Annotated in this window: 405 protein-coding genes, 3 tRNA genes, 1 other RNA gene, 24 pseudogenes, 6 riboswitches and 2 other annotated features (2 of these 441 running past the window's edge); of the genes and pseudogenes, 74 read left to right on the top strand and 359 right to left on the bottom strand. The window is 37.3% G+C overall.

Going from position 1 to position 461,373, the window contains the following annotated elements; genetic code table 11:
- Positions 1 to 625, top strand: the 3' portion of a protein-coding gene (locus tag HFP47_RS03485; RefSeq protein WP_014324698.1) for a D-2-hydroxyacid dehydrogenase. Its footprint begins 335 nt before the window's first position; 625 of the gene's 960 nt are visible here — the last part of the coding sequence; its start codon lies beyond the left edge, outside the window; it ends in the stop codon at positions 623 to 625.
- Positions 626 to 664: 39 nt separating this feature from the next.
- Here HFP47_RS03485 and HFP47_RS03480 read toward each other — a convergent pair whose 3' ends face one another.
- The 14 genes from HFP47_RS03480 to HFP47_RS03415 all read right to left on the bottom strand — a co-directional run bounded on the left by HFP47_RS03480 (position 665) and on the right by HFP47_RS03415 (position 14,032).
- A complete protein-coding gene (locus HFP47_RS03480; RefSeq protein ID WP_042253091.1) occupies positions 665 to 1,237 on the bottom strand; it encodes a LysE family translocator in 573 nt (190 codons plus the stop codon).
- 58 nt (positions 1,238 to 1,295) lie between these two features.
- Complete coding sequence (locus HFP47_RS03475) at positions 1,296 to 1,760, bottom strand: YbaK/EbsC family protein (protein WP_011679725.1); 465 nt, start codon at positions 1,758 to 1,760, stop codon at positions 1,296 to 1,298.
- 168 nt (positions 1,761 to 1,928) lie between these two features.
- Complete coding sequence (locus HFP47_RS03470; protein ID WP_014324695.1) at positions 1,929 to 2,315, bottom strand: MerR family transcriptional regulator; 387 nt, start codon at positions 2,313 to 2,315, stop codon at positions 1,929 to 1,931.
- Between the two features lie 20 nt (positions 2,316 to 2,335).
- Positions 2,336 to 3,214, bottom strand: a complete 879-nt coding sequence (locus HFP47_RS03465) for an aldo/keto reductase (protein ID WP_042253088.1) — start codon at positions 3,212 to 3,214, stop codon at positions 2,336 to 2,338.
- Positions 3,215 to 3,386: 172 nt separating this feature from the next.
- A complete protein-coding gene (locus tag HFP47_RS03460) occupies positions 3,387 to 3,818 on the bottom strand; it encodes a hypothetical protein (protein ID WP_042253086.1) in 432 nt (143 codons plus the stop codon).
- A 197-nt stretch (positions 3,819 to 4,015) separates the two neighbouring features.
- Entirely contained in the window at positions 4,016 to 6,706 is a 2,691-nt protein-coding gene (locus tag HFP47_RS03455) for an HAD-IC family P-type ATPase (RefSeq protein ID WP_096639112.1), read from the bottom strand.
- Between the two features lie 197 nt (positions 6,707 to 6,903).
- Positions 6,904 to 8,253, bottom strand: a complete 1,350-nt coding sequence (locus HFP47_RS03450) for an MFS transporter (protein WP_059442384.1) — start codon at positions 8,251 to 8,253, stop codon at positions 6,904 to 6,906.
- On the bottom strand, positions 8,243 to 8,686 hold the full coding sequence (locus HFP47_RS03445) for a MarR family winged helix-turn-helix transcriptional regulator (RefSeq protein ID WP_042253081.1): 444 nt from the start codon (positions 8,684 to 8,686) through the stop codon (positions 8,243 to 8,245). The genes HFP47_RS03450 and HFP47_RS03445 overlap by 11 nt, the downstream gene beginning before the upstream one ends.
- A 349-nt stretch (positions 8,687 to 9,035) precedes the next feature.
- Positions 9,036 to 10,268 carry an LCP family protein gene (locus HFP47_RS03440; protein WP_144903497.1) on the bottom strand — a complete coding sequence of 411 codons (1,233 nt, stop codon included), beginning with the start codon at positions 10,266 to 10,268 and terminating at the stop codon, positions 9,036 to 9,038.
- A gap of 170 nt (positions 10,269 to 10,438) precedes the next feature.
- Entirely contained in the window at positions 10,439 to 11,047 is a 609-nt protein-coding gene (locus tag HFP47_RS03435; protein WP_061514835.1) for a PepSY domain-containing protein, read from the bottom strand.
- A gap of 179 nt (positions 11,048 to 11,226) precedes the next feature.
- Positions 11,227 to 11,460, bottom strand: coding sequence for a hypothetical protein (locus tag HFP47_RS03430; protein ID WP_048592966.1), 234 nt, complete (start codon positions 11,458 to 11,460; stop codon positions 11,227 to 11,229).
- Between the two features lie 225 nt (positions 11,461 to 11,685).
- Positions 11,686 to 12,207 carry a hypothetical protein gene (locus HFP47_RS03425; RefSeq protein WP_011679716.1) on the bottom strand — a complete coding sequence of 174 codons (522 nt, stop codon included), beginning with the start codon at positions 12,205 to 12,207 and terminating at the stop codon, positions 11,686 to 11,688.
- A gap of 85 nt (positions 12,208 to 12,292) precedes the next feature.
- A complete protein-coding gene (locus HFP47_RS03420; protein ID WP_048592965.1) occupies positions 12,293 to 13,360 on the bottom strand; it encodes a HAMP domain-containing sensor histidine kinase in 1,068 nt (355 codons plus the stop codon).
- A complete protein-coding gene (locus HFP47_RS03415; protein ID WP_061514834.1) occupies positions 13,361 to 14,032 on the bottom strand; it encodes a response regulator transcription factor in 672 nt (223 codons plus the stop codon).
- Between the two features lie 189 nt (positions 14,033 to 14,221).
- Between HFP47_RS03415 and HFP47_RS03410 the strand changes: the two genes are divergently transcribed.
- Together HFP47_RS03410 and budA are read left to right on the top strand one after the other, a co-directional pair.
- Positions 14,222 to 15,568, top strand: a complete 1,347-nt coding sequence (locus HFP47_RS03410; protein ID WP_179876036.1) for a hypothetical protein — start codon at positions 14,222 to 14,224, stop codon at positions 15,566 to 15,568.
- Between the two features lie 139 nt (positions 15,569 to 15,707).
- A complete protein-coding gene (budA, locus tag HFP47_RS03405; protein ID WP_048592963.1) occupies positions 15,708 to 16,418 on the top strand; it encodes an acetolactate decarboxylase in 711 nt (236 codons plus the stop codon).
- 87 nt (positions 16,419 to 16,505) lie between these two features.
- Here the strand turns inward: budA and HFP47_RS03400 are convergent, their stop codons facing one another.
- The 3 genes from HFP47_RS03400 to HFP47_RS03390 form a co-directional block, all read right to left on the bottom strand.
- The gene (locus HFP47_RS03400; protein WP_025268069.1) at positions 16,506 to 17,444 is read right to left on the bottom strand and encodes a metal ABC transporter substrate-binding protein; all 939 of its coding nucleotides are present in this window, start codon (positions 17,442 to 17,444) and stop codon (positions 16,506 to 16,508) included.
- Positions 17,445 to 17,526: 82 nt separating this feature from the next.
- Positions 17,527 to 18,369: a metal ABC transporter permease gene (locus tag HFP47_RS03395; RefSeq protein WP_014324683.1), complete on the bottom strand. Its 843-nt coding sequence runs from the start codon at positions 18,367 to 18,369 to the stop codon at positions 17,527 to 17,529.
- Positions 18,362 to 19,105, bottom strand: a complete 744-nt coding sequence (locus tag HFP47_RS03390) for a metal ABC transporter ATP-binding protein (RefSeq protein ID WP_025268068.1) — start codon at positions 19,103 to 19,105, stop codon at positions 18,362 to 18,364. The genes HFP47_RS03395 and HFP47_RS03390 overlap by 8 nt, the downstream gene beginning before the upstream one ends.
- Before the next feature lie 407 nt (positions 19,106 to 19,512).
- Here HFP47_RS03390 and HFP47_RS03385 point away from each other — a divergent pair, with 407 nt between their 5' ends.
- Entirely contained in the window at positions 19,513 to 20,337 is an 825-nt protein-coding gene (locus tag HFP47_RS03385; protein ID WP_179876035.1) for a glycosyltransferase family 8 protein, read from the top strand.
- Between the two features lie 72 nt (positions 20,338 to 20,409).
- On the opposite strand, the gene HFP47_RS03380 is transcribed toward HFP47_RS03385, so the two are convergent.
- Genes HFP47_RS03380 through HFP47_RS03365 form a run of 4 tightly spaced genes read right to left on the bottom strand, consistent with a single transcriptional unit; the run spans position 20,410 to position 23,539 of the window.
- Complete coding sequence (locus HFP47_RS03380) at positions 20,410 to 20,769, bottom strand: DUF1304 domain-containing protein (RefSeq protein WP_042251754.1); 360 nt, start codon at positions 20,767 to 20,769, stop codon at positions 20,410 to 20,412.
- 17 nt (positions 20,770 to 20,786) lie between these two features.
- A complete protein-coding gene (locus HFP47_RS03375; RefSeq protein ID WP_061514832.1) occupies positions 20,787 to 21,725 on the bottom strand; it encodes an NADP-dependent oxidoreductase in 939 nt (312 codons plus the stop codon).
- A gap of 16 nt (positions 21,726 to 21,741) precedes the next feature.
- Positions 21,742 to 23,082: an NAD(P)/FAD-dependent oxidoreductase gene (locus HFP47_RS03370; protein WP_042251760.1), complete on the bottom strand. Its 1,341-nt coding sequence runs from the start codon at positions 23,080 to 23,082 to the stop codon at positions 21,742 to 21,744.
- Positions 23,072 to 23,539 (bottom strand): MarR family winged helix-turn-helix transcriptional regulator, encoded by a 468-nt coding sequence (locus HFP47_RS03365; protein WP_061514831.1) that lies wholly within the window; start codon positions 23,537 to 23,539, stop codon positions 23,072 to 23,074. Before HFP47_RS03365 ends, HFP47_RS03370 begins: the two co-directional genes overlap by 11 nt.
- 193 nt (positions 23,540 to 23,732) lie before the next feature.
- Between HFP47_RS03365 and HFP47_RS03360 the strand changes: the two genes are divergently transcribed.
- Positions 23,733 to 24,092 carry a helix-turn-helix domain-containing protein gene (locus HFP47_RS03360; RefSeq protein ID WP_011679704.1) on the top strand — a complete coding sequence of 120 codons (360 nt, stop codon included), beginning with the start codon at positions 23,733 to 23,735 and terminating at the stop codon, positions 24,090 to 24,092.
- 86 nt (positions 24,093 to 24,178) lie between these two features.
- On the opposite strand, the gene HFP47_RS03355 is transcribed toward HFP47_RS03360, so the two are convergent.
- From HFP47_RS03355 to HFP47_RS03270, 18 genes and pseudogenes are all read right to left on the bottom strand, one after another.
- A complete protein-coding gene (locus HFP47_RS03355) occupies positions 24,179 to 24,745 on the bottom strand; it encodes an NADPH-dependent F420 reductase (RefSeq protein WP_061514830.1) in 567 nt (188 codons plus the stop codon).
- Between the two features lie 293 nt (positions 24,746 to 25,038).
- Complete coding sequence (locus HFP47_RS03350; RefSeq protein WP_011679702.1) at positions 25,039 to 25,143, bottom strand: putative holin-like toxin; 105 nt, start codon at positions 25,141 to 25,143, stop codon at positions 25,039 to 25,041.
- A gap of 169 nt (positions 25,144 to 25,312) precedes the next feature.
- Positions 25,313 to 26,737 (bottom strand): glycoside hydrolase family 1 protein, encoded by a 1,425-nt coding sequence (locus HFP47_RS03345; protein ID WP_179876034.1) that lies wholly within the window; start codon positions 26,735 to 26,737, stop codon positions 25,313 to 25,315.
- Complete coding sequence (locus HFP47_RS03340; RefSeq protein ID WP_218925553.1) at positions 26,730 to 27,059, bottom strand: PTS lactose/cellobiose transporter subunit IIA; 330 nt, start codon at positions 27,057 to 27,059, stop codon at positions 26,730 to 26,732. The genes HFP47_RS03345 and HFP47_RS03340 overlap by 8 nt, the downstream gene beginning before the upstream one ends.
- A gap of 5 nt (positions 27,060 to 27,064) precedes the next feature.
- Entirely contained in the window at positions 27,065 to 28,303 is a 1,239-nt protein-coding gene (locus tag HFP47_RS03335; protein ID WP_257229702.1) for a PTS sugar transporter subunit IIC, read from the bottom strand.
- A gap of 14 nt (positions 28,304 to 28,317) precedes the next feature.
- Complete coding sequence (locus HFP47_RS03330; RefSeq protein ID WP_011679698.1) at positions 28,318 to 28,623, bottom strand: PTS sugar transporter subunit IIB; 306 nt, start codon at positions 28,621 to 28,623, stop codon at positions 28,318 to 28,320.
- A gap of 19 nt (positions 28,624 to 28,642) precedes the next feature.
- Entirely contained in the window at positions 28,643 to 29,470 is an 828-nt protein-coding gene (locus tag HFP47_RS03325; protein ID WP_179876033.1) for a hydroxyethylthiazole kinase, read from the bottom strand.
- A gap of 7 nt (positions 29,471 to 29,477) precedes the next feature.
- Complete coding sequence (gene thiW, locus HFP47_RS03320; protein WP_011679696.1) at positions 29,478 to 29,987, bottom strand: energy coupling factor transporter S component ThiW; 510 nt, start codon at positions 29,985 to 29,987, stop codon at positions 29,478 to 29,480.
- Between the two features lie 60 nt (positions 29,988 to 30,047).
- Positions 30,048 to 30,815 carry an SDR family oxidoreductase gene (locus HFP47_RS03315; protein ID WP_179876032.1) on the bottom strand — a complete coding sequence of 256 codons (768 nt, stop codon included), beginning with the start codon at positions 30,813 to 30,815 and terminating at the stop codon, positions 30,048 to 30,050.
- Positions 30,816 to 30,827: 12 nt separating this feature from the next.
- The gene (locus HFP47_RS03310; RefSeq protein ID WP_071951937.1) at positions 30,828 to 32,294 is read right to left on the bottom strand and encodes an acyl-CoA reductase; all 1,467 of its coding nucleotides are present in this window, start codon (positions 32,292 to 32,294) and stop codon (positions 30,828 to 30,830) included.
- Positions 32,295 to 32,305: 11 nt separating this feature from the next.
- Positions 32,306 to 32,824, bottom strand: coding sequence for a hypothetical protein (locus HFP47_RS10600; protein ID WP_257229701.1), 519 nt, complete (start codon positions 32,822 to 32,824; stop codon positions 32,306 to 32,308).
- A 585-nt stretch (positions 32,825 to 33,409) separates the two neighbouring features.
- The gene (locus HFP47_RS03300; protein ID WP_179876031.1) at positions 33,410 to 34,696 is read right to left on the bottom strand and encodes a solute carrier family 23 protein; all 1,287 of its coding nucleotides are present in this window, start codon (positions 34,694 to 34,696) and stop codon (positions 33,410 to 33,412) included.
- 77 nt (positions 34,697 to 34,773) lie between these two features.
- A riboswitch (TPP riboswitch) is annotated at positions 34,774 to 34,873 on the bottom strand.
- Positions 34,874 to 34,955: 82 nt separating this feature from the next.
- Positions 34,956 to 35,045, bottom strand: a riboswitch (TPP riboswitch).
- 175 nt (positions 35,046 to 35,220) lie between these two features.
- Positions 35,221 to 36,555 (bottom strand): PTS cellobiose transporter subunit IIC, encoded by a 1,335-nt coding sequence (gene celB, locus HFP47_RS03295; protein ID WP_179876393.1) that lies wholly within the window; start codon positions 36,553 to 36,555, stop codon positions 35,221 to 35,223.
- A gap of 17 nt (positions 36,556 to 36,572) precedes the next feature.
- Positions 36,573 to 37,127, bottom strand: a complete 555-nt coding sequence (locus HFP47_RS03290; protein WP_081365847.1) for a sugar transporter — start codon at positions 37,125 to 37,127, stop codon at positions 36,573 to 36,575.
- Positions 37,084 to 37,443 (bottom strand): PTS cellobiose transporter subunit IIA, encoded by a 360-nt coding sequence (locus tag HFP47_RS03285; protein ID WP_010284241.1) that lies wholly within the window; start codon positions 37,441 to 37,443, stop codon positions 37,084 to 37,086. The genes HFP47_RS03290 and HFP47_RS03285 overlap by 44 nt, the downstream gene beginning before the upstream one ends.
- A 22-nt stretch (positions 37,444 to 37,465) precedes the next feature.
- Positions 37,466 to 39,433 carry a BglG family transcription antiterminator gene (locus HFP47_RS03280; RefSeq protein ID WP_257229700.1) on the bottom strand — a complete coding sequence of 656 codons (1,968 nt, stop codon included), beginning with the start codon at positions 39,431 to 39,433 and terminating at the stop codon, positions 37,466 to 37,468.
- Between the two features lie 32 nt (positions 39,434 to 39,465).
- Positions 39,466 to 39,783, bottom strand: a complete 318-nt coding sequence (locus HFP47_RS03275; protein WP_010280592.1) for a PTS cellobiose transporter subunit IIB — start codon at positions 39,781 to 39,783, stop codon at positions 39,466 to 39,468.
- Between the two features lie 14 nt (positions 39,784 to 39,797).
- A pseudogene (locus HFP47_RS03270) lies at positions 39,798 to 41,233 on the bottom strand (6-phospho-beta-glucosidase).
- A gap of 201 nt (positions 41,234 to 41,434) precedes the next feature.
- On the opposite strand from HFP47_RS03270, the gene HFP47_RS03265 reads away from it, so the two are divergent.
- Positions 41,435 to 41,941: a GNAT family N-acetyltransferase gene (locus HFP47_RS03265; RefSeq protein ID WP_179876030.1), complete on the top strand. Its 507-nt coding sequence runs from the start codon at positions 41,435 to 41,437 to the stop codon at positions 41,939 to 41,941.
- Between the two features lie 462 nt (positions 41,942 to 42,403).
- Here the strand turns inward: HFP47_RS03265 and HFP47_RS03260 are convergent, their stop codons facing one another.
- The 6 genes from HFP47_RS03260 to HFP47_RS03235 all read right to left on the bottom strand — a co-directional run bounded on the left by HFP47_RS03260 (position 42,404) and on the right by HFP47_RS03235 (position 48,791).
- Entirely contained in the window at positions 42,404 to 43,384 is a 981-nt protein-coding gene (locus HFP47_RS03260) for a S66 peptidase family protein (protein ID WP_011679686.1), read from the bottom strand.
- Positions 43,385 to 43,478: 94 nt separating this feature from the next.
- Positions 43,479 to 44,906: an NADP-dependent phosphogluconate dehydrogenase gene (gene gndA / locus HFP47_RS03255; RefSeq protein WP_179876029.1), complete on the bottom strand. Its 1,428-nt coding sequence runs from the start codon at positions 44,904 to 44,906 to the stop codon at positions 43,479 to 43,481.
- Between the two features lie 56 nt (positions 44,907 to 44,962).
- Positions 44,963 to 46,297 carry a gluconate:H+ symporter gene (locus tag HFP47_RS03250; protein ID WP_011679684.1) on the bottom strand — a complete coding sequence of 445 codons (1,335 nt, stop codon included), beginning with the start codon at positions 46,295 to 46,297 and terminating at the stop codon, positions 44,963 to 44,965.
- 27 nt (positions 46,298 to 46,324) lie between these two features.
- Complete coding sequence (locus tag HFP47_RS03245) at positions 46,325 to 47,098, bottom strand: glucose 1-dehydrogenase (RefSeq protein ID WP_218925552.1); 774 nt, start codon at positions 47,096 to 47,098, stop codon at positions 46,325 to 46,327.
- A gap of 75 nt (positions 47,099 to 47,173) precedes the next feature.
- Positions 47,174 to 48,361, bottom strand: coding sequence for a pyridoxal phosphate-dependent aminotransferase (locus HFP47_RS03240; RefSeq protein WP_257229699.1), 1,188 nt, complete (start codon positions 48,359 to 48,361; stop codon positions 47,174 to 47,176).
- Positions 48,362 to 48,392: 31 nt separating this feature from the next.
- The gene (locus tag HFP47_RS03235; RefSeq protein ID WP_179876028.1) at positions 48,393 to 48,791 is read right to left on the bottom strand and encodes a pyridoxamine 5'-phosphate oxidase family protein; all 399 of its coding nucleotides are present in this window, start codon (positions 48,789 to 48,791) and stop codon (positions 48,393 to 48,395) included.
- Positions 48,792 to 49,089: 298 nt separating this feature from the next.
- Here HFP47_RS03235 and HFP47_RS03230 point away from each other — a divergent pair, with 298 nt between their 5' ends.
- Together HFP47_RS03230 and HFP47_RS03225 are read left to right on the top strand one after the other, a co-directional pair.
- On the top strand, positions 49,090 to 49,596 hold the full coding sequence (locus HFP47_RS03230; RefSeq protein ID WP_179876027.1) for a type 1 glutamine amidotransferase domain-containing protein: 507 nt from the start codon (positions 49,090 to 49,092) through the stop codon (positions 49,594 to 49,596).
- 119 nt (positions 49,597 to 49,715) lie between these two features.
- A complete protein-coding gene (locus tag HFP47_RS03225; RefSeq protein WP_050895346.1) occupies positions 49,716 to 50,924 on the top strand; it encodes an MFS transporter in 1,209 nt (402 codons plus the stop codon).
- A gap of 15 nt (positions 50,925 to 50,939) precedes the next feature.
- Here the strand turns inward: HFP47_RS03225 and HFP47_RS03220 are convergent, their stop codons facing one another.
- The 14 genes and pseudogenes from HFP47_RS03220 to HFP47_RS03155 form a co-directional block, all read right to left on the bottom strand.
- Positions 50,940 to 51,710 (bottom strand): Cof-type HAD-IIB family hydrolase, encoded by a 771-nt coding sequence (locus HFP47_RS03220; protein WP_179876026.1) that lies wholly within the window; start codon positions 51,708 to 51,710, stop codon positions 50,940 to 50,942.
- Positions 51,711 to 52,071: 361 nt separating this feature from the next.
- A complete protein-coding gene (locus tag HFP47_RS03215; protein ID WP_011679677.1) occupies positions 52,072 to 52,578 on the bottom strand; it encodes an ECF transporter S component in 507 nt (168 codons plus the stop codon).
- Between the two features lie 65 nt (positions 52,579 to 52,643).
- Positions 52,644 to 53,219 (bottom strand): uracil-DNA glycosylase family protein, encoded by a 576-nt coding sequence (locus tag HFP47_RS03210; protein WP_025268045.1) that lies wholly within the window; start codon positions 53,217 to 53,219, stop codon positions 52,644 to 52,646.
- A gap of 70 nt (positions 53,220 to 53,289) precedes the next feature.
- A pseudogene (locus HFP47_RS03205) lies at positions 53,290 to 53,876 on the bottom strand (ATP-binding cassette domain-containing protein).
- Positions 53,877 to 53,892: 16 nt separating this feature from the next.
- Positions 53,893 to 54,654, bottom strand: a complete 762-nt coding sequence (locus tag HFP47_RS03200) for a hypothetical protein (protein ID WP_042251808.1) — start codon at positions 54,652 to 54,654, stop codon at positions 53,893 to 53,895.
- Between the two features lie 158 nt (positions 54,655 to 54,812).
- Positions 54,813 to 55,862: a 2,3-butanediol dehydrogenase gene (locus tag HFP47_RS03195; RefSeq protein ID WP_014324649.1), complete on the bottom strand. Its 1,050-nt coding sequence runs from the start codon at positions 55,860 to 55,862 to the stop codon at positions 54,813 to 54,815.
- 158 nt (positions 55,863 to 56,020) lie between these two features.
- Entirely contained in the window at positions 56,021 to 57,187 is a 1,167-nt protein-coding gene (locus HFP47_RS03190; RefSeq protein ID WP_011679673.1) for an MFS transporter, read from the bottom strand.
- Between the two features lie 65 nt (positions 57,188 to 57,252).
- Complete coding sequence (locus HFP47_RS03185; protein ID WP_179876025.1) at positions 57,253 to 57,990, bottom strand: NUDIX domain-containing protein; 738 nt, start codon at positions 57,988 to 57,990, stop codon at positions 57,253 to 57,255.
- Positions 57,991 to 58,017: 27 nt separating this feature from the next.
- The gene (locus HFP47_RS03180; RefSeq protein WP_011679671.1) at positions 58,018 to 58,839 is read right to left on the bottom strand and encodes an oxidoreductase; all 822 of its coding nucleotides are present in this window, start codon (positions 58,837 to 58,839) and stop codon (positions 58,018 to 58,020) included.
- A gap of 206 nt (positions 58,840 to 59,045) precedes the next feature.
- Positions 59,046 to 60,602: a TIGR03766 family XrtG-associated glycosyltransferase gene (locus HFP47_RS03175; RefSeq protein ID WP_179876024.1), complete on the bottom strand. Its 1,557-nt coding sequence runs from the start codon at positions 60,600 to 60,602 to the stop codon at positions 59,046 to 59,048.
- 3 nt (positions 60,603 to 60,605) lie between these two features.
- Entirely contained in the window at positions 60,606 to 60,986 is a 381-nt protein-coding gene (locus tag HFP47_RS03170) for a 6-carboxytetrahydropterin synthase (RefSeq protein WP_010295278.1), read from the bottom strand.
- Positions 60,940 to 62,328, bottom strand: coding sequence for a TIGR03111 family XrtG-associated glycosyltransferase (locus tag HFP47_RS03165; RefSeq protein WP_179876023.1), 1,389 nt, complete (start codon positions 62,326 to 62,328; stop codon positions 60,940 to 60,942). The genes HFP47_RS03170 and HFP47_RS03165 overlap by 47 nt, the downstream gene beginning before the upstream one ends.
- On the bottom strand, positions 62,329 to 62,901 hold the full coding sequence (gene xrtG / locus HFP47_RS03160; protein ID WP_014324645.1) for an exosortase family protein XrtG: 573 nt from the start codon (positions 62,899 to 62,901) through the stop codon (positions 62,329 to 62,331).
- Between the two features lie 5 nt (positions 62,902 to 62,906).
- Positions 62,907 to 63,623 carry a Firmicu-CTERM sorting domain-containing protein gene (locus HFP47_RS03155; RefSeq protein WP_179876022.1) on the bottom strand — a complete coding sequence of 239 codons (717 nt, stop codon included), beginning with the start codon at positions 63,621 to 63,623 and terminating at the stop codon, positions 62,907 to 62,909.
- Positions 63,624 to 63,931: 308 nt separating this feature from the next.
- Here HFP47_RS03155 and HFP47_RS03150 point away from each other — a divergent pair, with 308 nt between their 5' ends.
- The 5 genes from HFP47_RS03150 to HFP47_RS03130 all read left to right on the top strand — a co-directional run bounded on the left by HFP47_RS03150 (position 63,932) and on the right by HFP47_RS03130 (position 70,019).
- A complete protein-coding gene (locus HFP47_RS03150; RefSeq protein WP_179876021.1) occupies positions 63,932 to 65,644 on the top strand; it encodes an alpha-glucosidase in 1,713 nt (570 codons plus the stop codon).
- A gap of 18 nt (positions 65,645 to 65,662) precedes the next feature.
- Positions 65,663 to 67,066 (top strand): glycoside-pentoside-hexuronide (GPH):cation symporter, encoded by a 1,404-nt coding sequence (locus HFP47_RS03145; RefSeq protein WP_050895244.1) that lies wholly within the window; start codon positions 65,663 to 65,665, stop codon positions 67,064 to 67,066.
- An 18-nt stretch (positions 67,067 to 67,084) separates the two neighbouring features.
- Positions 67,085 to 67,324, top strand: a complete 240-nt coding sequence (locus HFP47_RS03140; protein ID WP_014324641.1) for a hypothetical protein — start codon at positions 67,085 to 67,087, stop codon at positions 67,322 to 67,324.
- Between the two features lie 73 nt (positions 67,325 to 67,397).
- The gene (locus HFP47_RS03135) at positions 67,398 to 68,375 is read left to right on the top strand and encodes a LacI family DNA-binding transcriptional regulator (protein ID WP_059442397.1); all 978 of its coding nucleotides are present in this window, start codon (positions 67,398 to 67,400) and stop codon (positions 68,373 to 68,375) included.
- A 75-nt stretch (positions 68,376 to 68,450) separates the two neighbouring features.
- Positions 68,451 to 70,019: a polysaccharide biosynthesis protein gene (locus HFP47_RS03130; RefSeq protein ID WP_179876020.1), complete on the top strand. Its 1,569-nt coding sequence runs from the start codon at positions 68,451 to 68,453 to the stop codon at positions 70,017 to 70,019.
- Positions 70,020 to 70,092: 73 nt separating this feature from the next.
- Here the strand turns inward: HFP47_RS03130 and HFP47_RS03125 are convergent, their stop codons facing one another.
- On the bottom strand, positions 70,093 to 70,548 hold the full coding sequence (locus tag HFP47_RS03125) for a GAF domain-containing protein (RefSeq protein ID WP_179876019.1): 456 nt from the start codon (positions 70,546 to 70,548) through the stop codon (positions 70,093 to 70,095).
- A 233-nt stretch (positions 70,549 to 70,781) separates the two neighbouring features.
- Between HFP47_RS03125 and HFP47_RS03120 the strand changes: the two genes are divergently transcribed.
- The gene (locus HFP47_RS03120) at positions 70,782 to 71,327 is read left to right on the top strand and encodes a GNAT family N-acetyltransferase (RefSeq protein ID WP_042252084.1); all 546 of its coding nucleotides are present in this window, start codon (positions 70,782 to 70,784) and stop codon (positions 71,325 to 71,327) included.
- A 49-nt stretch (positions 71,328 to 71,376) separates the two neighbouring features.
- Here the strand turns inward: HFP47_RS03120 and HFP47_RS03115 are convergent, their stop codons facing one another.
- The 6 genes and pseudogenes from HFP47_RS03115 to HFP47_RS03090 all read right to left on the bottom strand — a co-directional run bounded on the left by HFP47_RS03115 (position 71,377) and on the right by HFP47_RS03090 (position 80,692).
- Positions 71,377 to 72,837 (bottom strand): glycoside hydrolase family 1 protein, encoded by a 1,461-nt coding sequence (locus HFP47_RS03115; RefSeq protein ID WP_115231097.1) that lies wholly within the window; start codon positions 72,835 to 72,837, stop codon positions 71,377 to 71,379.
- 14 nt (positions 72,838 to 72,851) lie between these two features.
- The gene (locus tag HFP47_RS03110) at positions 72,852 to 74,690 is read right to left on the bottom strand and encodes a beta-glucoside-specific PTS transporter subunit IIABC (protein WP_179876018.1); all 1,839 of its coding nucleotides are present in this window, start codon (positions 74,688 to 74,690) and stop codon (positions 72,852 to 72,854) included.
- Positions 74,691 to 74,788: 98 nt separating this feature from the next.
- Entirely contained in the window at positions 74,789 to 75,664 is an 876-nt protein-coding gene (locus tag HFP47_RS03105) for a PRD domain-containing protein (protein WP_179876017.1), read from the bottom strand.
- Between the two features lie 227 nt (positions 75,665 to 75,891).
- On the bottom strand, positions 75,892 to 77,574 hold the full coding sequence (locus tag HFP47_RS03100; protein ID WP_042252076.1) for an alpha-glucosidase: 1,683 nt from the start codon (positions 77,572 to 77,574) through the stop codon (positions 75,892 to 75,894).
- A gap of 3 nt (positions 77,575 to 77,577) precedes the next feature.
- Positions 77,578 to 78,940 (bottom strand): annotated as a pseudogene (locus HFP47_RS03095) (SLC45 family MFS transporter).
- 81 nt (positions 78,941 to 79,021) lie between these two features.
- Positions 79,022 to 80,692 (bottom strand): alpha-glucosidase, encoded by a 1,671-nt coding sequence (locus HFP47_RS03090; RefSeq protein WP_179876016.1) that lies wholly within the window; start codon positions 80,690 to 80,692, stop codon positions 79,022 to 79,024.
- A 109-nt stretch (positions 80,693 to 80,801) separates the two neighbouring features.
- Here HFP47_RS03090 and HFP47_RS03085 point away from each other — a divergent pair, with 109 nt between their 5' ends.
- Positions 80,802 to 81,809 (top strand): LacI family DNA-binding transcriptional regulator, encoded by a 1,008-nt coding sequence (locus HFP47_RS03085; protein WP_042252068.1) that lies wholly within the window; start codon positions 80,802 to 80,804, stop codon positions 81,807 to 81,809.
- A gap of 51 nt (positions 81,810 to 81,860) precedes the next feature.
- Here the strand turns inward: HFP47_RS03085 and pgmB are convergent, their stop codons facing one another.
- The 8 genes and pseudogenes from pgmB to HFP47_RS03050 form a co-directional block, all read right to left on the bottom strand.
- On the bottom strand, positions 81,861 to 82,547 hold the full coding sequence (gene pgmB, locus HFP47_RS03080) for a beta-phosphoglucomutase (RefSeq protein ID WP_050884594.1): 687 nt from the start codon (positions 82,545 to 82,547) through the stop codon (positions 81,861 to 81,863).
- A gap of 16 nt (positions 82,548 to 82,563) precedes the next feature.
- Positions 82,564 to 84,822 (bottom strand): annotated as a pseudogene (locus tag HFP47_RS03075) (glycoside hydrolase family 65 protein).
- A gap of 44 nt (positions 84,823 to 84,866) precedes the next feature.
- A complete protein-coding gene (locus tag HFP47_RS03070) occupies positions 84,867 to 86,219 on the bottom strand; it encodes an SLC45 family MFS transporter (protein ID WP_114668778.1) in 1,353 nt (450 codons plus the stop codon).
- A gap of 107 nt (positions 86,220 to 86,326) precedes the next feature.
- Positions 86,327 to 87,280 carry a LacI family DNA-binding transcriptional regulator gene (locus HFP47_RS03065; protein WP_179876015.1) on the bottom strand — a complete coding sequence of 318 codons (954 nt, stop codon included), beginning with the start codon at positions 87,278 to 87,280 and terminating at the stop codon, positions 86,327 to 86,329.
- 2 nt (positions 87,281 to 87,282) lie between these two features.
- Complete coding sequence (locus tag HFP47_RS03060; protein ID WP_011679655.1) at positions 87,283 to 88,269, bottom strand: LacI family DNA-binding transcriptional regulator; 987 nt, start codon at positions 88,267 to 88,269, stop codon at positions 87,283 to 87,285.
- Between the two features lie 121 nt (positions 88,270 to 88,390).
- Complete coding sequence (locus HFP47_RS03055; protein ID WP_257229698.1) at positions 88,391 to 89,401, bottom strand: alpha-L-arabinofuranosidase C-terminal domain-containing protein; 1,011 nt, start codon at positions 89,399 to 89,401, stop codon at positions 88,391 to 88,393.
- Positions 89,317 to 89,916 (bottom strand): hypothetical protein, encoded by a 600-nt coding sequence (locus HFP47_RS10595; protein ID WP_257229697.1) that lies wholly within the window; start codon positions 89,914 to 89,916, stop codon positions 89,317 to 89,319. The genes HFP47_RS03055 and HFP47_RS10595 overlap by 85 nt, the downstream gene beginning before the upstream one ends.
- 28 nt (positions 89,917 to 89,944) lie before the next feature.
- Positions 89,945 to 90,199: a hypothetical protein gene (locus HFP47_RS03050; RefSeq protein ID WP_042252056.1), complete on the bottom strand. Its 255-nt coding sequence runs from the start codon at positions 90,197 to 90,199 to the stop codon at positions 89,945 to 89,947.
- 189 nt (positions 90,200 to 90,388) lie between these two features.
- On the opposite strand from HFP47_RS03050, the gene HFP47_RS10590 reads away from it, so the two are divergent.
- Genes HFP47_RS10590 through HFP47_RS10580 form a run of 3 tightly spaced genes read left to right on the top strand, consistent with a single transcriptional unit; the run spans position 90,389 to position 91,495 of the window.
- Positions 90,389 to 90,631 (top strand): hypothetical protein, encoded by a 243-nt coding sequence (locus HFP47_RS10590; protein ID WP_257229696.1) that lies wholly within the window; start codon positions 90,389 to 90,391, stop codon positions 90,629 to 90,631.
- Positions 90,631 to 91,167, top strand: a complete 537-nt coding sequence (locus HFP47_RS10585) for a hypothetical protein (RefSeq protein WP_257229695.1) — start codon at positions 90,631 to 90,633, stop codon at positions 91,165 to 91,167. Before HFP47_RS10590 ends, HFP47_RS10585 begins: the two co-directional genes overlap by 1 nt.
- Positions 91,168 to 91,192: 25 nt before the next feature.
- Entirely contained in the window at positions 91,193 to 91,495 is a 303-nt protein-coding gene (locus tag HFP47_RS10580; protein WP_330126953.1) for an AraC family transcriptional regulator, read from the top strand.
- Between the two features lie 123 nt (positions 91,496 to 91,618).
- Here the strand turns inward: HFP47_RS10580 and HFP47_RS03040 are convergent, their stop codons facing one another.
- A complete protein-coding gene (locus tag HFP47_RS03040; RefSeq protein WP_179876014.1) occupies positions 91,619 to 92,137 on the bottom strand; it encodes a TetR/AcrR family transcriptional regulator in 519 nt (172 codons plus the stop codon).
- A 140-nt stretch (positions 92,138 to 92,277) separates the two neighbouring features.
- Between HFP47_RS03040 and HFP47_RS03035 the strand changes: the two genes are divergently transcribed.
- The gene (locus tag HFP47_RS03035) at positions 92,278 to 93,399 is read left to right on the top strand and encodes an alpha/beta fold hydrolase (protein WP_179876013.1); all 1,122 of its coding nucleotides are present in this window, start codon (positions 92,278 to 92,280) and stop codon (positions 93,397 to 93,399) included.
- A 58-nt stretch (positions 93,400 to 93,457) separates the two neighbouring features.
- Here the strand turns inward: HFP47_RS03035 and HFP47_RS03030 are convergent, their stop codons facing one another.
- The 6 genes from HFP47_RS03030 to HFP47_RS10575 all read right to left on the bottom strand — a co-directional run bounded on the left by HFP47_RS03030 (position 93,458) and on the right by HFP47_RS10575 (position 101,881).
- Positions 93,458 to 95,749: an excinuclease ABC subunit UvrA gene (locus tag HFP47_RS03030; protein ID WP_179876012.1), complete on the bottom strand. Its 2,292-nt coding sequence runs from the start codon at positions 95,747 to 95,749 to the stop codon at positions 93,458 to 93,460.
- 102 nt (positions 95,750 to 95,851) lie between these two features.
- Positions 95,852 to 97,357, bottom strand: coding sequence for a UDP-glucose--hexose-1-phosphate uridylyltransferase (gene galT / locus HFP47_RS03025; protein WP_179876011.1), 1,506 nt, complete (start codon positions 97,355 to 97,357; stop codon positions 95,852 to 95,854).
- Between the two features lie 2 nt (positions 97,358 to 97,359).
- Entirely contained in the window at positions 97,360 to 98,544 is a 1,185-nt protein-coding gene (locus HFP47_RS03020) for a galactokinase (protein ID WP_179876010.1), read from the bottom strand.
- Between the two features lie 30 nt (positions 98,545 to 98,574).
- A complete protein-coding gene (locus tag HFP47_RS03015) occupies positions 98,575 to 100,797 on the bottom strand; it encodes an alpha-galactosidase (RefSeq protein WP_179876009.1) in 2,223 nt (740 codons plus the stop codon).
- Positions 100,798 to 100,874: 77 nt separating this feature from the next.
- Entirely contained in the window at positions 100,875 to 101,690 is an 816-nt protein-coding gene (locus HFP47_RS03010) for a substrate-binding domain-containing protein (protein ID WP_257229694.1), read from the bottom strand.
- Between the two features lie 14 nt (positions 101,691 to 101,704).
- Positions 101,705 to 101,881 carry a LacI family DNA-binding transcriptional regulator gene (locus HFP47_RS10575; protein WP_257229693.1) on the bottom strand — a complete coding sequence of 59 codons (177 nt, stop codon included), beginning with the start codon at positions 101,879 to 101,881 and terminating at the stop codon, positions 101,705 to 101,707.
- A 171-nt stretch (positions 101,882 to 102,052) separates the two neighbouring features.
- Here HFP47_RS10575 and HFP47_RS03005 point away from each other — a divergent pair, with 171 nt between their 5' ends.
- From HFP47_RS03005 to HFP47_RS10565, 3 genes are all read left to right on the top strand, one after another.
- Positions 102,053 to 103,975, top strand: a complete 1,923-nt coding sequence (locus tag HFP47_RS03005; protein ID WP_179876008.1) for a glycoside-pentoside-hexuronide (GPH):cation symporter — start codon at positions 102,053 to 102,055, stop codon at positions 103,973 to 103,975.
- A gap of 137 nt (positions 103,976 to 104,112) precedes the next feature.
- Positions 104,113 to 104,286 (top strand): 2'-5' RNA ligase family protein, encoded by a 174-nt coding sequence (locus tag HFP47_RS10570; RefSeq protein WP_257229692.1) that lies wholly within the window; start codon positions 104,113 to 104,115, stop codon positions 104,284 to 104,286.
- 20 nt (positions 104,287 to 104,306) lie between these two features.
- Positions 104,307 to 104,633, top strand: coding sequence for a 2'-5' RNA ligase family protein (locus HFP47_RS10565; protein WP_373562320.1), 327 nt, complete (start codon positions 104,307 to 104,309; stop codon positions 104,631 to 104,633).
- A 28-nt stretch (positions 104,634 to 104,661) separates the two neighbouring features.
- Here the strand turns inward: HFP47_RS10565 and HFP47_RS10560 are convergent.
- From HFP47_RS10560 to HFP47_RS02970, 6 genes and pseudogenes are all read right to left on the bottom strand, one after another.
- A pseudogene (locus tag HFP47_RS10560) lies at positions 104,662 to 105,122 on the bottom strand (lysostaphin resistance A-like protein).
- A 403-nt stretch (positions 105,123 to 105,525) separates the two neighbouring features.
- Positions 105,526 to 106,173 carry a YcjF family protein gene (locus tag HFP47_RS02990; RefSeq protein ID WP_025268017.1) on the bottom strand — a complete coding sequence of 216 codons (648 nt, stop codon included), beginning with the start codon at positions 106,171 to 106,173 and terminating at the stop codon, positions 105,526 to 105,528.
- Between the two features lie 110 nt (positions 106,174 to 106,283).
- Positions 106,284 to 106,826 (bottom strand): NADPH-dependent FMN reductase, encoded by a 543-nt coding sequence (locus tag HFP47_RS02985; protein WP_004164145.1) that lies wholly within the window; start codon positions 106,824 to 106,826, stop codon positions 106,284 to 106,286.
- Between the two features lie 140 nt (positions 106,827 to 106,966).
- Positions 106,967 to 109,192, bottom strand: coding sequence for a glycoside hydrolase family 3 protein (locus tag HFP47_RS02980; RefSeq protein WP_179876007.1), 2,226 nt, complete (start codon positions 109,190 to 109,192; stop codon positions 106,967 to 106,969).
- Between the two features lie 154 nt (positions 109,193 to 109,346).
- Positions 109,347 to 110,546: an MFS transporter gene (locus tag HFP47_RS02975; protein ID WP_011679640.1), complete on the bottom strand. Its 1,200-nt coding sequence runs from the start codon at positions 110,544 to 110,546 to the stop codon at positions 109,347 to 109,349.
- A 1-nt stretch (position 110,547) separates the two neighbouring features.
- A complete protein-coding gene (locus HFP47_RS02970) occupies positions 110,548 to 112,029 on the bottom strand; it encodes a nucleoside hydrolase-like domain-containing protein (protein WP_140683107.1) in 1,482 nt (493 codons plus the stop codon).
- A 157-nt stretch (positions 112,030 to 112,186) separates the two neighbouring features.
- On the opposite strand from HFP47_RS02970, the gene HFP47_RS02965 reads away from it, so the two are divergent.
- Together HFP47_RS02965 and HFP47_RS02960 are read left to right on the top strand one after the other, a co-directional pair.
- Positions 112,187 to 113,152, top strand: coding sequence for a LacI family DNA-binding transcriptional regulator (locus tag HFP47_RS02965; protein ID WP_179876006.1), 966 nt, complete (start codon positions 112,187 to 112,189; stop codon positions 113,150 to 113,152).
- Positions 113,142 to 113,762: a YitT family protein gene (locus HFP47_RS02960; RefSeq protein WP_042253179.1), complete on the top strand. Its 621-nt coding sequence runs from the start codon at positions 113,142 to 113,144 to the stop codon at positions 113,760 to 113,762. Before HFP47_RS02965 ends, HFP47_RS02960 begins: the two co-directional genes overlap by 11 nt.
- A gap of 39 nt (positions 113,763 to 113,801) precedes the next feature.
- Here HFP47_RS02960 and HFP47_RS02955 read toward each other — a convergent pair whose 3' ends face one another.
- From HFP47_RS02955 to HFP47_RS10865, 13 genes are all read right to left on the bottom strand, one after another.
- On the bottom strand, positions 113,802 to 114,821 hold the full coding sequence (locus HFP47_RS02955) for a polysaccharide pyruvyl transferase family protein (RefSeq protein WP_179876005.1): 1,020 nt from the start codon (positions 114,819 to 114,821) through the stop codon (positions 113,802 to 113,804).
- 22 nt (positions 114,822 to 114,843) lie between these two features.
- Entirely contained in the window at positions 114,844 to 116,217 is a 1,374-nt protein-coding gene (locus HFP47_RS02950; RefSeq protein WP_179876004.1) for a sugar porter family MFS transporter, read from the bottom strand.
- Between the two features lie 53 nt (positions 116,218 to 116,270).
- Positions 116,271 to 117,113, bottom strand: coding sequence for an aldo/keto reductase (locus HFP47_RS02945; protein WP_179876003.1), 843 nt, complete (start codon positions 117,111 to 117,113; stop codon positions 116,271 to 116,273).
- Positions 117,114 to 117,209: 96 nt separating this feature from the next.
- Positions 117,210 to 117,353, bottom strand: a complete 144-nt coding sequence (locus HFP47_RS02940) for a hypothetical protein (protein WP_004909504.1) — start codon at positions 117,351 to 117,353, stop codon at positions 117,210 to 117,212.
- A gap of 72 nt (positions 117,354 to 117,425) precedes the next feature.
- Positions 117,426 to 117,674 carry a GlsB/YeaQ/YmgE family stress response membrane protein gene (locus tag HFP47_RS02935; protein WP_010280269.1) on the bottom strand — a complete coding sequence of 83 codons (249 nt, stop codon included), beginning with the start codon at positions 117,672 to 117,674 and terminating at the stop codon, positions 117,426 to 117,428.
- A gap of 114 nt (positions 117,675 to 117,788) precedes the next feature.
- Positions 117,789 to 118,433, bottom strand: coding sequence for a DUF1345 domain-containing protein (locus tag HFP47_RS02930; protein ID WP_084014595.1), 645 nt, complete (start codon positions 118,431 to 118,433; stop codon positions 117,789 to 117,791).
- A gap of 91 nt (positions 118,434 to 118,524) precedes the next feature.
- Positions 118,525 to 119,052 carry an Asp23/Gls24 family envelope stress response protein gene (locus HFP47_RS02925; protein WP_179876002.1) on the bottom strand — a complete coding sequence of 176 codons (528 nt, stop codon included), beginning with the start codon at positions 119,050 to 119,052 and terminating at the stop codon, positions 118,525 to 118,527.
- A gap of 27 nt (positions 119,053 to 119,079) precedes the next feature.
- Complete coding sequence (locus HFP47_RS02920; RefSeq protein WP_002827661.1) at positions 119,080 to 119,280, bottom strand: DUF2273 domain-containing protein; 201 nt, start codon at positions 119,278 to 119,280, stop codon at positions 119,080 to 119,082.
- Between the two features lie 17 nt (positions 119,281 to 119,297).
- Complete coding sequence (gene amaP / locus HFP47_RS02915) at positions 119,298 to 119,852, bottom strand: alkaline shock response membrane anchor protein AmaP (RefSeq protein ID WP_004909522.1); 555 nt, start codon at positions 119,850 to 119,852, stop codon at positions 119,298 to 119,300.
- Between the two features lie 24 nt (positions 119,853 to 119,876).
- On the bottom strand, positions 119,877 to 120,122 hold the full coding sequence (locus HFP47_RS02910) for a GlsB/YeaQ/YmgE family stress response membrane protein (protein WP_011679630.1): 246 nt from the start codon (positions 120,120 to 120,122) through the stop codon (positions 119,877 to 119,879).
- Positions 120,123 to 120,317: 195 nt separating this feature from the next.
- Positions 120,318 to 120,452, bottom strand: a complete 135-nt coding sequence (locus tag HFP47_RS10555; protein WP_002827664.1) for a hypothetical protein — start codon at positions 120,450 to 120,452, stop codon at positions 120,318 to 120,320.
- Between the two features lie 230 nt (positions 120,453 to 120,682).
- Positions 120,683 to 121,552, bottom strand: coding sequence for an SDR family oxidoreductase (locus HFP47_RS02905; RefSeq protein WP_179876001.1), 870 nt, complete (start codon positions 121,550 to 121,552; stop codon positions 120,683 to 120,685).
- 248 nt (positions 121,553 to 121,800) lie between these two features.
- Positions 121,801 to 129,996, bottom strand: coding sequence for a glycoside hydrolase family 70 protein (locus HFP47_RS10865; RefSeq protein ID WP_179876000.1), 8,196 nt, complete (start codon positions 129,994 to 129,996; stop codon positions 121,801 to 121,803).
- A 208-nt stretch (positions 129,997 to 130,204) separates the two neighbouring features.
- Here HFP47_RS10865 and HFP47_RS02895 point away from each other — a divergent pair, with 208 nt between their 5' ends.
- Positions 130,205 to 131,032, top strand: coding sequence for a helix-turn-helix domain-containing protein (locus HFP47_RS02895; protein WP_011679627.1), 828 nt, complete (start codon positions 130,205 to 130,207; stop codon positions 131,030 to 131,032).
- An 80-nt stretch (positions 131,033 to 131,112) separates the two neighbouring features.
- On the opposite strand, the gene HFP47_RS02890 is transcribed toward HFP47_RS02895, so the two are convergent.
- From HFP47_RS02890 to HFP47_RS02840, 11 genes and pseudogenes are all read right to left on the bottom strand, one after another.
- A complete protein-coding gene (locus tag HFP47_RS02890; RefSeq protein ID WP_096639066.1) occupies positions 131,113 to 131,817 on the bottom strand; it encodes an L-ribulose-5-phosphate 4-epimerase in 705 nt (234 codons plus the stop codon).
- 5 nt (positions 131,818 to 131,822) lie between these two features.
- The gene (locus HFP47_RS02885) at positions 131,823 to 133,442 is read right to left on the bottom strand and encodes a xylulokinase (protein WP_150279885.1); all 1,620 of its coding nucleotides are present in this window, start codon (positions 133,440 to 133,442) and stop codon (positions 131,823 to 131,825) included.
- 98 nt (positions 133,443 to 133,540) lie between these two features.
- The gene (locus HFP47_RS02880; protein ID WP_060461353.1) at positions 133,541 to 134,920 is read right to left on the bottom strand and encodes a sugar porter family MFS transporter; all 1,380 of its coding nucleotides are present in this window, start codon (positions 134,918 to 134,920) and stop codon (positions 133,541 to 133,543) included.
- A gap of 11 nt (positions 134,921 to 134,931) precedes the next feature.
- Positions 134,932 to 136,356 carry an L-arabinose isomerase gene (araA, locus tag HFP47_RS02875; RefSeq protein WP_011679623.1) on the bottom strand — a complete coding sequence of 475 codons (1,425 nt, stop codon included), beginning with the start codon at positions 136,354 to 136,356 and terminating at the stop codon, positions 134,932 to 134,934.
- A gap of 230 nt (positions 136,357 to 136,586) precedes the next feature.
- Positions 136,587 to 137,666, bottom strand: a complete 1,080-nt coding sequence (locus HFP47_RS02870) for a GntR family transcriptional regulator (protein WP_179875999.1) — start codon at positions 137,664 to 137,666, stop codon at positions 136,587 to 136,589.
- A gap of 218 nt (positions 137,667 to 137,884) precedes the next feature.
- The gene (locus tag HFP47_RS02865) at positions 137,885 to 138,214 is read right to left on the bottom strand and encodes an AzlD domain-containing protein (protein ID WP_010293382.1); all 330 of its coding nucleotides are present in this window, start codon (positions 138,212 to 138,214) and stop codon (positions 137,885 to 137,887) included.
- Between the two features lies 1 nt (position 138,215).
- Complete coding sequence (locus HFP47_RS02860; RefSeq protein WP_011679621.1) at positions 138,216 to 138,944, bottom strand: AzlC family ABC transporter permease; 729 nt, start codon at positions 138,942 to 138,944, stop codon at positions 138,216 to 138,218.
- A 166-nt stretch (positions 138,945 to 139,110) separates the two neighbouring features.
- Positions 139,111 to 140,768 (bottom strand): annotated as a pseudogene (locus HFP47_RS02855) (glycoside hydrolase family 43 protein).
- Positions 140,769 to 140,804: 36 nt separating this feature from the next.
- On the bottom strand, positions 140,805 to 141,953 hold the full coding sequence (locus HFP47_RS02850) for a glycoside hydrolase family 5 protein (RefSeq protein ID WP_115231070.1): 1,149 nt from the start codon (positions 141,951 to 141,953) through the stop codon (positions 140,805 to 140,807).
- Positions 141,954 to 141,968: 15 nt separating this feature from the next.
- On the bottom strand, positions 141,969 to 143,219 hold the full coding sequence (locus tag HFP47_RS02845; protein WP_025268004.1) for an MFS transporter: 1,251 nt from the start codon (positions 143,217 to 143,219) through the stop codon (positions 141,969 to 141,971).
- A 2-nt stretch (positions 143,220 to 143,221) separates the two neighbouring features.
- Positions 143,222 to 145,243, bottom strand: coding sequence for a beta-galactosidase (locus tag HFP47_RS02840; protein ID WP_179875998.1), 2,022 nt, complete (start codon positions 145,241 to 145,243; stop codon positions 143,222 to 143,224).
- Positions 145,244 to 145,366: 123 nt separating this feature from the next.
- Here HFP47_RS02840 and HFP47_RS02835 point away from each other — a divergent pair, with 123 nt between their 5' ends.
- Entirely contained in the window at positions 145,367 to 146,263 is an 897-nt protein-coding gene (locus HFP47_RS02835) for an AraC family transcriptional regulator (RefSeq protein WP_011679616.1), read from the top strand.
- A 33-nt stretch (positions 146,264 to 146,296) separates the two neighbouring features.
- Here HFP47_RS02835 and HFP47_RS02830 read toward each other — a convergent pair whose 3' ends face one another.
- The 5 genes from HFP47_RS02830 to HFP47_RS02810 form a co-directional block, all read right to left on the bottom strand.
- Positions 146,297 to 146,797 (bottom strand): NUDIX hydrolase, encoded by a 501-nt coding sequence (locus HFP47_RS02830; RefSeq protein WP_010294717.1) that lies wholly within the window; start codon positions 146,795 to 146,797, stop codon positions 146,297 to 146,299.
- A gap of 92 nt (positions 146,798 to 146,889) precedes the next feature.
- A complete protein-coding gene (locus HFP47_RS02825; RefSeq protein ID WP_179875997.1) occupies positions 146,890 to 147,798 on the bottom strand; it encodes an aldo/keto reductase in 909 nt (302 codons plus the stop codon).
- Positions 147,799 to 147,889: 91 nt separating this feature from the next.
- Positions 147,890 to 148,435 carry a GNAT family N-acetyltransferase gene (locus tag HFP47_RS02820; protein ID WP_179875996.1) on the bottom strand — a complete coding sequence of 182 codons (546 nt, stop codon included), beginning with the start codon at positions 148,433 to 148,435 and terminating at the stop codon, positions 147,890 to 147,892.
- 69 nt (positions 148,436 to 148,504) lie between these two features.
- Positions 148,505 to 149,008 carry a serine O-acetyltransferase gene (gene cysE, locus HFP47_RS02815; protein ID WP_011679613.1) on the bottom strand — a complete coding sequence of 168 codons (504 nt, stop codon included), beginning with the start codon at positions 149,006 to 149,008 and terminating at the stop codon, positions 148,505 to 148,507.
- Positions 149,009 to 149,047: 39 nt separating this feature from the next.
- Positions 149,048 to 150,385, bottom strand: coding sequence for an aspartate aminotransferase family protein (locus HFP47_RS02810; protein WP_179875995.1), 1,338 nt, complete (start codon positions 150,383 to 150,385; stop codon positions 149,048 to 149,050).
- A 123-nt stretch (positions 150,386 to 150,508) separates the two neighbouring features.
- Here HFP47_RS02810 and HFP47_RS10540 point away from each other — a divergent pair, with 123 nt between their 5' ends.
- Together HFP47_RS10540 and HFP47_RS10535 are read left to right on the top strand one after the other, a co-directional pair.
- Entirely contained in the window at positions 150,509 to 150,868 is a 360-nt protein-coding gene (locus HFP47_RS10540) for a LysR family transcriptional regulator (protein WP_257229691.1), read from the top strand.
- The gene (locus HFP47_RS10535; RefSeq protein ID WP_373562332.1) at positions 150,811 to 151,422 is read left to right on the top strand and encodes a LysR family transcriptional regulator substrate-binding protein; all 612 of its coding nucleotides are present in this window, start codon (positions 150,811 to 150,813) and stop codon (positions 151,420 to 151,422) included. The genes HFP47_RS10540 and HFP47_RS10535 overlap by 58 nt, the downstream gene beginning before the upstream one ends.
- 80 nt (positions 151,423 to 151,502) lie before the next feature.
- Here the strand turns inward: HFP47_RS10535 and HFP47_RS02800 are convergent, their stop codons facing one another.
- From HFP47_RS02800 to HFP47_RS02770, 9 genes are all read right to left on the bottom strand, one after another.
- Positions 151,503 to 152,846 (bottom strand): FtsX-like permease family protein, encoded by a 1,344-nt coding sequence (locus HFP47_RS02800; protein ID WP_257229690.1) that lies wholly within the window; start codon positions 152,844 to 152,846, stop codon positions 151,503 to 151,505.
- Positions 152,847 to 153,079: 233 nt separating this feature from the next.
- Positions 153,080 to 153,469, bottom strand: a complete 390-nt coding sequence (locus tag HFP47_RS10530; RefSeq protein WP_257229689.1) for a hypothetical protein — start codon at positions 153,467 to 153,469, stop codon at positions 153,080 to 153,082.
- 1 nt (position 153,470) lies between these two features.
- Positions 153,471 to 154,226 carry an ABC transporter ATP-binding protein gene (locus tag HFP47_RS02795; RefSeq protein ID WP_060461342.1) on the bottom strand — a complete coding sequence of 252 codons (756 nt, stop codon included), beginning with the start codon at positions 154,224 to 154,226 and terminating at the stop codon, positions 153,471 to 153,473.
- Positions 154,227 to 154,327: 101 nt separating this feature from the next.
- On the bottom strand, positions 154,328 to 155,218 hold the full coding sequence (locus tag HFP47_RS02790) for a sensor histidine kinase (RefSeq protein ID WP_223319749.1): 891 nt from the start codon (positions 155,216 to 155,218) through the stop codon (positions 154,328 to 154,330).
- Between the two features lie 97 nt (positions 155,219 to 155,315).
- Positions 155,316 to 155,732: a response regulator transcription factor gene (locus HFP47_RS10525; RefSeq protein ID WP_257229688.1), complete on the bottom strand. Its 417-nt coding sequence runs from the start codon at positions 155,730 to 155,732 to the stop codon at positions 155,316 to 155,318.
- The gene (locus tag HFP47_RS10520; protein WP_257229687.1) at positions 155,729 to 155,992 is read right to left on the bottom strand and encodes a response regulator; all 264 of its coding nucleotides are present in this window, start codon (positions 155,990 to 155,992) and stop codon (positions 155,729 to 155,731) included. Before HFP47_RS10520 ends, HFP47_RS10525 begins: the two co-directional genes overlap by 4 nt.
- A 65-nt stretch (positions 155,993 to 156,057) precedes the next feature.
- Complete coding sequence (locus HFP47_RS02780) at positions 156,058 to 156,648, bottom strand: type 1 glutamine amidotransferase family protein (protein WP_060461340.1); 591 nt, start codon at positions 156,646 to 156,648, stop codon at positions 156,058 to 156,060.
- Positions 156,649 to 156,789: 141 nt separating this feature from the next.
- Positions 156,790 to 157,161, bottom strand: coding sequence for a hypothetical protein (locus HFP47_RS02775; RefSeq protein WP_060461339.1), 372 nt, complete (start codon positions 157,159 to 157,161; stop codon positions 156,790 to 156,792).
- A gap of 17 nt (positions 157,162 to 157,178) precedes the next feature.
- The gene (locus HFP47_RS02770) at positions 157,179 to 157,460 is read right to left on the bottom strand and encodes a hypothetical protein (RefSeq protein WP_179875994.1); all 282 of its coding nucleotides are present in this window, start codon (positions 157,458 to 157,460) and stop codon (positions 157,179 to 157,181) included.
- A 240-nt stretch (positions 157,461 to 157,700) separates the two neighbouring features.
- Here HFP47_RS02770 and HFP47_RS02765 point away from each other — a divergent pair, with 240 nt between their 5' ends.
- Positions 157,701 to 158,396, top strand: a complete 696-nt coding sequence (locus HFP47_RS02765) for a hypothetical protein (RefSeq protein WP_060461337.1) — start codon at positions 157,701 to 157,703, stop codon at positions 158,394 to 158,396.
- A gap of 99 nt (positions 158,397 to 158,495) precedes the next feature.
- Here the strand turns inward: HFP47_RS02765 and HFP47_RS02760 are convergent, their stop codons facing one another.
- Positions 158,496 to 159,476 (bottom strand): LacI family DNA-binding transcriptional regulator, encoded by a 981-nt coding sequence (locus HFP47_RS02760; protein ID WP_014324579.1) that lies wholly within the window; start codon positions 159,474 to 159,476, stop codon positions 158,496 to 158,498.
- Between the two features lie 212 nt (positions 159,477 to 159,688).
- Between HFP47_RS02760 and HFP47_RS02755 the strand changes: the two genes are divergently transcribed.
- Positions 159,689 to 161,359, top strand: a complete 1,671-nt coding sequence (locus tag HFP47_RS02755; protein ID WP_150289451.1) for an alpha-glucosidase — start codon at positions 159,689 to 159,691, stop codon at positions 161,357 to 161,359.
- 31 nt (positions 161,360 to 161,390) lie between these two features.
- On the top strand, positions 161,391 to 162,569 hold the full coding sequence (locus HFP47_RS02750) for an MFS transporter (RefSeq protein WP_179875993.1): 1,179 nt from the start codon (positions 161,391 to 161,393) through the stop codon (positions 162,567 to 162,569).
- Between the two features lie 67 nt (positions 162,570 to 162,636).
- Here HFP47_RS02750 and HFP47_RS02745 read toward each other — a convergent pair whose 3' ends face one another.
- The 9 genes from HFP47_RS02745 to gltB form a co-directional block, all read right to left on the bottom strand.
- Positions 162,637 to 165,276: a cation-translocating P-type ATPase gene (locus tag HFP47_RS02745; RefSeq protein WP_179875992.1), complete on the bottom strand. Its 2,640-nt coding sequence runs from the start codon at positions 165,274 to 165,276 to the stop codon at positions 162,637 to 162,639.
- Between the two features lie 436 nt (positions 165,277 to 165,712).
- Entirely contained in the window at positions 165,713 to 166,183 is a 471-nt protein-coding gene (ribH, locus tag HFP47_RS02740; protein WP_011679599.1) for a 6,7-dimethyl-8-ribityllumazine synthase, read from the bottom strand.
- A gap of 24 nt (positions 166,184 to 166,207) precedes the next feature.
- On the bottom strand, positions 166,208 to 167,401 hold the full coding sequence (gene ribA, locus HFP47_RS02735; protein ID WP_179875991.1) for a GTP cyclohydrolase II: 1,194 nt from the start codon (positions 167,399 to 167,401) through the stop codon (positions 166,208 to 166,210).
- Between the two features lie 2 nt (positions 167,402 to 167,403).
- Positions 167,404 to 167,994 carry a riboflavin synthase gene (locus HFP47_RS02730; protein ID WP_011679597.1) on the bottom strand — a complete coding sequence of 197 codons (591 nt, stop codon included), beginning with the start codon at positions 167,992 to 167,994 and terminating at the stop codon, positions 167,404 to 167,406.
- Positions 167,994 to 169,028 carry a bifunctional diaminohydroxyphosphoribosylaminopyrimidine deaminase/5-amino-6-(5-phosphoribosylamino)uracil reductase RibD gene (gene ribD / locus HFP47_RS02725; RefSeq protein WP_179875990.1) on the bottom strand — a complete coding sequence of 345 codons (1,035 nt, stop codon included), beginning with the start codon at positions 169,026 to 169,028 and terminating at the stop codon, positions 167,994 to 167,996. Before ribD ends, HFP47_RS02730 begins: the two co-directional genes overlap by 1 nt.
- Before the next feature lie 122 nt (positions 169,029 to 169,150).
- A riboswitch (FMN riboswitch) is annotated at positions 169,151 to 169,288 on the bottom strand.
- Positions 169,289 to 169,409: 121 nt separating this feature from the next.
- Positions 169,410 to 170,369 (bottom strand): dimethylarginine dimethylaminohydrolase family protein, encoded by a 960-nt coding sequence (locus HFP47_RS02720; protein ID WP_179875989.1) that lies wholly within the window; start codon positions 170,367 to 170,369, stop codon positions 169,410 to 169,412.
- Between the two features lie 19 nt (positions 170,370 to 170,388).
- Complete coding sequence (locus HFP47_RS02715; protein WP_179875988.1) at positions 170,389 to 171,294, bottom strand: cation transporter; 906 nt, start codon at positions 171,292 to 171,294, stop codon at positions 170,389 to 170,391.
- Positions 171,295 to 171,590: 296 nt separating this feature from the next.
- Entirely contained in the window at positions 171,591 to 173,045 is a 1,455-nt protein-coding gene (locus tag HFP47_RS02710) for a glutamate synthase subunit beta (RefSeq protein WP_179875987.1), read from the bottom strand.
- A gap of 10 nt (positions 173,046 to 173,055) precedes the next feature.
- Positions 173,056 to 177,576, bottom strand: coding sequence for a glutamate synthase large subunit (gene gltB, locus HFP47_RS02705; protein WP_179875986.1), 4,521 nt, complete (start codon positions 177,574 to 177,576; stop codon positions 173,056 to 173,058).
- Between the two features lie 289 nt (positions 177,577 to 177,865).
- Between gltB and HFP47_RS02700 the strand changes: the two genes are divergently transcribed.
- Positions 177,866 to 178,429, top strand: coding sequence for an Ltp family lipoprotein (locus HFP47_RS02700; protein ID WP_179875985.1), 564 nt, complete (start codon positions 177,866 to 177,868; stop codon positions 178,427 to 178,429).
- 306 nt (positions 178,430 to 178,735) lie between these two features.
- Here HFP47_RS02700 and HFP47_RS02695 read toward each other — a convergent pair whose 3' ends face one another.
- Entirely contained in the window at positions 178,736 to 179,167 is a 432-nt protein-coding gene (locus HFP47_RS02695) for a universal stress protein (protein WP_011679591.1), read from the bottom strand.
- A gap of 406 nt (positions 179,168 to 179,573) precedes the next feature.
- On the bottom strand, positions 179,574 to 183,158 hold the full coding sequence (locus tag HFP47_RS02690) for an MMPL family transporter (RefSeq protein ID WP_179875984.1): 3,585 nt from the start codon (positions 183,156 to 183,158) through the stop codon (positions 179,574 to 179,576).
- Between the two features lie 172 nt (positions 183,159 to 183,330).
- Between HFP47_RS02690 and HFP47_RS02685 the strand changes: the two genes are divergently transcribed.
- Positions 183,331 to 183,876 carry a TetR/AcrR family transcriptional regulator gene (locus HFP47_RS02685; protein WP_042251128.1) on the top strand — a complete coding sequence of 182 codons (546 nt, stop codon included), beginning with the start codon at positions 183,331 to 183,333 and terminating at the stop codon, positions 183,874 to 183,876.
- Positions 183,877 to 183,922: 46 nt separating this feature from the next.
- Here HFP47_RS02685 and HFP47_RS02680 read toward each other — a convergent pair whose 3' ends face one another.
- The 3 genes from HFP47_RS02680 to HFP47_RS02670 are packed head-to-tail and all read right to left on the bottom strand — an operon-like array spanning position 183,923 to position 187,108.
- Positions 183,923 to 184,618 carry an ABC transporter ATP-binding protein gene (locus tag HFP47_RS02680; RefSeq protein WP_042251123.1) on the bottom strand — a complete coding sequence of 232 codons (696 nt, stop codon included), beginning with the start codon at positions 184,616 to 184,618 and terminating at the stop codon, positions 183,923 to 183,925.
- Between the two features lie 4 nt (positions 184,619 to 184,622).
- Positions 184,623 to 185,669, bottom strand: coding sequence for an ABC transporter permease (locus tag HFP47_RS02675; RefSeq protein ID WP_115231057.1), 1,047 nt, complete (start codon positions 185,667 to 185,669; stop codon positions 184,623 to 184,625).
- A 26-nt stretch (positions 185,670 to 185,695) separates the two neighbouring features.
- On the bottom strand, positions 185,696 to 187,108 hold the full coding sequence (locus HFP47_RS02670; RefSeq protein WP_042251118.1) for a deoxyribodipyrimidine photo-lyase: 1,413 nt from the start codon (positions 187,106 to 187,108) through the stop codon (positions 185,696 to 185,698).
- A 242-nt stretch (positions 187,109 to 187,350) separates the two neighbouring features.
- On the opposite strand from HFP47_RS02670, the gene add reads away from it, so the two are divergent.
- Positions 187,351 to 188,367, top strand: a complete 1,017-nt coding sequence (gene add / locus HFP47_RS02665) for an adenosine deaminase (RefSeq protein ID WP_179875983.1) — start codon at positions 187,351 to 187,353, stop codon at positions 188,365 to 188,367.
- A 46-nt stretch (positions 188,368 to 188,413) separates the two neighbouring features.
- On the opposite strand, the gene HFP47_RS02660 is transcribed toward add, so the two are convergent.
- Positions 188,414 to 190,114, bottom strand: a complete 1,701-nt coding sequence (locus HFP47_RS02660; RefSeq protein WP_059442027.1) for a hypothetical protein — start codon at positions 190,112 to 190,114, stop codon at positions 188,414 to 188,416.
- A 194-nt stretch (positions 190,115 to 190,308) separates the two neighbouring features.
- Here HFP47_RS02660 and HFP47_RS02655 point away from each other — a divergent pair, with 194 nt between their 5' ends.
- Positions 190,309 to 191,970 carry a hypothetical protein gene (locus HFP47_RS02655; protein ID WP_179875982.1) on the top strand — a complete coding sequence of 554 codons (1,662 nt, stop codon included), beginning with the start codon at positions 190,309 to 190,311 and terminating at the stop codon, positions 191,968 to 191,970.
- A gap of 35 nt (positions 191,971 to 192,005) precedes the next feature.
- Here the strand turns inward: HFP47_RS02655 and HFP47_RS02650 are convergent, their stop codons facing one another.
- The 5 genes and pseudogenes from HFP47_RS02650 to HFP47_RS02630 all read right to left on the bottom strand — a co-directional run bounded on the left by HFP47_RS02650 (position 192,006) and on the right by HFP47_RS02630 (position 196,493).
- The gene (locus tag HFP47_RS02650) at positions 192,006 to 193,337 is read right to left on the bottom strand and encodes an NAD(P)/FAD-dependent oxidoreductase (protein ID WP_179875981.1); all 1,332 of its coding nucleotides are present in this window, start codon (positions 193,335 to 193,337) and stop codon (positions 192,006 to 192,008) included.
- A 95-nt stretch (positions 193,338 to 193,432) separates the two neighbouring features.
- Positions 193,433 to 194,233: a metal ABC transporter permease gene (locus HFP47_RS02645; protein WP_179875980.1), complete on the bottom strand. Its 801-nt coding sequence runs from the start codon at positions 194,231 to 194,233 to the stop codon at positions 193,433 to 193,435.
- Positions 194,226 to 194,912 carry an ATP-binding cassette domain-containing protein gene (locus tag HFP47_RS02640; RefSeq protein WP_042252986.1) on the bottom strand — a complete coding sequence of 229 codons (687 nt, stop codon included), beginning with the start codon at positions 194,910 to 194,912 and terminating at the stop codon, positions 194,226 to 194,228. Before HFP47_RS02640 ends, HFP47_RS02645 begins: the two co-directional genes overlap by 8 nt.
- 15 nt (positions 194,913 to 194,927) lie before the next feature.
- A pseudogene (locus HFP47_RS02635) lies at positions 194,928 to 195,808 on the bottom strand (metal ABC transporter solute-binding protein); the annotation flags it as partial.
- Between the two features lie 235 nt (positions 195,809 to 196,043).
- Positions 196,044 to 196,493 (bottom strand): Fur family transcriptional regulator, encoded by a 450-nt coding sequence (locus HFP47_RS02630; RefSeq protein ID WP_115231051.1) that lies wholly within the window; start codon positions 196,491 to 196,493, stop codon positions 196,044 to 196,046.
- 256 nt (positions 196,494 to 196,749) lie between these two features.
- Between HFP47_RS02630 and kdsA the strand changes: the two genes are divergently transcribed.
- Together kdsA and HFP47_RS02620 are read left to right on the top strand one after the other, a co-directional pair.
- Entirely contained in the window at positions 196,750 to 197,601 is an 852-nt protein-coding gene (gene kdsA / locus HFP47_RS02625) for a 3-deoxy-8-phosphooctulonate synthase (RefSeq protein WP_115231050.1), read from the top strand.
- Positions 197,585 to 198,541, top strand: a complete 957-nt coding sequence (locus tag HFP47_RS02620; protein WP_025267968.1) for an SIS domain-containing protein — start codon at positions 197,585 to 197,587, stop codon at positions 198,539 to 198,541. Before kdsA ends, HFP47_RS02620 begins: the two co-directional genes overlap by 17 nt.
- A 64-nt stretch (positions 198,542 to 198,605) precedes the next feature.
- On the opposite strand, the pseudogene HFP47_RS02615 reads toward HFP47_RS02620, so the two are convergent.
- The 4 genes and pseudogenes from HFP47_RS02615 to HFP47_RS02600 form a co-directional block, all read right to left on the bottom strand.
- Positions 198,606 to 199,888: pseudogene (locus HFP47_RS02615) on the bottom strand (chloride channel protein).
- Positions 199,889 to 200,009: 121 nt separating this feature from the next.
- Positions 200,010 to 200,968, bottom strand: a pseudogene (locus HFP47_RS02610) (nucleoside hydrolase).
- A gap of 1 nt (position 200,969) precedes the next feature.
- Complete coding sequence (gene rihC / locus HFP47_RS02605) at positions 200,970 to 201,902, bottom strand: ribonucleoside hydrolase RihC (protein WP_179875979.1); 933 nt, start codon at positions 201,900 to 201,902, stop codon at positions 200,970 to 200,972.
- 30 nt (positions 201,903 to 201,932) lie between these two features.
- Complete coding sequence (locus tag HFP47_RS02600; protein WP_011679574.1) at positions 201,933 to 203,156, bottom strand: NupC/NupG family nucleoside CNT transporter; 1,224 nt, start codon at positions 203,154 to 203,156, stop codon at positions 201,933 to 201,935.
- A 153-nt stretch (positions 203,157 to 203,309) separates the two neighbouring features.
- Between HFP47_RS02600 and rbsR the strand changes: the two genes are divergently transcribed.
- From rbsR to HFP47_RS02575, 5 genes are all read left to right on the top strand, one after another.
- The gene (gene rbsR / locus HFP47_RS02595) at positions 203,310 to 204,320 is read left to right on the top strand and encodes a ribose utilization transcriptional repressor RbsR (protein ID WP_179876391.1); all 1,011 of its coding nucleotides are present in this window, start codon (positions 203,310 to 203,312) and stop codon (positions 204,318 to 204,320) included.
- A 113-nt stretch (positions 204,321 to 204,433) separates the two neighbouring features.
- Entirely contained in the window at positions 204,434 to 205,375 is a 942-nt protein-coding gene (gene rbsK, locus HFP47_RS02590; RefSeq protein ID WP_179875978.1) for a ribokinase, read from the top strand.
- An 8-nt stretch (positions 205,376 to 205,383) separates the two neighbouring features.
- Entirely contained in the window at positions 205,384 to 206,079 is a 696-nt protein-coding gene (gene rpiA / locus HFP47_RS02585) for a ribose-5-phosphate isomerase RpiA (protein ID WP_042252979.1), read from the top strand.
- Positions 206,079 to 206,996 (top strand): DMT family transporter, encoded by a 918-nt coding sequence (locus HFP47_RS02580; protein ID WP_042252978.1) that lies wholly within the window; start codon positions 206,079 to 206,081, stop codon positions 206,994 to 206,996. Before rpiA (HFP47_RS02585) ends, HFP47_RS02580 begins: the two co-directional genes overlap by 1 nt.
- A 122-nt stretch (positions 206,997 to 207,118) precedes the next feature.
- Complete coding sequence (locus tag HFP47_RS02575) at positions 207,119 to 207,952, top strand: aldo/keto reductase (protein ID WP_011679569.1); 834 nt, start codon at positions 207,119 to 207,121, stop codon at positions 207,950 to 207,952.
- Positions 207,953 to 208,019: 67 nt separating this feature from the next.
- Here HFP47_RS02575 and HFP47_RS02570 read toward each other — a convergent pair whose 3' ends face one another.
- From HFP47_RS02570 to thrC, 4 genes are all read right to left on the bottom strand, one after another.
- A complete protein-coding gene (locus HFP47_RS02570; protein ID WP_011679568.1) occupies positions 208,020 to 209,216 on the bottom strand; it encodes a cyclopropane-fatty-acyl-phospholipid synthase family protein in 1,197 nt (398 codons plus the stop codon).
- Positions 209,217 to 209,314: 98 nt separating this feature from the next.
- Complete coding sequence (locus tag HFP47_RS02565) at positions 209,315 to 209,851, bottom strand: 5-formyltetrahydrofolate cyclo-ligase (protein WP_011679567.1); 537 nt, start codon at positions 209,849 to 209,851, stop codon at positions 209,315 to 209,317.
- Positions 209,852 to 209,888: 37 nt separating this feature from the next.
- The gene (glyA, locus tag HFP47_RS02560) at positions 209,889 to 211,121 is read right to left on the bottom strand and encodes a serine hydroxymethyltransferase (RefSeq protein ID WP_011679566.1); all 1,233 of its coding nucleotides are present in this window, start codon (positions 211,119 to 211,121) and stop codon (positions 209,889 to 209,891) included.
- Between the two features lie 95 nt (positions 211,122 to 211,216).
- Complete coding sequence (thrC, locus tag HFP47_RS02555; protein WP_179875977.1) at positions 211,217 to 212,674, bottom strand: threonine synthase; 1,458 nt, start codon at positions 212,672 to 212,674, stop codon at positions 211,217 to 211,219.
- Positions 212,675 to 212,796: 122 nt separating this feature from the next.
- Here thrC and HFP47_RS02550 point away from each other — a divergent pair, with 122 nt between their 5' ends.
- From HFP47_RS02550 to HFP47_RS02540, 3 genes are read left to right on the top strand one after another with little or no spacing between them, the layout of a single operon-like run.
- Positions 212,797 to 214,074 carry a homoserine dehydrogenase gene (locus HFP47_RS02550; RefSeq protein ID WP_096639034.1) on the top strand — a complete coding sequence of 426 codons (1,278 nt, stop codon included), beginning with the start codon at positions 212,797 to 212,799 and terminating at the stop codon, positions 214,072 to 214,074.
- Positions 214,071 to 214,949, top strand: a complete 879-nt coding sequence (gene thrB, locus HFP47_RS02545) for a homoserine kinase (protein WP_179875976.1) — start codon at positions 214,071 to 214,073, stop codon at positions 214,947 to 214,949. Before HFP47_RS02550 ends, thrB begins: the two co-directional genes overlap by 4 nt.
- A gap of 31 nt (positions 214,950 to 214,980) precedes the next feature.
- Entirely contained in the window at positions 214,981 to 216,336 is a 1,356-nt protein-coding gene (locus HFP47_RS02540; RefSeq protein ID WP_179875975.1) for an aspartate kinase, read from the top strand.
- 30 nt (positions 216,337 to 216,366) lie between these two features.
- Here the strand turns inward: HFP47_RS02540 and HFP47_RS02535 are convergent, their stop codons facing one another.
- The 10 genes from HFP47_RS02535 to HFP47_RS02490 form a co-directional block, all read right to left on the bottom strand.
- Entirely contained in the window at positions 216,367 to 216,900 is a 534-nt protein-coding gene (locus HFP47_RS02535; RefSeq protein WP_010281770.1) for a histidine phosphatase family protein, read from the bottom strand.
- Between the two features lie 24 nt (positions 216,901 to 216,924).
- Entirely contained in the window at positions 216,925 to 217,887 is a 963-nt protein-coding gene (locus tag HFP47_RS02530) for an asparaginase (RefSeq protein ID WP_115231042.1), read from the bottom strand.
- A gap of 2 nt (positions 217,888 to 217,889) precedes the next feature.
- The gene (gene recO, locus HFP47_RS02525) at positions 217,890 to 218,669 is read right to left on the bottom strand and encodes a DNA repair protein RecO (RefSeq protein WP_011679561.1); all 780 of its coding nucleotides are present in this window, start codon (positions 218,667 to 218,669) and stop codon (positions 217,890 to 217,892) included.
- A 69-nt stretch (positions 218,670 to 218,738) separates the two neighbouring features.
- Entirely contained in the window at positions 218,739 to 219,650 is a 912-nt protein-coding gene (era, locus tag HFP47_RS02520; protein ID WP_011679560.1) for a GTPase Era, read from the bottom strand.
- Positions 219,651 to 219,691: 41 nt separating this feature from the next.
- The gene (locus HFP47_RS02515; protein ID WP_010284749.1) at positions 219,692 to 220,159 is read right to left on the bottom strand and encodes a diacylglycerol kinase family protein; all 468 of its coding nucleotides are present in this window, start codon (positions 220,157 to 220,159) and stop codon (positions 219,692 to 219,694) included.
- On the bottom strand, positions 220,143 to 220,625 hold the full coding sequence (gene ybeY / locus HFP47_RS02510) for an rRNA maturation RNase YbeY (RefSeq protein ID WP_011679559.1): 483 nt from the start codon (positions 220,623 to 220,625) through the stop codon (positions 220,143 to 220,145). The genes HFP47_RS02515 and ybeY overlap by 17 nt, the downstream gene beginning before the upstream one ends.
- Positions 220,625 to 221,617, bottom strand: a complete 993-nt coding sequence (locus HFP47_RS02505) for a PhoH family protein (RefSeq protein WP_014324541.1) — start codon at positions 221,615 to 221,617, stop codon at positions 220,625 to 220,627. Before HFP47_RS02505 ends, ybeY begins: the two co-directional genes overlap by 1 nt.
- A gap of 103 nt (positions 221,618 to 221,720) precedes the next feature.
- A complete protein-coding gene (locus tag HFP47_RS02500; protein WP_179875974.1) occupies positions 221,721 to 222,917 on the bottom strand; it encodes an ammonium transporter in 1,197 nt (398 codons plus the stop codon).
- A 163-nt stretch (positions 222,918 to 223,080) separates the two neighbouring features.
- The gene (pyk, locus tag HFP47_RS02495; RefSeq protein ID WP_011679557.1) at positions 223,081 to 224,502 is read right to left on the bottom strand and encodes a pyruvate kinase; all 1,422 of its coding nucleotides are present in this window, start codon (positions 224,500 to 224,502) and stop codon (positions 223,081 to 223,083) included.
- A gap of 94 nt (positions 224,503 to 224,596) precedes the next feature.
- The gene (locus HFP47_RS02490) at positions 224,597 to 227,935 is read right to left on the bottom strand and encodes a DNA polymerase III subunit alpha (RefSeq protein WP_115231040.1); all 3,339 of its coding nucleotides are present in this window, start codon (positions 227,933 to 227,935) and stop codon (positions 224,597 to 224,599) included.
- 193 nt (positions 227,936 to 228,128) lie between these two features.
- On the opposite strand from HFP47_RS02490, the gene HFP47_RS02485 reads away from it, so the two are divergent.
- The gene (locus HFP47_RS02485; RefSeq protein ID WP_010289296.1) at positions 228,129 to 228,326 is read left to right on the top strand and encodes a YjzD family protein; all 198 of its coding nucleotides are present in this window, start codon (positions 228,129 to 228,131) and stop codon (positions 228,324 to 228,326) included.
- Between the two features lie 52 nt (positions 228,327 to 228,378).
- On the opposite strand, the gene pepT is transcribed toward HFP47_RS02485, so the two are convergent.
- Genes pepT through HFP47_RS02470 form a run of 3 tightly spaced genes read right to left on the bottom strand, consistent with a single transcriptional unit; the run spans position 228,379 to position 231,130 of the window.
- On the bottom strand, positions 228,379 to 229,614 hold the full coding sequence (gene pepT / locus HFP47_RS02480; RefSeq protein ID WP_042252960.1) for a peptidase T: 1,236 nt from the start codon (positions 229,612 to 229,614) through the stop codon (positions 228,379 to 228,381).
- 44 nt (positions 229,615 to 229,658) lie between these two features.
- Positions 229,659 to 230,444: a Nif3-like dinuclear metal center hexameric protein gene (locus HFP47_RS02475; RefSeq protein WP_115231037.1), complete on the bottom strand. Its 786-nt coding sequence runs from the start codon at positions 230,442 to 230,444 to the stop codon at positions 229,659 to 229,661.
- Entirely contained in the window at positions 230,441 to 231,130 is a 690-nt protein-coding gene (locus tag HFP47_RS02470) for a class I SAM-dependent methyltransferase (protein ID WP_011679553.1), read from the bottom strand. The genes HFP47_RS02475 and HFP47_RS02470 overlap by 4 nt, the downstream gene beginning before the upstream one ends.
- Before the next feature lie 251 nt (positions 231,131 to 231,381).
- Positions 231,382 to 231,471: riboswitch (TPP riboswitch) on the top strand.
- Positions 231,472 to 231,750: 279 nt separating this feature from the next.
- Between HFP47_RS02470 and HFP47_RS02465 the strand changes: the two genes are divergently transcribed.
- The 4 genes from HFP47_RS02465 to HFP47_RS02450 are packed head-to-tail and all read left to right on the top strand — an operon-like array spanning position 231,751 to position 234,664.
- Positions 231,751 to 232,332 (top strand): ECF transporter S component, encoded by a 582-nt coding sequence (locus tag HFP47_RS02465; protein WP_004164215.1) that lies wholly within the window; start codon positions 231,751 to 231,753, stop codon positions 232,330 to 232,332.
- Positions 232,329 to 232,622, top strand: coding sequence for a thiamine-binding protein (locus HFP47_RS02460; protein WP_010282020.1), 294 nt, complete (start codon positions 232,329 to 232,331; stop codon positions 232,620 to 232,622). The genes HFP47_RS02465 and HFP47_RS02460 overlap by 4 nt, the downstream gene beginning before the upstream one ends.
- 30 nt (positions 232,623 to 232,652) lie before the next feature.
- The gene (locus tag HFP47_RS02455; protein ID WP_115231036.1) at positions 232,653 to 234,026 is read left to right on the top strand and encodes an ATP-binding cassette domain-containing protein; all 1,374 of its coding nucleotides are present in this window, start codon (positions 232,653 to 232,655) and stop codon (positions 234,024 to 234,026) included.
- Entirely contained in the window at positions 234,023 to 234,664 is a 642-nt protein-coding gene (locus tag HFP47_RS02450; protein ID WP_140682578.1) for an energy-coupling factor transporter transmembrane protein EcfT, read from the top strand. The genes HFP47_RS02455 and HFP47_RS02450 overlap by 4 nt, the downstream gene beginning before the upstream one ends.
- Here HFP47_RS02450 and HFP47_RS02445 read toward each other — a convergent pair.
- The 17 genes and pseudogenes from HFP47_RS02445 to HFP47_RS02365 all read right to left on the bottom strand — a co-directional run bounded on the left by HFP47_RS02445 (position 234,648) and on the right by HFP47_RS02365 (position 249,740).
- Entirely contained in the window at positions 234,648 to 235,409 is a 762-nt protein-coding gene (locus tag HFP47_RS02445) for a ribonuclease HII (RefSeq protein ID WP_179875973.1), read from the bottom strand. The genes HFP47_RS02450 and HFP47_RS02445 overlap by 17 nt on opposite strands.
- Positions 235,402 to 236,256, bottom strand: coding sequence for a ribosome biogenesis GTPase YlqF (gene ylqF, locus HFP47_RS02440; protein WP_114665871.1), 855 nt, complete (start codon positions 236,254 to 236,256; stop codon positions 235,402 to 235,404). Before ylqF ends, HFP47_RS02445 begins: the two co-directional genes overlap by 8 nt.
- 22 nt (positions 236,257 to 236,278) lie before the next feature.
- The gene (locus HFP47_RS02435) at positions 236,279 to 236,506 is read right to left on the bottom strand and encodes a YozE family protein (protein WP_140682572.1); all 228 of its coding nucleotides are present in this window, start codon (positions 236,504 to 236,506) and stop codon (positions 236,279 to 236,281) included.
- Positions 236,493 to 237,107, bottom strand: a complete 615-nt coding sequence (locus HFP47_RS02430; RefSeq protein WP_011679548.1) for a YpmS family protein — start codon at positions 237,105 to 237,107, stop codon at positions 236,493 to 236,495. Before HFP47_RS02430 ends, HFP47_RS02435 begins: the two co-directional genes overlap by 14 nt.
- Positions 237,089 to 238,000 (bottom strand): SGNH/GDSL hydrolase family protein, encoded by a 912-nt coding sequence (locus tag HFP47_RS02425; RefSeq protein ID WP_140682569.1) that lies wholly within the window; start codon positions 237,998 to 238,000, stop codon positions 237,089 to 237,091. The genes HFP47_RS02430 and HFP47_RS02425 overlap by 19 nt, the downstream gene beginning before the upstream one ends.
- Before the next feature lie 108 nt (positions 238,001 to 238,108).
- Positions 238,109 to 238,657 (bottom strand): ECF transporter S component, encoded by a 549-nt coding sequence (locus HFP47_RS02420; protein ID WP_179875972.1) that lies wholly within the window; start codon positions 238,655 to 238,657, stop codon positions 238,109 to 238,111.
- Positions 238,654 to 239,640, bottom strand: a complete 987-nt coding sequence (locus HFP47_RS02415) for a nucleoside hydrolase (protein WP_042252952.1) — start codon at positions 239,638 to 239,640, stop codon at positions 238,654 to 238,656. The genes HFP47_RS02420 and HFP47_RS02415 overlap by 4 nt, the downstream gene beginning before the upstream one ends.
- Positions 239,641 to 239,819: 179 nt before the next feature.
- Positions 239,820 to 240,674, bottom strand: a complete 855-nt coding sequence (locus tag HFP47_RS02410; RefSeq protein WP_179875971.1) for a DegV family protein — start codon at positions 240,672 to 240,674, stop codon at positions 239,820 to 239,822.
- A 9-nt stretch (positions 240,675 to 240,683) separates the two neighbouring features.
- Positions 240,684 to 241,181, bottom strand: coding sequence for a dihydrofolate reductase (locus HFP47_RS02405; protein WP_011679544.1), 498 nt, complete (start codon positions 241,179 to 241,181; stop codon positions 240,684 to 240,686).
- Entirely contained in the window at positions 241,168 to 242,373 is a 1,206-nt protein-coding gene (locus HFP47_RS02400) for a CCA tRNA nucleotidyltransferase (protein ID WP_042252947.1), read from the bottom strand. Before HFP47_RS02400 ends, HFP47_RS02405 begins: the two co-directional genes overlap by 14 nt.
- Positions 242,374 to 242,412: 39 nt before the next feature.
- A complete protein-coding gene (locus tag HFP47_RS02395) occupies positions 242,413 to 243,678 on the bottom strand; it encodes a lipopolysaccharide assembly protein LapB (protein WP_014324526.1) in 1,266 nt (421 codons plus the stop codon).
- Between the two features lie 13 nt (positions 243,679 to 243,691).
- Positions 243,692 to 244,791: pseudogene (gene menC, locus HFP47_RS02390) on the bottom strand (o-succinylbenzoate synthase).
- The gene (gene menH, locus HFP47_RS02385; protein WP_011679540.1) at positions 244,778 to 245,578 is read right to left on the bottom strand and encodes a 2-succinyl-6-hydroxy-2,4-cyclohexadiene-1-carboxylate synthase; all 801 of its coding nucleotides are present in this window, start codon (positions 245,576 to 245,578) and stop codon (positions 244,778 to 244,780) included. Before menH ends, menC begins: the two are co-directional and overlap by 14 nt.
- Positions 245,575 to 247,200: a 2-succinyl-5-enolpyruvyl-6-hydroxy-3-cyclohexene-1-carboxylic-acid synthase gene (menD, locus tag HFP47_RS02380; RefSeq protein WP_179875970.1), complete on the bottom strand. Its 1,626-nt coding sequence runs from the start codon at positions 247,198 to 247,200 to the stop codon at positions 245,575 to 245,577. Before menD ends, menH begins: the two co-directional genes overlap by 4 nt.
- The gene (locus HFP47_RS02375) at positions 247,178 to 248,332 is read right to left on the bottom strand and encodes an isochorismate synthase MenF (protein ID WP_042252942.1); all 1,155 of its coding nucleotides are present in this window, start codon (positions 248,330 to 248,332) and stop codon (positions 247,178 to 247,180) included. The genes menD and HFP47_RS02375 overlap by 23 nt, the downstream gene beginning before the upstream one ends.
- 104 nt (positions 248,333 to 248,436) lie before the next feature.
- Positions 248,437 to 249,240 carry a bifunctional hydroxymethylpyrimidine kinase/phosphomethylpyrimidine kinase gene (locus HFP47_RS02370; RefSeq protein WP_011679537.1) on the bottom strand — a complete coding sequence of 268 codons (804 nt, stop codon included), beginning with the start codon at positions 249,238 to 249,240 and terminating at the stop codon, positions 248,437 to 248,439.
- Complete coding sequence (locus tag HFP47_RS02365; RefSeq protein WP_048592895.1) at positions 249,240 to 249,740, bottom strand: hypothetical protein; 501 nt, start codon at positions 249,738 to 249,740, stop codon at positions 249,240 to 249,242. The genes HFP47_RS02370 and HFP47_RS02365 overlap by 1 nt, the downstream gene beginning before the upstream one ends.
- 100 nt (positions 249,741 to 249,840) lie before the next feature.
- Between HFP47_RS02365 and HFP47_RS02360 the strand changes: the two genes are divergently transcribed.
- Entirely contained in the window at positions 249,841 to 250,728 is an 888-nt protein-coding gene (locus HFP47_RS02360) for a YitT family protein (protein WP_011679535.1), read from the top strand.
- Between the two features lie 25 nt (positions 250,729 to 250,753).
- Here the strand turns inward: HFP47_RS02360 and topA are convergent, their stop codons facing one another.
- The 4 genes from topA to HFP47_RS02340 form a co-directional block, all read right to left on the bottom strand.
- Positions 250,754 to 252,838 carry a type I DNA topoisomerase gene (gene topA, locus HFP47_RS02355; protein WP_179875969.1) on the bottom strand — a complete coding sequence of 695 codons (2,085 nt, stop codon included), beginning with the start codon at positions 252,836 to 252,838 and terminating at the stop codon, positions 250,754 to 250,756.
- 167 nt (positions 252,839 to 253,005) lie between these two features.
- Positions 253,006 to 253,539 (bottom strand): HdeD family acid-resistance protein, encoded by a 534-nt coding sequence (locus tag HFP47_RS02350; protein ID WP_038534120.1) that lies wholly within the window; start codon positions 253,537 to 253,539, stop codon positions 253,006 to 253,008.
- Positions 253,540 to 253,706: 167 nt separating this feature from the next.
- Positions 253,707 to 253,874 carry a hypothetical protein gene (locus HFP47_RS02345; RefSeq protein WP_179875968.1) on the bottom strand — a complete coding sequence of 56 codons (168 nt, stop codon included), beginning with the start codon at positions 253,872 to 253,874 and terminating at the stop codon, positions 253,707 to 253,709.
- Positions 253,875 to 254,039: 165 nt separating this feature from the next.
- Positions 254,040 to 254,113 (bottom strand) — tRNA-Ile (locus HFP47_RS02340).
- Positions 254,114 to 254,642: 529 nt separating this feature from the next.
- Between HFP47_RS02340 and HFP47_RS02335 the strand changes: the two genes are divergently transcribed.
- A complete protein-coding gene (locus HFP47_RS02335; protein WP_011679532.1) occupies positions 254,643 to 255,818 on the top strand; it encodes a DNA/RNA non-specific endonuclease in 1,176 nt (391 codons plus the stop codon).
- A gap of 56 nt (positions 255,819 to 255,874) precedes the next feature.
- On the opposite strand, the gene HFP47_RS10515 is transcribed toward HFP47_RS02335, so the two are convergent.
- From HFP47_RS10515 to HFP47_RS02145, 40 genes and pseudogenes are all read right to left on the bottom strand, one after another.
- Positions 255,875 to 256,630 (bottom strand): glycerophosphodiester phosphodiesterase family protein, encoded by a 756-nt coding sequence (locus HFP47_RS10515; RefSeq protein WP_223318520.1) that lies wholly within the window; start codon positions 256,628 to 256,630, stop codon positions 255,875 to 255,877.
- A gap of 339 nt (positions 256,631 to 256,969) precedes the next feature.
- Positions 256,970 to 257,539, bottom strand: coding sequence for a hypothetical protein (locus HFP47_RS10510; protein ID WP_257229685.1), 570 nt, complete (start codon positions 257,537 to 257,539; stop codon positions 256,970 to 256,972).
- A 149-nt stretch (positions 257,540 to 257,688) separates the two neighbouring features.
- The gene (locus HFP47_RS02325; RefSeq protein WP_042252938.1) at positions 257,689 to 258,480 is read right to left on the bottom strand and encodes an alpha/beta fold hydrolase; all 792 of its coding nucleotides are present in this window, start codon (positions 258,478 to 258,480) and stop codon (positions 257,689 to 257,691) included.
- A gap of 48 nt (positions 258,481 to 258,528) precedes the next feature.
- Positions 258,529 to 259,938 carry a dihydrolipoyl dehydrogenase gene (lpdA, locus tag HFP47_RS02320; protein WP_179875967.1) on the bottom strand — a complete coding sequence of 470 codons (1,410 nt, stop codon included), beginning with the start codon at positions 259,936 to 259,938 and terminating at the stop codon, positions 258,529 to 258,531.
- Between the two features lie 2 nt (positions 259,939 to 259,940).
- Entirely contained in the window at positions 259,941 to 261,230 is a 1,290-nt protein-coding gene (locus tag HFP47_RS02315) for a dihydrolipoamide acetyltransferase family protein (protein WP_042252935.1), read from the bottom strand.
- A complete protein-coding gene (locus HFP47_RS02310) occupies positions 261,223 to 262,203 on the bottom strand; it encodes an alpha-ketoacid dehydrogenase subunit beta (RefSeq protein ID WP_042252933.1) in 981 nt (326 codons plus the stop codon). The genes HFP47_RS02315 and HFP47_RS02310 overlap by 8 nt, the downstream gene beginning before the upstream one ends.
- 1 nt (position 262,204) lies before the next feature.
- On the bottom strand, positions 262,205 to 263,341 hold the full coding sequence (locus tag HFP47_RS02305; RefSeq protein ID WP_014324512.1) for a thiamine pyrophosphate-dependent dehydrogenase E1 component subunit alpha: 1,137 nt from the start codon (positions 263,339 to 263,341) through the stop codon (positions 262,205 to 262,207).
- Positions 263,334 to 264,344, bottom strand: a complete 1,011-nt coding sequence (locus HFP47_RS02300) for a lipoate--protein ligase (RefSeq protein WP_179875966.1) — start codon at positions 264,342 to 264,344, stop codon at positions 263,334 to 263,336. Before HFP47_RS02300 ends, HFP47_RS02305 begins: the two co-directional genes overlap by 8 nt.
- Before the next feature lie 107 nt (positions 264,345 to 264,451).
- Positions 264,452 to 265,924 (bottom strand): UDP-N-acetylmuramyl-tripeptide synthetase, encoded by a 1,473-nt coding sequence (murE, locus tag HFP47_RS02295; protein WP_014324511.1) that lies wholly within the window; start codon positions 265,922 to 265,924, stop codon positions 264,452 to 264,454.
- Positions 265,925 to 265,980: 56 nt separating this feature from the next.
- On the bottom strand, positions 265,981 to 267,078 hold the full coding sequence (locus tag HFP47_RS02290) for a tRNA-dihydrouridine synthase (RefSeq protein ID WP_042252928.1): 1,098 nt from the start codon (positions 267,076 to 267,078) through the stop codon (positions 265,981 to 265,983).
- 148 nt (positions 267,079 to 267,226) lie between these two features.
- Positions 267,227 to 268,540: a folylpolyglutamate synthase/dihydrofolate synthase family protein gene (locus HFP47_RS02285; RefSeq protein ID WP_153245357.1), complete on the bottom strand. Its 1,314-nt coding sequence runs from the start codon at positions 268,538 to 268,540 to the stop codon at positions 267,227 to 267,229.
- A gap of 36 nt (positions 268,541 to 268,576) precedes the next feature.
- Positions 268,577 to 269,866, bottom strand: a complete 1,290-nt coding sequence (locus tag HFP47_RS02280; RefSeq protein WP_042252927.1) for an alkaline phosphatase family protein — start codon at positions 269,864 to 269,866, stop codon at positions 268,577 to 268,579.
- Between the two features lie 419 nt (positions 269,867 to 270,285).
- Entirely contained in the window at positions 270,286 to 271,236 is a 951-nt protein-coding gene (locus HFP47_RS02275; protein ID WP_025267931.1) for a 3'-5' exoribonuclease YhaM family protein, read from the bottom strand.
- A gap of 27 nt (positions 271,237 to 271,263) precedes the next feature.
- A complete protein-coding gene (locus HFP47_RS02270) occupies positions 271,264 to 273,627 on the bottom strand; it encodes an AAA family ATPase (RefSeq protein WP_179875965.1) in 2,364 nt (787 codons plus the stop codon).
- A pseudogene (locus tag HFP47_RS02265) lies at positions 273,617 to 274,788 on the bottom strand (exonuclease SbcCD subunit D). The gene HFP47_RS02270 and the pseudogene HFP47_RS02265 overlap by 11 nt, the downstream one beginning before the upstream one ends.
- A 102-nt stretch (positions 274,789 to 274,890) precedes the next feature.
- A complete protein-coding gene (gene purH, locus HFP47_RS02260) occupies positions 274,891 to 276,417 on the bottom strand; it encodes a bifunctional phosphoribosylaminoimidazolecarboxamide formyltransferase/IMP cyclohydrolase (protein WP_042252920.1) in 1,527 nt (508 codons plus the stop codon).
- Positions 276,414 to 277,004 carry a phosphoribosylglycinamide formyltransferase gene (gene purN, locus HFP47_RS02255; RefSeq protein ID WP_115231026.1) on the bottom strand — a complete coding sequence of 197 codons (591 nt, stop codon included), beginning with the start codon at positions 277,002 to 277,004 and terminating at the stop codon, positions 276,414 to 276,416. The genes purH and purN overlap by 4 nt, the downstream gene beginning before the upstream one ends.
- Positions 276,998 to 278,035 carry a phosphoribosylformylglycinamidine cyclo-ligase gene (gene purM / locus HFP47_RS02250; protein WP_011679515.1) on the bottom strand — a complete coding sequence of 346 codons (1,038 nt, stop codon included), beginning with the start codon at positions 278,033 to 278,035 and terminating at the stop codon, positions 276,998 to 277,000. Before purM ends, purN begins: the two co-directional genes overlap by 7 nt.
- Complete coding sequence (gene purF, locus HFP47_RS02245) at positions 278,032 to 279,642, bottom strand: amidophosphoribosyltransferase (protein ID WP_115231025.1); 1,611 nt, start codon at positions 279,640 to 279,642, stop codon at positions 278,032 to 278,034. Before purF ends, purM begins: the two co-directional genes overlap by 4 nt.
- Positions 279,621 to 281,837 (bottom strand): phosphoribosylformylglycinamidine synthase subunit PurL, encoded by a 2,217-nt coding sequence (gene purL / locus HFP47_RS02240; RefSeq protein ID WP_179875964.1) that lies wholly within the window; start codon positions 281,835 to 281,837, stop codon positions 279,621 to 279,623. The genes purF and purL overlap by 22 nt, the downstream gene beginning before the upstream one ends.
- Positions 281,838 to 281,841: 4 nt before the next feature.
- Positions 281,842 to 282,510 (bottom strand): phosphoribosylformylglycinamidine synthase subunit PurQ, encoded by a 669-nt coding sequence (gene purQ, locus HFP47_RS02235; RefSeq protein ID WP_042252914.1) that lies wholly within the window; start codon positions 282,508 to 282,510, stop codon positions 281,842 to 281,844.
- Entirely contained in the window at positions 282,507 to 282,776 is a 270-nt protein-coding gene (gene purS / locus HFP47_RS02230; RefSeq protein WP_004164272.1) for a phosphoribosylformylglycinamidine synthase subunit PurS, read from the bottom strand. Before purS ends, purQ begins: the two co-directional genes overlap by 4 nt.
- Before the next feature lies 1 nt (position 282,777).
- Positions 282,778 to 283,527 carry a phosphoribosylaminoimidazolesuccinocarboxamide synthase gene (locus HFP47_RS02225; RefSeq protein WP_038534119.1) on the bottom strand — a complete coding sequence of 250 codons (750 nt, stop codon included), beginning with the start codon at positions 283,525 to 283,527 and terminating at the stop codon, positions 282,778 to 282,780.
- Positions 283,511 to 284,620, bottom strand: a complete 1,110-nt coding sequence (gene purK, locus HFP47_RS02220; RefSeq protein ID WP_042252909.1) for a 5-(carboxyamino)imidazole ribonucleotide synthase — start codon at positions 284,618 to 284,620, stop codon at positions 283,511 to 283,513. The genes HFP47_RS02225 and purK overlap by 17 nt, the downstream gene beginning before the upstream one ends.
- Positions 284,617 to 285,102, bottom strand: coding sequence for a 5-(carboxyamino)imidazole ribonucleotide mutase (gene purE, locus HFP47_RS02215; protein ID WP_042252907.1), 486 nt, complete (start codon positions 285,100 to 285,102; stop codon positions 284,617 to 284,619). Before purE ends, purK begins: the two co-directional genes overlap by 4 nt.
- Positions 285,103 to 285,369: 267 nt before the next feature.
- Positions 285,370 to 286,716 (bottom strand): type I glutamate--ammonia ligase, encoded by a 1,347-nt coding sequence (gene glnA, locus HFP47_RS02210; RefSeq protein ID WP_011679509.1) that lies wholly within the window; start codon positions 286,714 to 286,716, stop codon positions 285,370 to 285,372.
- A 12-nt stretch (positions 286,717 to 286,728) separates the two neighbouring features.
- Positions 286,729 to 287,067: a MerR family transcriptional regulator gene (locus HFP47_RS02205; protein ID WP_010289022.1), complete on the bottom strand. Its 339-nt coding sequence runs from the start codon at positions 287,065 to 287,067 to the stop codon at positions 286,729 to 286,731.
- Between the two features lie 89 nt (positions 287,068 to 287,156).
- Positions 287,157 to 288,386, bottom strand: coding sequence for an ATP-binding protein (locus tag HFP47_RS02200; protein WP_042252905.1), 1,230 nt, complete (start codon positions 288,384 to 288,386; stop codon positions 287,157 to 287,159).
- A gap of 150 nt (positions 288,387 to 288,536) precedes the next feature.
- Complete coding sequence (locus HFP47_RS02195) at positions 288,537 to 289,532, bottom strand: class A sortase (RefSeq protein ID WP_011679507.1); 996 nt, start codon at positions 289,530 to 289,532, stop codon at positions 288,537 to 288,539.
- A gap of 32 nt (positions 289,533 to 289,564) precedes the next feature.
- Entirely contained in the window at positions 289,565 to 292,246 is a 2,682-nt protein-coding gene (gene polA, locus HFP47_RS02190; protein WP_179875963.1) for a DNA polymerase I, read from the bottom strand.
- Between the two features lie 500 nt (positions 292,247 to 292,746).
- Complete coding sequence (locus HFP47_RS10505; RefSeq protein WP_373562319.1) at positions 292,747 to 293,595, bottom strand: hypothetical protein; 849 nt, start codon at positions 293,593 to 293,595, stop codon at positions 292,747 to 292,749.
- Positions 293,568 to 293,885 (bottom strand): hypothetical protein, encoded by a 318-nt coding sequence (locus tag HFP47_RS10500; protein ID WP_257229684.1) that lies wholly within the window; start codon positions 293,883 to 293,885, stop codon positions 293,568 to 293,570. Before HFP47_RS10500 ends, HFP47_RS10505 begins: the two co-directional genes overlap by 28 nt.
- Positions 293,886 to 294,268: 383 nt before the next feature.
- Positions 294,269 to 294,664, bottom strand: a complete 396-nt coding sequence (locus HFP47_RS02180) for a DUF1093 domain-containing protein (protein ID WP_179875962.1) — start codon at positions 294,662 to 294,664, stop codon at positions 294,269 to 294,271.
- Positions 294,665 to 294,800: 136 nt separating this feature from the next.
- Entirely contained in the window at positions 294,801 to 295,520 is a 720-nt protein-coding gene (locus HFP47_RS02175) for a Bax inhibitor-1/YccA family protein (RefSeq protein ID WP_014324494.1), read from the bottom strand.
- A gap of 71 nt (positions 295,521 to 295,591) precedes the next feature.
- On the bottom strand, positions 295,592 to 296,926 hold the full coding sequence (murC, locus tag HFP47_RS02170) for a UDP-N-acetylmuramate--L-alanine ligase (protein ID WP_004164289.1): 1,335 nt from the start codon (positions 296,924 to 296,926) through the stop codon (positions 295,592 to 295,594).
- Positions 296,927 to 297,123: 197 nt separating this feature from the next.
- Positions 297,124 to 297,780, bottom strand: coding sequence for a YtpR family tRNA-binding protein (ytpR, locus tag HFP47_RS02165; RefSeq protein WP_004164291.1), 657 nt, complete (start codon positions 297,778 to 297,780; stop codon positions 297,124 to 297,126).
- 146 nt (positions 297,781 to 297,926) lie between these two features.
- The gene (locus tag HFP47_RS02160; protein WP_179875961.1) at positions 297,927 to 298,601 is read right to left on the bottom strand and encodes a 5'-methylthioadenosine/adenosylhomocysteine nucleosidase; all 675 of its coding nucleotides are present in this window, start codon (positions 298,599 to 298,601) and stop codon (positions 297,927 to 297,929) included.
- 17 nt (positions 298,602 to 298,618) lie between these two features.
- A complete protein-coding gene (locus tag HFP47_RS02155; protein ID WP_004164293.1) occupies positions 298,619 to 298,912 on the bottom strand; it encodes a hypothetical protein in 294 nt (97 codons plus the stop codon).
- Between the two features lie 3 nt (positions 298,913 to 298,915).
- Complete coding sequence (locus HFP47_RS02150; RefSeq protein WP_014324489.1) at positions 298,916 to 299,470, bottom strand: NUDIX hydrolase; 555 nt, start codon at positions 299,468 to 299,470, stop codon at positions 298,916 to 298,918.
- Positions 299,470 to 299,694, bottom strand: a complete 225-nt coding sequence (locus tag HFP47_RS02145) for a cold-shock protein (protein WP_004164295.1) — start codon at positions 299,692 to 299,694, stop codon at positions 299,470 to 299,472. Before HFP47_RS02145 ends, HFP47_RS02150 begins: the two co-directional genes overlap by 1 nt.
- 175 nt (positions 299,695 to 299,869) lie before the next feature.
- Here HFP47_RS02145 and HFP47_RS02140 point away from each other — a divergent pair, with 175 nt between their 5' ends.
- On the top strand, positions 299,870 to 300,745 hold the full coding sequence (locus tag HFP47_RS02140; RefSeq protein WP_011679498.1) for a cation diffusion facilitator family transporter: 876 nt from the start codon (positions 299,870 to 299,872) through the stop codon (positions 300,743 to 300,745).
- 31 nt (positions 300,746 to 300,776) lie between these two features.
- Here HFP47_RS02140 and HFP47_RS02135 read toward each other — a convergent pair whose 3' ends face one another.
- The 18 genes from HFP47_RS02135 to glmS form a co-directional block, all read right to left on the bottom strand.
- Complete coding sequence (locus HFP47_RS02135) at positions 300,777 to 302,441, bottom strand: formate--tetrahydrofolate ligase (protein WP_042252895.1); 1,665 nt, start codon at positions 302,439 to 302,441, stop codon at positions 300,777 to 300,779.
- A gap of 12 nt (positions 302,442 to 302,453) precedes the next feature.
- Complete coding sequence (gene purD, locus HFP47_RS02130; RefSeq protein WP_179875960.1) at positions 302,454 to 303,698, bottom strand: phosphoribosylamine--glycine ligase; 1,245 nt, start codon at positions 303,696 to 303,698, stop codon at positions 302,454 to 302,456.
- A gap of 220 nt (positions 303,699 to 303,918) precedes the next feature.
- Positions 303,919 to 304,911: an aldo/keto reductase gene (locus tag HFP47_RS02125; RefSeq protein ID WP_115231016.1), complete on the bottom strand. Its 993-nt coding sequence runs from the start codon at positions 304,909 to 304,911 to the stop codon at positions 303,919 to 303,921.
- 1 nt (position 304,912) lies between these two features.
- Positions 304,913 to 305,803, bottom strand: coding sequence for an SGNH/GDSL hydrolase family protein (locus tag HFP47_RS02120; RefSeq protein ID WP_042252889.1), 891 nt, complete (start codon positions 305,801 to 305,803; stop codon positions 304,913 to 304,915).
- Entirely contained in the window at positions 305,800 to 306,771 is a 972-nt protein-coding gene (locus tag HFP47_RS02115) for a ribose-phosphate pyrophosphokinase (protein WP_011679493.1), read from the bottom strand. Before HFP47_RS02115 ends, HFP47_RS02120 begins: the two co-directional genes overlap by 4 nt.
- Before the next feature lie 49 nt (positions 306,772 to 306,820).
- On the bottom strand, positions 306,821 to 309,208 hold the full coding sequence (locus HFP47_RS02110) for an ATP-dependent RecD-like DNA helicase (protein ID WP_048592880.1): 2,388 nt from the start codon (positions 309,206 to 309,208) through the stop codon (positions 306,821 to 306,823).
- Complete coding sequence (locus HFP47_RS02105; RefSeq protein ID WP_042252885.1) at positions 309,208 to 309,861, bottom strand: histidine phosphatase family protein; 654 nt, start codon at positions 309,859 to 309,861, stop codon at positions 309,208 to 309,210. Before HFP47_RS02105 ends, HFP47_RS02110 begins: the two co-directional genes overlap by 1 nt.
- A gap of 44 nt (positions 309,862 to 309,905) precedes the next feature.
- The gene (locus HFP47_RS02100; protein ID WP_010289985.1) at positions 309,906 to 310,250 is read right to left on the bottom strand and encodes a DUF1831 domain-containing protein; all 345 of its coding nucleotides are present in this window, start codon (positions 310,248 to 310,250) and stop codon (positions 309,906 to 309,908) included.
- Positions 310,251 to 310,400: 150 nt separating this feature from the next.
- The gene (locus tag HFP47_RS02095; protein ID WP_014324482.1) at positions 310,401 to 311,516 is read right to left on the bottom strand and encodes a BMP family protein; all 1,116 of its coding nucleotides are present in this window, start codon (positions 311,514 to 311,516) and stop codon (positions 310,401 to 310,403) included.
- Positions 311,517 to 311,673: 157 nt separating this feature from the next.
- Positions 311,674 to 313,086, bottom strand: a complete 1,413-nt coding sequence (locus tag HFP47_RS02090; protein WP_042252883.1) for an RsmF rRNA methyltransferase first C-terminal domain-containing protein — start codon at positions 313,084 to 313,086, stop codon at positions 311,674 to 311,676.
- Positions 313,086 to 313,997, bottom strand: a complete 912-nt coding sequence (gene rbsK, locus HFP47_RS02085) for a ribokinase (protein ID WP_025267907.1) — start codon at positions 313,995 to 313,997, stop codon at positions 313,086 to 313,088. Before rbsK (HFP47_RS02085) ends, HFP47_RS02090 begins: the two co-directional genes overlap by 1 nt.
- A gap of 129 nt (positions 313,998 to 314,126) precedes the next feature.
- Positions 314,127 to 314,534, bottom strand: coding sequence for a phosphate-starvation-inducible protein PsiE (locus HFP47_RS02080; protein WP_011679488.1), 408 nt, complete (start codon positions 314,532 to 314,534; stop codon positions 314,127 to 314,129).
- Between the two features lie 73 nt (positions 314,535 to 314,607).
- Positions 314,608 to 318,921: a PolC-type DNA polymerase III gene (locus tag HFP47_RS02075; protein ID WP_179875959.1), complete on the bottom strand. Its 4,314-nt coding sequence runs from the start codon at positions 318,919 to 318,921 to the stop codon at positions 314,608 to 314,610.
- 55 nt (positions 318,922 to 318,976) lie between these two features.
- Entirely contained in the window at positions 318,977 to 320,695 is a 1,719-nt protein-coding gene (locus HFP47_RS02070; protein WP_011679486.1) for a proline--tRNA ligase, read from the bottom strand.
- Positions 320,696 to 320,745: 50 nt separating this feature from the next.
- Positions 320,746 to 321,999: an RIP metalloprotease RseP gene (gene rseP / locus HFP47_RS02065; RefSeq protein WP_011679485.1), complete on the bottom strand. Its 1,254-nt coding sequence runs from the start codon at positions 321,997 to 321,999 to the stop codon at positions 320,746 to 320,748.
- A 53-nt stretch (positions 322,000 to 322,052) separates the two neighbouring features.
- Positions 322,053 to 322,847: a phosphatidate cytidylyltransferase gene (locus tag HFP47_RS02060; protein WP_011679484.1), complete on the bottom strand. Its 795-nt coding sequence runs from the start codon at positions 322,845 to 322,847 to the stop codon at positions 322,053 to 322,055.
- Positions 322,847 to 323,626: an isoprenyl transferase gene (locus HFP47_RS02055; RefSeq protein WP_011679483.1), complete on the bottom strand. Its 780-nt coding sequence runs from the start codon at positions 323,624 to 323,626 to the stop codon at positions 322,847 to 322,849. The genes HFP47_RS02060 and HFP47_RS02055 overlap by 1 nt, the downstream gene beginning before the upstream one ends.
- A 117-nt stretch (positions 323,627 to 323,743) precedes the next feature.
- A complete protein-coding gene (glmS, locus tag HFP47_RS02050; RefSeq protein WP_011679482.1) occupies positions 323,744 to 325,549 on the bottom strand; it encodes a glutamine--fructose-6-phosphate transaminase (isomerizing) in 1,806 nt (601 codons plus the stop codon).
- Positions 325,550 to 325,756: 207 nt separating this feature from the next.
- Between glmS and ade the strand changes: the two genes are divergently transcribed.
- Positions 325,757 to 327,412: an adenine deaminase gene (gene ade / locus HFP47_RS02045; RefSeq protein ID WP_011679481.1), complete on the top strand. Its 1,656-nt coding sequence runs from the start codon at positions 325,757 to 325,759 to the stop codon at positions 327,410 to 327,412.
- Positions 327,413 to 327,416: 4 nt separating this feature from the next.
- A complete protein-coding gene (locus HFP47_RS02040; protein ID WP_011679480.1) occupies positions 327,417 to 327,914 on the top strand; it encodes a hypothetical protein in 498 nt (165 codons plus the stop codon).
- A gap of 53 nt (positions 327,915 to 327,967) precedes the next feature.
- Here HFP47_RS02040 and mgtE read toward each other — a convergent pair whose 3' ends face one another.
- The 4 genes from mgtE to HFP47_RS02020 all read right to left on the bottom strand — a co-directional run bounded on the left by mgtE (position 327,968) and on the right by HFP47_RS02020 (position 331,756).
- Positions 327,968 to 329,332 (bottom strand): magnesium transporter, encoded by a 1,365-nt coding sequence (mgtE, locus tag HFP47_RS02035; protein ID WP_011679479.1) that lies wholly within the window; start codon positions 329,330 to 329,332, stop codon positions 327,968 to 327,970.
- Positions 329,333 to 329,335: 3 nt separating this feature from the next.
- Positions 329,336 to 330,235 carry an RluA family pseudouridine synthase gene (locus tag HFP47_RS02030; RefSeq protein WP_011679478.1) on the bottom strand — a complete coding sequence of 300 codons (900 nt, stop codon included), beginning with the start codon at positions 330,233 to 330,235 and terminating at the stop codon, positions 329,336 to 329,338.
- Between the two features lie 154 nt (positions 330,236 to 330,389).
- Positions 330,390 to 331,184, bottom strand: a complete 795-nt coding sequence (locus tag HFP47_RS02025) for an NAD kinase (RefSeq protein ID WP_011679477.1) — start codon at positions 331,182 to 331,184, stop codon at positions 330,390 to 330,392.
- Positions 331,181 to 331,756 (bottom strand): GTP pyrophosphokinase family protein, encoded by a 576-nt coding sequence (locus tag HFP47_RS02020; protein WP_004164333.1) that lies wholly within the window; start codon positions 331,754 to 331,756, stop codon positions 331,181 to 331,183. The genes HFP47_RS02025 and HFP47_RS02020 overlap by 4 nt, the downstream gene beginning before the upstream one ends.
- A 141-nt stretch (positions 331,757 to 331,897) precedes the next feature.
- Here HFP47_RS02020 and HFP47_RS02015 point away from each other — a divergent pair, with 141 nt between their 5' ends.
- Positions 331,898 to 332,497, top strand: coding sequence for a DsbA family protein (locus HFP47_RS02015; protein WP_010293329.1), 600 nt, complete (start codon positions 331,898 to 331,900; stop codon positions 332,495 to 332,497).
- A gap of 55 nt (positions 332,498 to 332,552) precedes the next feature.
- Here HFP47_RS02015 and HFP47_RS02010 read toward each other — a convergent pair whose 3' ends face one another.
- The 20 genes and pseudogenes from HFP47_RS02010 to HFP47_RS01915 form a co-directional block, all read right to left on the bottom strand.
- On the bottom strand, positions 332,553 to 333,518 hold the full coding sequence (locus HFP47_RS02010; RefSeq protein WP_004164341.1) for an ROK family glucokinase: 966 nt from the start codon (positions 333,516 to 333,518) through the stop codon (positions 332,553 to 332,555).
- Positions 333,519 to 333,679: 161 nt separating this feature from the next.
- Entirely contained in the window at positions 333,680 to 333,886 is a 207-nt protein-coding gene (locus tag HFP47_RS02005) for a YqgQ family protein (protein ID WP_011679476.1), read from the bottom strand.
- On the bottom strand, positions 333,883 to 334,566 hold the full coding sequence (locus HFP47_RS02000) for a rhomboid family intramembrane serine protease (protein WP_004164345.1): 684 nt from the start codon (positions 334,564 to 334,566) through the stop codon (positions 333,883 to 333,885). The genes HFP47_RS02005 and HFP47_RS02000 overlap by 4 nt, the downstream gene beginning before the upstream one ends.
- A gap of 107 nt (positions 334,567 to 334,673) precedes the next feature.
- Positions 334,674 to 335,243 (bottom strand): DUF402 domain-containing protein, encoded by a 570-nt coding sequence (locus HFP47_RS01995; protein WP_004164346.1) that lies wholly within the window; start codon positions 335,241 to 335,243, stop codon positions 334,674 to 334,676.
- Between the two features lie 50 nt (positions 335,244 to 335,293).
- A pseudogene (gene recX / locus HFP47_RS01990) lies at positions 335,294 to 336,096 on the bottom strand (recombination regulator RecX).
- An 89-nt stretch (positions 336,097 to 336,185) separates the two neighbouring features.
- On the bottom strand, positions 336,186 to 336,908 hold the full coding sequence (gene dapB / locus HFP47_RS01985; RefSeq protein ID WP_011679473.1) for a 4-hydroxy-tetrahydrodipicolinate reductase: 723 nt from the start codon (positions 336,906 to 336,908) through the stop codon (positions 336,186 to 336,188).
- On the bottom strand, positions 336,908 to 337,774 hold the full coding sequence (gene dapA, locus HFP47_RS01980; RefSeq protein WP_048592875.1) for a 4-hydroxy-tetrahydrodipicolinate synthase: 867 nt from the start codon (positions 337,772 to 337,774) through the stop codon (positions 336,908 to 336,910). Before dapA ends, dapB begins: the two co-directional genes overlap by 1 nt.
- A gap of 2 nt (positions 337,775 to 337,776) precedes the next feature.
- The gene (locus HFP47_RS01975) at positions 337,777 to 338,931 is read right to left on the bottom strand and encodes an N-acetyldiaminopimelate deacetylase (protein WP_179875958.1); all 1,155 of its coding nucleotides are present in this window, start codon (positions 338,929 to 338,931) and stop codon (positions 337,777 to 337,779) included.
- Positions 338,931 to 339,631: pseudogene (dapD, locus tag HFP47_RS01970) on the bottom strand (2,3,4,5-tetrahydropyridine-2,6-dicarboxylate N-acetyltransferase). The gene HFP47_RS01975 and the pseudogene dapD overlap by 1 nt, the downstream one beginning before the upstream one ends.
- Position 339,632: 1 nt before the next feature.
- Positions 339,633 to 340,925: a diaminopimelate decarboxylase gene (lysA, locus tag HFP47_RS01965; protein WP_179875957.1), complete on the bottom strand. Its 1,293-nt coding sequence runs from the start codon at positions 340,923 to 340,925 to the stop codon at positions 339,633 to 339,635.
- Positions 340,926 to 341,008: 83 nt separating this feature from the next.
- A riboswitch (Lysine riboswitch) is annotated at positions 341,009 to 341,176 on the bottom strand.
- A gap of 86 nt (positions 341,177 to 341,262) precedes the next feature.
- A pseudogene (locus HFP47_RS01960) lies at positions 341,263 to 342,104 on the bottom strand (fructosamine kinase family protein).
- Between the two features lie 183 nt (positions 342,105 to 342,287).
- The gene (locus tag HFP47_RS01955; protein WP_011679468.1) at positions 342,288 to 342,833 is read right to left on the bottom strand and encodes a hypothetical protein; all 546 of its coding nucleotides are present in this window, start codon (positions 342,831 to 342,833) and stop codon (positions 342,288 to 342,290) included.
- 48 nt (positions 342,834 to 342,881) lie between these two features.
- A complete protein-coding gene (locus HFP47_RS01950) occupies positions 342,882 to 343,544 on the bottom strand; it encodes a VTT domain-containing protein (RefSeq protein ID WP_179875956.1) in 663 nt (220 codons plus the stop codon).
- Positions 343,545 to 343,666: 122 nt separating this feature from the next.
- Complete coding sequence (locus HFP47_RS01945; protein WP_025267895.1) at positions 343,667 to 345,040, bottom strand: amino acid permease; 1,374 nt, start codon at positions 345,038 to 345,040, stop codon at positions 343,667 to 343,669.
- A 124-nt stretch (positions 345,041 to 345,164) separates the two neighbouring features.
- Positions 345,165 to 347,123 (bottom strand): threonine--tRNA ligase, encoded by a 1,959-nt coding sequence (thrS, locus tag HFP47_RS01940; RefSeq protein WP_179875955.1) that lies wholly within the window; start codon positions 347,121 to 347,123, stop codon positions 345,165 to 345,167.
- Positions 347,124 to 347,200: 77 nt separating this feature from the next.
- Positions 347,201 to 347,418, bottom strand: a binding site (T-box leader).
- A 6-nt stretch (positions 347,419 to 347,424) separates the two neighbouring features.
- On the bottom strand, positions 347,425 to 347,571 hold the full coding sequence (locus tag HFP47_RS01935; RefSeq protein WP_179875954.1) for a hypothetical protein: 147 nt from the start codon (positions 347,569 to 347,571) through the stop codon (positions 347,425 to 347,427).
- A 78-nt stretch (positions 347,572 to 347,649) separates the two neighbouring features.
- Positions 347,650 to 350,015: pseudogene (locus HFP47_RS01930) on the bottom strand (DNA translocase FtsK 4TM domain-containing protein).
- A gap of 155 nt (positions 350,016 to 350,170) precedes the next feature.
- Positions 350,171 to 350,242 (bottom strand) — tRNA-Glu (locus HFP47_RS01925).
- A gap of 72 nt (positions 350,243 to 350,314) precedes the next feature.
- Positions 350,315 to 350,827, bottom strand: coding sequence for a tRNA (cytidine(34)-2'-O)-methyltransferase (locus tag HFP47_RS01920; RefSeq protein WP_011679463.1), 513 nt, complete (start codon positions 350,825 to 350,827; stop codon positions 350,315 to 350,317).
- Positions 350,824 to 351,978, bottom strand: a complete 1,155-nt coding sequence (locus HFP47_RS01915; protein ID WP_011679462.1) for an AI-2E family transporter — start codon at positions 351,976 to 351,978, stop codon at positions 350,824 to 350,826. The genes HFP47_RS01920 and HFP47_RS01915 overlap by 4 nt, the downstream gene beginning before the upstream one ends.
- 178 nt (positions 351,979 to 352,156) lie before the next feature.
- Here HFP47_RS01915 and HFP47_RS01910 point away from each other — a divergent pair, with 178 nt between their 5' ends.
- Complete coding sequence (locus HFP47_RS01910) at positions 352,157 to 353,185, top strand: lactonase family protein (RefSeq protein ID WP_048592873.1); 1,029 nt, start codon at positions 352,157 to 352,159, stop codon at positions 353,183 to 353,185.
- A gap of 55 nt (positions 353,186 to 353,240) precedes the next feature.
- On the opposite strand, the gene HFP47_RS01905 is transcribed toward HFP47_RS01910, so the two are convergent.
- The 7 genes from HFP47_RS01905 to HFP47_RS01875 all read right to left on the bottom strand — a co-directional run bounded on the left by HFP47_RS01905 (position 353,241) and on the right by HFP47_RS01875 (position 359,563).
- Positions 353,241 to 354,713: an ABC transporter substrate-binding protein/permease gene (locus HFP47_RS01905; protein WP_011679460.1), complete on the bottom strand. Its 1,473-nt coding sequence runs from the start codon at positions 354,711 to 354,713 to the stop codon at positions 353,241 to 353,243.
- Positions 354,714 to 354,861: 148 nt separating this feature from the next.
- Positions 354,862 to 355,234: RNase P RNA component class B (rnpB, locus tag HFP47_RS01900), an RNA gene on the bottom strand.
- Positions 355,235 to 355,257: 23 nt separating this feature from the next.
- Entirely contained in the window at positions 355,258 to 355,656 is a 399-nt protein-coding gene (locus tag HFP47_RS01895; RefSeq protein WP_004164370.1) for a DivIVA domain-containing protein, read from the bottom strand.
- 74 nt (positions 355,657 to 355,730) lie between these two features.
- On the bottom strand, positions 355,731 to 356,297 hold the full coding sequence (locus HFP47_RS01890) for a DUF1273 domain-containing protein (RefSeq protein WP_011679459.1): 567 nt from the start codon (positions 356,295 to 356,297) through the stop codon (positions 355,731 to 355,733).
- 58 nt (positions 356,298 to 356,355) lie between these two features.
- Entirely contained in the window at positions 356,356 to 358,548 is a 2,193-nt protein-coding gene (locus tag HFP47_RS01885) for a transglycosylase domain-containing protein (protein WP_048592872.1), read from the bottom strand.
- A 21-nt stretch (positions 358,549 to 358,569) separates the two neighbouring features.
- On the bottom strand, positions 358,570 to 359,184 hold the full coding sequence (gene recU, locus HFP47_RS01880; RefSeq protein ID WP_011679457.1) for a Holliday junction resolvase RecU: 615 nt from the start codon (positions 359,182 to 359,184) through the stop codon (positions 358,570 to 358,572).
- Positions 359,185 to 359,335: 151 nt separating this feature from the next.
- Positions 359,336 to 359,563 (bottom strand): CsbD family protein, encoded by a 228-nt coding sequence (locus HFP47_RS01875; protein WP_004164379.1) that lies wholly within the window; start codon positions 359,561 to 359,563, stop codon positions 359,336 to 359,338.
- Positions 359,564 to 360,511: 948 nt separating this feature from the next.
- On the opposite strand from HFP47_RS01875, the gene HFP47_RS01870 reads away from it, so the two are divergent.
- Positions 360,512 to 360,682: a hypothetical protein gene (locus tag HFP47_RS01870; protein ID WP_011679456.1), complete on the top strand. Its 171-nt coding sequence runs from the start codon at positions 360,512 to 360,514 to the stop codon at positions 360,680 to 360,682.
- A 197-nt stretch (positions 360,683 to 360,879) separates the two neighbouring features.
- On the opposite strand, the gene HFP47_RS01865 is transcribed toward HFP47_RS01870, so the two are convergent.
- The 17 genes and pseudogenes from HFP47_RS01865 to leuS all read right to left on the bottom strand — a co-directional run bounded on the left by HFP47_RS01865 (position 360,880) and on the right by leuS (position 381,216).
- Positions 360,880 to 361,740, bottom strand: a complete 861-nt coding sequence (locus HFP47_RS01865) for a hypothetical protein (protein WP_179875953.1) — start codon at positions 361,738 to 361,740, stop codon at positions 360,880 to 360,882.
- A 14-nt stretch (positions 361,741 to 361,754) separates the two neighbouring features.
- The gene (locus HFP47_RS01860) at positions 361,755 to 362,552 is read right to left on the bottom strand and encodes a TIR domain-containing protein (protein ID WP_218925549.1); all 798 of its coding nucleotides are present in this window, start codon (positions 362,550 to 362,552) and stop codon (positions 361,755 to 361,757) included.
- A gap of 64 nt (positions 362,553 to 362,616) precedes the next feature.
- A complete protein-coding gene (locus tag HFP47_RS01855) occupies positions 362,617 to 363,906 on the bottom strand; it encodes a hypothetical protein (protein WP_084035031.1) in 1,290 nt (429 codons plus the stop codon).
- Complete coding sequence (locus tag HFP47_RS01850) at positions 363,893 to 364,561, bottom strand: hypothetical protein (protein ID WP_042252835.1); 669 nt, start codon at positions 364,559 to 364,561, stop codon at positions 363,893 to 363,895. The genes HFP47_RS01855 and HFP47_RS01850 overlap by 14 nt, the downstream gene beginning before the upstream one ends.
- A gap of 876 nt (positions 364,562 to 365,437) precedes the next feature.
- Positions 365,438 to 366,982: a glutamine-hydrolyzing GMP synthase gene (gene guaA, locus HFP47_RS01845; RefSeq protein ID WP_025267889.1), complete on the bottom strand. Its 1,545-nt coding sequence runs from the start codon at positions 366,980 to 366,982 to the stop codon at positions 365,438 to 365,440.
- A gap of 3 nt (positions 366,983 to 366,985) precedes the next feature.
- Positions 366,986 to 367,972 (bottom strand): IMP dehydrogenase, encoded by a 987-nt coding sequence (locus HFP47_RS01840; protein ID WP_042252834.1) that lies wholly within the window; start codon positions 367,970 to 367,972, stop codon positions 366,986 to 366,988.
- Between the two features lie 42 nt (positions 367,973 to 368,014).
- Entirely contained in the window at positions 368,015 to 369,157 is a 1,143-nt protein-coding gene (locus HFP47_RS01835) for an IMP dehydrogenase (RefSeq protein WP_021210467.1), read from the bottom strand.
- A 223-nt stretch (positions 369,158 to 369,380) separates the two neighbouring features.
- Positions 369,381 to 369,477: riboswitch (purine riboswitch) on the bottom strand.
- Between the two features lie 199 nt (positions 369,478 to 369,676).
- Positions 369,677 to 369,889, bottom strand: a pseudogene (locus HFP47_RS01830) (CsbD family protein); the annotation flags it as partial.
- Between the two features lie 533 nt (positions 369,890 to 370,422).
- Entirely contained in the window at positions 370,423 to 371,877 is a 1,455-nt protein-coding gene (locus HFP47_RS01825) for an NlpC/P60 family protein (RefSeq protein ID WP_179875951.1), read from the bottom strand.
- Positions 371,878 to 372,078: 201 nt separating this feature from the next.
- Complete coding sequence (locus HFP47_RS01820; RefSeq protein ID WP_004164395.1) at positions 372,079 to 372,264, bottom strand: 2-hydroxymuconate tautomerase; 186 nt, start codon at positions 372,262 to 372,264, stop codon at positions 372,079 to 372,081.
- A gap of 20 nt (positions 372,265 to 372,284) precedes the next feature.
- Positions 372,285 to 373,266: pseudogene (locus tag HFP47_RS01815) on the bottom strand (YitT family protein).
- A gap of 111 nt (positions 373,267 to 373,377) precedes the next feature.
- Positions 373,378 to 374,271: a zinc metalloprotease HtpX gene (gene htpX / locus HFP47_RS01810; protein WP_011679450.1), complete on the bottom strand. Its 894-nt coding sequence runs from the start codon at positions 374,269 to 374,271 to the stop codon at positions 373,378 to 373,380.
- Positions 374,271 to 374,819 (bottom strand): LemA family protein, encoded by a 549-nt coding sequence (locus HFP47_RS01805; protein ID WP_011679449.1) that lies wholly within the window; start codon positions 374,817 to 374,819, stop codon positions 374,271 to 374,273. The genes htpX and HFP47_RS01805 overlap by 1 nt, the downstream gene beginning before the upstream one ends.
- A gap of 36 nt (positions 374,820 to 374,855) precedes the next feature.
- Positions 374,856 to 375,768: pseudogene (locus tag HFP47_RS01800) on the bottom strand (hypothetical protein).
- Position 375,769: 1 nt separating this feature from the next.
- A complete protein-coding gene (locus HFP47_RS01795) occupies positions 375,770 to 376,618 on the bottom strand; it encodes a hypothetical protein (RefSeq protein ID WP_011679447.1) in 849 nt (282 codons plus the stop codon).
- A 133-nt stretch (positions 376,619 to 376,751) separates the two neighbouring features.
- Positions 376,752 to 378,695 (bottom strand): polysaccharide biosynthesis protein, encoded by a 1,944-nt coding sequence (locus HFP47_RS01790; protein ID WP_179875950.1) that lies wholly within the window; start codon positions 378,693 to 378,695, stop codon positions 376,752 to 376,754.
- A 95-nt stretch (positions 378,696 to 378,790) separates the two neighbouring features.
- Positions 378,791 to 381,216, bottom strand: a pseudogene (gene leuS / locus HFP47_RS01785) (leucine--tRNA ligase).
- A gap of 340 nt (positions 381,217 to 381,556) precedes the next feature.
- Between leuS and HFP47_RS01780 the strand changes: the two are divergent.
- Genes HFP47_RS01780 through HFP47_RS01770 form a run of 3 tightly spaced genes read left to right on the top strand, consistent with a single transcriptional unit; the run spans position 381,557 to position 383,467 of the window.
- The gene (locus HFP47_RS01780) at positions 381,557 to 382,210 is read left to right on the top strand and encodes a phosphatase PAP2 family protein (protein WP_025267883.1); all 654 of its coding nucleotides are present in this window, start codon (positions 381,557 to 381,559) and stop codon (positions 382,208 to 382,210) included.
- Complete coding sequence (locus HFP47_RS01775; RefSeq protein WP_179875949.1) at positions 382,194 to 382,715, top strand: SAM-dependent methyltransferase; 522 nt, start codon at positions 382,194 to 382,196, stop codon at positions 382,713 to 382,715. The genes HFP47_RS01780 and HFP47_RS01775 overlap by 17 nt, the downstream gene beginning before the upstream one ends.
- Before the next feature lie 2 nt (positions 382,716 to 382,717).
- The gene (locus HFP47_RS01770) at positions 382,718 to 383,467 is read left to right on the top strand and encodes a peptidylprolyl isomerase (RefSeq protein ID WP_025267881.1); all 750 of its coding nucleotides are present in this window, start codon (positions 382,718 to 382,720) and stop codon (positions 383,465 to 383,467) included.
- Between the two features lie 37 nt (positions 383,468 to 383,504).
- Here the strand turns inward: HFP47_RS01770 and HFP47_RS01765 are convergent, their stop codons facing one another.
- The 3 genes from HFP47_RS01765 to HFP47_RS01755 form a co-directional block, all read right to left on the bottom strand.
- Positions 383,505 to 383,945, bottom strand: a complete 441-nt coding sequence (locus HFP47_RS01765; RefSeq protein ID WP_042252828.1) for a universal stress protein — start codon at positions 383,943 to 383,945, stop codon at positions 383,505 to 383,507.
- 74 nt (positions 383,946 to 384,019) lie between these two features.
- Positions 384,020 to 384,709, bottom strand: a complete 690-nt coding sequence (rpiA, locus tag HFP47_RS01760; RefSeq protein WP_042252827.1) for a ribose-5-phosphate isomerase RpiA — start codon at positions 384,707 to 384,709, stop codon at positions 384,020 to 384,022.
- Positions 384,710 to 384,718: 9 nt separating this feature from the next.
- Positions 384,719 to 385,453, bottom strand: a complete 735-nt coding sequence (locus HFP47_RS01755; protein ID WP_042252826.1) for an amino acid ABC transporter ATP-binding protein — start codon at positions 385,451 to 385,453, stop codon at positions 384,719 to 384,721.
- 137 nt (positions 385,454 to 385,590) lie between these two features.
- Between HFP47_RS01755 and HFP47_RS10495 the strand changes: the two genes are divergently transcribed.
- Positions 385,591 to 385,725 carry a hypothetical protein gene (locus HFP47_RS10495; protein ID WP_010692185.1) on the top strand — a complete coding sequence of 45 codons (135 nt, stop codon included), beginning with the start codon at positions 385,591 to 385,593 and terminating at the stop codon, positions 385,723 to 385,725.
- A gap of 44 nt (positions 385,726 to 385,769) precedes the next feature.
- Here HFP47_RS10495 and tuf read toward each other — a convergent pair whose 3' ends face one another.
- The 3 genes from tuf to HFP47_RS01740 all read right to left on the bottom strand — a co-directional run bounded on the left by tuf (position 385,770) and on the right by HFP47_RS01740 (position 389,978).
- Entirely contained in the window at positions 385,770 to 386,957 is a 1,188-nt protein-coding gene (gene tuf / locus HFP47_RS01750; RefSeq protein ID WP_011679439.1) for an elongation factor Tu, read from the bottom strand.
- 163 nt (positions 386,958 to 387,120) lie between these two features.
- A complete protein-coding gene (locus tag HFP47_RS01745) occupies positions 387,121 to 388,044 on the bottom strand; it encodes a hypothetical protein (protein ID WP_011679438.1) in 924 nt (307 codons plus the stop codon).
- A gap of 71 nt (positions 388,045 to 388,115) precedes the next feature.
- Positions 388,116 to 389,978: a ribonuclease J gene (locus HFP47_RS01740; RefSeq protein ID WP_179875948.1), complete on the bottom strand. Its 1,863-nt coding sequence runs from the start codon at positions 389,976 to 389,978 to the stop codon at positions 388,116 to 388,118.
- Between the two features lie 286 nt (positions 389,979 to 390,264).
- On the opposite strand from HFP47_RS01740, the gene HFP47_RS01735 reads away from it, so the two are divergent.
- On the top strand, positions 390,265 to 390,921 hold the full coding sequence (locus tag HFP47_RS01735; RefSeq protein WP_011679436.1) for a hypothetical protein: 657 nt from the start codon (positions 390,265 to 390,267) through the stop codon (positions 390,919 to 390,921).
- Positions 390,922 to 390,957: 36 nt separating this feature from the next.
- On the opposite strand, the gene HFP47_RS01730 is transcribed toward HFP47_RS01735, so the two are convergent.
- Complete coding sequence (locus HFP47_RS01730; RefSeq protein WP_004164419.1) at positions 390,958 to 391,572, bottom strand: ECF transporter S component; 615 nt, start codon at positions 391,570 to 391,572, stop codon at positions 390,958 to 390,960.
- Between the two features lie 107 nt (positions 391,573 to 391,679).
- On the opposite strand from HFP47_RS01730, the gene HFP47_RS01725 reads away from it, so the two are divergent.
- Positions 391,680 to 391,752: transfer RNA gene (locus HFP47_RS01725), tRNA-Arg, on the top strand.
- A gap of 32 nt (positions 391,753 to 391,784) precedes the next feature.
- On the opposite strand, the gene HFP47_RS01720 is transcribed toward HFP47_RS01725, so the two are convergent.
- The 3 genes from HFP47_RS01720 to HFP47_RS01710 form a co-directional block, all read right to left on the bottom strand.
- Positions 391,785 to 392,399: an ECF transporter S component gene (locus HFP47_RS01720; RefSeq protein ID WP_011679435.1), complete on the bottom strand. Its 615-nt coding sequence runs from the start codon at positions 392,397 to 392,399 to the stop codon at positions 391,785 to 391,787.
- Between the two features lie 105 nt (positions 392,400 to 392,504).
- Positions 392,505 to 393,167 (bottom strand): ABC transporter ATP-binding protein, encoded by a 663-nt coding sequence (locus HFP47_RS01715; RefSeq protein WP_011679434.1) that lies wholly within the window; start codon positions 393,165 to 393,167, stop codon positions 392,505 to 392,507.
- 60 nt (positions 393,168 to 393,227) lie between these two features.
- The gene (locus HFP47_RS01710) at positions 393,228 to 394,703 is read right to left on the bottom strand and encodes an ABC transporter permease (protein ID WP_179875947.1); all 1,476 of its coding nucleotides are present in this window, start codon (positions 394,701 to 394,703) and stop codon (positions 393,228 to 393,230) included.
- 171 nt (positions 394,704 to 394,874) lie between these two features.
- Here HFP47_RS01710 and mscL point away from each other — a divergent pair, with 171 nt between their 5' ends.
- Positions 394,875 to 395,258 carry a large-conductance mechanosensitive channel protein MscL gene (mscL, locus tag HFP47_RS01705; protein WP_011679432.1) on the top strand — a complete coding sequence of 128 codons (384 nt, stop codon included), beginning with the start codon at positions 394,875 to 394,877 and terminating at the stop codon, positions 395,256 to 395,258.
- 33 nt (positions 395,259 to 395,291) lie between these two features.
- Here the strand turns inward: mscL and HFP47_RS01700 are convergent, their stop codons facing one another.
- The 9 genes and pseudogenes from HFP47_RS01700 to racE form a co-directional block, all read right to left on the bottom strand.
- Positions 395,292 to 395,924, bottom strand: coding sequence for a deoxynucleoside kinase (locus tag HFP47_RS01700; RefSeq protein WP_004164424.1), 633 nt, complete (start codon positions 395,922 to 395,924; stop codon positions 395,292 to 395,294).
- Positions 395,925 to 396,164: 240 nt separating this feature from the next.
- A complete protein-coding gene (gene ruvA / locus HFP47_RS01695) occupies positions 396,165 to 396,755 on the bottom strand; it encodes a Holliday junction branch migration protein RuvA (RefSeq protein ID WP_042252816.1) in 591 nt (196 codons plus the stop codon).
- Between the two features lie 75 nt (positions 396,756 to 396,830).
- Entirely contained in the window at positions 396,831 to 397,949 is a 1,119-nt protein-coding gene (locus tag HFP47_RS01690; protein ID WP_223317043.1) for a glycerophosphodiester phosphodiesterase, read from the bottom strand.
- A gap of 109 nt (positions 397,950 to 398,058) precedes the next feature.
- Positions 398,059 to 399,120: a tRNA preQ1(34) S-adenosylmethionine ribosyltransferase-isomerase QueA gene (queA, locus tag HFP47_RS01685; RefSeq protein ID WP_025267876.1), complete on the bottom strand. Its 1,062-nt coding sequence runs from the start codon at positions 399,118 to 399,120 to the stop codon at positions 398,059 to 398,061.
- A 109-nt stretch (positions 399,121 to 399,229) separates the two neighbouring features.
- Entirely contained in the window at positions 399,230 to 400,087 is an 858-nt protein-coding gene (locus HFP47_RS01680; RefSeq protein ID WP_042252814.1) for a metallophosphoesterase family protein, read from the bottom strand.
- Positions 400,084 to 401,139 (bottom strand): Holliday junction branch migration DNA helicase RuvB, encoded by a 1,056-nt coding sequence (gene ruvB / locus HFP47_RS01675; protein WP_011679427.1) that lies wholly within the window; start codon positions 401,137 to 401,139, stop codon positions 400,084 to 400,086. Before ruvB ends, HFP47_RS01680 begins: the two co-directional genes overlap by 4 nt.
- Positions 401,140 to 401,274: 135 nt before the next feature.
- Positions 401,275 to 401,811, bottom strand: coding sequence for a YfcE family phosphodiesterase (locus tag HFP47_RS01670; RefSeq protein ID WP_014324436.1), 537 nt, complete (start codon positions 401,809 to 401,811; stop codon positions 401,275 to 401,277).
- A pseudogene (locus tag HFP47_RS10490) lies at positions 401,811 to 402,415 on the bottom strand (XTP/dITP diphosphatase). The gene HFP47_RS01670 and the pseudogene HFP47_RS10490 overlap by 1 nt, the downstream one beginning before the upstream one ends.
- A pseudogene (gene racE, locus HFP47_RS10485) lies at positions 402,412 to 403,286 on the bottom strand (glutamate racemase). The pseudogenes HFP47_RS10490 and racE overlap by 4 nt, the downstream one beginning before the upstream one ends.
- 48 nt (positions 403,287 to 403,334) lie before the next feature.
- On the opposite strand from racE, the gene HFP47_RS01655 reads away from it, so the two are divergent.
- Positions 403,335 to 404,048: a YslB family protein gene (locus tag HFP47_RS01655; protein WP_011679423.1), complete on the top strand. Its 714-nt coding sequence runs from the start codon at positions 403,335 to 403,337 to the stop codon at positions 404,046 to 404,048.
- Positions 404,049 to 404,397: 349 nt separating this feature from the next.
- Here the strand turns inward: HFP47_RS01655 and rplS are convergent, their stop codons facing one another.
- From rplS to HFP47_RS01635, 4 genes are all read right to left on the bottom strand, one after another.
- Positions 404,398 to 404,757, bottom strand: a complete 360-nt coding sequence (gene rplS / locus HFP47_RS01650; RefSeq protein WP_004164446.1) for a 50S ribosomal protein L19 — start codon at positions 404,755 to 404,757, stop codon at positions 404,398 to 404,400.
- Between the two features lie 123 nt (positions 404,758 to 404,880).
- Complete coding sequence (locus HFP47_RS01645; protein ID WP_042252811.1) at positions 404,881 to 406,581, bottom strand: phospho-sugar mutase; 1,701 nt, start codon at positions 406,579 to 406,581, stop codon at positions 404,881 to 404,883.
- A gap of 42 nt (positions 406,582 to 406,623) precedes the next feature.
- Complete coding sequence (locus tag HFP47_RS01640; protein WP_011679421.1) at positions 406,624 to 407,283, bottom strand: DedA family protein; 660 nt, start codon at positions 407,281 to 407,283, stop codon at positions 406,624 to 406,626.
- A 52-nt stretch (positions 407,284 to 407,335) separates the two neighbouring features.
- A complete protein-coding gene (locus HFP47_RS01635) occupies positions 407,336 to 408,313 on the bottom strand; it encodes a LacI family DNA-binding transcriptional regulator (protein WP_014324433.1) in 978 nt (325 codons plus the stop codon).
- 146 nt (positions 408,314 to 408,459) lie between these two features.
- Here HFP47_RS01635 and HFP47_RS01630 point away from each other — a divergent pair, with 146 nt between their 5' ends.
- The 3 genes from HFP47_RS01630 to HFP47_RS01620 are packed head-to-tail and all read left to right on the top strand — an operon-like array spanning position 408,460 to position 410,650.
- Complete coding sequence (locus HFP47_RS01630) at positions 408,460 to 409,476, top strand: zinc-dependent alcohol dehydrogenase family protein (protein WP_011679419.1); 1,017 nt, start codon at positions 408,460 to 408,462, stop codon at positions 409,474 to 409,476.
- A 2-nt stretch (positions 409,477 to 409,478) separates the two neighbouring features.
- On the top strand, positions 409,479 to 410,216 hold the full coding sequence (locus HFP47_RS01625) for a hypothetical protein (protein ID WP_011679418.1): 738 nt from the start codon (positions 409,479 to 409,481) through the stop codon (positions 410,214 to 410,216).
- Between the two features lie 50 nt (positions 410,217 to 410,266).
- Positions 410,267 to 410,650 (top strand): VOC family protein, encoded by a 384-nt coding sequence (locus HFP47_RS01620; protein ID WP_014324432.1) that lies wholly within the window; start codon positions 410,267 to 410,269, stop codon positions 410,648 to 410,650.
- A 45-nt stretch (positions 410,651 to 410,695) separates the two neighbouring features.
- Here HFP47_RS01620 and trxB read toward each other — a convergent pair whose 3' ends face one another.
- The 5 genes from trxB to HFP47_RS01595 all read right to left on the bottom strand — a co-directional run bounded on the left by trxB (position 410,696) and on the right by HFP47_RS01595 (position 414,988).
- Positions 410,696 to 411,649 carry a thioredoxin-disulfide reductase gene (trxB, locus tag HFP47_RS01615; RefSeq protein ID WP_014324431.1) on the bottom strand — a complete coding sequence of 318 codons (954 nt, stop codon included), beginning with the start codon at positions 411,647 to 411,649 and terminating at the stop codon, positions 410,696 to 410,698.
- A gap of 113 nt (positions 411,650 to 411,762) precedes the next feature.
- Positions 411,763 to 412,638, bottom strand: coding sequence for a UTP--glucose-1-phosphate uridylyltransferase GalU (gene galU / locus HFP47_RS01610; RefSeq protein ID WP_010285820.1), 876 nt, complete (start codon positions 412,636 to 412,638; stop codon positions 411,763 to 411,765).
- A 23-nt stretch (positions 412,639 to 412,661) separates the two neighbouring features.
- A complete protein-coding gene (locus HFP47_RS01605; RefSeq protein WP_179875946.1) occupies positions 412,662 to 413,672 on the bottom strand; it encodes an NAD(P)H-dependent glycerol-3-phosphate dehydrogenase in 1,011 nt (336 codons plus the stop codon).
- Entirely contained in the window at positions 413,665 to 414,630 is a 966-nt protein-coding gene (gene hprK / locus HFP47_RS01600) for an HPr(Ser) kinase/phosphatase (RefSeq protein WP_179875945.1), read from the bottom strand. Before hprK ends, HFP47_RS01605 begins: the two co-directional genes overlap by 8 nt.
- Position 414,631: 1 nt before the next feature.
- On the bottom strand, positions 414,632 to 414,988 hold the full coding sequence (locus HFP47_RS01595) for a phage holin family protein (protein ID WP_004164465.1): 357 nt from the start codon (positions 414,986 to 414,988) through the stop codon (positions 414,632 to 414,634).
- Between the two features lie 380 nt (positions 414,989 to 415,368).
- Here HFP47_RS01595 and HFP47_RS01590 point away from each other — a divergent pair, with 380 nt between their 5' ends.
- Positions 415,369 to 416,469, top strand: a complete 1,101-nt coding sequence (locus tag HFP47_RS01590) for an SLC13 family permease (RefSeq protein WP_011679414.1) — start codon at positions 415,369 to 415,371, stop codon at positions 416,467 to 416,469.
- 87 nt (positions 416,470 to 416,556) lie between these two features.
- Here the strand turns inward: HFP47_RS01590 and phoU are convergent, their stop codons facing one another.
- From phoU to HFP47_RS01480, 22 genes and pseudogenes are all read right to left on the bottom strand, one after another.
- Positions 416,557 to 417,231 carry a phosphate signaling complex protein PhoU gene (gene phoU, locus HFP47_RS01585; protein ID WP_004164468.1) on the bottom strand — a complete coding sequence of 225 codons (675 nt, stop codon included), beginning with the start codon at positions 417,229 to 417,231 and terminating at the stop codon, positions 416,557 to 416,559.
- A gap of 58 nt (positions 417,232 to 417,289) precedes the next feature.
- Entirely contained in the window at positions 417,290 to 418,060 is a 771-nt protein-coding gene (pstB, locus tag HFP47_RS01580; RefSeq protein ID WP_011679413.1) for a phosphate ABC transporter ATP-binding protein PstB, read from the bottom strand.
- Entirely contained in the window at positions 418,057 to 418,899 is an 843-nt protein-coding gene (gene pstB, locus HFP47_RS01575; protein ID WP_011679412.1) for a phosphate ABC transporter ATP-binding protein PstB, read from the bottom strand. Before pstB (HFP47_RS01575) ends, pstB (HFP47_RS01580) begins: the two co-directional genes overlap by 4 nt.
- A gap of 7 nt (positions 418,900 to 418,906) precedes the next feature.
- The gene (pstA, locus tag HFP47_RS01570; RefSeq protein WP_010291776.1) at positions 418,907 to 419,791 is read right to left on the bottom strand and encodes a phosphate ABC transporter permease PstA; all 885 of its coding nucleotides are present in this window, start codon (positions 419,789 to 419,791) and stop codon (positions 418,907 to 418,909) included.
- Positions 419,791 to 420,714 carry a phosphate ABC transporter permease subunit PstC gene (gene pstC / locus HFP47_RS01565; protein WP_011679411.1) on the bottom strand — a complete coding sequence of 308 codons (924 nt, stop codon included), beginning with the start codon at positions 420,712 to 420,714 and terminating at the stop codon, positions 419,791 to 419,793. The genes pstA and pstC overlap by 1 nt, the downstream gene beginning before the upstream one ends.
- Before the next feature lie 52 nt (positions 420,715 to 420,766).
- Entirely contained in the window at positions 420,767 to 421,648 is an 882-nt protein-coding gene (locus HFP47_RS01560) for a phosphate ABC transporter substrate-binding protein PstS family protein (protein ID WP_102753139.1), read from the bottom strand.
- A 140-nt stretch (positions 421,649 to 421,788) separates the two neighbouring features.
- Positions 421,789 to 423,129, bottom strand: coding sequence for a cell wall metabolism sensor histidine kinase WalK (locus tag HFP47_RS01555; protein WP_060461304.1), 1,341 nt, complete (start codon positions 423,127 to 423,129; stop codon positions 421,789 to 421,791).
- A gap of 83 nt (positions 423,130 to 423,212) precedes the next feature.
- The gene (locus HFP47_RS01550) at positions 423,213 to 424,121 is read right to left on the bottom strand and encodes a phosphate ABC transporter substrate-binding protein (RefSeq protein WP_042252799.1); all 909 of its coding nucleotides are present in this window, start codon (positions 424,119 to 424,121) and stop codon (positions 423,213 to 423,215) included.
- Positions 424,122 to 424,360: 239 nt separating this feature from the next.
- Entirely contained in the window at positions 424,361 to 425,053 is a 693-nt protein-coding gene (locus HFP47_RS01545) for a response regulator transcription factor (RefSeq protein ID WP_011679406.1), read from the bottom strand.
- An 82-nt stretch (positions 425,054 to 425,135) separates the two neighbouring features.
- A complete protein-coding gene (gene recA / locus HFP47_RS01540; protein WP_011679405.1) occupies positions 425,136 to 426,293 on the bottom strand; it encodes a recombinase RecA in 1,158 nt (385 codons plus the stop codon).
- Positions 426,294 to 426,432: 139 nt separating this feature from the next.
- Complete coding sequence (gene pgsA, locus HFP47_RS01535; protein WP_042252794.1) at positions 426,433 to 427,014, bottom strand: CDP-diacylglycerol--glycerol-3-phosphate 3-phosphatidyltransferase; 582 nt, start codon at positions 427,012 to 427,014, stop codon at positions 426,433 to 426,435.
- Between the two features lie 10 nt (positions 427,015 to 427,024).
- On the bottom strand, positions 427,025 to 427,900 hold the full coding sequence (locus tag HFP47_RS01530) for a RodZ family helix-turn-helix domain-containing protein (protein WP_014324424.1): 876 nt from the start codon (positions 427,898 to 427,900) through the stop codon (positions 427,025 to 427,027).
- 14 nt (positions 427,901 to 427,914) lie between these two features.
- A complete protein-coding gene (gene yfmH / locus HFP47_RS01525; RefSeq protein WP_042252789.1) occupies positions 427,915 to 429,186 on the bottom strand; it encodes an EF-P 5-aminopentanol modification-associated protein YfmH in 1,272 nt (423 codons plus the stop codon).
- Between the two features lies 1 nt (position 429,187).
- Complete coding sequence (gene yfmF, locus HFP47_RS01520; protein WP_011679402.1) at positions 429,188 to 430,453, bottom strand: EF-P 5-aminopentanol modification-associated protein YfmF; 1,266 nt, start codon at positions 430,451 to 430,453, stop codon at positions 429,188 to 429,190.
- Positions 430,450 to 431,904 (bottom strand): cardiolipin synthase, encoded by a 1,455-nt coding sequence (cls, locus tag HFP47_RS01515; RefSeq protein ID WP_042252786.1) that lies wholly within the window; start codon positions 431,902 to 431,904, stop codon positions 430,450 to 430,452. The genes yfmF and cls overlap by 4 nt, the downstream gene beginning before the upstream one ends.
- Before the next feature lie 82 nt (positions 431,905 to 431,986).
- On the bottom strand, positions 431,987 to 432,841 hold the full coding sequence (locus HFP47_RS01510) for an amino acid ABC transporter substrate-binding protein (RefSeq protein WP_011679400.1): 855 nt from the start codon (positions 432,839 to 432,841) through the stop codon (positions 431,987 to 431,989).
- The gene (locus HFP47_RS01505) at positions 432,841 to 433,479 is read right to left on the bottom strand and encodes an amino acid ABC transporter ATP-binding protein (RefSeq protein WP_004164488.1); all 639 of its coding nucleotides are present in this window, start codon (positions 433,477 to 433,479) and stop codon (positions 432,841 to 432,843) included. The genes HFP47_RS01510 and HFP47_RS01505 overlap by 1 nt, the downstream gene beginning before the upstream one ends.
- Positions 433,480 to 433,483: 4 nt before the next feature.
- Positions 433,484 to 434,125: an amino acid ABC transporter permease gene (locus HFP47_RS01500; protein WP_179875944.1), complete on the bottom strand. Its 642-nt coding sequence runs from the start codon at positions 434,123 to 434,125 to the stop codon at positions 433,484 to 433,486.
- A 225-nt stretch (positions 434,126 to 434,350) separates the two neighbouring features.
- Positions 434,351 to 434,576, bottom strand: a binding site (T-box leader).
- A 35-nt stretch (positions 434,577 to 434,611) separates the two neighbouring features.
- Positions 434,612 to 435,139 (bottom strand): rod shape-determining protein MreD, encoded by a 528-nt coding sequence (gene mreD, locus HFP47_RS01495; RefSeq protein WP_042252779.1) that lies wholly within the window; start codon positions 435,137 to 435,139, stop codon positions 434,612 to 434,614.
- The gene (gene mreC, locus HFP47_RS01490) at positions 435,139 to 435,996 is read right to left on the bottom strand and encodes a rod shape-determining protein MreC (RefSeq protein ID WP_011679397.1); all 858 of its coding nucleotides are present in this window, start codon (positions 435,994 to 435,996) and stop codon (positions 435,139 to 435,141) included. The genes mreD and mreC overlap by 1 nt, the downstream gene beginning before the upstream one ends.
- A gap of 161 nt (positions 435,997 to 436,157) precedes the next feature.
- A pseudogene (locus HFP47_RS01485) lies at positions 436,158 to 437,164 on the bottom strand (rod shape-determining protein).
- Positions 437,165 to 437,260: 96 nt separating this feature from the next.
- Complete coding sequence (locus tag HFP47_RS01480) at positions 437,261 to 437,434, bottom strand: hypothetical protein (RefSeq protein WP_179875943.1); 174 nt, start codon at positions 437,432 to 437,434, stop codon at positions 437,261 to 437,263.
- 185 nt (positions 437,435 to 437,619) lie between these two features.
- Here HFP47_RS01480 and HFP47_RS01475 point away from each other — a divergent pair, with 185 nt between their 5' ends.
- Together HFP47_RS01475 and HFP47_RS01470 are read left to right on the top strand one after the other, a co-directional pair.
- Positions 437,620 to 439,674, top strand: a complete 2,055-nt coding sequence (locus HFP47_RS01475; protein WP_115230987.1) for an ATP-dependent Clp protease ATP-binding subunit — start codon at positions 437,620 to 437,622, stop codon at positions 439,672 to 439,674.
- A 78-nt stretch (positions 439,675 to 439,752) separates the two neighbouring features.
- A complete protein-coding gene (locus tag HFP47_RS01470) occupies positions 439,753 to 440,445 on the top strand; it encodes a MucBP domain-containing protein (RefSeq protein WP_042252773.1) in 693 nt (230 codons plus the stop codon).
- A 27-nt stretch (positions 440,446 to 440,472) separates the two neighbouring features.
- On the opposite strand, the gene HFP47_RS01465 is transcribed toward HFP47_RS01470, so the two are convergent.
- Genes HFP47_RS01465 through pcrA form a run of 4 tightly spaced genes read right to left on the bottom strand, consistent with a single transcriptional unit; the run spans position 440,473 to position 446,400 of the window.
- Entirely contained in the window at positions 440,473 to 441,615 is a 1,143-nt protein-coding gene (locus tag HFP47_RS01465) for a CamS family sex pheromone protein (protein ID WP_036090189.1), read from the bottom strand.
- Positions 441,615 to 443,657 (bottom strand): NAD-dependent DNA ligase LigA, encoded by a 2,043-nt coding sequence (gene ligA, locus HFP47_RS01460; RefSeq protein WP_042252768.1) that lies wholly within the window; start codon positions 443,655 to 443,657, stop codon positions 441,615 to 441,617. Before ligA ends, HFP47_RS01465 begins: the two co-directional genes overlap by 1 nt.
- A gap of 8 nt (positions 443,658 to 443,665) precedes the next feature.
- Positions 443,666 to 444,154 carry a kinase gene (locus HFP47_RS01455; RefSeq protein ID WP_025267864.1) on the bottom strand — a complete coding sequence of 163 codons (489 nt, stop codon included), beginning with the start codon at positions 444,152 to 444,154 and terminating at the stop codon, positions 443,666 to 443,668.
- Complete coding sequence (pcrA, locus tag HFP47_RS01450) at positions 444,151 to 446,400, bottom strand: DNA helicase PcrA (protein WP_042252998.1); 2,250 nt, start codon at positions 446,398 to 446,400, stop codon at positions 444,151 to 444,153. The genes HFP47_RS01455 and pcrA overlap by 4 nt, the downstream gene beginning before the upstream one ends.
- Positions 446,401 to 446,586: 186 nt before the next feature.
- Between pcrA and HFP47_RS01445 the strand changes: the two genes are divergently transcribed.
- Positions 446,587 to 447,084, top strand: coding sequence for a GNAT family N-acetyltransferase (locus HFP47_RS01445; RefSeq protein WP_011679390.1), 498 nt, complete (start codon positions 446,587 to 446,589; stop codon positions 447,082 to 447,084).
- Positions 447,085 to 447,107: 23 nt separating this feature from the next.
- Here HFP47_RS01445 and HFP47_RS01440 read toward each other — a convergent pair whose 3' ends face one another.
- The 6 genes and pseudogenes from HFP47_RS01440 to HFP47_RS01415 form a co-directional block, all read right to left on the bottom strand.
- A complete protein-coding gene (locus HFP47_RS01440; RefSeq protein WP_011679389.1) occupies positions 447,108 to 447,746 on the bottom strand; it encodes a glycoside hydrolase family 73 protein in 639 nt (212 codons plus the stop codon).
- Positions 447,746 to 449,469: pseudogene (gene cydC, locus HFP47_RS01435) on the bottom strand (thiol reductant ABC exporter subunit CydC). Before cydC ends, HFP47_RS01440 begins: the two are co-directional and overlap by 1 nt.
- Positions 449,466 to 451,193 (bottom strand): thiol reductant ABC exporter subunit CydD, encoded by a 1,728-nt coding sequence (cydD, locus tag HFP47_RS01430; protein ID WP_042252759.1) that lies wholly within the window; start codon positions 451,191 to 451,193, stop codon positions 449,466 to 449,468. Before cydD ends, cydC begins: the two are co-directional and overlap by 4 nt.
- A gap of 111 nt (positions 451,194 to 451,304) precedes the next feature.
- Positions 451,305 to 452,318, bottom strand: a complete 1,014-nt coding sequence (cydB, locus tag HFP47_RS01425) for a cytochrome d ubiquinol oxidase subunit II (RefSeq protein ID WP_011679386.1) — start codon at positions 452,316 to 452,318, stop codon at positions 451,305 to 451,307.
- Entirely contained in the window at positions 452,315 to 453,793 is a 1,479-nt protein-coding gene (locus tag HFP47_RS01420; RefSeq protein ID WP_014324409.1) for a cytochrome ubiquinol oxidase subunit I, read from the bottom strand. The genes cydB and HFP47_RS01420 overlap by 4 nt, the downstream gene beginning before the upstream one ends.
- A gap of 204 nt (positions 453,794 to 453,997) precedes the next feature.
- Complete coding sequence (locus HFP47_RS01415) at positions 453,998 to 454,297, bottom strand: DUF1292 domain-containing protein (RefSeq protein WP_011679384.1); 300 nt, start codon at positions 454,295 to 454,297, stop codon at positions 453,998 to 454,000.
- Positions 454,298 to 454,513: 216 nt separating this feature from the next.
- Here HFP47_RS01415 and HFP47_RS01410 point away from each other — a divergent pair.
- Positions 454,514 to 455,748 (top strand): annotated as a pseudogene (locus tag HFP47_RS01410) (ISL3-like element IS1165 family transposase).
- A gap of 182 nt (positions 455,749 to 455,930) precedes the next feature.
- On the opposite strand, the gene ruvX reads toward HFP47_RS01410, so the two are convergent.
- The 5 genes from ruvX to HFP47_RS01385 form a co-directional block, all read right to left on the bottom strand.
- On the bottom strand, positions 455,931 to 456,362 hold the full coding sequence (gene ruvX, locus HFP47_RS01405) for a Holliday junction resolvase RuvX (RefSeq protein WP_014324408.1): 432 nt from the start codon (positions 456,360 to 456,362) through the stop codon (positions 455,931 to 455,933).
- A complete protein-coding gene (locus HFP47_RS01400) occupies positions 456,362 to 456,613 on the bottom strand; it encodes an IreB family regulatory phosphoprotein (RefSeq protein WP_004164519.1) in 252 nt (83 codons plus the stop codon). The genes ruvX and HFP47_RS01400 overlap by 1 nt, the downstream gene beginning before the upstream one ends.
- Before the next feature lie 96 nt (positions 456,614 to 456,709).
- Entirely contained in the window at positions 456,710 to 459,391 is a 2,682-nt protein-coding gene (alaS, locus tag HFP47_RS01395) for an alanine--tRNA ligase (protein ID WP_014324407.1), read from the bottom strand.
- 256 nt (positions 459,392 to 459,647) lie between these two features.
- Positions 459,648 to 460,982, bottom strand: a complete 1,335-nt coding sequence (locus tag HFP47_RS01390; RefSeq protein ID WP_011679381.1) for an aspartate aminotransferase family protein — start codon at positions 460,980 to 460,982, stop codon at positions 459,648 to 459,650.
- A 74-nt stretch (positions 460,983 to 461,056) separates the two neighbouring features.
- Positions 461,057 to 461,373, bottom strand: the 3' portion of a protein-coding gene (locus tag HFP47_RS01385; RefSeq protein WP_011679380.1) for an APC family permease. Its footprint extends 1,114 nt past the window's final position; the window shows 317 of its 1,431 coding nt (coding positions 1,115–1,431); its start codon lies beyond the right edge, outside the window; its stop codon occupies positions 461,057 to 461,059.

Here is a 461,373-nt window from a genome sequence, read left to right as displayed (position 1 = left end):
ACTAGAAATAACTGGTCAGGTTGGATTACATAACCAATTGGTCCATGATGGGAAATGGTCTAGTGTCGATGATTTTACATTTTGGGATAAACCGCTATTTGAATTGAAAGGTAAAACATTAGGGCTCATTGGTTATGGTCGAATTGCTCAAAAAGTGGCAGAATTAGCCAATGCTTTTTCAATGAAAGTTATTTTTTATAATCATCGACCTAGTGTTGCAACCCAAAAATGGGTCAACCAAGTTTCTTTAGATGAGCTTTTCCAAAAAGCGGATATTATTAGTCTTCATGTTGTTCAAACACCAGAAACGATTAATTTAATTAACAAGACTACTATCTCAAAAATGAAAGATGGTGTGATTTTAATCAATACAGCCCGTGGAAAACTTATTAGTGAAAATGACATAGCCGAGGCACTAAATAATGAAAAAGTTTATGCCTTAGCTACAGATGTTGTCCAAAAAGAGCCAATTGAAAAAGACAATCCTTTATTAAAAGCTAAAAATTGCTTTATTACACCTCACATCGCTTGGGCACCATTAGAGACTCGTGAAAGATTATTACGCATAACCGTAGATAATTTAAATGCATATTTATCAGGAGAAGCCAAAAACGTTATTGGTTAAATGTGCTAAAAAAAACAGTTGGAACTAACTTCTGGTTATTCACAGCCAGATCTTTAAAGTAGTAAGCCATAGCAATAATGCTCCGGATCGATTAATCCACATTAAAGAGTTCATGCTAATCCCTCTGCTAACAAAATGAGAAATTAACATATTCGAAAAATCCACTATAAAACTTAATATGCCATAACATAGTGCTAGATATACCATATCAACTTGAGTATGACCAAATTGCGGGAAAAAAGTTGTATAAAATAATAGTGCCTTAGGATTACTGATAGCAATGAGCACACCTCGTATGAATGTTGGTTTTCTGCTATCTTGATTAATCTGCTTACGAGTCCACATTTGGATGGCTAAGTACGTTAAATAGCCAGAACCAATTATTTTTAACACGACCAATGAGTAGGATGAAATTTTGAGGAAGCTACTTATAAATATTAAAGAGATGCCCATACCACAAAAATATCCTGCAGTGAGTCCTATAATCAATGGCATCATTGTTTTAATCTCATTAGTCATACTGTTTGTTGTTACATATATTACAGAAGGACCTGGGGAAATTATAATAACGGTACTAGCTAATATAAAGGTTATCCAATCATTTACTGTCATTCGTATTGATTGCCTCCCGTTCGCAGTCGCTAAACGGTTTGTTTAGCAAGTGCATTCACTAGTCTTTCCCTACATCTACCCAGTCTAGGGGATGAGCATAGTTTTCAAGCTCATCTATTGATAATTCGATTGTACTATTTGTACTACCGCCTGCAGCAAAAACAGTTTCAAATCTCTTTAGAGATACGTCTAAGTATACTTTTACGTCTGATTTGATTGCAAATGGTGTTACCGCACCAGGGATGTGTCCAATTCTGTCCGCAACCTGATCAAAAGGAATCATTTTTGGTCGTGAATTGTACGTTGATTTGAATTTTCTATTATCTACTTTTTTGTCACCTGCAAGAACAATCAAAATTGGATTTTCTGCCACAATGAAGGTCATGGATTTGGCAATTTGTTTTATCTCACACTTCAACAACTCGGCAGCGTGTTCAACCGTATCACCAATGTTCTCGTGTTCTACGATTCGGTTCTCTAAATGATATTTTTTGAAAAATTGACGAACGTTTTCAACAGACATTTTTTGTACTCCTTGAATAATTGATATCTTTAGTATATACTGCCTGGTCGGTATGTAAAGCAACAAATTATTACATATATTTTTCAATATTCACGTGTTAAAATATCTTAATTAAAACAGGAATTTCAAGTCCTTTTATCTCGCATTCTGGCTAATATATAGTAAACATCATTTATCGTGAAACAGTTTGTTTTCAACTGTACGCATATGGCCGTAATAGTTATCTATCTTATTAGTGAGATAACTACGAGCAGTCACTAAATTATTAATTTTTTCGGTCATCTCATTAGCTGCTTCTACTAACATGGCTTTGCGGGCAGGTATTGTAGCATCATTGTCTTCATATATTAAATCGATGTACTGCTTCAATGCCTCAATACTCATACCAGCGTTTCTCATGATTTTTACAAATTTTAACTGATTTAAACTACGATCATTAAAATTTCTAATACCATTTTCTTGTCTAGGTACCGGACCAATAATACCAATACGCTCGTAATACCGAATTGTATCTGCTGATAGTTTAGTTATTTCAGCAACTTTTTTGATATTCATTAGCAACACCTCCAGCTCAGTTAGTTAAATGTAACATCATAACTAATTTCACGGTTAGCCATCCATTTAATCATGTCCGGATCTGCATGATTAAAAAACTGGCTACTATTCGTATCTAATGTTTCAATTTCTGCTAATTCTTGGTGCGTTAATTTAAAATCAAAAATGTCAAGATTTTGCGCCATTCTTTCCGGATTAACAGATTTAGCAACTACTATGATATTTCGTTGTGTTAGCCAACGAAGTACAATTTGTGCAATCGATTTATGATGTTTGTCAGCAATTTTCCGCAGTAGAATATTTGAAAACAGATCATTTTTACCTTCTGCAAATGGTGCCCAAGCTTCGACCTGAACACCGTATTGACTAAAGTACGTAATGTCCTTCTTATTTTGCTGAAATGGGTTTACCTCGATTTGGTTTAGCATCGGTTTTATATCGGAAAACTCTGCTAAGTTAGTTAACTGTGCAATATCAAAATTTGAGACCCCGATAGCTTTTAACTGGCCGGATCGATACGCAGATTCCATTGCTCGCCACGCACCAAATACGTCATTATAAGGTTGGTGTATCAAGTATAAATCTAAGTAATCTAAATTTAAACGTTGTAATGAAGATTGGATGGCGGCAGTTGCCTGCTGTGCAGAAACATCTTGAACCCACATCTTTGATGTGACGAATAATTCCTCACGTTTTACTATGCCTTGATTGATTGCTTCCAAAATCGCTTCGCCAACTTCTCGCTCATTACCATAACTGGCCGCTGTATCAATTAATCGATAACCTGTTTTGATGGCATCGAGTACTGCTTGTTTGGCAGCCCCTTTTTCTTGAACTTGAAAAACACCAAATCCCAGTAAGGGCATCTCAATGCCACTAGCTAATGTCTTGTAATCCATGATAATCTCCTTTTTTACTAGTGAATACATTAAGTGTAACCCTTGGAGTGGACTTCAAGTCAATAGTTTTTTCGAATAGAAATTGAAATAGCTGGTAAATAAAAACAACTATGCAGTGATAGTTGTTTTTTTATTTGAATCTGGTATTTCCGATCAGATAGTCACTTAAAATTCAAACGGTTGCGGATGTTTCCTTTGAATTATACGAGTTGTTAGCCTCATCCCAAGCATTAAATAAAGTGTTGTTGTCTTTGTCCATTATATGCGGGTATTGCATCGCTAAATAATCTTTTCGCTTACCTACTTCAAAATATTTTATCGCATTTGGATTTATTTCACCACTACTCATTTTAACGATTACCAAATCGACATCGGCATTGGGGTTCGGCAAACCAGTATTCATAGCTATAAAAGAAATTTTTTCTAAATTATCTTGAAATGATTGCCATAGCTCTTTGCTGTCTGGGTTGGTTAAATTATCAGGAAGCCATAAAACATCGTAGTATGTCAGTTCCTCATTGTATTTATTACTAACAATATTATGAATAACCAGATCAATTTGCGCTTTTATAAAAGTATACTCAGTAGTTGAATTTTTAACCATAGCTTGATCCTGCCTTTTATAGTTTAGTTACTAGCTTGATTATATCGATATCAGGTTAAATTAAGTTAAAAAGTTTTTTCAGAAAGAGTCATTCCTTCAATGTGATTTTTTTATAAGGTTTTCATCACAAAAAAATAACAATCACAGGTCAGTTAAGTTGTGATTGCCATTTTTTTAATAATAACTTTATTTATATACTATCGTTTTACAATCATACGACGATACTTATCTAATTCTGTTACGATTAGAACAATCAATCCTGTTAAGATGATGAAAGACCAATCAGAAAGCGATAACGCAGCTGTAGAGAATACACCTTGCATAAATGGTACATACGTAAATAGTAACTGTAAAATAATCATAGCACCGATAGCCACGAATGCCATTGGGTTTGTCCAGAATGTCTTACTTAGCGCTGGCGCCGCTGTTCTGATATTAAACATATAGAAAATTTTACCAAAAATAAGTATGTTAACAGCCATTGTACTGGCTACCGCAAAACCTGTGATATCATCTAAATGTTCAAAAACAACAAGAGCCACTGCTGCAATAATGACACTGACATAAACCATTTGGAAAACATCGTATCGACTCATCAATTTGGCCGTTGTTTTACGCGGTGGGCGTTTCATCAATCCTGGTTCAGCTGGTTCAAATATAAACGCTAATTGCAACGTCAAAGCAGAAACCAAGTTAATCCATAATAATTGCGTTGCAGTTAAAGGCATTGGCTGGCGCAATAATATACTAAAGACAACAATCAACCCCTCAGCAAAACTAGTAGGTAACAAATATAAGATTGTTTTTCTAATATTATCGTATAAACGTCGGCCTTGCTCGATAGCCACTTTAATTGTTGAAAAATCATCGTTAGCTAATACCATATCCGCCGAATCTTTCGCAACATCAGTACCTTTAATCCCCATTGCTACACCAATATCAGCTTTTTTTAATGCTGGCGCATCATTAACACCATCACCAGTCATGGCAGTTACTAATCCATTTGCTTGATAGGCAGATATAATACGTAACTTATCTTGTGGTGTAGTTCGTGCGAAGACATCATAATTTGTAACAACCTTAGCCAACTGATTATCCGTCATTGCTTCAACTTCTGATCCAGTAACAGCTTCAATTTGGTCGGCCAAACCAAGTTGTTGAGCGATTGCTTTGGCCGTATCTGGACTATCGCCGGTAATCATTTTGACGCGAATACCAGCCTCGCGCATGTCGCTAATAGCATCAACAACCTCGGGTCGTGGTGGATCAATAATAGCGGCTAATCCTAAGAATGTCACGCCTTCAGCTGCAAGTGTTTCGTGAAGGACTTCTGATGTATCTGAATTCACATCAACATATCCAACAGCAATTACACGTTTTCCAGATTTGGCAAACTTTGCTGACACCTTTGTCCAATACTCGTAGTCAAAATTTGAATCTTTCCGGGCTAGTGTGAATAATCTGTCTGGCGCACCCTTTATGGCGACAAATCGTTGTTGATGCTTATTTTCAACTAAACGTGCCATATATCGGTAGTCAGAATCAAACGGAATACGATCCAACTCTTTTAATTTAGGTACTTTTTGTCCAAAGGCCTTGTAGTAGGCCGACAGAAAGGCAGCATCAGTCGGTTCGCCGTTGATGGTCCAGATATCTGCTTCTTCGGTCAAAAAAGTATCATTTGCTTGATGTCCCATTGTTAAAAACATTTCAAGGTTTTTGTCTTGTGTTGCATCGACAAGCTTATTCCCTATAAAAATGTCACCATCGGGTGCATATCCAGTCCCAGTGACTGTATAATGATTTTCACCAACGACAATATCTTGAATGGTCATTTCATTTTTTGTTAATGTCCCTGTTTTGTCAGACGCAATAATGTCTATTGCACCTAGGGTTTCAGCAGCAGGTAATGTTTTCACAATTGCGTTCTTTTTGGTTAACTTTTGAACACCGGTTGCTAATATAATTGACGTAGCTGCTGGTAATCCTTCCGGCATTGCACCGACAATCATTGCAATAATAGCCATAATCAAGGTGGATATGTCATATATTTTGAAAAACCAACCCAAGGCAAACATGACTATAGCCACAACGATAATTAACCAAGAAATACCATGGCCTAAACTATCTAATTCTCGTGTTAGTGGTGATTTTTTATCTGAAACATCAGCAACACTTTGAGAAATTTGGCCAATCTGTGAATGAACACCAGTGTTTACCACGATTCCGGTGGCACTACCGTTAGTCACAGCTGTTGATGCATAAGCCATGTTACTACGCTCGGCTAGGGGCACATGCTCGGATAAAATAGCTTCATTTTTGAGGACAGAATCAGCTTCTCCTGTTAGAGACGACTCTTGAATACGTAAGTTATCAGCATCTATAATTCGTAAATCAGCAGGGACATTATCCCCGGCCTCTAGGTAGACTAAATCACCAGGCACTAATTCTCGAGCTGGAACATCAAATCGTTCACCATCTCGAATAACAGTGGCTTCAACAGACAACATATTTTTTATTTTATCTAGCGCATTACTGGCATTCACTTCTTGTAAATAGCCAATTAACGCGTTAATTAATACAACTAATGCAATAACAACTGAATCTGCATAATGTTGCATAAAAAGCGTTAACAGCGCAGCTACCACTAAAATATAGACAATAACATTATTAAATTGCCGCAAAAAAATCAACCACTTCGGGATAACTTTTGGATTAACCTCATTATAGCCGTTTTTTTGTAAGCGATTATTTACTTGTTCGTCTGATAGTCCGCTAGGATAATTTGCATGTAAATCATTAACTATCTTAGACCATTCCTGATGGTGAAACTTTGCTGAGGACGATAACGGAACGTCGTCATCTACCTCTTTCGACTTTGTGCTCATATTTTTATACACTCCTTTAAGAGAAAATATTCTTTGCGTCTTGCTGTTTAAGGTTGGCCGCTAGACTGTAAATAATCTAGTAAGTCAGTTTCCCACGCACATGCGCCGCTACTCCCGCAAGGTTGTTAAATATGAAAACACATTAATTCATAATACAATTGTATCATGCTATTTTTTTACTGTCTAATATAGAGATTTCATTTGTTCCCTGTTTTTTGTCGAGCAAAGAACATAATGAAAATAACAAGTGAAATAAAGAAAAGCAACCATAGGAAATGTTGGAACCCAACAGCTAGGCCTGATTTTTGTGCGCCATATAAAGCTGCAACAGTAGTGCCTAATGCACCCATAAACATTTGCGCTGATTGTAAAATCGCAGTGGCATCCGTCTTTTTATCTCTACTCAATTCATCAATAGATGCTGTCATTCCAATGCTAAAAGCCATATTACGCCCAAATGTGAAAATCATATACATGAGTATGAACGCTATGATTCCAAGATTTTTAGTGAAGTAGGCCATGACCAATAGACTAATCCCAAAGATCATATTTCCTACCAAAAGTGGAGTTTTATCTCCATGCTTATCATATAAATGGCCAAAATAAGGATTTAAGATCCCACCTAGTAACGTTCCAGGCAATAAAGAGAATCCTGCCCAAAAGCTTGACGTATTTAAGATTTTTTGCGAATAATTTGGCAGCAGAAGGTTAATACCCAAATTTGCAAACATATATAAAACAACGGGAAGCAGCAGGAATAGAAATTTACTGTTACTGAGTAATCTGATGTTCAAAAAAGTTTGTTTTGAAGTTAGTGATCTAATTACAAATCCTGTTAAACTAACAATGGTGACCCCTAGAAGTAATATATTGACAGTCCCATTTTCTAATTGATTAATTAATATCAAAGCCGTAATTAATGACACAGATAATAAGCCGAAAGCAAGGACGTCAAAAGAAACATTGGCTTGTGTTTCTTCACTGTTATCGATAGTTCTCCACCCCAACAACAACGATATAATCGGCACAATTAAAAGAATAAAAAATATTGATCGCCAACCAAGAGTATCAATCAAAGCGCCACCGTATGTAGGACCAAACGAAGGGGCTAAACTGACAACCATAGAACCAATACCCATCCATACGCCTATCTTCGATCTTGGTACTAGTTGAACGATCAAGTTAAACATGAGGGGCATTGATATACCCGCTGCTAAACCCTCTAACACACGGCCAATTAACAATACTGGTAAATTACTGGCCAACCCGCCCACTAAAGTTCCTGTAGCAAAGAAAATAAGGCTGGCTAACCATAAATAACGGGTATTATACCTTTTATTCAGATAGGCACTTGTTGTGATCATAATTGTTACAGAGAGTAAGTATGCGGTCGTTACCCACTGTATCGAATTGAGCGATGTGCTAAAATACCTTGTTAAAACAGGAAATGTAACGTTCATAGCCGTTTCTGCCATAATGCCAGAAAAAGAAACCAACGCTACTGCTATAATAGCCATTGCATTTTTAGTTGAAACTTTATTTTCCATTTTTTTCTCCTTCTAGTGAGTGATTGCTGTTACCTTCTGCAACATATTTTAAAAATTTAATTATAGTTTTCCGTTCATCTGCTGAAAAAGGCCGTAAAATATCTTCATCATGGGAGCTAATAATTTGTTTAGCGATTTTATTAATTTTTGCTCCTGACGCCGTGAGGTGTATTTCATTAACTCTTTTGTCTTTTTCATTTGGTACTCTTGCAACCATTTTTTTCTCTACCATTCGGTCTATCATAGTTGCTACAGATGAAGCTTTTATATGAAATTCTTGTTCAATATCTTTTTGTGTGACGTACTTATTGTCAGCGATAAAGTCAATTGCCGACAATTGCGCACCAGTCACCCCGTGAGTTACGGCCAATGTATCAAGATCTCTTACAAGATTACGTTGCCCAATTTTGAATAATTTACCTATAGATGTCATTACAAATTGTCCTTCTTTATCATTAAATGTTAGTTAGCTAACTAACATTATAACAATGATGTTACCACTTACAATCAACATAAATCAATACCTTTCTTTAATTTATTTCGTGGCTCAATGGAAAACAATTTCTTCCTGATTTTTATATTCATTTAACATTTTAGCGGTATTATGAGTACATACCTTAACAGAGGTATACTCCACTATTTATATAAGAATATATTTTCTTTCTCCCTATAAGATAATATTCTCTTCTCTCCCAGAAAAGCAGTCTCTCCCAAGGCTGCTTTTTAATTATATTTATAAAAAAAAGACATGTTACCTAACATGTCTTTTTCTAATTTTATATTTACTCTTCACGCAACTGCATATTTTCGTCAGTATTGTTTTCTGGATACAATTGATCTGCGGTACCTACTTGAGCTAAATTGTTTTCTGTAATATTACTACCAAATTCATTTCCAGTTGTAGCTGCTTCTAAGTTCAAACTGCTTCTAACTTTATTTGTTATTGCTTGTCGCTGTGCAGTGGTAACACGTTGGTATGAGATACCTTCAAATGTCTCACCTTGTCCTTGAACAGTATATGAAACAATATGCTTTGAGGCACTAATGTAATTAGTACCTAATTTCAACATATCTTCCGATTTTAGATTAGAAGCAATGTTTTTAGTCGTCGAATTTATGAATTTTAAATTAACTACTTGAGCTGGATTTTTCTTAACTTTACTAATAATTTGTTGCAATAATAAGCGTTGTCGTTCAGTTCGACCATAATCACCTTTTGGATCTTGATATCGCATTCGAGAAAACGCTAAGGCTGCTTGTCCATTCATTTTACTATAGATTTTAAAGGTTTCACCATCAGCAGCGTATTTGAATGTACTAGAACCCTCAGCAAATTGATACAGATCTTTGCCACTTTCGTGGGCAGTTTCTTGGCTAAAGGTGAACGTTAAGGGTGACTTGACTTGCACGCCACCAAGTTGTTCGACAACATCGCCAAGTCCACTCATATTGACCATAGCGAAATAATTGATTGGAAAGTTAAACATTTTTTGTATGGTATCTATTGTTGTGCTTACACCGTCCCCCAACGAAACATTATTATCAGAAGCTGCCTTAAACGCATAGGCAGCATTTAATTTCTGAGGGAAACTACTTTCAAACCCAGAAATGGAAGTCATGATATCTCGTGGAATAGAAATTAAAGTAGTTGTTTCATTTTTTGGATTAACAGTTACAACCATCATAGAGTCAGTTAATCCTACGCGACTACGATTCGTGCCAAAGCCACCCTCTGTGCCAATATCTGTTCCTAAAACTAAGAAAGATACTGGCTTTTTATCCTGAATTAATTGTGTGGCTTTTTTTTCAGAATCAAGACCTGTTGATGAAAATGATTTACTAAGTGTGTTATTTAAACTATAGAAATAGTATGCAGCATAACCAGAAGCGGATAGTAATACAATGACAGCTGCTAAAACGATATACAATTTAAATGAACTATGTTTTTTACTATGAAATAACGCCATGCGGCTTTTAGTAACTGATGGCGTATTTGTATCCCTATTTTTCTCCATTATTCCCCGTTACCCCTAAATTTTGACAAATGTCTATTGGACGCTATCCATTATAACATAAGGGTTTTTGAGAATTAATTAAGAATGTTGCGGATTTCAACTATTATTATTTTGTAAGGACCACATAGTTAGCAGATTATTAAGTGAACTATACTAAAAGCTTGCAATATTTAATCATCTTCGTCTTTTTCTATAACTTGACCACTATTGGCATCAAGTTTAACTGCTACATTATTGTTTCCGTCTTTTAATGAAATTTCCCAATAAGTACGACCATCATCTTTTTCCAAAGACCACCCATTTAAGGAGCCATCGCCGGCCGCATCCTTAGCTTTATTTACGGCACTATCTAAAGATATGATGTTATCAAATGCTATAGCTTCATTATTTTTGGCAGTGCCATTCTTTTCATCGGCATCCAATTGTTCTTTGTTGTGAGTGATAACTTTACCGGTATCAGCATGAATTTTTAGTGTATATTCTGTATTGTCATCTACACCTGTAATATCATAATGCGTCGACAATAGATTTTTTTCTAATTCAATTGATGTGATGGCAGTGTTAGGGTATCTTTTATAAAATATACTTCTTATTTTAGCCAAGCTAAGCAAATCATCATCATTGGAGGAGCTTTTACTAGAAGAACTGGTATCGAAAGAAGAATCAGTGCTTCTTGAAGTATTAATATTGTTGTGATTTGAATATAGTAAATATGCTATGGTTACCAACAACAAAGTGATGATAATTAGCAAGACAGTAGTTAACCATTTTTTTAACAAAACAATTCTCCCTTTCGCTTTTCAGACAGCATTCGCAACCTATTGTATTTGGTCTATTGTATCATGACATTAAACCAAATCAGTAAATGACGTCTTATTTTTGTATAGCTGAACAAATTGTAGCTTTTGCTAAATAAAAAGCAATATGACTTTTAAAATGGTCATACTGCTTTTATTCATTAACGATGTTTATTGATTATGTCGATATTTGTTTTTTCGCGTTGATTCTGTTCCGTTTCAATGCGCTTTTTAGCATCTTGAGCTGACTCGCCATCTTTGGCTAAGTACTTATCGACGAACTTATCTGAAATATTACCAAATCCTTCGACTGCCCCATTTTCAATTGTTTTATAAGTTTTTACAACCTTCTCCTCTATCTTTTTGTTTGCCTTAACAATTTTTGACTTGCTCATAATAAACTCCTTTTCATGTCTACTTGTGAATGTTGGCGAAATACATATTAATAGCTAACTTTATCGACCATGTCTTCCTCACTCAACTATAGTTAGTTATCTTGGTTATATCATATTCATGATTTATTTCAAAAATATTTACGAATTGTTTTAAAAATGTTAATTACTCAAATTAAAAAAATGAACTTACAAACACTAACAGGTTTGTAAGTTCATTTTTAATTCTCAATCCATGTAGCACAATTGATGTGCTCTTTTTGTTAAATCGTAAATAGCATCATATTTAGATTCAACAGAATCCTGATTATGATGTGTTCTTTTTTCAAACTGAGTCTTGTAAATAAAATAAGGCAACACCCATCCTATGAATCCGACTAAACCAAATAAGAGTGACAAATAAAGACTACTAACATTGTGTATAAAGAACGCACCCACTATAAGTGCAGTCCCAAAAAGGCCAACAAGACAAGCTTGAATCGTTGGTATTAATTGGTTGCGTTTTTCGATTTTAATAATCTCATTCATAGTAGCTTGAAACTTATTTTCTAATCGCTTAATTTCAATACGGTTCACAAGATCACGATTGCGCTTCATATGTAACATGATATTATTGGGATTTTGAGTACTTTTATGATGTTGATCGATCACCCAGCCAAAATTCGGATATGCATCCAAGTAGACAGGCTCATATTTTTTTTCAACTACTCTTTCTTGGTATTCGTAGCCGATAAACTGTTTTTCGTACACGACATATTTCTCCTTATCAGGTTCACCACTATTATTATCAACTACAATTATACAAAATACTTAAAACATAATTGTTAAAGCCATGTTAATTGTTTAAATGATGTAATGGTAACCAAACTGTAAAAGCGCTTCCTTTGCCCAATTTACTTTCCACACTAATAGATCCTTGCATTAAAGTTACAATTCTATTCACTAGTGACAATCCCAATCCATTTCCTTGGTTGGTATGAGATGTTTCACCTTGATAAAATTTATCAAATATTCTATTTAATGTGTTATGATCCATTCCTTCACCGTTATCTCGGACTGTTATTTCTGTTCCTTCATTGTTTTGTTGCAGTCTTAATGTGACTTGTCCGCCGGAAGGAACAAATTTGAACGCATTACTAAGTAGATTTTGCCACACTAACTCCATCATTTCTGGATCTGCTGCAATTTCGATATCGTCAGGAATATTAATATCTAAAGAAATGTTGTGAGATGCCCATATTTTCTCAAAGTTAAGTAATGTTTCAACTAGCTGACGACTCACATTATATTTTTTAATATGTGGCTGGAGTGCTTGGTTTTCAATCTTGCTTAATTTCAATACATTGGTGACCATTGTTGCCATTTTGTCGGTTTCGTCAACAATGATTTGAGTATACATGTCGCGCTGCTCTTCATCTGTTTCGTTTTTTAAAGCTTCAGCATAACTTCGAATTACTGCTAGAGGCGCCTTAAATTCATGAGATACATTGGCAATAAAGTCATTCTTTAAAGTTTCCGTACTACCAAGTTCTTCAATCATTAAGTTAAAATTTTCAAAAACATAATCTAAGTCATTGTACTTCTCGCGTGCATGGCCTGGTTCTAAATAGACGGAGAAATCTCCTTGTGCAACCTGTCGTGTTGCTTCATTTAATTGGCTGACTGGTTGATCAAAAAGAACATGTTTTTGATATGAAATTAAGCCAATGAAAATTAATGTTACTATAAACCAATATATCAAGTACCAAATAAAGTTACTGTTCGTAAATAATGCCAGTTGGCCACCATGCATTAAAACTATATTTGGAATAGTAGCAAACAATAAAAAAATAACATAAGCAGCAATAAGGTCTTTAATGGATACTTTTTGAAAAGTAATTTTGTGTTTTTTTATCTTCTTCATTTACTTTAAAACCGCTTTATATCCTAACCCATGAACTGTCGTTATTTCAAAGACATCACTTCCAGAAAATTTATCACGTAGTTTAGTAATGTACACATCAACTGCCCGCAATCCTGTCGTTGTATCAACACCCCAGAATTCATCAAGTAATTGTGAACGTGAAAATGTTTTATTCGGATAAGACAGTAATTTAAATAGAATGTTGAATTCACGAACCGTTACTGCAATTTCCTGTGAATCAACCATAATACTGACAGAATCTGCATCAAGTACTGTATTGCCGATTGTTAGCTTTCTATCATTAGCTACGTGAGCTCGTCGTAGTAGCGCAGTCACCCTCATTAGCATTTCGGACATATCAATTGGTTTAACCATATAATCATCGATACCAGATGAAAAACCACGTTGTTTCGATTGAATATCATCTTTGGCAGTAACAAAAAGAATAGGAATATTCGGATTGATTTTTCTGACTGTCTCAGTGAACTCAAAACCGTCAATGTTAGGCATCATCACATCTGAAAGAATCATATCAAACAATTGGTTATACATCTTATCATAAGCCTCTTGCGCACTAAGAGCACTCTGAACTTGGTGTCCATGGTTAGACAAATAGATACTTAAAATTCGATTGAAATTCGGGTCGTCTTCAACAACAATAATATTAGCCATATTTATTTCCTTTTAATAATGATCTTGTTAGTTCAATTATAACTGACAAAGTCACAAACTAAACAAACATTTTTTACAATTAACACTTTGAAAACAATTTTCAAATACAACATAAATATTTTAATTTTATAGTATTGTCATGGTCATCAGTTGATGGCTAATAACTTAACATCTTAAAGGAGAACAACCATGACAACATCAACTACATTAAATACAACTTATCAAGATATTTTTAAGACAGAAAACGGAAAAACCTACTTATCGGCATTACCAAAACTCGAAAAGATTACTTCAGGGCAATCATTTTTGTATCGCCAAAATGGTGCGCCTAGCATGGTAATCGACATTAGATTAACTAATGATATCGATGCAGCATATTTACAACAATCTGTATATAAGTCCTTGCAACGCTATCCGTACTTGACTAGTCAATTAGTTGAAAAAGATGCCAACTATTATTTATCTAAAAATGATCGCCCGCTAATTGTAGCTGAGACAGATCAGCTACGCGCTCTGGGTAGTGATGAGGTGAACCAACACCTCATCGATGTTACTTTCTCAGAAAAAACCATTTTCATTGCTTATCATCATGCAATTGCAGACGGACGCGGTATTATGCCATTCGTTGAAACGTTACTTTATTACTACTTAGGGTACAAAAGCAATACTTGGCCAGAAATTGAACATATTAATTTGAGCGACGATACTATGTCAGAAGATGAAATGTTAGAGCCACTTGAGAACCTAGAATCCCAACCAATTTCAGAAACTAATAAAATGCCTGATCTGAATCATCGTGGATACCAACTTTTAGAAACCAAGGGTCAAGATGCAACAAAAAGTAGCTATCGCTATGAAATCGTCTTAGATCAAGAAAGTTTTATGACATATGCTAAGAAACATAATGCTACACCTGCTATCGCTGTCGCAATTATTATGGCGCAAGCAATTCAAAAAGCCTATCCTGATTTTGAATTACCGATTGTTGCTCATATGGCAAGTGATCTTCGTTTAGGCGTAACTAATCAAAACACTTCCCGAAACTGTGTTGGCAGCATTGCATTACCAGTTAATCAACCTATTGTTGATGACGAAGATTTTACAGCCGTTGCCACAGAATTTAGAAACTTAATTAAACAAAGCAAACAAATCAGCAACTTAAGGGCCAATGTTAATCAAATGGCAAATCTGTTTGAAAAACTAGATTCCTTACCCACTATTGAAGCTAAGCAACAAATGCTGTCTTTCTTCGAAAATATTCTTCTCAATACTTTCATCATTAGTTATTCCGGTCAAACTAAACTGGGAGAATTAGAACAATATATTGATGAAATGCATACCTATATGAGCGGAACAAATGGGTTATCTATTGAAATGCTAGCCATTAATGGTGGCATTTCAGTAGATATTCTGCAAAGCTTTGAAAGCGATGTATATGTCAAAGATTTCACAGACATCTTAGCTGCTAATAATATCGATTTTAAAATCAATGACACCGTGTTATTCGAAGTACCTAATGATAAACTCTCTCGATGAACATGACTAACTAATTGTTTCATCATTTTACCGTTAACTAAAGCCACTGTAATCAGTGGCTTTTAATCTTGAATAAATATTAAAATGGTTTACTTTTAGTAAGTAAAAATAAAACACTTTAATTAAAAAAGAGGTCATTATGTCTACAATTTATCAACATGGAACGTTAGAATTAATTATGTCAGGATTATATGACGGTACGGCACCGTTGTCGTCAATATTGAATCATGGTTCGAGTGGCATTGGAACAATGGATGAACTTGATGGTGAAGTTACAATCATAGAAAATAGCGTATATCAAACGAAAGCGAATGGTGTAACTAAAGAAATCACAGATTTATCGTTGGAAACACCTTTTACTTCCATCCATTCTCAATCAGAGTTATACTATTTTCTTCAAGAAAAATTTTTAACTTTTGATAGTTTAAACAATATATCCAAACAACATCAGAGCTGGGCTAATTTACCAGCTAGTATTCAAATGAATGCTAGTTTTTCGAAACTGAAGGTTCGTGTTGCTCCTAAGCAAATCAAGCCTTATCCACCCTTCGTTGATGTAACATTGAAACAACCAGTGTTTAATTATGAAAATGTTTCTGGTACTTTAATTGGTGATTTTGGTCCTGACCTTTATTCTGGCATTATGGCGAGTGGGTGGCATCTTCATTTTTTAAGTGATGATCGTACGATTGGCGGCCATGTTCTTGATTTCAATGCGAGCGATGTATTCGGTAGAATTGATTTATTCAATGAACTCAACATCGCTTTGCCTACTGATAATCCTGATTTCAATAATCATGAAGCCGACATATTGAATATTCGTGAGGCCATCGATGTAGCAGAAAGATAAACAACTAAAACTTAATAACAATAAAAACACCGTAACTATTTGAATAGTTGCGGTGTTTTTATGAATAAGGTTTGCACTATTTATGTTTTACTTTGACAAACCTTCCGAAATCTTATCTAGGTTCCATTTCATCATACCGTAATAAGTATCTGCTGCCTGTCCTTTTTTAGCCAAAGAATCAGTATAAATTTTTGAATAAATAGGTAGGCCGGTTTCTTTAGAAACCTTTTCCATTGCCTTTGGAGACACTGAGCTTTCCACGAATAATGAAGGTACGTTAGTAGCTTTAATTTTCTCCAATACTTGTTTCATCTGCTCAGGTGTACCTTGAGACTCTGTATTGATTTCCCAAATAAACGCTGGTGTGATACCGTAAGCTGCTGAGAAGTATTTGAATGCGCCTTCAGAAGTAACTAATAATTTCTTATTTTCAGGAATATTATTGAACTTAGTTTTGGCACTTTTATCTAACGCAGATAATTTCTTAACGTATGCTGCTGTGCGCTTCTTATATGTGCTAGCATTGTCTGGGTCTTTAGCAATTAATACTTTTTCAATGTTTTTAACATATTTAATACCATTTTGCATATCTAACCAAGCATGGGGGTCTAATTCATTTTCTTTACCCTTATCAGTTAAATGCTTAGCCACTACCCCCTTTGAGACGGCGAACACTTGCTTATTCGTTTTCTTTCCAGCGTTTTGATACATTTTCTTGAACCAGCCAGAACCACCAGTTTCAAGGTTTAATCCATTGTGAAAGAGTACGTCAGCCTCTTGGGCTGCTGAGACATCTTGTGGTCGTGGTTCATATTCGTGTGGATCGGTACCACGTGGCACAATTGTGTGTAAGTTGACCTTATTACCAGCAACTTCTTCAACCATGTTACCAATAATTGAGTTTGTCGCAACAACTTGCAACTTATCATGTTGGCTTGTTTTTCCCCCTTGACTACTATTAACAAACCACAGCACACCACCCAATATGACAACAACGGCCACTACGATAATACTTAAACGTTTAATCATTTTTAATTTCTCCACTATATTCTGCGTAACATACGCTGGCTTTGATAATTCTCTCTATTTAAATTAGACTGCTTTAATTTTAAGACTTTCTTTTGAAGACAATGCCTTGTTTTGGTGAAAAGATAAAGGCCAATGTAAAGAAAATTGCTGCTGTAAGAACAATTGCAGGACCTGACGCCCAGTTAAATGTGAAACTCAGGTATAAGCCTACAATTGATGATATTACAGAAAAGATAGCAGCAACAATCATCATATGAGACATACGATTTGTTAACAAGTAAGCCGTAGCTGCTGGTGTAATTAACATGGCCACAATTAAGATAATTCCGACTGTTTGCAAAGCTGTCACCGTAACTAAGGTCAAAACAAGCATTAGAGCGTAATGCATAATTTGAGTTTTAAGACCATAGGCTTTAGCGAAAGTATTGTCAAATGATGTGATAAGTAACTCTTTGTAAAAGGTAACAACAAACAATAATACTATAGAAAGCACGATTGCAGTAGTAATTAAATCACTGTCAGAAACAGCTAAGACGTTTCCAAATAAAATGTGATGCAAATTAGTAGCAGACTCTGCCAATGAAATAAGAATAAATCCCAATGCGAAGAAAGCTGAAAATACGATTCCTATGGCTGTGTCATTTTTCAACTTTGACTTCATCGTGACAACACCGATTAGTAATGCTGCCAAAATACCAAAGGCAGAAGCACCGAGTAACAAATTAATCCCGAGCATGTATGCAACCGCAACACCAGGTAATACGGCATGCGAAATTGCATCACCCATTAAAGACATGCCTCGTAATATGATGAAGGACCCGATAATTCCTGACATAATACCAACTAATATCGATGTAACTAATGCTGTTTGCAAGAAATTATATTTTGTTAGTCCGTCAATGAATAATTCAATACTATGCATGTTGATCCTCCTCTTCTTCAAACAAGATCGATGATAGATCACCACTAAATGCAGAGGCGATATTTTCTTTTGTGAAAACATCGGCTGTAGCCCCATATGCAGTAATACCGTGATTAATAATCACCAGATTATCAAAATAGGTTGTCACTTTATTCAAATCGTGATGTACAACAATAATTGTTTTTCCTGCAGTGCGCCATTGTTTTAAGATAGCCATAATATCGGCTTCAGACTTCATATCTATACCAACAAAGGGTTCATCTAAAATAATGACATCAGCATTTTGAACAATTGCACGCGCAACGAAAACACGTTGCAATTGTCCACCAGAGAGTTCGCCAATTTGTCGTTGGCTAAAGGTAGATAACTTAACGTCTTCTAATGCTTCCTTTGCGGCATCTTTTTCTTTTGTGCCGGGAACATTAAACAGGCCCAAATTAGGGTATGTGCCTGTTAAAACAGTATCAAAAACATTGATTGGAAAAGTTAAATCTAAAGCAGCACGTTGCTCCACATAAGCTATTTTCTTTAACTGCTTTGCGATTGGCTCGTCGTGTAACGTAACTTTACCATTCTGCTTGTTTATCAATCCTAAAATGCCTTTAATCATTGTTGATTTCCCTGCACCATTAGGTCCGATAATACCGGTAATTTTACCAGGCTCAAATTGAATTGATAGGTTCGTGAAAACCGGTGTGCCATCATAGGCCACCGTCAAATCGCGGACTTTAATCATAATTTTCTTACTCTCCTAATGTTCTTCGCATTAATTCGAGTGTGAGTTTTTAAATTTAGAGTGTTCTCAGCCAAAACTTTCGTGCACGCAAAAAAGGCGCGTTTAAAACCTACAGTTGAAATGAGTGCGTCGTAACATTGTTTATTTTCGAATTGATGAACTATCAACTAGCCGCTTCTTGGCTGACACAGCTAGTTGATAGTTTCCAATTACAAATTAAGTATATCATGGTTGCTTAAGAATGGCTACCAATTAGTCTTGATGGTGATTAAAAGCTTATGTTAATTGATGAAGATGTAGTCACTTTTTTCTCAATACTTCTAATAAAGTATGGATGCTGTATAATTTATGTTGCAAAGTATTTTATTAATAGACTGCTTAACATATAAAAAAAGGATCTCATAATAATGGAAGAAATAAACATTTTAGTCACTTTAGACAAGTCCTACATAAAACCTTTAAAAGTTATGCTCTTGTCGCTGAAAGCAACGAATGTTGATTGTAGATTTTCTATTTGGCTGCTACACGATTCGATACCAGAAGCGGAAATAAACCATTTGAGAGGCTTTACAGACAAATTGGATTATGATTTTCACCCATTAAAAATTGACGCAACTTATTGGCAAACCGCCCCCACGCTTAAACAATATCCAACGGAAATGTATTACCGATTGCTTTGCACTGAATATCTGCCAGCAGATTTAGAACGCATAATTTACTTAGACCCTGATACTTTGATATTGAACCCAATTGAAGCACTATGGTCGATAGACTTAAAAGGTAATATGATAGCGGCAGCAAGCCATTTAGGTCTAACGGGAATCAATCAGACGATTAATAATGTTAGATTGCGAACTAAAAGTGAATACTTTAATTCTGGTGTGATGCTTTTAGATTTAAACAAAATGCGTGCAAAAGTTAATAAAAGTGATATTTTAGACCTAATTAAGGATCATGCCAAAAAGCTCGTACTCCCTGATCAAGATATTTTGAATTATTTATATGGTAATCAAATCTTGAGTATACCGGAAGAAATTTGGAATTTTGATACGCGAGATAACATCGTTCACTTTGCTAAGAGCCGAGGTCAGGTCGATACAAACTGGGTGATAGCCAATACATCTATTTTACATTTTTGTGGTCGTCCGAAACCTTGGGATAAACACAGCATTAATCGCTTCACTATTCTTTATCAACATTACCAGCGCATACTAGAATTAAACTATAATTGATATTTTTTTGCAAAAAAAAAAACGCAGCAGTTGCTACGCTTTTTTTATTTGGTAATATTAGCTGGTTAAAGACTACTTCAAAAATAGCAAAATTATTGCAATAAATGCCGGCAATCCCTGAACCAGGATAATCTTTTTCGTGGCCGTTAAAGCACCATAAACTGCAGCCAAGAAAATAAATAGCATTTCCATCTGTAACATCAAAACCTGTTGAGGGCCTGATAGAAACAACATAGTACCAATTACAAGCGCACCGAATAAGCCATTATAGATTCCTTGATTTGCTAATAACGTTTTAACCTCTGGTATCTGAACGAAAGATTCTTTAAGATCAAATGCTTTTGCCTGCTGTGAATCTGTACCAAACATTTCTACAAACATAATACCAATAGCCTCTAGACTAACTAATGTAACCATAATATAAGCAAACATTTATTTCTCCTCTGTATTTACTCTTTAATTTGAACTACTACTTTCCCTCGGGCGTGGTGTGTTTCACTCCGCTCGTGGGCTGACTGAATACCTTCTGTAGTTAATGGATAAAGAGAATCCACAACAATTTGAAGCTCACCCTTTGCGATGTAGGATGCTAAAATTGCTAAATCTTGCCCGTTCGGGTTTAGCCACCCTTCTGTCACGGTCTTGTCTGAGGTGTTTTTCTGTTGGTCAGTTAACGCATTAGAAATAGTGACAAGATGGCCACTGGATTTAAGGATGGCAATCCCATTATCAACATCACCAACTGTGTCCAACACAGCATCGAAATCAGACAACACATCTTGAATATTGTTTTTGTGATAATCAATTACAGAATCCGCACCTAAAGATTTTACAAATTCATGATTATTTTGACTAGCAGTTGTTACTACATATGCGCCAATCATTTTAGCCAGCTGAATTGCATAAATACCTACCCCACCAGCACCAGCTTGAATTAGTATTTTCTGATTGGATGATAACTGAAGTTTTCTAAGCATTTGTAAGGCAGTTAGCCCAGCTAAAGGAACGGCAGCAGCCTCAACAAAGCTAATGTTATTTGGTTTTAGTGCCAGTTTATCCGCTTTAACAGCTGTATATTCTGCATACGAACCATTCACTCCTTTTGTGTCAATATCTGGCCGAGCAAACACTGGATCTCCAACTTTAAAACTTGTTACGTCATCTCCAGTAGAAGCAACTATTCCAGCGATGTCCCAACCTAAAATGACCGGGAATTGCCATGGAAACATCCGTTTTAATAATCCCTCTCGCGCTTTGTAGTCAATTGGATTAATACTCGTGGCCATATTTTCTACTAAAACCTCGTCCGATTTTATTTTAGGAATAGGCATGTCGATAACCTCTAGCTGCTCTCTACCACCATAGTGATTAATCACTGCTGCTTTCATAATAAGGCCTCCTTACTTAGGCTAAATAATTGGCAATCATTGGCAATATAATACCTGAGTCAGTTGGAAACGCATAAATTTGCGACTTAATGTCCGAACTTGTGTACTGCTGATTAATCACAGGAACCAGTGCATTGACAACCTCTGGGGCAAAATCACCGATTAAAGCTGCTCCAACCAGCTGTTTGTTTTTATTCACTACGATTTTAATTGCTGCGTGAACATCGTTTAGTGTCTGAAATCGCATAACTCTCCCATAAGGAATTTCATGAACTTGTAAGTTCTCATCCTTAGCCGCTTCGTCAATGGTTACCCCTATTTGTGCTACACGAGGCAATGTAAAAGCGACTGTTGGCACTACAGGATAATTTATGGGTTCCTGATTACCTAATAATACGCTAGCAATATAATTCGATTCAAAAGTAGCAGTTGGTGTTAATCTTGGTATTGCTTTAGAGATTACATCGCCGCTGGCGTAAATATTGTCAATAGAAGTTTGTAAATGATCGTTAACTAAAATACCTTGCTTATCATACAAAACATTAATGTCGTCTAAGGCTAATTCTTCAATATTGGGCACACGACCTGTTGTATCCATAACGTAGTCAACATAATAGGTTTCTCCCTGCGCTGTATCAACTTGATATTGCCCATTTTCAAGTAACGATACACTTGAAACAGCTTGGTTAAACGTAAAATGGATGCCTTTTTCGGTCATATCCTCGATGACCTTTTGAGAGTAGACTTCATCAAATCCATTTAAAACATGGTTCCCGTATTCAATTAAAGTGACATCACTCCCAGCGGCATGTGCAATTGAAGCAAATTCCATCGCAATATAACCAGCGCCAACGAATAGAATTGACTTTGGCATATCAGGTAAGTCGAGAAAGTCTGTGCTGTCCTTCATAAACTCTGAACCAGAAATTGGTAGTTTTGCAGGTCGTTGACCAGTAGCAATCACAAATTTTTCAGCCTGATAAACTTGATCAACAACAACAATTTTTTCGTTATTCAAAAATTTGGCGTGCCCATTAATAATGTCAATTCCATCAACAGACAGCATGTGTGCTAAACCGCCTGATAAAGGATCAATCACTTGGTGCTTATAAGCCATTAATTCTGGCCAAATGATGTTGGGAGTGTCATTAATTCCGATACCGTGGTAATGATTCAAATGATGCATCATTTCAGCTGGGCCATCTAACAGTATTTTGGCATTACAACCAAAATTTGTGCATGTACCAGCAACCTTGTTTTCTTCCACTAAGGCTACTTTTTTTCCTGAGCGAGCTAACGTTTGTGCCCCGTGCCATGCAGCATGACCACTACCAATAAAAATAACATCATAATTCATCTTCATACCTCTTTTTTTCTTGTATCATCTTTTTTAAGACCTGATTAAGCGCTTGATTTTCTCGTAATACCTCTTCAATTGGACGTCCACTTTGATGTATTAGGTTGTCACGCATAATTCTGATTTCATACAAAATACGTTCAAAAGTAGTTACCTTCTGATCAGACATTTTTAAACCCTTGACGCGTCTGTCCTGTGAACTTTGCACCTTAATAATCCAAGACTTATTGACAAGTTTCTCAATTACAGGTGTCAATGTATTACTTGACAACTCAAGCTCGGCACCGATATCCATTAATTTCACCGAATTCTGTTTATAAATAATCAGTAAGCTCATATATTGCAAATATGATAAATCATATTTTTCTAGTACATAACCGTACAGATGATGAAAATAACGATTTGTATTATATATTGACAAGCACAATTCGTCGTAAAGATGTTTATCTTTATTCATATCGTAACCTCCTAAATAATATTATATCGCATACGATATATATTGCAAATAGTACATTTCAACTTTAAAAAAAATGACTGATTATATGTTGTAGTTATTTGCCATATCATCAAAGAAAGCCTATAATACTTAAAAGATACTAAAAGTAACCTACACACTTTCAGTATCTTTTAAAATAAAAAGGATAATCATTATGTCTAGAAAATTATTAGAACAAAATGGCATCTGCCCTGTAGCAACGACTATTGACCTGCTCAGCAGCAAATGGAAGGTATTAATTATTCGTGATCTTTTACCTGGAACAAAACGTTTTTCAGAATTAAAAATTAGTGTGGCCGGTATTAGTCAAAAAATGTTAACGCAAAGTTTGAGAGAGATGGAAGAAGACGGTCTTGTTGTTCGTCAGGTCTTTGCTGTAGTACCTCTTAAAGTAGAGTATAGTTTATCAACCTTGGGACAAAGTATGCGTCCAGTTATTGATTCGATGGCTGACTGGGGTAGTTTCTATCTTGACGAAAATCCAGACAAAAGAAAAGCTTTGCTGGAACAATAAAATTAAAACATATACATTTTTCGAATGAATGTATATGCAAAATAAAAAGCAACTATTTTAAAGATAGTTGCTTTTTATTTTGCAATTTACTTAGTGACTGAAAAGCCACCTGTCCAGCCAATTTGTTCACTAGCTGCTAAGGTCATCTGTAGAAAACCAGTTGCTTCTAATTCACGAGCTCGATTAAGTTGACCCGCATCGAGAACATTTAAGTCGCTATCATTCAAAGCGTCGTTAAATAGCTTCTTTCCTTCATCATTTCCTGCCACCAAAACGGTTGTTGTATTTCCACCAATCGTTCCACTTTGTAGCGTAGCAGCAAAATTTGTATTAAATGCTTTAAGTACTATGCTATCTGGTAACTTATTTTGTAGTTCTTCTGCTGCTGAACTATCAGCGGGAACAACTAATTCATTCCATGTCTCAAAGTTCAAGGGATTTGTTATATCAACAACAACTTTTCCTTTTAATTCTTGTTTGTATTGTTGAGCGATTGTATCTAAAGCAGGATAAGGCACAGCCAAAATAACTAATTCACTAAGACTTGTCGCTGTATCCTCTGAAGTTAAATAGTTGACATCATTGCCAGCTTTTTCAAAATTAGCTCCGATTGCCTGTCCCATATTGCCTTTACCAAAAATTGTTACTTTCATGATGAAACCTCATTTCTATAATTATTTGTTTTGTTCACTACAATAACTATAGTACATTTGCGAACTAATTGATAGTAGGCAGTTTATAGTTATTTAGTATATAAAAGTAACTAACTGATAAATAAGCGTTTATGGAGTTTCTTTATCTGTTAATCCATAATACTATAACTATGTGGTATAATATAAACATGAAAAGAGCCATAGCGCAAACTATGACTCTCCAACAAACCCGTTTAGACGGTGGCTAAAGTTAATAATCTTGAATGACCATCAGCTCTGCCAAGCTAAGATGGTCATTTTTTATTGCTGTTTTTTATCAGCTCAACAACTAATCCGAGAAGCATTAGAACAAAAGTTCCAAAGCCTAACATTAGTTGCACAGCATCCGAAACGGACACTAGGCATCTCCTTTCCTAGAATCTGGGCCTCTAGCTTTTACACCATAAGCACCACCTCCATTCGGATAGCCACCATCTTAACTTGTTTGCTGATACTAGTATATCATATTCGCACAGAGTGAATTTTTGAAAACTGACCATCTGATATCAGCTAGAATCAATGCTGCTTCTATTCAATATACTGTTTGTACCAATAAAAACTATCCTTTTTTATTCTCTTACCGCTGCCAATACCAAAATCATTTAAGTCAACATAAATTAGTCCATATCTTTTGTGCATTTGACCAGATCCAGAACTTACAATATCAATCGGAGACCAGTAAAAGTATCCAATGACATTAACGCCCTCCTGTATTGATAATTGTAACTGAGAAAGGTGTTTTCTTAGATAATCAATTCGATAAGAATCATGAATTTTCTTTTTACTAGATAATGTTTCTTCTGCTCCCAATCCATTTTCTAAAATTATAATTGGCATAGATGGATACTTGTCTGTATACCTCCGCAATGCAATACGTAAGCCAACTGGATCAATCCCCCATCCCCATTTCGTAGCTTTTAAGTGTTTATTGGATGTCTCATCGCGAATATTCCAGTCATTTATTTCAAATAAGGATGGCGTTGATTGATCAACAACCGTGGTTACATAATAACTAATTCCAAGAAAATCAATTGTATTATGCAATAATAGCCGTTGATCCTCCGCTGTAATGTCTAAATCAACACCATTTTTCTTGAAATAATTTAAAATAAATTTTGAATATCTTCCTCGTACCAGTACATCACTACAAAAATCTGATATCAAAATGGATTCTTGATTCGACAACACATCATTTGGTTCAGGGGATCTTGGATAAGATGTCATATCGTAAACACTAGCCCCAATTAAGACACTAGAATTCATTTGTTGTGCAATTTGTTTAACTTTTGCTGTCGCCACTAATTGGTGGTGCATGGCTTGAAACTTGTCGTGTTGGAACAATTCTTTTGATACATAATCATCTATTAGTAATCCCAACGCAGAAAACGGATCTGTTAACCCAGAATTGATTTGATTAAATGTAAGCCAATATTTAACTTCTGGAAATGCGTGCAGTAATGTTTGCACGTAGTTAGTATAAAAATCAATCAATTTTCGATTTTTCCAACCACCATAATTTGTAATTAGCTTAACGGGCATTTCATAATGTGAAATAGTGATTACTGGTTCAATGCCTAACAAACTAAGCTTATCGATCACCTTTTTATAAAAGGCTAGCCCCTGTTCATTAGGTGTCGTTTCATCCCCATTGGGAAAAATTCTAGACCATGCAATGGAAATACGTAATGAGTTAATGCCTAATTCTGAAATAAGTGCCAAATCCTCATCAAACTGGTTAAAAAAATCGATACCAGTTCTTCTCGGAAAATAACTGTTTTCATCAGCTAAGCAGTTATTCAGTTCAAATGAAGAAGTGATTTTAGACGACTTATTCAATGGAATAAGATCTGTTTGCGATACACCTTTGCCCGCGGATTTGTATCCGCCCTCGGCTTGATTCGCTGAAAATGAGCCACCCCATAAAAAGGATTGTGGGAAATGATCTTTACTCATGATTTTTCACTTCACTTTTCATAATAATTGACATTTTTTTGGCCATGTTTAACTCGCTCATTGTAATCATCAAAGAATCTTGCGCATGATTAAATAAAACAGAATATGGAATATGTGTACCCGACGCTTCTAAGCTCATATAACGACTTTGTATTTTGTGCGCATTATTTAATAGTGATTCGGCTTCATCTAATAAAGATCGTGTTTTAGAAAATTGATGCTGCGCGATTTTTTCTAGTGCTGTCATAATCAACTGTCTAGCATCTCCAGCCCATACAATGATTTGCATGGCATCATTTGTTAAATCATATTTGCTGTTCATATCCACTAGTTCTTTCTATTCTCCAACTCATTAGTTAACAGCTGGGCATCATAGTACTTAAAGAATGGATAATATATTGTCCAAGAAAGTATGAACAAAATGACAAATAATAATACGCCCTTAATGCCAGTGGTGATGTACGTTGAAACTGGGAATGGCAAATACCAAATCCAGAAGACTTTATCGGGAATTGGAACAATATTTAAACGCATCGCTGCACCAGCAACTGCTGGAATTAGAATACCATTCAACCACATCGGTATCATTAATAAAGGATTAAATGCAATAGGAGCTCCATAAACTAAGGGCTCATTAATATTGAGAATAGAAGCAGGAAAAGTTGCTCGACCAACTGCTTTTAGTTGTTGTGATTTTGAGAGAAATAGCATCATAATTGCTAAAGTAATCGTAAATCCAATTCCCCCTGCTGCAATAAATCCCGTATAAAAAACTTCTTGGGTTGTGATATTCACTGCTTTTAAGCCATGGGCAGCTAGTCGCTCATTCTCTGCGATACCGCTAAGCATAATAGGTAAAATAATTGGTGATAATGTCCACGTACTAATACCAAACGAATAAAATAAACTATATACAAATCCAATAACAATAAAGCCTATGTAGCTTTGACCAATGATTGATAATGGTGAAAAAAGTGAAGTAACAATTTTAAATGGGTCAATATTTTTAGCGGTTAAGCCTAACCACCCTATGAATATGATAAATGTTATTGGTATCAAAGAGTCAAATAGATTGACAATAAACTCTGGCATTAATGTATCTTTTTTAAAAAAAGAATATCTGCTAGCGAATAGTATTATTGCAGTTACTACTATTCCTGCGATAATGGACAAAAATAGTCCTGCAGAACCAAAGCGGCTGAGTTCAAACGTTACATGATTGCCTGAACCATCAAATTTTGGTTTGATGAGCATTAAGTATAATGCCAATGATGTAAAACTCGCTAACATCTTTTTATCGTTCTTTTTTTGTTGAAGAATATTATAGGGAATAAGGAAGGCGACAAAAAGTCCCACCATTCCAAATGTAAAGGTTGACATGTAGCCTAAATCAGGGATTAGATTAGCTTTAATATTATTTATTAAACTAATTACAGTAATTAACGACCCAATGATTATAAAGGATAAAATCAACGTAATGGATTTCTGAATACCTTGTATCCATGAATTTGAGGTAACATCGTTTACCTTTTTAATAAACTGACTATTTAAAATATTATTCATCATTATTCTTTCAAATTTTACATTTTTTGTATTTGGTTTAGGACTGCGTTGCCGTCTAAGAGTCCATAAACTTTTGAGGGAATCACAGCAACTTTTATATTACTGTTCGCTACTGACAATCGTATTTCACTTTCTGCATACTTTAATTGTGGTGAAATTAATAAATAATCGATACGATCAATGTATTCATCAATTTGAGTCATACTTGCCGCATGAACTTGACAAGCTTGCTGATTTTCATTTGATGCTTGACGAATTTTTTGAGCCATAAAGCTGCTTGAAGCACCTGTATTACATATCAACAGAATATTTTTGGTTGCCATTATTTTTTTCTTCCTAGATTCAAAAATTCGAATACTTAATTTTCGTTGCCCACTGTTGATTTCTCCCTAGCAAATCAATTTGGTTAAGAACTTCTCGTCTAAAGTTTTCCATGCCGTTTGTTAATGACAATGCTTTTTCAGCAGCTACATTGAGGTAGCTAATTGCAAATTGACTAGCAACCCACGGATCTTCACCGACCGCGACCGCGAGAAGTGTAGTTATAATTGCGCCAACCATGTCTCCTGTCCCAACAAACTTATCCAATTCATCGACGCCATTGCTCAAAATAAGGTGTTTATCATTTTGAACAATGACATCCTTTTTCCCTGTTGCCACAAACACAGTATCGGCATACTCAGTTGTTATTTGTTTCAAAGACAAAATGAGATCTTTTAACGCCTGATCATGCTGATCAGAGCTAGCACCATCAATACCTTTTGCTAATGATGGTAAGCCGACAAATCTTCTGATTTCTGAAGTATTTCCTTTGATAACTGTTGGATGATTACGCGCCATAGCCATTCCTAACTTTGTTCGTTCATTAGTAATACCATAGCCTACCAGATCCACAACAGTCGGTTTTTTAGTCATATCTGCTAAAGAGCTAGCTTGACTGAGACTTTGTTCGTGTGACTCATTAAGTCGGCCCATGTTTAGTAGTAGAGCATCTGTTGACTGAAATAATGACGAAAATTCACGGGTATCACTACTCATGATAGGTTTACCACCAAGATACAATATAGTATTAGCCACCGTTTCTAACGTAATATCATTGGTTATGCAATGTACTAACGGTGCCTTTTGCAAAGGTAAAATTGATTTAATTTTTATTAATTCATTTTTCATAGCTATGCTACCCAACAAACATTCTCTGAATTTCTTTAAAAGAATTTATTTTTAGCAAATTTACTAAAACAAAATAAGCGATTACTGATCCAATTATGGTTGCACCCACAAAACGAGGTGTATACACAAACCAGTACAAGTTTTGTTGTTGTCCAGTAAACCAGACCATCACCGGAACTGAAATTAACGATCCTACAATTCCGGTCCCAAGAAATTCACCAAACATTGACCAATACATATTGCGTCCATACTTATACAAGATACCTGCACCGAAAGCACCAAAAATTGAACCAGTCAAAGCCAATGGGGGTATACCTAACATTAGCATTCTTATTATTCCAGTAACTACTGCCATAACAACTGCATATACTGGTCCTAGAATTACACCAGCAATAATATTCATGACACTGGACATTGGCGCCATACCTTCAATTCTAAAAATTGGAGATAACACGATATCTAGCGCTATCATAATTGTAACGACCATTATTTTTGTCAACTTAACATTTTTATTCATTATGATTTCCTTTTTAATATTCCATTGTGTTTTATATTTTAATTATTGTGTTGATTTCGATTAGAGCATAGTTAAACCACCATCTATGAACAGACATTGGCCGGTCATATTATTCGAAAGCTCTGAGGCCAGAAATACGGCTGAACCTGCCACATCCTCAGGAGTAGTTAAACGTTTAGTCGGTGTTTGCGCAATAAGTGCTTCCCGAATATCACGATGCGTGTACTTACTAGAAGCTGTTGGGTACGTCAATCCTGGTGCGATAGCATTTACTCGGATACCAAAAGCACCTAATTCACTAGCCATTGTACGTGTCAACCCAAGAACAGCAGATTTTCCGACAATGTAATCATGATAAGGGATTGCTGGAGACCTTATCAAATTACTTGTTATATTAATGATGCGACTGCTATTATTTGTTTTTAATCTTGATAAAGCACCTTGAGTAACGTTTAAAACTGCTTTTAAACTACCGTCGATTTGATTTTGGTAGTCACTCCACTTCAGTTGGTATAACATTTTTCGATGCTTAGGATCAAATTGATATTGACTTAATGCATTGTTTACAATGATATCGATCGTACCAAAATTTTCAAAAATATCGTATAGCATGTTTTTCACTTGTTTTTCATCACGTACGTCACATGCTATGGCAATTGCTTGACCACCATCTGAAATAATTTCTGCAACAACTTCATCGGCCTTTTTAGTATTTTCCAGGTAATTGATAATGACAAAGGCACCTTGTTTGGCATACTCTTTGGCAATGGCTGCCCCAATTCCTCGACTGGCTCCCGTCACCAGTGCAACTTTGTTTTTTAATAGCATTTTTTATTCTCCTCACTCCACATCCGGATCAAACTTCTCACTAGAGAATTCTAAGCTCTGCTCAATGTCTGTAACACGAACTAAATCCAATAAGTTAAAGCGTCCATCATGGTGCCAGCCACTGGAAACGTGATTCATCTTTCCCAGCGCACTCATTCGATTAACACCCACTTTCCCTAACATATCTGCCAACGAGAACAAACGATTCGGAGAAATCGCAATTCCTGCTGACTGTAAATATTGCTGATACGGTATGAGTACAGATGGTAAATCTGTCAAATCATTAACAACAAAAATATGAATTGAACGATTCAAAGGCGAGGCGCTAAATCCGATATTATTATGTAAAATAATAGTCCATGCGGTACTATTGTCACTTCGAAATACTGAGGTTGCTCCGTTTTTTATAGACGTTATCTCAGCTTCTTGCCGCATTTTTTCAATAGCGATTTTATCTGATTCGTGTATCGGTGCACGAGGATATTTGATTTGATAGTTATTTAACTCATTGGACAGGATACTCGCAAACTCTTGAGGCGTTATTGCCCCACCTCTTTCAATGAAAATTGACTGCGGAGCTAGACAGCTTTGCTGATCATAGGTGGCAATGTCCTCAGCTAAGTCTTTAATGACTTGAGCATAATACTCTGGTGTCAACGTCTCCCTACCAACTATTGCCAAACCGATTTTGTACCCATAACTTAAAATCTTCTTATTCAATGGTGTTTTGCTTTTTACAGATGCAACCGCTTCTTTACCACCACACACAACAATAGTATCGGCCAAATTAAGACAGCGCGCCTCGAATTTTCCACCACTATGCCATGGTAGAATGGCAATCGTATTTGCCAATTTTGGATCAATTTCAGCTAACGTCTGAACAAACAAGGCTGGCATAATAGGCTCTACAAAAGATGTTTTCCCCAGTGTTGGCGATTTTACAAGTAGTCCCATGATGAGTGTCCACAGTTGTATACCTGGCACGTTACCGGAAAATATTTGGAATATTAAATCTGGTCCGTAAAATTTTGAAAATCCACCGGAAAGGTTTGGCTGAAAATCATCCAACATTGCACCTGATTGTCCAAGTTCGGTATTCACAAATCGTTTTAATTCTTTCTTTCGAAATAAGCGAATAAAGTTTTTGAGCTCTAAACTAAATTGATCAGCGTCATAACCAGTTACCGCGGGGACTGCTTTTTCTGCTATTTTCCGAAGATGATACGATGGGTTAGTCCATTTTTCTGCTGCCCGAGCAATAATATCAATAATTTCATTCACTGTAAGATGCTTTAAATAATGATTACGGTTATGCGTTATTATTTTTGTAATCTCTTTTATTTCTTGTTCGGTTATTTTGGGATAACACAATACAAGATGATGTGTTTCATTTTCAACTACCTTTTCGGTTAAATCACCAAGGATAATGCTGTCTGGCGTGTAAAAAATATTAATTTTTGTCATTTCTTTATTAGACATTATTGACACCTTTATTGCAGTTGTAAAAGCTCATCAGCGGTGATGGAACAACCCTTAGCCACCGATCCTTTTGCTCTACCAATGACTGTGAATCCATGATTATTTTTGATAACAATGTCTTCAGTTAGAATTGATACGCAGGAATCCCAATTAGCTAAGTCGTAGTATGCCAATAGGCCACGTTGACCCTGTACAACAGGCTGTAACGTTTCAGTATCCAAGACCTGAGTTTTTACCCAAGCAGGTGCTATTTTATCAAAATAAACTGTTTTATTTTCTGAATGATCCATTAAATTTCTATCGTAACATTGAGAACTAATCTCTGTCATGCCGTACATATTTATAATTTGTTCGCGTGTCACCTTAAATGTGCTCTCCAAATCAGCATATAAGTCAGTCATACTCACTTCTTTTGACTTGCCCTTAAATCCACCAGTATCAAAAATAATGCTTTCTTTTGCCAGATTAAAGGATTGATGATGTTGCTGTAAGTATGCCAATAGATGAACATAAGAAAACGAAGCACCCAAAAGTAATATGGGCTCATGATTTTTTCTGCTTCTTGAAGAGCAACGATTAGTTCCGAATAGTTTAGTTGGTTATTTTCAAAAAAGATATGGCTATTTTCAGTACCAAATTCTCGTATAGCGGTTGATATATAGCGAGATAAAGAAGAGTTAGGGTTATCTGCCATACCCGGAAACAAAGAAAGTATTCTAATTTTATCCGTATTAGGCAAAACGTTTTTCTTGAATCCTGCCCGCATAGATTCTTCCCAAATATTTAAATTCGAGATATAATGTTTGCTTCTATGATTAATATTTGTTGTGCCACTCGAATAAAAAACATCCGCAGCTTGATTAATATCTTCGGTTGACAGAATTAATTCTTTGTACGCTTGAATCGGAATTAGCGGAACCTCGCGCCAGTTTTTTACAGTCAAGAGGTTTTTATGTCGCAATTGGGCAAATTTTTTATACGGTAAATTGTTTTGAAATTGATAAGCAAAAATGCGCATAACTAGCTGATTGAAGTCCGATTCATATCGCTCTGTTTGATGATCCTTGTATTTATTAATGAAAGTTAAAATGTCGCTTTGAATTTTTTTAGATTTTTCAATCATGAGATCCTCTTATATTTTTTATCATTCGTGGTAAGTTAACCAAGGCAAACTGTAAGATGATGGCAGACAACGCACCGACTAATATGCTATTAGATAATAATTCACCTGTAACACCTGACCAGCCGGTTGCATAGTTAGGCAGAGCAATCGCTAGTATGATAGACAATCCAATAATCATGTTATTTTCATTGTTGTCAGGCGCTCTTTTCAAAATGTTGAATCCAGTCAGAATTAAAGTTGTTGCTGCGGGCAAAAATATGCCCCCAATCACTGGACTAGGCGTTATTGCCAAAAACGCACCAATTTTAGGAACAAAACCTAGTACGACAAACAAAATCCCTGCAATAATTACTGGTATTCTCGAAACATTACCAGTTAAGTTTAAAATCCCTACATTCTGCGCAAAAGCAGTTGTTGGAAAGCCTCCGAACAAGGATGAAAACATTGATCCCGCAGATTCGCCAATTAGACCATTTTGAATGCGCCTTGGTGAAATATTTTCTTTTAAAGTATCGCCAGCTGCCTGATAGACACCTAAAGCCTCTACCACTGCAACCACATAGGCAACAAAGAATGTCAAAAACATGACCCAATTAAACTTTAGCGATCCATAAGGCAATAAATGAGGCATGCCAAACCATGATTTTGTTGATAATACGCTGTAATCTACGACACCTAACGAAACTGCTAGAATATCACCAACAATTAGCGCGATTAAAAAGGAAAAACGTTTCCAAAATCCCTTACCAAATATCGACAATAGAATGACAATAGTTGCTGTAGTAATAGACAAAATAAGTGTTGTTGGTGAAGAGAAACCTTTATCACCTGGATAAACACCTAAGAATTCAGATAGTGTGAATCCAGATAAAGAAATACCAACCAAAAATATTAGTGTTCCGGTAATTGCCGGTGTCAATAATTTGATTAGTTTATTGATAAGTCCTGTAACAGACAATAAAAATACAATGAGTGCACTCAGTAAAATTGAACCACTCGCCGTTGCTAACTGACCAGCTTTACCAGCATTAATCATTAACGCGTCAAAAGCAGCTGACGGCCCTTGAACAATAGGCAGCTTCGCTAATTTTGTTGCCTGTGTAAGCGTGACTAATCCTGAAACAATAAAAATCGTGTTCACAAGATTAGTTGATAAGTTCAGTGAGAGCCCTGCGGCAGCGGCAACATAAATTGGATCTAACCACACGTTAGAAACAAACACGTGCTGTATTCCAGCTAGGCCATGATCCATGATTCGGTTATGTTTTGGTGTCATCATAATTAAATTCCTTTTCCAATAAAAAAGTGCCCTTAAATACATAAAAAAGGACACTTTTGACAACAGTACATGTCGTTATCAAATATTGGTCACTTTCCTACGCTAGTATTAACTAGATCAGGTTCAAAGGGACCGATATACATCATCTCAGTCTTTGCGACGCCCCTAGTGATTATTATTCATTTTTCAAAAAAATCCTCTCAATAAGTCATTTTATGCAATAAAAAAACATTTTTCTCACCTAGAGAAAAATGCTACGTTAAAAAATGTAGCACTTTCCTACGCTGATGTTAATCAGTTCAGGTTCGAAGGGTTCTTCTCAGCCATTTTGGCGCCCCTAGCACAAGCATTATTGTATCATAAATTTTCTATTAAATGTAAGTAATTCATTCTATTTTTCACATAAGTTTGTCATTAAGTGATATCCTTACTGATGAAATTTACCTTTCACAAATCAGCCAGTCGAGAATATAAAAAATACCAGTCTGTTACTAAACACAGACCAGTATTTTGATGCCTCGTCATTAAGGCTGTACTTGTGTTTTCCCCTGCTCATCATTGTACAACTTAGTATCATATATTTTGATAAATGGTAAGTAAATAATGAAAGCTATTACAACACAGATTATTGCTAAGACTGCTGCTTTCCAATCAACGGTACTAATAAATGCACCGATTCCGGCTGGGGATGGCCATGGTGCTTGAATAACAATTGGCCGAATGATATGGAAGTTAATGGCTGCATAAGCAACGGAAGCTGTTGCCATTGGTGCCAAGAAAAATGGAATAGCTAGATAAGGATTATAAACAATTGGTAATCCAAATATTAACGGCTTGTTAATATTAAAAAGTGATGGTACGATTGAAGCTCGGCCTAAAACTTTTAGCTGTTCGGAACGTGCTAGTAAAGTAATAAATATGCATAATCCAAGTGTCGCACCAGAGCCACCTAAGATAGCAAAGGCATTATTAAATTCTCCAGCAAACGGTATGTTAGCCCCATTTGAATTTGCTACCATATTTGCTAAGAAGATAGGCGTAATAAATGCGGAAATAATGTTAGCGCCATGAATACCAACAATCCACAAGGCATGAATCAAGAACTCAATCACCATAATTCCTAGCCAGGTGCTAGTCATGCTTGTAACGAAGCTAAATGGTATTGCAATCATTTTGAAAATGTCAGTACCGAGTAACACTAAGGAACCATTAATACCCAGTACAACAAAAGCAATAACGAAAGTTGGAATCAATGCCGTAAATGATCTTGATACACCTTCCGGTACAGCATCCGGCATTTTAATCGTCCAGTTATGTTTCACACAGAATGAATACAACCAAACTGCTAAAATAGCCATAATAATCGCTGTGAAAATACCACTTGTTCCAACACGGTCGATTGTGCTAGTCATTCTAAATCCGTTGATAACTGTCTCGTCCTTGGATATAGTATTTAGCAGAACAATTTTTCCGCCTTTTAAAACCAATTCTGGCAAGCACATAAAGAATGCAAATAGTGATAAGAAGGCACCATTTAATGGCGCTACTTTTAGTTTATCTTCTGTTTGAATAATACGAGTTAATTCAAAACCAATTGCTAAACTAAAATACATGGCTAAGATACCCATGGTTGCTGTGTTGGCAATCATGTACAAATCGCTAAACTTAAAGAATGTTGCGTCGAAAAAATCATTTAAGAACGGAAATACTGTCGGCAATATATTCAAAACTAATATCATAGATCCAACAATTGTAAAAGGAATTGAAGCCATACCAGCAGCCATGATAGCTCTCACAATTCTATATTGGGAAACTTTGGTCATTGGTTTCAAAAGCACTTTTTGTAGGAAGTTAAACATAGGTCCATTTTCCATAACTATTTCATCTCCTTATTATTTTTAAGAACGGACTGATAGGCTGTCAAACGTGCGTAATATTTATCGTGATTTGTTGCAATCAAGCCTAACCTTTTGTTAACTATGAGAAGTATGCTACTACTGAGTAATAACAGGATTAGTACCACTAAGCGGTTACTACCAGTATTTTGTATAAATTGGTAAAAAAATGTAAATAACGATGTTGGGATGCTCACCATTAAAATGATATTCACGATAAGCTGTGATGTGAAGAACACTTTTGAATAAATCAGTTGGTTCGTATGATGTCCAAATAACTTAATTTGTTCAATAATTGCTAGCGAAGCGATAAACATTAAAGCAACAGGTATCAGTGCCACTAGGGTCTGCCACATAATTATGGCCCAATACAAGTTTACGAACAGAAAGAATGCTGTGGCATAACGGATTAACATGAATCGATTAAACTGCATGCTTTTAAGGCTCATTTCCGTACGATTTTTTTCGATTGCGACCTCTAAACCGTGCTGTTTATCCTGTGGCTTTTTTGGCCCTCGTTTGATTCCTTTTTTCAATGTCTTGTACCTCCTCATAAAGAGTCTGCATTTCAATAGCCATCTCACGTAAAGTCATCGTTGTCATTAAGTGGTCTTGTGCATGGACTAATATAATTTCCATATCAATATGACTACCCTCAGCGTATTCTTGTAACAAGTTTGTTTGCGATTTATGAGCTAATAGTAATTCGTCATTTGATAATTTTAGATTTTCGTTAGATAACTTAAAGTTTTTTTCTCTCATGGCTTCAAAAGCCTTATGAACCATTGTGCGCGCATTTCCACTGTGTAAAATAATTTCAAAAGCGACAACTTGAATGTCTTCTGATTTCATATATACTTACCTCCTTTCATCATTAACAGAAAATTATGCCGAAATTCTGAAAAATTTCTTGAGGCAACCAACCGGCCCTGTTCTTCAGTATTTTCTGTAAATTTACAATTGCCTGCGTCGTTTCTGTCAAACCCTTATTGCTCCGATAGGATGGTGATAGCAGGAAAACTAGCTGAATGTTTGGATGCTCGTCAGACCATCTGACACCATTTGGTATAATTCCAATAGCAATTTTGGGTACTCGACTCATCGGCATAGCAGGATGTGGAACGGCGATAGTATCACTAAAAACGATTGAGCTCAGTTGTTCACGTTGATCGATTTGTTCCAAAAATTCATGTTTTAATTCGGTAGGTTCATTGGACATCAGCATATTAGTTAACTCTTGTAGTAATTCCTTCCGATGAGGCGATACCTGCCATATTTTAAAACTTGACTGATCAATAAATTGATCAAAATGATTTAAAACACTATTAATTGGTTGCTTTTTCTCTACAGCAATATATTTATTTCGGACTTGCTCATTATCTAAAAATTCATTTATTTTTTGAACATCTGCTTCGGTTAAAAAAATACTTACCTGTATGACTGGAACCTTGAAAACACGTGTTGACAGATCAATAGCACTGATTATGAGATTAACATTACTTAAAGTAGTGTCATCAACTTCATAATATCCTTTAATATCAACAATGTTTAAATACATGCCAAATTCTTTTTCGACACGATTGTTGAGTAACTGTGCCGATCCATACCCTGTTGCGCAGATAATTAAGGCTCTTGGTTTATTTAAATTTTTGTATTTTTCTGCTGCTGCCATCAAATGAAGTGCTAGATAAGCGACTTCATCGTCATTAATGTCAAACTGAGATAAATAAGGCGACCATTTTATATAGCGCTTGGTATCCATGAACTCACTTAAATAATTCGTTTTTATTTCCTGTAACAAAGGATTTTTCAATTGAATACCTTGCTCAAGGCGAACTATCATGGGTTTTAGATGTTCAATGATATTTTTCTTGAGAGCATAATCCTTAGTAACTGGATAATCGGTTTCTAATTCAATTCGTTGCAAGATCATATCTAAATCCCGTTGCAAGGGACCATCATTTTGTATATTAATATTTTTCCCTTGTGCCATTAATTGAATGGTTAAATAATCTACTTCACTTTCCGGAAATTTTAATGCTAAGCCACTTTCAATACGAGAAAAAATTTTTCTAGCAACATCACTAACATTTCTGATTTCAGGATTAATGTCAACTGGAGCAGCCTGTAATTCAAAGCCGCATTTCAATCGTTGAACGCTTAGTGCAATGTATAAAACAATATTTTGTATGGTAAAGTCCGTTAAATGAATACCAGCTTCTCGACATTCATCAAGAACAATAATCGTAATTTGATCGTAACTAATTGCCTTAAAGAAAGATTTATTTTTCATATAATGTTGAATAGAATTTTCACTATGACTGAAAAAGTAATCTAGAATAAAGTGACGTTTATCGCGCTCTAAACCCGTAATGAAAACACCTATATTGGCTTTGCTTTCGACACTAATTCGATATGGCATTAACACTTTGCGAATGATCGATAAATCTTTTGAAAGTGTGGTCCTTGTAACAAATAATTTTTCAGCCAAGTCATCAATTAAAAATTTTTGATTTTCAATAATAAGTTTGTTCAAAATATACTTTTGACGGTCCGAAATATTATTGCTGTCCTCATTAATTAACCACTGGGATAATTCATAATTTTTATTTAAAAATAAGTCAAATGTAACGGGATGAGATATGTGCAACCGATAACCTAAACTGGGTTTTGCATCAAGTAGGGCACCTTGTGAAACTAAGGTTTCTTTTAAAATTTTGATATAATTACGAATTGTTCTAGGTGTCAGTGACAAAAGAGTAGATAATTCTTCACTGGTTACGAAACGATCTGAATTATCTACTAAATAGATTAGTAAATCACGCTCTTTTTTCCTCATCATCACACCTCACACAACCTTTACCATGCAAATTGCTAACTAATATGTTCCTGTACTAAGTTCGCCATGCCCTCAATACCTGTTGGTATGGGTATATAGGCTTTAAAGGGAATAGAAACAACAGGTTTACCAACCTCATCTCCAATCTTTTCAAAACCTTCAAGATACATTGTTGTCTGTGGGCTGACCAGAAATAGATCGAAATCACTATTACGAATAGCATCTTCTCCTTCTGTAGCAGTAATCGCATCCACTTCAATATCTATATTTTTATTTTTGAAATAGTCAGTTGTTTTTTTTGCCATCATGGAGGATGACATACCAGCTGCACAAATAATTAAAGCTTTTTTCATCGTGTTTCTCCTTTTTAATTAATATTTTCAGCGTTCGTTGCGATAACGTCTTTAAACCAATAAAAGGAATCCTTTTTGCTACGTTTCAATGAACCCTCATTTTGGTTATTTTTGTCTACATGGATAAATCCGTATCGTTTGTCCATTTCTCCAGTCCCGGCTGAAACCAAGTCAATACATCCCACGGTGTATATCCAATCAAATCAACGCCGTCTTCAACTACCGCCAACTTCATTTCCCGAATGTGTTCTTGTAAATATGCAATGCGATAAGAATCATGTATTGTACCATCTTCTTCAACTTTATCGTATGCGCCAAATCCATTCTCAACAATAAATAATGGTAAATGATATTTATCTGTAAACCAGTTCAAGGCGTAACGCAGCCCCTTAGGATCAATTTGCCATCCCCAATCACTTGCTGCTAAATAGGTATTACGTACTTGGCTATTTTCTGGTGTCATGTCATCAAAGTTTAAACCTTCTGGCTTTTTAACTGCATGTGACATGTAGTAACTAAAACCAATATAATCAACGGTACCAGCTTGTAAGTCTGCCAGGTCTTCTTGGGTAACATCAATGTTAAATCCCTTCCGGGTCCAATATTTTGTTAAAAATGCTGGATATTGACCATTGACATGCACGTCTGCAAAGAAATAATTTTTTTCCATGCTCTTTTGAGCTGCCAGAACATCATCTGGATTCATAGATGCTGGATAAATTGGTCCCATAGCAATCATACAGCCAATTTGAAAATTGGGATTGATGTCATGACCCATTTTAACAACTCGTGCGCTAGCTACTAATTCATTATGAGCAGCTTGATACATACCCTCCTCACGATTTTCACCAGGGTTAAAATGCAGCCCAGAATTTGTGAAAACCAGAAAATCATTATCATAGTTAGCCTGATTGTTAATCTCGTTAAACGTCATCCAATATTTGACCTTGTCTTTGTATCGCTTTAAACAAGTCGTTGCAAACTTAACGAATAAATCGATTACTTTTCGATTACGGAAACCACCATATTTTGTAACCAAGTGGTACGGTAATTCGAAATGAGATAACGTGATGACTGGTTCAATATTATTTTTGATAAGTTCATCAAATAAGTCATCATAAAATTTTAAACCTGCCTCATTTGGCTCGCTTTCCTCACCAGTAGGATAAATTCTTGTCCATGCAATTGAAGTTCGAAAACATTTAAATCCCATTTCTTTAAATAAGGCAATGTCTGCTTTGTAACGGTGATAAAAATCAATCGCTTCATGATTAGGATAATATTCTCCTGAAACAACTCCTTTCGTAATGTTTCGCTCTTTGTCTGGTCCACCAACCGTCATGACGTCAGCGACACTAACTCCTTTACCTCCTTCTTGCCACGCACCTTCTAATTGGTGAGCTGCAACAGCACCACCCCGAAGAAAATCTTCAGATAAACGTTTAGACATATTTAGTCCTCCTTTAACTACTCACATTTTATCAAGTAAGCGCTTACATTGCCATTGAATTGTTTTCCTCATACTTGCGGAAATTACCTTACAAGAGTAATTTTTATGGTGATTATTAAAAATATATAAAACCACATAAATTACTATGATAAAATTATTGGTAAATACATTCAATGATTATGGTCACATCAGGGGAAACAAATGACTTTTAGAGAATTAAAACAATCAGATGAAAAAATTTTTAACGACTGGATAAAAAGTTGGACCACTGAATCAGTAATTGTTTCTGTAGCCAAACCCATTACCGGCAGTTTCGCTGAACATTTAGCTAATCTAGAGCAAATGAAAAATAATAGTATTAATAATTTTGTTCCCGCCAGCAATTATTTTTTTATTGAGGATGGTTTGATAAAAGGCGGCGTATCAGCTCGCTGGCAGTTAAATGACCACTTGCTTAATTTTGGAGGACATATAGGATACGGCGTTGCCCCTGCCTGGCATCAACAGGGAATAGCTAAGAAAATGTTAGAATTAACACTAAACATTTATCAGCAACGTAAAATTTCACCTGTCTTGATTACCGCTGAAAAATGGAATATCGCTAGCCGCAAAACAATTGAATCCAATGGTGGCGTCCTTGAAAATATCATCAAAGAACCCAGCACAGGAAAATTATTTTGTCGATACTGGATTGATTTGAATAGTTAGTAATAAATATCATCATCCAGAAAGTTGTTTTATTTCTTGAAAAATACGACAAAAAAAGCTGCCCTGTTAAGGCAGCTTTTTAAATTTAATCATCTTCGTTATTGATTGAATTCAAATGTTTAAATGAAGTCTGTATTATGACAAACAATAACGTTAGGATGCTAGATATTATCATAGCAAGAAAGATTGCTCGACTAAAATTGCAGAATAAAACTAATATAGCAACCGTAAATATAAAATAAATAAGCCAAACACAAATAATGAAAGTTAAATAAATAAATGTGTTAGAGACTTTTTGATTATTCCCGCTCAATAATCAATACCCCCTGAATTAAGAATAAAATAATATATTTTTTCAACTTAACTGTCATTAATCAATGTAATCGAGTTCCCCACAAAATATATTATTTCTATAATTATACCATGTTTACATCGTCATCATTTTTGTTTCTGGCATAAATGCTATCCTTTTAACACTTCTATCGTAACATCGGCATTATTCTTAGCACGAACAGTAATCATGCCACCAAGAGGGAAAGTGAATATAGGCTGAGTGTGACCAAAATCAACATGATAAACCACCGGAATAGTATTGAGAACAGGAAATTTAGCTAATATGCTGTGAAGATTGGGTTCTGACATTTTATTTTCAACTGGGAACCTTCCAATAATTAATGCGGCAATATCTGGATGAATTTGTAGCATTTGAGATAATTCTCTAGAAAATTCAAGTGGTTCTCCGCCCTCAGCTTGTTCAATAAATATAATAGGTTTTGTGACGGCGGGCAAAAACTTTGTCCCAGCTTGGAGCCCATACGTTTGTATATTACCACCAGTGCTTATCCCCGTTGCTTGGCCCGAGTTATATACTTGCCACGAATTAGGCATTGGCTTTCTTGGTATATTAGGATCAAACCACATATCGCTTGTCCAAAGCCCGCTTGGTTGTAAATCATACTCTGACTGACCTAATGCTTTTATCCATTCGTTTGTTTGATACTCCTGTAATTCATTCATTTTGAAAGATGAGTAACATGGCCCATAATATGTTACTAATCCTGTCTGGGCACGAATAGCATTGTGTAAGCTTGTTATATCCGAATAGCCAATAAACACTTTTGGATGGCTTCTAATTATCTCCCAATCAATATAAGGCAGCAATTCATTTGAATTCAAGCCACCAATGGTCGTCATCACTACTGACACGTTATCATCAATAAAGGCCTGGTGTAAATCCTGAATACGCGCAGTAATTGAGCTAGAATAAAACAGATCATTCTCAAGTATATGATCCCCAAATGTTACTTTATAGCCTAATTTTTCCAATCTTTCCTTGGCCACTAAATTTTGGTCAAACCCACCAACTCGCTTGATTGAAGAACTTGGCGATATTATTCTTATTTCATCGTCTTTTTGTATTTTTTTAGGAAAAATTGTTTCCATTATTTCACCCCACAAATCATATTTGTAGAGAATTGTAGCACATTTTCAATAAGAAAGTACATTCAAATAAAAAACCGTCTTGGACGGTTTTTTTTCATGCTTCATCATACCAAGGATAATGGTACATTTCTCCAGCAGGCTTATCCGTTCTCTCATAGGTATGCGCACCAAAATAGTCACGTTGTGCTTGTGTGAGATTAGCAGGTAGAACAGCTGAACGATATGAATCGTAGTAAGCTACAGCAGCAGACAATGAAGGCGTTGGCACACCAGCGGTAACAGCTAGTGCTACTACACGACGAGCAGCATTTTGGTATTCTTCAGCAATATGTTGGAAGTAAGGATCTAAGAGCAAATTATGCAGATCCGCTTGCGTTGTAAAAGCGTCCGTAATGCGTTGTAAGAATTGGGCACGGATAATCGCCCCTGCACGCCATAATTGTGCTAATTCTCCAAATAGTAAATGCCAATCATAGTGCTCTGATGCCATACGAAGTTGATCAAATCCTTGTGCATATGACATGATCTTTCCAAAATACAAAGCTTTTCGAATATCCTCTACGGTACTTTGCTCATCACCAGAAAACGAATAGTCTGGTCCTTGCAATGTTTTTGAAGCCGCAACACGATCATCTTTCATTGCTGATATATAACGTGCATAAACTGATTCAGTTATTAATGACTGTGGCGCTCCAACTTCAAGCGCTGATTGAGAAGACCACTTGCCTGTGCCCTTGTTTCCGGCCCGGTCTAAGATAACATCAACAATTGGCTTGTCAGTACCTAAATCATCCTTTCGAGTTAAAATATCAGCAGTTATTTCAACCAGATAAGAGTTTAGTTCTCCTTCATTCCAACCAGAAAAAGTTTGAGATAACTGCTCTTGATTGAGATGTAAGACACGCTTCAAAATATCATAGGACTCTGCAATTAATTGCATATCACCATATTCGATGCCATTATGCACCATTTTCAAATAATGTCCTGCGCCATTAGGGCCAATATACGTAACGGTTGGTTTACCATCTTCTGGGGCTTTTGCTGCAATTTGCGTCAAAATAGGAGCTACCAAATCATATGCTTCGCGTTGACCACCTGGCATTAATGACGGTCCTTGCAGTGCACCCAATTCACCACCTGATACACCCATACCAATAAAGTTAATGCCTTCTTGAGCTAATTTATCTGAGCGGCGTATCGTATCTTCGAAGTAAGTATTACCGCCATCAATCAGCATATCGCCCTTTTCTAGATGTGGTAATAATTCATCAATAACAGCATCCGTACCCTTTCCAGCTTTTACCATCAGCAAAATTCGGCGAGGTTTTTTGATAGCCTCCACAAATTCCTCTGTAGTATAGCTTGGGATAAATGCCTTATCTTCATGCTTTTGGACTAAATCATCAGTTCGTTCGCGAGAACGATTATAAACAGCAACTCGATAACCCCGGGATTCAATATTGAGCGCTAAATTACGTCCCATTACAGCTAATCCAACAACACCAAAATCTGCTTGTTCCATTTTATTACCCACTTTCCTTAATTTAAACTTATTTCATATATAATTAATTTACTGCACTACATAAAACATGACACGAGTAGAATCGATAACAGACCCGAAACGGAGATGACACTGGTTAATGTCGTCCAAGATAAGAACGTTTCTTTCAATGTTAAACCAAAATATTCTTTTATCATCCAGAATCCAGCATCATTAACATGATCAGCAAATATACTTCCAGCACCAATTGCCAAAACTACTAATACAGGACTCACACTTGAGTTGGACACAACTGAAGTAACTAAACTGGCTGCTGTTATCGAAGCAACAGTAGATGATCCTAGGCTGACGCGAAGTAAAGCAGCGATTAACCAAGCAACAAGAATTGGGGACAAATTAGTTTGTCCGAATAAATCGCCAATATACTTAGAAACACCACCATCAACTAATACTTGTTTGAAGGCACCACCACCACCAATGATTAACAACATCATAGCAATTTGTTTAACCGATTCAGACATTGCGTCACCAATTTCTTTGATATTCAATCCACGGAAAATACCCATGGTGAAAATCGCAACAATTAATGATATGAGCATAGCTACATCAGGTGCACCGATAAATGTGACGATTTGATAAATAACTGACTTAGCTGGCAAAACAAATGATAAGATGGTTGCAATACTAATCAATATTACTGGTAATAATGCTGTCAAAACACTAATACCAAACTTTGGTGTATCTTTCAACTCGAATTCTTTGTACTCACCTAAAACAGAAATATTAATATCTTTTTTATAAACTTGCGGATATACTCGATGCAAAAAATAGTTGAACACCGGACCAGAAATAATGATCGTGGGAATTGACACTAAAATACCAATCAGTAAAACGTGCCCCAAAGGCGCATTCAACACCTGTGATACAGCAGTCGGTGCAGGATGCGGTGGTAAGAAACCGTGTGCAACATTTAATGTCGCAGCCATTGGAATACCAAGGTACAAAAGAGGCATATTTACTTCACGTGCAATGACGAAGATAATTGGCAATAACACGACTAATCCAACTTCAAAAAACAAAGCTAAACCAATAATAAACGACGTAATAATAACAGCAATTTGAATGCGTTTTTTTCCAAAAGTCGCAATGAGCTGGTGCGCAATTCGAAAGCCACCACCTGCGTCGGAAATTAACTTTCCAAGCATCGATCCAAATCCAAATATAATCGCTAAGTGGCCTAACTGACCACCTATTCCTGTCTCAATACTTGTTGAAATATCAGAAACTGGAATACCTAAAATTAAGCCGACAACAAACGCTGTAATGACTAACGATAAAAAAGTGTTCAACTTAAATTTAGTAATCAAGAATACGAGTAAAATGACACCAATCAAAACTGTTAACAATGGCATAATTAATTCTCCTTTTAAATACGAACCTTACCTTAGTAAATAGCCGCCATCAACAGGGATTGTTGCGCCATTCACATAATTTGAAGCATCACTAGCTAAATAAATAACCGTACCCATTAATTCCGATGGCTTTGCCCAATGTCCTGCCGGAATGTGGTTTAGAATTTCGGTATTTCTTTCTGGATCATTTTGGAGAGCCTTTGTCATTTCAGTATCAATATATCCGGGAGCCAGCGCATTGACTTGAACCCCATAGGGCGCTAAAGCATCTGCATAAGCTTTTGTTAGTCCGACTACTGCATGTTTACTTGCAGCGTAAGGAAAAATAAACTTTCCAGCTCGAAACGATTGCATTGATCCAATATTAATTATTTTCCCAGATTTTTGTTTTGTCATGAATTTTGCGGCTTCATGTGACAAAAAGTATAATGCGTTTAGGTTGATATCAATAACTTTACGCCAATCCTCATCCTTATAATCCAGCACGTTATTTCTAATCTGGATACCAGCGTTGTTAACTAAAATATCTAATTGACCAAAAATTGTAACACAATTTTTGACAATTTTTTCTGCCGCGCCACTTTCAGTTATGTCGATGCTCATAAATCGCACTTTTCGATTACGATTTTCAGCAAACTGCGTTAACTCTGGCCAGCCTCTTTCACTTCTGCTAACTATAAAAACATCAGCTCCTGCATCTAATAGAGCTTGAGAATAATATTTTCCCAATCCTGAAGCACCACCCGTAACTATCGCAACTCGACCTGTAAGATCAAATAAATTAGATAGACTATCTATCATTTTCTTCCTTTCTTAGTGTACCGATAAACCACTACGTGTAACCGCTTACAATGATAGTCTTTTGTATTTATTTTGTCAACTTAAATGAGCGGATTTTTTTGTCGTTAAAACATCTACCGTTCTCTCTAAACGATTCATCGCTTCAACGAGTACTTGCATTTCATTTGCAAAAGATAGCCGCACGTATCCTTCACCGGCCTCCGTAAAAGCAGAACCGTGTACTAAAACAAGATCAGATTCGTTGATAGTGAATGCAACAAAATCCCAAGACGACATGCCAAATGCTTTTACATCGATAAACACATAAAAAGCACCATCAGGTTTAGTATAGTTTAAGGACATTTCATCTAAGCGCTGCAAAACATAGTCTCTACGCTTTCTAAACACCCTAATATATGTTTTTGGTGCTTCAATATCGGTGGTTAAAGCTGTTAGGGCAGCCATTTGTGAGATGCTTGATGCACAACCAACATTAGCTTGCTGTATTTTATAGATTTCTTGAATTAGTACTTTAGGACCAGCTAAATAGCCGATACGCCAGCCTGTCATGCTGTGCGATTTCGACAAACCGTTGACTATTATTGTTCTCTCTTTCATTAATGATGCGCTGGCAATTGATGGCGCACAATCTTGATCATATGTTAGTCTTTGATAAACATCATCTGTCAGCACATATAAATCGTTTTGTTGAATAACTGACGCTAGTGAACTCAATTCTTCTTTCGACAACACAATACCTGTTGGATTGTTTGGGTAGTTCAAAATAACTAATTTTGTTTTGCTTGAAATTGCTGACTCAAGTTGCTCTGGAGATAATCTAAAATGAGTAGAACGAGTATCAACCACGACAGGAATTGCCCCAGCTAGAACTACTGCTTGTATATAAGCTGGATAGGCAGGCCCAATTAGAAGGACTTCGTCACCGGCGTTAATGAGCGCACGAACCGTGAGGTCAATACCTTGACTGGCACCAACAGTCACAAGTATCTCGCTTTCTGGGGAATAACTTACTTCATAAAACTTTTTAATGTAATCAGATATCACTCTTCTAAGCGACAGGAATCCCATATTCTCGGTATACTTTGTCACGTTATTACTAATTGCTTGCTTACCTGCTTCTTTAGTTGCTGCGGGCGTAGGTAAATCGATTTCGCCAACCGTTAATTCAATCATTTGGTCAGCAGGTTTCTTTACTAAGTCCAAGACAAGACGAATTCCTGATGCTTCTGTTTTGATCACTTGATGGTTAATAGGCTTTGTCATGACATTTTCCTTTTCCATATTCTCTTGACTATTAGGCAATGCGATCTCCAGCTTCCAGAGTATTATCCAATTTATAGATGCGATCAATACTTATCAAGACGACGGCCGCTCTTGGAAAACGATCGAATATGCTTGTTTTGGCTAAAATGTCATTAGCAAAGTCATCATCTTCATGAATAACGGCCGTTCCTTCAAAGCGGAACCCTTTCTCTACATTAGAATCCACAACTGCAACTGCCACATAACCATTTTGTTGTAAATTTGCATAAGCTTGTTTGAATGTATGTTCATAGTAAATCAGATGTTCATCATCATACACACGAGTTGATCCTTTAGGACCGACTTGTGGCGATCCATCTCCTCCGGTAGTCGCTAAAAATGGTAGCTGTTGGTCAATCATTTTTTTCATTTCTTCAGATAATAATGCCATTGTTCCATCTCCTTTTGAGTGCGTGCCGAATGCTGACTACTATATCTTTAAAATTTAAATTTTTTAAATTAAAAAGCACAACACGCAATTGTTGTGCTAGCAGTCGATTTGAATATTCTATATAAAAAAAAGAAATTTTTCTCAACAAAGTGACACATTCAATTTGTTGATGTTAATATACCACCAACAGAAAACGTTTACAAAGATAATGACTTATTCATTATTTACAAGACATATCGTTTTCATTCTATATCAATTATCGTTACAATTGAATTAATTATAGAAGGAGGAATTAGTCATGAGTAAAAAAGTTGCTGTTCTCGTAACCGACTTAGTCGAAGATATTGAATTCACTGACCCCGTCAAAGCACTAAAAGAAAGTGGTGCCTCAGTTACAACAATCAGTTTTAGTACTGAAGCTGTTACAGGAAAACATGGCACCAAAATTGACATTGATAAATCAATCGGCGATGTAGCGCCATCTGATTTTGACGCATTGTTCATTCCCGGGGGCTTTTCTCCAGATCAGTTGCGAGCCGATGAACGCTTTGTTAATTTTACAAAACATTTCTTGGCAACCAATAAGTTATTATTTAGTATTTGCCACGGTCCACAATTGATGATTCCTACTGGCTTAGTATTGGGTCGAACCATGACAGCATATCGAACAGTACAACCAGATCTTTATTACGCCGGTGCCCGTATAGAGAATAAGCCAGTGGTTATTGATGGTAATCTCATCACTAGCCGAGAACCAAAAGACATTCCATCATTTAATGAAGCTATAATTGATGCTTTAAATTAGAAACACAATAAAAATTATCTTACCATTGATCATTAATTTCTGAGGAAAGATGGTCTTTTTTATTTGCATAAAGAGAACATATCTAATTTATATTGTTTTACTGAAAGTATTTGTTTAAAATGGATTTTATTATGACAAATCATTTGAAAAGAACCTACGTTTCATTAATGTTAAGCCCATTTTTTTCACAAATCGGCTCAGCTATATATGTTTTAGGGCTAAACTGGCTAATAGTAAAATCTACTGGCACTACGCAACTACTGGGTATCATCGAGGGAATTGGTGGCTTTGCGTTCTTGATCGGCGATTTATTAGTCGGTTTACTAGTAGATCAACACAATCGAAAATATGTTTTAATATGGACTGATATTATTGCTACTTTGGTTTGTGTCGTCAGTAGTTTTCTAATTAATAATAACACTCCCCAAATATGGCTTTTAATTTTGATTACTTTTATACTAAATTTAATGCTGGCCCTGAACTATCCAGCCGCTAAATCAATTGTACCTGAAGTAATCAACGGGAATTATTTGCAAAAATTCAACGCACTTTCAAATACCTTCTTTGGTCTTGCAAATATTATCGCCCCAGTTATTGGTGGCGTTTTATTGGCAATAAATGGCATTGATTTTAGTGAATTTATTTTAATTAATGCTGCTTCATATTTTATAGCACTATTTTTTAATTTATTAATAACTTACCAGCCAACACCATCAGTTAAGAACCATCAATCTGAATCTTTTTTAATAAGTACCATTAGCGGGTTCAAATATGTGCTCGAACACAAAAAATTACTTCTATATATGTCTTCCATGGGTATTTTTAACTTTGTGTGCGCTGGCTTCCTACTCACCACACCTTATATAAGTAGCCACTACTTTTCCAAAATCACTTCTAGTTATAGTTTGTTTTTGATCTGTGCAGCTGTCGGTGGTCTGGTAGGCGGTCTGTGGTTAACAGTACAAAAACAAAAAATTTCTTCAAATCGTATTTTTGCTGAACAAATCTGTTATGGTATTATTCTTATTCTAGGTAGCCTAAAATTTTCGATATATAGTTGGATTATCATTGCACTAGTATATGGTTTGATACAATCACGTTTCTTTGGCAGTATGATTACTTTTATTCAAGAAGAAACGGACATCTCATTTTTGGGAAGAATTTTTGGACTTACATTTCTATTTTTTGATGGCATTCAACCGGTAGGTTCATTTATTTTTGGCTTTTTTGTAAGCACTTGGGGTAGTTGGACCTACAGTGTTTTAGGTAGTTTAACTTTATCACTGTTCGGCCTCATTTATTTTTTTAACCGTAAAACTTTTGAATGATTATTCGAAAGTTTTTTATATTAACTTAAAATGTTTTAAGCCTTCCAAAACGCCATTATCTGTTTTTGCAACATAGCTAGATAACTTCTTTAATTCCGCTGTAGACTCTTTCATAGACATCCCATAATTCACCGTTTTGAACATGGAAATATCATTGTTTTGATTACCAAATGCATAAGTTGTCACCCTACTGTCACTAACCTTTTCTAGCAACAAATTAATTGCTTGCCCCTTAGAAACTCCTTTAGGTAGGATATCGATGGCCAACGGCGCATAGCGTTCAATATCTGAAACTGCAATAATTTTCTCTCTAATGACCCTCTCGGTTTTGGCGTTTAAATATAAATTCATAAAGTTAACAGGTTGTTCTACAAAAAACTTCTCATTGAACTCGATATCCATACTGCCCATACTTCTCATATGTTGTTGCACGATCGGATTATCCATTGTTAGAGCAAAACCGTTCTGGTTAAAAAAACCTGTACCAATATTGTACTCATTGGCTATTGCTAATATATGCTGAATTTCAACAATCGACATAGTCGCATTTTGAATTAGCTTTCCTTTGAATTTGACATAGCAACCATTAGACAGAATGTAATTTTCTACTTCTAAAAACGTCAGTAAATGCTGTACCTCGTAAAAACTTCTGCCCGTTGCTATAACAGGTTCAATTTCATTCTCACGCATGCTTTGAAACGCTTGTTTGATCTCCAAAGAGACATGTAAATCGCCATCTGAACAAAGCGTTCCATCTAAATCAAAAAAAGCAATTTTTCTCATCATCTTTTACCTCTTCGTATTCTCTTAATGTTTTTTTATTGCACTTTTCAATATAGCAAAAATATTGAGTTTTGAATTTTACGTTATTTTTCAGCTATTACTCCACCGAAGTCAAAAACAACAAAAAAGAGGAAAGAATCAGCGTACAGTAAAAACGCTAAACCTTTCCCCTCGGATTTTTTATATCAATAGGTGCCTTTTGAATATTTCAAAAGATGGAGCCCTCGGTCACTGACCATATTGCGGAACCCTAGCTCCAGTTTTCCAGTTCGTTTGTAATTATATCATATAAATGTAACTTTTGTTGTTCTTCTTATACAAGGTCTTCAATCAACCGGAAAAAGCAATAGCTAACCAAAAAAGCTTAAATTTTCAAATCAACCTGTGGTAGCTTTTTAAATACTGGAACAAGAACTAATGCAACGATTAATCCCATCACTGCTTGTGCGATATTCCCGATAATTGACGCCAATCCCGCTGTCCAATTATACAACATAGCACCAGCTAACATGTACCCAACCACCATAATAAATGATCCAATAATTAAGCCAATGACTTGGCTGGTAATATGTTTCTTATAGCCAAAATAGCCCACGATTAATCCTTCTATCCCATGAATAATTAAAGAAAAAATCATCCACTGTGGATAACCAGCAAGCAAATCTAACAGCAGACCGCTTAAGCCACCGACGATCAATCCACTACGTGCACCACCAAGCAGGGCAGCTAAAAATATCCCAGCTTCAACCAAGTTAACAAATCCATTTGTCGCCGGGACAGGTATCTTAACAATGTAAGATAATGCAATATTGAAAGCAATGATGGTTGCTAAAATAGTGATCTGCTTTGTATGATTTTTTTGTTCTATCATATTATTTGTTTCCTTTTATTTTAAATAAATATCTTTTTATACTTCAGTCAGATAGTCGCACAATTTCACTTTTCTTTAATTGTGTCACTAACTTTGGCTTGCAAGCGAGGTACTACCTCTTTTTCAAACCAAGGATTACGATTAAGCCAAATATTATTCCTTGGCGATGGGTGAATGATAGGAAAATATTTTGGCAAATAAGATTTATAATTTTTAACAACATCAGTTATTTTCTCTGTGCGAGCCAAGTGTAGATAGTATTTTTGAGCATATGACCCGATTAAAACAATTAACTGCAAATTAGGCATTGAAGCAATAAGCTTTGGATGCCACTTTTTTGCTATACTACCACGCGGTGGCTTATCACCTGATTTTGCTTTCCCCGGGTAATAAAAGTCCATCGAAATAAATCCAAAATTACCAGAATCGTAAAATTGTTTTCTATCAACATCCAACCATTCGCGTAGTCTATCTCCAGAAGCATCATTCCACATGATTTCTGTTTCTTGCACTTTTTTACCAGGAGCCTGACCAATAATCAGAATTTTCGCGCTCTGAGGTGTGTAAAATACAGGATTTAAGCCTTTTTCTGTGTAAGTTAAATTATCCTTATCTGCTTTAATGTCCTCAAAGATAGTCATGTATTTCTCCCATTTGTTATGAATTACATAATCTAACTTTATATTACCATATTAATAGCATCCAACTGTGTTAAAAATCTATTTTAGAAAATGGGAGGCTGTCTAATTGGTCCAAATTGTGCGATGTCATAACCACTGTTTTTTCATTATTTACAACTAAAGCTGCAATAAGCTTTAATATAATTTTAGCGTTTGTAGTATCTACCCCGCTTGTCGGTTCATCAAAAATATACAATTTTTATTGAGTAGACACTGTCCATAAGTCAACACAATTTTTCTTTCTCCGCCAGAAAGTTGGCCAACTTTTAAATGCCAGATACTGTCTAAAACTGTCTGCTTAATTTTTTTAAAGCTTTCATTATCTTCTAACAACGAATTACCGAATCGACGATACATTTCAATAGTTTGTTTGACGGTTAGTGTTGGAAAAAAATGTATGTTCTGAAGTTGGTAAGCAATATCGCGTTGGGCAGGAACACCAATTTTTTCTCCAGTCGCTGTCTTGGGCCCGACACCAGCAAGAAAATCTAAAAAAGTAGTTTTTCCAACACCGTTACCACCGGAGATAATATTTATTTTATCTTCGGCTAATATAACATCAAGATTTTTTGCAAGAATCCTTTTCCCAAAATGAAGTGAATATTTTTTTATTTGCATAACTTACTCTCCCCGCTTAGACTCGATCGGCCACTGCGTTTACTGATAATTTTGAAATAGAGTACCAACCAATTAAAACATAAATAAGTGTGACTAATAGACAAACGACAATCTCCGAATAATACAATTTAGCATTAAATAAAAATAATAGCACTTGATAGCTCACTTCAGTAATATATGAAAGCGGATTAATTAGCGAAGTAAAGGTAGTAATTAAGTTTTCCCTATTGTTTGGAACATGCATCCCAATAAATAGACCAAATAATAACATACTCACCAGGATATTTATTGACTCTATTTTAATTTTAAGCATAAATAATATGCTACCAGCAAAAGCAATCGGTAATGAAACAACGATAGAAGCCATTATGCCAGCTAATAATAGCTTTATGCTCCAATAATGAGCAGTAAACATGACCACAAAATTAAAGATCAGTAATTCAATATTCAACACTAATAACTGGACAAGAAAATTAGCACCCAGTATTTTGTATTTAGATCCGACAATGAAGAAAGTTTGTTTGTAAAATCCGCTTTCCCTTTGAGATATCATCCCAACAATCACATTATTTAAAATTGTGACTAAAATGATGTAAGCCCAAAAATAACCAATGACCTTGAAAGTTTCGTGGTTAAACGTCACGCTGTCACGCGTGAAAGAATTGATATTTATATATAGAAAATAAATAGTCGGAATAACCAAATTAAAAATAAAAACAAATTTGTTGCTCAGCATATTAACCCAATATACGCTGGATAAGTTTTTAACATCGTCCATTACTCTTCCCCATAACTGTTATAAATTCTAAAAAACAAGTTAAACTCTTTTCATTATATATTAATTAGCTAAATGTGTAAATCATAATAAAAAGCTACCGCTATCCTAAACAAAAGTAAGAATAGTAGCAACTTGTATGCTTCGATATTTTAAAGTAGTTAATCTTTACTTAAATCAATTAAAATCTTGGCCTGCGATTTATCGCTTGTTAATGACTCAAAACCATCAGAAACAATACTGTCCAATGAAATTGTATCCGTAATAACTGGTTCTACATTTATTTGCCCACTGCTAACAAGAGCAACAGTTTGTTGGAAAGTTTCTTTTGAATAAGCAATTGTTGTGGTCAGTTTAACACCTGCATTCATCAATTGCATTGGGTTAAAGCTGATTGGCTTTGCAAAAATTGAAACAATAACGACACTTCCGCGCGGACGTGTTGCATCTATTGCTTGTTCAAAGGTTGGTTGTACCCCGGCAACTTCAAATGATGCATCCGCTCCACCAGGAATAATGTTCTTAATAGCTGCAATAGTGTCTGGCACTTGACTTGGATTAATCACGTCTGTTGCGCCCATTTCAAGCGCTTTTCTCAAGCGAACTTCTGACAAATCTACAGCCACGATTTTAGTAGCCCCTGCTGCCTTCGCAGCAGCAGCAACTAATACACCTATTGGTCCAGCACCAAAAATCACAACTTTTTCGCCAAATCGAAGATCAGCCTCTTTGATAGCTTGGACCGCAACTGCAGTTGGCTCAATAGTAGCTGCTAATTTCAATGAGAATTCTTCAGGTAAATGATATAAGTTATCTTCTGGTACATTCACGTATGATGTAAAGCCACCATCCGTGCTTAAACCAATAAAGCTATAGCCATCGTAAACATCCAAATCATCAGAAGAAATTCCCTTTGTGACAGTTGGATTAATTGAAACGTGATCCCCAACTTTAAAATTAGCCACATCAGGACCTACTTTTTCGATAACGCCAGAAAACTCATGTCCCATCGTTAATGGTGCTTGACCGCCAGTCAATTCATCTGGTTGATCAACGGGAATAAATACAGGGCCCTCAAGGTACTCGTGTAAGTCGCTGCCACAAATCCCAGCATAAGCAACACGCACTACTACCTCATTAGATTTTGTTGGTTTGAGTTCAACATCCTCCACACGAACATCTTTAACGCCATGCCATACAGCTGCTTTCATTTTTTCTCCTTCTGACTATCAGTTTAAATTTTGAAAGACATAAATTATCTTTATTATATTATATGTCAACGCTTACAATTTGTGTATATAAATTTCATTGTTTTTTGTATAAAACATATAAATTTGTACAACACAACTAAGTAATACTATGGTAAAAATCAATACTCGTCCTCTAGATTGTCTTTTACACCTATCAATAACACCACTATCGCAATAATCAGCAATACTGCAAAGACACTAAATATGACACTAATGCCTAATTTGAAATCAAATAACCAACCGACAAGGAATGGTCCAACCGTGGCACCTACACGCCCAACTGCTTGTGCGGTACCCATGGCTGTACCTCGTATTTTCTCAGGAAATTGTGCGGGAGTCAAGGAGATTAATGTCCCCCATGCACCTAAGTCAAAGAAAGACATAAAGGCACCGGCCACTAGTATTAAAGCTATATTAGTACCAAAGCCAAAAACGAAACTCGAAATCAACGTGCCCAACAGATAAATTGCCAAAATCTTTTTCCGACTCATCTTATTCATTAAGTAGGCAGCTAAATAATACCCAGGCAACTGAGCTATACTCATGATAAGCGTATATCCTAATGAATTAACGATTGAAAAACCACGCATGGTTAGGACAGTAGGTAGCCACAAAAAGATCCCATAATAGGTCAACATCACAATAAACCACATTATACTTAAAACAATTAACCTTGATCGATGTTTGCTGGAAAGAAGCTCTTTAAAAGTGCCTTCGTGACTTTTCTTATTGATCGGTTCATTTGGTAAGTGCTTACGCAATGCTAGGGCATAAAAAGCAAACAAAGCCGCAAGGGCAACGGCAGCGCGCCAGCCAAAACGAGGAATAATTAGAAAAGAAATCAAAGATGCTAAAATCCAACCATAGGCCCAAAAACTATCCGCTAATAACAGCATTTGTGATCGCTTTGTACCAGTGTAGTTGTCAGCAATAATCGTTGCTGCTACTGGTAACTCCCCACCTAGTCCAATGCCTGTTATAAAACGAATCACCATAAACCACAAGATGTTTGGCGCAAATATTAACGCCAAATTACCCAATGAAAAAATGAGTAGCGTTCCGATGATAATATTTTTACGACCATATTTATCAGCTAATTTACCGCAAACAATTGACCCAACAATCATGCCAATCGATGTGACAGCGGCGGCCAATCCTAATTCTGTACTACCGACGTCCCACTCATTTTTAATCAATGGCATGATAAACGATAGCAAAGCAACATCCAATGCGTCAATCATCCATGCCGTGCCAATAATGAACAATAAGTGTCTCTTTTTATCCATAAAAAGAACCTCTTCCTTATAAAAGTATTTTTTACTTTTATTATTTATAAAGAGATTCTACATCTTTAAAATGAAATTAGCAAGCGAAACTTTTTTGCTGGCCTCCCCGGCCCTTTTTTATCAACTTCTCCAACTAATTCAAATATTTTTTTGTTGTTTTGTAAAAAATTAGAATTATCAGGCTCATCTTGTCCAAAAATACCATAGACGTGCCGAGCTGTTTTCAGCGTAAAGGAAGATCCTAATGTTAATAAAATAGTCGGCTGGTAGTTCAGTTTGTTGACTATCCGGTGGCAAGCCACAGTTAAAATCCAATTATGATCAAAGGCCAATCGCTTTTGAGAATCTAATTCTGTTACGTACTCATTTTCAGCTAACGTTTTAAAAAACAAATCACCCTTTTTTAGGCCAAAATAATTGTTTTTAATCTTTTCTAGCGTAAACCATTCTGCTTCGATTGCACCAGATCCAGGAACAAGATTCACGTATTTTGGCAAAAATATCATGTAACTCAGCGACAGCGCCCGAAAATCAGGATTTCTATCTGGTGCTGTAAATGTTGCTAGTTGCTCTGCATGAACATCAGAAAGCGATAATCCTATTTTCTCTTTTATTAGCCGTAAGGATGCTTCGTGTGCACTTTCGTCTTCTCGCAACAATATTTCTGGTAACGCCCAAAAATTTTCAAATGGCTCATCGGCACGCTTGATTAATAGTACTTTGACCTGTTGCGTGTCATAATCAAAGCTCCAGATGACATTAGTAATAGTGATGTAAGGTCTTTCCAAAGGAAATGAATCCATAACTACCTCCTTGTAGTTGACTAAAATTTAAACAACCTTTTGAATTAATTTATCAAACATTCGTGTAGGTAAAATGGCATGCAAACTAATCAATATCTTTGCGCCATAACCCACTAAGTATCTAGGCTTTGGTCGTTTAGTAGTCACTGACCTTACTATTGTTGAAGCAACTATATCTGGATCTGTTAGCCTGCTAGATGTATAAAGTTGATGCATTCTTTTGGACGCTGCTAAAGCATGTTCAGCATAAGGTGTATCAACCGAAGTTTTTCGAAGATTCTCTGCAGCAATAGTACCCCAGTCAGTTTTAATTCCACCTGGTTCAATAAGAATAACATCAATGCCAAATGGTTTGACTTCCATGCGTAGCGCATCGCTAAATCCTTCGAGAGCATACTTAGTGGCATGATACCAAGCGCCCATATATGTTGTCATACGTCCTGCCATAGATGAAATGTTAACAATACGACCATATTTTTGATGACGCATATGTGGTAAAACCAGTTGAACAAGAGTAGCAAGGCCAAACAAATTAGTTTCAAATTGCTTTTTAGCTTCTTCTATGGGGACATTTTCAATAGCACCATATGAACCATAGCCAGCATTATTAATTAAAATATCAATCTGACCCTCTTGACTAATAACGTGTGCTACAGCTGATTTAATTGAATGTTCATCAGTTAAATCCATCTTAAGAGGAATAATTCCTAATGAAGACAGTGGACTCATTTTTTCAATTCGGCGTGCTGCACCATAAACTTTGAAGCCATACGCGCTTAGTTTTTCTGCTGCTTGATACCCAATACCACTACTAGCACCAGTTATTAATACTATCTTTTGTTTGGTCATACGTTTATGTTCTCCATTTTTCGTTCGATGACTCATATATTGACGTAAAGTTTCAAAATATGATTTGACAATTAACAAACTTATTAATCTGTTAACTTTACTGCGTACTGTGTTTTCCAACAAAATAATTATAACCTTAATTTTCACGCTTTCATAATTAAAAAGCCACTGTTACCAGTGACATCATACTATCAAAATTGTAATTATTATGATTCGTAGTTTGTTCGTTTTAATAACGTAGCATCAATAATTTTTTTAATAATTTGTTTCGAATCATTAACCAAGAGACTGGCGCCCAATAAAAATAGTGGTAAAAATTGGATAATATACCTACTTCTACCTCCTTCAAACAAAAGAAGAAACAGAAAGGCTCCCGTGATACCTAATCTGATTGTTTGTGTTGTCTGTGATTTATTATGCCAACCAAAAAATATACAGCTTAAGATAATCAACCAAATGAATTGGGCAATAAACCGAAAGTCGGCCACATTTTTCCCATATATATATAGATAATTTTCCAGCACCCCTTTTAATCCGTGGGATTTTGGAATTTGGTCTCCCTGAATAAAATGCCCCTCCTTTCCCCATGCAAACGAGCCATCGGCCGTATTGTTTATTTGCTTTTGAATTATAAAATAAAAATAGCCAATGACACCTAACTTTTTTAATCGTTTAACATACATTTGTTTCGAATACTCAATTTTTTCGGACTTAGCTGCTAACTCACCCATTTTTAAAGTATCCTGCGCATTATATCCACCATCACCAGAAATACCCATGTTCATAAAGTGCACCGCTGGGATAGCCCGCTCTCGATTGACGTGAATTAATGTTTGATGCTCAATTTTATTTTGAGTTATCGTGTATAAACAAATAAAAGAAAACATAACTATCAAAACTGTACTGGTTTTTTTGAGTACTTCGGGTAATAACACACGTTTTTCTTTAAACAAGCTAAGTGTCTCAATTAAACCGATTGCGATAGCGGGAATAATTGCGGATGGTTTAATGAAATACGTTCCACACACAAGTAAAGCAAAGAGTGTCATTAATATATTTTTTTGCCATAGTTTAGATACTTTCTTTGCGCTGAAATAGAAAAATAAAAATGCTGATACAAATGGTAGGACCCATGTATCGGTATAGGGTATAACTATCCAAGGAAAGAAACCGAATACTAATATATGAATATATAAAGAAACTGCAAAGTAACGTCTGTCGATCATATAAGAGGTGGCAACCGAAAAAATAATCGATAGATCAACCATGACTATGGTCAGATAATCAAAAAACAACCATGTTTTCAACTGAAAAACATTTGAAAGAAACGACATAAACAACAGAATGGGCAAGTTATTTGAATTCAAACTAAAATATGCTCGATTATTTACATCATCTACATGATCTAGTGTATTAATTAATGCCGAAGGATCCCAGCCAATTTTAGGATGAAATACTGTTACAAACAAAAATTGTAATAAAACTAACAATACAAATAACGCAATTGATGTAATATTTTTATGTTGTTTAAAAACAAATACAACAGCCTTTTTGACTTTAGGTAAAAAATAAATTAGGCTTATGAACAATAGTATTATGCTGATAAAGACAAGCAATCCCAACGTAGTTGTTGTGCCTCTTTTTAAGTTATCGCCGATAGTAAAATTATCTGATAGAATCGCTGAAAGATAGGTAACACCAAAAAGTAAATAAAATAAAATCAGAATAGTAGCATTTCCCAAAGAAAATATCTTCTTTTTCATATCCTATTCACCACTCATGTCATCTCGGGTCACATAATAAAATCTCATTGGCGATTCACCGAGCTCAATTTTGTTTAATTGTGCGTGCATAGGTAAAATTTGCTTCTCAACTAACGTAAAAAAGAACTTTGTTATATTTTCTAAAGTAGGATCTATTGTGGTAAAAGGTTCAACCGTGTTCAAAAATTTTCCAGAATATGCTTTAAAAAGATCATCTAGAGAGCTCTCAATTTTATCAAATACAATCATGTTTTCGTTGGTTGAACGGAACTCTACCGCTATTTCCCAAGAATGTGCGTGTTCGTCACCTTCGCCATTTTCCCATCTAATTGCATGGCTAGCATGGATGTAATATTTCAAATGATAGGTACCTACTAAATTCATTTTTTCTACCTCCTTTAATTTTAATAAAGTCCTGCTTAACAATTGTTCCTACTGTTTTGAATTCTTCATGATAATTTTTCGTAGCCCACTTAGCAGAAAGATATTCTGTATTAATTACGCCAATTAAGCGTACCCAAGACAAAATAAAATTATATATGGGCATCCAAAATACACAATCGAATAGCGAAAAATAAAATGTTCGCTCATCACTAAATTTTTTTAGCATCATGTTTACATTAACAAAAACCATTGTACTCATAAAAACATATAGAAGATAAATGGCAACATATGATAGTAGTAGCAATAACGGTGAATAGTTTAAAAACAATAGCGCAATACTTGCGAAGAGCCATATTGTTTTTAGAAACATAAATGTGTGATCAATGATTAGTCTTCTCACCAAAAAATTTGAGAAAAATGATTTTAATCCCAAACGATTTCCAGAATACTTTTGCGATACTTCAATTTGGCCACGCTGCCAACGTTGTCGTTGCGTATATAATTTATTCCAGCTTTCAATTGGGTCAACGAAAAAGAAAGCATCTGCACAAAGAATAACCTTTCCTTTCGCTTTGTCTCTAACCTGAAAGGTAATATCAATGTCTTCGCCGACAGTTGATACATCATACATAAAGGTTTTCATTAATGCATCTTTTCGAAATCCTGAAAATGCACCCGACATTGTATATAAGTGATTGTTTTGTGATTCAATACTCCTGCCTGACATAAAAGCTTGCGCGTACTCGAAGTACTCTAAGCGCTGCAACCACTTCAATCCAACATTTTTAGTACTTTTAATCAAAGATTTTTGTGTCAGTATACTACCTGTCATAGCAGATATTGTTGTATCACTCTCAAACTTTTTGATTAAATTTTTTAAAGCATTGCGCTCTAAAATTCCGTCGCTGTCAATGTTAATAATATACGCACCAGAACTACTATAAATTGCAGAGTTTAGCGCACGAGCTTTTCCTTGCTCTGTTTTCATCCACTGCATATTTAATTTTGGAAAACTGTTTTGTGCAGATTGAAAAGCTTTAAAACTTTTGTCTTGACTTTTATTATCAACCACTATCACTTGAATTTTATCTATAGGATAGGTCGATTGGTAAACTGATTGAATGCATTCATACAGCGTATCTTCAGAGTTATATACTGGAATAATAATTGAAATAAAAGGCCAGAAACTTGGATCTTTTTCAGATTTTGGCTTACCAATCGTATAAAAAAATATTTTAACAAAAGATGAAATTGCAGGAACTGTTTCTACTAAAATAGGAATCAGTAGCCAAGTTATCCAGAATCCCATTTGACTTAACGTTGAAAAAAATAGGTAATTCATTTACACCTTCTTTTTATTTTTTGCTAAATAACCGTATGTAAATACTTTGTAGTAAAAGAACACGGCAAAAATATAAAATACAATTCGACCGATAATTGAGTGAGCTAAAAAGAAATGATCCACACCAAAAGTATGAACAATTAGTACAATCAAAATCAATCTAATAACATTTGCAACGTACATCCACAAAAAGCCCAGTAAGGCTAGCACAACTTTTTCTTTAGCTTGATACATAGGATAAAATGCTAATAAAGCCCAAAATGCTGCTGTTTCTATGACTCCTGAGCACTCATAATCAATTGACATTGTAATGGCGTTAAACCCATTATTAATAGCAATTAAACCGTAATCCGAATATACAGTGGCTAAATTTAAGGGATGTGCGACTAAAGAAACCCCAATGGTAACCGCTCGCGCCATTATCCAAATAAAATAAGGTTTACTAAAGAAAAATAAAATAAAAAATAGCCCCACACTACCCACAATAAAATAAAAAGCTGGGAGCTTGGCTCTTTTAAAAACAGATAAAGCATATAGCCAAATAACACCACTAATTAATAAAAAGATACTCAAGAAAATTAGCCTCTCTTTCTATTTTTTAAAAACTTGCCAAATAAAACTAACAGAATCGCCATAATAAAACCGCTTAAAACGATCAGATTTCCGCCCGTACTAGCACCAGTTACCGTTACTTTTTGTTGTCCCATGTTATCGGTATCATAGATTATGAGGCTTTGCACCATATCTGAATTTTTTAAAAAGCCACTTAATGGGATCTTAATCTCTGCACGATCGCGATATGCCCATCCATTACTCGATTTTTCAGTGGTAACATAACCAGTCACACCTGGAATTTGTTGGTTGATAAATAATTTATCAGGATCATTATTGCTCCAAGACCAAACAGAAGAGATAGCAGCTTTGGAACCAGGTTGAAGAGACCATATTCCACCATCAACTGAAAAGGTTAAACTAGTAATATTGTTACCAACTTGGACATTCCAACCACTTCCTTGAAACCTATAATTGTGTCCTTTGTTATAAGGATCCATATCAATATAAATATATAAGTACTTATCGTCAGATAAAAAAGAACCCTGTTTGGTAACATTGCCATTGTTATAGTCAAAGAAGATATCTGTCTTAGGTTTGTCTGCCCAATCCTCAAAGTTACCATCAATTGTAATATTGTAATTATTCGCTGTGTCTGCTTTAACTGGACTCGGATACAATGAGGTGACTGTAAACAGACTTACTGCCAAAACAAACAATGTTAGTATCTTTTTGAAACGCAATCAACGATACCTCCCTTCAACTTATAACCATTGGTTTTCATAGACTTAAAAATTTATATTTAGTTATGCATTATTTCAGTTCATATATACATCAATCAATTGTTTTGTATCACTATCAAGAAAACAACCGAATGCATGCTTTCTGAATTGTACATTATTATCCCTAATTTTTCAATTAAATTTTGCTATTTTCATCACTGTAATATGAAAAAGTCTTTTCGAAATGTAAGCGCTTGCATTTATATTATATTCGGTTTATACTATGTGTTAAATAATTGGAACGTTCCATTTATGAAGAAGGAGATCTTATGAATAAGAAAATGTGGTGGCAAAATGCTGTTGTATACCAAGTCTACCCAAAAAGTTTTCAAGATAGCGATGGCGATGGTATAGGTGATTTGAGAGGCATAATAAATCGTCTTGACTATATCGAAAAACTAGGCGTTGACGTTATATGGTTGAATCCCGTCTATAAAACCTCCAATATTGATGGTGGTTACGATATTTCGGATTATAAAAGCATCAACCCTACTTTCGGCGACATGCATGATTTTGAAGAACTACTAGGCAAAGCCCACGAACGTGGATTAAAAATAATGATGGATCTTGTGGTTAACCATAGTTCTTTTGAACATGAGTGGTTCCAAAAGAGCATCAGCAGCACAAGTACGGATAATAAGTATCGAGATTATTATATTTGGCGTGACCCAGTTAATGATCATGAACCAAACAACTGGGGCTCCTTCTTTTCTGGCCCTGCATGGACACTTGACAAAAGTTCTGGACAGTACTATCTGCATTTATTCGCCAAAGAACAGCCCGATTTGAATTGGGATAATCCAGAGCTCAGGCATTCAATATTCGACATGATGAATTGGTGGGCTACAAAGGGAATTGATGGTTTTCGTATGGACGTCATTTCCCTTATTTCAAAACCAACAGGATTACCTGATGGTCGGATACACGGTTCAGAATTATATGGTGATGCTGCTGAAATTGTCGCCAATGGGCCACATATCCATGACTATCTAACTGAAATGAACAAACATGTCTTGAAAAAGCATGACTGGATTACAGTTGGTGAAACTATCGGAGTCGACACAAAAGAAGCGGAGAAATATGCAAATTTAGATGGAACAGAACTAAACATGGTTTTTCAGTTTGAACATGTTAGCTTGGATGGAAACGACAACCCAGCACTCGGAAAGTGGTCCGATAACCACGTGTCATTGAAAAAATTACGTGATAATTTGACCAAGTGGCAGAAGTCGCTGTATGGTAAGGCATGGAATAGTTTGTATTGGAATAACCATGATCAACCCCGGGCTATATCACGATTTGGCAACGACTCAGAAGAATATCGCGAAATTTCTGGAAAAATGTTGGCTGCCCTTTTACATTTCATGCAAGGTACACCTTATATATATCAAGGTGAGGAACTAGGGATGACAAATGCTGGTTTTCAGGAATTGTCACAATATAAAGATTTGGAATCCATTAATGCATATGAAGAGCTAGTTGAAAAGGAAAAATTAATTACACCTCAAGATATGATGACATATCTTCGTGCACGGTCACGTGATAATTCAAGGACCCCGATGCAATGGAATAGCGATATTTACGCAGGCTTTAGTCACGTCAAACCATGGCTATCTGTGAACCCCAATTATCAATCAATTAACGCAGAAGATGAATTATCAAATCCCAATTCACTGTTTTATTTTTATCAAAAGTTGATCAAACTACGCCATACTTTACCAGTGATTACCGATGGTGATTTCAATTTATTCAAAGGAAACGAAGAAGATAAGGAAGTCTTCGCCTATACACGAAAAAACAAAAACGAAACCTTGTTCGTCATTGCGAACTTCACCTCTCATTCGGTCACACGCCAATATGATGTACCCTCTGAAAGCAAGTTAATTATTCAAAATTATCCAACAAATGACAATCAAGTATTAAAACCATATGAGGTCAAAGTGTACCTGTATACTTTGACCTCAGCCACACTGCATCTATAAAAAAGGAAGGTGTATGACATGTCTAGTAATGGAACAGTTACGGTAGAAAAAAGCAATGGAAAATTGCCTTGGAATGAACGCTTAAGTTATGGTGCTAGTGATTTTGCTTGTAGTTTTACATTTAGCTTAATCGGCACATATTTAATGTATTTCTATACTGACGTCTTTGGCATCACAGCCGGTGCCGTCGGCACATTGATGTTAGTTGCACGTGTAATTGATGCACTTGATGGACCATTTTGGGGTATTATGATCGACCATACGCACACAAAATGGGGTCGCAGCCGACCCTACTTTCTTTGGTTTAATGCTCCATTTACGATCTTCACTATTTTATGTTTTACAACACCAGACTTACCAATGAATTGGAAAATTGTCTGGGCCTATGTCACCTATATTGGTATTGACGTTTTATATTCAGCTGTCAATATTCCACTGACCTCAATTTTGCCAAGTATGACAACAGATCCAAATGAACGTGTTTTACTCTCTACAATCAGGTCGCTATTTTCAAACTTTGGTGGAACACTTATTTCAGTTATTGCTTTACCACTTGTCACCTTATTTGGAGGGGCAAATAACCCACGACGGGGTTTCTTCTGGGTTGCTGTCATGGCAGCGGCCGTCTTCTTCATCATTTACCTGGTTGTGTTTGCAAACCTACGTGAGCATGTACAAACCCGCCAATCACAACAAGCACTTCCAATTAAAACATCTTTAAAAGCACTTAGGAATAATTGGCCATGGGTTATTGTTGTTGGCTTAAACTTTATTTATTGGTTGGGTATGCAGACAAAAGGACAAGTAACCATCTACTTCTTTAAATACAATTTAGATAAACCTGGGCTCGCTTCCTTAGCATTGTTCTTCAATGCTGTTGGATTAGTTTCTGTATTCTTAACACCTAAAATTGTCATGAAAATAGGAAAAAAGAAGACAATACTATCAGGACTAGCCCTGAGTATCTTGGGTCAATTAGTCCTTGGTCTTGGTGCACAATTACTGAATGTTCCACTAGTAATTATTGGTACGATTATTGGAAACTTTGGAAATGGTTTTGTTGGAGCATTAATTGCCGTTTTGTTAGCAGATTCAGTTGATTATGGGGAATGGAAAAATGGCGTTCGTGCTGAAGGAATTGTAACCTCTGCCTCAAGTTTTACCGCCAAGTTTGGCATGGGTATTGGTGGCGCAATTACAGGTATGCTTTTATCACTTGGTCACTATGCGCCAAATAAATCCCAGTCTGCAGCAGCACTATTTAGCATCGAAGCAAATTATGTTTGGGTTCCTTTAGTCGCTTTAGTCATTTCATTCATACTAATACTCTTCTATCGTTTGACTCCCGAAAAAGAATTAGAAATGACACGTTATATTGATGCCAAACATGCTAGAGAAAATTTGGAAGATAGCATTGAGTAATCAGAAAGGATAACGACCATGGAGAAAAACTTTACTATTGATCCACACGAATTTGCGATGGCTCTAATAAGCAACACAAATCGTCCAGAGAAGCTAACAAACCAACGATTTATTAAAAATCAATTGACACTGTATTTAGAAGCCTACTTCATGATAGAAGACTTCAATCATTTAGAAGTGAAGCAAATAGAAAACATGAAACAACAACAAATGTCAGAATTATTTGATAAAATGTTATCAGGAAGGTTTACACCATAATAATTGTAAAAGTGCCAATTAGGCACTTTTTTATTACATAATTTATTGAAGAAGGTATTTGAAATTGGTTAATATGAACGATGTGGCTAGCTTAGCTGGTGTTTCTAGAGGTTCTGTGTCTAATTACATTAATGGGAAAAAAACCAAGCCTAATACACAGAAAAAAATAGCAGAAGCCATAGCGGAGCTAAACTATGTGCCAAATGCTACGGCACGTTCTTTAAAAACTAGCCAATCAAATTTCGTTGTTTTCATCATTCCGACAGTCAACTCACCGTTTTTTTCGGAATTGAGCTACTACATGCAACAAGAGTTGCAAAAAAATGGCTATAAAATGATATTATGCAACTCGAATAATCGCTCAGAAGATGAAATCGAATACATACAGATGGCTAATACACAAAAAGTTGCAGGATTAATCACGATGTCCTACGCTGATGCAGCTAATTTAATTGCAACAGATATACCGCTCGTTTCCATTGAAAAAAAAGTTTCCGATCAAGTGCCATTGGTTGTTTCAGATAACTATTCTGGAGGACAGCTAGCGGGAGAAACTCTAGTTAAGTCTGGTGCTAAACGACTTTTATTTATTTCAAAGGCGCCTGTGAGAAATATATCAGCTATTCGTGAACAAGGATTTTTTGACTACTGTCATGAACACAATATTACTGTAGATAAATTTGTAACACGTGACATTGCCAATTTTGTGGACGACTTTGCTACGTTCATTAATAAAAATACTGTAAATACAACATTTAACTACGACGGTATTTTTTCTGATTCTGATGAATTCGCGAGTGATTTTTACTTTTTGCTTACTCAAAAGGGAATTAATGTACCCAAAGATGTACAAATAATAGGATTTGATGGTGCTCGTATTTATTCACGACAACAAATTTTTTTATCTTCAATTAAACAGCCTACTGCCGAAATCGCCAAATCATCAGTAGAAAAATTATTATCACAAATGAATCAAAAAACTACTACTACAGCGTCCCACAATCACGTCACCTTACCAGTCCATTTTGTCAAAGGAATGACTACTTTGTAACTATATTTATGCAATCCCTTTTCAAATTTAGACGCACTAATATATTGAAATAATTATCAGTGTTACAATAATAAAATGAGACTAAAAAAATTATCCCAAAACCAACTCACCAATGGTACCGCATGGCTTGCTTTTGGCAATATTACTTCGCGAGTTTTAGGCGCATTGTATGTCATCCCTTGGACAATGATGTTAGGTGCATTATCACTCCAAGCTAACACTTTGATGGGTAAAGGCTATAATTTATATCAATTTTTCTTAATGTTATCGACTGCTGGATTACCTTCAGCTGTTGCTAAATTTACGGCACGACTTGAAGGTAATAGTAAGCATCAATTCTTGAAAAATGCGACGCGACTAAGTTGGGTCGCGGGATTTATTTGTTGCATTGCATTATGGTCCTTAGCCCCTATCCTTTCTGCCAGTGACGTAAAATTGATTCCTGTTCTAAGATCTCTTTCTTTAGCTGTATTAGTGTTTCCATTTTTATCTGTTTTAAGAGGTCGACTGCAGGGTGACCTAAGAATGGCAGAAATTGCCAAGTCAGACGTGATTGAGCAAGTCGTCCGTGTGGCCTATATGTTAGGATCTGCATATGTTATTTTACAACTACAGCATGGCAGTTGGGTAACTGTAGTTGTACATTCAACATTTGCAGCATCAATTGGCGCTTGGGTTGCAACACTTTACTTACTCTTCTGCACCAACTCACTTTCAAAAAAGCAGCTGTTAAATGCTGATTCCCTTAAAGAAAATTCTGAACCAGAAATCATCGATTTTAAGCATATTATTGTTCAGTCTTTGCCTTTCGTCGTCATTGGTGGTTTCTTAGTTGCCTATCAATGGATAGATCAATTCAGTTTTCACGTACTGATGTCAAAATTCAATCCTATGCTGTCAAGTAATAAAATTGAAACGATTTTTGGCTTGTTCAATTTTAATAGTAATAAGCTAATTATTATTGTGGTTTCATTGTCTGTTTCAATTGCATCGACTATTTTGCCTCTAATTTCGAAAAGCCGGTACAATCATGAGGTACTAAGAAAATATATTAGTCAAGCTTACGTATTATTTTGTGCCATTACCTTACCTGCTTGTGCAGCACTTTACTCGTTGAGTAAACCGGTCTACATTTTATTTTATGGAAATTATGCTGCGGAAAGCTTATATATACCAATGGTACAAATTTCAGCGGTTATTGCGCTATTCATGGGGTTAACATCTGTCCTAGCCATGATTTTACAAGGACTCAGTAAAACTGGCATAGCACTTAGGGCAATTGGCTGGGGCATGGCTGTTAAAATCCTATGCCAGCCTATTATGATCTATTTAACAAGCTCTCTAGGCGCTTTATTATCAACGTTTATTTCTCTGGTTATTGTCACAATTATTATGGGCAGTTATATTAATCATCGATTTGAACTTCTTGACTTTTTAAATACAAAAGTATTAAATGCCGTCTATGTTAGCGCATTTATGTTATTAATACTGTTTACCGGATTGAGTCTATTATCCAATCATTTTGTTCCGGATACTAGAGTTAGCTCAGGTCTTTTTCTGGCATTAGTTGGATCGCTAGGAGGTTTACTAGTATTGGTTATTTACCAAAAATGCCACGTACTAGATGTCCTCAAAAATAGGTAGATACTGATACGGATTCCTATCAAAATAAAAGGCAACTGTTCAACTCAGTTGCCTTTTATTTATAGTATGGACATTAAATATGATTTGCTAAGATTTCAGCAAGCTCTTCTACTTCATTTTTTTCGTTCTCACCAAAGCGGTTCAGTAATGGCGAATCGATATCAATTATTCCATAAATTTGTCCATTTTTAAATATTGGTACCACTAATTCCGAATTACTATCAGCATCACAAGCAATGTGGCCAGCAAAATCATGTACGTTCGGTACAATAATACTTTCTTTGTTAGCAAAAACTGTCCCTACCACGCCTGATCCAGGCTTGATATGCATACATGCCACTTTACCCTGAAATGGGCCTAAATCCAACTCTTTAGCATCATCGTTGTAGATATAAAAACCTGCCCAGTTCAGATTCTCATAGTTTTGAAACAATAAGGCAGCAGCATTTGCTAGGTTGGAAACGATATTAGTCTCATTTTCTAGTAACGCATCTAACTGTTGACCAACCAAACTTATAACTTTACTCATGAACATACCTCTTTTTATTAAAGTAATATACTTATTAATTATAAGTATATTAACATAAAACAAGTTCCGAGTAAATTATTAAACACTTATTATTCAGCTGATCTACTTCTGAAATTGACATAAATTACTAGACTGTACAAACTTGTTGTTAATTAAATGATCACGATACTTTCGCAAAAAACGCAAACTATTTCATTGAAAGAGTATAATTTAAAGGTATTAAGGAGTTTAAAATGTTCACTTTTCAAAAATTCGTAATAGATCATTATAAAGTCCAGTTAGTCATGCCCGAAAACAGTCACGCTGCTGAATTATTTCGTATTATTAATCAAGACAGGGAAACTCTATCACGCTGGATGCCTTGGACACCTAATATTAAAACCGTAGAAGATGAGGCACAATTTTTAAATTATGCTCGGCTTAAAATGGCCAAACAAAAATTGTTTATGCTGACGATACTCGTTAATAATACTCCCGTGGGAATGATTGACTTACACAATATTGACAGGAAAAACAAAAGAGCAGAGCTAGGTTATTGGTTATCGAGTAATTACCAAGGTCTGGGCATCATTTCCAGCTCAGTAAATCTTGTGTTGGACTATGCTTTTGAAAAATTAAATTTTCATAAAATTATCCTTCAATCTGACAGTGAAAATGGTAAGAGTATAGCTGTAGCTCATAGACTGAACTTTACCTTAGAAGCAATATTAAAAGACCAAATAACTTATAATGATGATTTCAAAGATTTGAATATATTTGTTAAATTTCAGCCTAAATAACTTACTTCAATTAAAAAGCGACACTGTTTATCGGTGTCGCTTTTTGCTATTATTCTAATGTTTTACCGTTACTTTCAATAACTTTTTGATACCAGAAGAATGAATCCTTTTTGTAACGCTTTAATGTGCCATTTCCTGCGTCATCTTGATCTACGTAAATCAAGCCATAACGCTTACTCATCTCAGAAGTACTAAAACTAATAATATCTAGTGGTGCCCACATTGTGTAGCCCATTAAGTCAACGCCATCAATCACAGCCTCTTTCATTTGCTCAATGTGCAAACGAAGATAGTCAATACGATAATCATCGTGTACTTTGTAATCTGCTGTTAATTCGTCAACTGCTCCTAAGCCATTTTCAACAATAAATAATGGTTTACGGTAACGATCCCACAGGACATTCAGAGAAACTCGCAAGCCGATTGGGTCGATTTGCCATCCCCATTCTGATTCCTTCAAATAGGGATTACGACCACCCAAACTCATATTACCAATCCCGTCTTCAACACCATCTACTCCTGTCACGTTGGTCATATAATAACTGAAACTAATAAAATCAACCGGATACTGTTTCAAAATTTTTTCATCATCAGCAGACATATTAATAACGATACCATTTTCATTGAAATATCGATTCATGTATTCTGGATATTCACCTCGTGCTTGGACATCCGTATAAAACAAATTTTTCTGATCTTCAACTTGTGCTGCTTGCACATCAACCGGGTTTGCTGTTGCTGGATACGTTTGCATGCGAGCTAACATTGAACCAATTTTGGCGTTGGGCGCAATTTCCTTTAATTGCTTTGTCGCAATAGCGCTGGCAACAAATTGATGATGAACTGCCTGATAGCGCACTTGCAACTGTTCTTGCGTACTTAAATCACCATCCATAGCGCCAGTTTCATGAAATCCCCAAGCACTAGTATTAATTTCATTGAATGTCAACCAGTACTTAACTCGGTCCTTGTATTTTTTTAAAACAGTTTCTGTATAGTGATTGAATGCCTTGATGACCTCACGGTCCAACCAACCATTGTAACGCTTCGTTAGTTCAATTGGCATCTCATAATGTGAAAGAGTCACGAGTGGTTCAATATGGTATTTATCTAGTTCATCAAATACTCGGTCATAAAAAGCTAACCCAGCTTCATTTGGATTTTCTTCTAAACCAGTTGGAAAAATACGTGACCAAGCAATTGAAAGTCGAAATACTTTAAAACCCATTTCTGCAAATAGTGCAATATCTTCTTTGTAGTGATGATAAAAATCAACTCCACGACGTTTTGGATAATGTACATCCGAATGATCGGCGATAGCTTCTTGTAAGGTATCTGCGTTAACATCTCCCATTGAACCGTGACGTCGGTCTTCAGCTTTACGTACGACTTCAGCTGTTGTTAAGCCCTTCCCATCTACTTGCCACGCCCCTTCAATTTGATTAGCAGCAGTTGCGCCACCCCATAAAAAGTCCTTTGAAAAGCCTGTGGTTGATTCTTTACTGTACATTTTTATTCTCCTTTTTATAATGCTTTCAGTTGTAGTAACCAATTTTGGTTAGCTACTGTATCTTGCGTCTCAGTGATTTCGTAATCTGCTGTATTTGTGATAATCACCATCACCGTTGGATCATATCCAGCTTCCTGAATAGCTTGACGGTCAAAGGTTATTAATGGCGTACCAACAGAGACCTTTTGTCCTTGTTCAACTAATTGATTGAAATGCTTTCCATTCAGTTGCACGGTGTCAATTCCTACATGAATTAGTACTTCTACACCACCATTGGAGATTAAACCAATTGCATGTTTACTTGGATAAACGGCAGCTACTGTACCTACTATTGGTGAAACAATTTGATCATCATCAGGTACGATAGCAATACCTTTGCCCATTGCGCCACTGGCAAAAACTTCGTCCTTTACTGATTCTAGTGGGATAATGGTGCCAGACACGGGTGCAATGACTAGGTCATCTTGAATTTCTTCGGGGTTTTTAGCGTCTGTTTTACTGTCTTTTGGTTGGCTAGGTACACCGAATAGATAAGTAGCAACTGCTGACAAAATGAAGGCGACAACCAAACCAATAACCACACTGGTAAATCCTTTACCCAAATACGTAGGTAAGGCTAATAAACTAGGTAAGGTAAAAGCATTCGCATGTGCGCCACCCCCACCAGCAATGGCACCGCCGATACCACCGGCAATCGTTGCAAAGATAAATGGTCGCTTTAATTTAAGTGTAACACCATAAATGGCCGGTTCAGTAATGCCTAGTACACCTGTGAGGACTGATGATCCTGCTAAAGATTTCATCTTAACATCTTTTGTTTTGAGGAACACACCGAGTGCGGCACCCGACTGTGCTAAAACAGCAACACTTAACATTGGTAGCAAGTAGTCATATCCTAACTGACTGATGTTATTTGTCATAACTGGCACGAAAGTCCAATGTACGCCGAAGATAACAAACACTTGCCACAAAGCACCCATTACAGCACCAGCAGCATAAGGTGCCACGCGGTAAACACTCTCGACTGACGACGATAGCACAGTTCCAACACTAGTACCTAATGGACCAACAACCAATAATGTAACTGGTACCATAATAATCAGACTGACCATTGGTGTAAAGATATTACGAACAGAATCATGGAAAAACTTATCCAAAATTGGTTGTAAATAAGATAACATCCAAACTGCTAACAAGATTGGTATAACACTCGAACTGTAAGTTGTTCCGACAACGGTCAAACCGAAGAATGTTACAGGCTTACTCCCTGCTAATAATGTAATCAAATTTGGATAAAGTAACGCACCAGCCAAAGCTGCTGCAACATATTGATTCACTTTCAAATGCGCTGCAGCTGTGAAGGCCAGCCAAACTGGTAAGAAGTAGAAGAATGCATCACCAGCGGCATACCAAATTTGATAAGTTCCACTGGACTCTTGCAACCATCCGAGTGTCACAAAAAGTGCCAATAAGCCTTTCAAAACACCGGTTCCGGCCATTGCCCCTAAGAAAGGTGTGAAAACACTTGAAATAAAACCAATGAAGCGATTAACAATATTATCTTTCTTTTTTTCTTCTTGATTATCGCTCTGAGCGTCATCTCTTGCTAGTCCAATTGCATCGGCCAATGGCTCAAAAACCCGTGCAACGTTGTTGCCAATAACTACCTGGTATTGACCCGCTGATTTAACAACGGTAATCACACCATCCATATTTTCTATTTTTTCAGTGTCTGCCTTGCTTTCATCTTTTAACTTAAACCGCAAACGCGTAGCGCAATGCCAAGCGGATCCGATATTATCTTTGCCGCCGACACCAGCCAATATATTATTAGCCAAAACTCCATAATTCATTTTTTCTACCTCGTTATGTTGTAAAATAAAAACCCAAAAAACATCACATAAATGATATCTTTTGGGTTTTGCCTAATTAAATAGTTACAATCCCTAATTTAAATTGAAGAATCAACAATTCTTTGCAGATGCATAGTCAAGTAAACTTGTTCGTTGACTCCTGTTTTTTGTTTGGTTTGTTTTTCAAAATAGTTAATCACACGTTGTGCACATTGGTATGAGCTTGTGTAACGCTCCTGCAGACTTTCTGATAAATGCTGCGACATTACATTGTCAAAACTATTCTCACCTTTTTGAACATGGCTTTCATCTAATAGTCGATCTACGAATAGTCGATCTACGAAGAAACGCAAATGAACAATTAATCTCTGATAATTGAGATTAGAAGAATCAATATCAGGTAATAAATCATGACGAATCAATGTTAATGCACTCTCAATGAGCTGCGTCATATTGGTTGCTTTCTCATTGAAGTTTGGTCCAGCACGCTTTTCAACAAACTTCAAAGCAATAAAACCAACCTCATCCTCAGGTAATTGCACACCCATTTGTTCATTAATAAAAGCTACAGCGAGTGCACCAATACGATATTCATCAGGATAAAAATGTTTTGTTTCCCATAATAGTTCATTTTTAATGGGCAAGTTTTTTTGTAAGCGTTCTACCGCAAACTGTATGTGATCTGCTAGTCCAATTAACAAGTATCCGTCAAATGACAGGCCTAAACTTTTTTCCGCAGTTGAAATAATATGTGAGGCGATTTCAACATAATCTGACGAAATTGTATCGGCCATTTCGTTAAACATTCTCGTCCAATTTTCATCTTGCGGATAATAAGTTTTTTCAATTTTACTCGAATCAACTGTATTACCTATTTTTTGCTTGAAACCAACGCCGCGCCCAACGATAACTAATTCCTGTTCGCTATTCTCAGCTAGTAGAACATTATTATTAAAAATTCTTTTTACCAGCATGGTCTACTCCTATATTTTGAAAATAAAAAACCAAATAATAGTTCCCCATCACCATCGATTATCGAAAGGTGTATAGTTTCCCTATCATTTGGTTTTGCCCACCGCAACTTATTCAGTGGTTACAATCCAACTTTATGTTGTTATTATATATCAAAATGAAAGCGTTTACAATAGTTTAAATAAATTAGTTTACAATAAACATTTAATGCTAGTCATCAAGCAAGATACTATTTTTCAAACTGATAAACTTTAGACTCGTACGGACGAAGTGTTTCCGCTTTGTCATCAGCATAATTGCTAACCAAAATTTTTGCATTTGTTGGTACACTATAATCTCGTGTAACGATATTGTCAGTGAAGTTATTGATAACAAGCAGTTGTTCGTTGTTTCCCACACGTCGATACGCATAGACTTGCTCGTCTTTCGGATCCAACAACTGATACTTGCCAGTAGTGATAATTGGCAAATCATGGCGCAATTGAATTAGTTTTTGATAATAGTAAAATATAGAACTCTTGTCAGCTAGTGCTTGCTCAACGTTTATTGTGTCATAATTATCGTTTAATTTGAGCCATGGTGTGCCTGTTGTAAATCCTGCATTCGCTGTACTGTCCCATTGCATCGGCGTTCGTGCATTGTCGCGTCCTTTCGCATGTACGTATTTCAACATTGTGTCTTCGTCAATCAAATGATCCTTGTCAATTAAATACTTAAAAGCATTTTTGATTTCAACATCATCGAAATCTTCACGTTGCAAATTATAGGCATTGGTCATTCCAATTTCTTCACCCTGATAGACATATGGTGTCCCTTGCATAAAGTGTAATAAGGTCGCAACCATCTTTGCTGAAACCACACGATACGCTGCTCGGTCATCCCCATAGCGGCTTACTGCTCTTGGTTGATCATGGTTATCCCAATAAAGTGAATTCCAAGCTTTACCGGCTAAATCATTTTGCCACTTGGATAAGTTTTCCTTCAGGTCAACTAGAGAAACTTTTTGATCATACCATTTTCCCAAAGCTGGATTTGGATTATTATCAAGTCCCATATGTTCAAACTGGAAAACCATATTTAATTCTGATTCATTTGTGTTTGCATACTTGATAGCGTTATTGATATCAACACCAGATGCTTCACCAACAGTCATCATATCAGCTCTCTTTAGCACTTTTTCACGCATTTCTTGCAGATACTCGTGAACATGGGGCCCATTAGCTACTGCCTTATCTGAATTACCATACTCCCCTCCTTCAGGTACCTCACCGTCTGGTAACCCATCTGGTTTTGATATCAAAGAAATAACATCCATTCGGAAGCCATCAATTCCCTTATCAACCCAAAAGTTCATCATGTCAAATACTGCCTGGCGCACTTCCGGATTTACCCAATTCAAATCGGGCTGTCCTTCAACAAACAAATGTAAGTAATACTGCCCAGTTTCTTCGTCAAATTTCCATGCCGGCCCTGAAAAGAAGGAGCCCCAATTATTGGGCTCATGTCCATCAACTGGATCACGCCAAATATAAAAGTCACGCTTATCATTATCCTTTGAGGAACGGCTTTCAATGAACCATTGGTGTTGGTCTGATGTGTGATTAACGACCAAGTCCATCAAAATTTTGATCCCTTTATCATGAGCTTTCTGAAGTAATCGATCAAAGTCCTGCATTGTACCAAATTTTGCATTAATATCTTCATAATCAGAGATATCGTAGCCATTATCTTTGTCAGGTGAAGCATATATTGGATTTAGCCAAATGACATCGGCACCCAATTTTTTAATATAATCTAATCTTTGTTCTATGCCTTGAAGATCACCAATACCATCTCCATTTGCATCTTGAAACGATCGTGGGTAAACCTGATAAACAACTGCTTTTTGCCACCACTTAATATCTTCTGTCATTTTTCATTCTCCTTTTTGTATCATATCTACTTGTGTTTTTCTTCTTTAACAATCCAAATTAAACAACCACCAATCATCAGAAAGACGCCTGCAATTGCTAACATGTGGGCCATTGATTTTCCAACAGCTGGGAAAATAGCAAAACTTGCTACCGAAGCAACAATTTGAGGGATACAGATAAAGCAATTAAACAAACCTAGATAAACGCCATCATGTTTACCATCCAATGCGTTCGTCAAAATAGTAAATGGAATCGAAATCAATGCAATCCAACCTATACCGATTAGTACAAATCCAATTAACGACGACACATGAGTATGACCATAAGCTACGATAATAAATCCTAAACCACCAGCTATCAAACTTAAGAAATACGTCATTTTTCTTGTTTTATCGTTTAACCTTTGAAATAAAATACCCACTACTATTGCAACAACCGAGTACACTGCCTGCAAAATACCAAACCAGTTACCTGCTGCTTGGTAGCCAGCAGATGCAGGGTCTGAAACGTGCCAAATATTTTCTGACAGAGCACCAGTAGAATAAGTCCACATGTATGGAATACCAAACCAGACAAAGAATTCAACAATGCCTAAGGTCCAAAAACTTTTGGCGCGTGTTTCAAAATATCAATAAACGATTCATGTGTCTTATCATCAGACCTGAAACCATGGTAATATGCTAGCGTTTCTGGGTCATACTCTTTTACATTTATAATGGTAAAAATGGTTGACAATAATAGTATTGCAGCTGCAACATAAAATGAAATCTTAACTGAATCAGGCACAACCCCACGTGCCGCAGTGTTAGCAACACCAAACGAAGTTAAGATAAATGGGAAAACAAAGGCAATCACGCCACCCAAACTTCCCCATATATTTTGTAAGCTCCAGGCTTTGTCGGTTTGCTTTTCATTGACCATATCAGGAATAATCATCTTAAAAGGCTGCATTGAAACGTTTGCGGACAAGTCCATGAACAATACTGTTACCGCACCAAACCACAAGGCTGTCATTGATCCATAACCAAAACCAAATGAACCTGTGTTGGGCAATAATAGTAAAACAATCAATGATACTAAACAGCCACCAATGAGATAAGGCATTCGTCGACCCAATTTAGGCAACCAAGTTTTGTCAGAAAACAGACCAATTAAAGGTTGCGTGATCATACCTGCCAAAGGGGGCAAGATGAAGAAAAATCCTAATTTCGTTGGATCGGAACCCAAGGTCTGGAATATTCTTCCCATATTACCCGTTTGAACCGAGAAGGCAACCTGGACGCCTGCATAACCAAAAGTCATTAAAAACAGTTGCATGCTAGTCAGCATCGGAAGCTGACCTTTTTTGTGTTCGTTACTACTCATTATATTCACTCTCCTTAATTAAGTGATCATATAAAAATTTAAAATAACAGCAATTTAAGTAACCGCTTACATTTTATTGAATTAAAACAAATATACTTTTGATTCGTAAGGTCTGAGTGTGTCACCTTGATCATCTGAATAATTACTTATAACTAATTGTGCAGATTGGGTTCGATCGTAATGACGTGTTTGCTTTTGATCAGTAAAGTTGCTAATAACCAGTAATTGCGTGTCTTTGTCAATCCGCTTGTAAGCGTAAACAGATTCGTCTTCTAAATCCAACACTTCATACTTTCCAGTCGTGATAATGGATAACTCTTGCCTTAAGGCGATGAGCTTTTGGTAAAAATGAAAGACTGACTGTTGATCAGTTAATGAATCTGCCACATTGATGGTCTGGCAATTAGGATTAACACTTAACCATGGGTGACTTTCAGTAAATCCGGCATTTTTAGTGTTATCCCATTGCATTGGTGTTCGTGCATTGTCTCTTGAAGAATGATGAACATAAGACATCATTTTATCAGCAGTAACTCGTCTTTGTTGGACAACTAAGTCATCATATGCATTCAAGGTATCAATATCTCGGTAGTCTTTAATAGATGGTAAGTCAATATTGGTCATACCAATTTCTTCACCTTGGTAAATATAAGGTGTTCCCTGCATAAAATGTAAAGTTGCAGCCAACATTTTAGCAGACAATACGCGATATTCATCTGAATCATTTCCAAATCGTGAGACTACTCTTGGTCGATCATGATTATTCCAATAAAGACTGTTCCAAGCCTTACCATACAACTCATTTTGCCATCTGGATAAAATACGTTTTAAATCAACCAACTTGAAACGTTCATCACTCCATTTGCCTAATCCCTCTTGACTGTTATCAACCTCAGTATGTTCAAACTGGAAAATCATCTGCAACTCATGCGAATCAAATCCGGCATATTTCATTGCATCCTTTGTTGATACGCCTGGCGTTTCACCAACAGTGATGATATCATGCTTTGACAATACTTCTTGATTCATTTCTTGTAAACAATCATGAATATTTGGACCATTAGCAACAAAATCCATCGATGAGCCATGATTTTCTAAGGTGACATTTGGATCATTTGGTAAATCTGATGGTTTTGAAATTAGGTTAATAACATCCATGCGAAAACCATCAACACCTTGATCTAACCACCATTTCATTGTGTCGTAAATATCTTGTCGTAAATCGGGGTTATCCCAATTAAGATCTGGTTGCTTCTTTGAGAATAAATGCAAATAATACTGTTGTGTATTATTGTCAAATTCCCATGCTGATCCACCAAAGTCTGACAACCAATTATTAGGTTCGTGACCATCCACAGGATCACGCCAAATGTAATAATTGCGATAAGGATTATCCTTGTTTTTACGACTCTCTTTAAACCATTGATGTTCATCAGAAGTATGGTTGACGACCAAATCCATCATAATTTTTAGACCTAAATGATGTGCTACCTCGAGCATTTCTTGAACATCTGCCATTGTTCCAAATTCCGGTAAAACTTTACGATAATCACTAATGTCATAGCCATTATCATCATTTGGCGACTGATAAATTGGACTTAGCCAAATCACTTGGACACCAAGAGCTTTCAAATAGGGTAATCGTTCAATAATGCCGGGTATATCCCCCACACCATCTCCGTTACTATCTTGAAAGCTCCTGGGATAAATTTGGTAGACAACAGTATTCTGCCACCACTGTACTTTTTCCATACTAACCGTCCTTATTGTTTCTAAAAAACTTTTTGGGTAAACGTTTACGCAATTACATTGTAAACGCTTCCATATTGAAAGTCAACCTTTTTAGGTTATAATAATTGATATGGCTATTACTATTAAAGACATTGCAGATAAAGCTGGGCTTTCACCAGCATCCGTCTCTCGGATTTTAACTAATCGAGGTCGTTTTAATGCGGATACAGCAAAAAGAGTTCGTGAACTTGCGGAATCAATGGGTTATCTTAAGAATCAATCAGCAGCTGATTTATCACAAAAACAAAGTCGCGTTATTGGCGTGTTAGTACCAAGCGAGCATACTAATTTTGCTGATGAAATTATTAAGGGCATGCGGTCTAAAGCGTATGAGCTCAACTATGAATTACTCATCGCCTTTGTCGATGTAAACAAAGAACAACAGCTGCAAACCGTTCATTCTTTGCTATCTCGAAAAGTGCTGGCAATTGTCATGTTGGCAGTAGATATTGAAATTGCTGACCCGGTTTTTAACCTATTAACCAACACTGATGTCCAGCTTCTTAGCGTTTCAAATCAATTAAACAATGAAATCCCTTCAATTTCCTCCGATAATTATGATATGATGCACCAAATTGTTAATTATCTTTACGAAAATGGACATGAAAAAATTGCGCTCATTGGTTCCTCAAACTCAAATTCAATTGTTTCCAAATTACGAAGGCAAGGATTTATTGATTCACTCGCAAAACACGGTATTCAATATAACTCTGATTTTATTTGGGGGACAGATATTACTTATCAAACCGGATTGGATGCTGTCAAACATTTTGGCACACCGTTACCTTTTACAGCAGCAATTGGTTCGGCTGATATTATCAGCGTTGGCATCCTCAATGGTGCTAAAGACGCTCAAATAGACGTTCCCAAAGACCTATCTATCGTAACAATTGACGGTACTGAAATAGCACAAATAACCCGGCCCATTCTCAGTGCTGCCAAACAAGATTTTCAACTGATGGGACAGTTGGCTGTTTCGGCACTAGATGAACAGGAATTAGCACCACATGCTGTTTTCTTTACAGAGACTAAAATCGTCCCATCAGGCACAGTGACAAAACTTGACAAAAATAATTAGCACAATAAAAAATCATTAAAGCTTATTTCTAGTAGCTTTAATGATTTTCTTTTAGTTGGATTTAATTTTGTCCATTTTAGATTGAATACTTTGCAAAGTAACATAGGCAGTCGAACTGAAAATCAAATCAGCAGCCGATAAAACAACTGCATCACCAATTGCCAACGATATTTGACCAGCACCATTAATTGACTCGATGCCGGCTGCTGAATCTTCTAATCCAATCACTTGATTGGGTGCTAGTTCTAGCACTTCTGCAGCCCTAACAAAAATTTCAGGATCTGGTTTTCCTTTTGTCAGTGTTGCTGGATCTACTATTCCAACAAAATCATTTGCTAATCCCAAATGATCAAGGATCATAGGAGCGTTTTTTGAGGCTGAGGCGATAGACATTTTGTACCCTGCCACTTTGGCCGAATGAATAAAACTTTTCATCCCCGGCAATATGTCGTCCTCCGTTAATGTTGCAATCAATCGTTGATAGAAATGATTTTTCTTTTCAGCGAGTGCTTCTCTATCAGCTTGTGAAAAATCATCCGCATGATTACCAGCGTCTAAAATCATTTGCAATGATTCCATGCGACTAATACCTTTGAGTGATTCAGCCAATTGTGGTGTCCAAGTTGTGCCGACTTCATCAGCAGTCTGATGCCAAGCTTGTCCATGAAATCGAGCTGTATCTGCAATGACCCCATCTAAATCAAAAGCAAATCCCTTAATATCTTTGAATTTCTGCATTGATTTGTCCTCCTTATTATCTCGTTAACGTGACTTGCTCACCCAATAAATTAATCGTAAGTGGGTCACCAGAAATTAGTTGGACATTTGCACCTTCTTTGTCAACCGTCACTTCCAAAACATGACCACGGAAAACCAGACGGAACGCGTATTTTGTCCAATTTTTAGGCAAAAATGGCTTTAAATGTAATTCGTCATTTCGTACTCGCATTCCGGCAAATCCCTGCACGATTGCCAACCATGAACCGGTCATCGCAGTAATATGCAAACCATCACCAGTATCATTATTGTAATTATCCAAATCCAATCGCGCAGCGCGTTCATACATTTCAACAGCTTTGTCAGCCATTTGTAAATCAGCAGCCAATATCGCATGAACTGACGGTGATAATGATGATTCGTGCACAGTCAGTGGCTCATAAAAGTTAAAATTGTTACGTTTCTCTTCTTCAGTAAAGGCATCAGGGAAATAGAACATTGCGTGCAAAGTGTCAGACTGCTTAATGTATGGCGACCGTAATATTCGATCCCAAGACCAGTTCTGGTTGATTGGACGAATATTTTGTGGCATATCAGCAATCGGGGTTAAATCTTCATCCAAAAATGTATCATGTTGTACAAAAATATGTTTTTTGCCATTTTTTGTATCAACATCAGCTTCTGGTAAATACATTTTAGTAACAATATCTTGCCATTGAACCAACTCTTCATCGGTAATAGCTAACTTTGTCTTTTGCATATCATTAATTTCGTCATAGTGATCAAGCGAATACTGTAAGACCCATTTAGCCATCCAATTAGTGTAGTAATTATTATTAACATTATTTTCATATTCATTGGGTCCAGTGACACCGTGAATCATATACTGATCATTGCGTTTTGAATAGTGAACGCGGTCAGCCCAGAAACGCGCGATGCTGTAAAGTACTTGCGCTCCATCCCCATCTAACCAAGAGTGATCTCCGGTAATATTTGTATAATTATAAATCGCATAAGCAATAGTTGAATTACGGTGAATCTCTTCAAATGTTATTTCCCACTCATTATGAGATTCAATACCATCAAAAGTCACCATTGGATAAAGCGCCCCTTTTAGGCCTTGTTGTTTAGCATTATGAAAGGCACCATCAAGTTGATCAAAACGATATTGCAACAGTGATCTTGTAACTGATGGATCAGCAACACCTAGATAGACCGGAATGGCGAAAGCTTCTGTGTCCCAGTACGTTGCACCACCATACTTTTCACCGGTGAAGCCTTTTGGTCCAATATTTAGCCGTGGGTCGTTACCATAGTAAGTTGAGAAGAGGTGGAACAAATTGAACCGAATACCTTGTTGCGCAGCATCATCACCTTCAATTTGAACGTCAGCCTTCTCCCACCGTTTCAACCATTCTTGCGCATGGTCTTCATATATTTCTTGATAAGAGTTTTCTAAAACTTTGTTCGTCAACGCTGTCCCAGCATCTATTGTCTCTTTTAAACTATCGTAATCTCGAGAAGTGGTTACGATAACACGCTTTTCAAAATTTACTACGCCTTTAGTTGGTACCTCAATATCAAAGTTATCAGTAACTTCTTTTGTTCCACGATTAGTGCCGTGTTTTTCGCCACCAATGAAACTTTGACGAGCAACCACTGTGAATTGTGGTACACCAAATGGATTCTCAATGGTTTGTGTGGCAATAAATGACGATGCAACATCATTACCGGCATCTAAAACTTGCCAAAATTTTTCGTCATAATTAGCATCTTCATTGACTACATCAGCATCAATGCTAGCATCAAAACGAATGTTATGCTTATATCCATCCACGGATGTAAAGGTATAGTGAATATCGGCTAGTTCTTTAAACGCGGCTGAAACGAAACGTGATACTTGAACTTCAACGCCAAAGACTGTAAATTGACGCTTCAAAACACCATGTTTCATGTCTAAGGATACTTCAAAATTCTGAAATTCATTCTTGGCTAAATCAATTTGATGACCATCAATATAAATGTCTGCTTTCACAAAATTCAAAGCATTAATAGCTTTTCCAAAGTAAAGTGGGTAACCATTTTTCCACCAGCCAACTCTTGTTTTATCTGGAAACCACACGCCTCAAATATAGATACCTTGGTGTGTATCGCCTGAATAAACCTCTTCAAACATACCACGCATGCCCATATTTTCGTTTCCCAAACTTGTCATAGATTCCTGTAGGCGTTTGTCTTCAGGATTTAAATCGTGCGTTACGACTGTCCAAGGGTTAATTTCAAAAATTCTTTTCATTATTTTTATGCCTCTTTCTTCTTTACGGTAACGTTATTACTATATTAATGTGCATTCACTGGATTACTATGAATTTCTTTAATAAAACCAACACTAACTGCACCCAATAGCATCAAAATCCCTGAAACTAAGATCATTGATGGAAAATGTGATCCTAATGCTGGAAATACAACAAAACTTGCAACTGACGCCACAATTTGTGGCAGGCATATAGAGCCGTTGAATAGCCCGAGATAAGTGCCCATGTGATCGCCGTTCAATGCATTAGTAACCATGATAAATGGATAAGCCATCATCCCTGCCCATGAAATACCAATCAAAATGAAAGATGCAATTAAAAGATATTGTGAATGGATAAAGAAAACTGAAATGAATCCTGTTGCCCCTAATAGAAGCGACAAAGCATACCCAAATTTATTTTTTTCTGCCGGAATTTTAGACAGTACTAACGACCAGAGTACGGCAGCAATTGCATAAACCGCCGATAAAATTCCAAACCAATTTCCACCATTTTGATAACCTGCTGTTGTTGGGTCGGTTGCATGAAAGACATTATCTGCAACTGCACCTGTACCGTATGTCCACAAATACTGGAAAGCCATCCAGCAGAAGAATTGTGTCACAGTAACCATCCAAAATGTTTTTGGTGCGCGCTTCAATAAAGTTAGAAACCCACCATCATTATCATTTGGCGTGTTTAATGCGTAACCATGATAAAGCTCGTAAGTTGCGTCATCGTATTCTTTTACGTTGAATACCGCAACTAATGAGAAGACAACTAATACAACTGCACCAACGTAAAAGGAAATAATAACCGAAGCTGGAACCTGTCCTTTGTCAGCAGTATTAGCAACCCCAATTGCTGTTAACAAGAAAGGAAAAATCGTGGCTAGTACAGAACCTGTATTTGATAAGAAACTCTGAATAGAATAGGCGTATGATTTCTGATCTTCATTAACCATATCACCAACAACCATTTTAAAAGGTTGCATAGCCACATTTGAACTAAGATCCATAAACAAAATCGTTATTGCGCCAAACCATAATGCTGCGGTTGTAGAAAATCCAAAGCTACCAGAATTTGGTAACAGGAACATTACTATAACCGAAACTAATGCACCAACTAACAAGTATGGCATGCGTCGTCCAAAACGCTTGGTCCATGTTCGATCTGAAAAGTAACCAACCAAGGGTTGAACAAATAGTCCAGCCAAAGGTGGCAATATGAAGAAAAAACCAAGTTTTGTTGGGTCAGCACCCAATGTTTGGAAAATTCTTCCCATTTGTGAACTTTGCAAGGAAAAAGCCATTTGCACACCTAAGAACCCAAAACTTAACATCCAAATTGTGCTAAGCGGCAAATTAGGCAATCCCTGCCCTTTATGCTTATCATCCATTATTTCTGCCTCCAAAATATTTATTTTTGTAACCGTTTACATTGAACAGTATAAAGCAGTAGATAAATATTTGGAAGCTTTTGCCCGATGTTAACGGTAACATCATTTCATTGCGTTGAATCTCGGATAATTAGTTCTGGCGTAATATTAACTTCAATTTTGGTATTTTCTTCATCAGACTCAACTCGGTTTACTATCTCCTTGACCAAATTCTTTGCAATTAATGCAAGCGGTTGCCTAATTGTCGTTAATTGTGGCGAGGAAATTTGGTCAATAAATACACCATCAAATCCAATTACTCCAAAGTCAGTTGGCACTTCATAAATACGTGTCAAGGATCTGACAACACCCAAAGCAATCCGATCTGTCGCGCAGACGAAACCAGTATTTGATTGAATACTTGTCACCATATTCGTCATCAATATATCCGCCGAGTGGGCATGGTTTTCTGTCGCAAAAACTTTTTGACTCATACCATACTTATTCATGACCGAACGATAGCCTAACGCCCGCTGCTTAGCAAATGGTAAATCAATTGCAATTCCAATGTACCAAATATCCTGATAACCCCTGTCTATCATATATTGCGTTGCCATCTCAATTCCTTGTTTATTATGAACGTCAACATAAGAAAGACGTGAATTTTCCGGTGCCACACCATACAAAATAATTGGTACGGTCACTACTGATAAACCCTCTAAGTCCGCTTGACGCCAGCCACTAACAATCATCCCGTCAATATTGTTTGTACTGGCGGCTAAATCGGTACTTATTTCGAGCGTGTAGCCGCTCTCTTGGAGATAATTAGCAATATGAATCAATAGCTTGGCGTAATTTGGTTCAACTGTTGTGACATCCTCTAAGAGTAAAAATCTAATCACATAATGGCGCTTGTTAACAAGCGCTTTTGCCATGCGATTTGGCTCATATCCAACCTCCTGAATTGCTTTCTCTACAAGCTCTTTCAATTCATCTGAAACTCGTTCGGGATGATTAATTACACGACTAACTGTCATTTTAGACACGTGTGCATTGCGCGCAACATCATTTAAATTTGTCATTATTATTCACCTATTTTTGGTATACGATACGGAACAATGACGCTGCTAGCTTCAGTTTTCTCAAGTGGCGATTGCTGGTCATTAAATAACAATCGGACTGCTTCACTGCCAAGAGTTCTTGGTAAGACATCAACAGAATAAAAGTTTTTCCCTCCCAAGCGGGCGTATTCAGAACAGTTAAATGCAATTGTCGGCAATTTAGGATGACTGGGAAGATGAGCTTGTGCTTGATTACGTGCCAAATAACCAAGTTTATCGTCACTGGCAACTATTCCGTCAACCGTTTGATGTTGCTCAAAATATTTCTGTAAGACCTGCTTTTGTTGCGTGAATTCCAAGGGTAAAGATAAAACATCACCTTCTTCTTGTGCTTCACGAAAGCCCAACTCTCGATTATCTTCAAAGCGCCAATCAGCTAACGTTCTGACAAAAACTGGTGATTTTAACTGAAAACTAGACACTAAGTTTTTGGTAGCTTCAGCGCTTGCTTTGCGATTATCGTTATCTACATACAAAATATTCGTAGCAATTTCTGGCTCACCTGTAACTACAACACGTGCATGATTCTCACGAAGCAATTCGGCAATTGGATCATTTTCGACTGTATATAGTAAAATAAAGCGTCGAACTTGTCCGGCTTCAACCATCATTTTAACTGCATTAAACACCTCAGACCAATTGCTGCCCGTAGCTGTAGTCAATAAATAACGACGCGCAATTAATTGCGCATTAATACCAAATAGAATTTGCATGGCAAAGTCATTATCTGTATTACCTTCTGATTGAGGTTGAAATACAACGCCAACCGTATTACTTTCAGTTTGCGTTAAGTTTCTGGCAGCAAAGTTAGGTGTATAACCCATGTCACGCGCCGCTTTTCTGATACGTTCTTTAGTTCTTAAACTTATTTTTGGGGAATCCCCTAAAGCGCGTGATACTGTTGAAATAGCCACACCAGTTTTGTTTGCAATATCTTGTATCGTTACCATACCAGACCTCCTGTCCACGTTATTTTAACATGAAAAAGATCGAGACGGGTGTCTCAATCTTTTTCTGACTTTTCGGAAATACACCAACTATTTCACATTCTTTAAATAGTTTAACTTTAGACTAACCTAATACAATTTTGAATACAGAAACTGACATTGGCTTTATGCTAATATCAAATAACTCATTCGCAGAAACATTATTACGCTGTTCAACAATCGCTGCACGTAGGTGATTAGGATCCTCGAACGTATTGGTTTCATGCATATCATTGGCCGCTAACTCCTCCTTTTGATACTGAAGTACCAACCCTGGTAAATCAATGTCAACACTGATGGTTTCGGTCAAATAAAAATTAATCACATTTAAGTAAATTATTTTGTCATTTATTGATGCAAAAAACTTAACGTGATCACTATTCTCATCTGTTATTGTCACATCTAGAACATCATTATTTCTATGCACTTTGTACATCTTGAAAATATCATATACTGGTGTTAGCACAAATTGTTCACCGTTAGTTAATATTAATGCATTTAACACATTAATTGTCTGAGCCATACTAGCCATTTTAACTTTATCAGCATTAGAATGAAGAATATCTAAAACGATTGCAGTTGTTATCGCATCGCGCATTGTATTTTGTTGATACAGTGCCTTCTCTTCAAAAAAAGCTCTCCCATACCAATTGCCCCACTCACCTAAAATCAGATCAATTTTCTCTAGTTTTTGATCAAACTCTCCTTCAGGTTCTGGCAGTTGATTCAAACCATCTTGAATCAAATCGTATTGTTCTTTAAGGATATCTTCTAATTCTGTCGCACCTTTAATTACTTGATACCAGTCGTTGGCATTAAAATCTGTTGCTGAGGCGGAAAACTCATTACCCAGGTACCAGTTATACCAATGCAAATCATAACCATCAACTTTTGGTGGACGAGCCCTTGCCAATTCCTTCATTACACTTTTAGTCCAATAACGGCGTTCTTTTGGTTTATTAGCATCGGCACCACTCAAAATGAAGTAGCGCGAATCCTCTGAAAACTGATTCAATGCAAATGTTGGTGCCGCCGTTGCGTACTTTCGGTAATCAGCAACATATTGCTCGGGGTCATCATGCCTCCTCCACCCCAAACTTCATTCCCGATTCCCCAATAATTTACATCATAGGGTTTTTCATGACCAGAATCTTTTCTCTTTTTTGATAAATACGTTGACTGCTTACGATTAATATATTCCATCCACTCAGTCATTTCCCGAGCTGAACCAGTTAATAAATTAACATTGATCCATGGTTCAGAATGAATCAGTGACGCAAATTCTAGAAACTCATCCGTACCAAACTCATTGGTTTCAACGCTATATGTTCCGAATCCTTCGTTAAATACCTTTTCCCTTTTTTCCCCAACCCCGTCTTGCCAATTGTAATGATCCGCAAATACACCACCTGGCCACCTTATAATTGGAGGTTCAATTTCTTTCAAGGCGTTAATGACATCTAACCGCATCCCATTAATGTTTGGAATTTTGCTTTCTTTTCCGACCCATATACCATCATTTATCGCATTACCAAGAAATTCTATAAATTGACCATGTAAACGTGGATTGATTTTAGTCTCATTTTGACGTTTTTCTATTTTAACTTTCATTTTTCCTCCAGAAGATTTCACCTTTTTACTACTTTGTGGATCGAATTATTTGAATAAATATGCATGCAATGAAGGCAAATACAATAGCAGTTGCACCTACGTAACCATGGCCGCCTGTTTGTCCAAGCATTATCGCGATATTCAAAATTTCTAAATCCTTTGCAGCTGTTTCTTTAGATGGCAACACATCATTGAAAATGTTTTTTTTGGAGCATCCATGGTAGTAAGCAACCAATAACCATAACCTATCAAAGCAATAATAACGATCAATTTTATCAGACATTGTTTAGTACGCCCATTAGGAACAAAAAAATCTTCCAACAATGTCTCCTGCAAAAATCCAATTTTCATAAATTAGATGAGTAGTATTGTTTGATTTTTTTGTAAGCGCTTACTATAATTGAATAATAAATCTTTCGTTGAAAAAGAAATTGTAATTTCTAACTTTTTTTTGTGAAAAATGGGGTTAAGTATGTTAACAGAAACTTTGGAATCAATTCAGCAACTGCTTGATGAAAAAATATTTATGCAAGACACGCATTGTAATGTGATATTTGGCGACGAAAAACTCTTGATGAAGTTTGATGACGAACTGCATTTTAATGATGAAATTTTGGACAATCCATCTGCAATACTATTTTATCCAATTAGGAATTTTAATCACCCTGACGATGATGACATACTTGCTATATTTTCAATAAAAAATACTACTTAATGCTGTATGGTAAACTCACGCCATCAGAAAGTCACTCATCTACATACCTATTACTTAAGCTCTATCAAAGATATCGTGCAATACTAAAAATAATCAATAATGATATATCTGAAAATAACGGTTTGATTGATATTGCCCCTCCAAATGATAGCCTCAGTCTTTTAGAATATTCTTCTCAACTACAAACACATCATAGCTATTCTGATGAACAAACATTGCTCAGCTCTATCAAAACCGGTGACAAACAAATTGTCATAAATGCCTACAAGCAGTTTCAAATCCATAATGCATACGAATCCTTCTTAGCAATGAAAAATAATCGCTTACGCCATGAGAAAAATATGCTCATCATTATTGCAACCCTGTGTACACGAGAAGCGATTCAAGCTGGCGTAAATGATAAAAAAGCTTATTTACTTTCAGACCAGTGGATTAATACAATTGAAAAGCACACTTCTGTGGAAAACATTATTAATCAAAATGTCCGATTAAATATTCTTCTCAATTTTACTAGTTTGGTAAAAAAAAAAATATAGCAAATTAAGTCATTTAATATTTGAAGTGCAGACCTATATTCAAATTCATATCTATGAAAATTTGTCCATTGTGAAAATTGCAAAACAATTTAAATATAGTCAAAACTACCTGTCCACACGATTCAAAAAAGAAACAAATGAAACACTCAAACAATACATCATTAAGACAAAGATAACAGAAGCAAAACGCTTACTACTTTCAACACAACTTTCCTTAATGGACATTTCGACGCTCCTTAACTTTAAAGACTACACACATTTTTCCCACACCTTCAAACGTATAACTGGCACATCCCCGAAACAATTTATATCGACAAAAAAGTACTGATAGATATGAACTTTACACATCAATCAGTACTTTTTTATTTTTTGCTTTGATAATTTTCTAGCTGCGATAATATTGAATAGACAAAATAAACATACCTTAGCTATTTCAGTTACTAAAAAATGTCTACTGCTTAACGTTAGAAATGATCACCTCTTGCATTAAATTCATAAAATCAGTTTGCTCTTCAAGAAGCTTTTCGTTCTCAGCATGTTTTAACGTAAAAGAAATTGAAGTTAATGCAAGGTCAGCATAAATTTGGGATAAGAAGCCAACTGAAAAACGATTATTCATTTTTTGTTTTGACAAGAAAGCGTGGGCATTATCGTATAATATTTTGTGAAAACGATCTTGATTAGCCATATCTTTAATAATTTTGTTAAAGATTTCAAAGGTATTTTTCTGCTGCACTGCTTCAAATCTTTGTTGGATTTCACAATTAAACTGCATCGCATACACATCAACAATCTTGTCAATGACATCAAACTTGTCGACATAGTGATCATAAAAAGTTGATTTGCTAATCAACGCTTGATCACAAATTTTCTTAACAGTGATTTTTGAAATACTCGTGGTCGTCAATAACCGCATTATCGTTTCAGTAATCAATTTTTCTGTTTTGATAACCCTTTTGTCTTTTGACACAATGCTGACCCTCCTATTTATACACCAATAATATCATACTGTTTTCTTTTTTCAGTATGATATCGTTCCTTATTACCGCTTTTGCCAGTTGTATTTTACCTTCATCATGTCAAAATATACTTAAAAGAAGGAGGAACAACATGTTTAAACAGTATGTTAAAAATGAACAATTCAATTTACAAATTAATCGATTCATCAATGATGAGTACGAAAATGATCAAAAAGTACAGGAAGATTTAAAAAGTATCATTCCTCAGTTAAAAGATGAAGAATCATGGTTTAAAGCATGGAACGACAAAGCTATTGCAAGAGAACAAGATGGTGATTTCTCTGTCGCATCAACTTATTATCAAGCCTCTGAGTTTTATTTGTCACCTGAGGATCCCCGAGATGAAAATGCTTATCGAAAGTATCGAGAAAATTTTTATAAAGGCTTCAACAACTTTGAATACGAAAGGTATCAAGTACCTTATGAAAATGGGTATCTACCAGTTGTAAAACTAGTCACACCAAACGCCACTAAGAATCTATTGCTATTTGCCGGATATGATTCCTACATGGAAGAGATGGTCAAAATGTCAAAATTTTTGAAAGGAATTGATTACAACATTTATATTTTTGATGGGCCAGGTCAAGGAACTGCGTTGCGTCAAGGAATTCACCTGATACATAATTGGGAAAATCCGGTAAACGTCATATTAGATTATTTCAACCTTAAAAGAGCTAGTGCAGTTGGTATGTCATTAGGTGGATATTTAGTTATGCGCGCCGCCGCATTTGAAAAACGATTGGATAAAGTTGTTGCATTTGATATTTTCTATAGTTTCTTTGATGCATTACGTATTCGAATGCCCTATGATCAAATTACTAAAATCGAACAGCTGCTAGCTGCTAAGGATGCCAAAACAGTTAACATTATATTCAAAAGTATGATGGCCAATAATTTAGATCTAAACTGGAAAATTAATAAGGGTATGGAAAACGTTGGCGTCCAATCACCTTATGAACTATTACAACAGTTCCAAAAATATAATATGGAGCCGATTATGCCACTTATTAATCAAGATGTTCTGTTACTAGCTGGCGAAAATGATCAATATGTTCCCAGTAGCCGCTTAGTAGAAATTGATAGCAAATTAATTAATGCTGCTTCCGTTAAATCAATTATGTTTGACAAGGCGTCTGGTGGTGATCAACATTGTCAAGCAGGTAATCGACAATTAGGATTTGATGCAATAAAAGAATTTTTATCGAATAAATAGCCAAATATAAAAAGCAGAAAAATAAATCATATTTTTCTGCTTTTTATATGCATCTTTTTTATAAATATGGTTTTGTTATTGCATCATTTGATTTTTTCAAATCGTCGATTGTACCGGAAAAAACAACTTTACCACCCATTTTTCCGCCTTCAGGACCCATCTCAATCAGCCAATCAGCCTGTCGAATGACTTTCAAACTGTGTTCAATAATGACAATCGTGTTTCCTCTAGCAACCAGCTTATCGAAAAGCTCGAGCAAATGATCAATATCTTTTAAATGTAATCCATTCGTTGGTTCATCAATAATATAAACACTACTCTTCTTTTGTAAGTAGCTCGATAACTTGATCCGTTGCAACTCTCCGCCTGACAATGTACTCAAAGATTGGTTTAATTTTAAATAACCAAGACCCACATCACAGATTGCTTGCAAACCAGTAGCTATTCGTGTAATACCACTAAAAAAATCAATGGCTTGACTCACCGTCATAGACAATATGTCAACAATAGTCTTATCCTTATAGTCATATTGCAAAACTTCCTGATTATAGCGTTGTCCATGACACAATTCACACTCAGAAACGACATCGTCCATAAAGTACATATCATTAACGATAACGCCTTTTCCCTTGCAGCGCGGACAAGCGCCCTTTGAATTGTAACTAAATAACGATGGATTAACTGAGTTTGCTCTTGCAAATAGTTTCCTAATATCATCAAAAATATCTAAGTAAGTCAGTGGTGTTGATCTAAGACTAATACCAATGTTCTTTTGCGAAATATTGATAACATCGATTCCTTTTTGAATCAATTCTGACGCTACTATTTGTGCTAGAGACGATTTACCCGATCCCGCCACACCACATAAAATAGTCAAAGCATTGAGCGGCATTTTTAAAGAAACGTTTTGTACTGTGTTTAAGTTTTTATCTCTAACAGACAGCCATTTTTTGAAGCTGCTATTAGTATGATTATTCAACCTCTCATTTTCACGCATAGCAACACTGGTAATCGTATCGCTTTTTAAAAACTCACCATATGTTCCCGAAAATTGAATACTGCCACCATTAACTCCCGGACCTGGACCAACATCAATGATGTAGTCAGCTCGCTGAATTAGCAGTGGGTTATGTTCCACTAAAATAATCGTATTGCCTTGATCCTTTAAGACACGCAAACATTTATATAGTCGTTCAATATCTTTTGGGTGTAGGCCTGAGCTAGGCTCGTCTAGGACATACATCACAGCATTTAACGAGCTTGTAACGTGCTTAGCGATTCTGATTCTTTGCGCTTCGCCACCCGATAGTGTATCTGTACTTCTTGCTAAATTAAGATAGCCTAAACCAATCGTAATCAAAGCATCTAGTCGTTTAATAATCTGTGTTTTGACATCCTGAACCAGTGGATTTCTTATTTTTTGAATAAATAATTGTAATTCATCCAATGGCATTGCAACTAAATCACTAATATTATGCCCATCAATTTTGCAACTAAGCGCCTTCGCATTCAATCTGGAGCCCTGACAAGTTGGACAAACATCAGTGGATACAAACTTTTCAAGTTGCTTTCTATGCCTTTTCCCCTCATCAGTATTAATAATACTTCGCTTAATTCTCGGTAACAAACCCTCATATAAGGCAGTTTTTGGCCATTTTTCAGGAGGAGACGCTAGTTTTTGCTGCGGTGCGTATAACAACAAATCTAGTTCTTCTTTAGAATAATCCTTTATTTTTTTATTCAAATCAAATAAGCCGCTATAGGCATAACGTTTCCAACGCCAAGCACCATTTCCAAAAGTTGGAAAATCAATTGGATCTTCATTAAGTGATTGATTAAAATCAACAAGATATGTTAAATTAATTTTTTTAGTAAAACCTAAGCCATCACAAACTTCACATTTGCCTTGGGGATGATTGAAAGAAAAGGCATCTGAATAACCAACAAAGGGTTGTCCTATTCGAGAAAACAGCAAACGCAAGAATGTGTATATTTCAGTATACGTTCCTACTGTTGATCTAACGTTGCCCGACATTTTTCGTTGCTCAATTGGTATTGCTATTGGCAAATTAGTAATGTTATCTACAGCCGGTCTACCATATTTTGGTAAAATATGTTGCACATAACTCGAGAACGTATCATTTAATTCACGTCTTGACTGCGCAACTAAAGTGTCAAAAACTAAGGTTGACTTTCCCGAACCAGATACACCTGTAAAAACTGTTAACTGGTGTTTTGGAATTTTGACCGAAATGTTTTTTAAATTATTTTGATGCGCATTGTCGATGCCAATCCATTCATTGTTACCCACGCTATCCCCCTTACCGATTATCTTTAATGTACAATTCATTGCAATGTTATCATTTTTTTATATGATAATCAAAGTCAGAGCAGAGTATGTATTGAAAACATGAAAAAAATACAAGCAATAACTTGTATTTTTTTCATGTTTTCAATTAGTTGTTAACTGCACAATAAATTTTTTCAAACCAGCTTGGCCTGCTTCGGAATTTTTGAAAACGCCAGCGTCTTCAAGGACTCTTTTAAAAATTTGACCAACACTTTGCTCCACCACTTCCGTTACATTATCAGCATTAAAAGTTTCTTCATGTTTTAGTTTATCGGCCCATATCTTGTGTTTTGGAACCACAGAATCCGTATTCCCCAAAAGATATGCTTCGACTTCTGCAAGTTCTGTTTTTAAACGCGGTGGCAAAATAGCCAAACCCATTACTTCTATTAGTCCAATGTTTTCTTTTTTTATGTGTTGTACATCTGAGTGAGGATGAAAGATTCCGTCTGGAAATTCAGTCGACGTATTGTTGTCCCGTAACACAAGGTCTACTTCATATTTGTGGTCACGGAATCGGACGATTGGTGTAACCGTATGATGTCTTTCACCCGTTTGACTATGAGATTGAATAAATAAACTTGGGTCGTCATAATCTTCCCATGTTTTCATTACTTTACCAGCCGCTGCGAGTAATTTATCGCTGTCCGAATCAATTAAGCGAATTGCAGTCATTGGCCAGTTTAATACCCCCGCTTCCGACAGGTTCACATCTGAAATCTGAAAGCTTTCCTTCAATGTTGCTTTTGCCATAGGTAAATCATAGCGCCCTGCTTGAAAATGATCGTGGGACAATATTGAACCACCCACAATTGGCAAATCTGCATTGGATCCAATAAAATAATCTGGGAATTTAGTAACAAATTCTAACAGTCTAGCTAAGTTTTCCTGATCAACGTGCATTGGTCGAATATTTTCTGATAGCACAATTGCATGTTCATTAAAATAGGCATACGGTGAATATTGAAAATACCAATTTTCATTACCTAAAGTTACTGGAATGACACGATGATTCGACCGAGCAGCATAATCTAAACGACCCCAGTAGCCTTCATTCTCTTTTGCCAACTGAGATGCAGGATACTGTTCCTGTTGTTGTGTTTTATTTTTCAGTGCTGCTGCAATTACCTTAGGATCTTTTTCAGGCTTTGAGAGATTAATTGTAATTTGTAATTGACCATACTCGGTCTCAACTGGGTAAGATAAATTTTGGCTAATTTCCCGCGTCTTGATATAGTTACTTCTTTTCGATAAATCAAAGAAATAGTCAGTAGCCTCCCGTGGGGCGTGATCGTAATGTTGCCAAAAAATTTGTCGAACTTGTGAAGGACGAGGCACAAAATAATCCATTAGTTGTGCCCCTAGTATATCAGCATTTATTTTTCTATTCTGTAATGTGCCATTATCTGCTGCAATTGCTACCAAATTATCCAATAGTGTTAACGTAGATAACCTCGAAACATCTTGATCACTTGTTACATGCTCATAATTTGATTCACCAATCATGCCTAATATTTGGTTTCCCAAGTAGATTGCATCTTCATTTGTGTAATCCGATTGTTCGATAATACGCTGAGTAAATTCCGTAATTAAATTATTTTCTGACATTATTATTCACCTACTTTACCGACCCAGTGTGCTCCGTCACCAACATTTGCTACATAAAATGAGGGATCGTAGCCAACTACAGATTCATATTTAGCCCCAACAGCCGCTTTCAAATCATCAACATTATCTTGATGTACTAGTGCGATTGCACAACCACCAAATCCTGCACCGGTCATCCTTGCACCGAGCACACCATCGACGGTTTGTGCTGTTTCCACAAGCGTATCAAGTTCTATTCCAGTTACCGCATAGTCATCCTTTAAAGACTGATGCGATTCATTCATTAACTTACCAAAGCTAGCCAAATCATTTGATTTTAATGCCTCGACAGCAATCTTAGTTCGTTCGTTTTCATAAACAGCATGGCGGGCACGTTTTACAAGTGTGTTGCTTTCTAATTTATCAGCATATTTATTAAAAGTTTTGGCGTCTAATTCGCCCAGATATTGGATAGGTGTATATTTTTGCAATTGATAGACTGCTTCTTGAGTTTCACGAACACGCTCATTGTATTTTGAGTCAGCCAACTCTCTTCGTTTGTTCGTATTCATAATAACAACAACATAATCACCCAAATGGATTGGTACCATTTCGTAAATCATCGTATTCGTGTCTAAATAGATAGCTTGGTCCGCTTCACCAAATCCAATAGCAAATTGATCCATTATTCCAGTATTAACACCAACAAAATCGTTTTCAGCACGTTGTCCACTGGCCACCAATTGCAATCTCGGAATTTTTAGATTATATAGTTTTTGCGCCACTACGCCAATTAAGAGTTCTAAAGATGATGATGATGACAATCCTGAGCCGTTTGGTATGTTACCATTGATAACTAATTCAAATCCATGCTCAAAACGGTTACCATATCCTCTTAAAGCCTGCAACACGCCTTTAACAAAATTTCCCCAAGATGATCCAGGTAACTTTTCTTCGTCATTAACGTCAAAACTAATCACCCCTTCATCCGGGAAATTAGTCGAATAGAGTTTTACCAAACTATCCGCTCTTTGAGATGCTACGCCATATGTTCCCAGTGTAATTGATGCTGGAAACACGTGACCACCATTATAATCAGTATGCTCACCGATTAAGTTAATTCGACCTGGTGAGAAAAACTTGTCAGTTGGTTCATGATGAAATTGCTTCTTAAAAACATGAATTAATTCTTCGTATATTTCAGTCATTTCCATTTTTCCTTTCACAATGATTTTCACTTATTCAGCTTGCCATTTGAAATAACGTACCGCAGAGGTAAAATCAGCTTGCTTAATTGGCGTGTTATATAGACCAATTGACATGAGTTCATCTCCAGAATAATGTTCACTTGTTCTTTGATCAACATAGATTCCGTCAGATTTCAGGTGACTCATTTTAGTTACAGTGAAAACTGGCTGCGCAGTTGACAAAACACGGTAATTGAATAACAATGCTTCTGTCTTATCTTCACTGATAAATTCCCAGGCTGTTTCATTATTTTTAAAAGGACTTTTGATACGGTAGAAATTGCCATACTGGATCAACGAGCGATGCTGTTTATAAAATGTCACTTGATCTTTGATTTCTGATTTTTCTTCTAATGACAACTCAGCTAGGTTTAATTCATATCCAAAGACTCCTGCAGTAGCAACATCCCCACGCATAGCCAGACTCGTTTGACGCCCAGTTTGATGATTAGGCGATGCTGAAACATGCGCGGTCATACTAGAGACTGGGTAGCTTAATGTCGTCCCATATTGAATTTTTAAGCGCTCAACAGGGTCCGTATTGTCTGATGTCCACGATTGTGGAAAGAAATATAACATGCCAGCGTCAAATCGTCCGCCACCGCCAGAGCATCCTTCAAATAAAATATCTGGATAACGTTTGGTCAAACGATCCGCCAAATCATACACACCTAACATATAACGATGTCCCACTTCTCCTTGACGTTCTGGTGACAACGCTGCAGAATATACTTCTGTTAAATGACGGTTCATGTCCCACTTAATGTAATCAATCTTAACATTATCCAAGATATTTACTACTTGTTGGAAAATATTATCCACTACCTCAGGTCTTGAAAAATCAAGCACATATTGATCACGACTAGGGGTCAAATCACGGTTAGGCATACCGAGAATATAATCAGGATGTTGTCGATAGAGATCAGAATTTTTGGAAATCATTTCCGGTTCAAACCATAATCCAAATTTCATACCTTTTTCGTGTACTTTATCTGACAAGCCAACTAAACCACCGCCACTCTGTAATTTAGTGGCGTATTCAAACCAGTCACCCAAAGAGCTATCATCATCATCACGTTTTCCAAACCAACCATCATCTAAGACAAACATTTCAATGCCTAATGGGGATGCTTCATCTAATATCTCTTGAATTTTTTCTGCATTAAAATCAAAATAAGTTGCTTCCCAGTTATTAATAACAATTGGTCTCTCTGCATATTGATATTTTCCACGAGCCACACGTTCTCGTAGCAAGTGATGGTAAGCTTGTGACATACCATTTAAACCTTCATCAGAATAAACCAACAAAGCTTCAGGTGTCTGAAAGTCATCATCAGCATTTAATTGCCAATCAAATCCATCTTCGTTAATACCAGATAGAACACGTGTCTGTTCCACATAATCTCTTTCGATAGTGAATTGATGATTTCCCGAATAAACCAGTTGAATACCAACAGCTTCACCCTCATTTTCGGTTGTGTTCGGTGTTACTAGCGCTACAAATGGATTCATGTGGTGCGAGCTCGTTCCTCGATGACTAGAAAATTCAGTCACCCCTTGGCGCACAATTTGTCGCTCCATTTGACGTTCACGCACATGGGCGCCGGGTAACGAGATGATTTCTAGATCACTTGCTGGTAAATCTAATTGCATTGATGCAATTTTCTCAATATTAATACTTTGTTGAGAGAGATTCGTTATTTTAGTTGATCTTGCAACTACTGGCCGGTCATTATAAATTGTGTAATAAAGTGATACTTGGACATTTAGCGTACTATCCACAAGATTAATTATTAATGTTTTAGCTTCATCTTCAGATAACACGTAGGCCTGAGGCAGACAATCTAGATGTGGCTTGCCATTTATGATTTTGAATGATTGAAAACGAAAATCAGATGCTTGTGCACCGTTGGCTCCTTGAATTTTAATCGCGGCTTGACGAAAATCTCCCGTATTATAACTACCGTATTCTTGTAATAATGTGTCCTTCGAATAGCTACGATCTGTTTGATGTGGTTTTCCAGCTAAGTTTGGTGAGAATCCTCTATCTAGACGTGGATAATGTCGTGAACCGTGATATTTTGTAATTTTTTTACCAAAATAGAGATGGCTTAGCAGTCCGCCCTCTTCAATTTGTATCAGGTAAGATATTTGTCGATTTGAAAGATGAAAAACATTTTGCTTGTCATCAAAAGAAATGTTTGCATTAGCCATAATCTTCCTCCGTGAAGTCTTTTACTAAATTACAAACACAGTTTACCACTCGTTTACTAAAATGTAAACGGTTACTTTTACTTTTTAAAAGTTTCTCGATATTTCAAATTTCCCGGTATTGTAGCCCAAACTGTCCAATCACGTTCATCATTTGCTAATTCGTAGGCTTGTTCTAAAGCAGTTTTCCCTAGTGCCGCAGGATTTAGATCTACCGTCGTTAGTGCCGGAACCAAGTAAGAGGATAACTCAACATTATCAAAGCTCACCACATCAATATCAATTCCTGGCTCTAGATTCTCGGATTTCAATGCATTAATGGCACCAATTGCAATAGGATCCGAAGCAACTAATAGTGCATCTATACTGTGTTCTTCTCTTAATAAAGATATAGCGCCTTGCATGCCCGTTTCAGCATGCCACGGACCGGTGTAAAAATGAGGGCTCATTTGATGCTCTTCAGCCCAATTACGATAGATTTCACTACGCACATCTTCAACAGCAAGTGTTGAGGAGCCATCTAATTCTAGCAAATCGTTCACACCGCCAATAAATCCAATATGCCGCCGTCCAGCTTGATAGAACTCATCCAATATCCGAGTTGTCATCAACCGCAGTTCGGGATTGACAGAGTCAATGGTTTCATAGCGCGTTTTGGCATCAACCAACACAATTCGCTCATTAATTTTCTGCAATTGGTTCACCGCTTTTTGAGTCATATCGCCTAAAATAATAATGGCATCGTAAGTTGCGAAATCCGCGATATTAATGCCTTGATTAATTCGAATAATTTCATCAACAATAATATTTTGATCTTGCGCATTTTGCTCAATACTCAAGTATATTTGTCGCCAATAAGCATCGCTAGCTTCTCGGATTTCAGAAAAAACCGTCAATACTGCAATATGGATCAATTTTTTGGAAATACTTTTTTTATGTTTTTTGTGTAATTCAACCTTTGCGCGGCATCAATAATCTTTCGGCGAGTTTCGTCAGAAACTGACAGAGTCAGGTCATTATTTAAAACTCGAGATACCGTGCTTGATGACACATCCGTTTCCAGCGCTATCTGCTTAATTGTTACCATATTTTCTTCCTCAATTTATGCAAATTCATTTGCTTTATTTATACTCCTTATCATTTTACATCAAAATATAAAAAATACCTATTTACTAAATATTTACTAAAAAGTATTGATTTTTTAAATGAAAGCGCTTACTATTGAGGTGTTAGCTACTACAAAAAGGAGATTACAATTATGAATTCTAACCAGCAGTCAATGACATCACGCGTTTCATACGCTTTTGGTGCATTCGGTAATGATATGTTTTTTGCGACATTATCAACGTATTTCATTATGTTTGTTACCACACATTTGTTCAATAGTGGTAATGCCGCGCAAAATGACAAAATGATTAGTTCCATTACGCTAATTATCTTTCTACTACGATTTGTTGAATTAGCAATTGATCCATTTATTGGTAATGCAATTGATAATACAAGCACTCGATGGGGTAAATTTAAACCTTGGGTGGTTGTTGGTGGAACGGTTGGATCAGTTGCTCTGATCATTCTTTTCACAAATATGGGCGGTCTAAATAAATCAAACCCACTTCTTTATTTGATTATCTTTGGAATAATCTATATTATTATGGATATCTTCTATTCATTTAAAGATATTGGGTTCTGGTCAATGATACCGGCATTAACTTTTGACTCACGCGAACGTGAAAAAACTGCAACTTTTGCCCGTATCGGTTCTACAATCGGTGGAAACTTAGTCGGTGTTGTTGTTATGCCCATTGTTTTGTTTTTCTCTTTGAATCAAAATGATGGTACTGGTGACACACGTGGTTGGTTCTGGTTTGCTGTTATTATTGCGGTAATCGCATGGCTGAGTGCGGTCGCTGTTGGTGTTGGTACTAAAGAAGTTGATTCCGACCTACGTAAGAACAAAGAAAAAACAACATTCAAAAATGTTATCCATATTCTAACGCATAATGATCAGCTCATGTGGATTGCCCTGTCTTATGGTTTTTACACCACGGGCGTCACTCTTGTTAATTCACTAGAGTTATATTATTTCACTTTTATTTTAGGAAACTCATCTGCTTTCTCAATTTTCGCCTCACTAAACATTGTGACTGGCTTACTATCTGTTTCACTATTTCCAAAATTAGCTGATAAACTTAATCGACGTAATTTATTTTTCTGGTGTATCTTAACCATGATTATCGGATTAGTTCTGTTTATTTTTGCAGGACAGTCACTCACAATGGTTCTAATCGCTGCTGAATTATTTGCCATTCCACAACCACTTGTGTTCTTAGTGATTCTCATGACAATCTCTGATTCTGTGGAGTACGGTCAACTGAAGCTCGGGCATCGTGATGAATCATTAACGTTGTCAGTTCGTCCACTATTAGATAAACTAGCTGGTGCTATCTCAAACGGTGTCGTCGGATTAACTGCCGTAGTCGCTGGAATGACAACTGGTGCTACAGCTTCTTCAGTAACAGGGTCCGGACAATCCATTTTCAAAACCATTATGTTTGGTTTGCCAATTGTTATTATTTTAATCGGCACCTACGTATTTTATCGCAAAGTAACACTTACTGAGCGCAAGCACGCTGAAATTGTTGACCAACTTGAAAAAACATGGGGAAAGAAATTTGTTGACACAACAACGACTACAACCACGCCTGAATTAAAAACTGGTGAGTACACATACAATGCGCCTATTGCCGGTGAATTAATTAATCTCTCATCCGTTAATGACCATGCATTTGCTTCAGGATCTCTAGGTCAAGGATTTGCAATTCGTCCGAGCGATGGTCGGGTTTATGCGCCATTTGATGCAACCGTTCGTGTTGCCTTCTCAACGAAACATGCCATTGGCCTTGTTTCAGACACTGGTCTAGTCACATTAATTCACATTGGTATTGGTACTGTTGCTATGCAAGGGACAGGTTTTGTTACTTACTTCGAGCGCGGCCAACATGTTAAAAAAGGTGATCTACTCATTGAGTTCTGGGACAAGTCAATAAAGGATGCTGGCTTTGATGACACCGTTATTGTGACAATAACAAATTCTAATGTCCTTTCTGAATTCAACATTGTAAAACCAATTGGTAGTAAAGTCGATAAAGATGATATTGTTTTGACTTTAATCAATAAATAAGTAAATTTTAACATACAGGAACAAAAAGTTATCAATATATAATATATTGATAATTTTTTGTTTCTTATGAAGACTGTGTACATTAAATTTTGATATACTACAAACACAAGTTAAATTTATTTAAGGAGGTAAGGTTTATGTTACGTTCTATTTTAATATTTCCTAAACTTTCAGAAATAACAACAATCCAAAATATTAGGCGCGAACTTGATCCCTTATATCCACATATTCGTCCACACATAACTCTTGTGTTTCCATTTGAAAGTGAGGCTACAGACGAAGTCATTATCCAAATATTCAAACGATTTTAAAACCATTCTCGGCTTTCAACGTGACCTTTGAAAATTTTTCGTCTGATGAGAAAAGTTATCTTTGGCTACCTGTTGACGAGGGGTGTTCGGTCATTCAAAAGATGCATGATGTTTTATATCAATCCCCTTTGTTCTCACCCTTTCTACGCCCTGAATTTCCATATACACCCCATATCACAGTGGGACAGATACACAATCAGCAAGCAATGTTATCAACCTTAAAAGTACTAAACTCAAAACAACTGCAAATCCATGCTGAAATCGATACCGTTTCAATCGAACATATCCTAGATAATGACGATTCAGACGAATTTTTCCAAATTACCCTATTTAGACCAAAAAAATAATCAACCATTAGGTCAAAATAAAAAGAAATTATTTAGTAGATTCGCAAATAATTTTTGATTTGTTCTTGTTTAATTTAATCCAAACTGCGATTGCACCAAATAACGCAACATGTAACGTTAGGCTCATTACACTCCCTTCGATGCCAAAACGCCCACCATTTAACCATTCATAAGCTTGTGTTGGAATTGATTTGAAAATTAGCGCATCACTGTTAGTGCCAGAAACTGCAACACCAAGAATCGGCCCTTGAAAAAAGTTCCACGCACCATGAAAGGCCCCCACCACCCACAAATCTTCGGTTTCAATTCGAAACATAGCCATGATAGCACCAAACAAAAATAGTTCTAAGAAAGCTACTCTAGTTATTCCTGGGTTTGCCAAATGTAGCGCAGCGAAAAAAGCGAGCTAATTATAATAGCTGAAGCATGGCTTAAATGTTGACTTAATTTACCTAACAAATAGCCTCTAACTAATATTTCTTCGCCCATGCCTTGAATACAAAAACCTAAAAGAAAGAGAACGAGCCACAGCACATTACCTATATGCCAAATGTTAATGACTTGAAATCCTTCAAAGGCAACTGCTATTATCCAAGTTAGTACAAAGGATATTGCCCCTGCAGCGTACCCTAGCAAATATCTGTATGCCTTTTTATCTTTAGCAAAGGGCATTATAATTCTAAGATCATTTTTCCGACTTTTATATTGAAACATCAAAAAAATTGGTAAAGTAATTTGACTAATCAACATGAAAACTATGGCTACCTGACTATTTTCAAGCCATTCCTCGGATAAACCGCTACGCTCAGCATATATTCCGCTAAAAAATCCGCCGATATCCAATACAAAACTGAGTAAAAAAGCATATCCACATGAGATATGCTTTTTAAAATTATTTTTTCACTTTTCTAAGTGCTTTAAAGAGGATTTCAAACTGCCCTCGAAATGACATAGCTTGTTCAAATATGTCCTCACCATCATTTAACATTTTCACTGTCACCCATCCCAAAGCCTCGGTGATTGAAACAGCTACGGAAGCATTGATTACAGCACCGGATACAGTTCCCACAGCTGGTATAAATTTAATAATATTCCCCACTGCGCTACGACCAAGACCTACAACTACCAGTTCCTTAGATAAACTTTTACCTAAACCTTCTGACCATGATTGCCCAAACAATTTATGCAATCGTGACATCATAGTTAGTTGAATTGGTACTAGTAAAAACGCATCTGAGAACGGAATTGGCGAGCAGCCCACAATTGCAGCACTCAATGATGCAGCGTGAATAATTCGATGACACTTCTGAGCTGTTTGTTGATCAACTCCCGTCAAAAAGGTATCAAAAACTTGATCAAGATTCGATCGACTTTTAAAAAATATCTTGTCCGCCCTGGATTTCGATTTTTCATATGAATTCTGTATAATCTTTGAGGTTTTGTCAGGAAATCGTTGCAGTACTTCAGAAAAAAATGAATTGAATTCTTTGTCTTCTGAGACTGGATCATCGTTTCCCTTTTTAAATTGGTTTTTATCCATATTATTTAAGTCCTCTATCTTTATTATACCCTCATTTTAATTTTAATCGCATTTAAAGGCGCATAAAAAAACCTGATTTATTTCTAAAGTCAGGTTTTTTTTATTAATAATTAAAACTTTTGTGCGAATGTAACAAATTGCTTTGCTGCATTTGCAAGGAAATTTTGCGTATCTGTGTTAGTAATATGACCATTTTCATCGGCTAAGTTTTGAACATTACCAATATACAGTTCTGGCTGTTGTAAAGTTGGCATATCCAAGAATACCAAAGATTGACGTAGCACGTGATGAGCCAATACACCAGAAATACCAGAAACTGACTGTGAAGCGACTAGCGCTGGTTTGCCAGCCCATGCGTTTTCACCCCAAGGTCGAGAAGCAACATCTAAGGCATTTTTCAAAGCTGCTGAAATGCTTCGGTTATGCTCAGGTGTGACAAAGATAAATGCATCTTGCTCAGCAACTGCCGCGCGGAACTTTGTATATTCTTCAGGCGAATCAGCATCAAAATCTTGATTGTAAAGTGGTAAGTTACTGATATTTAAGTAATTTACCTCAGCATCTTCAGGCAGACCAGCAACAAGTGCATCAGCTACTCCCTTTGAAAATGAGTTTTCACGAATCGAACCAACAACAACACCATATTTTGTCATTTATGTGACCTTCTTTCTAATTACTAAAAGTAAGTATACAATGAAATTGAGTAGTTTGCAAGCATCTATTTATATCTGTTTGTACACTGACCAAGCCATCTTTGAGTAAACATTTTCAACGAAATTTACAAACGAGTAGATCAATTATTTGCTAGTTCAATGAACTTGTTCACTTGATCTACATTTGCTCCGATCATAATAATTGCCCGCAGTGGCAAGTTTTCCATTAGCTCTCGATTACTATCAGACGCACTAATACTTTCAATCGCTGTTTGTAAACCAGACGCCACGAGTGATTCATGTAAACCATCTCGGTTAATGATTTCGCTAATATAAGTGTCTCCGCTGATCGGACGATTATTTGTCGTGCCCATTTCTAAAGAAACCGTTTTTTCTAATCTAATATCGCGCGAAGAACTACCTATTTTTAGATTATAGTCACCTTGATCAACTTGCCAGATACTTTTTTTCACGTTATACCAAGCAAAACTTCTCCGATCTAAGAAAAATTCGACAGTTTTACTTTCTCCTGGATTGAGTCCGACTTTAACAAATGCTTTTAATTCTTGACGAGGTTTCTCAACACGGCTTTCTAGATTTTGAATATAGATTTGAGCTGTTTCTTTGCCATATATTGAGCCCACATTGGTTATTTTGATTTTACCCGTGACATGCTTTTTCGTATTAGCTACTATTTCCAAATCTTCATACTTAAAATCTGTATAGCTTAATCCATGTCCAAATGGAAACGCAACCTCTTTCCTCTTTAAATCATAATGCCGATAACCAACAAATATTCCTTCATGGTAATTTTCTTCAACTACACTAGCATTGAACGTACCGTATGCCGGTGTGTCTTCAATTTTTTCAGGAAAAGTTTCTGCTAATTTACCTGACGGATTTGTTTGACCAGTAAGAATATTCCATGTCGCCTCACCGACAGCTTCGCCGGCTAAATAAGTTTCTACAATTGCTTTTACCTTATTTCTCCAAGGTGTTGCAACCGCTGATCCATTTTGAAGAACAACAATTATATTAGGATTAATTGCTGATAGCTTTTGAATCAAATTGACTTGATTTTCCGGCAAATCAATGGTTTTTTTGTCAAATCCTTCTGACTCATCTTGTTCTGGGACACCAGCAAAGAAAATGATTTTGTCACTCAACTCAACAATAGATTCTGCTTGCTGTTCTAAATCTAAATTACCTTTTTCTTCAGTTAAGCTATACCCTGCAGTATAAGTAACATTGTAATCACTGTTGCTTGCAACCTCATGTGGCGTAACAACTTTGTATGCATTTACATGTGAACTACCGCCACCTTGATATCTTGGATTCTGGGCTAGTTCACCAATTAATGCAATTTTTTCAGTTTGTTTAATTGGTAAAACATCGTCATCATTTTTTAGTAAAACAATGCTATCCTCTGCTGCTTTTCGAGCAAACTCATGTTGATTATTCTTATCATAATCCGTACTATCATCTTCGCTAACACGGAAATTTTCAACCAACGCCAGTACGCGTAATACTGAGATATCCAATTTTGATTCTTCTAGCTGACCATTTTGGACAGCAGATACAATTCTATCAATCGAATATGCACCATTTCCAGGCATTTCTAAGTCTAAACCTGCTTTTAGCGAAGCAATATTATCGGCTACTGCTCCCCAATCTGACATAACGACGCCAGTATATCCCCATTCATTACGCAGTATTTCGGTTAACAAACGATAATTTTGAGAATTAAGCACACCATTAATCGCGTTGTAAGAGCACATTAACGTTGCTGGATGTGCCTCTTTGACAATCTTTTCAAAAGCCAGCAAGTATATCTCACGTAAAGCACGTTCATCAACATTCGAGGACGAGGTAAAACGTTGATCTTCTCGATTATTAGCTGCAAAGTGCTTGACACTCACGCCAACACCTTGCGATTGCACGCCCTTCACATAAGCGCTTCCTAGTTCTCCAGTTAGATATGGATCTTCGGAAAAATATTCAAAATTTCTTCCTGCCAATGGAGAACGCTTAATATTAATACCTGGCCCCAATAAAACTGACACATTTTCAACTCTAGATGCTGTACCAAGATTTTGACCTAATTCATAAAGCATGTCCACATTAAATGAACTAGCCATCAAAGCTGAACTTGGAAAAGCAATGGCTTCCACACTTTGATTCAAGCCTAGTGCGTCTGCGCTACTTGCTTGTTTTCGCAATCCTGAAGGGCCATCTGTTACCATGATTTTTGGTATATCATTTTCAATATTTTCCGCGGTAAACCAGAAATCTTTCCCCGTTACTAATTCTGCTTTTTCACGAACGGTTAGCCCTTGTACAAAGGATAAATTAAATTCTGTGCTCATTCTTTCAACTCCTTGTTATCTAATATACTGCTGCCAATAAAGTCAATTCATTGTTTCTAACTATAGAATACACCAAACTCAATACCATGGTAGAAATATGAATTAGCTATTATTAACTAACGCATTAATTCACTATTAGCAATCATTTTGAAAGCTAATTTTGTAGTTCTCCCACCTCATTAGCTTGCTTAAATATGTTCCTTATGAAGAAATAAAATACAGCTAACACAAGCATTAATACGCCTGCAATAATGATTGAGAATTTAGAAGTATTGTTACCAAATAAATTACCTAATGTCGCTAGCAAATATGGCGATAAATAGGTACCTAAGTTTGTACCAACCATAGCGATAGAAATCGCCAAATTTCCTGAATTTGCTGGCGCTTTTTCCAAGATTGTACCAAATGCTATCGGTAGAAATACCGATCCGCCAATACCACCAATAGCCATACCCAGAGTAATGACGAACATGTTAGGTGCTAGTGCAACTATCAAGAAAGATATGCCAATAATCGCATAACTCAATGAGAAAGTATATTGCTTCGTTATTTTCACAATATAGCCATAGAGCAAACTACCTAAAAATCCGACCAAAGTATAGACTGATAATGCCGTTCCAATAAACGAAGCATTTTCAAATTTTTCTTCAACAACAAATCCAGCTGACTTTAGGAATACAGCCATTAATAACGCAAACGAGATCAGCAAACCAAACGATGAAAACAAAACATAACTATTAATACTTTGTTTAGGTTTTTCAACCACTTCATTTGTGACTAAGTCATCCTTAGTAGTCGTATCTGGTACATAAACCAAAAACAGAATGAACGAAACTAATGCTAAGAAGTAAATACTATACGAATAATGCCAATTGTAATTAACCAAAATTCCTGCAATAAATGTTGTTACAGTTTGACCTACACTTTGAACAGCACTTTGAAAACCTAGCATTTTATTGCGTGTATCTCCACTCCAAAAGTCATTAATCAAACTGACAGCTAATGAGTTAAACATTCCCAAGCCAGCACCTAAAACCAATCGAGAAATATATACAAGAAAATAGTTATCAGAGAACATAGGCACTACACCTGAAACTCCTGCCAAGAATAAGCCAGTTAAAACTGTTTTTCTAGTTCCAAAAACTCTTACAATAAAAGGGCTCAGTAGCACGAAAATCATAACCGTAATATTAGATGCCGTAACTAATGCTTCAACAGCAGTTGCACTTTGATTGGCAAATGTTTGTTGCATTTTTGGAATTGTAATTGAAATTGACGCAGTTGAAGTCAATAATAATGAAATTGATAAGAATGCTAGTTTAAACATATTTGATGAATATTTATCTTTAATCATTTTAGTTTTCCTTTGCTGTTAAAATGATGCGACGATACGTTTTTAGAGGATGCTCACCATCATTTTTAACTTCCAAAATCACATGAATCGTTTGACCATCAGAAATATCTTTTGGCACATCAATGCTAACGGTTGGTTGGTTTTCATTCTTTATACGAATTTTGTGATAACTATCAGCCAATGGTTCAGCATTATAGCCAATTAAAAACCCCTCAATATCTTCCTGCTTTGCTTCCAAATGTTCGTGAGCGTTATAGGTAGAGGCTTCATCATAAATCCACCATTTATAATATAGCTTACGTCCGTTCAAATCTTTAGCATAAACTGTATATTCAACTCTTTCTCCTGGCTTCACATCCCTTTCTAAGTTCATATCTATGTCAACAATTGGATAATGCGACACCTTATCGAAATCATCTGTAGCACTCCATGCAGCACGTGCAATAAAGTCATCTTGAATATCATCAAACCATCGTGTTAAAGTATATGCAGCTTCATAACGCTTCGTATATGGATTAAAGTCCAATGCTTCGTTAGTATAGAGCGTTGATGATTTTTCAACAAATCGGCCACCCCAACCCCCAAAGGTTGGATCAGAACTATTTCTCAAGCCATTGTTAATTAAATAGAAAAACGATGGTGAGTCCCCTTCCGAAATAAAATCAAAACGCTCGTATTCGGGATTTTTTTCTAAATATGAATCAATTCCTCGTTGCTCATCCTCATTCTCACCATCTATAATGCGTCCATCACCTATCAAAGCATAGTTTGCCAAGAATGAACCAAAATTATTAACCAATTTTTTTTGCCAATCGTGGTTCAATTTACGGGTTAAATTGTAGTTGGTATATTTCCAAAGATAAGCAAAATACCAAAAATTGAATTTATCATTAATAACTTTAATATGCCATTTTTTTGCGATGTATTCACTATAGGTATCATCCTGATCAAGAATTATATAAATAACCACTTTTTCTTCAATACGTTTTTTTATAGTGGACCATTCTGGACTGTGCCCATATTTTTCCTCTATTGATCTCAATGCACGAGCCGTTGTATTGGTTCCACCCCAAGTTTGAATATATAACGGACGTTCATCTGTATCTTCTAGTAAATAGTTTTCTAGAAACCTTGAACCATCTGTTTCTTGTTCATATTCACCTTTGAAACTGATATTACCAACATGGTAGATACTTTGTAAGTATTCAGGTGTTGGATACCCCTCACCATGGACTTTTAAATGATCATAAACTTTTCCATACTCTGAAATTAGATACGGAATCCACTTTTCTCCAGTCCAACGTTCTGGCTTAATCCCTTTTTCATCATCGCCCGCGTAATGATATACTGAGCTCGTCAATATGATACCCTCTGTATCAAATTCATTACTGTATAACAAATACCGCAAAAAAGAATTCATATCATCCACTTCGCCATCAGTAGTAATTATGGTCCGTGCTTTTTCGTTAAGTTGTTTAATCATATCATAAACCTTTCCAATATTTTGAAAGCGCTTTCTATATTGTTATACTAACACTAAATGACTACATAAAAAAAACTAAACAACTTAACAAAATGAACTTATATGACTAAACAAAGGTTAACGAGTGTATGATAATGTTAGAGGAAATGTTATGAATATGGAAAAAATAGCGAAAATAGCTGGTGTTTCAAAAGCAGCAGTATCTTTCGCCCTAAATGATAAGCCTGGAATCAGCCAAGCAACACGCAATCAAATTTTAAAGATTGCTGAAGAATTGAATTATGTTCCTCGACGAAAAATAAAAAAAGATACTATTGTTTTTCTTTTAGTTACTAATGATCACGCGCAATCATTGGATTATTTTCAACGTCTCCCTTTTTTTCAATCCATTATCGATGCTTTCAAAACAAAGTCGTATTTAAAAGGTTATAACCTCTCACTTCAGACAGTTTCTAAGCTAGATCAAGATACCTTTTCAAATTGGCAACAGACAAATATCTATGGCGTTGTAATACTAGGCACATTTTTAACATCAGATGATGTATTATTGCTAAACAAGGTGCATGCAAACATAGTTATTTTGGACAATCCGTCTATTGAAAATTCTCATAGTTCGGTAGTTATTAATAATAAAGAGGGTGTTCGAAGCATTATCCATCAGATTTCTCCAAAGGAGACCGTTTTATACGTTCACGGATTACCAGCTATTCCTAATTTTCAGGAACGCAACACTGCCTTTAAATATTCAGCCCAGACGAAAGATTTCAATTTAACGGAAATTAAAATGGATAGTTTTAGTTTTTCAGAAACAACAACTTCTGAGCAACAACTTATTATCAATACGCTACAAAATAACACAACTATAGTAGCTGAGAACGATTATTTAGCTTTGAAAATTGCACAGATTGTAGCCGAAAAAAAATTGACACATAACGTGAAAGCACTCTTTGGTTTCGATAATATCAGAACCTTATCTCAATCACCGATCCCAATTAAAACAGTTTCAGTAAATGTGTCTGTCATGGTAGACATGGCAATTGATTTAATTTTAAAAGAATACAAAGTCCCTGTTCATGTAACAGTAGATACAAACTTTGTTGAAGGTGACAAAAATGAAAAGTAGACTTTATCTATTAGTATTTTCACTTTTATTAAACGCACTTGGTAATGCCGTTGCAATCACTACAAATCTTGGTGCTAATCCATGGACTGCTGCTGGTCAAGGATTAGCAGCAACTTTTGACATATCTCTCGGTACAGCTTTGGTCAGCTTTGGTGTTTTCGTATTGTTGCTGAATTCTCTGCTGGCGCGTGAAATTAATTTCCGTCGAATTATCGGAAATTTTTTGTTCATGTTTCCGTTTAGTTACTTAGTTGATTGGATTGTTACATGCTTAAACGACTCATTTCTTTTAACAAGTAACTTGTATGTTAAACTAATCTTTAATCTTTTAGCAATTACAACGATTGCTATAGCAGTTGCCATGTACCAGCAGGCAAACTTAATCTTGCATCCAAACGATGAATTGATGTTCACATTACGATTCAAATATACACATGGAAATGCAACTAAAGCACAACTCATCGCTTATATGCTTCCTTTGTCCATTCTGGTTCTAGCTTTTTATATTAATGACCAATGGTTTGGGGTTGGTATTGGACTTGTAGCTTCACTATTTTTGCAAGGTCCTATTGTTGATTTAACACACAAAATATTCTTTATAAAAAATTAAAATGAATAGAAAAAGACATAACGCAAGTTATGTCTTTTCTTATTTAGATATATTTTCTTCAATAATGTCATGGAGTTGTTGGAAGTCTTTTTTCACATTATAATCATGACGTTCCTGCTTCATCAGTTCCTTTAAACTACTTTCAATTCGATCGATATCGGTTTCATCTGTGTAATCAATCCAATTCACATGCTCTAACCAATCAAAGTACGCGTGCTTCCCTTTTCCATAACTATTTCCAAAAAGCAAGCATGGTGTCCCAGTGAGGACAGAGAAAACCATAGCATGCCAACGGTCCGTGATAATAATTTCTTGGTGTGAAAACAACTCCAGCTGTTGCTCAAACAAAGTGTCACGTGTGATCGGCGTAATCTCTTTTGGTTCATCTAATACGGTATCAACACGTTCCACTGGTCTGTCCCCACCGAGTATTTCTTTTATTTTATCAATGGTGGTTTGTTTGACAACCTTCTCTGAATCATGACGCAAAACAAACAAAGCCCCATTACGTTCAAATTTCCAGTCCACCGAATTCATGTATAATACCATGTCCGGCGTGAAAATAACTTTATTGTCAAAAGTCGTAAGCATACGATGAAAGCTTTGTGCGTCGCGAGCTACAAGAACAAGATTTGGGTTCTTGCTATAAGCTTCCTGACTTTTTCTTTTTTCAATCTCACCATCCTCATTATCCTCAAAATGAATTGATTGGGGAAATGAGATCGTAAGGTTATCAACAAATGTCGAAAAGACTTTACGCCTTGCCTCTTCGTGGTTGTGATACAAATTACCCATATTGCCACCACCAGTAAACGCAATAACATCATCTTTACGCAAATTCTCTTGGACAACAGGTATCGCCTCATCACCGTCTTCCTCAATAATTTCAATATACTGATAATTTGGAAATTCGTTCTCAATATATTTTCTTTCAGCCAATGATACTGCCTGATCACCCATATTTGTATAACGTGGTACACCAAACATATAAAATTTTGGACCATCATTTTGTGGAATTTCATGAACGACTTCTGTCGTATCAATGTAAAAATTAGCCATTAACTACACTCCTTTTTGGAGGCTATGATAGACTAGCTGTATCATAAGCCTTTGCCATTTTTTTACTATTGACAAACAGACTTGCTAACACAATACTTAATCCATTTGACATAGCAAAAACGAAAAATACCAATGCTGTTCCAAGAATAGCAACTAACTGGGGATAGATTAAACTAATGACGAAGTTGGTTATCCAAGTTGTTGCTGTAGCCACGGACATAAATTGCGCCTTAACCTTTCCAGGAAACATTTCGGCTAACAAGAGCCATGTAACAGGACTTACAATACCTTGATGATTAGCCAAAAACAACGTTAAACTGACAAGCACCAAAGCATTAGTTATTCCTTGAGAAAAAACACTAGATTTCATAATAGTTCCAAGTAGCGCCATAAAAACAACGTTACCAATCAGACCAATAATCAACATGCGATGATGATTGGCATGTTCTATCATTCGAGTACCAAATATACTAGCAATAACAGAAACGACGCCAATTAACACATTGGCGTACAAGGAGCCACTTTCACCCATACCAACTTTTTCAAGTAAAATTGTACCGTAATACATCACGGTGTTTACACCTGAGATTTGCTGAATCAGAGCAATCACAATTCCTGTCACTAACAAATAAAACAATTTTTTATTTTTTAATGCTATTGACCAATTAAATTCATTATCGTTTTGCTCACTAGATTGATCACTTTGAGATTTGATAAGCTGGCTAGTATTTTTAAATCCCAATCGACGAAATATTTTTCGAGCTCGGTTAAAACGATGCTTTAAGAGTAACCATTGCGGACTACCGCTGATACGAAACGAGTTTACCCACAGAATAATTGATGGAACCGCACCAGAAATCACCATAACACGCCAAATTGGACCCCAATGACCCCAGATGTTGCCTAATATTGCATTTACAATGAAAGCACATAACTGACCAAGTACAATAAAAATAGCGTTTTTGTTGACATTGGCGCTTCTTAAATTTTCCGGTGAAATTTCTGCTAAATACATTGGTGACAAACTTGATGCAGCACCAACTGCTAAACCTAATACAAATCGAAAAAGTGACATAAGCCAAAAGTTCATGGCAACAGCGCAAAGCACCGTAGCTATTGTAAATACGATTGCAATGATTCGTAGCGTTTTACGGCGACCAATTTTATCAGCAACTCGACCACATCCCAGTGCCCCAAAACAAGCACCAATAACCAATGAACTGGACACAACGCCTTGTAAGGTCGGTGTCAAATTCAGTTGGTCCGGACGGCTCATGAATGCCAGTGCACCGTTAATCACACCAGTATCATAGCCAAATAGAAATCCGCCTAATGATATAACGTAAACACAGTAATGCAGAAAATCCAGCTTAACTTTTTTTGATTTAGTTTTCATACTTTTCAATATTCCTTTGTAAAAATTTTAAAAGTGAGAAAACCATAAATCACTTAAACAAATTCTTCGTATTCTTTTGGATCTTGGTCATCCACACGCCCATCTTTACGTTCCAAATCAGATATTTGGCTAACCTCAGTCTCTGTCAGTGTGAAATCAAAGATATCTAAGTTACGTCGCTGATGCTGAGGAGTGGTAGCTTTAGCAACTGGTAAAATACCGCGTTGTATATGCCATCTCAAAATAATTTGACCCGCATTTTTATCATATTTTTCGGCTAGTTTTAAAATTAACGGTTCTGTTAATTCGCTACTGCCTCGACCTAATGGGCTCCAAGCCTCAGTTACGATACCATACTCTTGATTAGTAGCCACCAATGATTCCTGCGGCCAATATGGATGAATTTCATTTTGGTTAACAGCCGGTGTGACCCCCGTTGCTGAAATAATCTTATCCAGATGTTTCTTTTCAAAGTTGGATACACCAATCGAACGAACTAGTCCACGCCTTTGTGCCTCAATTAATGCTTGCCAAGCCTCCACATAATTGTCTCGTTTAGGAAGTGGCCAATGAATCAAATAAAGATCCAAGTAGTCTAATCCTAAACGAAGCAATGATTCTTCAATGATTTTCAGAGCATCATCGAAATGATGATATTTACCAGGAAGTTTTGTTGTTACATAAAATTGCGAGCGTGGGATACCTGAACGACGAATAGCTTCTCCAACCGCACCTTCACTGTCATAATTTGTAGACGTATCAAGCAATCGGTAACCGATTTGTATAGCATTTAAAATCTGGTCAACGCCTTGATAACCTCGAATCTGAAAGGTTCCCAAGCCAATTTTTGGTAACTGATGCCCATCATTTAGTTCATATAACTCATTCAAGCTCATTAAAAATGTCTCCTATTCTACTGCAAAAGGGTTTATAAAAAAGCCTAACTTGTTAACTAACAAATTTAAGCTTTAGTAGCAATACTGATATAATCCTTAATCAGCTTTTTTATAATCAGCGTTTTTTGGATCATGTTCGTAAAGATTAGTATTTTCGGCAGTTGACTCAGGATCAATCTTTTCCTTTTGATCCTTAACCTGCTCTTCTTTATTTTGGTCTTTATTTTTGTTTTCTGTCATGATAAGTTTCTCCTATACCTACTTTCTGTGTAAAACAGTTAATTATAGTTTTACGCAGTGAGTTTTTATAAATTACTTATTTGTGCGACTAGTAATCCAAGATACGATTAAGACTAATACAACTGCACCAATAATTGAAGGAATAAGTGCCATTCCTGCTAAGCTTGGTCCCCATGATCCAAGAAGGCTTTCACCTAACCAAGAACCAATTAAACCAGCAATGATGTTACTAATCCATCCCATAGCTGCACCGCGGCTTGTAATTGCTCCTGCAATAGCACCGATAACTGCACCTACGATAAGTGTCCAAATTAATCCCATAATGATATCTCTCCTTCTGGTTCTCTATCAGAACCTAAGTCCAGATTACCACTGTCATATTTTTTCCGCAAATATTTAGCTTGCACTTTTATCACGTTTGATTCTAAAAAGGGCTTAGTGACTACTAATCAAACTGGCTATAAAATTAATCATAGTGGCAATGAGGAGTGTACTAAAGGCAAAAGAAATGAGTGAGTGCCCTAATGCAACTTTTCGAAAACGGGTTGTAGAAAAATTTGTATCCGAAACTTGGTAAGTCATACCAATAGTATAGGCTAAATACAAAAAATCCCAGAAATTAGGAAGACCCTTTGCATTAAATGACACACCACCATTATTTTGGTAATAAATTTCCGTGTAGTGAATAGCGTACAATAATTGAATCAAATTCCAAGAAGAAAAAACACTAAAAATACAAAATACAATTTCCAGGCGACTGCCTTTGCTGATAGTTAATAACAAAATCACAATAAACACACTCACTGCACTTGAAAAGACAACAAACGCATCAATCAGTGGATATCGAATACCTTCTTTGAGAATTACTTTCTTCGTGTGCCGGCCTTGATCCATCGGATAAAAAGAGTAAATTACTAAACAAAAAAGTACGACTATAGCGCAGTCCCATCCTGTTAGGAGAATGTATTCCCAAGACGCAGTCAAAGAAGTTAGCAAAGCTACTAAGGTACCACTAGTCAAGGCAAGCAAGAAAACATTCCCGTGTTTATGCAAAAATTTTTGAATTTTTATTCGCTTCATAGCTTACATCAACCTAGTTCTAATATAAAAAGCACAACGTTTAGACCGCTGTGCTGAGACTTGCTACTGCAACTTCAAACCGCTTGTACGTTTACTTGACACGATTATCGTCATCGTTCACTGCTTGAGAAGTTGTTTTTTTCACGGCATCAACGCCATCTGAAGTTTTTTCTTTGATTGTGCTACCAGCGTCTGTTACGCGATCCTGTAAGCTTGTTTGTGATGCGTCAAATTCTTTTTGTGTTTGAATATCAACTACTTCAACATTTAACTCAACTAGCGTCAAACTTGTTGTTTCTCGCACCTGTTTTGTGATTACTTCTGTTAGTTGCTTATAAATATCATGTGCGTTGTGTCCATATTCCATGATAATATCTAAATCTACCGCAACTTGTTCTTTTCCGACCTCGACACCAATGCCATCAGTGGGGTTATCCGTATTCACAATTTTATTTTTAATGTTTGCGACAAAACCACCGTCAACACCTAGCAATCCTGTCACGTTTTCAATTGCATAGCCCACTACTTTTTGAATCACTTTGTCATCAAATGTTAATTCACCTTTAGGTTGACGATTCTCTGTTGCAGTATTTTGTGTAGTTTTTGTTTCTGTAGACATAATTAAATCCTTTCTATATCTAAATAATTAATTTTTACGTGTAAATATTTTAGAGACAATTGACAAATCGACATTATACGCTTCGAGCAAGTAGCCAATCCAACCTGCTAGTAAGGTGACAACTATAATCAAAATCGTCTTCCAAAATCCTACAGTTACCAATAGAGTTGACAGAATGAAACCCGCAAGACCACCAACCCAAATATTAATTGATTTTTTGTCTTTCATTATATCCGCACTCCTTTTTAAATCACACGTGTGACTTTACGCTTTGAGTTTGATTTCTGATTTACTTTAATATCAACTTTAATGGGAATTCGATTTATGCCAGCGAGTAAATCATTCAAGCTTTTCGTTAAATCGTATGAAATACGAGGTAATTCTTCGACTGTCGCCTGTTTATAAACTGAATCAGCAACAATATAAAATTTTCGTTGACGACGAGTATTTTTCAATCTCACTTTAATATTTGATAAATCTTCACCTGAGAGCTTTGTCTGAATAAACTGGTTGATACCATGATTACTCAACGCAAGCCGTCCTTCTTTGGTTTGCTTCAAAGGAATATCTGGTAATTCTACAGGCCATATCAATATGAGTAAAAACACAAGCACGGTCAGTGCCAGCAGTACAAGACCATAGTAATAAATGAAAAGATCACTCTTAAAGTCTAAATGTATATTAAACTCTGCTAAAAATTTGAAAACTTCATCAATTATTTTTGGCCATATCAACAAACAAAGCCCAACCAAATATCCGAGGCTGAAAATACTCAGAACAATTTTTTGACTTTTCTTCATATCATACCTCTCTATTACCTTATGCTACTGTTTTGCTCTCATACCAAGCACCATTGACACGACTAGTACAAGAATCACAGCACCAATTATCGAAGGAATGATTGCCATTCCCGCCAAGCTAGGTCCCCATTGACCCAACAAAGCCTGGCCAATAGCCGATCCGATTAGACCAGCAATAATATTGCTAATCCACCCCATTGACTCACCACGATTTGTGATAGCACCTGCAATGGCACCAATAATGGCACCTACAATTAATGACCAAATCATAATCTTTCCTCCATTCTCTTCTCTATGAATTATGATATCCAATTCACTAGCCTAAATATAACACTATCGGAAAGCGTTTACAAAAATAACGCTTACCCCCTTTACAAAACAATGAAATTATGAGTTATTTTTAAAAGATTAAAAAACAACAGCTCCTCATCAATAAGTTGCTATCGTTATTATCTGTTCAATGATTTAATTATGGATTTCCTCTTCCAAACGGTCCCCAGCTTTGTCGATGCCTTTAGCTGCAAATATGGTCCCTCCAACCGCTATACCGCCTAGAATTAATGTAGATGCCAACAATACCTTAAGTACAGTTTTTAACATAGTTTTCCTCCTTTATACCTAAAATGAAAATTTGTTAATCTTCTTTTGTTTTCTTCCAATTTCTGACAAAATAATAGAAACTGAACAATAATTGAGACAACGCCAAAAGCATCGACAGTTTATCCCAAAAGCCAAATTTTTTATTCTTTTTATCCATCTTTTCTCCACTTTCTTCGTTGATCCAACCACATTTCTGATTAGTATCTACGAAATTCAAAGGAGCTCATGATTTACTTTAAGCCACCAGTAACATTGATTGACTCACCTGTTACATAGCTAGATTCATTTGAAGCTAGGAAAACATAAGCGCCTGCTAATTCTGCCGGTTGACCAGCTCTACCGATGGGTGTCGATTGGCCAAATGTTGGAATGTTCTCCGGTAACTGTCCACCAACAATCTGCAAAGGTGTCCAAATGGGACCAGGTGCCACACTATTCACGCGAATCCCTCGATTAGCCAATTGTTTAGCCAAACTCATCGTCATATTCTTGATAGCAGCTTTTGTACCTGCATAATCCACGAGAAATGACGATGGTTGCTCTGCCTGAATAGAATTCGTTGTTATGATACTGCTGCCAGGTTGCATATGTGGTAAAGCCGCTTTAACAAGCCAAATGAGACTAAAAACATTTGTTGCATAAGTGTCGGTTATTTGTTGTGTCGACAAATTAGCTATATCAACTTCCGCTTGTTGTTTGCCAGCTACTAACGTCAAAATACTTAAATCACCAAAAAATGAAACTGCTCCATCAATCAACTTTTGGCTGAATGCTTCATTCTTTAAATCACCTGGAACTAGCTTGATTTTACGACCCAATGATTCAATAATGCCCTTAACTTCTTGTGCATCTGGTTCTTCTTCAGGAAGATAATTTAACACAATATCAGCACCTTCATGCGCATACGCTATCGCCACAGACCTGCCGATTCCTGAGTCACCACCGGTTATCAGTGCTTTCTTATGTTTCAGGCGGTCATGCCCAACGTAACTTGCTGCACCATCATCTGGTGTTGGTGACATCTTGCTTTGTAATCCTGGTTCAGGTTGACTCTGTTTTGGAAAATTCTGCTTTGCATATTCTCCATTTATGTTTGTCATATAATTCCTCCCTTTTTCATACAATACTCAGCACAATCTTGACACGCACTAATAACGTGTATATTGTTTAACAAACACTTTGTTTGTTATGCCTACTATATCATTAGTAGAGAGCGGTTACAAAAATTTTGCCTAGATACTTGACAATGTAATTTGTTAATATCAGATGAAAATAAATGAAAAAAAAGGAAGCGTGATGATTTAAAAATCACACTTCCTTTCTCAACAATATAAGAAAACCTTATTGATTAATTTGTTATAAAATCAGCATTCTTTTCTCCAATTTTGAAGTACTCACCTGTATTCCAATCTTTCAAAACATATCCCATACCGTTTCCTAATACATTAGTACCATTCATATATTTAGCTGACCATTGTTTAATGACCTCACTACTTGGCATATCTTTTCGTGTGTTTTGCGACAGTGTGTAATACGGATCCGATCCGTCATTTGAATAATTTTTAACCCAATAGTCATACGTCTTAGCTTCGAACAAATCTGGGTATTGTTGCTTCAATTCATTCAAATATTCACCACCGTATTGGGCTTGATATTTACCACCACCAACACTATTAACCGCATAGAGTTGTGTCCCAAATCCAGTTGACACATCATTGCCGTAAACACCAGCACGTGAAGCTGATACGACCTCCTGTCCAGATAAATTATAAACTTGGTTATCAACTACATCAGCCATAACCTGCATATTTGATTGGTGCAATGCTTTAATTGCAGTACGCAAATCCTTATCAGTACCGTACTTAGTTGGTGTTTCAAATCCCAAATCGTATCGGTCAGTAAATGCATAACCATTATCAATCGTTGAATCTAAGAACGTGTGGTCCCCACTTGAACGATATTGTGGTGCCATCTCAAAACTTGTGATTCCCCACTTTTCAAATAAATTAGCATTTTTAGCAATTACTACGTTAGTCAGTTCATCATTGGTGGTTGCTTTAGGTTGAAAGTTAGAAAAGCCTTCGTAAATCAAGTTCGAATCTAATGCAGCATTAGAATGCAGCACTTTGTCATCAAGATTTGCATCTGTTAATGCTGCTGTTCGGGCATCTTGATCGTCACTAGCTCCTACGGGCACCCAAACTGCTAAGTAACCTGATACTTGTGAATTAGCGAATCCTTGCACACTAGTATAATCTTGACCAGCAATCTCCTTATTTGAGAACGTCAATGTACCACGGCCATCTGTCCAGATTGTTGGTGCATCATTATCAGCATCATACGTAACAATACCATCACTAGTTGTCAACAATGCAGCTCGGTACTCTTGGTTTTTATGAGCCGCCCCCATCTCTAAAGTAACTGTATCTGAATCATTTAGTTTTAGTGAAGAATCATTACCGACCAGCACACCAACACCTTCAGTGCGTGTTTCATTCGTACCAAGGTCACTAGCTGTCATTGCGTCTTTACCAAAACGAACACTCTTCAACAAACCATGTTCATCTACATCCATAGTTTGCCCACCACTCACATAACTCTTTCTAGTGTTCATCAAGGAAACAATGGCATCATAATAAATACTTTGCTTTTCCATATACTGGCCATCATCTTGATACATATCACCGTAATAAACACGAGGAACTGTGTCCTTATTGGTCAACATCAAAGCATAGATACTAGGTAAGTTATAGATGTTATACTTTTTATTCGTTGAACGTTGATCTTGATAATAAGCTGCTAATCCTTCTTTTAATTGGTCATCGGTGAAATTCGTCCAGTCTGCACCAGTAACGTCGGTAATTGCTGCACCAACCTTTTCTTGAATCCCCTTATCATGCGCATGAATAATTGAATAATTTGGCGTTGCTTCATTTTCTGTTGCATTGTTGGCGTGATCAGCTATAATCTGGCCACCATCAATGTCTTGCAACATATTAGTCAAGGAACTATTTTCCCCTGATTGATTTGCTAGCGATAGTGTAGCTGCCTCTCTAAAGTTAGATTCAACTAAAGCATCACTCTTAATTGTAGAGGTACCAGCATCTAATCCAGCTTCCACTAGTGAAATATGCTTATTAGCGTTGTCTTCACTTGCATCAACTTTATAAGCATCGCGCATGTAATCGTAGGCTCTCTGAATGGCATCATTATCAATAAAGTCAACGGCATCAATACGAATACTGTCAAAATTGGCATCATCATCATTAGCTGTAATCGTGCCAAAGTTCATTAAATAATGTAACCAATTCAAATTTTCAGCTTGAACCGCTGGGTTAGAATTGTCGACATCATTAGCAAGCAAGAAGTCTAATGTATTACCGGATTCACGATAATCTGAGTTCGTTGTTGGGGTTAATTCACTATTACCATATTTCAGATAACCACCTTGGAACCACGCATCCCCTTGACCTTGATATTCAGAATCTTTATTCCAAATAAATTGTTGTTTCACAAATGAAGGCGTATCTTCATGAGCTTCAAACAAAAGATCTTTCAACCAATCTGTACTCTTTTCTTTCGAAATGCGTTTTTCAATAGCCACTTGAACTTTTTGCGCGGCGACATTCAAGTCATATTGATCAGATTGTAGATTAAATTGACTACTTGTATCTAGCAAACCATTTTGCTTCATAAAATTTAAATAATTAACTTGAACATCTTTATTTGGCCACCAAACTGTTATCAGTGGTCGCACGTCATTTGTTGAAGAAACTACCCACGTTTGTCCGTTTTCCAAGATATCTTTAGGGCGATACCAGGCATCGGCCGTCAAGAAACCATCTATCGTATTCTTGAAGCTAGAACTATCATTGCTATAAGCAGCACTATGTTTGGCAAATTCATTAGTAGACATCGTTGCAGTATTTGTAAACAAGTATTGCCCATTACCATTTTTATCAAAGTAGTATGTGACGCCATCAACGATAACCTGCTCATTCTTGACTTGACTACCGTCACTTGGATTGAAGTATTGTAGTTGATCATCAATCAACGCTAATCCCGTGACTTGGTTGTTTTGCTCATCAACATATGTTACTTTATCACCATCGGTCACATAATTCCCAGTAGAATAAGATTGCTGAATTTTACTGACTAGGTTACCATCTGATGATTCAAAATAATAAAGGTTGCCATCATAGTTTGCAGCACCGCCTTTTAATTGCGCACCGGTGGTTAGATCAAAATATTGCAGACGACCGTTTATATTCTGTAGGCCTTTCAAAATTTGATCATTTGCACCGCGATAAACCCATGCAGACGAATTGTCACTCAACTGGACAGTACCATAGTGTCCTGACACAACCTCAGAAACTATCTGTCCATCCCCTTGTTCCTTGGTGAAATAGTAGGTATCATTGCCAATTGTCACAAAATTACCTTTAGTCTGCACGCCAGTTGTCAAATCGAAGTAACGTAATTGACCATCATTATTTGTATATAGCCCTTTTACATTTTCACCATCGACTTGGTAATACCAATTTTGGGCCTTATCGGTTGTGTATTGTCCATTGGTGGGTAATACCGATATAGAATCTAAACCCTTTCTCTCACCACTTTCTTTATCAAAGGTATAGAGAACTCCGTCAATTGTTCGTTTGTCGCCTTTAACTTGATAACCAGTTGGATCAAAAAATAAATTTTGCTTACCAATGCGTTGCTCACCAGTTACAGCAACACCGTTGGCATCAAAGTAAGCCCATACACCACTAGCAACTTGTTCAAATCTATTTGTAATTAGCTCGCCAGAATCAGGATCATAGAAGTGCATTTCACCCGATGAATCAACATTTGCTTCACCCTTAACCTGTCGTCCGTCTGTCTTGAAGTAAAGATTCTGGCCATTAATTTTTTGGGTACCTATTACAGCATTACCTTGATTATCCAAGTACATCCATGAACCGTCTGGTAATTCACCAAAATCATTTTTTAGTTTTTCACCGCTCATACCTGTGTAATAGTTTATTGTTCCATCGTCATTAATTACTTTGTCATTTTTGACTTGTTTCCCGTTATTGTCGAAATATAATTCCTGGCCATTAATTTTTTGAGCGCCCGTAGCAGCAACACCGTCATCATCTAGATACATCCATGAACCATCTGGTAATTCTTCAAAACGACATACTACTTGTTTACCATCAGGATCAAAATAATATATCTTATCATCAATTCTTTGAATACCGGTTGATGAAACACCTTTATCATTGAGGTAAATTGTTGACCCATCATCTAGTTTAACCAATGCGTTTTTGATTTGCTTACCAGCATCATTAAAGTAGAGTGACTGGCCATCAATCTTTTGCTGTCCTGTTAAAGGATTGCCATCATTATCTAGATACATCCATGAACCGTCCGCTACCTCTGCCCATGAATTAGTAACCATATTTCCTGTGTTGCCGTCATAATAATGAGTGTTACCTTGTCCATCTGTAGCAACGTCACCTTTGACTTGCTTCCCATCTTGGTCGAAATACAAGTTTTGTCCATCAATGACCTGTGCTCCTGTCACTGGAAGACCTTTATCGTTCAAATATAGCCATGAACCATCGGATAGCTTCTTGAATGTATTTTTAAGTTGGATTCCATTACTACTGAAATATAGTTTTTGACCGTCAATAACTTGTTCTCCTGTAACGGCATCACCCTTGTCGTTCAAGTATAGCCATGAACCATTATTCGTTTCACCCCATGAGTTCACAACCATATTTCCTGTGCTGCGATCATAATAATGTATGTTTCCACTATTATCAGTAATGGCTTCACCCTTTACTTGAATACCATCTTCGTTGAAATATAGATTTTGACCGTTAATATTTTGCGGTCCTGTGACCGCTACACCGCTATCATTTAAGTATAACCATGAACCATCGCTTATTTTACCCCAGGAATTTATAACCATGTTTCCTGTCTTACCATCAAAATAGTGCACATTGCCATCAATATCCTTTATAGCTACGCCCTTAAGTTGCACACCATTTGCATCGAAATATTGTTGATTTGTTGTACCATTTTCTGTAGTAATTGTTGCTAACCCTACAGCCATATGACCATCTGCAAAGAAATAACGCCAATTGTTGTCTGATCCTTGATAATATTGATTAGAAATTTGACGACCATCACTACTGTAGTAATACTCACTAGTCCCATCAGACAAATAAGCATCTTGTAACTCTACACCATTTGGTAGGAAATAATATTTTTTACCATTAATTTCTTGACCGCCAACAACCATATAGCCATCATTATCAAAATAATACCAATTGTCATTATCTTGAATAAATGTATTCTTTGCTTGGTAGCCACTCGTAGAATAAAACTCAGTCTTGCCATTGTCCACGTTGGTAAACCCTGTACTTGTTTTTTCGCCTAACAGTTGCTTAGGTAAAAATTCACTACCACTTGAAACATTAAAGTATTGATTTGTTGACCAATCCTTGAGAACATACCATGCACCACGTCCTTGAATGTTTGAGCCATTAAAATACTTAGCTGACCATTCTGTGATTTTGACATCAGGGTTCATTGCTTCACCTGTTGAAATTTGTTTTGTTTCAAATAACTCAGGATAATCTTGTTTTAACTTATCTAAGAAAGCACCTCCATATATTGCTTGATACTCTCCGCCACCAACAGTACGAGAATCATATAGCGTATTATTAATAACTGAACTTTCATTCACCTTTCCCGAACCGTTTGTTCGACTGGCTGTCACTATTTCTTCGCCAGGCAAATTATAAATTTGGTCTGGGACCCAATCATTGATAGCCTGAATGCCTTGGGCATGCAATGCTCTTAAAGCATCTAGTAGTTGGTCAACTGTACCGTACTTTGTAGGCGTGTTATAACCAATGTCGTAGCGATCCGTGAAGGCATAGCCATTTTGAATAACTGAATCTAAGAAACTGTTATCCGTACTTGAACGATATTGAGGTGCCAATTCAAAGCTTGTTATCCCAAGACTCTTGAATAATTGTGCATTTTCGGCAATCTTGATATTGGTATACTCATCGGCCTGTGTTGGCATGGCTTGGAAGTTTGAAAAGCCTTCATATATAACTTGAGAATCCAAGGCACTATTTGAATGATAGGTATTACCATCTGTTGACGCTGTTGTACTACTTTCTGTTCTAGCATCTTGGCTATCATTTGCACCAACTGGCACCCAAGCTGCTAAATAACCAGAAACCTGAGCATCACTCACACCATAAACCACATCAGATTTAAAAATCAAACGGCCTTGGTCATCTGTATACGATACCGGTGCCTCGTCATCACTATTATAAATTTTCAAGCCATCTTTAGTACTTAACATTAATGCACGGTAAGCTTGATTTTTGTGTGCGGCCCCCATGTTAAGCACAATTTGCTCATCATTATTCAGGTTTAAATCAGTTTTGTTGCCGACAATTAATCCAATACCTTGTGTGCGCGTTTCACTTGTACCAGTGTCGGTAGCTGTCATGGCGTTTTTTCCATAGCGGACTGACGTCAAAAGGCCTTGATTATTATGAAGGTAAGTCATATTCATAGATTGACCACCTGAAACATATTTTACTCGCGATTGAAGCAATGAAGTAAGCGCATCATAATATGGTGATTTTGCAGACATATATTGTCCATCATCCGTAAACAAATCACCATAATACACACGAGGAATTGTATCTTTGTTAGTTAACATCAATGCATATGATGAGGATATATTATATGCGGTATACTCTTTATCAGCCTTTAATTCGTCAGCATTATATATTTCGAATGCTTTGGCAATTTCATCTGTTGAGACAGTCAATCCATCGGAACTAGGATTAATTTTATCTTTAATAATTTGAGCAATAACCGTTTGTACTTCACTATCATGTGCACGAATAAATGAATAGTTCGGTTGGGCTTCATTTTCTGTGGCGTCTGCTGCACGATTTACTAGGCTTGTTGAAATTGCTGGTTCCAAACCGCTACGAGCACTACTTGGCATATTCAATGAATACTTCAATGCCAAATGCATTGGAAAATCCATGGTTAATTGGTTGTTCCCCTGTGCTTTTACATACGCTGGATCATTATTGTCCCAGTCTTCTAAGATGGAAATGTGATTGTTTGCATTAGCGTCACTTTGATTTGTTCCATATGCTGCTTTAAAATAATCTCCAGCAATTTGCAACAAGTCAGCATTCACGTTATCAACAGCATCAACTCTGTAACCGTCAAAATTTGCTGTTGGATCATTTTGGGCGATGCTACCGATATTCATCATGTAATATAACCAATTCAATTGTTCAGCTTGAACAATTGGGTTAGAATTATCAACATCGTTGGCCAACAGCATCTCATAGCCACCTTGATTACCATTTGTTGTAATTTGACCTTTTTGGTTAGTTGGCGTTCGATTTAATAAACGATAATCAGAATTGGCATTTGGTGTTAAATCACTATTAACGTATAGGAGCGCACCACCTTGCAAATGATCTGTTCCTTTAGACTCACTACTAATGTTCCAATTCGATTGTGAATCAACCATTTGGTTCATATCGGCCTTAAGCCAGTCAGTACTGCCCAATAAGCCAATTTTTTCTTCAATGTTTTTTTGAACAGTCATAGCCGTATCCGTCAAACTGTTCATACTATCATTGTTTGATAATGCAACGTCATCTGATAATAATCCCGCAGATTGCATATATTTTAAGTATGAAACTTGGGTATCTTTATCTGGCCACCAAGACATTAACAATGGTCGAAAATCGTTTGCTGTTGCAGCCGTCCAAGTTGTACCATTTTTTAATATATCTTTAGGTCGGTACCAACTGTTAGCCGTTAGATAGCCATCAACTTGTGTAAAACTATCCGAAGACAATGAATAAGCCGCATTATGCTCATTTCCTATATTGACTAAACCATCGGTATATTGACTACTATTTGATGTCAAAGCACCAGTATCTTTGTCGAAATATAATACTTGACCGTCAACAATGGCTGTAAAATTCTTCTTAGGCTGACCATCATCACCAATGAAATAAGTTTTACCATCAATTTGTTTAATACTTTTTGATTTTTCTGACGTTGTGGCTGTTGTGTCGGCCACTTTATCTGTTGTAGCTGTTGTGTCCGCTACTTTATTCGTTGCAGCCGTTGCGTCCGCTACTTGATCCGTTGCAGCCGTCGTGTCCGCTACTTTGTCCGTTGCAGCTACTGTGTCCGCTGCTTTATCCGTTGCAGCTGCTGTGTCGGTTACTTTATCCGTTGTAGCCGCTGTATCGGCTGCTTTATCTGTTGTAGCTGTTGTGTCCGCTGCTTTATCCGTTGCAGCTGTTGTGTCCGCTACTTTATCTGTTGCTTGTGACACCGTAACACCAGTGTTGTTAGTGCTATCAGCGCTTACGTTAGTTGTGGAAACGCCAAATATCACAGCAGAAAAAATACCGGCTGTCACTAACAGTTTCCCAGATTTATACAATTTTTTACGATCGCATATTATTCTTTTGTCTCTCATGAAATTTTCCCTCACTTCATATTCTTACCGTAAAGTACTCATAAAGATGTCAAACCTTTACCATTTCATTCTATAAGCCTTCTGCTTCTCTTTTGTAATTTATGCATAATAGCATATTCAATATTGAATAAAGTAAAAAAACTAGCACATACCGTGCTAGTTTTTAGTTACTAAATTTTATATAGCAACGGGATGGGGATTTGTAATTATGAGAGAATTTAAGAGCAACATTATCAAAGAAAAGAGAAAATTGAGAAATATGTCTCAAGCGCAACTGGGCGATATTGTTGGTTCTCAGGCCATGGTTTCCAGAATAGAAAATGGGCAAATTTTGCCAAATGCTCAAACCATATTTATTCTTTGTAACAAACTTGAGATTACCGTTGAGGAATACTTCTATAGTATATTTGGTCCGGATCAAAATACGACAACTTTTAGAAATAACCTAGATAAGCTATACATGCAGGGAAGCATTGATGAATTACGTAAAATATTTTCACACTATAAGCATCATAAATCATTAGATATAGAAACAAAGCATCGTATGCTAATGGTACAATCAACTATTTATCATCTTTTCTTTCAATCAGCAGATGAAATTGATCAAAATATACTTTTTTCATATTTTGATAAAATTATTAATTGGCGTCTCTACGATATTTATCTGTTTGAATCTACTATTAATATGCTTCCTGTTAAGAAAACGAAATCGTATTTCTTAGACATTTTGTCACAATACAACAGCGAATCCAATGTTATGTGCTACCCTGATATAATTACTAATACGATAATTAAATATTTGGAAACTAGTATCATGCAGAAGGAAAATAATATTACTACTTTTTTACTTAATAAATTGGAAATGGAAAAAATATCACTCAACACCAATCAACAATTATGGAAATTATTTCTAACCGGAATTTACTATAATAATGAAAAGAAAATAAAAGAAGCCTATAATATTACAGAATATCTAAACGATGTTAATACCACTCAGTTATTTGATCGAATACTGTCCTACTACACTAAAAAATAACACGATTAACATGTAAAAAGAGCTCTTGAAAAATCAAGGACTCTTTTTTATTAACTTTAACTATCTTAATAAATTATATTTCAATGAGTATTTTGTCCGTAATATGCGTTTACACCGTGTTTTCTATAGTAATGACGGTCTAACAAATATTGTGGTACGTGAATATCTTGCGAAGGATTAAGGCTCATAGTATGATAATCAATTTCAGCTACAACATCCAAAACTATAGCATTATGAACCGCATCCATAGCATCTTTCCCCCATGTAAATGGTCCATGATCATTCGTCAAAACACCCGGAACTGCTATGGGATCAATATCTTCACTTTCAAACGCGCGTACAATTGATTTCCCAGTATTTAGTTCGTACTCACTATCTACTTCATTTTTAGTCAAACGCCGAGCGACTGGAACATCCCCATAAAATGTGTCCGCATGGGTTGTTCCAGCAGCAGGAACTGGTATTCCTGCTTGAGCAAAGGCAACAGCCCATTTTGAATGGGTGTGAACGATTCCACCCAAATCAGTCCAATGTCGGTACAAAAATGCATGGGTTGGGGTATCTGTAGAAGGATTCAAATTTCCTTCCACAACATGCCCATCTAAACTAACAACCACCATGTCTTCAGGCTTGAGGTCATTATAATCAACACCACTAGGCTTAATTACAAAAACCCCTTTCTCGCGATCAACTTGGGAAACATTTCCCCAAGTTAAGGTCACTAAATTATTAGCTGGCAAAGCCATGTTAGCTTCGTAAACTTCTTTTTTCAAATCTTCTAACATAACGTTTACTCCTTCTCTTTTTTTGATGGCAATGTTTTAATCGCTGTCAATTCAATATCTAGCCCTGCGACATATCGCTCCATAAACTGTTCAAATCCTTGAACATCTTCAGGTTCAGGAGATAAGGTTTCGTATTTTTCATTGATAAACACATTATTATCCAAAAAATCATCCAAAGTTTGAGTTGTTTTTTTATTTATCGTGTACAAAGACAACACGGCCATTCCCCATGGGCCACCTTCACCTGCTGTTTTCATTACGGTAATATCGGTATTTAGTGCTGCGGCTAATAATTTTTGTGCCACAATGGGCGTTTTGAAGACACCTCCTTGCGCCACGATATTGTCTGTCAAAACTTTTTCGTCAGATAGAATACGCATACCGATTTTAATAGCACCAAATGCTGTGAAAAAATGAAATCTCATCAAATTACCAATAGTAAATTCAGAATCTGGCTGTCGCACTAATAATGGCCGTCCTTCTGGGACCGCGGTAATATTCTCACCAGAATAATAACCGTAACCAGACAGACCACCAGCATCTGGTTCTGCTTCCGTCAATGCGGTATTAAAAAGTGCTTGGTATAATTCACTGGTAGAAATAGTACTGCCAATCATCTTAGAAAATTGCGAAAATAGTTTGACCCACGCACTCAAATCAGATGCTGAGTTATTGGCATGAACCATTGCTACTGGCGAGCCGGTAGGCGTTGTCACTATATCAATATTTGTATAAACGTGCTGTAAACTTTTTTCTAGTACAATCATAGAAAAAATTGATGTACCTACTGAAATATTTCCAGAACGTTTTTTAACACTGTTAGTTGACACCATACCCGTTCCTGCATCTCCTTCCGGAGGTGCAATAGTTGCTCCTGCTGATAAATTGCCACTAGGGTCAAGTAACCTCGCCCCTTTCTCTGTTAAGTACCCACCAACCTCACCAGCTGTTAATGGCTTTGGTAGTAAGTCTTGAATGTGCCAATTATATTGTTGGACAGACTTCAAAGAATCAAACTGGCTCAGCATGCGCTGACTGTAGCTCCCAGTTTTCTCATCAATTGGGAACATTCCAGAAGCGTCCCCGATACCTATAACTTTTTGATCAGTTAATTGCCAATGAACGTAGCCTGCCAAGGTTGTTAAAAATTCAATGTTTTTGACATGGGTTTCTTGGTTCAAAATAGCTTGATAAAGATGGGCAACACTCCAACGTTGTGGAATATTAAATTCAAATAATTTTGTCAATTCTAGCGATGCCTCTTCAGTGATGGCATTACGCCATGTACGAAAAGGAACCAATAATTCATTGTTTTTATCAAATGCTAGATAACCATGCATCATCGCTGAAAATCCCATGGTTTTGATTTTTTTTATCTCAACATTGTAATCGACAAATACTTTCTTTCTAAGATTGCTATAAGCTGTTTGCAATCCCAGCCAAATATCATCTATCGCATATGTCCACAGCCCATCTTGCAAACTGTTATCCCATTCATAGCTACCTGAAGCAATTGTTTTGAAATCTTCAGTTGTTAAGATTGCCTTTACCGTTGTCGAACCAAATTCAACACCAAGTGCAACTTCACCATTTTTAATCGCTTGTTTTATTTTTTCATCTGCCATAAATATGCTCTCCTTTATGGAAAAACGCCAACCAGTACAAGATGCCCGCTCTGCGATTTCCCTATTTCAACTGAACCAGTTTATCTATCGAATACTCTTTAATGGTTTGTTCCTTGCGCTTCTATTTCTTCAAGCGTTCTGCCATGAGTTTCGGGTACGGCAAACTTAATAAATAAGACGGCGATGATTGAAATTACACCAAAGATAGCAAATACCGTTGCTTGCGGCATGGCAGCCGTCATGATAGGAAATAATAACCCTACAGCAAAGGAACCAAGCCAATTAAATGACGATGCCAATCCACTAGCACGACCGCGAATTGCTAGCGGAAATACCTCACCAACTAATACCCAGGTGAGTGGTGCCCAAGTGAATGAATAGAAAGCAACAAATATTGACAGAAATACCACTATCAGCATAGGTGGAAACTTGTCTGCACCCACCAATGCATTGAGTGCTGATGGCATTAAGAATGACAATGCCATTACGGTTCCACCGACCATCAGTAGCGTACGCCGTTTGAACTTGTCTGCTATTACCATATACAACAACGCGCCTAGGACAAGTATCACACCTTGTACGATTGGCCATAGTAATGCGCTTGACGCAGCTTGTCCACTTGCTTTTTCAACAATCAACGGAATGTAATAAAATATTGCGTTGGCACCCATAAACTGTTGGAAAGCTGCCACACCAATACCCGCGGTGACTAAATATCGATACTTACTGGAAAATAATGTACTTAAAGTAATATTTTTTTGCGCACCGGACTCAATTGCTACAGTATTTTGTATGTCTTCTAGCTCTGGATCCACTTCACTGGCAGTACGAATATAAGTTAACACTTGTCGTGCTTCGGCTAATTTGTGCGTTTTCACTAAAAATCGTGGTGACTCAGGTAAACGAAGAACACCAAAGAAAAGTATGATTGCCGGCACAGCTGCTAATCCAAGCATTAATCGCCAAGCAATCGTATGCGGCAAGCCTTGTAGCAAATAGTCAACGATATATGATAAAAGCATTCCAGAAACAATCATCAGCTGATTCAACCCGGATAACCGACCTCTATTTTTGGCAGGTGCCATTTCGGACATATATGAAGGTACTAATGCCGAAGCTGCACCAACTGCTAAGCCCAAGAGGAAGCGAGCAATTAATAACCACACCACACCATTATTTGGAGAAACACCAGCCATAATTGCACCAACTGCAAAGATAAATGATGAAGCCAGTATCATTCGACGACGACCTAATCTATCTGACAGTTGTCCAGCTAATGCGCCGCCAAGAATTGCTCCTAACATAAGGGTTGAAGTGATCCAACCGATAGTTCCTGCATCTGTTAGATGCCAGTCTTTTTGTAAAAATGGTAAAGCGCCAGTCATAACGCCAATATCGTAACCAAATAAAATGCCGCCAAATGCACCAAAGAAATATATAAATGAACTGGCGATTCTTTTTGTAGATCCATTTTCCATGATTATGCCCTTTACTTAATATCTACATATGTGACACCGAATAAGTTGGCCAAATCTGTCAGCTGTTCAGAATCAACAGAGAAACTCAATGTTGTGTGATGTCCGCCACCCACTGTTAACCAACCTTCTGCACCCGCTTTCAAACCAGCCTTTGGTGTCCATAATTGCTTAGCAACTGGTAGATATGGTGTTTCAGCTTCTGGTTTATTTCCTGTGACATCATAGCTAATTAGCTTAAACTCATCACCAAAATCAGAAATTGTCACATCAACAGCATCACCAGTACGTCCACTAAAGACCAAACGAGCGGGATCTTCTTTACCACCAATTCCAAGAGGATGCACCTCAACACGTGGTTTATCTGATGCTATCGTTGGATCCACTTCGAGCATATGTGATCCGAGAATTGCTTCGTGACCTTGTCTCAAATCCAAAGTGTAGTCTTCCATAAATGCTGTCGCTTGATTATGTGACACAATTTTTAACAAACGTGTTAAGGCTGCCGTCTTCCAGTCCCCTTCACCGGCAAATCCAAATCCATCTGCCATCAAAAGCTGTGCTGCCAAACCAGGCAATTGTTCAAGGCCAACTAAGTCTTCAAAATTAGTGGTGAAAGCCGAATAACCTTTATCAGTCAAAAATCTCTTGATACCAAGGTATTCGCGTAATTGATATTTCACATTATGTTCATATTTTTCAGAATCATTTTGCCCAGCAACAAAGTCATACTTATCTTGAAGTTCGATATATAGATTATCAATATCAGCATCATCAATTGCGTTAACATACGTCACTAAGTCGCCAACACCCCAATAGTCAACCGTCCAGCCAAATTTAATTTGCGCTTCGATTTTGTCACCATCAGTTACCGCAACATTACGCATCTTATCAGCAAAAGTAACTACTTTAATTTTGAAACTTTCTTCGTAAGCAACCGCAACATCCATCCACTTGCCGATTTGTACTTGAACGGCTTCATCAGCCCAGTGTCCAAAGACAATTTTATTATTCAATCGAAGCCTAGCATTGATAAATGCATATTCACGGTCACCATGTGCTGACTGATTTAAGTTCATATAATCAAAATCAATTGAATCGTATGGAATATTGTTCAACATTTGGGTTGCCAAATGGAGCAATGGTTTGTTGAGCAATTGCGTGCCACGAATCCAGTTTTTAGCTGGTGAAAATGTATGTGCCCATGTGATAACACCAGCAACAGAGTCATCATAATTTGCTTCTTTCATTGCTTCAGTAATGTTTTCAGCTGTCACACCAACAGTTTTAAATTCAATTGGATAAGGTAAATTACCTGATTCATTTAACTTTTCAATAATTTTTTTTGAATCTTCTTCAACTTGTTTCAGTACTTCAGGACCGTACAGAAATTGAGATCCTGTCACAAACCAAAACTTGTAATCTTTTATATCAGCCATTTTTCATCCTCTGTATTTGTACTTGTAGCGACATTAGTTATTTTGAAGCGACTCGGAATCGAACAATACTATCTAGAATAATCATTTTTTGGAAACGCTTACAAACAAACTATAAAACATTTGTCCGTATAAGTCAAATAAATATATTTTTATACGATAACTTATTTTTAAAAACACAAAAAAGCTAACTAGAAGATAGATTCTAGTTAGCTTTATTTTAGCCGTTTAATTTAACTAATATCACTTACTGATTCTCTTTCAATCAATTGAGAATGATAGACAATCGACTCAACCTTATGATGTTTGATTTTCTGTAACAGCAACCTTGCTGCATCTTGTCCCATTTTCTCTTTAGCATGTGACACCGTTGTCAACCTAGGAGACAAATATTGTGATAATTGGAAATCATCAAAACCAATCACGGAGATATCTTGTGGTACTTTAAGCCCCACCTCATGAATCAAATCGACAATGCGTATCGCTAATTGATCATTATACGCGATGACGGCTGTGGGCCTCTGATCTGGATTTTTCACCAACAATTCACGCATATTTTGAAGTGCTTCATTCACTTCATCAGATTTATACATGATCGAGGAACTCTCTGGTAAGATATTCGGATGGTTCTGATACGACTGAAGAAAGCCATTCAAACGATGAATACCTTGAACATCAGAAACTTGAAATACACCTGTGATTCTTTTATGTCCGCGTTTAATCAAATTTTCCGTTACCTGATAGATTGCATTTTTATCATCACTGACCAACGTTGTACCTTCAAAATTATTGTATGATGCATTAATGAAAACCATCGGAATATTTAGTTGCGCAATTTTTTGATACAAATCAATATTAGGTGTATCGATGGCGCTTTGAGTTGGTTCAATGATTAATCCACCCAAATTTTGGCTCATCAAATTTGTTAATGCTGTGCGTTCACGTTTTGGGTCGTTATGGGTGTTAGCCAAAATAAGCGAAAATCCATTTTCAGATAGCACTTGATCAGCACCATCAATAATTGCTGGAAAAATATAAGATGCCACATGAGTAGATAAGATACCAATTACTTTGGGAATTTCCTCATATTTTTTTGCAGCCGACCAATCAGCCACAAACGAACCGCCACCTTGCACACGATAAACATACTTTTCATTTTCTAAATCAGAAATAGCACGTCGTACGGTATAACGGCTGACAGAAAATGCTGTCATCATTTCGCTCTCTGTTGGCAGCTGTTGATTTTTATCGTATTCTCCGCTCAATATTTTTTCTAAAATGTCTTTTTTAACAATTTCATATTTATTTGCCATATTTAATAAAAATGCGCTATGAAAATTTTATAATCAGCGCTCAGTTTCCTTTTTGGTATGCTTATTTTAATTCTCATATTTTTATTGTGTACTTTCAGTGTTTGCGTGTCTAGAAAGTAGTCCATAATAAAATTGATCTATATATAGAGTTTATCACACCGGCACTAGTAGTAGTATTAACTCAGCCAAAATCCACTTAAATTGATATGGAATTTTACTTATAGATTAAAGTATCTCATCAAAGCCATTACTAGCACGCTCAATAAAACTACAGCCATCAGAGAACGCCTAAAATAACCAATAATTAAACCGGGCAACAATGCTACTAAAGCAGTAAAGTTCACTGTCGCCAGATGCCCGTACCCATGAACAACAAATATATTTTGAAACATAAGTGTTGTCATCATTGCTAACGGTAAATACCTTAAAAATGTCGTCATCCAATCTGGAAAATTAATATACTTAGCCATAAAAAAAGGTATTACTCTAGGAATAAGTGTCACAATAATACTACCTAGAAGGACGATATAAAATTTCGTATCACTCATATCACTTACCCTCACTTCTATTTACCAAAACGGCGTAAAAACTTCCCAAAACAGAGGCTATCAATACAGACACAACTGCGCTAAAGAAATACATAAGTATATATAACAAAGCCGTAGAAACAATTATAATTGACAGCACCTTAAACTTGCTTTCCTTCGGATTTTGGAACATAGAAATGCTTGTCAGCAACCAAAGTCCGGCAAACATTCCCGTTAAAGCAAAATCCAAGCCGAATGCTGCAGGATCAGTAATGTTTTTGCCAACTACTGCAAAAATAACACAAGCTAGCCACCACGTTGCCCACGAAGCAATATTTAAGCCATGCATCCACATCACTGATCTTTCCTTGCCAGCAGCAATATTCACAGATAGTATGCCAAATGATTCGTCAGTTACTAAACTACCCATAAGCAAACTAGATACTGTAGATTGCCGTGGAAAAACTTGTGTAACCGTTAATGATTGTAAAAACATGCGAAAGTTAACCAAAAAAACCATCATGACAATACTGCTAATAGAAGCATTGGCAGCCAGCATACTAACAACAATAAACTGTCCAGAACCAGCATAAAAAATCGCTGACAGCAAAAAGACTTGCCAAATAGTAAAGTGTTCTGAGCCAGCTATTGTTCCAAATGCTGCGCCAATACTAATATAACCTAGCATGGTTGGCAGGGAAGCCTTTACGCCACTCCAAAAATCATTCAATTGTTGTTGTGATAACGACATAGATTATTCTCAATTCCTAAAATTTTAGTCGGTTGAAGCGATATAAATATCCTATCACATCTGTTTTTGAATGTTAAGAGGTTTATTAGCAAATAATTAGATAACACCTTATAAAAATTCCAACACACTTAGTATGTTGGAATTTATTATTAAAACAAATAATACATCAAAGACTCGTCACTTTATAGAACGAAAAGTCGCCGTAACCATCATGCTGATGTGCATCAGTGACCGCTATGAAGTTGAAGAGCCCCGTGAAACCTCCAATTTCACCTTTTTCCCCATTAACCCCTTCATCAGATAAATAATTAACATCAACATTTTTTAGTAATATCAGCCATTCATCGTCGGCAGACATTCTATAAAACACTGTCGCTTCACCAAAATTATAGACAAATTTTATTTGAACGTGTCCATTTGAAATAGGCACCTTAACATACTGATAAATTTTTTTCTCACCCAACTTTGCTTGTGTTAAACCTAATGCTATCGCGTTTAATGGTTCTGACCAGTATAAATTTGCATACAACCAATTATTAGCATCATAATATAGCCCTGCTCCAGCTGATTCAGAATAATGATCTGGATGAATTTCCACTTCAGTTTCTAGAGAATAAGTGAACGATGTAGCTCGTGTAGCTAAAATACTTGGATTCATTTGTGAGAAAAGTGACTCGCCGCCATAAATTCTTAAGTAATTTGTATTTCCCAAATGATTGACCCATGTTTTGTTCTGAAAACGATACGGGGATAAAAATCGCTCGTCATAATGAGGCTCATTAAAGTACTCCGTGATATCTTCAGAATACTTTATTGTCGCTTCTTCTTGTTGTGGGCCATCGATATTTTCCTTAGCAAAATTTGTGCCGTCAGCCATTTGTAACCAACCGTCTGCCGTCCAATTTACTTTCTGGATACCAGTTTCTCGTCCTAATGGATTTAATGTCGTACCAGGTAATGGGCGTGACATCAAATGGGCAACGTACCACTCACCATTGGGTGTCTCCACCAAAGAACCGTGGCCCGACTTTTGTATATTAGAATTTGGATTATACATCTCAAATTGCCCAGCATCAGGATCTCCTAGGGAAAAAAGGTGTTCCGGTGAGGAAGTAATAATTGGTTCGCCACTAGGATGTGATTCATAAGGTCCAAATATGTCTTTTGATCGGCCAATTTCGACACCGTGGGCATATCCTGTACCCCAGCTGCAATCATAAGATAATAGTAACCATTTCTTTTGTAAATTATTGGTGCTTCAGCAGCACCCCTTGAAGTAAATCCGGTAGTCACTCGATGCCACGAACCAACAATTTTCTGCTTTTCAAAGTTGAATTCAGCTATGACAATATGACCTGGCGCTTGATAATTTGGCCTTGACTCCCATTCTAAGATAGCAATATATTTCTTGCCATCATCGTCATGAAAAATAGATGGATCAAAGCCTATTGATGTGAGGTAAATTGGCTCTGACCAAGGGCCGTGAATACTTTCCGACCAAAGCGCATACGAATCGGCATTAAATTCTCGACCCGCCATGTTTAACATGTGCGAATAAGCAATCCAATAACGTTTTTTGTGTGCATCATAGGATAGATGTGGCGCCCAAATTCCTGCTGGTGTGTTTGTTCCCTTCAAAGAGATCTCTTCTTTTTTCAAAACATGATCAATTAATTGCCAATTTTTTAAGTCAGTTGATTCAAATAGCTGAATTGCAGGTGTCCAATGAAAGGTTGAAGTAGCAATATAATATTTATTTTCTACCCTAATGATGGATGGATCAGGTGCCATTCCAGAAATAATCGGGTTTTTTATTTTTAACATATGATCACTCTCTTTCAATTAATCGCCTCAGTATGTTTAAATCTTGGCCCATTTTTTGTTGACAGACCTTTCGAGTGACCAAGAATCCCAGCCGAACCATTCCTTATCATTAATTGTGTCAATATTAATTTTGTAACTCCAGAAAAAATAACCATCGACACGTTGCCACTGCTCAATTTGTAAGTTCCAAAGATCTTGATAAATACTCAGCGCATTGTTTTGATCAATTTCTACTTCTTGATCAAATACCTGTTGAACAGGACTAACACCACCTTTGGTGTCTGAACCTGTGGCCAAAGAATTAAACAAAGTCCATTCACCCACCACTACTGGAACGAATTCTCTAACCTTAGCAATCGCATCCCCAATCTCATTCATGTATTGATGATACGAATCAAGTGTTAACTCCCCTGTCTTCATTTCAGCAATCATTAGGTATTGGTGGGTATCTAATACAACATTCTCAAATTCATTTTTCTTAAAAAAGTCCGCCCATTTTGAAATATCAAACCCATCATGAAACATAACCACCTTGTCAAGCGGTAGTACTTCTCGTAATTTGATGTATGCTTGCTTATAAAATTCGTATAGAAACTTAAAGGTAATCGGTGCGTTTTCCAATGCCATCTCCGAATCACGAGGCTTATACCGATCAAGCATTGTTTGAAACATTTCGGCTGTTGCAGGTTCATTTAATACTTCAATACCATATAATCCAACTCTTTGCCCATAGCGTTCGGCCAAACGACGCAAAACTGAAATAGCAAAATCTACTTGGTCTGAGTGTTGTGCCCAGTTCTGAACGCCAGATATACCACCATTGTCAAAACCATTTTGACTCCCAGGAACTGTATGCAAATCAATTAAAATTTTAAGGTTATATGCTTCAGCCCAACTAAAGGCTTTATCAAGATAATCGATAGCACCAATAAATGGTGGCACATCACCAAAGATAAAATAAGGAACTGGAATACGTATCGTGTCAATTCCTAAACTAGCGATGTTTAAGAAATCAGCCTCCGTAATAAAATTAGCCCGGTGCATATTTATGCGCGTTCTGTATTCTGTTTCACTTAAGTCACGTGGCAAATAATACTCATCTTCTGCTTCCACACCATCAAATAATTGTGGCGCCATCCACTTTTCCAAAACAAGCCATCCACCTAAATTAACACCTTTAATCATTGTCTAAATTCTCCTTTACTTTGTCGACTTAATCATTTGGATAAATATCATAGCTAGTGCAGAAAAAACAACAGCTGTTGGAAATACCAAATTATATCCACCAAATCCAACTAAAATACTCGTAACAATTGGACCAACTGTCTGGCCTAATGTGGTTGCCATGTTTAAGATTCCTAAATCCTTACCCGATTCATTCTTGTTAGGCAAAACATCTATATTCAACGCTTGATCAACCGCACCATACACCGCATAACCTAGTCCTGAGAATCCTGCAAACAGAATCATTGAGAATGGTGACTTCATAATCCATGGTAACAAAAACCCAATTGACATGAGCAAGGTTGCAATATTTACTGGCAGCTTTCGACGGCCAAATTTGTCTGACAAACTTCCTGAAACTAGTGAACCAACTAGTCCGACAACCATTGTCACGATTGACATGACCGAAATAGTCGCAGCAGCAGCTGTTTCACTTTGACCAATATAACTTAACAAAATATATAACTGATAATTCAAAATCATGTAGTATGAAAAAATTAATAATGACCTACCGGTAAAGGCTAACCAAAAATCACGGGCGCCTTTAAGCGGTGGACGAAATGAAGCTAATAATTCCTTAACGCCACCTGTAACTGATGGTAATGACTTTGCAGAACGCTCGTGTGGCCAAACGATAACTGTCGCAATACCTGCAATACCCATTAGGATACCGGCTGTAATAAATCCTGGGGTCTGTAACGTAATAAAGCGGGCACCAATCAAGGTTCCAAGCGACGTTCCAACGGTAGTACCAGCTGAATAAAAGGCTGATGTCGTTGCACGCAAGTTTTCAGGAACTCGATCTGACAGAGTCGCCATAGCTGGCGCAATCATCATATTTAAACCAATCATACTGATACAGTAACTAACACCGATCAACCAGACATTTTGAAACAGACCGATAGCAAACAAGGATACACCGCCGATAACACCACCTGCAACAATCCATGGTGTACGTTGGCCAAAGCGAGAACGCGTGCGATCTGATAAATTACCAACGATTAAGTTTGATAATAATGAGGTTATGGCGGTTGCTGCGTTTAAAACACCAAACACGGCTGTGGAACCTTCGGCTCCTACCACATTTCGCAAATGTTGTGGCAAAAGAACTGCAGCTATAATTGCCAATCCAGCCATCCACAACAATGAGAACAAGAAATAGGATATCGTGAATCGAAATCCATCTTTTTTGCCCAATTTAATTTGAGCATCTACTGTCTTATCCATTATCAGTTACTTCTTTCTATAATTTTTACATCCCAAGGTTGCAATGTCACTTGACTACCTTGAGCCATGTGTTCTTGTTTGATTAGCTCCATACCTGAGAAAGGCGTAGCAAGGCTTGTACTCGTATCCGAAAAATTGAACAGAAAATCAATGTTCGCGCCGTACTCATTTTTTGCTGATTTAACAATCACTGGAAAAGTTACATCATAATCAGATTGGGAAATTCCTGATTGATTGATAACATGCTTTACTAGAGCATTCGTAACAGACTGGCTTGGCCAAGCACCTAAATACCATGCCATACCATTACCATATTTGTTTTCTGTAATAGCACCAAATTTTTTCCAATGATTATTATATGAGGCCAAAATTGTTGCTCCGTCACTCTCGAGCAATTCAGCCCACTCACTGATGTGCAAATCAGTATCTTCAAATATGCCAGTTTGATCTTCTAATGTCTCACCGTTGGGGTCGACAAACATGTGATAATGCGCACCAATTGCTTCTCGAATAATTGCTGGTTGTATATCAGTCCGCACTTTGACATGTTCATCAGTCACACCGTCTTTAAACGTGAACAATACATTGCCACCGTCATGAATGTACTGATTTAACGCTTTCAAAAAATTTTCGTCACTGACATATAACATTGGTACGACAACTAATGCGTAATCACTCAAATTAATTGTCTTTGGATTCAAAATATCGGTTCGGACATTTAATTTGTAAAATGTATCGTACAATCTTCGAAATACATCATTGTAGTTTACGTCTTTTCCAATCGCAAACTCTATCCAATCACTAGATGTTGCTGTGAGACTTTCGTTATCTACCACAAACGCTACGTCTGCTCCATGATTTAAGTTGACTAACTTATCAGACAAACGTTCAAAGTCATGTCCCACTTTTTGAGCCTCTTCATAAACTGGATTTGGTTCAAAATCATGACTCAGTAACCCTTTCCAATATGTCTCGAAAGAATTATGGATAGAATGCCAGTGCCAATATTCAATCATGTTCGCGCCATTGGCGATATGGTTAAAAGCAAGTTGATAAAGTTGTCCTGGATATGGTGTCCAGCTTTTAAATGCTTGTGCCTGCGTTTCTAGCACCAAATAATTTTGATGCTTAATTGAACGCGCAACATCGCCAGCAAAAGAATTTTCTGTCCCTGTAAGCTGACTTTGTGAGGGATGATAGACGTCAATTCCCACAAAGTCTAACGGTTCAGCTGCTTCAAAATGATTGACATCTGGTTGAATGCCATACGAATAATCACGCCATTCAAAATCAAAATTGTGTGTTACAAATTGAAAATCTTTTTTATACTCATTGACCAAGTCAACTTGCCAACTTAAGTATTCCTTCACTAATGAACGTTGGTATTTTGCAAACTCACCTGCTAAACTGCCGTTAATTGTACCGTTTACATTCGGAAAGTCCTCCCATGTGTTAATACGATTCGACCAATATTCAAGACCAAACTCTTTATTGAATGTATCAAGATCACCAGAAAATTTTTCTTTAATTTCTTCAACAAAACCGGCCTGTACGTGACTTGCAGATGTACCATAGTGCTTGGTTTCATTATCGACTTGATAGCCAATGATATTCTCGTAATCAACCGTTTCCTGCAACATATGACGAATGATTCGCTCAGAATAATATCGATAAATCGGACTGGTAATATCCATTATCTGCCTGGCACCATAAGGTAACCTGTTCCCGTTATTTTCAACAAGCACCTCAGGAAACTTCCTAGCCAACCAAGTAGGAAATGCATACGTCGGCGTGCCCACAATAACCGATATCTTTGCATCCCTCATTTTATTTAGCGTATAAATCAGTTTGCTAAAATCAAATACACCATCTTGTGGTTCGTAGGTACTCCAAGTACTTTCTCCAATTCTGACGACATTAATTTTAGCTTCTTGCATCATTTTGATATCTTGATCAATACGATCGTAGGGCAAATACTCAAAATAATAGGCAACGCCAAACAATAATTCCTTATTTTTGTTCATACTATTCCTTCCTTTGTGTTAGAATAAAATTACAACTCTTGATAACGCTTTCATTATGGGGCATAATTATCTTAAATGTAAGCGCTTTATTTATGATAAAACAGCCCTTTTTGAGGTTATCAAATGAAATCATTCGAAAAAAAAGAGCTCCAAGGCTCAATACGATTACCCGCATTAGATTGGAACATCTCTTTCTTTGGCGGTCATCAGCAAGATATCAAATCTGGCTGGCACTACCCTTCTGAACGTCATCTGGCATTTGAAGTATTTTACATTGTCGAAGGCGCAATCAATGTAACGGCCTTTGATAATACAATTCGCCTAGAATCTGGAGATATTATGGTTTTATATCCCAATGTATGGCACGAAACAACAAGTCTAACAAATACAACCTACTTTAATTTTCATTTCAATTTAGATGATGAACGATTCGTCACAAATTTAATAAATCAGGGTATCCTTAATTTTCCTAACGGCTCACTAAAAAATATCCCTCTTATAAAAAGTTTGGACAAATTACGGGATGTGCTAAATAAGAATATGGCGTACACTTTTAAGGACGAGTTGAAACTTCACGTGTTACTGTCTGATTTTATTTTCCAATTATTTTCTAGTGAAATATTAGAACACACACCACTTAACTCCTCACAACTTAAAATAGCCAGTTCAATTGCTTATGGTATAAGAACTACTTTGCAAAAAAATATCCACAGTTATTTTAACGAAGATTTCATTGTTAGCGATCATTCGTCACGCTTAAGTATCGACAAAATTTATAGTGATTTAAAAATTAGTCCAAGTTATGGCGGAGAAGTGTTTAGAAAAATTTATGGATACGCGCCACGACAATATTTAACAAAATTAAAAATTGCCCAAGCCAAGCGGTTACTGCAAATGCCTGATTTGAGTGTGATTGACATTAGTGAAGCGCTGGGTTACCGAGATCCCGCTCATTTTTCACGACAATTTAAAAAATGGACTGAAAATACTCCCTATCAATATCGTAAAAGTCATCAATAAAAAAGTACTGACTGTTAACAATCAGTACTTTTCTTAAAATACAGCATTTTCCAACACGGTCCACTCATCAAATATCGTATCTTCATCTTCAAAACGACGATTATTCAATAAGTATTCCTTTGCTTTTAAAACCAATGGTGAAGCATTACGAATACTAATATTTTCAAGCGGTATAAAAACAGCGCCTAATGAATCTTGCCCATCAAACTGTGGTGCTATCTCTTCAATTTTGCCAGACAACTTTTCAACATCATAAAATACAGCGATGTGTTGATTATAGTGGTAATTTAAATAATCCCAAGGATATTTAAAACTAGTAATTCCCAACTGACTATATTTCTGAACCGTCAAACCTGTTTCTTCTGCTATTTCACGTTTAATAGCAAGCGATAATTCTTCACCATCTTCTAAACTACCACCCGGCAAATCAAAACGATTAATGTAAGGTCCACCATTCTTTTTTATGACAACAATCCCTTTGCTGCTTGAATAAATAATGCCATAAACGCCAAATGCACGATGATATTTTTCCATATCCATTCCTTCTTTCTAAAGTGTGAATAGCGTAAAAAAGCAAGTCAGTAATATGACTTGCTTTTTCATATAAATTTATAGTACAACACTACCTAAAAATTTTCAAAGGCAGTGTCAATTTGCTGATATTCTGTTTCAGTTAAGTCAATGTTTAATGTAGCAACGTTATTGGTCACTTGGCTTGCATTACGCGCCCCCGGAATAACCGCACTGATACTGGGATTAGCAATATACCAAGCCAGAATAGTTTGCGAAATTGAAGCATTGTGATTTTCCGATATTTTCTCAACAAGTTTTAAGGCAGAGATAATTGTTTCAAATTGCTCTTTTGTAAACTGATCAAACTTATCAGCATCCGCCAAGCTGTACTTTCCTGTTAACAATCCAGAAGCCAATGGAAAATATGGCACAAAACCAATATGGTTTTCTTGCAAGTATGGCCATAATTTATTTTCCGCTTCGCGGTGCACTAAACTATATGCATCTTCTACATAGTCTACTTGACCATTTTTATTAGCTTCTTTAATTTGTTCTAAACTGAAGTTTGACACACCGACTGCACGAATTTTCCCAGATTTCTTCAAATCATTTAAAGCAGCAACTGCTTCATCTTTGGGCGTGTTTTCATCAGGAAAATGAATATAGAAAATATCAATATAGTCCGTCTGAAGTCTTGCCAAGGCATCATCAACTGCTTTTTTAAGAAAAGTTGGTGTATTATTTATTTTTAAATCATTGTCTGGATCTTGTGCCGCTTTAGTAGCAATTTTAAAGCTTGAGCGGGGGTACTTTTTAAGAACTTCCCCAATGATTTCTTCTGAGCGACCAAGACCATACATATAAGCCGTATCAATCATTTGGACCTTAGAATCTAATGCTTCCCGAACTATATCAAAGCCGTCTTCATCTTGTAGGCCCTCGAATAAATTATGACCGCCCACTTTGTTGGTGCCAATGCCCAATTTCAAAGCCTTATTACTTTCTTTTTGATTATGTGACATGATTCTCCTCTCTACATTCAACTAACTATTAATTAGCTTAATTATATAGCAGGTTAATCAACAATACTGTTTTCATGCTTAATTGTTACATTTAAAATTCTCGTTTGAGCAGATAATACTCATTCATATCGCGCAATTGACCACGATGAACATAGTAATCCGGATGAGTTGCCAAATATGAAAAACCTGCGTGTTTGGCAACTGCATTACTGCCAATATTCTCTACATCGGCAAACAATGATAACTTATTCAAACCAATATTTTCAAAAGCATACTCACAAATCTTACGGACAGACTTGGTCATGATACCCTGATGCTGGAATTTTGAATGTAGCCAATATCCTATCTCTGCTTTTTTGTTCTCTGAATCAATATAATGAAGATCAATTACACCCACAATATGATTATCTCGAATAATTGAAAACAAGGCATCAGTACCATCTGCGATACCATGCATTTTTTTCTTTATATAATTAACTTCGTCTTCTTTTGTTTTTGTTAATGCCACAAACCCAAGAAATTGACCGATGTTTTCTTGATCATTATAGAGTAACTCAAATATTTCATCGGCATGGCTTAGTTCGGTCACCGCGATAGCAAGATTATTCTCTATCGTACTTTTAAAGTAAACACTCATAATTTTCCCTCATAACGTTTAGAATATCATAAATTCTAACACAATTATGATAATATTACATTATTTTTATTAGATATTCGGATTTTTGTGCAATATATGCGCAGGATTACCAACGATAGTCACGTGGCTTGGAACATCATGTAAGACCACTGTTGCAGCTCCAATCTTCACATGATTTCCAATTGTAATATTTCCCAAAATAGTAGCATGGGCACCAATCAATGTGTGATTGCCGATTTTTGGGTGCCGGCGACTTGTATCTCCAAGTGCATGATGGGTGCTGCCTAGAGTTACACCATGATATAAAATAACATCATCACCAATAATTGCTGTTTCACCAATCACAGTTCCAGAACCGTGGTCAATTAACAGACGTCTCCCAATTTGCGCGCCAGGATGTATCTCGACTCCCGTGATTAAACGTCCCCATTGCGAACATAGATGCGCAAGAAGCTTCAAATTGAGTTGCCACAACTGATGACTAATGCGATAAAACCAAACGGCATGCAAACCAGAATAAGTTAAAATAATTTGCAAATTAGAAGAAATGGCGGGATCGTAATTTCTGATCATTTTAATATTTTCAAAAATAATTATTCTCCTTTGAGTATTCTATAAATTACCAAGGTTAATATCATTTTGAACAGATTTAATAGACTGTTCTAGTATTGCCAGACCGCTATCTAATTCCTCATAACTAACAGTTAATGGTGGAGCTATCCTGAACACACCACCCATCCCTGGCAGATTAACAATATTCATATGAAGCCCTAGTTTATAACAGCGTTTTGTAATTTCATCACCAATAAATTCAGATCTTTCTTTATTGCCTTTACTTTTTATAATTTCTAATCCTTGCAGAAGCCCACGACCGCGAGCATCCCCAACAATATCATATTCATCGACTAGTTTCTGCAATCCGTCATGTAAATAATTTCCTTTTTCCTTGGTTACTTGGCATAAATTATCACGTTCAATAATATTCATAACTGTGCAACCAACAGCTGCTACCAAGGGATCGTTTACGTGCGATGTATAAAAAAGAAATCCTTTTTCATGAGCCTTTTTTTCAATTTTATCCGTCGTAACTAATGCTGCCAAGGGTAGACCCGAACCCAATGTTTTTGATAAAGTCAAAATATCAGGTTCAACGTCATCGTACTGATATGCAAACCATTCACCAGTTCTACCTAAGCTAGTTTGCGCTTCATCAAATATCAGTAGCATACCACGTTCGCGACATTTTTCTTTTAGTGCTGCCAAGTATCCTTTTGGGGGCACCAGAATACCACCACCCGATACAATTGGTTCCACAATGCAAGCCGCTAGGCTACCAACCGATTGTGCATCAACCATTTCAAATCCATAATCTAGTTCTTTGTGCCAATCGTATTCTCCTTCTGAATTGAAAAAACTGGGACGGTATGTATACGGCGTTGGAATTGAAAGTTGACCTGGAGACGTTGGTGCCCCTGATTTTCTAGCTGAGGCATAGGTAGCACCAGCGCTAGCCTGCGTCACACCGTGCCATGATTTATTAAAAGAGACAACCTCAAATTTTCCTGTGACCAATTTAGCCATTCTCAAAGCGGCTTCATTAACTTCCGACCCAGTCGACAACGGAATAACTTTTTTTAAATTTCCCCCTGTTTTACTGGCAATGTTTTTAGACAAATTAATATTAGGTCGCGAAAGCATTCCGCTATATAAATGATCCAATCGTTGTACGGTTTGCTGTAAAGTCGTAACAATTTCCGGATTTGAATGTCCTAATGTAGAACTCATCTGCCCTGATGTAAAATCAAGTATTTTTTCACCTGATTCTGTAAACAAGTAGGTTCCTTTTGCGTGATCAATAATATCGGGACTAAAATCCATTCCAGCGTACCGACCAACATATTTTTCTACATCAGCCCACGGTTCCTGTGATTTTTCAAATGCTTCTATCATATTCAGATACCTCTTTCAATTAATAGTTAACTTGAAATTAATTTTAAAGCAATATAAAATTAATGAAAAGATAAAGTATCTGACGATATAGTTCAGTTTTTCTAAATGATTGAGGTAATATGAATGAATATTTGGCAACTGCAAATTTTAACCCACCTAGCCGAACTAGGAACAATGAATCGAGTTGCTGAGGCTTTATTTGTTAGTCCTGCAACAATATCACAGCAATTAAAAGACCTTGAAGACGATTTAGAATTAACGCTGATTGAAAAACAAGGACGGAAAGTTTATCTGAACCAAACTGGACAAGAACTAGTGGAGAGAGCCCAGCCAGTTTTATCAGAATTAGAAACGATCGAAAATGATTTTAAAACACGACAAAGTGAAATTACTGGCATTGTTAGAATTGCAACTTTCACCAGCGCATTAAATTCTATACTTATTCCTGTCATAAAAAGATTAATCAAACTTTTCCAAGTATAGAATGCAGAATATATGAAGAAGAACCCGACCAAAGCTTATTAGGACTTCGGTCACACAAATTTGATATTGTTTTAACCGGTTATTTTGAAAAAAAGGTCACTTTTCCCAATTCAGACATCATATCGACCAATATTGGCGAAGATAAATTATTAGTAGTCTCAAGTAAAGACGATAAAAGTATTTTCCCAATTAAGCACTTTTCAGACTTAGCATCAAAAAAGTGGATCATAGAACCCAAGAATACATATTTATCCAATCATATCATCCAAATGTGCCGAGAAAATTTATTTGACCCTGATGTCGTTAGTGAAATTCACAGTTATGATGCTATAAAAAGCTTAGTGAAATCACAACTCGGTATCTCCATTTTGCCTTCCTTAGCACTTACTGCGGGTACTGATATGAATGGAATTTTTATTCATGATTTCGATATTAAAAGCAAGAGACAAATCTACCTTTTAGAACGTAAGCCACAAAAAAGAATTCCTGCAATTAAAATCGTGTCGCAAATGATTACCGATCAAGCAACTGCAGTTTTAAAAAACTTTAATTGATTTTTATAAGTTTAATTTTTCCAAATTTTAAAAGCGACTTCAGTGATTGAAATCGCTTTTTTATTTTTTCTAACACACTTCTAAGATATTTTTCTTGAAACCTGCTGATAATATGTTTTCGATGTTTTCAGATAGATTAAGTAATAAATTAAGACTATCGAGATCACTGTTAGTACAGTGGTCAGATAAACTACTGGACCAATAATTATACCAAACAATTGCAGAATTTTATGAATCATTGGCATCGCAAAACATAAGTGCATAATCGCGACAACCACAGGCAGACCAAATATCCAAATGATTTGTGAACGAATCGTTCGCTTAACTTCTTGACTGGACATGCCTATTTTTTGCAAAATATCGAATTGCTTTTGGTCAGAACGTCCCTCAGATATTTGCTTATAATAAATAATCAAACCAGTTGCCATAATAAAACTAACTGAGAATACTAAACCAATAAAGAAAAAGCCACCATAAAATTCTTTTAATACAGATATTGTTGAAAATCTATCTTCACTCGTAATATTGTATGTTTGAGATACCTCTTTTAAGAATTTTTCTCTTTGCTGCTCAGTACCTGTGACATTGAATAATAACTGGTTCTTATAAGTAATATTCTGTTTCGTATCACCTAAATCATTAAACTCGTTTCCTAGAGCACTTGTAACACTCTTAGAAGGCACAACTACTATCAATGAATGTGTCATATTAGACTGAACGCTAGGAATCCCTTTAATCTTTTTCAACACGCTTTTCACATGGTAGTTTTTATCCAAAAAAGTGATATTGCCCCCATTGAATGTTCCTTGTCTATCATAGACATATATTTCATTAGCCTTTAACTTGTTTGAGCTATTATTGGCCATATATTTATACTGTTTTTCTGTTATGAACTGGATTTCAGACAAATTGTCGGCACTCCCAACGGAATCATCAGTTAAAGGTTGTAGCTTCCCTTGAGTCGTTAAATCCCCAGCTATCGCAGTACTAATTTCTAATTTGTAGGGTTTGTCTATTTTTATACCATTATTACTAGCAACTTTTCTCACAGACTTAATGGGCACTTTACGGTCAGATGAGCTTGTCAAAATAACAGCCCGCGGGAATTGTTGATTGATGTAGTCTTCTTGTCCAACAAACATTGAAACTGTTGTAACAATAACAACCAGCGACATAGTTGTTAATAGCGTAATGCTAGCCAGACCTGTTGCATTCTGCTTCATTCTAAATAACATATTCGACACAGTTATAAAATGATTTGCTTGGTAGTAATACTTTCCATTTCGTTTCATTACTTTTAAAATAATCGTCGAAGCTACGATGAACAGAATATATGTCGCACAAACAACTAACAGTACAGCTATAAAGAATTGACCAATTGCTTTTAAAGGTGAATGAACCGTTAAAGAAATATAATATCCCATTGTTAGCAGGACTAGTCCAAGGCCAAATAATACCCAATGGCTTCTGGGTTCTGATTCTCCCTTTTTAGTTGCATGCAATAAAGATATGGTTTTAAGTTTAAAAATCGAAAACATGTCTGTTATCAGCAAGAATAAAAAACATATCATAAAAAATACGACAATAAATACTATTGACTCGGCTGTGATGTTTAGCTGGAATTCGGTACCACCCACGAGCTTCATAAATAGTAAGATTAATACTTTACTGAACACAACACCAGTAATGAGGCCAAAAAAAGTAACTGCCAAAAAGAAATAAATTGTTGTCTCCAGCTAATTTTAATCAGATCAACTTTCTGTAACCCTAAAATGCTGAAAAGACCAAACTCTGACTGTTTTCGTTTACTTAGAAAACTATAGGTATAGAGCAGAAAAATAATAGAAAAAATAGCAATTACGATTTGAGAAAAAGTAAGCATTTCAATTACAGATACATTGGCTGCTAATTTTTTGACCCCTTTTGAATAAATAAGTAACTGAATAACCATGTTCAAAGTGACAGCAGCACTGCCTGCTAACATAAATGGTAAGTACTCTAACCTGTTTTTTACAATTGATTGCCAAGCTAATTTCCAATACAACATTTTAATCAATCCCCCCTAATAAATTAGTCATGGCATCACTAATTGTCAGTAACATTTCTTGCTCCGTTTTATTCCCTCGGTATGTCTGATGGAACACTTTTCCATCTTTAATAAATAAAACTCTTTGAGCATGACTAGCGGCCAAAGCAGAATGCGTAACCATTAATATTGTTTGATTTTGCTGATTATATTGTTCAAATATTGACAAAATATCAGCTGAATTCTTAGAATCTAAAGCTCCTGTTGGTTCATCAGCTAATAAAATTTCTGGATTGGTGATCAACGCTCTGCCAATAGCCACTCGCTGTTTTTGTCCGCCAGATAACTCATATGGATACTTATTCAATAGATCTTGTAATCCCAACTGTTTGGCAAGATTACTCAGTTTCTGCTCCTTATTATTTGTATTTTTAGCTAGTATAAGCGGTAAATATATATTATCCGCAACCGACATTGTATCAAGCAAATTAAAATCCTGGAACACAAATCCTAGGTGATCTCGGCGAAAGGCAGCTAATTGTTTATCTGACAAATGTTTGAAATTCTGATTATTTAAAGAAATAGTTCCTGCTGTTGGTTGATCAAGTGTGGCAATGCAGTTTAGCAAAGTCGATTTACCTGAACCAGACTCACCCATGATTGCAATGAACTCACCCTTCTCTACCTCAAAACTGACATTCGCCAAGGCAACAACTGTATTATTTTTAAATTTACTCTGATATTCTTTTTTCAAATGCTCAACTTTAAGTAGTGTCATGAATTTTATTCTCCTATATCGTTTATCATAATTCTATTTTAAATTAAAAAAGAGATGATTAACCTTACATATCATCTCCACACCTTACAACTTTGTAAGGTTTATTTAATTACAGTTTGTTGAAAATTAATTATGACTGTTGTACCAACATTTACTTCAGATTGAATGGTTATATCGTGACCTAAATTATTTAAAATTCTTTTAACCATGTATAAACCAAGGCCACTCGCATTACTATTAATGCGCCCATTAAATCCTGTATAGCCTTGATTAAAAATCATTGGTAAATCATTTTGCGCAATACCAATGCCCGTGTCTTTAATAATGACCTGATTGTCATTTTGACAAATAATATTTATTTTGCCCTGAGGTGTATATTTAATTGCATTAAATATAACTTGTTCAAATACAAATCGAAGCCATTTGGCATCACTAACGACAGAAAAATCAAATTCATTTATGCTAACAGCTAAATCTTTATGGATGAACCAATATTTATAATCTTTGATCACCGATCTTAAAGACTTTTGGACACTCATATCCTGGTACGCTATATCCTGATTGAAGTTTTTTAAACGAATAAACTGCAACATCATATCCAAATACTGATTGATCACTAACAATTGATTACTAGTTTCATATTTTTCAATTGTCCCAGTTTGATTCATTAAATCTAAAACGGACAGCGGTACTTTAATTTGATGGGCCCACATTGCATAGTAATCTTGAATGTCATTTGCATCTTCATTTAACTGTGCCTGCATTTTTTCTTGATGCAATTGTTGCTTTTTAATTAATTGTTGGTACATTCGTTCGTGACTAGACAAGGTCGCAATGCTTGATAATGTATGTACCTCTTCTTCGCACAGCAACTGAATCAGTCCCTTGTGTGCTCGGTACCATTTCCAAAATAAAATACAAGTAATTACAATTAAAATATAACAACCACCCCAAAGGACATCGAACATCGAGTCTAAACTTAGTGATCGCATAATCACGCTCCACATTAGCAAAAGAAAAGTTAACATAAATGAGGCGTACAGATACCAAAAGTCAGATAAAAACTGCAACGCTAAGCCAAATATTTTTTTAATCACTAAGCTTAATCCCCTTACCTTTGACAGTTTGTAAATACTTTGAAAATCCAATTTCTGTTACTTTGTTACGCAATCTCGTTAGCGTGACCGCTAACGTATTCTTATCAACAAACATCTCGTTATCCCACAAAGTAGCCATAATGTCCTCTCTGGTAACAAGTTGATTTGGATGAGTAAATAAAAGATACAATAGCTTTGTTTCATTTTTGGAGAGAACTACCTCTCGACTGTCATATATTAACTGATTATCAATAATATTCAAGGTATAACCTTGAAATTGAGAATGCTTTTTCTCTACACTGAAGCTATATTCGCGTCTCAGCAATGCATTAATTTTTACGATTAATAAATCTATGTTAAACGGCTTAGTAATGTAATCATCTGCGCCGAAATTCATGGCCAGAATCATATCACTTTCTTCATCACGACTAGATAAAAAATTATCGGTATCATGCTATTTTGACGTATTTTCTGTGTCCAAAAAAAGCCATTATAGTAAGGTAAATTAATATCCATCAACACTAAATGTGGTGAATGCATTGTAATTTCCTCTTCAACTTGATTAAAATCTTTACAACTAACTGCACTTAGTCCCCAACTAATCAAACCTTTTTTCAGCAGGCTTACGATTTCTTGATTATCCTCAACTATAAAAATTTTATATTTCATAATTTGTGTCCTTTATTTACTTACTTGAAGGTAAACCAAATCATGAATAAATGCAAGCTCATTCGCTAAGCATAGGGATTACCGAATTTGTCACAATACTTGTAAAATCCCAGTTTGTACAGATTGGTTGTTTTATCAATTTGATCTACTGGCAGTGCGTGAACTGTTTTCATAACTTGATTTGTAAACTCTAAGGTTGCTGTTCCATTGGCAGTAATTAAAGGTTCATCTACTACAACTTGTTCTTCCAAGAATCTAGACAAGTTTGTATATTGCTCATAACTCTGCCACAAATATACTGAATTACCAGTATGCTTTTTATCATTCAATAAACCATTTTTGGCCAAGAAATCAACTGCACCACAAATGGCCGCCACCGTTTTCCCCGCGACTAAACGATTTTTGATTAGATTAGTAATTTCAAGGCTGTTGATATGCCATGAATTACCACCAATCAAAACAAGTAACTCGGTTTCTAGAGGAATCTCGTTAATAGAGTAGTCTACTTTAGTCTGAAAACCACCAATGGAGTGTATAGTTTTTTGAATGGAAGCAGTTTTGACTGTCCAATCGGTTAATTGATTTAATTGACTTGATAGATAGGCACCTTCCCAATCTGCATATTCGTTTAACAAAAGAAACACTGCTGTTTTCATGTATCATTCCTCTTTCTTAATATTTAAATAGCTTATCATATAGAAAAAGGGAACACAAGTTCGCATATCGACACAAAAAAAGCATCGTTATGTAATCAACAATGCCTTTTCTAATATTAAAAATAATAATTGAGTTCAGCCTTATTCTTCAAATCCCTTAACCATTGGTAGCAAGGCAGCTAACATCAGTACGCCAACAAATCCTAGAATAATACCCAAAGTCATCATCCCCCAAACCATTGTCATTACCATACCTAATCCAAATACGATCGCACTAACAAAACCAAACAAACTGATTACTACGATTCTAGTATTCCAAATCCATAACGCTTTTCCTGCCATTTTACGTTTAGCCAAAAATACAGATAGAGCACTAATAATACCAACGCCACCTAGAATTGCACCTTGTAACTCTACGCCCCATTCCGGTAGTAAAACCATACACATCCCAATTGCGAATAGAAAGCCACTACTAATCCACCCTAGCAAGATTATAAAGTCATTTTTCTTCATTAGATTCCACTATCCTTTTAGTTTGTGCCTAAATGTAACCATCGTTTTCCTGCGTATACGCCGACAAATGATAACACTATGCCGCCTGCAATGGCTGGTACAAAGTTAGTTTCCATCAGTGTAGGTCCGTAATTTAGTAGTTGATCAGCCGAAACTGCACCCAAGCTACCTAACAAAATACCAGTGCCAAGGGTGATGTTTTTCCTCAATACTGTACCAGGTTGTTTCACCACATTTCCCAAAAATGCGACACCTAACCCTGTCACAACTCCGATAATGATATTTAATACAATTGCCATCTCTTATCTCCTTTATCCTTTTGATTGAATTAATTATCTAATTACTTTGTTTATAAATTGCTAAGGTTTTGTTTCGGTTTTGTTAATGACGTTTTATTAATCAAAACATCGATACTTTTGTTTACAATTTGTTAATCTTAAGCGTTACTGCGTTTTATCAGCAAATTTTTGATACAATGAGAATTGAATTCTTTAACTGATTAACTGGACGCCATATATCATTCCACGAAAGATAATCATATGCAGCTCATCAAAAAAATAACGACAAAATTTAATGACATCATTGATCATCACAACTTAAGACATCACATTTCAGAAAAATCTGATCGTGTAGTTCTATATAATGCCGCAAGCACAATATCTAATTTGGTATTTGCGCTTATCAAATTAACTATTGGTATATTCTTTTTATCTTTATGGTTTTTAATATTTGGGGGCTATTATATTATTTTACTGGCTATTCGATCATACTTTTTGTGGCGATATCGTCAAATTAGAGTTTCAAACATAAATCCCTTAGAGCGAGAAAAAATTGAAATTAGATACTTGCGAGAAGGTGGTATCTTATACGGTTTACTGGGCATGGCTCTTGTTACATTATCGATTTATATGTATATCGTAAACGAACCACAACGATATAATCAGAGTATTGTGTTGCTAATTGCACTAATTGGCTTCACTAAAATTGTGACATCCGTCGTTGGCTGGATTAAAGCTCGTCATTTTCGTAGTCCAATTATTACTTATTTAAAATCATTAAATTTAGCTGATGGATTAGTTGCCATTGTGATGACACAATATGCACTATTGTCCTATGAAAATTCACCTAGTGCTTCGTCATCAACAGGATTGTTTGGTGCGGCAATTGGTATTTTTTTAATTATTGTTGGTTTGGTGATAACACTTCGAGCCCATATAAAGTCCATTTCGCGCTAAATGACTGCAACTGTAAAAAGACCGCCATGCACACATCACATGATGAATGTATAGGGGTCTTTTTAGTACAAATATATTCTGAAATCATTCTCATTTTATTCAACTACTCTCACGTTCGTCTATCTGAAAAGAGGTATAAATGTGACTGGACTCATTGCCTTTACTAAACAACATTTTTAAAGCAGTTTCTCCCATATTATAGAATGACTGTGTGACGCTCGTGATACGAGGGCTAACAATATCAACTAAATAGGTGCCGTCAATGCTGATCACTGCTAGTTGATCTGGTACATTAATATCTAATTTTTGAGCTGTATTAATAATGCCTATTGCTGCCAAGTCGCTCGCGCCAATAACTGCTGTTATATCCGTTTGTGATGCATAATATTGCATTGATGCTACACCACTTTCATATGAGTAATCGCCATCAAAAATCCAATCATCATTTTGAGGAATATGATGGTCCTTCAGAGCTGACAAATAGCCGGCTACTCGTTGCTGACCTATAAATTTATCCACTTCCAAACTTGATAAACCAATTTTTTTGTGCCCTTTGTGAATCAAAAACTTGGTTGCTTCATATCCTATTTTAAAATCATCTGAAGACACAAACTTTGATTCTTTACTCATTGCAGTTGAAACAAATACATTCGAAATGCCACTATTCTTTAGTAGATTGATAGCATCACCACATAATTCTACGGAAATTAATAATATGCCCTTGACCGGTCGCTCAATAACAGTATTAAGTGCTTTAATTTGCGTCTCTTCATCATTATCACCCACAAATAAAATTATCACACTCAAATCCTTCTTATAGGCATTTTTTTGAATACTTTCAATGATTTTCATCGCAAAATTTGTTTTGGGCGTTGATACCAAAATTGCAATAACATTGCTTTTCATGGTCACCAATTCTACTGCGGCTTTATTTTTTTTGTAGCCCAATTCTTGAATTGCTTTATGAACTCTTTTTTCAGTTGCTAGAGAGTAGGCCTCTTTTTTACCCGCTAACACTCTGGAAACAGTTGCGATTGAAACATTTGCATTTTTAGCAACATCTTTAATTGTAACTGACATCATTAACCCCGTTTTCTAACTTACTACCTCATTTTATTATATCCCAACACTACTCCATCGTATAAATTAAATAAATTCTTATTTTTGTCGTGCCCTTATGATTAAATCAATTATTACACTAAGTAAACGTTTACTGTACTGGTATAAATGAATTGTAAACGTTTACGCAAAGTGGTAATCTATGAGTACAAAATAAAAAGGAGAATCAAACAATGACAAAACAATGGTTTAAGGACTCAGTAGTATATCAAATATATCCTATGAGTTTTCAAGACAGTAATAACGATGGTATTGGTGACCTTGCTGGTATCACTCAACGATTGCAGTATATCCATAACTTGGGTGCTGATGTCATCTGGTTAAATCCTATTTATGTCTCTCCAAATAAAGACAACGGCTACGATATTGCTGATTATCGCAATATTAACCCAAATTATGGCACAATGCAGGATTTTGAAGATTTACTTCAACAAGCACATCGCCTAGATCTTAAAATTATGATGGATTTGGTTGTTAATCATACGTCAGATCAACATGTTTGGTTTAAAGAAAGTTGCAAGAATCAAACTAACGAGTACGCCAATTATTATATTTGGCGGGATCCAGTAGACGGACATGAACCAAACAATTGGCTTGCAGCATTTGGCGGTTCTGCTTGGACTTATGTTCCTGAACGAAAGCAATACTATCTACACATGTTTGCTGAAGGACAACCAGATCTCAATTGGGAAAATCTTGAAGTTCGCGAGGCAGTTTTCGATATTGAACGCTTTTGGTTGGATAAAGGTGTTGATGGATTTCGAATGGATGTAATCAATTTAATTTCTAAACCTGAAGGCTTGCCTGATGTCACAGAACCAGTAACTGCAGGAACAACAATGGATTTTGTAGCAGATGGTCACCGACTTAACGAATTTTTACGCCAAATGAACGACGAAGTACTGTCCAAATACGACACAATTACTGTTGGTGAAATGCCTAGCTCAACCCCTGAAGATGCGATTAAATATACTGGATTAGATAGTCATGAATTGAACATGGTCTTCCAATTCGAACATGTTTCCCTCAGCCCAAATCCGGACGTACGACTGGGTAAATGGAATGACGAACCTATTAACCTAGTGGAGTTGAAAGCTTCCTTAAATCGTTGGCAAATTGGATTAGATGGCAAGGGATGGAATAGTCTCTATTGGAATAATCATGACCAGCCACGTGCAGTTTCTCGATTTGGAAATGATCAACCTGAATTCAGAGTATTATCTGCTAAAATGTTAGCAACTACCTTGCATATGATGCAAGGAACACCCTACGTTTATCAAGGTGAAGAGCTAGGTATGACTAACGGTCATTTTGAGAGTTTGGAACAATATGAAGATATTGAGTCAGTCAACTTTTATCACGAGTTTGTTGATGAGCAAAAGATTGTTGACAGCGCAACAATGCTAAAGTATTTAGCTAATATGTCACGTGATAATGCGAGAACCCCTATGCAATGGAATAACCAACAAAATGCCGGATTTTCAAATGTGACACCTTGGTATGCACCAAACAAAAATTACACAGCAATCAATGCCGAAAATGTTTTATCTGATAACGACTCCGTTTACTATCATTACCAGAAGCTAATACAACTTCGTCATGATTCAGAGATTGTTAGATATGGAACGTTTGAAGCGATTGATTCTGAAGACAACCAGGTATACGCATACCTTCGTCACTATAAAGAACAGTCTGTTCTTGTTTTGAGCAACTTCACTGACAAAGTAGTCACCCGTGACTATGGACAAACGAAGTTCTCAGAATTGTTAATCAATAACTATTTAGATGATCAGGGAACAACCTTACGCCCATATGAAAGCAAAGTTTATCTTTTGACGAAATAATCAAAATTTCTGACAAAAAGAAGGTGCTATTTTGAATCAAAAAAATCCTCATTCTAAAATTTTTGTTCTAGCTGTTTTATCCGTATCTGTTATGATCACAACAGGTACAGCCATTTCCTCTGCATTACCTGAAATGGCGAAGAGTTTCCCAAATATTTCCGTATCACAAATTGATATGATTGCTACCATACAGCAATTTTCAGTTATGATAACATTACTTCTCTCTGGTATCATTTCCAAAAAGCTTGGTATTAAGAGGACGATTACAATTGGATTGATTTTAACGGGCGTAGCCGGTGTATTTCCATTTTTCTCCCATAGTTTTATCTTAATTTTAATTTCAAGGTTAATCGTGGGGTGTGGTATTGGCCTGTTTAATTCACTTGCCATCACTATCATTGATTTATTTTACGAAGACCCTACGCGTTCTCAAATGCTTGGTTTTCGTTCTGCTACGGAACAAATTGGTGTTTCAATTTTAAACATTGTCGTTGGCTTACTCGTGCTAATTAACTGGCATGCTTCATTTTTAATCTATCTTTTGGCTTTCCCACTACTAGCCTTCTTTTTAAAAGTAGTGCCAGAACCACCTATCCCACAAGGTAGCGATAATAATAAACAGCGTATTAACTTACCTGTCCTCATTATGACAGTATTATTAGCGTTCATGGTTGCTTGTACTACAGCAGTTATTATTCAGGTTCCAAATATTATAGTCACTGATCTTTCAAAATCAAGCGCCGTTTCAAGTTTGATTATTTCAGCTAATACACTGATGGGCATGGTAATGGGCATACTTTTCGGACGTATTTATCGTTTTGTTAAAAAATTTATTTTACCATTAGGCATTTTATTTATGGCGCTCGGTTCATTAATTATGGTTAGTTTTCATAGCGTTTTTGGTGTCACACTTGGTGCTGTTGTTTGCGGTATGTCATATCCACTTGTAGGATCTTATATTTTCTCGCTAGTCAGTGTTATAGCACCAAAAGGATCAGAAACATTGGCTAACTCAACTCTATTAATTGGCGCAAATCTTGGGTCTTTCTCAACCCCCTTGTTCTTAAGCGAATTAGGAAAAATGAACTCATTAACGACACATGCTGGCCCATTCTTAACAGCATTCTGGTTGTTAATCATTCTGACAATGATTGTATTGATTTACCAAACCTTTTTCCAGAAAAAAGTACATCAAAATATTATGAATTAATGATCATAAATAGGTTTAAAATATATAACAAAAAAGCTTTGTCTCAAGGACAAAGCTTTTTCATTTATCACACTTTAAACAATGTTGGGCGTACATACTTCAACAACTCAATAACGATTGTAGGTGCTAAAGAAAGAACTATAATCACAATCCAATGTCCTAATGAAAGCGCCGTTAAACCAAATAACGTCTGTGTAAATGGTATTAACGTAATCACCAAGGTAATTACTGTCGCTAAAATTGCCATGTTAACTAACGAAGGATTCGCACGATAACTAATAGCAAAAAGCGTCTTTTCTGAACGAATATTGAACACGTGGAATATAGAAGTCAATGACAGAATGGTGAAAGCCATTGTTTGACCAATTTGTTCGTTAGCTTGCAAACCACCAAAGACAACATTTTGCCCAACCCATATAGCTGCCAAGGTAACAATCGCAAATAAAGCAGCATTTAAGCCGATTTGACGACCTAACCCTTGTGCAAATAACTTAGTATTTTTAGGCATCGGCGGTTCGTTCATAACGTTGGTTAACATTGGCTCACGACTAAGAGCAAATCCTGGCAAACCATCTGATACCAGGTTAATGAACAACAGATGTACGGGTAGCAATGGCGAGCCCCACCCCAGCAACATGGCTATCAAGATCACTAATAACTCGGATATATTGGCACTTAATAAGAAATTAATTGTCTTTCGAACTTTAACATAAACACCACGTCCTTCAGAAATAGCATTAATAATCGTCGCAAAATTATCGTCTGTCAAAATGATGTCCGAAGCTTCACGGGCAACATCTGTCCCTGTCTCACCCATCGAAATACCAACATCTGCTGCTTTTAATGCTGGAGCATCGTTGACACCATCTCCAGTCATCGCAATGGTTGCATCTTGACGTTGCCATGATTTAATAATTCTAATTTTGTCAGTTGGTGTTACACGGGCATATACGCTGTACTTGTGGACATTACCATCTAGCTCTTTGTCTGATAATTTAGCTAACTCTGAACCTGTAATTGTTTGATCCCCATTACGTAAAATGCCAATTTCACGTGCAATTGCACTAGCCGTTTCAACGTGATCTCCGGTAATCATAATTGTTCTAACACCTGCAAGACGAGCCTTTTCAACTGCTGGTGCCGATTCTGGGCGTGGCGGATCGATAATACCAACTAGCCCCACCAAGGTCAAATCTTGTTCATAAAATTCTTGTGTTGGCGCTTCCGGCATAACATCAAATGTTCTTTTAGCAATCGTCAGAACACGTAATGCCTGTCCACCGAAAGTTTTGTTAACACTTTCAGCTTTATCACGATTTCCATGCTTAATCATTGGAAGCAAAACATCAAATGCACCTTTGGTAATCGCAATATAGCCACCTTCTGGTTGCTTATGGACGGTGGTCATTCTTTTTTTCGTCGAATTAAACGGTATCTGTTCGACTAGCGGATACTTTTCTAACAACTCTTCCCGTGTCGCTTCTTTATCAATAGCTCTTACTAACGCTACTTCTGTTGGTAGACCATCATAAACAGTCTGTCCCTCAACAGTTTTAACCGAAACATTGGTTGATATGGCTGCCAAAGATAACACTTCCTTAGTAGCATCGTCCAATCCATCTGCAATATTGGTCAAATGATCCTGTTCATCTTGCCACACCCTTCGAACAGTCATCTTATTTTGCGTTAATGTACCCGTTTTATCGGAAGCAATAACATTCGTTGTTCCCAAGGTTTCTACTGCTGGTAACCGTCGAATAATCGCATGCTTTTGTGCGATTCGTTGGACGCCAAGCGCCAGCGTCATTGTAACAATTACTGCTAATGTTTCTGGAACAACCGCAACGGCCAGCGAAATTGCTGTCAAAAAGATATGCTTCAAATCCATGCCCTGGTAAATACCTAGCCCAAGCACAACCACTGCGGCACCTATAGCTACCCAAGAGATATTTTTTCCTAATTGAACTAGACGTCGTTGCAATGGTGTTAGTGGAATTTTTGACTCATTACTAAGTAGACTTGCAATTTTACCCATTTCAGTCTGCATACCAACGGCTGTAACAATTGCTCGTCCATGACCATTAACAATCGTCGTCCCACGATATACCATCGTAATTCGTTCTCCAAGACCAACTTCATCGTCTAGTTTAAACGTGGCATCTGCATTCTTTTCAACCGGCAAACTTTCACCTGTTAAAGCAGACTCTTCAGCTTGAAGCTCAATAGCCTCAATTAACCGGGCATCAGCGGCGATTGCGCTACCATTTTCGACAACCAATACATCACCAAGCACAACATCATCCGCGTCAATCTGTTCTATCTGTCCATCACGTAAAACTTTAACTTGCGTTCGATTGAGATTTTGCAAGGCTGCTAATGAATCTTCAGCTTTTCCTTCCTGAACAATTGATAAGACCGAATTAATAACGACAATACCAATAATTAAGAGACTTTCAAAATAGTTCCCAGTATCTTCTAAGTATGTAGCAACAAACGAAATAACTGCCGCAATTAGCAAGATAATTGTAGCAACATCATTTAGGCTGATTAAGATTTTTTTCAATAATGAAACTTTTTTTTCAGCTACAAAAACGTTGGCACCATATTCTTCACGATTTTTAGAAACTTGCTCAGCATCTAAGCCTTTCCCCATATCAACGTGATGCGATGCGATTGTTTCCTTAACACCTCTTCGGAATGCTTCCATTTAGTGTCCTCCTTTTTGTTTACTGCTTATGGAAAGATTATAAAACCACATGATAAAATGTGGCCACGACACGTTTTTCCCAGCGTGTTCATGTTGGCAGTTGCATACTATTCAAGAACAAGCGCAACAATAATGATCAATTCAAGCGAAGTCCCTAACACTCACTTGATTGATCATTGCGCTTTATAGATAAAAATGAATCATTTCCATCTTAAATTAGTCATTGTATGTCTCTACGTAACTCAGTTACGCTCTTCGCTGTCAAAATTTATTCTCTCATGATATATGAGAATATGATAAAAGAAGAATAAAAATGATTATTCTTATCTAATTAGTATGATACTTCTATTGTAACATAACTGAACAAACGCTGTATTATACGTAAACAAAAAAGAATAGAAAATGAAAACAATATCCGCAATATGAGAAACGCTTATCAAATGGATTTTATTTGCTCAAAGATATTAATAAGCTCCAACAAACTGAGTGCAACTTCGGCCCCTTTGTTTCCTGATTTGGCACCTGACCGTTGCTGTGCTTGCTCTAAAGTATCTGTAGTCAACACCCCAAAAACAATTGGTACATCTGTACTTAAACTTATTTGAGAAATGCCGTTAGCAACACCATTAATAACAAGGTCATAATGATCTGTGTCTCCTTTTATTACAGCACCTAGTGTTACAATACCATCATATTTTTGAACCTGCGCTATTCTTTTCGCAACCATTGGAATTTCCAAAGCTCCTGGTACCCAAATAATATCAATATTACTCTCATCAATACCATGCATTTCTAGAGATTCTTGCGCGCCAGAAATAAGTTGTTTAACAATTAAATCATTAAACTTGCTGGCCACAATTGCAATTTTTTTATTTGTTTGATCAATTAACTTAGCTTTATAAATCATTTTTATTTACCTTCTTAATGTCAATCACAGCTTGTGATTAAATTTTTCCTTTTTTGTTTGCATATATTGTTCATTCTTATCATTAATGCCCGTAATTAAGGGTACCTGTTCAATAACCTCAATACCTTCGTCAATTAACGACTGTACTTTATCCGGATTATTCGTTAATAAGCGAATTTTGGTTAATCCTGATATTTTCAAAATTTTGGCAGCCTTTTTATAGTCCCGTTCATCCGGCAAATGCCCTAAGTGAACATTCGCATCATACGTATCAAACTTATTTTCTTGCAACACATAACTTTTTAGTTTTTCATGAAGTCCAATACCACGACCTTCTTGACGAAGATAAACAAGAGCCCCACCTTGCTTATTTATTGTTTTGAGCGCTTCTCTCAGTTGAGGACCGCATTCACAACGTTGTGAACCAAATATTTCGCCGGTTAAACACTCGGAGTGTAAGCGAACTAAGGGAATTTGATCAAAACTACGACTGCTTTGAATAAGCAAATCAGATTTTTCTTCATCATTCACGCTAAACTCCGTCAAATGAAAATCACCGTATTGAGTTGGTAAATATACCGTTGGTCCCTCATCAATACCTGCTTTTTTTTGGTCTTCACGGTAATTAATTAGATCCTGCATTGATAATTGAAATATATCGTGTTTTTTCGCTAATTCTTTAAGTTCTTTTTCTCGAGCCATTGTTCCGTCTTGTGCCAAAATTTCTATTATATACGCCACAGGCGGCACACCAGCTATTTTAGCTAACTCAACAGCCCCTTCTGTATGTCCCTGTCTTGTCAATACGCCACCATCTTCAGCGACTAATGGGAAAATATGACCGGGCGTCTCAAAGTCAACAGATGTTGTACTTAGATTAGCTAAATTTTTGATTGTGGCAGCACGTTCATACGCAGAAACACCCGTCGTGCTGTCAATATGATCAACGCTCACAGTGAACTTTGTCCCAAATTTTTCAGAATTATGCGTCGTCATTTGGTCTAACCCGAGTTCATCAGCACGAGATTTAGTGATTGGTACAGCTAGAACACCCCTTGCAATTGAAAGGGCTTCATTGACCGTAGCTGCCGTCACAAATGATGCTAAACCGACCAAATCTCCTTCATGTTCTCTTTTTTTGTCATCGCTCAAAATAATCAGCTTACCCTTTTTCAACTCTTTAACTGCTGTTTTAACTTTTTCTGTACTACTTGTCATTATTACTTTCCTTTCATTAAATATTTCGCCAAAATATCGGTTTCAACATTTACCAAATCTCGCTCATGCAATAATCCCAAAGTTGTCTTGGTTAATGTAAGTGGTATTAGACCAACTTGAAATACATCTTCTCTCGCTTGAACAATGGTTAGGCTCACACCTGAAATAGTAACTGAACCTTTATTGACGATTTGATTTATTTGTTGACGGTCTGCTAATTTAAAAGTTAACAATGTGGTTTCTTCACTGTACTCTTTTTTGACTACTTCAGCTGTCTGATCTACATGACCTAGAACAAAGTGACCATCAAATCGGTTGGAAACTAAAAGTGCTTTCTCCAAGTTTACTTTTTGCCCAACTTGATAGAATTTAACAATGGTCGTTTCAAAAGTCGGTACCATAATATCGAATTCAGCATAATTTGATTCTAGCTGATTAATTGTTAAACAAACGCCATCAACCATAATGCTATCGCCTACTCTGCTATCAGAAAAATAGTCCTCGGATGCAGCAATTTTTAAGCGCATTTCTTTGTCATTACGCTGATAAATGCTTATTAAACGACCAACTTCTTGTGTAATACCTGTAAACATTATTGCTTTCCCCCTTGATGATTGATATAGACTTTTTTGACAGCATTGCCAACTTGCACTTCATTTTTAGGCTTTTGGCTAACAGATATTCCTTTCAGACTATCTTTAGATAATACTTTATCTGTTGTATAAATTAGCATTTCCTGCCACAAGTTTTCTTTCAAAAATGAGTGAATCAAACTTGGTCCGCCTTCAACCATCACAGATTGAATATTTTGTTTGGCTAAATCTATTAATATATCTTTGAGCGCACCAGACATTAATTTGACATAAGAATGCTGTTTTGAAAATAGAACATTTTCTGTATATATCAGCCAATTATTTGAAAAATCAAAGTTTGTATTTTGCAACCGTCCACGACGATCAATAACAACTCTCAATGGTTGTTTATGACTGATATTGATGTGCCGTACAGTTAACATTGGTTGATCTGTGATCATGGTCTCGCTGCCAATCATTATTGCACTTCTAGTTGCACGCTCTCGGTGTACATCAGCATCAGCTAGCTCATCAGTCAATTTTTTTCGTTTTCCAAATTTCTCAGCAACAGATCCGTTTTGAGACATGGCAAGTTTCAACTGAACATATGGTAATCGTGTGGTATAAAAATAATGAAATGCAGGGTTGATCTCTTTATTTTCAACTATATTCAAAACATCGACAGTGATACCAGCTGATCTTAGCATTTTAATTCCTGTTCCATTTGTTGACGGATTCGGATCAATGCTACCAACAACCACACGCTTCAGTCCCCAATTTTGAATTTGAACTGCACAAGAGCCTACTTTCCCCTGCGTGGAACACGGCTCCAAAGTGACATAAAGCGTAGCACCTAAAATGTCGGTCTTGTTTTTGACACGATTAAAAGCATTTATTTCAGCATGCGCTTCACCAAACTTTTCATGATATCCTGTCGCGATAACCTGACCATCTTTAACAATTACTGCACCAACCCTAGGATTTTCAAAAGTTTGATACGGCATTGCTCGAATTGCCTCATCTGCAGCGAGCTTCATCCATGTTAAATCATTCATACTTACCTCCTGAATTTTTCAGGACAAAAAACCCGATGCGTTAAAAATACACATCGGGTTTATAGTAGTTTAGATTAATTCAAAAAACCTAGACAATCTAAAAAAGCATCGTCTAAACTATTTCAAATCTTCTCCCATCCAGACTTTAACTGTCGGTCACAGAATTTCACTGTGTCAACCGCGAAAATATCGCGGGTCACGGACTGAGGTTATTCACCATCACCGTCGGTCGGGAATTACACCCTGCCCCGAAGATTAAATTATTTAACAAAACTAATTTATCATTAGAATTCTACAATGTCAATCAAAAATATTTTTTACGCTTTTTAATTCTTATTCTGTAGACAGCAAAAAAGTAAAAAGTCGCCCTAAACGCCCTTTTTACTCATTTTTTTCTCTCACTAACGGGCATGATGCACATCTTAGTGCACCGTCTAATAGTGAATGCCATGTAAACACGATAGGGATGACCGTATAATCTTCATTTTTTAAAGCCTCTTGCAACGCTGTATGTCTTTTTTGCACAATAACTTTTTTAGGCCCAATAACTAAAACATTCCCACCCATCTCTTTTCTGGTTTTTGCATCGATATCAATAAATTTATAATCGACCAGTTTTTTCGGTAAGTCTTTTAAGACAGGTTTATGGATAATAGCAGTTTTTGGACCAATAATGGTCATACAACAATCCAAGTGCAAAATTGCATCATCATTCAAATACACTGGTACTACTTTCCACGGTTTATCGACGATTTCATTCTCATAGTCCTTGTCTAAAATACTTTGTAGCCATTTTGCACCAGCTTCATTACTAGCATATTTACCAATGCCGACGAATACATAAGGATAGTTAACGATAACGTCACCACCCTCCAGATATATTTTATCCTTTTGATTTAACGTGTGCACCTGATTCTTATCGTTAATAGCTGCAACAATTCTTTGATACCCACGTCGTTCAATTTTTCGCATTTCAATTTGAACATTTCCTTCAATAAAATGTTCTCCAACGCTCATAGCACTATCTCGTGCATACATTTGCCCCATTCCATAGGGATCTAGCTTTGTTGGGGTTACCGAATCAACATGGTGTACCTTGACACCATGTGTTTCCAAAATTCGTTGGAATTCTGCTAATTCTCGTTGAAATTTTTTAGCAAGGAAACTCGGAACTTTTTTACCTCGCAAAAGAGTATAAATATGTTTTGTCATAAATTGTTTCCATTTTGCAGTATGTTCTTCCTGCTCTATTTCATGCGTATCTGGAAAATATAGCTTTGTTGCATCCCCAATAATGACTTCTTTTAATGGATCATATTCGTTATAAACATTGATTTTCATTTGATTTCCCCTTTTTCTTTTAAGCATACACAAACTCTAAATGTACAAACTCATAACATGCTTTAAGTTCTTCTAAAATACGGACTTTTTTATCACGTAACAATCCTGTCCCAATTTCGTCATCGACAACATCAATCATCACCTTAACTGAAAAATACATGCCCGTTTTATAAATATGACAGCCAGTTAATATGACTTCTTTTCCAAAGTGTTTTCTAAGGCATGCTTCAAATTCATTCTGAATGTTTTCATCAATTAACCGGCCGCCACAGATTTCAATGAATGCATTTTTTAGTACTTTAACCGGCGTTGTAATTGAAAATAAGACTAGTATTACCGTCACAAAGAAATCACCCGTGTATAGCAAGAACCCTAGGATTGAATTTTTTGGAATCAATAAAACTAGAAAGGCTGCTAACCCAATCCCCCCACACATGATTGAATCAGTTCGCGTACTTTTGGATTCTGCAGATAGCATCGTACTAGCACGACCAATTTTTCGATTTTGCCGACTATAAGACAAAGATATCGTTAAACATAATATGACCATAATGATTTCATATGGAATGATCGGCGTTAAGTTTAATACATCCCCTTTATGGTAAACGAAATATTGATATGCTTTTTGACTTACTTGAATAGTGGAGGTCGTTAACAAGATCAGTGTCATCATTGATTTAAAAGCAGCATACATTGGTTCAAACATGAAGTGACCATTTGGAAAACGCTCACTTGTTCTGGCACTATACTTTGAAATCGTAATTGCAGCGATTCCAGAAACCAGTGTTATTATTGTAAAGTAACTATCTACGAACAACGCTTGAATCTGGGTAATATAATAAACAACAATTCCCAAACTGCCCATCAGCAAATTCATCGCAAGTCCGACCATAAATGCACGTTGCTCAATCTTTTTTTGAGTCATAATATTTTTCCGTATTAATTTAATTGTTTTCTCGCTTCGCGAACTGCCTATGCACTTCTACACAATTGCTGACTATTTTAAAATAGAATCTTATATAATTGAATTAGGATTCGATACCTCTTTCTGCGCATTTGATTAACTAAAGTAATTACCTTAGTTAATAACTTTACAGTAATTCACTTAACCTGTCAATAGATTTTAGATGCAACATCTATTTAAAATGATATAAAGAACACTCAAAAAAGCATTATTCTATCAAAATAATGCTTACAAGAAAAATATTTTTAATTCGTTAGCTAATTTACTTTAACTGAAAAACGATCAGCAAAACTTTGAAGTTTTGCATCAACCAACTCGGCCACTAAACGAGCGTCATGAATAGCAGTGATAACCAAATTAGCACCAGTATTAGCATCACCCGCTACCATATAATTCTCTTGGTTTGTTGTCCCCATGACATTCAGGCGAGTAATATCCAAATCATTTAATATTTTCGTATTGAGACCTGTAAATCCTACTGCAACCAATACCAAATCAGCAGAATAGTCTTTTTCCGAATTCGAAATCACTTGCTTATTGGCATCAATCAAAACAGTTCGAACGCCAGTTACTTCTCCAAATGAATTACCTAAAAATTCTACTGTTTGCGTTTGATAAGGTATTAATTCCTGGTTAACTGTGTCCATGGCTTCCGCCTGCCCATAACTAATTTGCTTTTGCCATGGATATTCCGGCCAAGGTGTCGTACGATCTGTCGGCTTTTCAGTATGATAATCAAACTGTGTTACATTTTCTGCACCTAGCCGAATCGCTGTTGCAATACAATCTGTCGCCGTGTCACCAGAACCAATCACAATCACCTGCTGATTAGATAATGTTTTTTCAAATGTAGTCGTACCGTTTTTTAATACATTTTTGGTTGCCTGGCTTAGAAATGGTAGTGCAAAATCAATTCCTTTCAAATCACGTCCGGGTACATCTACATCTCGTGCAACCGATGCGCCAGTAGCAACAATGACTTTATCAAAATCAGCGTCTAATTGTTCCTTAGTAATATCCTCTCCAATCGTTGTATTAACTTTAAATTTGATACCGACTTCTGACATGACTTTAAAACGACGATCAACAACCCACTTTTCTAATTTCATGTTTGGAATGCCATACATTAAAAGGCCACCTAAACGTTCATCTTTTTCAAAAATAGTGACCTCATGGCCCAATTGATTTAAGCGCCAAGCTGCTGTAATCCCTGCTGGCCCGGAGCCGATGACTGCAATTTTTTTACCAGTTCGCTGTTCTGGTAATCCTTCTGGAACTACCCAGCCATGCGCAAAAGCATATTCAACAATAAAATCTTCATTGTCTTTGATTGTCACACCTGCACCATTCAAAAACTCATTACACGACACTTCGCATGGCGCAGGACAAACTTTTCCAGTAAACTCAGGAATTGGATTTGTTTTTGCCAATCTTAACCAAGCTTGATGGAGCTCTTTTCGATACAAGAGGTCATTCCATTCCGGAATTAGATTGTCGTTTGGACAACCACTCATTTGTTTACTTTTATTGCCGTACAACGCACCAATATGACAATAAGGAACACCACAGTTCATACATCGAGCAGCTTGTTCGACTCGTTGATCAAACGCTAGTGGTTCTGCCATGTAATTGAAATCCTTAATACGTTCATTAATTTTACGATAAGGATTATCAACACGTTCATATTTGAGAAAGCCAAATGGATCAGCCATTATAATTACCTCATTTCGATAATAATGTTCCTAATTCTTCTTCAGTTTCTGGTACTCGTTCATATTCTGGCATCAGTTCATTAAAAGCCTTGAGTTCCTTAGTCAATCCACTAAATCCTTCGGTTTCATATTTATTCATAATGTTTAAAACCTGATGATATTCGGTTGGATATACTTTAATAAAATTAGCCTTTTCATCCTCAAAATGCGCTAAAATATCTTTAGCTTTTTGTGAGTCAGTGTACGCTGCATGTGATTGAAGTAAACTATACAATACGTCGTCTCCATGTGTTTGATTTATCTCAAAAAGATCAACCATTTCCAGATTAATATTAGCAGCCGCTTGATGATCTGGATCATAAATATAAGCAATACCACCCGACATACCAGCAGCAAAATTACGACCAATTTTACCCAGAATGACAGCAACGCCACCCGTCATATATTCGCAACCGTGATCCCCAACGCCTTCAACAACACCACAAACGCCAGAGTTGCGAACAAAGAATCGCTCACCCGCGCGGCCATGGAAATATGCCTCACCAGCAAATCCACCAAAACAAGCAACATTACCGATAATTGGTGAATTATTCGTATCGTATCCTGCATCTTTTGGTGGCGTTACAATTAAACGCGCACCTGATAATGACTTACCAACATAATCATTGGCTTCTCCAATGACCTTAAGCTCCATACCTTGTGTCGTATAGGCTGCAAAAGACTGCCCTGCAGAGCCAGTATACGTATATCTAAGGAGTCCTGGTGATAATTTGGTATTTCCATAACGCTCTGCTATCCAACCACCCATCCGAGCGCCAACAGCACGTGATACATTATCAATTGGTGCAGACATCGTTAATGTTTGTTTATTATCAATGGCCGCTTTGGCAGCCATATCTAATTCTGGCCATTGTCGCTTAGCAATGAATGGATCTTTTGTTTTTCGTGCTATTGGAATTACTTGCCCAATCATGTTCGAAAAATCAAGTGACTTATACTTTTTGTTCGTCGTAAAGCGAGTTTTTAACAGTTCTGTATGTCCGACCATTTCTTCCAAGGTGCGGAACCCTAATTCAGCCATTAACTCGCGTAAATCTTGTGCCAAAAAGGTCATCATATTTATGATATCTTCCGGTTTTCCCTGGAAACGTGAACGCAATAATGGATTTTGAGAAGTAATGCCCACTGGACAAGTATTTAAATGGCAAACACGCATCATAATACAGCCTATAGCCACCATTGATAAGGTTGCAAATGAAAACTCTTCCGCACCAAGCATAGCGGCAATAGCTATATCTCTACCAGTCAACAGTTTGCCATCAGTTTCTAAAGTCATTCGCTGACGTAATTTATTAGCGGATAGAATTTGGTGTGTTTCAGCTAACCCTAATTCCCATGGTAATCCAGCATCACGAATCGAATTTCGTGGCGCCGCCCCTGTGCCACCATCATATCCAGAAACGGTCACCGTATCAGCACCAGCTTTCACCGCACCAGTTGCAATCGTACCAACACCTGTTGAGGAAACTAATTTAACATTGATTTTGGCATATGGGTTAACCGCTTTCAAGTCAAATATTAACTGCTTTAAATCCTCAATCGAATAGATATCGTGATGTGGTGGCGGAGAAATTAAGCGTACCCCTGGTGTTGAACCACGTGTTTCGGCAATCCATGGAAATACTTTATTTCCAGCTAGTTGTCCACCTTCGCCAGGCTTGGCCCCTTTCGCCATTTTGATTTGAATTTCTTCGGCTGACATCAAGTATTCTGCGTTAACACCAAAACGTGAGGAAGCAACCTGCTTAATTTTAGAATTTTTAATTGTGTGAAAACGTTTCCTATTCTCACCACCTTCACCAGAATTTGACTTAGCGCCTAATCGGTTCATTGCCTCAGCTATCGTTTCATGAGCCTCTTGAGATAATGCACCAAATGACATGGCACCAACCTTAAATCGCTTCACTATATTTTCAATACGCTCTACTTCATGAATGTCAATGGGTTGACGATTAGGCACAATCTCCCACATTGACCGGATAGTGCCAGGATGTTCATGCTCCGCTTCATGAATGTCAGCCACATACTCCTTGAAGAGTTCTTCATTTCCAGTCCGAACCGCCGTTTGAAATTTATACATCATCATTTGATTGTATAGATGGTATTCACCATCTTCTCGTAGTGAATAAGCACCACCTGAAGGAATTGGGTCGTCTTGAGATTCGTCATACGCTGTTGTATAGCGTTTTAAGTATTCTTCCTCAATTTGATTTAAGTCTAAACCACCAATTCGTGAATGTGTACCAGTAAAGTAGGTATCAACTACATTTTTTGATAAACCAATTGCTTCGAATAATTGTGCTCCATAATAGCCTTGAATCGTAGAAATACCCATTTTGGCCATAATCTTAACGATACCTTTTTCAGCAGCTACACGATAGTTTTCTTGATGTGCTGCATCATTCATATCGTATGCTTCTAAAATTCTGTAAGCACCACGCGGATATATCGCGGCTGCACCGTACCCAACCAACGTTGCAAAATGATGGGTTTCAATTGCTTCCGCAGTGTTTAATACAATGGAAGCATTTGTGGCGTTTCCGTTGGCCGCCAAATAATTTTTTAGTGAGGACACAGCTAGAAGAGCCGGTACAGTCAGTTGATTTTTGGTTACCTCACGATCAGATAGAATCAAAATTGTTGCGCCAGAAGCAATCGCTGCATCGGCTTGCTGATTAATTCCAATTAGAGCACGCTCCAATCGCCCATTTGCTAGTCCGGTTAAGTTATAAGCCAGCTTGATAAGCGCAACCTTTTGTTTAAAATTGGAAATATGTGCAATTTTAGCAAAATCAGCCGGTGAAAGAATTGGTGAGTCAATTTTTAACTTGCTAGCATTTTCTGGTAAATCTCGTTGAAAATCAACTTCTCTGCCTAAATACATTTGTGTTGCAATGACTAAATGCTCACGAAGTGCATCAATTGGCGGGTTGGTCACTTGCGCAAATTGTTGTTTAAAAAAAGTAAATAATCCTTGTGGCCTGTCTGATAAGATTGCCAATGGTGAGTCATAACCCATGGCAACCGTTGGTTCTTGCCCAGTATTAGCCATTTTCAAAACTGCACCATCAATCACTTCTTGGGTATATCCGAAGCGTTTAAAAAGAGTCAGCCGTTCTTTATCATTTAAACGTTGTTCTAATAAATTTTGATTTGGTAGGTCTTGCAATGTTTCTTGGTATTCATCGAGCCATTGTCGATAAGGATATCGCGTCGCAAAATGATGCTTCAATTCCTCATTCCTTGTAAAGGTTCCCGTCGTCGTATCTACAAGAATCATGTTTGCCGGTCCAAGCACTCCTTTTTCGATAATTGAATTAGCGGGCACATCAACCACCCCAGATTCAGAAGATAAAATAACATACCCGTCGTCCGTCACCAAATAACGTGAAGGTCGTAACCCATTACGATCCAATCTTGCACCGACAATGTTTCCATCAGTAAAAACAACAGCGGCTGGACCGTCCCAAGGTGCCATAAATGATTCATTATATTCTGTAAAGGCAGCCAACTCATCTGACACATTCGCTTCTTTTGAATGTGCTTCTGGCACCAGCATTAATAGGGCTTGCGGTATTGAGCGACCATGTCGATACAAGTGTTCCATTGTATTTTCCATCATGGCTGAGTCGGAATTTTCTTCATTATAAATCGCAACCCCATGCGTTTTCATCCAATTAACGTCACCTTGCAAAGTATTAATCTCACCATTATGTGCCAAAAAACGAAATGGCTGTGCACGGTCCCAAGATGGGAAAGTATTAGTTGAAAAACGTGAATGAGTTAGCGCTATTTTGGCCTCAACATCTTCATCGTGTAAATCCAAAAAGAACTGCCCAACTTGGTAAGCATGAAGCATCCCCTTATAGGTAATCGTTTTAGCCGATAACGAAACAATATACATATCTTCGTCTGAAATCGTATCTTCTAAATGACGGCGTAGTGTATACAACGCGTCATCAAAACCCCTTCCTAGAGCAACATGCTGCGGTTTCTTAATAAATATCTGTCGAAATCCAGGCATAGCCTGTTGCGCAGTAGGACCACAAGCATCAAAATCAAACGGTACATCTCGATCAAAAATGTACTCAAAACCATCTGCACTGATTTCAGTAATTATTTTATCTAAAACCTTATTCTTAGCCACAGTATCAAACGGCAAAAAAAGCATTGCCACAGCATATTCACCTGATTGTGGTAAAGTAATACCCTCTATTCTTGCTACTTTTCTAAAAAATTTGTCAGGAATTGACATCAATAGACCTGCACCATCCCCTGTATCTGGCTCTGATCCTGTGCCACCTCGATGATTCATTCGCGTTAATAATGTAATAGCGCGTTCAACAAGTTCATGAGAAGATTGCCCATAACGTTGCGCAATAAATCCCATACCGCAGGCATCGTGCTCGAGAGACTCATCCCAAAGCGGCGCGTTTTTCACCATTTGCTCACGAAGTTTTGATTGTTTCATTCTTTTTTACCCACATTTCATCTTAATTTAAGCTGCCCATATATTGAACACAAAACGGAAAAAATTAAAACTTTTTATAATTATACTCTTATTTTTTAATCTTTTGATATAATTTTGGAATAAATTACTCATAAACGTTGATATGATAACTAGTTTTTTAATATCTTATGCAGTTCTTTTGCTTTTTATTTTTCTATTGATAGAATGAAAGTATTGAGTACATAGAGATAAATTGAGAGATTTTATTACGTGCCAAGTAACCACGTTAAAAGACTGAGGAGAGAGTAACATGAGTAAAAAAATTGTCGGAGAAGATGGTAAAGTATATATACAGAAGAAGCCTTTTTATAAGCGAATTTGGTTTATCATCTTAACTATTATTCTAATTTGTATTGCCTTATCAAGACCAGGTAGCAATAATAATTCAAATTCAGCGAATTCTTCCAGTAAGGATTCAAAAGTAAGTGGTTCAAGTTCATCAGAAGATAGCTTATCGAGCTCGGAAGAAAAATCTACTACTACTGAAACCAGTAGTTCTAGTGAAGCTCAATCATCAGAAAGTAATTCAAACTCTACTAATATTCCTAGAGAATACAAGTCAGCTCTTAATAGTGCGGATACATATGCTAACACAATGCATATGTCAAAGGCAGGATTATATGATCAGTTAACAGCAGACGCTGGAGAAAAATTTTCTCCTGAAGCAGCACAATATGCTATTGATAATGTGAAAACTGATTGGAACAAAAATGCTCTTGAGTCTGCAAAATCTTACCAAGAAATGGATATGTCTCCTGAATCAATTCGTGATCAATTAACATCAGATGCTGGAGAAAAGTTTACCCAAGAATAGGCTGATTATGCTATCGAAAATCTTCCGCAATAATTAAATGCCCTTTATTGGGCGTACATATCAATCATCATAGACTTACAATAAAAATACTAATAAGCGAGATAAAATATGGCCCATTTTTTAAATTACATTGTGTCACACATCAGATATATTTACATCCTTATTTATACGCTACTTACAGCAATACTAGTTATTATGGGTGGCTATTTGTTCTGGATGCATCATCATAAATAGTTAAATTTCTGCGAGTTTAAACATCAAAAAAACACCTAATTTGCATAATTAGATGTTTTTTATAAACTACAATTATTTTACAAGCAAGACATTTGTATCCGCACGTTCAGATACATAACGTGCAGTAGAACCAATAAACATTCGTGTCAAGACAGTTGTACCTGTTTTTCCCATTACAATCAGGTCTGGATTATAATTTTCTATGACCTCGTTAACCAAAACGAAACGAGCATCCCCTTTAAAGATATGTGTGTCAAATGGTACACCAGCAGGTTCAACAACAGATGCTGCTTTGGAAAGATTATCTGATGCTAACTTTGTTAAGCTATCTGTCATCGAGGCGTAAAAAATCTGGCTACCATCATGATAGGCAACAGTAGAGTATTGAATGACACTAACAATTTCTATCTTTGCATTAAATTTTTTAGCTAACTGGGTGCTGTACTCCACAGCTCTCATAGCTGCCTCACTACCATCAGTCGCAACAACAATTGTATTAATCATGAGCATTTCCTTTCCAATAAACATAAGGTGGCCAATCTTAACGCTGCCTTAAGCGTAAGAATACTTTAAACAATAAAAAACAACCCACTCTCTAACAATATTCCCCAAGGCTTTCACTTGACCAAATAATTATTATTCTGCTTAAACTAATCAATTAACATCATGCACGTAGCATTCACTTAACTTCATAATATAAACAACGAGCAGGTTGTCTCCTGGATTAGCCGAAATCCATTTATACCACTTACGTGAAATAAGTCTAGCAACTGCGTTGCTACAGGACTTCTTCTAATCTATGTCTAAAGTATACAACACCTTCCGTCGAATTGCAAGCGCTTACAATTTATTTTAACAAAAAAGCTGTGCTTTACACACAACTATCCTTTTGTAACAATTCAGTAAGCCATCAATGACGTTTCATACTTTTAATAGGATATGTCAAAGAAATCATACTTGGTATCACAATTGGTAATACGATAATTAATATTATTAATCCAAAGATTACTGTAATTGCCACCTGAATCAAAGTTAATACATCAGAAGGTATCAATGCGGCGAAAGTACCACCTAAAATGAGTGCGGCAGACAATACAACAACACCAATTATCCCAGTAGCTCTGAGTATTCTATCTCTAGCTGATGGTATTTCTTTTTGCAGATCACGATATTTCATCATCAAGAAAATACTATAATCAACACCCAGCGCTAGTAACATAATAAATGCAAAAAATGGTGTCGTCCAAGAAAGCATATCTTGCTTGAGAAAGATAAGACTTGTAATCTGAGTAAGGCTCAATGCCATGACATAAGATACCAGCAAGGTTCCCATAATATATAACGGTTGTAAGAAGGATTTGGTAATAAAGATTAACGCAATCAGTATACCAACGACCATTATAATGCCTGTTCTAATGAAGTCTGCCGAAGCAATTGTTCTTGTATCATTTGTTCTCGAAGTTTGCCCACCAATTGCAGCAATTGCGTTAGCTAATCCTGTTTCTTTCAAGGCGCCCTCAACTTGACTTTGTAACTGAGAAACCTTCTTCATTGCTTTTTCAGAATTCGGGTTACTATCTAGAACAATATTCAAGCTGGTTGCTTTCTTATTTTCAGACATGTATGCATCTAAAGACGATTTATATGCTTTTCCATGCAATACATTTTTCGGTACATAGTAAGTATTAGCTGCTGAAGATTCTTTCAAGCCAATCAAATAATCATTTGCTGATTCTAAACCACCGCTGATTTGGGTTGATCCTTGGCTCGCCTCTTTTAATCCCTCTTGTAGTGATTGAACTTGTCCAACCGTACCTTTCAGTGAATTATACATCGTTTGTTGACCACTATTAAGTGCATCAATACCAGAAGTTAATTGGCTTTGATTATCGGCTAAACGCTGACTACCCGACTTGATTTCTGCAACACCATTATTAACTGCCGTTGCACCAGAAGAAGCACTAGAAACACCATTTGTATATGTATGCATTTGACTCTGCATATCTGATACACCGGTATTTAATTGTGACAATCCTTCTGTTAATTGTTGTGAACCATTTACTAATCCAGCTTGACCATTTGTTCCCCTTAATGCCGTCAGTATTTGCTGTGTACCAGAAATAGCTTCACTGAGTTTATCTGATGCTGCAATTGAAGCAGTATTGGCTTTAATTGAGCTGGTTGCTAAAGCACCTAAGTTAGACATTTGTTCAGCAAAAGCCTTCAAATTACTTAATTCTTCAGTAAGTGCATTGCCTGTTTGTTGAAAAGCAGACATGTCATTTTCTAATTTTTGCGCAGCTGTACTTGCTGCAGCAATATTATTTTTGTTAGTACTTTGTGCTGAACTGATTTGTGCATTGATGGATTTTGATTGTTCTTGTAATGCTGATCTTAATGCAGCTTGCTGCTCATTACTTAATGATGACTTACTATTAATGCTACTAATAATATTATTAATATCATTTTCAGAAAGCACATTGAGTGAACTATTACTATTCAAAGCTGTATTTAATGAACTTTTCAAATCACTTGCATCTTCCTGTACGTTAGCACTAGATGTCGTTAGCAGACTAGAAGTATTGTTAAGTTTGGATAGACTATCACTATTGTCTGAGCTTTTAGATAATGATGCCATGGATTCATTCAAACTTTGTAAGCTTTCCTTCAATTCATTAATCTGACTCTGTTGACCCGCTACATTATTGCCAGATTGTGCACTCAGTTCTGATTCTAATTGCTTTAGTCCATCTGTAATTTGTGCAGAACCACTGTTTAAACTACTTACACCAGTATTCAGTGTACCAACTCCTGATTGAATGACCGCCCTATTACTATCCAAAGTTGCCAACCCCTCAGCCAACCCGGACGTGCCAGAAGATAGCGTACCTATACCGGTATTCAAATCATTTGCACCTGAGCTTAGTTGTGCACTACCACTCTTTAGTTCTGCGGAACCATCTGCTAATTGCTTGGCCCCATCAACCCCCTCGTTAATATTACTAGTTGATAGCTGATTACTTGCATCACTCAAACCATTACCAATAGTCTTTGTACCAGAAATTGCACTTTTCAAACCATCAGTAACACTACCCAATTGATTACGCACATATAACTCTTTTATTTTGGATCCACCAGGACGTGTGGCTGACGTAACTGTCTTAACACCTTTGGTCTTTTTTAGTTTGTCTGCCAAACTATCAATAGTCTGAAGACTTGCTTCATTGTCTAACCTATTCTTTGACTTTATATATAGTGTCGAAGGTTCTGCAGTTCCTGCTGAAAAATGTTTTTGAACTACTTTAAATCCTTTTTTAGCAGGAATATCCTCACCTAACTCTGTTAATGTGTCATAGTTTAATTGACTATTGTGACTGACAAAGAGCGGTATAGCCATTAAAATCACAGTCAATAAAGCAATCAAAGGATACTTGATGGACTTTTTAGCTATGCCTTGCCATAACTTGCTTTCGGAAGTCTCACCAAACCGTTTACTTGGCCAAAACAAGTATTTACCAAATACAGCCATAAAGAATGGGTTCAAGGTTAATAGTACAAGCAACAATACAGCAACCGCTATTGAAACGCCTACTGCTGACTTATAAATTGAAAACTTTGCCAGCTCCAGCGTAGCAAAACCAATCAGCACAGAAATGCCGCTGTACAAGATTGTTCTGCCAGCCGTTTTCAAAGCACGTTTGGTCGCTTCTACTTTTTCATATCCTGCATTCAGTTCTTCCTTAAACTGATCAAATAAAAGTATATTATAATCAGTCCCTATTCCGAACAAAACAACAACCATAAATACCTGCGTGAAGTTTGAAAGGGGAAAATTAAACTTATCCACCAAATTCATAACAACGCTCAATGAGGTAATAAATGCAACCCACACAGAGAATAGTGATACAATCGGCGTGATAACTGATCTAAAGACAACCATTAACACTAAGAAAATAAATACAACCGTTATCCATTCTGTTTTATGTAATCCCTTTTCAATTTCTTCAGAGAAGTCATCTTCAAGAATGTCACTACCTGTTATGTAGGTTTTAACACCATCAGTTTTAGCTTGCTTGGTTAAAGTTTGTGTCATTTGACTGACAGATTGCTTTTTATCCACGGTTAACTGAACTAATTCTGTTGTCTTATCTTTGGAAAGCAATTGCGCTTGAGCTTCAGAACTATCTTCTGGCGCTAAAATTGACTTGATATGATAGGTAGATTTATTCTTCTTCAGGTGATCAACTGTTTTCGCAATGTTTTTTCCCTGATCAGCAGTTATTTTTTCATGACCATTGTTGAAAACAACGATTACTTGTCGCGTATTGTCTTGACCTCTGCCCCAATTGTCTTGAATTTTCTGCGCTACCTCACTTTTGACAGCCCTTGGCAGATTCGTATCCCCTTTCTCCTTGATGAGCTGACTTGTGTTTGGCAACCATATGACTGCCGAAATCATAATAATTAGCCAAATAACAGCTTGTATGAGAAACATTCTTTTTCTCTTCAACCGTCTATTCCTCCAGTGTATTTTTCGTACACTGTGTTATTAAAACAACATAGTGTACGAAAAATATTATATCATATCTTAATTTCATATCAACTGGTTATTATTTATTGCTATAATATATTGATGGTATTTCTTACTAATGAATCGGAGAAATAAAATGGTTGGTACCAAAAATAACAGACGTGCACAGTTAACGAAAAAAAACATACAAGATGCTCTAATCCACCTAATGAGCGATAAAAATATCAACAATATATCTGTGACAGATATTTGTAAAACTGCTGATATTAATCGTGGGACATTTTATGCTCATTTTGTTGATGTTGCTGATTGCATGAATCATATGGAAAAAGAAACTGCTGATGAACTTTTTTCTATACTTGAGAATGATAAACAAACTGATTCTGTGGAAGTTTTATTGCAAGCCATATTTGAACTAGTTAAAAAAAATAATAAAGTTTTCAATTTTATTTTGACTGAAGATCAAGACTTTTTAGCAAATATTTTATCTACCACAAAACAGAAGTTTTTTAACCAGCTAGTTCCAGACGACGACACACTATCAATGAGTGAAAAGCAATTTCTATACGAGTATACGTTGAACGGAGTTGTTGGTATGATCAGACATTGGATAAAAAGTGACATGAAAGAGTCGCCTAAGACGCTCACATCTTATTTCAACAAATGGTGTTATCAGTCTTAAATTTTCCTTCTCTAATAAAAAAACCTACGTGAATCACGTAGGTTTTTTAATATATCTCACTGAATTTACCATCATCAATTTTGGACATTTTACCATCAATAATTTGATAAACTTTATCCACCTCTTCCTTCAAACGTAAATCATGGGTAACAACAATAATTGTTTTATCATTCTTATGGGCTAATTCACGTAATAGCGACATAACTTCTTTGGACCGGGCTGTATCCAATGAAGCAGTTGGTTCATCGGCTAAAATATATTCCGGATCAGCATACAAGGCCCGCGCAATAGCAACACGTTGTCTTTGACCACCAGAGAGTTCGTTAGGATACTTTGCTCCCAAGTCCTCGATAGCTAATGTTTTTAAAACAGTACGAAACGCTTCATGAGATAAATGTTGTTCTTTCACTTTATTCACTAGTTCAAATTGCTCATTAACCGTTAGGTAAGGTACTAGGTTATAAGATTGCAAAATAAACCCTACCGTATTTAATCGGAGATCTGACTGCTCTTTTCTCGATAACTCGCCGATTATTTCATCATTAATTTTCACCGTACCGGATGTGGGGGATTGCAATCCACCAGCAATTGTTAAAAAGGTTGTTTTCCCAGAACCTGAAGGACCAACAACTAATATTAATTGCTGGGAGTCAGCACTGAAATTAACATTATCCAAAGCCAAAAATTCACTTGTTCCGGTGCCATATTTTTTACTAACATTTTCAAACTCTAAGCGTGACATAGTATTAACCTCCAATCATTTCAAATGGATCTACTTTAATGATTTGCCTGATTGGTAATAAGGAACCAAGTAACGACATAATCAAAATACCAAAACTTGTGGCAACCACTTGCGTGGTTGAAATGGCTATTGGCACCTCGCTAGGGAGAACGTAAGAAGTTATAATTGTAAAAATAATTGCCAGCACGATACCCACCACTGCCATTAAAAATGTTTGTGTGAGGGTGTTTAATACCAGATATTTAGTAGAAATACCCTGCGCTTTCATAACACCAAAATTAGGTAATTTTTGAATTGTCAAGATGTATAAGAAGATTGAAATAACAATCAAAACAATCACAAAAAGAAAACCAATCATAAATTTAAAGGTTAACTGCTGGGCTTGATAACCCGGTAACTTTTCAATAAAACTATTTATCGTGTACAACTTGCTATTCTTAAAGTGAGCGTCGCCTGTGATCTTTTTATTAAACACTAACGCGTTGACGGGAGCCTGGTTAATTTTCTTTAAAGTTTGAAAAGACGTATAAATAACCGGAGCCACGTTCAGGGATGCATTCGAAGTAAAGCCAACAATCTTCAACTTCGCGTCACTGTTAGCTATGGTAATCTCATCCCCGATTTTAAACCCTGATTTTTTTAATTCATCAGATACGGTCGCCGTATTATCTCCAGTAAAACGATGCCCAGATATAATTTTTATGTTTTTATAGATAAAGCCATCGCTTTTAATTGCCAAAATTTGTGCGTTAGTTTTATCAGCATGGCTGTTCTTAACTAGTGTGCTGTACTGGCTAATTGCAGTTCCTTGCCCACTAACCTTCTTTTGATCATCACTATCCAGAAATGACTGTGTCAACCGTCCTTCAGCATCTTTGTCTAATAGTATCTTTGATGCCTGCCATTGCGTAATTGCTGACTTGTTTAAATCAGACAAGCCTGTAGCAAGACCATTTAGAATAAAAACTAAATAGCTAATAAAAAGTATTAACGTAACAATTAAACTATAACGTAATTTCTCATGTCTGATTTCTCTTAATGCCAAAAACATGATATGCCTCCTGCCTCTCTAACTGTTTAATTAACATCTTTACTGCTCTCATAAATGCTAATTGCGCGTTTCCTTGCGTAAGAATGATCCACAATCGGAAAGGGATAGTTCTGACCTATTCTAACATTAAATCGTGTCTGTTCTGATTCCGAGAGTTTTCCTGGTTCATGAATCATTTTGTTGTCCACATTCTTTAGTTCTGGCACATATTTTTTAATGAATAATCCATTTGAATCAAATTTTTTTGATTGTAAAGTAGGATTAAATATTCGAAAATAAGGAACACTATCTGTTCCCGTAGAAGCAGCCCACTGCCAACCGCCAATATTACTTGCCGCATCATAATCTAGCAATTTATTGTGAAAGTAAGCCTCTCCCCACCGCCAATCAATGAGTAAATCTTTAGTCAAAAATGAAGCGACAATCATTCTTAAACGATTATGCATCCATCCAGTCGCATTTAATTGCCTCATAGCAGCGTCTACAATCGGAAAACCAGTTTGGCCTGTCCGCCAGGCTTCAAATTGCTGTTCATTGTTTATCCAATCAACATGTCGAAAATCCTTATTAATCGATTCAACATTTTGGTTCGGGTACATCACATAAATCATGTTGTAGAAGTCACGCCAGCAAAGCTCTTTCATAAACGTGCTTTTGCCATCACTATCAGGAGACTGATCAATTGCTCGCCAAACTGTTCGAATTGATATTTCTCCAGTCCGCAAATATCGCGACAAATGGCTTGTGCTGTCGTTTGCCGGAAAGTCTCTTTCCTCATCATACTGATCTAAACTTTCATTAATGAATCGATTGAGCACCTTTTTGGCCGTCTCACTACCTAAATCTTTTTTTATAAAAGAAAAACGATCATCAATAAATGTTTCTAGTAGCTGCTCATTTTCTGGAAAAAGTAATCGGGCGCTTTTGATTCGTTTATCAATCACATAGCTTACTGGTGCTGGCTTTTCTTGGCGTATCCACCTTTTAAAGTAAGGGGTAAATACTTTGTACCCTGCCCCTGAATCCTTTTTTACTTCGGTGGCACCGTGTAGATTATAATCAATATAAGGATGTGCTTTAACCTTTAACTTATCCTCAAAAAAAGCTACACTTTTTTGATCCCTATTTCTCCCAAAACCTCTTTCATCAAAATTAAAAAAGATGTCATGCCAATCTGGCAACTTCTGTTTTAAAGAAGCAAAACAGTCATTAATATCACCATACATTATGTTTAAATTAATACCTTGTTTTTTGAGTTTGTTTTTAAAATACAAGACACTCGCAAAAAAAGCACTCTGATTGACAGTACTCTTTTCTGTCACTTGTTCCGGATTGATATGAAACACACAAAAAATTTCATTACTATGTCGCAATGCATTAAATAATGCAATATTATCCTCTAATCTAAGATCTCTGCGAAACCACATAACAGATACCATTCTATCCCCCTACTTCTTTATGGTTGCGAATAATTATGGCAAAACACCATAACAGTTGCCTATAGTGCATTGTATCAAATTAATAAATAATAAACTATTAAAGCGTTTATCACCAATAAACGAACAATAAAAAATAAATTAAACAATAAATAAGTATTTATCGACTATTTTCAATCAATCAGTATGTTAAAATAAAAAATATCAATAAATTATGAACAATACAGCAAATGGAGTACAACACAATGACAACTGTGATTACGAATGAATTCACAAAAAAACTACCAAAATGCGAGTTACATGTGCATATTGAAGGAACCATTGAACCAGAGCTAAAGCTTAAGTTAGCGCAACGCAATCATATTGCGCTAACTGAAACAACCGTCGAAGACATACAAAAATCTTATCAATTTAACGATCTAGCGTCCTTTTTAGCTGTCTACTATCCAGGAATGTCCGTTTTAATAACTGAAGAAGATTTTTATGATTTAGCTTTTGACTATTTACGACGAGCTGCTGACAATAATGTTCGTCATGTCGAAATTTTCTTTGATCCTCAAGCTCATACGACGCGAGGTATTGCCTTTAAAACAATCATTACTGGCCTCCATAGAGCCATTGTAGATGCACGCGCTTTAAATGTTGATGCTGCACTTATTATGTGTTTCTTGCGTGACTTACCGAAAGAGTCAGCTCAGCAAACGCTTCTAGAAGCGCTTCCTTACAAAGATAAATTTATTGGTGTAGGACTTGATTCTGATGAACATAATAATCCGCCTTTAAAGTTTGCTCGTCAGTTTGAAGATGCCGCAGCCCACGGCCTGCATTTAACAACTCATTGTGATATTGATCAGAAGAATTCCATTGACCATATCCGCCAAGCACTTGAAATCATGGAAGTCGAGCGACTCGACCACGGTACCAACATCGTCGAAGACCCAGACTTAGTCAACTTCGTTATTAAAAAAGGAATCGGTTTGACATCTTGCCCCCTCTCTAATTCTTTTGTTACGCCAGACATGAAGGGTAAAGAATTGATTGACTTGTTAAACCAAGGTGTTAAAATTTCCATTCATTCTGATGATCCAGCCTATTTTGGTGGATATATCAGTGACAATTACTATAAAATGGCTACTGATTTCAATCTAAGTAAGGAGCAACTAATTCAGTTAGCTCGCAATCCTTTTGAATCAGCTTGGATTAGTACCGACCAGAAAGAATTATATTTAAAAGAGTTGGAACAATACGCCGCCAAATACTAAGAAAAGCCTATTCCTTTAATGGGAACAGGCTTTTCTTAGTTAATCATCACTCGTTCAAAAATTTGAACTTGTAATTCATATAAAATACAATTAACCAACTGATAAAATTAAATATGAGTATCGTATCTAACAGACGATCACTACGATAAGAAACAACTAATTCATTGTGACCTTTCCTTTGTTTGACGATTGGCGTTCCTATTCGACTGAGTTTGACATTTGTGTGCAGCATTTTTTGATTTAATCGCAAGATGGTATCTGTGTACTTTATAACCGGAACCTGAATATTCTTAACGCTTCTGCCTTCCCATTCGACTACCAACTTATTGCCTTTAACAGACTTATGGAAGTATTTTTGTTTGTTAATAACTTGATGATGATAAAGTGAATATTTATCTTTACACTTAACTGTTTTCACCGGTAAGTAATCAGGGGTGGACTTTACCACGTATTGTAAAGCTTGTACTTTATTTTTTATGAAAAAAGATTTCTTGATTTCACTGGTATTTTCAGACGTAAAATACGTATGAACAGAAGAATTTAAAAAGGATTCGGTTCGGTGCCACACATTCAAGGCATTGTTAGTTGAAATGCCTGTTTGAAACAACGACAATAGTAATAAACCATAGCTGATAAGCCCAAAAATAACTGATCTAGTATGCCACTTTTCCAAAAGCAAACCAACTGCTAAGAGTAGTAGAACTGTGAAAGGTACGAAAAAACGAAACGGAAATTGAATTGTCTCAATTAATTGATTATGGGAATTATTCAATAATTTCCACGGAAATAGATCTGTACATAAAATAAACAAAAATCCGCAGGTAACCGCTGTTACTTTCAATAATTGCGACTCTTTTTTCCAATGCTTACAGATCGTCCATAGAGCAAACAGCACAATAATCATTAAGATGGGCGGATAAAATAACCAATAACTACTACCTTTAAAAATAGTTGTTTCTGCCATCCATTTATTGACAAATGGTTGAGCAATATTATTTTCACTGTAAATAGCAATAAAACTATAGAGTACATTTAATACTAGAAAACCGAAAATAACAATGGCTAATCCTAGCTGTTTCAAAAGCTTAATTTTAGTGTGCTTACTGTTAGCAAAAAAAGCTGTTAAGAAAAAGCAAGCATACACAAACACAAGCAAAAACGCTGATAACATATGGATTTGACACATGACGCCGATACATATAGCCGTTTGGATTGGATGAAGCGTCTTTTTTTCAATTAAGTCAATTAGCGGTATAAGGCAGAGTGGAAATAATGCTGCTCCCCAACTCGAAAATCCTTGTCGTAATGTCCAATATTGAACAGAGTATGTGGTCATATAAAAAATACCTAATGGTATTCTATATACAAGCTGTACACCAGCTTTTTTTAAAAGAAGATACAAGGACAAGCCAGAAAAAAAATACAAAATGCCATTTGAAATCACCTGATAACCAAACCAAGAAGGACTAATTAATACAATCAGCCCTTGGATGTAGGCCATAAATGGTCCATACAAGGCATTGACAATTCGACCAGAAGATTGGAATCCATACATGGAAATAAAATATTGAAAGTTCCCATGTTTTATCTGCATAGCCGTATCATACAAGCGATTAAAATGAAAAATAGCATCAGACCCAATTATCATTGCATTATTTAAGAAGAATGGTATTAAAAGCAGTATTGACGACAGTAGTAGAATGGCGATTGGCCATAGTTTTTTAACCTGTTGTAAAAATGTTGACATAACTTCCCCTATTTATGTATTTCTTGGCTAAGATTAGACGCCAGAAAAATACTATCGTTTTAACATAAAATGAACATTAATTTTAAACATATTTATACATAATGACATTTTAGTCTTTTTATAGTTGCTATTTGACCTTGTTTTTATTATGGTAGGTATAAATCAGTTTAGAACGAACTAAAAAAGGATATATCATGTTAAGACGTCATTCCCCAGTATGGTTGCATCACTTCATTGTTTTTGTCATTATCTGTGTATCATCACTCTTATCAACGTTACCCGCTTTTACCAACAACACATTCAAATTGAGCTACGATGGTAATATTCACTTGGCACGCTACGACGCTATAACACAAGCGCTTAGTCATGGTTCTTTACCCCCTCTTGTAAATTTTATTGGCCTTCACCACACTGGGCTTGCCATGAACGGTATGTATCCATGGATAACTAGCACTATTTTTATAATCCCCAAATTATTGTTTAATAATCCGATAGTTGCATTAATGGTTGGATTTATCATTTTAAACTTTTTAACAATTTTCAACGTTTTCCTACTAGCTAAGTTTATAACACATAAAAGATGGATTCAAATACTCGGCGTAACAATATACCAATTTAGTTCTTATCATATGGCTGTCCTTTATTCTCGCAATGCACTTGGGGAAGCACTGGCTTATGCTTTTTTACCCCTAGTACTGCTGGGATGTCTCAAAATATGGCATAATTTAACAAATGGTTGGCTATACTTAGGATTCGGTATGGGCGCCATCGCTAACAGTCACATTCTTTCTCTAATCATTGTAACAATCATGATTGCTATTTTCTGTTTTATCAGAATTTTGCGTCATCAATTAACACGAAAAGAAGTCATCAATTACACAAAAGCCGCTGTTCTAGCAATTTTATCGTCTTTTTATACGCTCACTAACATCGGGTCACTGCTATCCTCCAATTTATTAATGAGTCCAACACCAAAGTTAGTACCGTTAAATGCAACAAAATACTGGCAAGCTCTTCTTGATAATAGTATCATTGAACGTTCCGCTAGCTTTAACATGGGACCAATTAACACCTTCTTATTGTTTTTCCTAATGATTATGTTGTTTACAAATAAATCTGGTTTATGGCGCCATTGGACAATTGCAACAATTATCGTATTTTTTAGCACTTTTGACTGGTTACCTTGGCAAAACCTCACCAGTACACCGATCAATATGATTCAATTTTTGGGGCGATTATTGTTCATTTCTTCCCTATTGCTAGCCATTAGTGTTATGTATTATTTTGACCAGTATCCTTTAAAATACAAAGACATTAATTTTGTGATTACCTTAGCTTTGGTTGCAGTCAGTTTAAATGCGGTTCACACTTATCACAACAAAACCACGAAAGATGGTTACCGGTTTTGGCTAACTAGAGACAACTATGTCCAAACCATTAAAAATAGCGCAATAGGAATTGATTATTTACCCGCAAACAATAAGCATCAACTACAATCTAGAATAACTGCTTTACAAAATGCAAGTGTTTCTTCCCTGAAAATAAAATCGCAAACATATAATAGTGCTGAGTACATGATCACTACGGCAAAGGAAGGATACTATTCTCTACCAATTGCTGTATACTCAGGCATTCACTACAATGTTACTTTAAATCACAAAAAAGTAAAACTTGCAAACAGCCACGCTCTTAAATTAAAAATCCCTAAGGGACTGAACCATTTAAAGATTACGGTTACAGTAAATATCAGTAATTATTTCACGATGCTGATCAGTCTATTAACGATAGTGTACAGTATTGGGAAACTAACATTTGCCAACTCAAACAGTTTTTTATTATACTTTTTTATTTTATGATTACAGCACCATAGAAAGTTTAAGCTGTCACTAGCTTATAACAAATCCCAAGTAGAGGCGCTGATTGAAGGGAACAAGTGAATTAACCGAGCAATTTCTTCTTTGTTAAACTTAAATTCAACGGCTGGCAGCAATGTGTTGATAACATTTTCTGCTTGCTCACTGACTTCTGTTGCACCAAGCAATCGATGTTCATCATCAAAAATTAAGGTGTTCTCACTAATTGTTTCCTTGTTCACCTTACGATACCAATCACCAACCAAATTATTCTCTTCAATTTGATAATTGTTCTCTTTTGCCTCTTCAACAGTTACGCCAACTTTAGCAATTCTAGGAGATGTAAATACAACTGATGGAATCACAGGATATGTGATAGGTTCTCTGCTTTGCCCAGAAAAACGCTTAAACAAATAAGTTGATTCAAAAATTGCTGTTGGCGTCAATTTAGGCTGTGTTTTATCAATAACATCACCTGATGCGTATATGTTATCAACATTAGTTTGCAAATACTCGTTAACGATCACACCTTTTTCATTGTAGTTCACGCCAATCTCTGATAACCCTAGGTTGTCGGTATTTGGGATGCGACCAGTCGCATCTAACACCCATCCAACTGATAATGACTGATCATCACCATAATTCACGATAACTTGATCACCTGATTTTTCAAAACTTGAAACCTTAGCATTTTTAACAAACTTTACCCCACGTTCCTTAAGGTCATCAATTACTTTGTTGACATATGGCTGATAAAATTCTTTAAGCGCTTTGTCCCCGTGCATCAGCACTGTAACGTCAGAACCAGCAGCATTGGCAATTGTTACAAACTCCATGCTAATGTAGCCAGATCCTATAATAACAATCTTGTCGGGTAATTCAGTTAAATCCATAAACTCACGGCTATCATGGGCCAACTCACTACCAGGAATATCAAGCCTATGTGGACGTAAGCCAGTTGAAATGACAATTTTATCAGCTGTTTTTGGCTGACCATCTACTAGAATAGTGTGATTATCTTGAAAAACACCTGATCCTTGAATAATATCAATCCCTGAACTCTTGATAAGTCCACCAATCATCCCTGGCAACTCGTCAATCACTTCTTGCTTGTGCGCAACACTTTCTTTCCAGTTGATTTTCAAGTTACCCGTAACAACGCCCGAGAAACGCTCTGATTCACGAAGTAAAGTAACTGGAGCATCGAGTGTAATTTTAGCATTACAACCATAGTTTGGACATGTACCACCAATCAAATCTTTTTCGATAATACCGACTTTGACCCCTGATTGAGCAAGTGGAACTGCACCATCAAACGTCCCATGCCCACTACCCAAATATAAAACATCATAATCGTATTGCTGTGTCATAAAATTTCCTCCAATTTTAGTGGTTCTTCCTATATTAGTTATGGCAATTATAGTTCAGGTAAATGTTTATGGCAAACAATATACTCGCTCAATGATTAACGATGTAACATGTCTATTTTATAATATAGCAATGATAAGCAATAAATAGCACCCTCAATAATAATGATAAAGAAGCTGACAGGCCAATTACTAATATAGCTCAAATACAATCCCATCCAGGTGCCAAACAATGCAAACACAAACGAAAGCAATATCATATGATGGACAGACCTAACAATGTATTTGGCAGAGGATGCAGGAACCGTTAACAAAGAAAATATCAATAATGATCCAACAATTTGCGCGGTCACACTGACAGTGCATGCCACTAGTATTAAGAATAGTAAAGAAATCCAGACGGTTCCTGTAGCATTCAAATCAGAACCGATTGTATCAAAAGATATATACTTGAGCTTTCGATACATTAATAGCGTGATTAATAAAATAACGATAATTAAAACTAATAGCTCATATAAATTTTCTTGGCTAATACCAACAATACTACCAAATAAAATGTTAGTAGCATAACTAGACTGCTTATTCGACAGAGACAAAAATAAAACGCCTAATCCAATGAATATTGCTGAAAAAACACTAATAGAAGATTCCCGTTGACTCAACCGGTTACCTGCGAGAGAAACAAATATTGAACTTAGTATCGTAAATAATAGCATGCCGCCAATGGGTGATATTCCGGCAAAAATAGCAAAACTTGCACCTGAAAAACTAATTTCAGATAAAGTATGGACATAAAAGGATGTTTTACGTGCCACAACGAAAACACCAACAACTGCACAAATAATTGATATAAAAAAGCTTGCTATGAACGCATACTGCATAAACGGATAATTAAACATGCGTACCCCTTTCTGCAGAAGAACGCAATTCGTTCATTTCACCGTGGTGATTACTAATGTGCAGTTCATAATCACCAAACAAACTAACCAGCTCCGGATCATGTGTAATGAAAATAACAGCTAACTGTTCTTGTGCAATAACTTTTTTAACTAGTTTCAAAAGATCAATCCGTGACTCATAATCCAAATTAGAGGTACTCTCATCTAAAATCAACATCTTGGGATTTGCCATTAATGCTTGTGCTAAGTAGGCACGCTGCTTTTCGCCACCTGAAACACGACCTAAAGCACGATTCTTAATCTCGTTTAAATTAGTTACAGAAATAATTTTTTCTAAGTGCTTCTTTTCTGAAAGAGTTAGCCAAGGCGTAAGAGGATGCGTCAAATTCAACACTACAAAATCCTTTATACTAAGCGGATACTCTGCATCAATATCTCTAAATTGTGGTACTAATTGAATGTCATCAAATTTAATGTGCAAATGAATTTCTGATTGATAACTATTTTTGTCTCTTGCTGCCTTTAGTAAATAATTAATTAGGGTTGTTTTGCCAACACCGTTATCGCCGGTGATGCATAATAATGCCCCTGAGTAGGTTGAAAAAGAAAGTTGCTGAATTAATAGACTTCCTGGCACTTCAACATCCAACTGTTTAACTTCTAAAATTTTCTCAATCATATGATGACTACTGTTCTGATTTTTGGATTTTTCTAACTGCTTATACTGACTTAACATCCATTGTTTGTAGTTTTTACCCTTAGGCATCGTTTCAGTAACATTTAATACTGGTACATCATGTTTCTTTGCTAACTTTACTAATTGTCCAACTGTTTTGTCGGTTGCTTGCGTATTTTGAACAAAGAAGCTGATTTTTTTATTTTTAATATCATCTTGCATTGCCTTGATATCTTTTGGTGATGGGTCTGTACCATCTTCAACAGACTTAGAAAAATGTGTATTATTTTCAGAATATCCAAGTTCTTCCAAAGCGTAATCAAATACCGGTTCACTTACATCAACTAACTTATTATCTGAATTCTTTTTTAGTGATTTTATTTTTGTTTGAATAGGTTCCAAGCTCGCGATATATTTTTAGCGTTTGCTTTAAAAGCAGCCTTATGTTTAGGATCTATTTTGGAAAACTTGTCAGCCAAGTAGTTTGCGAGTTTAGGCATGGTTTGGCTTTGATACCATAAGTGAGGATTATCGCCGTTTTTCTTACCTAAAATATCTTCACCAACTCGAACAGATTTAACATTTGCATTTTTTGCTAGCTTAGTCATCCAAGAATCATAACCAATGCCATTGTATACAACTAAATCAGCTTTGGAAACTTCTGTAGCAATTTTGGCACTTGGTTCATAATCATGTGGATCAACATTAGGGTTCGTAATGACCGATTTAACCGTACCATACTGACCCAACACTTTTTCAGCTGCTTCACCATAAAAATCAACTGAGGAAACTACCTGGATATTTTTTGTATCAGCTCTCACTGTGCTGTTACCAGTAACAAATATGAAGAGCGTTAAAATAACGCCAATCAAACTGCCAAAAAAATACTTTTGTTTCATAATTCTATTTCCTACTTTCTCATCTATTCTAAAATTTATGTTGAGATAAACGTTTTGTTTAAGTTTGAAACATAAGAACTGCCTTCTCTCTATATTTAGCGTTAAAATATTTCTTTTTTATTATAGTAATCATTACTATTAAAGTCAACAAAAAGTAATGCTTACTTTAAAAGAAAAAAGAGCAACTATATCTTTACAATATAGCTGCTCTTTTTATAAATAAGGTAACTTAATGTCATGCTGTCTTGTTATTTTGCTGACACCGGTCACACAAACCAAACAATTCTAATTTTATGTTTAATACCAAAAATTCTTTCAATGAGTCTTTTAATGCAGGAGACAAACTTGAATCTATTTTTATCACCCGATGACAATTTTGGCAAAAAAAGTGGCCATGTTGTGGCGAAACAAAGTCACATTGAAATTTGACATTCAGCTGACCATTTTCAGAACGTTGTTCAACGATGCCTAGCTCAGAGAATTCTTTGATATTACGATAAGTTGTTGTATGGCTAACATTAGGATACAGTTGTTGCATAAAACTATCAACATCAGTCACTGAGACGTATTGTGATTCAAATTTTGATAAGTATTTGAGGAGATCTTTGCGTTGTTTCGTTACACGAAATTCGCTGTTCTGTAAGATATCCAACCCTTTTTTGTATTGTGACTCTTCATCTGTCATAGTATTACACTTTCATTATTCATCAAATTTACTTAACAATTATTATCTCTCATAATTATTATTTAGTCCACTGCTTTGTTCCAAAGTAGCAGTCGCTCTCGCTTGTTTCCTTAAAACTTGAAAAGTCATTTTTTACTACTTCTAAATTCAAAAATGCTACAATAAGTTTACCAAGGCTTCTTCACTCAATACTTGGGCTCGTGGCACATACCGCGAGGATATGTGCATCGTTTGTATCTATATAAGGAGATATATTATGACAAAAATTAGTGAAGTTTTCCAAGAGTACAATTTTTCGGATGATAAGCTAACGCTGTTAGCTGGTCCATGCGCAATTGAAACATATGAGACATGTGCTGAGGTTGCCGAAAAGTTAAAAGAAATTACTGACGAATTGGGCATCAACTTTGTTTTCAAATCATCATTCGATAAGGCCAATCGTAGTTCACTTGATTCCGATCGTGGTGCGGGAATGGCTCATGGCCTTGAAATTTTGAAAAAGATAAAAGAGACTTATAATGTCCCTATCGTTACTGATGTTCACGAATCTTACCAATGTGAACCAGTTGCAAAGGTCGCTGATGTATTACAGATCCCTGCCTATCTAAGTCGACAAACTGACCTCTTAATTGCCGCTGGCAAAACTGGTCGTGTCGTTAATATTAAAAAAGCTCAATTCATGGCGCCAGAAGATATTCAAAGTGCTGTGCATAAGGTCGAAGAAACCAACAAACATATTTTAGTTACTGAGCGTGGTAGTATGTTTGGTTATCATCAGCTCGTAGTTGATATGACCAGTCTTATTCAAATGCGTGAGACTAATTTTCCTATCATCTACGATGCTACTCACTCTATCCAAATACCTAGTGGTTATGGTAACCATTCGGGTGGTAATAGAGATTATGCATTCCCATTGATGCGCGCAGCCTTAACGATTGGTGTCGCTGGTATCTTTGCGGAAGTACACCCCAACCCACCAAAGGCTATTTCTGATCAGGATAGTCAATTATACCTTTCTAAAATACGTCCAATCTTAGAGGTAGCTAACGACCTCTTCCATCAAAATCTCAAGATGAAGGCGGTTTATGATCATGAAGGTTTATTATGAAGACGCAAAGAAAACATTTGATGTTGAGATAGAAGCACTGACTCGCGTCAAAAGCTCGCTGGGTAAATCATTTGATGAAGCAGTAGATAAAATTTTATCTACTAAAGGTCGCGTTATATTTATCGGCATTGGAAAATCTGGTATCATCGCTGATAAAATTGCTGCTTCATTTTCTTCAGTAGGTTTGGCAAGTTTCTATATTGATGCAGGGACAGCTTATCATGGTGATTTAGGACGTGTATCATCTGATGACGTTGTTATATTCATATCCAACAGTGGTGAAACACAAGAAGTACTTCAAGCCCTGTCAGCACTACAAAATATTCATAACAATGAATTGTCAACTATAGCCATGACAGGTTCTGAAGATTCGACTCTCGCAAAAAATACAGATATTGTGCTCTCAATTGATGTTGCTGAAGAAGCCGATATCACAAAGTTAGCACCAACTAGCTCAACAACAGCCACACTTGTCATGGGAGATGCCTTGCTCGTTGCCATCGAAACTGCCAAAGAGTTTGATCGTGAAAGCTTCGCGATGTACCATCCTGGCGGCTCCATTGGAAAAATTTTGCTTCAAAACGTTAAAAATTCAATGCACACTAAAATTCCCTATGTTCATGTCGACACCTCAATCAATGAGGTAATCTACCGTATCAGTGACTACGGAATAGGTATTACCTTAGTCAAAGATGAACAAGAAAATGTGATTGGTATTATTACTGATGGTGATATTCGAAAAAAGTTCCTTAATATCAGTAAAGTCAAAGGATCAACAGCAAAAGATTATATGACACAAGGTTTCATTAGTATTAGTGAAGACAAAAGAAATCGTGAAGCTTGGAGAAAAATGGCCAACTATAATATTTCCAACTTAGTCGTTTTGGATAAGGATAAAAAAGTTGTCGGTGTGGTCACCATTCATGATGTATTAGAATGATATTTGCTTTGTACCAAAAAGACTGGAAAAACCTCCAGTCTTTTTTAATATAAACATATATAAATCAGTTGAACTGACTCAATACTTTTCGCGAGATAACAATTGATATTAAAACGCCCAGACCAAGTGGTAATAACATCGCATAATTCAAATGGCAAATTTCAAATATCATAAATAAGGCCATTAACGGTGCTTGTTGTGAGGCGGCAAGTAACGTGGCAGCACCTAGTATAGCTACTTCCCACATTGGAATACCTGGAACCAAATAAAGTAAAAAACTACCAATAAATGCTCCTAGAACAGCCCCAATGGCAATTGCTGGGGTCAAGGTCCCTCCAGCAGCACCAAATCGAATAGTCAATACAGTCACCACCATTTTTGTTAAAGCACCCAATAGCAATAAACTCACAGAAAGAAACCCTTCACTGTTGATAGCCAATTGTGCTAACGACCGACCATTCCCCATCACTTCTGGGAATATTATGGAAATTAGTCCCGTGGTCAATCCCATCATAGGTAATTGCCACAGAATGTTATTCTTGCGGGTTTGATTTTTTCTGCCCATTGGCATAACTTTCGAAATAATGACCCAGCAATACCACATAATGGTGCAATCACTAACACCACCAGCAAAGTGGCTACTGACAATTTTGCATCCCCAACTAAGTAATATGGCTTAAAGCCTTTGGCGATTGACCCAATAAGCATTGCAATCGTTGACATACTTAAGCTGACTGCAACTGTACGTACCGTCATTTTTTTTAATAAAATTTCAGTACAAAAAAACATTCCTGTTATTGGCGCAATGTATATTCCTGCAAAACCAGCGCCTGCGGCTGATGCAATTAGTAATTTACGATCATCACTAGATAACTGAGGCAGGTTAAATTTTTCAAACGCCGACCCTACTTTTTGGGCAAGCATAGCGCCAGCTTCTCGAGGAGCGAGCTCACGCCCCACTGAACCACCAGTACCTACATAAAATATTTGTGTCATGACATGAAGGATAGTTTGCCAAAAAGGCATCTTCTCTCCCGACAATGCTTTAGTAATCCCCACCGTTGGTTTTGTCTTTGTTCTTAAAAACCACCAAATAACGGCAGCAATCACACTACCGATAAGCACTGAAAATAATCGGCGGACAGGAATTGTTCCGGTTGGAGCTGGTTGCCAAACGGTTTCTTCGTAGTTCAAAAATAATTGTTCAACATACTCTAATAAAAGCCCTAAAAAAAGAGAACTGAGGCCAACGACAATGCCAATCAAAACTGTTCCACCAATTAAAACCATTAACTGATGTTTACTCTGATCGGATTTAACGTTGTTTTTCTGCAATGTGTTTTTCATGACAAGCACTCACCCTATCTCTCTGATAAATATTGAATTACCTCACTATTATATAATAACTAAACAAAAAAGATTGCCACTACAACAAATTACTTATCGTAATGGCCATCTTTCTACTTTATTAATTTTTTAAAACTGCAATCATAAAATCCATGAAGTCATGTACGAAGCGCTCAGACTTTACACCAACGGCCACTTTTGTCGTTGTCGGTTCAAGTAGCCGCTCCCGATCGCCAATCGTTCGGCCATAATCTTTCGTTTTTTGATCATGAGTCACGCGCATATTTAATGAAATTGTCATAACATAACTTGGATCTATCGCTACCGCAACGGCTAAAGGATCATGTAAGGCCGCTCCCCTATGATCAATACCTAAATTATCATAAGCATCAATATAATAGTCCATCAAATCAGCATATGTTTGACCAGCTTTAGTTCCTAAGTCACGCCATTTTTTGTGTGTGCCTTTGTCAGTAGCGTACGAAGGGTCACGTCTAAACCTACCATTGTCAAGTGTTCTTGAGCAGTAAATACTTGATCTGCAGCCTGCGGGTCCTGGTTAATATTTGCCTCTGTAAATGGTGTAACATTGCCAGGAACCGTTAAAGCACCACCCATTAATGTAGTATTCCCAATCAACTGTGCAATCTTTGGATCAATTTGTAATGCTTTGGCTAAATTCGTCAATGGTCCAGTGGGTACATATACTAATTCATCTTGGTATTGATGAGCCATATTTATTAAGAACTGAATGCCACTTTCTTTTTCAATTGATCGCGGCGATTTTTCTAATAAAATATTTCCTACACCATTGTCACCATGAATAGCTTTCGATATATGCATTACCTCAAAATCATTAACTGTGGAAGCCTGTGATTCGCCTAAGTATACAGGTACTTCGTCAGCATGTAACAAATGTAATAAATCTAATGTATTTTGTGCTGCAGTTTTCATTAGTGTGTTACCGTAAGAAGCAATCACACCAATTAAATCCACTCGTGGATCACACACAGCTAAAGCCAAAGCTAGCGCATCATCAACACCAGTATCCAAGTCCAAAATCATTTTTGTTGATGCCATTTTAATTTTCCTCTTTACGATATTGATTCATTTTCGGTACTTGTTCAACAAACCACTTTTCAAACGCTGTTGTGTCAATATCAACCGCCACCTGTGCATTCAATCGACCTTCTGACCATCGATTTTGCGTGTCGGCAATCGTGGCGCCCGCAGCCGGTCCAGAAACAATAATATCAACCCAGTAATCTTTTACTGTATAAAATTCAGGATTTAATAGATAACAAATTGTATTGACATCATGCATAGGCTTACCACCTTCTGCAGTATCACCATAAGCTGTCATAACTTTCTGTAACATTTCACCTGCTTCCCCTTGACTACCAATAGCATCTATTGTTTCAAAAGGTAATAGCGCCTTGAGCGTTACATCAAGGCCAATCATAACAATTGGCACACCACTTTTGAAAACAATGTCGGCTGCATCTGGATCAGTAAACACGTTAAATTCTGCAACTGAAGACACATTCCCTCCTGACAAAGAGCCACCCATCAAAACAAATTTTTCAATCTTGTGAAGTAGACTTGGATATTTTTGGATCAACATTGCAATATTCGTATACGACCCAGTAGCAACAATAGTCATTGGCACGATCGATGCCTCCAGTTCTTCGGCCATTGCAGTAACTGCATCTAATTTAATTGCTTCTTTTGTCACTTGAGGAAAATCATATCCAGGCATACCCGATTCGCCATGAATATAAGCAGCATCAGAGAAATCTTTTTTCAATGGTGCAGCGGCACCTTTTGCAACCGAAATCTGCGTTTGATGAAAAAATGTTGTCAACTTTAATAAATTATTGGTTGTTTTGTCAACACTAACATTTCCAGCAACACTTGTTAGTAGCTTGATATCAATGCTAGGATTGCTGAGGGCAATCGATAGAGCAACTGCATCATCAATCCCTGGATCCATGTCTAAAATTATAGGTATCATCATTTCTCCTTTTAAGAACTTCTCTTTTGACTACCAAACGAACATTCCTGCTGTTGCAGCTGACAATAATGAAACTAATATCCCTGACAACAACATGTACGGTACTCGTGCACTAATGTAATCATTTTTTTCTTTGCTGACAAGGCCTTTGAAACAACCAATAATCATGCCCAGGGTTCCAAAGTTAGCAAAACTAGTAAGGAAAACCGTCAAAACAATACGTGCATGTTCATTTGCAAAGAGTCCCTTACCGGCCATAATTGATTTTGAAACTTCACCCATGACAACAAACTCATTAGTTACCAATTTTGTGCCCATGTATTGCGCAATTTGGAAAGCCTCGTGAACATTGAATCCCAGTAACCATGCAAATGGGAACATGATTACGCCAAAGATATTTTCTAATGTTAACCAGTGTAGCCCAGTTAAACTGAACAACTGATTGATCAGTGCCGCCAAAGAAACAAACGCAATAACAGTAGCCGTAATAATTAAAATCAACTTTCCAGCGCCAAGAATTGAATCGCCTAAGAATGAAAAGAAAGGCTCCTTTTTACCATTATCTGATGCAACACTGACGATGACATCTTCTTCAGGCGTCACTTTAGTGGGATTTAAAATCGTAGCGATGATAATAGCACCTAATATATTAAGCGGGATGGCGGTTAAAACATACTTACCAGGAACCATTTGAGTATACGAACCAATAATAGCCGATGTGACACAGCTCATCGACATCATAGCGAGCGTAAAGTTTCTTCGAGCAGACATCATATCTAGTTGTGCTTTTGAAACAGCTAAGACCTCTGTATTTCCTAGAAACATCATTTCAATCGAAAAGAATGCTTCAAATTTTGGTTGTCCAGTTATAAAAGCGAGCCCCTTACCAATCCACTTAATGAGCCATGGTAGTAAACCAATATAGGTTAAAATATCAAACAAGGGCACAACCAATAAAATTGGCAACAAAGCAGAAGTCACAAAGTTTGGCCCGCCATTATTGGAAGTCAACCATTCAGGTAACGCAAATGCAATTCCTTGTGTTGCCACAGAAACAAGCCAATTGAAACCATCAGCTGCAGCTTGCACAGCGATTTGTCCGGCCTTGAATTGAGTAAAAAACCAGGCTAGCAAAATCTCTAGTGCCAGCACAATGCCGACCGATTTCCACTGAATATTTTTTCGATCCCTTGAAAACAGAGCTGCAATGGCAATGAAAACAAAAATACCAAGAATATTAGCAAATAAGAACATAAGTTATTCCTCTCTTGAACAAAATGCAAGTTAGTAAAACGTTTAACCAAAAACATTATAACACCAACTTTTTGAAAATGGAAGCGTTCTCAATTATTTTTTACTGGTACAATAGTTTAAGAACAATGTTTTTAAACTAAGGAGTAAAATGTGATGCGCAAAATCTCAATAAAAGATGTTGCCAAAAAAGCGGGCGTTTCCATTGCTGCTGTATCTCAAATTTTAAATAACAAAGGCCAACGTTTTTCTGAGGCAACGATTGAAAAAGTACTTCAAGCACGAGATGAGTTAGGCTATGTTCCTAACAGCGCTGCAAGAAATCTTAAGGGCAGGCACAAACGCTTGATTGGCATCATAGTCCCTTCTTTCCGCATGCCTTTTTTTGCCGATATTATTCAAAGCATGCAAGCTAGTGCGCCATCTGATGTTAATTTAGTATTTCTAGGGTCAACCGATGAAAGTTTACAAAATGCAATTTTTTCCTTGGTTGAGCGTGGCGTAGAAGCATTAGTTTTTGGCCGGCACATCCCTAATCGAGCGGAAGTTAATACGTTTTTAAAAAAACGTAATATACCGTATCTGGTGCTTGATCAAAATGCCGATATAAATGCACATGATATGGTTCAAACAAATGAATTTACAGGCGGAAGTATGGCAGCCAGTCATTTAATGTCACTTGGTCATCGAGATATCGCTTTAATTTTACCAAATAATCTGACCGATAACATGCGGCAACGTCGAGCTGGTTTCTTAGATACATTATCTACAGCAAATTTAACGCCAAAAGCAATCATTACTACTACTTTGTCAAAACATGGCGGTTTGGCAGCTGTTCATCAACTTATTCAAAGTAAATCTACAGCAGCATTCATTTTGAATGATGAAATGGCTATCGGTGTTTTGCGTGGTTTGGCCTATCAAGATATTAAAGTACCTGATGATATTTCCATCATTGGTTATGATGATACAGATTATGCAGAATTTATGATTCCTACATTAACTACCATAGCACAACCTGTTTGGGAAATTGGTGAAACGGCCTTAAAAATGATTATCCGACGTCTCGATCATCCTAACCTCCCCTTGCAAACCGAATTTTTCGATGTTAAATTGGTTATTCGTGAATCGACCGGGCCAGTTAAAAATACAAAAGGCAATCATTAAGACATTATGGTTGCTTTTTTTCTTGACATTATTTTTAAAATAACGTACACTGTGATCAACCCTTAATTTAGTAAAACGTTTAACCAACTTTGATATTTTAAGGAGTAATCATTATGAAAAATAAGGTTGTTGTTATCGGTAGTCTCAATATTGATACTATTCAAATGATTGATAGATTACCAAACCAAGGAGAAACCATCACCGTTAACAATCAAGCAAGTACATTTGGTGGTAAAGGTGCCAATCAGGCAGTTGCAGCTGCTCGTCAAGGAGCTGATGTAACAATGATCGGTGCTGTAGGTGATGATGACCGTGGACGTGCCTTCAAACAATTATTAAGTGATGAAGGAATATCAACGGATTATATTTTTACAAAGAGCCAGTTTACTGGTTCCGCCACTATAATGTTGGAGCCAGATGGACATAACACGATTATGGTATATGGTGGCGCAAATATGAATTTAACCAGCGCCGATGTGGAAAAAGCGCGCAATATAATTGCTAATGCTGATGTAATCGTAGCACAGCTTGAAGTACCTACTGAAGCCATTGTTGCTGGGTTTAATATCGCCAAGGAAAATGGCGTACTAACTATATTAAATCCGGCACCTATTACGTCACATCTTGATTCAAATATTATTTCATCTACTGATTTAATCATACCAAACGAAACTGAAGCCGCGGCACTAGCTCACACTGAGCCAACCACAAAACAATCGTCGTTAACGTCACTCACTTCCAAATTAAATAAAGTAGGTTTTTCCAACGTAGTGGTTACACTTGGCAGTGATGGTGTTTACTATCATGTCAATGGGTCGGCAGATATTTTACCTATTTTCAAGGTAAATGCCGTTGATACCACTGCTGCTGGTGACACATTTATTGGTACTTTTTCAGCTAATATTGACGACAACTTGTCGAATCTACCAAGCGTCATTCGGCGTAGTTGCTTTGCTAGTTCAATAGCCGTCAGCCGATCTGGTGCAATAGCCTCGATTCCAAATAAAAAAGACGTTGACGCTGGTTTGCTTGCTAATGCTGCTATGGCGGAATGAGGCTTATCATGAATGAAAAAAATTTCCAAAAAAAACAAGCAGCCCTCGCCGCTTTAAATTATATCCAGACCGATATGATTATCGGACTAGGAACTGGTTCAACTGTTTCTTATTTTTTAGATGCTTTAGCTGCTTCTCAATATAACGTCATCGGCGTGACCACTTCAACAATTACTAGTCAGCGATGCGCAGAATTAAATATTCCAATTGTCGACATTGATGCCATTGACCATATTGATGTTACAGTTGATGGTGCAGATGAAGTCGATTCCTACCTTAACGGTATAAAAGGTGGCGGAGCTGCCCTACTGATGGAGAAAATAGTAGCTAAAAACTCAAAGAAAAATATCTGGATCGTTGATCGCAGTAAAGTGCACAACACGCTAGGTTCTTTCCCGCTGCCCGTAGAGGTTATCCCCTACGGTAGCGGTCAGTTGTTACGACAATTTGCCAATAAAGGTCTATTTCCCAAGCTACGTCGTCATCCCGGAAATAACAAGCCCGTTATCACTGATGCTGGTCACTACATTATTGATTGCCATATGACCACAATTAACAATCCATATGCCCTCGCCGAATATCTTGAAAGCCAAGTTGGCGTTGTTGAGCACGGTTTGTTTTTAAATATTTGTGATCGAATAATTATTGGCGATAACACAGTAGAAATTAAAGAACGACAGCAAGCTCATGTGGAGATAAACTGATGTACATGATATATATTGCACTTGCCATTGGAGCTGGTTTAATTTTGGCTGCTCAAAATGCCGTTAACGCGCAGTTAAGTTTTTTGCTCAAATCTCCCCTCGTTGCTTGTTTTATGGCATATATAGTTGGTTCATTTTTATTGCTCATTCTGACTGTTATTCTGGGTGACTTTTCAAAAATAGAGCTTATCTTCTCAGCACCAATATGGATGACAACAGGTGGTCTTTTCGGATTGGTATTCATTACAAGTTGTATTATTCTTTTCCCAAAAATTGGGTCTGTGGAAACAGTCATGTTTCCAACATTAGGGCAAATTTTATCCGGTATGTTTTTTGAAACCTTTGGATGGTTTAATACAACAGTTGTTATGGTTTCAGTGACTCGCATCATTGGTATCATCATTCTTTTAGCTGGCACTTATATTGCCGTGGTGTTATCGGCTCGACATTCAACTATAGAATTGGCAAGTAGTGAGCATTCAAAATCACAAATGCTAAATCGTCTCTGGGCTTTTGGCGCTGGTATTTTATGCACTGTGCAGTCTACCTTTAATGGTCAACTAGGTCATTACATCCAAAGCCCGACTGTTAGCGCATTATGGGCCTTCATAATCGGATTGATCGTGCTCGCTTTTTTGAAAAACAGCAATTGGCGTTATTTGCGCATTGGTATCCGTCTGTCACAATCTTGGTTTGCTGGTTTAGCTGGTGCTGCTTTTGTAACCCTTATGTCACTTCTCATCCTACCGTTAGGTCCAGGTCTCACGGTTAGTATTTCAACACTAGGCGTTATGATTGGCGCCATGCTCATTCAACAATTTGGGTTATTTCAATCAAAACAGCAATCAATTTCTATCTATCAAATAATTGGCGTTATTGGCATGTTGATTGGTATTTTAATTATTAAAATATACTAATACTTAAAAACATTACTTAGATGATGTTTTTTTGTTTGCTAGTGAGCAAACCATTCTCTTGCAACTCCTAAATTCTTGACCTACTATAGGGATTATAGTACGAAGAAAGTAGGTCTATATTTATGACATTTCATGAACTAAGCGATGGTCAACACTTACCAGAAATTGGTTTCGGCACATATAAATTAAATGGCTTTGCAGGAACACAATCAATTTTATCCGCAGTTGATGCTGGTTATCGTCTATTCGACACTGCCTTTAATTACCAGAACGAAGGTACAGTTGGACAAGCTATACAACAATCGCATGTCAATCGCGATGAATTAATCATCACCTCAAAGCTTCCAGGGAAGTATTACAGTAGTTATCAAGACTCAATTGATCTAATTCAAGAATCCTTGTATCGAAGTAAGTTAGATTACTTTGATTTGTACCTATTACATTGGCCCAACCCGATTGATGATCATTATCTAGAGGCTTGGCACACACTCATTCAGGCGCAAAAGTTTGGTCTTGTTAAATCAATCGGTGTTTGCAATTTTCTTCCTGAACATATTGAACGTTTGAAAAAAGAAACCAATATATTACCAGTTGTTAACCAAGTTGAATTGCATCCTTATTTCAATCAACAGGAATTGCGTGAATACAATAACACTCAAAATATTTTAACACAGGCTTGGAGCCCATTGGGTCGTGCAAGTGCGATTTTGAAAGACCCTGTTTTAGTTGAATTAGCTAAAAAATACCACAAGAATATTGGTCAACTCGTGTTGAAATGGGAAATATCTCTTGGCGTATTGCCTATACCTAAAGCAAGTAGTTACGCAAGACAAAAAGGTAACCTAGATCTTTTTGATTTTGAAATTAGTTCATCTGATATGCAACGTATCAACGATCTAACAAAACCTGATGGCAGGACAAATAATCAAGATCCTGCAGTTTATCAGGAATTTTAATCAATAAAAAAGCAGTCAACTTCTAATCATAGTTGACTGCTTTTTACTAATCTAACGAGATTACACGCTATTTCACACCGCTAGCAACATCAGCATGATAAATATATGAACGCGTCATTGGTAAGTTTGTACCAGAAGGCCCTTTGGTGAGCAAATACTGAACGACATCAATATTTCCAGCTTCAAATGAACCTGCACAAGCTTGCAAATATAAATCCCACATCCTGTAAAAACGTTCACCATATTTTGAAATAACTTCCTCTTCAACTTTGTGGAAATTAGTTGTCCAAATTTCCAATGTTTTCTGATAATGACGACGCAACGGTTCAATATCATCAACCTGCAAAGAAGCATCAATAATGTGTCCCACGTTTTCCGCTATATTTGGGATGTAACCACCTGGGAAAATGTATTTATTGATCCAAGCATCAACACCTGCACCGTCATGTTGCCCAGTAATGCCGTGAATTAAGGCTGTACCATTTTCTGTGAGAAGGTTGTTCACTTGGTTGAAGTATTCACCTAAGTTTTCTTTCCCAACGTGTTCGAACATACCAACAGAAGTTACATGGTCATAAGTATCTTTTAACTCACGATAGTCTTCCAAATAAACATGAACTCGACCTTCAAGTCCTTCTTCTTTAATCTTATTAGAAACAAAATCATACTGTTGTTGACTAAGTGTTACACCAGTGGCTTCCAAGTTGTATTCTTTAGCTGCGGTGAACAGTAATGTGCCCCAGCCACATCCGATGTCTAATAAAGTTTCACCAGATTGTGCATGAAGTTTATTTAAAATGTGGCGTACTTTGTTCCATTGTGCATCTTCAAGTGTATCTTTTTCGCTAACGAAGTAAGCACAAGAATAAGTCATTGTGGGATCCAACCACATGTTATAAAAATCATTACCAATATCATAATGGCTCTGCACGTCTGCTTTACTCTTATTCTCCGAGTGTGAGTGTTTAGGAATAAGTTTAGAAAACTTAGATCCATTCAAAAAACTTTCTTTGGAATCATACGCAATCTTAACCAACTGTTGTAGATTACCTTTAATTTCAATTTTTCCATCCATGTACGCTTCACCAAAAGTGAGCGAGGCATGTGCCATAATGTCTTTGATCGGTATGACCTCGTGAAGGATGATTGTGGCAATTGGGTCTCCTTGACCGTAACTTACCTTTTCCCCATCCCAAAATTCAACGTCGATTGGGGCGTCGAAACTAGACTTAAAAATCTGTTTATAAATTGTTTTGTCAAGCATAATTTCCCCTTTACCTACTATATTGGTATTGTAAGAAAACATTTACCAAAAGTCAAACATTGCCAAAAATGGAGGATAGTGCTGCATCAAGGAATTAGCTATTTTGCATACAAAATACGTTGAACAGTTTGATCATGATTTTCTGTTGGTAAATCATCTAGTAATTGCGTCGATAAGGCTACACTGATCGTATGCCCCGCGTAGTGTTCTAAGAAGCGATCATAATATCCAGCCCCAAAACCTAAACGTTTACCGCTAACAGTAAAAGCTAACCCAGGAACAATTACCAGATCCAGTTGTTCAACGGCCTGATAGTTATCTATTAGTGGCTCTCTAATGTTCAACATCCCCGTTTGATAACGTGTATTTGAATCTATTTCCACAAAAATCATTTTGTGATTAATAATTTTTGGTACGAGAACTCGCTTGCTTTTTTCCCAGGCTTTAATAATAATCGGACTCGTATTTAATTCGAACTCCATGCTCAAAGTAACTGCTATACTATCAGCAGATTGCCATTCAGGCGTCTGGAAAAGTAGTGCATAAAGTTGCTCCTCTTCCCTTTTACGCTTCATCAGATTTTCTCTAGCAAGAGCTGCTTTTTGTTGAATTCTTAATTCTGATTTTGTTTGCATTTTTCACCAAAAAAAGCCGGTTTTACCAGCTTTTAAATTATTCAAATAGATGCGTCATTGCTAATGCTTCAGCTTCACGTTTCACTTGCTTGAGTACTTTTTCATCATCATAATGATGAATGGCTGTCACAATCAATTCGGCTACGTTAGTGGCATCATCTTCATCAAATCCACGCGTTGTGATTGCTGCAGTTCCAATACGAATACCAGATGTAACAAATGGACTTAATTGTTCATTTGGCAGAGCTTCTTTGTTTGTAGTAATTGAAACTGTGTCTAATAATTCCTGTGTTTGCTTACCATTTAACGCTGTTTTAGTTAGGTCCAAATTGAATAAATGGTTGTCAGTGCCACCAGCTACAACACGAATATCTTCAGTATCATTGAAAACTTTTGCCATAGCTTGCGCATTTTTAATAACTTGTTGTGCGTAGTCTTTAAATTTAGGTTGTAAAGCTTCTCCAAAGGCAATTGCTTTACCTGCAATAATGTGTTCCAATGGTCCACCTTGTGATCCAGGGAAAATAGCTGAATTAAGCTGCTTAGCATACTTTTCCTGTGATAGAATAACCCCACCACGCGGACCTCGCAATGTTTTATGTGTTGTTGATGTAACAACATCTGCAATGCCTACTGGATTGGGATGTAGCCCAGCAGCTACAAGTCCGGCAATATGCGCCATATCAACCATTAAATAGGCACCCACTTCGTCAGCAATCGCACGAAACTTATCAAATTCAATGATTCGTGAATATGCAGAAGCACCGGCCACAATCATCTGTGGTTTTACTTCACGTGCTTGCTTGGCAATTGCTTCATAATCTAAGGTTTCTGTTTCCGAATTTAATCCATAAGTATGTGATTCATAAACTTTTCCAGAGAAACTGACCTTGGCCCCATGTGTCAAGTGTCCACCAGCGTCAAGACTCATACCCAATATCTTGTCACCTGGCTTTAAAAATGCCATGTAAGCAGCAGCATTCGCTTGGGAACCAGAATGCGGCTGAACGTTAGCATATTCAGCACCAAAAAGTTCTTTTAAACGATCGATGGCTACCTGTTCAACAACGTCCACGTACTCCGTGCCACCATAATAACGCTTATAAGGGTATCCTTCAGCATACTTATTTGTCAACACCGAACCTTGTGCGGCACGTACGGCTTGCGATGTAAAGTTCTCAGAAGCGATTAATTCAATTGTACGGTTTTGACGCGCACTTTCTTGTTGAATCGCACTCCAGACAATAGGGTCTAATTCTTGATATGACATTTGATTCTCCTTGGTTGATATAGCCTAATTATACATTAAAAAATCAACGATTTAAATCATAAAATGTCATAATATAGCAAACAATCCCACAATTATCAGATAGATAGTTCGTCTTTAATAGATTGCATAATCATCGCAGGCTCGATGATTTTAGTGTGTACAATAGTTTTATCAAATAACGTTGCTACTTGTGCTGGAATAACTGTATTTGTTCGTTCAGCTAGCTTTTGCAAATCCACTACGCCCCCTTCGTTTTTTTCCTGCAATGCTGCCAAAACTGTTTGTGGAAACTTATAAGGACCTGCTGTTGCTGCAAGTAACGTTTGCTGTGTTTCTTCTTCGTAAGCAAAGCGACCAACAGCCGTATGCGGATCAATTAAGTAACCGCTATTTTCAAAGACATCTTTAATCGTATCAACCACTTGAGATTGTGTCGCAAATTTAGCTGTGAATTTTTGCAAATAATTACGCGTTTTATCAGTCAAGGTATATTGACCATTTTCAGCTAATGACTTCATATACTGGCGAACTTCTTCATCATTACGACCACTAGCAAAATACAACAACCGTTCCAAGTTGCTTGATACTAAGATATCCATTGCCGGTGAATTTGTGACTTTAAAATCACGTTGACGATCATAGATACCAGTGTTGAAAAAATCAGTTAATACATTATTTTCATCCGAAGCAACTGTAAACTGATGAACTGGTAATCCTAACTGACTGGCATAATATGAAGCAAGCACATTACCAAAGTTTCCGGTTGGCACATCAATATTGATTTCTTCTCCTGGTACCACCACATCATTTTTTACTAATTGGGCGTAAGCATAAATGTAATACACAATTTGTGGTACTAATCGACCAATATTAATTGAATTAGCTGATGAAAAACGCATACCCTTTTCTGATAATTCCTGAATTAATTTTTCATCGCTCAAAATAGATTTTACAGCTTTTTGGGCATCATCAAAATTACCAGTTATTGCTGTAACATGAGCATTGTGTCCCTCTTCAGTTTGCATCTGTTGACGCTGAATATCACTAACACCAACTTCTGGGTAAAAAACAACTATTTCAGTATTTTCAACATTTGCAAAGCCGCTCATAGCAGCAGTTCCTGTATCGCCAGATGTAGCTGTTAAAATAACAATTTTATCATTTAGTGACTGCTTTTTAGCAGCTGTCGTTAATAGATGTGGTAGTGCCTGTAGTGCAACATCTTTGAATGCTAAGGTTGGTCCATGAAACAATTCAATATAGTGCAACTTGTTTTCATTGTGCAAGGTCACAATGCTCTCAGCATCCCATTGATTGCCATATGATTTTGAAATAATATGGTCAATTTCCTGAACTGTAAAATCATCAAAAAAGGCATCAAATACTTGCGTGGCAATTTCTTGATAGCTTTGCTGGCTTAGATTTTTCCAATCTAATTTTAATTTTGGCCATTTTTCTGGAACGTAAAGACCGCCATCTGGCGCAATACCGTTTATTATTGCTTGGCTAGATGTAACTGCAGGCGCTTGTCCACGTGTTGATACATAATTCATAGTAACTAAATTCCTTTTTTATAATTTATCCAATTATAACAAATTTGTTTATTTTTAGATATTATAATGATAAAATCATAAGAAGAACATATATAAAATACTCAAAATAAAGGGAATATCACATGGAAATAGGCATCGGTCTTTTTGGTCTCGGCACAGTTGGAAGTGGTGTCGTAAAAATTTTACAACAAAACGCTAATCAAATTACCCAACGCACGGGATCTCATTTGGTCGTACGTCATGCCGTCGTACATAATCTTAATAAACCGCGCACAGGTTTTACACAAGATTTTCCAATCACTGATAATCCTGAGGATATTTTAGGCAATAACGAAATACAAATTGTAGTAGAAGTCATGGGTGGAATTGATTATGCATACGATATTATCAAACGCGCACTTATGGCAAAAAAGCATGTTGTCACGGCAAACAAAGATTTAATCGCAAGTCGTGGACAAGAGTTAGCTGAATTAGCCAACCAGAATGGTGTTGATTTATATTATGAAGCTGCCGTTGCCGGTGGCGTGCCTATCTTGCGTACGCTTTCAAGCAGTTTTACGGCAGATGAGATTTCACGTGTCGCCGGTATCATTAACGGCACAAGTAACTTTATTCTAACGCAAATGGCTACAAATGGTTTAACATATGCAGAAGCCCTTAAATTAGCTCAAGACAAAGGTTTTGCTGAATCTGATCCCACAAATGACGTGGAAGGTTTTGATGCAGCATACAAGTTAATTATTTTGTCTAACTTTTCGTTTGGTGTGCAACCTGTTATGGATGACGTAACTATTACTGGCATTGCCGACTTAACGGATTCAGATATCAACGATGCGAATGGTTTTGGCTACGCAATCAAATTGCTTGGTGTTGCCCAAAGAGTTGGTAATGCACTCAGTATTGAGGTTTCCCCTCACCTTGTTTCGTTTAACCATCCCTTAGCGACCGTTAACAATGAAAACAATGCCGTTTTAGTTAATGGTGAGTCAGTTGGTGAAGTGATGCTATATGGACCAGGCGCTGGTGAAATGCCTACTGCTAATTCGGTATTAAGTGATTTAACCAATGTCGCTACCAATCTAGCGCTGAATACGCCAGGAAGACCATTTAATACTTTTAACCAAGATCTAGATTTGGCTAAACCTTCACAGCGCGTGGCAAGACGTTTTATTGTTGTAGAAGTAGCTGACACGCCAGGAGCAATGTATTCCGTAACCGGTATGTTTGCTTCCGCAAAAATAAGTTTTACTGATTTGAAGCAAACCCCAGCAAAAAATGGTTTTGCTCGATTAGTTGCTCTGACACACGCTGCCTCTGATGCGCAGCTCAATGTTATTCGTACAACAATCCGAAATGCTGATGGCATTAATTTAGCGGCGGAGTATAAAATTTTCTCATGATTAAAATAACTGTACCAGCTACTAGCGCCAATATTGGCCCTGGCTTTGATTCTCTTGGCGTGGCCTTAAAACTATACTTAACCTTAGAAGTGTATGAAGAAACCTCCGAATGGCAAGTGATTCATGATTACGGTGCAAATATGCCCAGTGATGTTAACAACTTCATCGTCAAAACAGCACTCTTATTAGCCCCAAACTTGACACCTCATCGTATTGTTGTAAAATCTGATATTCCACTTGCACGCGGACTGGGTTCATCATCTTCTGCGCTGTTGGCTGGTCTAGCAATGGCCAATGTTCTGGCTGATATGCGATCGAGTAATGACGCTCTATTGAAGCAAGCGACGGCTTTAGAAGGTCATCCAGATAATGTTGCTCCTGCGTTACTTGGAGGTAGTGTAGCAGCCTTTTACGATGGCGAGCAGGTCTATCATGCACCATTAAGTTTACCAAAAGACATTAATTTCATCACCTTCATTCCGAATTACGAACTGCTCACAACTGAAGCACGTAATGCGTTGCCTGCTAAGATGACATTTAAAGATAGTGTTGCTGCCAGCGCTATCAGTAATACTTTAACCGCAGCATTGAACGCCGGTGATTTCAATACAGCTCGTGTTTTAATTGAAAAAGACCAATTTCATGAACAGGCTCGTGCTCATTTAGCACCACACCTAAAAATTATTCGTGATACTGCCCATCAACTAGAAATCATCGGCACCTATCTTTCTGGTGCGGGTCCGACTGTTATCACTCTCGTATCAAAGGATAATGCAACTAAGTTATTAAAAGTGCTGACAAACATGGCTTTGCCAGGAAAACTATTATTACTAGAACCAGATTATACTGGTTTACAAATTACAAAAAATAATTAGGAGAATATGTGCTTACCAGCACTTACATATTATGAAAGTTACAAAATTTGGTGGTTCTTCACTAGCTAACGGTCAACAACTGCAACGTGTCTACGATATCATTCGTGCTGATGATGATCGAAAAGTTGTTGTTGTCTCAGCACCTGGTAAACGATTCAAAGATGATCGGAAGGTGACCGATTTATTGATATCATACGCGCAAGCTACGCTTGCAGACGAAGATACCACTGAAATTATTGAAACGATTAAACATCGCTATCACTCTATTGGTGAATACTTTGAGTTACCAGATTATGAACTAGCTGACCTCGATGAACGAATTGAACATCTAGCAAAAAAACATTACCGATCATTTGATTATTTATATGCAGCATTCGCTGCTCACGGCGAATATTTAAATGCGCAATTGATTGCTAAAGTCTTTAACCATTTAGGTATGCCAGCTCGTTTTGTGGATCCTAAAGAGATTGGATTGGTCGTGGATGATAATGCGCGATCAGCAACATTTGATACCGCTTCTTATACCACAATCGGCGAGTTAGACCTGTCAACTTCTGAACGACTCATTGTCCCTGGCTTCTTTGGCTACACTAAGAATGGCGACATGGCTACATTTTCACGTGGTGGTTCAGACATAACTGGTGCTATTATGGCACGCGGACTACGAGCTGATTTATATGAAAACTTTACCGATGTCAGTGCTATCTATGCTGTTAATCCTTCAATTGTCGAACATCCAGCAGCTATCCAACAAATGACATACGATGAGATGCGCGAGTTATCTTATGCTGGTTTTGCTGTATTCCATGATGAAGCCATTATTCCAGCCATTCAAGGTGGTATTCGTATAAACATCAAAAATACCAATGATCCCGATGCCCCTGGAACATTTATCGTACCACCTACAGAGGTTCAGCAAACACGTCCTGTAACTGGTATTGCCAACTCCAACCGTTTTGCTGCCCTATACTTACATCGGTATTTATTGAATAAACAAGTTGGTTTTACCCTTCGTATTCTTGAGATTTTGAAGCGTCACAATATTTCTTACGAACATATGCCTTCTGGTATTGATGATTTGACAATTATTTTTGATAAAACAATGTTAACGCAAGAGCAAGTTGATAACATGTTAAGCGATATTGCTGCTGAAATTAAACCTGATACATTAAAGTGGATTCCAAGCTACGGTATTATAATGGTTGTTGGTGAAGGAATGCGTAATCGTGTTGGTGCCTTGACGGAGATTGTCGCGCCCCTGAAGGAGCGTAATATCAGTCTACAAATGGTTAACCAAGGAGCGAGCGAAATTTCGATTATGTTAGGAATTCAGCCCGACTTATCTGATAGTGCTGTAGAAGCAATCTATACAAATATCTTTAAATGACATTAAAAAGAGGCGTATTAACTATTAAAGTTAATACGCCTCTTTTGTTAAACTGATGCATTGATTATTTTCATCAAATAGGCCAATATATACATCCGGCATTTCCATTTTTTGCCAGTCTATAAAATTGAAATAACCACTTGTTAAGTAATGGAACAATAAGCTTAATGCCGTCCCATGACTTGTAATAATTATTTCACCAGAAGATTCATCAATAATTTGATAAAAAGCTGTTTTCATTCTTTGTTGCACAGTTGCTAAAGATTCTTCCCCAGCGGTTTTAAAATAAAAATTTTGCCACAGCTTTTCTAAATGATTTTGCCAATCTATTTGGTCATTAGTTTGCCGTTCGCGCAATGCAGCGTTCAAATTAATTTCTATACCCAGTGTAGTTGCTGTTGGTTCAATAGTCTGCAACGCACGCTGATAAGGTGATGAATAGATAGCCTTAATATTTTTGTCTACAAAATAACCCACCAAATCATGGGCCAACTGCTTTCCTTCTATCGTTAATGGTGCCGAATAATCGTCTTTAATTTTATCATCACGAATGCTATGACGCACGAAATAGATTCTTCTCATAGTGAGTTAAATACCATGTAAATACGTTTCTAGATGTTCTTTACTTAAGTTGTTTGATAGTCCGATTAATAGCTTTAGTCGCGCTTTAGGCCCATTAATGCTGGACGCAAAGATTGCTCCAGATTTCTCTAATTGAACGCCGCCACCTAAATAATCATATACTGGTGCTGCAACACCATTGAAGCTTCTTGACACAATGACTACTGGCGTATTTTTCGCTAATAAATATGCTACTCCGCGAGCTGCTTCGCGAGATAAATTACCAGCACCAAGTGCTTCAATAATAATGCCGTCAATATTAGCATCAGCCAAAATTTTCAATAATTGGCCATCCATGCCAGCGTACGCCTTTAAAACGGGGATATTTTTGTTAATATCCACATCTGGTAATACTTCTCGTTGTGGCAGGTCATAAAAGTAAATAATTTGTCGTTTCGTTAGTAGCCCCATCGTGCCACTAAGTGGTGACGCAAACGTTGCCACATTAGTAGTGTGTGTTTTAGTTACAAATCGAGCGGCATGTATTTCATCATTCATCACAACTATCACACCACGGTTTTTGGATGTATCATCTGCCGCTACACGTAGCGCAGATTGATAATTGTACAAACCATCTGAACCAAGTTCATTGGATGAACGCATTGCTCCCGTTATAACAATAGGAAACGAAACTTTTAATGTGCTATCCAGAAAGAATGCTGTCTCTTCCAAGGTATCAGTACCATGAGTAATGACCACACCATCAAAATCATTTTTGGCTTCGGAGATACGTTTTTGCAATTGTAGCATATGAGACGGACCAATATGTTCACTTGGTAAATTAAAAATGTTCTCAACTTCTAGTTCGATATTTGGAAAGGTAACCTTTGCTTGAGCTAAAGGATTTTCATCTCCTGTTTCGACATCGCCATCAGCATCTTCATGCATAGAAATTGTACCACCGGTATGCAAAACCAAAATTTTTTTCATGATTACTTATTCCTTCTAAAATTAACTAACGTATTTTGCCACGAATGCATTTGCTCAATAAATGATTTTGCACGTGGCTTCAAACCAACTTGTTTTTCGTAAATATAGTCAATTACACGTTGCAAACCACGTTTGGTGATTGCTGACATTTTGATGTCATGTACTTGGCGCATATCAATGACGCTAAATTGACGTAAATAAAACACAGTTTTTTGATCAAGCATTAATCGCTGATCGTCCAGATTAAAATGATGTTCTGAAATAATGCCATTGTACTTTTCAGAATAATCAAATTTCCCATCTACTTGACCTGTAATCGGATCAGCCCTTAAGTTTGGCGCCACCCCTAGAGGAACAAGTAATTGAATTTCAAAAATATTAGCAATAATTTGAGGATCGAGTCCCTCATCTAGTTTCTGTAGCGCGACATAAAGTTGATTATACCAGCGTGTTATCTTTTCCCCTTCTTCAAAGGAAGCATCAATTAAACTAGCAATCAGCGCAGCATAGGCATTTGCTTCGATATCTTCGATAAGCCGTGAATATACTTTTATATCTTGAACATCATTCATGTAACCTAGTCCGGTTTCTCGTTTCGGTAGAGCACCATCAAAAGTTACAATTGTGTAAGGTTGTGTACCAGCTGAGAGTTTAGAAGTAGCTTTCTTTGCACCTCGCGCCAAAAAAGTTCGCATGCCGTACGTTTCCGTTAGTATGCGAACTAATAAATCATTATCTTTATATTGTCGTGTATATAATACAATGCCACGAATAATTGCCATAATGACTCCACTAAATCAATCGCCAAAATTTTTCTTTATGACAACACGGTGCTTTGATACAGCATCATTTTAGTAATCTTCTTGACGATATCCTAATGTCTGCAAAGCTTGTGGTCGGTCACGCCAGCGAGGCTCAACCTTAACCCAAGTTTCAAGGAAAACTTTGTCCCCGAGTAAGCGTTCAATGTCCTTGCGCGCCCTCGTACCAATATCTTTGATCATCGCACCCTGTTTACCAATGATGATATTCTTCTGTGTTGGTCGTTCAACGATAATTGATGCCTGAATATGAATTTTTTCTTCATTTTCACGAGCAATTTTGTCGATAACGACAGCAACTGAATGTGGTACCTCTTGACGTGTTAACTGCAATACCTTTTCGCGAATTAATTCTCCAATAACAAAACGTTCAGGGTGATCCGTTAATTGGTCTGCATCGAAATATTGAGGCCCTTCATCCAAGTGAGACACAATATTGTCCAACAACTCTGGAACATTATCACCCTCTGTGGCAGAAATTGGAAATACTTCAGCCCACTCAGGCGCATCATTCTGATAGCTAGCAATAACATCAAGCAAGTCATTTGGCGCTAATAAATCAACTTTGTTAATTAGTAAATAAATTGGTGTATTTTTAACTTCTTGTAACCGGTCAATAATGAAATCGTCACCACGACCACGTGCCATTGAAGCATCTACCACAAACCAGATTGCATCTGCCTCATGAAGCGCAGAAAATGCAGATTTCACCATAAAATCACCGAGTGAATTTTGTGGTTTATGTACACCTGGCGTGTCAATAAACACAACTTGTGCATCATCCGTTGTATAGATGCCTTGTATTTTATTACGGGTCGTTTGTGCTTTATCTGACATAATGGCAATTTTTTCGCCAACGATGCGGTTCAAAAGCGTTGATTTACCAACATTTGGACGACCAATAATCGCCACAAATCCTGATTTAAAAGTAGATTCTGTCATAATATATATACGGTCTTTGGCCGCATTCTCCTGTATGTGTTTTATTTACTGAAGTCATGAATAAATTGTGAAAAATTGGTAACAATACCAAAATGCCGCCAAACATAAGGTTGAAATACAATCAATAAGATAATAATTTCAAAACCCACGGCAACTAAAACGCCACCAGCAGCGACATCTTTTGCCAGCCCGGCAAGTGGATGATATCTTTTTTCGACAACCAAATCAACCACAGCTTCAATAATCGTGTTCAAAAACTCACTCGATATCACTGTAAATACTGCGACCGCAACCCACAACCAATCTGCACGGTTTAAGCCAAGATGTAAGCCCACAAGCAAAATGAGAAATCCTAGCAAGATATGTATTCGCATGTTGCGTTCTCTGACTAGTATCAGCCAAATACCGTGCAAAGAGTTTCTCATGGCTCGAAAAAATGTACTGTTTCGTTGTACTTTTTTATTGTAGTCTTTAGGCGCACCTTCTAGCTTTTTATCTTTTGAGGCCATAATTATCTAAAATCTCTCGTTGTAAATCAAACATTTCTTTTTCTTCTGCATCGCCTAACATATGATCATATCCATTCAAATGTAAGAAGCCATGCACCACTAGGAAGCCTAACTCACGTTCATAGCTATGCCCCAAGTACTCTGCCTGAGAATTAATAATATCCACAGAAACCAGGATATCACCAATATTTTTCGCTAACTCGGCATCCATCAATTCGTCTGGTAAAACCGGAAGATCATCACCGTCTTCCTCAATTGCGAAACTAATGACGTCAGTGGGTTTGTCTATACCACGATATTTTTTATTGTATTGATGAATTTCTTCATTGTTCATAAATGTTACAGACATTTCTGTATTATCTGGCAATTCCAAATATTTGCCAGCATAATCTAGTACACAACGAACCAGATCCTGATGATATTGATTAACACCAGCTTTTGTTTGGTCAATAATAGCCAAATCCATTAGTTAATTTGCTCCTTTTTTAATTCGGCTAATTTTTTCTCAGCTGCTTCATAGGCACCAACTATTAGACCGACAACCGGATGACGAACCACATCGGCACTACCAAAATGAATAAACGATACATGATTCACGTCTTTCAAAATACGTTGGACCGAAATGAGCCCGGATTTTGCACCATATGGCAAATCGATTTGAGAGATGTCCCCATTAATAATCATTTTTGAGCCAAATCCAAAACGCGTTAGGAACATTTTCATTTGTTGATTCGTTGTATTTTGTGCTTCATCTAGAATAATAAATGCATCATCCAATGTTCGACCACGCATATAGGCCAGTGGCGCAATTTCGACCACACCACGCTCCATTAACCGCTGGGTCTGTTCCGCGCCAATTAATGCATTCATAGCATCGTAAATAGGACGCATATATGGATCTACTTTTTCTTTCAGATCACCTGGAAGAAATCCTAGTGACTCACCTGCTTCAACAGCAGGACGTGTGATAATAATTCTTTCGACGTCACCACGCTTCAAGGCTGATATTGCCATAACAACTGCTAAAAAAGTCTTTCCTGTTCCAGCCGGTCCGATGCCGAACGTGACATCATTTTTACGAATTGATTGGACGTACTGGCGTTGACCAAAATTTTTAACGTGAACGGAACGCCCTTTATTATCACGAATTAGTACTTCAGAGTATAGGTCACCAAAATATTCCAATGTTCCACGCTGTGCCATTGTTATTGCACTCACAACGTCAGTATCGGATATATTAATTTGATGCTTAATTAATCTAGTTAATTCGCGTAGTACAGCTTTAGCTAATGGCACTTTATCCTCATCACCTGAGATGGTCATTTGGTCACCACGAGCATGAAGTCGCACAGTTAATCCTTCTTCGATTAACTGTAAAAAATTATCATTAACGCCAAGCAACTTAGTCTGTTGCTCCACATTTTCAAATGTAAAAATTTGCTGAACTTGTGCTGTCAAAAAGCAAATCCCCTTTATATGTTTCCTTTATTCTACCATATTGCCGTGATTGATGGTAGTTTATGCACTAAATATCAGGCAAAATAAAAAGGACCATTGTCCTTTATTCCACAGTCAAATCATGCATAATTGCGTCATAACCTTCAGCTTCTTCATCAGCTGTCAAACGCAGTGGTGCAGCAATGAGTTCTGTTATTTTAGCTAAAACATATGTGCCAATCGCAGCAAATGCGATAGTAAATAAAATTGCGACTAACTGCTTACCAACCAATGATATATTCCCGTTGATTAGACCAGCAACACTGCCAACACTTTTATCAGCAAATACACCTGTCAATATTGCACCCACGGCGCCGCCAATACCATGAATACCAAAAGCATCTAATGTATCATCATATCCAAAACTATTTTTAACAAATGTGATACCAGCAAAGCCTATAAAACCAGCTAAGAGTCCCATCACTACAGCTGCCCATGGTGCCACAAAACCAGCAGCAGGCGTAATAGCAACTAGACCAGCAACACCACCACTAGTAATACCGGATAATGTAGCACGTCCATGATACTTATATTCAACAAGACCCCAAGTCAATACAGCTGCCGCTGATGCTAACCATGTGTTAACTAATGCTAGAACAGCTGTGCTATTTGCTGCAAGAGCTGATCCAGAGTTGAAACCAAACCATCCAACCCATAACAAAGCGCCACCAATCAAAACATAAGAAGGTCGTACAGGTATGTGCTTGTCAATATGACGATGTCCAATCATCAAAGCCAGCACCAATCCAGTTACACCACTAGAAATATGAACAACAGTTCCACCAGCAAAATCAATTGCGCCTAACTGAGCCAAGAAGCCACCGCCCCAAACCATGTGCGCTAACGGTGAGTAAATGAAAATCAACCAAAGTGCAATAAATACGAGCAATGCTTTAATTCTAACTCGACCAATGACGGATCCAGTAATAATTGCGGCTGTTATTATCGGAAACATACCTTGGAACAGGGCAAATGCACCGTCAGGAATTGTTAAATCTTTAGTAGAATGCGTGAATGAAACATTCGTTAAGAACAAATGTTTAAAATTACCAATCACATTTCCACTACCACCAAATGATAACGTATATCCAACAACAAACCATACTAACGAAGCAATTCCAATAATCATAACTGGAATAAACATCGTGTGTAACAAGTTCCTACGCTCACCTAAGCCACCGTAGAACAAGGCTAATCCAGGTGTCATTACCCAGACTAATGCAGCTGAAACTAAAACCCATGCTAAATCACCACTGTTCATTAAATCACTCCTACTTGTTTTTTTATTATTAATTTAATATTAGCAGTTCGCTAAATTTTAGTATTAAACTGTGGTAGCTTTTCTTACATTAAATTAAAAAAGACTATAGTGATTTGAATAATCAAATCATTATAGTCTTTTTTACAAGTATAAACTAGAATTATTATACTGTTTGAACAGTCAACATGTTTGTTGTACCTGATTGTGACATTGGTACACCTGCTGCAATAACAATAGTATCACCTGAATTAGCCAATCCTTGGTCTTTTACGGCCTTCTTAGCTAAGTCAACCATTTCGTCAATAGTCTTTGGTGCATCATAAACTACTGGAACAACACCATAGTTCAATGTCAAACCACGTTGTACGCGTTCTGAATAAGTAACGGCCAAAATGTTAACATCAGGACGGTGCTTTGAAACCATACGTGCAGTGTAACCAGAGTTAGTTGATACAACAACAGCCTTAGCGTTCACATTGCGTGCGATACGAGCAACAGATGCTGCAACAGCTTCCGTTGAATCAGTCTCATCGAAGAAAATATCCTCATGACGACCGTTTTCGCGCAATGAAGTTTCAGCTTTTTCGTCGATAGCAGCCATTGTGGCAACAGATTCAACTGGATAGTCTCCGTTAGCTGATTCACCTGATAACATTGTTGCATCAGTACCATCAAACACAGCGTTGGCAACATCGGAAGCTTCGGCACGCGTAGGACGTGGGTTTTCTTCCATTGAGTCAAGCATTTGTGTAGCAGTAATAACAGGTAAACCTGCCTTGTTCATCTTGCGAATCATGTCTTTTTGAACCAAAGGCACGTTTTCAGCAGGAATTTCAACACCCATGTCACCACGTGGTACCATCAAGGCATCTGAAACTTCCAAAATTGCATCAAGGTTGTCAATACCTTCTTGTGATTCAATCTTAGGAATAATTTGAACATGTTCCATGTTCTTTTCCTTCAATAGTCCACGAATTTCAAGCACATCTTCAGGCTTACGAACGAATGAAGCAGCAATATAGTTGATTTCGTGATCCAAACCAAAACGGATGTCATCAGCATCTTTTTCAGTAATACCTGGCAAGTTAATTGAAACACCAGGTGCGTTAACACCCTTGCGTGATCCCAAAATACCATCATTATCAACGCGAACAACTAATTCGCGAGTGGCTGAATCTTTTTCGATAACAGTTGTACCAAGCAACCCATCATCAAACAAGACTTGTCCACCTTCTTTAACATCATCGAACAAACCAGCGTATGTAACGGCGATTTTTTCTTTCGTTCCTTCAAGGTTTTCATCCATTGCAATACGCAATGTGTCACCTGTATGGAATTCGATCTTGCCGTCAGCTTGCTTTGTTGTACGGATTTCAGCACCCTTAGTGTCCAACAAAATACCAACTGTCTTACCAGTAATCTTTTCGGCTTCGTGAACAGCATTCATACGACCCAAATGTTCTTCGTGATCACCGTGTGAAAAGTTAAAACGGAATACGTTGGCGCCCGCTTGGATTAACTTTACGATTGTTTCGACATCAGATGATGACGGACCAAGTGTTGAGACGATTTTCGTCTTTTTCATGGTTAAATAGCTCCTTAGTTATCTTGGTTGTTGCTTGTGCAACTCTACCCAATCTCTATTTATACATTATGACCCATTTGTACAAGTCATATTATTAGTAAGTTTGTTTAAAAATAATATTCTCACTGCCTAGTAAAGCTGCTAATTCGCGCATGATAACGGTTTCACTAGTCATCCAAAATTCTTGATCAAGTTTTTGATTTTTACCATCTTTTTGCCAGTGAATCACCACTGGATTATGGCCATGATGTTTTTTCATGATTTGGCTGATTTCCTCACGTCTTTCCGGTGTGTCATGCTTTTCGTCAAGCTGAAGAAACCAGGTCCCTTGAATAGGTTGAACGCGCTGGGGTTCTGGCGCTAAATTAATATGATTAGCCACAATAGCAATTTCATTCCGCATATCACGCTCTGATTTACCAGCAATACTCAATATCGTTCCGGGCTTTAGAAAATTGCTTATTTTTTTAAATAGTTGTGGGAATATAGTTACACTAATTTCTCCAGTGGTATCAGAGACTTTCACGAAAGCCATGTCATCCCCTTTTTTAGTGCGGATCTGGCGAATACTGTCGACAATTGCGATTATTTTTTCAACCTGACTGGGCTGTACGACATTTCCTATTTGACTAAAACCATTTTCCAAAATGAAATCAACATATGTATCTAAAGGATGACCTGATAAATTTACGCCAATGACTTCTTTTTCTTTTTTCAGACGATCAGACAAAGCAAAATCATCATACTTCTTAATTTTCGTTTCTTCCAAAATTAAGTTACCAAAGCTTGCACCTTCAATCAAACTCGCTATATTTTCGATTAGTTCGCGTCGATTATAGCCAAACGAATCAAGTGCACCAGCATATACTAACTGCGCTAACACTTCTCGTTTACGCATTTTATCTGGCAAACGTCTTACAAAGGACTGGATTGTTTGAAATGAACCATTATTCTGTCGCTCTTCCAATACACCAGTCACAAAGTCTGTACGAACACCACGGATATTATTCAAACCCATTTGTAATTGGTTTTCGATAGATGTCCAAAACTTATATGACTTGTTGACATCTGGCGCTAATACTACAATTCCGCGTATTTTGGCTTCAGAAACATATTGTTGCACTTTTTTCTGTTCACCCAGATTTGCATTTAATAGAGCTGTAAAAAAAGCAACTGGATAATGTGCCTTTAGATAGGCTAGCTCAAAAGCCAATTTACTATAAGCAACTGCGTGAGAACGATTAAAACCATAATTAGCGAATTCATCAATATAAGAAAAAATAAGTTCTGCTTGTTCTTGATCATGCCCATTTTTTAAAGCGCCTTTAATAAATTGTTCATGCAATTTCTGCATTTTGTCGACTTTTTTCTTCGACATGGCACTTCGTAAAACATCCGCTTCACCTAGCGTGAATCCAGCATATGATTCCGCAACTAGCATAACTTGCTCTTGATATACAATAATACCAAAAGTGGGCGCCAAAATAGATTTCAAACTAGGGTCTGGGATCGTCACTGCTTCTTTACCATGGCGTCGAGCGATAAACTTATCAATATTTTGTGCAGGACCAGGACGATAAAGCGCGTTAACAGCCACAATATGTTCAAAGGTGGCTGGCTTCAGCTTTCGCAACACATTTTTAATGCCTGCAGATTCAAATTGGAAAACCCCATTTGTGTCGCCTTTAGCAAATAATGCTAAGGTTTTGGCATCATCTAAAGCAATTTTGGTAATATCAAACCTTTCTGGTAGCTCTTTTTGAGCATAATAGAGTGCCTGGCTTAAAATGGCTAAATTTTGTAGTCCTAGAATATCAATTTTAAGTAACCCTAATTGTTCAACCGGATCTTTTTCAAATTGTGTTAATAAGCGTCCCTCCGTACCAGATTGCACAGGTAATGTTTGTACCAAAGGATTCGCACTAAGTACAATTCCTGCCGCATGTGTAGAGTAATTTTTTGGTAAGCCTTCAATTTTCAACGCCGTTTGTAATAACAATCTACCATTATCAATATCACGAAGGGCATTCTGTAATTGTGGTGCTTTAAGCGCATCATCAATGGACACCTTACGTCCATTTTTTCCTTCAGGTATACTAGCACTCAACTTGCTCAATGTCGGGGTTGGTAATCCAAACACCCTACCAACATCGCGTAGAGCTTGTTTAGAAGCTAAAGTACCAAATGTAATAATTTGACCAAAATTTCTTTTCCCGTACTTTTGATGAAGGTAGGTGAATAGTTCTTCACGTTTGCTTGGTGGCCAATCAATATCAATATCAGGCATTTGCACTCGCTCATCATTTAGAAAACGTTCAAATAGCAAGTTAAATTGCAAGGGATCTACATCGGTAATTTGTAAACTGTACGCAACCAAAGATCCAGCGACAGAGCCACGTCCTGGTCCAGTTTGAATGTGATTTTTATGTGCGAAGTTAACAATGTCCCAAACAATCAGGAAGTAATCGCTAAATCCTAACACTTCAATGGTTTTTAATTCGTGCTGCAATCTTTCTTCGTACAAGTTCAAACTCACGTTATGTCCTTGCAATCGTTTTTTTAATCCACTGACAGCAATCGTTTCTAAAAACTGTGCGTTGGTCACGCCAGATGGTGTTTCAAAGGGTGGTAAAGCTGTATCTTTAAATTCAATGCTGACATTGCTTTTTGATACCAATAATTCGTTATTAATATAGGCTGTCTTTAGTATTTCTGTACCTTGGTATTCTTGCTGAACGACAGCTAAATCTCTTAAAATATGTGAGCCTTGTTGTTGAGCCAAAATTTTAATATCGTCCAATTTAACATTTGCATCAATTGCTTTTAAGACTTGAGTGGTGAAAGCATCATCTGAGTTAAGATAATCAATATCATCTAAAGCAATCATATGACCACCAGTACGTTCGCTAAATTGTGCTAACCTCTCTTGTATCTGCGGTGCCATTTGGGAATTAATACCAATAAAAGAATGGTGCTCGTCAACAAGGGTGACGAGTTGTTGCCAATAATTATTAACTTCCTCATACCCTGAAGAGATGAGCTGAACGAGCTCACTGTCAGTTGGAAAAACAATGTTTATACCGTCTAAGTGTTTAACCATTGTTTCCCACTGAAAATCTCCTTGACTAGTCATCTTGGCTGATGATAGCCACATTAGATTTTGGTAGCCTACTTGATTCTCAGCTAATAGTACGACTGGAAATAGCGTAGCAGTATTCACAAGTCCGTTGACCATTAATGTCAAGCCAAATAAAGGTTTAATCCCATGCTTTTTTGTTTGTCGAAACCAGTCTATCGCCCCGTACATTACATTAACATCAGCCAGTGCAATGGCTTCATAACCACGAGTCTTTGCTGTTTGGACAATTTGTTCAATTGTATTTGGATTTTTTAATAAGCTATAACTGCTTAAAATTTGAAGCGGTGCGTACATTTCAACTCCTTATACGAACATCCGTTTTCTTTAATTATACAGAAAAATCACAGAAAAGTCGTTAATTTTAACAAATATTAGGGTTCCGTAAAATCACAGATTAGACATTTTCTATTTTCTTGTTTAAATTCCCTTAAAAACTTGCCATTTGTGAAAAAAGGTGTATTATAATGACAGTAAAGAGGTAAAAATCATGAAATACATTATGGTAGCAATTTGGTCGGCAATATTTGGTGAGATTTTGGGTTATATTGTATCCCAATTGAATTCTGGTACTTATGATTTTGTTACTGTTGCTGTCATTGCTGTCATTGTTGGTGAAGTTGCGCTAGTTGCAATTCCAGCAATTTCAGGATCAGCTGCACCAAAAGAAGTTGCGTCTGAAGAATAAATCACAAGATCAAAAAAGAGCTCAGTTGAGCTCTTTTTTGTTTATCTAAAAGTTATTTTTCTTGTGCAAGTTTTACAATTTCTAAAATGACGTCTGTTGCCTGTTCCATGACAGTTGTAGAAACATATTCAAAACGGCCATGCATATTTTCGCCACCGGCAAAAATATTTGGTGTTGGTAGCCCTAGGAAAGTTATTTTTGAACCATCGGTACCGCCACGGACAGGCTCAATAATTGGTTTAATCTCTAAGTTATTCATCGCTTTTTCAGCCAAATTAACTGAACGCATATCATCTTTCAAGATTTCACCCATATTATAGTATTGATCTTTCAATACAACTTTAATACGCTTTTCCCCTAATTTCTGATTAAAGGCATCGGCAATATCTAATAATCTTTGCTTACGTTCTTCAAATATATTTCGATCATGATCACGAACAATATATCGCAGGGTTGCTTCTTCAGGATTACCGTCAACTGCTAGAAGATGCCAAAATCCTTCTGTTCCTTCAGTATTTTCTGGGCGATCATGGACTGGAAGTTGTTCATGGAAATCAAATGCTAGTTGAATGGCATTAACCATTGTATCTTTTGCAGTTCCTGGATGAACATTTCGTCCCTGAATTGTGATAACGGCGCTCGCAGCATTAAATGTCTCCCATTCAAGCTCGCCTAACGGTCCGCCATCCATTGTATAAGCGAAGTCAGCACCAAATGCTTCAACATCAAAATGATCGGCACCAATACCAATCTCTTCATCTGGTCCAAAAGCAAATCGCAAATCACCATGCTTGATCTCTGGATGTGCAATTATATACTGAGCTGCCGTAATGATTTCAGCATCTCCAGCTTTATCATCAGCACCTAATAGTGTTGTGCCATCAGTTGTAATTAGAGTATGTCTCGCATATTTTTTTAAGCTAGGAAATTCGTTAGTTGTCAATTCGTAACCACTATTTCCCAACTTAATTGACGATTGGCCGTCGTAATTTTCAATAATTTGTGGGTTAATGTTCGCTCCATTAAAATCTGCAGTATCAACGTGTGCAATAAAGCCAATTGTAGGCACAGCACTGTCATCAATATTGCTTGATAATTCCGCAAATACATAACCATCCTTCATGGTGCGTACATTTTCAAGACCAATAGCTTTTAACTCCTCAGCTAAATCTGCCAAAAAAGCGACCTCTTTAGGTGATGACGGTACTGTTTCTGAGTTCTCATCAGATTGTGTATCTACCTTTATATACTTCAAAAAACGTTCTGTCAATTCAGGATACTTTGTCATATATTACTCCTTTTTGAGCATTTGCTCACTGTTTTAACCGTTAACTAAATATATTTGTATGGATCTGTATTGATTTTTGTAGCAACTACATCAACAGTGTCACCAAACCATTCTGTGACCTTATCAACCATTTTTTCGTTGGCAATAGCTTCCATATGATGATCAGGATCAATCACAATAAAATTTGAAGCCAAGATGTCATGCCCAACGTGATAGTAGACATCGGCTGTGACGTAGGCATCAGCTCCTGCTTGTTGCGCAACCCGCCACCAACGGCCACCATCTCCACCTAGCACAGCGATCTTTTGAATTGGCTTTGTCACATCTTTAGCAATAACACGCACTGCTTGAACATGAAACAAATCACGAATTTTCACAGCGTATTCTTGTACAGAAATTGGTTGCTCTAATTGTCCGATCCTGCCAAGACCAGTTTTCTTATCTACATTTGGTACTAAAGGCACTACATCTTGAATACCAAGTGCCTCGGCCAACCAATCATTCATGCCACCTTGTGCACTGTCCATATTAGTATGTGAAGCATAAACAACGATATGGTGTTGAATCAAATCTGCATACATTCGATTTTGAGGCTGTGATAAGTCTAGATTTTTCGCCGGGAAGAACATGATCTCATGGTGTGCCCATATAAAATTGACCTGATTATCAATTGCTTCTTGAACCACTTCTGGACGAACATCAAGGGCTGTCATTACTCGATGTACAGGCTGCTTAGGATCACCAATTTGCAATCCCGTGGGGTCACCCTCCTCAGCTAATTGTTTCGGCGCAAAAAGTTCAATCTTGTCAATTAACTCTTGTGCAATCACTTGATAACCTCCTGAATTTGCTGATATTTTTTTTTCCAATCTTGATAAATGGGTGAATCAGCTTTTCCAGCAAATTCAAGATTTTCAAAAATTGTGTCGATACGATCCAATTCTTTCTGCCATTTAGCAACAAAAACTGACGTTTTTCTCTTTCGCAAGACAGGACCAAATTTTTTATCGAGGCTTGATAAACTTTGGGTGCCCTTTGTTGCAATCATAATTTCATAAAAGTGGTTATCCTCTTGTTCAATAACCTCGTCGTTAATTTTATACTGATGGTTGTTTAGCCATGTTCGCACAATGTGCTCATCAGTATTAGGTTGTAGTATAAGCGTTTCAAAACGTTTTGCTCTTGAAAATCCCGCTTCTAATATATCTGTAATTAAGACACCACCCATACCAGCGATTGTGACCGTGTCAATATGATCCTCATCTTTAATTGCCGCTAATCCATTCGCCAATCTCGCCTCAAGTTGTGTGGTTAACGCTCTTCGAACAATTTCGTGCTGCGCATTTTCGTAAGGTCCTTTAGCAACCTCACCAGCAATCGCAAACGATATTTTGTTATTGATTAATAGATTAGCAGGTAAATAGGCGTGATCAGAGCCAATATCGGCTAACCTTGCGCCTTTGGGTACAAATGAAGCCACAGCTGCAAGCCGTGGTGAAAGATGAATACTGTCCATTTTCTATCCTTAAAGTTGTTTTTTTTACTCATTTTAGTATAACAAATAAGTCAATATCTCGCTGATATCATGTACTTTTAATTAATAAAGACCACAAGTTACATCATACTCAAATTTCATAATTAAAAACATTAGAATGTTAGAAAATATAACATAATTTTGGGATTAAATTCTATTGCATACGAATAGTTTGCACGATAATTTGTCTTGTGTTACACTCTAGGCGTGAGCTTTTCACAAATAACTGAAAACACCAAAATCTGGGGTGCCGTCGCGCTGAGATAAAACCCATCACACCTGATCTAGTTAATACTAGCGTAGGGAGATTTACTTGAAAATGTATTAATGAACTGACATATCTTGACGGTACTATGTTTTGTAACGTTATCACTATAATATATGATGATGAAATAACACAAGTTTGTTAAGTAACGTTTCTGCATTGAGATCATGACCACAATTTTTCAAGCCAGTCTTCCTTGTGAAGTCTGGCTTTTTCTAATTACACCCGATTTTGCGGTGATTTCGGTTACATCAATTATTAACCAATAAGTCATGTAAACAGTTGTATAGCTCATGCACCTATTGGTTAATATCGGAAATTTTAGGAGGTTTTGCAAATGTCTGCAAACAAATGGTCACTTCGCGATGTTATCTTCATCGCACTAATCGGTGTTTTTTTTGGATTTATATTTTGGGCTTGGGCATTTGGTTATAATGTCATCGCTGCCTTTTTAACACCATTTGGATTAAGCGCATATGCTAATGATGCAACATTGGGTCCTTGGCTAATGGCTGGTCCGATGGCTGGGTTCATCTTACGTCGTCCTGGCGCATCAATTATAGGTGAAACACTTGGCGGCACAATTGAAATGGTGTTTGGCTCTCAATGGGGTGTCATGAACGTTGTTTCTGCATTAATCCAAGGGTTTGGTACCGAACTTGGATTTGCTGTATTTGGCTACCGTCGTTGGGACAAAACGAGTTTGTCAATGTCTGTCATCACAGTTACCATTGTGACGTTTATTTGGGACCTGTTCCGTAATGGTTATGCTGACTACTCATTTGGTTTGTTGATTGGATTATTTATTACTCGCCTCATTTCAGCAGCTATTTTTGCAGGAGTTATCGTTTACTTCACACAAAAATTAGTTGCTAAATCAGGTATTCTAGAGGTCAATAAAAACGAGGTGGTCTCATGATATCAAGTATTGCGGTCCAAGTATTGCCGATGACAGCTGACACAGAAGAAGTCATTCGCATAGTTGATCATGTGATTGCTTATATTGACAAGAGTGGTGTCAACTATCAGGTAGGTGCTTTCGAATCAACTCTCGAAGGTGATTACGATCAACTAATGGATATTTTAAAAAATTTGCCCAAGGTTGCAGCAGAAATTAGTGACATCCCTGTCATGGTATACAGCAAAATAAACATGGCTACAGATTCTGATGTTTTAACCATTGCAAAGAAAACAGATAAATATAAATAAGCGGAATTTCCGCGTACATAGGGAATTATTATGGTTACTCATTTAAAACATATCAGTTTGTCATATGGCAATACAAAAATACTTGATGATACCACCATGTCAATATCTCACAATAGTTTTAACCTGCTAATTGGTCCCTCTGGCTCTGGAAAATCAACCCTTCTCCGAATATTTGCAGGATTATATCCGCAACTAAAAGGTGAAGTACTTGTTAATGATCAAGCAGTTACCACATTACCGGCTAACGAGAAAGCCAAAGTCGTCGGTTTTTTATTTCAAGATCCAGACACACAATTTGTTATGAAAACGCCACTGGATGAATTGATTTTCACTTTAGAAAACTTGCAAGTTGATCCTTCTGATATCAAGCAACGTGCAACGCACGCTCTAGAATTTGTTGGTATTTCAGACTTAACTCATCAAGACATTGACACCTTATCAGGTGGTGAAAAACAAAAAGTTGCATTGGCTATCATTGTTGCAATGCAAAGTGATTTCTTATTATTAGACGAACCTTTTGCAAATATTGATAGCCAATCTCGCCAAGACCTATTAGCTAAATTGAAAGATTTACAAATACAGGGACAAACCACTATATTAATCACTGATCATGATTTACATGGGTACGAGCCACTTGTTGATCATGTGTGGGAAATACACCACAAAAAAGTAGCAACTGTTAGTAACTTTCAGAATCGTATTTTACCGGAACAAAATGTCCACCTGCAATTACCTAAAGAAGGTGTTTTGCAATTAAAAAATTTTGAACTTTTAGTGGGGCAACGTCAATTAATTAGTATTTCTGATTTACCTTTGTCTCCCGGTGGAATTACGCTCTTTACTGGAGCAAATGGCACAGGCAAGTCGTCCCTTTTCAATGCGCTAACTCGACTAAAATCCTACCAGGGTGACATTTTGTATATAGATCAAAATATCAAAAAATTTAATGCTGCTAAATATGCAAAACAAGTAGCATTGATCTTTCAAAATGCAGAACGGCAGTTTTTACGAATGACGATTCGTGAGGAAATCGCGTTGAGCATGCAACATGCGCAACAACCAGAAAAATGGTCCGAAAACGTAATTACTCGTTACTTAGAGCGCTTAAATTTGGATGGGCTACAAGATCATGTCGTTTATCAGCTCTCTGGCGGGCAAAAGAAAAAAGTTCAACTCTTGGTGATGTTAATTGTTGGCACACCAATATTATTGTTAGACGAACCTATTGCTGGTCTGGACACAGATTCCGTTCGGGTTGTAGGCGAAATTTTACGAGAAATCGCAGATAATGGACGGCAACGTTTTATTATTATTAGCCACCAACTAGATCAGCTACGCCCAATCATTGATTATCATTTGCATCTATCTAATCGAACTTTACAATATATGGAGCATTTTTTATGAATCCAAGTGTTAAATTTCTACTTATACTTATCGTTAGCATCGAACTAACTTTTGTCCTTAATTATCAAGTCAATGTTGTTGTAGCGATTATTGCTGGTATTTATCTTGTTTTTTCAAAACTGTCTTGGAAACGTTATTTGCTATTAATTGCCATGCCTATCTTGCCTGTCTTAGGTGCATGGACATCATTTACAACTTTTGGTTCCCATGAAATGGCAATTATCATGATGACTCGAATTGTTGCCTACATATTCCTAGGAGCAGCTTTTTCGTTTACAACTGACATGATCTTGCTTCTAGACACACTCGAACAAAAATTTCGTGTGCCAACCACTTTTGTCTACGGTCTTCGCGGTGCATTATCCTTTGCGCCCCGTGTTAAACAAGAAGTCCAGACTATCCGAACGGCAGCTTTAATGCGTGGTGAATCTTTAACATTTTACTCACCACAATTATTTTTCAAAGCTATTTTGGTCTCACTCCGGTGGTCAACTCGCTTAGCAGAAGCTATGGCCTCACATGGATTTACCGAAAATGCTGAGCGGACACACTTTAACACAATTGTAATCAAAAAAAGAGACTGGATGATGGCAATCAGTCTCTTAGTCATATTACAGTGCATCATAATATATCTTTAATGGGTGCAAATGTTTTACGATGAATCGGTGTAATGCCGATTTTTTTTATACCCTCAAGATGTTCTTTTGTACCGTATCCAGCGTTTTTTTCGAAACCATAACCAGGATATTTTAAACCATAAGAAGCCATTAGGCGATCACGTGTGACCTTTGCAATAATACTGGCTGCACCTATAGAATTACTTCGTGCATCTCCTTTAATTAAAAATTCTTGCGGCAAATCTAAATCTAACCGCATAGCATCTATTAATAAAGCTTCAGGTACGGGAGCCAACTGGTTGACTGCTTCGGTCATCGCAACACGTGCTGCTTCATAAATATTAATTTCATCAATAATTGAGGCTTCGACGCTGCCAACACCTATAGAAATTGCTTTTTCTATAATTTTGTCGTACAACTCGTCTCTTTTTTTTGCAGACAGTTGCTTAGAATCTATGACATCTAAAACATCAAAATCATGCGGTAAAATAACAGCTGCTGCAACAACTGGGCCAGCTAAAGGCCCCCGACCAACTTCATCCACGCCAGCAATTAAGTCGTAGCCTTGCATCCAGTACTGACGCTCAATATCAAAACGAGATAAAAAATGCTCGCGTTTTTCCTGCAACATCACTTGCTTTTTTTGCCAAGCCTTCAATGCATTTTGTACACCAACACGCTTATCTTGTTGCCAAATTAGCAACTGCTCGTCATTAGGAGATGTGTTTTTGAGTTGTAATTTAATATTTGCAATTGTGTCAGTCATTTTTCGTCTCAATTAAATCAAGTGTAAACGCCCCTAGTTTATTTTTTCTAAGATCATTTAGTATTCGTTCACTGGCCTTGTCATAATCGTCTTTGAATCCTAATTTGCTTGTGATGGATAATAAAACATCTACATTTTCTTGATTAAAAATATTGTCGTTCAAATGATATCGATCAATAATGGCCTCTGGCCGATATTCTCGAAAAAAGTTGATCAAAAATAGCGCAGCATCATCTTTGGCAAAGATTGTATCTTTCACCGCTCCTGTTAATGCTAATTTCATGCCGATGTTTTGATCTTCAAACTTTGGCCAGAGCACCCCAGGAGAATCCAGTAATTCTAATTTTGTTGGTGTTTTTAGCCAAGCAATTTTCTTCGTTACACCTGGTCGATCCGCCGTTGGCGCAACATTTTTCATTACCAAGTGATTCAATAATGTTGACTTACCGACATTTGGCACCCCAGAAATCATGGCGCGAATAGGCTGATCTTGGATACCTTTTGCTAGTTGTGCTGCTTTTTTTGCTTCAACTGCTCGTCGGGCTGCTTTAGTCACTAATTGCGGAGTTCTTGGGTCACGCGTGTCGAGCACAAGTACTGTGTATCCTTGTGCTTCAAAATGTTTTTTCCATGCCCGTGTTTGATCAGGATCTGCCAAATCAGCTTTAGTCATAATTAACAAACGGGGTTTATTGCCGATTAACTTATCCACTTCCGGATTACGTGAGCTTTCGGGAATACGGGAATCAACCAGCTCAAAAACAACGTCGACTAGTTTTAAATTTTCCCGCATCAAACGGAAGGCTTTGGCCATATGGCCTGGGAACCATTGAATTATTTGTGCCATTAAACATATATCCTTTCTAACATTAACGCTCAGCGTTGTATATTGACCACGCTTCATCAAATGTTGTCATACTCATTAAATAGGTTGTATTCTCTTCTAAGTACTTTGACAATTCATCAAAATCACTACTTTGTTTTGGAAATGACGAATCTAAAAAGGCATTGTTTGCAAATTGTTGCACTTCATTGGCTGCCATAGAATTACGATTCGTCATTAACCAATTGTAAAATGAACGATCACTTTTTCTCATTAGCAAGACCTCCTTGGAAAACAAACTGATCTGCTTTTATATTAATGACCTTTGCTTTAAATTTAATGCCCTGCGTTGTGGGTAACTTACTCATATCAATGAATATTTGCTTCTTCTTCGGTACGATTGTGACGTATTCAGGCGCATCGTAACTTGATCTGACGTAACTCATTACAGTTTTAATTGGCAACGATAGGTTACCAATTGCTAAAGATTTCGCCTGCATAACGATGTTCCCATTAGGCGTTAATTTGGCATCTAGCGCCATGCCAAAATTAAATTTTTGGCCCAAAAGTTTGGCGCTACCATACATCATCACGTCATCCCCAATTTTAAAAGTATAGCCACTGTTATCTGTATCATTAAGATAATGAGCAACTAAGGCATTGATTTGTTTTTTATTTAAGGATACATCAAACGTCGCGTCCGATTTACTGATCTTGGATACATTGTCCTTAATTTTTACTGGCCCGCTAGCTTCATTGAAAAGCCAGATTCCACCTACCAATAATATAGATATTAGACCCCAAAAAAGCCAGAACCAAATTGGCTTTTTCTTTTTGACTATTTTATTTGATCTAGCTATTGTTTGATCAGCCATTGCTTTGTTTCCTTTTTCATTTTGTTAAATAACTGTGTTGTCATGTAATTATAGCCCTTATTATTAGGGTGGTAATTGTCTTCCGTACTAATCCATGCGTTGTTAACATTCTTTTGACCCGTCAATACGGCTGTCATGGCAGCATTCGAATTTGAACTGCTATTTGAGTTAGCTGATTCCTTAATGAGCCCTTCTCGTTGCGTTGTTGTTTTAAATTGACCATACGTTAAATTGAAAATACTGACAAAATATGCATTGCCAGCTTCTTTGGCAGCTTGAGCATTAATGTTATTAAATAGCTTAACGTCGTCATTAAAATCAGATCGATCGGCAAAATGAACATATAAAGGATTATAATTTCCAAATATAAATATTGGTGCATCAGCATTATAAGAGCGAATATCCTTTATCAAAGCAAATAACTTTTGTTGATAAGATTGTTGCCCTGCTTTAACGGCAGCTGACAACGTCTTTGGAGACGTTGCCAAAACATTTTTCAAAAGCAATTGTTGTAAATCATTACCACCAGAGGTCATTACAATCACATTAGCTTTTTGTAATCGTTTTTGAAATTTTTGTTGCGTATCCAATCTTTTTTTGATTTGGTCAGATCGATCCCCTGCTTTACCAAAATTACTAACAGTGACACTAACGTTGTATTGTGCACGAATTTTTTTAGCAATGCGCCCAGAATACCCCTTCATATTTTTTTCGTCTCCAACACCCTCTGTTAATGAGTCCCCAAGGGCAACTAAATTAATATGTGATACTTTTTGCACCGATTTTTGAGGTTGATTTAAATCATTTTTTTGATTTTCCCAAGTTTTGATGCCATAAAATGCCCCAATGCCAATCAATAAGATGGTTATTAAACTGATGGCAAACTTTCGCATGTGCAATTCTCCTGAAACTTAACTGGTAACCATTATAGCGTAAATGACCATTATGTACAAAGAGCAAGTATTCCTCGTTCTTTATTTTTTTATTTTATAAAGTGATATTTAAATTAAATGAACGCGTGATACGATAACACTATATACTACGGCTACAACATACACGCCAATCAGGCGATCGAGATAATCCGTTCCAATCTGTACTAGAAAAACAGAAAGTGTTTGGTTGACCCCAAGACCGTGAAGCACCTGTACAATCGTGCTTGACCCAGAAGAAGTAATGCCGTGAAAAAGAATGACGGTAATTACTGAACTCACAATTGTCGCCGGTACGGATATGATCAAAGCTGACCACCAAATATTTTTAACATCCGTAGCGCTGACTTTTCTGTAAATTAATCCTGCCACAAGAGCGGTAACAATTTGGCTAGGCGTGTAGTAAATTGAAAAAAGGTCACCTGTTGTACCGTTTATTAATGCTGTCAAAATACCAACGACTACGCCACCAACTGGACCAAAAAAAGATGCGCCTAAAAGCGTACCAATCGTGTCTAAGTAAACTGGTAACTTGGCAAGTAAAGCAATGTGACCACCAACAATATTAATCACAATAAATAAGGCAATTAACGTGATACGCTGAGTAGATAGCTTTTTCATGATAATACCTCAAGATCTGTGGCAATATTGGTTAATTCAGTCAATATGGTTGCTGACGAAATTCCCAATAGGCGAGCTATGATTTCCGCCATAACATGCAAAGAATCCACCTCTGTTAAAATCACTGCGTTCGCTTCTTTTTTCCAAAAATCAGCTATATCAACTATGCTTTGTCCGAGGGCTACACCTTCTGTTACTACAGTGACATATTTACTAATGCCACGAGTATACTCAGGATATAATGCATGAATAATCACAAGTGGATCATTAATAACCGCCCCCAACACATGTTCTTGTTGCCAATGAAAATCAAAATAAAACTTAATGATTTTTGTGATAAATATTGATTGCTCAGGATTCAATCGCTGCATTAATGACAAGATATTTGGTGTCAGTAACATTTTTCGAGTAACATCTAATGGGACAATTTCAGCTACAATAGGACTATTTTTCAAAACATAATCAGCTGCATTCGGATCTACCCAGAAGTTGTATTCAGCAACTGGTGAGGTATTTCCATTCGAAAGATAGGATCCACCCATAATGATTAGGCGCGACATATTTTGCCAAACCTTGGGATTTTCTTGCATGGCTAGCGCAATATTTGTCAACGGTCCCAAAGCCAGTACCCAAACATCATTATGATTGGTGAGTAACTGATTGTATGCTGAGTGGGCACTTATTGTGCTGGCCTCTATCATTGGGACAGCAATATTACTTTGTCCTAACCCATCCAATCCGTGGGTATCCTGTGCACTGATGTACTCATGTTGCAAGGGTTCATGTGCCCCTTCAAAGACAGGAACATCAGTCCTTCCTACCTCTTCAAGCACTTTGAGAGTATTCTGAACACCGATTTTTGTAGGGACATTTCCCTCGACAACAGTAATGGCGATAACATCAAGCTCTGGTGATTTTAATGCGACCAAAAGTGCTAAACTATCATCAATTCCTGGATCCGTGTCAATTATAACTTTTTGCATTTTATCTTTCCTTTCTGTCATATGTGATTTTATTGATACAATACAATCACACTTGGTTTTTTATTCTGGGATTTTCCGAACCAGTCCGGCACGATTGCCGATTTTGATAAATGCTTTTTAAGTGTACCAATTTTAATGCAACAATAAAACCCCAGAAATAAAATTCTGGGGTTTTTATTTTAGCGTGCTCGGTACAAAATTGCTAATGCGCCTACGCCTGTATGAGTAGAAATAATTGGTGTTGTATTTAAAACTCGAATTTCAATATCAGGCCAAATTGCTTTTAAGCGTGCTGCAATTTGAGCTGCTTCCTCTGGAATTCCTGCGTGAGAGATACCTATTGACAATACTTCCTTATACTCTTGCATCTTAGCAATAACATTATTGTTGAATTTAGCAATAGTTTTCATGCCTCGGCCTTTGAGCAGTACTTCAACCGTGCCATCATTTTTTGTTACACCAGCACCGACCTTAATGTTTAGCAAATTACCGATAATTCCTTGTGTTTTACTCAAGCGACCACCGGCAACCATATTTGTCAAAGAAGTAAAACTCAAAAAAATATGCGACTCATCACGAGCTTTTTCAACCGCTGGTAATATTTCAGCCATCGTAGCCCCTTGGGACGCCATTTTTGCCGCTTGTAAGACAACAAATGCTTGCGCACGGTCAGCCGCTAATGTGTCAAATGTTGTAATCTTAGCACTTGTCAATGCGGCTGCTTGTTCAGCGGCGCGGACAGTTCCTGACAGCCCTGATGATAAATGGAGACTTAAAATTTCGGAATCTGGAAATTTCTGATGAATATCATCATAAACAGCTTGAAATGTGCCGATTGATGGCTGCGATGTTTGAGGAAGACTCTTACTTTCAATCATCTTTTCAAGAAATTCATCGCGCTGAATAGTGACACCATCTTCATAGACTGTACCATCGATTTGTACTGATAGCGGCACAATTTTGATATCGTATTTGGTAATTTCTTCTGGAGTTAATGCTACAGCTGAATCTGTAACGATTTTAATATTTGACATATTCTTTCCTTATATGCGTTCGTAGCGTTCGACAACGAATGCGTAATCATGATTATCATCTTTCGCATGTGGTTCACTGGACTTTAGTTGAAATTGTGTTAAATCCACCTCATCAACAAAAGTATCGCCATCAATCACACCGTCAACTCGCGTTATAACTAAATCTGTTGCATAGGGCATAAATTCACGGTAAACTGCTGCGCCACCAGCAATCGTAATATCTCGCTCTTCCTTAGCTATCAAATTTTTGGCTTCTTCAATGGAATGAATAACTTTTACTTCTGGATAACTTGGTGTCCAGTCTTCTTGCCTAGTCATAACTACAGTTGTTCGTTTAGGCAATGGCCGCCCAATGCTAAGCCACGTTGGGCGCCCCATAATCATTAGGGTATTGACTGTTTCATCTCTAAACAGTTTGAGATCATCAGGCATATGCCAAGGTATACCACCATCTTTTCCAATTGCATGTTGACGATCTTCAGCCCATACCATTTTAATTTTGGTCATTTACGTACTCCTTTGCAAACTTTTCAAGTGCGTCGTGATCATTTGAAATATCACCAACAACGACTGCGTACTCAATTTTTTTAAGCACACGCCCCAATAAAGGCCCAGGTGTTAAAATACCAGAACGGATCAATTCACCGCCACTAATGTTAAGATCAGCAGCTTTTGTAATCGGTAACATCTCTATTATATGACTTATTCTCTGAATTGTCTCGGGCTGACTACCAGTTAGTGACAAAACTTCAAGCAATTCTTCCTGATAAGCTAAAACTTGGTATATATCAAATACAGTTGATTTCTTTGGATTATGCACAATAGGAACAATTGCGTTGACCGTTTTCATCACGTTACGACTCATTTTCCAATCGTACATAAATTGACGACGTTTCTTGTCATCAAATTGCGTTCTTGATAATATATGTGCCCAAGCCACGGTGTAATTTGTAGCCTGGTCTTTATTTAAATCATCTATAATACTTGACCAATCTTCAATGTGCGGACCTGGTAAATAATTCATGACCTGATCGCGCAGGGCCAGTTCTAAACTCTGCGATGCTTGACTACCTAACAATAATTTTTCAAATTCAACTCGAACTCGTTCAACCGCGATTTTAGCCAAGTTCGGTGCCAAATCTACCAATGCTTTTTGAGTATCAGCTTCAATGTTAAAACCAAGTTGGGCGCTAAATCTCAGGGCACGCATCATTCTCAGGGCATCTTCTGTGAAGCGTTTTTCGGCATCACCAACGGCTCGAATAACGCCTTTTTTCATGTCCTCTAGACCATCAAAGAGATCTAATACCTCACCGTCGTGCCGCATTGCCAAAGCATTAATTGTGAAATCACGTCTTTTAAGATCCTCTTCGAGGCTACGTACAAAAGTGACATGATCAGGTCGCCTAAAATCTGTGTAAGTTGACTCGACACGAAAAGTCGTAATTTCATATCCTGTCCCATGGTCCAAAACCATCACTGTCCCGTGTTGAATGCCCGTATCCACAGTATTATGGAACAATGATTTAACTTCTTCTGGAAAAGCGCTACTTGCAATATCAACATCATGAATCGTTTTTCCAAGCATAGTATCACGTACCGAACCACCAACAAAATAAGCTTCAAATCCAGCATCTTCTAACTTTGTTAATATTGGTTGTGCATCTATAAATTCTTGAGGTAATTGTGTAATTTTCATATGAGTCTATTTTACCAAAATAGCAGCATTTGCGTATCTTTAATATTTTGCATTTTCTAATCGCATTTGCATATCAGCATCTTCTGGTTCGATATTTAAATATCTGACCATCATATCAATCTCACCTTGACGTTCACCTTCTTCATGGTACCAATCAATAATATCACGCAAAAATGAAGTATTCTCTTGGAAAAAGGGTAAAGCCATTTCCCAATATTTAGTAGCTTGATCTTCCTTGCCTTCCTGATAATAGGCGCGCGCCAAATGCCAGTAAAATTCCGGATCAATAACATCTTCTTGAATATGTTTCTCTAACAACTGAATGTCTGCTTCGAATTCTCGTTGCTTTAATAGCAAAGCAGACAAAATAATTATTGACGTCACATCTGTATCATCTAACGCCAAAGCATTTTGATAATATGCTTTAGCTTTAGCATCATCTCCAAGTTTTTCTGCTGCCAACCCTGCTAGACGATATAATACTGTATTGGTCTCATCTTGAGCTAATCCTTCTTGATAAACTCGGTAAGCGTCCTCAAGTTGTTGTTCTTGTTCATACGCTTGTCCCAATATCGGATAAATAGACGTATATTTAGGGTCCACTTCCAATACACCATTAAACAAATCAATCGCTTCTCTGGTTCGTTTGTTTTCTTGATACAGAACTGCCAATTGGAATCGTGTATCTAATGTCATTTGTTCTGGTTTAATTTGTTCTAAATAACCAACCGCATGCTCATAATTACCCACTTGAGCATACGCCATACCAATACGCGCTACAATATCAACTCGACTAATTTCTCGTTTGCCTTTTTTCAACAACGCACGATAACGTGGAATCGCCTTGGGATAACTTTGATTAGCATAATAAAATTCAGCTAAGGCAAATTGAATCACATCTTCATCTGGGGATATTCTTTCTGCCTGCAATAGACTGTGTTCTGCAGATTCCGTTAATCCCTCAGACTGATAGACATCTGCCTTAACGAGTAAAGCCTGTAAGTATGAAGGTGAATCAGGCTTAATTTGCGCTAAATAGTCTTGCGCTTCATCAATCTCACCATCTTCTATCGCAATATCAGCTAATGCCGTACGAAGTTCATCCTCATCAGGGTATTTTTCTAATAATTTTTTATAGGCACGACGTGACTGGTTCAAAAACCCAAGAGCATATAACTCCTCAGCTAAACTATAAATTAAATCATCACTATCTTTTCGTAATGATTGTGCAAAAAATTTTTTTGCATCATCTAGTTGCCCACTTGAGAGAGCATCAAGCATTTGTTGCGCATAGTTCGTTTCCATAATAACCTCGTTTTTAATCAGTAATTGTAAACATTTGTTCCGTTTGCAGATCTGAAATCGCATTTAAATCTACTGTCACGCCAATGCCGTAATTCCTTGGCACTGATATAATCCCATTATTCACGCGTAAACGTTCCTCAATAATATCACGTTCAAAATAGCGCCTGCTATCTGAAATATCTCCTGGGAAAGCAATTTTAGGTAAACTACTAATTGCTATATCGACGCTTCTACCTAAACCACTAGTTAGCATGCCGCCAACCCATGGCTTATCAACAAGTTGAATAGCCGTCAAAGCGTTGGAAATACCACCAATCTTGCCCTGTTTAATTGTCAAAGCTTTCGCCGAACGACATTTCAACATCGTAGCAACATCGTTAAGATTATTAATTGATTCGTCTAAACTAATGATTTTACTTGTATGAGCTTGGAGTACCGCATGCTGTACAAAATCATTTTCACCAAGTGGTTGTTCAATGAACCCAACATTTTCAGGTAACCTGTTAATTTGTGCAATATTTTCATCTGTAAAGCTACTGTTTGCATCAATTGAAAATTGTTGTTCAGGATATTTTTTAACAGCCGGTTCAAATTTTCAAAGTCAACTACATGAGCATCAATTTTAAGCTTAATTCTCTGATATCCTTGCGTTAATGCTTCATCAATACTATCTGCCATACCGACAGCGATTCCGACTGGAACTGTTCCCCCTTGGCCATGAATCATTTGTTGTAGAGATTGATGCGTTAGTTTACCAATCGCGTCCCAAACAGCCATTTCTAAACCTGCCTTAGCGAATGAAGCAAATGGCGTCAGTTGATTCAAACGTATCGAAAACGATTGGGGATTACTAAAAGAGAATCTTCGAATTTGTGGTAACAAAACTGTTTTTAAAATTTCTCGACTGACAGATTGATTTTCAAGCGTATACGAGAAGTCTGCAAACGACTGAACTTCACCATAACCTACAGCTATCTCACCACTATCTTCGTTCAATAGTTCAACGGTGACAATAGTTAATGGTCGTTCGCTAATGGTGTGATGCGCAGTTTCAAAGGCTTGCAACATAGTCAGTGCAATAGGTATTAAAGTTATTTTTTTAATTTGATACATCGAGTACCTCAATAAATGCTGCTGGTTGCTCAAAATGCGCATTATGTCCAGCATTGGGCACAATGCTTATTTTGGCATTTGGCAGTAAGTTTGTCATTTCTTCGGCAATAAGGTTAAATTTAATATCTTGTTCTCCTACAATAACTTGTGTGGGTGTATGTAATGATTGCAAACAAGGCCAATAATTTGGTTGCACACCACTACCCATATAACGGAGTGAGTTCGCAACGTTGATTGGATTCTGATTTATCCGTTGTTGATGCATAAACTTCTTTTGCTCTGGACTAACATGTTGTTGTGTAGCAAATAGTGGCATCTGCTCCCAGTCCGTAACAAATGTTTCAAAGTTTTGCTGGATTTTTTCAGCCTTTTTATAATCAGAAACACGCCGTTCATGACGTTCTTGAGCAGTCTTCAGTCCAGCAGTTGTGCTCTCTAAGTATAATCGTTTTACCAACTCACTGTGCACCTTGGTAAAGCCTAAAGCTAACCGACCGCCCATCGAGTAGCCTAGTAGGTTAATATTTTTCCAGTGCAATTGATTCAATATAATCGCTAAATCTTGTATTTGATGAGCCATTTCAAATCTGGTAACTTCAACCGACGTTGTATGACCACCAAACCCCAGTAAGTCCAAAGTCAGTACTTGTCCCGGTAAATGATCAATAATATGATTAAAATCACAATGAGAGCCCATAAAGCCATGTAATAATAGCCACTTTTGATTTTCATCATTATTTTTCGTCAGGTAAGCCTGATAAGGATAATTATTGACGTCAATAATCATTTTAACATCTCCAATACTTCACGATGGTCATCTCTATTCCTCTGACGATCACTTTTATATTCAATCAGTCTTGTCGTTTTTGAAGGTGTCTGTAGAATTTGGCTTAATGCTTCTGGAACATTCAATTGATGATAGTCTATATCATATAAATCAGCGATTTTTTTAATGTCTATATTTAACGGCGTGCCAAATAATTGTTCAAAATACTTTGGCGCACCGGCCTGTGGTAGAAATGAGAAAATGCCCCCACCGTTGTTATTAATTACGATAATATCTAACGGTAACTGATAGTTTTTAGCCATCATTAAACCATTCATATCATGAAATAGCGTCAAATCACCTGTCAACAAAACACTCCGCTGCTTAACCACTGCGCTCATGCCCAATGCACTCGATATCACACCATCAATGCCATTAGCTCCACGGTTTGCATAAATGCGCTGCGTATGGTTTCCAGTAAAAAAGTTATCCATGTCACGTATTGGCATACTGTTAGCCACAAAAATATGCGTGTCATCTGGAACAGCATCATCCAAAGCAGTTATAATATTCATTTCGTTACGAGTTTTTATTACTTTAGGCAAAGACAACCACTTTTGATTAAAATCAATCTGATTTTTAGACAGCGTCAAATGCATGTTTTCCAGGAAATCATGTGGCGCCATCTTGATTGCTCGTGCAATATGCCTTGTATGATCTACACCAGCATCTTCATCAACATGCCAAGTTAAAATATTTTCCTCTTTTAGCCACTGTAATACACGTGCAGACACTGGCGTTTTACCAAACCGAACAACTAAATCAGGCTTCAAATCAGCATTAATCTTATGTGCCTGAAGTAAAACATCTATGCCATGAATTGTATATGTGTGTCTGCTTTGACTCAGAACATCGGCAATGACAGGTACATTATTTTTAATAGCGAACTTTTTTAAACTATCGTCATAACTATTCAAAACATTTGGACCAGCCAATATTAATAATCTTTTTGCCGTTATTGGTGGTAAACGATATTGCACGGATTGCTTGTCAAAAACTACTCGTTGAACATGCACCTCATCTTGGCGAGCTAATATAGGCATTAATGGCTTACGAAGTGGTAAATTAATTTGAATAGGGCCACGTGGTGCAGTAATAGATAAGTTAACCACTTTTTGTACTATGAAATCAATATACTCTGTCACATCGCTGTGCATATCTTGCAAACGTATTAAAACTGCCTGCTTTGTTAATTGTCCAAACAAGTTGCTTTGCGGTATAGTCTGTGGCGCCCCATTGAACTGCAATTCTTGGGGTCGATCAGTCGATAATACGACTAATGGTATGTTCGCAGCATACGCTTCAGCCACTGCTGGCATATACTCTGCAATTGCAGTGCCAGATGTTCCTAGCAGGACAACAGGTTCTAAAAGTGTTTTGGCGATTCCTAAAGCAAAAAAGCCAGCTGACCGTTCATCAACATCAACAAATAATTTAATTTCATTATTTTGTTCTGCGTATTCTGCTAAAAGTAATGCTATCGGTGTACTTCTGGATCCAGGAGACACAATAAAATGTCGAATGCCACTTTCAAATAGTGCCTCTAGTAGGTGCTTTGTATTAAAAGTTAGTGTGTCCGTCATTTGATAGTTCCTCCAGTAACTCAAGCATTGGTTGAAACTTTAAAGTTGTTTCGTAATATTCTTGTTGGCTATCTGATTCAGCAACAATACCAGCGCCTGCAAACAGACGAGCATTTCGCCCATTAACATACATTGATCTAATACCGACAACGAATTCTCCGAAATTATTTTTTGTAAAATATCCTATTGGGGATGCAAATAATCCTCGGGGATGCAATTCATAATTACGAATATATACCAAGGCATTTTTTCTTGGTAAACCGCCCAAAGCTGGGGTTGGATGTAATTTTCCGACAACATCTTTAATAGAAATGTTGGTAGCTAATGTGCCTTGGATTGGCGTATAAAGATGTTGAACCTGCTTATTTTTCAACAAGAAAGGCTTATTTGGCACATGCAATTGATTAGTTAAACTACCCAATTGCTGAACAATATTATCCACAACATAACGATGCTCTTGATTGTTCTTTTCGCTATTCAATAACTCTTTACCCAGTTTAACATCTTCTAGGTCTATCTGTCCGCGACGAATTGTACCGGCCACAGCTGCTGTTTCTACTTGGTTATCATTTATTTTAACCAGTCGCTCTGGTGTGGCAGTTATAAATAGTTCAGTATCCCTTTTGAGGGCCGCATGATAAACATCTTGCTGTTTTTGCAGTGCTGGTATAACTTTAGACAAAACCAATTTTGCTGATAAGGTTATTTGCTGTTGCCGACTAAAAACCACCTTTTTTAAACTTCGATTAACACTCAACTCATTAATTAAAGTCTGCACCCTTGCTTGCCAATCAGCCTCAGCACTTTCATCGATAATTTGCGGTGCTTGTGGTTTTTTTAATTGACTAAGTTGCATTAAATAATCGTCAATAGCTGTAGTACTAGATAGTAATTGATTATCTTGCAATAAAACTAAAAATTCAGGCTCAAACCAAAAACCCTTCATGATTCCTGCTTCTAACTGATCATCAAAAGAGCTGGCACCAAAAACAATCGAATCTGTTTTATCTGGCATTTTTGACCATATTTTTTTTTGTCCAAACGCATACATTGTGCTTTTTTTATCACTAGTTTCAAAGAATGCAGCAACTTGAACATTATCTAACATTTGATTTAATAAACTGCGATCCATCGACCTCAGCGTGCGTCGATATTGTATCAATTCGTCTATGATTACCATTTCACATGTGCCTTTAACATATAAAAAGCAACAGATGTTGATCTGTCGCTTTTACTTTAGTTGTTGCGCAGACGCCTAGCGGCCTGCCAGACATTGCCTACTTCAAAATTTTCATTTATTATCACACCATTTTCAATGCCCGCAAGTACAAATGCTTTTGCATCCGCTACAGCATCCGTAACACTGGACGTTACGATGTTGGCTGCAATGCTGGATGAAAAAGTACAGCCAGCGCCGTTGTTCATGGGGATATTTGACATCACTTTTTTCTGTTCAAATATTTTATAGTTGTTATTGTGAAACAAAAGATCGAATGTTTGATTACCAGCGAGTCGCGCGCCACTTTTAACTACAACACTCTCGACTCCAAAACTACCAATAACTTTTGCCGCAGCTTTCATATCGTCTACACTCTGAATCGTTAAACCAGACAATAATTGTGCCTCATATAGATTTGGAGTTGCGACTGTGGCTAATGGTAATAACTGATTTTTTATTTCTTGTACCAAAAAATCAGTATTTGTACTATCCGTTTCTTTGAACACCATCACGGGATCAACAATAACAGGTACATCAACTTTTTTTAAATACTCAGCAACTAAGTCAATAATGTCAACTGTGGGCAGTAAGCCAACTTTAATCGCAGCAATATCATCTAATGCTAACGTTGAATCAAGTTGTGCTTGAATAATTTTTAAATCAGTTGGGTAAATTTTAAAATTGTCGTTTGTTACGGTCACAATACTTGTGATCACACTTAACCCAAAGTATCCAAATTCATTAAATGTAGCTAAATCAGCTTGAATCCCACCACCTGAAAGTGAATCAGAGCCAGCGATTGTTAGTAACTTCTTAACCATTATTGATCAGCCGATGCTGTAAAACTAATATTCTGTCCATCATCTGTAATCTGCGTCACAACGGCATCATTTCCACCTGATGTAATGTTCCATGAATAAGTACGCCTATTTTCTTTAGCCCATGCAATAGCTTCACTAATCTTTTTGCCCTTTAATTGCGCTGAATCAGCGGCACTACTTGAACTGCTTGAAGATGATGAACTTGAGCTACTTGAAGACGACGAGCTTGATTCACTTGACGATGACTCAGAATCGCTTGATTCACTTTCATCCGAAGAACTGCTATCTTCAGATGTTGAATCAGAATTTTCTTCGATTGTACTGTTTGTACTAGTTTTCTGTTCAATTGGTGTGGTTGTTTTTTGTGCAGTTGAATAATTCATGTAGATAAAAATACTCAACGCTACAACAATTAAAATTACAAGCACGATAAAAAAATTACGTACTGGATGCTTTTTTTTATAAAATTGTGGTCGTTTATAATTATTATAATCTGCCATATTAACCTCTAATCACTAACTATTATATCAAATAAAGCGATAAATTTCCTACCATATATATGGTATGATTAATTTTACGAGATATTACGAGGTTTTGACTATGGAAACAACTAATCTAGAACGTATTTCTATTAGAGACTTAATTATGATCGCAATTGGTACTGGAATGTATGGCTGGGGGTTAATTAATGTTAACATTCCTAATGACTTAGCCGAAGGTGGCATTTCTGGTATCACACTAATTTTGCGTGCACTTTTTAATTGGAATCCTGCTTATACTAACTTACTATTAAATGTCCCTTTACTTTTTATTGGCTATCGTATTTTAGGGCGTCGTGCACTGATTTACACTATTTGGGGCATTGCATCCCTATCATTTTGGCTTTGGTTGTGGCAAGTTGTGCCCACTCCGCCTGCACTTCATCATGATATGCTGATTGCTGGAATAATTGCCGGGATAATTGCCGGATTTGGTTTAGGTATTGTATTCCGCTTTGGTGGCACATCAGGCGGCAGTGACGTTGTCGCTCGTATTGTAGAGCAAAAATTTAGCATTCCTATCGGACGGACAATGTTTATCCTAGATGCCTGTGTTTTACTGTTATCACTTGTTTATATTGATATTGTTCACATGATGTACACACTGATTGCTTCATTTGTATTTTCACAAGTTGTTAGCATGACGCAACGAGGCGCTTATGATGCAAGGTCCTTTATGATCTTTACACAGTATCCAGAAGAAATGTCACATGCTATTATGGATGAACTTGATCGTGGTACTAGTTTGCTTAAAGCTGAAGGAGGCTACTCTCATCGAGATCAACGTGTTGTTTATGCCGTAGTTGACCCTTCAGAAGTCAGCACAGTCCGGCGCATTGTTGATCAGGTAGATCCAAAAGCTTTTGTTTCCATATTTACAACGCAAGAACAGCTTGGCGAAGGTTTTTCTTATCTTCGTCCCAAAAAATCAATATTCAAATTAAAATAAAAGCCACAATATAAAATTGTGGCTTTTATTTTTTGACTGGTTCTTTTTTCTCATCATCTTTTGGTGTTGTACCGTCAGCTAATGTCTTTTCCGTAGGTTTATCCCAAGTTACAAAGTCACAATCGGGATATCTTTGGCAACCATAAAACGTTCGTCCACGTTTAGTTTTTCGCTGAACAATTTGTCCTTTATGGCACTTTGGACATAGCAAACCGATTTCCTGAACAATTGCTTTTGTATTACGACAATCGGGGAAACGTGCACAGGCATAGAACTTGCCATAACGACCCATTTTGACTAGCATGGGCGCACCACAAACCTCGCAATCCATCCCCGCCAGTTCATCATGCATAATAATCTTTTCAAGAGATGTCTCAGCTTTCTCGACTTCCTTTTGAAAGGGTTTAAAGAATGAATCAATGACTGGTACCCAGTGCTTGTTACCCGCTTCGACCTCATCTAGCTCATGTTCAACCGCAGCCGTGAACTTCATGTTTGTCACGTCAGGAAAACTTTCTTCGACAATCGTTTGAACAATTTCTCCCAGTTCAGTTGGCACAAACTTACGAGCATCAATACGAACATAGTTCCGCCGTTGAATTGTATCTAGAGTTGGCGCGTAAGTTGATGGACGCCCTACGCCATTTTCCTCTAAGGCTTTAATTAGCGTTGCTTCAGAATAGCGTGCTGGTGGCAAAGTGAAGTGTTGTTCAGGATCTGTATTTGCCAAACTCACCTTGTCCCCTTCGCTCAACGAAGGCAAAACATTATCTTTCTTTTTTGCTGTTGGATAGGCCTTTGTAAATCCTTCAAAATTTGTTTTAGAACCGTTAGCTCTAAAGATAACGCCGTTTTGTTCAATTGTCACAGCCATTGTATCTAAAATTTCTGGTGTCATTTGGCTAGCAACAAATCGGGACCAGATCAAAGAGTATAGCTTAAATTGATCAGGGGTTAGTTTATCTTTGATAGACTCTGGCGTCCGATTGACATCAGATGGTCGTATGGCCTCATGGGCATCTTGAGCTCCCTCCTGTAGCTTTCCTTGCACTGGCTTATGCTGTGAGTATTCTTCACCCCATGTATCGTGAATAAATTGTGCTGCAGCATTCTTTGCAACAGATGAAATACGCGTCGAATCTGTACGCATATAAGTAATTAATCCTACTTGACCTAACCCCTTACCCAGATTAATACCTTCATATAGTTGCTGTGCAGCCATCATTGTTTTACGCGTTCTAAATTTTAACTGTGTATTGGCTGTTTGTTGCATTGTTGACGTCGTAAATGGTGGTTGAGGTTGGCGCTTGCGTTGCTTCGTATCCACCTTAACAATATCAAAATCACCATCTTTGTTAATCCGCTTCAACACATCTTGCACACTGTCATTGTCTGGCAATGGCTGCTTTTTTCCATCAAATCCGTAGAATATTGATTTGAATTTGGTACGATTCTTTTTAAACATAGAATCTAGCGTCCAATATTCTTCTGGCTGAAAAGCCTGTATCTCACGTTCACGCGCAATGATCAAGCCTAAGGCCACAGACTGCACACGGCCAGCCGACAACCCACGCTTCACGGTTTTCCAAAGAATCGGTGATATTGAATAACCTACTAATCGATCAAGAATACGACGTGCTTGCTGTGCATCAACAAGATCTTGATTAATAACACGCGGTGTTTTAAAGGAATTTTTAATCGTATCTTTTGTGATTTCATTGAAAACAACTCGATTAGGTTGTTCAGGATTTAAATCCAAAATATGCTGCAAATGCCAAGCTATTGCTTCACCTTCACGATCCGGATCGGAAGCCAGATAAACGGCTTTTGCGGCTTTTGCTTCCTTGCGTAATCCCTTAATAACATCGCCTTTTCCACGAATATTAATATACTTAGGATCATAATCGTTTTCGACATCAACACCTAAGGTGGATTTAGGCAGATCACGTATATGACCAAGGCTAGCAACTACTTTATAGTTGCGACCTAAATACTTTTCAATTGTTTTTGCTTTCGATGGACTTTCAACAATAACTAGATTTTTCTTGATTTTAGATTTCTTCCGTGGTGCCGCTTTTTTCTTTTTTGTTGCTGTTTTGGTTTCTGCCAAAGTAAATTTCCTCGCAATCTTTTATGTTTAAATATAGTATTTTCTGTTACATCAGTCACTAATCAAATTGTTTAAGACTTTATAATTTAAAATTGATTTGATTATAACACAAAACCGTCTGTCCAGAATTAATCTAAGCAGACGGCGTTGTAATTGGAAAATAAGTTTTACCTTTTCCAAGCAAAGAAATGCAACAGTTTAATAATACCTAGTACCAGTAAAGAGGCCCCAAGTAATTGCCAAAGGAAGATTGCACTAAGCAAAGGCGCAAACAATAACGCGATTCCACCAATAATACTGATGAGAGCTGAAAACATCGCCCACCCTTTTTGTGTGTAATACTTCAGTGACCCAAATTCAATAATTCCTTCGAGTATCCATGTCATACCAACAAGCAAGCCGACAATTATAAACAAGTAGGTAGTTGCTGCATACAGGTTTATAAAGGTAAATACGCCAGCGATAAAGTAGACAGCCCCAATAACCAAGTTACCCACACGAGCCCAACCGTCTTCATCTTTTCTATCGAATACGGATGCTATGTGCGATATACCTATCGCAATAAAAGCTAACCCAATCAAAGCGGCTACTACTGAAGCACTGTGCGTTGGCCAAAAAAGTATCAGAGCACCAAAAATAATTGACACAATAGCGTCAAATCCAATAATATTGCGTAGTTTTTTTAAAAATATGTCTGACATCATCCATCCTCCTCCTCATTTACTTCATATTATACGCTTTTAATGGCTAGTTCTCATTTTTGGATTAATCTTGATGTTTAATATGCTTTAGACTTAATTCATCATCTACTTTTTGTGAAAATAAAAACCAACCAGAAACCAACCTGGCTGACTTTTTTTCCCTATTATCAATGCTTGTCTGAATAAAAACCACTCTCGGTCATATAACCTTTAGTGGCTACCCCCATAGTTACCATAGGCGCAGCACCAAATCGCAAGCCTTTATTCAAATAAGCATTGGCACGGTTTTCTTGCTGATTTTTTCTCAGTACATCGTAATCAATATCTCGACTCATTAGCATATCCTCCTTTCACTTAAAATAGTAGCAAATAAAAACAACCAAAATACTCCGTTTGGTTGTTCTTAGCCTATTTCGTTTTTATTGATTGGTGCCTATTAAAGAATCGATATCAGAAAGACAATTTGAAGACAAGCTCCTACTAAAATTAAAGTAAATAGATGGACCATGTTGGACTCGAACCAACGACCGAACGGTTATGAGCCGTTTGCTCTAACCAACTGAGCTAATGGTCCAGACAGTAATGCCCCACAATAGTACTTTGAAATAAAATTGGTAATTTTACATCATGATATTTTCGAAACTATCGTAGGTCATAACCAGTTTAAATTATATCATCAAAACATAATAAATTAAACTTGAAAAACATAAATATTGAAAAAATAAGATATGGTTTTCCGTGACCACATCTTATTTATTGTACACATTTCAGCATACATATTTAAGGAGCATCTGACTCGTTGTCAGAAAATTATTGATGTGTAAACGAATCCTCAACATAAGAAAACGCTTACAAATTTATTATATCAGCATTTCAAGTTCCGTCAATGCCTTTTATGATATAAATGTTTTAAGTTTACATATCGAACAACTGGTCTGTACAAGTATATTTGCATGTCATACTTTAGAAGTATTATAATTAAAAAAGTATGGTAACTCACGCTTAAAAATAAAAAATTTGTTCCTATTTTTTAATAATACTAAAAAATGATTGTTCAATACGTGCCAAATATCCACGCTAAACTGTTCGGGAGAGAATTTATTATGTTAAAGTTACTAAAAAAAGTAACTATCAGTGCAGTGTTAGTGGTTGCCACTAGTACGATATACCCTGCTTTGGGTGTTGCTGCTGATAGTTATCAGAAGGACAAACTAAGTGGTGCTGAGCAGCATCCTCTTAGTTTCAAAAACGAAAAACAACTTGTTCTAGCTGATCAAGATAGTCAAAAGCGTGCGGTTGATGCTCATATTCAGCTCAATTATGCTGAAGAACCAACTGCAAAACAAGCGACAAAACTAAACTACAATCCTGTTGGTTGGCACAATTATAAATTCAAATATAAAAAAGCCAACGCATCTATTGGTAAGTCATGGCTATTCAATCGCGGACATCTTATTGGCTATCAATTCAGCGGTTTAAATGATGAAGCAAAAAACTTAGTTCCAGAGACAGCTTACCTAAATACTGGCGCACTTAAAAAATCGAATGCCAGTAACAAAAAAGCTATGCTTTATTATGAAAGAGGTCTCACAAAATGGCTTAAGCACCACAAATCAAGCCGTTTAGATTATCAAGTTACACCAATGTATAGTGGCAATGAACTCTTGCCACGACAGATTCGCCTATCTTACATAGGCTATTCTAACTCTGGAGAGAAAGTTAAGATTAGTCTTAAATCATACCGTGAAGAAGATGGCAATGACGGTGCAACAGTAGTTTACCTAAATAATGACAGTTCAAACGCAATTATTAATTATGCTGATGGAACGGCCAAAAATACATTACACAAAAAAGCTGACTTAGCCGCTCAAAAAGAAGCTGCAGAAGAAGCTAGCTCCGCGGCAGCTTCTTCATCTGCCAGAGCCAGTTCTGAAGCAGTGTCATCTGCCAAAGCTAGTTCCGAAGCAGAACAATCTTCAATAGCTGCTGCACAAAAAGCTGCAAGTGAAGCTAGTGTATCACAGGCAGCCGCCGCGTCATCTCAAGCGGCAGCTAATTCTGCAGCAGCAGCTTCAGCTGCACAAGCACAAGCAGCACAGAATCAATCTGCAGCAACACAAACATACACTGGTGAAAGTCAACAAATTATCGGAAATTCAAAATCACATATTTATCATGTTCCTGGTCAAGCTGGCTACTATATGAACAGTAGCAACGCTGTTTATTTTAATAGTGAAGCAGACGCCCAAGCGGCAGGATATCGTAAATCATTACGTTAACAAAAAAGCCCTCACGGGCATACATAATTATTTTGCACGAACTCAAAAAGATTGAATTAAATATCACTTTGCTGATTCAAAATCATAGAAATAAATGCTCTACGATAAGTCAACTTTTCACTGATATTTTCTAAAATCGTCCGTGTCTCTCGTGGCTTATCGGTAATCACGCCATTGACACCTATCATATAGGCCGTTTCAACATCAAGCTTGTCGTTAACTGTCCAACTGTACAAATCTTTGTTATACTGTCTAATTTGGCTGGATAAATGTGCATCAACCTTTGAATATTCTATAGCATAGAATTTACTAATTTTATTTCCATCAACTGTATTTTTAACGGGTGATAATAATCCTGTAGTTAAACTAGTGTATTGATATATTCGCTTAATAACGTTTTGGTTCATTGATTGAATTTCGCTTTTATTTTCCTTCATTTGCTTGCCATATTTGGCTACAAATTGTTTTAATTGCTCATCTGTTATCGTTTGATTCAATTTCAATTCTACTAATAATTTTTGTTTTTTGTTATTCGCCAAATCAATATATTTCGAAAAGCTAGTTAAATAAAATTGATGCCCATCTTCTGTAACTTTTTTGGTTTTCAGAGTAGACCAATTTGTTTTTGATATGTCAAGCGTTTCCCCCGAGACTGTTTTTACTTTAGTATTGTGTGTCAGAACATATACGCCATCTTTTGTGGGTTGAATGTCAATTTCAATGTAATCAGGATGAGTAGCAATAGTTCTTTTCAAAGCAATTAACGAGTTTGGGACGGCATTCGGATATGAAACACCTTTATGTGCAATCACTAAATATTTTTCTCTTGGCGATATAAAATAATTACCGGAAATTAAAGTACTGCCTGCCCCAATGACTATGAGTATGAGTCCTTGCAAAAATATCGAAGAGCCATTCAATTTTTTTTCAGCATCTTTCTTGTGGTCGGTTGTCAAAAGAGTGACATACAGGTTTAAGATATATGCAGTAATAACATACATTAATCCACTTGTAATGGCAAGTAAGATATTAGCAATGAGGCGTCTATTATTTACGTCAAAAAAAGTATCAGCAAATAGCTGCAAAAAATATAATAACGCAAAACCAATGCCACTTGCTACCACCAAACGAATTATTGATTTTAAGAATAACTAGGCCATGCCTTCTCTTGCAGATATCTTGATAGCGTTCAATAAGGAATAATCTTGATAAATCGCAAAATAACTAATGTGTCTGAATTTAATTAACAATAAAATCAGTACAAGATAACACGCTGTGAAAATTGTATTTGCCCAAAATCCACTCACCATATCAACAAAAGTTTTGGGTAATGCAAGATATTGAGCAAATGGCACTTTTAAACCAAATTCAACTAACGGGATCATCAAAATAATAAATGCCGCGATTGAAGTATGTAATTTGTAAGACAACAACTGCCTGGTAAAATGCTTTTCGCTTTTTTCTCCCCACGAACGCCGAAGAAAGTATAATACAATACCTGCGAACATAAACCAGAGGACAATATAAACCGCAATTATTCCGAATAAAGATTCTAAGTATTTTGAAGCTGAGTCGGTCAGTGAAGCTAAACTACTCGTATCAACTCGATAAAAGTCTGGTAACGTTTTTTGAGCAAAGTAAATGATTATTTTGGCAACGAGATTGTAAATAAACAAGGCGACTGCCCATTTAAAAAGTGTATTTAATTTTATTTTCTTCATAAGTATTCTCTCACGAACTTCAGGGATATTATAAATTTTATTTTAGACATAAAAAAGAAAGCACAAGCTAGTACTATTTATAGTACGTAACCCGAACAATCTCATGTTACCATTAAAACAAATTAATGTCATAATCTGTTATTATCAGTCTAATAATCATCGATGCGTTTTAAAAAGTTGATGGTCACTTGATTGAAATTTTCTGGTTCTTCAATATGTGGAATATGTCCCGCTTCTTCAAATATGTGTTCTTCACCGAATGTAGACATATCCTTCAAATCATAAACGTGGTCAGCTGGCCATAACGGAGAATGTTTACCCGCCAAGAATAAATGTGGTACGCGTTCACGTTTCACAATGTCACGCCAATCTTCGATAAAACTGTTTACTAATAACGGTTCATTATATTTAAAGTTAAAGGGATGATAAGCCGCTGCAAGTTTACGTTTGATGTCACTTGAAATTTTAGCATGTGTTAATTTAGTATGTGGCAACTTTTCTGCCGCCGTCCATATCATTGTTATATCTGCATTAAAAATCCCCAGAGACCAAGTTTCATCCCTTAAAATCTTGGGAATTTGATCTTCCGTAATAATAGCTTTGACATCTGCTTCGCCATACAGCGACAAATAGGACCAAATTGTACTTGCACCCATTGAATGTCCTACAAGAATTACTTGATTGAGATGAAGCGCTGCGATCAACTCGGCTAAATCTTGCCCATGTCTTGACATACGCATGCCATAATCAACCGTTTGACTTTCACCATGATTGCGACGATCATAAGTAATCACCTGAAACCCAGCCTGTTTAAGCGGTTCTATTTGTGCCGCCCACGTAGCCTGATTGCCTGAATAACCTGCAACTAAAATAATTGGTTGCCCGTCGCCGTATATATTGTAATTCAGTTTTACGTCATCATTTGTTATAAATGTTGACATTGTTTACCCCCAACATCTTCAATTCTTAAACTCATCACAACTTTGTACTTAAATATGGATTGGTAGCCCATCGGCTAACTCAGCTGCATCCATAATTGCTTCACCGAGTGTCGGATGTGGATGTATTGTCAATGAAATATCCTTCGTTGTCAAACCATTTTCAATCGCTAAGGACAGCTCGGAAATCAGGTCTGATGCAGAGGGACCAACAATCTGTGCGCCAATTAAGGCATTACTACTCTTATCACTAATCAGCCGTACAAAACCAACAGCTTGATCCATAGAAATGGCTCGACCATTACCGGCAAACGGGAACTTTGAAATTTTTGCTTCCAAATGATTTACTTTGACTGACTCAGGCGTTTCACCAGTTGTTGCTAATTCATACTGCGTATAGGCTACAGAAGGTAGTGAATAATGTAAATCACGCGCCTGCGCATCTTCTGCGATGGCTGCAGCAGCTATTTTTCCTTCAAAACTAGCTTTATGAGCCAACTGCGGACCTGCGACAACGTCTCCAATGGCATATATATGCGGTACACTCGTTTTCATTGTATCGCTTGTTGTAATCAAGCCTTTGCTGTCTACTTTGATATCGGTATTGTTCAATCCCAAACCGTCTGTATTGGCACGACGTCCCACAGCTACTAAGAGATAATCGCCCGTAATACTTTGCTCCTTACCGTCTGCCTCGTAGGTCAACGTCACTTCCTTAACAGTCTGTGTTGCTTCCTTAGCTATTGCGGATGTCACAACCGTACCACCATGAGCTTTAAAATCATCTAATACTGGTTTCGTCATTTCTGCATCAAAACCGTTCAGTGTGTGATCCAAACCCTCAATAATGGTTACTTGCGCTCCTAAATTAGCATAGGCACCGCCAATCTCAGATCCAATAACGCCACCACCAACAATAATTAATCTTTTTGGTATTTCAGTAAAACCTAAAGCACCAGTAGAATCAACGATGCGTCCACCAAACGGAATAGTTGTAATTTCAATTGGCCTCGAACCTGTAGCAATTATTGCATTGTTAAACTGCAATAGTTCATGACCATCCTCTTGTAAAACATTCAAGGTCTCGTTGTCATTGAACACTGCCTCTCCTTTAATAATTTCAACATGATGCTTTTTTAATAGCATCTCTACACCAGAAGTTAGCGTGTGTACCACCTTATTTTGTTTCCAATCTTGTGTCTTTTGCCAGTCAAGTGTGGCTCCAGAAGTGAGTAATCCAAACGGAGTCTCCTCAGTTGCTTCACGGTATCTATGACCCACATTAATTAATGCCTTTGATGGAATACAACCAATATTTAAGCACACACCACCAATATTATCACGCTCGATAATAACAACTTTTTGTCCAAGCTCAGCAGCCCGAATAGCAGCAACATAACCACCAGGACCAGATCCAATGACTACTGTATCAATTTCACGTGCTTGTGCACCAACAACCATAATTACACCTCCATCAACATATAGGCTGGGTCAGACAATAGCTGCTTCAAATAATTAAGGGCCGATTGTCCTAGCATGCCATCAATCAAACGATGATCATAGGTCAATGATAATTTCATGTTTTGTCCCACGGCTAGCTCTCCATCGTCATTGACAATCGGTTCCTTTAAGATCGAACCTAATCCCAATATTGCTACTTCTTTACCGTTAATAATTGGTGTAAACCAAGTACCTCGGGCCGAACCAAGGTTAGAAATTGTGATTGTTCCGCCCTGCATTTGGGCAGGTGTAATTGATCCATCACGAACTGCTTCAGCAAGATCAGTTATTTCTTGCGCAATTGTGAAAATAGACTTTCGATCTGCATTCTTAATGACTGGCACAAACAACCCAGTTGGCGCATCCACAGCGATACCCATGTTAACATCATCGTGATAAACAATTTCTTGCGCCTTCATGTCAACACTAGCATTTAATTCTGGGAATTTCTTAGCTACAGCTGCCAACGCTTTAACAGCATAGGCTAGGTATGTTAAACGTATGCCTTTGTCATCTCGAGCCATTTCCTTAAACGCCTTACGGTGGCCAACCAATTTTCTAACATCAACAGAATCAAAATTCGTTACTGTTGGAATAGCTGCTTGCCTATCCATCGCTCTAGCTATCGCTTTACGTACTGGTGCCATTGGTTGACGCCCTTCACGCAATGGTAATGCTGGTTCCTCATGAACAGCTGCAGACGACTCTGTTTGAGATGTGGTTGATGTTTGCGTTTGAGTGGGTGCTGAATTGTCTGATCCCTGGAAATTTTCAACGTCTGATAATGTAACATGACCATGGCGACCAGTAGCTGGTACTTGTGTTAAATCTATATTTTTCTCATGAGCCAAATGACGTACTGATGGCATTGCCAGCACATGACCGTTTGCTACTTGAACAGTGCTAGTTTCCTTAGGAGCTGTGTTTTTTGGGGTGCTTTGCTCTGTCTCCACTACGTTCGAAGAAGTACTTGGTTGCGCTACATGACCGTTATCAGAGTCATTTTCACTGCTGCCGTCTCCATCAAACTCAATTAATGGATCGCCAACCTCAACTGTTGTTCCGGCGTCAACAAAAAGTTTTGTAACTTTACCACCATACGGAGACAAAATTTCTTGCATTAATTTATCATTTTGTACTTCTGCGACTGGATCATCAGCCGCTATCGTATCACCAACTTTAACCAGCCAAGACGTAATATCTCCCTCCGCCATACCTTCGCCAATATCTGGCATCTTAAAAATCTCAGTCATAATTTACAACCTCCACTACTTTGGCCACAACATCGTCAGACTTAATCATCCAATCGTTTTCTGCTTGTCCAAATGGATAAACAGAGTCTGGTGCAGCTACTCGACCGATAGGTGCTTTTAAACTCAAAATAAATCGTTCAGAAATTTCACTCATAATAGCAGCGCCAATACCTGCCATTCGCTGCGCTTCTTGCACAACAACCACACGACCTGTTTTAGCAACGGTTTCTCCGATTGATTGAATATCTAATGGTGAAACTGTACGAAGATCTAGCACCTCAGCTGAAATACCGTTCTTAGATAATTCCTCAGCTGCCTTCAAGGCAACAGGAACACCACCGCCATACGAAATGATTGATACATCATCTCCTTCGCGTGCAATCGCAGCTTTATCTAATGGTGTCGTGTAGTATCCTTCCGGCACTTCACCTTTCAATGATCTATACAAATGTAAATTTTCTAGAAATACAACTGGATCATTGGACGCAATAGAACTTAGTAGCAACCCCTTTGCGTCAGCAGGATTTGCCGGCATCACAACTCGGATACCAGGAATTTGTGCTACCATGCCCTCTAAATTATCAGCATGCATTTCTGGTGTTTTAGTTCCGCCACCATAAGGCGAACGGACAACAATTGGCATGTTACGCGTACCATTAAACCGGAAACGATTTCGTGCCATTTGACCTGCTATCGAATCCATTACTTCAAACAAAAAGCCAAAGAATTGAATTTCCATAATTGGTCGATAATCTTGAGTAGTCAAACCAATTGCCATGCCACCTATACCTGATTCTGCTAAAGGCGTATTAAACACACGATCTTCGCCGTATTTAGCTTGAAGACCATCAGTGGCACGGAAAACACCACCATTTTTTCCAACGTCTTCACCAAAGATAATCACATCATCATCTTTTTCCAATGCCAAGTCCATCGCTTCACGGATGGCATCGATATAACTTTTCACAGCCATGTTACTTTCCCTCGCTTTCAAACTTAGCTATTTGCTCTTTCATTGCTTGACTTGGGACTTCGAGTGTATTTTTAATAAAGTTAGAAATTTTTTGTTTCTCGACACTATCTGCAATCTTAATTTGGTCATCAATCAGTTGATTGACTTCTTTTACATAATCGTCTTCTTGTTCTTCGTTCCAAATACCCTGATCCTGCAATAACTTGCGCATGCGAATAAGCGGTTCTTTTTTCCACCATTCTCCAATATCATCTTTCGTTCGGTAACGTAGCGGATCATCTCCAGCTGTCGAATGAGCCTCCAAACGATTAGTAATCGTTTCAATCAGCACAGGGCCATTGCCGTTTGCCGCCCATGCACGAGCCTCTTTAGAAGCCAAATAAACAGCGATTGGGTCGTTCCCGTCCACTACCAGACTTGGTAATCCAGCCGCCCAACCTTTTGCAGCTAAATGCGGTGCTGCTGTTTGCAAAGCGCGTGGTGTAGAAATAGCGTAACCATTGTTCTGAACGAAGAACACTGCATTAGCGTTATACGCTCCGGCGAAATTTATGCCCTCATAAAAATCGCCTTGTGATGTACCACCATCACCTGTATAAGCATACACGACCGCGTTTTTTCCACGTTTCTTCAACCCTAACGCAATGCCGGCCGCCTCCACATACTGAGCACCAATGATAATTTGTGGCATCCACGAATTTACTGGTTTGTCGTCTTCAGTAGTATATACATTACCTAAAACATGCCCACGTGACCACAAAATCGCTTTCCAAATTGGCCATCCCTTCACAACAATTTGGGGGATGTCACGATAACCCGGCATTAGCCAGTCATCATCATTAAAAGCATAAGAGGAGGCCATCTGTGAGGCTTCTTGACCAGCTGTTGGTGCAAAAAATCCAAACCGCCCCTGCTTAGCTAGTTTTGTTGAACGAATATCTAACTGCCGACTTAAAATCATGCGTTTTATAATATTGATTAAGTCTTCATTAGATAACTCAGCACGCTCGAAAGCTTCATCATCAACAATTTTTCCAGTATTGTCTAATACACTTAATGTTGGGAAACTATCTGCTTGTGCAGTAAGCTGATGATTAAAGTCAAGTACTTGCTTATTTGTTGCTGTTATGTCAGCCATTTATTTTTACCTCATCTTTCTGAAAGAATGTTTCTAAAAGCTCATCATTTGTGATGCTGCCAAAGTATTGACCATCTTTATTTCTGTCAAGTACTTCGGCAATTGCATCGCGAGTAAATGGAATACCGATTAATTCTGATTTTATTTCACGCCAATCTCTAACCCCTAAAAAGTCTCCTGTAAAGTTTATATCTGTAATATCACCATTTTTAACATCGATTTGTACATCAATTGCACCACCATCATATTTAGCATGATTGTTATACATAAACTGTGGGCTTTTTCCGTAATTCCAGGCCCACTGTGAAAACTTTTCATCGCGCAGCTTTTTGATAGAAGCCTTTTGTGCTTCACTCAACACATATTCCGTATCTTTGCCCTCATCTGTTAAATAGTATTTCAACTGATCAATAAATGTACTAATTGTTAACCCTTCAGGCGCATAGTCTTTGATATTGCCAACACGAGCACGAACTGATTTAGCCGCCTTAGATATGAACTTTTCGTCAGCCACATTAAGAGAACGTACCATAGCATCCACATCAGTTTCCCAGAGCAGTGTGCCATGATGCATTAGATAGCCACCGGCATATCTCTGTGCATTCCCAGAAACCTTTTTCCCCGCAATCTCTAAATCATTTCGTCCGGAGATATCAACATGTATACCAAGTGACTCCAAAGCATCCGCCATTGGTTTAACAAATTGATGAAAATCAACACTAGCACTAGTAGCAACTGGAACAAAAAATGTAAAACAAATGTTTCCTAAATCATGATAAACTGCGCCTCCTCCTGAAACACGACGAACAACTTGAACATTTTGTGACTCTATATACGCCTGATTTACCTCCGAAAAGGTGTTTTGATTTTCACCAATAATCACTGCTTTTTTGTTCTGCCATAATGCAAAAACCGGCTTTTTTGGTTTTAAATTTTTCAGTAACCAAGCATCCATGGCGATGTTGGTATAGGCATCTTGATTAAAGTAATTAATAAATTGCATATTATCAGCTCCTTATTGTAACCGCTTACACTCTACAACTTCATTGTACCACTAGTTTGACCAAAAAAAAGGATACATTTTAAAGTTTACAGCGCAAAAAAGAACCCTTACGGGTTCTTTATCTGATCTCTAAATTGTTTTACAACGGCGTAATCGCCAATGTAAGGCACATCAACACCATCTATTTTTTGATAAGGATCTTCACCCTTGCCAGCAACAATAACAATATCATTTTCATTTGCAGCAGAAATTGCTTCATGAATGGCTGCAATACGATTCATTTCATAATGCACCTCTAATTTATCATTATTGATATGCGCAGCAATCTCATGTGCAATATCCAATGGGTTTTCAAATTGTGGATCATCAGCGGTTAAATAAACTACATCAGCCAAATCGCTCACTACGTGTCCAAAATCAGCACGTCTCGAAACACCTTTATTACCTGGGGAGCCAACTACAACAAGCACTCTACCATTTGGATACTGGGCCTGCGCAAAGCTAAGTAAGGCCTGCATGGAGACAAAATTATGAGCATAATCAACAAAAGCAACCCCATGTCCATTAATTGGCAAACTAAGCATCCGGCCGGGAATAAACACTTCATCTAATCCTTTTACCATGGCTTGATGCTTAACACCAGCAAAAGAAACCAACATCATTGCTGCCATTGCGTTTGACTCATTGAAGTCTCCTGGAACATTTAAACGATACGAACCAAGCATTTCGTTGAATTCACTCTTAACAACAGTGAACCTACTTTCATGAATGGCACTTTCTTCAGAAGTAAACATTTGACGGCTGTATGTGTAGACCTTATGATGTGTTTTTTTAGCATAGGTGTAAATAGTATCAAAATGGTCTGTTTCAGCGTTGACAATCACCTCATCTGAGTGATCTAGTAACATCAACTTGTGTGCCAAATAATCTTCAAATGTTGGGTGCTCATTAGGGCCAATATGATCTGGGGAGATATTCAAGAAGGCGCCCACATCATAGCGTAGTCCATAAACACGATTTTTAAGATATGCTTGTGAACTCACCTCCATCACAAGGTGAGTCATACCATTATCAACAACTTGACGCATATCTTTAAACAATTCATATGACTCAGGTGTTGTTAAATCAGACTTTTTCTTGTCGGATGCTTGCGGACCAGTAATGCGATCAACTGTAGAAAATAAGGCTGTATGATTATTAGTTGCCTCTTTCAGCATTGTATAGGCAAAATAAGCAGCAGTCGTTTTACCTTTGGTACCTGTAAAAGCACCAATCCATAGCTGCTCCTGCGGATAGTCAAAAAAAGCCATTGATAACAAGGATAAAGCCTTTTGAACATTCGTTACTTGCCACTGCGGTAAATCAACATCAATTTTTGTTTCTGTAATTAATCCTGTAATACCATGTACATTATCCAAGTAAGCCCTTTTGAAGGCGCCCTTAATAACAAATAAAGTATTTTTTTGTACTTCTCGGGTATCATAGTGTAAGAAATCAAACGTCATATCAACGTCTGGTGCATCTAATAATAGATTATGGTCCACTAATAAATTTTGAATTGTTTCAGTTGTTAATCTCATAATTTCATTATACTAAAAAAGCTGTGCAATAGTCGCACAAACTTTCAAATGCCTTCTTATTTTTGCTTATTCACTGACAAGGCCATATCAGCACTGGCAGCAGCATTGTCACGGTAGATATGCTTATCGTCAGCCACTGCAGCATAGACCTTGGCTAATTCCCGGGTTAAAATTTCTCGAACCTCAGTCGTTGTATGTGTATCCATCAACATTTGACGTAATGCTGAAGCATGGGCGAATCCACGCAAATAAATTTTAAAGTATCTTTTCAAAGCCTCAAAGTGTTTCGTTGTTACCGTTTCACTAACTTTATCAAATAAGTCTAATTGTAGATTCAACAACGCAATTGATTCTTCTAGTGTATGTTGGCGCGATTCCTTTTCAAAAGCATACGGATTTTCAAAAATCCCTCGACCAATCATAATCCCATCAATACCTGGGTGCTCTTGGACTAATGCTATTCCCTGTGCTCTAGTTTTAATATCACCATTAATTTGGATTAATGTGTTGGGTGCTATTTCATCACGCATTGCCAGTATTTCATCAATATGTTCATAATGAGCTGGTGCTTTAGACATCTCTTTACGAGACCGTAGATGGACAGTCAGAACTGCTACCTGATGCCGTAAAATAATTGGTAACCACTCTCTAAATTCTTCTGGTTTATAAAACCCAAGCCGCGTTTTTACTGAAACCGGCAAACTACCGCTTTGAGCGGCAACAATAATTTCTTCAGCTAAATCAGGATGCCTGATCAAATCAGATCCAGAACTATTTTTAATCACTGTGCCATCTGGGCAACCCATATTAATATCAACAGCCTGATAGCCCATGCCTGCTAAAACCTCTATTGACCCAGCTATTTCTTTGGGTCTTGATCCCCATATCTGTGCCACGGGCTGTTGTTCGCCTTCAGCGACTGCTAAGCGACCCTGAACAGAAAACTTAGCTTTAGGATGAACCATCGAACTAGCATTGGTAAACTCAGTATAATAAACATCCGGTGCCGCTGCTTTGGCGACAACACGTCTAAAAACAGTATCAGTTACGGCTTCCATTGGTGCCATACTAAAAAAAGGTTGTTTGCTCTCGTGATTATTTTGTACTTTTTCAATGACTTCGTCCCAGAAAAAATTTGGTTTTAATTCTGACATTATTTTGCCTCATAAAGTTTCATACTCATAAAAATATCTCTCCCATTTTAACATGAGAAAGACATTTTCACAAAATATTAACAACCTAAAAAAGTGAATAAATGATCAATTTGATCTGCTACTAAGCATCATCATTTTTGAAATGGCTCTAAATACGCCCCTCCCTATGAATCGCACTTAAAGTGTAGAATGATCCAGTAACGACAATCAATGCCTGAGAAGACTCACGAACACGCATTGCAAGTGAGATGGCTGCCGAAGCATCATTAGCAATCTCAACCTCAATACTTGGATAGTTCGATAAGATATCAGTTGCCAATTCGTCTGCAGATAACGCTCGTGTTTTGTTATTCGGTGTGACGGTAATGACGCGCTGAACAAATGGTATAATTTCATCCAACATCTCATGATAATCTTTGTCCTTGAGAACACCTAGAATCAAAGTCGGCTTAATTTTTAAATGCCAAGAATTTAATGCAGAGACTAATCCCTGAATGCCATCAACATTATGAGCAGCATCAAACAAAATGTTTTTATCAGCATGATAATTCATCCGTCCCAACATTTTTACATTAGCAATGCCATTACGAGTCTTTTCGGTATCAAATTGATATCCTTTTTCGATCAATGCCGCTTTCGTTTTCAATACGATACTGAAATTATGAACCTGAAAAGCACCCGCCATACTTAAGAAATAACCGCTCTTGCCATTAATAATCAAATCAAGACCAGATGGTGAGGTATTAGCTATAATGATTTCATCTCGCTTATGTTCGAACCAACGTGCGCCAACTTTTTCTGTTCGCGCTTTTAATACCTTTTTGGCTTCAATATCTTGTCCCGGATAGTCGATTACCCATGTACCCGGTTTGATAATAGCAGCCTTGTTTTCAGCAATTTCGGCGATATTATGTCCCAACAAATTTTGATGGTCAATGCTAATTTTAGTAAAAACAGTTAACATTGGTGGCTCAATCGCATTAGTGGCATCCCAAAGGCCACCTAACCCCGTTTCAAAAATAACCAAATTCACTTTTTTGTCAACAAATGCCAGCAATGAAATAATCGTAAAATACTCAAAATAAGATAAATAATAAAGTGGCACATTGTGATGTTTAAAAAGAACGACTAATTGATCATAATATTTTAAAAAATCACTTTTGGATATCATTTCCCCATTAATACGAATTTGTTCACGATCGTCCATGATAGAAGGACTTGAAAAATGACCATAGGTGTATCCATTGGCCTTTAAAATTGATCCCAACATTGTGCCTGTTGACCCTTTACCATTAGTCCCAGCAATATGGATAATTTTTAACGATTTGTCAGGATGCCCTAACCACATCAACACCTCTTTTAGTACAGCTACCCTACCTTCATCAAGAATACGCCATGTGTTGTCCAGACTTTTTAACACTGTCTTGTAGCGCGTTGTAACTTTTAACTCGCTTTTATCCATTTTTTTATCCACAATCAATCTCCAAAAAAGATATTTTCATTTAAACGCTTTGGTGAGCGGTATACCGTCTAAGACGTTTTCGAATTCCACATCAAGTAATTGTGCCATAGTGGGCGCTTCATCTACTAAGCTCGCTTCTTCAATTGTGCCATGCGCAATATCTGGTCCGGCCATCACAAGGGTAGTCTGATAGCCTACTTTATCCGGTCTGAATCCATGTACTGCTTTATAGCGATCGCTTTGACCTAATTCCTTCTCATCTGTGGGTTCCACAACTACTGGCCGATCAACTTCATCTGTAAAGAAAAAACCGTTTTGCGCTTCAACAATAAAAGTGGCTTCTGGATCAATGTGCCACTTGATAATATCTGCAGAAGTATAAATCATTTCGATACCAGGTACTTGCTGTACAACAGCACGCACCTCATCCACTAATGAAAGATCTTTTATATAAATATACGTAGACCCATCAGTTGTTTTGGCTAACACTCGCCAATCATTTGCAATCAGCCCTTTGTCAGTTACAGTGAGCCAATCATTAATGGCAAATAACTTGTTTAAATGGATCATATTTGCAACGTCAATTTGAAAATGATCACCTAAAACAACGAAATTGGTTTGCTCAAAAGCACCTGCATCTTTCGTCGCTTGAATAATATCACCAAGGTTGCCATCTAATCTTTTTAAAGCCTCATAAGCTTGCTTAGAACGCACCCCATATTTGTGACGATGCGAATCCATATCAACTAGATGAATAGCTGTCATATCTGGCTTCTTGTGTTTAATTGTGTCTGCTGCGGCTTTTGTAATAAATTGGTCTAACTGTGGTTGTGCAATTCCTTTTCGAAACTTACCAAATTTTCTATTCATATCAAATAAAAAATAGGGTGAACTAGCATGAAACGACACAAAATATTGGTTGGTCCAAATTCGGTTAGGAAAAATTTCAGCGATATTCCATGTAATTGGCGCTTTGGCTGAAACCGGCCATAAAAAAGCGGCTGTTTTTAATCCCTTGTTGTGTGCCAAATCAAATAAAGTTGGTGTCTTGATGTCCCGCGCGTACCAAAACCAGTCTGGTGAATCCCCTAACTCCGGCTGGATTTTTGTATTGTTTACAATACCATGCTTGGCGGGATAAACACCAGTCATAATAGTTGTATGTGAAGGATAAGTTAGCGTTGGATAAATGCCTTCAACTTTTTTTACATGGGTTCCCCGAGCGATTAAAGCAGCAACATTAGGCATCAAATCAATGTGCTCTGCAATATCTTCAGCACCCATAGCATCAAAAGATACAATTACTAACGGGTTTTTAATAGTCATGAGTTTCTTCCTTCTCGTCAAATTACAAATATTTATATTTCATTTATTGTAGCACTGATATGAGAGACGTTCAAAAATATAACATTAGTATTTGAGTACTATACTTTAACTTAAATTCATTACTAAATAGACAATTAAAACTCAAGTGATAGACGTCTTATGATCATTTAAAATTCATATAACTATTGCACCTTATAATAATTTAAAATAGGATCACAATAAATAAGGAGAAATTTATGCCAGGGTTTTATATCATCATTTTTTCAGTTTTATTATTACTAATTTATGTGTCATTTCGTCTGAATGATGTTCACTTACTTGCATTTGTCAGCACAGTGTTGATTATCCAAATCGGATTTTGTGCCTTTGCTTTTTTCTTATTCAAACGTTTATAGTGGGGTACGCTACTAATTTTTCAGTTAAAAATCCTCTTCTGTTTTGTAAAACTTCCGATTGTCTAAGCCAAATACTTTATCGGAAAATGATCCTGAATTTGTTTTTTCTAAAGCCCCCGTCATCATTTGAATCCCCGCATCCAGCTCATCAAGTTGATGGAGAACTTCTGCTTCCATTAGTGCCGGACGAACGGGCGATCCAAACTCTAGCAAACCATGATGTGCTAGAACCACATGACGTAAAATAATCATTTCTTCACTCTGCAAATCAAAATGTAACTCATTTGCTGCCAAAACGATTTGCTCATCAATTAACGTAATATGGCCAATTAAGTTTCCTGCCAATGTATATTGTGTAGCAATTGGTCCAGAAAGTTCGATCACTTTCCCCAAGTCATGCAGCAAGGCACCAGAAATCAGCAAATCCTGATTAAGTTGCGGATATTGTAAAACAAGATTTTTTGCTAGTTTAGCAATCGACAAAGAGTGAAAAGCCAGTCCGCCTCCAAATGCGTGATGATTCATCTTTGCGGCAGGATATTTTAAAAACAAATCATTATATTGCGTAAATAACTTTCTAACTAATCGATTCCAGGTAGGATTAGCAATTGACAAGATAAAATCACTAAGTTCTTCGCTCATTTCGGCTTCTTTAACTGGCGCATGAGTCATAAAATCTGAAGGACTATCAGGTTCCCCAGCTTCAGTTAGTCTGACGTGAGTAATTTGTATCTGAGGCTGATCACGATATGATCCCCTAACGCCTTGTAAGCTAACAACTTTCCCAGGAATCAAAGTCTTAATTTGTTCATCAGTAGCATCCCAAAGATTACCAGGCAGATCTCCTGAGCGATCCGAAAACAGTATACTGATATAAGTTTTCCCTGTTTTCGTTAAACGTACCTCTGCAGCTTTGATTAATGCAAAATTATCAATATGCTCTGTATCTTGATACTCTGCTAATAATTTGTTCATCTCATGGCCCCTTACCAGCTTAATTAGTTATAATTCTATCACTTTGTCGAAGTGTTCGTTATGAATAGCAGCTGTCCAATAGATAACTTGCTGATTCCGTCCAATATCAGTTAATAATGCTATAACATTTTGTTTGCGACTTAAATCAAAATTAACAAAGCCATCATCTACTAGAATAGGCATATTAATAATATCCTTAATAACTTGGCTTAACGCTAAACGAAAAGCCACATATAGTTGTTCTTGCGTCCCGGTAGATAATTCTACTACACTAAACTTTTGTCGATCATTTCTCACGACCTGCAACGTATTTTTATCGAATTGAATGTTTACATATCGACCGGCTGTCAGTTTTTGAAAATAGTCCGTTGCTAACTGCTGCATCTTTGGAAAGCGATTTTGAGATGCATCTTGCAAGGCTTGATTTATCCATTTTACGCTCATTTTTTTTGCTAAATATTCGCCAAATTGTTGTGTCAGTTCTGTTTTTTGGTTAGCAAGATCTTGTTGTAACATCATGAACTGATCGTTACTAGTTCTTTGCTCTTGCTGAGCTTTATAATGTGCAATGTCGCTCTGCAATTCAAAGGCATGTTTTTGTAGTATCGTTAAGTGTTTTTGTTGTTTTTCCTTCTGTTCAAGCAGTTGAGTTTCATTATCATACTTTAACAGTTCTTGGCTCGTACTTTCATCAATTTGGTTCATGATATCTTGATAGCGCTGCTTTAATTGTTCATTTTTATTATATTGATCTAATGTGTTTTGCAGTTCGTGCAAATCTGTGACATGATATTCTTTAAAAATTGTTTTCTGTTCGTTCAACTTCTCAGACAACTTTTCCTGTTGTTGTTGTATTTCAGTGACAATTTGATTTTGCTGTTGCACATACATACTTCGCTTACTTTGCTCTGAAAGACTTTCTTGTTGTTGAACACTTATTAATTGCGCAATGGTTAATTCTAACGAATCTGAAAGAATCTGAATATCAAGCTTCAATGCAATTGGCTGTATCATTTGAATAAGACTGTCATATTGGCCTTCAATTTGTTCATTTAAGCTTTGAATATCCATTTTTTGTTGTTCATATTGATCCACCTCAGGCTGTATCTTCTTAATGTTTTGTATATTAAGGGGGCTGTAAGCCTTTTGAATCATTTGGCGTATTTGATTTTTCTTCTGTCGCTTATAGAAGAGACCTGCGGTTACAATTAGTGACAAAATAACCATCCACAGGGCAGGCCAGTGCATTATAAAAATACTAACGAATAAGATTAAAATTAACGCACCAGTTGACAGCAAATACACATTTGAAGAGGATAAACTTTGCAATTCACTGTCTGTTAATCCTTTCGGCACATCCCCCTCAAACTGAGCTTCAATTTGTTCCTTCTGCTTTAGCAAATTAGTTCGCTTCTCAGTATTCACTGCTAAATTTCGTTGCGCTACTTGTGCTTTTGTCAAAACCATTTGGTCGGTGTTGTCATCACTCACTTCATGAGGCACTTCAATATTTTTTAACGCTTCATTATGCCGCAAAATATTATCATTCAAAGAGTCAATTTCAATTTGTAATCGTCGTGCTTGCACGACCTGCTTTTCATCAACAGAGGGTACATTTTCGATTTCTATTTTTTTAGCTGATTCAAACAATTGGTATTGTTGTACTAACTGTTGTGTTTCTTGTAGTTGTTGACTAGCAGTAAGAATTTTTTCTTCTTGCTCATGTTGCTCACTTTCTAAATCAGTTAGTACTTGTTCTGCCAACATAAAGTCATCTAATTCAGCACTTTTTTGATGTAATTCTTCCGTGGCATTTTCATATTCTTTAATGGCAATATTTAAAGGCCTTTTATTTGCCCGCGGAGCAAATAGTTTATCAGCAGACTTATCAAATTCAGCCATGACATCTAACCAACCGGTGCTCCCTACAGCACCAATATTTAGTAGCAACTTTTGAAAATCCACTGATTTGATTTGAGATATTCGGGTTAGGTCTTCTTGGTTAAAATTAAAAATATCGTCAAATGCTTCTCTTGTAAGTGGCGATAATTTTTGTTTCAACCACTTTTCTGGATCAATAATTTCCGTTTGATTAATTAAGCGTGTAATTGTCAAAGTTGTTTTGGTACGATTCAAACGCGTAATTTTGACATCACCCTCATCGGTTTCTAAAATTAGGCTACCACCGTATTGGCTTCCGTCCTTTGTATCGTAAACATTATGACCATTTTTTTTCGTTGGAAAGCCAAACAAGACACCTACAATAAATGCTCTTAGGGTTGTTTTTCCCGACTCATTTTGTCCGAAAATAACCTGCAAACCATCCGATAAATCAAAAGCTTCTTGCGACCAACGGCCAAATCCGCTAATTTCTAAGCGTTTAATCTTCATTGTTTTGTCGCCTTTCTGCGATTAATTGTTCCATAGCATTTTGAAGTTCTTCCTGACCATCATCACTCATGAAATGCTCACGAATAAATACAGGAACTTGACTTGGCAAGTAATCAGTTATGTTAGACTCTTCAAACACCTTGTCAAGCGCCCCCGTCCAGTATTGTTGATCAATATTGTCAGAAACTAATGATAATTGTCTAGCATTAGCAACACTTAAACGAACGACCCACATGTTAGTTGGTAATTGATCACGTAGTTTGTCTAATGTCACACCGCTATTAATTCTTTCAATAATGGTTGCATCAATCTGAGCAGTTATAGTGATTGACCAAAAAGTTATTTTGTCATTTTTGAGACTGATAATTTGATCAATTAGGTCAGTCTCATCTGTCATTGACGAAATCGTCGTACTATTCCAATTAATTGGTGCAATATTTTTAAATTCTGGAATTAAACGTTGATTCTCAGAGTGAACCAAGTAATAGCCTTTGTCCCCGGTTTCTTTACGATTTAAGCCCTGTAAAACACCAGAATAACCAATAAACGGCTGCTCATTTAGCGTCTGACGTATATGAATGTGACCCAAAGCCCAATAATCATAGTTCTTTTGCAACATATCACTCAAGGAAAAAGGAGCATAAGGATCACCAGCCACACCAAGTGCACCATGATACAAGCCTATTTGATAGTCAGTATCTCCCTTGCTAGGAAAATCATCAATGATTTTTTCAGTTTGACGTTGGGTTTGGTAACTAAAGCCCGTCAGCGCAACTTTTTCTCCAGAATGAAGTATTTTAATTTTTGTTTCTACTTCTTGATGAAAAACATGGATATTGTTTGGCCAGGGCAGATGATTTCTCGTATCTGCTTCAAAGTCATGATTCCCAAAACTTAAAAAAACATCAATGTTCACATCTGAAAGTCGTTTGAATTGTTTGCTCACTACTTCTTGAATAAATGGACTATTCTCCGCTGAATTATATAAATCTCCTGGGAATAAGACAAAATCGACCTCAGCAGAAATAGCATCATCAATTAATTGCTCAAATGCCTTAATTGTTGCTGTTTGAACTGTTTTTTTAGAGTAAATGGCAACTGTTTATCCAGACCAGAAAAAGGATTGCCAAGATGCACATCACCTGCATGAATAAATTTCATATAATCTCCTAAGCGAATATTTGTTCGTATAGATAAGTATACCTAAAAAAATAATGTGATTCAACTAAAAAAGCGCTCTAAACAGCGCTTTTTGTCAGTATTTTAATGTTTAAAGTGACGTGTTCCACTGAATATTAAGACAACGCCCAATTCATCAGCCTTGGCAATCGAATCCTTGTCTTTTATAGATCCACCAGGCTCAACAATCGCTTTAATACCATGTTCTGCTGCATACTGAACAGAATCATCCATTGGGAAAAATGCATCTGAAGCTAATACTGCTTCATCAAACCCTGGCTTTTTTTCTGCCTTTTGGATTGAGTAAACAACTGAATCAATACGATTCGGCTGTCCTGCACCGATGCCTAATGTTTGACCATTACGAGCGACAACAATAGCATTTGACTTCACATGTTTCACTACTTTTTGAGCAAAAACCATTGCCTGTAACTGTTCTTTAGTAGGCTGTGCTTTTGAAACCACGGTAAAATTATTTTCAGACTCACCAACCAAATCACGCTCTTGTACAACCACCCCACCTAATACGGAAGTGACTTCCAATTTTTGTGGAATACTTGTTGTAAATGGTAATGTCAGCAAACGAAGATTTTTTTTAGCTGCTAAAATTTCATATGCTTCCGGTGTGAAGCTTGGTGCAATAATAATTTCAAGGAAAATATCATGCATCTTTTCGGCAGTTGCTGCGTCAACTTCACGATTAAGCGCTACAATACCACCAAAAATTGAAATATCGTCAGCAGCAAAGGCTTGATCCCAAGCAGCTTCCAAAGTTTGTCCCTGCCCTATTCCAGCTGGATTCATGTGCTTAACTGTAACAACTGTCGTTTCTTCATATTCAGCAATTATTCTAAGGGCTGCATCAGCGTCACGAATATTGTTATATGACAATTGTTTGCCGTGTAAAATATCAGCATTCAGAACCGAATAGGCTTCAGGTAAGGCTGTCTTATAGGCAGCAGCTGGTTGATGTGGATTTTCCCCGTAACGCATATCATCAAATTTTTCGTAAGCTAATGTTAGATTTTCAGGAAATGATGTTTCCGTCAAATAATTGGCAATCAAGGCATCATAACTGGCAGTATGTTGAAACACTTTTGCGGCTAATGACTTACGATATTCACGATCCACTTCACCAGCTTTTAGCTTATTGACAACAACATCATAATCTTTTGGATCCACAATTGGCAAAACTGATGCAAAATTTTTAGCTGCAGAACGTAACATTGAGGGTCCACCAATATCAATGTTTTCAATTGCTTCCGCCTCAGTAACACCTTCTTTTTGGATGGTTGATTTGAAGGGATATAAATTAACAACTACCATATCAATCGGTGTGATATCAAATTCTGCTAATTTAGCCATGTGCTCTGGTAAGTCACGACGAGCAAGTAAACCAGCATGGACACGAGGATGTAAAGTTTTTACACGGCCATCCAACATTTCTGGAAAATCAGTTACTTCATCAATTGAAATAACATCTAAACCGGCATCGACCAACACTTTATGAGTACCGCCAGTAGATACCAATTCATAACCTAATTCAACTAAATTTTTGGCAAAAGGGATTAAACCACTTTTATCAGAAACGCTAAGTAATGCTCGTGTCATTTTAAAAATACTCCTTCATCTATTAACTTTGCAAGTGTGTTGGGATACAGCACATGTTCAACATTATGAATACGTGTCTCAAGTAAATCAATGGTATCATTCACCAAAATTGGGACAGCTTCTTGAGCAATTATCTCACCGGTATCAATGCCATTATCCACAAAATGAACGGTTACACCGGTCTCTGAAACACCGGCTTCAAAGGCATCTAGGATGCTGTGTCGTCCCGGGAATTTAGGCAGCATGGCCGGATGGAGGTTAATAATCTTCCCTGAATAGGTATCGATTAACTTTGGCGTCAAAATACGCATATAACCAGCCAATAAAATACCATCAACTTGATCTGTTTTAAGTTGATTAATAATGACCTGTTCCGCTTCGATCTTCGTTTCATAATTAGAATATTTGATTGCTGTAGCAGGAATACCGAATAATTTCGCTAAATTCAGGGCACCAGCAGTTGATTTATCAACAATCAAACGTACGATTTCAGCATTCAGATTTCGTTGTAAAATAGCATCATTTAATGCTTGAAAGTTGGTCCCCGTACCAGACGCAAAAACTGCTAACTTTACTTTTCTCACCATGGTTCATTACCTGTAAAGACAACTCGATCGTTCTGAGCAGGCGTTATTTTACCAAGCACGTAGGCTGTTTGATTTTGATGAGTTAATAAGGTCATTGCATCTGCTAATTGTTGTGGCTTTACAATCAGAATCATACCTAATCCATTATTGAACGTCAATAGCATATCTTCTAAAGATAAATGTCCTTTAGCTTGTAGTTCGTGGAAAATAGGCAAAATTGGCCATGAACCCCAGCTTATTTCAGCAGAAACATTATCGGGCAATGCTCGAGGTAAGTTCTCTATGATTCCTCCACCAGTAATATGCGCCATGGACTGCACAAGGTTGGCTGCAACAACCGGCCAAACAGATTGAGCATATAAAGCTGTTGGAGTCAGTAAGGTTGCCTTTGTCTCAGGAGATAATTGATTAAAGTCGTCATCCGACTGAACACCAAAAACCTGACGTACTAGCGAATAGCCGTTAGAGTGAATTCCAGAAGATGGCAAACCAATCAAAACATCTCCTTCAGAGACATTTTTTGCAGACAATAATTGTTGCCGCTCTGCAATACCAACAGCAAAAGCTGCTAAGTCATAATGTTTTTCCGCGTACAATCCTGGTAGTTCAGCACTTTCACCACCAATTAGAGACATATTTGATGCTTTGGCGGCTTTGGCAATGCCAGTGACAATTTCAGCAACAACTTCTGGTCTCATCTTGTCCACAGCTAAATAATCCAGTAAGAAAGCTGGCTTTGCGCCCTGAGCTAAGATATCATTAGCCACCATCGCTACTAAATCTTGTCCAATTGTATCATGTTTATCCGCAGCGATAGCCAACAGTAGTTTTGTTCCTACCCCATCAGCGCCTGAAATCAAAACCGGATCAGTGTATCCTTTTCCTAAAGCAAATGCAGCGCCAAAACCACCAATACCGTCAAGCACTTGGTCATTATATGTATCTGCAACTGCATCTTTCATTAAATCAACAGCACGTTCTCCAGCCTTGATATCGACGCCAGCTTTCTGATACGCATTTTTCTCACTCATATTTCCACCCCCTGAATTGTTTGTGAATCTAAATGGATAGTGCCATCTGACAAAAGCTCCTGATGTCGCAATGAAGCCACTTGACGGGGATGATAAGTGGTTACTGGTTCAGGAACAAAATCAACTTCTCCAGAACGAACAAATCGGTCTAAACTGGCTTTATAATCATAAATTGGACTTGGATAATGCCCATCAAAGTAAGCGGTCGTTAGCCCGGTTCCTTCTCCATCATATGGTAAGTCAATTGCCTTAACCAGTGCATCAACTGACAAAAATCCAAGTGAATCAGCTTCAATCATTTTTGTCATTTCAAGCAATGAATGATTTGCGCCCATCAGTTCTTCTGTTGTTTGCATATCAATACCATAAAATGACGGAAATTTAAATATAGGACTCGCAATTCTTACATGAACTGATTTAGCACCAGCTTCTTTCAGCATTCGCACGATAAACATAGAGGTTGTTCCACGAACAATTGAGTCATCTATCAAAACGACATTTTTATCAACAACAACGTCACGGACAGCGCTTAATTTCATACGAACGGCTCGTTCTCTTTTATCTTGTGTTGGTTCAATAAATGTACGCGCAATGTATTGATTTTTTACTAACCCCATCTCATTTGGTAAACCACTGGCTTCAGCAAACCCAGCGGCTGCACTCAAACTAGAGTTCGGAATGCCAACAACAATGTCTGCTTCCGGAACCGGCTGTTCTGCTGCTAAAGCTGCCCCCATCCGCTTACGTGCCTTGTGTACATTCACACCATAAATCATTGAATCAGGGCGAGCAAAATAGATATATTCCATCGAGTCAATATTTAAAGTGGTTTTATCAGTATATGTATCGATGGTTAAACCATTGTCGTCGATCGCGATTAGTTCGCCAGGTTGTACATCGCGTACGAACTTGGCACCAACAACTTCAATAGCAGCTGTTTCAGATGTAACAATGTAGTGACCATCCGGCATTTGACCAATGACAAAAGGTCGAAACGCGTGTGGATCCAACGCAGCAAACATTCCATGTGGCGTCAATAGCAAGAACGCAAATCCACCATGTACAATGTTTAAAGCTTCTTTTAGTTTATCAATAAATTTGTCTGCTTTAGATCGGCGAATTAAATGCAATAAAATTTCAGAATCAGAAGATGATTGAAAAATGGCCCCTTCTTCTTCCAAATTTTCACGTAATGTAAGGGCATTTGTCAAATTACCATTGTGCGCTAATGAGATTTGCATGTCATGAAAATTCACCATCAAAGGTTGGATATTTTCTAACCCATTAGATCCAGCTGTGGCATAACGCACATGACCAATAGCACTTTTCCCAGATAATGCTTCAATGCGAGATGTATCTCGAAAAACATCACTCAGTAGACCTAAACCACGTTCTTGCCACAAATGACCATTATTGTTAGCAACAATACCAGCACCCTCTTGACCACGATGTTGTAATGCATGTAGTCCATAGTATGTTAATTGCGCCGCATCGGATCGACCCCAGACGCCAAAAATGCCACATTCTTCATTCAAACTACGCACATTAAGACGTGATGTTTCATTTTTTTGTTCGTTCATCATCGTTACTCCGCGTTTAGTTTCCATGCGATACTCTCCTGGTAGATTTTCTTCGTTTCGCTTAATGACAATTGAATATCGCTTGTTGTCGTTGTAATATTAATCGTATCATCTGCAGTAACCACACCTAATTTTATTACTCGGTCACCGGCTAGTGATTCAAATGTTGTCCTATTTTCAGGTGACACACTGACTACAAAACGACTTGGTGTTTCCGAAAATAAATACTTATCGGCTAAGTCTACCGAGATATCAAAACCAAGATTTCCAGCAAAGGCGCTCTCAAGAAGACCAACGACTAATCCACCTTCAGATAAATCATGCGCACTATTAAGCAGACGTTGATCAGTGACATCTAGAATGAACTGTTGCGCTGCTAACTCGTCCTCATCATTAAAATCAAATAATTGACCGGCAATATGTCCTGTTTGCATCTTTTGAATTTCTGAACCGTTAAAGCTATCTTTCGTTCGCCCTACAAGATAAATGTTATCGCCTGCTTTTTGAAATGCCGTTCGTGTTGCTTTTGTGATATCTTCAAGCAAACCAACCATGCCAATCATTGGTGTGGGATAAATTGCTTGCCCATCTGTTTCGTTGTAAAGAGACACGTTTCCAGAAATAATTGGTGTGTCAAGATGTTTAGCCACGCCATTAATCCCAGCAACAGCTTGATCCAACTCATAATAAACTTCTGGATTATCCGGTGAACCAAAGTTCAAGCCATCTGTGATGCCAATTGGCTTTGCCCCTGTGGATACAATGTTTCTAGCCGCTTCAGCAACTGCCATTTTGGCACCCACACGTGGATTGAGATATAAATAACGAGCATTGACATCTGTTGTCATCGCTAATGCCTTTTGCGTATCACGAATACGAATCAACGCCGCATCTCCACCAGGCTTAATAGCCGTATCAGCGCGCACTTGAGAATCAAAGTGTCGGAACAACGATGCTTTAGAAGCAATTGTTGGTTGTGCGAGTAATGTTAATATTGTTTCTTTGACGTTACCCATGTCTGGCTCAAATTGTTCATCTGTAAAGTTCGCCAATCTTGCCGGTTCAATCATTGGTAAGTCTTGCTTTGGCGCATGCGTTAAGAAATCAACAGGCACATCTGCAACAACTTCATTTTTGAAGTTTAATCGATAACGACCATCATCGGTAACTTGACCAATGATTACAGCATCTAAATCAGCCGATTGGAACAAATCAATAATAGCTTGTTCTTCACCCTTTTTAACAACCAGCACCATGCGTTCTTGCGACTCTGACAACATTAGTTCATATGGCGTCATTCCTGTTTCACGTTGAGGGACCATATCCAAGTTCAAGTGAATACCCATGCCTGCTTTAGCAGCCATTTCAGAACTCGAAGATAGGAGTCCAGCTGCACCCATATCTTGAATGCCAACAATAATATCAGAATGTTCACGAATTGCTTGGAGCGTTGCGTCCATCACCAACTTTTCCAAGAATGGATCGCCAACTTGAACAGCCGAACGATCAGATTTTTCTGCACTTGAAAACTCAGCAGAGGCAAATGAAGCGCCATTAATACCATCACGACCAGTTTTAGCACCAACATAGATAATTGAATTTCCTATGCCTTTAGCTTGTCCAACTTGCATAGCATTTTGGTCCATCAAGCCAACAGCCATAACATTTACCAATGGATTGCCAGCGTAAACGCCATCGAAACCAATTTCGCCTCCCACTGTGGGAATACCAATCGCATTACCGTATCCCGCAATTCCTGCTATGACACCGTCAACAATATGTTTTGTATGCGCATTGTCCAATTCACCAAAACGTAGCGAATCCAGTACAGCAATAGGTTGGGCACCCATTGAAAAAATATCACGTAAGATACCGCCAACTCCGGTTGCTGCCCCCTCATACGGTTCAACAAATGAAGGATGATTATGACTTTCAGCCTTAAAAACAACTGCTTGATTGTCACCAATGTCTAAAATTCCAGCACCTTCACCTGGTCCCTGTAAAACCCGTTCGTTGGATGACCAGAATTTGCGCAAAATTGGCTTTGATTTCTTATAAGAAACGTGTTCCGACCACATTCCTGAAAAAATGCCTGTTTCAGTAAAATTAGGTAGACGCTTTAACTCCTTAACAATCAAATCATATTCTTGTTCTGTAAGCCCCCACTCTATATAAATTTTACTGTCACGTACTTCTTCGGGTGATAATTCATTTGTTGTCATTATATTAGGCTCCTGCTAGAATGCCGCTCAAAATACTTTTGAAAAAGTTCTTACCATCTTCGTTACCAGTCACTGCATCAACTGCACGCTCTGGGTGTGGCATCATACCAAAGACGTTACCATTTTCATTCATAATCCCCGCTATATCATGTGCTGATCCATTGGGATTATCCACATATCGGAAAACAATCAGATTATCCTCTTCAAGTTTCGTCAATGTTTCTGCATCGGCATAATAATTTCCTTCTGCATGTGCCACAGGAATATTAATTATTTCTTCAGAATCATAAGTATTTGTATAAGCAGTGTTTGGATTTGCAATTGAAAGTGCTATCTCATCGCAAATAAATCCTGGTTTTTTATTTGTTAATAGTTGTCCAGGTAGCAAACCAGCTTCTGTCAAAATTTGAAATCCATTACAAATGCCAACAATAAGCTTGCCATCATTAGCCGCCTGTGTCACAGCACTCATGATTGGTGAAAAACGGGCAATCGCTCCTGTACGCAAATAATCTCCGTATGAAAAACCACCTGGTAAAAAGATTGCATCATATTCTTTCAAATTATTATGTTTTGCAGAAACAATTTCTGCATCAACACCAAATTCTTGCAATGCATGTAACATGTCAAAATCACAATTTGATCCTGGAAAACTAATAACCGCAGCTTTCATGATAGTACCTCGTCCTCATCTACCAAAGATAAATCAAAGCGGTAGGTTTCGGTATTTTGATTGATTAATAGGGCATCAGTGAAACTTTCAACTTCTGAAGTAGCAGCATCAACATCGGTCGCTTTCAGCTTAATTTCAAAATATTTTCCTTGTGATACTTGCTCGATTCCGCTATAATCCATACGATTTAACGCAGCTTTAATCACTTCACCTTGTGGATCAAGGATTGATGGCTTGTATGTGACATATATTTTTGCTAAGTACATATTATTTCTCCAAATTTTCTAAACGTGATAGAACATCACGATAACCAACAGTAACATCACCAGCATGTTTTCGAAATACATCTTTATCAAGTGACTTACCTGTTTTTTGGTCGACCAAACGCATATTATCTGGTGACAATTCATCAGCCAAGATTAACTTTCCCTCACTATCACGACCATATTCTAATTTAAAGTCGACTAAGTTAATATTAATTTCATCAAATATTTCTGTGAGCGCTTGATTAACTTCTTGGGCATATGCACGTAATTTTGTGAGTTCAGATAATGTGGCAAAACCAAGAGCTAAAATTTGAGAATCATTCATGAAGGGATCATCCAGCTCGTCTGATTTATAGTAAAATTCTTGAACAACTGGTGTTAATTTTTGCATTGGCGTTGCGTTAAATTTACTTACAAAATGCCCTGATGCGTAGTTTCGCGTAACCACTTCAATGGGCAAAATCTCAAGGGCTAAGTCCAATTCGTCTGTTTCAGAAACCGAAGAAAGATAATGATTTTCAATGCCCTGACGTGTTAAATGTTCAAATAATATATGCGAAATTGCACTATTCAATTGGCCTTTTTCTGGTATATTTTCATGTACCTTACCATTTAAAGCTGTTGCTTGATCCATATAATGAACCCACAAAATTGTAGGATTATCTGTGAAATAAACTTGTTTCGCCTTGCCTTGATATTTCAGTTCTCCGCGAGTCACTGTTTTGTCTTCGTATTCAGTTGCGCTGCTCATGCAAGTCACCCCATTCTTTTAATTTTCGACCATTTTCTGTTCCTAATACCGTAATATGTCCCATTTTACGATTAGGTTTAACAGCCAATTTACCATAATCGTGAAAATGCCACTCAGGATGATGAATTAAATCTTCTCTAGCTTGTGTTAACTCATCGCCCAACAAATTCAACATTGTAGCAGGGCTTTGCAACTCAATTTTTGGTATAGGTAGACCGACAATACTTCTAATATGTCCTTCAAACTGTGATACATTTGTCGCTTCAATACTATAATGTCCAGAATTATGTGGTCGCGGTGCTAATTCGTTAACCCATACTTCCTCGTCAGCGACAAATAACTCAATACCAAGTACGCCACGCAATTTAAGTGACTCAGCGATATTCTCAGCAATTGCTTCAATTTTATTCTTGAGTGTTAATGAGATGTCGGCAGGTGCTGTTGTCGTTTTTAAAATGTGATTTTCATGAACATTTTCGACAATCGGCCAGGTCACAATTTGCCCATCTTGGGAACGTGAAACCATAATACTTAGCTCTTGTTTAAAATTCACAACTTGTTCTAAAATTAATTGCGTATCTGGAAAATCTTTTTCAAGATTAACAATATCTTGCACTGTATTAATTGACCACTGACCATGGCCATCATATCCTCCACTCACTGTTTTTAAGATAGCTGGTAAAGTTACCTTTCGTAAATCTTCGGGTGAATTTACTTCAATGAAATTTGTGACTGGTACTTTAGCATCATCCCGAATAAACTTTTTTTCAGTAATGCGATCGCTTGTAATTCTTAGTAGTTCTGTACCTTGCGGCAATTCTGCATCGCTTTGCTTATTCAATGCATCTCGATCAACATTTTCAAATTCATATGTTAACACTTCACTTCGTCGTGATAATTCATTTAATGCTTCGACATCATCATAATCAGCAACTATCTGAAAATCTGATACTTGCCCAGCTGGAGAGCCTTTCGTGGGATCCAAAATTCCGACACGGTACCCCATTTCTTTTGCAGAAAGAGCCATCATTTGACCAAGTTGGCCACCACCAATAATACCAATCGTTGCCGGCGGTAAAATTACTCCCGTCATATCAATTCTGCCTCGCTTTCAATAGAAGTCTTTGTTTGGCGTTCTCGATATTCATTCAAGGCCTGCAATACGTCATTATCATTTAAAGCAATAATTTGTGCGGCTAGAATTGCCGCATTTTTTGCACCTGCATCACCTATTGCAACTGTTGCAACGGGAACCCCCGCTGGCATTTGAACAATAGAGAGTAAAGAATCCAGTCCATTTAGTGCCCGTGATTGCATCGGCACGCCGATGACTGGTAGCGTTGTATTAGCTGCCAGCATACCAGGCAAATGAGCCGCGCCGCCGGCACCAGCAATAATTACTTGAAGCTTATTGTTTCTTGCTTGTGTGCCAAATGATTGTAATTCTTGAGGCATGCGATGCGCTGAAATGACGTGTTTTTCGTAAGTAACACCTAATATATCCAAAATTTCTGTCGTTTTTTTCATGCTGGACCAATCACTAGTTGATCCCATGACAACTGCAACTTGAGGCATATTTTTCTCCAATGTGTACAATTTTTGTGATTTGCAAGGTTATCGTTCGTTTACAATTACAATTTAACAGATTTTTATACATTTGTGTTCGTTTTAAAATAAGAAAATTCACAATAATTAAAAAATAGTTCGTATATAACGAACGTTTTTGACATTTATTTGTTTTTATCCGAACGTTAGCGATGTATGCGTTTACAAAAACATCAAAACTGAACGTTCGTCTAAAATTTTGAGCAATAAAAAAGAAGCATTTCTGCTTCTACGAAATTAATACTTTTCTAAATATGAATCTGTTTCCCATTGAGAAACATACTGACGATATGATGTATATTCAATCTTCTTTGCTTCAATAAATTTGTCAGCAATATGTTCACCAATCGCTGCACGGACAACGTCATCAGCTGCAAGTTCACGAACTGCCGCCAACAATGTGTCTGGCAAATCCGTAATACCGGCACGCTCACGTTCAATTTCATCCATCAAATAAATGTTTTTATCAACTGAAGCCAATGGTTCCAACTCACGCTTAATACCATCTAATCCTGAAGCAAGAATTGCTGCAAGAGATGTGTAAGGGTTGGCCGTTGGATCTACTGAACGCAGTTCCAAACGTGTTGATTGCCCACGTGATGCTGGAACACGTACCATTGGTGAACGGTTTGAAGCTGACCAAGCAACATAAACTGGTGCTTCAAAGCCAGGCGTCAAACGCTTATATGAGTTAACAGTTGGGTTTGCCAAAGCTGTAAAGGCTGTAGCGTGTTCCAAAACACCACCCAAGAAGTTATAAGCTGCTTTTGAAAGTCCCATTTCATCAGAAACATCTTCAAATGCATTGCCTTCTTTAGTAAACAAAGACATGTTTGTGTGCATACCTGAACCATTAATGCCAGCAACTGGTTTTGGCATGAATGTTGCAAAGTAACCATTCTTACGCGCAATTGTTTTAACAACGAGCTTAAATGTCTGAATGTTATCTGCCGCTTCCAATGCTGATGCATACTTAAAATCAACTTCGTGTTGACCTTCAGCAACTTCGTGGTGAGCTGCTTCGATTTCAAAGCCCATCTTTTCCAATGTCAAGACGATTTCACGACGAACATTTTCACCCATATCCAAAGGTGCCAAATCAAAGTAGCCACCCTTATCATTCAATTCAGTGGTTGGGTTTCCTTTTTCATCAAGCTTGAACAAAAAGAATTCAGGCTCAGTACCAACATTAAATGAAGTAAATCCAGCTTCACGTGCTTCTGTCAACACAGTACGTAGTGCGTGACGAGGGTCGCCAGCAAATGGTTCACGATCCGCTGTATAAATATCAGCAATTAATCGTGCCACCTTACCGCCGTGTCCGTCAGTCGCCCATGGGAAAATCATGAATGTGGACAAATCAGGATATAGATACATATCTGATTCATTAATACGCACAAATCCTTCGATAGATGAACCGTCAAACATCAAATCATTATCTAACACTTTATCTAACTGTGATGTGGGCACTTCGACATTTTTAATAGCGCCCAAGACGTCTGTAAATGTTACGCGGATAAACTCCACGTTTTCGTCTGCCACGATTTGCTTAATTTCTTCTTTGGTAAAAGTTTTGCGAGCCATGATTGTCCTTTCTTAATGAGCCCCGAATCGTCCAAGTTGGGCGAATTCTTTTTGTAGTGAACGGCGTAGTGCTGCTTCTGAATCTTGTTTTTCTTGTGCTTTACGGCGTTGCTTGGCAAAAATTTCTTGAATATCCTTGATAGAGTCTCCAGCATCCAAGAAATCACGAATTTCGAGCAAACGATCAACATCATTTAATGAAAAACGTCTCTGGCCACCTTTGCCGCGACCCGGCGCAATTAATTTCTGTTGTTCATAGTATCTAATCTGACGATCAGTCAATAACGTGAGCTCGCGTACAGTACCAATTGGTAAAATTGATAAATTACGTCTCAATTCGCGTTCGCTCATCACAATACCTCCGCTTAAGATACTTTTATTCTAAACGAAATTAATAACCTTTGCAAATTATGTGTCAGGTTTTCTAACATTAAGTTTAGTTATAGACCAAATGGAATATTTTCGGTTTGATGGCTAATTGTACTCAGTTCCACTTTGACCTTTTTCAACTCCTGGCGACCAATTGTTTTTAAAATCGCCTCCCCAGTTGCTAAATGTGCTACTTGGTCAATTAGGTCCTCTTTGATGATTAATAAGCTTTTCATTTCATTTCGTGTGTTTAATCGCTGCACGATAAAGCTACCAAATTGTCCGAGTAACTCAACAGGAACATCTAATGGGCTTTGTGTACTCAGCATCAAATCCAATCCTAGTTTTCGTCCCTCACGAATTAACGAAAAGATGCCGTAATTGCCATGATCATCTTTAGACAAGTATCGATGTGCTTCATCAATAAAGATTGTTACAGGAAAGCTTAGTCCATTAAGTTTTGCTATGCTCATCATCTGCAGAGTCAGAATTTCAACAAGTACTTGATTTAATTTTTGTTCGTGACTAAACAAAGATAAATCGATGATCAAACTCTGTTTCGTCGCCCGACGTGTTATAAACAATCGCAGTAAATAATCGACATCATAGTGCACAATTTCTTGTTTCGTTGATCTTAACAATAAAGTACGTATTTGTTTATTTTTTAAGGTTTGTTTTAATTGAGCAAGACTTGACCATGCTTTGGCAATGGCTTCCTTATCATAAATTTGTCCTAATAATGAAAAATCAGCACGCTCATCAACATAAGGCGTAATAAATTCTTCTTGCAACTGATTAGCCAGCAAGCTTAAATCAAAGTATTTATCCTTAATTTTAAGCTGTTCCACTAGGTTATCATGTTCAATTTGGCTTCTATTGATCTTTTTATAGATTCCTGGTTTTGCTACAACATTGTTTTGTATTTGCAAACTTTCAATTGCAGCGGGTAAATTGGCTAGCAGCGATTCATCTGTAATATTTAATAGATGAGCAATTTGATCACTCGTTAAGTGAGTAACATCAAAGAAACCATCATCCCCCAACACAATACGCTGTACATTTGGTATTGTACGGAATTCACCTGTTGGATCTAATACAATAACATTCTGCTGGTTCTTTTTGAGCTCTTCTATAATGGTTAGCGCAGTCGAAGACTTTCCGCTACCAGTAACACCAGTAATTAGCAAGTGCTGAGATAATAATTCATCAGCAGAAATGGGCAAATATTCTTGTGCTTTCACATCGAAAAATTGTCGCTTAAATATTAGTGAAGTATCCTTACGTTTTTGTTTATCTATCATTTTTATTCCTATATAAAGAAAAATTTTTGACACTATTTTTATGCTTTCGCTTATTATAGCGCTGTTCACTGTATAAATAAATGGTAATGAATTTTATTTATCAAAAAATGGTTTCATTATCTGAAACCATTTTTATTCAGTCAATTCAATTTATTTTGTTCCACCAGCATCACCATTTGCGCCTTCTTCTATTCCTGGATTCCACCAACTCACACGGGCATTAGTATTGCGTACTTTCAAATTAAATTCACTAACCAATTTTTCGGGTGCATTACGCCACGTATATGTTTTTTTCAATTCAGCATGTGTAATAATTCGATATGCCGTTGATGGGAAAAGGCAACTAATAATCGTTAACTGTGCTTTCTTAGTTGGGTTTAACACTGATACCTCTGTTGATGCAACTGTATTTTGGCTAGTAATTTCGTATCGGTAAATCCCCTTGCTATTAGCCAACAAAACGCTTTTCCCGTTTAACCATGATGAACCCTTCACCTTGCCATCTTGCAAATACGGTGAATCATTATTGGTTGTCTGTTGCAACGCGCTAAATCCAGTCTGACCATCATTAAAATTGTGGGCTGCCAACCCATAGTTTCCCTGTCCCATAACTGGCTTTTGTTTCCCCTCCGGATCTTTTTCAGATTTATTCGCGTAATTTGCACCAAGGTTCAGTCCTTCATCACTATAGGCATCATTATAAATTGGCAATAAAATATTTGTACTTGGAATTGATACAAATCCTTGTTTCTCAAAATTTTTTGTTGCATTTCGCATAACCATTTTTCGAATCAGGGCGCGCGAAGTTGTATCCTCTGATGCTTTTTTATTAGCCGTTTTGCGTTCTTGTTCATGAATTGGTTTCAAAATAACTGTTTTGATGCCCGCCACATTTTTTTGGTATAAGTAAGAACCTCCAAGGACAAGCAACGAGATGAAACTTGTAACAAACAGTGCATCATAAAACAAATGATGATGACTAAACTTCTTATGACGCAGTCTAGAAATTACGAGTTGACTAGCAGCAACTAACAAAAAGATCATCACAAAAACTGCAACATATATCCCTATTTTTTGCATGATCTGCCATACTGTCATGTCGCCACTAGACGCCACTGCTAATACTGAAGGCAATTTTATCATCATAATAATCCGTCCTCACCTGAATTCTTGTGATCCTACTTTGCATCGTACCAAGTGTCACCATGATGTGCATCAACTTTCAATGGTACATCTAATGCAACGGCTGAATCCATAACATTCGTAACAACTTCGGTCAATTCATCAATTTCGTCTACGGGGGTTTCAAAAATCAATTCATCGTGTACTTGAAGCAACATTCTCGCCTGTAAATTATTCTCTCGTAAAGCCTCGTTAACCTTTATCATCGCAATTTTAATAATATCTGCTGCTGAACCTTGGATGGGCGAGTTCATCGCAGTGCGTTCAGCGAATGACCTTAAATTAAAGTTCTTTGCTTGAATATCTGGCAAATAACGTCGCCTATGGGCAATTGTTTCTACATAACCATGTTCGTGTGCAAAAGTCTTAATTGTATTCATCCATTCATGAATTTGAGGGAACTCTTGGAAATAAGTATCAATAAAACGTTTCGCCTCGGCACGTGAAATCCCCAAATTATTAGCCAATCCATAATCCGAAATACCATACACAATACCAAAATTCACAGCTTTAGCCGTACGACGCTTAAGTGGATCAACTACTGCATCATCGGCTAAGCCAAAGACAGCTCGAGCTGTTTCGGCATGGATATCTTCGCCATTTAGAAAGGCTTTTTGCATGTTTTTATCACCCGTAACATGGGCCAAAACACGTAATTCAATTTGAGAATAATCGGCACCAAATATTTGCCAATTCGGATGACTAGGAACAAATGCTGTTCGGATTAAGCGCCCTTCTTCTGAACGCATTGGAATATTCTGCAAATTAGGATCAACTGATGACAATCGACCAGTTTGTGTCAAAGTCTGCAAAAATCGTGTGTGAATCTTGCTGTCCTTAGGATATATAACTGAAAGCAGGCCGTCAATGTAAGTTGATTTTAGTTTCGCTAGCTGACGATACTGCAAAATATGGTCAACTATAGGCGCTTGTGGTGCTAGTTTTTCTAAAACATCCACAGCCGTTGAGTAGCCTGTCTTTGTTTTTTTAATTACAGGCAAACCCATTTTTTCAAACAACAATACCCCTAATTGTTTTGGTGAGTTTAGATTAAACTCTTCACCAGCTTCAATATAGATGGCTGATTGAATATCAGCTATTCGTTCGGATAAATCTTTGCCTTTATTTCGTAAGTATTCAGGATTGACCTTAATACCTTGATATTCCATATCAGCTAAAACAAACGCTAATGGTAGCTCAATGTCCGTATATAGGTGCGTTTGTTCGTGTTGCTTTAATTCTGTGAACGCTGGTTTTTCTAATTTGAAAAGTCCATCCGCTTTATGAGCAATGTGCGACAATAAAAGATTGGTATCGGTTGGCACAGTGAATTTGGCGCCTTTACCATAAATATCTTCATCAGGTGCCAAATAAACATCAAAACGCTGTGCCAAAGTGGACAAAACATTATCATTAGCTACCGTATCAAGCAAATATGCAACCAGTATAAAATCAAAATTCACGCCCTTAAGTGCCAAACCAAGTCGCTTAAATAATACAAGCTGTGCTTTAACATTGAAAACATTTTTTAAAATCTGCTCATTCTCAATCACCGACTTCAACTCTTCAGTTTGTAACAAGGAGATGTCACGACTAGCATAGTAGCCAACTTCTGGATTACCAATAGCGAAACCAATCATTTCACCCTCGTGATAATTATCACCCACAAATTCAATATGAACTGATATCTTATCACCTAGCATCGCAATTGCTCTTAAATTATTTTCTTTTAATTCGACAAAATTTATACCATTGTCAAATTCTTTTGTATTCTCAAGCTGCCCAGATTTACGTAATGCTTTTATTTTCGCTAAATGTTGTTTGAAATCCAAATTTTCATAGAATGGAATAATCTTCTCAAAATCGACACCTCTATATTCCATTTCTTCAAGCAGTAAAGGTAAGTTAGCATCAGTTAAAATTGTAGCTAATTCACGTGCTTGGAAGGCTAATTCACGATCATTGATCAAATTGTCCTTCATTTTTGACTGCTTCAGTTTATCGATATTATCATACAAATTGTCAATGTTATTATATTCGGCAAGAAGTTTTAATGCTGTCTTTTCACCGACCTTTGTAACACCAGGGTAATTATCAGATGTATCGCCCGTCAACGCCTTCTTATCAATGATTTGAGCCGGTGTAATCCCAAATTTTTCTTTAATATAAGCTGGTGTATAGCTTTCAATATCTGTTACACCTTTTTTAGTCACGTTTACAGTAACGTTTTCCGTGGCTAATTGCGTCAAGTCTTGATCGCCAGTTACAATAATGACAGAATATCCTGCTGCTTCACCCATACGTGAATAAGTTCCAATGATATCGTCAGCTTCTAATCCAGCCTGTTCATAATTCCGCAATCCATGCAACATAACCATTTCACGTAAATATGGAAACTGTTCTTTAAATTCCTCTGGTACTTTAGAACGGCCATCCTTATATTCAGGAAATAACTTCCCACGATGCGTTTCTTTTCCAGAACCAGCATCCCAAGCCACTAATGCTAAATCTGGAGCCATTGGATCTACAATTTTATCTAAAAAGTTATTAAAAGCTACTAATGCATTTGTATGCAATCCTTCATGCGAGATCATACGATCTAACTGATTGTACATCGCATAAAAAGCTCTAAAAGCCAGCGAATTACCATCAATAAGTAATAGTTTTTTATTGGTCATCTTAATGTCCCATCTTATATTTATCTATATTAAGTGTAACACACGTTGATATATCACTTAAGTATAGTAATTTCTTATGAACCAGTTTTTGCACGCATTTTATGTTGTTACTAGTCAAAAAGATAAAAAACTTTTAGCCAAATTCACCAGCTAAAAGTTCTACGTGCTTTTTTATTTAGTTAAAAATGCTGCTAATTAGCAAAGATTATTTATTATCAATATTGCTCATCGAATAAAACAAGTCGTTCTCACTGTCAGTTTCAATATTAAATAATAAATTTTCTTCTGTCGAATACTTTAATAATGAATAAGTACGTCCACTATTTTCGAATTCAAGTTCAACACTTGTTTTATCCGTGTATACATGCAGCTTGAAGACATTTGGATTAACGACGCCGCTTTGTTCGACAAATTTTTTATTATATTCAGTATTTGCATCACTATCAGCGATATTTTTGTTTGTCGTGTTACCGTATAATATCCGGTATCTGCATTATAATTTAAGTCAACGGTTGAATCTTTTTGCTTGAATGACAAATGAATGTTTCCACAGACAGTTCCCTTCTTTTATTTGTCATTTGTAAATAGAAGTTTTGACTTGTCCAGCGTTGGGTATCCAATAGTTGATAATAGCCATCGTTATCTTTAGATAATTGACTTGTATTAATCGTATCTTTAACTGTTTTTGTCAAACTATCATAGGGCTTAACCAGTGAAGATGTCATTGTGTACTCACCATTAACTTTGGTTAAATTCAATTGATGCGCTAACGATAATGATCCCAACTTATATGATTGTTCATTATTCGCATCAACTATTTTTTTGCATGAATACTCCCAATTACCTAACCAACCAATTGACAATATATTCGTGTTATCCGATGTTTGAAAATAGTTACTAGCATAATAATCTGAACCATCATCAACACGCTTTGGTTGCTGTTCAGCAACAAATACACCATTATCATCAAGGTGCCCAACCATATAATAAGAACCACTGGTCTGACCGTAATTGTAGCCATTAGCACCGAAAAACATCACCGTTTTAGTTGTCCCCGTAGTTGTATCACACATTGTTTTTAGATTTGGGCATTCAATCAATCCCAGATCCTTACCATTTAAAGCACCGCTGTTCAATGGTGTAGCACCTACATAGTTGAAGTTTTTACCATCGCCACTAGTATAAACACCAATTTTATCGTCTTCAGCAAGATACATCGTCATTTTTTTCGTTTCTTTATTGAAAAAGACGTATGGATCTCTAAAGTGAGCTTTTGCAGATGATGCAGACATAATAGCTCCGTCAGAATAAGGTTGATAGGTCACACCATTATCGATAGAATAAGCCACATATTGTTTTTGTCCCGTTGGTGTATAACTAGTGAAATAAGCGATGATTGCTTTTTTGGCAAATCAGAAAAGAACTTATTCGTGTTTTTAATTACTGATCCAGTCGCAACTGCTTCCCATTTATTCTGAAACTTTGGAATAGCGATACCTAGTTTCTCGTAATGTACGAAATCTTTTGTCTTAACATGATACCATTCCGTGCCATCGTCATCATGCTTATAATTCAAATCAGCTAAATAGTAAATATGGTAGTATCCCCGATGAATCCTGCCAAATACTTTGTACGTCATTCATAAGCCCTTGCTCAATATTATGGTGATAATATTGTTGATACTCATTTGATGTCACAGTCCCCGCCAGCACAGGTGAAGTGCTGATGAAAAACAGTGAAAATACTGCTCCAGCTACCCTTAGTAGTCTTGTAAATGTCATAAAAATACTCTCTCCCTTAAATTTGCGCATAAGATTTATTTTACCTGAAACATTTTATTTGTCAAACGTTAGTCATTTTAACTAAATAAAAAAGAGCCACACAATAGGTAAACATGTGGTCCCACATTCAAGAGTGTGCATTTTTCGGTAGAGTTGAAAAGCACATACAATATTTTAAAACGATAACATTTTGAAAGCAATGGACTATACTAGTCAGTATTTGTGAAAGTGTTCAAAAGTATTATTTCAGCTTATGAATAATATTATCTGGAATTGTTGACTTACTAATGATGTATGGACCTTTTACTACCCGTTTATCACTAATATCGGCTTTAACAAAACTATTCTTTTTCAATGGTCTTACATTTTCACCACTTAATTCATAATTGAGTGTCTTTCTTTCACCTTTTTTGGTAACAAAGTGAAATTTGTATATATAACTATGTGAATGAGCAATAACCTTCCCGTTATCATCTGTAGTTTTTTCTTTTTTAGGAACATGTGCAGATGCTTTGGCATAGCCGACTTCTGTTACATATGTATCATGATAATAACGTGCTGCTTGCACAAAAACAATAGCCAGTAATACCAAGATAATTGATACCAAAATAATGCTTTTTCTCCGATTCAAATTCATAATATTCCTCAACAATAATTTTCATATTTTACCAACTATTTCATTATACGTGATTATTTTTTAAAATTAAAATTTTTGTTTCTAGTTTATAACTAAATTTTTTTCACAAAAAAAAGACCCATATGGGTCTTCTTCATTAGTCGCGTGAGCCACTAACAACGCCGAAGATGCGTAACAGCGCGAAGAAAATATTGACAAAGTCTAGGTATAATCTCAAGGCGCCATTTACTGCAAGTCCTGTTGTATCTGCTTGACCAGCAAATTGTGAATACATTACCTTCAAGTTCTGATTATCATATGCTGTAAATAAGGAAAAGACAACGACACTAGCCCATGAGAGCAATAGCGAAACGATTCCACTATAGAAAAACATATTAGCAATTGATGCTATCAGCAAACCAATTAACAGACCAAACAAAATCGAACCTAGTCCCGTCAAATCACGTTTTGTGAAAACACCATAAGCTGCCATTCCACCGAAAACCGCGGATGCAGAAACGAAAGCCATCATCACAGAAGCTCCTGTATAAACAGCTAACAAGACACCAAGCGTCAAGCCTTCAACCACTGCAAAAGCCATCAACAAGCCAAAAGCACGAGCAGGATTTTTAAAAGTTGCACGACCAATCATCGTTATAATCAACATCTGAATACCCAACAGTGCCAAAAGACCAATAACATTACCTACAAGCAACTTAGCAACTTGTTCCAAAAAAAAGTTTTGTACTATAAAGCCTGTCACTGCGGTAAGTAAAACTGCTATACCCATAAAGCTATATGTCTGTTTAAAGAATGCGCGCATTCCCTCATCTACACCCGTCACATCACGACGGGCGTTCATATTAAAATTATCCATTACTATTTACCTCCAGTATTCTAAACAATTCTGGTTATATCAATTATAACAGAAATCACATTAAATAGATATTAAGTCAAGTCTGTTCTCAATTGGCCAAGTAGCTTTTCATAAGCAAATTCATATTTTTCAATGTCACCAGCGCCCATAAAGACCATTACAGCATTTTCATATGGCATTAACAGACTCATGTCGTTTTCTTCAATGATGCCACCAAACTTACTAATTTCAGATCCTAAGTCCTTGGAAGTAATCGTTCCGGCTTGTTCTCGTGCAGAGCCAAAAATATTGGCTAGATAAACTTGATCTGCCGCTTCTAAACTGCTAGCAAATTCGTCTTTATACGCAATTACGCGTGAAAAAGTATGCGGTTGGAAAATGGCAATAATTTTTTTATTGGGATACTTTTGGCGTGCCGCGTCTAATGTCGCTGTAATTTCTGTTGGATGGTGAGCATAATCATCAATCACTGTAATATCAGCAATTTGCTTTTCACTAAAACGACGTTTAACCCCCTGATAGGTCAGCAAATATTGACGAATTAAATCAAGGTCAACCTCTTCCATATAAGATACAGCAATCACTGCTAACGCATTTAAAATACCATGTTGCCCAAATAAAGGAACAGCAAATTCGCCTAAGTCTTTACCACGAAAAACAACGTCAAAATGCGACCCCTGAGTTGATTTGTGAATGTTAGTCGCTACAAAATCATCTCTTTCTGGATTGACGCCATAGTAGTAAACATCTGCTGAGGGTTTCAAAGAACGCAAGTGCTCATCATCACCCCAAGCAAAAATAGCCTTTTTAACATTATTAGCAAAATCAGCAAATGCAGACGTTACATCTTCAATGCCAGTATAATAATCAGGATGATCAAAATCAATATTTGTTAAAATCGCATAATCCGGGGCATAATCTTTAAAATGACGACGATATTCATCTGCCTCAACAACAAAAAATTGTGAGTTAGGCACGCCTCGTCCTGTACCATCTCCGATAAGATATGAGGTAGGGGCAATATTCTTCAACACGTGAGCTAGTAATCCGGTTGTGGACGTCTTGCCGTGGGCTCCTGCAACTGCTATGGATGTAGTTTGTGATATTTGTTCTTGAACAGCTTCTGGATACGAAACCATGGTTACACCAATTTCTAATGCCCGAGCCACTTCAATTTGATCATTATTAAAAGCGTTTCCCCTCACAAAAATAGCATCTTGATTGGCATCTATATTTCTTGCATCAAATGTTAATATTTTAATACCTGCTGCCTCTAATGGAGCTTGCGTATATGTATACGTATCAATATCTGAACCAAGCACCTCATTTCCTTGGTCATGCAAAATTTGTGCTAACGGTCCCATTCCAGTACCTTTGATGCCAATAAAATAATATTTTTTACTCATTTTTTTACGATCTCCATCACAAACGTGAAATACTGTAACTCACCTTTTCGCAACTCAAACACCAATTTCCGATACTTTGTACTTTCATCATTGAATATTCGATAAACATGAGGTGCGTTTCTAATTTTATCTACCATCTTATCAACACTTTCAGCTGCATTAATCAATTGATCAACACGAGCTGTACTTCCCCTGTCTTAATAATTTGTATCAACTAATCCATCTGTATAGAGCGTTGCACCTTTTTCGAAGTCAAACACATCGCCAATTTCACCAAAATCATTTGGTAAAACCAAGGCACCTGGTTTTTCAGGAGCGCCCGGTAAATGTAACTCTCGTCCAGAAACAATCATCCCTGAAGATGGCACACCGCGTAATGCACCATCCCATATCAAGGCGCCTGAGGGCATCATAGTTCCAGGCTGAGCTACCACAACTTTAATCCCTGTTTTCATATTTGGCGATCCAGAGACAATTTGAAGGCTTTTTTGGTCACTAACTTTTGTTTGTGTGATATGTAAATGATCTGAATCTGGATGATTCGAAAGGTTTTCAACGAAACCAATAACAAGTTTTGAAGGTGAAACCTTCATAATTTCATCAAATCCAGCTGATTTGATGTTGGCGTTAAGAATATTTATTTGCTCTTCGTTTAAAAATATTTGACCATTTTCTCCAATAATCCCTAATTCGGCACCTACATTAGCAATGTTAAACCCAGTGGCCTGACCTGTTTCAGCATTACTTATTCGTGTCACGTTTCCGACAGTAGTCACAATTTGTTTTTCCGCGTTAGGAGCAAGTGTAACAACAAGTATGTCCCCACAAGATTTTTGGTTATATGAAGTAATCATTTTATTATATTCCTTAAATTTAATATATTTTCTATTTTACATTATTCTTAACTTGCTTGCACACTAACCTCTATACCAACTACCACAGAAATCAGCTATATCTAGCACTGCACTGACTTCACAGTACAAAAAAAAAGCCTGTCGGCTTATTTCTTTTGATCCATATAGTTGATTAATAACTGGGCTGAAGCCTTACCAGCTTCAACTACGAAATCATCAAAGACAATATTAGATTCTCCATTAGCTAAATCGGAAACACCACGTAATACAATAAATGGGGTTCCAAACTGTGTAGCAACTTGTGCTACTGCTGCTGCTTCCATCTCAGCAACTAATGCCTCTGGAAAATGGGACAAAATTTTCTTTTTACCATCATCTTGAACAAATTGATCACCAGAAACAATTAAGCCTTCTTTGCCCGCTGTCAAATTCTTAAAATCAGCAACCACTGCTGGATTAGCTTCGTAATATAAGGGCTTGTTTGGCAATTGACCATAAGCATATCCGAATGCTGTCACATCAACATCTGAATACGCAATACGTGTGCCAATAACTTCATCCCCTATTTTTAAATCGGGGTCTAATGCACCAGCAGAACCAGTGTTAACAATCAAATCAGGATTAAAATTATCAATCATCACTGTAGCAGCAGAACCTGCAGCCACTTTACCAATACCAGACTCAGTGAGCATTACTTCATGATTTTTATAAGTTCCTGAAGTAATCGTTGTGCTGCCGTGCTGTCTTGTTTCTGTATTTTCAAGAATTGCAGACAATGCAATCTTTTCCTCCGCCATTGGCGTGATAATTCCTATTTTCATTTTTTTCTCCAAATTTACTAGTTAATTAAAAAAAAGGCAGCGTACGTTGCAATAATTAATAAAATCAAAACAATAATAATTACATTGTAACGATGCGTTAAGCGTTTTGATTTGCCTTTCGCTGTTAACTTACCATCTGACCCTAATTCATAACGTCCTTTACGTGTTAACCGCATCTCTTCTCGAGTTTCTGGCTGGACAATTTCAACTTGAGTTGGATGTTTTCTAGCGTAGTCTTTTTCAACTTTGATACGTTCTTTTTCACGCGCCTTTTGCTCTTTTTTGGCTGCTTTACGTGACATTTTATCCATAAATTAACCCCGCAAGTAATTCCAATACAAAAAGGCTGTGACAGTTTTTTGATCAATTAATTTTCCTGAATCAAACAACGATTTCACTTCACTAAAAGACATGGTTACTAAATCCATTGTCTCCCCTAAATCGCGTGGTAATTGTTGATCTTGTTCAATGGGTGTCAAATTTCTCGCAACATATAAATGCATATAAGCATCAGAAAAACCAACTGTTTCAACAAAACCTAACGCTTTTTCAATAGAACCCGCTGCCATACGTAATTCTTCATTTAGTTCACGCTCAACTGCATGGTGAGGTTCGTCAAAATCACGTTGATCCAATTTTCCAGCGGGAATTTCCAAAATAAAATCGCCAATTGTGGCACGCCATTGTTTCTCTAAAATAATATGTTCATCATCAACAAAAGCTAAAACGCCAATTGCAGGCACGTGCCGAACAATATCTCTTTTAGCTTTTTTTCCATTATAGAGATCAACATCTTGCGTTTCAACGCTAAATATTGGCCCCTCATAAATTATCTTAGACGATGTTACTGTCTCACGATATGCCACCATTAAACGTCTGCTGCCTCAACCGAAAGTGGACGAACCTGGGCTGCTTGATAAGACTTATACCCTTGTACCAGTACGTACGCTACTTTTTCGCCTTGAATCAATGACTTAAAGCCATCCATATCAATACCATTAAAATGAACAAAGACATCATCTCCACCTTCATCGGGCGTAATGTATCCATATCCACGTTCTTTTTGCCAAATTTTTACTGTTCCTGTTTTCATAAATATAGTATAACACACCTTTATATTGTTAGTTTAAAACGGTTCAAGCACAACGTTAAAAGGAACTTATTCTCCACCAAAAATGAAAGTCAAATTTGGTGGAACAACTATATTTCATTGTATAATAAAAGTGAACTCTTGCACATGTATCTATCATTGATATGCAGGTACCAAAATGCTCAATAAACGCTATGAACAACTTAAAGCCGCTGAAGGTGGCGCTATTATCAGCCTTACTGCCTATAGTCTGATCACTATTATGAAATTGCTAGTTGGAAATATTGGTCATTCGGAAGCCTTAATCGCTGATGGATTCAATAATTCAACTGACATTTTAGCGTCACTAACGGTGCTGATTGGGCTTCATTTTTCGCGCCGACCACCTGATAAAAACCACCAATACGGTCACTGGAAATCAGAAAACATCGCCAGCATGATTACTTCAATAATTATGTTAATCGTTGCGTTACAAGTTCTATTTAGTGCTTTTAGAAATATCCTGAGTGGTCAAATAGTCACACCTAGCCCCCTCAGCGCAATTGTTGGCATTATTTCAGCCATCCTACTTAGCTTTTTGTACTTTCACAACCAGAAGTTGGCCAAAAACGTACATAGCACAGCTTTGCTTGCAGCTGCTAAGGACAACCTCAGTGATATTTTTACTAGTATAGCCACCACGTTGGCAATCCTCGCATCCTCATTTCATTTTTCATGGCTTGATGCTACTGTAGCAATCATTATTTCTCTATTAATCCTTAACATGGCAGTTGATATTTTTAAAAACAGTGTGTTTATGCTTTCAGATGGTTTTGATCAGCATACACTGGATCAGTATCGTTTGACAGTTAACAGAATTCCTGGTGTCATCGCTGTAAAAGAGATAAGAGGTCGATCTTATAGTGAAAACATTGCCCTGGATATTGTCGTAACAATGAACCCACAACTGACTGTGGCAGAAAGTCATGCCATCACAAAACTTATTGAAAAAAAATTATTTGAAGCGTACCAAATTTTTGACGTTGAAATCCATGTCGAGCCAGAAAATAAGTAATAAAAAAATGGCCAAAAGGCCATTTTTTAGTCTAAAACAAACCAGTAATTGTACCATTCTCATCAATATCAATATCCAATGCCGCTGGATGTTTTGGTAATCCAGGCATTGTCATGATGTTTCCCGTTAATGCAACTAAAAATCCAGCGCCAAGTTTTGGTACGAATTCACGGATATAAATTTTGAAATCTTTAGGTGCCCCAAGTTTTTTAGCATCATCTGTAAATGAATACTGCGTTTTTGCCATAATAATTGGTAACTTGTCCCAACCATATTTTTCAAAATCTTGTAATTGTTTTTGCGCCTTAGTTGATAATTCAACACCCGTCCCACCGTATATTGTTTGCACGATAGTATTTAGTTTATCAATAGCTGAATCGTCAGCTTGATATAGTGGTGTAAAATCTGCTTCTTGAGCTGATTTTTTAATGACAGCTGCAGCCAACTCTTGTGCCCCTGCACCGCCTTTTGCCCAAACTTCTGTTGTATAAGCTGTTGCGCCAAATTGTTGGACGTAGTCTTTAATAACCTGTAACTCTGCTTCCGTATCCGAGGTGAAGCGATTAATGGCTACCAACACTGGTACGCCATAACGATTCATCGCTGTCAGGTGTTGACCTAAATTTTCTAAGCCGTTCCTGAGCGCAGTGACATCTTCATTATTCAAATTTGATAATGCAACGCCACCATGGTGTTTCAAAGCACGTACGGTAGCGACAATAACAATTGTATCTGGCGTTTTACCAAGCAACGGCACCTTAACATCTAGAAACTTCTCGCCACCCAAGTCTGCACCAAATCCCGCCTCCGTTACAACATAGTCTGCTAATTTCAGAGCTGTTTTGGTTGCCAAAATAGAGTTAGTTCCTTGAGCGATGTTAGCAAATGGACCACCGTGAATAATTGCCGGTGTGTGTGCCAGTGTTTGGACAAGATTGGGTTTGATAGCGTCCTTCAACAAAACAGTTAAGGCGCCAGCAACACCTAAATCAGCAACAGTCACTGGTTCTTTGCTGTAGGTATAACCAACAACAATACGCTTGATACGCTCTTTCATATCCATTAAATCAGTTGAGAGTGTTAAAATAGCCATCAATTCAGAAGCTACAGTAATGTCAAATCCATCTTCACGCGGAACACCTGAAGTTGGTCCACCTAAGCCGACAGTGACATGACGCAATTCACGATCATTAATATCTACTACGCGTTTCCACAAAATACGACGTGGATCAATATTTAATGGATTTCCTTGGTGAATACTATTATCTAGTAATGCAGCAAGTGTATCATGAGCTGATGTTAGTGCATGGAAGTCTCCAGTAAAATGTAAATTAATATCAGCCATTGGAACGACTTGCGCAAAGCCACCACCAGTTGCGCCACCTTTAAGTCCCATCACAGGCCCCAAGGAGGGTTCACGTAGCGCAATCATCGTTTTTTTATCGGCCAAATTTAGCGCATCAGCCAAACCAACCGTTACTGTTGATTTTCCTTCGCCGGCGGGAGTTGGATTAATTGACGTAACCAAAATCAACTTACCCAATTCTTGCTTACGCACGATAGATGGATCCAAATTAATTTTTGCTTTATCGTATCCATAGGGTTCAATTTCATTAGCCTGCAGCCCTGCAGCAGTAGCAATTTCGGTAATTGGTTTTATTTCAACGGATTGGGCAATTTCAATATCTGTTTGCATGTTTGTTTCCCTTTATAATTTTTGAACAGCTTGATAAGCAATATCGTGACGATATTGTAAATCCATCGGTGTCTTATCTAATACATTATAAACTTTTTCTTGTGCCAATTTCACATTTTTGTCATGAGCAATAACAGTGGCTACACGCCCGCCATTTGCATGCAACACCGTGTTCGCCAATTTGACGCCAGCATAATTAGTCACTAATGGGATTTGAGGAACGATTGCTCCTTTTTGAGGACGTTCAGGATAACCCTTCGCTGCTAGAACAACCCCAACATACACTTCTTCCTTTTGCCAATGTGACGCTGGTTTTTCACCTGACAATAGCTGCAAAATTAATTGATAAAAATCACCCTCAAATTGAGGTAATACTACTTGTGCCTCAGGGTCACCAAAACGTACATTGAATTCAATGACTTTAGGACCTTCTTCAGTTAACATGACGCCTGTATATAAGACACCAGTAAATGACGCGTGCTCTTCAACCATTGCTTTCACTGTTGGATTAACTAAAGTTTCAATAGTTTCCTGACGAATTTGATCTGAAATCCATTTCACTGGGCTATAAGCCCCCATTCCACCGGTGTTAGGTCCTTCATCACCATCAAAACGACGTTTATGGTCTTGTGCTAAAGGCGCATGAGTCATTGCACCGTTTTGACCCACTAATGTAAATACAGAAAACTCGACTCCTTTCAGATATTCCTCAATAACCAATTTGACATCAACATTTTGCGTGTATAACTTTTCCAAATAAACTTGAGCATCAGCGGCATTTTCAATAATAGTGACCCCTTTGCCCAAAGCCAATCCATCTAGCTTAAAAACAATTGGAAAACCAAATTTTGCAATAGCTTGATTCGCTTCATTAAAAGAAGTTACGGTCATTGATTGCGCAGTTGGAATATTGTACTTTTGAAGAATGTTCTTCGTAAATGATTTAGAACCTTCAAGTTGAGCTGCTTTTTTTGTTGGACCAAATATTTTTAAGGAGGCTTCTGTGAATACGTCAACGATACCTAGTGTCAACGGCTCTTCATTGCCAACAAACGTTAGATCAACGTGTTCTTGGTTTGCGAAATCCCTTAGTTCAATTAAATTAGTCACTGGAATCTCAACTCGTCGTAAATGGTCATCTGTCATCCCATCATTTCCGGGTGTAACAATGACTTCATCTACTTGTGGACTTTTTAAAAATGTCTGTGCTAGCGCATGCTCACGTGCACCAGAACCGATAATCAAAACTTTTGTCATGACTGGCCTCTTTGTTTGTTAATAACTATAGTTTAACAATTATATTGACAATTTTGTATGTTTTTAAATTATATTTTTATAATAAATAAATATATAGTTCGTTTTTTAATAGGTATTTTCACGATTTGACAAAATTTGTCGAACGTTTGGATTGTAAACGGTTTCTTTTTGGACAACAAAAAAGAACCAGTAAAAAACTGATTCCTGATATATTCAGTATTTATTTGTCTAAAATAGCTTGGATCTCTTTAAGTTCAGCCGCAGAGAAATCTAAATTATCGGAAAACTTTAAGTTGTCAACTAAATGTTCAACCTTACTTGCACCAATGACGACTGTTGCAACGCGTTCATCCTTTAATAACCAAGCTAGCGCCATTTGTGACAATTTTTGTCCACGGCCTTGCGCAATTGCATTTAAAGCATTTAGCTTGGCAATTAAGGCATCCTTACCGTTCTTAAATAAGAATTGGTTTGTTGGATGGATTGGATAATCAGCAGGAATTTCTTTCAGATAACGATCAGTCAATAAGCCTTCAGCAAGTGGTCCATAGGCTACAAGACCCGCATGCTTTTGATCCAAGACATCCAAAAGACCATCCTTTTCAGCTGTGCGGTTCAACATGTTATAAGATACTTGGTTACCAATAAATGGTGTACCAAGTTCATCGAATATTTTAGTGATTGCTTTTGTTTGCTCGGCAGTGTAGTTCGAAACACCAACATAAAGCGCCTTACCCTGTTTTACAATCAAGTCTAACGCACGAGCAGTTTCCTCTAAACGTGTGTTTGGATCCCAACGGTGTGCATAAAAGATATCAACATAATCTAGTCCCATACGTTGTAAGCTCAAATCCAGCGCGGCAACTAATGTTTTCTTGCCAGAAAATTCGCCTAATGGTCCAGGCCACATATGATAACCGGCTTTCGTCGTAATCACCAATTCATCACGATAAGGTTTTAAATCATTACGATAAACATTTCCAAATGTCACTTCGGCTGTGCCATTGCTTGGCCCATAATTTGATGCGTTATCAAAACTAAAGATACCACTATCAAACGCTTTTAAAATCACATTTCTAGAATTTTCAAGTGGCATTTGATCACCTAAATTACGCCACAATCCAAACGAAACTGCCGGTAAAATAAGACCAGAATCACTAACTCGGCGATAAGGTAACTTTTCGTAACGTTGTTCATCCGCTGCATATACCATTTTAAATCAATCCTCCTAAAAGTAGTTTTGCCACGCGCTCGTGCTCCAAAATATTCGGATGCACTTGTTGTGGCGAAATTTTCCACGGCGTAGTATCCAATAAAACAAAACAATCGAAGCGTTTTATCTCTTGCTCAAAAACTTTTTTAAACGCACCGTTGAAAGGCACTAGGAGCACTATCTTGGCATCATGGAAACGTTTAATTAGCTCAAGCAAGTACACCCGTAACCCAAAACAAAAATCTTGCACCGTTGCACCATAATTATAGTCGTTTGTGCCATAATTGACAATTACTAAATCAGAAGATGCCCTAGGGCGCTCAACATTCGGAGCAACGTGCCACAATGCCTCGACAGCAGTTGGTTCCTGAAAAGGAGCACTTGGCGTTAAACCTGAACCACCATAGCCAATCCGAGCTAGTGGCTTATGGAGCATTTCAGCAATCAATTCAGGATAGCTGAGCTCTGGATGCGGCTCATGTTCAATCATTTCTTCACCAGCAGTAATGGAATCACCAATAAATGTAATGTAATTTACATCGGTTGCAATTGGGGCTAGCTCTCCAGAATCAATTTGGCCCGAAACTAATGTGATTGGATTAGTCCATAGCGTCATTTGATTACCAGCAATAGACCGTACCAACAAAATATAGTGTCCGTCAGTTACTGATAATTTGAGTACATTATTTTCAACGTTAATTTCATGCCAATTTTCTCCGTTAAGAGACAATACCAGCGATAGACCCTCGTATTTTTTTGCAAACTTTAAAGTGACTTCTTGCGCACCTTGAACCATAAATTCCAACGCTGCGCCAAATTGAGTTGTAACAAATCCATTACTTGTTTTTCCCCATTCAGGAGATAAAAAAGATTCTAGATCCACTATTTTCATAACATTACGTCCAAATTGTCTGGGCTTTTCAGCACATCCTCAATACTTTCAAACACATTGATGCGTCTGATTGCTTCAGCAAATGATTCGGCCACAGACAATACTTTCAGCTTACTCATGTTTTTATGTTCGGCTATTTCAACAGTATTTGCTACAACAACATGATCAATTGGTGCTTTTTCAAGATGATCAACCGCGTTATCTGACAACACAGCGTGCGTAGCAACAGCATAAATTTCAATCGCACCTGCATTAGCAGCTGCTTCACTGGCAAGTACCATACTTGTTCCTGTATCAATGATATCATCAATTAAAATAGCACGTTTACCAGCCACATTACCAGTAATTTGATATGGTGTATTTGGGCGTACACTATCAACACGTCGGTCAACTAGTGCCCAATCTGCATGTAAAAGTTTGGCAAACTTGCGTGCACGAGCAACACTAGAATGATCCGGCGCAACAACAACTAAATCATCCCCTAACAAATCATTAGCATAAAAGTAATGCCCCAAAGCCGGCATGGCTAGCAAATGATCTACAGGAATATCAAAGAATCCTTGAACCTGATCCGCATGTAAATCCATCGTCATGACCCGTTTTACGCCCTGCGACTCCAACATATTGGCAATCATACGTGCTGAAATAGGTTCTCGAGAACGGGCTTTTCGGTCTGAACGTGCATAACCGAAATAGGGAATAATGACGTTGATTGAATTGGCAGAAGCACGACGTGCTGCATCAATAAAAATCATCAATTTCATGAAATTATCATTCACCGGCGCCGTAATTCCTTGAATGACATACACATTCCGACCACGAACAGTATTTTCAATTCGCTCATATATTTCATTATCAGCAAATGTTTTGATATCAATTGGGGCTAATGGTACACCTAAAATTGTTGATATTTCACCTGCCAGTTCATCATTACTGCCAAGGTTAAATAGCTCATATGCTGGTGTCATAAAGTTCTCCATTCATTATTATATTATACTATATACTATATGAAAACGATTACATGAAATCATATGGGGTAATATTTTCCATTCCGATCATCGGATTAACCGCACTACTAATAACCATTGTTGTTGTCAAATGAGGTGTTTTTTCAGGGATAGTTTCCGATTCATCTGAACTATCGTGCTCATTAACTTCAGTTTTGCTGTGACTCAACCTTTGTTGCAGGAATGTGAATCTTTTCGGCACCAGTGTGCGTGAAGCACGTTCAAATGCGGTGTATTCTCCCACAAGAATCAAAGCCTCTTTGGCTCTGGTAATTCCTGTATACAATAAATTTCGATTAAGCATTAAACCAAAATGATTTGTCAAAACCATGATAACCAATTGAAACTCGTTACCTTGTGCTTTATGGACGGTCGTAGCGTACGCTAATGACAGTTGATTCAAATTTTTTTTTGGATAAGCCAATTCTTTACCATCAAAATCAATGATGAGGCGATCTTCATTATCATCATTGCCAATGTCAGACTTGTACTGGACAGCAATTATTTTGCCCATATCTCCGTTATAAACATCTCGCTCGCTGTCATTTTCTAGCTGTAAGACCTTATCACCATTTCGGAAAATTGTCATTCCAAACTGCAAACTTTTTTGATTTGATTTAAGCGGATTGAACAATTTTTGAGCCATTTGATTTAAGGCAATTACACCGGCAGATGTTTTGTACATTGGGGTTAATATTTGTAAATCGTCTTGCGTGTAACCTTTTTTAATCGCCAATGCAACCACTTGTTCAATTGCTTGCGAAGCTTGCTCTGAATTTACCATAAAACTCGAACGATCTGGTTGATTCTCTAAGAAATCTGTTGGTAACTCACCGTTTTTAATATGCGTTGCAAGTTCAGTAATACTGCTCCCACGGCCTTGTCGATAGATAACTTCTAATTCAATATGAGTGATATCTCCGCTACTCACTAAATCCTCTAATACATTGCCTGGTCCAACCGACGGTAGTTGATCGCTATCTCCGACGATAATTACCTTCATCCCATTTGGAACCGCTGCTAGCAATTTTGAAGTTAATTCAATATCTAGCATCGACGCTTCATCTATTATTAGTAGACCGCCTGCGATAGGATTATCCGCATTAAACTCTGGCTCATCCAAATCAGCAATACCCAGTAGCCGATGGATTGTCGAAGCATCATAACCCGTTACCTCAGTCATCCGCTTTGCTGCACGTCCTGTTGGTGAAGCCATTCTGACCTGATAATTTTTGAGAAAATCTTTAGTATTGTCTGCAAACTTTGCACGATTTTGAATCATTTTCTTCCAAGTGGCGACCATTGTGCGGATAATTGTCGTTTTTCCAGTTCCTGGTCCACCTGTTAACAAGAAAATTTGTGATTTCAACCCAGTTTTAACCGCCTCAACTTGTGTCTGATCGAGCGTCATTTGTCCAGGCGTCACAAATGATTCATCAATATCATTTGCTGTTATATTCAATGGAGAACTTGTATTTAATAATCGTTTTAAGTTAATAGCCGTTTCTTTTTCAGCAATGTACAACCTTTTCGCATAATAACGGCCATCATCGTTAATCAAAATATTGCTTTCAATTAAGCTCTGGATGGCCTTTTGAATTTGATTCGACATTTCGGTATTGTTTTGATGCAACATTTGCTCGACTGACAATAATAGTTGATCGTGTGATAAAAACATATGACCATATTGAAACGTCACATTCATAATTGTTGCGTAAACAGCGGCTTGCATACGCCGTTCATCGAATTTATCTACACCAACCTTATGACCAATATCATCGGCTTTTTTAAAACTAATGCCATCAAATTCAAATACTAAACGGTAAGGATCTTGCGTTAAAATGTCTTGTGCCTCGTTACCGTATTGATCATATAAACGTCCGGCAATGTCCGCACCAATACCAAATTGATTGCCAATTTGGAACAAGCGTTCTAGACCTAAGTTAAGTCGCAACGTACGCGCCAGTTTTCGAGCTGTTTCTGCTTTTACAATACCGTCAAGAATTTTTGCGTCATCTAGAATTAGATTGACAGCATTCAATCCCAAATGATTAACAATTTTTTCAGCCGTTTTTTTACCAATTCCAGTAAATTGGCCACTAGCAAAATACTTAATCAACCCGTTTTCATCGGGAGGCAGTTCATTTTCGTAATGATCGACTTTAAATTGCTGTCCGTACTTTGGATGTCGAACCAATTGGCCATAAAATCCGTATACACTTCCTTCTTGGACGTCAGCAAATGTTCCAGTGGCAATCATTTCTGGCTCTTGCCAATCTTCTAAAGTTGATTCTTCAATATGTACCGACAAAATTTTAAAATAGGATTCTGTCGATGAAAAAATAACGTTTTGTAACGTGCCAGTTATTTTATCTAATTGTTTTTCCGGGTATGCCATCAAATTGTTGTCGAATCATCCTGTTTCTTATTCAGATAACTGGTATTATTCCAGTCCTTTATCACAAAATTCTCACCATCAGTAGTTGATAAAATAGTCGTTGATGTATTAGTCAAACCACCCCGCTCACGAATGCTCATACGGGGTTGCTTTAGTAAGCCATTTATTCCAAAAGACAGTTCCATACCATGAGAAACAATTAAAATATTGCTTTCTGGGAAATTATTAGCGGTTGCTTTAATAAAACGAACAAACCGAGCTTCAGCTTTTGTATATCCCTCGCCACCAAATTCTTTACCTTCAAATTTATCTAAATCATTGCGGTAGTTGTCAAAGCTTGATGCATACTGTTCTTTTACATTAGCAACTAGTTCACCTTCCCATTCGCCCAAGCCAACTTCAGCTAGATTTGACCGTAAAGATAAAGCAGGCTTATATTTTAGTTGTTTAGCGATGTTAATCGCAGTAATACGTGCCCTACGTATTGGCGAAGCATAAATGTGTTCAAACTTGATTTTACTCAAGAACTTGCCCACTTTTTTCATATCATTGTAACTCGAAGGTAACAATTCAGAATCACCATGCCCACCTTGAAAACGGCGCTCAAGATTCCATTCAGTTTGTCCATGTCGTACAAAATAAAATTTTGTCATAATTAATTACTTAGGCCTCCTGCATTAACCACTTCAAAAGAAATTTATTCATTTATTTCTTCCAGAACGCCTCGTTCAATTAACTCATTCACGAAAAAATAATAGAGTTTCACCAACTCAGCAGCATTATTGTTTTTGAAAATATCAACTCGGACAACATCTCCAGCAGAAACTGTACTCATTTTAAATCCAGTCAGTTCTTGATTGATTGAGACTTTCAATTGAATAGCATTATCGAGCGCTTTTTCTGGTTCTAAAGCACGGTGTAATATATGTACACCAGCTTTATTTGTAATAAAGCCAAGATCTCCAAGCGTATATTTTTTAATATTATTACTAAGTTTATATGTTTTATCGCCAGGTATCGTTACAGTTTTGTCAAAAGCCATGTCTTATTTTCTCCCTGATTTGTCTAATTAATATTATAACAAGTATTTCGTTCAAATGCTTTGCTACCAATAAACTTCTTGAACGAATATAGTACCAAATAGCAACAGCTAAGTACAAAAAAAGCTATTCAAATGAATAGCTTCTAGTATTTAAAAGTTTTGGTTAAATTGTGAACCCTTAGGATGATTTGGTACTGTAATTTTACCATTGATAATTGACTTTTCTGCCTTTTTAACTGCGGCCTTTTGAGACTTAGTCAATTCAGACTTTGTTAAATAAACACCATGATCGTCCAAGCCATAAGCGATTGTTTTACCACCAGGGAACTTCTTGTCTTTATTATATTTATCAGCAATGTTTTTCACACCATCGCCAACTGAAGTAATTGAAGAGGCCATCGTCGATGTGACCTTTTTCCCATCCTTTGATGTATATGATCCGTCAGATTTTTGATCACGGTCAACACCAATAATGTACAAACGATCTTTTGAGTCTGCATCTAACTTTGTATTTTCAGCCTTAGCTTCAGCAAATGCGCCATTACCGACAAATCCTGCGGCCGCAAAGATTGTGCGAATACCAGAAGCATACATAGCAGCCGCAATAGTCTTTCCCTTGGCAGAATCAGAGAAAGAATCTGCATATTGTTTTTGAACCGTCAATGATGAATCCGTTGCTTTCACGCCCGCTTCAAATCCTGCATCAAAAGCGTCAATGATGTTTCCATGGATACCACCAATAAAGCCTACTGTTTTTTCACCATTTTCTTTTGCTTTGGTTGCTGCAGCTACACCAGCTAAGTAAGAAGATTGCTCCGAACGGAACATCACACTTGCTACATTCTTACGGTTTTTGACAATATCATCAACTAGCACAAACTTCTGTTTTGGATTAAGTTTTGCTGATTTGCTGATTGATTGGTTTAACGAGTAACCAATACCGTAGACAATGTCATATTTTTTACTTTTTGTAGCCAAATTAAAATTCTGATTTAAATCTGACTGACTTTTTGTATTAAAATATGTAACTGCTGCATTTTGTCCAGCCTTTAAATTGTTTTCCTTGGCATAAGATTTTGCGCCTTCCCATGCTGATTGATTAAAGGAATGATCATCAACACCACCAACATCCAAGACCAATCCTAAAGTAGCACTTTTATTTGCATTTTTTGAGCTAGATGAGTTGTGACTGGTAGCTGCATAAATGCCACCTGCAATCACAGCAGCAGCTGCTAAACCAGTAAAAATTTTTGTTGACCTATTCATGATAATTTCTCCCATTTCACCTTGTTTTCAAATAAATAATCTTGTTTAGTGTAGCAATTTCTCAGATACTAACATTAATACATTTTACGTGACCGCGAAGAAAAAACAAGGCCATTTTCAGTCCTTGTTTTTTTTAAAAAAATGTCCCCAACACACTTTATTTTTTAACAACAAATCGCAATCCTTTTGGAAAAAAGTTCTTAATTTGTCCGTTAACGTAGCGTCCCCATCCAGCACCGTTGCCATTAGCAGTCATTAATACCCAACCTTTGTCTAGGTCCAGCCTTGTCTGAATGACATCTCCGTGGACAAACTGTGCCCACTCCTCAGGATTCATTTCATACGACTGTTTAACTTCAACAGGGTTTAAAGCCAGAGCTAACGCATGTGCTGGCTCGAACCTTTTTTTCTTAAATAGACCTAATTCAAGGCCAAGACGTAATATTTTCATACTTGAAATATCTGGTGTCCCAATTGGTGCCATATACAAGTGGTCACCAAACAAAACATATTCATTCGCTTTTTGATCAAATGTAATCAGTGCTTCCTCAAAAAAATTAGATAAGATTTCACGTTGTTGTTTATCTAATGGTTTGTTCTTAAGCGGTTTGACAACAGATACATCATCGTAATCACCATTAGCCTTAACAAGCTTCGCCACAAAATGTCCTTCCCCTTCCAGCTTATGTGGCCACAATCTTGCAGCTTTTTTCACCACATCTTTTGTCATCGTCGCACTGTGCTCAGTTGTTCCATTGACAAAAGCTTCGTCTATCCATTCAGGACGTGCATCACTAAGATTAGCGCCATCCGGCTTTTCAATCGAAACCAAACTAAATTCAGGATACGCCGCCATGAGCCAATTGATTATTTGCTCATCCTCTTCTGGAGCAAATGTACAAGTCGAGTAAACTATCTGCCCTCCCGGACGAAGCATTTTAACAGCTTCTGTGAGGATTTCACGCTGCCTCGTGGCGTTCTCTGCTGGATAATGTTCGTGCCAATAGGCTATCGCACCAGGATCTTTACGAAACATCCCCTCACCAGAACAAGGGGCGTCTAATAAAATTTTATCAAAAAAACCAGGTAATTTTGAACTCAGCTCAGCTGGTGTATGTGAACTGACAATCGCATTTTTAATACCCATACGCTCAATGTTTTCACTCAAAATTTTAGCGCGGTTTAAAAATATTTCGTTAGACCATAATAGCCCTTTTTGTCCCATGAATGCTGCTAGATGGGTTGATTTCCCACCTGGCGCAGCGGCTAAATCTAAAACGCGTTCGCCAGGATTTGGCCGAACAACCTCACCCACAAATTGCGCTGACGGTTCTTGGGAGTAAACCACACCAGTAACGTGATCTACTGAATGCCCGTTAACAGCTCCAAAATGTCCCCATTTACCATAAGGAAGATTACCATGATCTTCTGTATCACTGATGACAGGATGTGGCTTTAACGGATTCACACGATACGCTTTTTGAACCGGTTCGTCAAAACTCAATAAAAAATCTTCATACTCATCGCCGAGGATCCGATTGTATTTATTTTTAAAGTCTTCAGGCAACATCAATAGTTATCAACCTCTTTATCTGTAGGAATTGAAGGAATAGCACCTGGACGTGTTACAGCGATTGCGCTAGCAATGTTGGCCCGCTGCACAGCATCATCTAAATTACTAAAATCAGGTGCTATGACGCTGGCTAATGTACCAATAAAAGTGTCACCTGCCGCGGTAGTATCTTGTGCGTCTACCTTTTCAGGTTGTACCCACCATCTTTTTTGACCATCAGCGATAAATGATCCCGCTTCTCCTAATGTGATAATACTCCGTTGGACTCCCTTCGCTTGTAGGGCATCGCTAACTCGGTTTAAAACACCCTCGTCATTAATAACATTGATGCCCGTCAGTAATTGCGCTTCTGTTTCATTGGGCAGCACAATATCAGTGACAGCCATTAATTCTGGAGTAAGTTCATACACAGCCGGAGCTGGATTTAGGATTGTTTGCACATTATTTTTTTTAGCAATTTTAAATGCCGCCAAAATAACTTCGAACGGCACTTCAAATTGTGCGATTAGCACATCAGCTTGCGCAATTAACGCTTTATTTATGTCCTCAATCGTTAAGGCTTGGTTTGCCCCACCATGAATCAATATTGTGTTTGCACCACTCTCTTGCAACATAATGTATGCTGATCCAGTTGGCACATCACTATTTGTTGACACTGCGTCCACATTGACACCATTGGTGAGTAATGTTGCTCTCATAAACTGTCCATTTGCATCATTCCCAACAGCACCAATAAATGAAACATTTGCTCCTTGTCGTGATGCGGCAACTGCCTGATTAGCCCCTTTACCACCTGGTGCTGTTGTTACTTCAGTAAGTGCCATCGTTTCACCAACCAGTGGCATACGTGGCATTTTCATAATATTATCGACATTCAAGCTGCCGAGTACGACAATGTTTTTAGTCATGTTCCCGTCCAATTTTGATAAAATTTCTTTTATTATCATACCATGAAATGGTTGTTTAATAGCATAGATGATTCATATTATTTTATAGGCACAAAATAAAAAACTAATTATTAAACTAATAATTAGTTTTTAAGATCTGTATTTAGGCCGGAAATAGCGATAAATAGCTTGCGCTGAAATCAATAAAAATATTGCAGCTGCCAGCATTAAGGTCTTATAAGTTTGATCGTGATATACCAGCATAGCACGAACTATCGCTGTCACACCAATATACAAGAAATTATCAGTAGAAATATGAGCATCTTTGACAAAATACTCTCTGCCTATCCCCAAAAATTCAAAAAACAAAAATACAATTAAGATTTGTTCAGCTAATTCAGTGAAATGTCCTGAGATATTCTTGATCGATAGCATCTGTGCTAAATTCCAGATTTCACGTATTAAAAATCCAAATATTACGATACCAATCAAAATCATCATAATGTTCAAGACATATTCATAATATCCAGCAACTTTTTGATGCCATTCATGTTTCATTTTTTTCTCCCTTTAATACGAACAGATAGATGAACAACAACTGCATATCTGTATTAAAAGTTTAACATAATAATTAAAAATCGAACAAGCTTAACTGATTTTCATCTGGTAATCCATCTAAAACAGAATGCAATGTCATAAACTCAATAATTGTTTGTGAAACCTTACCACGTTTCTTTAAATCTTCTTTGCTGATAAATGGTTTTTCGGTCCGTGCAGCTACAATTTGCTTAGCAACGTTATCACCCAAGCCTGGCAAAGAAACGAAAGGTGGAATTAAGGTGTCCCCATCAATCACCCACTCAAGCGCCTCAGACTTGTTTAAATCAACCATAGCGAAAGTAATGTTACGCTCCAAGGCTTCATTGGCCATTTCTAAAACAGTCAATAAGTTTTTATCCCCAACTGTTGCATCATTTCCAAGTGACTTCAACTTCTGAATAGCAGCTTTAGTGGCATCTTTACCCCGACTCATTGCTACGATATCAAATGCATCAGCACGTACAGAAAAGTAAGTTGCATAATAGATTGTTGGAAAATAAACCTTAAAGTACGCGATCCTCAATGCCATTAACACATAGGCAGCAGCATGCGCCCGTGGGAACATATACTTGATTTTAAGCATTGATTGGATATACCACTCTGGGATTTTTTCTTCACGTAGTTGTTTCTGATATTCTTCTGTTATTCCTTTTCCTTTACGGACCTTTTCCATAATATTAAAAGCATCTGCTGCAGGAACACCCCAATTAATCAAATCAGTCATAATTTTATCACGTGTTCCAATTACTGTTCCAATGGTGGCTGTTCCATTTTCAATTAATTCATTAGCATTGCCTACCCAAACGTCTGTTCCGTGCGATAGACCAGAAATTTGTAATAATTCTGAATATGTGTGTGGCTGTGTTTCTGTCAACATTCCTCGCACAAAGTTTGTACCAAACTCTGGTAATCCTAGTGTGCCAGTATTGGAAAAAATCTGTTCTGGCGTAACACCCAAAGCTTCAGTTGAGGTAAATAAGCTTAATACGCCTGGGTCATTTGCAGGTATTGACTGTGGATCAATACCAGACATATCTTTTAATGTACGCACCATCGTGGGATCATCGTGACCCAATATATCCATCTTGAGCAAATTATCGTGGATTGAATGATAATCCATGTGCGTAGTTTGCCAAAGGGACTTTTGATCATCCGCAGGATACTGAATCGGAGTAAAATCGTAGACCTCATATTCACGGGGCACAATTAAAATACCACCCGGATGTTGTCCAGTAGTACGTTTCACACCCGTCATCCCCTGCGCTAAACGCTCTATTTCAGCACCACGGTAATGTTGGTCATGTTCGCGCTCATAAGCTTTAACATAGCCGAAAGCTGTTTTTTCAGCAACGGTCGCAATGGTTCCAGCGCGGTATACATTATGTTCGCCAAACAAAACTTTCATATAATTATGAGCAATTGGTTGATAATCACCAGAAAAATTCAAATCAATATCAGGCACTTTATTTCCTGTGAAGCCCATGAAAGTTTCAAAAGGAATGTTTTGTCCATCCCCAATTAAAAATTCACCTGGATGATTTGGGTCTTCTTTTTCAGGCAAATCATAACCAGATTCATATTCTTTCGGATCAACCAATTCAAAGTAGTCTCCATGTGCAGAACGATAGTGAGGCGGTAATGGATTTACTTCTGTGATTCCAGACATTGTAGCTACAAAAGAGGAGCCAACTGATCCACGTGAACCGACTAAATAGCCGTCCTTAACTGACTTAGCAACTAATCTTTGCGCAATGATATAGTGTGGCGCAAAACCGTTTCCAATAATCGCTTTCAGTTCTTGATCAATACGGGCCTGTATTTCTTTGGGTATTGGCTCACCATACCATTGTTTAGCTGTTCGATAAGTTCTCTCAGTTAATTCATCACCAGCGCCAGGAATATTTGGTGGATAAGATCCGCTTTTCAAAGGTTCAATATCTTCAAGCATATTAGCAACTAAATGTGTATTATCAATGACCAACTTTTTTGCTAAATCAGCGCCCATAAAAGCATAATCGTCAAGTAATTCCTGAGTTGTCTTGAAATTCAAATCTGGTAAAGCTGTGCGATTTTGTGGATTACCGGGCTGTGTAGCGATTAAAATATTGCGATATATTTTGTCTTCTGGGTTTGTATACTTTACATCTTCAGTAACTACAACGGGCTTTTTAAGTTTATCCCCAATAGCCACCATATCTTTCAAAATACTCTGCAACTTTTCTTCCGTTGCAATTAACCCTGACTCAATCATCGGTTGATAATTTGCCGTTGGTTGTATTTCGATAAAGTCGTAATACGCTGCTTTTTTCTCTGCTTCCTGAATACCCTTTTCAATCAAAGAAATAATCACATCACCGCTGGTATCACCCGTTCCTACAAGTAGTCCCTCGCGATACTGTTCTAATATAGAACGCGGAATACGCGGTACCCGAGCAAAAAACTCAATGTTAGATCGAGACACTAATTTGTATAAATTTTTCAAACCTGTTGCATTTTGAACTAGCAAAGTGGCATGCACGGGACGCCCGTGCTTCCAAGCGTCTCCTTCAGTCATGCGATCATTCAACTCATTATGTCGGTTTAAATTATAACGTTCGTGTGCTTCCTTAATTAATCGCCAAGCGATATGTCCAGTGGTTTCTGCATCAAAAATAGCGCGATGCGCTTGTTCCAAATTAATATTGAAACGCTTGGCGATTGTGCCTAATCTATAAGACTTATAATCAGGGTATAACCAGCGTGTAAATGGTAACGTATCAATAATAGCATTCGTGATAATGGGTTGATCATAGCGCGTATAGGCAGCATTCATAAAGCCAACATCAAATGTAACATTATGCCCAACCAAGACGGCATTTCCAGACCATTCACGAAAACGTTTAATAATATTTTCTTCGGTATCTGAATTGGCAACCATAGCATCGGTAATAGAAGTTAACTTGGTGGTGAACTCAGAAAGTGGGAATCCAGGATTAATGTACTCTGAGAACTTCTCAATTACGTTACCCAACTGCATTTTAACCGCTGATAACTCAATAATACGATCTGTCACTGCCGATAAACCAGTTGTTTCAAGATCAAAAGCTACAAAAATAGTGTCTTTATTCAATAACTCGGTTTGATCTAAATTAAAGCCAATAGGCTCACCATCCTCAACCAAGTTAGCTTCCATGCCATAAATCATTTTCAAACCATTTTTTGCACCAGCAGCTGATGCCTCAGGGAATCCCTGAACATTACCAGTATCAGTAACAGCCAAGGCAGTTTGCCCCCAGCTTTTTGCTAATTTCGCAACGCCTGAAAAATCAGTAACTGCATCCATCGCTGACATATTAGTGTGTGCATGCAATTCAATATGTTTTTCTTCACCTTGATAAACTTCTTGTCGATTAGCATGATCTACAACCTGCAAATCATATATGTTCATCACCAATTCACGTGCATATTGATCCTCTTGAATATTTCCACTTAATCGCACCCACAAACCGGACTTTAAACCGTCAAAAACAGCTTCGTCATTCTCATTGTTTGAAAATTTCTTAGCAGAAATCGAGCTTGAATAATCTGTCAATTTGAGTGTTAGTAGTTTCCGTCCAGAACGTAGCTCTCTTATTTCTTCCGCAAAAATATATCCTTCTATAACGACACGATTTTCTTCACCATCTATACTATCTAAACGTGTAATTTCAGCATCAGCAGGTATCTTACGCCCTAAAGCTAACGCAACACCTTCGCTAGAAACTTTAGGCTTTGATTGTTCATTGGCAACAATGGCTTTCTGCAAATCTTCACGCGCTCTAGCATGATGTTGTGCCACATTTTCTTGAATTTCTTGCTCAAGTTGTTCATCCAATTTTGGAGTCAACTTAATTTTTGGTAATCCAAAAGAATGATAAACTGTCGCAATTGAATCGATAACCTCAGCAGTCAGTGCGCGATACAAAATTGATGCGCCGACTGCAACACCAAAGTGGTTCGTTTCAATTGTCTTTAGTATTGTGTTGCTAGCAAGTTGTTGCGTTGTCGCATGGTTAAGACTTGATTCTTGTAGCGCTAGATGCCAATAAGAGTTGACGACTTCTTCGTCAACTTGCTGTACTGGCGTGGTGATCTGAAGTTGAACGACTGCTATATTAGTGAACGCAGTTCGTAAATACTGCTGAAATTGCATGTATACATTTACCGGCAGTATCTGTTCAATTTCGACATGAAAAAGCCACATTTTTTGACTAACTGAAACATCAACTTGAGACAAACAACCGTCATCAAAATAATGATGAATTTCTTCTGGCAGTTGAATATGCGTAAGTAAGTGCTGTAATTGTTCTTGTTGCGTTAACTTCATTTTATCCTCTACTTGAGTAAAAAAGCCGATAAAATATCGGCAATTTTAAATATACTTATTTTTCTGACGCATTTAGCAGTACTGAGACAGAATCCACGACTTCGCTAACTCGCATCTCAATGTTTGTGTTACTTGCTCGAACTTTGACTTCTACGACATCTTCGTCAGCCTTTTTACCGACTGTAATACGAATTGGTAGGCCAATCAAGTCCGCATCAGCAAACTTAACGCCAGCTCGTTCTTTACGGTCGTCAACTAATACTTCCATGCCTTGCGCTACCAACAATGTTTCTAACTGTTCAGCCACACGAGCTTGGTCTTCATCCTTCATGTTAATTGGAACAATATGAATGTCAAATGGTGCTACGCTAGCAGGCCAAACTAAGCCATCTTCATCAGCCTTTTGTTCGGCAATAGCACTCAATAAACGTGACACACCGATACCATACGATCCCATGATAACATCGGTTTGGCGTCCGTTATTATCCAGAACTTGTGCGCCTAAGGTTTTCGAGTATCGCGTACCAAGTTTAAAAATATGACCAATTTCAATACCTGAAGTAAACTGTAATTTACCCTTACCATCTATGGCTAAATCACCCTCGCGTACTGTACGGAAATCACTAACATTTTCTGCGAGTAAGTCAACATCACGATTCCAGTTAATATTGACATAATGCATCCCATCTTCATTAGCACCAGCGGCAAAATTAGCTAGATCAGCTGCTCTCTCATCAACTAAAAGCTTAACTTCTTCTGGTAATCCAACTGGTCCCAATGAACCAAATCCAGCACCAACCGCTTTACGAACATCCGCTTCTTCAGCCATAACCAACGAATCAGCATGTAAATAATTCTGAACCTTAACTTCGTTGACTTCAAAATCGCCAGTTGTCACAACAGCAACTAGTTCGTCATCTGCAACGAACATAATCGTCTTAACTAATTCATTCTTTGGCTTATCCAAAAGTGTGGCAACATCATCAATTGTCTTTTCGTTAGGGGTTGAAATCTTTTCAAGCGCCAACTGTTCAGCTGTTGCAGATCGACGTTCGTAAAAGTCCTTAGCCATTTCAAGATTAGCCGCATAATCTGTTGCATCAGAATAAGCAATCGTATCTTCACCAGCTGCAGCAGGTGCCGAAAATTCTTTAGAATCTGATCCACCCATAGCACCAGCATCGCCAACTATTGCACGATACTCGAGCCCTAGTCGATCAAAGATATTGGTGTAGGCTTCTTCCATATTATGAAATGCCTCATCCAAGCCTTCTTGATCAGCACTAAATGAGTAAGCATCTTTCATAATAAATTCACGAGTACGTAATAGACCGAAACGTGGTCGGTTTTCATCACGGAACTTTGCCTGAATTTGATAAACAGTCAATGGTAATTTCTTGTATGACTTAATTTCATCAGCAATTAATTGCGTAAAAGTTTCTTCGTGCGTAGGACCCAAAATAAAATCGCGATCTTGACGATTTTTAAACTTATATAAAGCTGGTCCGTATGTTTCATAACGACCAGAGCGTTGCCATAGCTCGGCTGGCAAGACTTCGGGTACCAACATTTCGTTGGCATCAATCTTATCCATCTCTTCACGAATAATTGTTTCAATTTTATTTAAAACTCGTTTTGCTAATGGTAAATATGAAAACATTCCCGCTGCAATTGGGCGAATATACCCTGCTTTTAGCAAAAGTTGATGGCTTTTTACTTCAGCCTCTGCTGGAATATCCCGCAATGTTGGCATTAATAATTTCGACTGTTTCATGAATTCCCCTTATGTTTTGTTGTTATGTACGGTGCCGATAGCACCAGTTTTTATCTTAAAATATCGTTTATAGTGACGGCAATCATTAAAATAATCATAAATACAGCGCCAACGATAGTTACAGCGTTTTCAAATGACTGTGGCAAAGGTCGACGTAATATACCCTCCAACAAATTCAAAATGAGTTTACCACCATCCAATGCTGGAATTGGAATTAGATTCATAATACCCAAATTAAGTGATAGCATAGCCATAAATATTAATATGTTTAAGAATCCTGTTTTTGCTACGGATGAAGTTGTTTTAGCAATAGACACAGGGCCACCAAGCTTATCTAAGCTAAAGCCACCAGTAAATAGATGGCTTAATGCATGCCATATTTGGCTAATTGTCGCACCTGTATTTATTAAACCATACTTTAGACGTGAAATGGTATCAGTGTGTGTTTTTTCGATGATACCAACTTGTTTAGTCTGCACACCATTTATTTTAACAGTTTTTGGTCTCACTTCAACCTGCTTTTTGTGACCATTGCGTAACACTGTGATGTTCAGCTGACTTTCCTTAGAGTTACCAATAGCATTGGCAACTTGGTCCCAAGTAGTCGTTTTGACCCTATCAATTTGTGTGATTTCGTCACCAGCTTTTAGACCAGCTTGATCAGCCGGCATATTTTTTTGAACGGTGCCAATAATAGGTTCATTTAAACCCACACTAGCGATGGCAAACCCTACTCCTGAAAAAATAACCAGGGCTAATATAAAGTTCATAACTGGACCAGCAATATTAATTAACGCACGTTTCCATACTTTGGCGCTTTGTAGCCATACATCTCGTGGCGCAACCTGAACCTCAACACCATTTTCCTCAATAATCGTTGCATCATGATCAACATGTACAGTCGTCATGTCTGTGGCATTGTCTGAATATCCCGTCAGGGTCAAAGCGTCACTTAAATCGAACGAATCAACTTGGAAAGGCACACCGATCCCAGCCTCATCTATTTGTGTATCTATTTTTGTGACTTTTCCCTGTTCATTAAAAGTCAAACGTAATCGTTGACCTGCATCCAGATCGGGTTCTTCATCCATGCCAGCCATACGAACATACCCACCTACAGGTAGTATGCGAATAGTATAGGCTGTATGATTTCGATTCCAACTGAGCAGTTTTGGTCCCATTCCAATTGCAAATTCACGAACTAATACACCAGATTTTTTCGCGACAAAAAAATGTCCAAATTCATGCACTGTAACGAGCACGCCAAACACAAATATAAAAGCAATAATTGATGTAACATTCATAAATTTAGCACCTACCTGATTTGAAGAAATCTAATAATCTTGCAAAATCATTTTTAATTGAGTATACCCAATACGGCCATCATAGGCATAACGATTAACATTGAATCAAAACGGTCTAATATGCCACCATGTCCAGGCAAAATATTACCCGAATCTTTCACACCATAATGACGTTTGAAACCGGATTCAATTAAGTCACCTAACTGACCAGCAATTGACAAAATGGCCGTAAACGCTAGCAATTCGATGAAGTTATAATCCGGCAACCAATGGAAGATGGTAAATAATGCCGGAATCACAATAATAGCTACCATGCTACCACCAATAGAACCTTCCCAAGTTTTATTGGGGCTGATTTTAGGAGCCAGTTTATTTTTTCCAATGGCACGACCAACCATATAAGCACCTGAATCAGTGATCCATACAATCAGCATACCGAACATGACCGTAGCAATCCCCTTACTATCTGCTTGAAAAAAGTAATGGAATCCTGTACCAACATATACAATCGTCAGCGCCAATGTTCCTGCATCATCAAAATTAAAATGATTACGACTCAAAACGGTATGTAGCAAAAGTAAGAAGACAATAATATAAAAAATGACGCTTCCATTAATATTAAATGGCATATCTTGCCAAGTTGATTTCGGTAGTGTAATTACAATAACACCAACAAAGCTCAGCAATGCTTCCGCAGATACGAAAAAACGATGTTTCATACGTAGTATCTCGCTCATAGCAACAACTGCCATGGCTAACGTCAAAATCAAAAGAGGCATACCACCAATTACTAACAATGGCACAAAGATAATTAAAGCAACGACTGCTGTAATAACACGTGTTTTCATTAAGCTTGTTTCTCACTTTCATCATTGAGACCGCCAAATCGTCGATCTCGTTTTGTATAAGATTGTATGGCTGTCATTAGATCATCCGAAGAATAGTCAGGCCATAGAACATCAGTAAAATATAATTCTGCGTAAGCGGCTTGGTATGGCAAAAAATTACTCAAGCGCAATTCACCAGAGGTTCGAATCATCAAGTCTGGTGTGGCCAAGTCTCCCAAGTGTGCTGTCTGTAAGGCGGCAGCGAAAACTTCCGAATTAATATCATCCGGTGACAAATGGCCCTTGGCTACTTCTTCGGCTATTTTTTTTGTAGCATCAACAATTTCAATTTGTCCGCCATAATTCATTGCAAAGTTTAAAACCATGCCGGTACCACTGGCAGTCTCTTCAATTGCTCTATTAACAGCATCTTGAGTCGCTGCTGGTAACGCATCAACATTTCCAGTAACAGAAACTCGAATGTTATTTTTAATCAAATCAGGTACGAAATCATTAAAAAAAGCGATTGGCAGCTGCATTAGAAAGTTGACCTCATCATTGGGACGTGACCAATTTTCCGTAGAAAATACATATAGTGTCAGGACTTTAACGCCCATATCACTTGCTGCAGACGCAATGCGCTTTACTGTATTCATGCCAGCCTTGTGTCCCGCAGCTCTTGGCATTAAGCGTTTCTTTGCCCATCGACCATTACCATCCATGATAATTGCAATATGCTCTGGAATTTTAAGTTGCGTAGTATCGTAAACGGTGTTCTCTTTTGTTTTAAAAAGCGCCAAAACGCTCCTCCTTCGTATGCAATATTTTTTTGCATAATGGTATCTAGTACATTTTACCAGAATGAAACGCTGCGTACAAAAAAAATCGATAAGAATATTTCTATCGATTTTTATATTTTATTGAACTGTTACACTCTTTGCCAAGTTTCGAGGTCGATCAACATCCAACCCTCTATCTAGAGTTGCGTAATAGGCAATTAATTGAGCTGGAATCACTTCCAATAATGGCATCAGTAGTTCATTGACTTCTGGCAAAATATAGGCGTCGCCAGTTTTAGCCAGTTCTTTGGTTGCTATGACAATTGTATTAGCACCACGTGCGGCAACTTGTGCAATTTCACCTCGAACTAATCCAGCTGTCTTCGCTTGTGTAAGGAGTGCAAAAACTGGTGTTCCTTCTTCAATAAGTGAGATCGTACCGTGCTTTAGTTCTCCAGCAGCAAACCCTTCCGTTTGCACGTAGGAGATTTCTTTTAACTTGAGTGCCGCCTCAACAGCTACGGCAGCGTCTAGGCCACGTCCGATATAAAATGCTGAGCGCTGTCCAGATAATGCACTTTCTGCTATTGCTTTAAAATCTTCTTTTTGATCAATGATCACTTGCATTTCAACAGCTACTTTCGCCAATTCAAGCTTCAAATTCAATCCTGAATGACCAATAGCGTGGGCTAAAATAGCTTCAACACTTATTTGAGCCGTGTATGCCTTGGTAGAAGCAACCGCTATTTCCGGTCCGGCGAGTAGAGGTAATGCGAAGTCAGCTTCTCGTGTTAATGTTGAATTCATAACATTAGCAATAGTCAAGGTTGGATAGCCCTGTTTCGTAATATTATCCAAAACTTCACGAGAGTCAGCCGTTTCACCTGATTGGCTCAAGAAAATAAAGAATGGTTTTTGACTGAGCATTGGTTGATCATAAGCAAATTCTGAAGAAATATGGACTTCAGTCGGAATCTTAGCCCATTGTTCAAAATACCGTTTGCCAACTAATCCGGCATGATACGATGTTCCTGCAGCAACAATATATAAGCGATCAGCCGCTTTCATCGCATCAATAATGTTGGCATCGATATTTTGAATATTATTCTCGTCATCAAAATAATATTGAGAAAGCGTGCGAGTAACAATTGCTTGCTCATCCACTTCTTTAAGCATGTAGTATGGATAAACACCTTTATCTGTTTCTGCAGCATCAATATCGAGGTGGAATGGTAACCGGGTAATTGGTTCTCCTTGCGCATTGAATAATGTCACTTTATCTTTCTCAACAATCGCTACTTCATCATCCATCAATTCGATAAAGTCATGGGTTATATCTAACATAGCAGCAGCGTCAGAGGTCACCACATTTCCCTGATCTGAAACACCAATCAGTAAAGGACTTTTCTTTTTAGCAGTATACATAATCCCGGGTTCTTGACGATCCATCAACAAGAATGCGTATGCTGAATTGCCGTCTAGTAAAGCAATCATTTTCTTAAAAGCGTCGACTGCTGACAAGTTCTCTTCTTTTGCAAACTTATCTATCAATTGGACAGCAACTTCTGTATCTGTCTGAGAATGTAGTTTTACACCTTGCAAATATGTATCACGTAATTCATCGTAATTTTCAATCACACCATTGTGTGCTAAGTAGAAACGTCCATCTTCTGAAGCATGGGGATGCGCATTTTCAACAGATACACCACCGTGAGTTGCCCAACGCGTATGAGCAATACCCGAAGTACCCTTGATATTCTTATTTTCCGTAGCACGTTCCAAATCAGCTACACGGCCTGTTTCCTTGACCAAATAGTCTCCTTGGTCACCATCATTTACATACACGCCAGCTGAATCATAACCACGATATTCTAGCTTTTCTAGACCTTTTAACAAAGTTGGTAACACTTGATTAAAACTAGTAAATCCAACAATTCCACACATTTATATAGTCCTACTTTCAAAAATGGTTTTATTTTTTATTTTGTTCACAAGTGTTATTTTACACAGCTTAAAAGCCATTGTCAAACAACTTTTTAATTATTGGTATACCTTATAAAAGTGATTGGTACAACATTACTATTTAGAATATTTCTTCTATACAATATGAGTTTATGGTATCATATAAAAAAATTGAAGGTGAGACATATTGTGACAAAACTCGTTACATGGCACATCAAAAATGCCAAAATTCTAGATGTATTTAATTTAAAATTTGACGATACAGAATTATGGATTAACGATAATCAAATTTTATACCGCGGAAAGCGAAGTGACTTAACAGCTGAAAATACATTTGATGCTGGTGGCGGATATATTGTGCCTGGGTTGATAGATTCCCATTTACACATTGAAAGCTCATTACTCACGCCCAGTGAATTTGGAAAACTGGTTATACCACATGGAATCACTCGAATATTTGCAGATCCCCATGAAATTGCCAGTGTAGCTGGTGTGTCTGGCATCCAATATATGTTGGAAGATGCTAAACAAACACCGCTAAACATTCATTACATGTTACCTTCTTCAGTACCCGCTACACCTTTTGAACATGCTGGAGCGACGCTTCACGCTGATGCTTTAAAGCCATTCTATAGCGTGCCGGAAGTCAACGGTTTAGCAGAAGTTATGGATTTTCCTGCTGTAGCAAATCTTGATCCCGATATGTTACAAAAAATTAAAGATGCTGAAGATGCTGGTCGACATGTTGACGGGCATGCTGCCGGTTTAACTCCGGAGCAACTTGCAGTTTATCGAAATGTTGGCATTGACACTGATCACGAAAGTGAGAATGCAAAAGAAGCATTAGAACGCTTAAATGCTGGTTTCTCCATATTTGTTCGCGAAGGCACGGTTGAGCGTGATGAAAAAGCAATACTGCCTGCAATTACAATGGCCAATCAATCACACTTTTCTTTTGCCACAGATGACAAAACAGCTAACGACATCCAAAGTGAAGGTTCCATTGATTATAGCGTGAAACTTGCCATTGAAAATGGTATGGATCCAGCAATTGCTTTTACAATAGCAACGTATAATGCCGCTCAAGCGCATAAGTTACAAAATATCGGCGCATTGACAGATGGATTTGTGGCCGATCTAGCAGTATTCGATGATTTAGCACATTTGGAGACACCAAAAGTCATGATTGGTGGTCATTGGTATAAAGACAATCAATCAATTGTCACACCGTTAGCCAACCAATCATTAAACTTCTCATTAACCAAATCCGATATCGCCTTACCTCTCCAATCTGATAAACCAGCACATATTATCAATATCACACCTCACCACATCACCACCGAGCACACAGTGGAAGAAGTTCCTGTTGAGCAAGGGCTGTTCGTTGCAAACGAAACTTTCGCTAAAATTGTAGTCGCAGAACGTTATCACAATCTTGGCCATGGTGTCGGTATCATCAAAGGATTTAACATGCGCGACGGTGCGATTGCTTCAACTATTGCTCATGATTCCCATAACGTGATTATAGCAGGCGTAAACGACGACGACATGATTTTAGCAGCAGATACGCTGCATGAAATCGGCGGTGGCCAAGTTGTCGTTAACCATGGTAAAATTACGACCCTACCACTCCCAATTGGCGGTTTAATGTCAGATCAACCATTTGAAAATGTCATCAAAACTAACCAGCAATTACTACAAGCTTTCTCAGAAATCAGTGACGTGCCATTTGATCCATTTTTAACTTTATCGTTCATGGCATTACCGGTCATTCCAAGTTTAAAGATTACCGATCAAGGCCTATTCGATTTCGAAAAATTTGATTTCATAACAGTACAGGATTAAAAAAATGAGAGCATTAAGTATTTCCCCAGAAAAATTATTAACAATGATCATTGGGCAACCCATAACTTTAGATATTTCTTATGCAGGCCAACTACTTCTGGCATCAACGGTGCATCAACAACCAAACCTACCTTCTGAAATGGCAGGCGCATTAGCCGAAGTTAGTGACACTGGTCAAGTTAAATTTATTACTTTGGTCCATCCATTTAAAGTGATTAATCGTGACGAATTATTTAATATTGATGAAAGCAATATCCATCGAGAACCATATAATTGGTTTGGTCCACAGGCGCTTGTCATTGAGAAAAAAATGCAGGACTTCATCAACAGTTATGACGGCCCCGTTACTGAGGATGGTGCGATTCCTCGCCAATACATCCCCGATAATATTGCTGAACCAATTATTTTATCAGACAAATATTGGCAAGACTACGCTTCATTTGTCAATGATCCTGATGGTAACTTCGCGAAGCAAATCAAACCAATATTTAAAATCATATAAACAAAAAAGCAATAGCGATGAGAACCGCCATTGCTTTTTTCTGTGTTTTAGTTTTATGCACCGGTAAAATGTGAAATAAATAATTGCGCAATATTAAAATAAATTAGAACTGAAGTTAAATCTGATAAAGTTGTAATAAATGGACCACTTGCTACCGCCGGATCCATGCCTAATTTATCAATAAGTTCAGGGATCAAATACCCCGCTAGGTTGGCTACCATAATGGCAACTGCCATCGCGATTCCCACCGCAAGACCCAGTTGATAATTATGCTTCCAAAAAGTAACAATTAGAAAAACCGAGAAACCCGTTGCTGTCCCTACTAAAAACCCTGCAAGAATTTCACTCAAGAAATTTTTGACGGCACTATTACTACTTCCCACAGCTAAGCGCCGGACAGCCAAAGCCAATGCTTGCGTCCCAGCATTACCAGCTGTACCAGTAATCAGAGAAATAAACACAGCCAGTATTGACGCTTTTCGTACCAGACCATCAAATGAACTAATCAGTGTAGCCGTTGACATTCCTAATAAAAGAAGTGCAATCAGCCAAGGAATACGTTTAATCGCCGAATGCCACGCCGTATCATCTGTTTGGCTAACGTTAACGGCAGCCAATCCAGAATAATCTTCAACAGCCTCTTCATCAATAACATCCACAATATCATCAACTGTAATGACACCTAATAATCGGTCATTATCATCTGTAACTGGAATGGATATGAAGTTATAATCAGCCACAATTTGTGCAACGTCTTGCTGATCATCACCAGCTTTAACACTGATAATTCTGTCTTTCGTGATTTCCGATACCAACATATCATCAGGATGTGTTAACAAATCACGAAGAGAAATAACACCAACTAGCCGTTCTTGTTTATCCAATACATAAACGTAGTTGATCGCCTCAGCTTCAAGTGCTTGTTGCTTAACTAAACGCATCACTTCATCAACACGCAAATCTGCCTCAACTGCCAAGTACTCAATTGACATTAATGACCCAGCAGTTTGCTCCTCATAATTGATCAGCTTACGAATATCTTCAGCCTCATCTTTTGGCATTAAGCTTAAGTAGGTTGCAACTAACCGCGTTGGCATTTCCTGAAGAAGATCGACCTCGTTATCGGCATACATATTGCGCAAAATTTGAACCGCCTTTTGAGGAGGCATTTCTTGCAAGAGGTCATCAATATCTTCATCATCAACATCTATATTATCAAAAACAGTCGCTAATGTTTCATTGTCAAGTAATCGCCATGCTACTGCACGTAATTGCTCAGGCAATCCACTATACACTTGTCCCATTTCAAAGTCGTGTAGCGCATTAAATGACGTCACAAAAGCCTCATCTTGTCCTGAATGCAATAAATCAGAAAGATGAGCGATATTTTGATGTAGTTGTTCTGATTTTTCTTCCACTGTTTACTCTATATCTCTCAAAGTTTTTAAATCGTCTGGTAAAGGCGTATTAAATTCTCGGTATTCCTCAATGAAGGGATCATAAAATTTCATATGATAAGCATGCAACGCTTGTCTTTGTAATCCATGCCACGCTGGTCCACCATACAAAGTATCCCCTACCAAAGGGTGCCCTATATTGGCAAAATGAACACGAATTTGATGTGTTCGTCCTGTATGCAATTGCACCTTCACACGAGTCATATTTTGTTCATCATCTTCATAACGACGTTCTACCCAATATTCTGTGCGAGATGGTTTGCCATCATCACGGACTTCTCTTTTGATAAAATCACCATCCATGCGACCAATTGGTGCATTAATATCGCCATGATCATCCGCTAAAATTCCTGATGGATAAGCCAAATAAAATTTTTCAACCGTGTGGTCTTGTAATTGTTGATCCAAGACAGCATGGGCAAATCTATGCTTGGCTAATAAGACAATTCCTGATGTATCACGATCGAGGCGAGTAACAACATGAGGAACTAAATCATCAGCCTTAATTGTTTCGAGATGTCCTTTAACTTGATTGACCAAAGTATGCAAACGATCAGCATGTCCTGGAACCGTTGTTATACCGTATGGTTTATCAACAACTAGCCAATGTTCATTTTCAAATATAATGTCTAATGGTTTATAGTCCGGCACAACCAAGTCATTACTTTTTTCCGTAGGCATAACAATCGTAACGATGTCACCATTCTTCAAATAATCGGATGTATAAACTGGTTTTTCATTAACCAAGATTGCGCCGCCGTTATGCTTCATCTGGCTAAACATTCTATGTGAAACGCCATGGTTTTGCAAAAAAGTACGCACTTTACGCTGTTCATTACCACTATATTTCCAAGTAAATTTCATATTTAATCTTATTCAATAACTTAAATTATATACTACAATAATCGCATTATATAATATTTAGCTTGTACCGCCTTGGAACAAACTATTACTAAATTTCCTCTCAAATTTATGTATAAAAAATCCTGTCCCTCAAGACAGTAATTAGCTGTTTAATTTATTCAATTTCACTGATAAAGGCATTCTGTACACGTCGCCAAAAATCCACATGCCGATATTGAGCAAAATGGACCCTTTTTTCAGAGACCTTAAAGCGTAGTTCAGTAATATTGTGCCCTTTAATCTCTTCTTGGTCATACATAACCAAAAAATGATTGCTTTTTGGTTTCATCACAATTTCTTGATCTTGTGGCACAATTAGCGGTGAACCTAAGGTTCGAAATACTCGGTTATTAATTGAGGCTATTTCAGACATTTGAATTGCTGGCAAGCTCGGATGTAGCACTGCACCACCATTAGCCTTATTATAAGCTGTTGATCCAGTTGGCGTTGCAACAGCAATACCATCTCCACGAAAACGCTCAAAGGCCTGGCCACCTAAATATATGTCGGCAACTAAAGTGCCAATAGGTTGCTTTATAACCGCTTCATTAAGCGCTAAAAATTTGTAAGATTCACCACTAGTTCTCACAACAGTCAGCTCGAGTAGTGGGTAACTAACTTTTTGGCCGTTATCATGGATTAAACTATCAACAAACTGGTCAAGCTCCGTGCTTAACCAATCCGTATAAAACCCCAAATGACCTGTATGAAGGCCAACAAAACGCACGCTTTCTGTTTGATCAACATACTTTTGAAAAGCGCCCAAAAGCGTGCCATCCCCACCAACGGAAACGACAATATCCGGATTTCTATCATCAATATCGACATTATTTTTCTTCATTGCCAGTATTAATTTTTTGGCAATAATCACGCTATGTTCAGCATGATTATTGAAAATTGCGATTTTCATTCTATTGCTCTTATCTCACTAAGTTCTTGATCTAAAGCAAAAGTTGATTCGGATAGTTTAGTCAGTCGATTTGCTAAATCTTCGTTCAACTCCCCATGCTTATAACGTAAATCATGTTCCACAGTAGCCCAAAAATTCATCGCCATTGTCCGCACCTGAATCTCTGCCAATACTTTTAGTTCTCCAGTATACATCTGGACTGGATATTCAATCACAAGATGATACGAACGATAACCCGAAGGTTTAGCATTACTGACATAATCACGCTCTTCTAAAATTTGAAAATCCGTCCTTTGACGCAACAAATCGACCACAGTATAAATGTCTTCAACATACTTTGTCATAATACGAACACCGGCAATATCTTGCAAATCAAGAGCCAACCGATTCTCATCTAAATGTCGACGAACTATCTTTTCTTCAATTGAGGCTTGAGACTTTACACGACCAGTTACAAATTCAATTGATGAATCTTCACCAGATTTTTCGTATTGCTGACGCAAACCACGTAATTTTACTTTAAGCTCTGAGACGGTTTGAATATATGGTATAAAAAAATGATCCCAATCCATACTGTCATCCTTTATTATATTTTTTTAATTACTACTATTCTATTTTAACATATTTATGAGCGTATCATTTGTCAAGTACACCCTTGACGACTATACTAATATTTTGTATATTGAATAAGTTAATAACTCAGGAGAACAATCATGCTATCTATATATCATTTCGATACGCCACTGTCCGATAATTGCTTAATTACAGAGCAATATCTACAAAAAATTAGTCAACAAATTCATCGTTCACATCATCTGTTTTTTGTGCCTTTAATCAATGAACCAATTTTGAAAATGATTAAAGATGATAATTCATCATGTGCTGATGAACCAACAGACAAAGCCAGCTTAGTCTATCGACTCACTCTCGATTTCAAAGCTGCTCAAATTGAAGGTAATAAAAAAGCGCGAGCATTACTCATTAACCTACAAGAGGCGCTAACGGTTGGTCATCAGAAATACTCACGTAATTTAGTAATCAATATTGCTAAAAAAGTGGGCATCAACATCACAGACTTTCTGTATAACCGTAATTCAAAAGAAACGATGCAGGCCATATTAGAAGATCAACAACTAGCTCACGGTATGATGCCAAAGGTTCAGGCTACGGTAGCGATTGATGATGCAGTCGATTTAAAAACACAAATCTTAACTGATTTCTCTGTTAACGATTTGCTACCTGCATTTTTACCCCATATATCAGATGATGATGCATCAGAAAAAAACGCAGAAGCATCAGTTAATTTAGCATAAATGATTACAAATAAAAAAACTGCTACGAGATAGCAGTTTTTTATTTGTAATCATATTAAGCAGTTATTCGAGCTAGACTCGCCGCACCAATCACACCAGCATCGTTACCTAACTCCGCTAACTTTACACGTGTAGAGTGACGAACTGTTGGGAAAGCAAACTTGGTCCAATGTTCTTCAACACGTGCACGCAAGAACTCGCCAGCAGCAGCAACACCACCACCGATAACAACGGCTGATGGATTCAAGATATTAGACATAGTAGCTGTGGCATAACCCAAATAGTAAGCCACTTTGTCAACAACTTTATTTGCCAAAAAGTCGCCCTGTTTTGCTAAATCAAAGACAATTTTTGATGTGACTTCTTCTCCATTGTCGATCATCTTCTTTAATTTTGAACTACCTACATATTCTTCAGCAATATTTTGTGCCAAATGAACAACACCAGTAGCTGAAGCATATTGTTCTAAGCAGCCACGATTACCGCATGTGCACAAGTATCCATCAGGTTCAACAATCATGTGACCGACTTCTCCGCCGGCCCCAACTGTACCGTGGATTAGCTGACCATTGGCTAACAATCCACCACCGACACCGGTACCTAAGGTAATGAATGAAACTTCATCATCATTATTACCAGCACCCTTCCATGCTTCGCCAAGAGCAGCAGAGTTAGCATCGTTATCAATTGTCAAAGTAAATCCAGTTCCTGCCTCAATATCTGCTTTGACAGGTTGTTCTGTTTTCCAATTTAAGTTAAAGGCGCCTGTGACTGTACCTGTTTCACGGTTAACAGTTCCCGGTGTACCCATACCAATACCAATGATGCGTTCTTTATCCAATTGGTATAAGTCTAAATGATGATTAATGGATTCAACGATATCTGGAACAATGTGTGCACCATCATCCAAAATGTTTGTTTTAATTGACCACTTTTGTTGAATTTCACCTTGATCAGTCAAAATTGCAAACTTGATAGTTGTACCACCAAGATCAACGCCAATAAGTTTATCTTTTGCCATGATTATTAAAGTGCAAAGCGTATTTCTAAAGACAAATTAACTGCCTTATATGATGATTAATCAGCGCAATGCATGTTTCCTCCATAAAATTTATTACTTACATATTTTAACAGAAAGTGCTTACATAGTGCAAGCGTTTTCATCATTTTCATTAAATGTTTTCAATCACTTGGATTTTCGACTTCCATTGTGTGTTCATGTGATAAAATTAACTTAATCGTTGCATAATCTTTTGCATTTAAAATGTCAGTTTTGTAGAGATTATCTACTTCTAGTGCTGCTAATTCGATATCCCACAGACGCTTACCAACGTGAATATACACACCGAATTCTTTTAAATATTGTAATACATCATAAAATGTTTTCATATTCTTAAACCTGCCCAAAAAGTTAAAATAATCAGCAATATTGTTATAGCGCCCATGATTAAGCGCACTCGAATAGCGTATTTCCCACTGCGCCCATAGAAACCAAACATTACCGCAAACATCATCCCACCGATTAAGCCACCGATGTGTCCCCATATATCAATATCCGTTGATGAAAATCCTGTGACTAAATTCAAAATGACAAAGAGCCCCAACATTGTTCCCATCGACTTAACTTGCGGATCTTCTTTAAAACGAATGGCATACAAAATCAATCCACCAAACATGGCAAAAAGTGCTGTAGATGCACCTACAGAAACACTCGACGGCGCCAATAAATATGAAAAAATATTACCAATAATGCCACCAAAAAAATATAGTCCAAAGAATTTTGCGCTACCAAATGCTCGTTCAACAAGTGGTCCAATAAACCATAAAGTGATCATATTAGTGACAATGTGTAAAAAACCAGCATGGAGAAAAACCGGCGTTAACAATCGCCAGTATTCATGTTTTAACTGAATATATGGTCCCCATTTTGCACCCATATTAATTAAGAATTCACTATTCTCCGTCGTTCCGCGGCTTAATACAAGCTCAATTAGGAATACAAAAGTAGTTACCAAAAATATAATTGTCGTTATCGGTGCTGTTTGATATTGTTCTTTTAATGCCTTCATAACCTTTATTTTAACAGATTATGATTTTTTATGTTTTGTTGTGTGATAAATGAATTAACTTATTCGTATGCATCAGAAAAAGCATTCGACAAATCGAATGCTTTTTCTCAACGACGATCTTTTAACCGCTGTTGCATCAAATATTGATATCGTGTATACCAAACGTCAACATATCCTTGTGAGAATGGTCCAGAACCTTCGTTTATCCAATCAACCAAAATTTTGACATGAGCTTTCAAAATTTTATCGATTTCTGGCGGATAATGCCACTTTTTACTATGAGCCGCATATTCATCTGCATCCAGTAAATGTTTGACGCCATCAGGAAAAACTTTAATATCTAAATCGTAGTCAATATATTTTAGCGCCTCTTTGTCGAGTACATACGGAGAAGCTAAATTACAATAATACGATACACCATTATCGCGAATCATCGCAATAATGTTAAACCAATATTTCTTATGGAAATAAACAATAGCAGGTTCTCGGGTAACCCATCGTCTACCATCATCTTCCGTTACCAAAGTGTGATCGTTTAGGCCAATGATAGAATTTTCACTGGTCTTTAGTACCATGGTATCGCGCCAAGTTCGATGCAACGAGCCATCATGCTTATAGCTTTTGATCGTGATGAAGTCACCTTCTCGTGGTCCACGACTGGGTCTATCAACGTTCATAACGCTACCTACTCTTCTAACACCGAATTCCTATTTAATTGTACCACATTTCAATCATCTGCAGATACTTCTAACTCATGAATTACCACATTAATTAATTCGGCATTATAACCTTTCGTATACAAACTATTTTTAGTTTTATATATCCTTTGACTTGGTACTTCGTTACGGTAGCGTCGCCAGCTTTTTTCCGCTTGACGCTTGATATTTTCTAACTCAATTTCATCGTCATTTTCTGTAATCACCCTATCAACAACAATCTCTGCAATATCAAAAGAGAATCCTTTTGTGGCTAAAGCTTGTACAATTTTTGTTTCTTAGCACGAGTTGATTCTCTTTTGTATGTGGTAGCAGATTTTAAAGCAAGTTTCTCTGCAATTTCAATTTGCTCCTCGTGAGTATAATCAGATAATGCTGTTTCGATATCATCATCATTAACACCTGCCTGCTTCAAATCCATCTTGATAACATTGGGTCCCTTAGGACTAATAATTTTTTTTGTTAAAACATAGTGTTGCGCATAATTTAAATCATCGATATATTTTTGTTCATATAATTGTGCAACAACTTCATCCTGAATACTTTCAGATACCTCTTTTTCACTCATTTTCTGTTTCACTTGTTTGACTGTGTGCAATGAGTGGCTAAGGAAGTTAAGAGCAATGCTTAACGCCTTGGCAATGGAATCATTATGCTTAATTTCTGCAATTAATTCGTCATCTAATTCTCGCCCTTTCGCCAAACCAAATTTAATGAGAACACTTTCCGCCACACCAAAAGCGAATTGATTATCTAGATCAATATTATAGCGACCCGCTTTTTTTTGAATTGAAATTTTAGTTATCTTTTTCATAACTCTATTGTACGATAAATATTGCTATTCACATGTATTTTAAAATAAAAAATGATGCTAATACTGACATTAACATCACAATTTTTAAATTAAATAATTTGGTCTAATCCGATGACAACACCGTCTATATTTTTCACAGCTTCTATAGCGCGAATTACACCTGGTACAAAGGCTGATCGACTTGTTGTACTTTGGGTCAGCGTTAATTGCTCATCCACACCACCAAAATAAACGCTTTGCTGTGCGATATAGCCAGGTAACCGTACAGCATGAACTGGCACACGATCAATCTGTTCGCCGCGAGCTGGCGCTAATTTTGTTGATGTAGGTTCCGCAATGCGGGCTTTTGCAATCAATCTTGCTGTTTGCTTAGCCGTTCCAGATGGTGCATCCACCTTTTTAGGGTTGTGCGCTTCAATAATTTCTGCATCAGGAAAATATTTGGCCGCTAACTGTGAGAATTGCATTAACAAAACCGCTGATAAACTAAAGTTAGGTACAATTAAAACGCCTTTTGATGACTGTTCACGCAGTATTGCTACTTGTTCATCAGACAAACCAGTGGCACCAATCACTAGCGGCATGTTGTGCTCGATTGCGTACATTGCATTGTCAAATACAGTTGCTGGGGTACTGACATCCAGCCAAATATCTGCTGCCACATTAATATCTGATAAGGAGGTCCATACAGGTACCTTACTCTCATGTTGATGACCACTCACAATACCAACAATTTCATATTCTTCATTCAAGTTATCTTGAATAGCTTGGCCTAATTTACCAAAACCACCAGCTAAAATTATTTTTGTCATTATTTCTCCAATAATTCATTCAAATGTAATTTTTCTGCGTCACTTAAAGGAATAAGAGGCAGACGTACAGCTTCACGTACGAATCCTTTTTCGGCTAATTTCGTCTTAACTGGAGTTGGGGAAGGGTAAGCAAATAGGGCATTCATTCGTGGGGTTAGGTAACGTTGCAAACGCCCAGCTTCGCGCCAATTACCTGCATTCATAGCAGAAAACAATTCAGACATTTCGTCACCATAAAGATGTGAAGCTACCGAAATTGTTCCAGCACCGCCGACGGTGTAAGCCGAAAGAGTCATTGCATCTTCACCAGTATAGACTGCAAATCCAGTGGTCCCTTCTACCTCTGCTTCAACAAATTCAGTTGATGTTGTTTCCTTAATTGCATTAATATTAGGATGTTGAGCTAATTCAATCACACTATCAACCGTGAGACCGACCACCGTACGTCCAGGAATGTTATATAACATAACAGGCTTTTCGGATGCATCAGCGATAGCTTTAAAATGTGCAATCATACCAGCTTGACTTGGCTTATTATAATACGGTGTTACTGCCAAGATGCCGTTAATATGCTCGATTTTGCTTAAAGCTTTGGCTGCTTCTACGGATTCCTTTGTATTATTGGAACCTGCATTAGCAATTAAAAGTGCACGATTACCAACCTGTTTTGCAATAAACCGTGTCAACTCTACTTTCTCTTCAAAAGACAGTGTTGGAGATTCACCTGTTGTTCCTGCAATCACAAATCCTTGCGAACCATGATTTAACAGGTGTTCAATTAATTTCTCTAATGACTCATAATCAATCTCATCGTTTACTGTAAAAGGCGTAATAATTGCCGTAATTAAATTAATTCCTTCGTACATGCTTATTCTCCTTGTGACATTCGCCACTCAATAAAATCTTTCAAAGCATTAAATCCTGGCAACAAAGCTGCTTCATCGATGTTTAACTTGGCACTGTGCAGTGAATGATTGTCATTAACACCCAGCCAAAGCATGACACCAGGAATATGTTGCAATATGTAACCAAAATCCTCACCTGTCATCGCAGGTTTTGCTTCTTCAAAAGCAATGTCTTGACGCTGTTCCATGAAACTCAGCAAATTGTTAGCTAAGTCAGGATTGTTTTCAACAGGCAAATAACTTCCTGTTTCAAGGCGAACATTAATCTTGACATCATTTGCCAACGCCACACCTTCAACGATTTGGCGAATTCGTGTTGTCATTTTATCCAAGCCATCTTTGGTCATGCTACGAACTGTTCCGGCAAGATGCACCGTGTCTGGAATAACATTATTTGTAAAGCCGCCGCTAATCATTCCAAGACTCACTACACCACCTTCTATCGGATCAACGTCACGCGATACAACAGTTTGTAACAACATAATTAATTCAGCCGAAATGACAATTGGATCCTTACCTAAGTGGGGATAGGCCGCATGACCACCTTGCCCATGGATGTCAATTTCGAGCTCGGCCGTTCCAGCAAATAAAGTGCCCGCTAAGGTACTCAAAGTTCCAGCAGGTAAATTAGGCTGATCATGAATGCCGTAAAATTCATCAGGATGCCACTCACCTTCAAAGATTCCTAAATCAACCGCTAATTTGCCACCACTTTTTGACTCTTCAGCCGGTTGGAAAAAGACAATTAAATTGTCTTTAGGTTGATGCTCACTAAAATACTGAACTAATCCCAAAGCTAAAGACATGTGAACATCATGACCACATGCATGCATAACACCTTTATGTGTTGATTCAAATGGCAATCCAGTATCTTCTGTAACTGGTAGCGCGTCAATATCAGCACGATATCCTACCGTCCGGCTTGGGTCAGTCCCAGAAAATTTCACAAGCAATGCCGTAGGTAATTCTTCTACTTGACGTATTGTCATAAAATTAGTTTGCCAAGATTGAATCTTTTCTAACAAATAACGATGCGTTTTAAATTCCGCTAAAGCAAGTTCTGGAATTTTATGTAAGTCACGCCGATAGGTTTTCAAATCTTCTTCACTAACTGGCATTATAAGCCTCGCAATGCGTCAATTAACGCAGTCTTTTGTTGCGTCTTCGAATCAATCTCCTTAATGACTTTTGCAGGAACACCCGCAACTACTGTATTGGCTGGTACATCCTTTGTGACAATCGCTCCAGCCGCAACTACTGCGCCGTCACCGACCTGTACGCCTTCAATAACGACGGCATTAGCGCCAACTAGCACGTTATTTCCGATGCGAACAGGTTGGGCAGATGCTGGTTCAATGACACCAGCTAATACCGCGCCAGCACCAATATGAGAATTTTCACCAACAATGGCACGGCCGCCAAGTACAGCACCCATATCAATCATTGTGTTAGCACCAATCTCTGCACCAATATTAATCACTGCGCCCAACATAATCACCGCATTGTCACCAATTTCAACTTGATCGCGAATAATGGCACCTGGTTCAATGCGAGCATTAATTTCTTTTTATCAAGCAAAGGGACGGCAGAGTTACGTGAATCATTTTCAATAAATACATCTTCTGATGGTAGATTCTTAATTAACAATTCAATTTCAGACCAGTCGCCAATTAATTGTCCAAATGACTCATCTCCAAATTGTTGCACAGTATCTGGCACTTCAGTTGCCAATGTACCTTTATATGTAACTTTTACTGGGGTAATTTTTTTTGCATTTGCAATGAAATTAATTAATTTTTGTGCTTCGTTTTCAGCCATGTTATTTATCTCCTAGAGTATAATCCTGATCTAAACTGATCATGTGTTCAAAAGTTTCACGTTCAACAACGACTTGATGTTGACCATTTTCCACGAAGACAACGGCCGGTCGTGGATTTCGGTTATAATTTGAAGCCATTGCATACCCGTACGCACCTGTTGCAAGCACAGATAAAATGTCACCAGGTTTTGTCGCCGGTAATTCTTCCTGCCAAACCAATACGTCACCTGACTCACAATATTTACCAGCAATCCGCACAATTTCTTCACTTTTAGCATTTGGTTGATTGGCTAAAACCGCTTCGTAATTTGCTTGATAAAGTGCTGGACGAATATTATCTCCCATACCACCATCTACAGCCAAGTAATTTCTAATTCCTGGAATATCCTTACGCGACCCAACTGTATATAGGGTTTGTCCGGCTGGTCCGACAATCGAACGACCAGGTTCAATCCATATTTCTGGCATTGCCCAATCGTACTGTGTAGCCTTTTCTTTCAAAACACGGATAATAGCATCCGCAAACTCACTTTCTGGCAAAGGTTGATCCTCATCAGTATAACGAATACCAAATCCACCGCCAGGATTAATGACTTCTGGTTGCCATCCCCATGAGTAAGCAGTATCTGCTAATAGTGCTGCATTTTTCTCAAATCCAGTCACATCAAATATTTGAGATCCAATATGCGCATGTAAGCCACGCAAATGAAGATGGTTATCTTTTATTGCAATATCATAGGCCTGCTTCGCTTGACCTGTTTGTAAATCAAAGCCAAATTTACTATCTTGTTGACCAGTACTAATAAATTCATGAGTATGAGCTGAAATTCCTGGTGAAATACGTAGTAAAATATCTTGAATAACATTTTTTTCCGCCGTAATTTCTGACAGTAGCTGTAACTCAAGAAAATTATCAACAATAATTGTTCCCACACCATTTTCAACGGCCATCACAAGTTCATCATAACTCTTATTATTACCATTAAAACTAAGATGCTGAGTTGGAAAATCAGCTTTAATTGCTGTGTATAATTCCCCACCAGACACGACATCAGCGTGAATATTTTCTTGAGCTGCCACCTGATAAATTGCTTTAGTAGCAAAAGCTTTACCAGCATAACTCACTACATATGGGACATTTTCTTGTTCAAAGATACGCTTAAACGCTCTCATTGTCTTACGAATAAGTGTTACATCGTAAACTGCTAACGGCGTGCCATATGTCTTTGCCAGTTCGATTGTATCAACACCATCAACTGTCAGATGTTGCTTTTCATTTATTGGATACGTCATCATTTCCCCTTGAATTACACAAAAAAACCCTTTGATAGGTTCGCAAAACGGACTTATCAAAGGGCATTGTTAGCATTTTTGACAGTTTCCATAGCTCACCGCATCTCTGCGACAGTCTAATAGCTCTTAACTATTAGCCCAATCAAGGTCATTTGTAGACACCCTTGATTTCGGCGATATCCCTAAGCTTACTATCAATTGCTACAGCAACTCCGGTAAGTGTATTGTCAATCGCGACCTCTATGTGAAATAATTTTTATTCTGTCATTATTATGACTGAATCATTATTGAATGTCAAGGTTTTTTCGTCTAATTCTTTGCTAGCAATCATGTGATTTTAAAAAGACGTTAATAATTTGTTCATCCGCGGTGCATAAATATCACCAAAGCGTGTAAAGTGCATTAGTATATAATAAAACTCATACCATTTTTCACGTTTTTGCCAGCCATCATCCAATGGCCATTCTTGCATATATTGATTATAAAATGACGGACTAAAGCCGGCAAACACTCTTGAAATCGTCAAATCATATTCCCGATCACCGTAGAACACGTTAGGATCAATAAATACAGGTTTACCTTGATCGTTAAACATAAAGTTTCCTGCCCAGAAATCACCATGCAGTAGTGATGGTTGAACTGTTTGCGCGTGATTATCATTTAATATTGTTTCACGTAAATTACTATAGTGATCACCACGTTGGGTTAGCCAAAAATTATTTTTTTGCGCTTGTGCCATTAGCGGATCCAAGCGCTGTTTCACAAAGAATTCAGCCCAAGAAGATTGCCAAGTATTATTTTTAGGCACAAAATCTACTAAGTTATCACTATCAAATCCAAACTTTGGCGCTGTAGCTTGGTGCATTTTAACTAGCGACTTTGCTAATTCTTGTTGTGACCCATTTCCTTGATTAATCCACGTCAAGACTAAGTAGGCGTGCCCTTGTAACTGTCCCTGTGCTAAAACGGCCGGCACGGTCACCTCTTCCCCAAAGCCTTCAAGCCAGCAACTTCATGATCAAAAAAACTTGCTTGAGCATTTTGTTGAATCTTTAAAAAATAGCGCTGGTTATTCGAATAGATTGAAAACGCCTCGTTAATGTCGCCACCACGTACCTTTTCTAAGTCGTGTGGTTTTTCAAGTCCCAAACGAGTAACAAAATCGTTGCCTAAGTCCATATTATCCTCCAAAATTTATTATCGGAACAAAAAAACACAATTTCCATTACGAAAACTGTGTTTTTGGCAAAATAATACCCTTATTATCGACAAATTTATTCAATTGTCTCACAGGTATTATCATCTGATTGTAGTGTATCATAATATTATACAGACGTCACTACTTTGTGTACTTCTCTACTGTTAGCTGATGACTGGTAAATTGGCTGCAATTAAATCGTTAGTTACATCCACAAATTTTTCATCGTTCAAACGCAACAAACGCCAATCGTATTCCCTATCATTATCAAATTCATCAATATATGGTTCAAACTCACCTTCAGTTTGTAAAATCAGATAGCCTGCAAAAGCATCCGAAAATTCACTTTCAGTGCTAATAACACGTACTAATTGATTATTAGAAAAAAATCCGATGGCTAACTGATCATTGTTCCACTGACCTTCAAAGGCCCACTTTAAAGTAATCCAATCTGAAAGTGTTATTCCTAGGTTCAATAGATAGTCCACAGATAAACGAATGTGGATTGGATGCTTGCTGGATTGAGAGTCGATTCCTTGAGCATCCAATTGAGAAGAGAAGATGCCACTTAATGCCTCAAAATCACTCACACTGGGTACTTTTTCTTCATTTTGCCATGCTTCAACAGTTTCAACTTCAACATCTAGTGCATCAGCAATCTCTATTGTTGAAATTTTAGTTAATTCTTGTAGTTTTTTTAAGTTATTCATAGTTATAATTATACAGAAAAACCGCCATGAATGGCGGTTATTTCGACATTATTTTTTCTGTTTCTTTGCAACCATTGCTGAACGAACGACACCAATGATTGTTGGCATTAATGTGACCAACGCAATACCCAAAATAATTACAGAAAAGTGTGCTTTAACAAATGGAATATTTCCGAACATATAACCAGCACCGGTTGCAATTAAACTCCAAGAGAACGCAGCAATCAAACTATTACGTAGGAAATGTTTGTATGAAAATTGGCTGATACCAGCCACAAACGGTACAAATGTGCGGACAATCGGCATGTATCGCCCAATGATTATTGCCGCAGCACCACGCTTTTCAAAGAAAGCTTCAGCTTCTTTGATATGTTGTTCTTTAATGAAACGACCAAAGAAACGATGATGTAAAATTTTATAACCACCTGTACGACCAATCCAAAAATTGACTGAGTCACCAATAACAGCTGCTAAGAAGAATACAATCATAAATACCCAATGATTAAGTCCGGCATTTAGCCCAGCAGGCGTAGCAGCAATAGCTCCTGCAGCAAACAACAGTGAATCTCCAGGTAGAAACGGCATAATCACACTACCAGTTTCAATGAAAATTACTGCAAATAAAATCAAATACGTCCATAAACCGAACGCTTGCACAAGATTACCAATATGGACATCAATGTGCAAAATAAAATCAATTAGAAATGACATAAAGTTCCCCTAAAGTACGAATAGTAATATTTTACCACACATGTGAGCATGTCATATTAAAATATACCTTTTCATCCCTATTGCGATTTTAATTGCCTTCTAACCAGAAAAATTACGGTAACTTACTTATTTAATGCCTGTTTTGGTTGTCTCATTGAAATACAGCCAAACACGACCATCCAAATGGTAGCACCAATTGCTGGTAGACGAGATTCTGGATTAAAGAAAAGCGTAATAAATACAAAACTGAAAAACAGAATTGCCAATGGCACTAACGTCTTGGGTGCTATGACAAGAAAGCCATCAGGCATGTAACTATCTGACTTGCGATACTTCATGTAAGCGAATAATATGAGTACATAAATCATCAAAAACAAGTCCGTCGATGCGCTTGTCACAAAACTAAATGCATTTGTGATTGATGGAATAACCGAGATTAAGGCCGAAAAAGCAACCATTAATGATGTAACCAGTACAGCATTCACTGGTAATTGTGTTTTTGATGTTTTTCTAAATGGTTGTAAAAACTTGGCCTTAGATTGGAATGATAAAGCAAAGAAATTACGGCTAGCACTAAACAAAACTGAATTTAATGCTGAAGCAGCACTCGTCAATACTACGAAATTAATTAAAGCGGCAGCCCATTTCACACCTGCCAACTGGAAAACCATCACGAAAGGACTTTGATCCTCTGGAATTTTCTGCCATGGATAAATCGTCATAATAATGAACAATGCACCCAGATAGAAAAACAATATGCGCCAAGGAATTTGGTTAATCGCTTTGGGCAAAACCGAACGGGGATTTTCCGTTTCAGCCGTTGTCATGCCAATAAATTCCATGCCGACAAATGCAAACATGACCATTTGAAAGGCATTAATAAAATTACCAACCCCGTTAGGAAATAACTCAAAGTGATGCCAAACATTACTAAAAGCAACTTTTCCAACTGGTGTTTCAAATCCTGTCAAAGCCATGATAATACCTGTCACAATCAATGATAGGATGGCTACAATCTTTATCATGGCAAACCAGAATTCAGTTTCACCATAAAGTGCTACGGCAATTAAGTTGATCGACGTTAGCAAAATAAGCATGACGATTTGAATCAACCAACTTGGTAAATCCGGCAGCCAAAACTGAATATATTTTGCCACTGCAGTCAGCTCTGCCATCCCCATAAATACAACAGTTAACCAATATGACCAACGTGCAAAGAATCCGGCACGGTTACCTAAAAATTTAGTGATGAAAGAAATAAAGGTATGTTGACTGGGATCAGCATACAGCAGTTCACCAATGGCACGCATTACAACAAACATAAACATTCCAATAACTAAGTAAACCAATAAAATGGACGGTCCAGCAAAATGGATTGAATTTCCTGCCCCCATGAATAGACCAGTACCAATTGTTCCACCAATAGCTATTAACTGAACGTGTCGGTTTTGTAAACCTCGTTTCGGAAGATTACTGTCGCCTTTTGAATCGGACATAATAATATAAATTTCCCTTTCCTATTGCAAAGCACCCCTCGATCATCTCAGGGTGCTTTGACTTTTCATACATACATGATCTAGTATGCTGATTTTTTTCTAAAAATAAACAACGCTATTTTGTTCATTCGGTTTCACGTGAGTAATTAGAAACATCAGACAAAATCAAATATTGGAATTCATCGTATGACATTGTAACTGTTTTTGTATCACCATACTTACGAACAGTAACCGTGTTACTATCTACCTCTGAATCGCCTAGTACCAAAGTATATGGAATTTTGTTCGTTTGCGCTTCACGAATGAGGTAGCCCATCTTAGCGTCTTTTGTTTCAACATTAGCGCGCAATCCAGCATCCTGTAACTTCTGCTGTACAGCGTTCGCATAATTACCATGAGCACCTAAATTAACAGGGATGATTTGTACTTGTAAAGGTGACAACCATGTTGGGAAAGCACCCTTGTACATTTCAATCAAGTAGGCTGTGAAACGTTCCATCGTACCAACAATACCACGATGTAACATCACTGGACGATGATTATCCAGACCATCACGACCAATATATTTCAAGTCAAATCGTTCTGGCAACAAGAAGTCTAATTGGATAGTTGACAATGTTTCTTCATTACCTATGGCAGTCTTTGTTTGAACGTCTAACTTTGGACCATAGAAAGCAGCTTCACCTTCAGCCTCGAAATAATCAAGACCGAGATCATCCATTGCTGTTTTCAATTGCTTTTGTGACTTTTCCCACATTTCATCATCATCAAAATACTTTTCTGTATTTTTGGGATCACGATAAGACAAACGGAAACGATAATCTTTAATGTTGAAGTCACGATAGACACCCATCATCATTGTTAGAATAGACTTAAACTCTTCTTCTAACTTTTCTGGTTCAACGAATGTATGTCCATCGTTCAATGTCATCTCACGAACACGAGATAACCCTGTCAAAGCACCAGATTTTTCATAACGATGCATCATTCCTAATTCAGCAATACGCATTGGTAATTCACGGTATGAACGTGGCTTATGATTAAATACCATGATATGTGATGGACAATTCATTGGACGTAATTCCAAAAATTCGCCATCCCCCATATCCATTGGTGGGAACATATCTTCACGATAATGGTCCCAGTGACCAGATGTCTTATATAAGTTCAAATTAGACAATACTGGTGTGTAAACGTGCTGGTAGCCATTTGACAGCTCTTTATCTGTAATATATCTTTCAACTTGGCGACGAATTGTTGCACCATTTGGCAGCCAAACTGGTAATCCTGAACCAACTTCCTGGCTAGTAAAGAATAGATCAAGATCACGTCCAATGACACGATGATCACGTTCCTTAGCTTCTTCACGACGAGCAATTTCTGCTTCAACGTCAGCTGCTTTCCAAAAGGCCGTTCCATATACTCGTTGCATCATTGGGTTGCTTGAATCTCCACGCCAGTAAGCGCCAGCCACTGAAGTAAGCTTAAAATGCTTAATCCAACCCGTTGATGGTACCAGACCACCCTTATCAAGCTCAATATGATCTCCTTGAACAGCAATTGTGATCTTTTCATCGACTGGTAGATCATTTACTAACTCAACTTTATATGGATCATCAGCAAACATTTCTAATGCTTCATCACGTGTGATTTCGCGAGAAAGAATAGGTAGATCCTCTTTCACAATTTTGTGCATCATCGCCTCGATTTCAGGGAAATCTTCGATTGACACTTGATTGCCAGCCCCATTATCTGTGTCGTAATAGAAGCCATTTTCAATAAAAGGACCAACTCCAAAATGAATGTTAGCAAATTTTGGAATTCGCTTTAATGCTTGTGCTAATAAATGAGATGCTGAGTGACGAAGTAGATCTAATGCTTCGCTATCTGATGTAGTGATTAGTTGAAAATCGCCACTTTCAGTAATAACATCGTTCATGCCAATGTATGAACCATTTATTTTTCCTGACACTGACTTCTTTGCCAATGACTTTGAAATACTTTCGGCAACCCCAATTGGCTTAATCCCTTCATCAAACTTTTTAATAGCGCCATCTGGGAATGTAAGACTGATTTCTGCCATGCTATTTTCCTTTCAAATTCCATTCTAGTATTTTACATTAATAAAACAAAAACGTCCCTTTAGATCCTTATTAGATCTAAAGGGACGTTTTACCGCGGTACCACCCAAGTTTAAAACAGGAAAAATTCCTATTTCTCTCAAATGATATATAACGGTATCACCCGGGCAACTTTTCATTTAAAACTACTAAATCACCACTCAAAGGTAGTCTCTTATGTATGCACTGCTCATTTTCACCAAACATGAACTCTCTTTAAGTACATGACAATCGAGTTGTCCTTATCAATGTTTCTGAGAAACATCATAACATTTTTTTTGCTGTGTTGCAATTATTTTTTAAATCTGCTAATACAATCTTTAGCGCTTCTAATGCCTCGGCATCATGATCTAAAATACCATTATCAAAAACATTTTGTAGTGCAGCAATTTGATTTTTTGTAAGTGCCATTTTTATTATTCTCCTGTTTGCTTAATCATTTAATTATACTCAAAAAATATAATCATACTACTTAGTTTGAAACTAATGCTAACTTTCTATCCCAGAGCTACCATCTGAAATATTGACGTGTCTTGGCCGTGATCCGTCTGCTGGTCCAATGTAACCGCCTGCTTCCAAATCATCAATTAATCGAGCGGCTCGATTATAACCAATCCTGAAACGACGTTGTAACAGTGATGTTGAGGCTTTTTGTTGTTCAATAACAAATTGCAAAGCTTCTTGGAATAACTCATCATCACTATTTCCATCAGCATTTTCCGAATTATCTTGAGCAATTTCTTCATCTGTAACAGTCATTGCATCGGAATACTGAACCTCTTGTTGTGACTTAACAAATTCAACAATATTAGTCACATCAGTGTTACTAATAAATGCACCTTGAACACGTTGTGTCGGCTTACCGGGCGGTGCAAAAATCATATCCCCTTTTCCGAGCAGCTTCTCAGCACCATTACTGTCCAGAATAGTGCGTGAATCAATTCCAGAAGCTGTTCTAAAAGCAATTCTACCAGGAATATTACTTTTTATGGTACCGTTAATCACTTTAACGTCAGGTCGCTGTGTAGCCAAAATCATGTGAATACCGGCTGCACGAGCTTTAGCACCAAGGCGCGCGATAGAAACTTCAATTTCATTACCCACCGTACTCATTAGGTCAGCGAATTCATCTACAATAGCAACAATATATGGCATTGGTTGCATAATTGGCTGATCTGTTTCCTTAGCTTCAGCATTCTGCTTTTCAACCGCCGCATTATATTCACTAATATTACGTTTTCCAAATTGAGCTAAAAGCTTGTAACGATTTTCCATCTCGTCAACAACTTTTTGCAAAGACTTCGCTGCTTTACGGGGCTCCGAAACAACTGGTGTCAGCAAGTGTGGTATCCCGTTATAAATAGATAACTCAACAACTTTTGGATCAACCATCATTAATTTAACTTCATTAGGTTTTGCACGCAAAAGGATAGATACAATAATACCATTAAGCCCTACTGATTTTCCAGATCCAGTAGATCCAGCAATAAGCAAATGAGGCATAGCCGATAAGTCTGCCATGACAATATTTCCTGTTACATCTCGGCCAAGTGGCACATTGAGTGGATTATCATCAAATGGCGCATTCTCAATCATGTCTCGGAATCCAACAGTTGCCTGAGTATCATTAGGAACCTCTATACCAACATAGGGTTTACCGGGGATTGGCGCCTCAATTCGTATTGATTTTGCAGCTAATGCCAATGCTAAATCATCCGATAGATTAGCAATTCGATTTACTTTAACGCCTTGCCCTGGTTTCAACTCATATTGAGTTACCGTAGGTCCTAATGAAACACTGGTTACTTCCGCCTCAACACCAAAGCTTTGCAGCGTATCATGGACAAGACGCGATTTGTCGGTTAAACTTTTAAACTCTTTTGTTTGGTCTGTAGGCGCTAATTGCGTTAATAGGTCAGCAGTTGGTAACTGGTAATCCGGGTTTTCTTTTTCCAACATATCTGTAGAAACTTCGCTATCACTAACAGAAGTCTTTTCGGCCTGTTCTTTGGAAGACTTTTTTGTTGGTTGAGGCGCTATAGGACCATTCCATTTAATTTCAGGCTCATTGAAATTTTCTTGAACACTAGGTGCATTGACGTCTTTTTCTATTTTAGGGACAACATCGGTTGACAAGCTATCATCACGGCTCACACCTAATGGATCATCTCCATAATCAGTAATATCTTTCTTGTGTCTATCACGTTTGAAAAGCGATTGTCGGGTTGGCTTTTCGTTAGCTCGTTTTTCCTGAATATGAGTAACCCTTCATGAGCTTTTTCAACGCCTTGCTGAACAATGTCACGAGCTGGAATACGGAAAAAGATTGCAATACCACTGAATAATAAGATTATTGTTACAATCCACGTGCCAATGCTAGACATTAACATAAACAGTAGATGATATAATGCTGCGCCGATTATACCACCGCCAACCGGTGTGTTTGCTGATTGATTGACAAAATCTTGACCAATTAACCGCACCACTTCGCCAACATATCCATCTGCATTTTTGAGTGTGTATTCAAAAAATAACAATGATGAAATTGTCTCAATAGCAATAAACATCATAAAAGCGCCAACCCAAAAATGAGTTGCTATTTTGGGTGTTTTTCGAGTAATAAAATAGTACCCTAAAAATAATGTCATAGGTATTAAAATCACAAGATACATGTTTCCAAAGAAAAAACGGAAAATGTCAGCAATAAATACCCCTAATATGCCAAGCTTAAATATACCTAGTATACCTAAGACAATACCACCCAAGAAGCATAGGTTTTGAACTAAAGGGTTCTTTTTTTTACTATTTTTACCACGTGTTGTACGCCGTCTTTGTGTAGTCTTTCTTGTCGCCAAAGTTCCACCTCTTAGTCAGTTCATTCTAACACTTTATTTTATCATTTTTGAAACTCGAACAAATGTTCACATCAAATTCTTAAGCTTTGCTTAACTCTATTTCAAAAATTTAATTTTTAAACACAAAAAAACGCAACCAGAGTTGCGCTTTTTAGTAGCTCGTGAGAGAATCGAACTCTCGATTCCGCCGTGAAAGGGCAGCGTCTTAGCCACTTGACCAACGAGCCATGGTCAATATTTGTTCGTTGTAACGAAACAACTATATTAGTTTATCAGGGAAATTTATATCTGTCAACTGTTTATTTCAATTTGTCTTGCTCGTATGTGTGAGTTGTTTCTAAATTTGAAAAAGATTGCTGGCGCAATGCTTCATAAAGCACAATTGCGACAGTATTCGATAAATTCAACGAACGAACATGTGAATCATCCTGTGGGATACGAATAGCCTTCTCCGGATTTTGACGCATAAATACTTCTGGTAACCCTGTGGTTTCTTTTCCAAATAAGAAGTAATTGTCAGTATCATTTTGTGCGTAATTAGGCTGTGTATAGTCTTGGTTAGCAAATTTAGAAACCAAGTATAAGTTGTCTGTTTCTGCTAAAGTGTCTAGAAAATCAGGCAAGCTTGGGTGTTTCACCAACTTTACATGATCCCAATAATCTAACCCGGCACGTTTAACGTGTTTGTCATCAAGTTCAAACCCCAACGGTTCAATTAAATGTAAGACTGCATCAGTTCCAGCAGTCGTACGAGCAATATTTCCCGTATTAGCAGGCATTAAAGGTTCAAATAAAACAATATGATTCGTCATTTTTCAGCTACTTCCTCTACTTCAAATAAATCTGAGTTTGCACGCCACCAATCATAGATGTGTGTAACAAACACTTTAGCTACAGCATATGATGGCACCGCTAACACAATACCTAATACACCAAAAATATGTCCACTGCTCAATAACACAACGATAACAGTAACAGGGTGAATTGATAACGCCTCCCCGAGAATTTTTGGTGAAATAACATGTGCTTCAATCGGTTGTTCAATAGCTAGCACGATAATAGCTAATATTAGCATTTTTGGGCCACCAGCAATCAAAGCAACTGTGAAAACTGGCACTTGTGCAATAATTGATCCAACATACGGGATTAAGTTAAAGAAGCCTGCCATCAGCGCTAATAAAATACCGTACGGCAAACCAATAATGGTATACCCTATGGAAAACATAATCATTACAGCGAGTGCAACACCAAGTTGTCCACGAATATATTGAGCGATTTGCTTACTAATTTCCGTTAATAAGTAGCGTACTGATAGTTGTGAGTTATTTGGAAACTTACTAGAAACAAATGACGAAAATTTGTGTCCATCTAACAGCATATAATAAAGAATAAACGGCGTCGAAACAATTGTCACACCAATTGATGTAAGGATTGATGCAAATGAACTGATGCCTGCAACCCCGCTTGTCAAATATTTTTTGCTCCAATCTAATACATTTTGATTAAGATCAGAATTCGTATGATTCAAATAATCTCTGATAAACTTAAATTGTTCACTGGCAAAGGTCTCATTAATAAAAGCTTCGCTGGTTTTCCAGTAATTTGGCCAGTTATCGATAAATTGAATGACTTGATTGCGCAATACCATGACAATAGCAGCAATGGCTACTCCAATGATAGCTAATAAGACAATCAAGACCACACCAATCGATAAGTTTCTTGGTAAATGCACATATTTTTCCAGAAGACCGACAATCGGACTCAGCAAATAATACAGCACACCGCTTATCATTATAGGTGCACCGACAGCCGTAAATAATGCACGAATTGGTTCAAACAAAAAACGTACTTGCCAAGCCAAAAAAATGATTAGCAAAACTAATAAAATTACAATCAGACCATTTAACAAGTCATTGCCAGAAAACCAACGACTATACCATGACTGTTGCTCTGGTTTTTTCATAAAAACGCCCCTTCTCATGCTATACAATTGTAATTATTTTACCATAGAATTGCGAATGGCTGTTACTTTGCAATATTTTTACGATGATGTGATAATTAAATAAGGCTAAAAATTATATTTGTGTAAATGCTTACATACAAGTATAATTAAAACAGACATTCAAAGGAGCTACTATATAATGGCAGTCTATAAAATTCTATTTGGTACGTATACAAAGCGCGTTTCAAAAGGTATATATGAAGCTGAGCTTGATACAGAGAAAAAATTATTACAAAACTCCACATTCGTTGGGGGTTTGACAAATCCAACTTATTTGGCAATATCAAAAGCCAACAAAGTCTACGCGGTTGAGAATCGTGATGGTCAAGGTGGTGTTGTTACATTTGATAATTCCGTTCGACCCCTTGCTGAGATTGATGCACAATTAAGTGAAGGCTCAGCACCTGCATATATTGGTGTTGATGAAGATCGTCAACTTGTTTATGCAGGTTATTATCACCGTGGAACTGTTGAAGTTTACCGAATTAATGATGATGGTAATTTGACGTTAACCGATACTTGGCAAAATGAAGGGTCAGGTCCACGTCCTGAACAAGGATCTTCACATATTCACTTTAGCAATTTAACTCCTGACAACCGTTTAGTTGCAGTTGATCTAGGTACAGATGAAGTTATTACTTTTGACGTATCAGACAATGGCAAGCTAGCTGAAGCCGCTCATTTCAAAGCAGAAGATGGCTTTGGCCCTCGTCATATTCGATTTTCGCCAGATGGTCAATATGCTTACCTCCTCGGCGAATTATCAAGTCTACTCAGTGTTTTGAAATACAACAGTGAAGATGGTTCTTTTGAACACGTACAGACAGCACCAACTATACCATCAGATTGGACAGCACATAACGGAGCTGCTGCAATCCGTATCAGTAAAGACGGTCGCTTCATATATGTTTCAAATCGTGGTAATAACTCAGTCGCAGTCTTCAAAACAACCAATCTTGGATCTGAAATTGAACGTATTCAATTAATCAGTACTGAAGGTGAGTTCCCAAGAGACATGAATTGGGATGAATCTGAACAATTCTTGGTGGTTGCTAATCAAGATACCGACAATGTATCATTGTACGCTCGTGATGACGAGTCCGGCGAATTATCACTACTCCAAAAAGACTTCACAGTTCCAGAAGGTGTTCGTGTATTATTTGAATAACAAAAAAGGATGCATCATTGACAGATGCGTCCTTTTTTATTTGCATTAAAATAACTTATCGTGAACTACGATTCATACGTTTTTCGGCGTAACCCAATGAGCGACTAATTCCAAACGTCAAAACGAAGTAAATCAGTGATGCAATAACTAATGGGAAAAATGGTTTGAAACTAGCTCCTTGAACGACACCAGTTTGGAACATCAATTCACCAACACCAATAACAGAAACAACCGAACCTTCTTTGATAATTGTCACAAATTCATTACCTAGAGCAGGTAAAATGTTTTTTACCGCTTGTGGTAATATGACATATCGCATTGTCTTGCCTTTTGACAAGCCAAGTGAGCGCGAAGCCTCCGTTTGTCCAAAGTCAACAGAGTTGATTCCTGAACGAATGATTTCAGCAACATAAGCAGCTGAATTAAGTCCCATTGCAAGAGCACCAGCAGCAAAAGCTGATAAATTCAAGCCAATTACTTGCGTACCGAAAAATACCATAAACGCTTGTACTAGCAACGGTGTGCCACGGACATACTCAACATAAACATTACCAATAATTCTTAAAATGGCGTTGGGAGACAACTTGAATAAGGCAAAGACTGTTCCAAGCACAATACCCAAAACTACCGCCACTGCAGCTAAGGCAAGCGTCAACAATGTTCCCTTAACAAACAAATTACCATACTTAGCCCAGAAGCTTTGATCGGCAAACATTAGCTTATTAGCTCTTTTTTGATAAGCTTCCAATTCACCTGATTTAATGATGTTACCAAGTGACTTGTTAATTTTGGCTTTTAGGACTGGAGAATTTTTAGGCATTGCGATTGAAACTGCCCCTTCTCCAGAAGAAGGCTTTGGATAAATGATTTTAAAGGCTTTATTTTGTTGTGTGTAAGCTTTAGATATTGGTTCATTAAGCACGATTCCAGCAATTTTACCAGTAGATAATTGTGCAACCAAATCAGGAACTTTTTGAAGACTGACTATTGTTGATCCACTCATACTTTCTTGAGCATAAGTTTCTTGGGTAGTTTGTTTTTGTACACCAATTTTCTTACCAGAAAAAGAGTTTAGGTTGCCACTATATTTAGAGGCATCTTTTTTCAAAACCATTACAGTCTGCAAAGGCTTCATATATGAATTTGAAAAATCAACTACCTTTTCTCGTTCTGGTGTGGCATTAATACCCGAAATAATGACATCAATTTTACCAGTTTGCAAGGCACCGATTAAACCATCAAATCCCATTTCCTTAATAACAGGCTTAACACCAAGATCCTTAGCAATTTTTTTAGCCATCTCAACATCAAAACCAACAATTTGGTCGCGTCCGTTGACCGTAGCATGGAACTCAAATGGTGCATAATCTGCTGACAGACCAATTACTAACGTACCCTTTTTCTTGATTTTAGTTAGGGCCGGATCCGTAGTCGCAGCATCAGCATGAGTTGGCAAAACTGCTAACAATGGCAGTAACATTGTAATCGTCATTATCACGATTGATATTTTTTTTAATATACTATTCATTTAATTTCTCCTCATGTGAAACAACATTACTAATTTTACCTTGATTTGAATTTTTATACAATAAAAAAACGTAGATATACAAAATATATTGAATAACTAAATTTTTTATACAAAAAAACTCGCCGAAGCGAGTCTACCTGTTACAAGTATCTATAGGCCATGTTTTGTTCCAGTGTAATGCAGGTAACATTACACCTTCGGTAATCATCTATCTAAGTTCGTTCAAACGAACCATACCGACCATCGCTTCATTTCACTAGGCCAGCCGCCCCTACCAAAAGTTTGGGTTGCCCGTTTGTGGGGTTTACCTCGTCTCAAATACTAGCTTTCACTAGCATATACGTTTCTATGGCACCTTCGAGCCTATTCAGACATAGCCTAAGCCTTAGCCCTTTCGACTGCCGTAACATCACTGTTCCTGGGTTTATTTTTTATCCCAGCACAAACACTACACCCATCTCAGAGTGTACGAGCATGGACCTTCCTCACGTTAGAAATATAACGCGCAATTACCCGATACTTGCAAAAATTATTATCTTTTTATTTATTCAGCACTATTATGATCGCGACCAAACACCACACGCTCCAAATTAGCAACACGCTTAATCAAATCTAAGTTAGTTACTGCCGCTTGCTGTGCGACTGCTGCTTGTCTTTGATCCTCAACTGGTTGAGGTTGAGAAGCAGTTTGAACTGGTTGTTGCGGTGCAACACTTTGTTGCTGTTTAACAGCAACTAGTTGATCTTGTGCATCTTTCAAAGCAACTTGTAAACGAGCCACTTCACTTTTTAGTTGTTCAACTCGGCTACCAAATGCACCATAATCTTTAATAATATCATCTAGAAAGCTGTCAACATCAGCAGGATCATAACCGACCCCCATACGTTTTTGCTTAAAGACGCGTTCCAAAATGTCTTTTTGCGTGTATTTTACTTGTTCCACAAGCTATACCTCGATTATTTTTTACTTATCCTATGTTACCAATAATTCTAATGAATTACAAGGCATTTTTAATACTAATAATCGTAACGGTTTTCATTCATTTTTTCTTCAAGTTCCGATGCATACTCTTGTAACTGATACATGTCCACTTGGACAAGAGGATACGGCGTTTGCGTTTGATACTTTGTAACAACTTGAAAATCAAATATTGTCTTCCCTTCAAATTCCGTATCATAAAAGAACAATGCGCCATCTGTGTGCGCTAACATGAATTTCTGGTAATTTTTTAGTTGAATAGGCGATTGAAAGGGTTTAGTGGATACGCTCTCAGAAAAATCACTCTGTGCAATCAATTTCTGCAATTTGGCTTGATTATCCTCACTCCATTGACTGCCAAACTGTTTAAAAGGCAACATTACAGCCAATTTAAGTTGCGGATAGTCTTTCTTCATATCAGCAACAACTTCAATTGTCCATTGCTCAATGCCTAGCTGGGCACCTGTGATAACCCATTCCAATCCATTATCAACTTGTTCTTTTAGCGTTTGATGTAATGCATACTTGATAACTTTAATTTTAGGATCTTTGTCACCGAATGTTCCTAATTCATAACTTCGGTAACCCGTTACCCAAAGTCGCATAATATTCTCCTCTATAAGAAAAGGTCTTGCTATGAAAGCAAGACCGAGAAACTCTAAATTAATTGTTGCCAGTTGTAGAACCAGTTGAAGCAGAGTTTGCACTAATTCCTGCTTCAGATGGAGTTTCCCCAGATTGCGCAATGGAATTCACACTCGGCAGTCCACCGTTACTCCAAGAAGCATCTTTGACTTCATATTCAACGATATTTCCCTTCACTTTAGCAGTAACTGTATCTGGTGCGGTCCAATCGGTATTTGACTTATTTTGCATAGCATAAGCCATCACTTTGGCATAATACTGCGCCGGTAAATCTTGCTCTGTCCAAGGAATGTAATTTTTACTAGGAACATCAAATCCAGTCCATACAGAGAGCGTATACGATTTTGTATAGCCGGTAAACCAAGCATCCGATATCGCTTTATCAGGCATCCCAGCATTATCATCATAGGCTACTAGCCCTGACTTACCAGCCTGATATAACCCAGAAATTGCGGCATCTGCTGCGGTTGCATTAGGCTTGATAACACCCTTCATCATATCAGTTAACATGAAGGCTGTACTGGTCTTCATAGCACGTGTGCCACTTGATGTGTAGCTATGGGTTGTGCCATCTGCAGTGACAATTTTAGAAATATAAGTTGGCTTGTAATAGACACCACCATTAGCAACAGCACCAAACGCTGCTGCCTCCTGTTCGGTTGAAACATCGATTCCAATGGCCATTGAACCACCCGGTGTTGAGTTCGTCGTAATGCCTAGTCCATTAACAAACTTCTCGGCATTTGAACCACCAACCTCTTCTAAGGTTCTGATTGCAGGAATATTTCGCGATTGCGTTAAGGCCGTACGCATGGTAATGTTTCCCATGTATTTTTTATCCCAGTTGTAAACACTTATGTTTGTACCGTTATATTTGTATTTTTTATCTTCAACTGTTCGATAAGTTGGCCAGTTAAGGTATTCAATTGCTGGCCCATAATCTAGTAATGGTTTAATTGATGAACCAGATGAACGGTTCTTGCCGGTTGCTCGGTTAAGTGCCTGCAAGGTATTAACATTACGTCCGCCAATTTGGGCTATAACGTGACCATTATTTGGATCTGTCATTGTTGCACCAATTTGTAAGTCATCACTAGAAAAAGTAACAGAACCATCATTGGCATTATCATAAAGGGATTGTTGTAAATTAGAATCCATATTAGTATAGATTTTCAAACCGGCTTTTGTTGTATCATAACCTAGCTTTTTGGCTTCCGTTATTACTGATAAAGCGTACCCATCAGCAACTTGACGAGTGCTATTAGCCGCCTCTGTTTTGGCATTTAAATCTTGTAAGCCATCGCTGACAGGCACTTTCATTGCTTCTGTCGCTTGCTTTGACGTAATCGCACCATAAGTAACCATAGCTTTCAAAACTGTGTCACGACGCTCTTTTGCAGCCGTGGTGTCCTTTAAGTAGGGATCATAATAAGTTGGTGATTGTGGCATACCAGCAAGCAAAGCCAATTGTGGCAAAGAAAGATCAGTTAACGCTTTACCATAAAAATATTCTGAAGCTGTTTTCATTCCGTAAACGCCGTGTCCCATGTACACTTTGTTCATATAAAACGTCAAAATTTGATTTTTAGTAAAATTCTTCTCCACACGTAAGGCTAACCATGCTTCTTGCGCCTTACGTTTAAATGTTTGGTCAGACGTTGATGTACTAAAGACGGACAATTTAACTAATTGTTGCGTCAGAGTAGATCCGCCCTGCATCCCCAGAGAAGAACCCTTAATATTGGAAATTGCAGCTCCGGCAATACGTATTGGGTCTACACCATGATGTTTGTAAAAACGTCGATCTTCAATAGAAACAACAGCTTGCTTTAATTGTTTGGGTATTTCATTGGAATTAGCATAATCACGATCTTGAGTGGCCATGCTCCAAAAGACATTCCCCTTAGAATCTAAGAGCTGTGTAGAGTTTTCCGAAGCTAAATCCGACTCTGTAATATTGGGTGCATCATTCGCATAAGTGAAGAACAAGGCTGTTCCCGCAAGCCCAGCAATCAGTCCAAGAGTAAATAACCATAAGAATATGGCTAATATCCAACGACGCTTCTTTTTAGTTTTTCTTGGTTTTCTGGGCCCACTACCCTTTGGACCATTTGGTTTTGGCGGACGTGGTGGTTCTTGTGCAGGGTATTGGTCGTACATCTTATGATTACGATTTACACGCGACCATTGATTCGCTTTGTCATTTGCCATACTATTGAAAACTCCTAAAATTTAATGTAATGCTTCAAGCATTTTATCCACAGCTGTGAGATAATCCAAACTCGGATTTAAACTTTCAGGCACAACAAAACTCTTATCAACTATTTCTTGATAAGAAATCGACTGTTTGCCATTCAAATGTTGCCACTGTTGTATTAATTCGCTAGCAGGATAGACATAATTCTCATTTAAACTCGTAAATTTGATGATAACAAACCCGATACCACCTTGGGACAAAATACTTGCTAAATGAGAAATTTGATGTTCATGGAAATTTTTCAAAGGGAATGACGTTTTATTTTTTGTTTCCTTTGCATCAAAGTCAATATACTTTCCTTGATAAACACCATTATAATCAGTTGTAGAGGCTTGTTTAAAATAAGCTTCTGTAATTTTGGCAGCAGAGCGAGCAGGATAGTCAACTTTTACTATGGTTATTGGTGTAGGCTTTTTATGAACTACTGCCAAACGATTAGCAAGATAATAGTCATTTGCAAGATTAATTTCATCTTCCAAACCCATACCTCGCTTACCAAATAATACCTTTTTAGTTGTTTTACCGGTACGCAATGTGTTATTTTTTAACGTCTTACCGTGATGAGTACCGACTGGATAATTAATTGTCATCGCAACTCTCAATATTTTCTGTAAAATATATATTTTTATTTTACCATAAAAAAGAACTTAACCATAATTAGGTTAAGCAATGTCAATGCTTGTGTGTTGCAAGTCATTCAAAAACCGTCCAACTAAAGAGTTAGTCGGACGGTTTTACTTATTATTTTTTCAACTTTTCCACGCCATCTTTGACTGCATCAACTGCATCTTCAGCAGAATCCTTAACGGCTTCGGCAGCATCAGATAACTTGTCTTTCGCCTTACCAAAAAGTCCCTGTGCTTTACCTTGTGCTTCGCGACTCTTGTCACCGGTAACTTTGCCTTCAACTTCTTTTGCTTTACCAGCAACCTTGTCCTGAGCATTATCAAACTTATCTTCAACTGACATATAATGTCCTCCTTGAACTTTATTTGATGTTACATATATAGTATAACTTAAATGTAAGCGCTTGTAAACAACTTACAGTAAAGTTACATTGTATATTTAACAGCTGATCTTCCATCATAGAGAAAACAATTAGTCATTTAATTTATAGTTAATCCTCGTTAAATATTCAAATTACATAATAATGTCACATGCCATCCACTCGTTTCTGTGGGTGGTTTGTCTATGTCAATATTTATTCTCAAAATCGAGTGTGTACGCCTTTTCCAGAATTTGATATAATTTTTACTAAGCTCATTAAGGAGTCATCATGACAATTATTTTTCTTTACACTTTTATTTTATTCGTAACACTCTGTTTAATTACTTTTTATTCGTCGGAATTATAATTCGCAGCCGCGGAACAATCATTATCACCTCTTTTGGTATTGTTATTCAAACAATACTGTTTTGTTTTTTTCGTTTCTTTATGTTCACATAAATTATCTATAATCTATTTGTTTGACCAATATTCTTATTGCAGTCTTTTTGCTATTTCAGACGCAATAACTGTATAAAAGTCGATATTCCGTTGGATTTTTCTCAGGCCATCTGTGATAAAATAGCAGTAGCAAAAACATCGGAGAATATGATAGTGCCCTTTTCATTGTTATTTGTTCTGACCCTTCTATTAACTGCACTGTTAATCGCTGGACTAATCCTTCATAATCGTTATATGATCATCACAGCTGTTGTAGGGATTGTAGTGCAAATTATTGTGCTCATTTATTTGTGTTTCATATTTATTCCATCACTATAAAAATAGTCACATTGAGCCAAACGTTACGCTTTGTTTGATAAGCGGTCTATTTGAATAAAGATAATTGCTGTGATAACATGAACGGTAGTAGTCGTGCCTTATGTTTTATATTTAATTTCAAGCAATCACGATCAAAATTAGGGAGAATATTTTATGAAAAAAGTGTCAGTTTTTGTTTTAATGATTTCACTCATACTTATGTTTGCGTCTTTGATTAGTTGGATTATGAGCCAACCAACTTTTGCTATTATTGCCTCTAACTTAGGCTTGCTTATTTTAGCGATTTCATATCTTTGGGAAAACCGCAATAATTTCTTGAAATAAAAAGTCCTTCTGGACGTACATATTAATTAAATAAAGACAGATAATTTGTCGAAAAAAATAAACCCCATTTGAGGTTTATTTTTTGATATTATTCCCTCTTACATAGATAAAGGACTGGTAGCACACCTTTGAAAAGTGGCTAATTTTCTCTTTGATTGTAGATGTCACCCACTGACATAATTGTTATCTCCACTAATTTAAAAGATAACTTCAGTAATTGTCTCGCACTCGTCACATTTAAGAAATAACTTCTGAACAATACTATCTTCATTTGATTCATCAGAATCTATCACCAATCTTTTGCTCTTACATGATGAACACTCATATTGAGAGACAGGGTCATAGATTTTCTGCAAGATGTTTTCACAAACTCCAATCAAAGATGTACACATCATCACACAGGATGATGCTTCATAAAAAGTCGCCTTACTTGAATGAGTGATTTTACAGGCATATTCCCATGTTGATTCTGTTAACTTCTTTATCATACTTCTATAATCGGAATTTTCAGAACCTTTTAAGTAAAATTGTAGAAAAAGTTCTACTTTTTGCTTGAAATTTGATTTCTGGGGTTGTTCACCATTAGTTGCCATATCAGGAACATAAATATAATTACCCAACTCAATTAATATTTCTCTACATTGAACACCTATCGATTGAAAATCTTCAACTTCATGAGCACTATCTATAAGTTGAGCAACGTTTTTTAATTTTCTGAAAAGCTGTGGAGCAATGTCTGTACCAAGTGTAACTCCACGAACAAAGTCTTCTGAGCTAAATTTTTCTTGCTCTACCCGCATTCTTTTCATTAGTCCCATGTGAAAGGAATACGCTTCATCTGCTCCAAAATAATAGGCAGACTGAGAATATAAATTCATAGGTACCTCATCGCCTTCAACAACCCACCAATCTCCATCATTATCTGTTTTAACATTCCATACGCAAACTTCCATGCCCAAATCATTAAATTTATATTCAGGTTTAGCACTTAACACTTTACATTTATTTTGGCTTTCCAACTCTACATATTTTGTAACGTCTTCAAATGTACGCTTCATCGTTAAATAGTACCTCACACTTGAAATATTTTACTAAAGTCAATGTTATAACCAACAGCATTCAGCTCTTTTGCAATTTCTAGTTTCCAACCATCGTCCTCGGAATAATTAATATACAAAACCCCAGAAATGTCATTTGGTTTTTCCACATCATCTTTGACCAGGGCAAGAACATTTTTCCTACCTAATTTTCCAATAAAGTAACCGTGTTCAAAAACTACATTTTGTCTCGCACGCGGGTTTAACTTTTCTTTGTTATCTAGGGAATTACCAACATCGCACGGTGTATATAAAACTATCGCAAAACCAACATTAGAATATCGTTCAATTTTTTCAATTATCGTGTCGCCCGAACTGGCCTGTTCATGCAAAATAATAGGCTCAATATTTAACTTTTCCAAAAAACGTGCCACCTCATTTTTGAGACCAGTATCGTGTCCGTGTACCAGAAATATTTCATTCTCACTCAATTCTGGGTTTTCTTTTTTTATTCGAGGTGAAGATATCTTATCTTTATACTCTTCTTTATTAGATTCTATGTCTTGCACAATTTCTTTTATTAATTTCATATTTTTTTGATGGTTATCGAAATTATAAACGTATACATTCAAACGTATTTTTTCAATATTATTTTCATAAAAGTCTAATATTGTTTGACAATAATATTCAAATAAGGTAAAAGATATATTACCGCTGACGATTCCTTCGCCTAATTTTGTACACGGTATTTGAATATCTGGCTCTTTAGTATAGTCCATTAAGGTCTCAATTATGACTAATAATTGAGTTTTTGTTATATCATATTCTCTCATAAATGTACTCCTGCTGTTAATACTTCCATGCTAATGTTGATTTATATATTACAAAATTTTTCTCCTAATCATTATTTTTATCTTTATTATATTCATGAATGTCTGTATCATCTAAAGTAGAAGACTCATAATTTCTAATATTACCAGTAATTTCATTATTACTTGAAAAAAAACTTTGCATAACTTGATAACTTGGGAGTGCTGTACTTACATTGAAATGCAACATCTTACTCCACTGGGGCTGTTGGTTCACTGAACGAAAGACGGAATTAAATTTCAGAAAATTATTTCCTATTTGAGCCCCAATATTCAAGCTATTCATTGAATTTGTAATAAAAGACATATTTACAACCGGCAACGAAAAATCTGGTAATTTTACTCCTTCCAATATTTTACTAACAACTCGAGTAGATTCAGTTAATTGTTTAATTATGTCAGAATTTTGTTTTTGAAAATTTTGAAAAACGTTGGCTAATAGAGACAAGGAATTTTGGATTAACTTATTGTTAATATCTGAATAAAATTCATTTGAAATCATTTGTTGCTGAATACCATAAAAAGCTTTAGATATACCCCGAACTTCTTCCTGACAAAATTTCCAATCTTCGAAAATCATTTCCTTATAATGCGAAACTTTGTTACGGATTTGACGTATTCTTTTTAGAAGATCATCATCAACTTTTACTGCTTCTGTAACTGGAAGTATGAACAATTCCCACGTACTTTTAAATTCTGGCTTAGTATGTAATTGGGATATTTTCTCAACTACTTTTAATCCGTCGCTGGTATCAAAATATTCATATTGCCCATTTTCGTTCAAAAGCCAGATTTTAGAAAAGAAAAGACGTTCTAATTCCCCTAGATTTAAGTCTTCCACAAATATGTTCAGTTTCCCCTGCTTTAACTTTTTTCCTTTTATTGCATTATCTATTTCGCCAATTTCTTTGAAATGAAACAAAAGATAGAACAGTTGACGAAGATTGTTTTCATACTCATCAATGATTGGATAACATTTTTGAGCATAATATCTTGACAATTCCCGTGATAAAAGTGTGACCTCATACCCTGAACTCAATAAGCCAATTAGTTTTGATCTAACTTCATCATAAAAATAAGTTTTTCGCCAATGCACATCAGTTTGGGATTCTATTTTAAAAAGTAGTAAATTGTCAGATTTTTGCTGAGTTACTACAAATTCCAGCGTCAGTTGATCATTCACCTGATAATTAAAAACATTATCATCCTCACAACAATAAAAAAAACTATTTCTACTAATAACTGTCCAAAAAGCACTTACTGAATTGAACTCATCAGATGTTGGACTAACTAACATTTCAAAATCAAACTTGACCATAGTTCTTAATTAAATTCCCACTTTGTTGATATTCTGCAATTGCTTTAGCTATTTCATTCAATTCATTTTCATATTCTCGGTTATGAACATGAGTATCAATATTAAACATAATTAACTTAATAGTAGTTAAACAGCTTACTGCAAAATCAATTAATTTTTTTGTTTCTATAAGATATATTGGATTGCTATTTTGAACATCCTCTAATTTGTCTAAAGTGTCAATACTTTTATCCAAATGTGCTAAGTTTATATCTCTTATTTTTTTAAGATGATTTATTGGATCATTTAATTCATCAAGTTTGACCTTTAAATTTTTTAGTTTGTTTACACAGTCTGAATAAGATGCTTGCGCAGAATGGCTGACTTCTTCGTAATATTTTAAACTAAATATCTTTATTGAATTTTCTATAATTGTTGGAATAGTATAAGATTGCTTGTTATGTTCATACATTTTAGATAATTGTAACTGAACGTTTTCTATCATGATACTTTGTGAATAAGAAAAATAATCACCATAAGTGAGTAATACCTCTGTCTTATATAACATTTTACCCACAGCATATGTAGCGTTAAATGTTTGTCTGGTTACTATGGCTTGATACAGCAACCATTCTAAATGTTTTTTTAACCTAGGAATTTGCACTTTAGGATTCATTTTTTTTACCCTCTCTAATTTACGTTCTAATAATCAATCACGATTTTTTAACTATTTTTTTAAAATAAAAACAACAATCTCAAAATTTTTTTTAGTGAATAAGGTTAAAATCCAATATTCCGATTTAAATTATTGTCTGACAGCTGTATTAAAAATACTTGAAGTTTACTCTTCAGTTCTTCAACAATTGATTTAATAAAAATTATCAGAATCGTAAGCGATTATCTCAAAAAAATTCTGAGAGAAAATTTCAACAAATTTTCTAATACATTAACTATTGTTCATAATATTGAGTTACTGTTTAGTCAGGTCAAGAATTAGAAGAGATATTGGTTTGAGGCTGTGTATGAAACTTTTAGTTCTTAAATTCATTTGCCTCATTAATTTAAGAACCTTGTTAGAATTTTATTTTGCTGAGACTGAACAAATCTCTCGTCCGAGATCGTGCGCAACCTATTGCAGTGAGATTGGAATATACAAGTTGATAGTGCAATTAGTTAGTGTATCAACTTTTTATATGTCCTTGTTGCGTTTTGTTTGAGCCTGGGAGAAACACAAATACACATACTTTATTCTAATGCTATTTAAATTAAAAAGAAATGTTAAATATCAATTTTCTTCAATATTTGTTTTTGCGGGTGTTACTTTCACATGAAACAAGTTACGTTTTCACAAAATACCAAGCAAGATTTAACTGTAAATTTATTACAGTTTACCTTATTTTATTAAAAAAAAGCCACTGTTACCTAAATAACAATGACTTTATGTGGTGGTGAATTTGGTGGGGTACATACTACATATTTCACCAAATAATCCGTTTTGCTACAAACTAAATGTTGTTAAATCAACGTTCTGGCTTCAACTTAACGTTGTCTGTTATTCCCATTCAACAGTTGCAGGTGGCTTAGCCGTGATATCATACACCACGCGGTTAATATGACCAACTTCATTGACAATACGAGCTGATATTTTTTGCAATAATTCCCATGGCATACGTGCAAAATCAGCTGTCATACCATCGACAGAAGTAATGGCACGAATTGCTATCGTGTAATCGTAAGTACGGTAATCACCCATGACACCAACTGAACGGACACCAGTCAATACCGTAAAGTATTGCCATATGTCTCCTTCTAGACCAGCTTTGGCGATTTCATCACGCAAAATCCAATCAGAGTCACGTACGATTTCTAACTTATCTTCAGTGATGTCTCCTAGGATACGAATCCCTAATCCGGGTCCAGGGAATGGTTGACGCCAGACCATTTCGTGTGGCATATTCAACTTTTCACCTAATTCACGAACCTCATCCTTAAATAATGTGTTAAGTGGCTCAATTAGCTGGAATTGCATATCCTCTGGTAAGCCACCAACGTTATGATGTGACTTGATAGTTTGTGCCGTATCGGTACCAGATTCAATCACATCAGTATATAGCGTACCCTGTGCTAAGAATTCAATGCCATCTAACTTTTTAGCCTCATCATTGAAAACTTGGATAAACTCATTTCCAATAATCTTTCGCTTTTGTTCAGGATCTGAAACACCGGCCAATTTATCCAAAAAACGTTCTTGGGCATCAACTTTAATGATGTTTAATCCAAACTTGCCACCCAACATTGTCATCACCTGATCTGCTTCGTTTTTACGGAGCAAGCCATGATCTACAAATATAGATGTCAATTGGTCACCAATCGCGCGGTGCAACAAAACACCAACAACTGATGAATCAACACCACCTGATAGTCCAAGCAATACCTTTTTATCCCCTACAATTTCGCGAATTTTTTGAATTTGTTCATCAATAAATCCACTCATGTCCCAGTTAGATTCTGCTTCAGCAATATTTTTAACAAAATTCGTTAAAATTTGCTTTCCATTTTCTGACAAGGTCGTTTCTGCGTGGAACTGAACCCCATACAAGCGACGCTCTTCGTTAGCAATAGCAGCAATTGGTGTTTTATCTGAGCCACCAATCACTTTAAATCCTTCAGGTAATTCAATGACATTATCTGAATGGCTCATCAAAACAGTTTGTGATACTGGTGTATCAGCTAATAATCGCCCAGCAGACTCAGTTTGTTGTAGGACAGTTTGTCCAAATTCGCCATTGCCTGGATTAGCTTCAACTTTACCGCCTAATTCTTGTGCCATTAGTTGCATACCGTAGCATACACCTAAAACTGGAATATCTAAATTGAATATTTCGCTATCAATGGTAAACGCATTTTCCTCATAAACCGACTTAGGACCACCAGACAAGATGATGGCCTTGGGATTATAGGACTTGATTTCTTCGGCAGTCATATTACGTGACTTAAGTTCTGAAAACACACCCATTTCACGTATACGTCGTGTGATTAATTGATTATATTGGCTTCCATAGTCTAAAACTAAGACTTTATCAAGTTTGTCAACCATTGCTTATCCTTTCGCGTAGTTAGGCGCTTGTTTAGTAATTTCAACATCATGTGGATGTGATTCACGCAAACCGTTATCTGTTATTTGAACAATCTTAGCATTCAATTTTAGGCTTTCAATTGTTTGTGACCCCGTGTAACCCATTCCGGCGCGCAAGCCACCGTCAGTTTGGAAGATTGCATCATCAATTGACATATCTCCTTCTTTAAACGAACCGTCAGATTCCAGTACTGATCCTTTTAACAGATCTGATACCATTGTCGCATCTGCCCCTGCTGCAATCGCTTTAACAATGTCACCCGAATAATGAATACCACCAACAGCAATGACTGATTTGTTGTCATATGCAGCTGCCACATCTGCAATATTCATTGTGACTGTTAAGAATGGGTATGTAATGTCGTTTGGTAGTGATGAGTCAACTGAACGTCCTGCAAGTATTGTATCTGCTCCTGCTTCATATAAAGCAGCAGCAATGCTTTGATCTTCAACGACACCAACAGCGATGAACAAATCTGGATGTGCTTGTCGTATTTGCTTAATAAGATCACGCGTATTCTTGGCTAGCGTTTCATGCAAATAAAAGAATATAGCATCCGCTCCTGCATTAACCAATGCAGCAACACGAGTTTCTGCACCAGCCACTAACCACACTTCAGCTGCTACACGTAAATGATTCTGTGAATCAACCAAAGCATTAGGATATTTTTCAGTATCAACGACTGTCTCCTTAACTTGTTGCAAACTGGCTACTTGTTTTGATAAATCTTCTTGCTCAGCAACAACGCCTAACCCACCATTCAAAGCGGTTGGCACAACACGTGTATCTGTTTCCGGACCAAAAGCCTCTGAAACAAGCGGAATATTTAATTCAAAATTTTCTGACAATTGTGTACGCAAGGTAACACTATATGGTAAAACATTTGAGGCTCCCGGTACTAACAAAACTTGATCGTAGCCAAGACCTATGAACTCTGTATTTTCAGGCATGATTTTCTCCAAAGATGATTGAACTATTATTTGCAATGATAATTAGAATTGGGCAGCAACAACAGGCTTTTGCTTATCTGTTGCTGCTTCGAAATCAAATACTTCGCTATCACGTGCGATATGCTCATGATTAACTAAGTCATCAATCGTCGTTTCTCCTAATTGTGCCATTTTTTTATGAATATCTACTAACATAGCATTTAAAATGGTTGTCAAATCGCCTTTGTATGTAACACGAGCTTCTATACCTTCTGGTACCATCTTTTTAGCTTCGTTCACTTCACCTTGGAAGTAACGATCCTTTGATCCATTTTCCATCGCAGCAATTGAACCCATACCTCGATATGTTTTGTACTTTTGACCATTGTCTTCAAACACTTCACCGGGTGTTTCTTCCGTCCCAGAAAACATTGATCCAAGCATAACCGCATTTCCACCAGCTGATATTGCTTTAACAATATCTAATGACGTTTTAACACCGCCATCAGCAATAATCTTCTTGCCACGTGCAGCCGCTTCAAGGGCGGCATCACGAATAGCAGAAACTTGTGGTACACCAATACCAGCAACCACACGTGTGGTACAAATTGATCCAGGGCCAATTCCAATTTTAACAACATCAGCGCCCGCATCGTATAATGCAGCTGCACCTTCTCGAGTTGCAATATTACCAGCAATAATATTTAAATTAGGGAAAGTCGACCTTACCTCAGATACCTTGCGGAGAACGCCCTCAGAATGTCCATGTGCGGAATCCAGCACAATTGCATCAGCTCCTGCTTCAACCATAGCTTGCACACGATCTACAGTGTCATTCGTTACACCAACGGCACCAGCAACAAGCAGATGTCCTTCAGCATCAACAGCTGCATTAGGAAAGTCCGCTGAGTCAAACGTTGCCGTTTTAACCTTGCGAACTTCATCAGCCTGTGCACTAATTGTCATATTTTTATGAATGACACCAAGGCCACCTAACTTAGCTAAAGCTGTGGCAAAGCGTGCTTCTGTCACTGTATCCATCGCAGCTGATAGTAATGGAATATTAAGCTTCAAAGTAGGTGTTAAGCTTGTGGTCACCGAAACAGATTCAGGTGTCACAGTTGACTGTAAGTCGTCAACTAACTTGACGTCTTCAAATGTTAATCCCATTGGGACAAACTTGTTTGTTGAACTAAACTTCTGCATAAGATCCTCCAAAATAAACATGCATTCTACCTTTGTCGTATAAACAAATAAACAATTGAACCCATCCCCAGTAGGTATTGCAATTTGTTTTTAACACGAACTTCACCGGTAGTTTATATAATTTAATCAGGCCTTTTTGTTAACACAATTGTTAACGGATCCGCCATCATCTTTAAACACAAAAAAAGCATCTGGGACACAGAGATCCACAAATGCTTTTGAATCGTCAAAAACATTTGCGGATAGTCACGACTTTTGGGGCGTGGTAGAAACTGTTGGCCGTTTTCCAACGATATATCTGCAAATAACTTCTTTAGTTGTTGTTATCATATTACCCGCTTTTATGAGAAAAAGCAACCGTTAGTTAGGCAGGAAAAAACCATCTGACTTGACTTAAAATTTTCCTAGAGATATGTAATTTACAACTAATTAAACACTCAATAACTTATAAAAAAAGCACCTGATTTTTTTTTTACAATCAGTTGCTCTTTTCTTCATATATTTATTTATCAATATTTTTTTGCTATCTTGCTTGTAGTCATCAATTGTATCTTTAACGGCTTCCTCTGCTGCATCCTTGATATCAGTTACAGCGTCTTTTGCCTTACCGAAAATGTTTTGGGTTTTACCTTGTAATTCCCGTTGTTTGTCACCAGTAACTTTCCCCTCAACTTCCTTTGCTTTTCCAGCAATCTTGTCCTTGGCATTATCAAATTTTTCTTCAACTGTCATCGTACATGTTCTCCTTGAGGTTTATTCAATGTTACAAATCAATCATATCGTAGTACATAATGTTTGTAAATTATTTTGATTCTAATAATGGGTCCATTTACCTCAAAAAGTGCAAAACAAAAAGCCACACGGGGGTGAGTGGCTTTCGCAAAAGTTCAAGTTTTCTCATTGAAGATCAACCAAACTATATTATTAATTATAAGTTCTCTAAAAGCCGGTTACAAGCCAAAACGATAGTCAATAAAACAAGGATTGTTCAAAAGAAAAAGCACCTGCTACGGCGCTTAAATAATGCAATGCTGACAAACAGATAAATGAAATTGTAAGTTACAATTATCTAATCATGGAAGAAATGTGTAGTAACTGTCAGTAATTACAATAGTAAAATGAGCTTACTTAAAGTAACTCATGAATTAATTATACCATATAAAAGTAATGATTACTATTTATTTAAAAATAAAATAAAAAGCACTTATCCCTCTTGATGGATTAGTGCTCATACTACAATTAGTCTCTTGCTTTGACGCACCAAATCACTTAATTGAACCGGCGAAAGATGGCAAAAAGTTCGGTGAAATCGTTTCAACGCGTACATTCAATCCAGGCTTTGGTGCGGCAATATACTGATTATTGCCAATATAAATAGCCACATGGTATGAAGCGCCTGGCGTACCCCAAAATAGTAAGTCACCTGGCTGAGCTTGAGAAACCGACTTCTTTTGAGTGTACATTTCTTGTTCAACGGACGAGTGTGGTAATGAGATGCCGGCAGCATTTTTGAAAACATAACTCACTAATCCAGAGCAATCAAACCCAGTTGAAGGCGTTCCTCCACCCCAAACATAAGGAATATTTTGTGCTACCAATTGTTGCGCTAGCGCAATAATTGCGGCAGAATTTTCAGACGTAGATTGTGTTGTATTAGAATTTACTATTTGACTGACAGACCCAGTAGAAAGATTGACTAAATTACCATTGCTATTCGTAGTTGAAGATAGCTGATTATACTGTTGTCCAGCACTCGACTCGGAACTTGAAACAGCAGCTGCACCGTAAGAACTATTGATGTTGGCTGAAGCATCTGCTGCAGTTGAATCTGCAGAACTCGTATAAGCTGTAGCGTCACTTGCAGCTGTTGTCTCACTACTTTGCAAACTAGTATTGCCTGATGTGTTTTGCGTTTCTGACGCTACATCTGCCGTGCTAGACGTTGTTGAAGAGGTGTCCTCCGTCGCTGAACTTGTTTCTTCATCTGATCCGCTCGAGACTGCCGAACTCTCTGTCACTGAACTTGATGGCGCTGATTCTCCACTTGACACACTAGAATCTGCGGTGCTTGCCAACGTTGATTCTTCACTTGATGTAGTCGAAGATACTGAGCTTTCAGCTGCTGAGTTCGAGGCCAACGAATCTTGACTGGAAGTACTAGAAGTGACTGAAGATTCCGTTGCTTCTACGTTACCAGCTGCTGACACCTCTGAAACAGGTGCGCTAGCGGCAGTTTGCAACGAGTCAGCGTAGGAATCAGTACTTTTATTAATGTCTGTTGGTGATTGATCAGCCACTGTTGTTTGTGTATCGGCGCCAACACTAGTTGGCAAGTTTAATGTTTGCCCTACTGATATCAAATCAGAATTATTATTCTCACTCACGAGATCATCTACATTCAAATTATGATTATGAGCAATCGACCAAAGAGAATCTCCAGCCTTTACTTTATATGATGTTAATTTAGTAGTGGCTTTTTGGGAAACTTTTTTCTCAGCTGGTGTCTCAATATGAGCTACTTTATCTTTTGGTATTGTTAGACTCTTTTGAGTGAGATTAACCGTTTTGTTATCAATTAGTCCAGCAGCTTCGGCAACAGAATTAACAGCCTTGTTGACAGTGCTTTTAACATCATCAGCATGGGCGATACCCGAGCCAACGCCTACTAGACCTAATAAACTCAGTCCTGAAGCTACTACTTTTTTATCCAGTCGTTCCATATTTCCCTACCTTTCCACTCTAAACACCACAATCAGTGTTATTTTTTACTCTCAATGTTTAAATTTTTCTTAACATTTTAATTCTATCATGAAATTGTTAAAAAAACATAAGGAATGCACTATTGTTACTAACTTGAAATTTTATTTCTACAAAAAAACAGGGTGAATAAAATACCCCGTTTTTAATCGTTTGTAATAAAATTATTGATCACTTTTTAAGACACCACCAACCGCATAATGGTCTTTTGGCATTTCGCGTAAAATAACGTGAACGGCTTCTCGTGATGCGCCTGCGTCCTCAACAATAACATTGGTAATGTCTTTCACCATTTTGGCAAGTTGTTCGTGAGTACGACCTTCAAGCAATTCGACTTGTACTATTGGCATAAGTATTCTCCTTCTATTTCCTATATTTTACTTTTATCGTCTAAATTTTCAAGTTGCTCTTCTAGCCGTTGTTCAGCTTCAATCTGCGCCTCGACGGTTTCAACTTTTGGAACAGCGACCGCCCGCTTCATCTGCAGCTGACGGTCAGCATCAAGAAACTCCCCTGAAACACTAACTGTGTTCATTAAATTGATAAACGCTTTTGGATCAGCACGATGGACGACCTCTTGCATTTCGAATAATTCGTAACGGGAAAGAACCATCATTAATGTTGTCGAATCACGTTTGGTATAGGCGCCTTTCGATGGTAAAATGGTAATTCCTCGGATTAGGTCTTTGTGCAACTCTGCAACGACTTCATCACCTTTGGAGGTCACAATCATTGCCGTCAACTTCTGATAACCAGTATATAGCGTATCAACAACACGACCGGTTGCATAAATGCCAATGATTGTGAATAAGGCATTTTGCCAGCCTATAAATGAACCAGCAAAAACAACAACGCCGAAATTAATCACATTCATCAGTGCACCAATCGATTTTCCGGTTCGCTTTTGAACAACCATCGCGACAATATCCATACCACCTGTTGAAAAACCATATCTCATGGCTAGTCCGATCGAAGCACCAATTAATAAGCCACCAAATAAGGCTGCTAACAGCGGATTCGTAGTTAGGGCTTGTGTTGGCGCAATAATTTGAACAGCCGATACGAATAGTGAATTAGCAAAGCTCAATATTGTAAATTTGCCACCAATCATTTCCAACCAACAATTCCAACTGGAATGTTGAATATCATAATAAATGTTCCAGTAGGCATGCTAACGTGGAAAAAGTTTTGGGAGAACAAAGATAATAGCTGCGCAATACCGTTAAATCCACCTGAGAAAACATTATTAGGAATTAAAAAAGCGTTTAATCCAACTACTTGTACAACTGAACTAGCAAAAAGATGAGTACCGTAAGTAGTACTTTTCGCCAGTTAATTTTAATATTTTTCATCGCCCAACACTCCACAAAATTCAAATTACATCATCCTTTATCATAACAAAAAAAGCCACGAATATGTTCGTGACTTTTTGTTTTGCTCAATTATATTAACCTTTACGCATTTTACATTTTTTCTAAACGATCAATACGTTCTTCAATTGGTGGATGCGTATCAAACAAACGCTCCTTGTTCTTCAAAGGATTACTAATATACAATGCAGCTGATGAAGAATCCACATCCTTCATCGGCTGTGCGTTACCTAATTTTCGTAATGCTGAAATCAATCCTTGTGGGTTTCTCGTTAGCTCCGCACTACCAGCATCAGCAAGATATTCACGGTTACGTGAAATCGCCATTTGAATTGCTGCAGCAGCCAACGGTGCTAAGACCATCATTAAAATCGAAAATACTAACAACAGTATTTGTAAACCACCACCACCATTACGATCATCATTCCGTCGCCTATCACCACTGCCCCAAAACCACCAATTACCACCAATATTAGTTAATAGTGTGATAGCAGCGGCTAAGGCTAAAGCAATAGTTGAAATTCGTATGTCGTAGTTGCGCACATGGCTCATTTCGTGAGCGATAACACCCTCTAACTCGCTTCGGTTCATAATCTTCAGTAGCCCAGTAGTGGCGGCAACTGCCGAATGCTCAGGATTATTTCCGGTAGCAAAAGCATTAGGACTATCGTCATCAATAATAAATACCCGTGGCATCGGTACTTGAGCAACCATCGCCATGTCCTCGACTGTGTGCCACAGTTCTGGAGCTTGGTCAGCATTTTTGATTTCGTGACCATGGTTCATCGCCATGACTACATTAGTTGAATTACTAACCATAATAATCGTGTAAATAGCACCAATAACTATGGCCGCAACTACGCCAGTTTCTAAGGAATTAAGCAATAGGTAACCTACTGCAGCTCCGACTAAGGCTACCAAAATAAAAAATACAAATAATAATACAATGGTGCGCCGTTTATTTGATTGTATTTGTTGGTACAACATTAGAACTTAACCGTAGGGACTTCTTTCTCAGCTTCTGGGACTTGCAAAAATTCACTAGGTTCAAAATGATGAATTCCCGCAACAATATTACTTGGAAATTGTTGTAACTTCGTATTGTAAAGTGCTGTTGTTGAATTAAACAACTGACGTGAATAGGCAATCTTGTTTTCCGTGTTTGTTAGTTCTTCTTGCAACTTTGTAAAGTTTGTATTAGCTTTCAAATCAGGATAAGCTTCAGCACGGGCAAAGAATCCAGATAAAACACCAGTCAATTGGTTTGAGGCAACCATTTTATCAGCCGGCGTTGCGGCCCGTTCCACCTCTTGACGGAGTTTCGTTACTTCTTCTAACGTACCGCTTTCATGCTTAGCGTACCCCTTAACAGTTTCCACTAAATTTGGAATCAAATCATTACGACGCTTTAATTGAACGTCAATCTGGCTCCAAGATTCTTTTGTTTGCATGCGTGTTTTTACAAGCGAGTTGTAAATGCTAACCCAAGCAACAGCGATAATTACAACGATCGCAATTATAATCAATATTGTCATAATGTTTCCTCTTTCTAATCGACGCCAGTTTTGGCTTTAATCCACAAAAACTGCACGTTTGTCCTTCAGACCAACTTCATTAAACCATTTTCATACCAGTTGGCAAAAAAAGGTAATTGTTGAAACAGTGTATAAATTGTAACACGTTTATTATTATCAATGATATCATATTGCCAGACCGCGTGCTCTTGTTGGTCACGGTGCTGAATAATCTCTAATGATACAGATCCTATTTTTAATACCGCTCCGTCTTTATCATTTTGTAATAACGTTAAGACAAAGTTTTGCTTTGCCGCCTCAACAAACAAACTATCAAGTATTTCAGCTGACAAATCCTTTTGCTGCATCATCAAATTTTGAGTATCTGTCATATCAAGTCCGACAATATCAATAGAATACTCGTTATCTTTTAGAAGATAGCTAATTGCTGTCAAGCGCTTTTGAAAAATAGTTAATGCCTCAACACCAGCGATTTGAATGGCTTCTGTTTGCACTAACTTCATGAAATGCACAGTGTCTAAGTAAAAACGTTTATTTACAATATCCCAGTATGCAACGCGTAAATTTTGAGATATTTCTTCTAAATAATAACCTCCTGCAGCTAAAGGTGCCTTGGTAAATTGGAAAGCCGCGTTTGGAAATTCTTCAAAATGGAGTTCAGCCACTTTTTGCATCTTTGGTAAAATGACTTGCGTATGCGATAGCGAGGTCATTTTAGCTAAGTTTGAGAAAGCCACAGCAATCCAATGTGTATTGGGGTACCAGTGTTCACTCGCTACACGCATAATTTCTGATTTATGAACGTCAAAAGCCAATATTTTTTGGTAATATCCAATATTTCAGCAGTCTGATTGGCTTCAGAAAGTGCTTCAATTAACACTTGCCACCGTTGAAACACTTCTAAGTCTTTCTTCAATTGTTGTGAATAGTTATAAGTATCAAAATTCATATCATTTCTTCTGCAATAGTGTTTTCAAGTAGTCAACATAAAGGTGATCTACTTTTTGAATGAAAGCGTCAATGTCATCAAAATGTGACAATATTTCTTCGATTTCTAGGTGACGTAAAGCGTCATCTTTTTCCAATTGAAGCATTTCGGATTCGTGTTCAGCTAACTTAGCTTTTACTTCAGGAACTCTTTGCTGCGAGGCCAACAACAAATCACGTTTATTTTCTAATTCTTCCCGGGCCTTTTTATCAGTACGCCCTAGCAGTCCAGATTTATTTTCTTTTAGTTGAGCTAACTGATCATTTAAAACTTGCACTTCTAAATTCCGTTTAGTTTCATCGTCCAAAAAAGTTTGTAAGCCATTCGTAATTTGTTTTATTTCACGAATTTGAATATCATTGATATTTGCACCAGTTGGCAATTTAATTGTTTCTTGCCATTCACTGACTATTTTTTTATTAATTGTTAACGTGAGCGACAACACGTCTAAGATTGCAAATTGGCGGTGATCCCACCAAGTGCCAATATACACTTGATAAATTGATGGTTCATCGCTGGTTGCCACAAAATCAAAAAAACTAAACTGTTGTTTTAAATATTTCAATAATTCAGGTGCTAAGAAAATTGCCAGATTATCATGAATGTCAGTAACCATTTGGGCGAGTAAGGCATTAGAATCTGCATGAGGACGTTGGCGAATTTGCTCGTTAAATTTTTTGGAGTCAAGTAATTCATATACTTGGGGCACCTGTTGGTTCATTACAGCAGACTGTAATTGTCCGAGGTACATAATTTTACTATCGAGCCGATTGATTAATTCTGGCTGCAACACAGTTTGAGAATCTGTCATTGTTTTGCCTCCGCTAAAAGCTTAATTTAAAACCTAATTTTAGCATACCCTATATAATCCTCAAAAAGTACTATCTTAAGAATTTTTTATTGTCTTTATAGGTGTTATTTATCATAAAAAAAACGATGAAAAATCATCGTTTTGGTTGCAGTATTTTGGGAATATAACGCATTCTTCGGCCTAATAACTCATCTCCCAAGCCCATTCGCAAATACGTTATGATTAACAAAGCGCCACCAATCAAGACCGCACTAAAAGTTGTCACAGTAACCGAGAACTTTGTATCCATTGGGAAAATAAAGTTGTCCATAGCAAAGACGATAATATAGGCAACAATAGCCATTAGGGCTGAAGCCATAAACATTTGCCATAGTTCTTTACCAATCATACTAAATGAAACACCATAAACCTTTTGCAAAAAGTCCAACATATAGAGAATTGAAATGAACATGCCAATCACGCTCGTCATCAAAGCACCCATACCTTCAAAATATCGTATCAATGGAATCTGCAAAACGATTTTAATGATAATGCCAACAAAGAATGCTTTCATAACAATTTTAACTTCTGAAAGAGCTTGTAATACAAATGCAAGCAACATGAACAAACTAAATACCAATGCCAAGATTGTTGAGTATTGTAGCATGTAAATACCTTCTTGGTTTGAGGCCTCAATTGGATAGAACATTTTATACAAAGGTTCTGCAATTGCATACATTCCCAAAACACTAGGCAACATAATCAAAGAGAACAACTTCAATACCTGCTTTAATTGATCTTGAATCGTTTCATAAGTTAACGCAGCTTTACTACCTGATAACATTGGTAACGCTGTCGCCGCTATACTAGTTGAAAATGGCACAATAATCATTATGAGCTTATTGGGATTTGCACTAAAGAGTGAAAATTTTTCCAACAAATCCGATTTAGAAACGGAAAAAAAGTGATTCATTATGCTAAAGAATGAATACTGATCAACAGCTTGAAACAGTGTTATAGCAGAGCCAATAATGATAAATGGCCATGATTCTTTCAAAATATTTAGCACTAAACTGAGTGTTCTAGCCTTTTCGTGTTTTACAGAGTGAAGCACTGGTCGGGACAATATATGACGATACTTCACCCATCCCCACATTAATACCAACATACTAAAAATGGCACCAATAAATGCTGCAAAAGTTGATTGCACAACTACACCAGTCCAATTATCTGGGTCAGCTTTTAACACAATAACTGCCATTACTAGCATGTAAATAACCCGAGCAATTTGTTCTACAACCTGTGACATGGCTGATATACTCATTAATTGATGCCCTTGAAATAAGCCACGGATCATTGACATTAAAGGAAAAATAGCTACCGCCGGTGCTAAGGAATGAAGTACTGGAATAACATCAGCATTGTCATTGGATAAGGCGGGAGCAGCAAAGTACAAAATCAAACCAAACACTATGCCTAGTACAATACCCAAGGCCATAGATTGCCTTGTTAACTGCCTTGATCGGTAGACATCGTTTTTAGCTGCCAATTCCGCGACTACTTTTGAAATGGCTGCAGGAATACCAAATGTAGCTATCGCTAAAAAGATTGCATAGATGGTATATCCTTGGTTAAATAAGCCGTTCGCTCTTGTACCGTAGCTACCAAGCATGGCCATCCACGGAATTAAGTATACAACGCCTAAGATGCGTGAAACCATGTTTCCAACGGACAACCACGCTGAACCTTTAATTAATGTTGCTTGATTGCTTTCTTTTGTCGTTGGTTGTTTCTCTAGAGAGCTATCAGCAGTAGATAGTTGTTCTGGAACCTGCAAATTAGGTTTCTTTTTTATAATTTTTTGCCGTGCACGAATATTTTTCTCTTTAATAGCCAAAATTTCTTGTTCTGTTGGCTGAGGCATAGTAGCATGGCTACGTGACTTCCGTGTCGTTTTTGGTCCCAGATTACGTTTTTCTTGCAAGTGCCGTCCTGCCAATGCTAGAATTTCATCAGCCGTTAACGTTTTACCGTCAACATCTGTTTTATCAACGCGACTATTACCGTTGAATTTTTCTGGACGTTGATCATTCGTCATGTTTGAGACCTCATTTTTAATTATGTACCCCGCAAAAGCGGGATTATTGCTTTTCTTCAACTAGCAATAAAGTATAAATTTGTTAACTCGATATCTTAACCTACCACAATATTAACAAACTTACCAGGAATAGCAATTATTTTGCGAATTTCCTTACCAGAAATAAAGTTCTGGACATTTTCATCAGCCTTAGCATAGTCGAGCATAGCATCTTTATCAATGTTACGAGCAACAGTGGCTTTACCACGCACTTTACCATTCACTTGGAAAATAATTTCCACACTATCTTCAACAAGCTGACTTTCGTCATAAGTTGGCCATGAAACGTAACTAATATCCTCTTCATGTCCAAGTTTTGACCATAGTTCTTCAGCTAAGTGTGGTGCAATCGGCGCCAACATTTGAACAAAACCATCCATATACTGGACAGGTAAGGCTTCTGATTTATATGCTTCATTAACAAAAACCATTAATTGAGAAATAGCTGTGTTAAATCGCATATTCTCCAAATCTTCCGAAACTTTTTTAACTGTTTGATGATAGATTTTATCTAAGTCCCCTTTGTTGACCGTTGTTACATGGTCACGTAACTTATCTTCCTCATCAACCAGCAGACGCCATACACGATCCAACCAACGACGCGATCCGGAAACGCCATCTTCAGACCAAGGCTTGCTTTGTGTCAATGGCCCCATGAACATTTCATATACACGTAATGTATCTGCGCCATAATTGTTAACAATTTCATCAGGATTAACAACATTCCCCTTAGATTTAGACATTTTCTCGTGGTTTTCACCTAAGATCATGCCTTGGTTAACTAATTTTTGGAATGGCTCTTTAGTTGGTACAACACCTAAGTCATATAAGAACTTGTGCCAAAAACGTGCATACAATAAATGCAAAACAGCGTGTTCTGCACCACCTACGTACAAATCAACATTCATCCAGTACTTTAACTTTTCAGGATCAGCCAATGCCTCTGAATTATGCGGATCAACATAACGTAGGAAATACCATGATGAACCAGCCCACTGCGGCATAGTATTGGTCTCACGACGCCCCTTAACACCATCTTCACGAGTAACATTTAGCCAATCAGTAGCATTAGCTAATGGTGATTCTCCCGTTCCAGAAGGTTTTAATTGTTCTTGTGTCATTTCTGGTAGACGCAATGGCAATTCTGATTCAGGAACGAGGGTTTGTGTACCATCTTCCCAATGAATAACTGGAATAGGTTCACCCCAATAACGTTGACGTGAAAAGATCCAATCACGCAAGCGATAGTTAATTTGTTGATGACCAGCATTATGTTCTTCCAACCAACTAATAGCTTTATCGATGGCTTCTTGCTTATTTAACCCATCTAAGAAGCCAGAATTAATATGCGTACCATCGTCAGTGTAAGCAGCTTCTTCAACATTGCCACCTTCAATAACAGCTTTAATTGGTAAATTGAACTTTTTAGCAAATTCCCAATCACGATCATCGTGTGCTGGAACAGCCATAATAGCACCAGTACCGTAAGAAGACAAAACATAGTCAGCAATCCAAATAGGTAACTTCTCACCATTGATTGGATTAGTAGCATAAGCACCTGTAAAGGCTCCGGTCTTATCTTTGTTCAAATCTGTTCGTTCCAAATCAGATTTAGTTTCTACCTCTTTTTTATAGTTGGCAATGGCTTCTTTTTGCTCTAGCGTAGTGATTTCATCTACCAGTTCATGTTCTGGTGATAGAACCATATACTGGGCACCAAACAACGTATCTGGTCGTGTGGTATAAACTTCAATTTGTTTGTCTGAATCTGCAATATTGAAGAATACAGAAGCACCAATTGACTTCCCAATCCAGTGACGTTGTTGTTCCTTAATAGCTTCTGGCCAATCTAAATCTTCCAAATCTTCAAGTAAACGATCGGCATAAGCTGTAATGCGCAAAACCCATTGTTTCATTGGCTTGCGGTAAACTGGATAACCACCACGTTCTGTCTTACCATCAATGACTTCTTCGTTGGCAACAACAATACCCCACCTGGAAAATCTGGAGCCCAGTTAACCATGATTTCATCTTCGTAGGCTAAGCCTTTTTCGTATAACTTTTCAAAAATCCATTGTGACCACTTATAATATTCAGGATCAGTTGTATTGATTTCACGCGACCAATCAATTGAAAAGCCAAGTGACTTAATTTGATTTTTAAACACTTGGACATTTTTGTTGGTGAAGCCTGCTGGATTATTACCTGTTTTAATTGCGTATTGTTCCGCAGGTAATCCAAATGCGTCCCATCCCATTGGATGCAAAACATTGAAACCTTTAGCACGCTTATAACGACTCATAATATCAGTCGCTGTATAACCCTCGGGATGCCCAACATGTAATCCTTGTCCAGAAGGATAGGGGAACATATCCATAACGTAGTACTTTTCTTTTTCTGATTTATCAGGAGCCCTAAACGTCTCGTGTTCATCCCAATATTTTTGCCACTTGGCTTCAATAGATTTGTGATCGTATGCCATAAATTTTTCCTTTTATCATTTATTTATTCTCTTTAGTGATGCATGGACGCTCCGTTGAAACAAAAAAGCCCCATATCACACCAAAAAGGCATGACACGGGGCGAAACTTAATTTTCGCGGTACCACCCATGTTCACGTATTGCTACGTCTCATTTATCTTAACGCGACAAAACGTTGCCAGCTACTTAGTTTCACTAGCAATTTAATCAACTGAGTTCCGAACTTTGTTTGGTAAGTTTCCAGCGCCACTTACTCTCTGATACCCCGCCATACGTAATAGTGTTGAACAATAATGCTATTATTATAACACAAATTACTATAATCAGGTATAATTGAATGCATGACTATTCAACAAAAGAAACAAAGATTAAGTACAGTATTGGCGACTATACTCTTTGGTATAATGACGTTTGGCGTTCTGATGAGTCCCAACTGGTTTCGCCAATTTGATATATTTTTCCAACAGTTGATCCAACATCGTGGTACCTTTACTACTTTATTTTTTACTTATATTACACAGGCTGGCAATATGACTGCAATTATTGTAGTATCAGTAATTGTTAGTATTTTTCTGGCCTATAAACATTGTTATCGCGAACTTTTATTTTTGTCCGTTAATATCATATTCTCAGCTGGAATCATTACACAAGTGCTCAAACACATGATTACTCGTGTCAGGCCACAACCACAACTTATTCAAGAGAGTGGCTACAGCTTTCCCTCTGGTCATTCTATGGCCGCAATTTTATTATATGGTTCATTAATTATTTTGATCAATTATCACCTAAAGCCAAGTTTATTCAAAACTGCCAGTGTAATTGTTCTAACCAGTTTAATTATCATTATTCCAATCAGCAGAGTGTATGTTAACGTGCATTATCCAAGTGATATTCTTGCTGGTTTATCACTTGGTTACGTGTTACTTTTTATTTCGAAGTATTTTATTTTTGATCTTAAATCAGCTACAGGAGTTCTTCATGATTCTCACAAGTAATACTTTCACACATCAATTAATTGAACAAACAGTCAAAATTAACGATATAGTTCTCGATGGCACGACGGCAAATGGTATCAATACCAGATTTTTAGCTACAAGAGTTGGGAATGCTGGAAAAGTGCTTAGCTATGCGACAACCAAGGACAATGCCAATGCTACCGCTGCTTCACTTTTCATGAGTGGCTTGTCAGATCGTGTAACCTTGCTGGGGAAAACATTGGATGACCAATTCATCAATGAACTTGGTTCACAAAACCAAATTAGTGTCGCCATTTTCGATTATTCTGATGACGCTAAAAATGTTAACGATCGACCAGCTAATTACCTACAACAAATTTCATACGTCTTACCGCGGCTAACCCATGGGGGTTTACTCATTGTTAAATTTGAGCAAGTACCTGAAGCATGGCATGAATATAAAAATAATCTACTTGAGGCCGACTATTCACAAGCCAGTTATATTACAAGGTTCGTCCAAACGGATGTTATTGAAAGGATTTAATGATGAAAAAATTTTTGCCGCATATTATTATGGGAATCATATTAATCATTAGCATTGTTGGCATTTTACTGATGACACAGCAAAAAACAGCTAGTACAAAAAAAGATCCTAAACTAGATAAAGTTGCCCTCCCTCAACTAACAACTAAAATTGCTAAAAACGAGAGTAAACTCATCATGAAGACAACTTATGGTGACATCACCATAAAACTCTTCAATAAATACACACCACTAGCTGTTGAAAATTTCATTACTCACGCCAAAGATGGTTACTATAACAACACATCATTTCATCGTGTTATTAATAATTTTATGATTCAAGGTGGTGATCCAACAGGTACAGGTAGTGGTGGGCAATCAATTTGGAAAGGTAAAGACAAGAATATCGATAGTGGTAACGGATTTAAAAATGAAATTAGTACCTCACTATACAATATTCGTGGCGCTGTTTCAATGGCAAATGCAGGTACAGACACTAATGCTAGTCAGTTCTTCATTGTCCAAAACCCAGAAGATGTTTCAAGTGGCGTTAACCCCAATATTTACCCGACAAAAATTGTCAATGCTTATAAAAAAGGCGGCTATCCTAGTTTGGATGGTAATTACACTGTATTTGGCCAAGTCATTGATGGCATGGCGGTAGTAGATAAAATAGCCAATGCTAAAGTTAGCGCAACTTCAAGTGGTGAAAAATCAAAGCCGGCTAATCCCGTAAAGATTACAAATATTGAAATTATAAAAGAAGCACAATAAAAAAACAGGTAGCGTATGCTACCTGTTTTTTTGAGCTTCATTTTTCAAACGTCCGCATAATCAAAACATCTACTTTAGAAACCTGTGTTACGAAGGATGGTACCGTACCTGCCATCGCTCTTTGTAAACGGCTCAGCCCGGTTTCACCAATCACAATTAAATCATTATGGTGGTCCTTCGGGAAATCACGTGCAATCACGCGCTTTGGTGAACCAAAACGTACATGAATATCGACATCATTATGCCCCAATGACTTAGCGTAATTAAAAGATTCATTAATAGCCTTTTCTGCAGTTTGTTCCATTTGGTAAACCACGTCTTCATTCATTGCGATTGAACCAAAATAACCACCACCTGTGGTATCCACTACTGTCAAAATATCAATGTGTGAATCAGGAGCAAACGCAACAACTTTTTTTATCAATGTGTTTGAAACTTCTGAACCATCAATTGCAACCAAAATGTTATTATATGCCATACGCCTATCCCTCTTATTTCTTAATAACTACATTATAACGCTATTAAAAAAATAATGTAAGCGCTTTTAATAGATTACATTTCTTTCTGTAAGTTATTCATGATCCGATAGCCTTCGTCCTGTCCAATAATAACTTGATCCGCAACATTTAGAAATAACCCATGCTCAACGATACCAATCTGTCCATCTAAATAATGCCCTAGTTCAAACGGCTGATCAATTTGTTCTAAATCTAGATCAACAATATAGTGTCCTAAGTCCGTTACTAGCGGTTGCTGATGGTTGTCTAGACGTAATTTGGGGTGCAAATGACGTTCTTTTAGTTCAGCTATTAGTTTACCACTGCCAAATGCTACTACTTCTACTGGCAAAGGAAATTGTCCCAGTTTACTATGCAGCTTCTGTTCGTCAATAATCCAAATCACGCGTCTAGAATATCTCGCCACAATTTTTTCCATTAAGAAAGCTGCTCCACCACCTTTGATGCCATTTAAATGCTGATCAACCTCATCCGCACCATCAATTGTTAAATCTATCATTGGTACTAAGTCAATATCACGAATCGGAATACCAAGTTCTTCCGCACATCTGGCAGTCTTTGTTGAGGTGGTCACGCCAATAATAGTCATTTTTTCATCTTGAATACGTTTAGCTAATGCATCTAAAAAGTATGCTATCGTAGAACCTGTTCCAAGACCAACAACCATTCCATCTTCTATTAGTGTGGCGGCAAATTCACCGGCATGTTTCTTTTGCTTGTTCATCTTTTTGTTTTACAACACTTTTTCTAAGAATTCTTGTGCCCGCTTTGTCTTTGGCTTATCAAAGAATGATTGTGGTGTAGCAATCTCTTGTATGCCACCGTCAGCCATAAACCATACAGTATCCGCTACTTCACGTGCAAACCCCATCTCATGCGTTACAACAATCATGGTCATTCCATCTTCTGCCAACTTCTTCATCACGCCTAATACCTCACCTACCATTTCTGGATCTAAGGCACTTGTCGGCTCATCAAAGAGCAATACATCAGGAGACATTGCCAGAGCACGTGCAATCGCTACACGTTGTTTCTGCCCTCCTGAGAGACTGTCTGGATAAACAGTTCCTTTATCGGCTAGGCCAACTTGAGCAAGTAGCTTTTCAGCAGTTTCTGTTGCTTCCTTGTCGCTAATATTTTTAACTTTTACCGGTGCTAATTTAATGTTCTCAATCACAGACAAATTTGGAAACAAATTAAAGCTTTGAAACACCATACCCATTTTTTCACGTAACTGATCCAACTCTTTTTCAGACAGATTTGTTAAATCCTGATCCTCAAAATTCACCTTACCACTAGTTGGTGCATCTAACATATTAATGGCGCGCAAAAAAGTAGATTTGCCTGCGCCAGAAGGACCAATAACAGAGATAACCTCTCCTTTTTGCACAGCGACATTTACATTATCAAAAATTATTTTTTCACCAAATTGTTTTTTCAAGTTTTTTATATTCAATAACTCAGTCATTATTAATCTCCATTTCTAATGTTAATTACTATTATACAGTGTTATAATTTATATGCATCTGTTATTCGTATTAAACTGAATACATTGTATAATATTGCATAAAACTAACTTTAATAAACTATATATGGAGACTATTAATGGCTAAAATTGTAAATCGTGAAGAAAAAGTATCAAATTCATTCGAAGATCTCATTTCATTACCAACTAGTGAAAGTAATGACGAAACTCGAAAAGCAGCACTAGGTCATGATAAAGACGAAAAGAAGAAATAAAAAAAACACGCTTACGCGTGTTTTTTTGAAGACTAATAACATTATTAGTCTTCGATATCAGTAACTGTTCCGGCACCAACAGTGTGGCCACCTTCACGAACAGTAAACTTCAACCCTTGTTCGATGGCAACTGGTGAGATCAATTCGATTTCGAATGTCACTTGGTCACCAGGCATAACCATTTCAACACCGGCTGGCAATTCAACAACACCTGTAACATCAGTTGTGTGGAAGTAGAATTGTGGACGGTAGTTAGTGAAGAATGGTGTATGACGACCACCTTCTTCCTTTGTCAAGACATAAACTTCAGCCTTGAACTTCTTGTGTGTCTTAATTGAACCTGGCTTTGCCAAAACTTGACCACGTTCAATGTTGCTACGATCAACACCACGCAACAATGCACCAATGTTATCACCCGCTTGAGCTTCTTCCAAAGTCTTACGGAACATTTCGATACCTGTAACAGTAGTCTTTTGAACTTCGTCCTTCAAACCAACGATTTCAATTTCAGTTCCTGTAGTCAATACACCACGGTCAACACGACCAGAAGCAACTGTACCACGACCAGTGATTGTGAAGACGTCTTCGACAGGCATCAAGAATGGCTTGTCTGTTTCACGTGCTGGTTCTGGAATGTATGAATCAACAGTATCCATCAATTCTTCGATAACCTTAACTTGTTCAGGATCACCTTCCAAAGCCTTCAAAGCTGAACCCTTAAGTACAGGAATATCGTCACCTGGGAAGTCATATTCTGACAACAATTCACGAACTTCCATTTCAACCAATTCAACTAATTCTTCATCATCAACCAAATCAGTCTTGTTCAAGAAGACAACCAAGTAGTCAACACCAACTTGACGTGCCAACAAGATGTGTTCACGTGTTTGTGGCATAGGACCATCAGTTGCAGCAACAACCAAGATAGCACCATCCATTTGGGCAGCACCAGTGATCATGTTTTTAACGTAATCCGCGTGACCTGGGGCATCGATGTGGGCATAGTGACGCTTTTCTGTTTCATATTCGATATGAGAAGTGTTAATTGTGATACCACGTTCTTTTTCTTCAGGCGCGTTATCGATTTCAGCAAAATCAGTAGCATCAACACCTTGCTTTTCAGCCAATACCTTTGAGATAGCGGCAGTCAAAGTCGTCTTTCCGTGATCGACGTGTCCAATAGTACCAATGTTAACGTGGGGCTTAGTGCGAACGTAAGTTTCCTTAGCCAATGTAGTTTCCTCCAAAATTCATTTTTCAATATTATGAAAAATGTTTATAAATATATTTTACAACGCAAGCCGTCAAAAGACAACAAATAACTTGCATTTTTCCGGCTTTTGAAGCCAGAAATTATTATACCGACTTATTAAGAAAATGTAAACCGTTTTGAACTTAATTTTCAAAAAAGCTTTCAGTCAACGCATTTATTTTTTCATGCCATTGTCGTTGATTTTCTGGCTCATCTGGTTTAGAGCGACCATAATAATGTGCGATACTGTTATCAACCCATTTTTCAATATCAGTTATTGCGATATCAACTCGTGGGTATAGCAATGTTAGCTCAATGCGCATTTGATGAGCCAACATTTCTAAGGCAATGGGGTCTTCTTGCCCTAATCTGCTTTCAAGTGTTGCTGCTGCAGCTTCAAAAACTGCTGAACTAGTTAATGGCATTACATCGCTGAGCTGTATCGTATAAATTTCATCATCAAGCCAGCGGTACTTAACTACCCCATCAATCTGTAGTTTTTGCAGATCTTCTAATAAAGTTGCGCGGATAATGGGTAATGCGTACGGATCCACAAGGAGAAATTTAGCGCCAACAACAAACTGTGCTACTGGTAAATGTCGCGCAGATTCGTAGCGATCACGTTGTGCTAGTAAATCATAATCACTCATATGATAAAACTGACGCGCAACAGTATCAAGTGTTGCTTTCATATTCTCTTGCGCCCGTTCTTCAGCCTGTCTAATTTCCTTTAGAACTTCATCAACGACGTCTAAATCATCCCAAAGTACAGCCAATTGTTGTGCATAAACAAAATTTTGATTTTGAACTGCAAGCGCTACAATCATTCGAAAATTAGATTCATCATCTAAATATTCTAATAGAAAGTCATCCGCATAAGATGAAGCAAGTTGATATTGCTCATCCATAAATAACGCCGTTACTAGACGATAATTAACTTTGAATGTTTGCATCTTTTCGTAGAGTGTGGCTAACGTTTCAGCAGCATCATGCCAATTTTTTTGTTTTGTCTCAATATTGGCTCGATCAATTAATTCTTGATTTTCTGGTGTTATATTTTCATCCATAATTTATTGTGTTCAAACAATACCCAAATCATGCAGTATATCATTAAAACACATGCCCTCCTTTCAAATATTCAAAAGCCCAACTCAATCGAGTTGGGACTTTTATTATTCAGTAGTTTTACTTTGTACGTTCTTTTTTGCTGGACGGCGAACCTTTTTTTATTGCTATTAGGTGTTGCCAGTTTCTTTTGTGCTGGTTTTTTGCTTGCTTGAGCACCAGATTGTGCCGCCGTTGTTTTATGGTTATTTGGTCTGCGATTTTGGTTAACTTCCATAACTACAGGCATAACCATAGGTCGGCGTCTTGTTTGCTCAAATAAGAAACGTGACAATACATCGCGAACACCGGCTTTTAGCTCATTCCAATCAAAACTTTTATTGTTAGTTAAATAATCTTCAATCTGTTTAACGGTTAAATCAGAAGCTTCTTTCATTAAATCACGATTTGCTTTAACATAAACAAATCCACGTGATGTTAACTTTGGTTTTGATACAACTTGACGTTTTTTACGATCAATTGTCACAACAGAAACAAAAACACCATCTTCAGACAAAATACGACGATCACGCAAGACCACGTTACCAATATCGCCAATACCGGATCCATCAATCAACGTTTCACCAATAGCAAACGAATCTTTTAACTCAAATTGGCCGTCAATTAACTTAAATTGATCCCCCTTCATTGCCATCAAAATATGATCTTCAGGTAAATTAACCTCTTCAGCAGCATCTTTAGCTGCTGACATCACACGATACTCTCCTTGAATAGGCATAAAGTACGCTGGTTGCATGATGTTAAGCATCATTTGTAAATCATTTCGTGATGCATGACCACTAGAACGCATATCAGTGCTAATCTGCTTCACATCAGCACCTTGCTTGAAAATCATATCGCGTGTTTTTGCTACAACACTTTCCATGGCTGTAGAAGGTGTTGTGGTAATAAACACAAGATCATCTGAGCCAATCTTAATGTGAGCGTCTTCGCCATTTGCCATGCGGTTCAAATGCTTAATTGGTTCCCCCATGCGGCCTGTTTCTAAAATAACCGTTTCATGGGCAACTAAACTCTTCATATTTTTTAAACTGACGAATAGTTGACTTTCTGGCAAAGGTAACTGCAACTTTTTTAATTTGATAGCTGTCCGTACAACATTTTCGATATCATTTCCTGATAAGACAAGCTTACGTTTTGTCGCAGCAGTGGCATCAATAATTTGCTGAATTCTTTGAATATTCGAAGCAACGGCCGCTACAATAATGCGCTTTTTTTTGTTGTCACGGAACGTTTCTAATATATAATCGCCAATCTTTGATTCATTAACTGAATCAGCTCCACCCTCTGTACCAGCAGCATCAGCCAACAAAGCCAATACTTTCCCCTGACCAACTTCTACTAAACGAGGAATATCAGTACGATAGTAACTTTCTGCTGTTTGATCAAACTTAAAATCGCCAGTATACACAACTTGGCCATATTCAGTACCAATTACAATACCTAGTGATTCTGGAATTGAATGTGTGGTATTAAAGAAGGATACTTTAACATTACCAAAGTCAATTTCACTTTTTTCATTAATAATGTGGTAATCATTATAATCTTTTAGTGCCGGCTGATCTTTTATTGCTAGCTTAGCTAATTCAATTGTTAGTTCGGATCCAAAAATCGGTACATTGACTTGCTGCAAAAAATACGGCAAAGCACCAATTGCATCCGCGTGTCCGTGTGACAAGAAAACGCCAGCAATTTTTTCAGTATTCTTAATCAAATATTCAAAATCCGGCACCACTACATCTACACCAAGCTGGTCTGTTTCTGGATACTTTAATCCTGCGTCCAATATAAAAATCTCGTCATTAACTGTGACGGCATACATGTTTTTCCCATTTTCGCGGACTCCGCCAAAGGGAATAATACTTAAATCTGTCATTAATCTTTCCTTTATAAACGTGCGATTAACTTGATGTTTTAGGTATCACCATAGTCTACACACTTTTTTTATTCGTATATTTATGAATAACAGGAGCCTGCTGGTCTAAAACACTGAGGTCTTCCTTGTTGCTTGTCTCGATACGTAATGTTTCTATTTTAGCATACTTTTCAACTCTTTTCTGGTATTATTGAAACAGCGTGTTAATAATAGAATAGTATCTGTTAAGATGACAGATAAAAATTAATAAACAGCATGTCTATAGATGAAAGGAACAAGATACCTCATGCAACGTCATCCATTCAAACCATCACACAAAGTTCGCAATGCCATTATAATAATTATTATTTTTGTTGCAGTAGTGGTGATGGGATTTGTAATTGTTGGTCACCAATCTGACAACAAAAAAGCAACTTCTTCAAGCAAAGTTTCTCATAGCTCATCGACATCTTCAAGCAAAAAGAAGGCAAAAAAAGCAAGTACCTCTTCAGATACATCAAACAGTACTTCAGCAGAAGAATCCACTTCAGTTATAAGTTCTTCCACAAGCGTGGCTGCAGCTCCATCTGTTGCTAGTAGCGAAGTTTCCCAAGTCTTAAGCAGTGCTACCCAAGATGCGACGCAGACACCAGTACAAGATAACAGCAATACATCTAGTGTTAGCGATAGTTCTTCCTCATCAAGTGCCGCTTCTTCAAGTACAACTACATTTGGAAACTGGTCTTTAGCAACTTATAATGAAGTTGCCCTTGGTTCAGCCACCTATGATCAAATTCGTGCTACTTACGGTAACCCTACTTACTTAACCGCAGATCAAAAATATGCTTATGCTACTTGGCAAAGCCAAAGTGGTACAAAAGTCTCTATCGTCTTTACACCTAGCGGTGACAGCAATAATGTTCAACTCATCGCAAGTAACAAAACCCAATCAGGTTTACAATAAAAAAGACATCTTAACTGATGTCTTTTTATTATGCTGCTACCCTTTTATCCCAGCTCTTTCAGCAATGGGAACCAAAACATTACCAATGGCAGCTACTAAAATGATTCCAGTAATAATTTCAAAAATACTGTTAAACGACACGATGCCTATGAGCCAGCCTAGTAAATTATGATTAGGTATGCCGGTAAAATTCGTGCGCATCACCGTAAAACCGATGACAGTAAGCAAGACCACTCCAACTGTATTAATCAAAGCGGCTAGTCCGCCCAAGAATCCCAATCCAAGCGTACGGAAACCAAAATTTTTGTTGCGCAACCACTTATTAAACGCCATACCAATTATTAGACCTACCAAAATACGAGGTATAAACGCCGTAAAAGGATTTTGAAACATTAATGAACCGATAGACCCCGGTGTCGACCAAGCTTGCCATAAAGTTAACAATCCCCAAAAGCCACCAATAAAGGCACCCCGACGTGCTCCTAGAAGAATTGCAGCGATAGCTACGGTAAACTGTATGATTGTTGGTTGTGCGCCCACAATAACAGCACCGAGCGGTATATATCCAAGCCAAGGAATCAGTACTTGTAATAAGATAATTGCCATAAAGAAGGTTGTAATCACCAAATATTTCGTCTTATTGTTGCTCATTATATTTACTCCTATTGTGTATTCCACGCCTATATCATATCATAGAGCAACATTATTCATTTAACATTTGTTTTTGTCACCAAATATCGGTATAATTTATGAGTACTGCGTCTATAGTTCAACGGGATAGAACAAGAACCTCCTAAGTTTTAGCTCCCAGTTCGAGTCTGGGTGGACGCATCAGAAAAGGGTGCCGATTTGGCACCCTTTTTCTATCCTATTATATTCGCTCGTTCGGCTATTGGTAATAATACACTACCAATTATACTGACTAGAATAAATCCTACAATCATTTCAAACAAGGCATTAAATGATACAATGCTAATCAGCCAAGCTAAGATATTGTGCGTTGGTACACCCGTGAAGTTAGTATGCATAATGGTAAAACCTAACGTGGTTAGCAAAACAACCCCTACTGTGTTGATTAAAGCTGCGGTTGTACCTAATACCCCTAACCCAACCGTCCGAATCGCTGTAGACTGGTTTCGTAGTAGCTTATTAAAGAGATAGCCAATAATCAAACCAACTAAAACACGTGGAATAATGGCAGTCAAAGGATTTTGAAACATTAAAGAACCTATCGTTCCTGGATGAGTGATGGCATTTGCAAATGATAATAATCCCCACCAGCAGCCAACAATTGCGCCATATTTTGGACCTAAAATAATGCTAGCAATGGCAACGGTAAATTGAATAATCGTCACTGAAGCGCCAACAATAAATGCCCCAAGGGGTAATAACCCAAGCCAAGGAACAAAAATTTGTAAAAATACAATTGCGATAAAAAGTGTCGTTATTACGAAATAACGTGTTTTTTGATTGATCATTATAGACTCCCCAATAATTGCATATGCCCTAAACTATATAGATACATCATTAATTTGTCAATAAAAAAAGCACTAACTTTTGATGATAGCGCTCTTTGTTGATTGTTATTCTACAATTGTGAACTGACGATTTTTCAAACTAATTTGCACATCGGCTGCTTGAGCCACATTGGGTTCGTGTGTAACCAAAATAACTGTTTTACCAACTTCATGTGCCAGTTCTTGGAAAATTTTGATAACTTCTTGTGTATTTTCCTCATCCAGATTACCTGTTGGCTCATCAGCAATAACTATTTTAGCATCTACAGCCAAAGCTCGTGCAATGGCCACTCGTTGTTGCTGCCCACCTGACAACTGCTGAACATTTTTATCTGCCAACGTACGGTTAATACCAAGCTTCTCTAAGGTTGCATAAATATAATCCTTGTCGCCAGTATGCTTTGATTTGGTCATCGACAATGCTGATGATACATTTTGTGCGGCCGTCATATAATTTAAGAGATTATATGATTGGAAAATGATTGCAACCTTTTGATTCCGGTATTTGGTTAATCCATACTTACTAATGTTCTCACCATCTAGCGTAATCGTCCCTTCTGATGGTGTGTCTAAACCTGCTAAAAAACTAAGCAGTGTTGTTTTACCAGAACCAGATTGTCCGACTATACTGTACAATGTTTTCGGTTCAAATGACATATTAATATGTTCATATAGTGGCTTTTCCTGTGCATTATATTGATGTGTTAAATCTTTTATTGCCAATGTCATTAATAATTCTCCTTCTGATTAGCCATTAAGGCGCATGAATAATTTTGCAATAGTTTTACTTTATTCATTTGACAAAATCTTTTTTGGCTTTAAGCGGAAAATTGGTGTTGATCCAGCGACGACAGCAATCGCAATGATTCCCAAACCTAAGCCACCAAGTTCAGCCATTGACTTTGCGCTAATCTTTGTTTTTAGGTTGCTTACTTGACTGCCACTAGCTGTCATACTAGTTTGACCACTTCTACCAGCGCCAGAAGGTGCTGATCCACCGCCGCCACCTGATTGTTGTCCACCACCGCCACCAAACCCAGCGCCGGTGCTAGTTGATTGCGTAGCAGTAGTTTGTTGTGAAACAAGTTGCTTCCCTACCGCACTTCCTACAAAGTTTCCAGCAACTCCTGCAATCACTAGAGACAATACTAATACCGCAAATAATTCTGAGAAAAGTTGAAGCACAATTTTAAATTTACTTTCTCCTAATGCCATCAAGACACCAATCTCATGACGACGTTCACGAATCATCAAAACGGTAATTAATGCCAAAATAATCGTACCAGCAATACCAACAATCCAAACAATCTTATTGGCAAAACTTTGAACATTCTTCATAGGCTTCATCAACAAAGCATAAGTTTCCGAGCTAGATGTCAAACTGAAACTGCTTGAAATTAGCTTTTTAGCTTGCTTTGTAAATGCCTTTTCTTTAGATGAATCTGTTAATGTGTAAACAACACTTGTTACAGATGTTGTGTCACCATTAACTGTTCCTGCAAATGTATAACTTGTATAGATTGTATTTGATGGATCACTCATATTTGGTCCACCTTGACTTGATGATGATGTCTTTGCTTTGTAAATACCCACAACATTTAATGTATAAGTTTTTGCATCATCGTCTGTTGTTTTAACCTTAATGGTGCTACCAACTTTTAAGCTGTTGCTTGTTGCCAATTCACTTTCGATCACAACATTATTAGTATTTTTATCGGCGGCGGTAATACCGCGACCTGATGTGATTTTATAACTTTTTGATTTGAAGTTAGTTTCGGCAGCTGTTGTTGACACACCACTAATTGTTATATCACCGCTGTTTGATGAACCACCGAATCCACCTTGACCACCGCCGCCACTTGATGAGGATGTTGTAACCGCTGAAAAGCCACTAGCGTTTACTGAAGCACTATTACTATATTGATAACCAGTCACATTACTCAAAGCAGCAATTTTTTCAGCCGTTTTAATTTTTACACTTGGCATTGTAATGGCAGCCGGTGCTGCATTAGACGATGAGCTACTTGATGAAGACGAACTGCTTTGACTTTTGCGCATTGAGGCAAAAGCTTTTTCACGGTCTGCACTTAAAGTAACCGTCGTACCTGCCGAATTTTTAGCGCTATTCGTTGCTTGAATAGCAGCGCTTTGTATGATGATACCTGCCAATACAAATATCATAATGGCACTCATTACCAGTGTAATCAACGCTGTACGCCCTATTTTTTGCCGTAAATAGAGCCCAGCCCGTTTGATAAAATCCATAATAATGCTCCTTAACATTTCTTAATATTGGTAATTTAGCACTTCTAAATTAAATTCAAATCAATTAAACGAAAATTAAAGTATCATAGTATTCGTTTTTTTGGCAAAAATCTGCATTTATTGTATAATTTAATCAAGAATAATTTTAAAGAGAATAGAGGAGCAAACTTAATGTTATCGGAATTCAAAGCTTTTATTATGCGAGGAAATGTACTTGACTTGGCAGTTGGTGTCATTATTGGTGGCGCCTTTACTGGATTAGTTAAATCATTAACAACTAACTTAATCGGTCCAATCATTGCATTTGCAACTGGCGGAACAACAGACTTAGACCAATTGCAGCTTGTCATTACAAAAACGTTAACATTTAAATATGGTGCTTTCTTAAATGACGTAATTAATTTTTTGATTACTGCTTTCGTTGTATTCCTGATTGTTAAGTTTATTAACCGCTTGTTTAAAGCTAACAAACAAGAAGAAGCAAAAGCTAATCCTGAATTAGAGATTTTAACAGAAATCCGTGACTTGTTAGATGCTGAGAAAAAGGCTCAATAAAAAAGAAGTTCAAATTTGAACTTCTTTTTTTATTTATCGAATAGCCTTTAGTGCATCATCAATTTGTTCCAAAATAATCTTTTGGTTATCTGCTTGCTCAAGATCATAAGTCTGCAAATCGATTTTAATTTTTGGAGATGCATCATAAGCATCGAACCAATCACGATAGGCTGACCACATTTTATAATAATAGGCTCTTAAACCTTCATTATTATCAAATTGTTCATAATCACGACCACGCTTTTTAATACGGTATAAAATGGTTTCAAAATCAGTTTCAGCGTATACCATCAAATCAGGAGCTTTTTTAGGCATTTTTTGTAGTTCAACCATCATATTATCTAATAGGCTGGTATAAACGTCCATCTCAGAGTCAGAGATATTACCATCTTTGTGGTTTTCTTCTGTAAACAAAGCATCTTCATAAATTGAACGATCAAGCACATTATTATCATCCGCCAACGCTTGCTTAATCATGTCGAAACGACGATTTAAAAAGTATATTTGCAACAAGAAACCATATTGCTTTGGATCAGAGTAATAAAGCGGTAAAACGGGATTATCGCCTACCGGTTCATAAAATGCTTTCGTATTCATATGCTTTGCAATCAAACTTGTGAGTGTTGTTTTACCAACACCGATCATACCCGCAGTAATAATCACCATGACAACCTTCTTCCTGATGTTTTCATTATTTTGACTTGAAAATTAGTTTAAATCAGCCATTTTCAAGTAATCGCTGGTGAGCGACTTTTGTCATATCTGATTAATCCTCGCAAAATATTCAGAGGTATTTTCAGTATTTCAGACAATGTTTATTATATCAAATACATCCTTCAAAATAAATGCAGACTACTTCAAATGCCTATCAATTTATTCTACAAAAAAACATCCTCACGGATGTTTTTATTTAACCAACAGCTTTAAAGCTGAGCGAATATATCCATCTGTAGTATCGCTATTACGACCAATAATCTGAGCGACCGCTTTCACATCTTTAGCTGTGTAGCCAAGTGCTAATAGTGCTTCAAGCGCATCATCCAAGGCTTGCGATTGTTCTGGATTGCTTGTAGAATCAACCATACCTGTTTTAGATGCTAACTCATCTAACTTCCCTTTCAAATCCAAAACAATTTGCTGCGCCGTTTTCTTTCCGACACCAGGGAATTGTGTCAAATAAGCCACATTATCATTTTCAACTGCACTAATAAGACCCTCGGCGTCCCCGTTTGCCAAAATGGCTAAGGCACTTTTAGGCCCAATCCCTGACACATTTAATAGTTTATTAAACAAGGCTTTCTCATCAGCATCAATAAATCCATATAAGCTGATGTCATTTTCACGAACAATTTGCTGTACATAGACATGCGATTCCACATTCTCCTCAAAACGATAAGGATTAGCACTGTACAGGCGATATCCCACGCCACTTCGGGATGCAATCACAATATACGATGGTGTGATATTTGTGATTAGCCCATTAATATACTCATACATTTACGCAATAACTCTCTTTCAAATGGTTTCTTTTAGTTTAGCATAAAACGCACATAGCACTCACCCTAAAATAAATCAGTTTAAACTAAAACTGTTAGCATCCGTCGTAATTTCATCAACACCTAGTCCAATATAATAAGGGAACTCTGACGGTGATATTGTCCAAACATTTAGTCGTCGCCCTTGCTGTCTGAGCGCTTGAATTGTTTGACTCGTTAATTTTTTCCCGTTAATATCCAGCCCTGCTTTGGGCCCTAATTCGTTTAATTTTTCAGACAACTGCACTGGATCACTAGCCGAATCCCATAAAAGTTCGAGCGAAATCTTTTTGTCTAGTGCATATACGTGTTTTAAGGCTTCACACTGCAGGCTAATTATCGTACTGTTGTTATACAATCCTGCATTTTTAACTGCAGCAATTAAATTTTGAACATCACCATCGCTCATTTGACTAGCCGGCTGTTTAATTTCAATAATTGGCCGTAAATTATTATTAGACATCTCAGTTAAATACTCTTTTAAGGTTGGCAAAGTTAGTGATTGATATTTTCCAACATTAACACCAGAATCAATATGATATTGTTTAATCTGAGCTAAGGTTAAGTCTTTAATAGCACCATGACCGTTAGTCATACGATCAATAGTACCATCATGGCTCACAACCCACTGCTTGTCTTTTGTAAGCCAAATATCTGTCTCCGCACCATAACTACCTTTAGCTAATTGAAACGCTGGTATTGAATTCTCAGGTGCTAAATTTGACGCCCCACGGTGAGCAATTAGCTTTGTTTGAAAATTACCATTAACACGGTATTGAACGCTCCCATCAGAAGCAAGGTAATACGTATGCTTATCAACTGACTTCAATTGATTTTTAACAGCAAGGTTTGTTACTGAATCAAAATAATAAGTTTTTGATCCAATCGTTTGTAAACCACTTTGACGTTTGCCATCTTTAAAAAAATACTTTCCAGTTCCATCATCTAAATAACCGTTAGCCGGTTCAGCCGTCTTATAATAACTGCCATTCACATAGCCAGAGTGCGGCGTTTGGCCTACCGAACCATTTTCAATTTGTGTTAGCACTACTTTTTCTAACATTGAAGGTGGCTCCACAGAGCCCGCTTCCGAATTCACAATTTTGGTAAAAAGCATGCCCGATATCAATGCACACAAACCTAAAATAAATCTCATGTTACCCCCGTTGTTACTCTTTATAGCATTCTACTTTGATAAACAGATACACAAATAAAAAATACGTCTGAGAGTCAGATGTATTTTTTTTTCGTTTTGTTCGTCTTTATTATTTATGAATAAACATCGCGTCTCCAAAACTGAAGAAGCGATACTGATCATCAACCGCATGTTTATAAGCATTCAAAATATTATCACGCCCAGTAAAAGCAGCGACTAACATGACCAGTGTTGATTTAGGCAAATGGAAGTTAGTTATAAAGGCATCTACAACTGTCCAGTTGTATCCTGGTTTAATAAAAATATCCGTCCAACCTGAATCAGCGGTCAGGTCACCATTAAACTTAGTACCAATAGTTTCAAGGGTACGTATTGACGTCGTACCGGTAGCAATGATACGCCCACCGTGTTTTCTAACCGAATTCAATTCATCCGCAGCTTCTTGGCTGAGTTGGTAAAATTCCGAATGCATTTTATGATCTTCAATATTTTCTTCATCGACAGGCCGGAACGTTCCAAGACCTACATGAAGCGTTAATTCGACCGTTTTAACACCTTTGGCACGAACCCTATCTAACAACTCAGGTGTCCAATGTAGCCCTGCTGTTGGTGCTGCTGCTGAACCATCAACCTTTGAATATACCGTTTGATAACGTTCTTGATCGTCAAGCTTTTCTTTAATATAAGGTGGTAATGGCATTTCGCCCAACTGATCAAGTAGCTCCATGAAGATGCCATCATAATGAAATTCAATATATCGACCACCATGTTCTAATTCACCAACAACTGTTGCGGTCATAATCGGATTTTCAATATCATCACCAAAAACAATGGTTGACCCAACGGGTGATTTTTTCGCTGGTTTAACTAACGTCTCCCATACATCACCATGATCTTGACGAAGTAGTAAGACTTCAGCATGTCCACCAGTTTCCGGACGTGCGCCGTGTAAACGTGCTGGTAAAACACGTGAATTATTCATGACAATAGCATCCCCAGGATTCAAGTAATCTAATATGTCATAGAAATGTTTATCCTCATAACCACCAGTTTTAGCGTTCAATGCTAATAATCTCGAAGCATCACGTTGCTTCAACGGTGTTTGTGCAATTAACGCCTCTGGTAAATCATAATCAAAATCTGATAATGTATATTTTTTTTCTTCTGCCATAATGATATCTAATCCCTTTAAAAATAATCTAATTTCCATTGTAACATACTTGTTTGCAAAGAAAAAAGCCATTGCACTGGCTTAACAAATGAAAAAATTAGAAAACACTTTATACACTGCCGGTGTTACCACTGAGACCTGTTTTCTTTTCGAATTCAAAGCCAGTTTGCGCTACTTTTTCAAGTTCATCGGCAGTCAACACTTTATTTACATTTGGAATTTCAAGTTGCTCCAAGACATCAGCATATGTCAAATCATGTTGATTCAAATGATCAACTAATAAAGCTAATTCATGACGCTGTGTAGCGGTCGGTTTATTAATTGTTATCATTTCATCGAAAGCTCGCTCAACAGACCGATCATAACGCTTGTTATCGGACTCAATTGCATATTCATTTTGAATTTTGTCCAATCTGTCCGTCAGTTCTTCAGTTAGTTCATCAAAAGTAAGCGGTTGGCCGAAACGTCTTTTTTGCATAAACGAGGAATCAAGCGATAAATTCACCATACCAGCTTGTTTGTATTCTGCTTCATGAATATGTCCGTGAACAGATAAAATGGGGTATGGCAAATCAATTGCATAATGGCTCATCCATACATTAATACCATTGATTTTTATAGCCTTAGCAGTTTCAATATATTCAATAATGTTTGTTTCCGGTGTCTTTATTGCTGCTTTAATTTGATCTGAATGATCGTGATTCCCTTTAAAGAACACTTTTTTACCTTTTAGACGACTAAGTTGTGCTACAAAATCCTGTTTCTTGCGAAACATGCCCAAATCGCCAAGAAAATGAACTGTGTCCTCATCCGTTACAGTTTCGTTCCAAGTATCCTCAAGATATCGATCCATATTTTCAATCGTTGGCTCTATATTTAATGCTTGCAGTGATACTGCCCGTGATTTATCAAAATATAGAATTTTTTCATGATTGAAATGTGTGTCTGAAATAATAAAATTTGTCATAATTTCCTTTGATAGGCGTGCCCTAAATGAGTGTACCCCGCTTCAGTGACAACACGTCCACGCGGTGTGCGCTGCAAAAAACCAATCTGCAATAAATATGGTTCAACCATTGCCTCTAATGTTTCTGACTCTTCACCAATATTAGCAGCTATTGTATTTAACCCAACCGGCCCACCTTTATAATATTCGATCATTGTTTCTAAAAGCTTATGATCGGTTTCGTCAAGACCTCTATTGTCAACGCGCAATTTATCCAAACCAATAGTCACAATATTCTTGTCAATTGCATCTTTTCCCTCGACCTGAGCAAAATCACGGACGCGTTTCAACAAACGATTGGCGATACGAGGTGTGCCACGAGAGCGCAGCGATATTTCATATGCACCTTCCGATTTAATTGGTGCATTAAAGATGTCTGCCGTGCGAACGACTATTTGCTGTAATTCTTCTGGAGTATAGTATTGTAGCGAGTTAATAATGCCAAATCGATCACGAAGTGGCTTGGATAACATACCAGGACGCGTGGTTGCCCCGATTAAAGTAAATGGCGGCAACGGAAAATGAACTGGACGCGCCGTTGGCCCCTGACCAACCATAATATCAACAAAATAATCTTCCATTGCTGAATACATTATTTCCTCAATATTAGTAGGAATTCGATGTATTTCATCAATAAACAAGATATCCCCCGGCTCCAGTTCATTCAGTAATGCTACCAAATCACCTGGCTTTTCAATAGCAGGACCCGATGTTGTTTTAATATTAACATTCATCTCATTAGCAATAATCATCGCTAGCGTTGTTTTACCTAATCCTGGTGGTCCAAAAAGCAATACATGATCCAATGCTTCTTCACGTTGCTTTGCTGCCGAAATATAAACATTTAACTCTTCTTTTAACGCCTCTTGCCCAATATACTCACGCAAAAATTGCGGACGCAATGATAATTCACTACGCTGTTCTTCATCATTGGCAGCTGCGTCACGTAATAAATGATCTACTTCGGTGTCTTGTTCATACCATTGATTAAATTGTGGGTTATCTTCTGTCATAGCTAGTCCTATATTATACACGTTCGATGATGTGGTTATGTTTTTGAACATCATACTGTTTAATATGACGTAATAAAAACTCCTTAAGCTTATAAGTAAATTATAACAAAAGGAGTTTTTATGTTTTAAAAAATTTTATCGATTTACTGTCACAGTTAAATCAGGCACGGCCTGATGCTGACGTGTGTAAAACGTTACGATATACTTATCATCTGTTACTTCTAGAACCGCATAAGTTCCACCAAGGTCCGCACGTGACCCCTTTGGCAGGGTTGTTGAACCTGGATTGATAAATAACTTATGATCATATGAAACAGCCCCTTCTTTGTGTGTATGACCAAACAAAACAACTTGTGCATGGGCATCATTTGCAGCTTCGTTCATCGAATCCAAATTAGCCCATTTTAATATTGCCGTCGCATTGTAAAGGTGACCGTGGGTTTGAAAAAAAGTTATACCATCAATAACCGTTGAACGTGCTTCAGCAAAATCAGGATCATCATCCATGTTACCGATTACCGTAGAAACACCCGCAAAAATGTCATCATCAGCGTTCAATTCAGAATCACCATTGTAAAAAATGCCATCAACTTTATCTCGCCACTGAGCCAAAATATCTACTAAAATTTTTCGATCACTGTGTATATCTGAAACAATTAAAAATTTAACCATTATTCTCCTTTCAACCAAACTGGTAATTTTTACCGAGTTCTTGCAGTGCTAAACCACGATGACTAATTGTATTTTTTTCACTTGCAGACATTTCTGCAAAGGTTTTGTTCATGCTGGGTACAAAAAATATTGGATCATATCCAAATCCATCTTGTCCGCGTTCACTTTCTGTTATATAGCCATCTACTTGTCCGTTAACTATTAGGTTTGATCCCTTAGGACTATGTAAAGCGATAACGCTATTGAAGTGTGCTGTTCGCTGCTCGTTAGGAACCTTAGCTAACTTTTGCAAAACTTTATCAATATTTGCTTGATCATCGTGATCACCAGCATAACGTGCTGAATAAACTCCAGGTTCACCATTTAAAGCATCCACTGACATACCAGAGTCATCAGCCAAAATGTAATCATTAGGGGCAACTTTAGCAATCGTTTCAACTTTCTTCACAGCGTTTTCTTCAAATGTTGTCCCATCTTCAACAATTTCGGGAACATCCCCTATTTCTTGAAGTGAAACGACAGGTAAGTCAATACTTATTGACGCCAGTAAGGCTTCAATTTCAGTTATTTTATGAGTATTATTGCTCGCTATAATTAGCTTCACTTTTCTTCCTCCAAATGGTCCCCAACAATATTAAGGTGGCGCACATCTAACTCATGATTTCGTGCTAACCAACTACTAGCAATCGTTTTGAATTTTAGTTTATCACCTGTCGTGTTATAAATATCATCGCTATGATTGTGTTTCACTTCTGAATGAATGTCGAGTTCATCCAAATATTGTTTCATCACCGCAACCGTCTTGGCGCCAGAATCAACTAGTGTAACATCCGATCCGACTGCTTCTTGAATAAAAGGCGTCAGTAATGGAAAATGAGTACACCCCAAGATTAGCGTGTCAATATTTGCCTCTTTGAAGGCACTCAAATGATGGGCAATTACCTCGCGGGCTTCATCGCTCTGATAGAGATTATTTTCCACTAAAGTAACAAATTCAGGCTCAGCTTGCGAAGTAATCTGAACATTATTGTCAATTGCTAACATTTTTTCATTGTAGACTTGCGATTCGACAGTTCCTTGAGTTGCAATCAATCCAATTTTTTATTTTGACTAATTGAAACGGCCGCTTCTGCGCCTGGTTGAATGACACCAATGACTGGAATACATAATTGTTCTCGTAATTGTGATAAAGCTCTAGCAGTGGCAGTATTACAAGCAATGACCAACATTTTGATATTTTGCTCATTTACCAGATAATGAGCCATTTGAAAAGTATAGTCAATAACTTCTTTTTCGGAGCGCGGTCCATATGGCATACGTGCCGTATCACCAATATAAATTAATTGTTCGTTCGGTAATTGCTTCTGGGATTCTTTGACAACAGTTAGGCCACCAATACCAGAGTCAACTAGCCCAATAGGATTATTTTTTATCATATAATTAATTATGACGAGGATAATAAAAAATGCAAGCATTTGAGCACTAATTTTGTGTATAATGAAATGAAAGGATTTTCGTCAACCATGGATATCAACGATTACGATAAAATTTTACAAACAAACTTTCAAGTAAACAGTTTTGCACTCAGTTTGCTACGGGACGGTCTCTTAAAGAATTTACTTCAAGAAGACTATCCGCATATTTTATACTGGGCCGGTAAAGAAATTGCACGTCAGTTTCCAACTGACACACTGTCGACAGTAAAAGAGTTTTTTGCCAACGCTGCCTTTGGTGATTTAGAAATTAAATCACAAAATAGCAAGAACCAACGTTGGGAATTAACTGGCGATTTAGTGCGACAACGTCTTGCGTTAAATAAAAATGCTGATTTTAGTTTAGAGGCCGGCTTTTTAGCACAACAGCTTGAAGTACAAACTGGTGCCATTGCAGAAGCCAATTTCAAGTATTTGAAGAAAAACGAAGGCGTTTCTTTTGAAGTAATCACTGACCTATCTGAAACAGTTAATGTTGATGATCTTAGGCAACGTGCAGCTGCACGAGATTCTTTCTTAGATCGAACACATGCTACAACAGAAAAAGCTACCGTTGTGGAAGTACGCGATAACGACGATATTTCACGTGAACAGTCTATCACAGACTCCTTGTTAGCTTTTAAGTTTGATGAAACCGTCATGCCTACAGAAGAAAGTTCTGGGTTAAGTGCTTTATCTGGTGAAGAAATTGATCCATTTAATGTGCCAACATCTACAGAAAACTCACAGTCCCCTTTTAAATAATAAAAAACCGTTAACGACAGCGTTAGCGGTTTTTTTATTACATTTCGATACTTTTTTGCAAACAAAAACCCCTGACCGAAGAGGGGGGTTGGTCAGGGGGTTGATAACATAAGTTATCGGTGTATCAATCAACAATTGGGGGAGCTGATTGATGCATTACTGGGGGAAGTAATGAAACTCAAATGTTATTTGAGTATATGTCTATTATAGACTAATTCATTCGTAATAATGTGTCTGGATTTTGACAAAAGTATTACGCGACAATGACATAATATTTAGTGAAGTAAATAACTTTTTAAGGAATAATTAACAAAAAAAGGCATCTCCGAAGAAATACCTTTTACATACCTTAAACGTCGCGGCGACGTTCTTTAATACGAGCTGCCTTACCTTGCAAAGCACGCAAGTAGTACAACTTTGCACGGCGTACTTGACCAAAGCGAGTAACTTCAATCTTTTCAACACGTGGTGAGTGTAATGGGAATGTACGTTCCACACCAACACCTGAAGAAATCTTACGAACTGTATAAGTTGCTTGGATGCCAGCGCCCTTGCGCTTAATAACAACACCTTCAAACAACTGAACACGTTCACGTGAACCTTCAACGATCTTGGCATACACCTTAACAGTGTCTCCTGCACGGAAAGCAGGAATGTCAGTACGTAATTGTGCTGATGTAACGTTTTCTAAAATAGTATTTTGACGCATTGGTCATTCTCCTGATCGACAATCATACACTTGCCCTTAGGCTAAACGCACAGCGGATTATCGTTAATGTGGGCTTTGATAGCCAACAGTAATTATAGCAAATTATAATTTTTATGTCTAGTATTATTTTGCGCGCTTCATTAAATCGGCGGAAATAATATCAATTTTAGCTTGTGATTCTTGTTGTGACTCAGATTCAACCCCAATGTAGAACTTTAGCTTAGGTTCTGTGCCTGATGGTCGTAAGGCCACCCAAGAACCATCATCCAACCAATACTTTAACACATTTGCTTTTGGTTGAGATAACTTAGCCGTTGATCCATCTTTGTTTATTTCGACTGAGGTTGAAAAGTCTTGCACGCGTGCAACTTTTACTCCGCCAATTTCAGCGGGTTGGTTATCACGAAAGCCAGCTATAATTGCCGCCATTTCATCATTGCCATGAATTCCTGGGAAATCTAAGCTAATTGTTTTCTCTTCAAAGTATCCAAATTTCTCAAATAATTCATACAATCCATCTGCGAAAGTCTTCCCTTGTGACTTGTAGTATGCAGCTACCTCTGCAAATAATACCAATGCTTGAATGGCATCTTTATCATGAGAGAATGGCTTGACCAAGTAGCCAAAACTTTCTTCAAAACCAAACAAAAATGTATTGGATTTTGTTTCCTCAAATTGATCAATCGTAGCTGCAATATATTTAAACCCAGTTAACACATCAGCTGTTTCAACACCAAAGCTTTCAGCAACCTTTGACGCAAAGCGTGACGATACAATTGATGTCACAATCGACCCATTAGTTGGCAAAGTGTTTGTGTCTTTTTTAGCTGTTAATAAGTAGTTAACCAACACAGCGGCAATTTGATTTCCTGTCAAAATTTGGAATGTACCATCCGCTAGTTTAACAGCAGCCCCCATACGATCAGCGTCAGGATCTGTTGCTACAACAGCATCTGCCCCATCACGCTTAGCATATTCAATAGCTAATGATAACGCGGCAGCATCTTCCGGATTAGGTTTTTTAACCGTTGGAAAATCACCATCAATAACAGCTTGTTCTTTTACAATTGTGTAATTTGTGAAACCTGCCTGCTGCAATGCTTTTTCACCAATGTATTGCCCTGTTCCGTGTAGCGGTGAATAAACAAACTTTAGCGAAGCACCCTCTTTGGCAACAAGGTCAGCGTTAACCGTCACTGTTTCCATCTTCTTCAAATATTTATTATCAATTTCATCATCAATAATTTGTACATTTTTGTTGTCTTCGTCTAATGCGATATTAAAAATATCAGTAATGTTCGCCAGTTCGTTAACCACAGCATCAACTGCTTCTGGAACCATTTGACCGCCATCTTCTCCATAAACCTTGTAACCGTTATATTCTTTAGGATTATGTGATGCAGTGATCATAATGCCAGCGAAAGCGTGTAATTCACGTACAGTAAATGACAATTCTGGTGTTGGACGCAACGAACTAAAAAGGAAACTCTTAATTCCGTGTGCCGACAATACTTGTGCCGCATTTGAAGCAAATTCAGGCGAAAAATGACGCGAATCAAAACTGATTGCTACGCCACGCTTTTTTGCATCTGATCCTTGCTCATCAATGTAACGCGCCAAAGCTTCAGTTACTTGACGAACTGTGAAAACATTCATGCGGTTTGTCCCTGCACCCAATACACCGCGCATTCCAGCTGTACCAAAACTTAGATTTTGATAAAAAGCGTCTTCCTGCTGGTCTGGTGTGTATTTTTCTAAATCAGCAGCCAAATAATCTGGTAAAGTCGCTTCTTGCCATTTTGTAAGTGCTTCTTTATAACTCATGATTTACCTTCTTCTTTCGTAATTTCTTAAATTATAACAAATTTATTTTCGAATAAACAATTGAATAATGCGTTGCCGACATTTAGGACTGCGTAAAATCACTATAAATACTACAGCCATTATAATGATTAAGGCAATTGAAATTCGTCTTGGAATTTCAAGATGACCAATAAAATAACCTATTGAAACCATGACTAGTGACCACAGAAAACTAGCAAAGGCTGACATCCGTAAGTAATTTAAAAATGCTAACCCTAAACGGTGAGCTAATAGTGGCACCGCAACACGAATAAAAGGTAAAAAACGTCCCAAGACAATAAATAACAACCAGCGTTTTGGATGAAAATTGCCTGCGATTTGTTCAACTAACTCACCATGTACATGTTTTTTAATAATTGGAATTTTACCAAATTGCTTTGTAATATAGGCGCCAAACCAGTAATTAACACCATCCCCCAAAAAGGACGCAACGGCAAAAACTAAAATAACTAGCCCCAATTCAAAAATATTGTGATGTGTCCCTGCCAAGCCTCCGACTGTAATCAAAATAGCATCTCCAGGAATAAATCCTGTTAGAATACCTGCCGTTTCAACAAAGATTAGTAAAAACATCACAATGAAAGTTGATATAGAAAATTCAGTGTCGCTTCCAATTAGATGGGTAATCCACTCTGGCATCGTTGCTAATATATTTATAAACATTTCCCCTCCAAAATGTCATATTATTTTGAAAAAAGCGCGACAAGATCACTTATTACTCGGGTTGAAATAACTCAACACCAAGTAATTCATTATTTTGTGGCTTTTCTCCAGGATTTTCTATCACCGCAAACAATACGTCAATCAAAACTTTCGCCGCCTGCTTCACTGGTTGTACGACTGTTGGCAAATCAGGGTGTAGCTGACGAACGATTGGTGTACCATCGTAACCTATAATTTTTACATCTTCTGGAACACGTTTGCCGATTTTTCTAAGTGCGTTTTGTAATTGAATTGCACCAACATCATTGTAAGCAAAAACACCATCAATATCGTCTTTTATAACGTAGTTAATCATTTTATCGAGATCTTCTTTGGAAGCAAACCCTTCCAAGTTAAAGTTTTCTTGGAACACCTTGGCTGAAGAGTCTTTTGTCGCTCTCAAAAAACCATCATAGCGAATATGTGTAGGTGATTTCGAGCCATCATCATCGCTCAGTATTAATAGGCGTCGAGCACCTGTTGAAAGCAAGTACTTACCAGCAAGATAGCCTCCTTCCTCATTGTCTTCAGAAACGATAGGAATATCATCTGATAGATATCGATCATAAGAGACAATCGGTAAATAAGTATTCTGATACTCTTCAATATCTAGATTGTGTGAAGAAGTTATTATGCCTTCAACTTGATTAGCAGCGAGCATTTGCAAGTATTGCTGCTCTTTTTCAACATTATTTGCTGATGCTGCAATAATAACTTTATAACCTTTTAAGAACAATAACTGTTCGATTTCATTGGCTAGTGCAGTAAAAAATGGGTTTTCCATATTAGGTAGAATCAAACCTATAAATTGTGATGATTTACCTTGTAATGAACGTGCCATTGCATTTGGTTGATAATGTAGTTCACGCATTGCAGCATGGACCTTATCAATTGTTTTTTGGCTCAAAGAACCATAGCTGTTAATAACACGTGATACTGTTGTCACAGAAACACCAGCTAGCGCTGCGACATCACTTAATTTTGCAACCATTACATACCTCCATAGTCTTATATTATTTTATCACACCAACAGCCTTATAATCGAAAATTAATTTGGCCTGAGACTTGACTTTATAATGCCAAAGGTTTAGCATAGTCACCGTAAGTTACTTTTGTCACAAAAAAGGAGAATTAATCATGGAAGCACTTGTTCTAACCGGAACTAAGAAATTAGAAGTAAAGGACATTGACCGTCCAAAGGTTTTGCCAAATGAAGTTTTGATTCACACAGCGTTTGCTGGTATTTGTGGAACTGATCACGCACTATACGCTGGTTTGCCAGGTTCAGCTGATGCTGTTCCTCCAATCGTTCTTGGTCATGAGAACTCAGGTGTTGTTGCAGAAATCGGTTCTGCTGTTACTAACGTTAAAGTTGGTGACCGCGTAACTGTTGACCCTAACATTTATTGTGGACAATGCAAGTACTGCCGTACTGCACGCCCTGAATTATGCGAAAACTTGTCAGCTGTTGGTGTGACACGTGATGGTGGCTTTGAAGAATTCTTCACTGCACCTGCATCTGTTGTTTATCCAATTCCTGATAACGTTTCATTAAAGTCAGCTGCTGTTGTTGAACCAATTTCATGTGCCGTTCACGGTATTCAATTGTTGAAGGTTACCCCTTACCAAAAGGCTTTGGTAATTGGGGATGGATTCATGGGCGAATTATTCGTTCAAATCTTGCAAGCATATGGTATTCACCAAGTTGACTTGGCTGGTATTGTTGACGAAAAGTTGGCAATGAACAAGGAAAAGTTCGGCGTAAAGAACACATACAACACAATGAAGGGTGACAAGATCCCTGAAGGTGAATATGATGTCATTATTGAAGCCGTTGGTCTACCACAAACACAAGAAGCTGCTATTGAAGCATCAGCTCGTGGCGCTCAAGTATTGATGTTTGGTGTTGGTGGTCCTGACGCTAAGTTCCAAATGAACACTTATGAAGTATTCCAAAAGCAGTTAACTATTCAAGGTTCATTTATCAACCCTAACGCATTTGAAGATTCATTGGCTCTGCTATCATCTGGTAAGTTGAATGTTGAAGCATTGATGTCACACGAATTAGACTATAAGACTGTTGACGACTTTGTTAACGGTAAGTTAGGTGTCGTATCTAAGGCTGTTGTGAAGGTTGGCGGCGAAGAGGCATAATTATGACTCAAAACGAGACAAAGACGAAAAGCTCTAGAACTATTTCAATGAGTTTGTCGATTACCTACTTTACTATTTCGCTAGTTATCAATGCCATGGGTAATGTCTTAACATTAGTTACCTCTGATCATATTCACCCTGCCTTTCTTGGTTCTGCATACTGGACAGCAGCAGAAGCTAACTTAGGTCACGCGATTCTAGGAAATAATTCTCTAGCATTATTCTGGGCTTTTCTAGTTCTTGGTATGTTAATCTCCTTCTTAAATGCATTTTTGATGAAGAAGCTTGATTGGAAAAGAATTTTAGGTAACTTTATATTCATGCTACCTTTTTCAATTTTCATTCAATGGTTTTCAAACATTTTTAATCAAATTATGCCTGATGCAAAGTCATTGCCAATGGTCATTTTGTACATCGTGATTAACTTCGTAGGAGTTGCCCTTATTGGTACTGCTATTTCAATATATCAACGTGTGAATTTGGTTTTGCATCCAGCAGATGATTTGATGCAAATTTTGCGTTTTAAGTATTTTAAGGGTTCTGCTTTCAAAGCAATGTGGGCCTCATACATTCCACCAACAATTTTTGCCATTATTGCGTTTATTATTACTTTCCCAAATCTGTATAATTTTGGCTTAGGAACGCTCTTCGCCTTTCTTTTCCAAGGCGGAATAACTGGAATTGCTGACAAACTAGTATTTCGTAATTTAGATCACCAAGCTGTTGATGTTGGTGAATAAGATAAACTCATTGTTTGGTATGAAAAATATTAATTTTGGAGGAAAAAATTATGGCTTTTGCTGATTATTACTCAGGTTTACAACACGTTGGTATTCCATCATCTTCACTAGAACAATCTGAAGTATTTTGGACCAAATTAGGTTTTAAAAAGACTGGTGATTTTCCTGCCGGAAATGTCATCTTTATGCAACGTGAAAATCTAGTGATCGAAACATGGAGCGGTGACGAAGTTGCTGGTAAGCCAGGAGCTATTAACCATATTTCAATGGACACTACTGATGCTGATGCCGCTTTTGATGCCGCTAAGGCTGAAGGCTTCACTCTGATTGATTCAGAAGTACAACATTTACCATTTTGGGATCAAGGAATCAAGTTCTTTAATCTTCAAGGACCTGATGGCGTTATCGTAGAATTCTGTGAAATCGTTAAATAATTAAAATAAAAAAACGATGACTCTTGGTCATCGTTTTTTTTTAGCTTATTCTGCAATCTTTTCAATAGCGGGCAAACTGCTTATATAATCGTATACACCCTGACCAGCCAAACTACCATCGCCGACAGCAGTAGTTATTTGCCTCAAATCTTTTACACGAACATCGCCGACAGCAAAAACACCGGGAATACTCGTTTGCATCTTATCGTCTGTTACAATCCATCCTTCTGGATCAGTAATATTGAGATTTTCAAAGCCTTGCGTATTTGCCTTTAATCCTACGTAAATGAACACACCTGAAGCATCAATATGACGCTTTTCATTTGTCTGGTTATTGATAACGTCAACACCTGTAACTTTGTCATCGTCACCAGTAATAGCCACCACTTCGGTATGCCACTCAAATTTCATTTTAGAGTTATCAAATGCACGATTTTGGATAATTTGTTGTGCACGCAATTTGTCACGACGATGAAGTACTGTCACTGATTTTGCTAAATTAGTTAGGTATAAACCTTCTTCGATAGCCGAATCACCACCACCAATAACTAGAACATCCTCGTCTCGGAAAAATGCACCATCACACACCGCACAATAACTTACACCACGACCCTGATACTTATCTTCACCCGTTACATCTAAGTGGATATGCTCTGACCCAGTTGCGATAATTATTGCTTTAGCAGCATAAGACCCCATGTCTGTGTGAATTATTTTTCTATAATCTTCAACTTCAATACTTTCTACTGATCCAAAACCATATTCAGCACCAAATTGTGTTGACGAAGAATACATCTTTTCAGCTAAATCTGGTCCCAAAATCGAATCAAACCCAGGGTAATTTTCCACCTCAGCTGTATTATTCATTTGGCCGCCATAAATACCACGATCCAACATTAATACTGATAAATTAGCTCTTGAAGCATATGTGGCTGCAGTCATTCCCGCTGGTCCAGCCCCAATAACGACCACATCATATTCCTTGAGTTCTTCTGACATATTTTACCCCTTTACTTACTTTTTGTTAACACTAATTGTACTCGATTATGTACCCCTTGTCGAGCATAACCATCTTATTTAAAAAAACAGGAAGTATTTCTCCTGTTTTTAAATTACAACTTTGATGCCAATTCTTTAATATAAGCACGTAATGCATCTTTTGTTTGCGGATGCTTTAAACCAAATTCAATGTTTGTTTCCAAGAAGCCAATTTTTGAACCAATATCATAACGGCTACCCTTAAATTCATGAGCATATACGTGTTGACGGTTGTTCAATGAATCAATAGCATCAGTCAATTGAATTTCATTTCCTTTACCAGGTTTTGTATTTTCTAGTTCCTCGAAAATTTCAGGTGTCAAAAGGTACCGGCCAATAATCGCTAGGTCTGAAGGTGCATCTTCAGGCTTTGGCTTTTCAACGAAGCTCTTTACACGATATAGTCCACCTTTATCAACTTGCGCGGCTGGATCTATTACACCGTATTCTGATACTTGATCGTGAGGTACTTTCATAACAGCTAACGTTGATTCACCAGTTTCCTCATAACGTTGGATCAATTGTTTTGTCAACGGTACTTCATCTTGCATCAAGTCATCACCCAGCAAAACAACAAACGGTTCGTCACCGATAAACGCTTTAGCAGTCAGTACAGCATCACCGAGACCCTTGGGATGTGATTGACGGATGAAATACATATTAATATCTGTTGTTTCCTCGACAAGCTTTAATAATTCATCCTTTCCTTTTTCACGTAAATTATTCTCTAATTCTGGGTTAGAATCAAAATGATCCTCGATGGAACGCTTTGATTTACCATCAACAATAACGATATCTTCAATGCCAGATTCAATCGCTTCACGCACGATGTATTCAATCGTTGGTGTGTCAACGATTGGCAACATTTCTTTAGCTAATGCCTTAGTTGCTGGCAAAAAACGTGTGCCCAATCCTGCTGCTGGAATAATAGCTTTACGTACTGGTTTCATGATTTTTTTCCTCTTTATTTTTTCTAATCTTCACTGCGCAACGGACGACTCATTAGGTCGGTAATTACATCGCGTAATGGCTCATTTTCATATAATATGCGATAAATACCGGCTGTTATAGGCATTTCCACATGATGATGTTGCGAAAATTCATATACTGCTTTTGTAGTGCTAACACCCTCAATAACCATGCCCATGTCATCTTGAATCTCTTGCAAACTCTTTCCTTCACCTAACTGTTTCCCAGCACGGTAATTTCTGGAGTTTGGTGACATGCCAGTAACAATCAAATCACCAATGCCTGCAAGTCCTAAAAACGTTTCTGGTTGGGCGCCCATTGCTTGACCTAGGGCGCGCATTTCCGATAAACCACGTGTCAGCAAAGCAGCCTGTGCATTAGCGCCATAACCTAATCCTATTAACGCACCTGATCCGATGGCGATAATATTCTTTAAAGCCGCTGCCAGTTCTGATCCTAACAAATCATGATTCGTATAAGGTCTAAATGAACTATTGGCAAATACCTGCTGTAGTAATTTGGCAGCCTCTTCATTTTCAGAAGCAATCGATACAGATGTCAAGTCATGCTTGATAACATCTTCGGCATGCGATGGGCCAGAAATCATTGCCAACGTGGAACGGTACTTTGCAGGTACTTCTTCGGCAAGCATTTCCGACACACGCTTATAGGTTACTTGCTCTAGTCCTTTAGTAGCATGCGCCAAAATCACCTGGTGATCTTGCTTATTTAGAACGTCAGCTAGCTGACGTGCAACTTCTCGTACAACTTTAGTAGGAACAACTGTCAAAACAATTTCAGCATCCATCACTGCCAAGGCCATGTTACTGGTTGCCATTAACTCAGATGATAACTTTGCGTCTGGCAAATACTTTTGGTTGGTATGTTGACTGTTTATTTCATCCGCTTGTGTCGCAGTACGTGTCCACAGACGCACATCATTATTATTTTCTGCAGCAACGTTTGCCAACGCAGTGCCCCAAGAGCCACCGCCCAATACGGCTATTTTAGTCATTTTTTTCGTCCCCTGCATCAATTTTTTCATTCTTTTCCATTTCAGCAGTCATACGCTCTTCCAATGTTTTCAGCGCATCAATGCCCATATTCGCCGTACGGAACTTGACCGAGGCTGCATCAATCACACTTGCAGTATTTCTACCAGGCGTCACCGGCACAACCATTCGCTTAATCTTAACACCCAAAATTTCTAAGGAGTCATTATCGTCACCTAAGCGGTCAAAATTAGATTCACCAATTTTACCATTAGATAAATGGATGTTTAACGCAATTGTAGCATGTGATCGAACAGATACAGCACCATAAACTTGCTGAACATCAATTATTCCGACACCACGCACTTCCATCATGTTACGTAATACACCGTTTGGCTCTCCAATCAGCCTCTCTTCATCTTCTTGATAAATATCGACACGATCATCAGCGACCAAACGTGCTTTCCCTTGTTGAATTAATTCCAAGGCTGATTCTGTCTTACCAATTCCCGCGTCGCCAGTAATTAAAACGCCTAATCCATGAACATCAATCAAAACACCGTGCACATTTTTACGTGGTGCGAGTTCACCACCCAAATAATATGTCATGTTGGATAAAATTCGTGAGGATGTTAAGGTTGATGACAAAATCGGAATATGTGCTTCATCAGCTGCTTGATTTAATTCATCACTTATTGGTAATCCAGTTGAAATAACGAATGCCGGCGTTTCTTCATCCGCCATGCGACGAAATACTAATAGTAATTCATCATGACTCATACGCTCAGAAAACGATGTTTCAGTAATACCAAGCAACTGAATTCTTTCTGGCGCATAGTAATTGAAATAACCTGTCATTTCTAATCCAGGGCGAGAAATATCTGCAGTAGTAATTTCTCGGTCTAGATACTGTTCACCGGCAACAATCTTTAGTCGGGTATTTTCTACTAATTGTTTTACTGTTACTGAATTTTGTGCCATTTTAATGTCTTTCTACTTGCACATGCAAATCTTTTGTCAAAAACGTGTTAATAATGGAAACAATAAGTGCAATAATCATTGCCCAGCCAAAACTTGAAAATTCAAATCCGCCAACAAGATCAGCAGTCACTTCCAATAACATTGCATTAACAACAATAGCAAAAAAGCCAAATGTCAAAATCGTTAATGGTAACGTTAAAATTGTTAAAATTGGTTTAATGATAGCATTCAATATCGATAATACAAATGCTGCCAACAAAGCTGCACCCCAGCTATCTACTCTGAATCCTGATGGAAAAATCATTGATAAAAGTAGAAAGGTCAGCATGTTTATCGCTAAACGAACAATAAATCGCATTAAATTCTCCATTACTTATAATTTTTGAAAACGTTTACCATATTGATATGGTAAGCTTTCAATAATTCCATTATAACAAATATCCTAGATAGTTTGTCAAATGTACTTGAAAGTAACTATCCAAAATACTTACTTACTTTGTTGTCTAATAATCATCTGTGATACTTAGTATTTAATTAAATTTAGCCTAACTGTGTTTATGCTCTTGCAGATTTGGTACTATTGTAATTAGTCGTGCTATCAATCCACTTTTTGACTATCACATTGTGATGACGTAAAACTAGCAGTGGCATGAAATAACGACATCATTTGAAAGCATACGGAGAACTCCTTATGAAACGACTAACTTATTCCCTTGTTACATCGGGGCACAATAATCTATGATTAACACATTGAAACGCATTTTAACTGATAAAACATTTTTCATAACGCTCATATTGTCCATCTTATCTTTATGCTTTGGTCAGGTGAAATCAACAGACATCGACTTTAAAACCATTATTTCCTTATCATCCTTGTTAATTATTATTGCCATCTATCAAGATTTAGGAATTTTAAAATTTATTGCCAATTACATCGTTTCAAAGTGCCATTCTACACGCTTAGTTTTTCTAGTCCTTTTACTCTGTTCGTTCTTTGGTTCGATGTTATTTACAAACGATGTAGCTATCCTGACGCTTATCCCCATTTTCTTTAATATTAGTAAACGCATCCCATTTCCTAAAATATTCGCTATTAGCTTGTTAACCATCTACGCTAACCTTGGCAGTTCATTCACACCTTTTGGTAATCCACAAAACATATATATTGTTTCTTTTTATAAGTTAAGTGTCATTGATTTTTTAGGAATGAGCATTCCTTTTGGTTTAATCTCACTGATCACTTTGCTTTTCTCTGTTTTGTTTATTAAAAATAAACAGATTGAAAAACAAAGTTCAAATATAATATCCATAAACCGAACAAAAACAGTGTGGCTACTACTAGCAAGTATAGTGGTGTTATTGGGTATACTATCAGTCATTCCTGTAATCATATCTCTGCTTATTAGCCTCCTAAGTGGGTTGACGCTTAGTAAAAAAATATTTAAACGCGTTGATTATGCAGTCATACTGACGTTCATTAATTTTTTCATAATTGTTGGCGCGATTAGTCGTATTAACTTTGTTAGCGGGCTGATCACTAACCATACAAATAATGCTTTATCAACTTTTATATCGGCTATCGTCACAAGTCAATTGATTAGTAATGTCCCTGCTGCTGTATTATTATCCAAATTCACAAACCATGTCTATGCATTATTTTTAGGTGTCAGCGTTGGTGGTCTAGGCACTATTATTGCCTCCTTAGCTAACTTACTGGCCTTAAGGCAATACGCTGGCTATTCGCAAAATCGTTCAAACTTTCAATTCTTCAAAACCTTTACCCTACTCAATATGATTTTTCTAGTCCTATTCATTGTGGTGGGAATCGTTTTGCTATAACTACGATTCAAAACTTTATTTTTTTCTCAAATTAATAGCAAATTAAAAGGCATGACATAGTTGTCGTGCCTTTTAATTAAACAAATTTTATATAAAGAAATTATAGCCAGGATTTAATTCAATAATTTTTCCTGTTCTCTTGTACACGATCCACTCAGCAATATCTGTCGTGTAATCACCAATTCGCTTCAAGTATCCTGCAATTACTAAGTAATCTGCTGCTGAGTCTACCAATTCGGCGTCCTCTTTCATACCATTAACAGAATCTGTTCGAACTTTAGCAGCACTTTGCGTAAGCACACTGTTTTTATCAGCAATCGCTTCAGCACCAAGAGCATCATTTTTCACATAGTAATCCATGACCTCTGAAACCATAGTAGCAACCATCTCGCCCATTTCGCCCAGTTCTTGTTCAACACTAGCAATGTGCTTCGTACCTTTAACACGTATTGTTGAATTTGCAATATTACGTGCTTGGTCTCCCATACGTTCAAGCACTGATACAGCCTTTAAGATAGTAACAATTTCACGTAAATCAGTGGTTACTGGCTGATACAAAGCTATCATTTCGAAAGTTTTCTTTTCAATAGCTGCCTCGCGCTCATTAATTTGGTGGTCGTTTTCTAGGATCTTACGAGCCCCTTCACGATCGTGGTCCACGAATGATTGCACAGCTTTTTGAATAGTTTGTGAAACCAGCATACCCATTTCTGTAAATGAGCTATCTAAATCTGCTAATTCTTCATCAAATAATCGACGCATAGTGAAACCTCCTTTAACTTTATTATATTATAACTGTTCTGTATCCAAATTGTGTAAATTAGCCAAAACGACCTGAAACGTAATCTTGTGTTTCTTTTTTTGCTGGATCCAAGAAGATATGCTTTGTCTCATCAACTTCAATTAAGTCACCACTCAAGAAAAATGCAGTACGATCAGAAATTCGTGATGCTTGTGACATCGAATGTGTCACAATAATCATTGCATAATCGTCGCGCAATTTTAACAAAGTTTCTTCAATGTTGTGACTAGACACTGGATCTAACGCAGATGTAGGTTCGTCTAACAATAAAAGTTCTGGGGATGTAGCCAAAACACGTGCAATGGAGACACGTTGCTGTTGACCACCGGATAATCCAAGAGCTGACTTGTGCAAATTATCTTTCACTTCATCCCAAACAGAAGATTGCTTCAAAGCTTTTTCTACCGCTTCATCCAAAACAGCTTTATCTTTGACCCCAGCAAGTCGCAAGCCAAATGCCACATTTTCATAAGTTGAAAACGGAAATGGATTAGGCTGTTGAAAGACCATCCCAATACGTTTGCGTAGGTCAACCGTATCGGTTGTGGGTGCATAAATATCCGTATCTTTGAATTTGAAAGACCCTGTCACCGTCACATTATCTTCTAAATCATGCATACGATTAATTGCACGTAAGTATGTTGACTTTCCTGATCCCGAAGGGCCGATTAACGCAGTAATGCCCTTCTCTGGAAAATCTAAGTCAATACCATGCAACGCCTCTTTTTTACCGTACCAAAGATGTACATCGCGGGTTGATAAAATTGTTTTTTCTTTATTATCTGTCATCCAAAGTTACCTGATATGTAATCGTTTGTAAGTGCTACTTTTGGTCGCGTAAATATTTTTCGTGTTAGATCGTATTCAATGACCTTGCCCATATGAAAGAATGCTGTATAGTCACTAATTCGGGCTGCCTGTTGCATGTTGTGAGTAACAATAATAATTGTATATTGATCTTTTAATTTAAGTAGCGTGTCTTCAACCTGAGCGGATGATATAGGATCTAGCGCACTCGAAGGCTCATCTAACAACAAAATATCAGGCTTCAATGCCAACGCACGAGCGATCACCAATCGCTGTGCTTGACCACCGGATAATGCTAATGCGGATTTATTTAGTTCATCCTTAACTTGATCCCATAAAGCAGCTTGTTTCAAGCTGGTTTCAACTACTTCATCTAGTTGCTGCTTAGTGTAATTACCTCGGCTAGTTAGTGCAAAAGTTATATTGTCATAAATTGACTTAGCAAAAGGATTGGGACGTTGAAATACCATGCCGATATGTCGACGCATTTCATAAACATCAATTTTCTTGGTATTAATGTCCAAACCGCGATACATAATGTTCCCATTAACGGTAGCAACACCATCATTCATACGGTTTAGTGAACGTAAAAATGTTGATTTCCCGGATCCTGAAGCGCCAACCAAGCTCGTAATTTTATAACGCTCAAACTGCAGGTCGCCTTCGCTCAAGGCAAGATTATCACCATAAAACACTTGCAAGTCATGTGTGGACAGAGCAATTTCATGTTTTTCGGTATCCATTTTATAAATAAACCGCTCTGGTGCATTTTCTCTAATGAACTCACTAGCTGGTTTAAGATCTGTATTTGAATTTATCATAATGGCCTCACGCACTCGTTAACTTCTTGTAAAGCTTCATACCTAATTTTCGTGCGCTAAAGTTGAATAGCAACACAACAATAATCAAAACAGCAGAAGCTCCTGCTGACACGGCACTAACATCAGGCATAATACCTTCAGAATTAATTTTCCAAATATGTACAGCTAGTGTCTCTGCTGGTCGCATTGGATTCAAAGGGCTCGAAATGTTAAATGGATTCCAGTCGGCAAAATTCAAAGCTGGAGCAGATTGTCCTGCAGTATAAATTAAGGCTGCAGCTTCACCAAATACTCGTCCAGCCGATAGAACAACACCCGTCACAATTGATGGAACGGCTGCAGGCAAAATAACATGCAAAACCGTTTCCCATCGTGACAAGCCAAGTGCCGCACCTGCTTCACGCTGTAAATCAGGAATTTGTGCTAAACTCGTTTCGATTGAACGTGTCAAAAGAGGTAGATTAAACAATGTTAATGCAATTGCACCAGACAAAATAGAAAAACCTAATTTAAATTGTACAACAAAAAGTAAGAATCCAAACAAACCAACAACAACAGAAGGCAAAGAACTTAATATTTCGATAGCTGTACGTATAATTGCTGTAAAATGATTTTTTTGCGCATATTCATTAAGATAAATTGCTGCACCCAACGCAATGGGAAAGCTAATCAACATGGCTAAAATTAACAAGTAGAAAGAATTAAAAAGTTGTATTCCAATACCACCGCCTGCTTCAAATGCACGTGCTGGAGAAGTTAAGAAGTGCCATGATAAATGTGGTACGCCTTGTACAAGAATAAAAGCTAGCATCGCAAACAAAATTAAAGCGACAATGCCAGAAATAGCGTAAATAACGCCTGTTGCAATTTTATCAGCAGTTTTTGCATTCATTATTTCATCGCTCCTCTACGTCCAATTGCACGAACAATCAAATTAAATACCAATGACATCAGTAATAGAATCATTGCCAGAGTCCACAAGACATCATTTTGTAGTGAGCCCATAACCGTGTTTCCGATACCCATGGTCAAAACAGACGTTAAGGTAGATGCTGGAGTAGTTAAGCCTGTAGGCATTAATGCAGCATTACCAATAACCATTTGAACAGCTAGCGCTTCACCAAATGCACGTGCCATGCCAAACACAATCGCTGTCATAATACCAGGTGTTGCTGAACGCAAAACAACTTTATAAATCATTTGCCAACGTGTAGCACCAATTGCTAAAGCAGATTCTCGGTAATAACGCGGAACTGATTTTAATGTGTCCACGGTCATCGAGGTGATAGTTGGTAATATCATAACAAACAAAACTATTGTTCCAGATAAAATACCAAAACCAGAGCCACCAGTTATATTTCGTATAAAAGGAACGACGACAGTTAAACCAATGAACCCATAGACAACTGAGGGAATACCAACCAGCAATTCAATAATTGGTTGCATAATTTTTGCCCCGCGTTTTTGCGCTATTTCAGTCATAAACAAAGATGTTCCAATCGCAAATGGCGTAGCAACTACCGCAGCTAAAAAGGTTACTAAAAATGAACCAATGATCATTGGTAATGCACCAATATAAGGCTGCTTTGTTGCCGGGTTGGTTACAGACGGATTCCAAGTTGTTCCAAATAGAAAGTCTTTAACATTAACGCCATCTCTAAAGAATGTTGAAAGTCCGCGACTCAGAACAAAGGCGAAAATTGCCACGACCACAATACCAATCAAGGCTAATGCCGTTAAACTAACAGCACGGCCAAACGTGTCCTTATGCGTGGATTCAGATCTCTGCATAAGTTTTTTTGTAATGTTATCCATTTTTTCTCCAAGGTGCATGTCGAAATATGATATTTTCGAACAAGAAATATGTTTATTTTCTAGTCACTTGACCATTTACGTCACGACTAATCTTCATGTCATGAATTGATATGTATCCTAGTTTCGATACAAGTGTTGATTGAACCTTTTTGGAAGTTAAATACTTTAAAAACTTAGCTACGGGTTCGGATGGTTTTCCTTTGGTGTAAACATGTTCATATGACCAAATAGCATATTTTCCAGAAACGACATTCTGTTTAGTAGGTTTTACACCATTAACTTTAGCCGCTACCACACTGTCATCAATATAACCAAAGGCTGCATATGAGATAGCCCCCGGTGTCGTGCTGACAATTGAACGAACCATTCCTGAAGAATCCTGTTCCTGTGCCTCAGTACTTTGTGCGCTATTCAATCCCCACTGTTCAAAAGTGGCTCGTGTCCCTGATCCGGCCGCACGGTTAATGATGACAATTTTTTGATCATTACCACCAACCTCTTTCCAATTCGTTACCTTTCCAGTAAAAACAGCAATGAGTTGTTTAGTTGTCAAATTTTTGACACCATTGTGTTTGTTCAATAGTGGCGCAATGCCGACAACTGCGACTTGATGATCTACCAACTCTTTGGCATCAATACCGTCTTTTTCTTCAGCAAATACATCAGAATTACCAATGTCAACAGCGCCTTGCGACACCTGACTTAACCCTGTACCTGTTCCACCGCCTTGAACGTTGATGAAGGTACCAAGATTGTCTTTAGCGTATTCCTCGCCAGCAGCTTCAACCAGCGGTTGTAAAGCCGTTGACCCAACTGCAGTGATCGACGTATTTGACGCACTTTTATCGCGCATTGCATACGCTGTTCCAAGCGCTGCAGCAACTGCCACGGCTACAATCGTGAATACGATTGAACCGCGATATGATTTCGACATGTTAATGCCTCCCAAGATTTACTACTACATATTTATTATCTTAAACTTATGTAAATGTCAAAACGCTTTTATGTAAAGATTGTGTAAAGAGCATGATGTTTTCATACAAAAAACATCAATTTTAATGTTTTGACGCGTTTCTACAAGGGTAGAATAACACTGATTGTTGTACCGACACCTACCTGTGATTTAATATTGATCTCCCCATTATGTTGGTTCACAATCTCATTGACAATAGCGAGCCCCAATCCAGTACCACTTGCTATTTTACGTTGTCTTGATTCGTCACCACGATAGAAACGCTCAAATATACGAGACTGCTGATTTAACGGAATACCAATACCCGAATCACTGACTTTTATTTGCCATTGTTGCGTGTCTTTATATGCTGATATCCAAACTTCACCGTCTATTTTATTATACTTAACCGAATTAGTTAATAAATTTTGGACGATAGTAGACACGTCACTAGCAATACCTGACACACTGAAGTCCGGTGCAATATCATTGTGTACCGTAACCGTTTTAGTATCAATTTTTTCTAATTGTTGTTCAACAATGGCTGAAATTTGCAAATTAGATATTTTTTCATCCACTTTGTGTTGCATACGTGACAAAGACAATATGTCATTAACCAGTGCTGACAAACGTTTTGCCTCATCCGCCACAATTTGCAAAAATTGGGTCCTCGTTCCTTCGTCCGCCCCTGCGTCACCCTGTAACGTCTCAACAAATCCTGTTATTGCAGTCAACGGTGTTTTAAACTCATGCGAAGCATTTGCCAAAAAATCGGCTTGCATGCGCTCTAATTTCAATACCTCTGTCAAATCATACAACATAACCATCACTTCTGCATTTGATCCAGATTGATGAAATAATGTGCTAACATCATATTGTCGCGCCTCGCCATCAATCATCAAGTTCAAAATGGAGTGCTGCCTTTGATTAGTATTAAAGGTATGATTAATGATTTCTGACAAAGTAAACTGACGAATCACTAAACTGTCTAAAATTGGTACTTCTGGCATCTCTACACCAAGCATATCGGCAGCGGTTTGATTGAAAACATCTATCATATGATGACGACTAACATTAATGACCCCAACTGGTAAGCTGGCCAATAATGTCTGATAATTATTTATTTCACGATTGGCACTATATTGCGAATGGCGAACATAACTTTGTAATTCATTGAATTGTTCTAATAATTCGTAGTATGGAGATGTTGGTTCTGCTAAAACACCCCGTGGTGTTTCTCCAGCTGAAGTAGCAATCATTCTATTCTTCATAATTGTTAATTCTGCTGTTTCTTTGTTTTGCCAAAAATTTAAAAACCATACTTCAAAATTAGCTACAACAAAAAATATAATAACTAATATGTAGAGCTGATTATGAGACACGTGGATCACTCGAGTTACTATAAATAATAATAAAATATTTAGACTATATATACTGGTTATTTTGCCAATTCTTTTCTTCATAAGTTTATTCTATCATGGTTTTGAATTTGCATAACGGTAACGCACAAAAAAACAAGCACTCTGCTTGTCCTTATCAAATATACTTATTTATCTGTCACTTTACCACTTGCATTGCGAGTGACTTTCATATCTGTTAATCCAATGTATCCTAGCTTAGGTACAATATTTTTTTGAACCTCTTTGGTCGTGAAGTACTCTAAGAATGACTTAGTAGCCCCAGTTGGCTTCCCCTTAGTGTACATGTGTTCGTAAGCCCAAATTGGCCATGAATTATCTTCAACATTTTTTTTATTAGGATGAACTTTATTTAAGTCCAGTGCCTTAATACCGTCAGAGTCGAGGTAAGCAAATGCCAGGTACGAAATCGATCCTGGTGTTGTTTTGACAATCTTTTGCACCGTGCCATTGGAATCTTGTTCGGTCGCTTGTACAGCATCCTGACCGTCCAAGATATTTTTTTCAAAAACAGCCCGTGTTCCTGACCCAGTTGCACGATTGATAACGACAATTTTTTCATCGTTACCACCAACTTCTTTCCAATTTGTTACCTTACCAGTAAAAATATTACGCAACTGTTCTTTTGTTAAACTCGTGATCTGCACATCACTATTCACAACTGGCGCAATACCAACCACAGCTACTTTATGATCCACTAGTTTAGTGGCGTCAATACCATCTTTTTCTTCAGCAAACACATCTGAGTTACCAATTTGTGCTGATCCATCAGATACTTGACTTAACCCGGCACCCGATCCACCACCTTGCACTGTAATTGTTACATTCGGATTTTTCTCTTGGAATGACTTAGCAACTTGCTCTGCTAAAGGCTGTAATGCTGTTGATCCTAACGATAACACTTTTCCACTAACATTAGAAGATGACGTCGTACTTGTTTTATTATCGCTGGACTTATCATTAGCAGAAGTATACAAGGCTATTCCAGCCGCAATGACCACTATACCACCAATAATTCCTACAATCTTTTTGTTCATGAAGATTTCTCCCTTAGAAATATGTAGTGAAACAAGGTTGTAGTAGAGGCTCTTGGGTGCCGCTCCTTGTTTACAACTTATATATTACGGGAGTTATGTTATGAAACACGCCACAATTTGGTCGCATTCTTGTAAATGCGTGTAAAGAAAAATTTACAAAACAAAAATGGCTCACCTTCGACGCTATGTCTACAGTTTGCCATTTACTATAATAACGCCACATATGTCTTATGAAAACACTAATTCGTCATAGTATATCCAAATCCGCGAACTGTTTTCAATATTTTAGGCGCCTTTGGATTTGACTCAATCTTATCTCGTAAGTTACTGATATGCATATCTACCATACGGCTTTCGCCAGTATATTCATATCCCCACACAGCCGTCAAAATTGTTTCACGATCAATTACACGTCCCAATCGCTGTGCAAAATATAATAATAAATCATATTCCCGTGGCGTTAAGGACAAAACAATATTTTCTTTCATAACTGTTTTTTTGCTATCATTGATGAGCAAATCTTGTATAGAAATAACCATTTCGTCCGTTTTGTTGGTATCTGTACTAACTTGTGAACGACGTAATACAGCTTTTAGTCTTGCTACAACTTCTCGAGGGCTGAAAGGCTTAGTGATATAATCATCTGCACCTAATTCTAAGCCAAGCACACGATCAAACTCATCCCCTTTTGCAGTCACCAAAATTATTGGTGTGCTAACTTTATCTTGACGTAACTGCTTTAAAACGGTCATGCCATCCATTTCTGGCAGCATTAGATCCAACAATATTGCATTGAATTGTTGCTCTTTTGCCTTTTGATAAGCGGATAAACCATCCGATGCAACTGTTACTTCGTAACCATTCTGTTGCAAATTGTATTGCAGCAGCGTTGCAATTGCCGTTTCATCATCAACAACAAGTATCTTAGTCATGTCTATCTCCATGCGTTTCTATACTTGCATTGTAACAAAAAAAAGAAAAACGACCTAACGTTTTTCTCAATATTTACGTAATTTATACAATTGGTTCGTCCGTTAAAGAATCATCAGTCGTTGTATCCAAATCCGGCAGATTAATTTGCTCATCAGATTTTTCTGCTTGAGCCTCCGTATTTGAAACGGCAGTACCATTCGCATTAGAATCAATACCATATGCTTGACGCACCTTGACATATAGTTCTTGTCGCAATGCGGCATGCTCAGGATCATCCAAATAGTCTTTAGCTTTCTCACGCCCTTGACCAATTCGTTCACCTTCGTAAGCATACCATGCACCTGCTTTGTCGATAATATCTTGATCAACAGCGAGATCAAGAATTTCACCAGTTTGTGAAATACCATGGCCATACATAATATCAACTTCAGCAACTTTGAATGGTGGAGCCACCTTGTTTTTAACAATTTTAACTTTTGTCAAATTACCAGTGACATCAGTACCGTCTTTAATTTGTGTTGAACGTCTGACTTCTAAACGTACTGTCGAATAAAACTTTAGTGCACGACCACCGGGTGTAGTTTCTGGGTTTCCAAACATTACGCCGACTTTTTCACGAATTTGATTGATGAAAATAGCAATTGTTCCCGTTCGGTTCAGGGTTCCTGCTAACTTACGTAGTGCTTGACTCATTAAACGAGCTTGCAATCCAACGTGCGCATCACCCATTTCACCTTCGATTTCGGCACGAGGTACTAATGCAGCAACTGAGTCAACAACAATCATATCTACGGCACCTGATTGTACCAAAGCATCAGCAATTTCTAATCCCTGTTCGCCTGTATCCGGTTGTGACAAAAGTAATTCGTCTTTTTTAACGCCGAGGGCTTCAGCATATTTAACGTCCAAAGCATTTTCAGCATCAATATAGGCAGCCGTTCCGCCTTGCTTTTGAACTTCAGCAACTGCATGAAGTGCGATGGTTGTTTTACCTGATGATTCTGGACCGTATACTTCAATAATACGCCCCTTGGGATAGCCACCAACACCCAAAGCAACATCAATTTTAACAGAACCAGAAGGGATCGTTTCGATCTGCGTTAGCGCGTTATCTCCTAACGTCATCACTGAACCTTTCCCAAAGTTCTTTTCAATTTTCTTTAGCGCTTCATCTAGCGCGGCTCGACGACCATCTTTCTTTGCTTGATCGTCTTTTTTAGTCGTTTTCTTTGCTACCATTGCGGCTAACTCCTTTTATCTTACTTGATTAGTGTACCTTTTTCGCGAGTCAAAAGCAAGTGCTTTTCGAACACTTGTTCGTTTCTGTTTGCTTTCTTCTTGATTATACGAAAAAAGCGCTAAAAGCGCTTTTAGTTCCTTACATACCATCAGAAAAGACATTTCTATTTTGCCAAAAATAATCGATACCAGAATAAATTGTAAAGATAACAGCAACCCACAATAAGACATCCCCAATAGGAAAATTAATAATGGCAAATGGCGCGTTGTGAATATATAAGAAGAAAATAGCAAACATTTGTGAAAATGTTTTTATCTTTCCTGGCATCTGTGCTGCCAAAACCTTGCCATTGTTTTCAACAATTAGTGTACGTAAACCTGTAACGGCTAACTCTCGAATAACGATAACCGCAGTCATCCAAGCTGGAACAACATTGAAGCTCGTTAAGAAAATCAACGCTGTCATAACCAAAAGTTTGTCAGCCAAAGGATCCGCAAACTTTCCAAAATTGGTAACTAAATGCTGGCTACGAGCTATCTGACCGTCCAAGAAGTCAGTTGCAGAGGCTATTGCAAATACAACAGCGGCAATCAACCAATTAACGGGCATGGTTGCTCCTAAAAAGCTGATATTAGACCAAGCATATGGTACTGTCAGCAATAAAATAAATACTGGAATTAAAATAATTCTGAAAACAGTTAGTTTATTGGGTAAATTCATGATACATCCTTTATTTATTGAGATTAAAAAGCACATTCCAAAATGATGTTGTTGCACCACTTACTTCGACATTTTGTCCATCAACTGTAACTGAAGCATTATTAACATTAGAAAATTGTAGATTAAATGCCGTTGTTCCCGATGGAATTTCTACTGTTTTACTGCCACTAGCCAATGTTTCATTTAGTAAAATGTTACTACTAGCATCATTGACCTTAACTGAAGTACCTGTGTTCTTTGCTGTTATAACAACTGTATGCTTTTTAGTATTTTCATTAGACAAATTATAGATTGTCGTCTGCAAACTTGTATTTGTTTCTGGTGTACCTAAATCAAGTGTCGAGGATTCCTCACTGGAACTAGAAGCAGATGACTTCGATGCTGATGATTTACTAGAGGATTTGGAAACCTCAGAAGTAGAAACAGAGATATTACCGCCGTTAGATGTCTGTTGAGAATTGGTTCCTATGTGTGTCAATACAAACCAAATAACTATTAAAGCCACAAGAATCAATAGCCCTAAACCAATTGTTGGCATAGAGTTTGCCAACCGTGATCTTGCTGTTGGGGTATTATCTATCCCAGCACGAACAATACCATCATTATCCCTGTGTGCCCGGCTCAAGTCGCTAGTTCGAGACATAGAAATTGGTTTTGTTTCTCCTAATAACTCATCGGGATGTAACCCAACAGCTAATGCATATTGCCGAATAAAAGCACGAACGTAAAAATCACCAGGTAAAACGCTAAGATTGTTTTCTTCAATAGCTGATAAATACCGGCGTTGGATTTTTGTAATTTCTTGGATATCATCCAATGATAATTGTTTTTCTAAGCGAGCAGCCTTAAGTTGCTCGCCTATTTGATTTGTTAAAGTTTCATTCATAATAGCCCACAAGACTACTTATGCAACACAAATCGTTGCAACGTAGCATTTCGATATATTTTATCCGCTGTTACAAGAATGTCATCAAATGTTAAATCTTGTAACAACTCTATCTTATCAAAAAGATTAGTTCCAAACAAGACATCATCACCTTGCAAAGCCATATTTTCTAAGGAATTCAATTTCTGGATCCCCTCGCCAACTGTAGCTCTTCGTAGTGACTCAAAAGCATTTTGTTGGTTTTCTAAAACATTTTGATAATCGTCAATTTGACTTTGAATTTCTTGCGTCAGAATGTCATAATCGTCCGTTTCCGCAAAAAAACTCACATACTGATAATGTTTTATAATATCAAATGATGTGTCAAATTCTGTATCAATAATACCATGACTATATAAATTCTGATACCAATCTGTTTGCTCGCCAAACAATAAATCATCCAAAATATCAGCAATTAAAATACGTTTGGTTGCTTCTATACCAGCGACCTGATTCTGATCAAGTCGGATACCAAAGGCAACTTTAGGACGCGAAACATTAAAGTAGCGTTCTGATTGTTGTTCTTTTGCTGGTAAATTTTTTTCCTGGAAACGGGTTAACTTTTTAGGACGTAAATCTTTTTTGAATTGATTATCTTTAACAACTGCTAATATTTCTTCAGGATTAAAATGCCCCACAATGTGTAGTGTCAGCTGTGTAGGTTGATAAAATGCAGAATGAATAGCGTATAGTAGTTCAGGTGTGATGGTTGCAATCGTTTCACGGGTTCCAGCGATATCTTTAGCAATTGACGAGTCAGGATATAATGTATTTAACAATCCCATATAGAGTGCCCAATTAGGGTCATCATCATACATTTGTATTTCTTGCCCAATAATTCCTTGTTCTTTTTCTACTGTTTGTTTTGAAAAATAAGGCGTTTGAACAAAATCTAATAAATGTGTTAAGGCTGGTATTAAGTTTTGAGTAGTTGAAAACAGATAACTTGTTTGATAAGCATTGGTAAATGCATTAGCATCAGCCCCCAATTCACCAAATCTTGCGAATGCATCTTCATTTTCTTTTTCAAATAGTTTGTGCTCCAGAAAATGTGCTGTGCCAGCAGGAATCTGAATTGGTTGTGCATCATCGATAGCAAATTTTTGCTCTAACGCACCATAAGCCGTTGTTAACACAGCAAAAGTTTTATGGTAATTAGACTTCGGAACCATCACTATTGACAGACCATTATCTAACGTTTCTGTAATCACATCTTCTTTTAGCTTTAGATAATGTTTTGTTTTCATATTAGACCTCAGGCAATAATATATAACGACTTTGAAGCGATATCTTTTGAGCAGCATTTTGAATATCGTCAGCAGTCACAGACTTAACGCGATCAATCCATTCCTGTTCACTCGTTTCTCTTCTTGTGAGTAATCGAGAAAAAGCAACTTCCATTTGACTTGCAGGTGAGTCACGTTGACTTAAGTAATCACTAATTAAGCTCATCTTAATCGCATCAACTGTTTGATTGTCAAAGTCGCCCTCTTGAACGGCTTTAATTTGTTCTTGTATCATCGTGTCAGTCTGACGCACTTTTGTAGTATCCAAGCCAGCCGCAATAGTTAAAAATCCAGTATCATGTTGCCAACGAGAATAGATGCTATATGCTAGTGACTCCTTCTCGCGCACATTCATAAATAATTTTGATAGTGGCGTACCACCCAACAACGAATTCATGACCATAACAGCAAAACGCTGATCATCAAATGGTTTAACATTTAATTGATAAGCCATGGTAAGCATAGCCTGATTAATCGAAGTTTTATGCTCAACTAATTCACTAAGATGTAATCGAGAGGCTTGCCTATAAAATGGCTCTTTTTCTTCCTTAGCTTGATGTGGCACAATCGGCCACTTCTCTAATAATGAAATAATTTGCTGTTGATTAATATCACCAAGCACAACGATATTCATAGCATCGTCGTTGATCATGTTCTGATAAGCTTGATAAACACCAGATGGATTTAAATGAGCAACAGTCTCTTCATTACCACTAGCGGATACACGCATGCCAGATTTATCATAGGTTATTTCACGAAGTTTAGCCACCGCGTAACGACTTTTATCATCTTTAACGCTGGCAAGTTCATTAATTAGGCTTTGCTGCTCATTGGCAAATACTTGTTCATTGAATGCATGATTCTCCGTCAAAGGATTAAATATCATCTCGCGTAAAAAATCAAAAGCTTCGGTCAGAAGCTGTTTCCCACCCACTATGTAGGTGGGTGCTGGTATTTGCAAAGTAAAGCGAACATGATGCGTTTGACCAATGCGGAAAACATCAGTTTGATATTGGGCACCGTACAAATCAATTGTTTTTTGCGCCACTTGTTGTTGCGTTTTATAACGCGCCGAGCTAACAGCAGTCAAATAAGACACTAATGCACGTGCACTAATGTTCTCAGGCTCAACTGCTGTTGAAAAATCAACGGCGATGTGCAATGTTTTAAATTGTGTAGTTGGCAGAATCACAAGATTCGCGCCATGATTAATTATTGTTTTTTTCATAGTATTGGTGAGAAAAGTCTACTAAACTTTTGCTTAAACTTCATCCAGGCAGACTGTTTCTCAAAATATTCCATTGTTAATTTTGTGGACTTTAATACATCTTGCTCAAATAAATCTTCTAGATCAGCTGCAAAGTCCGGATCATATATAAATGCGTTGCCTTCAAAATTAAGAGAAAATGAACGGATATCCATATTAGCTGACCCGACAGTTGCTACCTCATTATCAATGATCACAACCTTGCTATGTAAAAAGCCACCATCATAGCGGTAAACTGTCGCGCCAAGATCAATTAATTCTTGAGCATAATATTCTGTTGCCCGATAAACTAAAGGATGGTCAGGCTGATTAGGTATCATTAATCTCACCTTAACCCCAGATAAAATAGCAACTTCAAGTGTTTCTAACACAGGACCATCCGGAATGAAATAAGGGGTTTGAATACTTATGCTCTCACGGGCAGAAGAAAACATTCTCATGTAACCTTGTTTGATCTGCTTCATATCGTCATCCGGACCACTGGAAACAATTTGAACCATAGACTTCCCTGGTAACGAGAAGTTTTCAGGGAAGTACTTTGTCGTCTGGGTCAATAACTCTCTACCTTCAGCGGTGGCGTTCCAATCCATTAAAAATCGACTTTGCAATGATAATACTGCATCCCCAATAATTCGAGTATGAGTATCACGCCAATAACCAAATTTTTTAGATTCACCAATATATTGATCACCTACATTAAATCCGCCGATGTATCCAATTTTACCATCAATAATAGCAATTTTACGGTGATTTCTGAAGTTGAAGCGCAAAGTTAGTAGCTGAAAGCGTCGCATTAAGAACGGTACAGCAACACCCCCAGCTGCACGTAATTGTCTATACATTTTAGGATGTTGTCCATGAGAACCAAACTGATCGTAAATAACGCGAACTTCAACACCTTCACTAGCTTTTTCAGTTAATAGGTCAACTAGCTGATGTCCTATTTTATCATCAAAAATAGAAAAATATTCTAAATGAACATGTTCCTTTGCAGCCCTAATATCTGAGAATAATTTATCAAACTTCTTTTGTCCATCACTAAAAATTGTAATTTTATTACCACGTGTCAAAACTGCGCGATCAGATGATAAAAATAATTTCAACAATTCTGTTGCACTGTATGGAATAGGAAGTAAGTTCTCAATATCTTGTAACTGTTTTTTTTGATTTAAAGCAATCTGATCTAAACCACGTTGTTCTTGGGTCCGTAGGCGAAATATCTTTTTACTAGAAATACGACTACCAGCCAAAAAGAAGATGGCAAATCCTACAACAGGTAACAACAAAAGCACAAGCATCCATGCCCAAATTGTAGCAATTTCACGTTTTTGCCGAAAAACAGCAATAAATGAAATAATTGTATTGATAACCAATGCTATTAATATAACAATCCAAAAAGATGTCCTAAGCATACTGCCCTCCCCAGCGCAACAAAAACTATTAATACCATTCTAACATAAAAGCAGCACCATTACGGTGCTGCTAAAGTATGTGTCAATTACCAAACCATTTCGTACTATATTTTTGTAAACGACCGTCTTTTTTATAAGTTTTTAATTCTTTATTTACTGCTTGTCGTAATTTTTTATCTGCTTTGCGGAAGCCAACTGCATTGTCATTTACTGGGAAACCACCTGTTGTGATTGTGTAATCATTTGGGTTAGACTGATGCGCAACATAATAACGTGCATAGTCTTCATCAATCAATAACCCATCAATGCGACTCGCATTCAAATCATTGAATGCTTTGTCAAATGTATCATAGCCAATAACCTTTTGATCTTTAACATATTGTTTCAAAACTTTAGGATACTGTGCAAAAGTTTGATCACCACTTGAAGCTGTTTGATCGCCCAATACTTTATCTTGCATATCAGAAAACTTATTAATGTTACTTTTCTTTAAAGTAACAAGCACTTGTGTTGCCTTGTGATAAGGTGTTGAAAAAGCAACCTTCTTTTTCCGGTCATCTGTAATTGTATAACCGTTCCAGATAGCATCAATGTTTCCGGTATTTAATTCTGTTTCTTTCATTGACCAATCAATGGGTTGCCACTTTACCTTGATACCCAAACTCTTGAACACAGCGGTTGCCAAATCAACATCAAATCCTACTAATTTACCCGATTTATCGCGAAATCCCATTGGAACAAATGTATCATCTAGACCAATCGTAATTTGCTTTTCCCTCTTGATTCGTGACCATTGATCTGTTTTCACTACTGTCTGTTCTGTACTTTTGCTTTTTTGGGAATTATTAGATAAAGAGAGAGCTGCCATAACGACCAGTGCGATAAATAAAATACCAACAATACTATTAACAACAATCTTCTTTTTCATGCTTGGCATTAGCGTTTTACCTCCGTTGCAAAATCAAACACGCGATCAGAAACCATTTCAGCAAATGGCTGATCGTGCGTAATAATAACTTGTGTTACACCACGTTTCTTAAGCGTTTTAACAACATCAGCGACTTGGTGTGTCGATGCTTCATCCAATCCACTTGTAGGTTCATCATATGCCAAAATTTTCGGGTTCATGGCCAGTGCACGTGCAATTGCTGCGCGCTGCTTTTGACCACCAGATAATTGATAGGGAAACAAATTAGCTTTATCTAACATGCCTAAGGATTCCAAAAGCTCCTGCCCTTGTTCAACGGCCTTTGATGAAGACTGTTTATTAACATTAATAGGTGCTAACGTGATATTGTCAATGACTGTGTAGTTTGGGAATAGATTAAAATCTTGGAAAATCATGCCAATATTCGTATCGGAGCTTTCACCTTTAATATCGATGTTTTCACCATTTAAAATAATTTCGCCATCGTCTGCAGTTTCTAATCCTGCCATAATTTTAATTAAGGTTGTTTTACCAATGCCAGATGGGCCGACAATGCTTAATACTTCACCATCATGTACTGTTAAATTCAAGGATTTAAAGATCACATTTTGATCGTATTTTTTAGTTAAGTTTTTGATTTCTAACATTAAATTACCTCCATGTATTCAAAACTGTTTCACTACGGCGCAATAATAATGTGACAACCGCCGTCATAATCAAATATATCAATCCAACTAATAGATATGGCATCAAAGTCACGTCACGACTAGCCGCAATATTCCCTGCTCGCAAGATGTCACCTAAGCCAATAACATAAACTAAAGAAGTGTCCTTGACCAAGTTAATCACTTCATTACCAAATGAAGGAACGACAATCTTGACTACTTGTGGCAAAATTATTTTAAAAAATGTTTGTATTTTACTAAAGCCAAGTACTTTAGCAGCATCATATTGCCCTCTTGGGACTGATTGTAGTCCACCACGGAAAATTTCAGCAAGATAGGCTGCATAATTGATAATAAACGCTATGATAGCAGCTTCAAATCGTGGAAATGCTATACCCATCATTCCAAGACCATAGTAGATAAAAATCAATTGTAAAAGTAACGGCGTACCACGCATAATCCAGATATAATCGTTAATCAACCAACGTATTGTAAAGTAAGGTGATTTCATCCCTAAGGATACTAAAATTCCCAATGGTACAGATCCAATGATTGTTAGGAAGAACACCCCTAGCGTCGTTTTTAGTCCAGCCAATAAACTGGGAAGAATTGTAGTTAGATAACTCATAATTGAAACTCCTTTGTTGAATTGCACTTATAACTCATATATTTTCACGAGAAAGAACAATCACATTTATAATGTATTTATAAAACGAAAAAATCCTCTTACAGTATTTCTACTGCAAGAGGACGCAAAAGCGTGGTTCCACCTCGAATTCAACTTTTGCTCACACAAAAGTTCTCCACCAGTCTTCTAACCAATTAAAAACGCCCCCAAATACAAGAAATGTATTTAGAGGGCGTTTCATCGCGGTTCCACCTCTTTGTTATGCTACTATCACTAGTAGCATCTCAATAAGTCAAAGACTGTTATGTGATAACGGACACTTCCGACAAAGCTTACTTTGTTCAGCTTTATACTCATAGATGTGTTTCGTTCAATTTAACTATTTGCTCACAGCAACCGCAAATTCTCTTCTAAATTTAAAATGAACTAATCTTCTACTCAACGTTTTACTATATGGTCATAATTATACTATAAAAAGATAACTTGTCAACGCAGAAACTGAAATAAAGACCATACGGGATAATATGATGCAGCCGCAAAAACTAGATTTAAAATTACTGTTGGCAATACCTCGTACAATAAAAACGATAATATACTAACATTAGCAATTCCAGTAACAAATCCACTAACATAAGAAATCAGTAGGTAAATAAGCAAGCCAGCTAAATATAAAAGCAAGCCACTTACTAGACGCTCATCTAGCACTTTATGCAGTTGCTTCATCACAGCTACCGCGGCAATAAATGCAAAAGTATATGTACCAAAAATACCAGTGTAGTACATATCAAATAATATACCAATGACCACAACATAAAACCATAAAGGTAACTCGTTTTCAACATCAAATTGGACACCCAAAAAGAGCCAACCAAGTGTCAAAGTGGGTAAAATGTGCCAAGGAAATTGTGTAAATAACCCCCCCATACTAGACATGAATGTTCCATCAACAAACAGTATCAAAAATAATAACACAGGATAAATTACACGCAATCTCGTCAATTGCCAAAATGCCATTAATTTGCTCCTATCTGTGAAATTGCAACCATAACTGTGGTGATATTACCTAGATCAGCCGCAGGTTCAATGTATATTTTCTTGGATAAACCATAATCATCCGTCGTGACACTAGCAACCTTACCAACGTACAATCCTGCTGGAATAACACCACCGAGGCCAGAAGTTTCAACTAAATCACCTTTACTGATTTTATTATTTGACGTAACTTGCCCCATAATCAGTTGATTTTTTTCACGGTTAAAACTTGTTACAATGCCGTTAACATCGCCATCATCACCCTTAATTTTAATCGCAAATCTATTGGCATCGGAACTAGTATCAGAAATCAAAGCCACTTTTGAATTAGTTGTGTTTACTTCACTAATACGGCCAATAATTCCGGCACCTGCAAGCACTGGCATCCCTTTTTTCAAACCTGAATTGGATCCTTCATCGATAACTAATTGTGACTGCCATGTTGTCGGTGAACGACTAATGGTCACAGCCGAAACTGTTTTATAGTCTGTCAATGTGGCTTTTAGTTTTAATTGTTGCTTCAGAGATTTGTTCTCTTCTTCAACTGTTTGTAGGTGAACCTTGTCTTGAGCAAATTCATCAATCTTAGATTTCAACCGCTTGTTTTCTTCAAATGTATCTAACAGGTTACTAATACTATTTGCTGTACGCCCAACGGCCGTCGTTGGAACAGCAATAATACGACTAACGCCACCCGCTAAATCATTCCCAAAACGCTGTAAAAAAGGTGGCGTATTCGTTCTCTTGGCCCACCAATTTGATCCTGCAATTAAACTTACAATTACTATAAACGCAACAATTATTGATACCAACGTGCGTGATGAAAATATTTTTTTCATGTATTTCCCCAAAAAGCCAGTTACCACTTCTAAAAACAGTTGACAGTTTCATCTACTTTCAATGGTATGCTACCTTGTTTTACTTAGAAACTTTTATTTGACATTAATTCTTGAAAATAAATAATAGCGTAGCGCAAGCGCCACGCTATTTTAAACTACCATTACTTTTGTCGCATGACATCAATAGATTTCAACGCCTCACCAGTACCAATAGCAACTGCATCTAATGGCTCGTTAGCTATTAAAACTGGTACCTTAGTTGCATCCTGAATAATTTTTCAATGTCGCGCAATAATGCTCCACCACCGGTCAAAATCATACCGTGATCAATAACATCTGCAGCTAACTCCGGTTGAGTCGATTCCAACGTCTCACGAATAGCTGCCACGATTTCTTGCACTGGTTCTTGAATTGATGTGGCTACATCTTCAGCGGTAACATCAATTGTCTTAGGCAAACCAGTCAATAAGTCACGACCTCTGACCGTAGCATTTGGTAAGGTACGTGCTAAAGCAAGTGATGCAGCACCAATTTCGATTTTGAGTCTTTCAGCTGTCGGCTCACCAATGGTAACATTATATTTGTTACGAACAAAATTAGCAATTGCTTCGTCCAGCTTGTCTCCGGCTATACGGATTGAACGGCTTGAAACAATTCCACCTAATGAAATTGTCGCAACATCAGTCGTTCCGCCGCCCATGTCAACAACCATTGATCCAGTAGGATCCATAACTGGTAACCCAGCACCAACCGCTGCGGCAAAAGGCTCCTCTATAACATAAGCGTCACGCGCGCCAGCAACACGAGCAGCATCAATAACAGCACGTCTTTCAACAGCTGTTACACCTGAAGGTACGCCAATCGTTACATAAGGTTTGCCAATACGTCCGCCAAGTGCTTTTTGCAAATAGTAACGAATCATTGCAACGGTTGTATCATAATCGGCAATAACACCGTCACGCATCGGACGAATAGCAGCGATACTTGCAGGTGTTCGGCCTAACATGTCTTTAGCTTCAGAACCTACAGCAACGACTTCATTGGTTTGTGTATTACGCGCAACTACTGATGGTTCACGCAATATGATGCCACGACCTTCGATATATACATATGTGTTAGCGGTACCCAGATCGATACCAACATTTTTTTGTCCAAATGAAAATGCCACTGTACTGCCCCTTATCGTGTTACGACTGCAATTGCAACACATTTAAATTTTACTTAACTTATAATATTGTAGCATAAAACTGGTTTAATTCGCACATCAATTTGAGCGAACATATGTAACTTTACCCTGAGCGTGAGCAATACCACGAATAGTATTCTGATATGCGAAATTTGCCCATGCCTTTTGAAATTCCGGAAATACTGCTGGTGTCACTTCAATTTCGTCTATTTTCCCATCACGCAAATCATTTAATGCTTGTGTATAATCCATAATTCACCTCATAGACAGTATAACATTTTTAAAATTAGCACTCTACTTTAAAGAGTGCTAATTTTAATTGCATTTTTCTTAAATCGTGCTATAATTAAAGCATAACCTACAGAAAGGAATCGTGTGCAATACTATGGTGAAATGCAATAACTGTATTCCATGGTGCTTCACACTAAGTAAAAGATATGGCACAACAAGATTCGTTTGGTTTTGGTAATTTAGATGAAATGTTTCGCGCAATGAATGAACAAATGGCGCAAGCACAAGGACAACAAAATACACAAGCACAAAAAAATAATAATGGTAATAAAAAAAGACGCTTACTTGATGAGTTTGGTATTAATTTAACCAAACAAGCTCGCGACGGAAAGCTCGACCCTGTTATTGGTCGAGATAACGAAGTTGCTCGCACAATTGAAATTTTAAATCGTCGTACAAAGAATAATCCAGTACTAATTGGTGAACCTGGTGTTGGTAAAACAGCTATTGTTGAAGGCCTAGCGCAAGCTATTGTGGCTGGAAAGGTGCCTGAAAAGTTACAGCATAAAGAAGTTATTCGTTTGGAAATGTCGGCCTTAGTTCAAGGTACGAGCATGCGTGGTCAATTCGAAGCACGGATGCGTGAATTAATGAAAGAAGTTACGAACAGCGATGATGTCATCTTGTTCATTGATGAAATTCATGAAATTATGGGTGCCGGAAATGCTGAAGGTGGTATGGATGCAGGTAATATTTTGAAGCCTGCCCTAGCTCGTGGTGAGTTCCAATTAATCGGTGCAACAACCTTAAATGAGTATCGAAAGATTGAAAAAGATGGTGCTATTGCCCGTCGTTTCCAACCAGTGCAAGTTGAAGAACCTTCTAAAGAAGAAACTATCACGATTTTAGAAGGAATTAGTGAACGGTATGAAAAGTATCACTATGTTACATTCAGTGATTCTGCCCTTCAAGCAGCTGTTGAACTATCTGATCGTTACATTCCAGAAAGATTCCTACCGGATAAAGCAATTGATTTACTTGATGAAGCTGGCTCACGTAAAAATTTGACAATGAAAGTTGCGGACCCCAAAACTATTCAAGTGAATATCGAAGCAGCTGATAAATTAAAGCAAGAAGCAATTGATAAAGAAGATTTTGAAAAAGCAAGCTATTGGCGTGATCAGGTAAACCAACTTGAGTCACAAAAGGCACAAGTCGAGGCTCACCCCGAGATGTCAAAGCCACAAACAGTAACAGAGCAAGATATATTAAAAATTGTTGAAGATAAAACTGATATTCCTGTTGGAGCTTTAAAAGAAAACGAGGCTAATCAACTAAAAGATTTGGACAAAAACTTATCGAAACATGTTATTGGTCAAGATGAGGCAGTAGAAAAACTAGCCAAGGCGATTCGCCGTAATCGTATTGGTCTCACAAAATCTGGTCGTCCAATTGGATCATTCCTATTTGTCGGGCCGACCGGTGTTGGTAAAACTGAAACTGCCAAGCAATTAGCTCAGGAAATGTTTGGTAGCAAAGATGCTATGATTCGTTTCGACATGTCAGAGTACATGGAAAAACATACCGTTTCTAAAATGATTGGTGCTCCTGCCGGTTATGTCGGTTACGAAGAGGCTGGTCAATTAACAGAACAAGTTCGCCGTCGTCCCTACTCATTGGTTCTCTTTGATGAAGTAGAAAAAGCACATCCAGATGTAATGAACATGTTCTTACAGATTCTTGATGATGGCCGTCTAACTGATGCACAAGGTCACATAGTGAGTTTCAAAGACACTGTCATTATTATGACTTCTAACGCTGGTTCAACAGACACAGGAAATACACCTGTGGGATTCGCCCAAGTTGATCAACAAAATCGTTTGATGCAACGTTTGGAAAATTATTTCCGCCCAGAGTTCTTGAACCGTTTAGACGATATCATTGATTTCCAACCTTTGTCACAAGATCATCTACTAAAAATTGTCGACTTGTTATTGACTGATATGAATGATAACTTGTCTGACAACGATTTGCACATTGATTTAAGCACTGCTGCTAAGCAGAAATTAGTGGAGCTCGGTTATGACCCTGCAATGGGTGCTCGACCTCTCCGTCGTGTCATGCAAGATAAAATCGCCGATGGTATCGCCGATTTCTATTTAGAACACCCAGATGTTCATCATTTGCAAGCTGACATTGTTCATAATGAATTTGTTATTAGTGAAGTTAAGCCAGAACCAGTTACTGTAAATAAAATTTAACTTACGTGTGATATGAAACGACTTTCGGGTCGTTTTTTGTTTGTGATATAATATGTAGGTATATTCAAAGGGGATATTATGGCAAATACATCGCCCGTATGGGTTTATTATAAAAATATAGCAACTGGTGATGAGTTACACGAACCAACAAGATTAGATGGCGAAGCAGGCGCACCTTACGAAATCGCAATTTTAGATATCGCCAATTATCAGTATATTGATACTTCAGGATCTTTGACGGGATTGTTTGGTAGCCTACCTCAGTCATTAGAGCTTTATTATCGGCCACAAGAATGGCAAGCTGTACACCGTATTAACATGTTTATCGAAACGGTAACCAGTGTACAAGTTTTTCTAGAGCCAGATAATTTATCAAACGTTACGACAAACTTAAACCCAAATACTTTTTGGGCAACTCAATTACGCGCTATTTCTGGTAATGGTCAATTTTGGTATCAAATTGGTGACTATCATTGGATTCGTTATGATGCTACCCAAATGAAACTGTCAGACACAGCTCCAGAAGTTGAAAATATTAACTATTTTAATGATGCAGAAAAAAGTAAAAGTAATCAGCCTAACGCGGTTGTTAATTTCCTTCCCGATCGATCTATAGAAGTCTATGCTGAACCTTATGGGTTGCCAATCGGTAGTGTTTCCGATAGTGATTTTGTGGCAATAACGGAAGAAATTCACGATGATAATAACATTGTTTGGTATAAAATAGCTACTAAAGGATGGATTAACAGTATTTATATTAACAAGCTATAAAAAAATCGACCAAGTTGGTCGATTTTTTTAGTCTAATATTGTTGTCGTAAATGTTTTGTCACCTGAATTACGGATTAGAATTGCTTGCATTTCATTGGCCGCTTTAATAATTATTCGAATCGGTACATTCGTTGGTAAATACTTTAACGCCGATTGAGATACATATGTCGCAAAACTTTCAATCTCAGTTTGACTGTAGAACTGTGTTGTCACTGTAACTTTCATACTAGAAAGCGTACCTGACTTAAAATTAGCAACTGCCGTAGCACCAGCTATATTGGGAAAGAAATTTGAAACATCATTTTTAAAGTTAGCAAAAGATGTGTTAGCCTCTGAACCCAAGCTTGATGTATCAGTTGATTCCTTAGGCAAAACAATAGACTTTTGATTAATGCTAGTCCATTCTTTCAAGTCAGTTCCGCTACTACTTGTAGACTCTGCATAAAAGTTACCTGGCGCTAATGAATCTGTTTTTGAATTGGCATACATGGCAATCACAATAGGCGTATCTGAATCAACCCCTTTTTGTTCTCGAACTTTTTTGATAATTTCTGGTGCAATTTTTTTACCATAAGCTATGCGATCAGCATCTGAAATATTTTGTGTATATGTAGCACCATATTGTTCTTTTTGGTATTCATCCTGTGTGTTCATCGCTACGCCGATAACCATGCCAGCTAATTTAAGGTCGTCACCATCTTTGGTCATGAAATCTTGTTCGGTTAGTGTTTGAACGTAAATCGGATTACGTGAACTATCTGTCTTACCATTATCTTCAGGATTTAATCCATCACTATTACTGCTACTTTTACGCTCAAGTAATGAAGTAACAGTAGACGAACTCAAATATTGTCCCTCTTGAAAAATATAACTGCTCGTCTTAAAATGTGTTTTAGCCAAATCAAGCAATGATGATTCAAAGTTTTTCACATCAAGACTATTCGTCTCAGAAGTTGACGTAATACCACGAGCTGCACTCACCAAATAACGACCATTTTTGATCACCGTTTGGTACTGACCTGGTGTGCTCTGAGTCAACTGGACACCACTTGTTTTTTTACTTGTTGTTAGTGTGACACGATTCACATTGAAAAAATATAAAATGCCAACGGCGATAATCAAAATACCAACGACAATCGCTATATAACCACGAAAACCAATCCGCTTCATTATTTTCCGTCCTCTTTTACTTGTTCATCAACAAACTGTTGTTCGGTCCAAACTGTAACACCTAATTGACTAGCTTTATCAAGTTTGCTACCTGCAGCTTCTCCTGCAATAACTAAGTCTGTTTTCACTGACACTGATCCGGCGACGTTAGCCCCATGATCTTGCAACCATTTTGTTGCAGCAGGTCGACTACTCTGTTCTAGTTTACCAGTTAAGACTACCTTTTTGCCATAGAAAAATGAATTTTCGTCAATCACTGTATCAGATAAATATGATTGGTTAACACCGGAAGAAGCTAGTTCGACAAGTAGTTGCTTAGATTCTGGCGTACTAAAGTATTGAACAATTGACTGGGCAATCGTGTGACCAATACCATTAATATTTGCGATGTCTTCAACAGAGGCTTCTGAAACAGCTGATAAGGTCCTGAACTTTTCTGCTATCAGTCGAGCCGCTTTTGCACCAACCATGCGAATCCCTAAGCCAAATAATAAGCGTTCAAGAGAATTTTCCTTTGAACTGTTAATTGCATCAATTAACTTCACAGCTGATTTCTCTTGGAACTTGTCTAAAGTTAGTAATTGTTCAACCGTTATGCGGTAAATGGACGCCACATCTTTAATATAGCCTGCCTTTAGTAGTTGACCGACAACTCTTGGTCCCATGCCATCAATATTCATTGCATTTCTTGACGCAAAATGTGTTAGTCCTTCTTGAATTTGAGCTGAACAGAATGGATTAATACAGCGGAGTGCTACTTCACCTTCAATGTGAACTAAATTTGATTCACAGGCAGGACATATTGTCGGAACCTGATAAGTTTCACTATCTGTCGGACGTTTTTCTAAAATGACTTGCCCGATTTCTGGAATGATATCACCCGCTTTGTGTAGCGTAACCGTATCACCAATTTGAATATCCTTTTCCCTTAAATAATCAGGATTATGCAAACTAGCACGTTGCACAGTTGTACCCGCTAGCAAAACGGGGTCCATAACTGCAGTAGGTGTTACCGCCCCAGTTCGTCCAACAGTCCATTCAATGTCACGAACGATTGTCAAAGCTTCTTCCGGAGGAAATTTATAAGCGATAGCCCAACGTGGGATTTTAACTGTATTCCCTAAATCAAACTGTAAATCTAGTTGATTCACTTTAACAACAACACCATCAATACCATAAGACAAGCTTTCGCGCTCCGAAGTATACTCATCAATATAGTCAGCAATATCGGCCATTTTATTGATGACACGATTGTGTGTGTCTGTTGGCAAACCTAATTCTGCAAATCGTTCTAACGCACCACTTTGAGTTGTCACTCCTAGCATTTCAGGTTCAGCCGTATAGTATACAAAAGCCGCTAGGTTTCGTGACTTAGTAATTTTAACGTTCAACTGACGTAAGGAACCGGCTGCAGCATTACGAGGATTAGCAAAAGGTTCTAAACCATCAGCCTCTCGCTGCTTATTTAGAGCAGCAAAACTAGCTTTTGGCATATAAATTTCGCCACGTACCTCAATGGTTAATGGTTCAGTCAGTTTTTTTGGTATTGCTTTAATTGTTTTCACATTCGCTGTAACATCTTCACCAACGATACCATTTCCACGCGTAGAAGCTTGTACTAGTTGCCCGTCAACGTAGGTCAATGCAACTGCTAAGCCATCAATTTTTAACTCTAAATTATAAGGTGCTTGGTTTCCAAGCGACTTGGTTGTTCTTGCATCCCAGTCGTTAAGTTCGTCTAAGCTAAATACATCACCTAACGACAGCATTGGGGCAGGATGTACCACTTTTTGTAATTCAGACTTTGTATCTGCGCTACCAACATTCTGTGTTGGTGAATCTGGAATCACATATTGTGGAAATTTTTCTTCTAACGCAACTAACCGCGCATATAATGCATCGTAAATGTAGTCCTCAACTAGTGGCGCGTCATCTTCATAATAAGCCGTGCCATATTGCACAAGCTGCTTTTGTAATCGCGCGGTTTCTTGTTGCGCGTCTTGTGTTGTTAATTTTTCAATTGGCGTAAAATCTGGTAACATTCTCGACCTCAATATTTATTTATTTTAGTAAGTATTTGTTTTTCCGCCATCATCAAACTCACAGACTCATCAAAAATCATTTCACCTTCTATGCGAAGTGAGTCATCCCTTTGATACCAACGAGTTAAATCATTAGGAGTAAAGTCAGTGACTTGCTTAGTGCAATGGCGCCGAACTGTCTCGTTCAAGGATAATTGGTAATAAACAGTAACCACTTGACTAAAATATTGGATTTGCTTACGTATCATTGGACCATAAACACTATTTTTCAAAATGCCCTCTAGTATCACAAACTGTTCTTGTTGATTACCAAACTCAAGTAACTGTTCGATTAGCGATATCGATAAGTTACCCACCTGATCCTTAACATTGAGCATTTCCCGACGAACAATATCTTGAGATATGAGTAGGCTATCTGGTAAAACACGATGTAATTGATGGGCTAATGTTGTTTTACCGCTACCAGAATTGCCACGTATAATAATTAGCGTTGTCATTCTGCTCGTTTAATTGGTGCAAAAGCGGCTAATAGCTGCTTTACCCCTTCTGATGGGAAAGCAACTTTTAATTCTTGATCTTGTGCAGATCCCGACACAGAAACAATCGTACCAATTCCCCATTTTTTATGAGACACCTTATCACCAGGCTGCCAAACCGTACTATCAGCACCAGTTGTTCCTGAAGTCATTTTGGTTACTGGGCTAGCCGCCTTATAGGTTGTGGCTGTTGCTCGTTGCATTTTCTTATCAAATGGAAAAGCTCGATCACTTGACGAAGAAGAGGTACCACCATATTGTGTATCCAATAAATCGCTTGAAATTTCATCAATAAATCTCGAAGGTTCATTTGCTTGCGTACGACCATACAATAAGCGTGAAAAAGCATTAGTTAGATATAATTTTTTCATCGCTCGTGTAATACCAACATAAGCCAAACGACGTTCTTCTTCCAGTTGGTTATCATCCATCATAGCCCGTGACAAAGGAAAAATACCTTCCTCCATACCAACTAAAAAGACAACAGGAAACTCCAATCCTTTAGCTGCGTGTAAAGTCATTAAGGTAACTGCCCCGTCACCTTCTTCAAAATCATCCAAATCACTCATTAGTGCAGTTGAACTCAAAAAATCAGTCATCGGATCAACGGATTCGGGATCGTCTGGATTGTATTTTGAGTCGAATTCCTTTGTAACTGACAAAAATTCTTCCAAGTTTTCTAGACGACCTTGACTTTCAGGATCATTTTTTTCGGCTAGCTTTTGACGATAGCCAGATTTTGTCATCGCTAATTCAGCAAGTTCGGTCACAGTTAAAAACTCAGTCTGTTGACGCAAATTGTGCATCATTTCAGCAAACTGAATTAATTTTGAAGCTGCCTTAGCTGTAATTTCTGGTGCTAATTCAATATTTTCAATTGCGCCCATATAAGACAAATTCATTCGATTGGCAAAATCCCGTAACCGATTAATCGATGTTGCACCAATACCACGTTTAGGTTCATTAACTACTCGTTCAAACGCCGCATTATCAGCAGGATTTGTCATCAGATTCATGTATGACATGATATCAAGAATTTCTTTACGCTCATAGAACTTATGTCCACCAACCATGGTGTATGGCATATTAGCTTTCACAAGTGCTTCTTCAATACCACGTGACTGCGCGTTCGTACGATATAATACTGCAAAATCACTGTATGCTGCATTCTTCTCTTGGCGTGATTTTTGAATATTGGCCAAGACAAAGTTAGCTTCGTCACGTTCTGTTTGCGCGCGATAATAAGTAATCTTATCGCCTTTGCCATTTTCAGTCCAAAGGCTTTTGTCGATGCGCTCATTATTATTATTGATAACTGCATTCGCTGCATCTAAAATATTTTGGGTTGAACGATAGTTTTGTTCAAGCAAAACTGTGTGAGCGTCTGAATAGTCTTTTTCGAAGTTTAAAATATTATTCATGTTAGCACCACGCCAACCATAAATAGACTGATCTGCATCACCTACAACAGCTAAATTACGTGAACGTTTCGCTAGTAAGTTAACAATCGTATATTGCGCATCATTGGTATCTTGATATTCGTCAACATGCAGGTATTCAAACTGATTTTGGTATCGTTCCAGAACGTCTGGCGCTTGTTTGAATAGATCAATCGTAGACATAATTAGGTCATCAAAATCAACGCTCTGAGCGCGACGTAGCTCTGCTTGATATGCGGCATACACTTCAGCGACAGTTTCCTCATATACATTACCAGCCTGCTTAGCATAAGCCTTAGCTGTCAACATATCATTCTTAGCATTGGAAACTGTGCCTAAAATTGTGCGTGGGTCATATTGATTAGTATCTAAGTTCAGATCGTTAATAACCCGCTTCATTAACGTGCGTTGGGCACTTGTATCGATAATTGTAAAATTACGTGCTAGGCCAATTCTCTCGCCATCTCGACGTAAAATTCGCACGGCCATAGCGTGAAATGTTGAGACCCAAATTTCTCTTGCAATTTCTGGATCAACTAGTTGTGCAATACGTTCACGCATTTCACGAGCAGCCTTGTTGGTAAATGTAATTGCCAAAATACGCCATGGGTATACATTTTTATCTTGCACCAAATGGGCAATACGATGTGTCAAAACGCGAGTCTTACCAGAACCAGCGCCAGCCATAATCAATAATGGTCCTTCAGTGGTTTGAACAGCCTCTGACTGTTTATCATTCATTCCTTGAATTAGGGTTTCAATTGGCATTTTTATGTCCTTACTTGTAAAAATAACTTCCTTTATTTTACCATTTTTCATGTAATAACTCTAATGGCTCTTCCGAACATGCTTCCATTGTCATTCTAACATTTTTACGCACACGTCCCTCATAATCAATGATAAAATAATAAGCATAATCACCAGTAAAAGCATATTGAAGGAAAGAAGCATTCTATGAAATTAAGACCACTTGAAAAAAGAGATCTCCCTTATATTTACGAACAAGAAAATTCACGTAAAGTGATGGCATTATGGTTTGAAGAGCCCTATACATCTTTTGATGAATTACAAATTCTTTACGATCGTCATATTTTAGATCAAACTGAACGTCGTTTTGTTGTGGAAGAGAACGATCGTTTTATCGGTGTTGTTGAATTAATGGATATCGATACGCTACACAGACACACAGAAATTCAAATCATTATCCATTCAGAGTTCCAAGGTCATGGTTACGCACAGGCTGCTATGAGAGCAGGAATAGAGTATGCCTTCACAGTACTGAATATGCATAAAGTTTACTTGTATGTTGATGTGAATAATTCGGCAGCTATTCACATTTATAAAAAAATTGGTTTCATTCCTGAAGGTACTCTCCGTCAACATTTTTTTGCTGAAGGAGAATATCATGACAGTTTAATGATGGGTATTTTCCCGCATGAATTTACATTTTAAAAACAAAAAAAGTAGACTAACGTCTACTTTTTTGTTGCATCAAATCTTTCCAAATGCCAAGTTTGAATAATTGTAATTAACTTTTTAGCGTAATTAGGATCCGTCGCGTAACCATCCTGTGTTAATGCTTTGGCAGCCGAAGCGTAATCATCTGCATCCAAGACGTGTTGATATTGTTTTGCATTCCAACTCGTACCATCATGCAATAGTTTTGCATGTGCTTTCATACTTTCTTGCCAACTATCATAAGCCGCAAAACGTCCTTGAATGGTGATCCATTCACCATTAACATACTCTTGCGTTGGTAATACAGCACTTTTTTGTCCTGCATCCGCTTTAATGCCATATAGATTATTATACTTTGTTGACAACGTACTTGTGTGCCAGTCAGACTCTAAGATAGCTTGCGCAATGCTAATTGATGCCAGGACCCCATATTTTTCTTGCAGTTCACGAGCATATGGCGCTAGCTCATTAATCCAAGCCACCTTCTTTGCTTCTTCACTGTTTGTATTGATCTGATTGTTTTGAGGTCTTTCATAAATCGCAGTGTTGGATGTGATGGCGGCTAAAATAACCAATGCAACTAACAAGCCACACAACATACGCAATCGCTGTTTTTGTAATCCTTTTTTTGATCTTCTTCGCTTTTTTTTCGCCATTAATATTGATCCATGAGTAATAATTGTTTAAATCTTGCTGAAGTTTGATGCAATTCAGCTGGTGAACCGCTCAACGTGAATTTTCCATTCTCTAAAAAGTAAACTTTATCAACATTTTCGATTCCTGTCAAATGATGTGTGACCCAAATAATCGTTCGATCTTTGAGAACTGAAAATATTTGGGATAAAACCTCGTACTCTGTTTTGGGATCTAGTGATACTGTTGGTTCATCTAGCACCACAATTGGCGCATTTTGCAGCATGATTCGTGCTAAGGCAAATCTTTGCCGTTCTCCACCAGAAAAGCGTGTTCCTGCTTCCTGCATTTGTGTATAGTATCCGTTGGGTAAGGAATTGATTAATGGCTGTAACCCAGCTTGCTTAATCGCTTTTTGAACTTGCTCATCAGTGGCATGAATATTTCCCATACGCACGTTGTTCATAATCGTTGTATCAAATAAATACGCCTGTTGATCTAACACAGCCACCAAACTAGACATACTCCCTTGTAAGTTCTGGACTGGCGTTTCATCGATTGTCACTTCACCCAAAGATGATTGGATATCACCTGCCAAAAGCTTTAATAAAGTTGTTTTTCCTGCGCCTGAACGACCAAGTAACGCAATTTTTCTTTAGGCTGAACTTCAAATGACAAATTATCAACAATTGTTTTGTCCCCATACTTAAATGTGACTTGATTAAAATTAATTACTGCTGAGTTAGTTGTGTGTCTAGTCTCCTGTAGCAAGGTTGGTTCTGGTAAATCATTTAACCGCACAATGCTATCTTCGTAGAATGAGGATTCACTTACACCTTGATTCACAGCAACAAAGCTATCAATTAGAGGAAATATTGCAAGTGTGAAAGCCGCAATATAATTAACTGTACTTGAACTATCAGAAAACTGATTGGTTGCCCACATTAAAGTTGTTATAGTCAATATCAATACTAAAACTTGAATGACAAAATCACGCCACCAGCCAAATTTCATACTTTGGTTCTTAACATGAGCTAATCTTGACATTGTTTCGCCTTGATTTTGTACTAAATCTTCTTGTCGTCCTGATAGCACCCAATCTTGCAAACCTAAAATAGCATCGGTTGCATCTATATAAAGACTTTGCTGTAATTTCTTTTGTTGTTGCACACCTTTATAGTTCACTGCCAAACTCAATAATGGCACAATAACCAAGATAACAGCCAACATAACAAACCACCACAACATGAATAACCAATTAATTGTGCCAATTGCTATTGTGAGAAAAAGGTACAATACCATACCTGAACCTAATGGAAAAAGCGTTCTAAGGTAGAGATTTTGTAAACGGTCTAAATCGTCAGCAAGTAAACTAAGCACTTCACCTGTTTGCAGTTGTCCTCGAATACTGCTAGCCGTGCTGGCCGCACTTTCGTATAAACGCTTACGTGTTTTCGAAACGACACGTAATACCCAATTGTGTGACACCAAACGCTGTGCATAACGAAAAACTGGACGCGCAATGCCAAATGCACGTGTCAGCACAATTGGAACGTAAATAATGAGAATATTAGAAGGATGTTGCGCAGAACGAGAAATTAGAAATCCGGATACAAACATTAATGCACCAGCGGCAAAAGTAATCATAAAATTCAAAGATATCGACCAAAAAAGGCCAGATTTTTGTTGACGTAAGGACGGAAGAATCCATCTATCTTGTGACAATAATTTTTTCAATCGCTTCATTTCAGACCACCTTTATGTAATTCATGACGCAGCGCATTCAAAGCACTATTGGTATCAGCTAGTAAGACACCAGGAACGCCAGTTTCCACAATGCGCCCGTCACGTATCACAATAACTAAATCCATTTGATCTAACCAGTGTAACCGGTGTGTTGCAAAAAAAACTAAGTGCTTATCCAAGATAGTTGACATTGTTCTCTTTAAATCAATTTCAGTTTCAATATCTAAATGAGCCGTTGGTTCATCAAAAAGGAGCACTTTACGAGATGAATCTAGCAACATTCTTGCTAAGGCTACACGCTGCGCCTGCCCGCCAGATAGTTGACGCCCACTCTCACCAATTACTGTATTCAACCCTGCTGGCAATTCATCAATCAAACTGGATAAACCTGCTTTTTCAACAGCTTCATTGATTGCTTCGTCACTAGCACTTGGTGCGTAAAACCTAATATTATCACGTAACGATTCATGAAAAATATAAGGTGTTTGTGGCATATAAAAAAACTGCTTCTGCCATTGCTGTTGTGTTAAATGTTTGATCTCCTGTCCATTGATATTTATCGTTCCTTGTTCAGGTTGTAAGAAGCCTCCCAAAATACTTAGTAGTGTAGATTTACCAGAACCACTTTCCCCAACCAAAGCAATTTTTTGATACCCTTTAGCGTGCAACGAAATATCTTTCAAGGTGACTTTTGAGTCATAAGAAAACTGCACAGCGTTCAATGACAATTCACTCTCTGCTTGCCATTTATTTAATTGAAGTTCATCTTGTGGACCGACAATTTTGGTATCAATTACTTCCAAAACATCAGTTAGTGAATTTTTACCATTCAAAGTTGCGTGATAATCATCAGCAAAATTACGCAAAGGAAGAAAATATTCTGGCGCTAAAATCAAAATTGTCAACGCTGGGAAAAGTGCCATTTTGGCGTTCATTAAATCCATTCCTAAAAACACAGCAACAATTGCAACTGATAAAGTCGTAAAAAAATCAAGCGCAAATGTTGATGTAATCGCAATTCTCAGCGTTCGCATGGTTGTTTTTCGATAATCTTCTGAAATATTATAAATTTCGTCACCATATGATTGCGATAAACCTAGTTGCTTCAAGGTTGGCAGGCCTCGTAAAGCATCTACAAAACGATTATTTAAGTTCTTAAAATTAGCGAACTCTGCATCAGCTTTACTTTGTGCTGCCAAGCCCAAAATGATGAAAAACAATATAACCACTGGAAATACTAGCAATAAAAATAGTCCCTGTTCCCACTTAAGATAAACAATATATAGCAGAATTAACCAAGGAATAATACTCAAATCAAAAACTTTAATCAGTAGTAGTTGAAAATAGTTTTTAACATTATCCAATCCCGCACCTAGTGTTGTAACCGCATTTCCTGTACCCGATTGTTTAATAATACTAGGGCCAATTTCGGCATACTTAGCCAACAATTGAATACGATAATTTTCCACTGTACGATCAGCAAATTTCGACATATAGTTATTTTTTAACACAATCAATAGTTGTCTCATCAAAAAAGAAAACGCAAAAAACAATACATTAATGAGTGTTTGGTCAATGCTTTTACCTTGCCATAAATCAGCAATTGCTCGGGCCAAGAAAACTCCCTGGAATATAATCGAAAATGCTTGAATTCCTGTCAAAATAACTAAGATTACCAAAGAACTAATAATACCTGGTAACGCAAAAAGTCTTTTATCTATCATATTTTTTATATGTGTTAAACAATGGTTTGTTATCTCTATAACAATACCCTGCCAAACACTCTCCTTAAATAAAAAAACGCCTACAATCAATTGTAAACGTTTTTAGAATTATTATTCAACTACCTTATCAGCTACAATACGCTTACGGAAAACCCAGAAACTCCATATTTGATATCCTAATGTCAATGGTAAAGCTGTTAATACAACAAATGACATCACTTTTAATGTATATGGCGATGACGATGCATTAATAATTTTTAAACTGTGTAACGGATTGTTAGCTACCATTAAACGTGGGAATAGGCCAACGAATATTAAGATAACGACTTCAACCAAAGTCAAACCAGATAAAATAAATGGGAACACTTCTTTTTTCTTATTAACCGTTAAATACCAACCAATAACTGTGGATAGGACAATTGCCACTAGTATAATTAATGTCCATAACAATTTAGTTTGGAAAAAATCCGTGTAGAAGAACAGCAGAATTGCAAATAGTGCTTCTCCAGCCAACAAAATTGGATATAGAACTTTCAATTGTGCCATTGCTCTTGTGCGAATATCACCGATAATACGCAGTCGTGTATAATTCAAGCCATGTACATAACTCATTAATGTGACAGCAATACCGCCCACAAGCGTAAATGGTGTTACATAATCGAAAAATCCAGCCGACAAGTTTCCCTTAGCATCCATTGGCATACCTGATACCATTGCAGTAAAAATCATTCCTAAGAAAAATGGTGCGATAAACGAGCTAATTGCAATGAAACGTTCCCACAACTGTGACCCCTGAATGGTAGGCATATGTTCACGAAATTCAAAGGAAACACCGCGATAAATCAATGCCATCAGTACAATAAACAATAGTAAGTAAAATCCTGAAAACAGTGATGCGTACCAATAAGGGAAAGCTGCAAACATTGCGCCACCCGCAGTAATTAACCAAACTTCATTGGCATCCCAATGAGGTCCGATAGATTCATACAGCGCTTCTCGATCATCTTGATTACGGGAATTGAAAATAAACTGCATGCCAATGCCAAAATCATAGCCTTCTAAAAAGAAGAATCCTGACCATAATATGGCAATCAAAACAAACCATAATATTTGTAAGAAACTCATCTTGCTGCCTCCTCACTTCCTGCTAAATCCTCATATGGATCACGTGGTGATAGCTCTTCCTCTTTTTCTGCATCAGGTCCATCATGCAACACACGACGAGACAACCAGATCATAACGCCGCCAAGTGACGCGAAGGTTAAGAAGTAAACTATATTTGAAATGAGTAACGAAGCGGCAGAAACATTCGGTGATACAGCGTCAGCGATTGTCATTAATCCATATACAACCCAAGGATAACGTCCTAATTCTGTTACCAACCATCCCGCGGTATTCACAACAAATGGGAAGAACGTCATGATTCCTAGAATCCATAAGAACCAACGCTGAGTCAAAATTAAATTCGTTTTTCTACGATTGAACCAAAGCGCTACAAGAGCCACCATACCTAATAATCCGGCGCCAACTGCCATCACACGGAAAGCATAGAATAACGTATTTTCTGGCACATAGTAATCTTTAATGCCATCATGTGTTTTTCCATATTTTTTTTCAAATTGCTTGTTTAACTCAGTTGTCCCTACAGTTGTTCCACCAGTTAAGGAATGATTTCCTAGAATTGATAGTACGTATGGTACCTCAATTCTTGCGATTACTTTATGTGTTTTCGGATTAGTAACAGATAACAATGACCAAGGCTGTGCTTTATCAGCGCGTTTTGACGAATCCATTGTCTCATCAACGCCTTCCATAGCAGCGTACTTCATTGGTTGCATAGACTGCAACTCAAAAGCATGACGATCCCCGGTAATTACCGTACCACCAACACCAATCAAACCAACAACTAAAGCAATATTAATGGACTTACGGAAAAAATCAACCTGCACATCATCTTTTTTAAGCTTCAACAACTTAAATGCAGACATTCCTGCAATGATAAAGCCACCGGCAACAAAAGTCCCCATCAAAACGTGCGGAAATTCAATCCATAGCTGTTGATTTGTCATTAATGCAAAAATACTTGTCAGCTCGGCACGCCCCATATTATTATCAATGGCATACCCAACAGGATTTTGCATAAATGAGTTAGCGGCCAAAATCCATAACGCTGATAGGCTAGAGGCAATGGCTACAATCCAAATAAAAATGACATGAATTGCCGGTTTAAAACGGTCCCAGGTAAATGACCATAAACCAATGAAGGTTGATTCAGCAAAGAAAGCAACGAGCGCTTCTATTGCTAATGGTGCACCAAAAATGTCACCTACATAACGTGAATATGCCGACCAATTCATACCAAACTGAAATTCTTGAATAATACCCGTTACCACACCAACGGCGAAGCTAAGTAAGAAAATTTTGCTCCAAAATTGGGCCATTTTCTTATACACTTCTTCCTTTTTAATCACATACATTGTTTCCATTGATGCAACGACAACTGCTAAACCAATTGACATCGGTACAAAGAAAAAATGAAAAATCGTGGTCATCGCAAACTGAAAACGCGCTAAATCAAGTATGCCCACTAACGTAACCATAATAATTCCTCCAAAAGACACGATCAAAATTTCGACATGTCTACCTCAAATATTTAAACTAACTCTAAACTAAGTAGTTTCTACCTTTTCTAGTTTATCACTTGATAAGCTACGTTGAAAGTAATTTGCCCCTTTTTAACACAAAATAAAAATACCCATGATGTTTGAATCATGAATATCAGTATTTATTATTAATGCACACTATTAATTAAAATTTGAATCGTCTTCAAGGAAAGTATTCAAAACTTCTTCAACCATATCCCATTCTTTATCATCTTCAATTTGAATTAATTCTTCTTCTGTAGCATCGCCGTTTTCATCGGGGTTGAAAATGTATGCTTGAATATCAACTTCTTCATCATCTTCAATACCTTCTGGTACTAACAAAATATAGTCTTTATTGTACTCATCTGAATGGAATGTGAATAACACTTCATATAATGCTTCATCGCCACTTTCATCAATTAACGTAATTTTTTGTACTTCTGCGTTATTTTCGCTCATTTTCTTTTCCTTATCAAATGTCATAAGTTCATTATACAATAAAAGCCTTGTTCCGTATAGGGACAAGGCTTTTATTCTGGGTCTAGAATTTTTGGTGTTGGAAAGTATTTCCATTCCAAAAGTACTAGGCCCTTTTTGATAACAAAAAAAGGCATCTAAGCCTCCCTAGTGCTATGCTTTAAGCGACGAAACTCAAGATAAGCGGGGTAGGAATAGATGTCTCAACTAGATAATACACTTAAATTACTGGGAATTACAGACACAAACATTCAGGTGTTCGGTACTCGTGATGAATTTCATGGTCGGGGCTCGGGTCGCAAAAAGTATTTGGTCATCCAGGCAGAGCTTACCTACACACTCAGGCGCTGTCCCAGCTGTGGATACAATACGTTGCACCCTAACGGACACAAGCTCACTCATGTCCACATGGACCCATGGACCGGCCCGTAATTCTAGAGCTAAACAAGCAACGCTGGCGTTGTAGTAACTGCCATAGCACTTGTACGGCCACCACTCCAGTGGTATCAACCAACCACGCCATCGGTCACGGACTAGCGACTCATGTGCTGAAGCTAGCCAGTAAATCACTCCCGGCTAAGACTATCGCCAGTCTCACCGGTATTTCGACAAACTCAGTTCAGCGTATTTTGACGGCTAATATTCATCCACACGCGAGCCGCCGGTTACCGATTAATCTATGCTTTGATGAATTCCGTTCCACGCACGGCTCCATGTCGTTTATTTGCATTGACGCCGACACTCACAAATCAGTTAAAGTACTTAGCGACCGCCTTAATAGAACCATCAAACAGTTCTTTCTTAGTCAGTACAGCACCGCAGAACGGGCCGCGGTTCAACGCGTCATCATGGACATGAACGCCTCCTATCAGGCATTCGTGCACGAACTATTCCCTAACGCCGAACTCATTATTGATCGGTTCCACATTATTCAATTAATGGGCCGGACGATGGATAACATTCGCACTCAATGTTTAAAGCAACTCGACAAGCATTCGCGGGAATATAAAGTACTGAAATCACTATGGCGCCTATTCCACAAGGCCAACCCTGACGCACAAAAGAGCCGCTACCTCTTCGGCCTGAATGAGTACTCGACCGAACAGAACGCTATTGATATTGGAACCGATACGTTTCCGGCCTTCAAAACAGCTTATGAAACCTACATCGATCTCCACGATGCTTTGATGGGGCGTCACGCTGATGAACTCAAGAATATCATCACTAACTATCAGCCTAACGGCACGCCCCTAGATACGGCCATGCATACCCTACGAAAGAATCTTAATGGAGTAATTAACGCCGCCAAATCGTCCTACTCTAACGGACCGATAGAGGGCATCAACCGTAAGATCAAGGAGCTCAAACGTGCTTGTTATGGCTTCTCCAATCAGGCCAATATGTTCACACGCGTCTACCAGCTGATTGCCTAGATTGTCTACCACAATAACGTCACGATGGTAGGCTTATTTGTTATGCCTTCAAGTACGATATTCAGACAACACACCAGATTAAACGCCGCAACTAATAAAACAACAAAAAAGATCTCCCACACGAGGAGATCTCCAAAGGATAGAAACTATCCTTCAACACCATTTGACAAACTTCCTTTATTCTACTTGGTTAACTTGCCTTTCGAATCTAAATAATTTTGTAAAATAAATTCAGCAGCTATTTTATCGATAACTTTTTTTCGCTTTTTACGTGATATATTAGCTTCTTCAATGAGCATACGCTCAGCTTCTACCGTAGTTAACCGTTCATCCTGAAAATCAGTTGGTAAACCAAAGGTTTCCTCAATCAACTTTGCATAGTTTCGGGATGCTTCCGCACGTGGTCCCTCACTATTATTCATGTTTTTTGGCAAACCAAGAACAACACCTGTTGCGTTTTTCTCTTTGATGATCTCTCCCAATCGATCAATGCCAAATTCTTTATCATCCTCGTTGATGCGGATGATTTCAACACCTTGCGCTGTCCACCCCATCGGATCACTAACCGATACACCAACTGTTCGACTACCAACATCTAGTCCTAATATGCGCATTATTTTTTCAAATAGGCGTGTACAAGTTCTTCAATGATTTCATCGCGTTCATGACGTTTAATTAAATTACGTGCGTCATTTAAACGTGGAATATAGGCCGGATCGCCAGACATCAAGTAACCAACTATTTGATTAATTGGATTATACCCTTTTTCTTCCAATGAACTATACACAATCTCAAGTGTTTCATGGATATCTTTTGGCATTTGATTACCAAAATCAAATATTGCTGTTTCATCTCCTACTGTCATAGTACACGCTCCTTTCTTTAGAAATTATCTCCATACTGCCTTGTTTATTCACTAATTATACTACGCTATAATCACATCAATCAAGTTACAAACAAGTTACTTATCTGCTAAGAATGCCGAAACTGCGGCAAATGCATCTGGAATACCTGCAGGCTTTTTCCCACCAGCTTGAGCCATATCCGGACGTCCACCGCCACCGCCACCTATATGTGGTGCAATAGATTTAATGAGTTCGCCGGCCTTAATGCCCGATTGATTAGCATCTGGAGCAGCAGCAACAATCAAACTTACTTTTTCATCAGCAACGGTTGCTAGTACCAAAACATCTGATGGATAATTTTCTTTCCAGTTATCCGCAACTTGTCGTAAGCCATCCATGCCAGAAACCTGTAACTGGGCAGTAATATAAGTATGTCCATTGACAGTTTTTACATCATTAAATATTTCACCTGCTGTAGCATTAGCTAATTTAGCTTCTAATGATTCGGCATGGCGCTGTACCGTACGTAAATCAGCTTGCAAATCATATACTTTCTCCGGAGCATCGGTCAGTTTTTGTGCTTTCAAAGCAGTAGCTATTTCCTTCAAAGCTTTTTCCTGAGCCTTATATTGTGAAAGTGCTTGTAGACCAGTTACCGCTTCAATACGGCGTACCCCTGCACCAATTCCTGATTCACTAACTATTTTAAACAGACCTAACTCTGCGGTTGAGTTAGCATGAGTACCGCCATCAAACTCTTTGTTGAAGTCACCAATGGATACAACACGGACCTGATCACCATATTTCTCACCAAATACGGCAACTGCACCTAATTTTTTCGCAGACTCAATGTCAGTTTCTAACCAAGTAACCGGTAGGTTCTTAGCAATTTCTTGATTCATCATCGATTCTATTTTATCAAGATCTTCGCTTGAAACGGGTCCCTCATTATTGAAATCAAACCTTAAATATTCCGGTTCTACTAATGAACCCGCCTGATGAACATCACCGCCAAGTACATTACGTAATGATTGGTCTAACATATGCGTTGCTGTATGGTTTTTGGATACGGCGATATGACGTGCCATATCAACCTTCAAATCTACTTTATCACCAAGAGTAAAGCTTGAAATGACATCAACAGTATGAATATGTTGTCCGTTTGGAGCTGTTTGAACATCTGTCACATGAGCAATCACATCTCCATTGGTATTCAAAACATCACCAAAGTCAGGCACTTGTCCACCCATTTCGGCATAAAAAGGTGTTACATCAAAGGCTACTTGTACGGTAGCATCAACATCAGCATTATCCAATAGCGCATCAACACCTTGTTCATCTTCGCCAATAATAGCAACGATTTCCGCATGATTGACTTCAGTTTGGGACCAACCGACATACTTTGAATCGACACGCAAATCAGTTAATACAGCATTTTGAACGCCCATTGACTTAGTATTAGAGCGTGCAGCACGAGCGCGAACGCGTTGCGCTTGCAACTCATCATTGTATCCATCCACATCCACTGTCAACCCAGCATCTTCAGCTTGCTCTTGCGTCAACTCAAGTGGGAATCCATAAGTATCAGATAATTTGAAGGCATCAGCACCACTAATTTGTGTCTGACCCGTCTTTTTAGCTTCTTTAATCACATCATTCAACAAAGAAAGTCCGCCTGTTAATGTTGCATTAAAACGCTTTTCTTCAGCAGCAACAGTCTTTTGAATCTTGGCAGTGTTGGCTTTAACTTCTGGGTAGTAGCTTTCCATTATGTCCCCAACAATTGGTACCAAGTTAGTTAAAAACTGTCCTTTAATGCCTAATTTTTGTCCATGCAAAACTGCGCGGCGCAACAAGCGACGAATGACATATCCACGTCCCTCGTTTGAAGGCAAAGCCCCATCCCCAATTGCAAACGTTATTGCACGAATATGGTCGGCAATTACTTTAAAGCTCGTATTGACCTCTGAATCTTGGCTATCATCATAGGTAAATTGATTTGATAATTTCTCTGTGGCCCGAATGATAGGTAAAAACAAGTCTGTATCAAAGTTAGTGCGGCCATTTTGGAAAACAGATACGACACGTTCAAGCCCCATACCAGTATCAATGTTTTTGTGCGGTAACTCAGGGTATTGTGAATTATCTGTTAATCCTGGTAAATGATTAAATTGAGAGAAAACAAGATTCCAAATTTCTAGATAACGTTCATTTTCACCACCCGGATACATTTCTGGATCATCATCAGGTAAATCTTGAAATGAACTGCCACGATCAAAGAATATTTCAGAATCAGGGCCAGAAGGTCCCTCCCCAATGTCCCAAAAGTTGTCTTCAACTTCATAAATGTGACCATCCGGCAAGCTAGTTTTTTCTTCCCAAATTTTTCTGGCTTCCTGATCTTTAGGATACACAGTTACATACAATTTTTCAGCATCTAAGCCATACCACTCAGGACTAGTCAATAACTCCCAAGCCCAAGGAATTGCTTGTTCTTTAAAATAATCACCAATTGAAAAGTTGCCCATCATTTCAAAAAGTGTATGATGTCGAGCTGTTTTTCCAACGTTTTCGATATCATTGGTACGAATTGCCTTTTGAGAATTGGTGATACGTGGATTATTTGGGACTACTGTACCATCAAAATATTTTTTTAAAGTCGCAACACCGGAATTAATCCATAACAATGTTGGATCATCTTGCGGAATTAGATTTTTTGAAGGTACAACTTCGTGACCCTTCGAAGCAAAAAAATCTAAAAACATTTGGCGAATTTCTGCTGAACTCAAGTCTTTCATAAAAAATTTTCTCCTTAAATAATATAAAAAGACCAAAACAAAGTGCGGACGCTCTACCGTGGTACCACCGCAATTTGTAATGATCTTGAATAAAATCTTTACCTTTATGTCTCATAACGCTGAGCAGCGGTGATTTTTCAATCACAATTAAGTCTGGTAGCGCAAAAAAGCCAACGTGTGCTTTTCATCACCCAGCACATTTCTAACTGACGGACGGCTAATTCGTATGTCCAGAATTCCTAATCATTATATCATATTACCAACCAATGTGATTATCAGTTTTTGGTAATGCAATTTTACCCGACGCTAAATCAGAAAATGCTTTTTCTAATATTTCAAAGGCGCGCTGCAACTCCTCTTCTTGAATAACTAGTGGGGGTTGAAAACGCAAGGTGTTTCCTCTTAGGCTAATCATAATCGCCCCTAACTCAAAAATACGATAAATTAACTTATTAGTTGCCTCATTATCAGGTTCACCATGATCATTGATAATATCAATACCACCATTCAAACCATATAAACGGACGTCTCCAATAAAGGCATAACGTTTAGCAGCAGACTCAAAGAATGCTTTAGCCAACTCACCCAGTTGTCGAGAACGTGCAACTAAGTTCTCCTCTTCAATAACGTCTAGCGTTGCTAGCGCTGCCGCTGCTGTTACTGGGTTACCAGCGGTCGTGTAAACATTAGCTGGTGCTTGCAGACTGTCCATAATTTCTTTGCGCCCAATAACTGCACTTAAAGGCAATCCACTGGCAATCGATTTACCAACACTCATTAAATCTGGGGCAATTCCAAAATGATCAATTGACCACATTTTACCAGTTCGTCCAAGGCCTTGATTAACCTCGTCGACAGCAAAAACAATGCCATGTTCACGTGTAAACTCATAAACCAATTCAACATAATGTTGTGGTGCTTTGATAATTCCACCATCACCTTGAATAGGTTCAATAATAACTAACGCCACTTCATCTGCTGGTAAATAAGTCTCAAATGGTAATTTAAACTGTTTAAATAAACGTTCGGAAAAATCATTGTCGCTTTCTCCGGCTATTCGTTGCGTCTGATCAGGAAAAGGTACTTTCACCGTGTTTGGCAATAGTGGCCCAATTTTTCGAGTCATATTCAAGCTGACTCCTGAGATAGAAAGCGAACCATATGTGGAGCCGTGATAAGCACCCGTAAAACTGACAACATATTGTCGCCCAGTATATCCACGGGCAAACTTGATAATCGCATCGTTTGCATCCGATCCCGAATTACCAAAAGCAACTTGTTTTTGGAAGTTCCCTGGTGCTACATTCACTAAGCGATCAGCTAATTTTGCAGTCACCGTGTTAGCAAAATATGCAGGCGTATACTGAATTAATTTTTGAGCTTGGCTAGTAATTGCTTCCACAACCTTTGGATGTGAATGACCTGTATTAGTGGCACTTGCACTAGCCAATAAGTCAATATACTCATGCCCATCTGCATCCGTAATGATGGCTCCTTTTCCGTGATCAATGACAATATCAAAATATTTAACCCGCGTTGCATTTGCCAAGTGAATTTTTTCTTCTTCTAAAATCTCTTTATTTTTTGACATTTTTAGCAGCTTTCACATTTATTTTTAGATTTATATACAAGAAAAGCCCTGTAAATTCAGGACTTTTTGTTAGATTATTTTTGAGACAACTTACTATGCTTAGAACCGTAAACGGCATAAATGATTATACCGACCACAAACCAACCAAAGGCATAAATCTTTGCTTGATTATCCAACTCATAGAAAATAAATCCAGATCCCAATGCGGCCAATGCTGGCATCACTGGGTAAAATGGCATTTTGAAGCCAGGTTCTTGTATATCTTTACCTTCACGAGGACGCAATGCATAAATACCAAGAGAAACAATGATAAAGGCAATCAATGTACCGGCAGAGATCAAACCAGCTAATTCAGTAAAGCTAAATACTGATCCAATCAAGATAGCAATGA

This window comes from Leuconostoc sp. DB-1 (genome assembly GCF_013414845.1).
GTDB classification, from domain to species: domain Bacteria; phylum Bacillota; class Bacilli; order Lactobacillales; family Lactobacillaceae; genus Leuconostoc; species Leuconostoc mesenteroides.
The sequence above is the reverse complement of the archived record's forward strand: the minus strand, read 5'-3'. Positions and strand labels throughout refer to the sequence as shown.

Coding starts and splice junctions, on each gene's coding strand:
- purM (WP_011679515.1), bottom strand. CDS start 278,035: ATGAGTGAGAAAAATGCGTATCAGAAAGCTGGCGTCGATATCAAGGCT.
- HFP47_RS02110 (WP_048592880.1), bottom strand. CDS start 309,208: ATGGCATACCCGGAAAAACAATTAGATAAAATAACTGGCACGTTACAA.
- HFP47_RS03415 (WP_061514834.1), bottom strand. CDS start 14,032: ATGGCTAATATTATTGTTGTTGAAGACGACCCGAATTTCAATCGAATT.
- phoU (WP_004164468.1), bottom strand. CDS start 417,231: ATGCGTCGATTATTTGATGAAGAATTAGCAGATTTAGATAGCTCATTT.
- HFP47_RS03385 (WP_179876035.1), top strand. CDS start 19,513: ATGGAAGAAATAAACATTTTAGTCACTTTAGACAAGTCCTACATAAAA.
- HFP47_RS01840 (WP_042252834.1), bottom strand. CDS start 367,972: ATGCCTGAAAATACAGAGTTCATAGGTCTTGGCTACGATCAAGTTTTG.
- HFP47_RS02835 (WP_011679616.1), top strand. CDS start 145,367: ATGAAATCATTCGAAAAAAAAGAGCTCCAAGGCTCAATACGATTACCC.
- HFP47_RS01885 (WP_048592872.1), bottom strand. CDS start 358,548: ATGGCAAATGACAAAGCGAATCAATGGTCGCGTGTAAATCGTAATCAT.
- HFP47_RS02395 (WP_014324526.1), bottom strand. CDS start 243,678: ATGGAAACGAACTATGCGCAACAAATGCTTGATGCTCTCTCAAGTGGG.
- HFP47_RS03110 (WP_179876018.1), bottom strand. CDS start 74,690: ATGAATTATGGAGTTTTGGCTAATAATATATTGGCTGGTGTCGGCGGC.
- HFP47_RS03240 (WP_257229699.1), bottom strand. CDS start 48,361: ATGACAAAGCCTATTAACCATCAAGTGATCAAAACAGAAGCATCAGGA.
- HFP47_RS02200 (WP_042252905.1), bottom strand. CDS start 288,386: ATGATAGATAAACAAAAACGTAAGGATACTTCACTAATATTTAAGCGA.
- ylqF (WP_114665871.1), bottom strand. CDS start 236,256: ATGGCACAAATAATTCAATGGTTCCCAGGCCATATGGCCAAAGCCTTC.
- HFP47_RS02005 (WP_011679476.1), bottom strand. CDS start 333,886: ATGAAAACATTTTATGATGTATTACAATATTTAAAAGAATTCGGTGTG.
- HFP47_RS02830 (WP_010294717.1), bottom strand. CDS start 146,797: ATGGAAAAATATCATCGTGCATTTGGCGTTTATGGCATTATTTATTCA.
- HFP47_RS01745 (WP_011679438.1), bottom strand. CDS start 388,044: ATGGATGAAAATATAACACCAGAAAATCAAGAATTAATTGATCGAGCC.
- HFP47_RS02445 (WP_179875973.1), bottom strand. CDS start 235,409: ATGACTGACACAATTGCAAATATTAAATTACAACTCAAAAACACATCT.
- rplS (WP_004164446.1), bottom strand. CDS start 404,757: ATGCGTCAAAATACTATTTTAGAAAACGTTACATCAGCACAATTACGT.
- HFP47_RS03200 (WP_042251808.1), bottom strand. CDS start 54,654: ATGGACGATGTTAAAAACTTATCCAGCGTATATTGGGTTAATATGCTG.
- HFP47_RS02010 (WP_004164341.1), bottom strand. CDS start 333,518: ATGGCAAAAGATAAACTTATTGGCGTTGATCTTGGTGGTACAACTATC.
- HFP47_RS02335 (WP_011679532.1), top strand. CDS start 254,643: ATGTTAAAGTTACTAAAAAAAGTAACTATCAGTGCAGTGTTAGTGGTT.
- purF (WP_115231025.1), bottom strand. CDS start 279,642: ATGGAAACTAAACGCGGAGTAACGATGATGAACGAACAAAAAAATGAA.
- HFP47_RS03125 (WP_179876019.1), bottom strand. CDS start 70,548: ATGAGTAAAGTTATAAGTTTGGTTGGTCAACAGTTAGATGCGTTACTA.
- ribH (WP_011679599.1), bottom strand. CDS start 166,183: ATGATTTATAAAGCTAAGTTAATTGATCAAACAAATAAAAAAATTGCA.
- HFP47_RS03460 (WP_042253086.1), bottom strand. CDS start 3,818: ATGGTTAAAAATTCAACTACTGAGTATACTTTTATAAAAGCGCAAATT.
- HFP47_RS02060 (WP_011679484.1), bottom strand. CDS start 322,847: ATGAAAACACGTGTTATTACAGCAGTCGTTGCTTTAATTATCTTTGTG.
- gndA (WP_179876029.1), bottom strand. CDS start 44,906: ATGGAACAAGCAGATTTTGGTGTTGTTGGATTAGCTGTAATGGGACGT.
- HFP47_RS03165 (WP_179876023.1), bottom strand. CDS start 62,328: ATGAATTACCTATTTTTTTCAACGTTAAGTCAAATGGGATTCTGGATA.
- menD (WP_179875970.1), bottom strand. CDS start 247,200: ATGACGGACACACTAACTTTTAATACAAAGCACCTACTAGAGGCACTA.
- HFP47_RS03210 (WP_025268045.1), bottom strand. CDS start 53,219: ATGACTATCTTTGAGGACATTAAAGCAGATAAGGATAATTTAACTTAC.
- HFP47_RS02410 (WP_179875971.1), bottom strand. CDS start 240,674: ATGTCAAATATTAAAATCGTTACAGATTCAGCTGTAGCATTAACTCCA.
- HFP47_RS01555 (WP_060461304.1), bottom strand. CDS start 423,129: ATGAAGAAAAGAATTGGCAAAATAACCAGTATATATAGTCTAAATATT.
- HFP47_RS03250 (WP_011679684.1), bottom strand. CDS start 46,297: ATGCCATTGTTAACAGTTTTGATTGGTGTCATTTTACTCGTATTCTTG.
- HFP47_RS02685 (WP_042251128.1), top strand. CDS start 183,331: ATGGTTGGTACCAAAAATAACAGACGTGCACAGTTAACGAAAAAAAAC.
- HFP47_RS02820 (WP_179875996.1), bottom strand. CDS start 148,435: ATGAGTGTTTACTTTAAAAGTACGATAGAGAATAATCTTGCTATCGCG.
- HFP47_RS03180 (WP_011679671.1), bottom strand. CDS start 58,839: ATGACCAAACAAAAGATAGTATTAATAACTGGTGCTAGTAGTGGTATT.
- HFP47_RS10575 (WP_257229693.1), bottom strand. CDS start 101,881: ATGGTAACAATTAAGCAGATAGCGCTGGAAACGGATGTGTCATCAAGC.
- HFP47_RS02450 (WP_140682578.1), top strand. CDS start 234,023: ATGAATCCAAGTGTTAAATTTCTACTTATACTTATCGTTAGCATCGAA.
- HFP47_RS03370 (WP_042251760.1), bottom strand. CDS start 23,082: ATGAATTATGATGTTATTTTTATTGGTAGTGGTCATGCTGCATGGCAC.
- murC (WP_004164289.1), bottom strand. CDS start 296,926: ATGAGTAAAAAATATTATTTTATTGGCATCAAAGGTACTGGAATGGGA.
- HFP47_RS02270 (WP_179875965.1), bottom strand. CDS start 273,627: ATGAAGATTAAACGCTTAGAAATTAGCGGATTTGGCCGTTGGTCGCAA.
- HFP47_RS02825 (WP_179875997.1), bottom strand. CDS start 147,798: ATGTCACATAATCAAAAAGAAAGTAATAAGGCTTTGAAATTGGGCATT.
- HFP47_RS02105 (WP_042252885.1), bottom strand. CDS start 309,861: ATGACAAAATTTTATTTTGTACGACATGGACAAACTGAATGGAATCTT.
- HFP47_RS01935 (WP_179875954.1), bottom strand. CDS start 347,571: ATGGCACTTACAAAAAATCAAATTGCTGCACTACAAAATGTTTTTGAT.
- HFP47_RS02160 (WP_179875961.1), bottom strand. CDS start 298,601: ATGAAAATAGGAATTATCACGCCAATGGCGGAGGAAAAGATTGCATTG.
- purS (WP_004164272.1), bottom strand. CDS start 282,776: ATGTACTTAGCAAAAATATATGTCACATACAAGCCATCAATCCTTGAT.
- HFP47_RS02030 (WP_011679478.1), bottom strand. CDS start 330,235: ATGAAATTTACTTGGAAATATAGTGGTAATGAACAGCGTAAAGTGCGT.
- HFP47_RS01955 (WP_011679468.1), bottom strand. CDS start 342,833: ATGAATAACTTAAAAAAACTACAAGAATTAACTAAAATTTCAACAATA.
- purH (WP_042252920.1), bottom strand. CDS start 276,417: ATGACACGAGCATTACTTAGCGTTTCTGATAAAAGTGGTTTAATCCCT.
- HFP47_RS03245 (WP_218925552.1), bottom strand. CDS start 47,098: ATGATAGATAGTCTATCTAATTTATTTGATCTTACAGGTCGAGTTGCG.
- HFP47_RS01595 (WP_004164465.1), bottom strand. CDS start 414,988: ATGCGATTTATTGTTCGTTTAGCGATAAACATGCTGACCTTTCTACTT.
- HFP47_RS01820 (WP_004164395.1), bottom strand. CDS start 372,264: ATGCCAATAGTACAAGTCGAATTGCTTGAAGGTCGTACTCACGAACAA.
- HFP47_RS02400 (WP_042252947.1), bottom strand. CDS start 242,373: ATGAAAATTACACAATTACCTCAAGAATTTATAGATGCACAACCAATA.
- HFP47_RS02575 (WP_011679569.1), top strand. CDS start 207,119: ATGACATTTCATGAACTAAGCGATGGTCAACACTTACCAGAAATTGGT.
- mreD (WP_042252779.1), bottom strand. CDS start 435,139: ATGGCATTTTGGCAATTGACGAGATTGCGTGTAATTTATCCTGTGTTA.
- HFP47_RS01855 (WP_084035031.1), bottom strand. CDS start 363,906: ATGGTCAAGTTTGATTTTGAAATGTTAGTTAGTCCAACATCTGATGAG.
- rpiA (WP_042252979.1), top strand. CDS start 205,384: ATGAATGAAAAAAATTTCCAAAAAAAACAAGCAGCCCTCGCCGCTTTA.
- HFP47_RS01995 (WP_004164346.1), bottom strand. CDS start 335,243: ATGAACGTTGATAGACCCAGTCGTGGACCACGAGAAGGTGACTTCATC.
- HFP47_RS03280 (WP_257229700.1), bottom strand. CDS start 39,433: ATGATGAGGAAAAAAGAGCGTGATTTACTAATCTATTTAGTAGATAAT.
- HFP47_RS03135 (WP_059442397.1), top strand. CDS start 67,398: ATGAACGATGTGGCTAGCTTAGCTGGTGTTTCTAGAGGTTCTGTGTCT.
- HFP47_RS02140 (WP_011679498.1), top strand. CDS start 299,870: ATGCTCAATAAACGCTATGAACAACTTAAAGCCGCTGAAGGTGGCGCT.
- HFP47_RS01635 (WP_014324433.1), bottom strand. CDS start 408,313: ATGGTTGCAAAATTAAGTGATGTCGCAGCGCTAGCTGGTGTTTCTGTG.
- pyk (WP_011679557.1), bottom strand. CDS start 224,502: ATGAAAAAGACGAAAATCGTCTCAACACTTGGTCCGTCATCATCTGAT.
- HFP47_RS03325 (WP_179876033.1), bottom strand. CDS start 29,470: ATGAAAAATGAATTAATAAAAATTAAATCAATTTTACCTTTGCAAAAG.
- HFP47_RS02890 (WP_096639066.1), bottom strand. CDS start 131,817: ATGTTAGAAGATTTGAAAAAAGAAGTTTACGAAGCTAACATGGCTTTG.
- HFP47_RS01690 (WP_223317043.1), bottom strand. CDS start 397,949: ATGAGATTTATTTTAGGTTTGTGTGCATTGATATCGGGCATGCTTTTT.
- HFP47_RS03030 (WP_179876012.1), bottom strand. CDS start 95,749: ATGAATTGTACATTAAAGATAATCGGTAAGGGGGATAGCGTGGGTAAC.
- HFP47_RS02180 (WP_179875962.1), bottom strand. CDS start 294,664: ATGAATTTGAATCGGAGAAAAAGCATTATTTTGGTATCAATTATCTTG.
- HFP47_RS02500 (WP_179875974.1), bottom strand. CDS start 222,917: ATGAACAGTGGTGATTTAGCATGGGTTTTAGTTTCAGCTGCATTAGTC.
- HFP47_RS02910 (WP_011679630.1), bottom strand. CDS start 120,122: ATGATTTGGTCATTAATTGTAGGTGCCATTATTGGTGCCATTGCAGGT.
- HFP47_RS03455 (WP_096639112.1), bottom strand. CDS start 6,706: ATGAGCACAAAGTCGAAAGAGGTAGATGACGACGTTCCGTTATCGTCC.
- HFP47_RS02795 (WP_060461342.1), bottom strand. CDS start 154,226: ATGACACTACTTAAAGTTGAGCATTTGAAAAAAGAATATCAGAGTAAA.
- purL (WP_179875964.1), bottom strand. CDS start 281,837: ATGACAACAAATGAATTATCACCCGAAGAAGTACGTGACAGTAAAATT.
- HFP47_RS02300 (WP_179875966.1), bottom strand. CDS start 264,344: ATGCAATTTATTAATTACTTTAATCAAGATGCCTATACCAACATCGCC.
- HFP47_RS10555 (WP_002827664.1), bottom strand. CDS start 120,452: ATGTTAAAAACTGTACTTAAGGTATTGTTGGCATCTACATTAATTCTA.
- HFP47_RS01455 (WP_025267864.1), bottom strand. CDS start 444,154: ATGACAACGCTAATTATTATACGTGGCAATTCTGGTAGCGGTAAAACA.
- menH (WP_011679540.1), bottom strand. CDS start 245,578: ATGATTATTGACGTCAATAATTATCCTTATCAGGCTTACCTGACGAAA.
- HFP47_RS01950 (WP_179875956.1), bottom strand. CDS start 343,544: ATGTCATTTCTAATTGATTTTATTTTGCACATTGATGTCCATATTGGT.
- HFP47_RS02145 (WP_004164295.1), bottom strand. CDS start 299,694: ATGAAAACAGGAACAGTAAAAATTTGGCAAAAAGAACGTGGATATGGA.
- HFP47_RS02680 (WP_042251123.1), bottom strand. CDS start 184,618: ATGTCACGCTTAGAGTTTGAAAATGTTAGTAAAAAATATGGCACCGGA.
- HFP47_RS02600 (WP_011679574.1), bottom strand. CDS start 203,156: ATGTTCTTATTTGCTAATATTCTTGGTATTTTTGTTTTCATTGCCATT.
- HFP47_RS02580 (WP_042252978.1), top strand. CDS start 206,079: ATGTACATGATATATATTGCACTTGCCATTGGAGCTGGTTTAATTTTG.
- HFP47_RS02940 (WP_004909504.1), bottom strand. CDS start 117,353: ATGACAGAAAACAAAAATAAAGACCAAAATAAAGAAGAGCAGGTTAAG.
- HFP47_RS01700 (WP_004164424.1), bottom strand. CDS start 395,924: ATGGTGATTATTACTGCGGGTATGATCGGTGTTGGTAAAACAACACTC.
- ruvX (WP_014324408.1), bottom strand. CDS start 456,362: ATGCGCATATTAGGACTAGATGTTGGTAGTCGAACAGTTGGTGTATCG.
- HFP47_RS02850 (WP_115231070.1), bottom strand. CDS start 141,953: ATGATTAAAGGTGTTAATTTAGGTGGATGGCTTGTTTTGGAAAAGTGG.
- HFP47_RS02885 (WP_150279885.1), bottom strand. CDS start 133,442: ATGGCAGATGAAAAAATAAAACAAGCGATTAAAAATGGTGAAGTTGCA.
- HFP47_RS02025 (WP_011679477.1), bottom strand. CDS start 331,184: ATGAAAATCGCAATTTTCAATAATCATGCTGAACATAGCGTGATTATT.
- HFP47_RS03265 (WP_179876030.1), top strand. CDS start 41,435: ATGACTTTTAGAGAATTAAAACAATCAGATGAAAAAATTTTTAACGAC.
- HFP47_RS02660 (WP_059442027.1), bottom strand. CDS start 190,114: ATGTCAACATTTTTACAACAGGTTAAAAAACTATGGCCAATCGCCATT.
- HFP47_RS01755 (WP_042252826.1), bottom strand. CDS start 385,453: ATGACTGAGTTATTGAATATAAAAAACTTGAAAAAACAATTTGGTGAA.
- HFP47_RS03235 (WP_179876028.1), bottom strand. CDS start 48,791: ATGGCATTATTATCTGAAGAAATGAAAAAAATGATTGACCAACAGCTA.
- HFP47_RS01605 (WP_179875946.1), bottom strand. CDS start 413,672: ATGACTAAAATAGCCGTATTGGGCGGTGGCTCTTGGGGCACTGCGTTG.
- HFP47_RS01465 (WP_036090189.1), bottom strand. CDS start 441,615: ATGAAGCGGATTGGTTTTCGTGGTTATATAGCGATTGTCGTTGGTATT.
- HFP47_RS02275 (WP_025267931.1), bottom strand. CDS start 271,236: ATGAACAAATTATTAGCAGAGTATCAAGATACAGAGCATATTGATAAT.
- HFP47_RS02700 (WP_179875985.1), top strand. CDS start 177,866: ATGAGTAAAAAAATTGTCGGAGAAGATGGTAAAGTATATATACAGAAG.
- HFP47_RS03445 (WP_042253081.1), bottom strand. CDS start 8,686: ATGACATCTATAGGTAAATTATTCAAAATTGGGCAACGTAATCTTGTA.
- alaS (WP_014324407.1), bottom strand. CDS start 459,391: ATGAAAGACTTGAGTTCAGCAGAAATTCGCCAAATGTTTTTAGATTTT.
- htpX (WP_011679450.1), bottom strand. CDS start 374,271: ATGTTGTACCAACAAATACAATCAAATAAACGGCGCACCATTGTATTA.
- HFP47_RS02650 (WP_179875981.1), bottom strand. CDS start 193,337: ATGACACAGCAATACGATTATGATGTTTTATATTTGGGTAGTGGGCAT.
- HFP47_RS03140 (WP_014324641.1), top strand. CDS start 67,085: ATGGAGAAAAACTTTACTATTGATCCACACGAATTTGCGATGGCTCTA.
- HFP47_RS02965 (WP_179876006.1), top strand. CDS start 112,187: ATGGAAAAAATAGCGAAAATAGCTGGTGTTTCAAAAGCAGCAGTATCT.
- lysA (WP_179875957.1), bottom strand. CDS start 340,925: ATGACGTATCCAATAAATGAAAAGCAACATCTGACAGTTGATGGTGTT.
- HFP47_RS02775 (WP_060461339.1), bottom strand. CDS start 157,161: ATGAAGAAAAATGACTTTATAATCTTGCTAGGGTGGATTAGTAGTGGC.
- HFP47_RS02455 (WP_115231036.1), top strand. CDS start 232,653: ATGGTTACTCATTTAAAACATATCAGTTTGTCATATGGCAATACAAAA.
- HFP47_RS03230 (WP_179876027.1), top strand. CDS start 49,090: ATGAGTAAAAAAGTTGCTGTTCTCGTAACCGACTTAGTCGAAGATATT.
- HFP47_RS03190 (WP_011679673.1), bottom strand. CDS start 57,187: ATGGATAAAAAGAGACACTTATTGTTCATTATTGGCACGGCATGGATG.
- HFP47_RS01740 (WP_179875948.1), bottom strand. CDS start 389,978: ATGACAGATTTAAGTATTATTCCCTTTGGCGGAGTCCGCGAAAATGGG.
- HFP47_RS02435 (WP_140682572.1), bottom strand. CDS start 236,506: ATGAGAAAAAGTGATCGTTCATTTTACAATTGGTTAATGACGAATCGT.
- HFP47_RS01805 (WP_011679449.1), bottom strand. CDS start 374,819: ATGACAATATTGATTATAATTGCGATCGTTGTAATTATCGCTGTTGCT.
- HFP47_RS02195 (WP_011679507.1), bottom strand. CDS start 289,532: ATGATGATAAAATTGCCTTCAGTATTAGCAGTGGCGTCTAGTGGCGAC.
- HFP47_RS02960 (WP_042253179.1), top strand. CDS start 113,142: ATGAAAAGTAGACTTTATCTATTAGTATTTTCACTTTTATTAAACGCA.
- dapB (WP_011679473.1), bottom strand. CDS start 336,908: ATGACAAAAATAATTTTAGCTGGTGGTTTTGGTAAATTAGGCCAAGCT.
- HFP47_RS01545 (WP_011679406.1), bottom strand. CDS start 425,053: ATGACTAAGATACTTGTTGTTGATGATGAAACGGCAATTGCAACGCTG.
- HFP47_RS10530 (WP_257229689.1), bottom strand. CDS start 153,469: ATGTTGTATTGGAAATTAGCTTGGCAATCAATTGTAAAAAACAGGTTA.
- HFP47_RS01710 (WP_179875947.1), bottom strand. CDS start 394,703: ATGGATTTTATCAAACGGGCTGGGCTCTATTTACGGCAAAAAATAGGG.
- HFP47_RS02970 (WP_140683107.1), bottom strand. CDS start 112,029: ATGATTAAACAACTTAACGAAAAAGCACGGACCATAATTACTACTGAT.
- pstA (WP_010291776.1), bottom strand. CDS start 419,791: ATGAATGCAAAAACTGCTGATAAAATTGCAACAGGCGTTATTTACGCT.
- HFP47_RS03015 (WP_179876009.1), bottom strand. CDS start 100,797: ATGGCTAATGCAAACATTTCTTTTGATGACAAGCAAAATGTTTTTCAT.
- cydB (WP_011679386.1), bottom strand. CDS start 452,318: ATGAGTTTCTTACAAATATTATGGTTTGTTTTGATTGCCATATTATGG.
- pcrA (WP_042252998.1), bottom strand. CDS start 446,400: ATGCCAATTGAAACCCTAATTCAAGGAATGAATGATAAACAGTCAGAG.
- HFP47_RS01670 (WP_014324436.1), bottom strand. CDS start 401,811: ATGGTTAAATTTTTAATTGTTTCAGATATACACAGTGATCGAAAAATT.
- HFP47_RS02695 (WP_011679591.1), bottom strand. CDS start 179,167: ATGATTAATACAATTGTTGTTGCGACTGATGGTAGTGAGGCAGCTATG.
- HFP47_RS02655 (WP_179875982.1), top strand. CDS start 190,309: ATGTTAAGACGTCATTCCCCAGTATGGTTGCATCACTTCATTGTTTTT.
- HFP47_RS02745 (WP_179875992.1), bottom strand. CDS start 165,276: ATGGAAGCATTCCGAAGAGGTGTTAAGGAAACAATCGCATCGCATCAC.
- HFP47_RS02315 (WP_042252935.1), bottom strand. CDS start 261,230: ATGACTGAGATTTTTAAGATGCCAGATATTGGCGAAGGTATGGCGGAG.
- glyA (WP_011679566.1), bottom strand. CDS start 211,121: ATGTCATATCAAGAATTAGACCCTATTGTCTGGAGTGCGATTCAACAA.
- HFP47_RS02710 (WP_179875987.1), bottom strand. CDS start 173,045: ATGGCTGATCCATTTGGCTTTCTCAAATATGAACGTGTTGATAATCCT.
- HFP47_RS02100 (WP_010289985.1), bottom strand. CDS start 310,250: ATGGCTTTTGACAAAACTGTAACGATACCTGGCGATAAAACATATAAA.
- HFP47_RS03185 (WP_179876025.1), bottom strand. CDS start 57,990: ATGGATTCATTTCCTTTGGAAAGACCTTACATCACTATTACTAATGTC.
- HFP47_RS01420 (WP_014324409.1), bottom strand. CDS start 453,793: ATGGTTACGTTAGTGGGCATACTTGATTTAGCGCGTTTTCAGTTTGCG.
- HFP47_RS03410 (WP_179876036.1), top strand. CDS start 14,222: ATGACAACATCAACTACATTAAATACAACTTATCAAGATATTTTTAAG.
- HFP47_RS03020 (WP_179876010.1), bottom strand. CDS start 98,544: ATGACTGAAATATACGAAGAATTAATTCATGTTTTTAAGAAGCAATTT.
- HFP47_RS01715 (WP_011679434.1), bottom strand. CDS start 393,167: ATGACATTGGCAATAAAAGATTTAACACATCAATATAATGCACAGGAA.
- mscL (WP_011679432.1), top strand. CDS start 394,875: ATGTTATCGGAATTCAAAGCTTTTATTATGCGAGGAAATGTACTTGAC.
- dapA (WP_048592875.1), bottom strand. CDS start 337,774: ATGTACGAAGGAATTAATTTAATTACGGCAATTATTACGCCTTTTACA.
- ytpR (WP_004164291.1), bottom strand. CDS start 297,780: ATGATTACTTCATATAACCAAAAATCTTGTGGGGACATACTTGTTGTT.
- HFP47_RS01550 (WP_042252799.1), bottom strand. CDS start 424,121: ATGAACAAAAAGATTGTAGGAATTATTGGTGGTATAGTGGTCATTGCG.
- HFP47_RS02285 (WP_153245357.1), bottom strand. CDS start 268,540: ATGGATAAAAGCGAGTTAAAAGTTACAACGCGCTACAAGACAGTGTTA.
- HFP47_RS02840 (WP_179875998.1), bottom strand. CDS start 145,243: ATGAACAAAAATAAGGAATTATTGTTTGGCGTTGCCTATTATTTTGAG.
- HFP47_RS02415 (WP_042252952.1), bottom strand. CDS start 239,640: ATGCAAAAAGTTATAATTGACACGGATCCAGGAATTGATGATAGTTTA.
- HFP47_RS02420 (WP_179875972.1), bottom strand. CDS start 238,657: ATGAAAAAGCTATCTACTCAGCGTATCACGTTAATTGCCTTATTTATT.
- HFP47_RS02870 (WP_179875999.1), bottom strand. CDS start 137,666: ATGGCAAATAAATATGAAATTGTTAAAAAAGACATTTTAGAAAAAATA.
- HFP47_RS01590 (WP_011679414.1), top strand. CDS start 415,369: ATGATTAACACATTGAAACGCATTTTAACTGATAAAACATTTTTCATA.
- HFP47_RS02540 (WP_179875975.1), top strand. CDS start 214,981: ATGAAAGTTACAAAATTTGGTGGTTCTTCACTAGCTAACGGTCAACAA.
- HFP47_RS02715 (WP_179875988.1), bottom strand. CDS start 171,294: ATGACTCAAAAAAAGATTGAGCAACGTGCATTTATGGTCGGACTTGCG.
- HFP47_RS02155 (WP_004164293.1), bottom strand. CDS start 298,912: ATGGATAAAATGTCACGTAAAGCAGCCAAAAAAGAGCAAAAGGCGCGT.
- HFP47_RS03170 (WP_010295278.1), bottom strand. CDS start 60,986: ATGAATTTAGTAGGTACCTATCATTTGAAATATTACATCCATGCTAGC.
- galU (WP_010285820.1), bottom strand. CDS start 412,638: ATGAAACCAGTACGTAAAGCTATTATTCCAGCAGCAGGATTGGGCACA.
- HFP47_RS02565 (WP_011679567.1), bottom strand. CDS start 209,851: ATGCAAACAAAATCAGAATTAAGAATTCAACAAAAAGCAGCTCTTGCT.
- HFP47_RS10865 (WP_179876000.1), bottom strand. CDS start 129,996: ATGAGAGACAAAAGAATAATATGCGATCGTAAAAAATTGTATAAATCT.
- HFP47_RS03145 (WP_050895244.1), top strand. CDS start 65,663: ATGTCTAGTAATGGAACAGTTACGGTAGAAAAAAGCAATGGAAAATTG.
- HFP47_RS02620 (WP_025267968.1), top strand. CDS start 197,585: ATGAAGGTTTATTATGAAGACGCAAAGAAAACATTTGATGTTGAGATA.
- HFP47_RS01645 (WP_042252811.1), bottom strand. CDS start 406,581: ATGAGTTATAAAGAAGCACTTACAAAATGGCAAGAAGCGACTTTACCA.
- HFP47_RS02630 (WP_115231051.1), bottom strand. CDS start 196,493: ATGACAGATGAAGAGTCACAATACAAAAAAGGGTTGGATATCTTACAG.
- HFP47_RS02755 (WP_150289451.1), top strand. CDS start 159,689: ATGACAAAACAATGGTTTAAGGACTCAGTAGTATATCAAATATATCCT.
- HFP47_RS02135 (WP_042252895.1), bottom strand. CDS start 302,441: ATGCAAACAGATATTGAAATTGCCCAATCCGTTGAAATAAAACCAATT.
- HFP47_RS02490 (WP_115231040.1), bottom strand. CDS start 227,935: ATGTACGCACCGCTTCAAATTTTAAGCAGTTATAGCTTATTAAAAAAT.
- HFP47_RS01720 (WP_011679435.1), bottom strand. CDS start 392,399: ATGATCAATCAAAAAACACGTTATTTCGTAATAACGACACTTTTTATC.
- HFP47_RS01625 (WP_011679418.1), top strand. CDS start 409,479: ATGACTCAAAACGAGACAAAGACGAAAAGCTCTAGAACTATTTCAATG.
- HFP47_RS02980 (WP_179876007.1), bottom strand. CDS start 109,192: ATGAGCACAGAATTTAATTTATCCTTTGTACAAGGGCTAACCGTTCGT.
- HFP47_RS02360 (WP_011679535.1), top strand. CDS start 249,841: ATGGAAACAACTAATCTAGAACGTATTTCTATTAGAGACTTAATTATG.
- HFP47_RS01875 (WP_004164379.1), bottom strand. CDS start 359,563: ATGTCAGTTGAAGATAAGTTTGATAATGCTCAGGACAAGGTTGCTGGT.
- HFP47_RS02205 (WP_010289022.1), bottom strand. CDS start 287,067: ATGAGCGAACGCGAATTGAGACGTAATTTATCAATTTTACCAATTGGT.
- budA (WP_048592963.1), top strand. CDS start 15,708: ATGTCTACAATTTATCAACATGGAACGTTAGAATTAATTATGTCAGGA.
- HFP47_RS01770 (WP_025267881.1), top strand. CDS start 382,718: ATGAAAAAATTTTTGCCGCATATTATTATGGGAATCATATTAATCATT.
- HFP47_RS10570 (WP_257229692.1), top strand. CDS start 104,113: ATGTTACGTTCTATTTTAATATTTCCTAAACTTTCAGAAATAACAACA.
- hprK (WP_179875945.1), bottom strand. CDS start 414,630: ATGGCACAAAATTCAGTAACAGTAAAACAATTAGTAGAAAATACCCGA.
- HFP47_RS02425 (WP_140682569.1), bottom strand. CDS start 238,000: ATGCGAAAGTTTGCCATCAGTTTAATAACCATCTTATTGATTGGCATT.
- thiW (WP_011679696.1), bottom strand. CDS start 29,987: ATGAATAAAAATGTTAAGTTGACAAAAATAATGGTCGTTACAATTATG.
- HFP47_RS01795 (WP_011679447.1), bottom strand. CDS start 376,618: ATGACAGATTCTCAAACTGTGTTGCAGCCAGAATTAATCAATCGGCTC.
- HFP47_RS02115 (WP_011679493.1), bottom strand. CDS start 306,771: ATGACACCAGCATATGAGCTATTTAACCTTGGCAGTAATGATGAACTG.
- HFP47_RS02015 (WP_010293329.1), top strand. CDS start 331,898: ATGCTATCTATATATCATTTCGATACGCCACTGTCCGATAATTGCTTA.
- ybeY (WP_011679559.1), bottom strand. CDS start 220,625: ATGGATTTGGCTATTATTGACCAAACAAAAGCTGGTGTTAATCAATAT.
- HFP47_RS02640 (WP_042252986.1), bottom strand. CDS start 194,912: ATGATTGAGAAAATTTTAGAAGTTAAACAGTTGGATGTTGAAGTGCCA.
- HFP47_RS01775 (WP_179875949.1), top strand. CDS start 382,194: ATGATTCTCACAAGTAATACTTTCACACATCAATTAATTGAACAAACA.
- HFP47_RS03120 (WP_042252084.1), top strand. CDS start 70,782: ATGTTCACTTTTCAAAAATTCGTAATAGATCATTATAAAGTCCAGTTA.
- HFP47_RS01865 (WP_179875953.1), bottom strand. CDS start 361,740: ATGAAGCGTACATTTGAAGACGTTACAAAATATGTAGAGTTGGAAAGC.
- HFP47_RS03335 (WP_257229702.1), bottom strand. CDS start 28,303: ATGATGAATAATATTTTAAATAGTCAGTTTATTAAAAAGGTAAACGAT.
- HFP47_RS02000 (WP_004164345.1), bottom strand. CDS start 334,566: ATGAAGGCATTAAAAGAACAATATCAAACAGCACCGATAACGACAATT.
- add (WP_179875983.1), top strand. CDS start 187,351: ATGACAACTGTGATTACGAATGAATTCACAAAAAAACTACCAAAATGC.
- purN (WP_115231026.1), bottom strand. CDS start 277,004: ATGGTGAGAAAAGTAAAGTTAGCAGTTTTTGCGTCTGGTACGGGGACC.
- lpdA (WP_179875967.1), bottom strand. CDS start 259,938: ATGGTTGTTGGTGCACAAGCACGTGAAATTGATACAGTAGTCATTGGA.
- HFP47_RS02670 (WP_042251118.1), bottom strand. CDS start 187,108: ATGGTATCTGTTATGTGGTTTCGCAGAGATCTTAGATTAGAGGATAAT.
- glnA (WP_011679509.1), bottom strand. CDS start 286,716: ATGGCTCGCAAAACTTTTACCAAAGAAGAAATTAAGCAAATCGTGGCA.
- pstC (WP_011679411.1), bottom strand. CDS start 420,714: ATGGATAACATTACAAAAAAACTTATGCAGAGATCTGAATCCACGCAT.
- HFP47_RS02550 (WP_096639034.1), top strand. CDS start 212,797: ATGGAAATAGGCATCGGTCTTTTTGGTCTCGGCACAGTTGGAAGTGGT.
- HFP47_RS03150 (WP_179876021.1), top strand. CDS start 63,932: ATGAATAAGAAAATGTGGTGGCAAAATGCTGTTGTATACCAAGTCTAC.
- queA (WP_025267876.1), bottom strand. CDS start 399,120: ATGGCAGAAGAAAAAAAATATACATTATCAGATTTTGATTATGATTTA.
- HFP47_RS01975 (WP_179875958.1), bottom strand. CDS start 338,931: ATGCCAGTTAGTGAAGAAGATTTGAAAACCTATCGGCGTGACTTACAT.
- HFP47_RS01915 (WP_011679462.1), bottom strand. CDS start 351,978: ATGAAAAAACCAGAGCAACAGTCATGGTATAGTCGTTGGTTTTCTGGC.
- HFP47_RS02075 (WP_179875959.1), bottom strand. CDS start 318,921: ATGAAGTTAACGCAACAAGAACAATTACAGCACTTACTTACGCATATT.
- HFP47_RS02430 (WP_011679548.1), bottom strand. CDS start 237,107: ATGGCTGATCAAACAATAGCTAGATCAAATAAAATAGTCAAAAAGAAA.
- HFP47_RS02905 (WP_179876001.1), bottom strand. CDS start 121,552: ATGACAAACATAAATGGAGAATATGCAAAGCAGAATTTTCCAAAACAG.
- HFP47_RS03395 (WP_014324683.1), bottom strand. CDS start 18,369: ATGCATAGTATTGAATTATTCATTGACGGACTAACAAAATATAATTTC.
- HFP47_RS01560 (WP_102753139.1), bottom strand. CDS start 421,648: ATGTCGAAATCATATCGCGGTTCAATCGTATTCACGATTGTAGCCGTG.
- HFP47_RS03355 (WP_061514830.1), bottom strand. CDS start 24,745: ATGAAAGTAACAATTTTTGGTAAAGGCAATATGGGACAGGCAATCGGA.
- ruvB (WP_011679427.1), bottom strand. CDS start 401,139: ATGACAGAAGATAACCCACAATTTAATCAATGGTATGAACAAGACACC.
- HFP47_RS02880 (WP_060461353.1), bottom strand. CDS start 134,920: ATGGAAAATGGATCTACAAAAAGAATCGCCAGTTCATTTATATATTTC.
- HFP47_RS03070 (WP_114668778.1), bottom strand. CDS start 86,219: ATGGATGATAAGCATAAAGGGCAGGGATTGCCTAATTTGCCGCTTAGC.
- HFP47_RS03260 (WP_011679686.1), bottom strand. CDS start 43,384: ATGGAAACAATTTTTCCTAAAAAAATACAAAAAGACGATGAAATAAGA.
- HFP47_RS02125 (WP_115231016.1), bottom strand. CDS start 304,911: ATGGTATATGCAGCGGATGAACAACGTTACGAAAAGTTACCTTATCGC.
- yfmF (WP_011679402.1), bottom strand. CDS start 430,453: ATGAAAAAAACAATAATTAATCATGGCGCGAATCTTGTGATTCTGCCA.
- HFP47_RS01475 (WP_115230987.1), top strand. CDS start 437,620: ATGGCACAACAAGATTCGTTTGGTTTTGGTAATTTAGATGAAATGTTT.
- HFP47_RS01735 (WP_011679436.1), top strand. CDS start 390,265: ATGCAACGTCATCCATTCAAACCATCACACAAAGTTCGCAATGCCATT.
- HFP47_RS03285 (WP_010284241.1), bottom strand. CDS start 37,443: ATGAAATCAGAAGACATTCAAGTTGTCGCTTTTGAAATTATTTTACAC.
- HFP47_RS03220 (WP_179876026.1), bottom strand. CDS start 51,710: ATGATGAGAAAAATTGCTTTTTTTGATTTAGATGGAACGCTTTGTTCA.
- amaP (WP_004909522.1), bottom strand. CDS start 119,852: ATGAAGAAAAGTCAAAAAATTGTTCTGAGTATTTTCAGCCTCGGATAT.
- HFP47_RS02570 (WP_011679568.1), bottom strand. CDS start 209,216: ATGCTTGACAAAACAATTTATAAACAGATTTTTAAGTCTAGTTTCGAC.
- HFP47_RS01655 (WP_011679423.1), top strand. CDS start 403,335: ATGGATATCAACGATTACGATAAAATTTTACAAACAAACTTTCAAGTA.
- HFP47_RS02150 (WP_014324489.1), bottom strand. CDS start 299,470: ATGGTGGCATATCGTGAGACAGTAACATCGTCTAAGATAATTTATGAG.
- gltB (WP_179875986.1), bottom strand. CDS start 177,576: ATGAAACAATCAAAACTTCGTGAGCAAATGGTGAAAAACGCGCCGCTT.
- HFP47_RS02810 (WP_179875995.1), bottom strand. CDS start 150,385: ATGATAGAAGCATTTGAAAAATCACAGGAACCGTGGGCTGATGTAGAA.
- HFP47_RS03380 (WP_042251754.1), bottom strand. CDS start 20,769: ATGTTTGCTTATATTATGGTTACATTAGTTAGTCTAGAGGCTATTGGT.
- HFP47_RS02515 (WP_010284749.1), bottom strand. CDS start 220,159: ATGGCCTCAAAAGATAAAAAGCTAGAAGGTGCGCCTAAAGACTACAAT.
- HFP47_RS10595 (WP_257229697.1), bottom strand. CDS start 89,916: ATGAAAGTTAAAATAGAAAAACGTCAAAATGAGACTAAAATCAATCCA.
- trxB (WP_014324431.1), bottom strand. CDS start 411,649: ATGTCAGAAGAACTCAAGGAATATGATGTGGTCGTTATTGGGGCTGGA.
- HFP47_RS02975 (WP_011679640.1), bottom strand. CDS start 110,546: ATGATTAAAGATAAATATTCATCAAATATGTTTAAACTAGCATTCTTA.
- HFP47_RS02760 (WP_014324579.1), bottom strand. CDS start 159,476: ATGTCAGTTACAATTAAAGATGTTGCTAAAAATGCAAATGTTTCAATC.
- HFP47_RS02485 (WP_010289296.1), top strand. CDS start 228,129: ATGAAATACATTATGGTAGCAATTTGGTCGGCAATATTTGGTGAGATT.
- HFP47_RS02080 (WP_011679488.1), bottom strand. CDS start 314,534: ATGAAACATGAATGGCATCAAAAAGTTGCTGGATATTATGAATATGTC.
- HFP47_RS03465 (WP_042253088.1), bottom strand. CDS start 3,214: ATGGATTACAAGACATTAGCTAGTGGCATTGAGATGCCCTTACTGGGA.
- HFP47_RS02765 (WP_060461337.1), top strand. CDS start 157,701: ATGCAGCTCATCAAAAAAATAACGACAAAATTTAATGACATCATTGAT.
- HFP47_RS03115 (WP_115231097.1), bottom strand. CDS start 72,837: ATGTACAGTAAAGAATCAACCACAGGCTTTTCAAAGGACTTTTTATGG.
- ribA (WP_179875991.1), bottom strand. CDS start 167,401: ATGACAAGTAGTACAGAAAAAGTTAAAACAGCAGTTAAAGAGTTGAAA.
- HFP47_RS01530 (WP_014324424.1), bottom strand. CDS start 427,900: ATGAATGAAACTTTAACAAATCAAATAGGCGAGCAACTTAAGGCTGCT.
- HFP47_RS01835 (WP_021210467.1), bottom strand. CDS start 369,157: ATGCAGAAGTTTAGTTCAACAAACAAGTTTGTCCCAATGGGATTAACA.
- purD (WP_179875960.1), bottom strand. CDS start 303,698: ATGACAAAAGTTTTGATTATCGGTTCTGGTGCACGTGAGCATGCGCTA.
- HFP47_RS02095 (WP_014324482.1), bottom strand. CDS start 311,516: ATGAATAGGTCAACAAAAATTTTTACTGGTTTAGCAGCTGCTGCTGTG.
- rseP (WP_011679485.1), bottom strand. CDS start 321,999: ATGAATGTTACATCAATTATTGCTTTTATATTTGTGTTTGGCGTGCTC.
- purE (WP_042252907.1), bottom strand. CDS start 285,102: ATGCCTCAAGTTGCAGTTGTCATGGGATCAACTAGTGATTGGTCCAGC.
- HFP47_RS03480 (WP_042253091.1), bottom strand. CDS start 1,237: ATGACAGTAAATGATTGGATAACCTTTATATTAGCTAGTACCGTTATT.
- pgmB (WP_050884594.1), bottom strand. CDS start 82,547: ATGCAGAAATTCAAAGATATTAAGGGATTTGCTTTTGATTTAGATGGG.
- HFP47_RS03195 (WP_014324649.1), bottom strand. CDS start 55,862: ATGAAAGCAGCTGTATGGCATGGCGTTAAAGATGTTCGTGTGGAGGAT.
- HFP47_RS02040 (WP_011679480.1), top strand. CDS start 327,417: ATGAGAGCATTAAGTATTTCCCCAGAAAAATTATTAACAATGATCATT.
- HFP47_RS03065 (WP_179876015.1), bottom strand. CDS start 87,280: ATGACAAATTTAAATGATGTTGCGCGCAATGCACACGTGTCTAAAATG.
- HFP47_RS03050 (WP_042252056.1), bottom strand. CDS start 90,199: ATGTCTGATAAAATTGATCGTTATTATTGCTTTGATAGGTTATGGTTA.
- pgsA (WP_042252794.1), bottom strand. CDS start 427,014: ATGAATTTACCCAATAAACTAACTGTTTTCAGAATTATTTTAATTCCA.
- HFP47_RS01505 (WP_004164488.1), bottom strand. CDS start 433,479: ATGTTAGAAATCAAAAACTTAACTAAAAAATACGATCAAAATGTGATC.
- kdsA (WP_115231050.1), top strand. CDS start 196,750: ATGACAAAAATTAGTGAAGTTTTCCAAGAGTACAATTTTTCGGATGAT.
- cydD (WP_042252759.1), bottom strand. CDS start 451,193: ATGATAGATAAAAGACTTTTTGCGTTACCAGGTATTATTAGTTCTTTG.
- HFP47_RS02645 (WP_179875980.1), bottom strand. CDS start 194,233: ATGTTTAATTATCCGTTTATGCAGTATGCGTTCATAGCAAGCTTTTTT.
- HFP47_RS03440 (WP_144903497.1), bottom strand. CDS start 10,268: ATGGAGAAAAATAGGGATACAAATACGCCATCAGTTACTAAAAGCCGC.
- rbsK (WP_179875978.1), top strand. CDS start 204,434: ATGAAAAATAAGGTTGTTGTTATCGGTAGTCTCAATATTGATACTATT.
- HFP47_RS01870 (WP_011679456.1), top strand. CDS start 360,512: ATGAAAAAAGTGTCAGTTTTTGTTTTAATGATTTCACTCATACTTATG.
- pstB (WP_011679412.1), bottom strand. CDS start 418,899: ATGATAAATTCAAATACAGATCTTAAACCAGCTAGTGAGTTCATTAGA.
- HFP47_RS10540 (WP_257229691.1), top strand. CDS start 150,509: ATGAATATTTGGCAACTGCAAATTTTAACCCACCTAGCCGAACTAGGA.
- HFP47_RS02175 (WP_014324494.1), bottom strand. CDS start 295,520: ATGGATAATTTTAATATGAACGCCCGTCGTGATGTGACGGGTGTAGAT.
- HFP47_RS02290 (WP_042252928.1), bottom strand. CDS start 267,078: ATGTCAGAATTAAAACCAAATTTTTTCTGGGACGAAGTCATTGAAAAA.
- HFP47_RS02985 (WP_004164145.1), bottom strand. CDS start 106,826: ATGACAAAATATGGTGTTGTTGTTGGTTCGATTCGTGAAAACTCATTT.
- HFP47_RS03330 (WP_011679698.1), bottom strand. CDS start 28,623: ATGGCAACCAAAAATATTCTGTTGATATGTAATACAGGTGCTTCAAGC.
- celB (WP_179876393.1), bottom strand. CDS start 36,555: ATGTTTAACTTCCTACAAAAAGTGCTTTTGAAACCAATGACCAAAGTT.
- rihC (WP_179875979.1), bottom strand. CDS start 201,902: ATGATACCTATAATTTTAGACATGGATCCAGGGATTGATGATGCAGTT.
- HFP47_RS02930 (WP_084014595.1), bottom strand. CDS start 118,433: ATGAAGCGAATAAAAATTCAAAAATTTTTGCATAAACACGGGAATGTT.
- HFP47_RS03360 (WP_011679704.1), top strand. CDS start 23,733: ATGTCTAGAAAATTATTAGAACAAAATGGCATCTGCCCTGTAGCAACG.
- mreC (WP_011679397.1), bottom strand. CDS start 435,996: ATGAAAAAAATATTTTCATCACGCACGTTGGTATCAATAATTGTTGCG.
- HFP47_RS02945 (WP_179876003.1), bottom strand. CDS start 117,113: ATGAGCTTGAATGAGTTATATGAACTAAATGATGGGCATCAGTTACCA.
- HFP47_RS02365 (WP_048592895.1), bottom strand. CDS start 249,740: ATGGCAGATTATAATAATTATAAACGACCACAATTTTATAAAAAAAAG.
- HFP47_RS01920 (WP_011679463.1), bottom strand. CDS start 350,827: ATGACGAATCATATTGTTTTATTTGAACCTTTAATGCCTGCTAATACG.
- era (WP_011679560.1), bottom strand. CDS start 219,650: ATGACAGAATCTACTTTTAAATCAGGATTTGTGGCGATTATTGGTCGT.
- pepT (WP_042252960.1), bottom strand. CDS start 229,614: ATGACAAAGTATCCTGAATTGACAGAACGTTTTTTGAAGTATATAAAG.
- HFP47_RS02690 (WP_179875984.1), bottom strand. CDS start 183,158: ATGTTTCTCATACAAGCTGTTATTTGGCTAATTATTATGATTTCGGCA.
- HFP47_RS03340 (WP_218925553.1), bottom strand. CDS start 27,059: ATGAACAGCAAATATGATTTAACAAATGATGCCATGCAAATCATTGTA.
- HFP47_RS01860 (WP_218925549.1), bottom strand. CDS start 362,552: ATGAGAGAATATGATATAACAAAAACTCAATTATTAGTCATAATTGAG.
- HFP47_RS02950 (WP_179876004.1), bottom strand. CDS start 116,217: ATGAAAACTAAATCAAAAAAAGTTAAGCTGGATTTTCTGCATTACTGT.
- HFP47_RS02405 (WP_011679544.1), bottom strand. CDS start 241,181: ATGACCAAAATTAAAATGGTATGGGCTGAAGATCGTCAACATGCAATT.
- HFP47_RS02780 (WP_060461340.1), bottom strand. CDS start 156,648: ATGAAAACAGCAGTGTTTCTTTTGTTAAACGAATATGCAGATTGGGAA.
- HFP47_RS02730 (WP_011679597.1), bottom strand. CDS start 167,994: ATGTTTACAGGTATTACACAAGAAGTTGGTCGTTTAATAAGCATTTAT.
- murE (WP_014324511.1), bottom strand. CDS start 265,924: ATGAGATTAACAACTGAAACAATTCAAAATTTATTAGTGGACCATAAT.
- HFP47_RS02800 (WP_257229690.1), bottom strand. CDS start 152,846: ATGGGATATTATATTTCTTTAACGGTTCATTCACCTTTAAAAGCAATT.
- HFP47_RS01910 (WP_048592873.1), top strand. CDS start 352,157: ATGGCAGTCTATAAAATTCTATTTGGTACGTATACAAAGCGCGTTTCA.
- HFP47_RS02860 (WP_011679621.1), bottom strand. CDS start 138,944: ATGTCGTTATCACAACAACAATTGAATGATTTTTGGAGTGGCGTAAAG.
- HFP47_RS02370 (WP_011679537.1), bottom strand. CDS start 249,240: ATGGTTAAGAAGTTACTAACAATCGCTGGCTCTGATTCACTTTCAGGT.
- HFP47_RS01445 (WP_011679390.1), top strand. CDS start 446,587: ATGAAATTAAGACCACTTGAAAAAAGAGATCTCCCTTATATTTACGAA.
- HFP47_RS02325 (WP_042252938.1), bottom strand. CDS start 258,480: ATGTCAACATTTATAACAAATGATGACGTAAAACTGAATTACAATATA.
- HFP47_RS03420 (WP_048592965.1), bottom strand. CDS start 13,360: ATGAAGAAGATAAAAAAACACAAAATTACTTTTCAAAAAGTATCCATT.
- HFP47_RS01400 (WP_004164519.1), bottom strand. CDS start 456,613: ATGACAGTAGGAGATGAAACAGCAATATTTGATTTTGGTAATCAAATG.
- HFP47_RS02310 (WP_042252933.1), bottom strand. CDS start 262,203: ATGGCTGTGAAAAGTTATATCGATGCCATCCGTGAAGCGATGGACTTG.
- yfmH (WP_042252789.1), bottom strand. CDS start 429,186: ATGAAAACAAAACATTATCTAAAGCTAAAAGAAGATGTGATTACAGAA.
- HFP47_RS02470 (WP_011679553.1), bottom strand. CDS start 231,130: ATGGACAGTATTCATCTTTCACCACGGCTTGCAGCTGTGGCTTCATTT.
- HFP47_RS01765 (WP_042252828.1), bottom strand. CDS start 383,945: ATGGCATATAATAACATTTTGGTTGCAATTGATGGTTCAGAAGTTTCA.
- HFP47_RS01500 (WP_179875944.1), bottom strand. CDS start 434,125: ATGAGTTATCTAACTACAATTCTTCCCAGTTTATTGGCTGGACTAAAA.
- HFP47_RS01390 (WP_011679381.1), bottom strand. CDS start 460,982: ATGTCAAAAAATAAAGAGATTTTAGAAGAAGAAAAAATTCACTTGGCA.
- purK (WP_042252909.1), bottom strand. CDS start 284,620: ATGACGGGAGTAATTTTACCGCCGGCAACGATTGGTATTATTGGTGGT.
- HFP47_RS03090 (WP_179876016.1), bottom strand. CDS start 80,692: ATGGAAAAAGTACAGTGGTGGCAGAATACTGTTGTCTACCAAATTTAT.
- rbsR (WP_179876391.1), top strand. CDS start 203,310: ATGCGCAAAATCTCAATAAAAGATGTTGCCAAAAAAGCGGGCGTTTCC.
- HFP47_RS03430 (WP_048592966.1), bottom strand. CDS start 11,460: ATGAGCAAGTCAAAAATTGTTAAGGCAAACAAAAAGATAGAGGAGAAG.
- HFP47_RS01640 (WP_011679421.1), bottom strand. CDS start 407,283: ATGTTTATAAATATATTAGCAACGATGCCAGAGTGGATTACCCATCTA.
- HFP47_RS03060 (WP_011679655.1), bottom strand. CDS start 88,269: ATGGTAACGATACAAGATATTGCAAACAAAACTGGTGTGGCTATTTCA.
- HFP47_RS02090 (WP_042252883.1), bottom strand. CDS start 313,086: ATGTTGCCTGAAGACTTTAAAAATAAATACAATCGGATCCTCGGCGAT.
- HFP47_RS10500 (WP_257229684.1), bottom strand. CDS start 293,885: ATGACGTACAAAGTATTTGGCAGGATTCATCGGGGATACTACCATATT.
- HFP47_RS01780 (WP_025267883.1), top strand. CDS start 381,557: ATGACTATTCAACAAAAGAAACAAAGATTAAGTACAGTATTGGCGACT.
- HFP47_RS10510 (WP_257229685.1), bottom strand. CDS start 257,539: ATGAAGAAAATAAAATTAAATACACTTTTTAAATGGGCAGTCGCCTTG.
- HFP47_RS02770 (WP_179875994.1), bottom strand. CDS start 157,460: ATGGCAATTGTATTAAATATCATTATCGGAGTTGTGACAGGGTTAGGT.
- HFP47_RS03365 (WP_061514831.1), bottom strand. CDS start 23,539: ATGAATAAAGATAAACATCTTTACGACGAATTGTGCTTGTCAATATAT.
- araA (WP_011679623.1), bottom strand. CDS start 136,356: ATGGCTGATATAAAAGATTACAAGTTTTGGTTTGTGACAGGATCTCAA.
- HFP47_RS02375 (WP_042252942.1), bottom strand. CDS start 248,332: ATGGATCGCAGTTTATTAAATCAAATGTTAGATAATGTTCAAGTTGCT.
- rbsK (WP_025267907.1), bottom strand. CDS start 313,997: ATGACTAAAAACATTGTCGTACTCGGCAGCTTGAATGTCGATAATATT.
- HFP47_RS02225 (WP_038534119.1), bottom strand. CDS start 283,527: ATGAGCAGCGCAACTGAATACGAAGACAAAACAGTGACTCGCGGAGAA.
- HFP47_RS02790 (WP_223319749.1), bottom strand. CDS start 155,218: ATGCGATCACTAAGTTTAGACTCGATGTTCGATGTCCTTTGGGGTGGT.
- HFP47_RS01630 (WP_011679419.1), top strand. CDS start 408,460: ATGGAAGCACTTGTTCTAACCGGAACTAAGAAATTAGAAGTAAAGGAC.
- HFP47_RS03105 (WP_179876017.1), bottom strand. CDS start 75,664: ATGCTGGTAAAAAGAATTTTTAATAATAATGTTCTACTAGCTGAGAAT.
- guaA (WP_025267889.1), bottom strand. CDS start 366,982: ATGGTTGACAAACTTGATAAAGTCTTAGTTTTAGACTATGGAAGCCAA.
- HFP47_RS02955 (WP_179876005.1), bottom strand. CDS start 114,821: ATGGCTAATTTTTACATTGATACGACAGAAGTCGTTCATGAAATTCCA.
- HFP47_RS03470 (WP_014324695.1), bottom strand. CDS start 2,315: ATGAATATCAAAAAAGTTGCTGAAATAACTAAACTATCAGCAGATACA.
- HFP47_RS02530 (WP_115231042.1), bottom strand. CDS start 217,887: ATGAAAAAAATTTTGGTTTTGCATACCGGTGGTACAATTTCTATGCAT.
- HFP47_RS02675 (WP_115231057.1), bottom strand. CDS start 185,669: ATGTTTTTGGCATTAAGAGAAATCAGACATGAGAAATTACGTTATAGT.
- HFP47_RS02895 (WP_011679627.1), top strand. CDS start 130,205: ATGAGAGAATTTAAGAGCAACATTATCAAAGAAAAGAGAAAATTGAGA.
- ligA (WP_042252768.1), bottom strand. CDS start 443,657: ATGTTACCAGATTTTACGCCAATTGAAAAATTAACAACACAAGACGCG.
- HFP47_RS02865 (WP_010293382.1), bottom strand. CDS start 138,214: ATGAGTGATACGAAATTTTATATCGTCCTTCTAGGTAGTATTATTGTG.
- recU (WP_011679457.1), bottom strand. CDS start 359,184: ATGACAATTAATTATCCAGTCGGTACTCATCACGGTAAGACGTTAAAA.
- HFP47_RS02020 (WP_004164333.1), bottom strand. CDS start 331,756: ATGGATTGGGATCATTTTTTTATACCATATATTCAAACCGTCTCAGAG.
- HFP47_RS03130 (WP_179876020.1), top strand. CDS start 68,451: ATGAGACTAAAAAAATTATCCCAAAACCAACTCACCAATGGTACCGCA.
- cysE (WP_011679613.1), bottom strand. CDS start 149,008: ATGATCAGAAATTACGATCCCGCCATTTCTTCTAATTTGCAAATTATT.
- HFP47_RS03345 (WP_179876034.1), bottom strand. CDS start 26,737: ATGAGTAAAGATCATTTCCCACAATCCTTTTTATGGGGTGGCTCATTT.
- HFP47_RS03035 (WP_179876013.1), top strand. CDS start 92,278: ATGTTTAAACAGTATGTTAAAAATGAACAATTCAATTTACAAATTAAT.
- cls (WP_042252786.1), bottom strand. CDS start 431,904: ATGCTTAGGACATCTTTTTGGATTGTTATATTAATAGCATTGGTTATC.
- HFP47_RS03390 (WP_025268068.1), bottom strand. CDS start 19,105: ATGATTAAAGTCCGCGATTTGACGGTGGCCTATGATGGCACACCGGTT.
- HFP47_RS01680 (WP_042252814.1), bottom strand. CDS start 400,087: ATGACAAATTTTATTATTTCAGACACACATTTCAATCATGAAAAAATT.
- HFP47_RS01440 (WP_011679389.1), bottom strand. CDS start 447,746: ATGGCGAAAAAAAAGCGAAGAAGATCAAAAAAAGGATTACAAAAACAG.
- HFP47_RS10525 (WP_257229688.1), bottom strand. CDS start 155,732: ATGATTCTGGCCATGAATTTCGGCGCAGATGATTACATTACTAAGCCG.
- HFP47_RS02920 (WP_002827661.1), bottom strand. CDS start 119,280: ATGAAAGACAAAAAATCAATTAATATTTGGGTTGGTGGTCTTGCGGGT.
- HFP47_RS03315 (WP_179876032.1), bottom strand. CDS start 30,815: ATGCTATTAAAAAACAAAGTTGCACTGGTGACGGGAGCCAGTCGAGGA.
- HFP47_RS01480 (WP_179875943.1), bottom strand. CDS start 437,434: ATGGATTATACACAAGCATTAAATGATTTGCGTGATGGGAAAATAGAC.
- ruvA (WP_042252816.1), bottom strand. CDS start 396,755: ATGTATGAGTATATTAATGGGCTAATCACAAATATCACACCATCGTAT.
- HFP47_RS01825 (WP_179875951.1), bottom strand. CDS start 371,877: ATGGAACGACTGGATAAAAAAGTAGTAGCTTCAGGACTGAGTTTATTA.
- HFP47_RS03310 (WP_071951937.1), bottom strand. CDS start 32,294: ATGTCTAATAAAGAAATGACAAAAATTAATATTTTTTACACGCCAGAC.
- HFP47_RS03475 (WP_011679725.1), bottom strand. CDS start 1,760: ATGTCTGTTGAAAACGTTCGTCAATTTTTCAAAAAATATCATTTAGAG.
- HFP47_RS02925 (WP_179876002.1), bottom strand. CDS start 119,052: ATGTCTACAGAAACAAAAACTACACAAAATACTGCAACAGAGAATCGT.
- HFP47_RS02350 (WP_038534120.1), bottom strand. CDS start 253,539: ATGTCAGACATATTTTTAAAAAAACTACGCAATATTATTGGATTTGAC.
- HFP47_RS03225 (WP_050895346.1), top strand. CDS start 49,716: ATGGATTTTATTATGACAAATCATTTGAAAAGAACCTACGTTTCATTA.
- HFP47_RS01620 (WP_014324432.1), top strand. CDS start 410,267: ATGGCTTTTGCTGATTATTACTCAGGTTTACAACACGTTGGTATTCCA.
- HFP47_RS02120 (WP_042252889.1), bottom strand. CDS start 305,803: ATGAAAATAGTGGATCTAGAATCTTTTTTATCTCCTGAATGGGGAAAA.
- HFP47_RS01890 (WP_011679459.1), bottom strand. CDS start 356,297: ATGCGACTTTGGGTAACGGGTTACCGAAGTTATGAATTAGGAACATTC.
- HFP47_RS10495 (WP_010692185.1), top strand. CDS start 385,591: ATGGCTAAAATTGTAAATCGTGAAGAAAAAGTATCAAATTCATTCGAA.
- purQ (WP_042252914.1), bottom strand. CDS start 282,510: ATGAAAGCTGCGGTTATTAGTTTTCCAGGATCAAATTGTGATTTTGAC.
- HFP47_RS03300 (WP_179876031.1), bottom strand. CDS start 34,696: ATGATGACACCAAAACATAACCGAATCATGGATCATGGCCTAGCTGGA.
- HFP47_RS03450 (WP_059442384.1), bottom strand. CDS start 8,253: ATGGAAAATAAAGTTTCAACTAAAAATGCAATGGCTATTATAGCAGTA.
- HFP47_RS03005 (WP_179876008.1), top strand. CDS start 102,053: ATGAATTCTAACCAGCAGTCAATGACATCACGCGTTTCATACGCTTTT.
- HFP47_RS10520 (WP_257229687.1), bottom strand. CDS start 155,992: ATGAAATATAAAATTTTTATAGTTGAGGATAATCAAGAAATCGTAAGC.
- HFP47_RS03175 (WP_179876024.1), bottom strand. CDS start 60,602: ATGAAAAAGAAGATATTTTCTTTGGGAAATGCTACTATTCTGATTTTA.
- HFP47_RS10585 (WP_257229695.1), top strand. CDS start 90,631: ATGCTGTATGGTAAACTCACGCCATCAGAAAGTCACTCATCTACATAC.
- HFP47_RS02720 (WP_179875989.1), bottom strand. CDS start 170,369: ATGAAAATCAATGTTTATAACGAATATGATCCATTAAAAGAAGTCATT.
- HFP47_RS01790 (WP_179875950.1), bottom strand. CDS start 378,695: ATGACGAATGATCAACGTCCAGAAAAATTCAACGGTAATAGTCGCGTT.
- HFP47_RS03215 (WP_011679677.1), bottom strand. CDS start 52,578: ATGATAGAACAAAAAAATCATACAAAGCAGATCACTATTTTAGCAACC.
- HFP47_RS02345 (WP_179875968.1), bottom strand. CDS start 253,874: ATGAGTCGAGATATTGATTACGATGTACTGAGAAAAAATCAGCAAGAA.
- glmS (WP_011679482.1), bottom strand. CDS start 325,549: ATGTGTGGAATTGTTGGATTTACTAGTTTTAATCAAGTGTTACCAACT.
- HFP47_RS02305 (WP_014324512.1), bottom strand. CDS start 263,341: ATGGCTGACATAACAGCAACAAATAAGCAAGTACTTGACTTTAATCAT.
- HFP47_RS01415 (WP_011679384.1), bottom strand. CDS start 454,297: ATGAGCGAAAATAACGCAGAAGTACAAAAAATTACGTTAATTGATGAA.
- HFP47_RS02935 (WP_010280269.1), bottom strand. CDS start 117,674: ATGGGATTAATTTGGACACTTATCGTAGGTGCAGTTATCGGTGCTATT.
- recO (WP_011679561.1), bottom strand. CDS start 218,669: ATGGCAATTATTCGTGGCATTGTATTATATACACGACAATATAAAGAT.
- polA (WP_179875963.1), bottom strand. CDS start 292,246: ATGACCAATAAAAAACTATTACTTATTGATGGTAATTCGCTGGCTTTT.
- HFP47_RS01905 (WP_011679460.1), bottom strand. CDS start 354,713: ATGAATAGTATATTAAAAAAAATATCAATCGTGATAATGACGATTACA.
- galT (WP_179876011.1), bottom strand. CDS start 97,357: ATGTCAGAAAATAATTTAATTACGGAATTTACTCAGCGTATTATCGAA.
- HFP47_RS03085 (WP_042252068.1), top strand. CDS start 80,802: ATGGCTATTACTATTAAAGACATTGCAGATAAAGCTGGGCTTTCACCA.
- HFP47_RS01470 (WP_042252773.1), top strand. CDS start 439,753: ATGGCAAATACATCGCCCGTATGGGTTTATTATAAAAATATAGCAACT.
- thrS (WP_179875955.1), bottom strand. CDS start 347,123: ATGGCAGAAATCAGTCTTACATTCCCAGATGGCGCTATTAAAAAGTTT.
- HFP47_RS01850 (WP_042252835.1), bottom strand. CDS start 364,561: ATGAATCCTAAAGTGCAAATTCCTAGGTTAAAAAAACATTTAGAATGG.
- HFP47_RS03100 (WP_042252076.1), bottom strand. CDS start 77,574: ATGACAGAAGATATTAAGTGGTGGCAAAAAGCAGTTGTTTATCAGGTT.
- HFP47_RS01510 (WP_011679400.1), bottom strand. CDS start 432,841: ATGCCAAGCATGAAAAAGAAGATTGTTGTTAATAGTATTGTTGGTATT.
- HFP47_RS03275 (WP_010280592.1), bottom strand. CDS start 39,783: ATGAAAAAAGCTTTAATTATTTGTGCAGCTGGTATGTCATCCTCCATG.
- HFP47_RS03375 (WP_061514832.1), bottom strand. CDS start 21,725: ATGAAAGCAGCAGTGATTAATCACTATGGTGGTAGAGAGCAGCTAGAG.
- HFP47_RS02460 (WP_010282020.1), top strand. CDS start 232,329: ATGATATCAAGTATTGCGGTCCAAGTATTGCCGATGACAGCTGACACA.
- HFP47_RS10590 (WP_257229696.1), top strand. CDS start 90,389: ATGTTAACAGAAACTTTGGAATCAATTCAGCAACTGCTTGATGAAAAA.
- HFP47_RS02280 (WP_042252927.1), bottom strand. CDS start 269,866: ATGACTATTAAAAACCCGTTAGTAATTGTATCTTTTGATGCTATGGGT.
- HFP47_RS02465 (WP_004164215.1), top strand. CDS start 231,751: ATGTCTGCAAACAAATGGTCACTTCGCGATGTTATCTTCATCGCACTA.
- HFP47_RS02070 (WP_011679486.1), bottom strand. CDS start 320,695: ATGAAACAGTCGAAATTATTAATGCCAACATTGCGGGATATTCCAGCA.
- pstB (WP_011679413.1), bottom strand. CDS start 418,060: ATGACAGATAATAAAGAAAAAACAATTTTATCAACCCGCGATGTACAT.
- HFP47_RS01945 (WP_025267895.1), bottom strand. CDS start 345,040: ATGTCCGATTCAAAAGGCGACAGTAATCTTCCGAAACGAGGTTTACAA.
- HFP47_RS02990 (WP_025268017.1), bottom strand. CDS start 106,173: ATGGATAAAAACCAATTTAAAAAGGGAAACGATGATCCAGTCTCAGAA.
- thrB (WP_179875976.1), top strand. CDS start 214,071: ATGATTAAAATAACTGTACCAGCTACTAGCGCCAATATTGGCCCTGGC.
- rpiA (WP_042252827.1), bottom strand. CDS start 384,709: ATGAACAAGCAAAAGAAACATGCCGGTGAATTTGCCGCCACACTAATA.
- ribD (WP_179875990.1), bottom strand. CDS start 169,028: ATGAATGATTTAACATGGATGAAGCTCGCTGCAGATGAGGCAATTCGA.
- recA (WP_011679405.1), bottom strand. CDS start 426,293: ATGGTAGCAAAGAAAACGACTAAAAAAGACGATCAAGCAAAGAAAGAT.
- thrC (WP_179875977.1), bottom strand. CDS start 212,674: ATGAATTATGTATCAACACGTGGACAAGCGCCTGCAGTTACATCTAGC.
- HFP47_RS01730 (WP_004164419.1), bottom strand. CDS start 391,572: ATGAGCAACAATAAGACGAAATATTTGGTGATTACAACCTTCTTTATG.
- HFP47_RS02845 (WP_025268004.1), bottom strand. CDS start 143,219: ATGGATAAGACAGTAGATGCTCAAATTAAATTGGGCAAAAAAGATGGA.